The 460,138-nt window shown below is 71.9% G+C and carries 404 protein-coding genes, 8 tRNA genes, 6 pseudogenes and 1 riboswitch (1 of these 419 cut by a window edge); of the genes and pseudogenes, 144 read left to right on the plus strand and 274 right to left on the minus strand.

Annotated elements, in window-relative coordinates; genetic code table 11:
• The first annotated feature begins 633 nt into the window (after positions 1–633).
• Together B079_RS0126700 and ptsP are read left to right on the plus strand one after the other, a co-directional pair.
• The gene (locus B079_RS0126700) at positions 634–1,083 is read left to right on the plus strand and encodes a PTS sugar transporter subunit IIA (protein ID WP_018548916.1); all 450 of its coding nucleotides are present in this window, start codon (positions 634–636) and stop codon (positions 1,081–1,083) included.
• 75 nt (positions 1,084–1,158) lie between these two features.
• Positions 1,159–2,829 (plus strand): phosphoenolpyruvate--protein phosphotransferase, encoded by a 1,671-nt coding sequence (ptsP, locus tag B079_RS0126705; RefSeq protein WP_018548917.1) that lies wholly within the window; start codon positions 1,159–1,161, stop codon positions 2,827–2,829.
• A 75-nt stretch (positions 2,830–2,904) separates the two neighbouring features.
• On the opposite strand, the gene B079_RS0126710 is transcribed toward ptsP, so the two are convergent.
• Together B079_RS0126710 and B079_RS0126715 are read right to left on the minus strand one after the other, a co-directional pair.
• On the minus strand, positions 2,905–3,792 hold the full coding sequence (locus tag B079_RS0126710; RefSeq protein ID WP_018548918.1) for a hypothetical protein: 888 nt from the start codon (positions 3,790–3,792) through the stop codon (positions 2,905–2,907).
• A gap of 26 nt (positions 3,793–3,818) precedes the next feature.
• Positions 3,819–5,024: an MFS transporter gene (locus B079_RS0126715; protein ID WP_018548919.1), complete on the minus strand. Its 1,206-nt coding sequence runs from the start codon at positions 5,022–5,024 to the stop codon at positions 3,819–3,821.
• A gap of 111 nt (positions 5,025–5,135) precedes the next feature.
• Here B079_RS0126715 and B079_RS0126720 point away from each other — a divergent pair, with 111 nt between their 5' ends.
• Positions 5,136–6,455 carry an aminotransferase class I/II-fold pyridoxal phosphate-dependent enzyme gene (locus B079_RS0126720; protein ID WP_037802138.1) on the plus strand — a complete coding sequence of 440 codons (1,320 nt, stop codon included), beginning with the start codon at positions 5,136–5,138 and terminating at the stop codon, positions 6,453–6,455.
• Between the two features lie 6 nt (positions 6,456–6,461).
• Here B079_RS0126720 and B079_RS0126725 read toward each other — a convergent pair whose 3' ends face one another.
• Positions 6,462–8,429 carry an acetoacetate--CoA ligase gene (locus B079_RS0126725; protein ID WP_018548921.1) on the minus strand — a complete coding sequence of 656 codons (1,968 nt, stop codon included), beginning with the start codon at positions 8,427–8,429 and terminating at the stop codon, positions 6,462–6,464.
• 210 nt (positions 8,430–8,639) lie between these two features.
• Here B079_RS0126725 and B079_RS0126730 point away from each other — a divergent pair, with 210 nt between their 5' ends.
• The gene (locus tag B079_RS0126730; protein ID WP_026249113.1) at positions 8,640–10,985 is read left to right on the plus strand and encodes a TIM-barrel domain-containing protein; all 2,346 of its coding nucleotides are present in this window, start codon (positions 8,640–8,642) and stop codon (positions 10,983–10,985) included.
• A gap of 33 nt (positions 10,986–11,018) precedes the next feature.
• Here the strand turns inward: B079_RS0126730 and B079_RS0126735 are convergent, their stop codons facing one another.
• Genes B079_RS0126735 through B079_RS0126760 form a run of 6 tightly spaced genes read right to left on the minus strand, consistent with a single transcriptional unit; the run spans position 11,019 to position 19,899 of the window.
• The gene (locus B079_RS0126735; protein WP_018548923.1) at positions 11,019–11,555 is read right to left on the minus strand and encodes an NUDIX domain-containing protein; all 537 of its coding nucleotides are present in this window, start codon (positions 11,553–11,555) and stop codon (positions 11,019–11,021) included.
• Between the two features lie 34 nt (positions 11,556–11,589).
• A complete protein-coding gene (locus tag B079_RS0126740; protein WP_018548924.1) occupies positions 11,590–12,195 on the minus strand; it encodes a GTP-binding protein in 606 nt (201 codons plus the stop codon).
• The gene (locus tag B079_RS0126745; RefSeq protein WP_018548925.1) at positions 12,176–15,814 is read right to left on the minus strand and encodes a hydantoinase B/oxoprolinase family protein; all 3,639 of its coding nucleotides are present in this window, start codon (positions 15,812–15,814) and stop codon (positions 12,176–12,178) included. Before B079_RS0126745 ends, B079_RS0126740 begins: the two co-directional genes overlap by 20 nt.
• A gap of 24 nt (positions 15,815–15,838) precedes the next feature.
• Positions 15,839–16,234, minus strand: coding sequence for a DUF742 domain-containing protein (locus B079_RS0126750; protein ID WP_018548926.1), 396 nt, complete (start codon positions 16,232–16,234; stop codon positions 15,839–15,841).
• Positions 16,235–16,243: 9 nt separating this feature from the next.
• Positions 16,244–16,666 carry a roadblock/LC7 domain-containing protein gene (locus B079_RS0126755; RefSeq protein ID WP_018548927.1) on the minus strand — a complete coding sequence of 141 codons (423 nt, stop codon included), beginning with the start codon at positions 16,664–16,666 and terminating at the stop codon, positions 16,244–16,246.
• A complete protein-coding gene (locus tag B079_RS0126760; protein WP_018548928.1) occupies positions 16,663–19,899 on the minus strand; it encodes a nitrate- and nitrite sensing domain-containing protein in 3,237 nt (1,078 codons plus the stop codon). Before B079_RS0126760 ends, B079_RS0126755 begins: the two co-directional genes overlap by 4 nt.
• A gap of 446 nt (positions 19,900–20,345) precedes the next feature.
• On the opposite strand from B079_RS0126760, the gene B079_RS0126765 reads away from it, so the two are divergent.
• Entirely contained in the window at positions 20,346–20,912 is a 567-nt protein-coding gene (locus tag B079_RS0126765) for a hypothetical protein (protein WP_018548929.1), read from the plus strand.
• Positions 20,913–20,979: 67 nt separating this feature from the next.
• Here the strand turns inward: B079_RS0126765 and B079_RS0126770 are convergent, their stop codons facing one another.
• Both B079_RS0126770 and B079_RS0126775 read right to left on the minus strand, forming a co-directional pair.
• Positions 20,980–22,176 (minus strand): NAD(P)/FAD-dependent oxidoreductase, encoded by a 1,197-nt coding sequence (locus B079_RS0126770; protein WP_199779976.1) that lies wholly within the window; start codon positions 22,174–22,176, stop codon positions 20,980–20,982.
• On the minus strand, positions 22,173–22,496 hold the full coding sequence (locus tag B079_RS0126775) for a bifunctional 3-phenylpropionate/cinnamic acid dioxygenase ferredoxin subunit (RefSeq protein ID WP_018548931.1): 324 nt from the start codon (positions 22,494–22,496) through the stop codon (positions 22,173–22,175). The genes B079_RS0126770 and B079_RS0126775 overlap by 4 nt, the downstream gene beginning before the upstream one ends.
• 320 nt (positions 22,497–22,816) lie before the next feature.
• On the opposite strand from B079_RS0126775, the gene B079_RS0126780 reads away from it, so the two are divergent.
• The 5 genes from B079_RS0126780 to B079_RS0126800 all read left to right on the plus strand — a co-directional run bounded on the left by B079_RS0126780 (position 22,817) and on the right by B079_RS0126800 (position 30,370).
• Positions 22,817–23,656: an IclR family transcriptional regulator domain-containing protein gene (locus B079_RS0126780; protein WP_018548932.1), complete on the plus strand. Its 840-nt coding sequence runs from the start codon at positions 22,817–22,819 to the stop codon at positions 23,654–23,656.
• A 202-nt stretch (positions 23,657–23,858) separates the two neighbouring features.
• Positions 23,859–26,306: a GcvT family protein gene (locus B079_RS0126785; protein WP_018548933.1), complete on the plus strand. Its 2,448-nt coding sequence runs from the start codon at positions 23,859–23,861 to the stop codon at positions 26,304–26,306.
• 116 nt (positions 26,307–26,422) lie between these two features.
• Entirely contained in the window at positions 26,423–27,592 is a 1,170-nt protein-coding gene (gene solA, locus B079_RS0126790) for an N-methyl-L-tryptophan oxidase (protein WP_018548934.1), read from the plus strand.
• Positions 27,589–28,740, plus strand: coding sequence for an aromatic ring-hydroxylating oxygenase subunit alpha (locus B079_RS0126795; protein ID WP_018548935.1), 1,152 nt, complete (start codon positions 27,589–27,591; stop codon positions 28,738–28,740). The genes solA and B079_RS0126795 overlap by 4 nt, the downstream gene beginning before the upstream one ends.
• A 64-nt stretch (positions 28,741–28,804) precedes the next feature.
• A complete protein-coding gene (locus B079_RS0126800) occupies positions 28,805–30,370 on the plus strand; it encodes an APC family permease (protein WP_018548936.1) in 1,566 nt (521 codons plus the stop codon).
• A gap of 40 nt (positions 30,371–30,410) precedes the next feature.
• Here B079_RS0126800 and B079_RS0126805 read toward each other — a convergent pair whose 3' ends face one another.
• The 8 genes from B079_RS0126805 to B079_RS0126840 all read right to left on the minus strand — a co-directional run bounded on the left by B079_RS0126805 (position 30,411) and on the right by B079_RS0126840 (position 43,396).
• Positions 30,411–35,033, minus strand: coding sequence for a hypothetical protein (locus tag B079_RS0126805; protein WP_018548937.1), 4,623 nt, complete (start codon positions 35,031–35,033; stop codon positions 30,411–30,413).
• Positions 35,034–35,106: 73 nt separating this feature from the next.
• The gene (locus B079_RS0126810; protein ID WP_018548938.1) at positions 35,107–35,976 is read right to left on the minus strand and encodes a hypothetical protein; all 870 of its coding nucleotides are present in this window, start codon (positions 35,974–35,976) and stop codon (positions 35,107–35,109) included.
• A 109-nt stretch (positions 35,977–36,085) separates the two neighbouring features.
• Positions 36,086–37,624, minus strand: a complete 1,539-nt coding sequence (locus B079_RS0126815; protein WP_018548939.1) for a hypothetical protein — start codon at positions 37,622–37,624, stop codon at positions 36,086–36,088.
• 115 nt (positions 37,625–37,739) lie between these two features.
• Positions 37,740–38,660 carry an SGNH/GDSL hydrolase family protein gene (locus tag B079_RS0126820; protein ID WP_018548940.1) on the minus strand — a complete coding sequence of 307 codons (921 nt, stop codon included), beginning with the start codon at positions 38,658–38,660 and terminating at the stop codon, positions 37,740–37,742.
• Entirely contained in the window at positions 38,657–39,886 is a 1,230-nt protein-coding gene (locus tag B079_RS0126825; RefSeq protein ID WP_018548941.1) for a glycosyltransferase, read from the minus strand. Before B079_RS0126825 ends, B079_RS0126820 begins: the two co-directional genes overlap by 4 nt.
• Positions 39,883–41,007, minus strand: coding sequence for a glycosyltransferase family 4 protein (locus B079_RS0126830; RefSeq protein ID WP_018548942.1), 1,125 nt, complete (start codon positions 41,005–41,007; stop codon positions 39,883–39,885). The genes B079_RS0126825 and B079_RS0126830 overlap by 4 nt, the downstream gene beginning before the upstream one ends.
• A 257-nt stretch (positions 41,008–41,264) precedes the next feature.
• Complete coding sequence (locus B079_RS0126835) at positions 41,265–42,683, minus strand: hypothetical protein (RefSeq protein WP_018548943.1); 1,419 nt, start codon at positions 42,681–42,683, stop codon at positions 41,265–41,267.
• A gap of 320 nt (positions 42,684–43,003) precedes the next feature.
• Positions 43,004–43,396 (minus strand): ankyrin repeat domain-containing protein, encoded by a 393-nt coding sequence (locus B079_RS0126840; protein ID WP_018548944.1) that lies wholly within the window; start codon positions 43,394–43,396, stop codon positions 43,004–43,006.
• Between the two features lie 265 nt (positions 43,397–43,661).
• On the opposite strand from B079_RS0126840, the gene B079_RS0126845 reads away from it, so the two are divergent.
• Entirely contained in the window at positions 43,662–43,856 is a 195-nt protein-coding gene (locus tag B079_RS0126845) for a hypothetical protein (RefSeq protein ID WP_018548945.1), read from the plus strand.
• 133 nt (positions 43,857–43,989) lie between these two features.
• Positions 43,990–45,615, plus strand: coding sequence for a hypothetical protein (locus tag B079_RS0126850; protein ID WP_018548946.1), 1,626 nt, complete (start codon positions 43,990–43,992; stop codon positions 45,613–45,615).
• 69 nt (positions 45,616–45,684) lie between these two features.
• Here the strand turns inward: B079_RS0126850 and B079_RS0126855 are convergent, their stop codons facing one another.
• Positions 45,685–47,190 carry a PLP-dependent aminotransferase family protein gene (locus tag B079_RS0126855; RefSeq protein ID WP_018548947.1) on the minus strand — a complete coding sequence of 502 codons (1,506 nt, stop codon included), beginning with the start codon at positions 47,188–47,190 and terminating at the stop codon, positions 45,685–45,687.
• 103 nt (positions 47,191–47,293) lie between these two features.
• Between B079_RS0126855 and B079_RS0126860 the strand changes: the two genes are divergently transcribed.
• The 4 genes from B079_RS0126860 to B079_RS0126875 all read left to right on the plus strand — a co-directional run bounded on the left by B079_RS0126860 (position 47,294) and on the right by B079_RS0126875 (position 50,751).
• Entirely contained in the window at positions 47,294–47,944 is a 651-nt protein-coding gene (locus B079_RS0126860; protein ID WP_018548948.1) for a YczE/YyaS/YitT family protein, read from the plus strand.
• Positions 47,941–48,708 carry a glycerophosphodiester phosphodiesterase gene (locus B079_RS0126865; RefSeq protein WP_018548949.1) on the plus strand — a complete coding sequence of 256 codons (768 nt, stop codon included), beginning with the start codon at positions 47,941–47,943 and terminating at the stop codon, positions 48,706–48,708. Before B079_RS0126860 ends, B079_RS0126865 begins: the two co-directional genes overlap by 4 nt.
• Positions 48,709–48,774: 66 nt before the next feature.
• The gene (locus tag B079_RS0126870) at positions 48,775–50,121 is read left to right on the plus strand and encodes an MFS transporter (protein WP_018548950.1); all 1,347 of its coding nucleotides are present in this window, start codon (positions 48,775–48,777) and stop codon (positions 50,119–50,121) included.
• Between the two features lie 255 nt (positions 50,122–50,376).
• Positions 50,377–50,751 carry an RNA polymerase-binding protein RbpA gene (locus B079_RS0126875; RefSeq protein ID WP_003977404.1) on the plus strand — a complete coding sequence of 125 codons (375 nt, stop codon included), beginning with the start codon at positions 50,377–50,379 and terminating at the stop codon, positions 50,749–50,751.
• A gap of 569 nt (positions 50,752–51,320) precedes the next feature.
• Here the strand turns inward: B079_RS0126875 and fxsA are convergent.
• The 4 genes from fxsA to B079_RS0126895 form a co-directional block, all read right to left on the minus strand.
• Entirely contained in the window at positions 51,321–51,881 is a 561-nt protein-coding gene (gene fxsA, locus B079_RS0126880; RefSeq protein ID WP_018548951.1) for an FxsA family membrane protein, read from the minus strand.
• A 74-nt stretch (positions 51,882–51,955) separates the two neighbouring features.
• Positions 51,956–52,801: a polyprenol monophosphomannose synthase gene (locus B079_RS0126885; RefSeq protein WP_018548952.1), complete on the minus strand. Its 846-nt coding sequence runs from the start codon at positions 52,799–52,801 to the stop codon at positions 51,956–51,958.
• Positions 52,802–53,334: 533 nt separating this feature from the next.
• Positions 53,335–54,951 carry an amidohydrolase gene (locus B079_RS0126890; protein WP_018548953.1) on the minus strand — a complete coding sequence of 539 codons (1,617 nt, stop codon included), beginning with the start codon at positions 54,949–54,951 and terminating at the stop codon, positions 53,335–53,337.
• A gap of 63 nt (positions 54,952–55,014) precedes the next feature.
• Positions 55,015–55,455, minus strand: a complete 441-nt coding sequence (locus B079_RS0126895; protein WP_018548954.1) for an Lrp/AsnC family transcriptional regulator — start codon at positions 55,453–55,455, stop codon at positions 55,015–55,017.
• A gap of 209 nt (positions 55,456–55,664) precedes the next feature.
• Here B079_RS0126895 and B079_RS0126900 point away from each other — a divergent pair, with 209 nt between their 5' ends.
• Together B079_RS0126900 and B079_RS0126905 are read left to right on the plus strand one after the other, a co-directional pair.
• Complete coding sequence (locus B079_RS0126900) at positions 55,665–56,114, plus strand: hypothetical protein (protein ID WP_018548955.1); 450 nt, start codon at positions 55,665–55,667, stop codon at positions 56,112–56,114.
• Between the two features lie 219 nt (positions 56,115–56,333).
• Positions 56,334–56,567: a hypothetical protein gene (locus tag B079_RS0126905; RefSeq protein ID WP_026249115.1), complete on the plus strand. Its 234-nt coding sequence runs from the start codon at positions 56,334–56,336 to the stop codon at positions 56,565–56,567.
• On the opposite strand, the gene B079_RS0126910 is transcribed toward B079_RS0126905, so the two are convergent.
• The 6 genes from B079_RS0126910 to B079_RS0126935 form a co-directional block, all read right to left on the minus strand.
• Positions 56,530–57,702: an acyl-CoA dehydrogenase gene (locus B079_RS0126910; protein WP_026249116.1), complete on the minus strand. Its 1,173-nt coding sequence runs from the start codon at positions 57,700–57,702 to the stop codon at positions 56,530–56,532. The genes B079_RS0126905 and B079_RS0126910 overlap by 38 nt on opposite strands.
• A gap of 268 nt (positions 57,703–57,970) precedes the next feature.
• On the minus strand, positions 57,971–58,642 hold the full coding sequence (locus B079_RS0126915) for a TetR/AcrR family transcriptional regulator (RefSeq protein WP_018548957.1): 672 nt from the start codon (positions 58,640–58,642) through the stop codon (positions 57,971–57,973).
• Between the two features lie 205 nt (positions 58,643–58,847).
• Positions 58,848–59,408 (minus strand): GNAT family N-acetyltransferase, encoded by a 561-nt coding sequence (locus B079_RS0126920; RefSeq protein WP_018548958.1) that lies wholly within the window; start codon positions 59,406–59,408, stop codon positions 58,848–58,850.
• A gap of 96 nt (positions 59,409–59,504) precedes the next feature.
• Entirely contained in the window at positions 59,505–60,866 is a 1,362-nt protein-coding gene (locus B079_RS0126925; RefSeq protein ID WP_018548959.1) for a peptidase C39 family protein, read from the minus strand.
• 315 nt (positions 60,867–61,181) lie between these two features.
• On the minus strand, positions 61,182–62,723 hold the full coding sequence (locus tag B079_RS0126930; protein WP_018548960.1) for an amino acid permease: 1,542 nt from the start codon (positions 62,721–62,723) through the stop codon (positions 61,182–61,184).
• Between the two features lie 40 nt (positions 62,724–62,763).
• Positions 62,764–63,720 carry a hypothetical protein gene (locus tag B079_RS0126935; RefSeq protein WP_026249118.1) on the minus strand — a complete coding sequence of 319 codons (957 nt, stop codon included), beginning with the start codon at positions 63,718–63,720 and terminating at the stop codon, positions 62,764–62,766.
• Between the two features lie 251 nt (positions 63,721–63,971).
• On the opposite strand from B079_RS0126935, the gene B079_RS0126940 reads away from it, so the two are divergent.
• Entirely contained in the window at positions 63,972–64,592 is a 621-nt protein-coding gene (locus B079_RS0126940) for a uridine kinase family protein (protein WP_051095332.1), read from the plus strand.
• 430 nt (positions 64,593–65,022) lie between these two features.
• A complete protein-coding gene (locus B079_RS0126945) occupies positions 65,023–66,888 on the plus strand; it encodes an AAA family ATPase (protein ID WP_026249120.1) in 1,866 nt (621 codons plus the stop codon).
• A 62-nt stretch (positions 66,889–66,950) separates the two neighbouring features.
• On the opposite strand, the gene B079_RS0126950 is transcribed toward B079_RS0126945, so the two are convergent.
• The 9 genes from B079_RS0126950 to B079_RS0126990 all read right to left on the minus strand — a co-directional run bounded on the left by B079_RS0126950 (position 66,951) and on the right by B079_RS0126990 (position 74,519).
• Entirely contained in the window at positions 66,951–68,078 is a 1,128-nt protein-coding gene (locus B079_RS0126950) for a hemolysin family protein (protein WP_018548964.1), read from the minus strand.
• On the minus strand, positions 68,075–69,409 hold the full coding sequence (locus B079_RS0126955; protein WP_018548965.1) for a hemolysin family protein: 1,335 nt from the start codon (positions 69,407–69,409) through the stop codon (positions 68,075–68,077). Before B079_RS0126955 ends, B079_RS0126950 begins: the two co-directional genes overlap by 4 nt.
• A 288-nt stretch (positions 69,410–69,697) precedes the next feature.
• The gene (locus B079_RS0126960) at positions 69,698–70,156 is read right to left on the minus strand and encodes a PH domain-containing protein (RefSeq protein WP_018548966.1); all 459 of its coding nucleotides are present in this window, start codon (positions 70,154–70,156) and stop codon (positions 69,698–69,700) included.
• Between the two features lie 14 nt (positions 70,157–70,170).
• Positions 70,171–71,028 carry an ATP phosphoribosyltransferase gene (gene hisG / locus B079_RS0126965; protein WP_018548967.1) on the minus strand — a complete coding sequence of 286 codons (858 nt, stop codon included), beginning with the start codon at positions 71,026–71,028 and terminating at the stop codon, positions 70,171–70,173.
• A 75-nt stretch (positions 71,029–71,103) separates the two neighbouring features.
• Positions 71,104–71,376 carry a phosphoribosyl-ATP diphosphatase gene (locus B079_RS0126970; RefSeq protein ID WP_026249121.1) on the minus strand — a complete coding sequence of 91 codons (273 nt, stop codon included), beginning with the start codon at positions 71,374–71,376 and terminating at the stop codon, positions 71,104–71,106.
• A gap of 33 nt (positions 71,377–71,409) precedes the next feature.
• Positions 71,410–71,895, minus strand: coding sequence for a 6,7-dimethyl-8-ribityllumazine synthase (gene ribH, locus B079_RS0126975; RefSeq protein ID WP_018548969.1), 486 nt, complete (start codon positions 71,893–71,895; stop codon positions 71,410–71,412).
• A gap of 40 nt (positions 71,896–71,935) precedes the next feature.
• Positions 71,936–73,282: a bifunctional 3,4-dihydroxy-2-butanone-4-phosphate synthase/GTP cyclohydrolase II gene (locus B079_RS0126980; RefSeq protein WP_018548970.1), complete on the minus strand. Its 1,347-nt coding sequence runs from the start codon at positions 73,280–73,282 to the stop codon at positions 71,936–71,938.
• Positions 73,279–73,917: a nicotinamide mononucleotide transporter family protein gene (locus B079_RS0126985; RefSeq protein WP_018548971.1), complete on the minus strand. Its 639-nt coding sequence runs from the start codon at positions 73,915–73,917 to the stop codon at positions 73,279–73,281. The genes B079_RS0126980 and B079_RS0126985 overlap by 4 nt, the downstream gene beginning before the upstream one ends.
• The gene (locus tag B079_RS0126990; protein ID WP_018548972.1) at positions 73,914–74,519 is read right to left on the minus strand and encodes a riboflavin synthase; all 606 of its coding nucleotides are present in this window, start codon (positions 74,517–74,519) and stop codon (positions 73,914–73,916) included. Before B079_RS0126990 ends, B079_RS0126985 begins: the two co-directional genes overlap by 4 nt.
• 156 nt (positions 74,520–74,675) lie before the next feature.
• Positions 74,676–74,806, minus strand: a riboswitch (FMN riboswitch).
• Positions 74,807–75,127: 321 nt separating this feature from the next.
• Here B079_RS0126990 and B079_RS0126995 point away from each other — a divergent pair.
• Positions 75,128–75,877 carry an SDR family oxidoreductase gene (locus tag B079_RS0126995; protein ID WP_018548973.1) on the plus strand — a complete coding sequence of 250 codons (750 nt, stop codon included), beginning with the start codon at positions 75,128–75,130 and terminating at the stop codon, positions 75,875–75,877.
• A gap of 220 nt (positions 75,878–76,097) precedes the next feature.
• On the opposite strand, the gene B079_RS0127000 is transcribed toward B079_RS0126995, so the two are convergent.
• Both B079_RS0127000 and B079_RS34725 read right to left on the minus strand, forming a co-directional pair.
• Positions 76,098–77,258, minus strand: coding sequence for an ROK family protein (locus tag B079_RS0127000; RefSeq protein ID WP_234016888.1), 1,161 nt, complete (start codon positions 77,256–77,258; stop codon positions 76,098–76,100).
• A 297-nt stretch (positions 77,259–77,555) separates the two neighbouring features.
• Positions 77,556–77,960 (minus strand): annotated as a pseudogene (locus B079_RS34725) (winged helix-turn-helix domain-containing protein); the annotation flags it as partial.
• 119 nt (positions 77,961–78,079) lie between these two features.
• Between B079_RS34725 and B079_RS0127005 the strand changes: the two are divergent.
• From B079_RS0127005 to B079_RS0127020, 4 genes are all read left to right on the plus strand, one after another.
• On the plus strand, positions 78,080–79,297 hold the full coding sequence (locus B079_RS0127005) for an MFS transporter (protein WP_018548975.1): 1,218 nt from the start codon (positions 78,080–78,082) through the stop codon (positions 79,295–79,297).
• A gap of 121 nt (positions 79,298–79,418) precedes the next feature.
• Positions 79,419–80,813: a uracil-xanthine permease family protein gene (locus B079_RS0127010; RefSeq protein WP_018548976.1), complete on the plus strand. Its 1,395-nt coding sequence runs from the start codon at positions 79,419–79,421 to the stop codon at positions 80,811–80,813.
• Between the two features lie 86 nt (positions 80,814–80,899).
• Complete coding sequence (locus tag B079_RS0127015; protein WP_018548977.1) at positions 80,900–81,586, plus strand: DUF5995 family protein; 687 nt, start codon at positions 80,900–80,902, stop codon at positions 81,584–81,586.
• Between the two features lie 95 nt (positions 81,587–81,681).
• Positions 81,682–82,614: a TIGR03619 family F420-dependent LLM class oxidoreductase gene (locus B079_RS0127020; RefSeq protein WP_018548978.1), complete on the plus strand. Its 933-nt coding sequence runs from the start codon at positions 81,682–81,684 to the stop codon at positions 82,612–82,614.
• Positions 82,615–82,661: 47 nt separating this feature from the next.
• Here B079_RS0127020 and B079_RS0127025 read toward each other — a convergent pair whose 3' ends face one another.
• From B079_RS0127025 to fmt, 14 genes are all read right to left on the minus strand, one after another.
• On the minus strand, positions 82,662–84,374 hold the full coding sequence (locus B079_RS0127025) for a flavin monoamine oxidase family protein (RefSeq protein ID WP_018548979.1): 1,713 nt from the start codon (positions 84,372–84,374) through the stop codon (positions 82,662–82,664).
• Positions 84,375–84,452: 78 nt separating this feature from the next.
• The gene (locus B079_RS0127030) at positions 84,453–85,253 is read right to left on the minus strand and encodes a carbon-nitrogen hydrolase family protein (RefSeq protein WP_018548980.1); all 801 of its coding nucleotides are present in this window, start codon (positions 85,251–85,253) and stop codon (positions 84,453–84,455) included.
• Between the two features lie 163 nt (positions 85,254–85,416).
• The gene (locus tag B079_RS36125) at positions 85,417–85,968 is read right to left on the minus strand and encodes a DUF742 domain-containing protein (RefSeq protein ID WP_018548981.1); all 552 of its coding nucleotides are present in this window, start codon (positions 85,966–85,968) and stop codon (positions 85,417–85,419) included.
• A gap of 7 nt (positions 85,969–85,975) precedes the next feature.
• On the minus strand, positions 85,976–86,365 hold the full coding sequence (locus B079_RS0127040; RefSeq protein ID WP_037802201.1) for a roadblock/LC7 domain-containing protein: 390 nt from the start codon (positions 86,363–86,365) through the stop codon (positions 85,976–85,978).
• Between the two features lie 37 nt (positions 86,366–86,402).
• Entirely contained in the window at positions 86,403–88,811 is a 2,409-nt protein-coding gene (locus tag B079_RS0127045; protein ID WP_018548983.1) for a nitrate- and nitrite sensing domain-containing protein, read from the minus strand.
• Positions 88,812–88,964: 153 nt separating this feature from the next.
• Complete coding sequence (locus B079_RS0127050; protein WP_018548984.1) at positions 88,965–89,417, minus strand: Lrp/AsnC family transcriptional regulator; 453 nt, start codon at positions 89,415–89,417, stop codon at positions 88,965–88,967.
• Positions 89,418–89,541: 124 nt separating this feature from the next.
• On the minus strand, positions 89,542–90,030 hold the full coding sequence (locus B079_RS0127055) for a GNAT family N-acetyltransferase (protein WP_026249124.1): 489 nt from the start codon (positions 90,028–90,030) through the stop codon (positions 89,542–89,544).
• A gap of 73 nt (positions 90,031–90,103) precedes the next feature.
• A complete protein-coding gene (locus tag B079_RS0127060) occupies positions 90,104–91,546 on the minus strand; it encodes a GuaB1 family IMP dehydrogenase-related protein (protein WP_018548986.1) in 1,443 nt (480 codons plus the stop codon).
• Between the two features lie 126 nt (positions 91,547–91,672).
• On the minus strand, positions 91,673–92,008 hold the full coding sequence (locus tag B079_RS0127065) for a barstar family protein (protein WP_018548987.1): 336 nt from the start codon (positions 92,006–92,008) through the stop codon (positions 91,673–91,675).
• On the minus strand, positions 92,005–92,529 hold the full coding sequence (locus B079_RS0127070) for a ribonuclease domain-containing protein (RefSeq protein WP_018548988.1): 525 nt from the start codon (positions 92,527–92,529) through the stop codon (positions 92,005–92,007). The genes B079_RS0127065 and B079_RS0127070 overlap by 4 nt, the downstream gene beginning before the upstream one ends.
• Positions 92,530–92,583: 54 nt before the next feature.
• Positions 92,584–93,627, minus strand: a complete 1,044-nt coding sequence (locus tag B079_RS0127075; RefSeq protein WP_026249126.1) for a sugar-binding transcriptional regulator — start codon at positions 93,625–93,627, stop codon at positions 92,584–92,586.
• Positions 93,628–93,717: 90 nt separating this feature from the next.
• Positions 93,718–94,404: a ribulose-phosphate 3-epimerase gene (gene rpe, locus B079_RS0127080; RefSeq protein ID WP_018548990.1), complete on the minus strand. Its 687-nt coding sequence runs from the start codon at positions 94,402–94,404 to the stop codon at positions 93,718–93,720.
• Positions 94,405–94,819: 415 nt separating this feature from the next.
• The gene (locus B079_RS0127085) at positions 94,820–96,238 is read right to left on the minus strand and encodes an RsmB/NOP family class I SAM-dependent RNA methyltransferase (protein WP_018548991.1); all 1,419 of its coding nucleotides are present in this window, start codon (positions 96,236–96,238) and stop codon (positions 94,820–94,822) included.
• Between the two features lie 82 nt (positions 96,239–96,320).
• Positions 96,321–97,253, minus strand: a complete 933-nt coding sequence (gene fmt, locus B079_RS0127090) for a methionyl-tRNA formyltransferase (RefSeq protein WP_026249127.1) — start codon at positions 97,251–97,253, stop codon at positions 96,321–96,323.
• Between the two features lie 381 nt (positions 97,254–97,634).
• Between fmt and B079_RS0127095 the strand changes: the two genes are divergently transcribed.
• Positions 97,635–98,156 (plus strand): hypothetical protein, encoded by a 522-nt coding sequence (locus B079_RS0127095; protein ID WP_018548993.1) that lies wholly within the window; start codon positions 97,635–97,637, stop codon positions 98,154–98,156.
• 183 nt (positions 98,157–98,339) lie between these two features.
• Here B079_RS0127095 and B079_RS0127100 read toward each other — a convergent pair whose 3' ends face one another.
• From B079_RS0127100 to pyrR, 14 genes are all read right to left on the minus strand, one after another.
• A complete protein-coding gene (locus B079_RS0127100; RefSeq protein WP_026249128.1) occupies positions 98,340–100,490 on the minus strand; it encodes a primosomal protein N' in 2,151 nt (716 codons plus the stop codon).
• Positions 100,491–100,602: 112 nt separating this feature from the next.
• The gene (gene metK / locus B079_RS0127105) at positions 100,603–101,811 is read right to left on the minus strand and encodes a methionine adenosyltransferase (RefSeq protein ID WP_018548995.1); all 1,209 of its coding nucleotides are present in this window, start codon (positions 101,809–101,811) and stop codon (positions 100,603–100,605) included.
• A 274-nt stretch (positions 101,812–102,085) separates the two neighbouring features.
• Positions 102,086–103,288: a bifunctional phosphopantothenoylcysteine decarboxylase/phosphopantothenate--cysteine ligase CoaBC gene (coaBC, locus tag B079_RS0127110; protein ID WP_018548996.1), complete on the minus strand. Its 1,203-nt coding sequence runs from the start codon at positions 103,286–103,288 to the stop codon at positions 102,086–102,088.
• A gap of 117 nt (positions 103,289–103,405) precedes the next feature.
• Positions 103,406–103,678, minus strand: a complete 273-nt coding sequence (gene rpoZ / locus B079_RS0127115; protein WP_005319902.1) for a DNA-directed RNA polymerase subunit omega — start codon at positions 103,676–103,678, stop codon at positions 103,406–103,408.
• A gap of 74 nt (positions 103,679–103,752) precedes the next feature.
• A complete protein-coding gene (gene gmk / locus B079_RS0127120) occupies positions 103,753–104,346 on the minus strand; it encodes a guanylate kinase (protein WP_078496102.1) in 594 nt (197 codons plus the stop codon).
• Between the two features lie 60 nt (positions 104,347–104,406).
• Positions 104,407–104,730, minus strand: coding sequence for an integration host factor (locus tag B079_RS0127125; protein ID WP_003977346.1), 324 nt, complete (start codon positions 104,728–104,730; stop codon positions 104,407–104,409).
• Between the two features lie 285 nt (positions 104,731–105,015).
• A complete protein-coding gene (gene pyrF / locus B079_RS0127130; RefSeq protein WP_018548998.1) occupies positions 105,016–105,873 on the minus strand; it encodes an orotidine-5'-phosphate decarboxylase in 858 nt (285 codons plus the stop codon).
• Positions 105,870–106,976 (minus strand): quinone-dependent dihydroorotate dehydrogenase, encoded by a 1,107-nt coding sequence (locus tag B079_RS0127135; RefSeq protein ID WP_018548999.1) that lies wholly within the window; start codon positions 106,974–106,976, stop codon positions 105,870–105,872. Before B079_RS0127135 ends, pyrF begins: the two co-directional genes overlap by 4 nt.
• A 52-nt stretch (positions 106,977–107,028) precedes the next feature.
• Positions 107,029–110,337 (minus strand): carbamoyl-phosphate synthase large subunit, encoded by a 3,309-nt coding sequence (carB, locus tag B079_RS0127140; RefSeq protein WP_018549000.1) that lies wholly within the window; start codon positions 110,335–110,337, stop codon positions 107,029–107,031.
• A complete protein-coding gene (carA, locus tag B079_RS0127145) occupies positions 110,330–111,487 on the minus strand; it encodes a glutamine-hydrolyzing carbamoyl-phosphate synthase small subunit (protein ID WP_018549001.1) in 1,158 nt (385 codons plus the stop codon). The genes carB and carA overlap by 8 nt, the downstream gene beginning before the upstream one ends.
• The gene (locus tag B079_RS0127150) at positions 111,484–112,068 is read right to left on the minus strand and encodes a hypothetical protein (RefSeq protein ID WP_018549002.1); all 585 of its coding nucleotides are present in this window, start codon (positions 112,066–112,068) and stop codon (positions 111,484–111,486) included. Before B079_RS0127150 ends, carA begins: the two co-directional genes overlap by 4 nt.
• Positions 112,065–113,351 (minus strand): dihydroorotase, encoded by a 1,287-nt coding sequence (locus B079_RS0127155; RefSeq protein ID WP_018549003.1) that lies wholly within the window; start codon positions 113,349–113,351, stop codon positions 112,065–112,067. Before B079_RS0127155 ends, B079_RS0127150 begins: the two co-directional genes overlap by 4 nt.
• A gap of 5 nt (positions 113,352–113,356) precedes the next feature.
• Positions 113,357–114,364 (minus strand): aspartate carbamoyltransferase catalytic subunit, encoded by a 1,008-nt coding sequence (locus B079_RS0127160; protein ID WP_018549004.1) that lies wholly within the window; start codon positions 114,362–114,364, stop codon positions 113,357–113,359.
• 93 nt (positions 114,365–114,457) lie between these two features.
• Entirely contained in the window at positions 114,458–115,027 is a 570-nt protein-coding gene (pyrR, locus tag B079_RS0127165) for a bifunctional pyr operon transcriptional regulator/uracil phosphoribosyltransferase PyrR (RefSeq protein WP_018549005.1), read from the minus strand.
• A gap of 251 nt (positions 115,028–115,278) precedes the next feature.
• Here pyrR and bldD point away from each other — a divergent pair, with 251 nt between their 5' ends.
• Complete coding sequence (gene bldD, locus B079_RS0127170) at positions 115,279–115,779, plus strand: transcriptional regulator BldD (RefSeq protein WP_018549006.1); 501 nt, start codon at positions 115,279–115,281, stop codon at positions 115,777–115,779.
• A gap of 189 nt (positions 115,780–115,968) precedes the next feature.
• Here the strand turns inward: bldD and nusB are convergent, their stop codons facing one another.
• The 18 genes from nusB to B079_RS0127260 all read right to left on the minus strand — a co-directional run bounded on the left by nusB (position 115,969) and on the right by B079_RS0127260 (position 134,351).
• Positions 115,969–116,397, minus strand: a complete 429-nt coding sequence (gene nusB, locus B079_RS0127175; RefSeq protein WP_018549007.1) for a transcription antitermination factor NusB — start codon at positions 116,395–116,397, stop codon at positions 115,969–115,971.
• A gap of 2 nt (positions 116,398–116,399) precedes the next feature.
• The gene (efp, locus tag B079_RS0127180) at positions 116,400–116,966 is read right to left on the minus strand and encodes an elongation factor P (protein ID WP_018549008.1); all 567 of its coding nucleotides are present in this window, start codon (positions 116,964–116,966) and stop codon (positions 116,400–116,402) included.
• A gap of 49 nt (positions 116,967–117,015) precedes the next feature.
• Positions 117,016–118,122 (minus strand): aminopeptidase P family protein, encoded by a 1,107-nt coding sequence (locus B079_RS0127185; protein ID WP_026249130.1) that lies wholly within the window; start codon positions 118,120–118,122, stop codon positions 117,016–117,018.
• Between the two features lie 128 nt (positions 118,123–118,250).
• Positions 118,251–119,117 carry a Pro-rich N-terminal domain-containing protein gene (locus tag B079_RS0127190; protein ID WP_078496103.1) on the minus strand — a complete coding sequence of 289 codons (867 nt, stop codon included), beginning with the start codon at positions 119,115–119,117 and terminating at the stop codon, positions 118,251–118,253.
• A 166-nt stretch (positions 119,118–119,283) separates the two neighbouring features.
• Positions 119,284–120,375 carry a 3-dehydroquinate synthase gene (aroB, locus tag B079_RS0127195; protein WP_018549011.1) on the minus strand — a complete coding sequence of 364 codons (1,092 nt, stop codon included), beginning with the start codon at positions 120,373–120,375 and terminating at the stop codon, positions 119,284–119,286.
• Positions 120,372–120,890 carry a shikimate kinase gene (locus B079_RS0127200; protein WP_018549012.1) on the minus strand — a complete coding sequence of 173 codons (519 nt, stop codon included), beginning with the start codon at positions 120,888–120,890 and terminating at the stop codon, positions 120,372–120,374. Before B079_RS0127200 ends, aroB begins: the two co-directional genes overlap by 4 nt.
• Positions 120,887–122,071, minus strand: a complete 1,185-nt coding sequence (aroC, locus tag B079_RS0127205; RefSeq protein ID WP_018549013.1) for a chorismate synthase — start codon at positions 122,069–122,071, stop codon at positions 120,887–120,889. Before aroC ends, B079_RS0127200 begins: the two co-directional genes overlap by 4 nt.
• 178 nt (positions 122,072–122,249) lie before the next feature.
• Positions 122,250–123,089, minus strand: coding sequence for a shikimate dehydrogenase (locus tag B079_RS0127210; protein WP_018549014.1), 840 nt, complete (start codon positions 123,087–123,089; stop codon positions 122,250–122,252).
• On the minus strand, positions 123,070–124,752 hold the full coding sequence (gene mltG / locus B079_RS0127215; RefSeq protein ID WP_018549015.1) for an endolytic transglycosylase MltG: 1,683 nt from the start codon (positions 124,750–124,752) through the stop codon (positions 123,070–123,072). Before mltG ends, B079_RS0127210 begins: the two co-directional genes overlap by 20 nt.
• Positions 124,753–124,928: 176 nt before the next feature.
• A complete protein-coding gene (ruvX, locus tag B079_RS0127220) occupies positions 124,929–125,393 on the minus strand; it encodes a Holliday junction resolvase RuvX (RefSeq protein ID WP_018549016.1) in 465 nt (154 codons plus the stop codon).
• Positions 125,394–125,402: 9 nt separating this feature from the next.
• Positions 125,403–128,075 (minus strand): alanine--tRNA ligase, encoded by a 2,673-nt coding sequence (alaS, locus tag B079_RS0127225; protein WP_018549017.1) that lies wholly within the window; start codon positions 128,073–128,075, stop codon positions 125,403–125,405.
• On the minus strand, positions 128,075–128,437 hold the full coding sequence (locus B079_RS0127230; RefSeq protein ID WP_018549018.1) for a hypothetical protein: 363 nt from the start codon (positions 128,435–128,437) through the stop codon (positions 128,075–128,077). Before B079_RS0127230 ends, alaS begins: the two co-directional genes overlap by 1 nt.
• A gap of 15 nt (positions 128,438–128,452) precedes the next feature.
• Positions 128,453–128,881 carry a DUF948 domain-containing protein gene (locus B079_RS0127235; RefSeq protein WP_037802160.1) on the minus strand — a complete coding sequence of 143 codons (429 nt, stop codon included), beginning with the start codon at positions 128,879–128,881 and terminating at the stop codon, positions 128,453–128,455.
• 225 nt (positions 128,882–129,106) lie between these two features.
• The gene (gene rpsD, locus B079_RS0127240) at positions 129,107–129,721 is read right to left on the minus strand and encodes a 30S ribosomal protein S4 (RefSeq protein WP_018549020.1); all 615 of its coding nucleotides are present in this window, start codon (positions 129,719–129,721) and stop codon (positions 129,107–129,109) included.
• A gap of 342 nt (positions 129,722–130,063) precedes the next feature.
• Positions 130,064–131,416: a replication-associated recombination protein A gene (locus B079_RS0127245; RefSeq protein WP_018549021.1), complete on the minus strand. Its 1,353-nt coding sequence runs from the start codon at positions 131,414–131,416 to the stop codon at positions 130,064–130,066.
• A gap of 71 nt (positions 131,417–131,487) precedes the next feature.
• Complete coding sequence (locus B079_RS0127250; RefSeq protein ID WP_018549022.1) at positions 131,488–132,144, minus strand: vitamin K epoxide reductase family protein; 657 nt, start codon at positions 132,142–132,144, stop codon at positions 131,488–131,490.
• Positions 132,145–132,363: 219 nt separating this feature from the next.
• The gene (gene hisS, locus B079_RS0127255; protein WP_018549023.1) at positions 132,364–133,626 is read right to left on the minus strand and encodes a histidine--tRNA ligase; all 1,263 of its coding nucleotides are present in this window, start codon (positions 133,624–133,626) and stop codon (positions 132,364–132,366) included.
• Positions 133,627–133,643: 17 nt separating this feature from the next.
• Positions 133,644–134,351 carry an MBL fold metallo-hydrolase gene (locus B079_RS0127260; RefSeq protein WP_018549024.1) on the minus strand — a complete coding sequence of 236 codons (708 nt, stop codon included), beginning with the start codon at positions 134,349–134,351 and terminating at the stop codon, positions 133,644–133,646.
• A 180-nt stretch (positions 134,352–134,531) separates the two neighbouring features.
• On the opposite strand from B079_RS0127260, the gene B079_RS0127265 reads away from it, so the two are divergent.
• Both B079_RS0127265 and B079_RS0127270 read left to right on the plus strand, forming a co-directional pair.
• The gene (locus B079_RS0127265; RefSeq protein ID WP_018549025.1) at positions 134,532–135,356 is read left to right on the plus strand and encodes a peptidylprolyl isomerase; all 825 of its coding nucleotides are present in this window, start codon (positions 134,532–134,534) and stop codon (positions 135,354–135,356) included.
• 170 nt (positions 135,357–135,526) lie between these two features.
• On the plus strand, positions 135,527–136,756 hold the full coding sequence (locus tag B079_RS0127270; protein ID WP_018549026.1) for a DUF349 domain-containing protein: 1,230 nt from the start codon (positions 135,527–135,529) through the stop codon (positions 136,754–136,756).
• Positions 136,757–136,873: 117 nt separating this feature from the next.
• Here B079_RS0127270 and B079_RS0127275 read toward each other — a convergent pair whose 3' ends face one another.
• The 15 genes from B079_RS0127275 to pgsA form a co-directional block, all read right to left on the minus strand.
• On the minus strand, positions 136,874–139,390 hold the full coding sequence (locus B079_RS0127275) for a RelA/SpoT family protein (protein WP_018549027.1): 2,517 nt from the start codon (positions 139,388–139,390) through the stop codon (positions 136,874–136,876).
• A gap of 272 nt (positions 139,391–139,662) precedes the next feature.
• Complete coding sequence (locus B079_RS0127280; protein WP_018549028.1) at positions 139,663–140,202, minus strand: adenine phosphoribosyltransferase; 540 nt, start codon at positions 140,200–140,202, stop codon at positions 139,663–139,665.
• Complete coding sequence (gene secF, locus B079_RS0127285) at positions 140,199–141,302, minus strand: protein translocase subunit SecF (protein ID WP_018549029.1); 1,104 nt, start codon at positions 141,300–141,302, stop codon at positions 140,199–140,201. Before secF ends, B079_RS0127280 begins: the two co-directional genes overlap by 4 nt.
• A gap of 3 nt (positions 141,303–141,305) precedes the next feature.
• On the minus strand, positions 141,306–143,078 hold the full coding sequence (secD, locus tag B079_RS0127290; protein WP_199779983.1) for a protein translocase subunit SecD: 1,773 nt from the start codon (positions 143,076–143,078) through the stop codon (positions 141,306–141,308).
• A 144-nt stretch (positions 143,079–143,222) separates the two neighbouring features.
• On the minus strand, positions 143,223–143,780 hold the full coding sequence (yajC, locus tag B079_RS0127295) for a preprotein translocase subunit YajC (RefSeq protein WP_018549031.1): 558 nt from the start codon (positions 143,778–143,780) through the stop codon (positions 143,223–143,225).
• A 165-nt stretch (positions 143,781–143,945) separates the two neighbouring features.
• Entirely contained in the window at positions 143,946–145,016 is a 1,071-nt protein-coding gene (gene ruvB, locus B079_RS0127300; protein ID WP_018549032.1) for a Holliday junction branch migration DNA helicase RuvB, read from the minus strand.
• A 28-nt stretch (positions 145,017–145,044) separates the two neighbouring features.
• Positions 145,045–145,650 carry a Holliday junction branch migration protein RuvA gene (gene ruvA, locus B079_RS0127305; protein ID WP_018549033.1) on the minus strand — a complete coding sequence of 202 codons (606 nt, stop codon included), beginning with the start codon at positions 145,648–145,650 and terminating at the stop codon, positions 145,045–145,047.
• Positions 145,647–146,240, minus strand: coding sequence for a crossover junction endodeoxyribonuclease RuvC (gene ruvC, locus B079_RS0127310; RefSeq protein WP_026249132.1), 594 nt, complete (start codon positions 146,238–146,240; stop codon positions 145,647–145,649). The genes ruvA and ruvC overlap by 4 nt, the downstream gene beginning before the upstream one ends.
• 205 nt (positions 146,241–146,445) lie before the next feature.
• A complete protein-coding gene (locus B079_RS0127315) occupies positions 146,446–147,198 on the minus strand; it encodes a YebC/PmpR family DNA-binding transcriptional regulator (protein WP_026249133.1) in 753 nt (250 codons plus the stop codon).
• An 80-nt stretch (positions 147,199–147,278) separates the two neighbouring features.
• Positions 147,279–147,884, minus strand: a complete 606-nt coding sequence (gene pdxT / locus B079_RS0127320; protein WP_018549036.1) for a pyridoxal 5'-phosphate synthase glutaminase subunit PdxT — start codon at positions 147,882–147,884, stop codon at positions 147,279–147,281.
• 12 nt (positions 147,885–147,896) lie between these two features.
• Positions 147,897–148,802 (minus strand): pyridoxal 5'-phosphate synthase lyase subunit PdxS, encoded by a 906-nt coding sequence (gene pdxS / locus B079_RS0127325; RefSeq protein WP_018549037.1) that lies wholly within the window; start codon positions 148,800–148,802, stop codon positions 147,897–147,899.
• A 113-nt stretch (positions 148,803–148,915) separates the two neighbouring features.
• Entirely contained in the window at positions 148,916–149,458 is a 543-nt protein-coding gene (locus tag B079_RS0127330) for a hypothetical protein (protein ID WP_018549038.1), read from the minus strand.
• A gap of 856 nt (positions 149,459–150,314) precedes the next feature.
• Positions 150,315–151,478: a glycosyltransferase family 4 protein gene (locus B079_RS0127335; protein WP_018549039.1), complete on the minus strand. Its 1,164-nt coding sequence runs from the start codon at positions 151,476–151,478 to the stop codon at positions 150,315–150,317.
• On the minus strand, positions 151,475–152,380 hold the full coding sequence (locus tag B079_RS0127340) for a phosphatidylinositol mannoside acyltransferase (protein WP_018549040.1): 906 nt from the start codon (positions 152,378–152,380) through the stop codon (positions 151,475–151,477). Before B079_RS0127340 ends, B079_RS0127335 begins: the two co-directional genes overlap by 4 nt.
• Positions 152,377–153,051 (minus strand): phosphatidylinositol phosphate synthase, encoded by a 675-nt coding sequence (gene pgsA / locus B079_RS0127345; RefSeq protein ID WP_018549041.1) that lies wholly within the window; start codon positions 153,049–153,051, stop codon positions 152,377–152,379. The genes B079_RS0127340 and pgsA overlap by 4 nt, the downstream gene beginning before the upstream one ends.
• A 324-nt stretch (positions 153,052–153,375) precedes the next feature.
• Here pgsA and B079_RS0127350 point away from each other — a divergent pair, with 324 nt between their 5' ends.
• Together B079_RS0127350 and B079_RS0127355 are read left to right on the plus strand one after the other, a co-directional pair.
• The gene (locus B079_RS0127350; protein ID WP_026249134.1) at positions 153,376–155,574 is read left to right on the plus strand and encodes an elongation factor G-like protein EF-G2; all 2,199 of its coding nucleotides are present in this window, start codon (positions 153,376–153,378) and stop codon (positions 155,572–155,574) included.
• A 228-nt stretch (positions 155,575–155,802) separates the two neighbouring features.
• Positions 155,803–157,449 carry a hypothetical protein gene (locus tag B079_RS0127355; protein ID WP_026249135.1) on the plus strand — a complete coding sequence of 549 codons (1,647 nt, stop codon included), beginning with the start codon at positions 155,803–155,805 and terminating at the stop codon, positions 157,447–157,449.
• A 66-nt stretch (positions 157,450–157,515) separates the two neighbouring features.
• Here the strand turns inward: B079_RS0127355 and B079_RS0127360 are convergent, their stop codons facing one another.
• Positions 157,516–158,076 (minus strand): HIT family protein, encoded by a 561-nt coding sequence (locus B079_RS0127360; RefSeq protein ID WP_078496104.1) that lies wholly within the window; start codon positions 158,074–158,076, stop codon positions 157,516–157,518.
• A gap of 67 nt (positions 158,077–158,143) precedes the next feature.
• On the opposite strand from B079_RS0127360, the gene B079_RS0127365 reads away from it, so the two are divergent.
• Positions 158,144–158,797, plus strand: coding sequence for a potassium channel family protein (locus tag B079_RS0127365; protein WP_018549045.1), 654 nt, complete (start codon positions 158,144–158,146; stop codon positions 158,795–158,797).
• Positions 158,798–158,829: 32 nt separating this feature from the next.
• Here the strand turns inward: B079_RS0127365 and thrS are convergent, their stop codons facing one another.
• The 3 genes from thrS to B079_RS0127380 form a co-directional block, all read right to left on the minus strand.
• Positions 158,830–160,806: a threonine--tRNA ligase gene (gene thrS, locus B079_RS0127370; RefSeq protein ID WP_026249137.1), complete on the minus strand. Its 1,977-nt coding sequence runs from the start codon at positions 160,804–160,806 to the stop codon at positions 158,830–158,832.
• 92 nt (positions 160,807–160,898) lie between these two features.
• Positions 160,899–162,149 (minus strand): hypothetical protein, encoded by a 1,251-nt coding sequence (locus B079_RS0127375; RefSeq protein ID WP_018549047.1) that lies wholly within the window; start codon positions 162,147–162,149, stop codon positions 160,899–160,901.
• On the minus strand, positions 162,146–162,712 hold the full coding sequence (locus B079_RS0127380; protein ID WP_018549048.1) for a DUF4365 domain-containing protein: 567 nt from the start codon (positions 162,710–162,712) through the stop codon (positions 162,146–162,148). The genes B079_RS0127375 and B079_RS0127380 overlap by 4 nt, the downstream gene beginning before the upstream one ends.
• 168 nt (positions 162,713–162,880) lie before the next feature.
• Here B079_RS0127380 and B079_RS0127385 point away from each other — a divergent pair, with 168 nt between their 5' ends.
• The gene (locus tag B079_RS0127385) at positions 162,881–163,606 is read left to right on the plus strand and encodes an exonuclease domain-containing protein (RefSeq protein WP_018549049.1); all 726 of its coding nucleotides are present in this window, start codon (positions 162,881–162,883) and stop codon (positions 163,604–163,606) included.
• Between the two features lie 79 nt (positions 163,607–163,685).
• On the opposite strand, the gene B079_RS0127390 is transcribed toward B079_RS0127385, so the two are convergent.
• From B079_RS0127390 to B079_RS0127400, 3 genes are all read right to left on the minus strand, one after another.
• Positions 163,686–163,757: transfer RNA gene (locus B079_RS0127390), tRNA-Val, on the minus strand.
• A 477-nt stretch (positions 163,758–164,234) separates the two neighbouring features.
• Positions 164,235–164,306: transfer RNA gene (locus B079_RS0127395), tRNA-Val, on the minus strand.
• A 48-nt stretch (positions 164,307–164,354) separates the two neighbouring features.
• Positions 164,355–164,795: a TIGR02611 family protein gene (locus tag B079_RS0127400; RefSeq protein WP_026249138.1), complete on the minus strand. Its 441-nt coding sequence runs from the start codon at positions 164,793–164,795 to the stop codon at positions 164,355–164,357.
• A gap of 191 nt (positions 164,796–164,986) precedes the next feature.
• Here B079_RS0127400 and B079_RS0127405 point away from each other — a divergent pair, with 191 nt between their 5' ends.
• Together B079_RS0127405 and B079_RS0127410 are read left to right on the plus strand one after the other, a co-directional pair.
• The gene (locus tag B079_RS0127405; RefSeq protein ID WP_004002642.1) at positions 164,987–165,400 is read left to right on the plus strand and encodes an SsgA family sporulation/cell division regulator; all 414 of its coding nucleotides are present in this window, start codon (positions 164,987–164,989) and stop codon (positions 165,398–165,400) included.
• Positions 165,401–165,707: 307 nt separating this feature from the next.
• The gene (locus tag B079_RS0127410) at positions 165,708–166,274 is read left to right on the plus strand and encodes a CGNR zinc finger domain-containing protein (protein WP_018549051.1); all 567 of its coding nucleotides are present in this window, start codon (positions 165,708–165,710) and stop codon (positions 166,272–166,274) included.
• A 248-nt stretch (positions 166,275–166,522) separates the two neighbouring features.
• Here the strand turns inward: B079_RS0127410 and B079_RS35610 are convergent, their stop codons facing one another.
• Complete coding sequence (locus tag B079_RS35610) at positions 166,523–166,675, minus strand: hypothetical protein (protein WP_199587679.1); 153 nt, start codon at positions 166,673–166,675, stop codon at positions 166,523–166,525.
• A 163-nt stretch (positions 166,676–166,838) separates the two neighbouring features.
• Positions 166,839–167,288 (minus strand): hypothetical protein, encoded by a 450-nt coding sequence (locus B079_RS0127420; RefSeq protein WP_018549053.1) that lies wholly within the window; start codon positions 167,286–167,288, stop codon positions 166,839–166,841.
• 245 nt (positions 167,289–167,533) lie between these two features.
• On the opposite strand from B079_RS0127420, the gene B079_RS0127425 reads away from it, so the two are divergent.
• Positions 167,534–168,055, plus strand: a complete 522-nt coding sequence (locus B079_RS0127425; RefSeq protein WP_018549054.1) for a DsbA family protein — start codon at positions 167,534–167,536, stop codon at positions 168,053–168,055.
• A 56-nt stretch (positions 168,056–168,111) separates the two neighbouring features.
• On the opposite strand, the gene B079_RS0127430 is transcribed toward B079_RS0127425, so the two are convergent.
• From B079_RS0127430 to B079_RS0127440, 3 genes are all read right to left on the minus strand, one after another.
• Positions 168,112–168,936: a GNAT family N-acetyltransferase gene (locus B079_RS0127430; RefSeq protein WP_018549055.1), complete on the minus strand. Its 825-nt coding sequence runs from the start codon at positions 168,934–168,936 to the stop codon at positions 168,112–168,114.
• 90 nt (positions 168,937–169,026) lie between these two features.
• On the minus strand, positions 169,027–169,848 hold the full coding sequence (locus B079_RS0127435; protein ID WP_018549056.1) for an aminotransferase class IV: 822 nt from the start codon (positions 169,846–169,848) through the stop codon (positions 169,027–169,029).
• On the minus strand, positions 169,845–170,870 hold the full coding sequence (locus tag B079_RS0127440) for a chorismate-binding protein (RefSeq protein ID WP_018549057.1): 1,026 nt from the start codon (positions 170,868–170,870) through the stop codon (positions 169,845–169,847). The genes B079_RS0127435 and B079_RS0127440 overlap by 4 nt, the downstream gene beginning before the upstream one ends.
• Positions 170,871–171,099: 229 nt before the next feature.
• On the opposite strand from B079_RS0127440, the gene B079_RS0127445 reads away from it, so the two are divergent.
• The 5 genes from B079_RS0127445 (at position 171,100) to B079_RS0127465 (ending at position 171,580) form a co-directional block, all read left to right on the plus strand.
• Positions 171,100–171,172: transfer RNA gene (locus B079_RS0127445), tRNA-Gly, on the plus strand.
• A gap of 38 nt (positions 171,173–171,210) precedes the next feature.
• A tRNA-Cys gene (locus B079_RS0127450) sits at positions 171,211–171,284 on the plus strand.
• Position 171,285: 1 nt separating this feature from the next.
• Positions 171,286–171,357: transfer RNA gene (locus B079_RS0127455), tRNA-Val, on the plus strand.
• Between the two features lie 26 nt (positions 171,358–171,383).
• Positions 171,384–171,455, plus strand: a tRNA-Val gene (locus tag B079_RS0127460).
• A gap of 53 nt (positions 171,456–171,508) precedes the next feature.
• A tRNA-Val gene (locus B079_RS0127465) sits at positions 171,509–171,580 on the plus strand.
• Positions 171,581–171,634: 54 nt separating this feature from the next.
• Here B079_RS0127465 and B079_RS0127470 read toward each other — a convergent pair.
• From B079_RS0127470 to B079_RS34735, 5 genes are all read right to left on the minus strand, one after another.
• Positions 171,635–171,919, minus strand: coding sequence for a zf-TFIIB domain-containing protein (locus B079_RS0127470; RefSeq protein ID WP_078496105.1), 285 nt, complete (start codon positions 171,917–171,919; stop codon positions 171,635–171,637).
• A 125-nt stretch (positions 171,920–172,044) separates the two neighbouring features.
• The gene (locus tag B079_RS0127475; RefSeq protein ID WP_018549059.1) at positions 172,045–172,953 is read right to left on the minus strand and encodes a phosphotransferase family protein; all 909 of its coding nucleotides are present in this window, start codon (positions 172,951–172,953) and stop codon (positions 172,045–172,047) included.
• Positions 172,954–173,218: 265 nt separating this feature from the next.
• Positions 173,219–174,301, minus strand: coding sequence for a hypothetical protein (locus B079_RS0127480; protein WP_018549060.1), 1,083 nt, complete (start codon positions 174,299–174,301; stop codon positions 173,219–173,221).
• A 40-nt stretch (positions 174,302–174,341) separates the two neighbouring features.
• Positions 174,342–175,496: an SPFH domain-containing protein gene (locus tag B079_RS0127485; protein ID WP_018549061.1), complete on the minus strand. Its 1,155-nt coding sequence runs from the start codon at positions 175,494–175,496 to the stop codon at positions 174,342–174,344.
• A 253-nt stretch (positions 175,497–175,749) separates the two neighbouring features.
• The gene (locus B079_RS34735; protein WP_018549062.1) at positions 175,750–175,926 is read right to left on the minus strand and encodes a hypothetical protein; all 177 of its coding nucleotides are present in this window, start codon (positions 175,924–175,926) and stop codon (positions 175,750–175,752) included.
• Positions 175,927–176,566: 640 nt separating this feature from the next.
• Here B079_RS34735 and B079_RS32855 point away from each other — a divergent pair.
• A complete protein-coding gene (locus B079_RS32855; RefSeq protein WP_018549063.1) occupies positions 176,567–177,997 on the plus strand; it encodes a serine/threonine-protein kinase in 1,431 nt (476 codons plus the stop codon).
• A gap of 16 nt (positions 177,998–178,013) precedes the next feature.
• On the opposite strand, the gene B079_RS0127500 is transcribed toward B079_RS32855, so the two are convergent.
• The 9 genes from B079_RS0127500 to B079_RS0127540 all read right to left on the minus strand — a co-directional run bounded on the left by B079_RS0127500 (position 178,014) and on the right by B079_RS0127540 (position 190,296).
• Positions 178,014–178,823, minus strand: a complete 810-nt coding sequence (locus B079_RS0127500) for a TrmH family RNA methyltransferase (RefSeq protein WP_018549064.1) — start codon at positions 178,821–178,823, stop codon at positions 178,014–178,016.
• A gap of 84 nt (positions 178,824–178,907) precedes the next feature.
• Positions 178,908–180,143, minus strand: a complete 1,236-nt coding sequence (cobA, locus tag B079_RS0127505) for a uroporphyrinogen-III C-methyltransferase (RefSeq protein WP_018549065.1) — start codon at positions 180,141–180,143, stop codon at positions 178,908–178,910.
• A 173-nt stretch (positions 180,144–180,316) separates the two neighbouring features.
• Positions 180,317–184,093 (minus strand): nicotinate-nucleotide--dimethylbenzimidazole phosphoribosyltransferase, encoded by a 3,777-nt coding sequence (gene cobT / locus B079_RS0127510; RefSeq protein WP_018549066.1) that lies wholly within the window; start codon positions 184,091–184,093, stop codon positions 180,317–180,319.
• 410 nt (positions 184,094–184,503) lie between these two features.
• Positions 184,504–185,721: a precorrin-6y C5,15-methyltransferase (decarboxylating) subunit CbiE gene (cbiE, locus tag B079_RS0127515; protein WP_018549067.1), complete on the minus strand. Its 1,218-nt coding sequence runs from the start codon at positions 185,719–185,721 to the stop codon at positions 184,504–184,506.
• Between the two features lie 142 nt (positions 185,722–185,863).
• A complete protein-coding gene (locus B079_RS0127520; RefSeq protein WP_018549068.1) occupies positions 185,864–186,511 on the minus strand; it encodes a GNAT family N-acetyltransferase in 648 nt (215 codons plus the stop codon).
• A 214-nt stretch (positions 186,512–186,725) separates the two neighbouring features.
• The gene (locus tag B079_RS0127525) at positions 186,726–187,559 is read right to left on the minus strand and encodes a MetQ/NlpA family ABC transporter substrate-binding protein (RefSeq protein WP_018549069.1); all 834 of its coding nucleotides are present in this window, start codon (positions 187,557–187,559) and stop codon (positions 186,726–186,728) included.
• A 33-nt stretch (positions 187,560–187,592) separates the two neighbouring features.
• A complete protein-coding gene (locus tag B079_RS0127530; protein ID WP_018549070.1) occupies positions 187,593–188,429 on the minus strand; it encodes a MetQ/NlpA family ABC transporter substrate-binding protein in 837 nt (278 codons plus the stop codon).
• 98 nt (positions 188,430–188,527) lie between these two features.
• On the minus strand, positions 188,528–189,265 hold the full coding sequence (locus B079_RS0127535; protein ID WP_018549071.1) for a methionine ABC transporter permease: 738 nt from the start codon (positions 189,263–189,265) through the stop codon (positions 188,528–188,530).
• Positions 189,262–190,296, minus strand: coding sequence for a methionine ABC transporter ATP-binding protein (locus B079_RS0127540; RefSeq protein WP_018549072.1), 1,035 nt, complete (start codon positions 190,294–190,296; stop codon positions 189,262–189,264). Before B079_RS0127540 ends, B079_RS0127535 begins: the two co-directional genes overlap by 4 nt.
• 595 nt (positions 190,297–190,891) lie before the next feature.
• Here B079_RS0127540 and B079_RS0127545 point away from each other — a divergent pair.
• Together B079_RS0127545 and B079_RS0127550 are read left to right on the plus strand one after the other, a co-directional pair.
• The gene (locus B079_RS0127545; protein ID WP_018549073.1) at positions 190,892–191,251 is read left to right on the plus strand and encodes a hypothetical protein; all 360 of its coding nucleotides are present in this window, start codon (positions 190,892–190,894) and stop codon (positions 191,249–191,251) included.
• Between the two features lies 1 nt (position 191,252).
• A complete protein-coding gene (locus tag B079_RS0127550; RefSeq protein WP_018549074.1) occupies positions 191,253–191,678 on the plus strand; it encodes a hypothetical protein in 426 nt (141 codons plus the stop codon).
• Between the two features lie 34 nt (positions 191,679–191,712).
• On the opposite strand, the gene B079_RS0127555 is transcribed toward B079_RS0127550, so the two are convergent.
• From B079_RS0127555 to B079_RS0127565, 3 genes are all read right to left on the minus strand, one after another.
• Positions 191,713–192,210: a GNAT family N-acetyltransferase gene (locus tag B079_RS0127555; protein WP_018549075.1), complete on the minus strand. Its 498-nt coding sequence runs from the start codon at positions 192,208–192,210 to the stop codon at positions 191,713–191,715.
• 45 nt (positions 192,211–192,255) lie between these two features.
• Positions 192,256–192,762 (minus strand): sigma-70 family RNA polymerase sigma factor, encoded by a 507-nt coding sequence (locus B079_RS0127560; RefSeq protein ID WP_018549076.1) that lies wholly within the window; start codon positions 192,760–192,762, stop codon positions 192,256–192,258.
• Between the two features lie 95 nt (positions 192,763–192,857).
• Positions 192,858–194,033, minus strand: coding sequence for a glycerophosphodiester phosphodiesterase (locus B079_RS0127565; RefSeq protein WP_018549077.1), 1,176 nt, complete (start codon positions 194,031–194,033; stop codon positions 192,858–192,860).
• A 388-nt stretch (positions 194,034–194,421) separates the two neighbouring features.
• On the opposite strand from B079_RS0127565, the gene B079_RS0127570 reads away from it, so the two are divergent.
• Positions 194,422–195,051, plus strand: a complete 630-nt coding sequence (locus tag B079_RS0127570) for a lysophospholipid acyltransferase family protein (RefSeq protein WP_037802207.1) — start codon at positions 194,422–194,424, stop codon at positions 195,049–195,051.
• A gap of 55 nt (positions 195,052–195,106) precedes the next feature.
• Here B079_RS0127570 and B079_RS0127575 read toward each other — a convergent pair whose 3' ends face one another.
• From B079_RS0127575 to B079_RS0127595, 5 genes are all read right to left on the minus strand, one after another.
• Positions 195,107–196,630, minus strand: coding sequence for an MFS transporter (locus B079_RS0127575; RefSeq protein ID WP_018549079.1), 1,524 nt, complete (start codon positions 196,628–196,630; stop codon positions 195,107–195,109).
• Positions 196,627–197,178: a TetR/AcrR family transcriptional regulator gene (locus tag B079_RS0127580; RefSeq protein WP_018549080.1), complete on the minus strand. Its 552-nt coding sequence runs from the start codon at positions 197,176–197,178 to the stop codon at positions 196,627–196,629. The genes B079_RS0127575 and B079_RS0127580 overlap by 4 nt, the downstream gene beginning before the upstream one ends.
• A gap of 85 nt (positions 197,179–197,263) precedes the next feature.
• A complete protein-coding gene (locus tag B079_RS0127585; RefSeq protein ID WP_018549081.1) occupies positions 197,264–198,235 on the minus strand; it encodes an aldo/keto reductase in 972 nt (323 codons plus the stop codon).
• 132 nt (positions 198,236–198,367) lie between these two features.
• A complete protein-coding gene (gene argH, locus B079_RS0127590; protein WP_018549082.1) occupies positions 198,368–199,789 on the minus strand; it encodes an argininosuccinate lyase in 1,422 nt (473 codons plus the stop codon).
• 111 nt (positions 199,790–199,900) lie between these two features.
• Positions 199,901–201,094 carry an argininosuccinate synthase gene (locus B079_RS0127595; RefSeq protein ID WP_018549083.1) on the minus strand — a complete coding sequence of 398 codons (1,194 nt, stop codon included), beginning with the start codon at positions 201,092–201,094 and terminating at the stop codon, positions 199,901–199,903.
• Between the two features lie 90 nt (positions 201,095–201,184).
• Here B079_RS0127595 and B079_RS0127600 point away from each other — a divergent pair, with 90 nt between their 5' ends.
• The 4 genes from B079_RS0127600 to B079_RS0127615 all read left to right on the plus strand — a co-directional run bounded on the left by B079_RS0127600 (position 201,185) and on the right by B079_RS0127615 (position 204,888).
• Entirely contained in the window at positions 201,185–201,772 is a 588-nt protein-coding gene (locus B079_RS0127600; RefSeq protein ID WP_018549084.1) for a pyridoxamine 5'-phosphate oxidase family protein, read from the plus strand.
• Positions 201,773–201,853: 81 nt separating this feature from the next.
• Complete coding sequence (locus B079_RS0127605) at positions 201,854–203,236, plus strand: ferric reductase-like transmembrane domain-containing protein (protein ID WP_018549085.1); 1,383 nt, start codon at positions 201,854–201,856, stop codon at positions 203,234–203,236.
• A 49-nt stretch (positions 203,237–203,285) separates the two neighbouring features.
• On the plus strand, positions 203,286–204,095 hold the full coding sequence (locus B079_RS0127610; RefSeq protein WP_078496107.1) for an FMN-binding protein: 810 nt from the start codon (positions 203,286–203,288) through the stop codon (positions 204,093–204,095).
• Positions 204,096–204,147: 52 nt separating this feature from the next.
• A complete protein-coding gene (locus B079_RS0127615) occupies positions 204,148–204,888 on the plus strand; it encodes an FAD:protein FMN transferase (protein ID WP_051095337.1) in 741 nt (246 codons plus the stop codon).
• Between the two features lie 112 nt (positions 204,889–205,000).
• Here B079_RS0127615 and B079_RS0127620 read toward each other — a convergent pair whose 3' ends face one another.
• The 5 genes from B079_RS0127620 to argC are packed head-to-tail and all read right to left on the minus strand — an operon-like array spanning position 205,001 to position 209,855.
• Positions 205,001–205,546 (minus strand): arginine repressor, encoded by a 546-nt coding sequence (locus B079_RS0127620; RefSeq protein ID WP_018549088.1) that lies wholly within the window; start codon positions 205,544–205,546, stop codon positions 205,001–205,003.
• Between the two features lie 7 nt (positions 205,547–205,553).
• Positions 205,554–206,768 carry an acetylornithine transaminase gene (locus B079_RS0127625; protein WP_018549089.1) on the minus strand — a complete coding sequence of 405 codons (1,215 nt, stop codon included), beginning with the start codon at positions 206,766–206,768 and terminating at the stop codon, positions 205,554–205,556.
• The gene (argB, locus tag B079_RS0127630) at positions 206,765–207,682 is read right to left on the minus strand and encodes an acetylglutamate kinase (RefSeq protein WP_018549090.1); all 918 of its coding nucleotides are present in this window, start codon (positions 207,680–207,682) and stop codon (positions 206,765–206,767) included. Before argB ends, B079_RS0127625 begins: the two co-directional genes overlap by 4 nt.
• Positions 207,679–208,830 carry a bifunctional glutamate N-acetyltransferase/amino-acid acetyltransferase ArgJ gene (argJ, locus tag B079_RS0127635; RefSeq protein ID WP_018549091.1) on the minus strand — a complete coding sequence of 384 codons (1,152 nt, stop codon included), beginning with the start codon at positions 208,828–208,830 and terminating at the stop codon, positions 207,679–207,681. The genes argB and argJ overlap by 4 nt, the downstream gene beginning before the upstream one ends.
• Entirely contained in the window at positions 208,827–209,855 is a 1,029-nt protein-coding gene (argC, locus tag B079_RS0127640) for an N-acetyl-gamma-glutamyl-phosphate reductase (protein ID WP_026249141.1), read from the minus strand. The genes argJ and argC overlap by 4 nt, the downstream gene beginning before the upstream one ends.
• A gap of 205 nt (positions 209,856–210,060) precedes the next feature.
• Between argC and B079_RS0127645 the strand changes: the two genes are divergently transcribed.
• From B079_RS0127645 to B079_RS0127655, 3 genes are read left to right on the plus strand one after another with little or no spacing between them, the layout of a single operon-like run.
• The gene (locus B079_RS0127645) at positions 210,061–210,948 is read left to right on the plus strand and encodes an AraC family transcriptional regulator (RefSeq protein ID WP_018549093.1); all 888 of its coding nucleotides are present in this window, start codon (positions 210,061–210,063) and stop codon (positions 210,946–210,948) included.
• 9 nt (positions 210,949–210,957) lie between these two features.
• Positions 210,958–211,197 (plus strand): hypothetical protein, encoded by a 240-nt coding sequence (locus B079_RS32860; protein WP_018549094.1) that lies wholly within the window; start codon positions 210,958–210,960, stop codon positions 211,195–211,197.
• A complete protein-coding gene (locus tag B079_RS0127655) occupies positions 211,194–211,685 on the plus strand; it encodes a DUF6314 family protein (RefSeq protein ID WP_018549095.1) in 492 nt (163 codons plus the stop codon). The genes B079_RS32860 and B079_RS0127655 overlap by 4 nt, the downstream gene beginning before the upstream one ends.
• 12 nt (positions 211,686–211,697) lie before the next feature.
• Here the strand turns inward: B079_RS0127655 and B079_RS0127660 are convergent, their stop codons facing one another.
• Positions 211,698–212,291: a histidine phosphatase family protein gene (locus B079_RS0127660; RefSeq protein ID WP_018549096.1), complete on the minus strand. Its 594-nt coding sequence runs from the start codon at positions 212,289–212,291 to the stop codon at positions 211,698–211,700.
• Between the two features lie 125 nt (positions 212,292–212,416).
• Positions 212,417–213,850, minus strand: coding sequence for a PLP-dependent aminotransferase family protein (locus tag B079_RS0127665; RefSeq protein WP_199779978.1), 1,434 nt, complete (start codon positions 213,848–213,850; stop codon positions 212,417–212,419).
• Here B079_RS0127665 and B079_RS0127670 point away from each other — a divergent pair.
• Together B079_RS0127670 and B079_RS0127675 are read left to right on the plus strand one after the other, a co-directional pair.
• Positions 213,849–214,763: a DMT family transporter gene (locus B079_RS0127670; protein ID WP_018549098.1), complete on the plus strand. Its 915-nt coding sequence runs from the start codon at positions 213,849–213,851 to the stop codon at positions 214,761–214,763. The two genes, B079_RS0127665 and B079_RS0127670, sit on opposite strands and share 2 nt — an antisense overlap.
• Before the next feature lie 19 nt (positions 214,764–214,782).
• Positions 214,783–214,980, plus strand: coding sequence for a DUF1918 domain-containing protein (locus tag B079_RS0127675; RefSeq protein ID WP_018549099.1), 198 nt, complete (start codon positions 214,783–214,785; stop codon positions 214,978–214,980).
• Between the two features lie 54 nt (positions 214,981–215,034).
• On the opposite strand, the gene B079_RS0127680 is transcribed toward B079_RS0127675, so the two are convergent.
• Complete coding sequence (locus B079_RS0127680; protein WP_018549100.1) at positions 215,035–216,252, minus strand: glycoside hydrolase family 10 protein; 1,218 nt, start codon at positions 216,250–216,252, stop codon at positions 215,035–215,037.
• A gap of 248 nt (positions 216,253–216,500) precedes the next feature.
• Here B079_RS0127680 and B079_RS0127685 point away from each other — a divergent pair, with 248 nt between their 5' ends.
• The 6 genes and pseudogenes from B079_RS0127685 to B079_RS34355 all read left to right on the plus strand — a co-directional run.
• Complete coding sequence (locus B079_RS0127685; RefSeq protein ID WP_018549101.1) at positions 216,501–217,376, plus strand: 3-hydroxybutyryl-CoA dehydrogenase; 876 nt, start codon at positions 216,501–216,503, stop codon at positions 217,374–217,376.
• A 722-nt stretch (positions 217,377–218,098) separates the two neighbouring features.
• Entirely contained in the window at positions 218,099–218,476 is a 378-nt protein-coding gene (locus B079_RS0127695; protein WP_018549103.1) for a DUF732 domain-containing protein, read from the plus strand.
• 159 nt (positions 218,477–218,635) lie between these two features.
• Complete coding sequence (locus B079_RS0127700; protein WP_234016884.1) at positions 218,636–219,481, plus strand: TIGR04255 family protein; 846 nt, start codon at positions 218,636–218,638, stop codon at positions 219,479–219,481.
• Complete coding sequence (locus B079_RS0127705; RefSeq protein WP_234016885.1) at positions 219,471–220,112, plus strand: hypothetical protein; 642 nt, start codon at positions 219,471–219,473, stop codon at positions 220,110–220,112. Before B079_RS0127700 ends, B079_RS0127705 begins: the two co-directional genes overlap by 11 nt.
• Before the next feature lie 3 nt (positions 220,113–220,115).
• Positions 220,116–220,823, plus strand: coding sequence for a hypothetical protein (locus B079_RS0127710; RefSeq protein ID WP_158685057.1), 708 nt, complete (start codon positions 220,116–220,118; stop codon positions 220,821–220,823).
• Positions 220,824–221,363: 540 nt separating this feature from the next.
• A pseudogene (locus tag B079_RS34355) lies at positions 221,364–221,475 on the plus strand (3-hydroxyacyl-CoA dehydrogenase family protein); the annotation flags it as partial.
• A 91-nt stretch (positions 221,476–221,566) separates the two neighbouring features.
• On the opposite strand, the pseudogene B079_RS32865 reads toward B079_RS34355, so the two are convergent.
• A pseudogene (locus B079_RS32865) lies at positions 221,567–222,401 on the minus strand (phosphotransferase enzyme family protein).
• Between the two features lie 227 nt (positions 222,402–222,628).
• On the opposite strand from B079_RS32865, the gene B079_RS0127720 reads away from it, so the two are divergent.
• Genes B079_RS0127720 through B079_RS0127735 form a run of 4 tightly spaced genes read left to right on the plus strand, consistent with a single transcriptional unit; the run spans position 222,629 to position 225,217 of the window.
• Entirely contained in the window at positions 222,629–223,381 is a 753-nt protein-coding gene (locus B079_RS0127720) for a GNAT family N-acetyltransferase (RefSeq protein WP_018549107.1), read from the plus strand.
• Between the two features lie 50 nt (positions 223,382–223,431).
• On the plus strand, positions 223,432–223,656 hold the full coding sequence (gene infA, locus B079_RS0127725; protein WP_018549108.1) for a translation initiation factor IF-1: 225 nt from the start codon (positions 223,432–223,434) through the stop codon (positions 223,654–223,656).
• 59 nt (positions 223,657–223,715) lie between these two features.
• Entirely contained in the window at positions 223,716–224,555 is an 840-nt protein-coding gene (locus B079_RS32870) for an ATP-binding cassette domain-containing protein (protein WP_037802177.1), read from the plus strand.
• Positions 224,552–225,217 (plus strand): hypothetical protein, encoded by a 666-nt coding sequence (locus tag B079_RS0127735; protein WP_018549110.1) that lies wholly within the window; start codon positions 224,552–224,554, stop codon positions 225,215–225,217. Before B079_RS32870 ends, B079_RS0127735 begins: the two co-directional genes overlap by 4 nt.
• A gap of 64 nt (positions 225,218–225,281) precedes the next feature.
• Here the strand turns inward: B079_RS0127735 and B079_RS0127740 are convergent, their stop codons facing one another.
• From B079_RS0127740 to infC, 9 genes are all read right to left on the minus strand, one after another.
• On the minus strand, positions 225,282–225,818 hold the full coding sequence (locus tag B079_RS0127740; RefSeq protein ID WP_078496109.1) for an NUDIX hydrolase: 537 nt from the start codon (positions 225,816–225,818) through the stop codon (positions 225,282–225,284).
• A 100-nt stretch (positions 225,819–225,918) separates the two neighbouring features.
• Positions 225,919–227,259, minus strand: coding sequence for a hypothetical protein (locus B079_RS0127745; RefSeq protein ID WP_018549112.1), 1,341 nt, complete (start codon positions 227,257–227,259; stop codon positions 225,919–225,921).
• 335 nt (positions 227,260–227,594) lie between these two features.
• Positions 227,595–230,108, minus strand: coding sequence for a phenylalanine--tRNA ligase subunit beta (gene pheT, locus B079_RS0127750; protein ID WP_018549113.1), 2,514 nt, complete (start codon positions 230,106–230,108; stop codon positions 227,595–227,597).
• Complete coding sequence (pheS, locus tag B079_RS0127755; RefSeq protein WP_018549114.1) at positions 230,108–231,229, minus strand: phenylalanine--tRNA ligase subunit alpha; 1,122 nt, start codon at positions 231,227–231,229, stop codon at positions 230,108–230,110. Before pheS ends, pheT begins: the two co-directional genes overlap by 1 nt.
• Before the next feature lie 160 nt (positions 231,230–231,389).
• Positions 231,390–232,529 (minus strand): sensor histidine kinase, encoded by a 1,140-nt coding sequence (locus B079_RS0127760; protein WP_018549115.1) that lies wholly within the window; start codon positions 232,527–232,529, stop codon positions 231,390–231,392.
• Between the two features lie 51 nt (positions 232,530–232,580).
• Positions 232,581–233,456 carry a TrmH family RNA methyltransferase gene (locus tag B079_RS0127765; protein ID WP_018549116.1) on the minus strand — a complete coding sequence of 292 codons (876 nt, stop codon included), beginning with the start codon at positions 233,454–233,456 and terminating at the stop codon, positions 232,581–232,583.
• Positions 233,457–233,610: 154 nt separating this feature from the next.
• A complete protein-coding gene (rplT, locus tag B079_RS0127770; protein WP_018549117.1) occupies positions 233,611–233,994 on the minus strand; it encodes a 50S ribosomal protein L20 in 384 nt (127 codons plus the stop codon).
• Between the two features lie 106 nt (positions 233,995–234,100).
• A complete protein-coding gene (gene rpmI, locus B079_RS0127775) occupies positions 234,101–234,295 on the minus strand; it encodes a 50S ribosomal protein L35 (RefSeq protein ID WP_018549118.1) in 195 nt (64 codons plus the stop codon).
• A gap of 110 nt (positions 234,296–234,405) precedes the next feature.
• Positions 234,406–235,083 carry a translation initiation factor IF-3 gene (gene infC, locus B079_RS0127780; RefSeq protein ID WP_078496118.1) on the minus strand — a complete coding sequence of 226 codons (678 nt, stop codon included), beginning with the start codon at positions 235,081–235,083 and terminating at the stop codon, positions 234,406–234,408.
• 406 nt (positions 235,084–235,489) lie between these two features.
• Here infC and B079_RS0127785 point away from each other — a divergent pair, with 406 nt between their 5' ends.
• On the plus strand, positions 235,490–235,846 hold the full coding sequence (locus B079_RS0127785) for a DUF1844 domain-containing protein (protein WP_026249143.1): 357 nt from the start codon (positions 235,490–235,492) through the stop codon (positions 235,844–235,846).
• Between the two features lie 3 nt (positions 235,847–235,849).
• On the opposite strand, the gene B079_RS0127790 is transcribed toward B079_RS0127785, so the two are convergent.
• Entirely contained in the window at positions 235,850–236,587 is a 738-nt protein-coding gene (locus B079_RS0127790) for an SseB family protein (protein WP_018549121.1), read from the minus strand.
• Positions 236,588–236,745: 158 nt separating this feature from the next.
• Here B079_RS0127790 and B079_RS0127795 point away from each other — a divergent pair, with 158 nt between their 5' ends.
• Entirely contained in the window at positions 236,746–237,699 is a 954-nt protein-coding gene (locus B079_RS0127795) for a serine hydrolase (protein ID WP_018549122.1), read from the plus strand.
• Positions 237,700–237,727: 28 nt separating this feature from the next.
• Here B079_RS0127795 and B079_RS0127800 read toward each other — a convergent pair whose 3' ends face one another.
• From B079_RS0127800 to B079_RS32875, 4 genes are all read right to left on the minus strand, one after another.
• Entirely contained in the window at positions 237,728–238,561 is an 834-nt protein-coding gene (locus B079_RS0127800) for an alpha/beta fold hydrolase (protein ID WP_026249144.1), read from the minus strand.
• A gap of 82 nt (positions 238,562–238,643) precedes the next feature.
• On the minus strand, positions 238,644–239,855 hold the full coding sequence (mycP, locus tag B079_RS0127805; protein WP_018549124.1) for a type VII secretion-associated serine protease mycosin: 1,212 nt from the start codon (positions 239,853–239,855) through the stop codon (positions 238,644–238,646).
• Positions 239,852–240,610 carry a hypothetical protein gene (locus tag B079_RS36370; protein WP_018549125.1) on the minus strand — a complete coding sequence of 253 codons (759 nt, stop codon included), beginning with the start codon at positions 240,608–240,610 and terminating at the stop codon, positions 239,852–239,854. Before B079_RS36370 ends, mycP begins: the two co-directional genes overlap by 4 nt.
• Before the next feature lie 815 nt (positions 240,611–241,425).
• Positions 241,426–242,688 carry an RNA-guided endonuclease InsQ/TnpB family protein gene (locus tag B079_RS32875; RefSeq protein WP_018549126.1) on the minus strand — a complete coding sequence of 421 codons (1,263 nt, stop codon included), beginning with the start codon at positions 242,686–242,688 and terminating at the stop codon, positions 241,426–241,428.
• 83 nt (positions 242,689–242,771) lie between these two features.
• Here B079_RS32875 and B079_RS0127820 point away from each other — a divergent pair, with 83 nt between their 5' ends.
• Complete coding sequence (locus B079_RS0127820) at positions 242,772–243,974, plus strand: amino acid deaminase/aldolase (RefSeq protein WP_018549127.1); 1,203 nt, start codon at positions 242,772–242,774, stop codon at positions 243,972–243,974.
• Between the two features lie 28 nt (positions 243,975–244,002).
• On the opposite strand, the gene B079_RS0127825 is transcribed toward B079_RS0127820, so the two are convergent.
• Genes B079_RS0127825 through B079_RS0127840 form a run of 4 tightly spaced genes read right to left on the minus strand, consistent with a single transcriptional unit; the run spans position 244,003 to position 248,835 of the window.
• Positions 244,003–245,244 carry a hypothetical protein gene (locus B079_RS0127825; RefSeq protein ID WP_018549128.1) on the minus strand — a complete coding sequence of 414 codons (1,242 nt, stop codon included), beginning with the start codon at positions 245,242–245,244 and terminating at the stop codon, positions 244,003–244,005.
• Positions 245,245–245,269: 25 nt separating this feature from the next.
• Positions 245,270–246,052: a 3-oxoacyl-ACP reductase gene (locus B079_RS0127830; protein ID WP_018549129.1), complete on the minus strand. Its 783-nt coding sequence runs from the start codon at positions 246,050–246,052 to the stop codon at positions 245,270–245,272.
• The gene (locus B079_RS0127835; RefSeq protein WP_018549130.1) at positions 246,049–247,422 is read right to left on the minus strand and encodes an aldehyde dehydrogenase family protein; all 1,374 of its coding nucleotides are present in this window, start codon (positions 247,420–247,422) and stop codon (positions 246,049–246,051) included. Before B079_RS0127835 ends, B079_RS0127830 begins: the two co-directional genes overlap by 4 nt.
• 54 nt (positions 247,423–247,476) lie before the next feature.
• The gene (locus tag B079_RS0127840; protein ID WP_018549131.1) at positions 247,477–248,835 is read right to left on the minus strand and encodes a glutamine synthetase family protein; all 1,359 of its coding nucleotides are present in this window, start codon (positions 248,833–248,835) and stop codon (positions 247,477–247,479) included.
• A 97-nt stretch (positions 248,836–248,932) separates the two neighbouring features.
• Here B079_RS0127840 and B079_RS0127845 point away from each other — a divergent pair, with 97 nt between their 5' ends.
• Both B079_RS0127845 and B079_RS0127850 read left to right on the plus strand, forming a co-directional pair.
• Positions 248,933–249,745 (plus strand): FadR/GntR family transcriptional regulator, encoded by an 813-nt coding sequence (locus B079_RS0127845; RefSeq protein ID WP_018549132.1) that lies wholly within the window; start codon positions 248,933–248,935, stop codon positions 249,743–249,745.
• A gap of 77 nt (positions 249,746–249,822) precedes the next feature.
• The gene (locus B079_RS0127850; RefSeq protein ID WP_018549133.1) at positions 249,823–250,518 is read left to right on the plus strand and encodes a gamma-glutamyl-gamma-aminobutyrate hydrolase family protein; all 696 of its coding nucleotides are present in this window, start codon (positions 249,823–249,825) and stop codon (positions 250,516–250,518) included.
• A gap of 40 nt (positions 250,519–250,558) precedes the next feature.
• Here the strand turns inward: B079_RS0127850 and B079_RS0127855 are convergent, their stop codons facing one another.
• The gene (locus B079_RS0127855; RefSeq protein ID WP_018549134.1) at positions 250,559–251,464 is read right to left on the minus strand and encodes a LysR family transcriptional regulator; all 906 of its coding nucleotides are present in this window, start codon (positions 251,462–251,464) and stop codon (positions 250,559–250,561) included.
• A 69-nt stretch (positions 251,465–251,533) separates the two neighbouring features.
• Between B079_RS0127855 and B079_RS0127860 the strand changes: the two genes are divergently transcribed.
• Positions 251,534–252,688, plus strand: coding sequence for a TDT family transporter (locus B079_RS0127860; RefSeq protein WP_018549135.1), 1,155 nt, complete (start codon positions 251,534–251,536; stop codon positions 252,686–252,688).
• Here B079_RS0127860 and B079_RS0127865 read toward each other — a convergent pair.
• The 4 genes from B079_RS0127865 to B079_RS0127880 form a co-directional block, all read right to left on the minus strand.
• The gene (locus B079_RS0127865; protein ID WP_026249148.1) at positions 252,600–253,319 is read right to left on the minus strand and encodes a helical backbone metal receptor; all 720 of its coding nucleotides are present in this window, start codon (positions 253,317–253,319) and stop codon (positions 252,600–252,602) included. The genes B079_RS0127860 and B079_RS0127865 overlap by 89 nt on opposite strands.
• A gap of 17 nt (positions 253,320–253,336) precedes the next feature.
• Positions 253,337–253,909 carry a helix-turn-helix domain-containing protein gene (locus B079_RS0127870; RefSeq protein WP_018549137.1) on the minus strand — a complete coding sequence of 191 codons (573 nt, stop codon included), beginning with the start codon at positions 253,907–253,909 and terminating at the stop codon, positions 253,337–253,339.
• Between the two features lie 447 nt (positions 253,910–254,356).
• Positions 254,357–256,972 carry an ABC transporter permease/substrate binding protein gene (locus tag B079_RS0127875; protein ID WP_018549138.1) on the minus strand — a complete coding sequence of 872 codons (2,616 nt, stop codon included), beginning with the start codon at positions 256,970–256,972 and terminating at the stop codon, positions 254,357–254,359.
• Positions 256,965–258,053 (minus strand): quaternary amine ABC transporter ATP-binding protein, encoded by a 1,089-nt coding sequence (locus tag B079_RS0127880; protein WP_018549139.1) that lies wholly within the window; start codon positions 258,051–258,053, stop codon positions 256,965–256,967. The genes B079_RS0127875 and B079_RS0127880 overlap by 8 nt, the downstream gene beginning before the upstream one ends.
• Before the next feature lie 185 nt (positions 258,054–258,238).
• Here B079_RS0127880 and B079_RS0127885 point away from each other — a divergent pair, with 185 nt between their 5' ends.
• Both B079_RS0127885 and B079_RS0127890 read left to right on the plus strand, forming a co-directional pair.
• On the plus strand, positions 258,239–259,159 hold the full coding sequence (locus B079_RS0127885; RefSeq protein ID WP_037802184.1) for a 5'-3' exonuclease: 921 nt from the start codon (positions 258,239–258,241) through the stop codon (positions 259,157–259,159).
• 133 nt (positions 259,160–259,292) lie between these two features.
• Positions 259,293–260,141, plus strand: a complete 849-nt coding sequence (locus B079_RS0127890; protein ID WP_018549141.1) for a siderophore-interacting protein — start codon at positions 259,293–259,295, stop codon at positions 260,139–260,141.
• Positions 260,142–260,199: 58 nt separating this feature from the next.
• On the opposite strand, the gene B079_RS0127895 is transcribed toward B079_RS0127890, so the two are convergent.
• Positions 260,200–260,781 carry a GNAT family N-acetyltransferase gene (locus B079_RS0127895; RefSeq protein ID WP_018549142.1) on the minus strand — a complete coding sequence of 194 codons (582 nt, stop codon included), beginning with the start codon at positions 260,779–260,781 and terminating at the stop codon, positions 260,200–260,202.
• A gap of 77 nt (positions 260,782–260,858) precedes the next feature.
• On the opposite strand from B079_RS0127895, the gene B079_RS0127900 reads away from it, so the two are divergent.
• The gene (locus B079_RS0127900) at positions 260,859–261,818 is read left to right on the plus strand and encodes an RluA family pseudouridine synthase (RefSeq protein ID WP_026249149.1); all 960 of its coding nucleotides are present in this window, start codon (positions 260,859–260,861) and stop codon (positions 261,816–261,818) included.
• A gap of 3 nt (positions 261,819–261,821) precedes the next feature.
• Here B079_RS0127900 and B079_RS0127905 read toward each other — a convergent pair whose 3' ends face one another.
• The 6 genes from B079_RS0127905 to B079_RS0127930 all read right to left on the minus strand — a co-directional run bounded on the left by B079_RS0127905 (position 261,822) and on the right by B079_RS0127930 (position 269,662).
• The gene (locus B079_RS0127905) at positions 261,822–263,357 is read right to left on the minus strand and encodes a cytochrome P450 (RefSeq protein WP_018549144.1); all 1,536 of its coding nucleotides are present in this window, start codon (positions 263,355–263,357) and stop codon (positions 261,822–261,824) included.
• Between the two features lie 47 nt (positions 263,358–263,404).
• Complete coding sequence (locus B079_RS0127910; RefSeq protein ID WP_018549145.1) at positions 263,405–264,037, minus strand: GTP-binding protein; 633 nt, start codon at positions 264,035–264,037, stop codon at positions 263,405–263,407.
• On the minus strand, positions 264,018–264,446 hold the full coding sequence (locus B079_RS0127915; protein ID WP_018549146.1) for a DUF742 domain-containing protein: 429 nt from the start codon (positions 264,444–264,446) through the stop codon (positions 264,018–264,020). The genes B079_RS0127910 and B079_RS0127915 overlap by 20 nt, the downstream gene beginning before the upstream one ends.
• On the minus strand, positions 264,443–264,850 hold the full coding sequence (locus B079_RS0127920) for a roadblock/LC7 domain-containing protein (protein WP_018549147.1): 408 nt from the start codon (positions 264,848–264,850) through the stop codon (positions 264,443–264,445). The genes B079_RS0127915 and B079_RS0127920 overlap by 4 nt, the downstream gene beginning before the upstream one ends.
• The gene (locus B079_RS0127925; protein ID WP_234016886.1) at positions 264,847–266,484 is read right to left on the minus strand and encodes an ATP-binding protein; all 1,638 of its coding nucleotides are present in this window, start codon (positions 266,482–266,484) and stop codon (positions 264,847–264,849) included. Before B079_RS0127925 ends, B079_RS0127920 begins: the two co-directional genes overlap by 4 nt.
• A 322-nt stretch (positions 266,485–266,806) precedes the next feature.
• On the minus strand, positions 266,807–269,662 hold the full coding sequence (locus tag B079_RS0127930) for a DEAD/DEAH box helicase (RefSeq protein WP_018549149.1): 2,856 nt from the start codon (positions 269,660–269,662) through the stop codon (positions 266,807–266,809).
• Positions 269,663–269,856: 194 nt separating this feature from the next.
• Between B079_RS0127930 and B079_RS0127935 the strand changes: the two genes are divergently transcribed.
• Positions 269,857–270,354: a hypothetical protein gene (locus B079_RS0127935; RefSeq protein ID WP_018549150.1), complete on the plus strand. Its 498-nt coding sequence runs from the start codon at positions 269,857–269,859 to the stop codon at positions 270,352–270,354.
• A gap of 82 nt (positions 270,355–270,436) precedes the next feature.
• On the opposite strand, the gene tatC is transcribed toward B079_RS0127935, so the two are convergent.
• The 10 genes from tatC to B079_RS0127985 all read right to left on the minus strand — a co-directional run bounded on the left by tatC (position 270,437) and on the right by B079_RS0127985 (position 278,999).
• Positions 270,437–271,390, minus strand: coding sequence for a twin-arginine translocase subunit TatC (gene tatC, locus B079_RS0127940; protein ID WP_026249151.1), 954 nt, complete (start codon positions 271,388–271,390; stop codon positions 270,437–270,439).
• Between the two features lie 45 nt (positions 271,391–271,435).
• Positions 271,436–271,717 carry a Sec-independent protein translocase subunit TatA gene (tatA, locus tag B079_RS0127945; RefSeq protein ID WP_018549152.1) on the minus strand — a complete coding sequence of 94 codons (282 nt, stop codon included), beginning with the start codon at positions 271,715–271,717 and terminating at the stop codon, positions 271,436–271,438.
• 259 nt (positions 271,718–271,976) lie between these two features.
• Entirely contained in the window at positions 271,977–272,171 is a 195-nt protein-coding gene (locus B079_RS0127950) for a hypothetical protein (protein WP_018549153.1), read from the minus strand.
• 42 nt (positions 272,172–272,213) lie between these two features.
• The gene (locus tag B079_RS0127955) at positions 272,214–272,474 is read right to left on the minus strand and encodes a hypothetical protein (protein WP_018549154.1); all 261 of its coding nucleotides are present in this window, start codon (positions 272,472–272,474) and stop codon (positions 272,214–272,216) included.
• A 62-nt stretch (positions 272,475–272,536) separates the two neighbouring features.
• Positions 272,537–273,604 carry a helix-turn-helix transcriptional regulator gene (locus B079_RS0127960; protein ID WP_026249152.1) on the minus strand — a complete coding sequence of 356 codons (1,068 nt, stop codon included), beginning with the start codon at positions 273,602–273,604 and terminating at the stop codon, positions 272,537–272,539.
• Between the two features lie 20 nt (positions 273,605–273,624).
• Positions 273,625–274,578: a helix-turn-helix transcriptional regulator gene (locus tag B079_RS0127965; RefSeq protein ID WP_018549156.1), complete on the minus strand. Its 954-nt coding sequence runs from the start codon at positions 274,576–274,578 to the stop codon at positions 273,625–273,627.
• Between the two features lie 172 nt (positions 274,579–274,750).
• Positions 274,751–275,131 (minus strand): FKBP-type peptidyl-prolyl cis-trans isomerase, encoded by a 381-nt coding sequence (locus B079_RS0127970; RefSeq protein WP_018549157.1) that lies wholly within the window; start codon positions 275,129–275,131, stop codon positions 274,751–274,753.
• A 91-nt stretch (positions 275,132–275,222) separates the two neighbouring features.
• Positions 275,223–276,224 carry an FKBP-type peptidyl-prolyl cis-trans isomerase gene (locus B079_RS0127975; RefSeq protein ID WP_026249153.1) on the minus strand — a complete coding sequence of 334 codons (1,002 nt, stop codon included), beginning with the start codon at positions 276,222–276,224 and terminating at the stop codon, positions 275,223–275,225.
• A 144-nt stretch (positions 276,225–276,368) separates the two neighbouring features.
• Positions 276,369–277,730 carry a Pup--protein ligase gene (pafA, locus tag B079_RS0127980; RefSeq protein ID WP_026249154.1) on the minus strand — a complete coding sequence of 454 codons (1,362 nt, stop codon included), beginning with the start codon at positions 277,728–277,730 and terminating at the stop codon, positions 276,369–276,371.
• 9 nt (positions 277,731–277,739) lie between these two features.
• Positions 277,740–278,999 (minus strand): MFS transporter, encoded by a 1,260-nt coding sequence (locus tag B079_RS0127985; protein ID WP_018549160.1) that lies wholly within the window; start codon positions 278,997–278,999, stop codon positions 277,740–277,742.
• Between the two features lie 81 nt (positions 279,000–279,080).
• Here B079_RS0127985 and B079_RS0127990 point away from each other — a divergent pair, with 81 nt between their 5' ends.
• On the plus strand, positions 279,081–280,142 hold the full coding sequence (locus B079_RS0127990) for a LacI family DNA-binding transcriptional regulator (RefSeq protein WP_051095324.1): 1,062 nt from the start codon (positions 279,081–279,083) through the stop codon (positions 280,140–280,142).
• A gap of 90 nt (positions 280,143–280,232) precedes the next feature.
• Here B079_RS0127990 and prcA read toward each other — a convergent pair whose 3' ends face one another.
• The 6 genes from prcA to arc all read right to left on the minus strand — a co-directional run bounded on the left by prcA (position 280,233) and on the right by arc (position 286,383).
• Positions 280,233–280,985 (minus strand): proteasome subunit alpha, encoded by a 753-nt coding sequence (prcA, locus tag B079_RS0127995; RefSeq protein WP_018549162.1) that lies wholly within the window; start codon positions 280,983–280,985, stop codon positions 280,233–280,235.
• 76 nt (positions 280,986–281,061) lie between these two features.
• Positions 281,062–281,907: a proteasome subunit beta gene (prcB, locus tag B079_RS0128000; protein ID WP_026249155.1), complete on the minus strand. Its 846-nt coding sequence runs from the start codon at positions 281,905–281,907 to the stop codon at positions 281,062–281,064.
• Positions 281,859–282,452 (minus strand): endonuclease VII domain-containing protein, encoded by a 594-nt coding sequence (locus B079_RS34360; protein WP_026249156.1) that lies wholly within the window; start codon positions 282,450–282,452, stop codon positions 281,859–281,861. Before B079_RS34360 ends, prcB begins: the two co-directional genes overlap by 49 nt.
• Positions 282,453–282,484: 32 nt before the next feature.
• Positions 282,485–282,703: a ubiquitin-like protein Pup gene (locus B079_RS0128010; protein WP_018549164.1), complete on the minus strand. Its 219-nt coding sequence runs from the start codon at positions 282,701–282,703 to the stop codon at positions 282,485–282,487.
• A 167-nt stretch (positions 282,704–282,870) separates the two neighbouring features.
• Positions 282,871–284,382, minus strand: coding sequence for a depupylase/deamidase Dop (dop, locus tag B079_RS0128015; RefSeq protein WP_420705796.1), 1,512 nt, complete (start codon positions 284,380–284,382; stop codon positions 282,871–282,873).
• 234 nt (positions 284,383–284,616) lie between these two features.
• Positions 284,617–286,383 carry a proteasome ATPase gene (arc, locus tag B079_RS0128020; RefSeq protein ID WP_018549166.1) on the minus strand — a complete coding sequence of 589 codons (1,767 nt, stop codon included), beginning with the start codon at positions 286,381–286,383 and terminating at the stop codon, positions 284,617–284,619.
• Positions 286,384–286,914: 531 nt separating this feature from the next.
• Here arc and B079_RS0128025 point away from each other — a divergent pair.
• Positions 286,915–287,217, plus strand: coding sequence for a ferredoxin (locus B079_RS0128025; protein ID WP_018549167.1), 303 nt, complete (start codon positions 286,915–286,917; stop codon positions 287,215–287,217).
• Positions 287,218–287,310: 93 nt separating this feature from the next.
• Here B079_RS0128025 and B079_RS0128030 read toward each other — a convergent pair whose 3' ends face one another.
• The 3 genes from B079_RS0128030 to B079_RS0128040 form a co-directional block, all read right to left on the minus strand.
• Positions 287,311–287,895: a hypothetical protein gene (locus B079_RS0128030; RefSeq protein ID WP_018549168.1), complete on the minus strand. Its 585-nt coding sequence runs from the start codon at positions 287,893–287,895 to the stop codon at positions 287,311–287,313.
• 230 nt (positions 287,896–288,125) lie between these two features.
• Entirely contained in the window at positions 288,126–289,028 is a 903-nt protein-coding gene (locus B079_RS0128035; protein WP_018549169.1) for a tRNA (adenine-N1)-methyltransferase, read from the minus strand.
• A gap of 145 nt (positions 289,029–289,173) precedes the next feature.
• Entirely contained in the window at positions 289,174–290,661 is a 1,488-nt protein-coding gene (locus tag B079_RS0128040) for a site-2 protease family protein (RefSeq protein ID WP_018549170.1), read from the minus strand.
• 176 nt (positions 290,662–290,837) lie between these two features.
• On the opposite strand from B079_RS0128040, the gene B079_RS0128045 reads away from it, so the two are divergent.
• Complete coding sequence (locus B079_RS0128045) at positions 290,838–291,821, plus strand: RecB family exonuclease (RefSeq protein ID WP_026249157.1); 984 nt, start codon at positions 290,838–290,840, stop codon at positions 291,819–291,821.
• Between the two features lie 15 nt (positions 291,822–291,836).
• A complete protein-coding gene (locus tag B079_RS0128050; RefSeq protein ID WP_018549172.1) occupies positions 291,837–292,511 on the plus strand; it encodes a response regulator in 675 nt (224 codons plus the stop codon).
• Positions 292,512–292,837: 326 nt separating this feature from the next.
• On the opposite strand, the gene B079_RS0128055 is transcribed toward B079_RS0128050, so the two are convergent.
• The 3 genes from B079_RS0128055 to metH form a co-directional block, all read right to left on the minus strand.
• Positions 292,838–294,442, minus strand: a complete 1,605-nt coding sequence (locus B079_RS0128055; RefSeq protein WP_018549173.1) for an ABC transporter substrate-binding protein — start codon at positions 294,440–294,442, stop codon at positions 292,838–292,840.
• Positions 294,443–294,829: 387 nt separating this feature from the next.
• Positions 294,830–295,549 (minus strand): HAD family hydrolase, encoded by a 720-nt coding sequence (locus tag B079_RS0128060; RefSeq protein ID WP_018549174.1) that lies wholly within the window; start codon positions 295,547–295,549, stop codon positions 294,830–294,832.
• 230 nt (positions 295,550–295,779) lie between these two features.
• Positions 295,780–299,292: a methionine synthase gene (gene metH, locus B079_RS0128065; RefSeq protein ID WP_018549175.1), complete on the minus strand. Its 3,513-nt coding sequence runs from the start codon at positions 299,290–299,292 to the stop codon at positions 295,780–295,782.
• A gap of 317 nt (positions 299,293–299,609) precedes the next feature.
• On the opposite strand from metH, the gene B079_RS0128070 reads away from it, so the two are divergent.
• From B079_RS0128070 to B079_RS32880, 5 genes are all read left to right on the plus strand, one after another.
• Positions 299,610–300,374 (plus strand): IclR family transcriptional regulator, encoded by a 765-nt coding sequence (locus B079_RS0128070; RefSeq protein WP_018549176.1) that lies wholly within the window; start codon positions 299,610–299,612, stop codon positions 300,372–300,374.
• Positions 300,375–300,727: 353 nt separating this feature from the next.
• Positions 300,728–301,519 carry an MIP/aquaporin family protein gene (locus tag B079_RS0128075; protein ID WP_018549177.1) on the plus strand — a complete coding sequence of 264 codons (792 nt, stop codon included), beginning with the start codon at positions 300,728–300,730 and terminating at the stop codon, positions 301,517–301,519.
• Positions 301,520–301,616: 97 nt separating this feature from the next.
• A complete protein-coding gene (glpK, locus tag B079_RS0128080; protein ID WP_018549178.1) occupies positions 301,617–303,155 on the plus strand; it encodes a glycerol kinase GlpK in 1,539 nt (512 codons plus the stop codon).
• A gap of 52 nt (positions 303,156–303,207) precedes the next feature.
• On the plus strand, positions 303,208–304,824 hold the full coding sequence (locus B079_RS0128085) for a glycerol-3-phosphate dehydrogenase/oxidase (protein WP_018549179.1): 1,617 nt from the start codon (positions 303,208–303,210) through the stop codon (positions 304,822–304,824).
• 162 nt (positions 304,825–304,986) lie between these two features.
• Positions 304,987–305,985 (plus strand): PAC2 family protein, encoded by a 999-nt coding sequence (locus B079_RS32880; RefSeq protein ID WP_018549180.1) that lies wholly within the window; start codon positions 304,987–304,989, stop codon positions 305,983–305,985.
• Between the two features lie 64 nt (positions 305,986–306,049).
• Here the strand turns inward: B079_RS32880 and mshC are convergent, their stop codons facing one another.
• The 4 genes from mshC to B079_RS0128110 form a co-directional block, all read right to left on the minus strand.
• Positions 306,050–307,279, minus strand: a complete 1,230-nt coding sequence (gene mshC, locus B079_RS0128095; protein WP_026249158.1) for a cysteine--1-D-myo-inosityl 2-amino-2-deoxy-alpha-D-glucopyranoside ligase — start codon at positions 307,277–307,279, stop codon at positions 306,050–306,052.
• 126 nt (positions 307,280–307,405) lie between these two features.
• Positions 307,406–308,239, minus strand: coding sequence for an SCO1664 family protein (locus B079_RS0128100; RefSeq protein WP_199779980.1), 834 nt, complete (start codon positions 308,237–308,239; stop codon positions 307,406–307,408).
• Positions 308,203–308,793 carry a DUF3090 domain-containing protein gene (locus B079_RS0128105; RefSeq protein WP_018549183.1) on the minus strand — a complete coding sequence of 197 codons (591 nt, stop codon included), beginning with the start codon at positions 308,791–308,793 and terminating at the stop codon, positions 308,203–308,205. The genes B079_RS0128100 and B079_RS0128105 overlap by 37 nt, the downstream gene beginning before the upstream one ends.
• Before the next feature lie 58 nt (positions 308,794–308,851).
• Entirely contained in the window at positions 308,852–309,538 is a 687-nt protein-coding gene (locus B079_RS0128110) for a histidine phosphatase family protein (RefSeq protein ID WP_018549184.1), read from the minus strand.
• Between the two features lie 98 nt (positions 309,539–309,636).
• Between B079_RS0128110 and corA the strand changes: the two genes are divergently transcribed.
• Positions 309,637–310,635, plus strand: a complete 999-nt coding sequence (corA, locus tag B079_RS0128115) for a magnesium/cobalt transporter CorA (protein ID WP_026249159.1) — start codon at positions 309,637–309,639, stop codon at positions 310,633–310,635.
• A 21-nt stretch (positions 310,636–310,656) separates the two neighbouring features.
• Here corA and B079_RS0128120 read toward each other — a convergent pair whose 3' ends face one another.
• Together B079_RS0128120 and B079_RS0128125 are read right to left on the minus strand one after the other, a co-directional pair.
• Complete coding sequence (locus B079_RS0128120; RefSeq protein ID WP_018549186.1) at positions 310,657–311,445, minus strand: ferritin-like domain-containing protein; 789 nt, start codon at positions 311,443–311,445, stop codon at positions 310,657–310,659.
• Positions 311,446–311,653: 208 nt separating this feature from the next.
• Entirely contained in the window at positions 311,654–312,709 is a 1,056-nt protein-coding gene (locus B079_RS0128125) for an LLM class F420-dependent oxidoreductase (RefSeq protein WP_018549187.1), read from the minus strand.
• Positions 312,710–312,890: 181 nt separating this feature from the next.
• Here B079_RS0128125 and B079_RS0128130 point away from each other — a divergent pair, with 181 nt between their 5' ends.
• Together B079_RS0128130 and B079_RS0128135 are read left to right on the plus strand one after the other, a co-directional pair.
• A complete protein-coding gene (locus B079_RS0128130; RefSeq protein ID WP_018549188.1) occupies positions 312,891–313,874 on the plus strand; it encodes an aldo/keto reductase in 984 nt (327 codons plus the stop codon).
• Positions 313,871–316,063, plus strand: coding sequence for a helix-hairpin-helix domain-containing protein (locus tag B079_RS0128135; RefSeq protein ID WP_018549189.1), 2,193 nt, complete (start codon positions 313,871–313,873; stop codon positions 316,061–316,063). The genes B079_RS0128130 and B079_RS0128135 overlap by 4 nt, the downstream gene beginning before the upstream one ends.
• A 66-nt stretch (positions 316,064–316,129) precedes the next feature.
• Here the strand turns inward: B079_RS0128135 and B079_RS0128140 are convergent, their stop codons facing one another.
• Positions 316,130–316,828 (minus strand): hypothetical protein, encoded by a 699-nt coding sequence (locus B079_RS0128140; RefSeq protein WP_018549190.1) that lies wholly within the window; start codon positions 316,826–316,828, stop codon positions 316,130–316,132.
• A gap of 47 nt (positions 316,829–316,875) precedes the next feature.
• Between B079_RS0128140 and B079_RS34370 the strand changes: the two genes are divergently transcribed.
• A complete protein-coding gene (locus tag B079_RS34370) occupies positions 316,876–317,064 on the plus strand; it encodes a DUF5703 family protein (protein WP_018549191.1) in 189 nt (62 codons plus the stop codon).
• Between the two features lie 94 nt (positions 317,065–317,158).
• Here the strand turns inward: B079_RS34370 and B079_RS36480 are convergent, their stop codons facing one another.
• From B079_RS36480 to B079_RS0128155, 3 genes are all read right to left on the minus strand, one after another.
• Entirely contained in the window at positions 317,159–318,226 is a 1,068-nt protein-coding gene (locus tag B079_RS36480) for a chaplin (protein WP_026249160.1), read from the minus strand.
• A gap of 121 nt (positions 318,227–318,347) precedes the next feature.
• Positions 318,348–318,581: a chaplin ChpH gene (chpH, locus tag B079_RS0128150; protein ID WP_018549193.1), complete on the minus strand. Its 234-nt coding sequence runs from the start codon at positions 318,579–318,581 to the stop codon at positions 318,348–318,350.
• Positions 318,582–318,728: 147 nt separating this feature from the next.
• On the minus strand, positions 318,729–320,054 hold the full coding sequence (locus tag B079_RS0128155; protein WP_018549194.1) for a M20/M25/M40 family metallo-hydrolase: 1,326 nt from the start codon (positions 320,052–320,054) through the stop codon (positions 318,729–318,731).
• Positions 320,055–320,276: 222 nt separating this feature from the next.
• Between B079_RS0128155 and B079_RS0128160 the strand changes: the two genes are divergently transcribed.
• Positions 320,277–320,364: transfer RNA gene (locus B079_RS0128160), tRNA-Leu, on the plus strand.
• Positions 320,365–320,492: 128 nt separating this feature from the next.
• Complete coding sequence (locus B079_RS0128165; RefSeq protein WP_018549195.1) at positions 320,493–321,278, plus strand: GNAT family N-acetyltransferase; 786 nt, start codon at positions 320,493–320,495, stop codon at positions 321,276–321,278.
• 117 nt (positions 321,279–321,395) lie between these two features.
• On the opposite strand, the gene B079_RS0128170 is transcribed toward B079_RS0128165, so the two are convergent.
• From B079_RS0128170 to B079_RS0128180, 3 genes are read right to left on the minus strand one after another with little or no spacing between them, the layout of a single operon-like run.
• Positions 321,396–322,160, minus strand: coding sequence for an SDR family oxidoreductase (locus B079_RS0128170; RefSeq protein ID WP_018549196.1), 765 nt, complete (start codon positions 322,158–322,160; stop codon positions 321,396–321,398).
• Positions 322,161–322,173: 13 nt separating this feature from the next.
• Complete coding sequence (locus tag B079_RS0128175) at positions 322,174–323,571, minus strand: GntP family permease (RefSeq protein WP_018549197.1); 1,398 nt, start codon at positions 323,569–323,571, stop codon at positions 322,174–322,176.
• Between the two features lie 60 nt (positions 323,572–323,631).
• Positions 323,632–324,150 (minus strand): gluconokinase, encoded by a 519-nt coding sequence (locus B079_RS0128180; protein ID WP_018549198.1) that lies wholly within the window; start codon positions 324,148–324,150, stop codon positions 323,632–323,634.
• Between the two features lie 142 nt (positions 324,151–324,292).
• Between B079_RS0128180 and B079_RS0128185 the strand changes: the two genes are divergently transcribed.
• Positions 324,293–324,994: a FadR/GntR family transcriptional regulator gene (locus tag B079_RS0128185; protein ID WP_018549199.1), complete on the plus strand. Its 702-nt coding sequence runs from the start codon at positions 324,293–324,295 to the stop codon at positions 324,992–324,994.
• 36 nt (positions 324,995–325,030) lie between these two features.
• Here B079_RS0128185 and B079_RS0128190 read toward each other — a convergent pair whose 3' ends face one another.
• The gene (locus B079_RS0128190; protein ID WP_018549200.1) at positions 325,031–325,438 is read right to left on the minus strand and encodes a YchJ family protein; all 408 of its coding nucleotides are present in this window, start codon (positions 325,436–325,438) and stop codon (positions 325,031–325,033) included.
• 186 nt (positions 325,439–325,624) lie between these two features.
• Here B079_RS0128190 and B079_RS0128195 point away from each other — a divergent pair, with 186 nt between their 5' ends.
• The 3 genes from B079_RS0128195 to B079_RS0128205 all read left to right on the plus strand — a co-directional run bounded on the left by B079_RS0128195 (position 325,625) and on the right by B079_RS0128205 (position 329,055).
• Positions 325,625–326,137: a hypothetical protein gene (locus B079_RS0128195; RefSeq protein ID WP_018549201.1), complete on the plus strand. Its 513-nt coding sequence runs from the start codon at positions 325,625–325,627 to the stop codon at positions 326,135–326,137.
• A 64-nt stretch (positions 326,138–326,201) separates the two neighbouring features.
• The gene (locus tag B079_RS0128200) at positions 326,202–328,478 is read left to right on the plus strand and encodes a DUF6571 family protein (protein WP_018549202.1); all 2,277 of its coding nucleotides are present in this window, start codon (positions 326,202–326,204) and stop codon (positions 328,476–328,478) included.
• Positions 328,479–328,653: 175 nt separating this feature from the next.
• Complete coding sequence (locus B079_RS0128205; protein WP_018549203.1) at positions 328,654–329,055, plus strand: hypothetical protein; 402 nt, start codon at positions 328,654–328,656, stop codon at positions 329,053–329,055.
• Here B079_RS0128205 and B079_RS0128210 read toward each other — a convergent pair.
• From B079_RS0128210 to B079_RS0128220, 3 genes are read right to left on the minus strand one after another with little or no spacing between them, the layout of a single operon-like run.
• Positions 329,052–329,669 carry a cytochrome b/b6 domain-containing protein gene (locus B079_RS0128210; RefSeq protein ID WP_018549204.1) on the minus strand — a complete coding sequence of 206 codons (618 nt, stop codon included), beginning with the start codon at positions 329,667–329,669 and terminating at the stop codon, positions 329,052–329,054. The genes B079_RS0128205 and B079_RS0128210 overlap by 4 nt on opposite strands.
• Positions 329,653–330,432 carry a molybdopterin-dependent oxidoreductase gene (locus tag B079_RS0128215; RefSeq protein WP_018549205.1) on the minus strand — a complete coding sequence of 260 codons (780 nt, stop codon included), beginning with the start codon at positions 330,430–330,432 and terminating at the stop codon, positions 329,653–329,655. Before B079_RS0128215 ends, B079_RS0128210 begins: the two co-directional genes overlap by 17 nt.
• A gap of 4 nt (positions 330,433–330,436) precedes the next feature.
• A complete protein-coding gene (locus B079_RS0128220; protein WP_018549206.1) occupies positions 330,437–331,495 on the minus strand; it encodes a hypothetical protein in 1,059 nt (352 codons plus the stop codon).
• A 389-nt stretch (positions 331,496–331,884) separates the two neighbouring features.
• Here B079_RS0128220 and B079_RS0128225 point away from each other — a divergent pair, with 389 nt between their 5' ends.
• The 4 genes from B079_RS0128225 to B079_RS0128240 are packed head-to-tail and all read left to right on the plus strand — an operon-like array spanning position 331,885 to position 334,077.
• Positions 331,885–332,796 (plus strand): DMT family transporter, encoded by a 912-nt coding sequence (locus tag B079_RS0128225; RefSeq protein ID WP_018549207.1) that lies wholly within the window; start codon positions 331,885–331,887, stop codon positions 332,794–332,796.
• A 34-nt stretch (positions 332,797–332,830) separates the two neighbouring features.
• The gene (locus B079_RS0128230; protein WP_018549208.1) at positions 332,831–333,346 is read left to right on the plus strand and encodes an NUDIX domain-containing protein; all 516 of its coding nucleotides are present in this window, start codon (positions 332,831–332,833) and stop codon (positions 333,344–333,346) included.
• Positions 333,347–333,367: 21 nt separating this feature from the next.
• On the plus strand, positions 333,368–333,760 hold the full coding sequence (locus tag B079_RS0128235; protein WP_018549209.1) for a YidH family protein: 393 nt from the start codon (positions 333,368–333,370) through the stop codon (positions 333,758–333,760).
• Positions 333,748–334,077 (plus strand): DUF202 domain-containing protein, encoded by a 330-nt coding sequence (locus B079_RS0128240; protein ID WP_018549210.1) that lies wholly within the window; start codon positions 333,748–333,750, stop codon positions 334,075–334,077. Before B079_RS0128235 ends, B079_RS0128240 begins: the two co-directional genes overlap by 13 nt.
• Before the next feature lie 16 nt (positions 334,078–334,093).
• Here the strand turns inward: B079_RS0128240 and B079_RS0128245 are convergent, their stop codons facing one another.
• Positions 334,094–335,026, minus strand: a complete 933-nt coding sequence (locus tag B079_RS0128245) for an NADP-dependent oxidoreductase (RefSeq protein ID WP_018549211.1) — start codon at positions 335,024–335,026, stop codon at positions 334,094–334,096.
• A gap of 145 nt (positions 335,027–335,171) precedes the next feature.
• Here B079_RS0128245 and B079_RS0128250 point away from each other — a divergent pair, with 145 nt between their 5' ends.
• From B079_RS0128250 to B079_RS0128260, 3 genes are all read left to right on the plus strand, one after another.
• Entirely contained in the window at positions 335,172–335,471 is a 300-nt protein-coding gene (locus B079_RS0128250) for a hypothetical protein (protein WP_018549212.1), read from the plus strand.
• Between the two features lie 222 nt (positions 335,472–335,693).
• On the plus strand, positions 335,694–336,716 hold the full coding sequence (locus B079_RS0128255) for a phosphotransferase family protein (protein ID WP_018549213.1): 1,023 nt from the start codon (positions 335,694–335,696) through the stop codon (positions 336,714–336,716).
• Positions 336,717–336,722: 6 nt separating this feature from the next.
• Positions 336,723–337,937, plus strand: a complete 1,215-nt coding sequence (locus B079_RS0128260) for an acyl-CoA dehydrogenase family protein (RefSeq protein ID WP_018549214.1) — start codon at positions 336,723–336,725, stop codon at positions 337,935–337,937.
• A gap of 76 nt (positions 337,938–338,013) precedes the next feature.
• Here the strand turns inward: B079_RS0128260 and B079_RS0128265 are convergent, their stop codons facing one another.
• On the minus strand, positions 338,014–338,607 hold the full coding sequence (locus B079_RS0128265; RefSeq protein ID WP_018549215.1) for a TetR/AcrR family transcriptional regulator: 594 nt from the start codon (positions 338,605–338,607) through the stop codon (positions 338,014–338,016).
• A 142-nt stretch (positions 338,608–338,749) separates the two neighbouring features.
• The gene (locus tag B079_RS0128270; protein ID WP_051095327.1) at positions 338,750–339,556 is read right to left on the minus strand and encodes an SDR family oxidoreductase; all 807 of its coding nucleotides are present in this window, start codon (positions 339,554–339,556) and stop codon (positions 338,750–338,752) included.
• Between the two features lie 194 nt (positions 339,557–339,750).
• Here B079_RS0128270 and B079_RS0128275 point away from each other — a divergent pair, with 194 nt between their 5' ends.
• Complete coding sequence (locus B079_RS0128275) at positions 339,751–340,992, plus strand: exo-beta-N-acetylmuramidase NamZ domain-containing protein (RefSeq protein WP_018549217.1); 1,242 nt, start codon at positions 339,751–339,753, stop codon at positions 340,990–340,992.
• A gap of 51 nt (positions 340,993–341,043) precedes the next feature.
• On the opposite strand, the gene B079_RS0128280 is transcribed toward B079_RS0128275, so the two are convergent.
• Positions 341,044–343,836 carry a penicillin acylase family protein gene (locus B079_RS0128280; protein ID WP_026249163.1) on the minus strand — a complete coding sequence of 931 codons (2,793 nt, stop codon included), beginning with the start codon at positions 343,834–343,836 and terminating at the stop codon, positions 341,044–341,046.
• Between the two features lie 283 nt (positions 343,837–344,119).
• Here B079_RS0128280 and B079_RS0128285 point away from each other — a divergent pair, with 283 nt between their 5' ends.
• A complete protein-coding gene (locus B079_RS0128285) occupies positions 344,120–344,722 on the plus strand; it encodes a hypothetical protein (RefSeq protein ID WP_018549219.1) in 603 nt (200 codons plus the stop codon).
• Between the two features lie 875 nt (positions 344,723–345,597).
• On the opposite strand, the gene soxR is transcribed toward B079_RS0128285, so the two are convergent.
• Positions 345,598–346,056, minus strand: a complete 459-nt coding sequence (gene soxR, locus B079_RS0128290; RefSeq protein WP_018549220.1) for a redox-sensitive transcriptional activator SoxR — start codon at positions 346,054–346,056, stop codon at positions 345,598–345,600.
• 113 nt (positions 346,057–346,169) lie between these two features.
• Between soxR and B079_RS0128295 the strand changes: the two genes are divergently transcribed.
• Positions 346,170–346,631, plus strand: coding sequence for a MaoC family dehydratase (locus B079_RS0128295; RefSeq protein ID WP_018549221.1), 462 nt, complete (start codon positions 346,170–346,172; stop codon positions 346,629–346,631).
• A 31-nt stretch (positions 346,632–346,662) separates the two neighbouring features.
• Here B079_RS0128295 and B079_RS0128300 read toward each other — a convergent pair whose 3' ends face one another.
• The 3 genes from B079_RS0128300 to B079_RS0128310 form a co-directional block, all read right to left on the minus strand.
• Complete coding sequence (locus B079_RS0128300; RefSeq protein WP_018549222.1) at positions 346,663–347,286, minus strand: TetR/AcrR family transcriptional regulator; 624 nt, start codon at positions 347,284–347,286, stop codon at positions 346,663–346,665.
• 92 nt (positions 347,287–347,378) lie between these two features.
• The gene (locus B079_RS0128305) at positions 347,379–347,666 is read right to left on the minus strand and encodes a YiaA/YiaB family inner membrane protein (RefSeq protein ID WP_018549223.1); all 288 of its coding nucleotides are present in this window, start codon (positions 347,664–347,666) and stop codon (positions 347,379–347,381) included.
• An 85-nt stretch (positions 347,667–347,751) separates the two neighbouring features.
• Positions 347,752–348,903, minus strand: a complete 1,152-nt coding sequence (locus B079_RS0128310) for an acyl-CoA dehydrogenase family protein (protein ID WP_026249164.1) — start codon at positions 348,901–348,903, stop codon at positions 347,752–347,754.
• A gap of 85 nt (positions 348,904–348,988) precedes the next feature.
• Here B079_RS0128310 and B079_RS0128315 point away from each other — a divergent pair, with 85 nt between their 5' ends.
• From B079_RS0128315 to B079_RS32885, 3 genes are all read left to right on the plus strand, one after another.
• Positions 348,989–349,630, plus strand: a complete 642-nt coding sequence (locus B079_RS0128315; RefSeq protein ID WP_018549225.1) for a TetR/AcrR family transcriptional regulator — start codon at positions 348,989–348,991, stop codon at positions 349,628–349,630.
• 58 nt (positions 349,631–349,688) lie between these two features.
• Positions 349,689–350,393, plus strand: coding sequence for an ArsR/SmtB family transcription factor (locus B079_RS0128320; RefSeq protein ID WP_018549226.1), 705 nt, complete (start codon positions 349,689–349,691; stop codon positions 350,391–350,393).
• A gap of 133 nt (positions 350,394–350,526) precedes the next feature.
• Positions 350,527–351,507, plus strand: a complete 981-nt coding sequence (locus B079_RS32885) for a DMT family transporter (RefSeq protein ID WP_018549227.1) — start codon at positions 350,527–350,529, stop codon at positions 351,505–351,507.
• Between the two features lie 10 nt (positions 351,508–351,517).
• Here B079_RS32885 and B079_RS0128330 read toward each other — a convergent pair whose 3' ends face one another.
• The 4 genes from B079_RS0128330 to B079_RS0128345 form a co-directional block, all read right to left on the minus strand.
• Positions 351,518–352,612, minus strand: a complete 1,095-nt coding sequence (locus B079_RS0128330) for a Zn-dependent alcohol dehydrogenase (RefSeq protein ID WP_018549228.1) — start codon at positions 352,610–352,612, stop codon at positions 351,518–351,520.
• 14 nt (positions 352,613–352,626) lie between these two features.
• Positions 352,627–354,015 carry an aldehyde dehydrogenase family protein gene (locus B079_RS0128335; RefSeq protein WP_018549229.1) on the minus strand — a complete coding sequence of 463 codons (1,389 nt, stop codon included), beginning with the start codon at positions 354,013–354,015 and terminating at the stop codon, positions 352,627–352,629.
• A 111-nt stretch (positions 354,016–354,126) separates the two neighbouring features.
• On the minus strand, positions 354,127–356,373 hold the full coding sequence (locus tag B079_RS0128340; protein WP_018549230.1) for a molybdopterin oxidoreductase family protein: 2,247 nt from the start codon (positions 356,371–356,373) through the stop codon (positions 354,127–354,129).
• 172 nt (positions 356,374–356,545) lie between these two features.
• On the minus strand, positions 356,546–357,160 hold the full coding sequence (locus tag B079_RS0128345) for a TetR/AcrR family transcriptional regulator (protein ID WP_018549231.1): 615 nt from the start codon (positions 357,158–357,160) through the stop codon (positions 356,546–356,548).
• A gap of 123 nt (positions 357,161–357,283) precedes the next feature.
• On the opposite strand from B079_RS0128345, the gene hmgA reads away from it, so the two are divergent.
• From hmgA to B079_RS0128360, 3 genes are all read left to right on the plus strand, one after another.
• On the plus strand, positions 357,284–358,621 hold the full coding sequence (gene hmgA / locus B079_RS0128350) for a homogentisate 1,2-dioxygenase (protein ID WP_018549232.1): 1,338 nt from the start codon (positions 357,284–357,286) through the stop codon (positions 358,619–358,621).
• Positions 358,622–358,676: 55 nt separating this feature from the next.
• Positions 358,677–359,426: a GntR family transcriptional regulator gene (locus tag B079_RS0128355; protein WP_018549233.1), complete on the plus strand. Its 750-nt coding sequence runs from the start codon at positions 358,677–358,679 to the stop codon at positions 359,424–359,426.
• A 99-nt stretch (positions 359,427–359,525) separates the two neighbouring features.
• Positions 359,526–360,677 carry a type ISP restriction/modification enzyme gene (locus tag B079_RS0128360; protein WP_018549234.1) on the plus strand — a complete coding sequence of 384 codons (1,152 nt, stop codon included), beginning with the start codon at positions 359,526–359,528 and terminating at the stop codon, positions 360,675–360,677.
• 233 nt (positions 360,678–360,910) lie between these two features.
• Here the strand turns inward: B079_RS0128360 and B079_RS0128365 are convergent, their stop codons facing one another.
• From B079_RS0128365 to B079_RS0128375, 3 genes are all read right to left on the minus strand, one after another.
• Positions 360,911–361,180, minus strand: coding sequence for a hypothetical protein (locus B079_RS0128365; RefSeq protein ID WP_037802194.1), 270 nt, complete (start codon positions 361,178–361,180; stop codon positions 360,911–360,913).
• Between the two features lie 126 nt (positions 361,181–361,306).
• The gene (locus tag B079_RS0128370) at positions 361,307–362,116 is read right to left on the minus strand and encodes an anti-sigma factor (RefSeq protein ID WP_018549236.1); all 810 of its coding nucleotides are present in this window, start codon (positions 362,114–362,116) and stop codon (positions 361,307–361,309) included.
• Positions 362,113–362,655: a sigma-70 family RNA polymerase sigma factor gene (locus tag B079_RS0128375; protein WP_018549237.1), complete on the minus strand. Its 543-nt coding sequence runs from the start codon at positions 362,653–362,655 to the stop codon at positions 362,113–362,115. The genes B079_RS0128370 and B079_RS0128375 overlap by 4 nt, the downstream gene beginning before the upstream one ends.
• A gap of 217 nt (positions 362,656–362,872) precedes the next feature.
• Between B079_RS0128375 and B079_RS0128380 the strand changes: the two genes are divergently transcribed.
• From B079_RS0128380 to B079_RS0128395, 4 genes are all read left to right on the plus strand, one after another.
• Positions 362,873–364,411: a DUF4331 domain-containing protein gene (locus tag B079_RS0128380; RefSeq protein ID WP_018549238.1), complete on the plus strand. Its 1,539-nt coding sequence runs from the start codon at positions 362,873–362,875 to the stop codon at positions 364,409–364,411.
• Between the two features lie 83 nt (positions 364,412–364,494).
• Complete coding sequence (locus B079_RS0128385) at positions 364,495–366,174, plus strand: tetratricopeptide repeat protein (RefSeq protein WP_078496111.1); 1,680 nt, start codon at positions 364,495–364,497, stop codon at positions 366,172–366,174.
• Complete coding sequence (locus tag B079_RS0128390; RefSeq protein ID WP_106432398.1) at positions 366,171–367,934, plus strand: sulfite exporter TauE/SafE family protein; 1,764 nt, start codon at positions 366,171–366,173, stop codon at positions 367,932–367,934. The genes B079_RS0128385 and B079_RS0128390 overlap by 4 nt, the downstream gene beginning before the upstream one ends.
• A gap of 27 nt (positions 367,935–367,961) precedes the next feature.
• Positions 367,962–369,596, plus strand: coding sequence for a serine/threonine-protein kinase (locus B079_RS0128395; protein ID WP_051095329.1), 1,635 nt, complete (start codon positions 367,962–367,964; stop codon positions 369,594–369,596).
• A 13-nt stretch (positions 369,597–369,609) separates the two neighbouring features.
• On the opposite strand, the gene B079_RS0128400 is transcribed toward B079_RS0128395, so the two are convergent.
• Positions 369,610–370,404, minus strand: a complete 795-nt coding sequence (locus B079_RS0128400) for an SGNH/GDSL hydrolase family protein (RefSeq protein ID WP_026249166.1) — start codon at positions 370,402–370,404, stop codon at positions 369,610–369,612.
• A gap of 306 nt (positions 370,405–370,710) precedes the next feature.
• On the opposite strand from B079_RS0128400, the gene B079_RS32890 reads away from it, so the two are divergent.
• The 5 genes from B079_RS32890 (at position 370,711) to B079_RS0128425 (ending at position 377,896) form a co-directional block, all read left to right on the plus strand.
• On the plus strand, positions 370,711–371,097 hold the full coding sequence (locus B079_RS32890) for a hypothetical protein (protein WP_234016887.1): 387 nt from the start codon (positions 370,711–370,713) through the stop codon (positions 371,095–371,097).
• A 389-nt stretch (positions 371,098–371,486) separates the two neighbouring features.
• The gene (locus B079_RS0128410; protein WP_026249168.1) at positions 371,487–372,305 is read left to right on the plus strand and encodes a glycosyltransferase family 2 protein; all 819 of its coding nucleotides are present in this window, start codon (positions 371,487–371,489) and stop codon (positions 372,303–372,305) included.
• Complete coding sequence (locus B079_RS0128415) at positions 372,302–373,396, plus strand: glycosyltransferase (protein WP_026249169.1); 1,095 nt, start codon at positions 372,302–372,304, stop codon at positions 373,394–373,396. Before B079_RS0128410 ends, B079_RS0128415 begins: the two co-directional genes overlap by 4 nt.
• A complete protein-coding gene (locus B079_RS0128420; protein ID WP_018549246.1) occupies positions 373,393–374,193 on the plus strand; it encodes a polysaccharide deacetylase family protein in 801 nt (266 codons plus the stop codon). Before B079_RS0128415 ends, B079_RS0128420 begins: the two co-directional genes overlap by 4 nt.
• Positions 374,186–377,896 carry a lipopolysaccharide biosynthesis protein gene (locus B079_RS0128425; protein WP_018549247.1) on the plus strand — a complete coding sequence of 1,237 codons (3,711 nt, stop codon included), beginning with the start codon at positions 374,186–374,188 and terminating at the stop codon, positions 377,894–377,896. Before B079_RS0128420 ends, B079_RS0128425 begins: the two co-directional genes overlap by 8 nt.
• A 23-nt stretch (positions 377,897–377,919) precedes the next feature.
• Here the strand turns inward: B079_RS0128425 and B079_RS0128430 are convergent, their stop codons facing one another.
• A complete protein-coding gene (locus B079_RS0128430) occupies positions 377,920–379,338 on the minus strand; it encodes a hypothetical protein (protein ID WP_018549248.1) in 1,419 nt (472 codons plus the stop codon).
• Between the two features lie 110 nt (positions 379,339–379,448).
• On the opposite strand from B079_RS0128430, the gene B079_RS0128435 reads away from it, so the two are divergent.
• Together B079_RS0128435 and B079_RS0128440 are read left to right on the plus strand one after the other, a co-directional pair.
• A complete protein-coding gene (locus B079_RS0128435) occupies positions 379,449–380,558 on the plus strand; it encodes a DUF5925 domain-containing protein (RefSeq protein ID WP_018549249.1) in 1,110 nt (369 codons plus the stop codon).
• Between the two features lie 71 nt (positions 380,559–380,629).
• A complete protein-coding gene (locus tag B079_RS0128440) occupies positions 380,630–381,400 on the plus strand; it encodes a DUF72 domain-containing protein (RefSeq protein WP_018549250.1) in 771 nt (256 codons plus the stop codon).
• Between the two features lie 23 nt (positions 381,401–381,423).
• Here the strand turns inward: B079_RS0128440 and B079_RS0128445 are convergent, their stop codons facing one another.
• Positions 381,424–381,798, minus strand: a complete 375-nt coding sequence (locus B079_RS0128445) for a GntR family transcriptional regulator (protein WP_018549251.1) — start codon at positions 381,796–381,798, stop codon at positions 381,424–381,426.
• A 112-nt stretch (positions 381,799–381,910) separates the two neighbouring features.
• On the opposite strand from B079_RS0128445, the gene B079_RS0128450 reads away from it, so the two are divergent.
• Together B079_RS0128450 and B079_RS0128455 are read left to right on the plus strand one after the other, a co-directional pair.
• Entirely contained in the window at positions 381,911–382,840 is a 930-nt protein-coding gene (locus B079_RS0128450; protein WP_018549252.1) for a GNAT family N-acetyltransferase, read from the plus strand.
• Positions 382,821–383,321 (plus strand): DUF402 domain-containing protein, encoded by a 501-nt coding sequence (locus B079_RS0128455; protein ID WP_018549253.1) that lies wholly within the window; start codon positions 382,821–382,823, stop codon positions 383,319–383,321. Before B079_RS0128450 ends, B079_RS0128455 begins: the two co-directional genes overlap by 20 nt.
• A 61-nt stretch (positions 383,322–383,382) precedes the next feature.
• Here B079_RS0128455 and B079_RS0128460 read toward each other — a convergent pair whose 3' ends face one another.
• Positions 383,383–383,982 carry a class I SAM-dependent methyltransferase gene (locus B079_RS0128460; RefSeq protein ID WP_026249170.1) on the minus strand — a complete coding sequence of 200 codons (600 nt, stop codon included), beginning with the start codon at positions 383,980–383,982 and terminating at the stop codon, positions 383,383–383,385.
• A 220-nt stretch (positions 383,983–384,202) separates the two neighbouring features.
• Here B079_RS0128460 and B079_RS0128465 point away from each other — a divergent pair, with 220 nt between their 5' ends.
• Positions 384,203–385,102 carry a lytic polysaccharide monooxygenase gene (locus B079_RS0128465; RefSeq protein WP_018549255.1) on the plus strand — a complete coding sequence of 300 codons (900 nt, stop codon included), beginning with the start codon at positions 384,203–384,205 and terminating at the stop codon, positions 385,100–385,102.
• Between the two features lie 67 nt (positions 385,103–385,169).
• Here B079_RS0128465 and B079_RS0128470 read toward each other — a convergent pair whose 3' ends face one another.
• On the minus strand, positions 385,170–386,030 hold the full coding sequence (locus tag B079_RS0128470) for an esterase/lipase family protein (RefSeq protein ID WP_018549256.1): 861 nt from the start codon (positions 386,028–386,030) through the stop codon (positions 385,170–385,172).
• A gap of 820 nt (positions 386,031–386,850) precedes the next feature.
• Here B079_RS0128470 and B079_RS0128475 point away from each other — a divergent pair.
• Complete coding sequence (locus tag B079_RS0128475; protein WP_018549257.1) at positions 386,851–387,036, plus strand: hypothetical protein; 186 nt, start codon at positions 386,851–386,853, stop codon at positions 387,034–387,036.
• A gap of 122 nt (positions 387,037–387,158) precedes the next feature.
• Positions 387,159–387,845, plus strand: coding sequence for a hypothetical protein (locus tag B079_RS35340; protein ID WP_158685058.1), 687 nt, complete (start codon positions 387,159–387,161; stop codon positions 387,843–387,845).
• A gap of 39 nt (positions 387,846–387,884) precedes the next feature.
• Here the strand turns inward: B079_RS35340 and B079_RS34375 are convergent, their stop codons facing one another.
• The 3 genes from B079_RS34375 to B079_RS0128485 all read right to left on the minus strand — a co-directional run bounded on the left by B079_RS34375 (position 387,885) and on the right by B079_RS0128485 (position 389,062).
• The gene (locus tag B079_RS34375; RefSeq protein ID WP_234016890.1) at positions 387,885–388,148 is read right to left on the minus strand and encodes a DddA-like double-stranded DNA deaminase toxin; all 264 of its coding nucleotides are present in this window, start codon (positions 388,146–388,148) and stop codon (positions 387,885–387,887) included.
• Positions 388,149–388,524: 376 nt separating this feature from the next.
• On the minus strand, positions 388,525–388,656 hold the full coding sequence (locus B079_RS36385) for a hypothetical protein (RefSeq protein ID WP_018549258.1): 132 nt from the start codon (positions 388,654–388,656) through the stop codon (positions 388,525–388,527).
• A 67-nt stretch (positions 388,657–388,723) separates the two neighbouring features.
• On the minus strand, positions 388,724–389,062 hold the full coding sequence (locus B079_RS0128485; protein ID WP_018549259.1) for a hypothetical protein: 339 nt from the start codon (positions 389,060–389,062) through the stop codon (positions 388,724–388,726).
• 104 nt (positions 389,063–389,166) lie between these two features.
• On the opposite strand from B079_RS0128485, the pseudogene B079_RS36135 reads away from it, so the two are divergent.
• The 3 genes and pseudogenes from B079_RS36135 to B079_RS34385 all read left to right on the plus strand — a co-directional run.
• Positions 389,167–390,130 (plus strand): annotated as a pseudogene (locus B079_RS36135) (replication initiator); the annotation flags it as partial.
• A complete protein-coding gene (locus B079_RS36140; RefSeq protein ID WP_018549261.1) occupies positions 390,130–390,354 on the plus strand; it encodes a helix-turn-helix domain-containing protein in 225 nt (74 codons plus the stop codon). The pseudogene B079_RS36135 and the gene B079_RS36140, both read left to right, overlap by 1 nt.
• Positions 390,354–391,657, plus strand: a pseudogene (locus B079_RS34385) (tyrosine-type recombinase/integrase). Before B079_RS36140 ends, B079_RS34385 begins: the two are co-directional and overlap by 1 nt.
• 114 nt (positions 391,658–391,771) lie before the next feature.
• On the opposite strand, the gene B079_RS0128515 reads toward B079_RS34385, so the two are convergent.
• From B079_RS0128515 to B079_RS0128525, 3 genes are all read right to left on the minus strand, one after another.
• On the minus strand, positions 391,772–392,176 hold the full coding sequence (locus B079_RS0128515) for a hypothetical protein (protein ID WP_158685059.1): 405 nt from the start codon (positions 392,174–392,176) through the stop codon (positions 391,772–391,774).
• The gene (locus B079_RS0128520; protein WP_106432402.1) at positions 392,139–399,050 is read right to left on the minus strand and encodes a polymorphic toxin-type HINT domain-containing protein; all 6,912 of its coding nucleotides are present in this window, start codon (positions 399,048–399,050) and stop codon (positions 392,139–392,141) included. Before B079_RS0128520 ends, B079_RS0128515 begins: the two co-directional genes overlap by 38 nt.
• Positions 399,051–399,164: 114 nt before the next feature.
• Positions 399,165–403,346 (minus strand): LamG domain-containing protein, encoded by a 4,182-nt coding sequence (locus B079_RS0128525; RefSeq protein WP_106432400.1) that lies wholly within the window; start codon positions 403,344–403,346, stop codon positions 399,165–399,167.
• 303 nt (positions 403,347–403,649) lie between these two features.
• Here B079_RS0128525 and B079_RS36145 point away from each other — a divergent pair.
• Positions 403,650–403,938, plus strand: a pseudogene (locus B079_RS36145) (PHP domain-containing protein); the annotation flags it as partial.
• Positions 403,939–404,009: 71 nt separating this feature from the next.
• Here the strand turns inward: B079_RS36145 and B079_RS0128530 are convergent.
• Positions 404,010–404,885, minus strand: coding sequence for an AraC family transcriptional regulator (locus tag B079_RS0128530; RefSeq protein ID WP_026249173.1), 876 nt, complete (start codon positions 404,883–404,885; stop codon positions 404,010–404,012).
• Positions 404,886–404,962: 77 nt separating this feature from the next.
• On the opposite strand from B079_RS0128530, the gene B079_RS0128535 reads away from it, so the two are divergent.
• Both B079_RS0128535 and B079_RS0128540 read left to right on the plus strand, forming a co-directional pair.
• Complete coding sequence (locus B079_RS0128535; protein ID WP_018549268.1) at positions 404,963–405,817, plus strand: alpha/beta fold hydrolase; 855 nt, start codon at positions 404,963–404,965, stop codon at positions 405,815–405,817.
• The gene (locus B079_RS0128540; RefSeq protein ID WP_018549269.1) at positions 405,818–407,089 is read left to right on the plus strand and encodes an FAD-dependent monooxygenase; all 1,272 of its coding nucleotides are present in this window, start codon (positions 405,818–405,820) and stop codon (positions 407,087–407,089) included.
• A 290-nt stretch (positions 407,090–407,379) separates the two neighbouring features.
• Here the strand turns inward: B079_RS0128540 and B079_RS0128545 are convergent, their stop codons facing one another.
• The 4 genes from B079_RS0128545 to B079_RS0128560 all read right to left on the minus strand — a co-directional run bounded on the left by B079_RS0128545 (position 407,380) and on the right by B079_RS0128560 (position 412,602).
• Positions 407,380–408,459, minus strand: coding sequence for a S1 family peptidase (locus tag B079_RS0128545; protein WP_018549270.1), 1,080 nt, complete (start codon positions 408,457–408,459; stop codon positions 407,380–407,382).
• Between the two features lie 377 nt (positions 408,460–408,836).
• Complete coding sequence (locus B079_RS0128550) at positions 408,837–409,736, minus strand: S1 family peptidase (protein WP_026249175.1); 900 nt, start codon at positions 409,734–409,736, stop codon at positions 408,837–408,839.
• 260 nt (positions 409,737–409,996) lie between these two features.
• Positions 409,997–411,748, minus strand: a complete 1,752-nt coding sequence (locus B079_RS0128555; RefSeq protein WP_026249176.1) for an FAD/NAD(P)-binding protein — start codon at positions 411,746–411,748, stop codon at positions 409,997–409,999.
• Positions 411,745–412,602: an amino acid ABC transporter permease gene (locus B079_RS0128560; RefSeq protein WP_018549273.1), complete on the minus strand. Its 858-nt coding sequence runs from the start codon at positions 412,600–412,602 to the stop codon at positions 411,745–411,747. Before B079_RS0128560 ends, B079_RS0128555 begins: the two co-directional genes overlap by 4 nt.
• Positions 412,603–413,068: 466 nt before the next feature.
• Between B079_RS0128560 and B079_RS0128565 the strand changes: the two genes are divergently transcribed.
• Together B079_RS0128565 and B079_RS0128570 are read left to right on the plus strand one after the other, a co-directional pair.
• Positions 413,069–414,100, plus strand: coding sequence for an ABC transporter substrate-binding protein (locus B079_RS0128565; RefSeq protein WP_018549274.1), 1,032 nt, complete (start codon positions 413,069–413,071; stop codon positions 414,098–414,100).
• A gap of 310 nt (positions 414,101–414,410) precedes the next feature.
• Positions 414,411–414,848, plus strand: coding sequence for a cell division protein SepF (locus B079_RS0128570; RefSeq protein WP_018549275.1), 438 nt, complete (start codon positions 414,411–414,413; stop codon positions 414,846–414,848).
• 38 nt (positions 414,849–414,886) lie between these two features.
• On the opposite strand, the gene B079_RS0128575 is transcribed toward B079_RS0128570, so the two are convergent.
• Together B079_RS0128575 and B079_RS0128580 are read right to left on the minus strand one after the other, a co-directional pair.
• Positions 414,887–416,077, minus strand: a complete 1,191-nt coding sequence (locus tag B079_RS0128575) for an acyl-CoA dehydrogenase family protein (protein ID WP_018549276.1) — start codon at positions 416,075–416,077, stop codon at positions 414,887–414,889.
• 108 nt (positions 416,078–416,185) lie between these two features.
• A complete protein-coding gene (locus tag B079_RS0128580; RefSeq protein ID WP_018549277.1) occupies positions 416,186–417,928 on the minus strand; it encodes an MFS transporter in 1,743 nt (580 codons plus the stop codon).
• 311 nt (positions 417,929–418,239) lie between these two features.
• Here B079_RS0128580 and B079_RS0128585 point away from each other — a divergent pair, with 311 nt between their 5' ends.
• A complete protein-coding gene (locus B079_RS0128585; protein ID WP_018549278.1) occupies positions 418,240–419,505 on the plus strand; it encodes a mannosyltransferase family protein in 1,266 nt (421 codons plus the stop codon).
• A gap of 298 nt (positions 419,506–419,803) precedes the next feature.
• Complete coding sequence (locus tag B079_RS0128590; protein WP_018549279.1) at positions 419,804–420,817, plus strand: phosphatase PAP2 family protein; 1,014 nt, start codon at positions 419,804–419,806, stop codon at positions 420,815–420,817.
• 83 nt (positions 420,818–420,900) lie between these two features.
• On the opposite strand, the gene B079_RS0128595 is transcribed toward B079_RS0128590, so the two are convergent.
• Positions 420,901–421,116 carry an I78 family peptidase inhibitor gene (locus tag B079_RS0128595; RefSeq protein WP_018549280.1) on the minus strand — a complete coding sequence of 72 codons (216 nt, stop codon included), beginning with the start codon at positions 421,114–421,116 and terminating at the stop codon, positions 420,901–420,903.
• A gap of 398 nt (positions 421,117–421,514) precedes the next feature.
• Complete coding sequence (locus tag B079_RS0128600; protein WP_018549281.1) at positions 421,515–422,186, minus strand: transglycosylase family protein; 672 nt, start codon at positions 422,184–422,186, stop codon at positions 421,515–421,517.
• A 543-nt stretch (positions 422,187–422,729) separates the two neighbouring features.
• Here B079_RS0128600 and B079_RS0128605 point away from each other — a divergent pair.
• Both B079_RS0128605 and B079_RS0128610 read left to right on the plus strand, forming a co-directional pair.
• Positions 422,730–423,527, plus strand: coding sequence for a hypothetical protein (locus tag B079_RS0128605; RefSeq protein WP_026249178.1), 798 nt, complete (start codon positions 422,730–422,732; stop codon positions 423,525–423,527).
• A gap of 895 nt (positions 423,528–424,422) precedes the next feature.
• Positions 424,423–424,830: a hypothetical protein gene (locus tag B079_RS0128610; RefSeq protein ID WP_018549283.1), complete on the plus strand. Its 408-nt coding sequence runs from the start codon at positions 424,423–424,425 to the stop codon at positions 424,828–424,830.
• A 76-nt stretch (positions 424,831–424,906) separates the two neighbouring features.
• On the opposite strand, the gene der is transcribed toward B079_RS0128610, so the two are convergent.
• The 4 genes from der to B079_RS0128630 form a co-directional block, all read right to left on the minus strand.
• A complete protein-coding gene (gene der, locus B079_RS0128615; protein WP_018549284.1) occupies positions 424,907–426,391 on the minus strand; it encodes a ribosome biogenesis GTPase Der in 1,485 nt (494 codons plus the stop codon).
• Between the two features lie 64 nt (positions 426,392–426,455).
• Positions 426,456–427,058 (minus strand): lysophospholipid acyltransferase family protein, encoded by a 603-nt coding sequence (locus tag B079_RS0128620; protein WP_401555947.1) that lies wholly within the window; start codon positions 427,056–427,058, stop codon positions 426,456–426,458.
• 62 nt (positions 427,059–427,120) lie between these two features.
• Positions 427,121–427,813 carry a (d)CMP kinase gene (cmk, locus tag B079_RS0128625; RefSeq protein WP_018549286.1) on the minus strand — a complete coding sequence of 231 codons (693 nt, stop codon included), beginning with the start codon at positions 427,811–427,813 and terminating at the stop codon, positions 427,121–427,123.
• Positions 427,814–427,977: 164 nt separating this feature from the next.
• On the minus strand, positions 427,978–429,063 hold the full coding sequence (locus B079_RS0128630; protein ID WP_018549287.1) for a prephenate dehydrogenase: 1,086 nt from the start codon (positions 429,061–429,063) through the stop codon (positions 427,978–427,980).
• A 348-nt stretch (positions 429,064–429,411) separates the two neighbouring features.
• Between B079_RS0128630 and B079_RS0128635 the strand changes: the two genes are divergently transcribed.
• Together B079_RS0128635 and B079_RS0128640 are read left to right on the plus strand one after the other, a co-directional pair.
• A complete protein-coding gene (locus tag B079_RS0128635; protein WP_018549288.1) occupies positions 429,412–429,852 on the plus strand; it encodes a Rieske (2Fe-2S) protein in 441 nt (146 codons plus the stop codon).
• 22 nt (positions 429,853–429,874) lie between these two features.
• Positions 429,875–430,630, plus strand: a complete 756-nt coding sequence (locus B079_RS0128640) for a DNA polymerase beta superfamily protein (RefSeq protein ID WP_018549289.1) — start codon at positions 429,875–429,877, stop codon at positions 430,628–430,630.
• Here B079_RS0128640 and B079_RS0128645 read toward each other — a convergent pair.
• From B079_RS0128645 to B079_RS0128695, 11 genes are all read right to left on the minus strand, one after another.
• Positions 430,559–431,305, minus strand: a complete 747-nt coding sequence (locus B079_RS0128645) for a DNA polymerase beta superfamily protein (protein ID WP_018549290.1) — start codon at positions 431,303–431,305, stop codon at positions 430,559–430,561. The genes B079_RS0128640 and B079_RS0128645 overlap by 72 nt on opposite strands.
• 166 nt (positions 431,306–431,471) lie before the next feature.
• Complete coding sequence (locus B079_RS0128650) at positions 431,472–432,494, minus strand: ADP-ribosylglycohydrolase family protein (protein WP_018549291.1); 1,023 nt, start codon at positions 432,492–432,494, stop codon at positions 431,472–431,474.
• A 131-nt stretch (positions 432,495–432,625) separates the two neighbouring features.
• Complete coding sequence (locus tag B079_RS0128655) at positions 432,626–433,696, minus strand: pseudouridine synthase (protein ID WP_018549292.1); 1,071 nt, start codon at positions 433,694–433,696, stop codon at positions 432,626–432,628.
• 13 nt (positions 433,697–433,709) lie between these two features.
• Complete coding sequence (gene scpB / locus B079_RS0128660; RefSeq protein WP_018549293.1) at positions 433,710–434,336, minus strand: SMC-Scp complex subunit ScpB; 627 nt, start codon at positions 434,334–434,336, stop codon at positions 433,710–433,712.
• A complete protein-coding gene (locus tag B079_RS0128665) occupies positions 434,333–435,436 on the minus strand; it encodes a segregation and condensation protein A (RefSeq protein ID WP_234016892.1) in 1,104 nt (367 codons plus the stop codon). The genes scpB and B079_RS0128665 overlap by 4 nt, the downstream gene beginning before the upstream one ends.
• Before the next feature lie 1,168 nt (positions 435,437–436,604).
• A complete protein-coding gene (locus B079_RS0128670) occupies positions 436,605–437,156 on the minus strand; it encodes a hypothetical protein (RefSeq protein ID WP_078496113.1) in 552 nt (183 codons plus the stop codon).
• Complete coding sequence (locus tag B079_RS0128675; protein ID WP_078496114.1) at positions 437,141–438,277, minus strand: ParA family protein; 1,137 nt, start codon at positions 438,275–438,277, stop codon at positions 437,141–437,143. The genes B079_RS0128670 and B079_RS0128675 overlap by 16 nt, the downstream gene beginning before the upstream one ends.
• Before the next feature lie 413 nt (positions 438,278–438,690).
• A complete protein-coding gene (gene ald, locus B079_RS0128680; RefSeq protein ID WP_158685060.1) occupies positions 438,691–439,806 on the minus strand; it encodes an alanine dehydrogenase in 1,116 nt (371 codons plus the stop codon).
• Positions 439,807–439,952: 146 nt separating this feature from the next.
• Positions 439,953–442,043 (minus strand): tetratricopeptide repeat protein, encoded by a 2,091-nt coding sequence (locus tag B079_RS0128685; protein WP_018549298.1) that lies wholly within the window; start codon positions 442,041–442,043, stop codon positions 439,953–439,955.
• 187 nt (positions 442,044–442,230) lie between these two features.
• Positions 442,231–442,857 carry an NUDIX domain-containing protein gene (locus B079_RS0128690; protein ID WP_018549299.1) on the minus strand — a complete coding sequence of 209 codons (627 nt, stop codon included), beginning with the start codon at positions 442,855–442,857 and terminating at the stop codon, positions 442,231–442,233.
• Between the two features lie 84 nt (positions 442,858–442,941).
• Positions 442,942–444,609: a CTP synthase gene (locus tag B079_RS0128695; RefSeq protein ID WP_018549300.1), complete on the minus strand. Its 1,668-nt coding sequence runs from the start codon at positions 444,607–444,609 to the stop codon at positions 442,942–442,944.
• 544 nt (positions 444,610–445,153) lie between these two features.
• Between B079_RS0128695 and B079_RS0128700 the strand changes: the two genes are divergently transcribed.
• From B079_RS0128700 to B079_RS0128715, 4 genes are read left to right on the plus strand one after another with little or no spacing between them, the layout of a single operon-like run.
• Entirely contained in the window at positions 445,154–446,956 is a 1,803-nt protein-coding gene (locus B079_RS0128700; protein WP_018549301.1) for a glycoside hydrolase family 15 protein, read from the plus strand.
• A 4-nt stretch (positions 446,957–446,960) separates the two neighbouring features.
• On the plus strand, positions 446,961–447,275 hold the full coding sequence (locus tag B079_RS0128705) for a hypothetical protein (RefSeq protein ID WP_018549302.1): 315 nt from the start codon (positions 446,961–446,963) through the stop codon (positions 447,273–447,275).
• Positions 447,276–447,317: 42 nt separating this feature from the next.
• Positions 447,318–448,700 (plus strand): FAD-binding oxidoreductase, encoded by a 1,383-nt coding sequence (locus B079_RS0128710; protein WP_018549303.1) that lies wholly within the window; start codon positions 447,318–447,320, stop codon positions 448,698–448,700.
• Positions 448,701–448,752: 52 nt separating this feature from the next.
• Positions 448,753–450,393 (plus strand): PucR family transcriptional regulator, encoded by a 1,641-nt coding sequence (locus B079_RS0128715; RefSeq protein ID WP_018549304.1) that lies wholly within the window; start codon positions 448,753–448,755, stop codon positions 450,391–450,393.
• 10 nt (positions 450,394–450,403) lie between these two features.
• Here the strand turns inward: B079_RS0128715 and B079_RS0128720 are convergent, their stop codons facing one another.
• From B079_RS0128720 to B079_RS32900, 6 genes are all read right to left on the minus strand, one after another.
• Positions 450,404–451,540 carry a glycosyltransferase family 4 protein gene (locus B079_RS0128720; protein ID WP_018549305.1) on the minus strand — a complete coding sequence of 379 codons (1,137 nt, stop codon included), beginning with the start codon at positions 451,538–451,540 and terminating at the stop codon, positions 450,404–450,406.
• 193 nt (positions 451,541–451,733) lie between these two features.
• Positions 451,734–452,522 carry a hypothetical protein gene (locus B079_RS0128725; protein ID WP_018549306.1) on the minus strand — a complete coding sequence of 263 codons (789 nt, stop codon included), beginning with the start codon at positions 452,520–452,522 and terminating at the stop codon, positions 451,734–451,736.
• 52 nt (positions 452,523–452,574) lie between these two features.
• Positions 452,575–454,317: a DNA repair protein RecN gene (gene recN, locus B079_RS0128730; protein ID WP_018549307.1), complete on the minus strand. Its 1,743-nt coding sequence runs from the start codon at positions 454,315–454,317 to the stop codon at positions 452,575–452,577.
• Positions 454,318–454,356: 39 nt separating this feature from the next.
• A complete protein-coding gene (locus tag B079_RS0128735; RefSeq protein ID WP_026249180.1) occupies positions 454,357–455,277 on the minus strand; it encodes an NAD kinase in 921 nt (306 codons plus the stop codon).
• Positions 455,274–456,089 (minus strand): TlyA family RNA methyltransferase, encoded by an 816-nt coding sequence (locus tag B079_RS0128740; RefSeq protein WP_018549309.1) that lies wholly within the window; start codon positions 456,087–456,089, stop codon positions 455,274–455,276. Before B079_RS0128740 ends, B079_RS0128735 begins: the two co-directional genes overlap by 4 nt.
• Before the next feature lie 38 nt (positions 456,090–456,127).
• Positions 456,128–456,361, minus strand: a complete 234-nt coding sequence (locus tag B079_RS32900; protein WP_018549310.1) for a hypothetical protein — start codon at positions 456,359–456,361, stop codon at positions 456,128–456,130.
• A 42-nt stretch (positions 456,362–456,403) separates the two neighbouring features.
• On the opposite strand from B079_RS32900, the gene B079_RS0128750 reads away from it, so the two are divergent.
• Positions 456,404–456,751 carry a sterol-binding protein gene (locus tag B079_RS0128750; protein WP_018549311.1) on the plus strand — a complete coding sequence of 116 codons (348 nt, stop codon included), beginning with the start codon at positions 456,404–456,406 and terminating at the stop codon, positions 456,749–456,751.
• Between the two features lie 15 nt (positions 456,752–456,766).
• Here the strand turns inward: B079_RS0128750 and B079_RS0128755 are convergent, their stop codons facing one another.
• The 4 genes from B079_RS0128755 to B079_RS0128770 all read right to left on the minus strand — a co-directional run.
• Positions 456,767–457,636, minus strand: coding sequence for an ABC transporter ATP-binding protein (locus B079_RS0128755; RefSeq protein ID WP_078496116.1), 870 nt, complete (start codon positions 457,634–457,636; stop codon positions 456,767–456,769).
• Positions 457,633–458,679 carry a FecCD family ABC transporter permease gene (locus B079_RS0128760; protein ID WP_018549313.1) on the minus strand — a complete coding sequence of 349 codons (1,047 nt, stop codon included), beginning with the start codon at positions 458,677–458,679 and terminating at the stop codon, positions 457,633–457,635. The genes B079_RS0128755 and B079_RS0128760 overlap by 4 nt, the downstream gene beginning before the upstream one ends.
• Complete coding sequence (locus B079_RS0128765) at positions 458,676–459,719, minus strand: FecCD family ABC transporter permease (RefSeq protein WP_018549314.1); 1,044 nt, start codon at positions 459,717–459,719, stop codon at positions 458,676–458,678. Before B079_RS0128765 ends, B079_RS0128760 begins: the two co-directional genes overlap by 4 nt.
• 74 nt (positions 459,720–459,793) lie before the next feature.
• Positions 459,794–460,138, minus strand: the end of a protein-coding gene (locus tag B079_RS0128770; protein WP_018549315.1) for an HAD hydrolase-like protein. The gene runs 684 nt beyond the window's last position; the window shows 345 of its 1,029 coding nt (coding positions 685–1,029); the start codon falls outside the window, past its right edge; the stop codon is at positions 459,794–459,796.

A 460,138-nucleotide genomic window follows, 5' to 3' on the forward strand; every position in this document is an offset into this window, starting at 1 on the left:
AATTCAGCCGGTTGAACACCACGATGAGCGGAACAGTCGAGCGGAATAGGCTCGACCGTTCACAGCGTCCTCGCTGTGTTTTTTCAAAGGAACCTCGTCCCGATCGTGATGACCGGAGACGGGGTATCAACTAAATCTGGCGTTGATTTTTGGCACGCTGTTGAGTTCTCAAGGAACGGTCGCTTCCTTTGTACTCACCCTCTCGGGCTTTCCTCCGGGCTTCTCTTCGGTGTTTCCGACTCTATCAGACCGTTTTCCGATCCGATTTCCTCGGTGCTTTCCAGGTTCTCGCTTCCGCGTTTCCCTTTCCGGCGGTCCAAACTCTACCAGGGTTTTTCCGGCCCTCTGAACCATCCGTTTTCGCAGGCATGCGAAAGACGATCCAGGGATAGGATCTGACGAGTTTGGGTGCTGCCACCGGAGGCACGCTGTCGCGCCGCCTCCTCTCGGGCAGGACGACGACTGTACACAAGTCTCGGCGGCAGCGCAAACCCCTGCTGTTGGTGGTCTAGACCACTACCTGGTAGCTTCTCCGCAGAACTGCGACTACAACTGGCATACGCTGCTGCTCAGTGCGCTGTCCGGGACAGCGCAGACGGCGCGTATGCACCCCCACTCCTTGGGAGGCCACCCATGACCACCGTGACGTCCCCGCTCGCCGGACGCGCCATCGGACTGGCCGACGTGCCCGATCCGGTCTTCGCCGGGGCCATGGTCGGCCCGGGCACCGCCATCGACCCCGTGCGCGAGCCCGTCGAGGCCGTCTCCCCCGTGGACGGCGTCATCGTCTCCCTGCATCCGCACGCGTTCGTCGTGGTGGATGACGAGGGGCACGGTGTGCTCGTCCACCTCGGTATCGACACTGTCCAGCTGAACGGCGAGGGCTTCGAGCTTCTTGTGAACAAGGGGGACAGGGTGAAGGGCGGCCAGAGCATCGTGCGCTGGAACCCCGCCGACGTGGAGGCCGCGGGCAAGTCCCCGATCTGCCCGGTCGTGGCCCTCGAGGCGACGGCGGAGTCCCTTTCCGCGGTGGTCGAGAGCGGCCAGGTGCAGCGGGGCGACAACCTCTTCTCCTGGTCCTGACCAGACCTGCCGTCTGACGGCGTACACGTAAACCAACTCGGCGGCGGGGGCCGCCGCACTAGCGGAGACGGTGAGATGGAGACAACGCTGCGGGGCGTCGGCGTCAGCCACGGTGTGGCGATCGGCGAGGTCAGGCACATGGGTACGGCGGTGCTGGAGCCGCCTGCCAAGCAGATCGCGGCCGAGGAGGCGGAGCGCGAGCAGGCTCGCGCGCGCCAGGCCGTGGACGCGGTGGCGGCCGACCTGGTGGCACGCGGCAATCTGGCGGGGGGCGAGGCCCAGGCCGTGCTCGAGGCTCAGTCCCTCATGGCACAGGACCCCGAGCTGATGGCGGACGTGGACCGGCGGATCACCGGCGGCAGCACGGCGGAGCGCGCGGTGTACGACGCGTTCGCCGCGTACCGCGAGCTGCTGACCGCCGCCGGGGAGTACCTGGCCGGCCGGGTGGCCGATCTCGACGACGTGCGCAACCGGATCGTGGCCCGGCTGCTCGGCGTGCCGATGCCGGGTGTGCCGGACAGCGACGAGCCCTATGTCCTGGTGGCCCGGGATCTGGCTCCGGCGGACACCGCGCTGCTCGACCCGGCGCTGGTGCTCGGCTTCGTGACCGAGGAGGGCGGGCCGACCAGCCACAGCGCGATCCTGGCCCGGGCGCTCGGGGTGCCCGCCGTGGTGGCGCTGCCGGGTGCCGTCGACCTGGCCGAGGGCGTACTGGTCGCGGTGGACGGCAGCACGGGTGACGTGTTCGTGAACCCGGGCGAGGAGACGAAGACGCGTCTGGAGGCCGCTGCCGCCGCGCGCGTGGCCGCGCTGTCCTCCGTCAGTGGCCCGGGTGCCACGGCCGACGGGCACATGGTGCCGCTGCTCGCGAACGTCGGCGGTCCGGCGGACGTACCGGCGGCCGTGGAGGCCGGGGCCGAGGGTGTGGGTCTGTTCCGCACCGAGTTCCTGTTCCTGGACGACAGCAAGAACGCGCCGTCCGAGAAGAAGCAGGTCGAGGCGTACCGCCAGGTCCTCGAGGCGTTCCCCGAGGGCCGCGTCGTCGTGCGGGTGCTGGACGCGGGTGCGGACAAGCCGTTGGACTTCCTCACCCCCTCCGACGAGCCCAACCCGGCGCTCGGTGTGCGGGGCCTGCGCACGCTGCTCGACCACCCGGAGATCCTGCGCACGCAGCTGACCGCGCTGGCGAAGGCCGCCGAGGGGCTGCCGGTGCGCCTTGAGGTCATGGCGCCGATGGTGGCGGACCGGGCGGACGCCAAGGCGTTCGCGGACGCCTGCCGTGAGGCGGGGCTGACCGCGAAGTACGGCGCGATGGTGGAGATCCCGTCGGCCGCGCTGCGGGCGCGCTCGATCCTCTCGGAGGTCGAGTTCCTGTCGCTGGGCACGAACGACCTCGCGCAGTACACGTTCGCCGCCGACCGGCAGGTGGGTGCGGTGTCGCGGCTCCAGGACCCGTGGCAGCCCGCGCTGCTCGACCTGGTCGCGCTGTCCGCGGAGGCGGCGAAGGCCGAGGGCAAGAGCTGCGGTGTGTGCGGTGAGGCCGCGTCCGATCCGCTGCTGGCGTGTGTGCTGACGGGTCTGGGTGTCACCTCCCTGTCGATGGGTGCGGCGTCCATTCCTTATGTGCGGGCGACGCTGGCGCAGTACACGCTGGAGCAGTGCGAGCGTGCCGCGGTCGCCGCGCGGGCGACGGACAGTGCCGAGGAGGCGCGCGCTGCGGCGCAGGCCGTGCTGTCCGGCGAGTAGTACGGACCGGTTCTCCGGCGCAGGGGCGTCCCGCCTTCGGGTGGGGCGCCCCTCGGCGTTTCCCGGACATGTTCCTCAGTGCCGGTGGTCGGGGCCCTCCTCTCCGAGGTCGGGGGCCGCGCAGTAGTCGACGCCGGATTCGGGGGCGACGAGGTCGCCGGATTCGGCGTCGGTGCAGTAGGCGTCGAAGACCTCGGCCGCGGTGAGAGGTTCGAGCGCGCCCGCGCGGATGCGCCAGCCGTGGACGCGGTCGGGGCGGCCGGGGGCGGTGGTGCGCATGACGAGGCCGCCGGGGCTGCGGGTGGCGAGGCCGAGGGCGAGGACGCTGGTGAATTCGATGGCCTCGGCCTGGTCGGGTTCGGCGGGGCCGGTGTCCTGCTGCTCGGCGTGGAGCACCGCGACCAGGGTTTCGGGTGGGCCGGAGACGCTGCACACGAGGTGCTGGTCGCCGGGTGGTGCGGCGTCGAGGACGCGGGCGAGGAGTGCGGCGGCGCGGATGAAGGCGGCGCGGCCGATGTCCTCTCCGCAGGTGGGGCAGGGTCCTAGGCGGGTGAGCAGGGTGGTGGCGTACTCCCAGGTGGCCTGGCGGACCGCCGCGTCGACGAGGGTGGGCAGGAGGGTGGTGAGGGGCTGGCCCTCGTAGGCGAGGGTGGGGCCGAGGGTGGCGAGTTCGGCGGTGAAGCGGCCCCGGTTGGCCGGGGTTCCGGGATCGAGGCCGTTGGCGGTGCAGAACTCGGCGTACTCCTCGGGGTCGAAGAGGGCGAGGGTGGTGTGGCTGCCTTGTGCGGTGCGGGACTTGAGGACGGCTTCCAGGTTCTTCAGGTAGGCCGGGTGGTCGTCGAAGGGGAAGCTGTCGTAGCGCCGCATGGTCTGGAAGTCGTGGTCGTCGGTGAGCAGCCCGACGGTGCCGGAGATCTCGCGGTGCAGGGCGCGGCGCTGGGTTCGCTGGTCGGTGTGTGTCATGTGGTGCCCCCGTGATGTTCGGTCGATCAATGCTCACTCACCGTAGCCGGGGGCACTGACAACGGGGGCGGGCGGAGCCGGTCGCGGATCAGGCGGTGTTGGATTCCGCAGGTCAGGGCGATGGTGGTGCCGAGGGCGGTCCAGCCGAGGGGGCCGAGGGTGAGGGCGGCGGTGACGGCGAGGGGGCCGAGGGAGCGCTGTGCGGCCTGGGCGAGGCCGTGGACGCCGAGGTAGGCGCCCTGGGCGTCGTCGGGGGCGAGGGCGACGGAGAGTTCCCAGGAGACGGTGGCGTGCAGCATCTCGGCGAGGGTGAAGAGGGTGGCCGAGGCGATGAGCAGGCAGGTCGCGCGGACGGGGTCGCCGGTGGCGGAGAGGGTCATGGTGAGGCCGCCCGCGGCGAAGACGGCGGAGAGCGGCAGGAGGAGGCGGCGGGATGCCTCGGTGGTGGTGCCGAAGCGGGAGAGCGGGACCTGGAAGGCGACGACCAGCACGCTGTTGAGCACGAGCAGCAGGGGTGCGAGGCCGTGCGGGACGCCGGGGGTGTGGGCGATCCAGAGCGGCAGGCCGATCTTGAAGTAGATGTCGTCCAGGAAGAGGACGGTCTCGGTGCCGACGTAGGCGAGGTAGGTGCGGTCGCGCCAGGGGGTGCGGGGGCGGGTGCGTGGGGTGTCCTTGGCGGTGGCGGCGACGCGGCTGGCGGACGGGGGTTCGGCGCAGGTGAGGGTGAGGAGGGCGACGAGGACGAAGGAGAGCGCGTCGCCGGTGAGGAGCCAGCGGTAGGCGGTGGTGGTGCCGAGGGTGAGGGCGGTGGCCGCGGCGAGGCCGCCGAGGGCCCATCCGGCGTTGGAGGCGGTGCGGTTGATGGCCTGGTAGCGGACGCGGTCGGGTCCGGCGACGCGGGTGGCGTAGAGCTTGGTGAGGATGCTGGCGGCGCGGTCGCCGAGGGCGCCGAGGGCGGAGTAGGCGACGAGCAGGCCGTAGTGGTCGGTGGTGAGGAGTGCGAACGAGGCGAGTGCGCGCAGGAGTTGGAGGCCGACCAGGACGTGGGTGAGCGGGAGCCGGTCGGCGATGCGTCCGCCGAGGGGTGCGCCCGCGATGCCGGCGGCGCCCGCGACCGCGGCGAGGGTGCCGACCTGGGCGGCGGAGAGGTGGGAGACGTAGGTGAAGTACAGGACGGAGACGGAGGCCCACAGGCCGCTGCCGATGCGGTCGAGAAGGGTGACGGCGAGCATCCGGCGTCCGTCGCGGCCTCCCGGTATGCGTGCTCGGTGGTCGGCTGTCCCGGGCTTCGCGGCCACGGTTCCCCCTTGCCTCGATTTCTGTACTGATACATAATCAGCAACGTGGCAACACAATATGAGATCAGCGGTACGACCGCCAAGGGGATTACGCGTTCCGTCGAACAGCGCGTGTCCGAGGGCACGTTGGCGCCGGGGGCGGCGCTGCCTCCGGTGCGGCGGCTCGCGGAGGAGCTGGGGGTGAGCGCGGGCACGGTCGCCACCGCGTACAAGGAGCTGCGGCGGCGCGGGATCGTCGTCACGCTCGGCCGGGGCGGCACGGTCGTGGCGGAGGCTCCCTCGGTGGCGTCCCGTCGGCCGCCCAAGGTGCCCGAGGGGCTGCGGGACCTGGCGGGCGGGCACCCCGATCCGGCACTGCTCCCCGCGCTGGTGCCGCCCTCGCGCCTCTCCCCCGGCGTGCGCTCGCACCGGTCCACGCCGCGGCTGGCGCGGCTGGAGGACGCCGTGCGCACGTGGCTCGGGGCCGACGGGGTGCCGGTGGAGCAGGTGACGTTCGCGCACGGGGCGCTGGACTTCGTCGGCCGGGTGCTCTCCGTCGAGCTGCGGCCGGGGGACGCCGTGGCGATGGAGGACCCCGGCTATCACCATCTGCTGGACCTGGTCGGGGCGTTGGGGCTGCGGTCGGTGCCGGTCGCGGTGGACGACGAGGGGATGCGGCCCGAGGAGCTGCGGGGCGCGCTGCGGGCCGGGGTGCGTGCGGTGGTCCTCAGTCCGCGGGCGCAGAATCCGTTCGGCGGGACCTTCTCCCGGGCGCGCCGGGACGCGCTGGCCGAAGTGCTGCGGGAGGCGCCCGACGTGCTGGTGGTGGAGAACGACCACGCCTCCGAGGTGTCCGGCGTGCCGCTGCGCACGCTGGCCGGGGCGGGGCTCGCCCGGTGGGCGCATGTGCGGACGGTGAGCAAGTTCCTGGGCACCGACCTGCGGTGGGCGGCGGTCGCGTGTGATCCGCTGACGCTGGCCCGGCACGACGGGCGGCTGCTGCTGACCTCGGGCTGGGTCAGTCATCTGCTCCAGGAGACCGTGTACGGCCTGCTGACGGACGAGGGCACGCAGGAGCTGGTGAGCCGCGCGCGTACCGCCTACGCCGGGCGCCGGACGGCTCTCGCGAAGGCGCTGGCCGGACGGGGTGTCCCGGTGCACGGGGCGAGCGGGCTGAATCTGTGGGTGCCGGTGCGCGACGAGTCGGCGGTGGTGAACGGACTGCGCTCGCGCGGCTGGTGGGTGGCGGCCGGGGCGCGCTTCCGGCTGGCGTCGGCGCCGGGGGTGCGGATCACCACGGCGGACCTGGAACCGTCGGAGGCGGACCGGCTGGCCTCGGACTTCGCGGCCGTACTGGACGAGTCCGAGGCCACCTACGGGGGTTGACCGGGGTCAGCCGCGTTTGCGGGCCAGTTCCTCGTAGAAGTGGAGGAGGGTGAGGTCGTCGATGGAGCCGGGGTTGACCGCCTTGTCGAGCGGGGTGCCCTGGAGGAGGCGTTTGACGGGGACCTCGATGCGCTTGCCGGTGAGGGTGTGCGGGACGCCGGGGACCTCGATGATCTCGTCGGGGACGTGCCGGGGCGAGAGCTGTTCGCGGATGGCCTTCTTGACCCGGTCGCGCAGGGCGTCGTCCAGGACGGTGCCGGGAGTGAGGTGCACGAAGAGGGGCATCCAGTAGCCGCCGTCGGGCTGTTCGACGCCGATGACCAGGGATTCCTTGATCTCGGGCAGACGCTCGACGACCTCGTAGATGTCGGCGGAGCCCATGCGGACGCCCTGGCGGTTGAGGGTGGAGTCCGAGCGGCCGTGGATGATCACGGAGCCGCGTGAGGTGAGGGTGATCCAGTCGCCGTGGCGCCAGACGCCGGGATAGGTCTCGAAGTAGCTCTCGCGGTAGCGGCTGCCGTCGGGGTCGTTCCAGAAGCGGATCGGCATGGAGGGCATGGGGTTGGTGACGACGAGTTCGCCGACCTCGTCCACCAGGGGCTTGCCGCTCGCGTCCCAGGACTGGAGGTCGGTGCCGAGGCCGGGCGCCTGGAGTTCGCCGGTGTGGACGGGCAGGGTGGGGACGGCTCCGGCGAAGCAGGAGCAGACGTCGGTGCCGCCGCTGACCGAGGCGATCCACAGGTCGTCGCGGACCTCGTCGTGCAGCCAGCGGAAGCCGTCGGGGGGCAGGGGCGAGCCGGTGGTGGCGACGCACTGGACCGAGGCGAGGTCGTAGTCGCGGGCCGGGTGCACACCGGCCTTGCGGCAGGCCATGACGTAGGCGGCGGAGGTGCCGTAGAGCGTGGTGCGGGTGCGTTCGGCGACGCGCCACTGGGCGCCGGTGTCAGGGAAGCCGGGGCTGCCGTCGTACAGGACGATCGTCGTCCCCGTGAGCAGGCCGGAGACGAGGAAGTTCCACATCATCCAGCCGGTGGAGGTGTACCAGAAGAAACGGTCCTCGGGGCCGAGGTCGCAGTGCAGGCCGAGCTGCTTGAGGTGCTCGACGAGGATGCCGCCCTGGGACTGGACGATGGCCTTGGGCAGGCCGGTGGTGCCGGAGGAGTAGAGCACCCACAGAGGGTGGTCGAAGGGGACCTGTTCGAAGACGGGCTCGGTGTCGTCGGAGGTCAGCGCCGACCAGTCGAGAGCGCCCTCGGGAGCCTCGGTGCCGAGCAGCGGGATGTGGACGACCGCGCGCAGGGTGGGCAGTTCACGGCGCAGTTCGGCGACGGTGTCGCGGCGGTCGTGCTCCTTGCCGCCGTAGCGGTAGCCGTCGACGGTGAACAGGACGACGGGTTCGACCTGCTGGAAGCGGTCCAGGACGCTGCGGGCGCCGAAGTCGGGGGCGCAGGAGGTCCACACCGCGCCGACGGCCGCGGTGGCGAGCAGGGCGACGACGGCCTCGGGGATGTTGGGGAGGTAGCCGCTGACGCGGTCGCCGGGGCGTACGCCGAGGTCGCGGAGGCGGGCGGCGAGGGAGCCGACCTGGCGGCGCAGCGCGGACCAGGTGACCGGGCGGGGCTCCTGGGTCTCGTCGACGCAGAGCAGGGCCGCGTCGTCGGGGCGGTCGGCGGCGGCGCGCAGGGCGTGTTCGGCGTAGTTGAGGGTGGCGCCGGGGAACCACTGGGCGCCGGGCATGGAGCGGTCGCCGAGCACGCGCGCGTAAGGCGTGTCGAAGCGGACGTCGAACCATTCGGTCACGGCCCGCCAGAATGCCTCCGGTTCGGCGACGGACCACTGGTGCAGCGCGAAGTAGCCGCCGTCGGCGGGGGCGCCGTGGTGGTCGGCGGCCCATGCCTGGAACCGGGTGATGCGGGCCCGGTCGATCCGTTCGGGATCGGGCTGCCAGAGCGGCTGGGGGTTCGCGGTGGACATGGGGCGGCTCCCGGGCTGTACGCGTCGTTGCGTCTCCTGCGTCCGCGCCGAGGTGTGTGCGGGACGGCTGACAGGGACGATGCCATGTGATCGACTTCTGCACCAGGGCACGCCCCACACAGTCAGGGCCGGTTATATGTGGTCCGGGCCTGGGTGAACGGCAGTTGAACGGCCCGCGTGGGTGGGGCGCGCAGTGACAGGGTGAGCAGCATGGACGGTCGTGACCTGGTGCGTTCGATGAGTGAGGTCGGTTCGGGGCGAGCGGCCCGGGCGGTGCGGACCTGGCGGGCCGCTTGGCGCAGGCGGCGTGCCGACGCCGTGGGGCTGCCGCCGCGCGGGGCGGAGCGGGCGCGGGTGCCGGGGCAGGTGCGGGAGGCGGTGCCGGAGCCGGGCGGCGGGGTGCTGCGGTTCGAGCGCTCGGAGCTGCGGATCGTGGTGACGGCGGGCGGGGCCGTCTTCTGGGGCTGGGACGGGGCCGGGCCCGAGCCGTCGTACGCGCTGGCCGGGGGCTGTCCCGAGGCAGATCCCCGGGTGGTCCTTGAGCCGGACAAGGACGGCGGCTGGCGGGTGGTGGCCGAGCGGGCGACGGTGACGGTCTCGCGGCACGGGGCGGTGGAGGTGTGCACGCCCGGCGGGGTGGTGCTGCGGCGGGAGCTGCCGCCGCGCTGGTGGGAGCCGGTCGGCGGGGGCATGGCGCGGTGGACGCTGCGGTCGGAGGTGGCGGCGGACGCGCGGTTCTTCGGACTCGGCGGCCGGGCGGCGGGGCCGCGGCTCGGGGACGGCACGTACCGGCTGTGGAACTCGGGGCCGGGGCAGGCGGGCGAGCCGCGTACGGCGATGCCGGTGCAGCTGGTGGTGGCGGACGCGGGGGCGCATCTGGTGTTCCACGACACGACGTGGGACGGCACGGTGATCCTGCGGGAGGGCGAGGAGGGTGCCGGGTCGGGGCACGACCGGGCGGGGCGCTGCGAGATACGGATGGACGGGGGTCCGCTGCGCTGCTGGGTCGTGGTGGGCACGCCCGCGCGCGTGCTGAGCACATGGGCGGCGCTGACCGGTGCGTCCGCGCTGCCGCCCGCGTGGGCGTTGGGCCACCATCATGTGCCGGGCCGGCTGGACGGTGAGGAGGAGCTGCGGCGGCTCGTCGCGGGGTACCGGGAGCGGGACCTGCCGCTGGACGCGGTGCATCTGGCGGCCGGGCGGTACGAGGGCCGCGAGGTGTTCGGCGTGGACGAGGAGCGGTTCCCGAAGCTCGCGGTGGTGGCGGAGGAGCTGGGCCGGGACGGGATACGGCTCGTGCCGGAGACCGGACCCGCGGTGCGGGCGGTGCCGGGTGGGGCGGTGTTCGAGGCGGGGCGCGTGCTGGACGCGTTCGTGCGGGACGGCTCGGGGCGGCCGGTGCGGGGTGAGGCGTGGTGCGGGGAGTCGGTCTTCCCGGACTTCACGCACGCGCGCGTCCGCGCGTGGTGGAGCGGGCTGCACCGGGAGCGGCGCGAGCAGGGGTTCGCGGGTGTGTGGCACACCCTGGACGCGCCGACGGTGCTGAGCGCCTTCGGTGAGCCGACGTTGCCGCGTTCGGCACGGCACGCGCTGGAGGGGCGCGGCGGTGATCACCGGGAGGCGCACAACGTGTACGGCCTCTCCATGGCGTGCGCCGCGTACGAGGGGCTGCGTGAACTGGCGCCCGGGGAGCGGCCCTTCGTGGTGTCCGGGGCCGGGTGGGCCGGTGCGCAGCGCTACGGCGGGGTGTCGGTGGGCAGCCCGGTCGCGGACTGGCCGGGGCTGCGGGCGGCGTTGTCGCAGGTGCTGGGGCTCGGGCTGTGCGGGGTGCCGTACGCGGGGGTCGACGTGGACGGGGGCGACGGGGACATGTCGCCGGAGCTGTATCTGCGGTGGCTGCAACTGGGGGCGTATCTGCCGCTGTTCCGTACGCGCGCGCGGGGGCGTGTGGGGGCCGGGGAGCCGTGGGAGTTCGGTCCGGTGGTGCTGGAGCACGTGCGCGGGGCGCTGGCGGAGCGGCGGCGGCTGGCGCCGTACTTCGTGACGCTGGCGCAGCTGGCGCGGCGGACCGGGGCGCCGTACGCGCGGCCGGTGTGGTGGGGGTCGCCGGAGGACCGGGCGCTGCGGGACTGCGCGGACGCGTTCCTGCTCGGGGACGCGCTGCTGGTGGCGCCGGTGCTGGCGCCGGGTGCGGACCGGCGGGCGGTGCGGCTGCCGCGCGGGCGCTGGTACGACACGGCGACGGAGCAGGTGTACGAGGGCCCGGCGCAGGTGTTGGTGGACGCGCCGCTGTCGCGGACACCGGTGCTCGCGCGCGCGGGTGCGGTGCTGCCGGTGCGGGGCGCGGACGGCGGGACGGGGCTGGAGGTGTGGGCGCCCGCCGAGGGGCGCACGGGCGGCGGACTCGTGGTGCGGGACGCGGGTGACGGGTGGGCGGAGCCCGCGATCGAGCGGTACGCGGTGCGCCGTCAGGGTGCGGAGGTGGTCGTCACCCTGGAGGGGGAGGACGGCTCGGCGGAACCGTCCTGCCCGGTGCGGATACGGGGGCTGGGGTGAGGCAGGTGCGGGGGCTGGGGTGAGCCGGGCGGGTCAGATGTAGCGGCCCTCGAACCAGGCTCGCGCGGCCAGGGTGTGCAGCGGGAAGGCGAGTTCGTCGGGGGTGCGCAGCAGGTGCCAGCCCTCGGTCTCGTCGGTCGCGGCGGAGACGGGGAGTCCTTCCACGGGGCGTTCCGGCAGGAGCCCGAAGAGGAGGAGGTGGCCGTCGGGTGCGCTCATGGCGTCCATGAGCCGCACGTCCCGGGCCTCCGCCTCGATGCCGGTCTCCTCCCTCAGCTCGCGGACGAGGGCGTGCCGCCAGTCCTCGCGGTCGTCGACGTAGCCGCCGGGCAGGGCGATGCCGCCGCGCTCGGGGCCGACGGTGCGGGTGATGACGACCAGGGCGGTGCCCTGGGTGTCGTAGACGGGCTGGAGCGCGACGGCCACGGGCAGCGGGTTGCGGTAGGCGACGGTGCCGCAGGCCGGGCAGGTGCGCGGCCAGCCGGTGATGCCCTCCCCGTAGGGGGCTCCGCAGCTCGAACAGTGCGATCCGGGCGCGGAGTTGACAGATGAGTGCTGGGTTTCGGACACGCGCGGACTGTATCCGATCGGGTTTCGCGTGCCGTCAGCCGGTGACGGTGCGGCGGTGTTCGGCGGCCTGCTCCATGGCGTGCCGTACGACCCCGATGAGGACCTCCTTGACCGACTCGCGGTCGCGGGCGTCGGTCAGCAGCAACGGCACATCGGGATCGAGGTCGAGAGCCTGGCGGACCGTCTCGGCCGGGTAGCGGTCGGCGCCCTCGAAGCAGTTGACGGCGATGACGAAGGGGATCGCGCGCCGCTCGAAGTAGTCGACGGCGGCGAAGCAGTCCTCCAGGCGGCGGGTGTCGGCCAGGACGACGGCGCCGAGCGCGCCCTCGGACAGCTCGTCCCACATGAACCAGAACCGCTCCTGGCCCGGCGTGCCGAACAGGTAGAGCACGAGGTCGGCGCGCAGGGTGATGCGGCCGAAGTCCATGGCCACCGTGGTGGTGTGCTTGCCCTCGATCCCGCTGAGGTCGTCCACGGGACGGCCCGCCTCGGTGAGCAGTTCCTCGGTGCGCAGCGGGCGTATCTCGCTGACCGCGCCGACCAGGGTGGTCTTGCCGACGCCGAAGCCGCCCGCCACCAGGATCTTGAGCGTGACGGGCTCGACCGGGGGCTTGGCGCGTTCAGGTCGTCGGAGGACCATCGGTCTCTTCTCCTGCTCGGTGGTGGTCGGCGGGCGGCGGGCCGTAGCCGCCGCCACCGGGGGTTTCGATGACGAGGACGTCGCCGGGTCCGACCTCGGCCGAGCCGCTGCCGCCCAGGTCGGTCACGGTGCCGTCGGCGTGCTCCACCCGGTTGGCGCCGAGCGCGCCGGGGGCGCCGCCCGCCATGCCGTAGGGCGGGACGCGGCGGTGCTGGGAGAGCGTGGAGACGGTCATGGGCTCCAGGAAGCGGATCCGGCGCACCACGCCGTCCCCGCCGCGCTCCCGGCCCGCGCCGCCGCTCCCCCGCCGTACGGAGAACTCCTCCAGGCGGACGGGCAGCCGCCATTCCAGGATCTCGGGGTCGGTGAGGCGCGAGTTGGTCATGTGGGTCTGTACGGCGTCGGCGCCCGGGTAGCCGGGTCCGGCGCCGGAGCCCGAGGCGATCGTCTCGTAGTACTGGTGGCGTTCGTTGCCGAAGGTGACGTTGTTCATGGTGCCCGAGCCCTCGGCCTGGCCGCCGAGCGCGGCGTAGAGGGCGCCGGTGAGGGCCTGGGAGGTCTCGACGTTCCCGGCGACGACGGCCGCGGGCGGCTCGGGCGCGAGCATCGAGCCGGGCGGTACGACGATGTCCAGGGGGCGCAGACAGCCGTCGTTGAGCGGGATGTCGTCCGCGACCAGGGTGCGGAAGACGTAGAGGACGGCGGCGTGCACGACCGAGGTGGGGGCGTTGAAGTTGGTGCCGAGCTGGGGCGAGGTGCCGGTGAAGTCGATGGTGGCCCGGCGCCCGGCGCGGTCCACGCGCACGCGCACGCGGATGACCGCGCCGGAGTCGGTCTCGTAGGCGTACTCACCGTCGTCCAGGGCGTCGATGACGCGGCGGACCGCTTCCTCGGCGTTGTCCTGGACGTGCCGCATGTACGCCTGGACGACGTCGAGCCCGAACTCCTCGATCATGCGGCGGACTTCGTCGACGCCCTTCTGGTTGGCGGCGATCTGGGCGCGCAGGTCGGCGAGGTTGGTGCGGACGTTGCGGCTGGGGTACGGCGCCTCGGTGAGCAGACGCCGGGTCTCCTCCTCGCGCAGGCGGCCGTTCTCGGTGAGCGGCCAGCTGTCGAAGAGGACGCCTTCCTCGTCGATGGTGCGGCTGTGGGCGGGCATGGAGCCGGGGGCGATGCCGCCGATCTCGGCGTGGTGGCCGCGTGAGGCGACGTAGAAGAGGACGGTGGGCTCACCCTGCGTGGCGGCCTGGCCGTCGGTGCCGAAGACCGGGGTGATCACGGTGACGTCGGGCAGATGGGTGCCGCCGTGGTACGGGTCGTTGACGGCGTAGGTGTCGCCCGGGCGCATGGCGGGGCCACGGCGGCGGACGACCTCCTTGACGGCGGTGCCCATGGAGCCCAGGTGGACGGGGATGTGGGGAGCGTTGGCCACCAGGTTGCCGTCGGGGTCGAACAGGGCGCAGGAGAAGTCCAGGCGTTCCTTGATGTTGACGGACTGGGCCGTCGATTCGAGCCGGGCGCCCATCTGTTCCGCGATCGACATGAAGAGGTTGTTGAAGACCTCCAGCAGCACCGGATCGACTTCCGTGTCCGGTCGGGAACTCTGTGTGACGGCCGTCCGTTCCATGACCAGATGTCCGTCGTCGTTCGCCGCGGCCCGCCAGCCGTCGTCGACCACGGTGGTGGACCCGGCCTCGGTGATGACCGCGGGGCCGGTGACGGTCTCGCCGGGAGGAAGGGCCTCGCGGCGGTGCAGAGGTACGTCGCGCCAGGTGCCGCCGGTGTGGAGGCGGGCGGTGCCGGGTGCGGCCAGGTGGCCTTCGTAGGGAGCGAGGGCGGAGAGATCGGGGGGCGGGGTGAGGCCGGTGGCTTCGACGGAGAGGGATTCGACGACGACGGGGCGGTCCAAGGTGAAGGAGTACGTGGCGCGATGACGTTCCTCGAAGGCGTGCCGCATCGTGTCCGGGTCGGTCAGCTCGACGGTCAGGGCGGTGTCGGTGCCGTCGTAGCGCAGCTGGGCGCGGCGGACCGTTTCCACGCGGTCGTCCGGGACGTGCTCGGCGCGCAGTTCGGCGCGGGCTGCTTCCTCCAACTCGTCCGCTGTCCGCAAGACTTCGGGCATCGCGTCGTCCGTCAGGGGCGTCTCGACGGACTGTTCGCGCATGGCCGTGGTGTCGGCGAGTCCGATGCCGAGGGCGGAGAGCAGGCCCGCCATGGGCGGCACGAGGACGGTGCGGATGCCGAGGGCGTCGGCGACCCGGCAGGCGTGCTGGCCGCCCGCGCCGCCGAAGGTGGTCAGCGCGTAGCGGGTGACGTCGTGGCCCTGCTGGACGGAGATCCGCTTGACGGCGTTGGCGATGTTCGCGACGGCGATCCGCAGATAGCCCTCGGCCACGTCCTCCGGGGTGCGGTCGTCGCCGGTGCGCTCGCGGATCTCGGCGGCGAGTGCGGTGAAGCGGTCACGCACGAGGTCCGCGTCCAGCCGCTGGTCGCCGTCGGGGCCGAAGACGGCCGGGAAGTGGGCGGGCTGGATGCGGCCCAGCATCACGTTCGCGTCGGTGACGGTGAGGGGGCCGCCCGCGCGGTAGCAGGCGGGGCCGGGTTCGGCGCCGGCCGAGTCGGGGCCGACGCGGTAGCGGGAGCCGTCGAAGTGCAGCACGGAGCCGCCGCCCGCCGCGACGGTGTGGATGTCGAGCATGGGGGCGCGCAGCCGGACGCCCGCGATCCGGGTGGTGAGGACGCGTTCGTACTCCCCCGCGTAGTGCGAGACGTCGGTGGAGGTGCCGCCCATGTCGAAGCCGATGACGCGGTCGAACCCGGCGAGGCGCGACATCCGCGCCATGCCGACGATGCCGCCTGCCGGGCCGGAGAGGATCGCGTCCTTGCCCCGGAACCGGTGCGCCTCGGTGAGGCCGCCGTTGGACTGCATGAACATCAGCCGTACGTCGCGCAGTTCGTCCGCGACCTGGCGGACGTAGCGGTGCAGCACGGGCGAGAGGTAGGCGTCGACCACGGCGGTGTCGCCGCGCGGGACGAGCTTCATGAGCGGGCTGACCTCGCTGGACAGCGAGATCTGCGGGAAGCCGATCCGCTCGGCGAGTTCACCGACGGCCCGCTCGTGGGCGGGGTGCAGATGGCTGTGGAGGCAGACGACGGCGACCGCGCGGATGCCGTCGTCGTGGGCGCGGCGCAGCTCCCGTTCGAGCGCGTCCAGGTCGGGCGCGCGCAGCGCGGTGCCGTCGGCGGCGATCCGCTCGTCCACCTCAAGGACGCGCGCGTGAAGCTGCTCGGGCAGCTCGATGCGGCGGGCGAAGATGCGGGGGCGGTCCTGGTAGGCGATGCGCAGGGCGTCGCGGAAGCCGCGCGTGATCACCAGGAGGGTGCGTTCGCCCTTGCGTTCCAGCAGGGCGTTGGTGGCCACGGTGGTGCCCATGCGCACGGAGTCGACGGGCCCCGGACGGTCGCCGAGCAGCTCACGGACCCCGGCGACGGCCGCGTCGGCGTACCGCGCCGGGTTGTCCGAGAGCAGTTTGCGGGTGATCAGGGTGCCGTCGGGGCGCCGCGCCACGATGTCGGTGAAGGTGCCGCCCCGGTCGATCCAGAACTGCCAGCCTGCCATGTCACCACCCCGCTTCCGCGCCGGTCACAGTGCCCGGAGGCCGTCGATCACGTCGCGCAGGATACCTTCGTCCGGCAGTTCCGCCGGGGGTACCGGACGCGTCACATGGACGAATCGCGCGTGCACGAGGTCGCCGATGAACACGCGGACCACGCCGACGGGCAGGTCGAGCCCGGCGGCGAGTTCGGCGACCGACTGCGGGGTGTCGCGGCAGAGCCCGACGATCTCCACGTGCTCGGGGGCCAGTTCCGGGTCCGCCTCCGGGTCGGGCGCGTCGGGTTCCGGCACGACGAGCGCGATCAGGTCGAGGAACTGCTGGGTGCCGCTCGTGGTGCGACCGCGTGTCATGGCGTACGGGCGGACGACGGGACCGGCCTCGTCGTCGAACCAGTGACGGCCTCCCTGGCCCTTGCGGCTCATGCTCTACGACTACCCGCCCGCGCGCGGGGTGCTGCTCAGGTGGACGCCGACCCGCTTGACGAGCAGCGTCATCTCGTAGGCGACCTGGCCCACGTCGGAGTCGGAGTCGGCGAGGACGGCGAGGCAGCTGCCGTCGCCCGCGGCGGTGACGAACAGGAATGCCTCGTCCAGTTCGACCACGGTCTGGCGGACGCTGCCCGCGTCGAAGTGGCGGCCGACGCCCTTGGCGAGGCTGTGGAAGCCGGAGGCCACGGCGGCCAGGTGTTCGCTGTCCTCCCGGGTGAGGTCCTTGGACACGCCGGTGGCGAGGCCGTCGCCGGAGAGCACGACGGCCTTGCGGATGCTGGCGACGCGGTCGACGAGTTCGTCCAGGAGCCAGCTCAGCTCCTTCTTCACGGTCTCCGAGTGGCCGATCGTCTTCGGTGCGGTCATCGACCGTCTCCCTTGGTCGTTCCTGGTGCTGTGCCGTGGCGGGCCTCGTCGCCCGCCGCGTTCTCCTCGCGGCCGCGCTGCCAGCCGCGCTGCAGCGCGGCCATGCGGGTGCGGACCTCGTCGGCGTCCCGCGGGGGTGGCTCCGCCGGTTGCGTGATCGTCTTCCGGCGGGGGTCCTGCTTCAACTGCGGTGCCAGGCTGGCCTGGCGGACCCGCCTGGGGAGGGGGCTGGTCGATCCCGCACCCCAGGCGGGGGTGTCCTCGGTGCGTGGGGTGCTCTCGCGGGCCCCGGTGTCCTCGGGGGCGGCCGTGGTGGGGCGGGGGCGTCGGGGGAGGTCCTGCGACGGGGAGGTCCAGGGGGTCACGGGCCGGGGTGACTCGGGGGTGTCGGCCTGGCCCGGCGGGGTGGTGGGGCCGTCGACGCCGGTGGGGTCACTGAGCCCGGAGGTGTCCCGGGACCAGGCCGAGCCGGTGGCGGGGGCGGGGCCGAGGACGTCCGTGGGGTCGGGGAAGCCGGTCGGGTCGGCGGGGCGGGTGGGGTCGGTCGAGCGGGCCGGTCCGGTGGAGCGGGGCGGGTCGCCGGGGCGCGTCGGGTCGGCGGGGGTCGGGAGGTCCCAGGGGTCGGTGAAGCCCGTCCGGCCCGTGAAGGGGCTGGAGTCGGCGGGGTACGTCGGGCCGTCGGGGCCGAGCACTCCCATCGGGTCGGGGAAGCCGGTCGGCGCGACGGGGCCGGACAGGCCCGCCGGGCCACGGAAGGCGTCGGAGCCGAAGGGCTCGGTGCCGCCGGAGAAGACGGAGGGGTCGGCAGGGTCGGCGGGGCCGACCTGGCCGGGCGAGCCCGCGCGGTCCGAGAGACGAGCCGAGCCGTCCGGGTCCGTCAGGTCCGTACGACGTGAGGCGTCGGCCGAGCCGTCCCGGTCCATGCGCCCTGAAGGGTCGGCCGAGCCACGCGCGTTGGGCAGGCCCGAGCGACCGGCGAAGTCCGCCGGATCGGCCCCGTCCGTGCGGCGGGACGGGCCGGTCGGGCGCGAGGAACCGGACGCGTCGGCCGTGTCCGTCGTACCCGGTGCGCCGTCCTCCTCGGTGTCCCGGGGCTTGCGGTGGCGGGTCGGGAGCGGGGGCGGGGTGCGTGAGGGCAGCGCGGGTTCGGGGTCCGGGTCCGGGGTGGGGACGTACCCCCGGGGCCGGAAGATGGCGCCGCGTTCGGTCTCGGTGTCCTGGAGCGCGCCGGGGAAGTCGTCGGGGTCGGACGGCTCGGCGGGAGGTGCGGGGAGCGGGGGCGCCGGGCTCTTCGTCAGGCGGGCCGGGTCCAGGCGGATACCGAGGCCGTTGGTACCCGGGTCGTCGTCGCTGAGGAGGGCGTCGGGGATGAAGACGACGGCCGTGGTGCCGCCGTAGGGCGAGGGCTGGAGGGAGACGCGGACCTTCTGGCGGCGGGCGAGGCGGCTGACGACGAACAGGCCGAGCCGGTCGGTGTCGGAGAGTTCGAACTCGGGGGTCTCGGCGAGCCGGAGGTTGGCGTCCAGGAGCGTGTCGGCGGTCATGCCGAGGCCCCGGTCGTGGATCTCCAGGGTGAAGCCGTTGCCGACCCGTTCACCGACGACCTGGACGGCGGTGTGCGGCGGGGAGAACACGGTGGCGTTCTCCAGGAGTTCGGCCACGAGGTGGGTGAGGTCGGAGACCGCGGGCCCGGTGACGGCGATGCTGGGCAGCCGCCGTACCTCGATGCGCTCGTAGTCCTCGACCTCCGCGATGGCGGCGCGTACGACGTCCATCAGGCGGATGGGGCGGCGCCACTGCCGGGAGGGCACCGCGCCGGAGAGGATCACCAGGCCCTCGGCGTGCCGCCGCATACGGGTGGTGAGGTGGTCCAGGCGGAAGAGGTCCGCGAGTTCGGCGGTGTCCTCGGTGCGGCGCTCCATGGTGTCGAGCAGGGTGAGCTGCTTGTGGAGCAGCACCTGGCTGCGGCGGGCGAGGTTGACGAAGACCTCGGAGACACCGGCGCGCAGCTCGGCCTGCTTGACGGCGGCCTCGACGGCGGCGCGCTGGAGGGTGTTGAGGGCCTGGCCGACCTCGCCGATCTCGTTCTTGTCGTACTCCCGCCGGGGCACCTCGCTCTCCACGTCGACCTGTTCGCCGGTGGTGAGGCGGCGCATCAGGTTGGGCAGCCGGGTGCCGGACGCCTCGTGGGCCTCGCGGCTGAGCTGCCGCAGGTCGCGGATGAGGCGGCGGCCGACGCGTACGGAGAGCACGAGGGAGACGAGGACGGCGACGAGACCGAGGACACCGACCACGGCGGCCTGGACGATGACGCCGACGGCGAGGGGCCGCACCCGGTCGCGGAAGCGGTCGTTCGCCTGCTGGTCCAGCTTGCCGAGTTCGTAGAGGACCCCGCTCGCGGCGGCCTTCCAGCCGGTGGCGGTGACGCCGCGCGGGGTGCCCGAGTCGGTGGCGACGACGTTGCGTTCGGCCACGCGCAGCGGGGCGGTGGCGGCGTTGCGCCAGAAGTGCTCGTAGCGCTCGCGTTCGGCGGCGGGCAGCAGCGGGAGGCTGATGTCGTAGAGCAGGTCGCGCTGGGCGACGAGGTCGGAGATCTGCCGGGTCTCGGTGCGGGTGAGGCGGCCGACGACCAGCGAGGAGGCGAGCAGGGCGTCCTCGCGGGAGAGGAGTTCGCGGGCGCGGGTGGTGTTGACGAGGGCGGCGGCCTGCTTGTCCATCTCCACGTCGTCGATGCCGTCGACGGCGACGATCAGGGCGTAGCAGGGGTCGACGAGGCGGTTGTAGAGGTCCAGGGCCTCGGCGCGGGTGACGGTGCGTTCCTCCACACCGCGCCGCAGGGACTCCAGGCCGCCGAGGGCGTCCAGGACGGCGGTGAGGCGTTCGCCGTCCTCGCCGCGTACGGCCGCGCGGGTGTCGCGGGCGCGGGCGCCCGCGCGCAGCCGGGCGACGGCCTTGTCGGTGTCGGTGCGGGCGCGGTGGAGCGAGGTGAGGGCGTCGGCGGCGCGCGGGTCGGCGAGGTAGATCAGGCTCTCGCGGCGTTCGCTCTGCAGCAGGCGGACGGTGGCCTCGGTGGGGTGGCCGACGGCCTCGACGGTGCGGGAGACGCGCAGCATCCGCGTGACGTCGCGCCCCGTCAGCACCGTGGCGAAGCCCCAGACGGCGGTCAGGGACACCAGGGGCACGAGAAGGAGCGCCACGATCTTCCGGCGGATCGACTTCCCGCGAAAGCGCATGGCCTCCCCCAGCTCGGCCCGCGCCGGGCGCGGGAGTGTGGATGTCCCGACTCGGAACGGCGCGAGCCTACTACCGCCCCACGCGTAACTCGAAGACGCGTCTGAAGCGTGAACTCCCTTGTGAACAAAGGAAGATGGCGAGTTGTCAGGGCATTGCGGGAGATTGCCGCCGCACCGGGGCACGACCCTGGGCGCCGGGGCCGGAATCGGACGGAGGGCGGTTGGCCGAAATTTTTCCCGGACCGGGAATCTTCGCGCCCTCCCGTGCGTCCTTGTCCATGGGGAACGCACGGGGAGTCGACGGGGATCCGGGGACGGAATCGGCCACAGGAGCCGCGTCCCGCGTCCCGGCGGCGTAAATCAGCGCAAGCCGGGCAGCCACTGGGGAGTCGGAGCTTTCGGGTTCCGGGGCGAGCGGTGTGTCGGCGGTGGGGAGTGACACGGTGATGGGCACGGCGGAGCGGCGCGAGGCGCCCGAGAAGAGCGTGGCGGTGCGCTCGGCGCCCGCGCGGGACCGAAAGGTGCCCGGTCAGGCGGGCGGGACGCACGAGTACGCGGACGAACGCACCCGGGAGTACGCGGCGCGGGAACGCCCCGGCCGGTACGGCGAGGGCGTGCGGCCCGCGTACCGGCCGCTGTGGGTGGAGGAGCCCGCCCGGCGGCGTCGGCTGCCCGACCCGGTGCGTACGTCGGCGGTGCGGGCGGTGCTGCTGATCTCGGTGACGCTGATCCAGGCGATGGTGGCGTTCCTGTGCACGATGGCGGGGTCCTGGCTGGCCTTCCCCATGGTGATCAGCAGCGTGGTGAGCACGGTGGTGGCGACCTGGTCGGTGGTCGACGTGTGGGTGACCCGCCAGGTGTGGAACCAGCGGTACGGCGTGGTGTCCGAGCCCAGCAGCACGGCGCGGTCGCTGCGCCGGGAGCGGCGGGCGGCGCGGCGGCGTGAGCGGGCCGCGCGGCGCGACCAGGAGCGGATACCCGGGCGGGGCGCCGCGGGGCTGTCCCACTCGTAGGAACGCTCGGGCTCGTAGGAACGCTCGGGCTCGTAGGAACGCTCGGGCTCGGAGTGGCCGGGAGCGCTCAGAGGCCGGCCGGTGCGGCCTCCTTCGCCTCCCGCTTCTCCTCCCGGCCGAGTTCCCGGCGGGCGCGGGTGAACTCTTTCGGCCGGTCCACGGCGAGGACGGCGACGGTGCGGCCGTCGCGTTCGTAGCGGGCCAGGAAGCCGTCCGGTCCGGGGGCGCCGTCGGCGAGGGTGCCCTCCGTGACGCGGACGGTGTCGCCGTCGCGGCGGCTGCCCGCGAACTGCAGCCGGGAGCCGTACTGCTCGGACCAGAAGTACGGCACCGGGCGGCCGGTCTCCCGGGTGTGCCCGGCGAGCAGACTGGCGACGGCCGTCCGGGGCTGGAGTGTCGCGGCGGTCCAGTGCTCGGAGCGGACCCCGTCGACGCGGGCCACGTCACCGGCCGCGACCACCTGGGGCAGCCGGGTCGCACCGCCCGTGTCGCAGAGCACGCCGTCGCGCAGCGGCAGTCCCGAGCCCGCGAGCCAGTCGGTGTTGGGGGTCGCGCCGATGCCGGTGACGACGAGGTCGGCGGGGAGGGTGCGGCCGTCGGCGAGGTCCACGGCGGTGACCGCACGGGTGCCGCGCAGTGCGGCCACGCCCGTGCCGGTGAGCAACCGGACCCCGGCCCCGCGATGCAGTGCCGCGCAGACGGCGGCCAGCTCGGGCCCGAGCTGGGGCAGCAGCGGGAGCGGAGCCGCCTCCACGACGGTGACCTCATGGCCGAGTACGGCGCAGGAGGAGGCCGTCTCGGCGCCGATGAAGCCCCCGCCGATGACGACGACCCGGCGCGGGCCGCCGGTGAGCGCGGTGCGCAGGGCGCGGGCGTCGTCCAGGGTGCGCAGGGTGTGAACGCCGGTGGGTACGGGACCGGGCAGGCGGCGGGCGCGGGCCCCGGTGGCGATGACGACGCCGTCGGTGGTGAGGGTGCGGCCGGTGTGGAGCCGGACCGTGCGGGTGCGGGGGTCGAGTCCGGTCGCCCGGACGCCGAGCAGCCACTCGGCGTCGAGCGCGGCCCGGTCCTCGGCATCGGTGAGGGCGAGGCGGGACTCGTCGGCGCGGCCGGTGAGGAAGTCCTTGGACAGGGGCGGGCGGTCGTAGGGGCGGTGGGGTTCGTCGCCGACGACCACCAGCCGTCCGTCGAAGCCCTGGGCGCGCAGTTCCCGGGCGGCGTACAGCCCGGCGAGACAGGCGCCGACGACGGTCACGGTCCTCATGCGGCGGTGCCCTCCCACGCGGTGAGGTGGACATGGACCACGCCGTCCTCCACGGTGACGCGGTGGGTGCGCACGGGCCGCCGTGCGGGGAGGCAGGTCGGCTCGCCCGTGCGCAGATCGAAGGAGGCGGCGTGCAGCGGGCATTCGACCAGGCAGCCCTCCAGCCAGCCCTCGGAGAGGGAGGCGTCCTGATGGGTGCAGGTGTCGTCGATGGCGTACAGCTCGCCGTCGTCGGTGCGGAACACGGCGACCGGTGGGGTGGTCGCGATACGGACGGACTCGCCCTCGGGAAGGTCATCGAGGCGGCAGACGGGAATCACGGGCCCCCCTCAACGGGAACACGGAAGCGGAGAGACGGAGCTTGAGAGACGAAGCTGGGGAGACGGAGCGTGAGAGATGGAGCCGAGCCGGAGAAACCGAGCTGGAGAAACCGGGCCGAAGGAGCCGGGCCGAGCGGACCGAGCCGCGGAGAACGGGCAGCCGGAACCCTTCCGGGAAACGGACTCTTCGGTAACATGATGTTTCGTATGGCGCACGTTGCTGCGCTGTGCGCAACAGAATCCGCGCGGGAGGACCGTCGCGTCAAGGGCTTCCCGCAGATGCGGCCCGAACCGGGCCGGGCGATGGGGAGAGTTGAGCCATGAGCCGCACGCAGAAGCGGTCCGGCCGCGACGGGGCGACCACGGCGGAGGCGAGCGCTCGGGAGGGCGGCGGGGGCCGGGGCAGCGCCGGGGCGGTGCAGTCGGTGGACCGCGCGGTGAGCGTGCTGGAGATCCTGGCCCGGCACGGGGAGGCGGGCGTCACTGAGATCGCCGACGAGCTGGACGTGCACAAGTCCACGGCGTTCCGGCTGCTCGGTGTCCTGGAGAACCGGGGCCTGGTGACCCAGGCGAAGGACCGGGGCAAGTACTACCTCGGCGCCGGGGTGCTGCGCCTGGCCGGGGCGGCGGCCGTGCGCCTCGACATCTCGCAGGAGGGCGTCCCGGTCTGCCGTGAGGTGGCGGACGAGCTGGGCGAGACGGTCAACATCGCGGTCCTGGACGACGACGCGGCCGTCAACATCATGCAGGCCCGGGGCACCGCCTCGGTGACCGCGCAGAACTGGCTCGGCAGACGCAGCCCGCTGCACGCCACCTCCAGCGGCAAGGTGCTGCTCGCCCATATGCCGCCCACCTTGCGCGAGGGTCAACTCGCCCGCCCGCTGCACCGGTTCACCGAACGCACGGTCACCGGCGCCGCGATGCTGCGGGCGGAGCTGGAGGCGGTCGTGGAGCAGGGCTACGCCATGACGGTCGAGGAGCTGGAGCTGGGCCTGGCCGCGGTGGCCGCGCCGGTCCACTCGCACGACGGCACGGTGATCGCGGCGATCACCGTGTCGGGGCCGGTGTACCGGCTGAACGCGGACCGGCTGCCGGAGGTGGCGAAGCGGACGGTGGCGGCGGGCGCCGAGTTGTCCCGCCGGATGGGGTACGGCTTCTGACGTAGCGTCGGTTCATCTCGTCGGCACCCGCGCGGGGCACGGTCTTCCGGCCCCGCGCGGTCGTGTGTCCGGCAGATTTCGGCCGTCGGATTCCTTTTGCCAAGGGTTAACGCGCGCCCCTTGACGGCCCCGTGACGGCGTTCTCACTATGTTCCCCATCGCGCAACCCATCGTGCACTGCGCAACAGGAGAGGAGCCTGTCGTGCCACACGAGGTGACGCCCCGCGTGGTCGTCGTCGGGGCCGGGATCGTCGGCTGTTCCCTCGCGGACGAGCTGACCGCGCGCGGCTGGACGGACGTCACCGTGCTGGACCAGGGTCCGCTGCCCGCGCCGGGCGGGTCGACCTCCCACGCGCCGGGGCTCGTCTTCCGCACCGGTCCTTCGCGGACGCTGACGCGGTTCGCCGCGTACACCGTCGAGAAGTTCTCCTCGCTCGACGTGGGCGGGGTGCCCTGCTTCGAGCCGGTCGGCGGTCTGGAGCTGGCCACCACTCCGGAGCGGCTGGCCGACCTGCATCGCCGGGCCGGGTTCGCCGCCTCCTGGGGCGTGCCGGGCGAGGTGGTGAGCGCGGCCCGCTGCAAGGAACTGTGGCCGCTGCTCGACGAGTCGGTGGTGCTCGGCGGCTTCCACACCCCCGGCGACGGGCTGGCCCGCGCGGTGCTCGCGTGCCGTGCGCAGCTGGACCGGGCGGTCGCGCGGGGCGCCCGCTTCCTGGACCGGCACACGGTGACGGGTGTCGAGCGCGCGGACGGCCGGGTGACCGGTGTACACACCGACCGGGGCTTCTTCGCGGCCGATCACGTCGTCTCGGCGGCCGGGTTCTGGGGTCCGGTCGTCGGCCGGATGGCCGGGGTCGACGTGCCGCTGCAGCCGCTGGCGCACCAGTACGCCCGGACCCGGCCGCTGCCCGAGCTGAGCGGGGCGACCGCCGAGGCGACGCGGCCGATCCTGCGCTTCCAGGACGCCGACCTGTACTTCCGTGAGCACGGCGACCGGATCGGCATCGGCTCGTACGCGCACCGGCCGCTGCCCGTGGACCCGTTCGCGGTGCCGCCGTACGACGAGGCGCGGGCGGCGGGCCGGGAGATGCCGTCCTCGTACCCGTTCACCGAGGAGGACTGGGCGCCGAGCTGGGCGGAGTGCCGGCGGCTGCTGCCCGCGCTGCGCAAGGCGGAGATCGAGAGCGGGTTCAACGGGGTGTTCTCCTTCACCCCGGACGGGATGCCGGTGCTCGGGGAGTCCCGTGAACTGCGCGGGTTCTGGCTGGCCGAGGCGGTGTGGGTGACGCACTCGGCCGGGGTGGCGCGGGCGGTGGCCGAGTGGATGGTGAACGGGCGCCCGTCGATCGACGTGCACGACTGCGATGTCACGCGATTCGAGGAAGCGCAGCGTTCACAGGCGTACGTCCGTGAACGCGGTTCACAGCAGTTCATCGAGGTGTACGACGTCATCCACCCGCTCCAGCCGATGGAGCGGCCACGGCCGCTGCGCGTGAGCCCCTTCTACCCACGCCAGCAGGAGCTGGGCGCGTACTTCCTGGAGGGCGGCGGCTGGGAGCGCCCGCACTGGTACGAGGCGAACGCCCCGCTCGTGGCGGACCTCGGGGACGTTCCGGCGCGCGACGCCTGGTCCGCCCGCCACTGGTCCCCCGTCGCCGCCGCCGAGGCCCGCGCCACCCGGGAGCGCGTCGCCCTCTACGACATGACCCCGCTGCGCCGCCTGGAGGTCACCGGCCCCGGCGCGCTCGCCTTCCTGGACCGCATGACCAGCAACAACCTCCGCAAGAAGCCCGGCGCGGTCACCTACACCCTGCTCCTGGACGAGTCCGGCGGCATCCGCTCCGACCTGACCGTCGCCCGCCTGGGCCCCGAGCACTTCCAGGTCGGCGCCAACTCCCCCGCCGACCTCGACCACCTGCTCCGCCAGGCGCCCGGCACCCTCCACATCCGGGACATCACCTCCGGCACCTGCTGCGTCGGCGTCTGGGGCCCGCTCGCCCGTGACCTGGTCCAGCCGCTGACCGGTGACGACTTCTCCCACGAGGGCTTCGGCTACTTCCGTGCCAAGCGGACCCACCTCGGACACGTGCCGGTCACGGCGCTGCGGCTGAGCTATGTGGGGGAACTCGGCTGGGAGCTGTACACGACCGCCGACCTGGGGCTCAGGCTCTGGGACACGCTGTGGGAGGCGGGCCGCGGCCTCGGGGTGATCGCCGCGGGCCGCTCCGCCTTCGACTCGCTGCGGCTGGAGAAGGGCTACCGCGCCTGGGGCACCGACATGACCGCCGAAGACACCCCCTACGAGGCGGGCCTCGGCTTCGCGGTCCGCATGGACAAGGAGCACTTCACCGGGCAGGAGGCCCTGCGCACCCGGCCGGAACCCACCCGCGCGCTGACCCCGCTGCTGCTCGACGACCCGGCCGCCGTGGTCCTCGGCAAGGAGCCGGTGCACCTGGACGGCGTCCCGGCCGGGTACGTGACCAGCGCGGGCTACGGCTACACGCTGGGCCGGTGTGTCGCCTACGCCTGGCTGCCGACCGGGCTCGCCCCGGGCACCGGCGTGCACATCGAGTACTTCGGCGAGAAGCTTCCGGCGACGGTGACCGAGGAGCCGCTGTTCGACCCCGGGATGACCCGCATCCGCCGCTGACCGGCCCCGCCACACCGGCCGACCGCGCCACGGGCCGCCCCCGCCACGGGCCCGCCCCACCACCGGCCGACCCCGCCACCGCCTCGCCGACCCGTCCCCCTCAGGAGGTCCGCACCGTGTCCCCCGCTCACGACGTGATCGTCATCGGCCTCGGCGGCATGGGCAGCGCCGCCGCCCGTCACCTGTCCGCGCGCGGCGCCCGCGTGCTCGGCCTGGAGAAGTTCGGCCCCGCGCACAACCGGGGCTCCAGCCACGGCGGTTCGCGCATCACCCGGCAGTCGTACTTCGAGGACCCGGCGTACGTGCCACTGCTGCAGCGCGCCTACGAGCTGTACGAGGACGTGGAGCGGGCCACCGGGAGGGAGATCGCGACCCTGTGCGGCGGTGTGATGGTCGGACCGCCCGACTCGCGCACCGTCGCCGGTTCCCTGCGCTCGGCCACCGAGTGGGACCTGCCCCACGAGCTGCTGGACGCCAAGGAGATCCGCCGCCGCTTCCCGACCCTGAACCCGCACGACGACGAGGTGGCGCTGTACGAGGCGAAGGCGGGCCTGGTCCGCCCCGAGACCATGGTCTCCGCCCACCTCGAACTGGCCGCCGGGCAGGGCGCCGACCTGCGCTTCGAGGAGCCGGTGCTGAGCTGGGAGCCGTACGGGGACGGCGTACGCGTCCACACCGCGCGCGAGTCGTACACGGCCGGGCAGCTCGTCATCTGCCCCGGCGCGTGGGCGCCCCAACTGCTGGCCGATATCGGCGTGCCGGTCACCGTGGAGCGGCAGGTCATGTACTGGTTCCAGCCGAAGGGCGGCACGGAGCCGTTCGTGCCGGAGCGGCATCCCGTCTACATCTGGGAGGACGCGCGGGGCGTCCAGGTGTACGGCTTCCCGGCCATCGACGGGCCCCGACTCGGCGCCAAGGTCGCCTTCTTCAGGAAGGGCCAGGTCACCACCCCGGAGACCATCGACCGGACCGTGCACGAGCACGAGGTGCAGGCCATGGCGGACCACATGTCCCGCTGCATCCCCGATCTGCCGGGCACCTTCCTCAAGGCCGCGACCTGCATGTACTCCAACACGCCCGACGAACACTTCGTGATCGCCCGCCATCCCGCACACCCCGGGTCGGTCACCGTGGCCTGCGGGTTCTCCGGGCACGGCTTCAAGTTCGTGCCGGTCGTCGGCGAGATCCTGGCCGACCTGGCGCTGACCGGCGAGACCGCGCACCCGATCGGCCTGTTCGACCCCGCTCGCTTCGCTGCCACCCCGGACCCAGGAGACCGCCCGTGACGACGACCCCGATCTCCCCGGCGGGCCCGCTCCCGCCGAGCCTCGTCGCCACCCTCCCCGGCGGCCATTACACCGATCCGGAGATCTTCCGGCGCGAGCAGGCGGCCCTGTTCGAGTCTCTGTGGATGTGCGTGGTGCGGGCCGCCGACCTGGACCGGCCCGGCGCGTTCCGCACCGTCCAGGTGGGCCGCGAGAGCGTCGTCGTCACCCGGAGCCGCACCGGCGAGCTGCGGGCCTTCCTCAATGTGTGCCGCCACCGGGGCGCCCGGCTGTGCGTGGAGGAGTCGGGGCAGGTGCGCCGGAACCTCCAATGCCCGTACCACGCCTGGACGTACGACCTGGAAGGGCGCCTGATCGCCGCGCCGAACCTGGTGAAGATGCCGGACGTGGACCGCGACCGGTACGGCCTGGTCAAGGTGGCCCTGCGCGAATGGCTCGGCTACGCCTGGGTGTGTCTGGCCGACGACCCGCCCTCCTTCGAGGACACCGTGGTCCACGCGGCCGTCGAACGGCTCGGTGACCGGGCCGCCGTCGAGCACTACGGCACCGAGCGGCTGGCCCTCGGCAAGCGCGTCACCTACGACGTGAAGGCCAACTGGAAGCTGATCGTCGAGAACTTCATGGAGTGCTACCACTGCGCCACGATCCACCCCGAACTCACCGAGGTGCTGCCGGAGTTCGCGGAGGGGTACGCGGCGCAGTACTACGTGGGCCACGGCGCGGAGTTCGGCACCGGCATCGAGGGTTTCACGGTGGACGGCAGCGCGGGCTTCGGCAAACTCCCCGAGGTGAGCGCGGACCAGGACCGCCGCTACTACGCGATCACGGTCAAGCCGACGGTGTTCGTGAACCTCGTGCCCGACCACGTCATCCTGCACCGCATGTTCCCGCTGGCCGAGGACCGCACGGTGGTGGAGTGCGACTGGCTGTACGCGCCGGAGGTGGTGGCGTCGGGGGCGGACATCTCGAAGTCGGTGGAGCTGTTCCACCGGGTCAACGAGCAGGACTTCGCGGCGTGCGAGCGCACTCAACCGGCGATGTCCTCCCGCGCCTACCGGGCGGGCGGGGTGCTGGTGCCCAGCGAGCACCACATCGGCGGCTTCCATGCGTGGCTGCTGGCCGCGCTGGACAACAACTCCCGTGACTGAAAACCGAATTCACGGGTAGCCGCCACCCGCCCCTCCACTCCCAGGCCCCTCAGGAGTCCACTCGATGACCACCACCGAGCCGTCGCCCGGTTCGCACCACCACGACGACACCGAGCTGGCCGAGTTCGGCTACCGGCCCGAACTCAAGCGCACGCTGGGCAACTTCCACACCTTCGCCGCCGGGATCAGCTACATCTCCATCCTGACCGGCACCTTCCAGCTGTTCTACTTCGGCTACGGCAGCGGCGGTCCGGCGTACTGGTGGTCGTGGCCGATGGTGTTCCTGGGCCAGTTCGCGGTCGCCCTGTGCTTCGCGGAGCTGGCCGCCCGGCATCCGGTGGCGGGCTCGGTCTACAACTGGTCGAAGAAGATAGGCAATCGGCACCTGGGCTGGCTCGCCGGGTGGATGATGCTGATCGCCTCCATCGTGTCCATCGCGGCGGTCGCCCTCGCCTATCAGCTGACGCTCCCTCAGATCTCGTCCGCCTTCCAGTTCGTGGGCGACGGCACGGGCACCTACGACGTGGCGACCAACGCGGTGGTCCTGGCTGCCGTGCTGATCCTGTTCACCACGCTGGTCAACGCCTTCGGGGTGCGGCTGATGGCCACGATCAACGCGGCGGGCGTGTTCATCGAGCTGATCGCGAGCGTGGTGCTGATCATCGCGTTCGCCGTACACATCACGCGCGGCCCGGGGGTCGTGCTGCACACGAACGGCACCGGCTCCGGCCACAGCGCCGGATACCTCGGCGCCTTCCTGGTGGCCTCGCTGGCGTCGGCGTACGTCATGTACGGCTTCGACACGGCGGCCTCGCTCGGCGAGGAGTCGCTGAACCCCTCGCGCAACGCCCCGCGCGCCATCGTCCGCGCGGTGGTCGCCTCCTTCGTGCTCGGCGGGCTGGTGCTGCTCCTCGCGCTGATGAGCGTGTCGAGCCTGAAGGGCGACAAGCTGTCCACGGACGGGCTTCAGTACGTGGTGCTCGACGTGCTCGGGCCGACGGCGGGCAAGGCGATGCTGTGGTGCGTGCTGATCGCGGTCACGGTGTGCGCGCTCGCGGTGCACACGGCGGCGATCCGGCTGGCCTTCGCGATGGCCCGCGACAACAACCTGCCCGGCTCCGCACTGCTGGCCCGGGTGAGCCCGCGCTTCCGCACCCCGGTGCTGCCCGCCGTGCTCATCGGGGTCCTCGCGCTGGCGATCCTGGTGGTCAACATCCGTCAGCCGCAGATCTTCACGGTGGTCACCAGCATCGGCATCGTCATGATCTACCTCGCCTATCTGGGCGTCACCGCGCCGATGCTGATCGCGCGGCTGCGCGGGAAGTGGCGTCCGGCGGCGGACGGCAAGTTCTCGCTCGGCCGCTGGGGGCTGTTCGTCAACATCGTCGCGGTGCTGTGGGGCGCGGGCATGACGCTCAACCTGCTCTGGCCGCGCGCCGCGGTCTACAACGCGACCGCGCCGTACCACTGGTATCTGCGCTGGGGCGCGGTGCTGTTCGTGGCCGTGATCGCCGGGGGCGGCTTCGCCTACTACTGGTGCGTCCAGCGCCACCGCACCGGGGTGCTCGCCGGGCACCGGCTGGAGGAGTCCGCACCGGAAACGGCGCTGGACGCCCCGGCCGGCGACTGAACTCCGTCCGCGGACCGTCGTGGTCGGCCGGGCGGCCCCCTCAGGAAGCCGCCCCGGCCGGCCGCTTGAACATCCGCGTCGCCGTGATCTCGCTGTGCGCCTCCCCCGCCTGCGGCGGCTGCGGCAGCCCCGGCCGAAGGTGCTCCTCCACGCTGATGTACTTCAGCCCGGCCCGCAGGTCGGCGTCGTTCCGCAGCCGGATGACCAACGGGAACTCCGCCAGCGCCGTGGTGTCGAAGAGGCCCGTGGTGTAGAGCAGCTGCACACCCAGCGCGTCGGAGACGGCCCGCTGAAGCTCCAGCAGATACGTCGCGTTGGCGCGCCCGATCGGATTGTCCAGGAACAGCGTGCCCGCGTGCCGGTGCTTGTCGCGGCCCCGGTCGTTGGAGCGGAGCGCGGCCATCGTGCAGTAGAGGGCGATGGCTGCGGTGAGGAGCTGGCCGCCGGAGAAGACGTCGCCCATCTGCCCGACGGGGACGCGCTCGGCGCGCAGGACGGCGTCCGGCTTGAGGATCTCGACCGCGATGCCCTTCGACTGGAGGGCGGCGCCGACGCCGCGCAGGAGGAGGGACATGCCGTCGCGGCGCAGGTCGGAGTTCTTCTTGACGGCGGCGCGGGTGGCGTCGTCGATGACCTCGCCGAGGCGTTCGGTCAGCGTCGCCTGGTCGGGTTCCTCGAAGCGGATGCGCAGGAACTCCTGGCCCGACCACTCGCCCAGGCCCTCGGGCAGCCGGGAGAGCCGCTGGGCGGAGCGGAGGGTGGCCAGCGAGGTCTCCACCAGGCCGCGCAGCCGGTCCACGATGGAGTCGCGGTTGCGTTCCAGCTGGGCGAGTTCGTCGGTGAGGACGCGCAGCCGGGGTGCGAAGGCGTCGGCCCACTTCTGGGCGTGCTCGGGCAGCGCGGCGGCGGGCAGTTCGCGGATCTGCTGCCGGGCCGGGGTGCGGACCTGCTCGTAGCGGGTGGAGTTGGCGTGCCGGACCAGGATGTCGCTCGCCTCGCGGACGGCGGCGTCGGCGGCGGAGAGGTCGGCGGCGCAGCCGCGCAGGGAGCGGCGGGTCTCGGCGGCGGCCTGGCGGGCCTCGTCCAGAGTGCCGGGGTAGGGCTCGGGGTTCTCCGGCTCGTCCTCGGGGGTGGTCTGCTCGCGCAGCAGGTCGCGGAGCATGGCGGCGATCTCGTCGAACCCGGCGGCCCCGTCCTCGGCGGCGCGGTGGGCCTGGAGGAGTTCGGCGTGGGCGTCGCGGGCCTCGGTCAACGCCTCGACGCGGGAGGCGAGTTCGGCCGTGGCGGTGCGCAGCAGGGCCTGGGCGTGCTCGGCGTCGCGCGGGACCAGGTCCTCGGGCAGCTCGGTGTGGGCGTCGCCGTCCTCGGGGGCGTGCCGTTCGGCCTCGCCGCGCAGTCGGCCGAGCTGTTCGCTCGCGGTCGACATGCGGGTCTCCAGGAGCTGGACCAGTTCCTCGGCACGGGCGGCGGCGGCCTGCCGGGAGGGGCCGTCGGAGCCGTCCGGGGAGGTCAGGAGCAGTTCGGCGCGGGTGCGGACCTTGTTGCTGAGCCGGTCGAGGTCGGTGCGGGCGGCGCTCTCGTCGCTCTCGGCGCGGGCCTGTTCGGCGCGCAGGTCGGCGCCGACACCGACCTTCTCGTAGACCTGGGAGGCGGCCCGGTACGCCTCGCGCAGCGCGGGCAGCGACGCCTCGGGGGCGCCGTCCGTGTCCTCGGGCACGTCGTCGGGGGCACCGGCGATCTCGGCGCGCTCGGCGCGCAGGGCGCGGGCGGTGCGGCGGGCGTCGTCGGCGGCGCGCTGGGCGGCGCGGCGGTCCTCGTCGGCGGCGCGGGCGCGCTCCAGGCAGGACTGGGTGCGGGCCTCGGACTCGGCGGCCTCGTCGGCCAGTTCGCGCAGCTTGAGCTGCCATCCGGCGCGCTCGCGCAGCCGGTGGGCGAGTCCGGCGAGGGCGTCGGCGGCGCGGCGGGCGCGCTGGGCGGCCTCCTGCCGCTCGTCGCGCAGCTGGACGGCCTCGGCGGCGCTCTCGTCGGCCTCGGCGCGCACCGCGCGGGCCTCGGCGAGTTCGGCCTCGGTCTCCTCGGCGAAGGCGCGGGCCTCGGCGGCGGTCCCGGCGAGTTCGGTGAGGCGTCCGGCGGGGCAGCCGGTGCGCCAGGAGGAGAGGCGGGCGGCCAGCTCGCGGTCCTTGCCGAGGCGGGCGGCGAGGGTGCGGATCTCCTCGTCGCGGGCGGCGGCGCGGGCACGCAGGGCCTGGCGCTCCTCGTCGGCGGCGAACTCGTCGTGCATGGCCGGGTTCGGCGGGACCAGGAACACGTCGCCGGGCGTCGCGTCGGCGGCCGGGGCGGGCGCGAGCAGCGCGGCGGCGGTGCCGACGGCGACGGCGGAGCGCGGCAGCAGCGCGGCCTCGCCCAGGGCCTCGCGGGCGCGGGCGTGGGTGTCGGGGTCGGTGATGATGACGCCGTCGACCAGTTCGGGACGGGTGGCGAGCACGCGCGCGTGGTCGGCGGGGTCGACGGACTGGGCGAGGTAGCGCCAGCCGGGCAGCGCCGGGATGCCGTGCTCGCCCAGGAACTCCACGGTGGCCAGGACGTCGGGTCCGGGCGGCAGCAGGCCGCCGTCGCCGAGGGCGGCGAGGATGCGGGTGTCGTCGGCGGCTGCGGTGCGCAGCTCGAACAGGCTGCGCTCGGCGGCGGAGACGGCGTCGTCGAGGAGGGACTTCAGCTCGTCGGCGTACCGGTCGAGTCCGTCGACGTCGAGCGGGCTCTCGCTGTCGTCGTGGGGGTCCTCGTCGGCGGCGCGCTGCGCGGGTACGGCGGCGCGGGCGGTGGGCAGGCCGAGCAGTTCCGCGAGGCGGTCCTCGGCGGCCAGGGCCTCGGCCAGGCGGCGTTCGGCCTGGTGGGCGCGGTCGGCGGCGGTCGCGGCGTCGGCGGCGCGGGCGGCGGTCAGTTCGGCGCGGGACTCGACGGCGGCGGCCTCGCGGGCGCGCTCGACGGCGGCGCGGGCGGCCTCGCGGGCCTCGTCCCAGGCGGCCACGGTGGTCTTCTCGGCGTCGCTCGCGGCGAGCGCGGCGCGGGCCGGGTCGGCGTCCGGGGCGCTGTCGTCCAGCCAGCCCGCGCGGACGGCCTCGGCCGTCTCCTGCTCGACCTCTTCGAGGCGCTGGCGCAGATGTCCGGCCTCGCTGCGGGCGCGCTGTGCCTCGGTGGCGGCGGTGGTGGAGTCGCGGTAGGCGCCGTCACCGACCTCCTGGAGGGCGGCGGAGCGCTCCTCCTCCTCGTTGGCGAGGGATTCGGCGCGGTCGGCTGCGGCGTGCAGGGCGCGTACGAGGTCGACGGCGGCCTTGGCGCGGGCGGCAAGCGCGGGGGCCGCGTCGCGTTCGGCCTCCTGGATCGCGGCGGACACGCGGGCGACACGGTCGGCGGCGGCGCGGTGGCGCAGGACGGCCTCGGCGGCCTGCCAGGCGGAGTACAGGGTGCGGGCGTCAGCCAGTTCGCGCTTCTGCGCGGCGGCGGACTTCTCCGCGGCGGCGAGCGCCAACGAGGCGTGCCGGTAGGCCAGTTCGGCCGCGACCAGGGAGCTGCGCTCGCGGGCGCCCTCGGAGTGGGTGACGGTGTAGGCGGCGGCCGTGACCCGCTGGGCGAGGTCGGCGGCGCGGACCCGCTCGAGTACGGCGCGTGCGGAGAGTTTCCGGGCCAGGGTGCGGGTGCGGCGCTCGGCGCCGGTGTGGACCTCGCGGGCGCGGGCACGGGCGTCGGCGGAGTCCACGATGCGGCCCAGCAGGTCGACGGAGCCCGCAGTGAAGTCGCGCTCCGCGATGAGTTCGGCGCGGCGGCCCAGCTTGTTGCCGAAGCCGCTGACCAGATCCGCGAGGCCGTCGGTGTCCCGGGTGTCGGTGACGGCGCGCAGCAGCAGGTCGGTGAAGTCGGAGTCCTTCTTGACCGCGAAGAGACCGGCGGCCTCGCCCTCGTCGGCGTTCATCTCCCGCTGGTAGCGGAAGAGTTCGGGGTCGAGACCCAGCTCACCGAGGTGTTCGGTCCAGCGCTCATGGATCTCCTCCCAGTGGACCTCCAGGTGCGGGTAGTTCTTGCCGGCCTCGGTGAGGGCGTCGCGGAAGCCCTTCATGGTGCGGCGACGGCCCTGCGCGCCGGAGGCGCCCTCGACGGGCGGCCGTACGGCGGTGGACTCGGCCACCGGCAGGTTGTCCAGGCTGAGCCCGGGCCCGGGCCGGAAGGAGTACCAGGCTTCCGCGAACTTGCGCGGGTCGTTGGACACCTGACGGCCGCGCCACTCGCTGGCCTTGCCGACGACCACGCACTCGCCGGTCAGCACGTGCTGCCACTCCAGGGCGACATGGCCGCAGTCGTCGGCGAGCAGGAACTTGCGCAGCACGCCGGAGCTGGCGCCGCCGAGGGTGTTGCGGTGGCCCGGCAGCATGACCGAGAAGATCAGCTTCAGCAGGACGGACTTGCCGCCGCCGTTCTCCAGGAACAGCACGCCCGCGGGCGCGGGGCGGCGCGGCGGTCCGACCGGCTCCTCCTCGAAGAACTCCGCCTGGGTGGGCGCCGGGTCGGGCACGGGGGCGCCCACGCCGCGCATGTCGAGCACGGTGTCGGCGTAGCGCGCGCCGGCGGGCCCGATGGAGTAGAGGCGGACGCGGGACAGCTCGTACATGGCGGACTCTCGTCGTAAGGCTTGGAACAGGGTGCGGTGGTGCGTGGCGGGGGTCGGGCAGGGCCCCGTGCCGTCAGGAGTGGAACGGCAGCCCGGCGTCGGCGACCAGGTCCAGGTCGTCGCCCTCCTCGGCGGGCAGCAGGCTCGCGGAGGCGCCGGTGTCCGGGACTATGCCCAGTTCCAGCAGCTCGGCGAGGGCCGCGCCGCCCGCCATGTCGCGCACCTGGAGCTGATAGCGGGCCGTGGTGCGGTACGTGCCGCCGCCCTCGTCCCCGGTGCGCTGGAGGAACCCGGAGTCGGTGAGGAAGCCGAGCGCCTTGGCGACGATACCGGTGGTGGAGGCGGCCGGACGCCGGGCGTCCTTGGTGGCACCGGTGGCGCTGCGCCGCGCCCAGATCCGCCACGCGGCCTCCAGGCCGGGCGCGTCGGTCGCCGGGTCGGTGTTCTCCCCCTCCTCCTGCGCCCGCTCCTCGAGCCGACGGCACGCCTGCCGTACGAAGGCGTCCACCCCGTTGACGGTCACCCGCCCGATGTACGAGTCGTCGGCCAGGTCCTCCGGACGAGGGAACGCCAGCGCGGCGACCGAGAGATGCGCCAGCCCGTGCAGGAACCGGTCCCCGGAGTCGGCGGTGGTCCGGCGCGCGTAATCACCCATCCGCACCGCGAACACCGAGTCCTCGGCCGCCGTCACCGCCATCCCCGCCCGCGCCGACACCTCAAGCACGACGAGCCCGAGCCCACTGGCCACAGCGTCCGCGAGCCGCGCGAACGGCGGATCCTCCCGGTACCGCCGCAGCAGATCCGTGTACTCCTGATCCCGCGCGGGCTGCACCTTCGGCTGCAACCCGAAGGCGACGAGCCGAGCCGCGTCGGCGGCGTCGGCGGGAGTGACGGCCGGCGGCGCCGGGGCTTCGACGTCACTCCACTCGACGTGCTCGCTCACGACTGCAACTCCTTGTGCTTGAAACGAGGGGAAAGGGCAACCCACCCAGGGGCGCGGGGAACTGCGCGACCAGCCCCAACGGCGGGAAAGCCGCCCACGGACAGAACCATCACGCGCCCTCCGTCCGATCCGCAGCCATCCCAGCCGCGTCCAGCAGCGCGGTACCCACGATGAGATCGGCCCCACCGAATCCGGGATCGTCCAACTCGGTGCCGTCGTCCACGGCGAAGAGCAGCTTCTCCTCACCCTGACGGTAGGCGGTACCAACAGGGGGACTGGCTGCGTGGATCGCCAGCAGGGCGACCAGATAGGCAAGGTCATCGCCGCCGACGTCCGGAATCCTGCGAGCCTCGGCAAGCAGCCCGGACAGTCGACGCGGGGCATCCGGCGGGAGGTCGAGAAGCTTCTTGGCGGCGACGAGTTCTTCGTCGGTGAACCGGCTGTCGTTCGGCGTCTCGATAAGATCCGGCTCCGGCATCTCCGCCCCAAGATGCTCCCGCTCCACCGGCGGCGTCAGCAAAATATCCACGAGGTCGGCCACCCGCACGGACACCGGCGTACGCAACCCCGTCCCACGCGCGAAGAACGCGTCGGTGACCCGGATCGCCTGCTCCACGGGCAACGGCAGCACGGGCGCCACGAGATGCCCGTACAGGTCGATGCCGGAGGCCCCCGTGGGCGTGGCGAACGCCTGCCGGTCCTGCTCGGCGCGGAAGAGCGGCCCCGCCTCCAGAAGGCGTGACTGGAGCTGGGTGTGCCGCCGGATGCAGTCCTTGACGATGTCGACCAGCTCGGCGGCACGCCGCTTGTGCTCCGGCTCCTCGGTCTCGTCGCGGGCCTTGCGGATGTTGGTGAGGATCGCGTTCTCGTGGCGGTAGCGCTCCGCCACGTGGTCCAGCGCCTCGGCGATCATGTCGGGCACGGTGTTGAGCCAGTCGACCGCGCGGACGTTGCGCCGGGTGGCCTCCAGGGCGCGGCGCAGCGTCTCGGAGTACTGCACGGTGCGGTAGCGGGCCTGCTCGGCGGCGAGCTGGGCGTCCGCGAGGCGGCCCCGGCTGATCAGGACCTCCAGCTTGACCTCGGCGGCGATCTGGGCGCTGGTGACGTCGGTGTCCAGGGCGCCGACCAGGACGTTGACCGCCTCGTCGGTGGTGCGCAGGTAGACAGTGCCGCCGGGCCCCGGGACCTCTTCGATCAGCTTGAAGTCGTAGTCGCGGCGCACATAGCTGCCGTCGGCCGCGAAGGTGCCGTAGACCGCGCGGAAGCCCCGGTCGGCGCTGCCGACGTTGATCAGGTTCTCCAGGACCCAGCGGGCCACCCGCTCGTGCTCGGGGGCGGAGCGGTGCGGGGCCTGGGCGGCGATGCGCGGGATCAGCCGGGCCACTATCTGGTCGTGGTCGGCGCCCGTGTCGAAGTCCATGTTGAGCGTGACCAGGTCGATGGCGGCCAGGGCCACCTCGGCCATGCCGTACACCGAGTACTCACCGGCCAGGTTGGCCTTGCGCGCGTCCAGGTCGTGCAGCGGCGCGGTGCAGGCGAGCGCGCGCAGCCGCCGCGCCAGGCCCTCGTCGGCGGCGGGGCCCGGCGCCGGGCGCGGCGCCGCGCTGAGCTGGGGCGGAACGCTGTCCGTCGTTGCAGGCGAAGTCACGGTGCACAGATTAGGTCCTCGATCTGACAACAACCCAAACGGCGCAGAAGCGACGAGCGTCACAGCGGCGCGAGACCGCCCGCGCCGGGCGGTCAAGAGCCGGTCGTACGAGGGGTCATGGCGCCGGGGACGGGGCCGGGTGGACCGTGTCGGGGTCGGTCCGCCCCACCGGCACGCGCCGGATGCCGGGGCGGGTGGTGAACACCGGTCGCGGGGACGTCAGGGCGGCCAGGGCCGCCGCCGTCTCGGCCGACGCGCGCGCGTCGAGTCCGGCCGCGGTGCCGTGGCGTACCTCCTCGGCGGCCAGGCGGAGTAGTCCGGGCAGCAGGTCGGTGCAGCGCCGGGCCACCCAGCCGGTGCCCGCCGTGGCGAGCCACCACAGGCGGGCGGCGCGGGTCGGGGCGGGGTGTGCGGGGTCGGGGGACGGCGGGGCCCCGGTGGCGAGGCCCGCGCGGGCGAGTACGGCGTGGCAGCGGGCGGCGAGGTGCCGGTGGCCGCGCTCGCCGGGGTGCAGCCGGTCGGCGCTCCACAGGGCGGGGTCGGTGAGCCAGGCGCCCTCGTGGGCGTGCAGATGGACCGCGCCGTACCGGTCGGAGAGCGCGTGGGTCACCGTGTTGACGGCGCGCTGGCGCCGGGCCAGCGGGCGGGCGAGGGCGGCGGGCAGGCCGAGGAGCGCGCCGGGGTCGGGCAGGCAGAGGGTGAGCAGGGTGGCGCCCTGGCCGGTGAAGGCGGCGTAGACGCGGTCGAGTCCGTCGGCCACCTCGTGGATGTCGAAGGAGCCGCGCAGGGTGTCGTTGACACCGATCGCCACGGACACCAGGTCGGGCCGGAACCCGAGCCCCACCGGGGTCTGCCGGTGCAGTACGTCACGGACGCGGGCCCCGCTGACGGCGAGGTTGGCGAACTCCACCCGCCCGGGATCCTCCCTGAGCCCGCCCGCCAGCAGCGCCGCCCAGCCGCGCGGTCCGCCGGGAGCGGGGTCGCCCACGCCCTCGGTGAGCGAGTCGCCGAGCGCCACGAAACGCAGGGTTCTCATACGGCCCCCTCCTCGCGCTCCCGCGCCACGCCGCGCTCTCGTACGGCGCTCTCCCCCGCGTCCGCCCGGCCCGCGCCGCGCCCGAGCACCGGCGCGTCGTGAGCGGCCAGGAACGCCTCCACCGCCGCGCCCCACCCGAAACACTCGGCACGCGCGCGTGCCGCCTCCCGCCGCACCCGCTCCGGCCGGTCGAGCAGCGTCTCCACCGCGTCCGCGAACCCCGCGCCGTGGTCGGCCGCGACGGCACCCGCCGACCCGACCACCTCGGGCAGCGCGGAGGACGCGCTCACCGCGACGGGCGTCCCGCACGCCATGGCCTCCAGCGCGGACAGGCCGAAGGTCTCGGCGGGGCCGGGGGCCAGGCACACGTCGGCCGCCGCCTGGAGCGCGCCGAGGGCGGCCCGGTCGCCGATGTGGCCCGCGAAGAGGACGGGCAGCCCGCGTTCCCGCGCGCGTGTCTCCAGGCGGGCGCGCAGCGGGCCGTCCCCGGCCACCACCAGCACCGCCCGCCGCCCGCGCCGCAGCAGCGTCTCCAGGGCGTCCAGCGCGACACCCGGCCGCTTCTCCACGGAGAGCCGCGAGCACAGCAGGAGCAGCGTCTCGTCCCCGCGCGCGTACGCCGCACGCGGACCGGTGTGCCGGAGCGCGGGATGCCGTTCCGTCAGGTCGACGCCCAGTGGAGCGCGGACGACGTTGCGCGCGCCGACGCGCAGGAACTCGCGCGCGGCGAACTCGGTCGTGCACACCACGCGCGCGTAGACGTGCGCGGTGCGGGTGTTGAGGGCGTCGGCGGCCCGCCGGGACAGCGGCTCGGGCACGCCCCAGGTGCGCAGGACGCCGTCGGCGGTCTCGTGCGAGACCATGACGGCGGGCACCCGGGCGCGGCGCGCCCACCGTCCGGTCCAGCGCAGCGTCGTACGGTCGGAGACCTCCAGACGGTCGGGGGCCAGCTCCTCCAGGAGAGCCGCCACGCGGGCCTGCCCGGTCAGGACGCGGTAGCCGCCGGTGCCGGGCAGCAGGGGCCCGGGGAGGGTGATGACGCGGCCCTGCTCGGTCTCGCGGTCGGTGTGCCGGGCGCCGGGGACGATCAGCACGGGGTCGTGGCCCGCCACGCGGTAGCCCCGGCCCAGTTCGCGCAGCGCGGTGCGCAGGCCGCCGGAGGCCGGGGCGACGAAGTTGGCGAGCCGCACGATGCGCAGCGGCCGTCCGGACGCGCCGCCGCTCATGCCGCCACCGCCGTACGGCGTGCCGCGAGCACGTCGGCGTAGTGGGCGAGGAGCCGGTCGCCGACGGCCGTCCAGGTGCGCCGCTCGACCGCCGCCCGTCCGGCGGCGCCGTAGGCCGTACGCAGCGCCGGGTCGGTGGCCAAGGCGCGTACGGCGTCGCGGAGGGTGGGCGCGTCGCCGGGCGGGACGAGGAGTCCGGTGCGGCCGTGGTCGACGAGGTCGAGCGGGCCGCCGACGGCGGGCGCGACCACGGGCACCCCGCTCGCCATGGCCTCCTGGACGGTCTGGCAGAAGGTCTCGAAGGGCCCGGTGTGCGCGAACACGTCCAACGAGGCGAAGATTCGGGCGAGTTCACCGCCCTCGCGGCGCCCGAGGAACACCGCGCCGGGCAGCGCCCCGGTGAGCTGCGCCCGGCTGGGTCCGTCGCCCACGACGACGACCCGTACCCCGTCCAGGCCGCACACCCCGGCGAGGAGGTCGACGCGCTTCTCGGGGGCGAGCCGGCCGACGTAGCCGACGATCAGCTCGCCGTCCGGGGCGAGCTGGCGGCGCAGCGTCTCGTCGCGCCGGTCGGGCCGGAAGCGTGCGGTGTCCACGCCCCGGGGCCACAGCCGCAGCCGGGGCACCCCGTGCGCGGCGAGGTCGGCGAGGGCGGCGGTGGAGGGGGCCAGGGTGAGGTCGGCGGCGGAGTGCACGGAGCGGATACGGCGCCAGGCGGGCGCCTCACCGGCGCCGAGGTACGTCCGCGCGTACCCGGCGAGATCGGTCTGGTAGACGGCGACGGCGGGGATGCCGAGCCGGGCGGCGGCGGCCATGCCGCGCACGCCGAGGACGAAGGGGCTGGCCAGGTGCACCAGGTCGGCGCGGTGCGCGGTGAGCGCGGCGGCCACGCGTCTGCTGGGCAGCGCGACACGGACCTGGGGGTAGCCGGGCAGGGGCAGGGAAGGGACGCGGACGACGGGGCACGGCTCGGGGCCGAGCGGGGTGCCGGGCGCGGGGGCGGGGGCGACGACGAGGGGGGCATGGCCGCGCTCGGCCAGATGCCGGGCGGTCTGGACGGCGCAGTGGGCGACGCCGTTCACATCGGGCGGAAAGGATTCGGTCACGATGACGACACGCATACGGCTGTTCTCGCCATGACAGGCGTGTCCGCGTCGACGTCGATCTGTCCGGGCGGGGAACGTCCCATGAGCGTTGGGCCGCGCGGGAGCCGGGCGCCGGACCGCGCACGGGACCGGTGAGCGTCGGACCGCGCACCGGACCGATGGGCACCGGGCCGCGCGAAGGGCCCGTCCGCGCGCCCGGGGCCGGCCGTGGCGCGCGGCCGGCCCCGACGGGGGTCACATGGCCCGGTGAAGGTCACCTGGCCCGGCGGGGGTCACATCGTCTGCGCGTCCGGCCCGATGCGGCTGCGGACCGCCGTCTGTACCTCGGCCTCCTCGGCCGGGTCGGCGGCGAGGCGGCGCAGGCGCTCGACCACGCGGGCGTCGCCGGTCTCGGCGTGCCGGGCGGCCAGTTCGCGGGTGGTCTCCTCGCAGTCCCACAGGCATTCGACGGCGAAGCCGGTGGCGAAGGAGGGGTCGGTGGCGGCGAGGGCGCTGGCGGCACGGCCACGCAGATGGGAGGAGGCCGTCTCGCGGTAGACATGGCGCAGGACGGGAGCCGCGCAGACGATGCCCAGGCGTCCGGCGCCGTCGACCAGGGTCCACAGGGTGGGCGCGTCGGGCCCCTCGCCCCGTACGGCCTCGCGCAGGGCGCCGAGGACGAGGTCGCCGTCCTGGGCGGTGCCCCGGCAGGCGAGGACGCGTCCGGCGGCGGCGCCGAGCGCGTCGGGCCGCTCGGCCCAGCGGCGCGCGTGCTCCACGGCCGCCTCGGTCCGCATCCGCTCGAAGGCGTCCACGGCGGCCTCGACGACCCCGGTGGTGCCGTCGGCGACGGCGGCCTCGATCAGCGCGAGGGCCTCGGGGTCCGCGCTGTCGGCGAGATGGCGCAGGGCCGTGCAGCGGGCGCCCTCGGTGCCGGTGCGGGCGGCCTCCAGGATCTCCGCGCGGTCCTCGGGTCCGGCCACGGCTGCCAGACAGCGGGCGGCGGGGACATGGAGGGCGGCGCCGCGCTCCAGGCCCTGCTGGGCCCAGTCGAGGACGGCGGCCACGCTCCAGCCGGGGCGCGGTCCCGCAGGCCGCATCTGCCGCTGCCAGCGGTCGAAACTGCCCGTCTCCTGGGCGGTGCGCACCCGGGTGGCGATGGAGGCGCGCGGGTCCTCGGCCCACAGCCGCCAGGGCCGGGGTTCGAAGGCGTCGCGCACGGTGGCGGCCAGCTCGGCGTCGCCGGCCGGGTCGGCGGGGAAGCGGGCCAGGACGGGGGCGGCGAGGGCGCGCAGGCCCGCGTCGTCGTCGCGCAGGGCGAGTTCGTCCAGGGCCCAGGCCCAGTTGGTGCCGTGGGCGGCGTACCGGCGCAGCAGCGCGAGGGCGTCCAGGCGGCCGTAGGAGGCGAGGTGACCGAGGACGGCGAGGGCGAGTCCGGTGCGGGACTCGTCGCCGTCGAGGATGTCCTCGGCGCCGAAGAGGTGGGCCTCGATGGCGTCCAGCTCGCCGTTCAGATCGAGGTAGAGCCGGGCGTAGTACAGGGAGCGGTTCTCCACCTGCCAGTCGTGGCGGGGGTCGTGGAGCACGCAGTGGCCGAGGGCTTCGAGCGCTTCCGCGCGGGGGGCGGTGAGCGCGTGCAGGGTGCCGTCGCCGCGGCCCCGCTGCAACAGGCCCAGCAGGGTGCCGCTGGGCGCTATGACCGGATCGAACATGGGAAACAGCCTCACATCAAGCGTCGACGCAACCGGGGAACACGCATTACCTGGCCGCGTGACACAACGTCGGAGCGCCCGCCGTCTCTTGCTTGCCGAAGACCATTTCTCTCTGCCTCTCGTAGGTGGCCCATGCGGACCGCGTCACGGCCCGCGTGGTGCGGCAACTCCTGCCCAGCCCCCGCGTCCGTGAATCACGTCGTCATGATGACCCGCGGTCTGTGCTGCCGCGACCGTATTTCCGGCGGCTTGTACCGCCTCCCCCCGCTGTTCGCACCGCTCCCCCGTCGTTGCCGCCGTCCCGGCCGGGACGGCGCGGCTCACCGCGTGCCGAAGCGCTCCAGGAGTTCGGTCCGCTCGAACATCCGCGCGGTGTCGACCGCCGAGGGCGTGCCCGCGGCCGGGTCGGCACCGGCCTCCAGGAGGACGTCGATCACCTCGGTCTCGCCCTTGAACACGGCCCCGGCGAGCGGGGTCTGCCCCCGGTCGTTGATCCGGTCGGCGTCGGCTCCGCGCGCCAGCAGCGCCCGGACGGTGTCGGCGTGTCCGTGGTAGGCGGCGAGCATCACCAGACAGTCGCCCCGGTCGTTGGTGAGGTTCGCCGGAACGCCCGCGTCGACGTACGCGACCAGCTCCTCGGTCCGCCCCCGCCGGGCCAGATCGAAGATCTTGGTCGCCAGCTCCACGACCTCGGGGTCGGGGGCTTCGCTCATCGGCCGGACCGCCTCTCGTTGCAACCGTTCAGGTGAATCGCCAGGGTACTTCGTCACACCGGCCCCGACCGGGTACGACCGAGGTGAGGGGCGTGGCAGACCCGGTCGGACGCAGGGATGCGGCCCCACGGCGCAGTGCGGGCTCGGCCGCCTGAACGAAAAGCAGCACTTTTCACCCAGTTGCACCTTTTATCGTATGGATACATCCTGTGATCCTGGAAGTACTCATGGTGACTGTCCCCCCTTCGACATCAGGAGGTCCCCCATGATTTTCTCCATGTCCGGCGTGGTCCTGCTCGGCATCATCGTCTTCCTCTTCTTCCGCAAGGACGGCCTCAAGGGCACGCACGCGTGCGTCTCGGCCCTGTTCGGCTTCTACCTGGCGAGCACGGCCATCGCCCCGAGCATCAAGGCGGGCGGCGAGAGCCTGGCGAGCCTCCTCGGCGGCATCAAGTTCTGAGGCCCCCTCCCCCGAGGGCGGGCACCGCGCCGTCCGAGGGGGACCATCCGCCCGTACACCCCACCGCGCACCCCGCGCGTCCGCATCCACGCGCGCACCCCGCCCCACTCGGCCCCACGCACAGGAGACAGCAGTGGCCCGGCGCCCTCTTCCCCGCATTCTGAGCAAGGACAGCGCGCAGCTCGCCCGCACGCAGCTCGCCCGGAGCCGGGACATGGCCCGGACGGCGGCCGACAGCGCCACCGACGTCCTCCACCCGCTGATCACCCTCTCGCGCGGGCTCGGCCGCCTCGCCGCCGCCGCACGGGCGAAGTGGGCCGCGACACCCAAGGACAAGCGCGGGCCGCTGCTGTTCCTGACGGCCGCCGTGGTCCTGGTCGTGGCGATGATGCCGTACGGCCCGCTGCTGGCGGCCATCGCCCTGATGGCGGCGGCGGCCTGGTACGGCCGCGACCGCACCCCCGCCAAGCCCGACGGCCCCGGCCCGGCACAGACCGAGCGGCTGCGCTCGCTGTACGAGGCGCTGGTGCCCGTCTTCTCGACGGCCGACGACCCGGCCCCGCTGTACGCCCACGGCGGCGAATGGCAGAAGGCCCTCGCGGACCACGAGTTCGACGACGCGGGCCGCGTCGGCCATCTGGTGATCCGCTACCCGGCCTACTTCCCCGACGGCGACGCCGAGGCCCGCGCGCGGGTCGAGCGGCTGCTCGGCGCGAAGGCCGGGCGCGGCCGGGAGTACCGCTTCGGCTGGGACGAGGAGGCCAACCGGCTCACGCTGTCCGTGCTCCCGCCGCTGCCGACCGGGATCGCCGCCCAGCGGTTCGTCACCACGCCCGGTGAGACCGTGCTCGGCTTCACCGACCCGAGCGAGGTCCAGCGCACGCTCCCGCTCTCCTTCGAGGAGGAGGAGCGCGACGTGCCCCCGGTGGTCTGGCGCACCGGTGTCCGCTCCACCGAGCCGCATCTGCTGGCCATGGGCCACCCCGGCGGCGGCACCTCGACCCTGCTGCGCTCCATCGCGCTCCAGGCCCTCCAGCACGGCGACGTACTGATCGTCGACGGCGGCGGCACCGGCGAGTACGCGTGCCTGACCGGCCGGGACGGCGTGCTGGCCGTGGAGTGCGCCCCGGCCGGGGCGGTCGCGAGCCTGGAGTGGGCGGCGCAGGAGACCGAGCGGCGCCTCCTCGCGGTCAACCGGGCCCGGCAGGCGGGCGACCCGATGCCCGAGGACACCCGGCGCCCGCTGTGGCTGCTGCTCGACCGGCCGACCGTGTTCACGCACCTCGCGGAGGCCGAGCACCGCACCGACCCGCAGGCGCTGCTCCAGGTCCCGCTGCGGCACGGCCGCGCGGCCAACGTCACGGTGGTGCTGGCCGAGCAGTTCGACAGCGCGGACAGCCTGAGCGAGGCCGTCGGCCGCCACACGCGCGCGCGGGTCGTGCTCGGCCCGGCGACCGCCCAGCAGGTGGCCGCCGTGCTGGGCGAACCCCCGCACACGACCCCGCCCGAGCGCGTCCCGGCGGGCCGGGGCTACGCCCGCCTCGGCTCGGGCCCGGTCCTCCGCCTCCAGGTCCCGGCCACCCCCGACCCGTACGACGACGCGACAGGCGAGACCGAGCGGCAGGCGGTCCTGGCGCTGCTGCCGCCGCGCACGGCACCGGCCGAGGCGACGGAACCCGCGCAGGCGCCCCACCTCGCCAAGCCCGACGACACCGTCGCCGCCCCCGTGGTGGCGGAGGCGGTCGGCGCCGAGTCCTGACGGGTGGACGGCGCGAGGGCCGGGCGGGGTTCGATTCCCCGCCCGGCCCTGCCGGTTCCCGCGCCGCTCCTACGCCACGAACGTGCGCGGCGGCTCGGACCCGCCCGCCGCCCCGGTCTCCACCAGCCGCGCCGCCGCCGCGAGCCGTACCGCCGCCTCGTCCGCCACCGCTCCCCCGACGGTGAACGGCAGCCGCACATAGCCCTCGAAGGCGCCGTCCACGCCGAAGCGCGGTCCGGAGGGCACCCGGACGCCGACCCGCTCGCCCGCCTCGGCCAGCCGCGAGCCCGAGAGCCCGCCCGCGCGCACCCACAGGGTGAGTCCGCCCTCGGGCACCTCGAACTCCCAGTCCGGCAGCTCGCGTCGGACGGCGGCCACCAGACAGTCGCGGTTCTCGCGGGCCTGCGCCCGGCGCAGCTCCACCGCCTCCTCCCAGCCGCCGGTGCTGAACAGCCAGTTCACCGCGAGCTGTTCGAGCACCGGGGTGCCGAGGTCGGCGTAGGCGCGGGCGGCGACCAGGCTGCGGATGACGTCAGGGGCGGCACGCACCCAGCCGATGCGCATCCCGGCCCAGAACGCCTTGCTGGCCGAGCCGACGGTGATGACGGTCGAGCCCGCCGGGTCGAACGCGCAGACCGGGCGCGGCATTTCACGGCCCAGCTCCTCGTCGAACCACAGCTCGCTCATGGTCTCGTCGGTGACCAGGACCGTCCCCGCCGAGCGGGCCGCGTCGACCAGCCGCCGCCGCTGGTCCTCGTCGGCGAGCGCGCCGGTCGGGTTGTGGAAGTCGGCGACCACATAGGCGAGCCGGGGCGCCGCCTCGCGCAGCACCTGGCGCCAGCGGTCGAGGTCCCAGCCGGTCAGCCCCTCGGCCATGGCGACGGGCACGAGCCGGGCCCCCGCCTCGCGCATCAGCTGGAGGATGTTGGCGTAGGAGGGCGACTCGACGGCGACACGCTCGCCCCGGCCCGCGAACAGATGGCAGATCGCGTCCATGGCGCCCATCGCGCCGGTGGTCACCATGATCTGCTCGGGCATGGTCGGGATACCGCGCGCGGTGTAGCGCTCGGCGATCATGGCGCGCAGCGCGGGGAGCCCGGCCGGGTAGTCGCCATGGGTGTGCGCGTACGGCGGCAGCTCCTCCAGGGCGCCCTGGACGGCGCGGGTGAGCCACGGCTCGGGGGCGGGCAGGGCCGCGCAGCCGAGGTCGATCATCGAGCCGAGCGTCTCGGGCGGCAGGGGCTCCAGGCCGCGCGCGGGCAGCGGGTTGCCCGCAGGAACGGCGGTCCAGCTGCCCGCGCCGCGCCGGGACTCCAGGAAGCCCTCGGCCCGCAGCGCCTCGTAGGCGGCGGCGACGGTGGTGCGGCTGACGGACAGGGCGAGGGCGAGTTCACGCTCGGCGGGCAGCCGCGCGGCGACCGGCACCCGGCCCTCCAGGACGAGCAGCCGTACGCCGTCGGCGAGGGCGCGGTAGGCGGGCGGGCGGCGGGTGCCGGGGCCCGCGGGGCGCTTCTGCTGGGAGTTGAGGAGCCGCGCCAGCTGGGCGGCACCTACCGCCGAGGTCCATTGCGCCATGAAGATCAGTCCACCTTCCCCGGATTGGCCATGGATGACCATACCTACCGAGCCACAGAGTGACACGGGTCAGTCCACTGCTTCCACCCCAGGGGGGTATCCGATGTCCACTCGGGGCCGTCTCGGCCGACGCCTGGTCCAGCTCTACGGCGGACTCGCGCTCTACGGCGCCAGTTCGGCGCTCCTCGTCCGCGCCGACCTCGGCATGGAGCCGTGGAACGTCTTGCACCAGGGCCTGGCCCGGCTGACGGGGCTCAGCATGGGTGTCGTCCTGACGATCGTCGGCGCGCTCGTGCTGCTGCTCTGGATACCGCTGCGCCAGCGCCCGGGCCTCGGCACGGTCTCCAACGTCCTGGTGATCGGCTTCGCCCTGGACGCCACCCTGTCCGTGCTGCCCCCCGTGCACGGCCTGGTGGGCCGCGTCCTGCTGCTGGTGGCGGGGATCGTCCTCAACGGCGCGGCGACCGGCCTGTACATCGCGGCGGCCTTCGGGCCAGGGCCGCGCGACGGCCTGATGACCGGGCTGCACCAGCGCACCGGCCGCTCGATCCGGCTGCTGCGCACATGCGTGGAGGTGACCGTGGTCGCGACCGGCTTCGCGCTCGGCGGCACGGTGGGCGTCGGCACGGTCCTGTACGCGCTGTCGATCGGCCCGCTCGCCCAGCTGTTCCTGCGCGTGTTCGCCCTCCCGTCGAGCGGCCCCGCCACCGTGGTTGCCGCCGGGACACCCGCCCGCGCGATACTGCGCCCGTGACCTCGCGGATACGCCACCCCTACCTGGACCACCCCGCCCCGCTCGCCTTCGCCCACCGGGGCGGCGCGGCCGAGGGCCTGGAGAACACCGTCGCGCAGTTCCGGCGCGCGGCCGAGCTGGGCTACCGGTACATGGAGACCGACGTGCACACCACGGCGGACGGCCGGCTCGTCGCCTTCCACGACCCGACCCTGGACCGCACGACCGACGGCCGGGGCCGGATCGCGGACCTGCCCTGGCGGGAGGTGAGCCAGGCGCGGGTGGGAGGCGCGGAACCGGTGCCGCTCTTCGAGGAGTTGCTGGAGACGTTCCCCGGCATCCGCTGGAACGTGGACCTCAAGTCGGAGTCGGCGCTGCTGCCGTTCCTGGAGCTGGTCGAGCGGACGAACGCCTGGGACCGGGTGTGCGCGGGCTCCTTCTCCGAGGCACGGGTGGTGCGGGCGCAGCGCCTGGCCGGGCCGCGCCTGGCGACCTCGTTCGGCACGCGCGGGGTGCTCGGGCTGCGGCTGCGCTCCTGGGGGCTGCCCGTCCCGGTGCGCGGTTCGGCGGTGGCCGCACAGGTGCCGGAGGCGCAGTCGGGCGTCCCGGTGGTGGACGCGGCCTTCGTGCGCGCCGCCCACGCGCGCGGGGTGCAGGTGCACGTGTGGACGATCAACGAATCCGAGCGGATGCACCGGCTCCTGGATCTGGGAGTCGATGGCATCATGACCGATCACATCGACACGTTGCGTGAGGTCATGGAGGACCGGGGCGCCTGGGTCTGAACCGCCCCGAGTGCCCTCGCCGCCCGCCGCGCGCACGGCACTGCGGCGGGGAAGCGAGGGCGCGGGGTGGGCACCGACACCGTGCGGGCGGAGGTGGCCGACGAGGCCGCCGGACTGCGGCGCGAACAGCGCGGCTGGTACTTCTACGACTGGGCGTGCTCGGTCTATTCGACGAGCGTCCTGACCGTGTTCCTCGGCCCGTACCTCACGGCCGTCGCCCGCCACGCGGCCGACGCCGAGGGGTACGTCCATCCGCTCGGCATCCCGGTGCGCGCGGGCTCGTTCTTCGCGTACGCGGTCTCCCTGTCGGTGATCGTGGCCGTGCTGATCATGCCGCTGGTGGGCAGCGCCGCCGACCGCACCGGCCGCAAGAAGCCGCTGCTGGCCGCCGCCGCGTACACCGGGGCCGCCGCGACGACCGGCATGTTCTTCCTGGACGGCGACCGCTATCTGCTCGGCGGACTCCTCCTGATCGTCGCCAACGCGGCGCAGTCGGTCGGGATGATGCTCTACAACGCCTATCTGCCGCAGATCTCCACGCCCGCCGAGCGCGACGCGGTCTCCTCGCGCGGCTGGGCCTTCGGCTACGCGTCTGGCTCCCTGGTCCTCGTCGCCGACCTGGTGCTCTTCTCCGCGCACGACTCCTTCGGGCTGACCCAGTCGGAGGCCGTACGGATCTGTCTGGCCACGGCCGGGCTGTGGTGGGGCGCCTTCACGCTCGTACCGCTGCGCGCGCTGCGCGACCGGCACGCGCGCGTGGCCGCCGCCGCGCCGACGGGCCTGCGCCAGCTCGCGGCGACCGTACGGGACATGCGCCGCCACCCGCGCACCCTGGCCTTCCTGCTGGCCTACCTCGTCTACAACGACGGCATCCAGACGGTGATCACCCAGGCGTCGGTCTACGGCTCGGAGGAGCTGCGGCTCGGCCAGTCCACGCTGATCGGCGCGGTCCTCCTCGTCCAGGTGCTGGCGGTGGCGGGCGCGCTGGCCATGGGGCGCCTCGCGCGGAGCTACGGCGCGCAGCGCACGGTGCTGGGCTCGCTGGTGGCGTGGACACTGACGCTGGGTGCCGGGTACTTCCTGCCCGCCCGGGTGCCGGTGTGGTTCTTCGTGCTCGCCGGTGCCATCGGTCTGGTCCTCGGCGGCAGCCAGGCCCTGTCCCGCTCGCTCTTCTCGCACCTGGTCCCGCCGGGCAAGGAGGCCGAGTACTTCTCGGCTTACGAGCTGAGCGACCGGGGTATGAGCTGGCTCGGCCCTCTGCTGTTCGGGCTGACCTACCAGCTGACCGGGAGCTACCGCTCGGCGATCGTGTCGCTGGTGGCCTTCTTCGTCATCGGCTTCGTCCTGCTGGCCCGGGTTCCGGTGCGGCGTGCGATCGACGAGGCGGGGAATCCGGTTCCGGACAGGATTTAGCGTTCCACACGAAAGGGCGGTAGTGTACGCGTTTGGCCTGCCAGGCGTACCGTTACTGCGCGTCAAAGCCAGCGAAACGCTGGGTGACATCTGCTGTCAGATGTGACAAACCGGGCGCCTGTGGGTAGAACAAGGGGCGGCTACGACGGCGACGCATGACCCTGAACGGGAATCTTTACCGCCGACCGGACGTTGACCGGATGACGACGACAGCGACACCTGTCCTGTGGGCGACAAGCCCGGGAGGCACGATTCATGAGTGAGCGAGCTCTTCGCGGTACGCGCCTCGTGGTGACCAGCTACGAGACGGACCGCGGCATCGACCTGGCCCCGCGCCAGGCCGTGGAGTACGCATGTGAGAAGGGGCATCGCTTCGAGATGCCCTTCTCGGTCGAGGCGGAGATTCCGCCGGAGTGGGAGTGCAAGGTCTGCGGCGCCCAGGCACTCCTGGTCGACGGCGACGGCCCTGAGGAGAAGAAGGCCAAGCCCGCGCGTACCCACTGGGACATGCTGATGGAGCGGCGCACCCGTGAGGAGCTCGAAGAGGTCCTCGAGGAGCGCCTGGCGGTTCTGCGCTCGGGGGCGATGAACATCGCCGTACACCCGCGCGACAGCCGCAAGTCCGCGTAACCCCTCCGGGGGCTGGCACGCGAGAGAACCGCGGGCGCCGTACATCTTCGCGATGTACGGCGCCCGCGGTTCTGTGCTGTCCGGGCCCGCCCTCGCTGTCTGAACCCGGCTGCCCTCGTCAGCTGTCCGGCCCGGCCGCCCGCCGTCCGGGGCGCGCACGACCGTCCGTGTCCTGGCGGCGCAAAACCGGCGGGGGCGACGCTCTTCAGCGGCCACATCGGCGTCCCCTCGCTCCGCCCGTCCACCCGTACGAGGCACGCGACGAGGCGGAGGATCCGCAGGAAGCGGTGCGCGGGAAGCGGTGCGCGGGAGGCGGCGGCGCGGGCACGGGAAACGGTGCCCAGACACGGGAAACGGTGCGCGGACGTGGGAGGCCGGTGGGGCGGACGCGGGAAGCGGCGCGCAGGTGCGGGAGGCGGTGGCACGAACGCGGGAGGCAGTCACACGAACGCGGGAAGCGGTGGCGGGAACGCGAGAGGCAGTGGCGCGGGCGCGGGGCTTCGGTCGTCAGCGGGTCTGCGGCGTCGGGAGCAGTGAGACCGGGGCTTGGGCGGGAGCGTCCGGCGCGTTCAGCGGTTCAGGGGTGGGCGGGGTTCGTCCGGGGTGTCGTCGTGGTGTTCGCGGATGACCTCGCCCTGGACGACCTTGCCGTCGGGGCGGTGGATGCGGGCCTGCTGGAAGGCGTCGCCGAGGGAGCCCGGGGCGGCCACGCGGAGCTTGCGGTTCACCAGGTGGTCGGTGCGGCGGCGTACGAGGGTCTGGACCGGGGGCAGCAGCAGGAGCAGTCCGGCCACGTCGGAGAGCACGCCCGGGATCATCAGCAGCAGTCCGGCGAGCATCAGCAGGCCGTTGCCGCCGCCCGAAGAGGGGGCGGTGCCACGCCGCAGGGCCTCGTCCAGGTTGCGGAAGGCCCGGCGGCCCGCGCGCTTGACGACGACGGCGCCCGCGACGAAGCCCGCGACCAGCAGCAGGAACACGGCCAGTCCCCCGGCCGCGTCCGCGACCAGGATCAGCAGCCAGATCTCCAGCACCAGCCAGGCGGCGAGGCCCAGCGGCAGCCAGCGGCGCAGGGCCGAACGCCGGGGACGCCCGGTCTGCGTCTGCGGAGGGGTGGGTGCGCCAGTCGTCATGGTTCCAGTGTGCCTGGGCCCGGCTCAGCGCGGGATAAGGGGGTGATCGTCCCGGCGGCCGGACCCGGTGGAGGCTACTCGCCCCCGACGGCGCCCTTGGCGTCGGACTTGGTGTCGGCCTTGCTCCCGCCCTTGACCGCACCCTTGGCCCTGAGCTTGCCCACCCGGTCCCCCACGCCCCACGCGGTGACCCGCCACAGCGCCTCGACCAGGATGTCCTTGCTCATCTTGGAGTCGCCGAACTCGCGCTCCACGAAGGTGATCGGCACTTCGACCACGTGGTACCCGGCCTTGACCGAGCGCCGGGCCAGGTCGACCTGGAAGCAGTACCCCTGCGAGGCGACCTCCTCCAGGCCGAGCCCCTCCAGGGTCTCGCGGCGGAAGGCGCGGTAGCCGCCGGTGATGTCGCGCAGCGGGAGGTCCAGGGCGAGGCGGGAGTAGAGGCTGCCGCCGCGCGAGATGGCCTCGCGGGACTTGGGCCAGTTGACCACCCGGCCACCGGGCACCCAGCGGGAGCCGAGCACCAGGTCGGCGCCCTTGAGCGCGGTGAGCAGACGGGGCAGTTCCTCGGGCTGGTGGGAGCCGTCGGCGTCCATCTCGACCAGGACGCCGTAGCCGTGCTCCAGGCCCCAGCGGAAGCCCGCGAGGTAGGCGGCGCCCAGGCCCTCCTTGCCCTTGCGGTGCAGCACCTTGACGTGATCGTCGGCCGCCGCCAGCTCGTCGGCGAGCTTGCCGGTGCCGTCGGGGCTGTTGTCATCCGCCACGAGGACGTGTGCTGCGGGGACGGCCTTGCGTACCCGGCCCACGATCGCCTTGATGTTCTCCGCCTCGTTGTAGGTCGGAATGATCACCAGGACCGTGCCGAGCGGGCCGAACTGCCTCCCCCGGGCCGTGGCCTCGAGGGTCTCGCCGTCGTTCACTGCTGCCCCTTCATGTCGTACGCAGGCGTCCACCATAGTGGTCACGGCCTGCGATGACGTGACAGCACGTTCCTACGGTGGTGTCGATTGCGCAAGAGGCGGGTAGGAATCGCTTTTTCACCGTTCTGTCCGGCGGCGGATGGGGGCCCGGCGCCCTTCGGGCCGACCTGGGGCCCGCTGGCTGCGGGTCGACCGAGAGCCGTTGTCTACTGAGCGACCGGGCCCCACCCGGGTCACACCTGGCCGGCCGGCGGAGCGTTCCCCCGTCGGCGCGGACGCTGAGCCTGGCACCCAGCGACGGTGCCCCCAAGCGGCACACCGTCCCTGACCCAGCGGCGCTGCGACGAGTACGCGAACACTCGGCGGCCGGGCGTCCGGTGGTGGACGCGGCCGAACCTACCGGCCCCCGCCCTTCGACTGTCAACAGCCCTGTGGCCTGCACAAACACCGGCGGGGGCGGGGCTTGTCGCAAGGATGCGCAGGTCGGGCGGCGGTGCGGCGGCGCGGACCCCGGGTGGCGCCGCCGCCGTAGATCACTCGCCCGGCCGTACGTACACGGTCCGGCCGCCCACCACCGTGCGCAGGCAGACGGGCAGTTCGCGGTCGGGGCCCAGGTCAGGCAGGCCGGGGGTGCCGGAGCGCGGGTCGGTGGACCAGCGGGCGACCCGGTCGTCGGGGGCCTGGACGACCAGTTCGCCGGTGTGCCAGACGGCGTAGTCGGCCGGGGCGCCGGGCACCAGGACGCCCGCGTCGTCGCGGCCGATGGCCCGCCAGCCGCCGCGCGTGTGCGCGGTGAACGCGGCGCGCACCGAGACCCGGTGCTCGGGGGTGCGGTGGAAGGCGGCGGCGCGGACGGTGCCCCAGGGGTCGAGCGGGGTGACCGGGCTGTCCGAGCCGAAAGCGAGGGGTACTCCGGCGCGCAGCAGGGCGGCGAAGGGGTTGAGCGTGCGGGCCCGCTCGGCGCCGAGCCGCTGGGCGTACATGCCGTCCTCGCCGCCCCAGACCGCGTCGAAGGCGGGCTGCACGGAGGCGATCAGGCCCAGCTCCGCGAAGGCGGCGACCGTCTCGGGGGTCAGCATCTCGGCGTGCTCGACGCGGTGCCGGGCGGCCCGGACCCGGGCGAGGCCGACCTTCTCGGCGGCGGCACGCATCCCGTCCACGACAGCGGTGACGGCCGCGTCCCCGATGGCGTGGAAGCCCGCCTGGAGGCCCGCCTCGGTGCAGGCGACGACGTGTGCGGCGACCGCGTCGGCGTCCAGGTAGGCGGTGCCGGTGCGGCCGGTGTCGGCGTACGGCTCGTGCAGGCAGGCGGTGTGGGAGCCGAGGGCGCCGTCCACGAAGAGGTCGCCCGCCGCGCCGAGGGCGCCGAGGGCGCGGGCCTTGTCCACGTCCTGTTCGGCCCAGTAGCCGATGACGCGGGGTCCGTGCCGTTCGGCGGCGAGCTTCAGGAGGCCGGTGAAGTCGTCCTCGGAGGAGATCGCGGGGCCGCCGCACTCGTGCACGGAGCCGATGCCGAGGGAGGCGGCGCGGTCGAGCGCCGCGCGCTGGGCCTCGGCGCGCTGGGCGGGGGTGAGCGCGGCGAAGGCGGCCTCGCGGACGGCGTGGTGGTCGTCGGCGGTGAGCGGCGCGTCGGCGCGGCTCACCGCGGCGGGTACGAGGTCGAGGAGGGCGGTGCTGACGACGGCCGAGTGGACGTCGGCGCGGGAGAGGTAGAGGGGACGGCCGCCGGTCGCGGCGTCCAGCTCGGCGCGGGTCGGCGGGCGCCCGCCCGGCCAGCGGGCGGCGTCCCAGCCGTGACCGAGGAGCACCCGGTCGGCGGGGCGCCGGGCGGCGAAGGCACGGACCCGGTCGAGGGCCGCCTCCAGGGACGGCGCGTCGGAGAGGTCGAGCCCGGTCAGGGCGAGGCCGGTGGCCGTGGTGTGGACGTGGGCGTCGGTGAAGGCCGGGGTGACGAGGGCGCCGTCGAGGTCGATCACCTGGTCCACGCCGTCGGCGAAGGCGTCGGCGGCGCCCTCGGAGCCGACCCAGGCGACCTGGCCGCGCTCCACGACCATCGCGGTGGCGAAGGGGTCGGCGGGGCTGTGGACCTCGCCCCGGCGCAGCAGGACGGTCTGGGGGTCGCTCGTGGGGTCGGCGCACTGGTCACTCATGTCCCACAGTCTCTCGCGTGCGCGCGGGAGGGCGGGAACCGGGGCGGACGGGGACCGAGGGGGTCAGATCCTCGGCGGCCGTGCCTCGTACGGCGTGGAGAGCACGACCGTGGTGCGGGTGGAGACCCCGGCCAGCGAGCGGAGCCGGGCGAGCAGTTCCTCCAGCTCGTGCGGGGTGGCCACGCGGACCTTGAGGATGTAGTTCTCGTCCCCGGCGACGCTGTGGCAGGCCTCGATCTCGGGGACGCCCGCGAGCCGGTCGGCGATGTCGTCCGGGGCGCTGGGGTCGAAGGGTTTGACCGAGATGAAGGCGGTCAGCGGCAGCCCGACGGCCTCGGGGTCGACGACGGCCGCGTACCCGCGGATGACGCCCCGCTGTTCGAGCCGGCGCACCCGCTGGTGCACGGCCGACGTGGACAGGCCCGTGGCCTTGCCCAGGTCTGTGTAGCTCATCCGCCCGTCCTTGACGAGCAGCTGCACGATCTGACGGTCCAGCTCCTCCATGTCGCAAGAACCTACAGGCCGCACGATCCTTTCCGGTACCCGAGCTGCGCAGGTCATACGGGGTACGCTCAGCTCGCCATGTGACGAACACCACAAGACTTGTGCGCGCTGCGTGATGTTCTCACGATTACCGCCGAGAGCGGACGGGAAGTGCTTGCTGTGGTCGAGGCCGCAGTGCCTTCACGGCCCAGCCTTAGGGGGAGAATCCCATGCAGAGTGTCAAGCGCCCCGTCCGTCCCGCCGCCAGGCGGCAGCCGCGCGTCGTCGAGCCCGTGCCGGAGTACGTCGAACCCGACTTCGACGACGACGCCGAGAGCCTGGACGCCGAGGACACCTACGACACGTTCGAGATGTACCGGGTGATCTGCCCGGACTGTGCGCAGCCCATCGCGCTCCTCGCGGACGAGGAGGTGCTGCCGGAGCACGCGCGGTGCGCCTCGCCGTGGAACCCGTTCGGCCTGACGGCCTGTGCGGGCACCGGCCGCGCGGCGGCGGACGCCCGCCCGGCCGACGCGTCCGCCGCGCCGCAGGAGCAGGACACCGCCCTGCTCCTGACGCTCCCCCAGGGTCTGGACTGGCGCACCCAGCCCTTCTCGCACGTCGGCGGCCCGGGCTCGCGCCCGATGCGCGTACCGGCGATGCGCGACCGGGCCGCCTGAGCCCCCGTATCCGACGAACGCCCCGCCTCCCCGTGCGAGTCGCACCAGGGGGCGGGGCGTTGTGCCGTTCGGGTGAGGGGCGCTTCCGTACGAGTGAAGCGCTGTGCCGTACGGGTGAGGCGGGGCCGGGGGGCGGCGGCCGACGCGGGTGGACTGACGCTCGATTTGGCGCGGGGGTGACCCCGGCGGGCGGGACCGCGTTGGCCTGGCATGACCCCCATGCACACGGCCACCGGGCGTCAGCGCCGGCCCTTCGTCCCACGGCCCGCGGAACCGGCCGCGCCCCAGCCGCCGCAGGACCCGCCCATCTACCGGGAGGTGATGCGCGCCTGGGCCGACCGGGGCCGCACCCTGCCGGGCCGCCACGACCCGGAGTGGGTCGAACTGGCGGCCCCGCAGGTCGTCAAGGGGCAGTTCAGCGAGCCTCCGGGCCCGCCACATGACGGGCGATGACCATCCGCTGGATCTGGTTGGTGCCCTCGACGATCTGGAGCACCTTGGCCTCGCGCATGTAGCGCTCGGCCGGGAAGTCGGCGGTGTAGCCGTAGCCGCCGAGGATCTGTACGGCGTCCGTGGTGACCCGCATCGCGGTGTCGGTGCAGTGCAGCTTGGCCATGGCGGCCTGCTTGGCGAACGGCAGTCCCGCGTCGCGCAGCCGGGCGGCGGCCAGGTAGAGCGCACGGCCCGCCTCGATCTGGGTGGCCATGTCGGCGATCATGAAGCGCAGGCCCTGGAAGTCCGCGATGGGATGGCCGAACTGTCTGCGTTCGGTGGCGTACCCGACCGCCGCGTCCAGGGCGGCCTGGGCCACGCCGATGGCGCACGCGGCGATACCGAGGCGGCCCGAGTCCAGGGCCGACAGGGCGATGGAGAAGCCCTGGCCCTCCTCACCTATGCGCCGGTCGTCGGCGACCCTTACGCCGTCCAGGTGAACCTGGGCGGTGGGGCTGCCCTTGAGGCCCATCTTCTTCTCGGGCGCCGCCGCGCTCAGCCCCTCGGCGTCGCCGGGGACCAGGAAGGCGGTGATGCCGCGCGGGCCGTCCTCGCCGGTGCGGGCCATCACCGTGTAGAAGTCCGCGATGCCGCCGTGGGTGATCCACGCCTTGGTGCCGGTGAGCACCCAGGAGTCGCCGTCGCGGACGGCCCGGGTGCGCAGTGAGGCGGCGTCCGAGCCGGAGGCGGGCTCGGAGAGGCAGTACGCGCCGAGCAGACCGCCGCCGAGCATCGCGGGCAGGTGCTCGACCTGCTGCTGCTTGGTGCCGTGGGTGGCCAGGGCGTACGAGGCGAGGGTGTGCACGCTGACGCCGAGGCCGACGGTGAGGCGGGCGGCGGCCAGCTCCTCCAGGACCTGGAGGTAGACCTCGTAGGGCTGGTCCCCTCCGCCGTACTCGGCGTCGTAGGGCAGGCCGAGCAGGCCCGCCTCCGAGAGCAGGGTGAAGACTTCGCGCGGGAAGCGGGCGGCGTCCTCCTCCTCGGCCGCCTTCGGCGCGATCTCGCGCTGGGCGATCTCACGGACCAGCGCGAGCAGGTCGCGGGCCTCTTCCGTGGGCAGTTGACGCTCCACCGGCTGCGGGTCGCGGTCGGACATGGCGTCGGTCTCCTCCCTGTCGGGCACACCGGCGGAGTGCGCCTCGGGTCGGGCGGCTCCGCCTGATCGTTCCGTCGCCGACGGCCCGCTCCGGGTCTCGGAGGCGGCTGACCAGCGGCTGTGCCGTGAGTATGCCCGATCGGGGACCTCCCGTCACCAGTTAACGAGCGCTTACTTCAGGAAACCCGAAAAGGCCCCGCGCCGCCCTGTCGATCATGGGTGCGCGGGGCCGTTGGAGTGAAGCGGGGGCGGTGTCGTGGACGCGGGCTCAGGCGTCCCGGCGGGCCGGGGGCGGGGCCGGGCAGGAGGGGTCCAGCTCCTCGATGGCGCGCAGGGTGCCGCCGAGCGTCTTGACCAGCAGCTCGCACAGGGTGTCGCGGGTCAGCACCGGGCGGTCGATCCAGTCGAGCGTGGCGCCCTCCACGCTGCACACCCAGGAGAACAGACCGCTGCGGGCGAGCGACCCGACGGCGGTCCTGCCGTACGCCCCCTCGGCGATGGTGTCGACGATCGCCTCGCGCACCCCGTCCCGGATCGCGTGCACCTCGGCGTCGAAGCCGACCCCGCCGCTGACGATGGTGCGGTAGGCCGCCTGGTGGTGCTCCGCGAACCTCAGATAACTGTCGAGCGTGCGGTGCAGCCGGTCCACGGCGGGCAGTTCGAGCCCGCTCGCGGCGAAGGTGACCAGGTCCGCGACGGATTCCTGGATGATCGCGAGGTAGTAACCGCGCTTCGACCGGAAGTAGTAGTAGATGAGCCCCTTGGCGACATGCGCCTGGCGCGCGATGTCGTCCATGGACAGCGCGTCGTAGGACCGGTCGGCGAACAGCTTGCGCCCGATGGCGATCAGCTCGGCCCGGCGCGCCGCGGAGCGCTCGGTACCACGCGTCGGTCGGCCCGGGCCGACGGCCTGGGTGAGGGCGGCGGGCTGTTGACGCATATTCAATTCCGGCCCTGGTCTGTGCGGTCGGCGGGACACCCGCAGTATGGCAGAGGCGGCCGTTCGGGTGAGGGGGCGTACGGGAGCGGGCGGGGCGGACGGGGGCAGGGGGCGGCGCCGGTCGCGTGGATCGGCGCCGGGTCGGGCCCTCTCCTCAGCGGCGGACCGTCCCCTCAGCGGGTGAGCCGTCCCCCGGACAAGACCGTCATCCTGAACAGGCTGTCCCTGTCGACCGCAGGCCCCACGTCTGCAAGGCGTAGGGCCGCCCCTTCTCCTCCCCCTCGATCAGCGGCACGTCGAGCAGGCTGAACCCCGCCTTGGTGGCCACGGCGACGCTGGCCGCGTTCTCGGCCTCCAGCTCCAGGATCACCTGTTCCGCACCCAGGTGCCCGAAGGCGTACGCGGCCATCACCCGCACCGCCCGCGCGGCCAGCCCCTGGCCCCGGTACGCCGGTCCGACCGCGTAGCCGATCTCCGTGCCCTCCGGAGCGCGCCGCAGCATCACCTCGCCGAGCGGCGCGCGGCCGTCGACGGTGATGGCGAGCAGGATGGCCGTGCCCTCCGCCCGCAACCGCCGGTCCCGCTCCAGCCGGGCACGGGCGGCCACCGCGTCGAAGGGCGAGACGATCGGCGTCCAGTACGCGATGTCGGGGTGGTCGAACAGCTCCGGCATCGCGTCCAGATCCGCTTCCGTCCAGTCACGCAGGACAAGCCCTTCCCCGGTGAGCTCGATCCGCTCGGGAAAGGGTGACGGGGTGCCGCTCATGATGCCGATCCTTCCTGGCCTGACAAGACGGGGAAGGATAACCGGACAGCCGACTCACAGGCTCTCCGGCCGACGGAGGACGGCGGCGACCCCCGCTCAGCGCACCCCCACCGCCGCGAGCGCCGCCCGCTGACGCGGGGTCGGGTGCTCCGGGAAGTACAGGTAACAGACACCCCCCGTACCACTCCTGACCTGCCCGTTCGCGTCGTACCGCTTCGTCCGCAGCCAGATGTTCTCGAACTCTCGCCGTGCGTACACCCGCCGTACCGCGTCGTCGCTCGGGGATGCCGGGTCGTTGGCGATGATGTCGCCCTCGGTGGTGAAGCCGATGACGGTCATGAGGTGGCCGGAGGTGCCGTAGCCCGCGCCGGTGAGTTCGGTTTTGAGGAAGGACTGGGAGGTGATGGCGGGGATGCCGGCCGCGATCAGGGTCTCCAGGTCGGTCAGGGAGGTGAGGCGGGTGACGAGGGACTGGAGGCCGGGGTAGGAGGCGGCGTAGGCGGCGTTGAAGGGCCAGTTGCCGCAGCCCTCGTACTGGTAGTCGTAGGTGGAGCGGGCCGCGTGGCAGACCTGGGGGTCGGCGTAGGAGGGGTCGACCCAGGACAGCTGCTCGGGGGTGGGGTGGGCGCCCCAGTACTCGATGATCATCTGCGAGGAGGTGGGGCTGCACCATGCCTCGCCGCCGTTGTCGTACTGCGGGTACTGGCCCTTGTGGATCTCCTGCGAGTAGCGCGGTACGGCGAGTTCGCGGGTCAGGCCGGGGGCGGAGGCCGGGACCGTGAAGCGGTCGGGGATGTCCGAGCCCATGGCGCCCAGGCGGCGGACCGTGGGGGTCGCGTGGGTGCCGGGCTTGCGGTACAGGGTCAGGCGCAGCCGGTACGCGACCAGGCGCAGGCCCGTGCTCGCGTCGTCGATGGCAAAGGTGTCCGTCCACACGGAACTCTTGCCGTCGCTCTGGTCGTCCACCGAGGTGCGCCGGATGTCCTGGTCGCCGGAGGCCCAGCGGCCCATCACGTACCAGGGGGTCGCGGTGCCGTCGGAGTACGTCCCGCTCAGCTCGGTCTGGATCCAGGTGCCGTCGGGGGTGTGCGCGTTCCAGGAGGCGATGACCTCGGTGGCGGGCACGGACAGCCGGTGCACGGGCGAGGTCCAGGTGGCGTACTCCCAGGTGGCGGTGGTGCCGGTGTGCGGGTCCGTGTAGTCGGTACGGCCCGCGGGGGCGCCGATCACGACTCCGGGCCGCGATCCGGCGACGGCCCGGACGCCGTGCGCGCTCCCGCGCCGCCAGTCCGAGTACGAGGTCCAGGCGTGGTACTCGACGGGACGGCCGGGCGCCCCGCCGTGCCGTACGGCCGGAGCGGCGACGGCGGGAACGGCGGAGACCGCCCCCGCGCTCACGGCGACGGCGACGGCCGCCCCGAGGACACTGCGGCGGGAGGGCTGCTGGGCTCTGCTCATGGACGCGACTACCCCCAGGGAGTCCAGGTGCGGACAGATACGGACACGTGCCGACACGTACGGACACGTGCGAACGACGCACGGCTTCGCGCCCACTATGCGCCCCCCGCCATGCCCCTGCCAGCACTTCCTCACATGCCGCACGAGGAACATTGGTTCAACCAATGACGCCGGTCGCTGGGACGGGGGTCCGGCTGGTCAGGCGCTGCCCGCATCGGCCTTCCCGCGCTGCCGGCATCAGCCCCGAGGGGGCCCGGATATCCGCACCCGGGCCCCCTCGTGCGGGGAACCTGCCGAACCCCCGGAGGGGCCCGCTCAGATCAGGTCCATCGCCGCCACCTCGTCCGGGCGGCCGTAGCTGACCGGGCCCTGGAAGCGGCGGCGGGCCGTGGTGAACCACCAGATCGTGGCGATCAGGAGGACGGCCGCCAGGGCGATGGGGGCGTAGTTGAAGGAGTCGACGGTGATCGGGGACGCCTGGGGGAGCATGAAGAGGACGCTGCTCAGCAGGATCCAGGTCACGGCGAGCCAGCCGATCGGGCGGCCCCAGCGGCCCAGGTGCCAGGGACCGGCCTGGAAGTCGTCGCCGAGCCGCAGCCGGAGGAAGATCGGCACCGCGTAGGCGAGGAAGAGCCCGACCACGTTGACGCTGACGATGGCGGTGAAGGCGGTGTGGGACCACCAGCCGGGGACCACCAGGGCGAGCGAGCAGGCGACGGCGAGCCAGACGGCCTTGACGGGCGTCCGGGTGCGCGGGGAGACGGAGTGCCACCAGCGGGAGCCGGGCATCGCGCCGTCGCGGGAGAAGGCGAAGATCTGCCGGGTGTTGCTGGTGAGGTTGGCGAGACCGCAGAACAGCATCGCGCCGATGACGATGAGCAGCATCGCCTTGGCGGTGCCGAGTCCGAGACCGTCGATGAGAATCTGGACGGGAGGCGCGTCGGAGCCGGCCACCTTGGCGTAGTCGCTAATGCTGTAGACCAGTGCCAGCATCAGGATCAGGCCGGTCACGGCCGAATAGCCGATGGCCCGGGTGATCCCCTTCGGCGCGTTGACGGTGGCCTGAACCGTTTCCTCGGACATGTGGAAGCTGCCGTCGAACCCGGTGAACGTCCAGCTGGTGACGAGCAGGCCCAACATGCCGCCGTAAAGGCCGTTGGTGAAGCCGGTGTTGTTCTCGAAATGCGTGACGAACGACGCCGACTGATGGTGATCCGGAATCACGATGAGTGCGGTCACGATCACCACGAGTCCGATCAGCAGCCACCACACGGAAATCCGGTTCAGCACGGCGACGAGCTGGACGGTGTAGGTGTTGGCGAGCCCCTGGAGCACGATGATCAGGGCCGTGAGCAGCACGGTCTGGTGCGCGGTGGGCTCGTACGACGGCCACTGGAGGGCGACGAACGCCTGGATGAAGGTGGCGGCTGCGTAGCCCGTGGCGGCGGTGCCGCCGATCTGACCGACGAAGTTCAGCCATCCGGTGAACCACGACCAGGCGCCCTTGTGCCGCTTGGCGAGCTTGCCCGCCGAGAAATACAGCGCACCGCTCGTCGGATAGGCGGAGGCCACCTCCGCCATCGCGGCTCCGATGAACAGGACCATCACCGAGACGCCGATCCAGCCGAACACGAGAATACGGGGGCCGCCCGCATTCATACCGAATCCGAAGGAGGAGAAGATACCCGAGAGGATATTGATGATGGTGAAGGAGATCGCGAAATTGTCGAACGCCTTGAAACGGCGCGTCAGTTTCCGCGGATAACCCATAGCGTGCAGCGTCGCGTCGTCGTCGAGGACGACCGGTTCCTCGTCCCCCCGGGACTTCTCCCGGGGCGTCGATATCCGTTCCGACACAGCTCGGCCTTTCTGTTGTGGGGACAGAGCGGGTACGGGGTCAGGCGGGTCCGGGGACGGGCAGTCCGCATGCGCGCCGGGCCCGGGAGAGCTGCTCGGCGGGGTCGCCGAAGGCGCTCCAGGGCATCCGCGAGGCGTACGGGCCCATCGCCGCGAAGACCGCCCGGGCCTCGAACTCGCACTGGGCCATGACCAGTGCGTGTGCGAGGTAGGCCAGGTCGAGCACGGGGGTGAAGCGGTAACCGGCCACCGTGGGAAGCCAGTTGCGGTAGGCGGCCAGGGTGGTGGAGCGCCACTGGGGCTGCTCCCAGACCCGGTCCGCGAGCAGTTGGGTGGGGTTGTAGCTCTCCACCAGGGCCACCAGGGGCAGCAGTCTGAGGGCGGAGTCGGCGGGCGCCCGCTGGCTGAGGAAGGCGGCCACGTCCCAGGCCGCGTTCACCGAGCCGCCGTGGCGTGTGAAGAAGAAGGAGAGGAAGCGGTGGTGGCCCTCGCGGTTCCAGGGGTCGAGGGACAGGACGTGCGAGAACAGCCGCCAGGGGCCGGGCGGGGAGGTGAGCAGGCCCTGCGGGGCGGGGTCGCGCAGCCGGTGCAGCCGGGCCATGGTGAGCTTGGCGACCCAGGGCGTGGGGTCGTCGGGGGCGAGGGCGGCGGCCCGGTCGCAGGCCGTCAGGGCGATCCGTTCCAGCGTCTCGGCGCGTTCGTCACGTGCGTCGGCGGCCCGCATCGCGCGCTGCACGGCGACCCGGGCCCACATCAGCATGGACTCGGGGGTGGTCTCCTCGGCGAGCCACTGCTCGACCAGGTCGGTGCCGGCCGCCTCGGAGGCGAGCACCAGCGAGCGGTGGGCGCGCAGGGCGAAGTCGGAACGCGTCTCGGCCAGGACCTCCTGGGCGTAGCGATAACGCCCGGCGCGCACATCGACGCAAACACTCGCCAGGACACGGTCGTCGGCCGCCGGATGCCATACATAGTGCCCTTCGAATAACTCCGCGGCCATGCTCTCCTGTCCGTCCGCATACGGCGCATCACAGTTGCGCAGGAGGCACCTTACTCAGCCGCCGCCGCACCGGGAACGCCTAAATCCACAAATCGGTCGGCGGAATCGGAACGTAATATCCGGTCATTGACCGGAAGTCAGCCAGTGGTTCAAGGGGTGACGTTTCGGTGCCCGCGCGGGTGCCCGCACCGGCCGCTACTAGACTGTTTCCGGAGAACTCCCCCACACCGCATCACACCTCGGGAATCGCCATTCAGCACCTCGCCGCCCGGCTGCGCGCGCTGCCCCCGTCGCTGGGTCCGGTCCGGCTGGTGGGCGTCGACGGGCACGCCGGTTCCGGGAAGTCCACCTTCGCCGCGCGCCTGGCGGACGCACTGGGCGGCGCGCCCGTCCTCCACCTGGACGACTTCGCGAGCCACGACCATCTCTTCGGCTGGACCGGCCGCTTCACGGAGCAGGTGCTCACCCCGCTGGCGCGCGGCGAGAGCGCGCGGTACACCCCCTACGACTGGAATCTGCGCGCCTTCGGGCCGCCCCGTCCGCTGCCGCCCGCGCCCGTGGTCCTGGTGGAGGGGGTCGGCGCGGGCCGCCGGGAGCTGCGCGCGCATCTCGCGCTGCTGCTGTGGATGGAGCTGCCCGCCCCGCAGGCGTGGGCGCGCGGGCGGCGGCGGGACGGCGCGGCCCAGCGGGAGTTCTGGGACGGCTGGACGGCCGCGGAGCGCGCGCATTTCGCGGACGACCCCTCGCGCCCCCGTGCGGATCTTCTGGTGCGCCAGAGGCGCGAGGGGTACGAGGTGCTGCCGGGGCCCGCGATGAGCGATGGACCAGACCAAGATGTCACTCACCGTGAGGGACCATCGGCAGTGTGGTGAACTCGTGAAGACGGGGGGCGGCCAACTTTCACAAGGGCCCCAACTCCGCTTGACCGAGGGCCCGTACAGGTCTTACGTTCTCAATGTGCGGCTCTCCGGAGTCGCCCCGCAGACACGAAGCCCCCGGTTGTTCCCCCGTGACCGGGGGCTTCGTTCTGCCCTGACGCCGCCTCCGGGCCCCTTTCGCGGCCTCGGATTCTCACTCTCGGTGACCACGCGGTGTGCGCCCCGTATGCTCCCACCTCGTGGAACGGCCCTTGTCACACCCTTCGGCACCTGGTCGTCCCGCGGGTACGATGCCCTCGGTGCGACCTTCGAGCTGCTGCCTCGCGCACCTGCAACTCCGTTCCGCGGCACAGCGGTTCGACCGCGGCGGCCGTCGGGCGCCTGCCCGGTGGTGACCATCGGGGGCACGGTTCGTGGGGGGATGATGGACTTCGGCACGCGGGGCTCCGAGGCCCCGGCCGACCTCGCCTGGACGCGGGGCGTGGACGCCTACACGATGGGCGCCTACCCGCAGGCCGAGGAAGAGTTCCGCGCCGCGGTGCGGATGGACCCGGGGATGGCCGACGCCTGGCTCGGACTGCACGCGCTGCGGGTGGACACGACGACCGCGCTGCTGCGGATGTTCCGGCACCGCGAACGGTTCGGGGAGCAGCGCGCCCGGCACCGCCGCGCCCTCAACTCCTGGTACTGGCTGGGCTGGTGGGTGCAGCCGGTGCTGGAGAGCCCGCGCGATCTGCTGCTGGCGCACGCCTCGCACTGGCTGGACGGCCGCCATGTGCCCGAGCTGGACCGGGCCCTTGCCGGACTGCCGCCGGTGGACACCGACCCGCAGGTCCGCTTCCTGCACGCGTGCCGCTCCTATCTGGTCAAGGACTGGGACCAGTTGGTGCGGCACACCGATCCGCTGCTCGACGACTCGCTGCTCGGCATCGAGGCCGGGCTGTTCGGCGGCATGGCCCGGGTGCGCCTGGAGATGTACGGGCAGGCCGAGCCGCTGCTCTCGGCGGCCCTGATGCGCTGCCGCAGCGAGCAGCCCCAGCGCAAGGAGCTGCGCTACTGGCTGGCCCGCGCGCACGAGGGCACCGGGCGCAGCGCCGCCGCCCTGCCGCTGTACCGGGCGGTGCACCGGGTCGACCCCGCCTTCATGGACACCTCGGCCCGGCTCGCCGCCATCGCCGAGGGCGACGGGTACGACGACCCGGGCGACTTCGCCGCGATCACGCTGGCCGGTGCCGGACAGGACGCGATGGACGGCCCGGACACCCTCGATCCGCTCTTCGGCACCGAGGGCCGCGATCTGCGCCTGCCCGAACCGGATCTGCCGACCGGCCCCCTGCCCTCGGTGCCGGACCGCGCGGTCCGGGTGAAGAGCGGTACGTCCGCCTCCGCGCCGCTGCCCACCGGGCCGACCGACCCCGGCTTACTGGAGGAGGCGCTGGCCGAGCTGGAGCGCATGGTCGGGCTCGAACCCGTCAAGCGCCAGGTGAAGGCGCTCTCCGCGCAGCTGAACATGGCGCGGCTGCGGGCCGGGCAGGGGCTCCCGGTGCAGCCGCCGAAACGACACTTCGTCTTCTCTGGCCCCTCGGGCACCGGCAAGACCACCGTCGCCCGCATCCTGGGCCGCGTCTTCTACGCCCTCGGTCTGCTCGGCGGCGACCACCTGGTGGAAGCCCAGCGCGCCGACCTGGTCGGCGAGTATCTGGGCCAGACGGCCGTGAAGGCCAACGAGCTGATCGACTCCGCCATCGGCGGCGTGCTGTTCGTGGACGAGGCGTACGCGCTCTCCAACTCCGGGTACGGCAAGGGCGACGCGTATGGCGACGAGGCGCTTCAGGTGCTGCTCAAGCGGGCCGAGGACAACCGGGACCATCTGGTGGTGATCCTGGCCGGCTATCCGGAGGGCATGGACCGGCTGCTGGCCGCCAACCCCGGGCTCTCCTCGCGCTTCACGACCCGGGTGGACTTCCCGTCGTACCGCCCCGGCGAACTCACCGAGATCGGCCGGGTGCTGGCGGCGGAGAACGGCGACCGGTGGGACGACGAGGCGGTGGAGGAGCTGCGGTCCATCGCCGGGCACGTGGTCGACCAGGGGTGGATCGACGAGCTGGGCAACGGCCGGTTCCTGCGCACGCTGTACGAGAAGAGCTGCGCCTACCGGGACCTGCGGCTCTCGGTGTACCCGGGGGCGCTGTCCCGGGACGATCTCGCCACGCTGCGGCTGCCCGATCTGATGCAGGCGTACGGCGAGGTGCTGTCGGGGCGGGGGCCGCAGGACCCGTCGGCGATGTGACGACGAGTCCTGCGGCCTGTGCGTGACCCCGGTCGGGCGCTCGGCCCGCGGGACGACCCCGGTCAGGCCGTCAGGGCCTGCTCCGGCTCCCCGCTCGGCCTCGGCGCCGAGACCTCCGCGCCGGACCGCTCCGGCTCCGGGGTCCTGTCCGAGGGCGAGGGCGCCGGGTGCGGATGGGCCGGGTCGTGGACCTCGCCCACCAGCAGTTCCAGCGCGTCCTCCAGGGCGACCAGGCCAAGGACCCGCCCGGAGGCGTCGGCCACCTGGGCCAGATGGGTGGCCGCCCGGCGCATCACGCCGAGCGCGTCGTCCAGTGGGAGTTCCGCGCGGAGCGTGGCCATGGGCCGCCAGATGTGCTGGGGCACCGCGCGGTCGGAGTCCTCCAGCTCGAGGACGTCCTTGACGTGGACGTACCCCATGAAGGCGCCCTTGGCCGAGGCGGACACCGGGAAGCGGGAGTAGCCGGTGCGCGCCGTCAGCTCCACGATCTCCGCCGGGGTGACCGACGGGTCCACGGTCACCAGGGACTCGCGCTTGAGCAGGACGTCGGTGACCGGGCGGGAACCCAGCTCCAGGGCGTCCTCCAGGCGCTCCTGCTCCTCGGGGTCGAGCAGTCCGGCCTGCCCTGAGTCCTCCAGGAGGCGGTTGAGCTGCTCGCTGGTGACGACGGCCTCGACCTCGTCCTTGGGCTCGACCCGGAAGAGCCGCAGGATGCCCTGGGCGCACGCGCCGAGGGCCACCGTGACCGGACGGCAGAGCCGGGCGAAGTACACCAGGCCGGGACCGAGCCAGATCGCGGCCTTCTCCGGGGCGGCCATGGCGAGGTTCTTCGGCACCATCTCGCCGATGACCAGGTGGAAGAAGACCACCGCCGCGAGCGCGATGGCATAGCCCAGCGGATGGATCATGCCCTCGGGCAGGTGGACCGCCTCGAACAGCGGCTCCAGGAGGTGGGCCACGGTCGGCTCGGCCACCGCGCCCAGGGTCAGCGAGCAGACGGTGATGCCGAACTGCGCCGCCGCCATCATCTGCGGCAGCCGCTCCAGACCGTGCAGGACCTGGCGGGCCCGCGCGGTGCCGAGCGGTTCGATCTGGCTGCGGCGGACGGAGACGAGCGCGAACTCGGCGCCGACGAAGAATCCGTTGGCGAGCACGAGCAGCGCCGCGAAGAAGAGTTGCAGGACGCTCATCGCACGGTCTCCTTCACCGCGGCCACCGGGGCCGTACGGACCACGCGGACCCGCTCGGCACGGTAGTGGCGGACCTGGCGCACCGAGAGCCGCCAGCCGGGCAGTTCGGCCCGGTCACCGGGCGCGGGGATACGGCCGAGCAGGTCGGCGACCAGCCCGGCGACGGTCTCGTACGGCCCCTCGGGGGCTTCGAGGCCGATGCGCCGGAGCACGTCGACCCGGCAGCCGCCGTCCACGTCCCAGGCCGGGCGGCCGTCCTCGGGCGGGGCGGCGACGAGTTCGGGCACGTCCTGGCGGTCGTGCTCGTCGCGGACCTCGCCGACCAGTTCCTCGACGATGTCCTCCAGGGTGACCACGCCCGCCGTGCCGCCGTACTCGTCGACGACGACCGCGATGGGCTGCTCGCTGCGCAGCCGGGTCAGCAGGGGGCGCACCGGCAGGGTCTCCGGGACGAGGAGTGCCTTGCGGGCGATGCGGGCGACCGGGGTGCGCAGGCGCTCGTGCGCCGGGACCGCGAGGGCGTCCTTGAGGTGGACCATGCCGACCACGTCGTCGATCTTCTCCCGGTAGACGGGGAAGCGGGACAGGCCGGTGGCCCGGGTCAGATTGACCACGTCCTCGGCGGTGGCCGAGTCCTCGAGCGCGCTGACCTTCACGCGCGGGGTCATGACGTGCTGTGCGGTCAGCTCGCCCAGGGAGAGCGTGCGCACGAACAGGTCGGCGGTGTCCTGCTCCAGGGCTCCGGCCTGTGCGGAGTGCCGGGCCAGGGAGACCAGTTCACCGGGGGTGCGGGCGGAGGCCAGCTCCTCGGCGGGCTCGACGCCGAGCGCGCGCACCAGCTTGTTCGCGACCGTGTTCAGCACGGCGATGACCGGGCGGAACAGGCGCGCGAAGTGGTGCTGCGGCCCCGCGACGAAGCGGGCCACCTGGAGCGGCTTGGAGACCGCCCAGTTCTTGGGCACGAGTTCGCCGATCACCATCTGGACCGCGGAGGCGAGCAGCATGCCGACGATCACGGCGATGCCGGAGGCCACACCCTCGGGGACGCCGAGCGCGCCTACGGGGCCGTCCAGCAGGTCGGCCAGGGCCGGTTCGGCGAGCATGCCGACGACCAGGGAGGTGATGGTGATGCCCAGCTGGGTGCCGGAGAGCTGGAAGGACAGCTCCTTGAGCGACTCCACGACCCGGTGGGCACGCTTGTCGCCGTCGGCGGCGGCTTTCTCGGCGTCGGGCCGCTCGACCGTGACGAGGCCGAATTCGGCCGCCACGAAGAAGCCGTTGGCGAGGATGAGCAGGAAGGCCGCCGCGAGAAGCAGCAGAGAGGTGGTCATGATGCCGCCGCCTCGCCACGTACGCGGAACGGGTCCGCGGTATGTCGGCAGGGGGCGGCGCAGGTACTACAGGACGATCCGTCCATCGCCGGAGAGGGTCACTCCTCGGATAGCAGGGAAACCTCCGTGCGCGCCGGGCGTGGCACGACGGAGGCGGAGGCGCCATGGGGACGCCTCCGCCAACAGATTAGTCAAGACAGGGGCCGGTGCGGCAGGGGCGGCGCCCCTGAACCGTCCCCGAGCGGACCCCGACCCGGCCCTGACCTCGGGCCGGACCACTGTCGGGGCTCAGCCCTGAGAGGGCTCCGGATCGCGCGGCGCGCGCTGCTCCACCAGAGTGCGCAGCGCCCGCGCGTCGGCGATGGCCCGCTGCTTGGCGACGCCGGGCTGGATGCCGAGCGCGGGCAGGCTGGTGCCGTCGGTGAGGTTCAGGAACACCCAGGGGTCGCCCTGGCGCAGGTTGACCTGGACGATCTCCGCCCAGTCCAGCTTGCGGCTGCTCGCGATGTTGACGACGGTCACACCGGACTCGTCGGCGACGACCTTCACCCGGGCCAGCTGTGCCAGCACCCAGAAGGTGAGCGCGCCGGTGAGGACGAAGGTGAGCCGTTCCCCCGGGCCGACCTTCTCCAGGAGCAGGCCGATCCCGGAGATGACCACGAAGATCGCGATTCCGGCGGTGAGCAGGATGGCCCGGGTGCGGCCCGGCCGGAAGGTGACCGGGAGGGCGGGCGGGGTCTCGGACATCCGGGGCGTGTCCCTCACAGGCGGCAGGCGTGGATGGCGGTGGTGAGGATGGCGCGGGCGCCGATCTCGTAGAGGTCGTCCATGATGCGCTGGGCGTCCTTGGTGGGGACCATGGCGCGCACGGCGACCCAGCCCTCGTTGTGCAGCGGGGAGACCGTCGGGGACTCGAGGCCCGGCGTGAGCGCGACGGCCTTCTCCAGCTGCTCGACGCGGCAGTCGTAGTCCATCATCACGTACGTGCGGGCGACCAGGACGCCCTGGAGGCGGCGCAGGAACTGCTGGACCTTGGGCTCCGCGGCCTCGTCGGTGGCCGCGCCGGTGCGGCGGATCACGATGGCCTCGGAGGTCATGATCGGGTCGCCGAAGACCTCAAGACCCGCGTTGCGCAGCGAGGTGCCGGTCTCCACGACGTCCGCGATGACCTCGGCGACGCCCAGCTCGATGGCGGTCTCCACGGCGCCGTCGAGGTGGACGACGGAGGCGTCCACACCGCGCTCGGCGAGGTGGCCCGCGACGATGCCCTCGTAGGAGGTGGCGACGGTACGGCCCTTCAGGTCCTCGACGCTGTCGGCGGTGCCGGGCTTGGCGGCGAAGCGGAAGGTGGAGCGGGCGAAGCCGAGCGGCAGGATCTCCTCGGCACCGGCGCCGGAGTCGATCAGCAGGTCGCGTCCGGTGATGCCGATGTCGAGGCGGCCGGAGGAGACGTAGAGCGCGATGTCGCGGGGGCGGAGGTAGAAGAACTCGACCTCGTTCACCGGGTCGACGACGCGCAGTTCCTTGGACTCGCGGCGCTGCCGGTAGCCGGCCTCATGCAGCATCTCCCCCGCAGGTCCGGACAGGGAACCCTTGTTGGGGAGAGCGATGCGCAGCATGAGGTTTCGGCTTCCTTCGTGTGACGTGGGGTGGTGCGGTGGAACGAGGGGAACGGCGGGAACGCGGAGGGTGGTTCAGAGGTGGGCGTAGACGTCGTCCAGCGAGATGCCGCGGGCGACCATCATCACCTGGACGTGGTACAGCAGCTGGGAGATCTCCTCGGCCGCCGCCTCCTTGCCCTCGTACTCGGCGGCCATCCAGACCTCGGCGGCCTCTTCGACGACCTTCTTGCCGATGGCATGGACGCCCTTGCCGACCAGTTCGGCGGTGCGGGAGGTGGCGGGGTCGCCGGTGGCTGCCTTGTGCTGGAGCTCGGTGAACAGCTCCTCGAACGTCTTCTTGGACATGGTGGTCTCCACCCTACGCGCTCCGGGGATGCCTCAGTGCCAGGGTTCGGACACCGAGCGCAGCGTGGCCGCGGTCGCGACGGCGGCGGTGACCGCCTCGTGGCCCTTGTCCTCGCTGGAGCCCTCGATACCGGCCCGGTCCAGGGCCTGCTCCTCGTTGTCGCAGGTCAGCACGCCGAAGCCGACGGGGACGCCGGTCTCCACCGAGACCTGGGTGAGGCCCTGGGCGACGCCCTGGCACACATAGTCGAAGTGCGGGGTGCCGCCCCGGATGACGACGCCGAGGGCGACGATCGCGTCGTAGCCGCGGCCCGCGAGGACCTTGGCGGCCACGGGCAGCTCGAAGCTGCCGGGGACGCGGAGGACCGTCGGCTCGTCGATCCCCAGCTCGTGCAGGGCGCGCGTGGCGCCGTTCAGCAGGCCGTCCATCACCTTGTCGTGCCACTGCGCCGCGATGACGGCGACCCGGAGGTCGCTCACATTGCGTACGGACAGCTCCGGTGCACCCTTGCCGCTCACGTCTCTCCTCAGTGCTGTGTCGTGCTGGTCGTGCGGTGTCTTACTGGTCGCCGCAGGTGGACACGGCGGGGGTGTCCAGCCAGGGCAGGTCGTGGCCCATCCGGTCGCGCTTGGTGCGCAGATACCGGAGGTTGTGCTCACCGGCGCGGACGGGCATCGCCTCGCGGTCGGTGACCTTGAGACCGTGGCGTTCCAACGCCTCGGTCTTGTCGGGGTTGTTGGTCATCAGGCGGACGCTGCGCACGCCGAGGTCGGCGAGGATGCGGGCACCCGCGCCGTAGTCGCGGGCGTCGGCGGGCAGGCCGAGTTCGAGGTTGGCGTCCAGGGTGTCGCGTCCGCGCTCCTGGAGTTCGTAGGCGCGCAGCTTGGACAGCAGGCCGATGCCGCGTCCCTCGTGGCCGCGCAGATAGACGACGGCGCCCCGGCCCTCGGCCTGGATGCGCTCCAGGGCGGCGTCGAGCTGGGGGCCGCAGTCGCAGCGCAGGGAGCCGAAGACGTCCCCGGTGAGGCATTCGGAGTGGACGCGGACCAAGACGTCCTCGCCGTCGCCGAGTTCGCCGTGGACGAGGGCGACGTGCTCGACGCCGTCGGCGGCCCGGTAGCCGTAGGCGGTGAAGGCGCCGTGGCGGGTGGGCAGCCGGGTCTCGGCCTCGCGGCGGACGGCGGGCTCGGCGGCGGCCGTGCCGGTCGCGTGCTGCGCGGGTACGGCGGCCGGGTTCTCCTGGGCGCGGCGGTACGCGATCAGGTCCGCGATGGAGATGATCGTCAGGCCGTGCTTGCGGGCGAAGGGGATCAGCTCGGGCAGCCGCAGCATCCGGCCGTCCTCGCCCGCGATCTCCACGATGGCACCGGCCGGGCGCAGTCCGGCGAGGCGGGCGAGGTCGACGGCGGCCTCGGTGTGGCCGTCGCGGACCAGGACACCGCCCTCGCGGGCGCGCAGCGGGAAGATGTGGCCGGGGCGCACCAGGTCGGCGGGCTCGGCCGTGCCGCTCGCCAGGAGCTGGAGGGTGGTGGCGCGGTCGGCGGCGGAGATGCCGGTGGTCACGCCGTGCGCGGCGGAGGCGTCCACGGAGACGGTGAAGGCGGTGCGCAGGGCCTCGGTGTTGTCCTCGACCATCTGCGGCAGCCGGAGCCGGTCGAGTTCGGCGCCCTCCATGGGCGCGCAGATCAGGCCCCGGCACTCGCTCATCATGAAGGCGACGATCTCGGGGGTGATCTTCTCGGCGGCGATGACGAGGTCGCCCTCGTTCTCCCGGTCCTCGTCGTCGACGACGACGATCGGGCGCCCGGCCGCGATGTCGGCGACGGCGCGCTCTACGGGGTCGAGCGTGAAGTCCTCGAAGGCGTCGGTGGGGTGGGTGTCGTGCAGGGGCAGTGCCGTGGTCATGCCGGCGCTCCTTCCAGGACGGGCCGCGCCGCCTTGCGGGAGCGCAGCCACCAGTCGCGCATGCCCCACAGGACGAGTGCGCCGTAGATGACGTAGACGAAGCCGGAGAAGGCGTAGCCGTTGGCGAAGTTGAGGGGGACGCCGACCAGGTCGACCAGGAGCCAGGCGATCCAGAACTCGGTCATGCCCTTGGCCTGGGCGTACATGGCGACGATGGTGCCGACGAAGATGTAGGCGTCCGGCCAGGGATCCCAGGACAGGGACGGGTAGGCGGTGAAGAGCAGGGCGACGGCGACCGTGCCGAGCGCGGCGGCGCCGAGCATCGCGGCCCGCTCGCGCCAGGTGGCGAAGCGGGGGCTGATCTGCCCGCTCGCGGTGTTCTTGCCGCGCCGCCACTGCCAGAAGCCGTAGAGGGCGACGGCCATGACGACCGCCTGCTTGCCCGCGCTGCCGGTGAGGTGGCCGTAGAAGGCGGCGAAGAGGATCAGGCCGGAGACGAACTGGACCGGCCAGGTCCACAGGGAGCGGCGCCAGCCGAGGGCGAGGGCCGCGAGGCCGAAGACGTTGCCCAGCATGTCGGACCAGAGGATGTGCTGGCCCAGCAGCGTGAACGCCTCGGAGTCGAGTGAGTTCACCGCGCGTCCCCCTGCCCGGCCGCGAGCAGCCGCTCCACGTACTTGGCGATGACGTCGACCTCGAGGTTGACCGGGTCGCCGGGCTGCTTGTGGCCGAGCGTGGTCAGGGCGAGGGTGGTCGGGATGAGGCTGACGGTGAAGAAGTCGGCGCCCGCCTCGACGACGGTGAGGCTGATGCCGTCCACCGTGATGGAGCCCTTCTCCACGACGTAGCGGGAGAGGTCGGCGGGCAGCGAGATCTTCACGATCTCCCAGTGCTCGGAGGGGGTACGGGCCAGCACCTCGCCGGTGCCGTCGACGTGTCCCTGCACGATGTGGCCGCCGAGGCGGTGGCCGACCGCGGTGGGGCGCTCCAGGTTGACGCGGGAGCCGACCGCGAGCGCGCCCAGGCTGGAGCGCTTCAGCGTCTCGGCCATGACGTCGGCGGTGAATTCGTCGCCCTCGTGGTCCACGACGGTGAGACAGACCCCGTTCACGGCGATGGAGTCGCCGTGCCGCGCGCCTTCGGTGACGACGGGGCCGCGGAGCCGGAAACGGGAGGCGTCGTCGAGATTCTCGACGGCGGTGACTTCACCCAGCTCTTCGACGATTCCGGTGAACACTTCCCGGGTCCTCCTGCCTCGTGGGGCACGGACTCCGGGGCGCGTCGATGACGACGGCAGAAACGGACGAGGCGCTACCGGGTGCGACGCCGAGGGGACGCGTCCGCGGACGGACGGGTCCTTCAAACGGCGGCGCGCATCGGTGATGCCCGCCCGCCGCGCACTGCCTCCCATCCGGACTTTAACCGTCGGTCCAGGAATTTCACCTGGTCAACCGGCCGCTGGAAGCGACCGGGTCGCGGACTGTAACCGCCGGTTCGGAATTTCACCGACCCCGGAGTGCGCTGCTTCTGGTACATGGCAAGTGTGCCATGCCTGGCTGTCACCCATGCGGGCGAGTGGTGTGGGCTGTCTCACAAGGGTGATCGTCCAGCGCCATGGCCTCACCCATGGCGCCGCTCAACACCCTTTCCTTACAGCTGTGTTGAGCATGGTCCGGACCTATTGACCGTAGTGGTCTAGTCCTCTTATGGTGCGGACGGACCCGGCGGCGGTGACGACGGCCCTTGCCCGCCGCCGGGTCACCACGACCTCCATGTCACATCCGTGCGGGCCCGTCCGTCCCACTCTTGAGGGGTGACCCGCCCCGCAGGACAAGTGGAGGACGGATGAGCACGATTCTGGTGACCGGCGGAACCGGCACGCTCGGGCGGCACGTCGTGGGGCGGCTGCGGGAGGGCGGCCACGCGGTACGGGTGCTCAGCAGGCACGCCGAGCCGTACGCCGTCGATCTGCGCGCGGGCGGCCCCGCACTGGACGCGGCGCTCACCGGCGTGGACACCGTGGTGCACTGCGCGAGCAGCCCTCGGGGCGGGGACGAACAGGCGGCGGACCGGCTGATCGCCGCCGCGCGCCGCGCCGGTACGGCACACCTCGTCTACATCTCGATCGTCGGCGTGGACCGGGTGCCGCTCGGCTACTACCGCACCAAGCTCGCGGTGGAACGCCGGATCGAGGAGTCGGGCCTCGGCTGGACCGTGCTGCGGACGACCCAGTTCCACGACCTGGTGGCCACGGCACTCCGCGCCCTCACCGCGCCTCCGCTCTCCCTGCTGCCCGCCGGACTCTCCGACCAGCCGGTGGAGGTGACCGAAGTGGCCTCCCACCTGGCCGAGTTGGCCCTCACCGCACCGGCGGGCCGGGTGCCGGACATGGGCGGCCCGGAGGTACGTTCCCTGCGCTCGCTGGCCCACGCCTACCTCCACGCCACCGGACGCCGTCGCCTCCTGGCGGAGGTCCCGCTGGCGGGGCGGACCTACCGGGCGTTCCGCGGGGGCGGGCATCTGGCGCCGGAGGAGGCGGTGGGGAAGGTGACGTTCGAGGAGTACCTGGCGGCGGGAGGGCCTGGGGGCCGGTAGCGGGCGGGGGTACGGGCGGGAGCCAGGGCAGAGGCCGGAGCGGGGGTACGGCCGGGAGCTGGCACGGAGGCCCGGAGCGGCCGGGGGTACGGCCGAGGGCGGGCGCGGAGGCCGGGAGCCAGGGCGGAGGCCGGGAGCGGGCGACGGTACGGCGGGAGCCAGGGCGGAGGCCGGGGTACGGCCGGGGATACGGGCCGGGAGCTGGCGCGAAGGCCGGACGCTAGGGCGTGTCCCGGTGGCCCGGCGGGGTGAACAGCTCGTCCTGCGCCCGGTCGCGGGCGGTCAGCAGGGCTCCGCGCAGGACGGCCCCGCCCCCGAGTTCACTCGCCCGCACCTCGGTGACCAGCGGCGACATCCTCCGCAACCGCTCCGCCACCCGCCCGGCCAGCTCCACTCCCCCGGCCTGCCCGACCTCACCCCCGAGGACGACACAGCCGGGGTCGAGCAGGGCGGCCACGGAGGCGGCCCCTATGGCGACGCGATCGGCGAGGGCGTCCAGGAAGCGGGCGGCGTTTCGGGGGTCGACGGCGGGAGTGCGGGAGCCCTCCGCCGGGGTGCGGGAGCCGACTGCGGGGGTGCCGCAGCCGTCCGCCGGGGCGCGGGAACCGGCTGCGGGGATACCGGAGCCCACTGCGGAGGTGCGGGAGCCGACCTCGGGGGTGCCACAGCCGTCCGCCGGGGTGCGGGAACCGGCTACGGGGGTGCCGGAACCAACGGCCGGGGTGCGGGAGCCGACCTCGGGGATGCCGGAACCGTCTGCCGAGGTACGGGAACCGGCTACGGCGGGCCCGGCCGCCCCAGCAAGCGCATCCGGGGAACCCCCCGCGCCTCCGGCATCCGCAGCCCCGTCCCGCCCCGCCGCCGCGCCCGATTCCGCCACTACCGCGTCCAGCGCCGCCAGCGCCCCCACCGCCTCCCCCACCACCCGCGCCGCCCCCGGCCCGTCCATGACCCCCGGCACCGGCAGCCCCGACCGCGCCGCCAGGGCGCCGATCGCCGCCGCGCCCACCAGGGCGTGGAAGCCGCCCTCGCAGTCGGTCGCGGAGGGCAGCCCGCCCGTGCCCGGCACCGGCAGGAACCCGATCTCGCCCGTACCCCCGGAGGCGCCCCGGCGCAGGGTGCCGTCCAGGACGACGGCGGCGCCGACCCCGTGCCCGAGCCAGAGCAGGACGAAGGTGTCCCGGTCGCGGGCAACGCCCTCGCGCTGCTCGGCCACGGCGGCCAGGTTGGTCTCGTTCTCGACGGTCACCCGCGCCCCGGGCAACCGCTCCTGGAGGGCGGCGACCAGGCTCCGGTGCCACGCGGGCAGCCCGCTGGAGTCGCGCAGCTCGCCGGTGGCGGGGTCCACGAGCCCCGGCGCCCCGATCCCGACGGTGTGCAACCGCCCCCAGGCCGGACCGACTTGACTCCTCGACGCCCCGCCGGAGAAGTCCCGGCCCCCCTCCCTCGACGACACCTCGCCGGTGGAATCCGGACCCCCCTCGTCCGCTGCCCCACCCGCAGCAGGGCCTCGCTCCGCCTCCCCCGAACCGCCGGAGAGAGCCCGGGCACCTTCGCCGCCCAGCGCCTCGCCGGAGGGGCTCCAGGCGCGCTCGCTCCCCGCCGTCCCGCCGGATGAACCCCGGCCGCCCTCCCGCACCCCACCAGAGGCACCCCGCCCCTTCCCCGAACCGCCGGAGGCAAGCCGCGCTGCCCGCTCCACCGCCCCCACCGCGCGCTCCACGGCCGCCCCGGTCCCCGCCTCCGCGTCGATCGGCACGGAGACCTCGGCAAGGACCCGCCCGACCAGGTCGGAGACCAGCACCAGGACACCTCCCGTGCGCACGTCCAGCGCGGCCAGATGGGCGCGGTCGGCGACGATGCCGTACAACCGGGCGTTGGGGCCCCGGCGTTGGGCGCCGGACTCGCCGACGACCGTGATGAGGCCGGAGGCGGCGAGGCGTTCGAGGAGGTCGGCGACCGTCGGGCGGGACAGGCCGGTCAGCTGCTTGAGGCGGCCCGCGGTGAGGGAGCCCTCCTGCTGGAGGAGGCGAAGGGCGAGCCGGTCGTTGATGAGCCGGGCGGTGCTCGGTGATGCGGGCATGACCGGAATCCTCCCAGAGGGGCGAGACGACACGTGTCCGTTCTTCCACTATCTATCAGGCAGGCTCCCTGATAGTTTTCGCGGCGTACTGCTGGCGACTCCTGGGGAGGGGACCTGACATGGGCGACGAGAAGGAGTTCCCGGCCGCGACGCTGAGGCGTGCCCGCTTCGCCGTCGCGGCCGTGTTCGCCGTGCACGGCGCGGTGACCGGCTCGTTCGCCACCCGCGTGCCCTGGATCCAGGAGCACGCGGACCTGAGCGCGGGGCAGCTCGGCTTCTCGCTCGCCTTCACCGCGCTCGGCGCCTCCTGCGCGATGCCGCTGGCGGGCCGGATCGCGCACCGCTTCGGCACCCGTACGGCACTGCGCGGACTGCTCGCCCTGTGGACGCTCTCCCTGGTGCTGCCCTCGCTGGCCCCGAACCTGCTCACCCTGTGCCTGGCGATGTTCGCCTACGGCGCCGCCTCCGGCATGGCCGACGTGGTGATGAACGCCCTCGGCGTGGAGGTGGAGCAGCGGCTCGGACGGTCGATCATGTCCGGTCTGCACGGCATGTGGAGCGCGGGCGCGCTGATCGGCTCGGCGGCCGGAACCCTCGCCGCGCACCTCGGCTCGGACGCCCGGCTGCACCACGTACTGGCCGCCGCCGTCCTGACCGTGCTCGGCCTGGTGGCCTGCACCTGGGTGCTGGATCTGCGGCCCACGGAAGAGGAGGAGGCGCCGCCGAGGTTCGCGCTGCCGCCCCGCTCGGCCCTGCTGATCGGCGCGGTCGGCTTCTGCGCGGTGTTCGCCGAGGGGGCGAACCTGGACTGGTCGGCGGTGTTCCTGCGGGACCGGCTCGGCGGCTCGCCCGGGCTCGCGGCGGCCACGACGACCGGGTTCATGCTGACCATGGCGGTGGCGCGGATCGCCGGGGACGCGGTGGTCAACCGCTTCGGCCCGGTGCGCACCGTACGGGCGGGCGGGGTCCTCGCGGGGCTCGGCGGGCTGCTGGTGGTCGTCGCGGACCGGCCCGTGGTGGCGATGACCGGCTTCGCGCTGATGGGTCTCGGCATCGCGGTGGTCGTCCCGCTGTGCTTCGCGGCGGCCGGACACGCGGGCCCGAACCCGAGCCAGGCCATCGCGGGTGTCGCCACCATCACCTACACCTCGGGACTGATCGCGCCGAGTCTGATCGGCGGGGTGGCCCAGGCGACCAGCCTGACCGTGTCGTTCGCCGTGGTGACCGTCCTGGCCCTCGGACTCGCCCTGTTCGCGGGCGTGTTGCGCACCGCCGAGCGCGGCGGCACGACCGAGGCCGCGCGGCAGACGGCGGCGGTTCCGGGCCCACCGGCCTGACGTACTGACCGGGCCGGCCACCACTTCGGGGAACTCCCCTGGTCGGAAGGGCAGGGGCACCGTCCCTGACCCCCGACAATGGTGCAGACCCTCATCAGTACAGAGAAAGCGAAACCCCACCATGGACCTCGGCGTGCGCTGGAAGCTGCACGGGGACGGCAAGTCACCCGCACCCGGAGCGGTGGTGCGCCCCGACGAACGGCTCAGCTGGCCCCGCACGGTGGGCCTCGGCGCCCAGCACGTCGTGGCGATGTTCGGAGCCTCCTTCGTCGCCCCCGTGCTCATGGGCCTCGACCCCAACCTGGCGATCATGATGTCGGGTGTGGCGACGGTGATCTTCCTGCTCGCCACGCGCGGGCGGGTGCCGAGCTATCTGGGCTGCTCCCTGTCGTTCGTGGGCGTGGCCGCCGTGATCCGGGCGGACGGCGGCACCAGCGCGACCGTGACCGGCGCGATCCTGGTCGTCGGCGTGGTGCTGTTCCTGGTGGGTCTCGCGGTGCAGAAGTTCGGCGCGCGGATCATCCACGCCGCGATGCCGCCGATCGTCACCGGTGCCGTGGTCATGCTGATCGGCTTCAACCTGGCCCCGGTCACCGCGACCACCTACTGGCCGCAGGACCAGTGGACGGCGCTGCTCGTCATGCTGTTCACCGGTCTGGCGGTCGTCTGTCTGCGCGGTTTCTGGTCGCGCATCGCGATCTTCCTCGGCCTGATCTTCGGCTACCTGATCTCCTGGGTCTTCGACCTGGTCTTCGGCAAGATCCACTCGGCGGACGCGAGCGGCAAGATCACCGACCACTGGCGCCTGGACCTCTCCGGTGTCGCCAAGGCCGACTGGGTCGGACTCCCCCACTTCCACGGCCCGAGCTTCCAGTGGTCCGCGATCCTGGTCGCGCTGCCGGTCGTGATCGCCCTGGTCGCCGAGAACGCGGGTCACGTCAAGGCTGTCGGCGAGATGACCGGCAAGTCCCTGGACGACAAGCTGGGCACCGCGATCTCGGCCGACGGCGTCGCCTCGGTGCTCTCCACCGCCGTGGGCGGCCCGCCGAACACCACCTACTCCGAGAACATCGGCGTGATGGCCGCGACCCGCGTCTACTCCACCGCCGCCTACTGGGCCGCCGCCTGCTTCGCGCTGCTCTTCGGTGTGTGCCCGAAGTTCGGTGCGGTCGTGGCCGCGATCCCGGGCGGTGTGCTCGGCGGCATCACCGTCATCCTGTACGGCATGATCGGCCTGCTCGGCGCGCAGATCTGGCTGCACGGCAAGGTGGACCTGCGCAACCCGCTGAACCTGGTCCCCGCCGCCGCGGGCATCATCATCGGCGTCGGCAACGTCACCATGAAGTTCTCCGACACCTTCTCGCTGAGCGGTATCGCGCTGGGCACCCTGGTCGTCATCACCGGCTACCACGCGCTGCGCGCCTTCGCCCCGGCGCACCTCAAGGTGCAGGAGCCGCTGCTTGACGAGGGCACGTCGTCGTACGACGACGAGACGCCGGAGCCCGGCACGTCCTGACGCTGCGGCGCGCGCCGTTCGCCCGTTCCGGCGAAGCACCGGTCCGTACGGCACCCCGTCCGGGCCGGTGCTGCCACCCTTCCTCCATGGCGCAGCCGCGATACCCCGTCTCCACCGTCGACACCGTCCTGTCCCGGATGCGCGCCCTCGCGGCACGGCTGCCCGCGCGGGACGGTGTCGCCGTCTTCAACCGGGTCTATCTCGCCGTCACCGAGGAGGTGGACCGGCGTCTGGGCGCCGGGGAGTTCCCGGACCGGCGGGCGGCGGCCACACTGGACGTGCGGTTCGCGGAGCGGTATCTGACGGCGGTGGACGCGGCCGAGGCGGACCGCAGGCCGCCCGCCTGCTGGCGCCCGCTGTTCCAGCTGCGCCGCCATCCCGGCGTACGGCCGCTGCAGTTCGCGCTGGCGGGCATCAACGCCCACATCGGGCACGACCTGGCGCTCGCGGTGGTGGACGCCTGTCACGCGCTCGACTGTGAACCGGCCGATCTGGAGGACGAGTTCGACCGGGTGGGCGAGCTGCTGACCGCGCTGGAGGAGCGCATCCGCGAGGACCTGATGCCGGGCCCCGACCTCCTCCAGATCGCGGACCCGCTCACGCATCTGCTGGGTTCCTGGAGCCTGGAGCGCGCCCGGGACGCCACCTGGTCGGCGGCCCGCGTGCTGTGGGCGCTGCGCCGGTGCGGTGAGGTGGCCGAGGAGTTCACCTCCCGCCTGGACGCGGCGGTCGGCTTCGCGGGGCGGATGCTGCTGACGCCGCTCCGGGACTGAGCCCCGGCTGGAACTCACCCCTTCGGGTGACTTACGGAACAGCCGGGCGAGGGCCGCGCGTTGAGGGAGCAGACCCGACGCGAAGGAGCACCGGTATGACGACCAGGCTCGGCCTCGCCCTTCCCCAGATGCGCCAGTACGACCTCGCCAGAGATGTGCCCCGGGTGGCCCGCACCGCCGAGGAGACGGGCTACGACAGCCTGTGGGTGTTCGAAAGGGCCCTGGTCCCGGACCCCGCCACCCAGGGGTTGTACGGCATACCGGGCCTGCCCTGGCCGGAGGGGTACCGGGGCGTGGCGGACCCGCTGATCACCCTGACCCTGGCCGCCACCGCGACCACGCGGGCCGAGCTGGGCTCCAGTGTGCTGGTCGCCCCGCTGCACCTGCCGTTCCAGCTCGCCAAGTCCCTGGCCACCCTGGACGTGGTGAGCGGCGGCCGGGTCGTCGCGGGCTTCGGCACGGGCTGGTCCCTGGACGAGTACGCGGCTTCCGGTGTGCGGCCCTTCGAGGAGCGCGGCGCCGTGCTGGACGAGGTGATCGCGGTGTGCCGGGCGGTGTGGGGCCCCGATCCGGTCGTGCACCACGGCAAGATCACGGACATCGCCTCCGCGATCGTCGGCCCGAAGCCGGTGCGGCCGGTCCCGGTCCTGCTGGCGGCGAGCAACCGGCGGGCGATGCGGCGGCTGGTGGACCAGGCCGACGGCTGGCTGCCGGGCGCCTACGGTCCGGAGCAACTGGCCGCCCAGTGGCGCGACCTGAGCGAGCTGGCCGAGGAGCGGGGCCGCACGGAGCCGGTCCGCACGGTGATCAGGGTGAACGCACGGGTGGCCCACAAGCCGTACCCGGGCGCGGACCGCCCGCTGTTCGAGGGGGACACCGACCAGATCGTGACCGATGTCGCCGCCCACGTCGGCATCGTCCCGGACGCCGAGATCCTGCTCGACCTCCAGAGCGACGCCCGGGACGCGGCGGAGCTGACGGACCTGGCGGTCCAGCTGTACGAGAAGGCCCGGGCGGCCGGGATCTGAGCCCCGCCCGCCCTGGCCACCCCAGGGCCGCCCGCCTGGGCTCCCGCTCAGTCCTCGGGCAGCTCGACGGGCGCGATCTCGTCGTAGAGGTCGCCGGGGCCCGGGTTGGTCCGGTCGGTCTCGCCACCGAAGTGGTGCATGACGCCCCAGACCGCGTTCAGCGCGGTCTGGACGGCGCCCTCGGCCCACCCGGCGGTCCAGGAGATGTCGTCCCCGGCGAGGAAGATGCCGCGCTTGTCCTCGGGCAGCCGGTCCTGCATGAAGTGGGTGAACAGGCGGCGCTGGTAGCGGTAGTGCCCGGGCAGGTTGGCCTTGAACGCGCCCATGAAGTAGGGCTCGTTCTCCCAGGAGACGGTCACCGGGTTGCCGATGATGTGCTTCCTGATGTCGACCTTCGGGTAGATCTCGCCGAGCGACTTCAGCATGACCTCCATCCGCTCGTTGGCGGACAGCGGCAGCCACTTCAGGCTGTCGTCGCACCAGGTGTAGGAGAGGCAGATGACGGCGGGCTTGTCGGGGCCGTCGTCCAGCAGATAGGTGCCGCGCGTCATGCGGTCGGTGAGCGTCATCGACATGACGTCCCGGCCGGTCGGGTTCCCCTCGTCGTCGACGGCCTTGTCCAGCCAGAACGGCCGGTCCACCGGCACGAAGAGCTTGCTGGACTCCATGTAGTGGGTGCGCTCGATCGCGGTCCAGTGGTCGATCGGGAAGAGCGAGTCGTCGCAGGCGATCTTGGACAGCAGCATCCAGGACTGGGCGGTGAAGACCGCCGCCTGGTAGGTGCGGATGTCGCCGTTCGCGTCGGTGACAGTGATCCGGTTGCCCGAGGTGCGGTGCAGCCGGGTCACGGCCGGGCGGGGCTCGCCGCCGACGTGCAGGGACGCCAGCGAGGTGCCGTAGGGCCAGTGGACGATCTTCTCCGGCTCGCGCTCCCACAGGCGCAGCGGCAGCTGCTGGGAGCCGCCGACGATGCCCCGGTGGTGGTCGTCGGCCTCGGTGTAGACGACGCGCAGGATCTCCAGGATGGAGTTGGGGAAGTCGGTGTCCCAGCCGCCGGTGCCGAAGCCGACCTGGCCGAAGATCTCACGGTGCCGGAAGGACTTGAACGCCTCGGACTCGCACAGGAAGCCGTAGAAGGTCTGGTTGTCGAGCTTCTCGACCAGCCGGGACCAGATCTCGCGGATGCGCGGCACGTCCCGCTCGCGCAGGGCGCGGTTCATGTCGGAGAAGTCGGCGCCCTCTTCGAGGCACTTGTTCCACGCCTCGGCGACGTCGCGGTAGACCTGGGGCAGGTCGGCGGCGGTCTCGGCGTAGTGCGACTCGCCCTTGAGGTCGACGACGGTCGAAGGCGTCGCCTCGGCGAGCGGGTTGGGGAAGGGCCTGGTCTCCAGGCCGACCAGGTCGATGTAGTGCTGGAGGGCGGTGGAGGACGGCGGGAAGCGCATCGCGCCCATCTCGGCGGTCAGCGACGCGTCGCAGCCCTCGAAGCCGACCGTGCGCAGTCGGCCGCCGAGCTGGTCGGCCTCGTAGACGACGGGCTTGAGGCCCATCTTCATCAGCTCGTACGCGGCGATGACGCCGGACAGGCCGCCGCCGATGACGGCGACCTCGGTGCCGTGCTCGGTGGCCGGGATCTGGCCGAGTCCCGCCGGGTGGGCGAGGAAGTCGTCGTAGGCGTAGGGGAAGTCCGGGCCGAACATGGTGATCGGCGGCTGCTGCTCACCGGCGTGCTCGACGGCGTTGGGCACCGTGGACGTCATGGGGTACGGACTCCTTGCACGGAAGAACTGGTTACGCGGAAGAACGGGGTGAACTCGGGCCGTTCCAGGGCCGGTTGTTCAGGACTGGTCGACCAGCGGCCCGTACAGACCAGGGCGCCGGTCCACGAGGTACGGGTTCGCCTCGCGGGAGGCGGCCAGGAAGACGGGGTCGGCGTCGGCGAACACCAGCTGGTCGGCGCCGCGCCCGGCCCGCGTCCGGGCGACACCGTCGGGACCGGCCAGCGTGGACAGCCCGACGAACTCGAACTCCCCTTCCGTGCCGACCCGGTTGACGTACGCCACGTACATCTGGCTCTCGAAGGCGCGCACCGGGATCATCGACTCGGGCACGAACTGGTACGGGTGCATCTGGGCGGTCGGCACCACGAGGAGGTCGGTCCCGGCCAGCGCGTGGGCGCGGGTGTTCTCCGGGAACTCCACGTCGTAGCAGATCATCAGACCGACGGTGAGGCCGTTCAGCTCGGCCTGGACGACCGCCTGCTCGCCCGGGGTGAAGTGGTCGCGCTCGAAGCAGCCGAAGAGATGGGTCTTGCGGTAGTTGGCGAGCGAGCGGCCGTCGGCGGAGACGAGCTGGGCGGAGTTGTAGACCATCTCGCCGTCGCGCTCGGGGTAGCCGTAGGCGACGGCCACGCCGTGGTGGGCGGCGATCTCCGCGACCGCCCGCGCCGAGGCGCCGTCGGCGGGTTCCGCGAGGCGGGCGATGTCGTCGCCGATCGCGTACCCGGTGAGGAACATCTCCGGCGCGGCCAGCAGCCCGACCCCCGCCGCCGCGGCACGGCCCGCCGCCTCGTCGAGGACCTTGAGGTTCTCGGCGACGGAGCCGGGGCGGCCGGAGCTCTGGAGCAGGGCGGTGCGCATGGGTGGTCCTCACCTGAGGTGAAAAAGGGGGGATGGAAGTCAGATAGACGGTACGGTCGGCGCGCTCGGCCTCACAAGAAGCAGCCGTTGCGCGCCGGTGCGCGGTTCGTTGCGTGCGCGGGCGCGCGGACGGCGATTCGTTGCGCGGCCCGGCTCCGATGCCTCAGATCTGCCGCAGCCGGTGCACGATCTCCCGCAGCAGCTCGGGGTCGGCGGCCGGGCCGGTGACCGGCAGACGGCGGGGCGCGTCGATGCGGATCAGGCCCGCCTCGGCGAGGTCGCCGAGCAGGACCCGGACGACGGTCAGCGGCAGGTCGGCGTCGACGGCCAGCTCGACCAGCGGGCGCGGCCCGCGCCGGATCAGCTCGAGGAGGGCCGCCCCCGCGTGCTCGACCCCGGGCAGCGGTGCCGTGTCCGGGGCCAGCGCGGTGACCCGGGACATCAGGTCGACGGCGTGCCGCCCCGATGGCCGGGTGCGGCCCCGGGTCACGGTGTACGGGCGCACCATCGCGCCGGTCTCGTCCTCGTACCAGCGCTCGTCGGAGCCGTCCTCCTCGTGCGCCCGGTCGTCGTACACCGGCTCGTCGGGCCCGTGGTCGTCGTCCACGTGCTCCGCGTGCCCGTACCGCCGGTACCCGTAGCCCTCGTACGGGTCGTACAGGTGCCCTTCCCCGTGCCCGTCCCAGCGCTCGTCGCGCCGGTCCCCGTTGTTCACCGCCGGGTCAGGAGGCCGAGCGGGTCGCGGCGTCCAGGTGGCGGCCGAGCCGGCGCACCAGCAGGGCCATCTCGTGGCCGAGCTGTCCGACGTCGCTGCGGGCCTCGCTGAGGACGGCGAGGCGGCTGCCGTGACCGGCCGGGGTGATGAAGAGGTAGGCGTCCTCCAGCATGACCATGGTCTGCCGTATCCGCCCGGTGCCGAACCGCTCCCCCGCCGAGCGGGCCAGCCCGTGTAAGCCGGAGCAGACGGCGGCCAGGTGCTCGATGTCGCGCCGCCGCATCCCCTCCGAGCAGCTCAGCGCCAGTCCGTCGGCGGTGAGCAGCACCGCCTGGCGCACATGGTCGGTGCGGGCCACGAGGTCGTCGAGCAGCCAGCCGAGGTCCGTGCCGGGCATGCCCTCGGGGACCACCGGGCTCTGGGCGTTGCGGTCGTCACCGTACATCGTCGGTGTCCATCCCTTCGTCGGCGTGGGTGCTCGTGCGGTCGCGGGGTACGGGGCGCGGGCCGGGGGCCGGTGCCCCGGGCTCGGCGGGGGTCTTTGAGCCCTGACGGCCCAGGTCACGGCCGCGCTGGAAGGCGCCGAAGATCGCGCGCATCTCCTCGGGGTCGGCGGCGGTGTCCGGTGGCTCCGGCGGCGGCTCGTCGCGCAGCTCGCGGGCGAGGGACGCCTGGCGGACCCGGGTGGGAAGCGCGGGGGCGCCGGTACGGCCCGGCGCGGTGGGCGGGGTACGGCGCGCGGCGGGCGGGCGCGGGGGTGACGCCTGAGGTCCGGTCGGTGGCGGGGGCGTCCCGCTCCCGCCGCCGGAGTCGCCCCGGCCGCCGTCCGGGCCTCCGCCCATGTCACCGCCACCGCCTCTCGCCCCGGGCCCGTCCGCGCGCCGCCCACCGGCTTCCTGTACCGCTCGTGCCCCCGTCCCCGCCGTACCCACCAGCTCCACCTCCGCGAGCACGGCCGCGGGCAGCACCACCACCGCCGTCGTACCCCCGTAGGGGGAGTCCGCGAGGCGCACCTCGATGCCGTGGCGGGCGGCGAGGCGGCCGACCACGTAGAGGCCCAGGCGGTCGTGGCGGGTGGGGTCGAAGGCGTCCGGGGCGGTGAGGGTGCGGTGGGCCTCCTCGCGGTGGACGGCGTCGAGACCGAGGCCCCGGTCGTCGATCTCCAGGGCGAAGCCGTCGCCCACGGGTCCGGTGCGGAGGGTGACCTCGGTGTGCGGGGGCGAGAACGCCGTGGCGTTCTCCAGGAGTTCGGCGACGAGGTGGACCACGTCGGCCACGGCGTCCGCCGCGATCCCGAGGTCCGGCAGGGGCGGCACCACCACCCGCTCGTACGCCTCGATCTCGCTCACCGCCGAGGCGACCACGTCCGCGAGGGGCACGGGGCCGCGCCAACGGCGGCCCGGGGTCGCGCCGGAGAGGATGATCAGGCTCTCGGCGTGCCGCCGCATCCGGGTGGTGAGATGGTCGATGAGGAAGAGTTGGCGCAGCAGTTCGGGGTCCTCGGTGCTGCGCTCCAGGGTGTCGACGAGCTTCAACTGCCGGTGCACGAGCGCCTGGTTGCGGCGGGCGATGTTGAGCAGCACCGCGAACAGGCCGCGCCGCAGGGTGGCTTGGGTGACGGCGGCCTCCACGGCGGCGAGCCGGGCGGCGTTGAAGGACCGGCCGACCTGGCCGATCTCGTCGTCGCGGACGTCGTCGGCGGCGAGCGGGGGCGCCTCGGCGACCGCGTCGACCTGTTCACCGGCGCTCAAGCGCCGCATGACATCGGGAAGTTGACGAGTGCTCAGCACATCGGCGGCGTCCCGCAGCCGCTCCAGACGGTACGAGACGCGCCGGGCGCCGCGTACGGCCAGCCACAGGGAGAGCCCGACGGCGGCCAGTCCGGCCACGCCGACCACGGCCGCCTTGGTCAGCTCGCCGTAGGCGAAGGTCCGGCCGCGCGCGGCGGAGTCCTTGGCGGCGGCGACGCACAGCTCGCGGTAGCGGATCACGGCCCGGTCGGTGACCGACCGCCAGGTGTCCGCCGCGACGGCGGCGCCGGAACCGGCGGGTCCGGCCCGCAGCAGCGCGTCCTCGCCGCGCTCCAGTGAGCGGTGCAGCTCGCCCCGCTGGAACCGCTCGAAGCGGGCCCTGGCCGGGGCGGGCAGGTCGGGCACATAGGTCCGCTCGAAGACGCGCCGGTCCTCGATGGTCGCGGTGAGGGTGTCGTACTGCCGCTCGGTCAGTCCGCCCTCCGCGCGGGCCCCGGCGACCAGGGCGTCCTCGCGGGAGACGAACTCCCGCACCCGGACGAGTTCGATGACCGTCTGCGACTCGCGCGCGAGCTGTCCGGCCTGGAGGGCGGTGAGCGCGGACTCGACGGCGAAGCCGGGCTCGACGAGCGCGCTGTACGCGGTGACCGCGCGGTCCCAGGTCAGACGGCGTTCCAGGACCTTCTGGCGCAGTCCGTCCAGCTTGCCGGTCGCGGCGGTCATGGTGTCCAGGGTCTTGCGCTGGCGGGCCGTGAGCCGGCCGAGGTCGCCGCTCGCGAGGGCGTGGTGCATGTCGGCCACGGCGCGGTCGGTACGGCGCTGCTGGGCGAGCAGGTCACCGGGGTCGGCCCGCTCGCGCGGGGTGCCGAGGTAGGCGGCGGACATCCGGCGCTCGATCTGGATCTGCCCGATGGCGGTGTCCACGGGACTGCCGTAGTCCACGTACACGCCCTGGAGGCGGATCAGGGCCCGTAACTCGCCGGTGACGGACACCATGGCGAAGCCCCACAGCGCCATCAGCGCGACGGCCGGGGCCAGGGCGAGCGCCACGATCCGCGCGCGGACGGTGGTGGGACGGCGGAACCGGCGCATGCGTCACCTGCTTGGTCACCTATGGGGTTACCACTCGGTACAAAGCGCGGGACAACCTACGCGATCACCCAGCGGACCGCAACGGTTACCTCAGGTAACACCTGTCAGGAGCCCGTCGGACCGGTGCTCCCCTGGCGGGCCGGCCCTCCCCCGTCAGGCCGGTGCCCCCGAGGAGAACCTGCGCAGCAGCGGCGAGAGCACCAGCACCGACTTGGTCCGCTCCACGAACGGCTCCCCCGCGATCCGCTCCAGGACCCGCTCGAAGTGCCGCATGTCGGAGGCGAAGACCTGGGCGATGGCGTCGGCGTCCCCGGTGACGGTCGACGCGGCCACGACCTCCTGGTAGCGCTCCAGACCCCGTTGGATCGTCTCCGGGGAGGTGTTGCTGCGGCAGTAGATCTCGATGTACCCCTCGGTCTCCCAGCCGAGCGCCGCCGGGTCCACCCGCACGGTGAACCCGGTGATGGCTCCGGTGGCCCGCAGCCGGTCCACCCGCCGCTTGACGGCGGGTGCGGACAGACCGACCGACTGCCCGATGTCCGCGTAGGAGCGGCGGGCGTCCTCGGCGAGGGCGTGCACGATGCGTTCGTCGAGATCGTTCAGCACAGGGGGTGGTTCACTTCTTCGTGTCGATCACTTCTGCGCCCCGCCCGTGACTTCGGTGAAGGCCACGTCACGGGGACGGCGCGGGCCGTCCTACGAAGTAGAACACGACCGCCCGGGCCAGGCGTCAGCCGCCGACCCGCCGGGTGAGGAACGTGCACATGTCCACACACTCCTGGGTACGCCCGTCCTCCCCGACGTACGCGTACCGGTCCGCGTACTCCACCAGCGGCCGGTACCCGAGCCGGGCGTACAGCGCGGCGGCCCGTGGATTGTCCTTGGCGACCCCGATCCCGACGACCGCGATCCCCCGCTCCCGCGCCAGCCCCTCACAGGCCCGGATCAGGCCGCTCCCGATCCCCCGCGACCTCTCCTCGGGCCGGACGGCCACCCCGCCGATCTCCGGGCAGCCGACGGTGACCTCGGGCGCGGTGCAGCCGATCCAGCGCATCTCGGCGGAGCCGACCGGCCGCCCGTCCCGCCAGGCCACGAGATAGGTGCACTCCCCGGCCCGCTGGCGCGCGAAGCGCCGGGCATGGAAGGAGGTGCGTCCAGGGCCGGGGAGGGCGCGGTCGAGAAGGGGTACGTCGGCGGCACGGCACACGGCGATGTCCATGAGCCGAGCGTAGGAGCGAAGGCGGGCGGACGGCCCCTGATTTTCCACCGGGGCCGCCCGCACGGGACTCGCGTCAGTTCCAGCTGGCGTGCAGGGGCTGGCCCTCGGCGTAGCCCGCCGCGCTCTGGATGCCGACGATGGCCTTCTCGGCGAACTCCTCCAGGGAGGCGGCACCGGCGTAGGTGCAGGAGGAGCGGACGCCCGCGATGATCGAGTCGATCAGGTCCTCGACGCCCGGACGGGCCGGGTCGAGATACATGCGGGAGGTGGAGATGCCCTCCTCGAACAGCGCCTTGCGGGCGCGGTCGTACGCCGACTCCTCCGAGGTCCGGTTGCGCACGGCGCGCGCGGAGGCCATGCCGAAGGACTCCTTGTACAGGCGCCCGTTCACGTCCTGCTGGAGGTCGCCCGGGGACTCGTAGGTACCCGCGAACCAGGAGCCGACCATCACGTTGGAGGCACCGGCCGCGAGGGCCATCGCCACGTCGCGCGGGTGGCGGACACCGCCGTCGGCCCACACGTGCTTGCCGAACTTCCGCGCCTCGGCGGCGCATTCGAGGACGGCGGAGAACTGCGGGCGGCCGACGCCGGTCATCATGCGGGTGGTGCACATGGCGCCGGGTCCGACCCCGACCTTGACGATGTCCGCGCCCGCCTCGATGAGGTCCCGCACGCCCTCGGCGGAGACGATGTTGCCCGCGACGATCGGCACGTCCGGGTCGAGCCCGCGCACCGTGCGCACCGCGGTGATCATCGACTCCTGGTGGCCGTGCGCGGTGTCGATGACGAGCGTGTCCACGCCCGCGTCGAGCAGCTGCTTGGCCTTGCCCGCCACGTCGCCGTTGATGCCGACGGCGGCAGCGATGCGCAGCTTGCCGTCGGCGTCGACCGCCGGGGTGTACAGCGTGGCGCGCAGCGCGCCCTTGCGGGTGAGGATGCCCGCGAGCCTGCCCTCGCTGTCGACGGCCGGGGCGTAGCGCCGGTTCGCGCCGTCCAGGGTGTTGAACGCCTCGCGCGGGTCGATGTCCGCGTCCAGCAGCAACAGGTCCTTGGACATGACCACTTCGAGCTGGGTGAACCGGTCGACACCGGTCAGGTCCTCGTCGGTGACGACACCGACGGGCCGGTGGTCGCCGTCCACGACGACACCGGCGTTGTGCGCGCGCTTGGAGAGCAGGGCCAGCGCGTCGGCGACGGTCTGCTGCGGGGAGAGCACGATCGGGGTGTCCAGCACCAGATGGCGGCTCTTGACCCAGGAGACGACGTCGGTGACCACGTCGATCGGGATGTCCTGCGGAATGACGACCAGGCCACCGCGCCGGGCGACCGTCTCGGCCATGCGGCGGCCTGCGATGGCGGTCATGTTGGCGACGACCAGCGGAATCGTCGTACCGGTTCCGTCCGGCGAGCCGAGGTCCACTCCCTGCCGCGAGCCCACCGCGGAGCGGCTCGGAACCATGAACACGTCGTCGTACGTGAGGTCGTACGCGGGCTGGTTGTCATTGAGGAAACGCACGTGCCGCACATCCCAGTCGATCAGAGGTGACCCCCCGACGGGTGCGCCGGGGGGAACAGAGCACGTACTTCATTCTCCCATGGGAGGTCCCCGGCCATACCCCCACGGAACCTCCAGGGTCACCGCTCAGAGGTGGGCGTTTCCTCCAAGCGCCAGCATCACGTCGAGCAGGAAGGTGCGGTCGACCGCCTCGGAGAGGACGTCGCTCGCGATGCGCCACTCGCGCGGGTTCTTCTCGGCGAACGTGTGCCAGCCGCGTACGACGACCAGCAGCCCGCGCTCGACGGCCGGGGTCGGCCAGACCGTGGTGTCGCTCAGCGAGTCGAGCAGCGCGTCCCAGTTGCGGCCGAACCACTCGGGCAGGTCGAGCACGTCGGCCGCCCGCTCCATCAGACCGGCCTTGTCGGTGACGCCCGTCAGATCGAGGGTGACCGTGTACCGGTCCGTCAGGTCTTCGCTCATCTCAGCACCGCCCGGAACGAGTTGTAGTGGTCGTCGGTGTAGTAGATCTCGGTGCCCTGCCCGGTGATGAGGCGCCGGGCGCCCCGGGTGCGGGAGTCGGGGGTGGGCACCGTGTACTCGTGGTAGTAGCCGCGCGGGTGCTGGGGCAGCAGCCCCTCGTAGTTGCCGAAGACGATGCCGTCCCGGGTGTACGGATAGGGGCCGCCCTTGTCGATCAGGGTCAGGGTGCGCTGGGCCTCGACGGGCAGCCGGGACGCGGGGACGGTGGCCATGCCCTTGGCCCACGACGGCGCCGACGCGGTGGAGGGACCGGACGAGACCGCGGCGGACGAGGTGGCCGCGACGGTCGTCCGCGTGACGCCGGGCGGAGCGGTGCCCGCTCCCGGATCCGCGCACCCGGCCAGCAGGACGGAGAGGACGACGAGCAGCCCCGCGAACAGACGGGGGACGAGAGGCAGCGGCGCACGCGGCGCGCGGGATGCGCGCCGGGCGGACTGCCGGGGGACGAACCGCGACAACATGCCGACGATGCTCCCACGGTCCGCCCCACGCGCGGGGGCGGACCGTCCCTTTGGTCAGGAGCCGTCGGGGTCCGTGCGGCTGAGCGCGGCCTTCGGCGTGGGCCCCGCGGTCAGCAGGTAGTCCGCGGCCGAGGTGTCCGTGACCAGGCTGGTGACGAGCCCGGAGCGCAGCACCGCGTCGATGGCCGGGGCCTTGCGCTGGCCGCCCGCGATGGCCACGACCTCGGGGATACGGCGCAGCTGGTCGGTCTTGACCGTGATGCACCGCTCCCCCAGGTCGCGCCCGATGCGGCGGCCCTCGGCGTCGAAGAGGTGCGCGGACATCTCGGCGGCCACCCCGAGCGAGGCGTAGTGCGCGCGCTCCTCGTCGCTGAGCATGTCGTGCACGGTCGAGATGCCCGGCTCCCACGAGCCGATGGAGACGCAGGCGACCGTGACCTTGTCGAAGTACTCGAAGGCGCGGGCGATCCCGGTCTGGTTGCGCAGCGCGGCGGCGGTGGCCGCGTCCGGCAGCAGCATCGGCGCGTAGATGGGGTGCGCGTCGCCGCCCGAGACCTGCGCGGCCCGGCGGACGGCCTCGACGGAGCCGCGCTCGGCGGTCCCGGCGTCGTACACGCCCGTCAGCTGCACCACCGTGCACGGCGGCAGCCGGTCGAGGGCCGCGGCCATGTGGATGGTGGAGCGGCCCCAGGCGAGCCCGAGCACGTCCCCCTCGTCCACGAGTTCGCCGAGCAGGTCGGCCGCGACCTCGCCCAGGTTCTCCGGGTCCGGGGTCTCCTCGGCCTCGGCCGGGGACTCCACGACCACGGCGTGCCGCAGTCCGTAGCGGGCGCGGAGCGCGTCGGAGCGCTCGGCGTCCAGCTCGGCCGGCACCCGGATCTCGATCCGTACGAGATCCCGTTCCAGGGCCGTCTCCAGGACCCGGGCCACCTTGAAGCGGCTCACGCCGAACTCCTCGGCGATCTGGATCTTGGACTTGCCCTCCAGGTAGAAGCGACGGGCCATGGCCGCCGCCTGCACCAGCTCAGCGGGCCCCATCCGCATCGCTGTCCGGCCCGCCGACATACCCGACACGGCGATCTCCTCACTGCTGTGCACACACTCTGATTCGCCGTTCATCCTCGCAGATTCGGCGCGGCTCATCCGCCCTGATGGGCGCCTTCCCTCAACCGTTCACGCAACCGTGGCTCAGTGGCCGTGCGCCCACGTCGAATCGGCGATGGCCCGGTCCGCCTGAGCACGCAGTACGCGCACGGCCTCGGCGGGGTCGGCGGCGCCGTAGACGGCCGACCCGGCGACGAACACATCGGCCCCGGCCTCGGCGCACCGCTCGATCGTCTCGGCCGAGACACCGCCGTCCACCTGGAGCCACATCTGCAGTCCGTGCTTGGCGATCAGCTCACGGGTACGGCGGATCTTCGGCAGCGTGATGTCCAGGAACGCCTGGCCGCCGAAGCCGGGCTCCACCGTCATGATCAGCAGCATGTCGAGTTCCGGGAGGATGTCCTCGTACGACTCGATCGGCGTCGCGGGCTTGAGCGCCATGGAGGCGCGGGCGCCCTTCGCGCGGATCTCGCGGGCGAGCCGGATCGGGGCGTGAGCCGCCTCCACGTGGAAGGTGACGGAGGAGGCGCCCGCCTCCACGTACTGCGGAGCCCAGCGGTCGGGGTCCTCGATCATCAGGTGGCAGTCCAGCGGGATGTCCGTGGCACGGGCCAGGGATTCCACGACGGGGGTGCCGAGCGTGAGGTTCGGGACGAAGTGGTTGTCCATGACGTCGACGTGAAGCCAGTCGGCGCCCTCGACCGCCTTCGCCTCATCGGCGAGGCGGGCGAAGTCTGCGGACAGGATGCTGGGGTTGATCTGAGCGGGCATGGTCTTAGCCTGCCATGTCCCTCCGGGGGTTTGGGGGGCAGGTCCGGAGTGGGCGGGGGTTTGTCCTCCGGGCGCGGCTACGTCGTGGCTTGTCGCGCAGTTCCCCGCGCCCCTAGGGGGTGGTGAGGGTCGTGCTTCGGGTGCGGCTGCGTGGTGGGTCGCTCGCGCAGTTCCCCGCGCCCCTTGGGGGTGGTGGCTGTCGTTGATCGGCTGCCGGTTCGGTGGGAGCTTGGCGGACCCGCCGCCCAACATGCGACCTCCGCCACCTCAGGGGCGCGGGGAACTGCGCGAGAAACCACGACGCACCCACACCCGAAGAACGACGGTCACCACCCCTCAAGGGGCGCGGGGAACTGCGCGAAAGGCGACCGCGTGCCCGCGTCCGAGGAGCGACCGTCACCCCCCCCCAAGGCGTTCAGGCGGTGCGGCGGATCAAGGCGAGGTACATCGCGTCGGTGCCGTGGATGTGGGGCCAGAGCTGGATGTCGGGCCCGTCGCCGAGGTCGGGAACGCCAGGGAGGAGGGGGCGCGCGTCGATGAGTTCGGTGTGGGGGCGTTCCTTCAAAACGTCGGAGACGACCGCACGGGTCTCGGCAAGGTGCGGAGAGCAGGTGGCGTAGCCGACCACCCCGCCGACGCGGACGGAGTCCAGAGCCGTGCGGAGGAGCGCCCGCTGGAGAGGCGCGAAGCTGTCGAGGTCGTCGGGTCGGCGGCGCCAGCGGGCCTCGGGGCGGCGGCGGAGGGCCCCGAGGCCGGTGCAGGGGACGTCGACCAGGACGCGGTCGAAGGTGCCGGGCTGCCACGGCGGGCGGGTGCCGTCGGCGGCGATCACCTGGTACGGACCCGGGTTGCCGTCCAGGGCCCGCGCCACCAGCCCCGCCCGGTGCGGCTGCTTCTCGGAGGCGAGCAGGAAGGCACCGCGCTCGGCGGCGAGCGCGCCGAGCAGCGCGGCCTTGCCGCCGGGGCCCGCACAGCCGTCGAGCCACTTCTCGTCCGGCCCGTCGAGAGGCGCGTTGGCGAGCGCGAGGGCGACCAACTGGCTGCCCTCGTCCTGCACACCGGCCCGCCCCTCGCGCACCGCCTCGACCGCACCGGGCTCGCCGCCCTCGGCGAGCCGGACGGCGTACGGCGACCAGCGTCCCGCGACGGCCGCCTCCTCGTTCAGCAGCTCCTCGGCGGTCGACCGGCCGGGCCGGGCGACGAGGGTGACCTCGGGACGCTCGTTGTCCGCCGCGAGCAGGTCCTCGATGCCCGCGCGCCCACCGCCCAGGGAGTCCCACAGCGCGGAGACGACCCAGCGGGGGTGCGAGTGGACCACGGCGAGATGGTCCTCGGGGTCCTCGTCGTACGGCGGCGCGACCTTCTCCAGCCAGCCGTCCAGATCGTCCCGGGCCACCTTGCGCAGCACGGCGTTGACGAACTTGGCGCGCCCGTCGCCGAGCACCACGCGGGCCAGCTCGACGGAGGCGGAGACGGCCGCGTGCGTCGGGATACGGGTGCCGAGCAGCTGGTGCGCGCCGAGGCTGAGCACGTCCAGGACAGGCGGGTCCACCTCGCGCAGCGGGCGGTCCACGCAGGCGGCGATGATCGCGTCGTAGGTGCCCTGGCGGCGCAGCGTGCCGTAGACCAGCTCGGTGGCGAGGGCGGCGTCCCGGGCGTCGAAGTCGCCGTTCTCGCGCGCCTTGCGCAGCAGCGGGGGCAGCACGAGGTTGGCGTACGCGTCCCGCTCGTCCACCGCGCGCAGCGCGTCGAAGGCGAGGATGCGGACGGGGTCCTTCTGGGGGCGCCGGTAGGGCTTGGCGGGCCGGTGCGGCCGACGGGACTGCTCGCTCACGAGAAAAGGTGCTCCGGATACGAAGAAGGGGTGCGGTCCCCAGCCTACGTCGGCCGGACCCCACCCCTCCTCTTCAGGTCGCTCAGGCGCCCAGTGTCTCGCCCTCGGCGATACGGGCACCGCGCGCCCAGTCCGCGGCGCGCATCGGCTTCTTGCCCTGCGCCTGCACCCACAGCAGTTCGACGGCGTACGAACCGGTGCCGACGTGCACGCTGTTCTTGCCGACCGCGAGCTGCCCCGGCGCGAGGTCGGTCCGCTCGGGCACGGGTACGACCTGGACGAGCTTGAGCCGCTCGCCCCGGAAGACGGTCCAGGCACCGGGCGCGGGGGTGCAGCCGCGCACCACACGGTCGACGCGCAGCGCGGGCGCCGCCCAGTCGACCCGCGCGTCCTCGACCGTGATCTTCGGCGCGAGGGTGATGCCGTCGGCGGGCTGCGGTACGGCCTTCAGGGTGCCCTCCGCGATGCCGTCCATGGTCGCGGCGAGCAGTCCGGCACCGGCGAAGGCGAGCCGGGTGAGCAGGTCGCCGCTGGTGTCGGTGGGGCGGATGACCTCGGTGACCGTGCCGTAGACCGGGCCGGAGTCCAGACCCTCCTCGATGAGGAAGGTGGACGCGCCGGTGATCTCGTCGCCCGCCATGATCGAGTGCTGCACGGGGGCGGCGCCGCGCCAGGCGGGCAGCAGTGAGAAGTGCAGATTGACCCAGCCCTGCGCGGGGATGTCGAGCGCGACGCGGGGCAGCAGGGCGCCGTAGGCGACGACCGGGCAGCAGTCGGGGCCGATCTCCTTCAGCCGCTCCAGGAACGCGGGGTCGCGCGGGCTGACCGGCTTCAGCACCTCGATCCCGGCCTCCGCCGCCCGCTCGGCCACGGGCGACGCGACCAGCCTGCGGCCCCGCCCCGCCGGTGCGTCGGGCCGCGTGACCACAGCGGCCACCTCATGCCGCCCCGACGCGATCAGCGCGTCCAGAGCGGGAACGGCAACCTCGGGAGTTCCGGCGAAGACAAGCTTCATAAGCAGGATCGAGCCTCTCAAACGGCTACGGACGGGCAGCGCAACAGTCTATGCCGCCACGCGAACCCGGCAGACGGCGCTGGGGCCGACGACCGGGGCGAGCCCGGCGACGGCGCTGGGGTTGCCCGGACCGTCCCGCCTCCCTGCCGACCGGAACACCCACGGTCGGCCGCCGACGGCGCTCGGCCCAGACCGGTTGTCCAGCTTCTCTGCCAACTGGAAACGGGTGGTGCGCGGGTGGGAGAACCGGCGTACAAAACACACCGCACGCCCCCACCGCGTGACCAGCGGAGCCCCCACGCGTTGGTCAAGACAGAGTTGACCAACACCGGGCGGCTGAAGCGGCCCGTTCCTTTCAACGCCGGTTCGAGAGGCTTGTTCATGGCCGACCACGCAACCCACGACGCCCAGGCCCGGGCCAGCCTGCACCTCCTGGTGCGGGACATCGAGCGGGTCCGCCGCCAGGTGGACGCACTGCGCACGCTCACCGCCCAGCTCGGCAACGTCTACCGCCCGCGCCGCTCCGGCCCGTCCACCGGCTTCGTCGTCTACGGACGCGCCCCCGCCCCCACGGTCCGCCTCGCCCAGGAACTCCGGGACAGCGTCGAGACCCTGGTCACCGCCGCCGTGGACTTCGACCGCTCGCTCGGCTTCTCGTGGGACGCGGTGGGCTCCGCGCTCGGCGTCACCAAGCAGGCCGTGCACCGCCGTTACGGCGCCCGCCGCGCCGCCGCCCAGGCCGCCGCCGACGCCGAGCGCGCGAACGAGCCGTCGGGCACCCGCACGCTCAACGTGCCCACGGTCCCCGCCGCCCGCTCGATGCCGACCCAGCCGACGGCCGGCAGCCCCACCCTCCGCGAGGACCCCCGCCCGACCGCCTTCCCGGGCCCCCGCAACGGCTGACCCTCCCCCGCCCTCCCGACCCCACCCCACCCGGGAGGGCACCCACACCACGCACCACCACAGCCGCGCCCCGAGCACCCCCGGACGGCGCCCCCGGTACCCCAGCGGGACGCCCCCGTGGACCGTCGGCCCCACCCGGCAAGACGCCCACCACAGACCGGCCAAACCCAGCGGCGCGCCCCGTCACCCGATGTCCGGCGGATCGATGCGCACCCGTACCGGCGCTTCCCCGCCTCGCGCCATCCGCGCGGCCTGGGCCGTCTTCAGCGCCCCCGCGAGCGCGGCCCCGCTGCCCGGCGGTACCCGGATCAGCGCGCGCTCCCACTCCTCGCCCGGCGGGGGCGCCCCGGGTCTGCGGGGGCGTCCGGGGAGGGTCGGGGGCAGCGGGACCGGGCCCAGTACCTCCGCGTCCGGGGGCAGCTCGGCGGCGGTCAGGAATTCCGCGACGGCCTCGGTCGTACCGGACACGGCGGCCATCCGTGACACCGGCGGAAAGCCCAGCTCGGCCCGCTCGGCCAGCTCGCGCAGCGCGAAACCGACGGCGTCCCACCGCACCAGCGCCTGCACGGGCCGCAGCGTCGGCTCGGCCATGACGACCACCGTCCCGTGCTCCCCCTGCGGACACACCAGCGAGGCTGCCGACATCCACCGCCGCAGCGCGTCCTCGTCGGAGCGCAGATCGGGACGGCCGAGCATGGCCCAGCCGTCGAGCAGCAGGGCCGCCGCGTAACCGCCCTCCGCCACGGGTTCGGCGCCCGGCGTGCTGACCACCAGTGCGGGGGTGCCCGGCACCGTGTCCAGCACGTGCTCGCGCCCCGAGGTGCGCACCGGTACGGCGGGAAAGGCGCGCCCCAGCTCCTCGGCGGTCCGCCGTGCGCCGACGATCTGCGCCCGCAGCCGGAAGCCGCCGCACTCCGCGCAGTGCCAGGAGGTCTCCTGGTGCCCGCACCACTCGCAGCGCAGCTCCCCCGCGTCCTGCGCCTGGAGCGGCCCCGAACAGTGCCGGCACCGCGCGGGCGCCCGGCACTGCGCGCAGGCAAGACGGGGGACGTAGCCACGCCGGGGCACCTGCACCAGCACCGGCCCGTGCTTCAGCCCCTCCCGTACGGCCTGCCAGGCGAGGGTGGGCAGCCGGGCGGCGCGGGCGGCCTCGTCGCGGGCGAGGTCGGCGTCGCTGACGGTCCGTACCAGCGGGGCCGTACGGCGCACCTGGTCGCGGCCAGCGGCCAGCGGCCGGGCCCAGCCGGTCTCCACCAGCTGGGCGGCCTCCACGGTGCAGCTCCAGCTGCCCAGCAGGAAGGCGCACCGGTCGAGGGAGGCGCGCAGCAGCAGTACGTCCCGTGCGTGCGGCTGGGGTGCGTGCTGCTCGGCGTGGCTGTCGTCGCCGTCGTCCCAGATGGCGACGAGCCCGAGGTCCTGGACGGGGGCGAACATGGCCGCGCGTGTCCCGACGACGGCCCGGACCGCGCCGCGCCGCACCGCGAGCCACTGCGCGTACCGCTTCTCGGGCCCGGCGTCGGCGGTGAGCAGCGCGTGCCGTCCCTCACCGAGCAGATCGGTCAGGGCGGCGTCGACGCGGGCGGCGGTGCGGCCGTCGGGGACGACGACGAGCGCGCCGCGTCCCGAGGCGAGCGTGGCGGCGACGGCACGGGCCAGTTCACCGGCCCACTCGGGTCCTGGCAGGGCGTTCCAGACGGCTCTGGGGGCGCCCCCGGAGGCCAGGGCGGCGAGGAAGCCGGGCCCCTGCTCGTACCGCGCCCAGGAACCGGGGTCGGGGGCCGGGGGCGGGGGCAGCGGCTCGGGCGAGGGGCGGCGCTCGGCGCGGGCGCTGCGCGGGGGTACGGCGAGTTGCAGCACGTCGGCGAGGCTGCCCGCGTACCGGTCGGCGACGGCGCGGGCGAGCGTCAGCAGTTCCTCGCTGAGCACGGGTTCCGGGGAGACGACCTGGGCGAGCGCGGCCAGTGGTCCGGCGTAGTCGGACTCGGCGCGGCGCTCGATGAGGAAGCCGTCGATGAGGCCGCCGCCCTCACGGCGCCCGCCCCGCACGCGCCCGCGTCCGGCCCCGAACCGCACCCGGACCCGCACCCCCGGCTGTGCCTCGGCGTCCAGCTCCTCGGGCACGGCGTAGTCGAAATACCGGTCGAGATGCAGCACGCCCTTGTCGACCAGCACCCGCGCCACGGGCCTGTCCTTGGCCAGCGCCGCCCCCCGCCAGGTCCGCGGCTTCGCCCGTGGCACCTCGGCGGCCCGCACGCTCTCCCTGATGAGCGCAAGCTGCTCCGGCGACGCCCCGTCGGCCCCGCCGTCGCCCCCCGGCCCGTTCTCCCTGCTCACGCTTGCATTCTTACCAAACCCCACCGACAACGCGTCCGGGCCCGGGCGGGCCGGGACGTGCCGAGGCCCGGCTCCCCCGCAGGGGAACCGGGCCTCGGGATGCCTCGGTGGGTCAGATGCCCGCGGCCTCGCGGAGGGCTTCCACGCGGTCCGTGCGCTCCCAGGTGAAGTCGGGGATCTCGCGGCCGAAGTGGCCGTAGGCCGCCGTCTGGGCGTAGATCGGGCGCAGGAGGTCGAGGTCGCGGATGATGGCGGCCGGGCGGAGGTCGAAGACCTCGTCGATCGCCTTCTCGATCTTCTCGGGCTCGATCTTGTGGGTGCCGAAGGTCTCCACGAAGAGACCGACCGGCTCGGCCTTGCCGATCGCGTAGGCGACCTGGACCTCGCAGCGGGAGGCCAGGCCCGCCGCCACGACGTTCTTGGCGACCCAGCGCATCGCGTAGGCGGCGGAGCGGTCGACCTTGGACGGGTCCTTGCCCGAGAAGGCGCCGCCACCGTGGCGGGCGAAGCCGCCGTAGGTGTCGATGATGATCTTGCGGCCGGTCAGACCGGCGTCGCCCATCGGGCCGCCGATCTCGAAGCGGCCGGTCGGGTTGACCAGCAGCCGGTAGCCCTCGGTGTCGAGCTTGATGCCCTCGTCGAGCAGCGCGCGCAGCTCCGGCTCGACCACGAACTCGCGGATGTCGGGCGCGAGCAGCGACTCGAGGTCGATGTCCGAGGCGTGCTGGGAGGAGACCACGACGGTGTCGAGGCGGACGGCCTTGTCGCCGTCGTACTCGATGGTGACCTGGGTCTTGCCGTCGGGGCGCAGGTAGGGGATGGTGCCGTTCTTGCGGACCTCGGAGAGGCGCTTGGACAGGCGGTGCGCCAGGAAGATCGGCAGCGGCATCAGCGTCGGCGTCTCGTCCGAGGCGTAGCCGAACATCAGGCCCTGGTCGCCCGCGCCCTGCTTGTCCAGTTCGTCCTCATCGCCCTCGACACGGGACTCGTACGCCGTGTCGACGCCCTGCGCGATGTCCGGGGACTGCGCGCCGATGGACACCGAGACACCGCAGGAGGCGCCGTCGAAGCCCTTCTTCGAGGAGTCGTAACCGATCTCGAGGATCTTCTCCCGCACGAGCTGCGCGATCGGCGCGTACGCCTTGGTCGTGACCTCGCCGGCCACGTGCACCAGGCCGGTGGTGATCAGCGTCTCGACGGCGACGCGCGAGGAGGGGTCCTCGCGCAGCAGCGCGTCGAGGATCGTGTCGCTGATCTGGTCAGCGATCTTGTCGGGGTGACCTTCGGTCACGGACTCCGAGGTGAACAGGCGACGGGACACAACGCTCCCTGGGGTTGCAGCGGCTGCTGGCTGATCATTGGCGGACAACGGCGGGAGCTGCGCCCGGCGTCGTCCGAGGACAGTTTATCGGTCGCTCGCGACCGCGAACCCACCCGCACTCCTCCGGCGGAGGGTGCTGTGACCTGCGGCACGGGCATTCTGCCCAATGCCGAGCGGCATTGACCAGGCCCGCCACACGAGATCCCGACGGGTCCGCGGGGGAACGAATGACTCCGTGTGGCCGAAAGAACACCGTCCCCAACGGCCCAACGGGTCAGCCCAGTCGGGCCGCCACGAGGTCCCAGACGAGGTCGGCCAGGGCCTCCTTCGGGCCGTGCGGGACCTGCGTCTCGCTGCCGTCGGCGCCGAGGACCAGCGCCTCGTTCTCCTCGGAGCCGAAGGTCTTGCGCTCGCCCACCTCGTTCACCACGAGCAGATCGCAGCCCTTGCGGGCCAGCTTGGCGCGGCCGTTGGCCACCACGTCGTCGGTCTCGGCGGCGAAGCCGACCACGACCTGTCCGGGCCGGGCGCGCTCGGCGGACAGCTCCGCGAGGACGTCGGGGTTGCGCACCAGGGCGACCGGTTCCGGCTCCTGGCCGTCCTTCTTCTTGATCTTGCCGCTCGCATAGACGGCCGGGCGGAAGTCGGCGACGGCGGCGGCCATCACCACCGCGTCCGCGTCGGCGGCGGCCTTCAGCACGGCTTCGCGCAGCTGCACGGCGGTGCCGACCGGGACGACGTCCACGCCCGCGGGGTCGGGCAGCGTGGCGTTCGCCGAGACGAGCGTCACACGGGCGCCGCGCGCGGCGGCGGTGCGGGCGAGGGCGTAGCCCTGCTTGCCGGAGGAGCGGTTGCCGAGGAAGCGGACCGGGTCCAGCGGCTCGCGGGTGCCGCCCGCGGAGACGACGACGTGGCGGCCCTCGAGGTCGGGCTCGGTGCCGCCCCGGGCCAGCACCCGGCGGCAGACCTCGAAGATCTCGCCGGGGTCGGGCAGCCGCCCCTTGCCGGTGTCGACGCCGGTGAGCCGCCCGACGGCGGGCTCGATGACGACGGCGCCCCGGCGGCGCAGCGTGGCCACGTTCTCCTGGGTGGCGGGGTGCTCCCACATCTCGGTGTGCATCGCGGGGGCGAAGACGACCGGACAGCGGGCGGTGAGCAGGGTGTTGGTGAGCAGGTCGTCCGCGAGGCCGTGGGCGGCCTTGGCGAGCAGGTCGGCGGTCGCGGGCGCGACGATCACCAGGTCGGCGTGCTGGCCGATGCGGACGTGCGGCACCTCGTGGACGGCGTCCCAGACCTCGGTGGAGACCGGGTTGCCCGAGAGGGCGGACCAGGTGGGGGCGCCGACGAAGTTCAGCGCGGAGGCGGTGGGCACCACCCGCACGTCATGGCCCGACTCCGTGAACCTTCTCAGCAGCTCACAGGCCTTGTAGGCGGCGATGCCACCACTGACCCCCAGCACGACCTTCGGCTTGTCCACCGTCTCTCCCCGGCTCGGCAACGTACGGGACCATCACACACCACAGGCCCGGCAAGCTGCTTGCCGGGCCTGTGGATAAGTCGGTCGCGATCTGACCGTACTACTTACTGTGCCTGCTTACTGCGCGGGGCCCTCGATGGCCTCGGACGTCAGCAGACCGGCGTTGATCTCGCGCAGCGCGATCGACAGCGGCTTCTCGTGGACGTGGGTGTCGACGAGCGGACCGACGTACTCGAGAAGGCCCTCACCGAGCTGCGAGTAGTACGCGTTGATCTGACGGGCGCGCTTGGCCGCGTAGATCACGAGGCTGTACTTCGAGTCGGTGGCCTCAAGAAGCTCGTCGATCGGAGGGTTGATGATGCCCTCGGGCGCGGTGATGGAAGAGGACACGCTCTGCCTTCCGATGGGTGGGAAAGATTCAGTCGATGCGACCGTCGGTGCCGTTCACAGGACGGCGGTCACGATCACACAACGTCCATCAAGGCTAGCAGCTCACGGGCCACGTCCTTGACGGAGGTGTTGACAAGGGTCTCGTCGAACTCGGGCTCGGCCGCCAGCTCGGTCCGGGCCGCCTCCAGGCGGCGCTCGATGACCTCGGGCGATTCGGTGCCCCGGCCGGTGAGCCTGCGCACCAGCTCCTCCCAGGAGGGGGGAGCCAGGAAGACCAGCTGTGCGTCCGGCATGGACTCGCGGACCTGGCGGGCACCCTGGAGGTCGATCTCCAGGAGGACGGGCTCGCCCTTCTCCAGCCGCTCCAGGACGGCGGCGCGCGGCGTGCCGTAGCGGTTGCCGGCGAACTCGGCCCACTCCAGCAGCTCGCCGTTGGCGATCAGCTTGTCCATCTCGTCGTCGGTGACGAAGAAGTAGTGGACGCCGTGCTGCTCGCCGGGGCGCGGCTTGCGGGTCGTCGCCGACACCGAGAGCCAGACGTCGGGGTGTTCCTTGCGCATATGAGCGACGACCGTGCTCTTACCGACCCCGGAGGGGCCGGAGAGCACGGTCAGCCGCGGACGTGCGTCCGGGGGCGCGGGGGTCGTCCCCCGGGGTGTTACAGCCATGCAGCGATTATTCCAGCAATCCCGGGGTGCCCGGGACTCCTGGTCCGGCAGGGGCCGGACTCAGGACCCGGTGCTGCCGAACTCACGCTCCAGGGACGCGATCTGGTTGGAACCGAGGCCGCGCACGCGGCGGCTCTCGGAGATGCCCAGCCGCTCCATGATCTGCTTGGCGCGGACCTTGCCCACGCCAGGCAGGGATTCGAGCAGGGCGGAGACCTTCATCTTGCCGATGACGTCGTTCTCCTGGCCCTGCTTGATGACCTCGTGCAGAGAGGCGCCGGAGTGCTTGAGTCGATTCTTGACCTCGGCCCGCTCCCGGCGAGCCGCGGCGGCCTTTTCGAGCGCGGCTGCGCGCTGTTCAGGGGTAAGGGGCGGAAGAGCCACGCCTACGTCACCTCGGATGTCGAACTGTCGGATACGGACCGGTGAGGAACCTAGTCGCCCCACACCTGGGGAGGTACGAGCAACACGCTTGCCCGTTCTCTGCTCGGAGACTAGCGGCCAACTCCGCCAGAGTCAGCGAGAACAGCGGAAAAGTCCTGGTCAGCCTCTGCGAGGCCGGACTTTTCGGGCATATTGCCCGGGATTCGCCGATCTATTCACACCGCACGGGTCCGGTGACGGGCATCCGGGAGCCCGTCACCGCCTCCGCACCGGTCCGTGACGGCCTCAGCAGCCGCCCGCCGCGCCGTCGACCGCGGCCCGGATCCCGTCCGCGAACCGCTCCGTGGCCGCCCGCAGCCCCGCGACCTCGGGACCGTGCCGCAGCACACCCCGGCTGACGTTCGGTACGACGTTGCGCACGGCGGCCCCGAAGACCCGGGGCAGATCCGCCGGGGTCGCCCCCTGCGCGCCCACGCCGGGGGCCAGCAGCGGGCCGTTGATCGCGAGGTCGTACGAGGACAGGTCGCCCACCGTGGCGCCGACGACCGCGCCGAAGGAGCCGAGCGGCTCCTGGCCCGCGTTGTCGGCGGCGAGGTGCGCCAGCACGGTCGCGGCCACGGTCCGGCCGTCGGCGCGGACGGCGTGCTGCACCTCGGGGCCCTCCGGGTTGGAGGTCAGGGCGAGCACGAACAGCCCGGTGCCGGTCTCCCGGGCCAGCGCGACGGCCGGGGCGAGCGAGCCGTAGCCGAGGTACGGCGAGACGGTGAGCGCGTCGGAGAACAGCGGGGCGTCCTTGTGCAGGAACGCCTCGGCGTAACCGGCCATGGTCGAGCCGATGTCGCCGCGCTTGGCGTCCATGACGACCAGGGCACCGGCCGCGCGCGTCTCCTGGACGACACGCTCCAGGACGGCGACACCGCGCGAGCCGAACCGCTCGAAGAACGCCATCTGCGGCTTGATCACCGCGACCCGGTCGGCGACCGCCTCGACGACCGTACGGCTGAACCGCTCCAGGCCGCTCACGTCGTCGTTCAGGCCCCACTCGGCGAGCAGCGAGGCGTGCGGGTCGATGCCGACGCAGAGCGGGCCGCGCTCGTCCATGGCGCGGCGCAGCCGGGCACCGAAGGGTTCGAGAACGGTCATGCCGCATTCCTCACGTCGGCGCCGACCGCGTCGGCGAGGGTCGCGTACGGGCTGGCGTTCAGGCGGGCGGCGAGGCCCTTGTGGATCGCGCGGGACCAGAACGGGCCCTCGTAGACGAAGGCGCTGTAGCCCTGGATCAGGGTGGCTCCGGCGAGGATGCGCTGCCAGGCGTCCTCGGCGTTCTCGATGCCGCCGACGCCGACCAGGGTGACGCGGTCGCCCACGCGCGCGTAGAGGCGGCGCAGCACCTCCAGGGAGCGGGCCTTCAGGGGGGCGCCGGACAGGCCGCCGGTCTCCTTCACCAGCACGGGAGCGGAGCGCAGGCCCAGGCCCTCGCGGGCGATGGTGGTGTTGGTGGCGATGATGCCGTCCAGGCCGAGTTCCACGGCGAGGTCGGCCACGGCGTCCACGTCCTCGTCGGCGAGGTCGGGGGCGATCTTCACCAGGAGGGGGACGCGGCGGGCCGCCACCACGCGGTCGGCGGCCTCGCGCACGGCGGTGAGCAGCGGGCGCAGCGCCTCGGTGGCCTGGAGATTGCGCAGCCCCGGGGTGTTCGGGGAGGAGACGTTGACGACCAGGTAGTCGGCGTGCGGGGCCAGCCGTTCGGCGGACTTCACGTAGTCGGCGACGGCCTCCTCCTCGGGGACGACCTTGGTCTTGCCGATGTTGACGCCGACGACGGTCCGGAAGGCGGGCCTGCGGGCGCCGAGGCGGGCGGCGACGGCGGCGGACCCCTCGTTGTTGAAGCCCATGCGGTTGATCAGCGCGCGGTCCGCGACCAGCCGGAAGAGCCGCTTCCTGGGATTGCCGGGCTGGGCCTCGCCGGTGACGGTGCCGATCTCCACGTGGTCGAAACCGAGCATCGACATCCCGTCGATCGCGACGGCGTTCTTGTCGAAGCCCGCGGCGAGTCCGAAGGGCCCGTGCATGCGCAGCCCCAGGGCCTGCGTGCGCAGCTCCTTGTAGCGGGGCGCGAGCACGGCCGCCAGGAAGACGCGGAGCACCGGGAGAGCGGCGGCCAGGCGGATCCAGCGGAAGGCGAGGTGGTGGGCCTCCTCGGGGTCCATGCGCTTGAAGACGAGGTGGAAGAAGAACTTGTACATGGCTGTCCTCACGAAGAGGGGGACACCGTTTCCGGTGTCCCCCTCGGGGCTGCTAGTCGCGGGCCGCGTTCAGGTGTTCGGCGTGTTCCTGGAGCGAGCGGACGCCCACGTCGCCGCGGTTGAGGGCGTCGATGCCCTGGACGGCGGCGGCGAGCGCCTGGACGGTGGTCAGGCACGGCACCGAGCGGGCCACGGCCGCCGTACGGATGTCGTAGCCGTCGAGGCGGCCACCCGTGCCGTACGGGGTGTTGACGATGAGGTCCACCTCGCCGTCGTGGATGAGCTGGACGATGGTCCGCTCGCCGTTCGGGCCGGTGCCCTCGGACTGCTTGCGCACGACGGTGGCGTTGATGCCGTTGCGCCGAAGGACCTCGGCGGTGCCGGAGGTGGCCATCAGCTCGAAGCCGTGGGCGACCAGCTCGCGGGCCGGGAAGATCATCGAGCGCTTGTCCCGGTTGGCGACCGAGATGAACGCGCGGCCCTTGGTGGGCAGCGGGCCGTAGGCGCCCGCCTGCGACTTGGCGTAGGCCGTGCCGAAGACGGAGTCGATGCCCATGACCTCGCCGGTGGAGCGCATCTCCGGGCCGAGCACGGTGTCCACGCCGCGGCCCTGGATGTCCCGGAAGCGGGACCAGGGCATCACGGCCTCCTTGACGGAGATCGGCGCGTCCAGCGGGAGTTCGCCGCCATCGCCGGTCGCCGGGAGCAGGCCCTCGGCGCGCAGCTCGGCGATGGTCGCGCCGAGCGAGATGCGGGCGGCGGCCTTGGCCAGCGGTACGGCGGTCGCCTTGGAGGTGAAGGGGACCGTGCGGGACGCGCGCGGGTTGGCCTCCAGGACGTAGAGGATGTCGCCCGCCATGGCGAACTGGATGTTGATCAGACCGCGGACGCCCACCCCTCGCGCGATGGCCTCGGTGGAGGCGCGCAGCCGCTTGATGTCGAAGCCGCCGAGCGTGATCGGGGGCAGGGCGCACGCCGAGTCGCCGGAGTGGATGCCGGCCTCCTCGATGTGCTCCATGACGCCGCCGAGGTACAGCTCCTCGCCGTCGTAGAGGGCGTCGACGTCGATCTCGATGGCGTCGTCCAGGAAGCGGTCGACCAGGACCGGCCGGGAGGGGCTGATCTCGGTGGACTCGGCGATGTAGGAGGCCAGGCGCTCCTCCTCGTAGACGATCTCCATGCCGCGTCCGCCGAGGACGTAGGAGGGCCGGACCAGGACCGGGTAGCCGATCTCGTCCGCGATGGCCTTGGCCTCGTCGAAGGTGGTGGCGGTGCCGTGCTTGGGCGCGGGCAGTCCGGCCTCGGCCAGGACGCGGCCGAAGGCGCCCCGGTCCTCGGCGGCGTGGATGGCCTCGGGCGGGGTGCCGACGACCGGGACGCCGTTGTCCTTGAGCGCCTGGGCGAGGCCCAGCGGGGTCTGGCCGCCTAGCTGGACGATCACACCGGCGATCGGGCCCGCCAGGGACTCGGCGTGCACGATCTCCAGCACGTCCTCCAGGGTGAGCGGCTCGAAGTAGAGCCGGTCGGAGGTGTCGTAGTCGGTGGAGACGGTCTCCGGGTTGCAGTTGACCATCACGGTCTCGTACCCGGCGTCGGACAGCGCGAAGGAGGCGTGGACGCAGGAGTAGTCGAACTCGATGCCCTGGCCGATGCGGTTGGGCCCGGAGCCCAGGATGATGACCGCGGGCTTCTCGCGCGGCGCGACCTCGCTCTCCTCGTCGTAGGAGGAGTAGAAGTACGGCGTCTGCGCGGCGAACTCGGCGGCGCAGGTGTCGACCGTCTTGTAGACCGGGCGGACGCCGAGCGCGTGCCGGACCTCGCGGACCACGTCCTCGCGCAGGCCGCGGATCTCCCCGATCTGGAGGTCGGAGAAGCCGTGCCGCTTGGCCTCGGCGAGCAGTTCGCGGGTCAGCTCGGGGGCGTCGGCCAGCTCGTCGGCGACTTCCTTGATCAGGAAGAGCTGGTCCGTGAACCAGGGGTCGATCTTGGTGTACTCGAAGATCTCCTCGGGCGTGGCACCCGCGCGGATGGCCTGCATGACGGTGTTGATCCGGCCGTCGGTGGGGCGTACCGCCGCTTCGAGCAGGGCCGTCTTGTCGCCGGGCTCACCCACGAAGGTGAACTGGCTGCCCTTCTTCTCCAGCGAGCGCAGCGCCTTCTGGAACGCCTCGGTGAAGTTGCGGCCGATGGCCATGGCCTCGCCGACCGACTTCATGGTGGTGGTCAGCGTGGAGTCGGCCTGCGGGAACTTCTCGAAGGCGAAGCGCGGGGCCTTGACGACGACATAGTCGAGCGTGGGCTCGAAGGAGGCCGGGGTCTCCTGGGTGATGTCGTTGGGGATCTCGTCCAGGGTGTAGCCGACGGCCAGCTTGGCGGCGATCTTGGCGATCGGGAAGCCGGTGGCCTTGGAGGCGAGCGCGGAGGACCGGGAGACGCGCGGGTTCATCTCGATGACGATGACCCGGCCGTCCTCGGGGTTGACCGCGAACTGGATGTTGCAGCCGCCGGTGTCCACGCCGACCTCGCGGATGATCGCGATGCCGACGTCGCGCAGGAGCTGGTACTCGCGGTCGGTCAGCGTCATGGACGGCGCTACGGTGATCGAGTCGCCGGTGTGCACGCCCATGGGGTCGAAGTTCTCGATGGAGCAGACGACCACGACGTTGTCGTTCTTGTCGCGCATCAGCTCCAGCTCGTACTCCTTCCAGCCGAGGATGGACTCCTCCAGAAGCACCTCGGTGGTCGGGGAGAGCGTGAGGCCCTGGCCCGCGATGCGGCGCAGCTCCTCCTCGTCGTGCGCGAAGCCGGAGCCCGCGCCGCCCATGGTGAAGGAGGGACGGACGACGACGGGGTAGCCGCCGAGCGTCTCGACGCCGCCCAGGACGTCGTCCATGGTGTGGCAGATGACCGAGCGGGCGGACTCGCCGTGGCCGGTCTTCCTGCGGACCTCCTCCACGACCTCCTTGAACAGGTCGCGGTCCTCGCCCTTGTGGATCGCCTCGGGCTTGGCGCCGATCAGTTCGACGCCGTACTTCTCCAGGACGCCGTTGTCGTGCAGGGCGATGGCGGTGTTGAGCGCGGTCTGGCCGCCCAGGGTGGGCAGCAGGGCGTCGGGGCGCTCCTTGGCGATGATCTTCTCGACGAACTCGGGCGTGATCGGCTCGACGTAGGTGGCGTCGGCGATCTCCGGGTCGGTCATGATCGTCGCCGGGTTGGAGTTCACCAGGATCACGCGCAGGCCCTCGGCCTTGAGCACGCGGCACGCCTGGGTGCCGGAGTAGTCGAACTCGGCGGCCTGGCCGATGACGATCGGGCCGGAGCCGATGACCAGGACGGACTGGATATCGGTGCGCTTAGGCACGCTGGCCCTCCATCGGAGCGGTGCTCATCAAAGTCGTGAAGCGGTCGAACAGGTAGGCCGCGTCGTGCGGCCCCGCCGCCGCTTCGGGGTGGTACTGGACGGAGAAGGCGGGCTGGTCGAGCAGCCGCAGCCCCTCCACGACGTTGTCGTTGAGGCAGACGTGGGACACCTCGGCGCGGCCGAACTTGGTGTCGCTCACCTGGTCGAGGGGCGCGTCGACGGCGAAGCCGTGGTTGTGCGCGGTGACCTCGACCTTGCCGGTGGTGCGGTCCTGGACGGGCTGGTTGATGCCCCGGTGGCCGTACTTCAGCTTGTAGGTACCGAAGCCGAGGGCGCGGCCGAGGATCTGGTTGCCGAAGCAGATGCCGAAGAGCGGCGTCCTGCGCTCCAGGACGGCGGTCATGAGGGCGACGGGGCCCTCGGCGGTGGCGGGGTCGCCGGGGCCGTTGGAGAAGAACACGCCGTCGGGGTCGACGGCGTAGACGTCCTCGACCGTGGCGGTCGCGGGCAGCACGTGCACCTCTATGCCGCGCTCGGCCATGCGCTGCGGGGTCATGCCCTTGATGCCGAGGTCGATCGCGGCGACGGTGAACTTCTTCTCGCCGACCGCCGGGACGACGTACGCCTCCTTGGTGGCGACCTCCTCGTAGAGGCTCGCGCCCTTCATGTGCGGCTGGGCCTGGACGCGCGCGATCAGCTCGGCCTCGGGGGCGAGGGCGTCGCCGGAGAAGATCCCAGCGCGCATGGAGCCGCGCTCGCGCAGATGGCGGGTGAGGGCGCGGGTGTCGATGCCGCTGATGCCGACGACGCCCTGGGCGGTCAGCTCGTCGTCCAGGGAGCGCCGGGAGCGCCAGTTGGACGGCACGCGCGCGGGGTCGCGGACCACGTAGCCGGAGACCCAGATGCGCCTGGACTCGTCGTCCTCGTCGTTCCAGCCGGTGTTGCCGATCTGGGGCGCGGTGGCGACGACGATCTGGCGGTCGTACGAGGGGTCGGTCAGGGTCTCCTGGTAGCCGGTCATGCCGGTGGAGAACACGGCTTCGCCGAAGGTCTCCCCCACGGCCCCGTAGGCACGGCCGCGGAAGATGCGGCCGTCCTCCAGGACGAGTACGGCGGGAGTCTTGGCGGCTCCCCTGGTGGAGGTCGTCATCGTGCGCCTTCCGTGTCGTTGATCAGGTGGTTCAGGGTGTCGGCCCACTCGGTGTGCTCGGCCGCGCGGTCGGAGCGGAAGCCGGAGTCGATCAGCTTGTCGCCGTGCGCCCAGGTGACGATCAGCAGTCCGCCCTCGGTGAGGACCTTGCCCGCGATGCCCTTGTCGAGCCGGGCGCCGCGCAGGGCGGCCACGGGCACGAAGAAGTCGGTCGCGCCGGGGCGCTCGACCACCAGGCCCGCGTCGGTGAGGGTCAGCTCCACGCGGCTGCGGGTGCCCAGGCCGTGCGCCACGATGCGGTCCAGCCACTGTCCCGCGGTGGTGGAGCCGTGGTAGCGGCCGCTCATGCTCAGTCTCGCCGGACCGGGGTCCTCCGGCACTCCGGGCAGCTCGGGCAGGTCGCTCTGGAGGGTGCCGCGCCACTTCCAGCCCTCGCGCATCAGCCAGTAGACGAGCGCGATGAAGAGGGCGAGTCCGACGAGCCAGCCGACGCGGGCGCCCCAGTCGGTCACCGCGGCGGATTTCTTCTCGTCCGCGAGTCCCGTGGCGAGCGATGCGGCGAGCAGGGGTGCAGATGTCACGTGAGCTTCCCGTCCATGAGCGTGGCCTTGCCCCGCAGCCAGGTGTGGGTGACACGGCCCGGCAGCTCGCGGCCCTCGTAGGGGGTGTTGCGGCTGCGCGAGGCGAAGCCCGCGGGGTCCACCTGTCCACGGTAGGCGGTGTCCACGAGGGTGAGGCTGGCGGGCTCGCCCGGGGCGACCGGGCGGCCGTGACCGGTGGCGCGGCCGATGCGGGCGGGCGCGGCGGACATGCGGTCCGCGACCCCGGCCCAGTCGAGCAGGCCGGTCTCGACCATGGTCTCCTGCACCACGGACAGGGCGGTCTCCAGGCCGACCATGCCCATGGCGGCGGCGCCCCACTCGCAGTCCTTGTCCTCGTGCGGGTGCGGGGCGTGGTCGGTGGCGACGATGTCGATCGTGCCGTCGGCCAGTGCCTCGCGCAGGGCGCGCACGTCGCGCTCGGTGCGCAGCGGCGGGTTGACCTTGTAGGCGGGGTTGTAGGTGCGCACCACCTCCTCCGTGAGGAGGAGGTGGTGGGGGCAGACCTCGGCGGTGACCTGGATGCCGCGGGACTTGGCCCAGCGGATGATCTCGACCGACCCGGCCGTGGAGACGTGGCAGATGTGCAGGCGGGAGCCGACGTGCTCGGCGAGCAGCACGTCCCGCGCGATGATCGACTCCTCGGCGACGGCGGGCCAGCCGCCGAGGCCGAGTTCGGCGGAGACGACGCCCTCGTTCATCTGGGCGCCCTCGGTGAGCCGGGGCTCCTGGGCGTGCTGGGCGACGACGCCGCCGAACGCCTTCACGTACTCCAGGGCGCGACGCATGATCACCGCGTCGTCCACGCACTTGCCGTCGTCGGAGAAGACGGTGACCCCGGCGGCGGAGTCGTGCATGGCACCCAGCTCGGCGAGCTTCCTGCCCTCCAGACCGACGGTGACGGCGCCGATGGGCTGCACGTCGCAGTAGCCGTACTCGCGGCCGAGCCGCCAGACCTGCTCCACCACACCGGCGGTGTCGGCGACGGGGAAGGTGTTGGCCATGGCGAAGACGGCGGTGAAGCCGCCGGAGGCGGCGGCGCGGGTGCCGGTCAGCACGGTCTCGGAGTCCTCGCGGCCCGGCTCGCGCAGATGGGTGTGCAGGTCGACCAGGCCCGGCAGCAGCACCTTGCCGTCGGCCTCGACGACCTCGGCGCCCTCGGCGGAAAGACCGGTGCCGACCGCTGCGATGGTCTCGCCGTCGATCAGGACGTCCTGCGGCTCGCCCCCGAGCACCTTCGCACCACGGATCAGGATCTTGCTCATGGTTCTTACTTCTCCTCGGTACGAAGGGGGGAGGTGGCGGAGTGGGAGGTGCCGGGCTGGGTGGTGGCGGGCTCGTTGCCGCCGAGCAGCAGGTACAGCACGGCCATGCGGATGGAGACACCGTTGGCGACCTGCTCGACGACCGTGCAGCGCGCGGAGTCGGCGACCTCGGCGGTGATCTCCATGCCCCGGACCATCGGCCCGGGGTGCATCACGATGGCGTGCTCGGGCATCCGCGCCATGCGGTCGCCGTCGAGCCCGTAACGGCGGGAGTACTCGCGCTCGGTGGGGAAGAAGGCGGCGTTCATGCGCTCGCGCTGGACGCGCAGCATCATCACCGCGTCGGACTTGGGCAGCGTGGAGTCGAGGTCGTACGACACCTCGCAGGGCCAGGTCTCCACGCCGACCGGCAGCAGGGTGGGCGGGGCGACGAGGGTGACGTCGGCGCCCAGGGTGTGCAGCAGGTCCACGTTGGAGCGGGCGACGCGGCTGTGCAGGACGTCGCCGACAAGGGTGATCCGCTTGCCGCCGAGGTCCTGGCCGAGCCCGGCGTCGGGGCCGATCAGGCGGCGGCGCATGGTGAAGGCGTCCAGGAGGGCCTGGGTGGGGTGCTGGTGGGTGCCGTCACCGGCGTTGATGACCGGCGCGTCGATCCAGCCGGAGTTGGCCAGGCGGTAGGGGGCGCCGGAGGCGCTGTGCCGGATGACGACGGCGTCCACGCCCATCGCCTCCAGCGTCTGGGCGGTGTCCTTCAGGGACTCGCCCTTGGACACGCTCGACCCCTTGGCCGCGAAGTTGATGACGTCGGCGGAGAGGCGCTTCTCGGCGGCCTCGAAGGAGATCCGGGTCCGGGTCGAGTCCTCGAAGAAGAGGTTGCAGATCGTACGGCCGCGCAGGGTCGGCAGTTTCTTGATCGGCCGGTCCGCGACCCGGGCCATCTCCTCGGCGGTGTCGAGGATCAGGACGGCGTCGTCGCGGGTGAGGTCGGCGGCCGAGATGAGATGACGCTGCATCTGTCAGGCTCCGTAAGGCAGTTCAAACGGGAGGATTCGGGCGGAGCCGGGCGCGTCGAGGGCATGCCGGAGCAGCCCGTGCGCCGCGGTTCGCTACTGGCCGGGCTTGGCACCGAGCAGCACGGTGTCGCGACCGTCCTCCTCGGCGAGCTGGACCTTGACCGTCTCCCGCAACGACGTGGGGAGGTTCTTGCCGACATAGTCGGCGCGGATGGGCAGTTCGCGGTGGCCGCGGTCGACCAGGACCGCGAGCTGGACCGCGCGGGGGCGCCCGATGTCGTTCAGGGCGTCGAGGGCGGCACGGATGGTGCGGCCGGAGAAGAGCACGTCGTCCACGAGCACGACCAGGCGGCCGTCGACACCGTCACCGGGGATCTCGGTGCGGGCGAGCGCGCGCGGCGGATGCATCCGCAGGTCGTCGCGGTACATGGTGATGTCGAGCGAGCCGACCGGGACCTTGCGTCCGGTGATCTGCTCCAGCTTGACGCCGAGCCGCTGGGCGAGGAAGACGCCCCGGGTCGGGATGCCGAGGAGCACCACGTCGTCGGCGCCCTTGGCGCGTTCGACGATCTCGTGGGCGATACGGGTCAGGACGCGTGCGATGTCGGGGCCCTCGAGGACGGGCCGGGCATCGGACGCGGGGGATTGCGCGTGCGTGTCCATACGAAACGGACCCCCTTCTCCGCCTCACAGGACGGACTTTAAAGGACGTCGGATTTGCGCCATCCACCCTAGCAGGTCCTCCGGAGCGCCCGTTTCACCCGTTCGGACCAGCGGGCGGCCACTACCACGGAAGAGTCGGTGTGGACCATTCGGCTTGACGCAGAAGAATCACGCTGCGTAACCTCACAGTGAGTTACCAGCCGCGCGGCGGGCACCCCGCCGGCCGCGTCGACACAGTGCCGGGGAGCTATATGTCCAGCGAATACGCCAAACAGCTCGGGGCCAAGCTCCGGGCCATCCGCACCCAGCAGGGCCTTTCCCTCCACGGTGTCGAGGAGAAGTCCCAGGGGCGCTGGAAGGCCGTGGTGGTCGGCTCGTACGAGCGCGGCGACCGTGCCGTGACCGTGCAGCGCCTTGCCGAGCTGGCCGATTTCTATGGCGTTCCGGTGCAGGAGCTGCTGCCGGGCACCACTCCGGGCGGGGCCGCCGAGCCGCCGCCGAAGCTCGTCCTGGACCTGGAGCGGCTGGCCACGGTGCCGGCCGAGAAGGCGGGCCCCCTCCAGCGCTACGCGGCGACGATCCAGTCCCAGCGCGGCGACTACAACGGCAAGGTGCTCTCGATCCGCCAGGACGACCTGCGCACCCTCGCCGTCATCTACGACCAGTCCCCCTCGGTCCTCACCGAGCAGCTCATCAGCTGGGGCGTCCTGGACGCGGACGCGCGCCGCGCGGTCGCCCACGAGGACAGCTGACCGCTTTACACGCATTGAGCAGAAACGTGCCGCCCGGGGTGGCGGGGAGAGTTTTCCCTGCCACCCCGGGCGGCTTTTCGGCATACGCGAGCGGAAACCCCAAAGGGGCGCGGGGAACTGCGCGACCAGCCACAACGGACCGGCACACAACAGCCCACCCACGCCCCAACGGCGCTCTGTCGTAAAAAACTAATCGCGCCGCAGGCTCGACTTGAGCTCCTTGAAGCGGCCCAGCAGACCGTTCACGAACGCCGGCGAGTCATCCGTCGAGAACTCCTTGGCAAGCTGCACCATCTCGTCCAGAACGACCGCGTCGGGCGTCTCGTCCACCCAGATCAGCTCGTACGCGCCGAGCCGCAGCAGGTTGCGGTCGACGACCGGCATCCGGTCCAGCGTCCAGCCCACCGCGTACTGGGCGATCAGCTCGTCGATGCGCGACGCGTGGTCCGCGTAGCCCTCGACCAGCTGCATCGTGTACTCGCTGACCGGCGGCTGCCGGGTGTCGGACCGGGAGAGCCGGACCCAGTCCGCGAGGACCGTGAGAACGTCGGCGCCGCGCTGGTCGCCCTCGAAGAGGATCTGGAACGCGCGCTTGCGGGCCGTGTTGCGGGCAGCCACGGTTAGCTGTTCACCCGGCCGAGGTAGTCGCTGGTGCGGGTGTCGACCTTGATCTTCTCGCCGGTCGTGATGAACAGCGGGACCTGGATCTGGTGGCCGGTCTCCAGCGTGGCGGGCTTGGTGCCGCCGGTGGAGCGGTCGCCCTGGACGCCCGGCTCGGTCTCCTGGACGACCAGCTCGACGGCGGCCGGCAGCTCGACGAAGAGCACCTCGCCCTCGTGCTGGGCGACGGTGGCGGTGAAGCCCTCGATCAGGAAGTTGGCGGCGTCGCCGACAGCCTTGCGGTCGACCATCAGCTGGTCGTAGGTCTCCATGTCCATGAAGACGAAGTACTCGCCGTCCATGTACGAGAACTGCATGTCGCGCTTGTCGACAGTGGCGGTCTCGACCTTGACGCCGGCGTTGAAGGTCTTGTCGACCACCTTGCCGGAGAGCACGTTCTTCAGCTTGGTGCGCACGAAGGCCGGGCCCTTGCCGGGCTTGACGTGCTGGAACTCGACGACGGACCACAGCTGGCCGCCATCGAGCTTGAGCACCATGCCGTTCTTGAGGTCGTTCGTGGAAGCCACGGTTGCGGAATCTCCTGGACTGACGTGGACGACCACGGGGCACGCACCGTTAAAGCGCGAGCAGCTCCTTGGTCGTGATGGTGAGTAGCTCGGGTCCGCCGTCCGCCTCTGGGCGCACGACGAGCGTGTCATCGATCCGGACGCCGCCCCGGCCCGGGAGGTGAACCCCGGGTTCGACGGTGACCGGCACGCAAGCGTCCAGTTTACCCATGGCTGAGGGGGCGAGCTGCGGGTCCTCGTCGATTTCGAGTCCGACCCCGTGCCCGGTGACCGGTGGGAGGGCGTCCGCGTACCCCGCGGAGTCCAGCACCTGACGGGCCGCGTGGTCCACATCGCGGTAGGCGGCACCGGGCGCCAGGGCCTCGCGCCCGGCCCGTTGGGCGGCGAACACGAGGTCGTACAGCTCGACCTGCCAGTCGGCGGGCGAGGTGCCGATGACGAAGGTACGGCCGATCTCGCAGCGGTAGCCGCGATAGGTCGCGCCGAGGCAGACGGAGAGGAAGTCGCCCTCCTCCACCCGCCGGTCGGTGGGCCGGTGGCCGGGGCGGCCGGCGTTCGGACCGGTCGCCACGGAGGTCGGGAAGGCGGGGCCCTCGGCGCCGTGGTCGACCAGGCGCCGCTCCAGCTCCAGGGCGAGGTGCCGTTCGGTGCGGCCGACCAGGATGGACTCGAGCAGTTCGCCCAGGGCCTGGTCGGCGATCTCCGCGCCGATGCGCAGACAGGAGATCTCCTCCTCGTCCTTGACGACCCTGAGCTGTTCGACGGCGGTTCCCAGGTCCGCGAGGCGCAGTCCGGGCGCGACCGAGCCGAGGGCGCGGTACCGGGCGACGGTGAGGTGGTGCTCCTCCACGGCCAGCGCGTCGGTGCCCTCGCCGCCCGCGAGCCCGGCGGCGGCCACGGCGGGGTCGCCGCCGGCCGAGGGCAGCACATGCAGGGCCAGGGACTCGTCGGGACGCCCCTCCCCCGGCCGCTCCTCCGGCGGGACGGGACAGACCAGCTGGTCCTCGCGCCTGCCGAGCAGCAGGACCGCACCCTGGGGCGCCGCTCCCGCCAGGTAGCGCACATTGGCGGGGCGGGAGATGAGCGCTGCCGCGGTACCGGCCGCGTTGCAGCGATCCCTCAGCCGGGATCGGCGGGTCGCGTACACCTCTGACATGAGACGAGCGTAGGAGTTCTCCCCGCCTCTCGCCGTTCGACGGCGTCCGAGTGGGGTGCGCCTCCGGCGGTGCGGCGGGAACACCCGGTCTCCCGGCCGGGGTGCCCAGGGCTGCCGGACCGTCCCGGTCACCAGCTCGGTGGGCTCGCGATGGCTCGGGTCAGGACCTCGTCCAGGACGCGGGCGGTGCCGGGGACGTCGAGTTGGGAGTTGTCGATGATCGGGAGGCCGGAGCCGTACCAGCCGGCCATGCGGCCGTGGATGCGGGCCACTTCCTCGTCGGTGAGGCGGCGGTTGCCGCTGCGCTCGGCGTTGCGCTCCAGGACGATGTCCAGGCCGGGGAGGAGGACGACGGGGAGCAGGCCGGGGCCGACGTGGCGCTTCCAGCCGCCGAGGCCCACCACGGGCCGGTCGGGGAAGACCGCGTCGTCGAGGATGCAGGAGATCCCGTTGGCGAGGAAGTTGCGCGCGGCGAAGCCGCAGGTGCGGCGGGCCAAGCGGTACTGCGCCTCGGAGTTGTCGTTCCAGCCGGTCTGCGGGTCCGCGAAGCCCGAGCGCACCCACTCGCGCACGTCGTCCAGGCTGATGTGGGCGGTGGGCACCCGGCGGTGGTCCGCCCAGTACTTGGCCACGCTGGTCTTGCCCGCGCCCGCCGGGCCGATGAGCAGCACGGCGAGGGTGGTGGCCGAGGGGTCGGGCGCGGCGGCGGGCGGCGCGCCGACGGGGGCGCCGGGCGGCAGCGGCACATGGCCGGTGACCTCGGAGCCGTGCGGTCCGTACGGTCCGGCGACGGGTGGCGCGGCCGGGGGTGGCGGTGGTACGGGCGGCATGGCGCCCGGGGGCATGGGGGCGCCCGCCGTGGGATAGCCGGGCGGGGGGCCCTGGGGTGCCGCCGGGGGCGGGCCCGGATGGTGCGCGGCCGGTGCCCAGCCGGTCTGCGGTCCCTGCCCCGCTGGGTGGGGCGGCGGCAGCGGAGATCCCACTGCGTGCTGCATCCGTTGCCACTCCATCTCGTACACGCGTTCAGCGCCGGAAGGCGGGTACGAAGCCCGCACTGTAGCGAACCGTACCGCCCCCGGCCGTCGTTTGGTGAAACGGCCGGGGGCGGCAGCAAGTCCCGGACCCGTCAAGGGAATCGGGCAGACGGGGCGGTGTCGGGATCTACTGGCCCACTTCGCCGTAGGCGGCGAGGAGGACGGCGGGGTCCGGGCCTTCGAGCACGGTGGGGCGGCCGAGGCCGTCCAGGACGATGAAGCGGAGCAGGTCGCCCCGGGACTTCTTGTCGACCTTCATGGCTTCGACGAGCTTGGGCCACTGGTCGTAGCGGTAGTGCAGCGGAAGGCCGACGGCTTCCAGAACCGTGCGGTGGCGGTCGGCGGTGGCGTCGTCCAACCGGCCCGCCAGGCGGCCGAGTTCGGCGGCGAAGTGCATGCCGACGGCGACGGCCGCGCCGTGCCGCCACTTGTAGCGCTCGTTCTTCTCGATGGCGTGGCCGAGGGTGTGCCCGTAGTTCAGGATCTCCCGGCGGCCCTCCTCCTTGAGGTCGGAGGAGACCACGTCGGCCTTGACCCGGATCGAGCGCTCGATCAGCTCGGCGGTGTGCGGGCCTGCCGGGGTGCGGGCGGCCTCCGGGTCGGACTCGATCAGGTCGAGGATGACCGGGTCGGCGATGAAACCGGCCTTGATGACCTCGGCGAGCCCGGAGACGTAGTCGTGGACCGGGAGGGAGTCGAGGGCGGCCAGGTCACACAGCACCCCGGCCGGGGGGTGGAAGGCGCCGACGAGGTTCTTGCCCTCGGCGGTGTTGATGCCGGTCTTGCCGCCGACGGCCGCGTCCACCATGGCGAGCACGGTGGTGGGGATCGCGATCCAGCGGACCCCGCGCAGCCAGGTCGCCGCGACGAACCCGGCCAGGTCGGTGGTCGCGCCGCCACCGACGCCCACGATGACGTCGGAGCGGGTGAACCCGGACTGGCCGAGCGCCTTCCAGCAGTAGGCGGCGACCTCGGCGGTCTTGGCCTCCTCCGCGTTGGGCACCTGGATGGCGACCGCGTCGTAGCCCTGCCCGGCCAGGTCGGCGCGCAGCGCGTCCCCGGTCTCCGCCAGCGCCTCGGGGTGGATCACCGCGACCCGCTTGGCCCGGGAACCGATCAACCCGGCCAGCTCGCCCAGCAGTTGGCGGCCGACCAGGACCTCGTAGGGGTCGGTGCCGGCCGTGCCGGCGACCTGGACGCGGGTGACTGCCTCGCTCATGCTTCCTTCAACTCCAGTGCGTCCAGGACGGCCTGGGCGACCTCGCCGGGGTCGCGCCCGTCCGTCGCCACGACCACCGTGGCGACCTCCTCGTACAGATGACGGCGGGCCTCCATCAGCTCCCGCCACTGCTTGCGCGGATTGACCGCGAGCAGCGGACGCGCCGCGTTCAGCCCGGTGCGGCGCACCGCCTCCTCGACGTCCATCGAGAGGTAGACCACCCGCTGCCCCGCCAGCAGCGCCCGCGTGTCCGCGTCCAGCACCGCCCCGCCACCGAGTGCGAGGACCCCCGCGTGCCCGGCGACCGCCTCGGCCACCGCGCGCTTCTCCAGCGCGCGGAAGGCGTCCTCCCCGTCGTCCACGAAGATGTCCGCGATCGCACGGCCCTGCGCGGCCACGATGTCGTCGTCGGTGTCCCGGAAGGCCGCGCCCAGCCGCTCGGCCAGCAGCCGCCCCACCGTCGACTTGCCCACGCCCATCGGCCCGACCAGGACCACGACCGGCACGCCGCTCATCCGATCGTCAGGTTGTCGAGGTACGACTGCACATTGCGGCGGGTCTCGGCCACGCTGTCGCCGCCGAACTTCTCCGCCACCGCGTCCGCGAGGACCAGCGCCACCATGGCCTCGGCCACGATCCCGGCGGCCGGGACCGCGCACACGTCCGAGCGCTGGTGGTGCGCCTGCGTGGCCTCGCCCGTGGCGACGTCCACGGTCTTCAGCGCGCGCGGCACGGTCGCGATCGGCTTCATCGCGGCGCGCACCCGCAGCAGCTCACCCGTGGTCAGACCGCCCTCGGTGCCACCGGAGCGGCCGGTGACGCGGCGGATGCCGTCCTCGGTCCGGACGATCTCGTCGTGCGCCTTCGAACCGGGCACCCGCGCCAGCTCGAACCCGTCGCCGACCTCGACGCCCTTGATCGCCTGGATGCCCATGAGCGCGGCGGCCAGGCGGGCGTCCAGACGCCGGTCCCAGTGCACGTGCGAGCCGAGCCCGACCGGCACGCCGTAGGCCAGCACCTCGACCACACCGCCGAGCGTGTCGCCGTCCTTGTGGGCCTGGTCGATCTCCGCGACCATCGCCTTCGACGCGTCCGCGTCCAGACAGCGCACCGGGTCCGCGTCCAGCCGCTCCACGTCCGCCGGAACCGGGTAGACGCCGTACGGCGCCTTCGCCGAGGCCAGCTCCACCACGTGGCTGACGATCTCGATCCCGGCCGTCTCCTTCAGGTACGACCGCGCCACCGCGCCCAGCGCGACCCGGGCCGCCGTCTCCCGCGCCGAGGCACGCTCCAGGATCGGCCGGGCCTCGTCGAAGCCGTACTTCTGCATGCCCGCGAGGTCGGCGTGGCCGGGGCGCGGACGGGTCAGCGGCGCGTTGCGCGCGAGGCCCGCAAGGACCTCCTCGTCCACCGGGTCGGCCGCCATGACCTGCTCCCACTTCGGCCACTCGGTGTTGCCCACCATGACCGCCACCGGGGAGCCCAGCGTCAGACCGTGCCGCACACCACCCAGGAAGGTGACCTCGTCGCGCTCGAACTTCATCCGCGCGCCGCGCCCATAGCCGAGCCGCCGCCGCGCCAGGTGATCCGCCACCATCTCGGTGGTGATCGGCACGCCGGCGGGAAGTCCCTCCAGCGTCGCGACGAGTGCGGGGCCGTGGGACTCCCCCGCGGTCAGCCAACGCAGCCTGCTCAACGGTGCTCCTCAGTGTTCGCGCCCGGTACTGCGCCGCGTACACAGATGCGCGCGTACGGCAGCGGCACGACCGGGTGCGCGATTCCGGTCCGCCACCTCCGATCCTCCCACGCCGGGGGACGAATCCGGTCCTCGGTCCGGATGCCGGTACCGGCGCGGGACGGGGCGGCGGGGGTGCTCAGCGGACGGCGAGGGCCTGTTCGCCCGCGTGGCGCATGGCCTCCAGCGGGGCCGGGGAGCGGCCGGTCATGGCCTCGACCTGGAGCACGGCCTGGTGGACGAGCAGGTCAAGGCCGCCGACCACGGCACCGCCGAACATGGACCAGCGGGCGGCCAGCTCGGTCGGCCAGGGGTCGTAGAGCACGTCGAAGAGCGTGGCGGGGCGCTCGGGGACGGCGGTCGCGAGGGCGTCGGTGGCGCCCGCCGGGGTGGTGGCGATCACCAGGGGGGCGTGCAGCGCGTCGGCCGCCTCCGCCCAGGCGGCGATACGCACCTCGACGTCGAGCCGTTCGCCCCACTGCCGCATCTCGTCGGCGCGGGCGGCGCTGCGCACATACGCGGTGACCTCGCCGGTGCAGACGCGGGCAAGGGCGGCAAGGGCGGAGGAGGCGGTGGCGCCCGCGCCCAGGATCGCGGCGGACTCCACCTCCTCGATGCCGTGCTCGCGCAGCGCGGCGACCATGCCGGGGATGTCGGTGTTGTCGCCCAGGCGGCGGCCGTCCTCGGTACACACCACCGTGTTGACGGCGTCCACCGAGGCAGCGGTCTCGCTGATCCCGTCGAGCAGCGGGATGACCGCCCGTTTGAGCGGCATGGTCAGCGACAGCCCGGCCCACTCGGGCCCCAGCTCCTCGAAGAAGGCGGGCAGCCCGTCCTCGTCCACCTCGAACCGGTCGTACGACCACCCGTCGAGCCCGAGCGCGGCATAGGCCGCGCGGTGCAGCACGGGCGAGAGCGAGTGGGCGATGGGCTTGCCGAGAACGGCGGCCCGACGGGCGTCAGTTGCCCGTGGCGGCATTGAACTTGTCCTTGAGCTTGAGGAAGTCATCGTAGGTCCGGGCGAACTCGGTGTTGTTGACGCCGTCGGTCGCGACGAAGTAGTACCAGCCGTCGTGCGTCGGGTCGAGCGCCGCCTTCAGCGCCTCTTCGCCCGGGTTGTCGATCGGGCCGGGCGGAAGGCCCTTGTTGATGTAGGTGTTGTACGGGTTGTTGTCCTTGTTGATCTCCGTCTGGGAGATGTGGATGTTGCTCGTGCCCTTGTAGTAGTTGTACGTCGAGTCGAACTGGAGCAGCCGGTTCGTCTCGGAGTTGTCGGGCTTGAGCCGGTTGAAGATCACTTCCGCCATCTTGCGGAAGTCGTCGTGCGTCTTGCCCTCCGCCTGGACGAGGCTCGCGACCGTGAGGAGCTGGAAGGCGTTGTCGAGGCCGAACTCCTTGGCCTTCTTCGTCAGGTTGTACTCGGTGTACTTCTCGTTGGCCCGGGCGACCATCGTCTTGAGGACGTCCTTGGGCTTCTGGCCCTTGGTGACCGGGTAGCTGGAGGGGAAGAGGAATCCTTCCAGCGGGTCCTTGAGGTTGGGGTGGCCGAGGGCCCAGCTGGGCAGGCCGAGGGACTTGTAGTCCTTCTTCGCGACCTTGAACGTGGTGCCCGCGGGGACCTTGAGGCGCTTGTCGATCGCCGTGTAGACCGCCGAGTTGCGCGAGCCCTCGGCGATGATCAGGTTGCTGCGGCTCTTCGGGCTGAGCATCAGTTCGACCGCGCTGGCGGCCGACATGTGCTTCTGGAGCGTGTAGACGCCGTCCTGGAGGGACTTGCCCTGGGGGTTGGCGAGCTGAGCGGAGACGAAGGCGTCGACGCTCTTGACGACCCCCTTCTCCTTGAGCTCCCGGCCGATGTCGGCGCCGCCCGCGCCCTTCTTGATCTCCACGACGACCGACTCGCCGTTGCCGCTGCCCGCGTAGTCCGCGGGCGGGGCGAAACGATTTTGGTAGAAGGTGTAGCCGAGATAGCCGACGCCGCCGAGACCGCCGCCGAACACCACGACGACGACCATCAGGGCGCAACCGGTGCGCCCTTTCTTGTTCTTGACGGGCTTGCGGCCCTTGCCGCGCCGGTCGGCGCGGCCCGCCGTCGCGGGCTCGTCCTCGGTGTCGTCGTCCTCGCCGCTCCCGGCGGCCAGGGGGTGGTCCTGCGGCTCCTCGCCCCGCTCCCAGTCCGGCTCGGGGTCGGCGACGGGCTCGGCGGTGCGGTGGCCGGGGGGCTGCGGCGGCGGGTAGGCGTCCTCGGTGCCGTAGAAGTCGGGCTGCTCGGCGCCGTACGCCACCGGCTGCTGCCCGTAGGGGTCGCCGGGGTCGGCGGCGTAGGGCACCTGGCCGTGGGTGCCCGTGGCGTCCCAGCCGCCGCCCTGGTGCTGCGGATGCTGAGGGTGCTGCTGGTGGTGCTGCTGACCGGCGAACTGCTGGTCGTAGTGGCCGCCGCCCTGCCCGTCGTAGTGCTGGGGGTGCTGCGGATGCTGGGGGTGCTGCGGGTACTGCTCGCCATAGCCCGGCTGCTGCTGGCCCTGGGACCAGTCGCCGTACTGCTGCTGCGGCTGCTGCGGGTACTGCTGCTGCGGCTGGCCGCCGTAGGGGGACTGACCCGGGTGGGTCTGCTGTCCTCCCCATCCGCCGTCCCCGTACAACGGGTCCTCCGGATGCCACGGTTCGGAGCCAGAGCCCCGGCCATACTCAGTCATCGATCCCCTAGAGCCGCGAGGCCATGGCGGTCGCTCGGCTCCCGTACCGGCGCCGTTCCGCCTCTTGCTGTGCGGTAGCTGTTCGAAACCACCGCATCGCGCGGAACGTTACCGTATCGCGATCAGATGACCACTTCGACGCCCTCACCGGGTGGTCCACCTGACACCCGTTCGGATTCCAGGGCCTGCTGCAGGATGATGACGGCCGCCGCCTGGTCGATCACGGAGCGGCCCTTCTTGGACTTCACCCCGGAGGCGCGCAGGCCCTGGCTGGCCGTCACGGTCGTCATCCGCTCGTCCACCAGGCGTACCGGCACCGGCTGGATGCCCCGGGCCAGCTCCTGGGTGAACGCGCGCACCTTGACCGCGGCCGGGCCCTCGCCCCCCTTGAGGGAGCGAGGGAGACCGACGACGACCTCGATCGGCTCGTACTCCTCGACCAGCTGGCGAAGGCGCCGGTGCGCGGCCGGGACGTCCCGGCCGGGCACCGTCTCCACCGGAGTGGCGAGGATGCCGTCGGGGTCGCACGAGGCGACCCCGATCCGGGCGTCGCCGACATCGATCGCGAGTCGTCGTCCTCTGCGCATGAGCGATGCCTACTTGGCCGTGTCGGCGACGAGACGCTCGACCGCGTCGACGGCCTCGCCGACGGCGGCCGGGTTCTGGCCACCGCCCTGGGCGACGTCCGGCTTGCCGCCACCGCCGCCGCCGAGGGTCTTGGCGGCGGTACGGACCAGCTCGCCGGCCTTGAGACCGCGCTCGCGGGCGGCCTCGTTGGTGGCGATGACCGTGAGCGGCTTGCCGTTGTTCACGGTGAACAGGGCGACGACGGCGGCCCGGCCGCCCTGGATGCGCCCGCGCACGTCCAGGACCAGCTTGCGCAGGTCGTCCGGCGTGGTGCCGTCCGGGACCTGGCCGGTGACCACGGCGACGCCGCGTACGTCCTTGGCGGACCCGGCGAGACCGGCGGCGGCCTGGAGGACCTTCTCCGCGCGGAACTTCTCGATCTCCTTCTCGGCGTCCTTCAGCTTGCCGAGCATCGTGGAGACCTTCTCCGGCAGCTCCTCGGAGCGGCCCTTCAGCAGCTCGGTGAGCTGGTTGACGACCGTGTGCTCGCGGGCGAGGAAGTTGTAGGCGTCCACGCCGACCAGGGCCTCGATACGGCGCACGCCGGAGCCGATGGAGGACTCGCCGAGCAGCTTCACCAGGCCCAGCTGGGCGGTGTTGTGCACATGGGTGCCGCCGCACAGCTCCTTGGAGAAGTCGCCGATGGTCACCACGCGCACGCGCTCGCCGTACTTCTCGCCGAACTCGGCGATGGCGCCCTGCTTCTTGGCCTCGTCGATGCCCATGACCTCGGCGTGCACGTCGAGGTCGCGGGCCAGCACCTCGTTGATCTTCTGCTCGACGTCGGTCATCACGGCCGTCGGGACGGCGGACGGGGAGCCGAAGTCGAAGCGGAAGCGGCCGGGCTGGTTCTCGGAACCGGCCTGGGCGGCCGTCGGGCCGAGGGCGTCGCGCAGCGCCTGGTGGGTCAGGTGGGTGGCCGAGTGGGCGCGGGCGATGGCCTTGCGGCGCAGCCGGTCCACGGAGGCATGGGCCTTGGCGCCGACGGTGACCTCGCCGACCTGGACGGTGCCCTTGTGGACGTAGACGCCCGGGACCGGCTTCTGGGTGTCGCGGATGTCGATGACGGCACCGGAGTCGACCTTGATGCGGCCGGTGTCGCCGATCTGGCCGCCGCCCTCGGCGTAGAACGGGGTGCGGTCCAGGACGATCTCGACCTCGTCGCCCTCGGTGGCGGCCGGGGAGGAGACGCCGTCGACCAGGATGCCGACGATCGTGGACTCGCCCTCGGTGTCGCTGTAGCCGATGAAGTCGGTGGCTCCGGCGGCGTCCGCGATCTCGCGGTAGGCGCCGAGGTCGGCGTGGCCGGTCTTCTTGGCCTGGGCGTCGGCCTTGGCGCGCTCCCGCTGCTCCTTCATCAGGCGGCGGAAGCCGTCCTCGTCCACCGAGAGGCCCTGTTCGGCGGCCATCTCCAGGGTGAGATCGATCGGGAAGCCCCAGGTGTCGTGGAGCAGGAACGCCTTGTCGCCGGAGAGGACCGAGCCACCGGCCTGCTTGGTCTCGGTGACGGCGGTGTCGAGGATGTTGGTGCCCGCCTTCAGCGTCTTGAGGAAGGCGTTCTCCTCGGCGAGGGCGACCTTCTCGATGCGCTCGCGGTCGGTGATCAGCTCGGGGTACTGCTGACCCATCATCTCGATGACGGTGTCGATCAGCGGCTTGACGACCGGGCCGGTGGCACCGAGCAGGCGCATGTTGCGGATGGCGCGGCGCATGATGCGGCGCAGCACATAGCCGCGGCCCTCGTTGCCCGGGGTGACGCCGTCGCCGATGAGCATCACGGAGGTGCGCATGTGGTCGGTGACCACGCGCAGCGAGACGTCGGACTGCTGGGCGGCGCCGTACTCCACGCCGGTCAGCTCGGTGGCCTTCTTGATGACGGCCATGGAGGTGTCGATCTCGTACATGTTCTGCACGCCCTGCAGAATCATGGCGAGGCGCTCAAGACCGAGGCCCGTGTCGATGTTCTGGCTCGGCAGGTCCCCGAGGATCTCGAAGTTGTCCTTGCCGATGCCCTCGCCCCGCTCGTACTGCATGAAGACGAGGTTCCAGATCTCGACGTACCGCTCGTCGTTGACGGCGGGGCCGCCCTCGACGCCGAACTCGGGGCCGCGGTCGTAGTTGATCTCGGAGCAGGGGCCGCAGGGGCCGGGGACGCCCATGGACCAGTAGTTGTCCTTCATGCCCAGGCGCTGGATGCGCTCCTTGGGCACGCCGACGACGTCGTGCCAGATGCGCTCGGCCTCGTCGTCGTCCTTGTAGACGGTGATCCACAGGCGCTCGGGGTCGAGGCCGTAGCCGCCCTTGTCCTGGGGGCTGGTCAGCAGCTCCCAGGCGTACTTGATGGCGCCTTCCTTGAAGTAGTCGCCGAAGGAGAAGTTGCCGCACATCTGGAAGAAGGTGCCGTGGCGGGTGGTCTTGCCGACCTCTTCGATGTCGGGCGTGCGCACGCACTTCTGCACGCTGGTGGCGCGCGGGAAGGGCGGCTTGACCTCACCCAGGAAGTAGGGCTTGAAGGGCACCATGCCGGCGGGGACGAGGAGCAGAGTCGGGTCGTCCGCGATGAGCGACGCCGAAGGGACGACGGTGTGCCCGCGCTCCTCGAAGAAGCTCAGCCAGCGGCGGCGAATCTCGGCCGACTCCATCAGTGGTCCTCATTCCGGTTGTACGAGTACGTCGTGTTCTCGATGTACTTCAGTGTGCTGCGGTCGTTCTCGGTGCGGTGGTTCTCGATGGCGGTGTACCGCCGGGCCGGGGGCAGGCCGGGGCTCTCGTGGATGCCGAGTGCCTGCTCCAGCTCGCTCTCCCGCTGTGCCATGTTGTCGCGGACGTCGAGCGCGAAGCCGACCGCGGCGTCCCTCAGGCGCGCTCCGGTCTCCAGGGCCTTGTTGGCGGCCGTCGCGGCCAGGCTCTCCGGGGTCAGCTGCTTGAGCTTGCGGTTGACCTTGGTGGTGGCCCACACACCGGCGGCGACACCCGTGGTGAACCAGAACGTACGGCGGAACATCGCTGGTCTCAGTCCTTACTTTCGCTTGCCCCGCCGGGTGCCCGGGACCGTCCGGCCGACGATCACCGTGCGCCTCGACGGCTTCGCGGGCGCGGGCTCCTTGCGGCCGGTGAGGGCCTGGCGGACGCCGTAGCCGAAGGCCGCGACCTTGACCAGTGGGCCGCCGAAGGTGGAGGCGACGGTGGAGGAGAGCGCGGAGGCGTTGGAGGTGACCTCCTGGACGTCGCTCGCGATCGCGTCCACCCGGTCGATCTGGGTCTGGGCCGAGCGCACGGCCGAGGACGCGTCCGCGAGCAGCGGGACGGCCTGGTCGGTCACGTCCGCCACGAGCTTGGTCGTCGCCTTGAGGGTCTGGGCCAGCCTCGCCAGCGCTACCGCGAGGAAGGAGACCAGGATCGCCCAGAAGACGGCCACCAGGATTCCGGCCACCTCTCCACCGGACACTGTGCGCACCCGCTCCCTGAAACATGCCTGAGCATCGGAAAAGTCGTGCACCGAGCCTATCGCGCCGGGGGCGGGGCTCTGTACCGGATTACCCGGGGCTGTACGGCGGCCTTCCCTGGTCGGCCTTCGGGCGTGCGGCGCGGCCCGGGAACGCGCGAACCCGCCGTCCCGCCCGCCCGAGGGGCGAGGGGACGGCGGGCCTGAGTGCCTACGCGGGGGCTGGGATCAGCGGGCGTAGTACTCGACGACGAGCTGCTCGTCGCAGATCACCGGGATCTCCTTGCGGTTCGGCTCGCGGTCCAGGCGGAACGCCAGGGCCTTGAGGTTCACCTGGAGGTAACGCGGGGTCTCACCGTCGGCGGCGAAGCCACCCTCGCGCGCGACCTGGAAGAGCGTCTTGTCCTTGGAGCGGTCGCGGACCTGCACGACGTCGTCCGGACGGACACGGAAGGACGGCTTGTCGACCTTCTGGCCGTTGACCTGGATGTGGCCGTGGACGACCATCTGGCGGGCCTGGTAGATCGTGCGGGCGATGCCCGAACGCAGGACCAGGGCGTCGAGACGACGCTCCAGCTCGATGATCAGGGCCTCACCGGTCTTGCCCTGGACCTTGGCGGCACGCTCGTAGGCGCGGACGAGCTGGCGCTCGGACACGTCGTACTGCGCGCGCAGACGCTGCTTCTCGAGCAGACGGACCTTGTAGTCCGAGTTCTGCTTGCGGCCGCGGCCGTGCTCGCCCGGCGGGTAGGGGCGGGCCTCGAAGTACTTGACGGCCTTCGGGGTCAGCGCGATGCCGAGGGCACGCGACTTCTTGACCTTGGGGCGGGACTGGTTCGCCATGAACCAAACACCTCGTTTTATCTGTGCGAATACGGCTTCACCAGGGTTAGGGGAGGTCGCATCCGCAGCCGGGGAAACCCTCCTGGTCCGTTGCCGGGCCGGGCGGGCAGCCGCTCCCCTGGTCTGGGCACATACGTGCAGCACGCGAGTGGCCCACCGACCGGTTCCGGCTGCTGCCGGAAGGTGGTGGGCTGCCCGCGACACCTTCGACGGTGCGCGACGCTCCTGGAGAACCCCGCCCGAGGGCCGGGTCTCCGGCTGGATGTCCCGCTCTGGTGAGCCGGTTCCTCTAGCGAGGGGCCGGACACGGGACTCAGCACTTCGGGGCAGTCTACAGGGCGCTCAGGACCGCTTGCGACCGAGGTGCTTCCTGGTCCACTCGACGGCGTCCGCGTACCGCGCCTCGGCGCCGTTGCGCGTCGGGGTGTAGTACGCGCGGTCCTTGAGGGCGTCCGGGGCGTACTGCTGGGCGGCGATCGCGTTCGGCTGGTCGTGCGGGTAGATGTAGCCCTTGGCGTGGCCCAGCTTCTCGGCGCCCTTGTAGTGGCCGTCGCGCAGATGCGCGGGGACCGGTCCGGCCAGGCCCTTGCGCACGTCGGCCATGGCGCCCTGGATCGCCCGGGTCGCCGAGTTGGACTTGGGGGCGAGCGCGAGGGCGATGGTGGCGTGGCTGAGGGTGAGCGCCGCCTCCGGGAAGCCGATCATGGCGACGGCCTGGGCGGCGGCGACGGCTATGGGAAGTGCGTTGGGGTCGGCGACGCCGATGTCCTCGCTCGCGGAGATCATCAGGCGGCGGGCGATGAAGCGGGGGTCCTCGCCGGCCTCGATCATGCGGGCCAGGTAGTGCAGGGCCGCGTCCACGTCGGAGCCGCGGATGGACTTGATCAGCGCGCTCGCGACGTCGTAGTGCTGGTCGCCGTCGCGGTCGTACTTCACGGCGGCGCGGTCGACGGTCTCCTCCAGGGTCTGGAGGGTGATCTCCGTGTCCGCCTTGTCGAGCGCGGCACCGGCCGCGGCCTCCAGGGCGGTCAGGATCCGGCGGGCGTCGCCTCCGGCGATGCGGAGCAGGTGCTCCTCGGCCTCCTCGGGAAGCGTGAGGGCACCTCCCAGGCCGCGCTCGTCGGCGAGGGTGCGGCGCAGCAGGTCGCGCAGGTCGTCGTCGGTGAGGGGTTCGAGGGTCAGGAGGAGGGAGCGGGAGAGCAGCGGGGAGATCACCGAGAAGTACGGGTTCTCGGTGGTGGCGGCGATCAGGGTGACCCAGCGGTTCTCGACGGCGGGGAGCAGGGAGTCCTGCTGGGCCTTGCTGAAGCGGTGGATCTCGTCCAGGAAGAGGACGGTGTCCTTGCCGAAGCCTCCGGCGGCGCGGCGGGCGCCGTCGATGACCGCGCGGACCTCCTTGACGCCCGCGCTGATCGCGCTCAGCTCCACGAACCGCTTGTCGGTGGCCCGGGAGACCACGTGGGCGAGGGTGGTCTTGCCGGTGCCGGGCGGGCCCCACAGGACCACGGAGGAGGGTCCTGCCGGGCCGCCGCCGCCCTCGACCAGGCGCCGCAGGGGTGAGCCGGGCTTGAGCAGATGCCGCTGGCCCACCACCTCGTCCAGGGTGCGCGGGCGCATCCGCACCGCGAGAGGACTGCTGGTCGGGTCCTTCTCCTGGCGTTCTTCTGCTGCGGCGGTGAACAGGTCGGCTTCCACGCTGAAACCCTAAGACACCCCACTGACAATCGGTCCGGGGCCGCCGCGCCCGGCGCCCGTCGGAGCGCCGGTCAGCTGGTCCAGAAGGTCCACCAGCGGGTCAGGATCAGCATCCCGATGATGCCGACGTGCAGGACCGGCAGGACCCAGGTGAACTCGCCGAAGAAGCTCTTGAGCGCGCGACCGCCGGGCAGGAAGCCGTTGCGGACGTTGAAGGAGGTGACGTACCAGAACATGACGATGGTGGCGACCCACGCCAGGCTGCACCACAGGCACAGCGCGTTGATCCGGTACAGGGACTGGAACTGCAGCCAGCTGCAGAAGACCACGCCGAAGAGGGTGCCGAAGTTGAAGGTCAGCCAGTACCAGCGCGGGAAGCGGGCGCGGGCCAGCAGGCTCATGCCGACGCAGATCACGATGCCGTAGCAGACCAGGCCGAGCATGGGGTTCGGGAAGCCGAACGCGGCGGCCTGCTTGCTCTCCATGACGCTGCCGCAGGAGACTACCGGGTTGAGGCTGCACCCGGGGGTGAACGTCGTGCCCGCGACCTTGGCCTCGAGGATCTTGAACTTGTCGATCGTGATGACCCACGCGGCGAGCAGCCCCGCGGCACCGGTGATCAACAGCAGTACGGCGAAGGCCCGGCTCCCGCCGACGGCTCCGGCTGGAGAAGCGGCGTGCTCCGGCTCGGGCACGGTGGAGACGTCGGTGACTGTCGTCTTGCTCATCACGCCGATTCCGTCTGCTTGAGAAGGGACCTTCTTCGGGCAGGGGCCATTGTGCCGCACGCGTGCGCCCCCGCACCGTTCACTGTGGATAAGTAAGGACCTTCGGCCCCGGGAAGGGGCGGGTTTCCGGCCGGTTCCCCCTCCGGCGGGGGCACAGCAGAACGAAAGGTGAAGGGCCGGGCGGCAGTCTGCCGTCCGGCCCCTCGAAAGCTTTCCCGCTCAGCCGAGCCGGGACTCCAGTTCCGCGACGACCTCCGTGAGGCCGATGGGGGTCTGGTCGCCGGTCTCCATGTCCTTGAGCTGGACGACGCCTTCGGTGATGTCGCGCTCGCCGAGGACGAGGGCGTAGCGGGCGCCGGAGCGGTTGGCGGCCTTCATGGCGGCCTTGAGGCCCTTGGCGCCGTAGCAGAAGTCGGCGGCGACGCCGACCTTGCGCAGCTCGGTGACCTTGGCGAACAGCAGGCGGCGGGCCTCTTCGCCGAGGGGGACGGCGTAGACGCTGGTGGCGGAGGGGATGTCCAGTTCCACACCCTCGGCCTCCAGGGCGAGGACGGTGCGGTCCACGCCGAGCGCCCAGCCGACGGACGGCAGGGCGGGGCCGCCGATCATCTCGGAGAGGCCGTCGTAGCGACCGCCGCCGCCGACCGCGGACTGCGAGCCGAGGCCGTCGTGGACGAACTCGAAGGTGGTGCGGGTGTAGTAGTCCAGGCCGCGCACCAGCTTGGGGTCGTCCTCGAAGGCGACGCCCGCCGCGAGGATCAGCTCGCGGACCTCCTCGTGGTACGCCTTGCAGGCGTCGCACAGGTAGTCGCGCAGCAGGGGGGCGCCGGTGAGCTGCTTCTGGACCGCCTCGCGCTTGTCGTCCAGGACGCGCAGCGGGTTGATCTCCGCGCGGCGCAGGGTGTCCTCGTCCAGGTCGAGACCGCGCAGGAAGTCCTGGAGGGCGGCCCGGTAGACCGGACGGCACTCCTTGTCGCCGAGGGAGTTCAGCAGGATGCGGAAGTTCCTCAGGCCCAGCGAGCGGTACGCCTGGTCGGCCAGGATGATCAGCTCGGCGTCCAGCGCCGGGTCCTCGGCACCGATCGCCTCGGCGCCGACCTGGGAGAAGTGGCGGTAACGGCCCTTCTGGGGGCGCTCGTAGCGGTAGTACGAGCCGGAGTACCAGAGCTTGACCGGGAGGTTGCCCGCCTTGTGCAGGTTGGCTTCCAGGGCGGCGCGCAGTACGGAGGCGGTGCCCTCGGGGCGCAGGGCGAGCCGGTCGCCGCCCTTGGTCTCGAAGGCGTACATCTCCTTGGTGACGATGTCGGTGGACTCGCCGACACCGCGCGCGAACAGCTCGACGTTCTCGAAGCCGGGGGTCTCGATGTAGCCGTACCCGGAGTTGCGCAGGGGGGCGGCGATGGCCTCGCGCACGGCGAGGTACGTGGCGGACTGCGGCGGGATCAGGTCGTACGTGCCCTTGGGGGCCTTGAAGGTGCTCACGGAAAGAAGCTCTCTCGTCACATTCCTCGTCGGGGAGCCTGGTCGGCTCCCTGGCCGGCGGCCACCTGCCGCAGATAGGGGTTGGTGGCGCGTTCCTGGCCGATGGTCGTCTGGGGGCCGTGGCCGGAGAGCACCACGGTGGAGTCGTCGAGCGGCAGGCACACCCGTGCCAGCGACCCGAGCATGTCCTCCATGGAGCCGCCCGGCAGGTCGGTGCGTCCGATGGAGCCGGCGAACAGCAGATCCCCGGAGAAGAAGACCGGCGGGATGTCGGTCTTCTCGGGCATCTGGAAGGTCACCGACCCCTTGGTATGGCCCGGCGCGTGCGCGACGGAGAACTCCATCCCGGCCAGGTCCAGCTTCGCCCCGTCGGTCAGCTCCCGGACGTCGCCGGGCTCCCCCACGGTCAGCTCGCCCATGAGCGGCATGCCGATGGACCGGCCGAGCGCCTTCTCGGGGTCGCTCAGCATGTAGCGGTCGTCGGGGTGGATCCAGGCCGGCACGTCGTGCGCACCGCACACGGGGACGACCGAGGCGACGTGGTCGATGTGGCCGTGGGTGAGGACGACGGCGGTGGGCTTCAGCCGATGCTTGCGCAGCGTCTCCTCGACTCCTTGGGCAGCCTGATGGCCCGGGTCGATGATCACGCACTCCTCACCGGCGGCGGGGGCGACGACGTAACAGTTCGTCCCCCAGGCCCCGGCGGGGAACCCGGCAATGAGCACGATCGTCCTTCGTTTGTGTCGATACGGGAGGGCTCGCGGGCGGTCGGCCCGTGGTCAAGAGCCTACCGGCGCTGCCGTTTCCTCAGCGAACCCATATACGGTACGGGGCTACACGCGCCTGTCGGCCCGGCGCGCGCACGCGTACCGGCCGGCACACGACACGCATGAGGAGAGAACCCGGTGGTCAGCCAGGAGCAGCGGCGGCGTCAGCTCGCCCGGGAGAAGTTCTTGCGGCAGCAGCAGCGGCGCACGAGCGCACGGCGCAAGGCCAGGATGCGCAACTCCGTGATCGCGTCGGTCCTCGGCGTGGTCGTGATCGGCAGTGTCGCGCTGTACACGACCGGGGTGATGAAGGGCGACGACGACAAGAAGGTCAACGCGGGCGCCGAGGTCACGCCGTCGGCGAGCCCGAGCCAGAAGGCGCCGGACCCGTGCGAGAAGCCCGCCAAGGGCGCGGTGAAGAAGCTCCAGTGGAAGAAGGAGCCGGCGATGTCGATCGACACGTCGGCGGACTACTCGATGAAGCTGGCCACCACCTGCGGCGACATCGGCATCGCCCTGAAGACGGCGGCGGCCCCGCACACGGTGAACTCGTTCGACTTCCTGGCGAACAAGGGCTTCTTCGACCACACGAAGTGCCACCGTCTGACGACCAACGGGATCTACGTGCTGCAGTGCGGCGACCCGACGGGCGTCGGCAACGGCGGTCCGGGCTACACGCTCCCGGACGAGAACCTCAAGGACAAGAGCCTGACGAAGAACACCTACCCGGCGGGCACGGTGGCGATGGCCAACACCGGTCAGAAGCACACCGGCGGCAGCCAGTTCTTCCTCGTCTACAAGGACAGCCCGCTGCCGCCGAGCTACACCCCCTTCGGCACGATCGACAAGGCGGGCCTGAAGGTGCTCGACAAGATCGCCAAGGCCGGTGAGAGCACGGGCCAGGGCGACGGTGCCCCGAACGCGACGGTCGTGATCGACAAGGCGACGGTCGCCAAGTCCTGACCCTCCGGCGGTGGCGGTCCTGGTGGCGGTCCGCGTCGTCATCTGCGCAAGTTCGGTAGCGCTGGATGCGGACAGGCCACCCGCCGGTCGCCTATGTTGGCGGTGACGAAACTGTGGACGATGCCCGGGGGCCGGGAGGCACCTGGCGGGCATCATGTGGAGGAGGCGCTGTGAGCAGCGACCCGTGGGGCCGCGTCGACGAGACGGGGACCGTGTACGTGCGTACGGCCGAGGGCGAGCAGGTCGTCGGATCGTGGGCGGCCGGCTCCCCCGAGGAGGCGCTTGCCTACTTCGAGCGCAAGTACGAGGGCCTGGTTGTCGAGATCGGCCTCCTCGAGAAGCGTGTGCAGACCACCGACCTGTCGGCGAAGGACGCCCAGACCGCGATCGGCCACATCCGCGAGCAGGTGGACGCGCACCACGCGGTCGGTGACCTGGACGCGCTGCGGACCCGCCTGGACAAGCTCGTCAAGACGGTCGAGTCGCGCCGCGAGGAGCGCAAGGCGCAGCGGGCCAAGCAGTCCGACGAGGCCCGCAAGGCCAAGGAGGACCTGGTCGCGGAGGCGGAGCAGCTGGCCGCGTCCGACCAGTGGCGGGTGGCCGGTGAGCGGCTGCGGGCGCTGGTGGACACCTGGAAGGGGCTGCCGCGCCTGGACCGCAAGTCCGACGACGAGCTGTGGCACCGCTTCTCGCACGCCCGGTCGGCGTTCTCCAAGCGGCGCAAGGCGCACTTCGCGCAGCTGGACGCGCAGCGCGAGGACGCCCGCCGGATCAAGGAGCAGCTGGTCGCCGAGGCCGAGGCGCTGTCCGGTTCGACGGACTGGGGTCCGACGGCCGCGCGTTACCGCGATCTGATGGCGGACTGGAAGGCGGCGGGTCGCGCCCAGCGCGAGCACGAGGACGAGCTGTGGAACCGCTTCCGCGGTGCCCAGGACGTGTTCTTCGCCGCGCGCAGCTCCGTGTTCGCGGAGCGGGACGCGGAGCAGGGCGAGAACCTGAAGCTGAAGGAGGGTCTTGCCGAGGAGGCCGAGAAGCTTCTTCCGGTCGGCGACCTGAAGAGCGCGCGGGCCGCGTTCCGCTCGATCAACGAGCGCTGGGAGGCCATCGGTCATGTGCCGCGGGACGCGCGTCCCAAGGTCGAGGGCCGGATGCACGCGGTCGAGCGGGCCATCCAGGAGGCCGAGGAGGCCGAGTGGCGCCGGACCAACCCGGAGGCGCGGGCGCGTGCCGAGGGTCTGACCGGTCAGCTCCAGGCGGCCGTGGACAAGCTGCACGGCCAGATCGAGCAGGCGCGGGCGCAGGGCAACACCGCGCGCGCCGAGAAGCTGGAGCGTGAGCTGGAGGGCCGCCAGGCGCTCCTGGACCAGGCTCTGAAGGGCCTGCACGAGTTCGGCGGCTGATACCCCGCCCACCACGCCGAAGGCCCCGTACGCGACGTACGGGGCCTTCGGCGTGTTCCGGGTCCTGCGAGGCGCTGCGCGGCCTGTGGGACGGCCTGGGCAGCCCCGCAGGCCGTCCTACGTGCGGTTGCGGGCCGAGGTGACCCGGTAGACGTCGTAGACGCCCTCCACGCCCCGGACAGCCTTCAGGACGTGGCCGAGGTGCTTGGGGTCGCCCATCTCGAAGGTGAAGCGCGAGGTGGCCACCCGGTCGCGGGAGGTCTGCACGGCCGCCGAGAGGATGTTGACGTGCTGGTCGGACAGGACGCGGGTGACGTCGGAGAGCAGCCGGGAGCGGTCAAGGGCCTCGACCTGGATGGCGACCAGGAAGACCGAGGACTGGGTGGGCGCCCACTCGACGTCGAGGATGCGCTCGGGCTCGCGGGAGAGCGAGTCCACGTTGACGCAGTCGTTGCGGTGCACGGAGACGCCGCTGCCCCGGGTGACGAAGCCGATGATCGGGTCGCCGGGGACGGGGGTGCAGCAGCGGGCCAGCTTGACCCACACGTCGTCCACGCCCTTGACCACGACACCGGGGTCGGCGCTGGAGCGGCGCTTGCGGCTGCGCCCGCGCGCGGGCGGCACGCTCTCGTCGATCTCCTCGCTCGCGGCCTCCTCGCCGCCGAGCGCCTGCACCAGCTTCTGGACGACGTTCTGCGCGGAGACATGGCCCTCGCCGATCGCCGCGTACAGCGCGGAGATGTCGGGGTAGCGCATCTCGTGCGCGAGCGTGACCAGCGAGTCGCCGGTCAGGATGCGCTGGATCGGCAGGTTCTGCTTGCGCATGGCGCGGACGATGGCGTCCTTGCCCTGCTCGATCGCCTCGTCGCGGCGCTCCTTGGAGAACCAGGCGCGGATCTTGTTGCGCGCGCGGGGCGACTTGACGAAGCCGAGCCAGTCGCGGGAGGGGCCCGCGCCGGGTGCCTTGGAGGTGAAGACCTCCACCAGGTCGCCGTTGTCCAGGGTGGACTCCAGCGGTACGAGGCGTCCGTTGACGCGCGCTCCTATGGTGCGGTGGCCCACCTCGGTGTGCACCGCGTAGGCGAAGTCGACCGGGGTGGCCCCGGCCGGGAGCGCTATGACGTCGCCCTTGGGCGTGAAGACGAAGACCTCGTTGCGCGAGAGGTCGAAGCGCAGGGACTCCAGGAACTCGCCGGGGTCCTCGGTCTCCTTCTGCCAGTCGAGGAGCTGTCTCAGCCACGCCATGTCGTTGACGGCGTCCTTGTCCTTGCCGGAGCCCTTGGGGGCGTCGGTGCGGACCTTGGAGGCGCCGGCGACGGCCTCCTGCTTGTACTTCCAGTGCGCGGCGATGCCGTACTCGGCGCGGCGGTGCATGTCGAACGTGCGGATCTGGAGTTCGACCGGCTTGCCGTTGGGCCCGATGACCGTCGTGTGCAGCGACTGGTACATGTTGAACTTGGGCATCGCGATGTAGTCCTTGAACCGGCCGGGGACCGGATTCCATCGCGCGTGGATGGTGCCGAGGGCCGCGTAGCAGTCGCGGACGGTCTCCACGAGGACGCGGATGCCCACCAGGTCGTAGATCTCCGCGAAGTCACGGCCGCGGACGATCATCTTCTGGTAGACGGAGTAGTAGTGCTTGGGGCGGCCGGTGACGGTCGCCTTGATGCGGGCGGCGCGCAGGTCGGACTGGACCTCGTCGGTCACTATGGCCAGGTACTCGTCCCGCTTGGGGGCGCGCTCGGCCACCAGGCGCACGATCTCGTCGTACATCTTGGGGTAGAGGATCGCGAAGGCGAGGTCCTCCAGCTCCCACTTGATGGTGTTCATGCCCAGGCGGTGGGCGAGCGGCGCGTAGATCTCCAGGGTCTCGCGCGCCTTCTTCTCCTGCTTCTCGCGCTTGAGATAGCGCATGGTGCGCATGTTGTGCAGGCGGTCGGCGAGCTTGATGACCAGGACGCGCGGGTCCTTGGCCATGGCGACGACCATCTTGCGCACGGTCTCGGCCTGCGCGGCCTCGCCGAACTTGACCTTGTCCAGCTTGGTGACGCCGTCGACCAGCAGCGCGACCACGTCGCCGAAGTCCCGGCGCAGGTCGTCCAGGCCGTACTCGGTGTCCTCGACGGTGTCGTGCAGCAGCCCGGCCATCAGCGTGGCCGGGTCCATGCCCAGCTCGGCCAGGATGGTGGTGACGGCGAGCGGGTGCGTGATGTACGGGTCGCCGCTCTTGCGCTTCTGGCCGCGGTGCCAGCGCTCGGCGACCTGGTAGGCGCGCTCGATCTGGCGGAGCGTGGCGTTCTCGATCTTGGGGTCGTTGCTGCGCACTATCCGCAGCAGCGGCTCCAGGACCGGGTTGTAGGGGTTGGCGCGCTGTACGCCGAGGCGGGCCAGGCGGGCGCGGACGCGGTTGGAGGAGCCGGAGCGGGACGCGGACTGGCCTGCGGCGGCGCGGACGGGCGCGGCGGGCTTCGGCCGGGAGGCGTCGGCGGTCTTCTCGACGGGCGCGGAGGAGGCGTGGGCCGCCGTCCCCCGGGAGTCGTTCTTCGCGTCGGACGCGCTGGGCGCGGGCTTCACCGCCGGGGCCGAGGCGGGCTCGGGCTTGGCGGCGGTCAGTGGCTGGGCCTCGTCTGGCAAGAGGACTCCTCGTGCGCGATCCGGGTCGCCCGGACAGGCTCCGGAGATCCCATGGTAGCGATCCCGCGCCTCGTCATCGCCTTCGGCCCGATGCGGGGGCGGTCCTCCGGTGGAACGCGTGGGGCGCGTGAGGGATTCCGGGAGGTGGCCGGGGGTGAGCGGTGCGGTGGCCGAAAGGCGGCGGAAAGGGAGCCGGACGGGAACGGCCGTGGGCGGCGCCGGATGATCCGGTGCCGCCCACGGCCGAGCTTGCCTCGATCTTGCCGCACGCGTCAGACCTGGAGCAGGGCCTCCAGGGGCGCGCCCTTGAGCGCGGGCTCCAGGCGGGCGCGCCCGCCGAGGAAGCCCAGCTCCATGAGGACCGCGAGGCCCGCGACCTCGGCACCGGCCCGCTCGATGAGCTGGGCGGCGGCCTCGGCGGTGCCGCCGGTGGCGAGCACGTCGTCCACGATCAGCACGCGGTCGTCGGGGGTGAGGTCCTCGGCGTGCACCTCGATCTCCGCCGACCCGTACTCCAGGTCGTAGGCCTGGCGCAGGGTCGCGCCGGGCAGCTTGCCGGCCTTGCGGACCGGGATGAAGCCGAGGCCCGCGCGGACGGCGACGGGCGCTCCGAGGATGAAGCCGCGGGCCTCCAGGCCGACGACCTTGGTCGCCCCGGTGTTCGTGGCGATCTCGGCCAGCGTGTCGGTCAGGGCCGTGAAGGCCGCCGGGTCCGCCAGGAGCGGGGTGATGTCCTTGAACATCACTCCCGGCTCCGGGTAGTCGGCGACGTCACGGATTCGGCTGAGCAGCAGCTCCTGGATGTCGGTCATCGGCGCTTTCCAGAGGGTCGGCCGCGGCCTCGGTTGCGTGCCACGGGCTGGTCGCGCGGGCCCACCACAGCGGGCGCCGCCTCGTAAGTATCACCCGTGGTGCCCGGCTCCCCGGAATTCTCCCCGGCCGCGGCCTGCGCGCGCTTGGCCAGGACCCGCTTGCGCAGGGCCTTCATCGCGGGCTCGCGCTCCTTGAGGTCGGCGACGAGCGGGGTGGCGATGAAGATCGAGGAGTACGCACCGGCCGCGAGGCCGACGAACAGCGAGAGCGAGATGTCGTTGAGCGTACCGGCGCCGAGGAAACCGCCGCCGATGAAGAGCAGACCCGCGACCGGCAGCAGCGCGACCACCGTGGTGTTGATCGAGCGCACCAGGGTGCCGTTGATCGACTGGTTGGCGATGTCGCTGTAGGTGAAGCGGGTCTGCTTGGTGATGTCCTTGGTCTGCTCCTTGAGGCTGTCGAAGACGACGACCGTGTCGTAGAGCGAGTAACCGAGGATGGTCAGCAGACCGATGACCGTACCGGGCGTGACCTCGAAGCCGACGAGGGCGTAGACGCCGACGGTGATCGTGATGTCGTGGATCAGGGCGACCAGGGCCGCCACCGCCATGCGCCACTCGAAGGCGATGGCCAGGTAGATCACCACGAGCACCATGAAGATCGCCAGGCCCTCCCAGGCCTTGTTGGCGATCTGCTCGCCCCAGCTCGGGCCGACGAGGTCGGCGGCGAGCCGCTCCGGGTCGAGCTTGAGATCCTTGGCCAGGGCCTCCTTGATCTCGTCGGCCTTGCCGGTGTCGATACCGGCGATCTGGATGCGCAGGCTGCCGTTGCCGAGCTTCTGCACGACCGCTTCGTGGCCGGATGCCTCGTGGGCGAACTCCTCGGCCTGGGCGACCGAGGCGCTCATCTTGGTCGGCGTGGTGAAGACCGCGCCGCCCTGGAAGTCGATGCCCATGTTCAGGCCGCGCACCACCAGGCCGACGATGGCCGTGATGGTGATCAGGATGGAGACGCCGTACCAGATCTTGCGCTTGCCGATGAAGTCGTAACTGATCTCACCGCGGTGCAGCCGGGCGCCGAGGTTACCGAGCTTCGACATCGCTCACGCCTCCTTGAAGTCGACGGAACCGGCGGCAGGACCGGACTGACGGCGGGTGCGGCGCAGCGGCGGCTTGGCACCCAGGCTCTTCGGGTCGAGCCCGGACCACTTGTGGCCGTCCGCGAAGAAGCGGCGGCGGGCCAGGAGGGTCATGAGCGGCTTGGTGAAGAAGAAGACCACGACCACGTCGAGCACGGTGGTCAGACCGAGCGTGAACGCGAAGCCCTGCACCTTGCCGACGGTCACGATGAAGAGCACCGCGGCGGCGAGGAAGGACACGAAGTCGGAGACGAGGATGGTGCGCCGGGCGCGCGGCCAGGCCCGCTCGACGGCGGGGCGCAGCGAGCGGCCCTCGCGGATCTCGTCCCGGATGCGTTCGAAGTAGACGATGAACGAGTCGGCCGTGATGCCGATGGCGACGATGGCACCGCAGACGGCGGGCAGGTTCAGCGCGAAGCCGATACCGGGGCCGAGCAGCGCCATGATCACGTAGGTGAGGATCGCGGAGACCAGCAGCGAGGCCATGGCGACGAGCGACAGACCGCGGTAGTAGATCACCAGGTAGAGCACGACCAGGGCGAGGCCGATGGCGCCCGCGAGCAGACCGGCGTGCAGCTGCTCACCGCCGAGCGCGGCGGTCACCGTGGTGACGGTCTCCTCCTGGAAGGAGAGCGGGAGGGCGCCGTAGGACAGCATGTTGGAGAGGCTCTGCGCCTCCTCCTGCGTGAAGCGGCCGGTGATCTCGGCCGAGCCGCCGGTGATGGCCTGGCTCACGCTGGGGGCGGAGACGACGTTGCCGTCGAGGACGATGGCGAACTGGTTCTGCCCCGCCTGAGCCTGCTGGGCCAGTTCGGAGGTGACGTCCGCGAACTTCTTGGCGCCGCCGGAGGTGAAGGTCATCTGCACCTGCCAGCCGGAGGCGCCCTGGGTGTCGAAGACCGCCTGGGCCTTCTTGACGTCGGTGCCGTCGACGCGGGCCGGGCCGAGCACGTACTTGTACCAGGCCTTGCCCTGCTGGCCGCAGGCCACGATGGTGTCGCCGGGCTTGGTGTCCCGGCTCGCCTTGGCGCGCTCGTCGGGCTTGGTGCAGTCAAGGGCCGCGTACTGCGCCTGGAGCTTGCTCGTCGCGGCGTCGGCGCTCGCGGACGGGCTCGCGGAGGCGGCGGGCGTGGAGGACGCCTTCGGGGAGGCGGAGGACGACGGCGTGGCGTCGGCCTTCAGGGCGCCGCTGACCGGGCGGCCCTGGGTGGTGGAGGTGGGAGAGGGCGTGGTGGCGGACGCCTTCTGATCACCGGCGGCGCTGCCCGACGGGCTCGGCGAGGCGCTGCCCTTGGAGGAGGCGCTCGGCGAGGGGCTGGGAGTGGCGTCGGCGCCGCTGGGCCCCTCGGCGAGGACCGGGCGGAAGTACAGCTTGGCGGTGGTGCCGACCTGCTGCTGGGCCTCCTTGGAGTTGGTGCCCTTGGGGATGTTGACGATGATGTGGTCGTTCCCCTGGGTCTGCACCTCCGCCTCGGAGACGCCAAGACCGTTGACACGGCGGTTCATGATGTCGACCGCGGTGTCCATGTTGGCCTTGTTGATCGCCGACCCCTGGTCGGCCTTCGCCTTGAGCGTGATGCTCGTACCGCCGGCAAGGTCGATGCCGAGACGCGGAGTGGTGTGTCCGGAGGCGAACATTCCCCCGGTGAGCGCCACGATGGCGATCAGGATGAGGACCAGTGAGCGCCCTGGCTTGCTCTGAGCGCTCGCACTCCGGCCCTTCTTAGGTGCTGCCACCTTCTCGTACTCCCTCTCGGGCCGCTCGGGGCGCCGTCGGCGCCCGTCGGCCATGACATGGTGTCGGGATTCCGTGCGGGAAACAGAGGCGATCGGGGCGTGCCCGGCGGTCGTAGGACCACGCCGGGCAGCCCCGTCAGGCGCCTACTTCGCGTCGGACTCGCCGTCGGTCTTCTTCGGCGCCTCGCCCGTCTTGGCCTCGGCGGCGTCCTTGACGTCGGCGGTGTCCGCGGCCTCGGCGGCCTCGGTCTTCTCGACGGTCTCGGCGTCCTTGGCCTCGGCGGCCGGCTCGTCCTCGGCGGCGTCCTTCTTGCCGAGGTCGACGCGCTGGTCGTCGGTGTCGGCGGCGGGAGCGGCGTCGGCGGTGAGGGAGGAGGCGTCGTCCGGGACGATGTCCGCGTCGGACTTCAGGTCGTGCTCGATGCCGTGCACGATGCGGTTGTACTCGTCATCGGTGAGGACGGCGCCGATCGCGTTCTTGGCGAAGACCAGCTCGACGCCGGGCGCGGCGTCGAGGAGGACCGTGTCCTCGGTGACCTCCTTGACCGTCGCGTACATCCCCCCGATGGTGCGGACGCCCGAGCCGGGCTGCATTTCGTTCCGCATCTGGTTGGCCTGCTGCTGCTTCTTCTTGGCCGAGCGCGTCATCAGGAACATGGCCGCGATGAGCACGATGAAGGGAAGAAGGGTGTAGATATTCACGAGACGGAATTTTCCTTCGCGCGACCGCGCGGTGAGCGGCCTGGTGGAGGGGGCTGGTCGGCACCGCCCACAAGGGCGGCATCGGCGGAGTCTAGGCGAGTCCGCGTGCAGGGAACAACGCTCAGCATGGCACCTGGGTTCCTTCCGCCGCCAATGCCCCCGCCGTCACGTCCCGAACAGGTCCTGTTGTCCGTTTCCCGTGCCCGCCTGGCGCGGCGGGGTCAGTCCGAGATGGGCCCAGGCCGCCGGGGTGGCGACGCGACCGCGCGGGGTCCGGGCGAGCAGTCCCTCGCGGACGAGGAAGGGCTCGGCGACCTCTTCGACCGTCTCGCGCTCCTCCCCCACCGCGACGGCGAGCGTGGACAGACCGACCGGTCCGCCGCCGAACAGCTTGAGCAGCGCCTCCAGGACGGCCCGGTCCAGACGGTCGAGTCCGCGCGCGTCCACCTCGTAGACGGCGAGGGCGGCGGACGCGATCTCCTGGGTGATCCGGCCGTCCGCCTTGACCTGCGCGTAGTCGCGGACCCGGCGCAGCAGGCGGTTGGCGATACGGGGCGTGCCCCGGGAGCGGCCCGCGATCTCGGCGGCGCCCTCCCCCTCCACGCCGACGTCGAGCAGGCTGGCGGAGCGGTGGACGACGCGCTCCAGCTCGTGCGGCTCGTAGAACTCCATGTGCGCGGTGAAGCCGAAGCGGTCGCGCAGCGGGGGCGGCAGCAGGCCCGCGCGGGTGGTGGCGCCGACCAGGGTGAAGGGGGGCAGCTCCAGCGGGATGGCGGTGGCGCCGGGGCCCTTGCCGACGATCACGTCGACGCGGAAGTCCTCCATCGCCATGTACAGCATCTCCTCGGCGGGCCGGGACATGCGGTGGATCTCGTCCAGGAAGAGGACTTCGCCCTCCTGGAGGGAGGAGAGGATCGCGGCGAGGTCGCCCGCGTGCTGGATGGCGGGGCCGGAGGTGATGCGGATGGGGGCGCCCATCTCGGCCGCGATGATCATCGACAGGGTGGTCTTGCCGAGACCCGGGGCGCCGGAGAGCAGGACGTGGTCGGCGGTGGCACCGCGCGCGCGGGCGGCGCGCAGCACGAGGTCGAGCTGTTCGCGGACCTTCTCCTGGCCGATGAACTCGCCGAGGTCCTTGGGGCGCAGGGCGGCCTCGACGGCCTGGTCCTCCCGGTCGGCGACGGAGCCCACCAGCCGGTCCTCGGCGGGGCTGTCGGTCGGGTCGTCCCGGTTCACTCAGGTACTCCTTGCGAGGGGGCGCGGGTCAGCGGGCGCGGTTGAGGGTCTGGAGGGCGGCCTTCAGCAGCTGGCCCACCTGCGGGGTGCCCTCGGCGGCCTCGGCCACGGGGGTCACGGCGGTCACCGCCTCGTCGGCCTCGCGGGGGGCATAGCCGAGGCCGACCAGGGCCGCGTGCAGCTGGTCGCGCCAGCCCTGGGCGGCCGGGGCGACGGCTGCGGCGGTGCCGGTGGGCGCGCCGAGCCGGTCCTTCAGCTCCAGGAGGAGTTTCTGCGCGCCCTTCTTGCCGATGCCGGGCACGGCGGTGAGGGCCTTCTCGTCATCGGTGGCGACCGCGCGGCGCAGCGCGTCCGGGGTGTGCACGGCGAGCATCGCCTGGGCGAGGCGGGGGCCGACGCCGCTCGCGGTCTGGAGGAGTTCGAAGACCTGGCGTTCGTCGTCGTCGGCGAAGCCGTACAGGGTGAGGGAGTCCTCGCGTACGACCAGGGAGGTGTGCAGCTTGGCGGGCTCGCCCAGGCGCAGCTTGGCCAGGGTGTCCGGGGTGCACTGGAGGGCCATGCCGACCCCGCCGACCTCGATGACCGCCGTGTCGGGGGCGAGCGCGGCGACCGTGCCGCTGACGAAGGCGATCATGCCGTTCGGCCTTTCGTTGCGTGGACTGCGTGTGCTGCGTCGGCTGCGTGAGCCGCGTCGGCCGCCTTGGCCGCGTGGGCCTGGTGCTGGGCGACCGCCTGCTGGAGCCGGTTCTGCGCGGGAGCGCGCCAGATGTGGCAGATGGCCAGGGCGAGGGCGTCGGCGGCGTCGGCGGGCTTGGGCGGCGCGCTGAGCCGGAGCAGCCGGGTGACCATGGCGCCGACCTGGGCCTTGTCGGCCCGGCCGCTGCCGGTGACGGCGGCCTTGACCTCGCTCGGGGTGTGCAGGGCGACGGGGATGCCGCGCCGGGCGGCGCACAGCATGGCGACGGCGCTGGCCTGGGCGGTGCCCATGACGGTGCGGACGTTGTGCTGGCTGAAGACGCGCTCCACGGCGACGAACTCCGGCCGGTGCTCGTCCAGCCACTGCTCGATGCCCTGCTCGACGGCGAGCAGCCGGTGGCTCAGCTCGGCGTCCGGCGGGGTGCGGACGACTCCGACGCCGACCATGGTCAGCGGGCGCCCCGCGACTCCCTCGACGACCCCCACGCCGCACCGCGTGAGTCCGGGGTCCACCCCGAGCACTCGCACCCTGCCCCCCCTCCTTTGCGGCTGAACCGCCGCCGCTCTCGCGGACGTGGCTGAGCACCGTCGTGGTTGCTCAATTGATGGTCACGGTCCGTGGATGGTGATCTTTTGGCGCTGCCAGGCTAACTGCTGCCACTGACAACGGCGGCGGGCCGGTGGAGTGTGTCCCACCGGCCCGCCGAATCGATTGCCGAAGCCCGCGGCGGCGCTACGCGTCGACCTTCTCCATGACCTCGTCGCTGACGTCGAAGTTGGCGAAGACGTTCTGCACGTCGTCGCTGTCCTCCAGGGCGTCGATCAGCTTGAAGATCTTCTTGGCGCCCTCCTCGTCCAGCTCGACCTGGACGGACGGGACGAAGCTGGAGTCGGCGGAGTCGTAGTCGATGCCCGCCTCCTGGAGCGCGGTGCGGACCGCGACCAGGTCGGTGGCCTCGCTGATGACCTCGAAGGACTCACCGAGGTCGTTGACCTCCTCGGCACCGGCGTCCAGGACGGCGCCGAGCACGTCGTCCTCGGTCAGCTCGCCCTTGGGGACGATGATGACGCCCTTGCGGCTGAACATGTACGACACGGAGCCCGGGTCGGCCATGTTGCCGCCGTTGCGGGTCATGGCGACCCGCACGTCCGAGGCGGCGCGGTTGCGGTTGTCGGTGAGGCACTCGATGAGCACCGCGACACCGTTGGGGCCGTAGCCCTCGTACATGATCGTCTCGTAGTCGGCGCCGCCGGCCTCGAGGCCGCCGCCGCGCTTGACCGCGGAGTCGATGTTCTTGTTCGGGACCGACTGCTTCTTCGCCTTCTGGATGGCGTCGTACAGCGTCGGGTTGCCCTCGATGTCGACGCCGCCCATGCGGGCCGCGACCTCGATGTTCTTGATGAGCTTCGCGAAGAGCTTGCCGCGCTTGGCGTCGATCACGGCCTTCTTGTGCTTCGTCGTAGCCCATTTAGAGTGGCCGGACATCTGCCTGTCTCCTTCGCGTAACCCAATCCTGAACGGACTCCCCCGGCGCTGGGAGAGCCTGAGGGGTACCGCCGCAGATCCTACAAGGACTCCGGTGTCCGGTTCGCGCGGACCAGGTCGACGAAGAGCGCGTGGACGCGATGGTCACCGGTCAGTTCCGGGTGGAACGAGGTGGCGAGCGCGTTGCCCTGGCGGACGGCGACGATGTGGCCGTCGTGCTCGGCGAGCACCTGGACGTCCGCGCCGACGGACTCGACCCAGGGGGCGCGGATGAAGACGCCCTCCACGGGGTCGCCGTCGACGCCCTTGACGTCGACCGCCGCCTCGAAGGACTCGTTCTGGCGGCCGAAGGCGTTGCGGCGCACGATCATGTCGATGCCGCCGACGGTCTCCTGGCCCGAGCGCGGGTCGAGGATCTTCTCGGCGAGCAGGATGAGCCCGGCGCAGGTGCCGTAGACGGGCATGCCCGTGCGCACGCGGGCGCGCAGGGGCTCCATCAGGCCGAACAGGACGGCCAGTTTGGAGATGGTGGTGGACTCGCCGCCGGGCAGGACCAGGCCGTCCACCTCGGCGAGTTCTTCGGGGCGCCTGACGGGCCTGGCCACGGCGTCCGCCGCGGCCAGGGCGATCAGATGCTCCCGTACGTCGCCCTGGAGGGCCAGGACGCCGATGACGGGGGTGTTCATGGTGTCCGTGTCCTACCAGCCGCGGTTGGCGTAGCGCTCGGTCTCGGGGAGGGTGTCGCAGTTGATGCCGACCATGGCCTCGCCGAGGTTGCGGGAGGCGTCCGCGATGATCTTCGGGTCGTCGTAGAAGGTGGTGGCCTTGACGATGGCGGCGGCGCGCTTGGCCGGGTCGCCGGACTTGAAGATGCCGGAGCCGACGAAGACGCCCTCGGCGCCGAGCTGACGCATCAGGGCGGCGTCGGCCGGGGTGGCGACGCCACCGGCGGAGAAGAGGACGACGGGGAGCTTGCCCAGCTCGGCGACCTCCTTGACCAGCTCGTACGGCGCGCGCAGCTCCTTGGCGGCGGCGAACAGCTCGTTGTGGTCGCAGCCGCGCAGCTTGGCGATCTCGCCCTTGATCTGGCGCAGGTGGCGCACGGCCTCCACGACGTTGCCGGTGCCGGCCTCGCCCTTGGAGCGGATCATGGCCGCGCCCTCGGCGATACGGCGCAGGGCCTCGCCCAGGTTGGTGGCACCGCAGACGAAGGGGGTGGTGAACGCCCACTTGTCGGAGTGGTTGACCTCGTCGGCCGGGGTCAGCACCTCGGACTCGTCGATGTAGTCGACGCCGAGGGACTGGAGGACCTGGGCCTCGACGAAGTGGCCGATGCGGGACTTGGCCATGACCGGGATGGAGACGGCGTCGATGATGCCCTCGATCATGTCCGGGTCGGACATGCGGGCCACACCGCCGTCCTTGCGGATGTCGGCGGGCACCCGCTCCAGGGCCATGACGGCGACGGCGCCCGCGTCCTCGGCGATCTTCGCCTGCTCCGGGGTGACGACGTCCATGATCACGCCGCCCTTGAGCTGTTCGGCCATGCCGCGCTTCACACGGGCGGTGCCGGTCTCGGGAGCCTGGTTGTCGATGGTGGACACGGGGTGACCTCACTGATGGCGAAAGGGGATTGCTGCACCATCGAGGAAACGCGAACCCCGCAGGTCACGGCAAGGGCCAATGGGGAACCGGTGGATCGTTTCGCGCGGTCCGCTCAGGCCGCGCGCTCGATCAGGGCGGCGGGCGGCTCGTCGTCCATCTCGAAGGCGAGCGGGAAGGGGGCATGACCGGCGAGCCGGAACCAGCGCACCTTGCGGTGCTCGCGGAGCCTGCGGGCGGCGCCGACCGCGTCGTTGTGGAACCGGCGGGCCATCGGTACCCGGCGCACGGCCTCGGCCAGCTCCCTGGCCGCCTCCTCGCCGCCCGGGGCGGCCCGTACGGCCTCCACCTGTCCCGCGTCCTCGAAGACGGCGCGCAGGGCCTGGCTCAGCTCGCTCTCCAGGACCTCCCGCTGCTCCTCCTCGGCCTGCCGGGCCGCGTGCGCGGCCTCGTAGAGCACGATGGAGGCGGCCGGGTCCAGCACCCCGGAGGTGGCCAGCTCCTGCGCCACGGAGGCCCGGCGCAGCAACTGCGCGTCGAGCGCGGCCCGCGCGGCGTCCATCCGCACGTGCAGCCGGTCCAGCCGTCCGGCCGTCCAGCTCAGATAGACGCCGATGGCCACGATCGCGACGAGAATCCAGATGAGCGTTGCTGTCACGCCGGAAGGCTACCGGCCCCCGACGGTGCCCCGACCGCCGGTGGTACCCGGGCTCCCGGCCGACCCCGGCCGAAACGCTCACCGCCCCACGGGTCGGCCCGGCTCCAGACGCTCGCCCGACCTCCGGCCAGCCCGCGCCCCGGGCAGTCTGCCGCCCACAGGTCAGCGCCGCGCCCCAAGGTGACATCCCGGCCCCCGGTCGACCCAGCGACCCCCGGACGGCCACCCGCCCCCCGGACAGCCCGGAGCCGCCAGTCAGCCACCCGACCCCCGGTCAGCCCCGCGCCCCAAGGTGACGTCCCGGCCCCCGGTCGACCCAGCGACCCCCGGACGGCCGCCCGCCCTCCGGACAGCCCGGGGCCGCCGACCAGCCACCCGACCCCCGGTCAGCCCCGACCCCCAGGCGATGTCCCGGCCCCCGGTGATGTTCCGTCCCCCGGTCGATCCCGCACCCGAGGACAGTCGCCCGCCCTCCGGACAGCCCCGCGCCTCAGGCGCTCGCCCGTCCGCAGGTCAGCGCCGCCCCCAGACGATGTCCCGGCCTCCGGTCGAACCAGAGCCCCGGGCAGCCACCGGGCTTCCGGCCAGCCCCGCGCCCCGCGCAGACGGCCCCTCCCCTGGGCCCCGATGTCTCGGCTTACGGTCAGCCCCGAACCTCAGGCGCTCGCCCGTCCTCCAGGGCAGCCCCGCGCCCCAGACGATGTCCCGGACCCCGGTCAGCCCGCGCTCTAAGCGATACCCCACTCCTCGGTCAGCCCCGCGCCCCCAGCGACGTCCCGCCCCGGGTCAGCCCCGCGCCCCAAGCGACATCCCGTCCCCGGGTCGCCCCCCGCCCCCAGCAACCGCCAGGCCCCCCTCAGTCCCGGGCTGCCAGGCCGAAGCGGGAGCGGAAGCCTGGGCGTTCGTCGGTGGCGACCGCTGCCGCGCCCGCGGTGACCGTTTCGTAGACGGAGAGGATGTCCGCGCCGACGGTGGACCAGTCGAAGCGGCGGACGTGGGCGCTGCCGCGTGCGCTGAGTTCGGCGCGGCGGTCCGGGTCGCCCAGGAGGCGGACGGCGGCGGTGGCCAGCGCGTCGGCGTCCTCGTTGGCGAAGACCTCGCCCGCGCGCCCCTGGTCGAGGACCTGGACGAAGGCGTCCAGGTCGGAGGCGAGGACGGGCGCTCCCGCCGACATCGCCTCGACCAGGATGATGCCGAAGCTCTCGCCGCCGGTGTTGGGCGCCACGTACAGGTCGACGCTGCGCAGGAGACGGGCCTTGTCCTCGTCGCTGACCATGCCGAGGAACTCCACGCGCGAGCGCAGCTCCTCGGGCAGCTCCGCGACGGCCGCCTCCTCGTCGCCCCGGCCCGCCACCAGCAGCCGGGTCTCCGGCCGGGCGGCCAGGATCTTCGGCAGCGCCCGCATCAGCACCGGAAGTCCCTTGCGGGGTTCGTCGATGCGCCCTATGAAACCGATCGTGCCGCCCTGCCACTCGGGTTTGGGCTCGGCCTTGGCGAAGAAGTCCACGTCCACCCCGTTGGGGATGACCACCGCGTCGCCGCCCAGGTGCTCGACCAGGGTCCGGCGCGCGTACTCGCTCACCGCGATCCGGGCGCTGATCTTCTCCAGCGCGGCCTGGAGGATCGCGTACGCGGCGATCATGGCGCGCGAGCGCGGGTTGGACGTGTGGAAGGTGGCCACGATGGGCCCCTGCGCCGCCCAGCAGGTGAGCAGGCCGAGCGAGGGCGAGGTCGGCTCGTGGATGTGCACCACGTCGAACGCCCCGTCGTGCAGCCAGCGCCGCACCCGCGCCGCCGAGAGGAACCCGAAGTTCAGCCGGGCCACCGAGCCGTTGTACGGCACCGGGACCGCGCGGCCCGCCGAGACCACGTACGGCGGCAGCGGGGTGTCGTCGTCGGACGGGGCCAGCACGGACACCTCGTGGCCGAGGCGGATGAAGTACTCCGCGAGGTCGCGGATGTGGAACTGGACTCCGCCCGGGACGTCCCAGGAGTAGGGGCAGACGATGCCGATTCTCACGCCCGCCCCTCCGGGTCGAGATCCGCGAGCCACAGCCGCTGGAGCATGTGCCAGTCCTCGGGGTGCTCGGCGATGCCGCTCGCGAAGGCGTCGGCCAGCGCCTGCGTCATGGCGGCCGTCTTCTCCGCGCGCGTGCCCGCCTGAGGGACCTCGATCGCGGGGTGCACCTCGCCCTGCATCACGGGCGAGTCGTCGTACCAGAGGGTGACCGGCAGCAGCAGCGCGCCGGTCTGCTGGGCGAGCAGCGCGGGGCCTGCGGGCATCCGGGCACGCTCGCCGAAGAAGTCCACCTCGACACCGGAGGCCGACAGATCGCGGTCGGCGACCAGGCAGACCAGGCCGCCGTCGCGCAGCCGCCGCGCCAGCGTGCCGAACGCGGAGGCACCGCTGTGCGGCAGGACCTCCATGCCCAGGCCCTCGCGGTAGGCGACGAAACGGTCGTACAGGGTCTCGGGCTTCAGTCGCTCGGCGACCGTGGTGAACGGCGTGTTCAGCTCGGTGGTGACCCAGGCGCCCGCCAGGTCCCAGTTGGCCAGGTGCGGCAGGGCGAGTATCACGCCCTTGCCCGCGGCGAGCCCGTCGGCCAGATAGTGCGCGCCCTTGGGCGCGAAGCCCGTGCGCACCCGCTCGGGGCTCCACGCGGGCAGCCGGAAGGACTCCATCCAGTAGCGCAGATACGAGCGCATCCCCGCGCGCGACAGCTCGGCCAGCCGCTCCGGGCTCGCGTCCGGCACCACGCGCGCGTAGTTCGACTCCAGGCGTCGCACGCCCTTGCCGCGCCGCTTCCAGGCGACGTCGGCGATGGTGACGCCCAGCCGGGCCGCGACCGGCTCGGGCAGCTTCTTGACCGCGCCCCAGCCGAATCCGTACAGGGCGTCGGTCAGGCGCTCGGCGGTGCTCACTTGGCCGCCTCGCTGCCCCGCGCCGCCTCGTCACGCGCGGCCTGCTCGGCCTCCGCCGACTCCCGGCGCACGGTGACGACGCGCTGGATCAGGGTGATCAGACTGCCCACGGCCACGATCCACAGCGCGATGGGCAGCAGGTACTGGATGCCCGGCACACCGAACTTATGCAGCCCCGCGAACCCGGCCGCCACCAGCGAGATCACCAGCCGCTCGGCCCGCTCCACCAGCCCGTTGACGGCCACCGGCAGCCCGATCGACTCGCCCCGCGCCTTGGTGTACGACACCACCTGGCCGCTGGCCAGACAGAAGATCGAGACGGCGCACAGGACGTTGTCGTCGCCGTTGCCCGCGTACCAGAGGGCGAAGCCGCCGAAGATCGCGCTGTCGGCCACCCGGTCGAGCGTGGAGTCCAGGAAGGCCCCCCACCGGCTGGAGCGGCCCAGCTGGCGCGCCATGTTGCCGTCGACCAGGTCCGAGAAGACGAACAGCGTGATCACGATCGTGCCCCAGAAGAACTCACCCCTGGGGAAGAAGACCAGCGCCCCGGCGACCACCCCGGCCGTGCCGATGAGCGTGACCGCGTCCGGGCTCACGCCCCTGCGGATGAGAAACGTGGCGAACGGCGTGAGGACACGCGTGAAGAATGCACGCGCGTACTTGTTCAGCATGGCCTTCCCGACGGTCGGTGTCGCGGCAGCCCCTGGTGGCCACCGGCGCGCCCATCGTAGTCACGCGCGGGGGCCCGCGGCTGGCGGGCACCCTGGGGTTGTGGCCCTGTCGTGATGTCCGGGGGCCGTGGGAGCCGCGCCGTGGGCCCGTGCGCCGTACGGCCGGAGGCGGTCCGGCGCACGGCCGGGAGCCGTCCGTCGTATGGACGTGGCATGTCCCAAGTGGAAAGCTCGAAGGACCGCGGGCGTCGCAGGAGCCGCCAGTGCACGCGGTGCCGCGTGTCCGCGCCCACAGTGACCTCACCGTCCACGGGAGGCAGGATCATGGGCGAAAAGGCGCAATCACATCCCGGGGCCGCCGGCAGGGCAGTGACGGCCGACCACCCCGAGTCCATACGGAACGTCGTGCTGGTCGGCCACTCCGGAGCGGGCAAGACCACCCTGGTGGAAGCCCTCGCACTCACGACGGGGGCGGTGAACCGGGCCGGACGCGTGGAGGACGGCGGCACGGTCTCCGACTACGACGACATCGAGCACCGTCAGCAACGCTCGGTGCAGCTCTCGCTGGTCCCGGTCGAATGGGACGGCATCAAGATCAACGTACTCGACACCCCCGGCTACGCCGACTTCGTCGGGGAGCTGAGGGCCGGTCTGCGAGCGGCGGACGCGGCCCTCTTCGTCGTCTCCGCCTCCGACGGCGTGGACGGCTCGACCCGCGCGGTCTGGGAGGAGTGCCAGGCCGTCGGCATGCCCCGCGCGATCGTCGTCACCCACCTGGAATCCGCCCGCGCGGACTTCGAGGAGATGACCCGGCTGTGCGCCGAGGAGTTCGGCGCCGACGACCCCGACGCCGTGCTCCCGCTCTACCTCCCGCTGCGCGCCCCCGAGGGCCCCGACGGCCACACCCCCGTGACCGGCCTGGTCGGACTGCTCTCGCGCAAGCTCTTCGACTACTCCACCGGCGAGCGCGTGGAGTCCGAACCCGGCGAGGACCAGCTGCCCGGCATCGAGGAGGCCCGCAACCGGCTCATCGAGGGCATCATCGCCGAGAGCGAGGACGAGACCCTGATGGACCGCTATCTGGGCGGCGAACAGGTCGACGTCAAGACCCTCGTCCAGGACCTCGAACGGGCCGTGGCACGCGGCACCTTCTTCCCCGTCCTGGCCGCCGCCCCCGCCACCGACGGCGCCCGCGAGGGCCTGGGCACCGAGGAACTGCTGGAACTGATCACCGGCGGCTTCCCCACCCCCTTCGAACACCCGCTGCCCGAGGTCACCACCCTCGACGGCAGGCCCCGCGCACTCCAGCCCTGCGACACCGAAGGACCCCTGGTCGCCGAGGTCGTCCGCACCTCCTCCGACCCCTACGTCGGCCGCGTCTCCCTGGTCCGCGTCTTCTCCGGCACCCTGCGCCCCGACGACACCGTCCACGTCTCCGGACACGGCATGACCGACCGGGGCCACGAGGACCACGACGTGGACGAGCGCATCGGCGCCGTCTCCATGGCCTTCGGCAAACAGCAGCGCCCCGTCCCGCACGCGGTGGCGGGCGACCTGGTGTGCGTCGCCAAGCTGACCCGCGCCGAGACCGGCGACACGCTCTCCGCCAAGGACGACCCGCTCCTCATGGAGCCCTGGCAGATGCCGGACCCGCTGCTCCCGCTCGCCATCCAGGCCCACAGCAAGCCCGACGAGGACAAGCTCTCCCAGGGACTCGCCCGCCTGGTCGCCGAGGACCCGACCATGCGGCTCGAACAGAACCAGGACACCCACCAGGTCGTCCTGTGGTGCCTGGGCGAGGCCCACGCCGACGTCGCCCTGGAACGGCTGCGCAGCCGCTACGGCGTCCAGGTCGACGTCGTCCCCCACAAGGTGTCCCTGCGCGAGACCTTCGCGGGCAAGGCCGCCGGACGCGGCCGACACGTCAAGCAGTCCGGCGGGCACGGCCAGTACGCCATCTGCGAGATCGAGGTCGAACCACTGCCCAACGGCTCCGGCATCGAATTCGTCGACAAGGTCGTCGGCGGCGCCGTACCCCGCCAGTTCATCCCCTCCGTCGAGAAGGGCGTACGCGCCCAGGCCGCCAAGGGCGTGGCCGCCGGATACCCGCTCGTCGACGTGCGGATCACCCTGCTCGACGGCAAGGCCCACTCGGTCGACTCCTCCGACGCCGCCTTCCAGACCGCCGGTGCCCTCGCCCTGCGCGAGGCCGCCGCCGACACCCGCATCCACCTCCTCGAACCCGTCGCCGAGGTCAGCGTCCTCATCCCCGACGACTACGTCGGACCCGTCATGAGCGACCTCTCCAGCAGGCGCGGCCGGGTCCTGGGCACCGAACAGGTCGGCACCGGACGCACCCTGGTCCGCGCCGAGGTCCCCGAGTTCGAGATCGGGCGCTACGCCATCGACCTGCGCTCCCTCTCCCACGGCACCGCCCGCTTCAGCCGCGCCTACGCCCGGCACGAACCGATGCCCCCTCAGGTGGCCGACCGCATCCGCGAACAGGCGGGCGACACCCCGTAGTTCACCGGGGAGTCCACCCGGCGTACGCCCCGCGCACCGGCAGGCGGCTTCGGTCGTCCGCCGGTGCGTTGTCGGTGCCCGCGGCTAGGCTGATCAAGCCGCTCGTGACGGACCCCCGGTGACCCGGTGCCGACACGACGGCCCCTTCAAGATGGCCTGTTCAACAGGTGTGCGAGACACGGAAGTCGGGAAGGCCGCAGGAGCGAGAAGGCGGCGATGGGGGCGGGAATGTCAGTCGGAACGGAGTGGGACGGGCCTCAGGTGCCCGTCTCCGGCGACGAGGGCCAGGCGGCGACCTTCGCGCTGGCCTCGGCGGCCTACCGGGACAACGCGATCGAGGACATCAAGAAGACCGACAACGAGTGGCACCAGTCCACCGTCAAACCCGGCCGCATCCGCCTGTTCCGGCCCAACCTCGGCGAGGCATTCTCCCGCGCCGTCGTCGACCGCCTCCTCGCACCCGGCCGCAAGCCGCTGATCCAGTCCTTCGGCGCCGAACCCCAGGTGATCGTCGAACACTGCCTCGCCGCGAACAACATCCGCCGCGACCGCGACAACAAACTCTCCATGATCATGGTCGTCTGCGGCCTGATCTTCCTGCCCGGCCTCGTCGCCTGGCTCGTCGTCTTCCAGCTCCGCGCCTTTCTCGCCAAACGCGAGGACAAACGCGCCGGAGCCATCGGCACCGCACTCCTCGCCGGAGTCGGCATCCTCGCCGTCCTCTTCCTGCTGAAGCTCCCCTTCAGCGGCTTCTGGGGCTGGTACGCGCGCGGGGCCGTCATCGCCCCCGTCCTCGGCTGGTACTGGGCCAAGCGCGTCTGCGAGCAGACCGCCGCCGACCTGCGCGCCCGCTGGGACGGCCTGCTCTCCGGCAGCAGCGTCGGCGCCAAGGTCCCCGAGGCCGTGCCCCGCAGCCCCGGCGAGACCGCCGCCGAGCAACTGCGCCAGTCCCTGGCCCGGCTCAGCGCCGAACAGCGCTCCAACTCCGTCTTCTACGCCGGTCCCAAGGGCATCCTCGGCATGGGCACCCGCTGGGGCTCCTGGCAGCTCGCCGAGGACCTGGTCCCCGCCGAGGCGGGCCGCGAGATCCACCCCTTCCGCAGCTGGGACGTCATACGCTCCATCCACGACCAGCTCCGGATGCTGGAACGCGGCCCGCTGAACACCGGCGGCTTCCCCCGCCCGTCGATACGGCACTGGATCGTCACCCCCATCGGCGAGAACGCCAAGGGTGTCTCCCGCCCCGAGGGCACCGACGTGGAAGCCTTCCAGGTCAAGCAGCACGCCATACAGGAGATCTGCAACAAGCAGCAGTTCGGCAGCGGCGACCGCCACTACCTCGGCGTCCAGTGGACCCTGTGGGACGGCCAGCTGGTCATCACCATGATGACCACCGTGACCGTGCTCCACGAGACCCTGCGCATCGAGGTCACCGGACACGCCCTCGGCCCGGTCAACCCCCTGTTCACCTCGAAGTCCGAGGCCCCCACCAAGACGGTCACCAAGTCCGTCAAGCGCTGGGAGAGCCGCACCGTCAAGCTCCCCCTCGTCGACACCGACGAGGTCGTACGCCTCGCCGTCCGCGCCCCGCTGACCTGGTACCCGCCGCTGCTCAACTGGCTCGGCGGCTCCATCGCCCTGCCCGAGCCCTTCGGCCTGCGGCACGCCTGGGCCGACCAGCCCTGGCGCCACCGCTTCATGGCCGACGACGCCCTGCGCGCGGCCACCCCGGTCCTGCGCGTGGTGCACGCCGCCGCGATCAAGGTCCTCGACGAGAACGGAGTGAACACCGAGAAGTTCGGCGCCCGCTCCTCCTTCCTCAGCGGCCAGGTGCAGGACCCCACCCCCGGGAAGGCCGACCTCTACAACGCCTAGAACCACTCGGGGAACGCGTGAGGCCGCCGGAGAACCGGCGGCCTCGACTGCGAGGAGAGTGCGGCGTCAGCTCACCGGCCACGCCTCCGCCAGCATCTTCCGCGTGTCCCCGAGCAACTGCGGCAGCACCTTCGTGTGCCCCACCACCGGCATGAAGTTCGTGTCCCCGCCCCAGCGCGGCACGATGTGCTGATGCAGATGGGCCGCGATACCCGCGCCCGCCACCGCACCCTGGTTCATCCCGATGTTGAACCCGTGCGCCCCCGACGCCGTCCGCAGCGCCGTCATCGCCTGCTTCGTCAGCTCCGCCAGCTCAGCCGTCTCCGGACCGGTCAGATCCGTGTAGTCGGCCACATGCCGGTACGGCACCGTCATCAGATGACCGCCGTTGTACGGATACAGATTGAGCACCGCGTACACATGCTCACCGCGCCGCACGATCAGACCGTCCTCATCCGATTTCGCCGGAATCACACAGAACGGGCAGCCGTCGTCCGCACCCGGACCACTCGGCTTGTTCTCGCCCTGGATGTAGGCCATCCGGTGGGGCGTCCACAGGCGCTGGAACGCGTCCTGCGTCCCCACTCCGATCTGCTGCTCCGGCTCACTCGTCATGCAAGGCAGCATATGGCTTCGCCCGTTCGCGGCGTGTCGCCGGGGCGGCACGAGCTGCCCGAACGGCCAAGCTGACCCGGTGGACCACGACAGCCCCAAGGCGCGCTGGGAGCGCCGCGCCGAGATGCCGCTCACCGTGGCCTCGCTGACGTTCCTCGGCTCGTACGCCGCCCTCGTCCTCGCCCCGCGCCCCGGCACGCCCTGGGACGACCTCTGGCTCTCCCTGCTCTTCGCCTGCTGGGCCCTGTTCGCCGTCGACTACGCCGTGCGCTGGACCCTCAGCGGCATGGGCCCGGGCTTCGTCCGCGCCCACTGGCTGGACACCCTCGTCCTGATCCTCCCCCTGCTGCGCCCGCTGCGCGTCGTCCGCATCTACGAGTCCATGGAGCACCGGCGCGGACTCCCCCGGCTCCCGCTGTACGCGCGCGTGATCGTCTACTCCGGGCTCTCCACCCTGCTGATGGGCTTCACGGGCGCGCTCGCCGTCTACCAGCAGGAGAAGGACGCCCCGGCCTCCCACATGAAGACCTTCGGCGACGCCGTCTGGTGGGCCTGCTCCACCCTCTCCACCGTCGGCTACGGCGACGTCGTCCCGGTCACCACGGGCGGCCGGGTGATCGCGGCGGCCATGATGGCGGGCGGCTTGGCGCTGCTGGGGGCGGTGACGGGGTCGTTCTCGTCGTGGCTGCTGCAGGTGTTCTCACGGGAAGAGGACAAGCCCCCGAGGCGCTAGTCCTCGGGGGCTCGCACGGAGGCCGGTCCGGATCAGACCTGGACCCGCTCCTCCACGACCTTCGCGATCTTCGCGATGGCGTCGTCGAACGGGATGCCGTTCTCCTGCGAACCGTCGCGGTAGCGGAAGGAGACGGTGCCCGCGCTCATGTCCTCGTCACCAACGATGACCATGAACGGCACCTTCTGCTTCTGGGCGTTTCTGATCTTCTTCTGCATCCGGTCCGAGGAGGAGTCCACCTCGACCCGCAGACCCTGCTTCTTGGCCTCGGCCGCGAACTTCTCCAGGTATTCGACATGCCCGTCACCGATCGGGATGCCGACGGCCTGCACGGGGGCGAGCCACGCCGGGAAGGCGCCCGCGTAGTGCTCCAGGAGGACGGCGAAGAAGCGCTCGATGGAGCCGAACAGCGCACGGTGGATCATGACCGGCCGCTGCTTGGTGCCGTCGGCCGCCGTGTACTCCAGGTCGAACCGCTCGGGCAGGTTGAAGTCGAGCTGGATGGTCGACATCTGCCAGGTACGGCCGATGGCGTCTCGCGCCTGGACGGAGATCTTCGGGCCGTAGAACGCGGCACCGCCCGGGTCGGGCACCAGCGGCAGGCCCTGCTTCTCGGCGACCTGACGCAGCGTCTCGGTGGCCTCTTCCCAGGCGTCGTCGGAGCCGACGAACTTTTCCGGATCCTTGGTGGAGAGCTCCAGGTAGAAGTCGGTCAGACCGTAGTCGCGCAGCAGGCCGAGGACGAAGGTGAGCGTGCGGTCCAGCTCCTCCGCCATCTGCTCACGGGTGCAGTAGATGTGCGCGTCGTCCTGGGTGAAGCCGCGGGCCCGGGTCAGGCCGTGCACGACGCCCGACTTCTCGTACCGGTACACAGTGCCGAACTCGAAGAGCCTCAGGGGCAGCTCGCGATACGAGCGACCGCGCGCGTCGAAGATCAGGTTGTGCATCGGGCAGTTCATGGGCTTGAGGTAGTAGTCCACGCCCTCGTCGAGCTGCATGGGCGGGTACATGCCGTCGGCGTACCAGTCCAGGTGGCCCGAGGTCTCGAAGAGCTTCCCCTTCGTCGCGTGCGGGGTGTAGACGAACTCGTAGCCCTCTTCCTCGTGGCGGCGCCGCGAGTAGTCCTCCATGGTGCGACGCACGATGCCGCCCTTGGGGTGGAAGACGGCGAGGCCGGAGCCGATCTGCTCCGGGATGGAGAAGAGGTCCAGCTCGTTGCCCAGCTTGCGGTGGTCGCGCTTCTCGGCCTCGGCAAGGAACTCCAGGTGCGCCTTCAGCTCGTCCTTGGACGGCCAGGCGGTGCCGTAGATGCGCTGGAGCTGCTTGTTCTTCTCGCTGCCGCGCCAGTAGGCCGAGGCGTTGCGCATCAGCTTGAACGCCGGGATGAGCCGGGTGGAGGGCAGGTGCGGACCCCGGCAGAGGTCCTTCCAGCACAGCTCGCCGGTCTTGGCGTCCAGGTTGTCGTAGATGGTCAGCTCGCCGGAGCCGACCTCGACGTCCGCGCCGTCCTCGGAGGAGGCCGAGCCCTTGAGGCCGATCAGCTCCAGCTTGTACGGCTCGTCGGCCAGCTCCGCGCGGGCCTCCTCGTCGGTGACCACGCGGCGGGAGAACTTCTGGCCCCGCTTCTGGATCTCCTGCATCTTCTTCTCGATGGCCTTGAGGTCATCGGGGTGGAAGGGCTTCTCCACGTCGAAGTCGTAGTAGAACCCGTCCTTGACCGGCGGCCCGATGCCGAGCTTCGCCTCGGGGAACAGCTCCTGCACGGCCTGGGCCATCACATGCGCGGTGGAGTGGCGCAGGATGTTGAGACCGTCCTCGGAGGAGATCTCGACGGCCTCGACCTCGTCGCCGTCGGACAGCTCGTACGCGAGGTCCTTCAGCTCGCCGCCCACGCGCGCGGCGATGATCGAGCGCTCGCCCGCGAAGAGGTCGGCGGCCGTAGTGCCCGTCGTCACCACGCGTTCTTCCCGCTCGGAATCGCGTTGGATGATCACACGGACGTCTGACACCGGTCTCTCCTGACTGAAGTGGGATGCGGCGCCATACCAGGAGCGCGCGCACAAGGGATCGTACCGACCCGGCACCGTCGACCGCGAAACGGTTACTTTCCGTCCCCGCTTCCGTACGGCTCCCCGCAGGTCTCGCCGCACGCCTCCTCGAAGGAGTCCAGGTTCTCCTGGAGGGATTTCATCAGCCGGTCGCGCTCGACGTCGTCGACCTGGACGGGGACGACGCCGGTGGCGCCGGCGAGCCTGCGGAAGCCGCCCCGGCGCTCCAGCCTGCCGCGCACGCGCACCGGGAGGCCGACGAGGTGGGCGTATCCGGCGATGCGGTAGTCCTCCTCGCCGAGGGTGAGGCGCAGATGGGCCACCTCGGCGCCGGTGAGGACGCGGAGCCGTACGGTGCCCGCGCCGCGCGGTCCTGAGCGGCGCAGGCGGACGACGACGCCGGTGACCGCGACGGGGACGGAGGGTTCGGCGCACAGATAGCGCGCGGCGGCGGCGCGCAGGACGGGCAGGTCGCCTGGTGAGAACTCGACGGGTTCGGCGTGGGCGGCGCAGCCGTCGGGGACTCCGGCGGCGGGGGCCCAGGAGACGGTGACACGGGCACCCTCGCTGCCGCGGACGAGGACGGTGAGCGCTTCGGTGAGTTCGCGGCTGACTCCGGCGGCGATCGCGCCGTCGAAGGCGTCGGGGCTGCCGGTGGCGCGCTGGTAGTCGATGGCCTCGCGGGTGGCGTGCAGGGACTGGTGGAGGCGGACGGCGAGGGGGCGTGCGGTGGGGACGGGGGCGAAGGCGGTGAGGCGGCGGCCTTCGGCGGCGGGTCCGACGAGCATTTTGTCGAGGAGGGCGTCGGCGGCGGCGCGGTGGCGGGCGCCGTGGTAGCCGGCCGGGGCGCGGGTGGCGAGGGCGGCGGCGAGGAGGGTGCGGCGGGCGGCGGTGCGCAGGTGTTCGTCGGCGGTCCAGGGGGTGGCTCCGGCGGGGCCGCAGGGGGTGTCGCGGTGCCAGCGGATCTCGTCGCTGGGTACGGCGAGGGCGATGAGTACTTCGCGGGCGGTGGGGGCGGTGCTGCGGGCGAGGGCGTCCAGGGCTTCGCCGAGGAGGTCGTCGCTGTCGGGGAAGGAGCGGTTCTCGGGCACGAGGAGGCTGGTGCCGGGGCCCGCGGGGGCGGGTGGGGTCCAGCGGCCGTAGCGTCCGGGGGCGCCGCCGCGTCGTTGCCAGCCGTGGCGGTGCAGCAGCGTGGTGAGGGCGGCGGGGTCGACGCGGGCGGGGTCGGGGGTCTCGTGCCAGGGGAGGTGGTCGGGGTGGGCGCGCAGGTGGCGGACGGTGTCGTCGTCGGTGCGGCTTCTCATGGTCTGCCTCCCGTCCCGACGCGCGTCATGATCTCGCAGAGCGCGCGGTCGTCGAAGATGCGGGTGACCGGTATGCGCACGGTGGTGCGGTGGCGTCCGGTGACGGGGTGTCCGGCGAGGTTGACCCAGTAGCAGCAGTGGCGGAGGTCGAGCCGGTCGTGTCCGGCGCGCAGCCAGTCCTCCTGGGCGCGCGGGACGATCATGACGACGAGGATCTTGTGCACCGAGACAGGGGTGCGGGCGAGCTTGCGCAGATGGTCGTTGTCGAGCGTGAAGGAGAAGGTGGGCCCCGGGGGGTGGGGGGCGATCTGGTAGGTGCACTTGAGCTGCACCTTGATCGTCACTTCGTCGTCGACGGTGTGGCCTGGGGCGCTGTGGCTGACGTGCCAGTCGATGCCGTTGTCCGGGAAGGGCTGGGACAGGGAGCAGCCCGCGGCGGCGGCGACCGCGTGCAGATAGCCGACCTGCAAGGTCTCCATGCAGGCGGTGGTGGCGAGTGTGCCGCGAACCAGTCCCGCGCGTTCGGGCAGCAGCCCGCCCCGCTCGGGCTGCGCAATGGCCATGACCAACAGCCTTCCCAGCCAAGGGTTTCCCCGTTGCGGGCCGCTGAACTGCAAAGACCCGTACTCCTGTTGTCTCCGCCCGGCGTACGGCGCAAACAGCCCGGGTATCACCAAACGGGCAGAAGACGGCACGTCATCTGTCGTGGGTGAACGAGGAGTTGGGTTGGGATGACTTGCTGGTACGAAGGGGCTCTGGCCGCCTTCGACACGGAGACGACGGGTGTGGACGTCGAGGGCGACCGGATCGTGGCCGCCGCCGTCGTGGTGCAGGACGCGCCGGGTACGCGGCCCCGGGTGAGCCGGTGGCTGGTGAACCCGGGGGTGCCGGTGCCCGCGGAGGCGACGGCGGTGCACGGGCTGACGGAGGAACATCTCCAGCACAACGGCCGCTGGCCGGCGCCGGTGATGTACGAGATAGCCCAGCAGCTGGCGGAGCACACGGCGATGGGGCGGCCGTTGGTGGTGATGAACGCGCCGTTCGATCTGACGCTGCTGGACCGCGAGTTGCGGCGGCACCGGGCCTCGTCGCTGGACCGCTGGTTCGAGGGGGCCCCGCTGCGGGTGCTCGACCCCCGGGTCCTGGACAAGCAGCTGGACCGCTATCGCAAGGGGCGCCGCACGTTGACCGATCTGTGCGAGCACTACGGCGTGGCGCTGAACGACGCGCACGACGCGGCGGCGGACGCGCTGGCGGCGCTGGATGTCGTACGGGCGGTGGGGCGGCGGTTCTCGGCGCGTCTTGAGCGGCTGTCCCCGGCGGAGCTGCACGCGTTGCAGGTGGGCTGGCACGCGGCGCAGGCGCGGGGGCTCCAGGCGTGGTTCGCGCGCAGTGGTTCGCCGGAGACGGTGAGCACGGAGTGGCCGCTGAGGGCGGAGCTGTCGGCGGCGGCGTAGCGGGGGCGGTCGGTGCCGTGCCGTGGGGGCGTACGACGACGGCCCACCTGCTCGCAAGCAGATGGGCCGTCGATCCGGGTGGGCGATACTGGGTTCGAACCAGTGACCTCTTCGGTGTGAACGAAGCGCTCTCCCACTGAGCTAATCGCCCGGGAACGCACTGAACAATACAGGTCTCGGCGGGCTTCCTCCAAACCGCCTCGGTACGGGGCACCGGCCGGGGCCGTCGTGGCGTGGCCGGACGCCTGAGGCAGGGGTCACGGAGGGGGTGACGGGCGGGGTTCCGCGCGGTGCGCCCGGGCCGCGTGTGCGGCATTGCGCGTCCGCTTCCCATGAAGTGACTTGTACTCATATGACCTGTCGGAACACAGGACTTGAGGATTCCGGAATTCCGGGTGCGATGCGGAGTGCCATGGAAATGCGGGCGCATGGGGAAATGCGGGGGCATGGTCGCGAATAGGGTCCGGGGGTATTTCCGGAGGCGGCCTGAATGGGGTGCTTCGGTGCGCGTGGGACGGCCCGTCCGGAAGTCGGTCTTGACGGGTGCCTACGGGAAGCGGCGGGCGCGGNGCNNAGNGCNTANGNCGACGGCCCACCTGCTCGCAAGCAGATGGGCCGTCGATCCGGGTGGGCGATACTGGGTTCGAACCAGTGACCTCTTCGGTGTGAACGAAGCGCTCTCCCACTGAGCTAATCGCCCGGGCGCAGAGAGAACATTACCGCATGTCAGGGGGTGGTTCCGACCGTCCTAGATCTTCCACGGCAGCACGAAGCCGAACTTCGAGACGTAGATCGCGGTGAGCACACCGATGATCACCAGCCCGATCACGGTCAGGGCGATGTTGCGGCGGCGGACCCGGGGGTCGAGGGCGCGCTGCGCGGCGGCGGTGACCTTGCGCTTCGTCCAGCGCAGGACGAGCTGGGCCCAGACGAACTCGGTGGCCCAGATCATCATGCCGCCGAAGATCACGGCCCAGCCGGGGCCGGGCAGCGGGAGCATGACGACACCGGCCGCGACGACCGCGAGGCCGACGAGGAAGACGCCGACCTGCCAGCTCAGCTGGAGGGCGCGACGGTCCTTGATGAACCCGGGCGCCCGGGAGCCGAGCCCCTGCTCGGGCTGCTCCTCGTCCGCACCCGCCTTGTCCGCCACGACAACCTCACCCGGATCGTCACTCCCCGTATTCATACCGTCGAACCCTACCCGAGTGTTTCCAGTCACCGGAATGGTGGCAGATGTCGCACAAGTTCTCGGCCGTAAGAGGTACGGAAACTCATGCAAAACCCCCAGAGGGGTTTACAACGGCACCGTAGGTGGCATGTCGATTTCGCCGACGTGCGAATCCCCGAGCGCACACTGAGCGAAAGGCCCTGGCGCTTATGAACACCACGGTCAGCTGCGAGCTGCACCTGCGCCTCGTTGTGTCGAGCGAGTCCTCCCTGCCTGTCCCCGCAGGCCTGCGGTACGACACGGCCGACCCCTACGCCGTGCACGCCACCTTCCACACCGGAGCCGAGGAGACCGTCGAGTGGGTGTTCGCCCGCGACCTTCTCGCCGAGGGCCTGCACCGGCCCACCGGAACCGGCGACGTCCGCGTCTGGCCATCGCGCAGTCATGGCCAGGGCGTCGTCTGCATCGCCCTCAGCTCTCCGGAGGGCGAGGCTCTGCTGGAGGCCCCCGCACGGGCCCTGGAGTCCTTCCTGAAGCGGACCGACGCCGCCGTGCCCCCCGGCACGGAGCACCGGCACTTCGATCTGGATCAGGAGCTCTCCCACATCCTGGCGGAGAGCTAGGCCGCCGCCCGTCCAAGACGCCCGGCGCCGTCCACTCGGGGAGACGGCTCGGGCCCGCACAGCCGTATACCGGCAGGCTCGGCGCCGTCACCGTGAACACTCACGGTGACGGCGCCGAGCCGTGCCCGCGTCCCCCCGCCTCGCACGCTCGCCGTCCGGCTTCTCGCGCGGTCCGGGAACCCGGGCGGCGGGCGAGGCGTTGCCCGGGCAGTCACCCGGAGCGGGCCCGGTGCGGCGGCCCCGGTTGTCGCTACCATCGGCCAGCATCGGCGGGCGTCCGCCCGACCCTCAGGCCAGGGAGCGAAACGTGCTGATCACCCACGACACCCGGTGCGCCCTCGACACCGTGGTGGATCTGGTGAACACCGCGCCGGAGGACGACGCGGCGGCGGACGGACTGCCGGACGTCGAGGCGCTCGCCGTGTTCGTGCGCGGCCACGCGGTCAGTGATGTGGGGGTGCTGTCCGAGTTCGACCTCTCGGCGGTGCGCAAGGTGCGGGGCCGGTTCGCGAGGATCTTCGCGGCACCGGACGCCCGGGCCGCCGCGGGGCTGATCAACGAGCTGGTCGCCGCCGCGGGCACCACCCCGCGTCTGACGGACCACGACGGCTACGACTGGCATGTGCACTACTTCGCCCCCGGGGCGTCGCTGGCCGACCATCTCGCCGCGGACTGCGGGATGGCGCTCGCCTTCTTCGTGGTGGCCGGGGAGCAGGAGCGGCTGCGGCGCTGCGAGGCGCCGGACTGCCGCCGCGCCTTCGTGGATCTGTCCCGCAATCGCTCGCGCCGCTACTGCGACAGCCGCACCTGCGGGAACCGGCTGCACGTGGCCGCGTACCGCGCACGGCGCAAGGAGTCGGAGTCGGCGGGCTGAGCCCGACCGGACGCCGGAACGGACGGGGCCCGGGACGGCACAGGCTCGGGGACGGCGCAGGCTCGGGGACGGCGCAGGCCCGGGGACGGGCAGGCCCGGGGACGGCGCAGGCCCGGGGACGGCGCAGGCCCGGGGACGGCGCAGGCCCGGGGACGGCGCAGGCCCGGGGACGGCGCAGGCCCGGGGACGGATGGGGTTTCGGGCCGACGCCGGTCCCGGCGGGTGACGCCGGGACGGACGTGTACGGCTCACAGCAACAGCAGATCGTGCAGCGCCGCCATGAGGATCAGACACCCGATCACCGCAAGGAAGATCATCAGCGGTGGCTGGGAAAGGGCGAAGAGGCACCCGCGCGGCTCGTCCTCCTGCGGCGGGGCCTCGCTCTGTGTCGTATCCACCATCTCGCGGTGATGATGGACCACGGGGCGCCCTGTACGCGATCAACACACCTGTAAAGCGCGGGAGTCTGCGGAATTCGCACCGATTCGTTCGGCTCGCTCCGCGTCGTGAACGTTTTCGGACGTACCGGGGCGGCCTGTGACGCCTCGCTCCGTCAGAGCCGGGTCATATGCCGTGCTTCTTGAGGATGGCCTCGATGTCGCTGAAGTCCTCGCCGGACCCGGAACCGGAACCGGTGGCGGCGGGCGGGGTGGCGGCACGGGGCGTGCGACCGCTGCCCCGGCCGAGGGAGGGTGCCGAGGCGGCCGGGGCCACCGGGGTGGCCTCGTCGCCGCGTATCGCGCCCTTCCCGGTACGGCCTCGCCTGCGCTCGACCGCGCGGGTGAGCGTGAAGAGCACCACGGACAGCGCCAGGACGCCGAAGCCCGCCCAGGCGAGGGGGCTGAAGGCCGTACGGGCGAGCCAGCCCACGACACCGGTCATCACCAGGCCGACCGGCACCAGCGAGTAGGCCACGACACGGGCGGCCGTGAGGAAGCGCTTGCGGTAGGCGGTGACCGCGGCGATGCCCAGGCCCGCCGCGGACACGGCGGAGCAGATGGTCTCGGCAAGCATCCGGTCCTCCAGACGGGCGCGGCCGGCACGGTGCCGGCGTCACGGTGACACGAGGCGCGCGGTGCGCTTCGTCCCTTCCATCCTGCCTCGCCCGGCACCCGCGACGCCATGCCCGGGCCCTCACATCAGGGAGATCTCGGGGTCGGCACCGGAGATCTCTCGGGGTGGGGGGTGCGACGCGAGCGCCCGTCGGGGCCGTCCCACCGGATGGGGACGCCCGGGGGCCGCCTGGAAGACTGGGGCGCATGAACGACTCCTCCCCCGCGCCCGTCGAGCCCGTCGTCCTCGATGTCTGGTGCGAACTCCAGTGCCCCGACTGCCGCAGCGCCCTGGACGACGTCCGCGCCCTGCGGGCCCGCTACGGCGACCGGCTCGATGTGCGGCTGCGGCACTTTCCGCTGGAGAAGCACAAGCACGCCTTCGCCGCCGCGCAGGCCGCCGAGGAGGCGGTGGAGCAGGGGCAGGGGTGGCCGTACGTCCAGGCCGTGCTCGGGCGGGTCGAGGAGCTGGACCGCCGGGGCGAGGAGCTGCTGGTCGAGGTCGCCCGTGAACTCGGCCTGGACGCCGAGGAGTTCGACACCGCGCTGATCGACGGCAGGCACATCCTGATCGTCGACGCGGACCAGGCCGAGGGCAAGGCGATCGGGGTCACCGGCACCCCGACCTATGTCATCGGCGGCGAGCGTCTGGACGGCGGCAAGAGCCAGGAGGGGCTGCGCGGGCGGATCGAGGAGATCGCGGACCGGCTGCTGGCCGAGCGGGCCTGACCTCGCCCCCCCTCCCCTCCCCGGCCCGAGGCTTACGTCGCCCCCGGCCCCGGGGCCTACCGCAGGGGTTTGGCGAAGGAGCGTTCCGTCGTCTCGTAACCGAGCGACTCGTACAGCCGCTCGGCGGGGGTGTTGTCCGCGAACACGTTGAGTCCGAGACGGGTCCGGCCCGCGCCGATCGCCTGGCGTTCCGCCAGCAGCATGAGCGTCCGGCCGTGCCCGCGGCCTCGGTGGGCGGCGGCGGTCTCGACCTCGAAGACGTACGCGCCGGTGTCCCGCAGGGCCAGCCACAGGACGCCGACCCGTGTTCCCTCGTGTTCCAGGACGCTGAAGAGCATGCCCTCGGTCTCCGGGCCGCGTGGGAGCAGCGTCTCGTGGTCCCGGCGGGCCTTGGCGTGGGCCGCGGCCTCGGGGACGCCCCGCTCGATCCAGTCGCGGGCGTAGTCCTCGCGCGCGTGCTCCTGCCACGCGGCGAATTCGGCCGGGGTCATCGGCCGTGCGTGGCTGCCCGGCGGCAGTTCGGGCGGCGTGTCCCCCAGGGCTTTTTCCATGCTGCGGTTGCGCGGCGCATAGCCGAGGGCGGTGACGAGCCTGAGCGCCGCCTCCGCCCCGGCGGGGACCGCGGCCTCGATCTGGGTGCAGCCCCACCCGCGCGCCACCTCCTCCGCGGCGAGCGCGGCCACCGTGCCCCGGCCGCGCCGCCGGTCGGCCTCGTCCACGCGCAGCTCGGCGATGCGGGCGACCGAGGCACCCAGGAACGGTGAGGTGGCGAGGTGGATCTCCCCGACGGGACGTCCGTTCACGCACACCTCATAGCGGCGTGCGCGGGTTCCGTCGGGGTGCTGCTGAAGCGGCTCGGCCGGCCGCAGGGTCGTCGTCATCACCGGAGTTCTACCCGCTCAGGGGCGCCCGCCTCAGCCCATTTCCCGGCCGGTCCGTTGCCGGGCCCTGCGCCGACTGCCTTGCGGCGCTCAGGGGTTGGGGTTCTGCCGGGACCGCTCCTCGAAGATCCGCATCGCCTTGGCGGTCACCGGGCCCTGGACGCCGGGCAGTTCGCGGCCGTCGGCCCGGTGCACGGCCTGGACGTCGCGCAGGGTGGAGGTCAGGAAGACCTCCTCGGCACGCTCCAGGACGTCCAGCGGGAGGTCGGTCTCCTGGGCGCCGGTCCACTCCACGGTGAGGGCGCGGGTGATGCCCGCCAGGCAGCCGGAGGCGAGCGGCGGGGTGTGGACCTCGCCGTCGAGGACGACGAAGACGTTGGAGCCGGTGCCCTCGCAGAGCTGTCCGACCGTGTTGGCGAACAGCGCCTCGGACGCGCCCTGTTCGTGGGCGCGGGCCAGGGCGATCACGTTCTCGGCGTAGGAGGTGGACTTCACCCCGGCGAGTGCGCCGCGCTCGTTGCGGGTCCAGGGGACGGTGATCACGGCGGTGGAGTCGGGGCGGCGGGTGGTCTCGCCGAGGGCGACGAGCAGGGTGGGGCCGTGCTCGCCCCGGTCGGAGCCGAGCGGGCCGTGGCCGCCGGTGTAGGTGATGCGCAGTCGGCCGAGCGGCATCGGGTTGGCGTCGAGAACCGCCGCGCAGGCGCGGCGCACCTCGTCGTGGTCCGGGTCGGGCAGGCCGAGGCTGCGGGCCGAGCGGGTGAGCCGGTCGAGGTGGCGGGTGAGCGCGAAGGTCTGTCCGTCGACCGCCTTGACGGTCTCGAAGATGCCGTCGCCCACGGTGAGCCCGTGGTCGAAGACCGAGACGCGCGCGGAATCGGCGTCACGCAGTTCGCCGTCCAGCCAGATCCTCATGTCAGACCCTCTCCACTTTCCTGGTACTCCCCCGACGCTATCGCGAGCAGCCGGGATGCCTTCAGTTCGGTCTCGCGCCACTCCCCCTCGGGGTCGGACCCCCAGGTGATCCCGGCGCCCGCGCCGAAGCGGAGCACCCCGGCGGCCCGGTCGATCCAGAAGGTGCGGATGCCGACGGCCAGCTCGGCGGTGCCCCGGTCGGCGTCGACCCAGCCGATGCCGCCGCAGTAGGGGCCGCGCGGGGCGGGCTCCAGGGCCTCGATGATCCGCAGGGCGCTCGTCTTGGGGGCGCCGGTGACGGAGCCGGGCGGGAAGGCGGCGGCGAACAGGTCCGGCCAGCCCGCGCCGGGCCGCAGCTCGCCCCGGACGGTGGAGACCAGGTGGACGAGGCCGGGGTGCTTCTCCACCGCGCACAGGTCGGGCACGGTGACGGTGCCGGTCTCGCAGACGCGGCCGATGTCGTTGCGGACCAGGTCCACGATCATCACGTTCTCGGCGTAGTCCTTCTCCAGGAGGTCGGCCTCGGTGCGTCCGGTGCCCTTGATGGGGCCGGACTCGACGGTGCGCCCGGCGCGGCGCAGGAACAGCTCGGGCGAGGCGGTGGCGATCTCCACCCCGTGCTCCGGGAGCCGGACCGTTCCTCCGTGGGGGGCGGGGTTGCCCCGGGCGAGGAGGGCGGTGAGGGCGTCCACGTCGGCGTCGGGGGCGACGGGGGCGCTGAGGACGCGGCAGAGGTTGGCCTGGTAGACCTCGCCCGCTGCGATGTGTTCCCGGATACGGCGGACGGCGGCCGTGTAGGCGGCGTGGTCCAGGGAGGAGGTCCAGGCGTCCCGGGCGGGGGCGTGCCAGGCGCCGGGGCGCGGGGCGGGAACCGGCTCCTCCCGTACCTGCGCGAAGCGGGCGCAGGTCAGGCCGCCCTCGAAGTCCGCGACGACGGCCCAGAAGCCCTCGGAGTCCAGCGCGGCCGGGTCGCCGGTGACGTCCAGCAGGCCGGTGGCGACGCGGTCACCGAAGCGGGCCATAGGGGGGAGAACGGGAGGAAGGTGAGGCACGTGGCCGAGTCTAGGCGGGGCCCTGCGGGGGCGGTCAGGTGATGGTCCGGCGACGTCCGCCGGGGGCTCCGGGACGACCGTGACCACGCCCTTCGCCGGGTGCACCGCAGCACGCTGCGCAAACGCGTTTTTGTACTGGCCGAGGAATCCGCTAAAGTTCAACACGTCGCCGGGACGCGGAAGCGGACCGAAACGACAAGCGGACGTAGCTCAGTTGGTAGAGCGCAACCTTGCCAAGGTTGAGGTCGCGAGTTCGAGCCTCGTCGTCCGCTCGCAGGAAACAGGGGTCATCCCGATCCCCTACACTCCTGGTGGAGTGGCCGAGAGGCGAGGCAACGGCCTGCAAAGCCGTCTACACGGGTTCAAATCCCGTCTCCACCTCCAAGGACGATTAGCTCAGCGGGAGAGCGCTTCCCTGACACGGAAGAGGTCACTGGTTCAATCCCAGTATCGTCCACTGGATCTTCTCGAAGATCCGATCCCGCGCGATTAGCTCAGCGGGAGAGCGCTTCCCTGACACGGAAGAGGTCACTGGTTCAATCCCAGTATCGCGCACGCAGTGCCCATGATCCGCTCCATGGAGTGACATCGAGTGATCGTGGTCCCGAGGACGATTAGCTCAGCGGGAGAGCGCTTCCCTGACACGGAAGAGGTCACTGGTTCAATCCCAGTATCGTCCACACACCGGAAAGCCCCGGCCGTCTCGTACGGCCGGGGCTTTCTCGTCGCCCGGGTCAGCTGGAGAACAGCATGTGGCCGAAGCTCTTGTGGCGGCGGTGGCCGTAGTGACCGCCGTGACCCCCGTGGCCGCCGCCGTGCGGGGCGCCCCAGGCGGGGGCGGGCGGGGCGGCCGGGTACGCCTGCGGGGCCGGGGGCTGCGCCCACTGGGACTCCACGCGGGTCAGGGCCTCCAGCTCGCCGTAGTCGAGAAAGATGCCGCGGCAGCCGTCGCACTGCTCGATCTGGACGCCGTTGCGGTTGTAGGTGCGCATGGGCGCGTGACACTTCGGACACTGCATGGTCGGCTCAACTCCTCGCCGTAGGGTCCTGCTTGGTGTTTCCCCAGGACAGACTCCGTCCTGCCCCGGTCGGTTGCAGCCTATTCCGGGAAATCTCGGCTCAACCGGTCGGGGTCCGGCGGTCGTTACGGCTGGCCGGTCATGCGCGCGCAGGCGTCCACCACGGCCTGTTCGACCTCGTCGGGCGAACGGCCCGCGGTGAGCGCCTTGGTGAGCGCGAGGGCGGCGGTCTGCACGGTCAGGGCGCGGGCGGGCACGTCGAGTACGGGCCAGGGGTCGCCGTCGGGCGGTACGGCGGGGCCACCGGCGGCGCGGTAGGCGTCCAGGAAGCGGGTCCACTCCTCGGGCGGCAGCAGCCCGCAGGCGTACCAGGCGGCGGGGCGGGCGAGGTCCCAGGCGGGGCTGCCGACGCCGAGGTCGTCCACGTCGATCAGCCGCCAGGGGCCGTCGGGCGCGGGGTGCCGTACGAGCTGACCGAGGTGCAGATCGCCGTGGCAGAGGGCCGGGACGCCGGGTGCGGGGGCCTCGCCGCGTGCCCAGCCGGGCAGTGCGGCCCAGGCCCGCAGTACGGGTTGCGCGTCGGGGCAGGGAGCGGTCTCCAGGGCCTTCCTCAGCCGGGCCGTCGCGGCAGCCGCCTTGGCCGGTCCGCGCATCGGGGGCAACGGGCCGTCCAGGGGCGTGCGGTGGAGCCGGGCGAGGAGGGTGGCGGCGGCTTCCCAGGGGGCCGCGTCGGGGTCGTCACGGTCCACAGGGTCGCCGAGCGGCCAGTACGTGACGAGGCGGCCGTCCACGAGGACGGGAGCGGATGTGCGCGGGGCCAGCAGGACGTCCGGGAGGGCGGCGGCCACCGCGAGGCGCCGGGTGAGGTCGGCCGGGCCGGTGCCGGGGGCGTGGGCCTTCGCGACGGTGTCGCCGTGCCGGAGGACGGTGGCGTCGGGGCGGTCGGCGAGGAGCCCGGTGGGGCAGGCGCAGGGGGACGCGGTGCCGGGGTGGGCGGTGGCGGTGAGGTGGGCGGTCAGGGCGTCTGGGGTCACGGGGGCCTCGGGGCGGGGTGGCGGTGTGCGGCGAGGGTACGGGGGCGGGGGTGCCCTTGGCGTCCGGCGGCGGGAACCCGTCGCGCACACCTGCTGCGCGGAGCCCCACAGCCACACCCGGCGCCCGGAGCCCGCGCGCCCGTCGGTAGGGATCGCGCGCCCATTGCCGGGAGCCCGCACACGCACCCGTCGAGGGGAGCCGGTGCACCTGCGGGCCGGAGTCCGCGCGCCTATGGGCGGGGAACCCCGGCCCGCGCCCCCGTCCTCAGTTGCGCAGCATCATCACGAGCAGCACCACCAGGCCGATCAGGAGCGCGCCGCCCACCGAGGCCAGGGTGATCTTCGTCGCGCTGTACGGGCGTTCGCCGATGACCTCGCCGGTGCGGGCGTTGACCATCACCGGCCAGGTCCGGCCCGCGTGGACGTAGGTCAGGAACCAGACGGGCAGCAGGACCAGCTTGTAGGTGAGGGCGCGGTAGGAGGTGGACATCGAGAGGACCCGCTGCTCGTTGCCGCCGATGTCCCGCTTGCAGTCGGCGCGGATCACCGGGGCCATCCGTGCCTTCGCGGACTCGAGACCGGCCTCCGGTTCGACGTCGTAGCGGACGGTGCGGAAGCCCGCCAGGTACTCCTCCTGGTAGGGGACCGTCTCCGCCAGCGGCCAGGGGGCCAGCTTGTCCAGTTCCTTCTCCGGCACCTGGCCGCTGCCGGGCACCAGTACGTCGTCGAAGAACCGGTCGACCGTGCCGAACGCGGGCTGCCAGTTGGTGTGCCGTACCCGGCGGGTGCGGCCCTCGGAGTCCTCCTCCTCGACCCAGTAGTAGTCGCCGCGCTGGCCGGTGTAGCGGGTGCTGGTCTGTGCGTCGTACGTCCAGTGCGGCAGATAGCTGCCCCGGAAGGTCTCGGCCTCGGTGACCTTCTTCAGCTCGTCGGGCGCGAACCAGCGGGACTTCGTCCACTTCGCCAGTGCCGCGCGGGCCTGGTCGCGGCTGACCCCGAAGGGAAGGACCGCCTCGGGCACCACACGTTCGGTGCCGGAGGCGTCGGAGACCAACGAGGTGGCGCAGAAGGGGCACGTGTCGCTGAGCGTGTCGCTCTCGGTCACCGCGTGGCAGCCGGGGCAGGTGTACGTCTTCACCTGGTCCGGGGCGGTGGCCCGGTGGGGCAGCGCGGCCAGTTCCTCGATGGGGTGCTCGGTGACCTGCCGGGGTATCGGCGTGATGTCCTGCTCGTGCTTGCAGTAGGGGCAGCGCAGCGCGTACGTCCCGGGCGCGTACTCGCTGACCCCGCCGCACGCCTCGCACTGGAACGCCCGGTCGGGCGCGGGCGCGACGTCCTGGTCCGTCAACTCAGTTCTCCTTGTGGCCTGTTGCCGGAAGGTTCCGGGTTCAGCCCTGCGGGGGCAGCGGCGGCGGTACGTCGGCGAGCAGCGAGGCCAGCTCCGGGATCTGGTCCGCGGGCTGCCAGGCGGCCTGCCCGCTGCGCCAGACCAGGGTGGTCCGGGTCAGGTTCCCGGCCGCCACCTGTCCGGCCAGCGCGCTCTCGTCGTACGGGCCCTGCTGCTGTCCGCCGACGGCGAGGAACCAGCGCGGGGCGGTGGGCAGCGGCGGCGGGACATCGGCGGAGGCGGGGGCCGGGGCCGGGGCGGGCTGCGCCGGGGGCTGGGCCGCCGGGACCGGCGGGGCCGTCGTACCGGGCGTGCTCTGTGCGATCCGCTGGCCCAGTGCCATGCCCACGCCGAGGCCCACGGCGTCGCCGCCGGTGCCGGGGTTGGCGGCGGCGATCGTCATCGCGTCGGCGGCCTGGAGCTTGGCGTAGTCGTCCAGGTTGCCGGTGACGGCCATCCGGGAGCGGGTGTCGATCGCCGCCTCGACCTCCGGCGGGACGCTGATGTTCTCGATGTGGAACCGGGGGACGGCGATGCCGGTGGCGGCCAGCTCCAGGGTGAGGGATTCGGCCAGCTGCCGTCCGATGCCGTCCTGCCGGGTGGCGAGGTCGAGCAGGGGAACGCCGGCGGCACCCAGCGCGGGGCCCAGCTTGGAGACGATCAGCTGCCGCAGGTGCTCGCCGACCTCCTCGGTGCGGAACTGCGGGTCGGTGCCGACCAGTTCGCGCAGCAGCGCGGCGGCGTCCACCACCTGGGCGGCGAAGGTGCCGAAGGCGCGCACCCGGACCATGCCGAAGTCGGCGTCCCGCAGGATCACCGGGTTCTGGGTGCCCCACTTGAAGTCGGTGAACTGCCGGGTGGTGACGAAGTAGACCTCGGCCTTGAACGGCGACTCGAAGCCGTGCTTCCAGCCCTTCAGGGTGGACAGGACCGGCATGTTCTGGGTGGAGAGGGTGTGGGTGCCGGGCTGGTAGACGTCGGCCAGGCGCCCCTCGTTGACGAAGACGGCGACCTGCGACTCGCGCACCACGAGCCGGGCGCCCATCTTGATCTCGTTGCCGTGGCGCGGGAAGCGCCACACGATGGTGTCCCGGCTGTCGTCGGTCCACTCGATGATGTCGATGAACTCACCGCGGATACGGTCCATCAGCCCCACGACAATCCCCCACTCCCCCTGTTTCCGAAGGACCGCAGGTCCCGGGACGAAGGGCACCCCGGCGATCGAGCGATCAGCCGACAGTATGCCCATCACGGTGCACTCTGTCGTGGTCGGGGCCCGGGCAGCGCAATGCCGGCGCAGCTCCCCAGCTGCGCCGGCATTTCGTGCCGTCCGCCGCACCCCCGTCCCCACGGGGTTTCCAGGATGGATGGATGTGGCCCGGACCGCTCTTCCGGGTCTGGAGCGCTGGTCAGCGCCCCAGCATCGCACCCACGGACGACGCTTGTGTGGCCACCGTCTCCCACCCGTCGAAGACGAGGAGGAGCAGCAGTGCCAGGGGCAGGGCCATGAGGGTCGCCACCGCCGGGTGGCGGCGGCCCGTCCGGCGGGGGCCGGGCGTGGTGCGCCTCGGTGCCGTGTGGGCCATGATCCCTCCAGGCTTTCCCTGGTCGTGCTCGGTGGTTCTTGTGTGGTCGCGCTTGATGAGAGCGGCGGGTGTGTGACCTCGGGGGACGAGTACCGCACCCGCCGCTTGACCTCAAATGTAGGCGCGGGGCGAGGTCGGGGGCGTCATGCCCTCGTATCGAATGGCGGGCCTCCCGGAGGATGAGCCCTCCTCGGCGAAGTACTCCCCTGGGTGGAGACCTCGCTCCGGTTCTCGGGGTCTTCCCGGAGGGGTCGCCCGTTGTCCGGACCGGGAGGCCGCCGCACGGGTCGCTCTCCACCCACGGGTGGATACGTATGACTTCAGTCACTTTGACCTCCTCGCGGTGACCTGCACCCTCCGGGATCGGGACGGCGGGCGCGGTGGTGGACCGCCGGGGGCCGCCGGTCCCGCGCGGGGCGCCGTCGCCACCGGCGGGCTGCGCACCGGACCCCAACCCCCTTGTCTCATCGACTTGTTGACTTCCCGTGACCCTCAACAGGTCCGCAATTGACCGTCTGCTGACCGTGCTTCACCTGGTGTGGCCGTCCGCGCAATCCGTCGGTACCGGAGGGCGCGGCCTCTGCGCGCGGGCGGCCGTGGAAACGTAAGCTGGGCCCGTCACAGGGACCGGGCAGCGGGGATGAACATGGCGATGATGCGCCTGAGGCGCGAGGACCCGCGCGTCGTCGGCTCGTTCAGGCTTCACCGACGGCTCGGCGCGGGCGGGATGGGCGTGGTCTATCTCGGCTCCGACAAGAAGGGGCAGCGGGTCGCGCTGAAGGTGATCCGGCCCGATCTCGCGGAGGACCAGGAGTTCCGGTCGCGGTTCGCGCGCGAGGTGTCGGCGGCCCGGCGCATCCGGGGCGGCTGTACGGCGCGGCTGGTGGCGGCGGACCTGGAGGCGGAGCGCCCGTGGTTCGCGACGCAGTACGTGCCCGGCCCCTCCCTGCACGACAAGGTGGCCGACGAGGGCCCGCTGGTCGCGGCCGAGGCCGCGGCGATCGGGGCGGCGCTCTCGGAGGGACTGGTCGCCGTCCATGAGGCGGGCGTGGTCCACCGGGACCTGAAGCCGTCCAACATCCTGCTGTCCCCCAAGGGCCCCCGGATCATCGACTTCGGCATCGCCTGGGCCACGGGCGCCTCCACGCTCACGCACGTGGGCACGGCGGTGGGCTCCCCGGGCTTCCTGGCACCGGAGCAGGTGCGCGGCGCGGTGGTCACCCCGGCGACGGACGTGTTCTCGCTGGGGGCGACCCTGGCGTACGCCTCGACCGGTGACTCCCCCTTCGGACACGGCAGTTCCGAAGTGATGCTGTACCGCGTGGTGCACGAGGAGCCCCAGCTGCACGGCGTACCGGACGCGCTGGCCCCGCTGGTGCGGGCGTGCCTGGCCAAGGACCCGGACGACCGGCCGAGCACTCTCCAGCTGTCCCTGCGGCTGAAGGAGATCGCGGCGCGCGAGGCACAGGGCCTGGGCGACGTACGGCCGCCCGCGCCGCGCGTGGCGGAGGGCGACCGGGGTGCCGGGCGCCTGGTGGACACCTATCCGGACCCGCAGCGCACGGCCCAGGACCAGCAGCGCACCACCCAGCGGCGGCCCTCCCCCTCGGGCACGCCGCTGCCGCGCGGGGCCACACCCGCCCGGGGCGGGGCGCCTTCCCGGGGCGGGGCCCCCTCGCGGGGCGGCTCACGGCCGGGCGCGTCCCGGACGACCCCCGCGCCGCGTCCGCGTTCCACGGGCAACGGCCGCCCGGCCGGTCCCCGCAGCGGCGCCGGTCGTCCGGCGCCCCGCACCACGGGCACCCGGCTGCGCCCGGCCAACCCCCGGCTGCTGCGCCAGCGCCTGTTCGTCTTCGTGGTCGTGACCCTGCTCGTGGCCCTGGGCATCGCCCTGGCCCAGGGGTGCACGGGTCCGTCCCGGGGACTCGGCGGCAACGGCACCCGGCAGACGCACGCCCAGCCGAGGACGGGCGCGGAGGGCGACGGAGCGCGGGTGGCGGACGGGATGCCGGTCGAGCGGGGGTACGACCCGACGCCACGGCCCGAGGGGCCCTCGCCCTCCGCCGAGTAGACCGCCGGGCGGGGTGCTACGGCGTGCGGCAGGTCGCGTAGAACGCCACCGCCGAGGCCGCCGCCACGTTCAGCGAGTCGATGCCCGCCGACATCGGGATGCGGACCAGCTTGTCGGCCGCGTCCATGGCCGCCCGGGACAGGCCGTCGCCCTCGGTGCCCAGCATCAGGGCCAGCTTCTCGTGGTGCTCGGCGGCCAGTTCGTCCAGGGTGATGGAGTCCGGGCCCAGGCAGAGGGCCGCGATGACGAAGCCCGCGTCATGGAGCGTGCCCGCGTCCTGCGGCCAGGTGTCGAAGCGGGCGTAGGGCACCGAGAAGACAGCGCCCATGGAGACCTTGACCGCTCGCCGGTAGAGGGGATCGGCGCAGCGGGGGGTGAGGAGGACCGCGTCCACGCCCAGGGCCGCCGCGTTGCGGAAGGCGGCGCCGAGGTTGGCGTGGTCGACCATGTCCTCGAAGACGGCCACCCGGCGCGCGGGGGCCAGGACTTCGGCGGCCGTCGGCAGGGCCTTGCGGCCCATGGAGGCGAGGGCGCCCCGGTGGACGTGGTAGCCGGTGACGCGCTCGGCCAGTTCCGGGCTCACGCAGTAGACGGGGGCGGCGAGTTCGTCGATGACGTCCCGCATCACCTCGGCCCACTTGGGGGTGAGCAGCATGGAGCGCGTGTCGTAGCCCGCCGCCCGCGCCCGGCGGATCACCTTCTCGCCCTCCGCGATGAACAGCCCCTCGGCGGGCTCGCGCCTGCGGCGCAGCTCCACGTCGGTGAGGTTCGTGTAGTCGTGCAGACGGGGGTCGTCGGGGTCCGTGAGGGTGATGAGTTCGGCCACGGGAAGATGCTGCCTCGTTCTGGAGAGAGAAGGAAAAACGACGGTACGGGGTGCCCGCAGGCCCTCGGGCGTTCGTACGGCGGCTCAGGCGTCCGGCGTCGCCGGACCCACCGTGACCACCTCGCCGACCACGATCACCGCGGGCGGCTTCACCGCCTCGCGCCGTACCGTCTCCTCGACCGTCGCGAGCGTCGCGTCCACCCGGCGCTGAGCGGCGGTCGTGCCCTCCTGGATCAGGGCGACCGGGGTGTCGGGGGACTTGCCGTGGGCGATCAGGGTCTCGGCGATACGGCCCATTTTGTCGACGCCCATGAGGATCACCAGGGTGCCGGTGAGCTTGGCGAGCGAGGGCCAGTCGACCAGGGAGCGCTCGTCGTCGGGGGCGACATGACCGCTGACCACGGTGAACTCGTGCGCGACGCCCCGGTGCGTGACGGGTATCCCGGCCGCGCCCGGCACAGAGACCGAGCTGGTGATGCCGGGGACGACCGTGCAGGGGATGCCCGCCTCGGTGAGCGCCTGGACCTCCTCCATGCCCCGGCCGAAGACGAAGGGGTCGCCGCCCTTGAGCCGCACCACGGACTTGCCCTGCTTGGCGTGCTCGATCAGGGCGTTGTTGATGGCTTCCTGGGCCATGTACCGCCCGTAGGGGATCTTCGCCGCGTCGATCACCTCGACGTGCGGCGGGAGTTCGGCGAGCAGGTCGCGCGGGCCGAGCCGGTCGGCGATCACCACGTCGGCCTCCGCGAGCAGGCGCCGCCCGCGCACGGTGATCAGGTCCGGGTCGCCGGGGCCGCCGCCGACCAGGGCGACGCCGGGGGTGCGGGTGCGGTGGTGGGGGGCGACCAGGGTGCCGTCGCGCAGGCCCGCCACGACCGCGTCGCGCACGGCGGCGGTGTGCCGGGGGTCGCGGTCGCGCGCGGTGGTGGTGAGGACGGCGACCGTCACGCCCTCGCTGGTCCCGGTGGCCGGGGTCCAGGCGGTGGCCGCGTCGGCGTCGTCGGAGCGTACGCACCACACGCGCTCGTGCTCGGCCTCCGCGGAGGCGGTGGCGTTGGCGAGCGGGTCGCTGGTGGCGATCAGGGCGTACCAGGCGCCGTGCAGATCGCCCTCGGCGTACGGCCGCCGCTCCCAGGTGATCTCGCCCGCGTCCGCCATCGCCTCCACGGAGGGCGTCGCCTCGGGCGAGACCAGCAGCACGTCCGCGCCCGCCGCGATCAGCGCGGGCAGACGGCGCTGGGCGACCTGGCCGCCGCCGAGCACGACCACGCGGCGCCCGGCCAGGCGGAGTCCTACGGGGTAGGCGGGGTGTTCGGCCATGAGGTGCGGCTCCTCGTCCAGCTCTGCGGTCGGCGCGCTACGGCGGCGGAGCGGCCCTGACGTGCGGATTTTACGGCGCCGGGGCGGGGTGCGGCACGGGCGGTCCGGTGGGTGAACACCGGACCGCCCGTCTCGCGCGTACATGTGCCCACCGCACGGTGAGCGGTGGCCGCCTACTTCTCGGTGACGCCCGCCGAGTCGAACGTCGCCACCTCGTGCATCGCGCGCGCCGTGCTCTGCACCAGCGGCAGGGCGAGCAGCGCGCCCGTGCCCTCGCCCAGGCGCAGGTCGAGGTCGACCAGCGGGCGCAGGCCCAGCTTGTTGAGCGCGGCCACATGGCCGGGCTCGGCGCTGCGGTGCCCGGCGATGCAGGCGGCCAGCACCTCGGGGGCGATGGCGCGGGCCACGAGGGCCGCCGCTCCGGCGCTGACGCCGTCCAGGATCACCGGCGTACGCAGCGAGGCGCCGCCGAGCAGCAGGCCGACCATGGCCGCGTGCTCGAAGCCGCCGACGGCCGCGAGGACGCCGATCGGGTCGGCCGGGTCGGGCTGGTGGAGTTCCAGCGCGCGCCGGACCACCTCGGTCTTGCGGGCCAGCGTCTCGTCGTTGATGCCGGTGCCGCGCCCGGTGACCTCGGCCGGGTCGGCGCCGGTGAAGGCGGCGATCAGCGCGGCGGACGCGGTGGTGTTGGCGATGCCCATCTCACCGGTGAGCAGCGCCTTGTTCCCGGCCGCGACCAGGTCGCGGGCGGTCTCGATGCCGACCTCGATGGCGACCCTGGCCTCCTCGCGGGTCATCGCGGGTCCGGCGGTCATGTCGGAGGTGCCGCCCCGGATCTTGCGGGGCAGCAGACCGGGAGTGGCGGGCAGGTCGGCGACGACGCCGACGTCCACGACGCACACCTCGGCGCCGACCTGGCTCGCGAAGGCGTTGCAGACCGCGCCGCCGCCGAGGAAGTTGGCCACCATCTGGCCGGTGACCTCCTGCGGCCAGGGGGTGACGCCCTGGGCGTGCACCCCGTGGTCACCGGCGAAGATCGCGACGGCCGCGGGCTCCGGGATCGGCGGCGGGCACTGCCGGGAGAGACCGGACAGCTGCGCGGAGATGATCTCCAGCATGCCGAGCGCCCCGGCCGGCTTGGTCATGCGCTTCTGGCGCTCCCACGCCTCGCCGAGCGCCTTGGCGTCGAGCGGGCGGATCTGTGCGACGGTCTCGGCGAGCAGGTCGTGGGGTTCCTCTCCGGGCAGGGCGCGGCGCCCGTACGTCTCCTCGTGCACGACCCAGGACAGCGGGCGGCGCTTGGACCAGCCCGCCTGCATCAGCTCGGGCTCGTCCGGGAACTCGTCGACGTACCCGACGCACAGGTAGGCGACGACCTCCAGGTGCTCGGGCAGGCCGAGCGCGCGGACCATCTCCCGCTCGTCGAAGAAGCTGACCCAGCCGACGCCGAGGCCCTCGGCGCGGGCGGCGAGCCACAGGTTCTCGACCGCGAGCGCGGAGGAGTACGGCGCCATCTGCGGCTGGGTGTGCCGGCCGAGGGTGTGACGGCCGCCCCGCGTGGGGTCGGCGGTGACGACGATGTTCACCGGGGTGTCGAGGATGGCCTCGATCTTCATTTCCTTGAACTGCTTCGCCCGGCCCTTGGGCAGCGACTTGGCGTACGCCTCGCGCTGGCTCATGGCCAGGTCGTGCATCGCGCGCCGGGTCTCGGCGGACTTGATGACGACGAAGTCCCAGGGCTGCGAGTGGCCCACCGACGGGGCGGTGTGCGCGGCCTCCAGGACGCGCAGCAGCACCTCGTGCGGGATGGGGTCGCTGCGGAAGCCGTTGCGGATGTCGCGGCGCTCGCGGATCACCTTGAGCACGGCCTCGCGCTCGGCGTCGTTGTAGGCGGGGGCGGCGGGGCCCGCGGGTGCGGGTGCTTCCGCCACGGCGGTCGCGTCCTGCTCGTCCTGGTCGGCGGCCCGGGTGTCCAGGTCCTCCGCGCTCTGGACGAGGTCCGGCTCCTCGGTCAGCTGCTCGGGCAGCCTCAGCGGCTGCGGCGGGGTCGGCGCGAGGTGCGGCGCGGTGGGCACCTGACCGTCGACCGGCACGAACTGACCGAGCGTCTGGTCCGGGTGCGGCTCCAGCGGGACGGCGGAGGGCAGCGGGGTTGCCTCCGGCGGCGCGGCGGCTTCCGGCGGCGCGACGAGCTGGGGGCCCTGGGTGGGTACGGGGGCCTCGTCGGCGACGGGGGCGGGCTCGGCGGGGGCCGGGGTTTCGGCCTCGGCCTCGGCCTCGGGAGCCGGTACGGGCTCGGGCGCCTCGGGAGTCGCCTCGGCGGCGGCCGGTACGGCGGGCTCGGCCGGGGCGGCACCCTGCGGGTCCGCGTCGGCGGGTGTGGCCGCCTGGGGCTCCGGCTGGGCCGGGAGGGCGGCATCCGGGACCGTCGCCTCGGCCGGGGCCACAGCCTCCGGCTGGGCCGCGTCGGGCACGGGCACCTGGGCGGGGTCGGCCTCCACCGGAGCGGCGCCGAGGGGTTCGGCCTCCGCCGGGACGGCCGCCTGCGGGTCAGCTTCCGCCAGGGCGGCGACCTGCGGGTCGGCTCCCGCCAGGGCGCCCGCCTGCGGGTCAACTTCCGCCAGGACGGCCGCCTGCGGGTCGGCCTCCGCCAGGGCGGCGACCTGCGGGTCCGCGTCGGCAGGCGCGGGAGCCTGCGGCTCGGCCTCGGCGGCAGCCTGCGGCTGGGCCGGGTCGGGGACCGGGACCTGCGCGGGGTCGGCCGCAGCCGGGACGGCGGCGTGCGGGTCCGGTTCGGCCGGAGCGACGGCCTGCGGCTCCCCTTCGGCCGGAGCGACGGCGTGCAGGTCCGGTTCAGCCGGAGCAGCGGCGTGCGGCTCCCCTTCGGCCGGAGCGGCGGCCTGCTGGGCCGCGTCGGGCGCGGGGGCCTGTTCCGGGTCGGCCGTGACCACGAGGTCGGCCTGCGGGTCCGGCTCCACCGGAGCGGCGGCCTGGGCCGGGATGGCCGCAGCGGCCTCGGCGGCGACCGGCTCCGCAGCGGCCGACGCGGCCACCTCCGGCGTCGCGGGCTCGACCTGCTCGACCTGCTCCGCCGGGGCCCCCACCACGGCGACGGCCGGGGCCGCCTCCTGCGGCTCCTCGGCCGACGGAACCACGGCCTCGGGCTCCGGCGCCACGACCGCGCTCTCGGCCGGCGGAACCACAGCCTCCGTCACCACACCAGCCTCGGCAGGCACAGCTTCAGCGGCAGCGACCTCGTACACCCCGTCGTGGCCGTCCACCGGCTGGACCCCGTCGTGCGCGTGCACGACGCCGGTCGCCTGGGTGGCCATGCGGGCCATGGCGGCCTGGGCGGGGTCGGGAGCGGTGCCGGGGACCGGGCCAACCGTTTCGGCGGTGGGCGGCGACACGGCGGCGGCCACGTTCCACTGGCCCGTCCCCTGCGGAACGGCCTCGTGGAGGTGCGGTGCCTCCGCGTACTCGGGACCGGCCACGGGCTGGACGGGCTGCCGTACGGGCGCGCCCGCCGGGCCACGGTCGGCCAGCGAACGCACCGGGCTGGCGGAGGTGTCGGGGATCGGCGGGCCGAGGTGCAGCGGCCTGCGCGGCGGCTGCACCGACGGGCCGTGCGGGGCCGACAGGATGGGGGACGGCGTCACGGAGACGGGGCCCGCCTCGGGCAGCCGTACGCCGGTGAGGTCGACCTGCCCGCTGTCCCGGCCCGACGCCTCGTGCGCGCCCGGCTGGTGGACGGCCTCCACGACCGGTTCCGGTGCGGGCGGCGGCACTTCGTTGCCCCATGCGCCCTGGGCGCCCGGCAGCAGCAGGTCTTCATCCCCGGCGGGCGCCTCGGCGACGTAGGTGTAGCCGTGGGCGGGGGCGCCCGGCTGCTCCACCATGCCTGCGCTCTCCGGCTGTCCCTCGCCCGGGATCTGGCCGGTGTCGGTCATGCGTACCCCTCGCCCATCGCTTCAGTGCTCCTACGACCAGCTCACCCGGAACGGCGCACCGACCGCCCCGTAGTGAGAACGAGCGTCCGTGCCCGGCGGCACGAACGGCCGCCAGAAATGACGACAAAGCCATTCAGTGGCATGAAAACCGCCAGTGGCATTGTCCCGCTGTCGCGTCCTCGCGACAGCGTGATCCGCGACTGCCCGTTGTGGACTGCGCCACGTCGCGCGTCCTGTGGTGTCGTGGTACCCCACCCGCCCCCAAAACGGGCGTGCGTTCCGGACATTGGCGAACGAACTTCCGGTGCGCCGGTGCGGTACAACGATCGGCCAGCCTACCGCGCGCGGTACGACAACAGGATCACGGGGCGGGCGCGAGCTGCCCTTTCCGCCCCGGTACGCCCCTCGGGTCAGCGCGGGGTGTCGCGGCGGGGCAGTTCGCCCGTGAGCAGGAACGCGACGCTCCGCTCGGTCTCCGTCCAGGCGCGGGTGTCAAGTTCGACGGCCTGGAGGAGGGCGCACTCGACGCGGTAGCCGTGCTCGGTCAGGTCGCGGCCGACGAGTTCGGCCGCGTCACGGGTCGCGGCGTGGGTGACGATGCGCTGCGGGCGGCGGTCGGCCACCGCGGAGACCACGGCCGCTCCCCCGCCGCCGACGCGTACGACGTCGGGCTCGGGCAGGTTCTCCAGGGCGTGCGGGGCCTGGCCCTGGACGATCTGGAGCTGGACCCCGTGGGCGCGCGCGGCGGCGTCGGTGCGGGCGCAGGCGGCCGGGTCGTGGTCGACGGCGATGACGGCGGCTCCGGCGCGCGCGGCGTCCACGGCGAAGGCGCCCGCGCCGCAGCCGATGTCCCACACCAGGTCGCCCGTGCGGGGGCCCAGGCGCGCGAGTTGGGCGGCGCGCAGCAGTTCGGTCTCGCCCTCGCCGAGGCCGCCGCCGTACGCCGCGTCGGGCTGGGTCCAGCCGCGCGGGCCGACGGCGGGGTCGCGCCCGGCGAGCCAGCCGCCGCCCTCGACGGCGCCGGGGTGGCCGCCGATGACGATGACGACGTTGGGGTCGCGCCAGGTGTGGTCGGCGGCCTTGTCGGAGGTGAGGACGCTGACGCGTTCGTTCTCGGTGCCCAGTTCCTCGCAGACGACGAAGGTGCGGTGCACTCCGTCGAGGAGCAGGCCGAGTTCGGCGGGTCCGGCGCCGGGCGCGGTGAGGACGGCGACCTTGGGGTGGGCGCGGCAGACGTTGACGGCCCGGCGCAGGGTGCGCGGGTGGGCGACGACGACCTGGGCGTCGTCCCAGGGCATCCCGGCGCGGGCGAAGGCGGCGGCGACGGAGGAGACGCCGGGGACGACCTCGACCTCCAGGCCGAACTGGGGGTCGCGCAGGGTGCGGACGACGCCGAAGAAGCCGGGGTCGCCGTCGGCGAGCACGGCGGCGGTGCCGCGGTGGGCGGCGATGCGGCGGGCGGCCAGGGTGAGGCTGCCGAGCCGGACGCGTTCGGCGGTGGGCGGGATCTCGGGCAGTGCCAGGTGGTGGGCGGCGCCCGCGACGAGCGTGGCGGCGCCGAGGGCGCCGCGTGCCGCCTCGGTCAGCGGCGAGCCGTCCCAGCCGATCACCGTGACCCGGTCGGCCATCGTCGTCAGTCTCCAGGTCTTCGCAGGTCGTCAAGGGGGTGGCCCGGAGTGCGGGCTCCGTGAGGTTACCTGGTCGGGCGGGAGCGCGGGGGCCCGGGTGGTCTCCGGTGCCCGCCGTCGCCCCGGCCGGGCCCGGGCGGGGTCAGTTCCAGTCGGCGTAGTCGGAGTACGCGGGGAAGCCCCGGCTGTCGGAGAGCTGGTCGTCGGCGCCCTCCAGGTCCTCGGGCAGCAGGCTCCAGACGATGTAGTCGGTGCGCATGTCGGTCCAGGTGCCGTCCTCGGTGCGGACGTGCACTATGCAGGCGTTGCGCAGGACGCCCTCGCTGATGCAGCCGATCTTCTGGGCGACCTGCTGGGAGGCGGTGTTGTCGGCGGCGGTGCGGATCTCGATGCGCTCGAACTTCTGGTCGCCGAAGAGCCATTGGGCGGTGGCGAGCGCGGCCTCGGAGGCGTAGCCCTCGCCGCGGGCCCATGGGGCGATGATGTACGACAGCTCGCTGGACCTGATCTGCCAGTCGGTCTTGGTGAGTTGGACGATGCCGACCAGGCGCTGGGTGAGGAACTCGGTGACGGCGAGGTCGAGTCCGCGTCCGGCGGTGCGTTCGGCGGGGGCGTACTCGGTGATCCAGTGCCGGGCGCCCTCCTCGGTGAAGGGCTGGGGTACGTCCGTCCAGGCGGCGACCTGTTCGTCGTTCATCATCTCGGCCAGTGCGGGCACGTCGTCCTCGTCGAGGGGGCGCAGCACCAACCGCTCCGTGCTGATGGAGATGTTGGGGAAGGTGCTAGTCATGCGCCGCTCCGTAACGTCGGATCGTTTTGTGAGGGGCCGTCAGAGAGGCCCCCTGAACTGCCCAGCATGAAGCATGTAACCACTGAAACGCACGAGGGGCCCCTCCCCCGCCGTCCCCGTGCGTCACGGGAACCCCCTTGCGGGGCGCGGGAGTGGGGCCGTACGCGCCGTGTGCGGCGGGCCGGAGACCGCCGCCTCGGCGGACGCCGCCGGGTCAGCTGCCGCTGACCGGCAGGACCGAGCCCTGGTACTTGTCCTCGATGAACTTCTTCACCTCGGGCGAGGTCAGCAGCTCGGCGAGCTTCTTGACCCGCGGGTCCTTCTCGCTGCCGCGCTTGACGGCGAGGAGGTTGGCGTAGGGGTTGTTCTTCGCGGACTCCAGGTAGATCGAGTCCTTGGTGGGGCTGAGCCCGGCGTCCTGGGCGAAGTTGTTGTTGATGACGGCGGCGTCCATGTCCCCGAGCGAGCGCGGGAGCTGGGCGGCCTCCATCTCCTTGAACTTCAGGTGCCGGGGGTTCTTGACGACGTCCGCCGGGGACGCCTGGGCACCGGCGTCCTTCTTCAGCTCGATGACTCCGCTCGCGGCGAGGAGCTTGAGCGCGCGGGCCTCGTTGGTCAGGTCGTTGGGCACGCCGACGGTGGCTCCGTCGGGGAGCTTGGTGACGTCCTCGACCTTCTTGGAGTAGACGCCCATGGGCGGCAGGTAGGCGTCGACCACCGGCACCAGGTCGGTGCCCTTGGACTTGTTGAAGTCGTCCAGGAAGGGCTTGTTCTGGTAGAGGTTCGCGTCCAGCGAGCCCTCCTGGAGCGCGGTGTTGGGCAGGACGTAGTCCGTGAACTCCTTGACCTGGAGCTTGAGTCCGGCCTTGGCGGCGAGGTGTCCCTTGATGTAGTCGAGCACCTCACCGGCCGGGACCGGGGTGGCGCCGACGACGAGTGCGCCGTCCTTGTCACCACCGCTGTCCGAGGCCGAGCCCGAGCCGCAGGCGGTGAGGCCGAGGCCGAGCGGGAGGGCGGCGGCCACCGCGAGCCATACGGTCTTGCGCATGTCGATCCCCTTGTCGTGCGAGCGCGTTGTGGATCAGAACGAGGGGATGACGGAACCCTGGTACTTGTCCTCGATGAACTTCTTCACCTCGGGCGAGGTGAGCAGCTTGGCGAGCTTCTTGACGCGGGGGTCCTTCTCGTTGCCCTTCTTCACGGCGAGGAAGTTGCCGTAGGGGTTGTCCTTCGGGGACTCCAGGACGAGGGCGTCCTTGGCGGGCTTGAGACCGGCGGATATCGCGTAGTTGCCGTTGACGACGGCCGCGTCCACGTCGTCCAGGGAGCGCGGGGTCTGGGCGGCCTCGACCTCCTTGAACTTCAGGTTCTTGGGGTTCTTGGTGATGTCGGCCGGGGTCGCCTCGTTGCCCACGCCGTCCTTGAGCGTGATGAGCTTGTTGGCGGCGAGCAGCTTGAGGGCACGGGCCTCGTTGACGGCGTCGTTGGGGACGGCGACGGTCGCACCGCTCTTCAGCGCGTCGGCCTTCTTGACCTTGTGGGAGTAGAGGCCGAGCGGCTCCAGGTGCACCGTGACGACGGGCACGATGTGGGTGCCGCGCTTCTTGTTGAAGTCGTCCAGGTACGGCTGGTTCTGGAAGTAGTTGGCACCGACGGAGCCGTCCTCGGTCGCCGTGTTCGGCGTGATGTAGTCCGTGAACTCCTTGACCTGGAGGTCGAGTCCGGCCTTCTTCGCCAGGTTCTTGTTGACGAAGTTCAGGATCTCGGCGTGCGGGGTCGGGCTCGCGGCGACGATCAGCGGTCCGCTGTAGTCGGCGGAGCCGGCGGAGTCCTTGCCGGAGCCGCCGCAGGCGGTCAGCCCGAAGGCGAGGGCTCCGGCGGCGAGGACGGCGGTGGTGAGCTTGGCGGTGTTACGCACGAAAAGTGCCTTTCCTTGGGTGGTGCGACCCCGTGTACGGGTGAACGGGGAGTCTGGGGGTGCTCCTCGGGGAGGGCGAGCGGACGGCCGGGACCGGCTCAGGCGACCTTGGAGATGTCGGCCGCGGCCGGTTCGGTGGCCTTCAGCAGCCGCAGCTTCGGCGCGGGTCCTGAGCGTCCGCCGCGTCCGTGCAGGGAGCGGGCCGTGAAGTCGCCGATGAACTGGATGAGAGAGATGACGACGGCGAGGATGCCGACGATGATCCACATCAGTTCGGTCTCGAAGCGCTGGTAGCCGTAGCGGACGGCGAGGTCGCCGAGGCCGCCGCCGCCGACGGTGCCGGCCATGGCGGAGTAGCCGATGAGGGCGATGATCGTCGTGGTGGTGCTGGCGATCAGCGAGGGCAGCGCCTCGGGGATGAGGACCTTGCGGACGATCGTCCAGGTGTTGCCGCCCATGGCCTGCACGGCCTCGACGAGTCCGCCGTCCACCTCACGCACGGCCGTCTCGACCAGGCGCGCGAAGAACGGGATGCCGCCGATGGCGAGCGGGACGATCGCGGCGGTGGTGCCGATGGTGGTGCCGGTGACCCAGCGGGTGAAGCTCATCAGCGCGACCATCAGGATGATGAACGGCATCGAGCGGCCGATGTTCACGATCTGGCCGAGCACCTTGTTGGCGACGATGTTCTGGAGCAGGCCGCCCCGGTCGGTCAGGACCAGGAGGATGCCGAGCGGAAGGCCGACGGCGACGGCTATCAGCGTGGACCAGAGCATCATGGTGAACGTCTCGGAACACGCCTGCGTCAGCAGGGGCTGCATCTCGGACCAGGTCACTTGGCACCATCCTTCACCAGCACGGGCTCCTGGCCCTGGACGTCGATCTGCAGGCCCTGTTCGCGCAGGAAGCCGATGGGCACCACGTTGTCCTCGTAGCGGCCGGGCAGCTCGATGCGCATCCGGCCGATCTGGAGGCCGCCGACGGTGTCGATGGCCGCGCCGAGGATCGAGATGTCGATGTTGTAGGTGCGCGAGAGCTGGGAGATGACCGGCTGGGTGGCGGCCTCGCCGTGGAAGGTGATGTCCAGGACGGTGCGGTCCTCGCCGGTGGCCTCGCCGCCCACCGGGAAGAGGGCGGAGGCCAGCTGGGAGCCGGGGGTGGCGAGCAGTTCGCTGACGGTGCCGGATTCCACGACGCGTCCCTTCTCCATGAGTGCGGCGGAGTCGCAGATGGACTTCACGACGTCCATCTCGTGGGTGATGAGCAGGACGGTGAGCCCGAGCTGCTGGTTGAGGTCGCGCAGCAGCTGGAGGATCGAGCGGGTCGTCTCCGGGTCAAGGGCGCTGGTGGCCTCGTCGGACAGCAGGACCTTGGGGTCTCCGGCCAGGGCGCGGGCGATGCCGACGCGCTGCTTCTGGCCGCCGGAGAGCTGGGCCGGGGTGGCCTTGGCCTTGTCGGCGAGGCCGACCAGGTCGAGGAGTTCCAGTGCCTTGCGCGAGCGCTCCTTGCCGGACTTGCCGAGGATCTCCAGCGGCAGTTCGACGTTGTCCTGCACGGTCCGCGAGGAGAGCAGGTTGAAGTGCTGGAAGACCATGCCGATGTGGGAGCGCGCCCGGCGCAGTTCCCGTCCGGCGCGCGGTCCGCGCCCCGCGAGCGCGGTGAGGTCCTGCCCGGCCACGGTCACGGTGCCGGCGGTGGGGCGCTCAAGGAGGTTGACGCAGCGGATCAGGGAGGACTTTCCGGCGCCGGACTGGCCGATGACGCCGTAGACCTCTCCTTCGCGGACGTGCAGGTCCACGCCGTCCAGGGCGGTGACCTCGCGGCCTCGGGAGCGGTAGACCTTGGTCAGGCCCGATGTCGTGATCACAGGATTTCCGTCACTGTCGAGTGCGCGGGCGCGGGTGGGCCCGGCACGGGTGCTTGCGTTCGATGGGGACGCGGCACGGTTCTCGCGGTGGCGATGGGACCGGGGGAAACCCGGGGAGAACGGCGTGTGCGCGAAAGGCGGCACGGGTCCGGTACGCCGGTGTTCCGGACGATCGACCGCGGCTCTCGCTTCGGGGCGCGAGGCTCAGATGGTGCGGGGGCCCTCTAGAAGGCGCACATTCGACACATACAACGAGCACCGGGCGTCATGGTCGCCTCGGTCGCAAGGGTGCGGCTGCTCATCGTGGTCATGCGGGCCAGTAAAGCAGACGGACGCTCCTGACCGGAGAACGCTGTCCATATGCTGGACAGACGCGGACAGCCCTGGTGGACAGGGCGGACGCACGGGTTCCGCCGCTCCCGCCCGCTCGGCCAAGCCGGACAAGGGCGGCGGGCCCTCGGCCGGGGGGTGTGCCGGGTTGCCTCGCGGGGCGGGTTGTGGCCAACGCCACGGCTGCCGTGTCCGCCGGAGAGGGGCAGGGGCGTAGGACGGGGGCGGCGGCGGGCGTCCGTTTCGGCCGTAATAAGGTCTCGGCATGCTCAACGCCCTCTTGCTGGTGACCGGGGTCGCCGCGCTGCTCCTCGCCGCCTGGTGCGGCTGGGCCGCGTACCGGGACCAGCCGACCAAGGACTGGCACCTGATCGGCATGGCCGTGGTGTCGGTCCTCGCGCTGGTGCAGCTGGTGGTCGGGGTCGTACGGCTGGCCCGGGGCGAGCGTCCCGAGCAGGGCACGACGATCTTCGTGGCGTATCTGCTGGGCGCGTTCGCGTGTGTGCCCGCGGCCGGGTTCATGTCGCTGGCCGAGCGGACCCGCTGGGGCTCGGTGACGGCCGCTGCGGGCGGTGTGGTCCTTGCCGTGCTCGAAGTACGGCTCTTCGACATCTGGGGAGGCTGACATGACGGCGCTGGAGGAGAAGCCGGCCCGGCTGATCAGCGGGCCGGGCATGCTGCTCGTCTGGTTCTACGGCGTGATGGTGGTCGGCGCGGTGTCGCGCTCGGTGTACCAGATCGCCACCGAGTTCGACCGGGCCCCGCTCGCCTACACGCTCTCCGCGCTCGCGGGTGTGGTGTACGGCTTCATCACCTACACCCTGGTCCGGGGCGGCGAGACGGCCCGCCGGGCGGCGCTGGTGTGCTGCGCCGCCGAGCTGGCCGGTGTGCTGATCGTGGGCACCTGGACCCTGGTCGAGCCGTCCGCGTTCCCCGACGCCACCGTGTGGTCGGACTACGGCATGGGGTACGTGTTCATCCCCGTGCTGCTGCCGCTGTCCGCGCTGTACTGGCTGCGCAAGGCGCGACTGCGCGCGGACGTCACGCGGTAGCCGCGCAGGGCCCACGCGGCAGCCGGGCAGGGCGTCACGCGGTGGCCGCGTAGGCGCCCGCCTTCTTCTCCAGCACGATCATCTCCACCCCGTCGGCACCCTGGGAGCGCCCGACCGCCTGGTATCCGGCGCGGCGGTACAGCCGCAGCCCGGCGTCGCTGCGGTGGCCGCTGTGCAGCCGGAACACGGTGGCGCCGCGCTGCTCGGTGAGGGCCGCCTCGGCCGCGCCGAGCAGCCGGGCGCCGATGCCGTGACCCTGGAGGCGGGGGTGGACGCAGAGGGTGCCGATGGCGGCGGCGCCGTCCTCGGTGAGCCGTCCGCGCACCGAGCCGACGATCTCGTCACCGAGCCGCGCGACGAAGACGCAGTCGGCGGCGACCTCCTCGCGGACCGAGTCCAGGCTCTGGACGAGCGGGTCGATGCGGTAGTTGCCGTACCGCGCCGCCTCGCTCTGGAAGCAGAGGTACTGGAGCCTGAAGATCTGTTCCGCGTCCTGCTCGGTCGCCGCCGAGATGGTCACGCTCATGCCCATGTGCGCACGCCTCCCGCTCACCTGATCAGCCGTCGTACCTCACACCTATCCCCGCACTCCTCCGGCCGCAACCTCCGGCGCGAGCAATCGACGCAGACATCCCAGACATCGGGAACGTTCCGGGCCGAGACTGCCCTGTGAGATACCCAACTCCCCGGCGATCTCCCGGTAGGTGGGGTCGTGCGGGGAGAGCAGCGCCGCCAGCAGCCGGGGGCAGCGCCCGGGCAGCCGCCCGACCGCCTCGCGCAGCACGCCGTACCGGGCGGCGGTGAGGGCGAGTTGTTCGGGTCCGGGCCGCGCGTCGTCGGCGGGCTCGGCGCCGTAGGGGCGCTCGCGCCGGACGGTACGGCGGCTGCGGCGGGCCTCGGCGCGTACGGCCCGGCGCAGCCAGCGCTGCGGGTCGGGCGGCGGGCCGTCGGCCGCCAGCAGCTCCAGCAGCCGTACCCAGACCGCCTGTTCGAGATCGCCGGGCTCGCTTCCGCCGGCCTGCGCCTCGGCGGATGCCTCGGCCGTGAGCAGCGGGCCCAGGGCCGCCACGAGGTCGTCCGTCATATGCGCAACGACGCGCCGTCCGGGCCGGGGGGTTCCCGGACGGCGCGTCGTCACCCCGACCGGGGAGGCCGGGGCCACGGGGTTGACGCGGGGGCTCAGCCGCCGAGGAAGTCGGCGCGGGCGAGCAGGGCGGTGTCGGCGTTGTCGGTGAAGACGCCGTCGATGCCGGTGGCGAAGTAGGTGCGGAAGGCGCCGAAGGCGTCGCCGTAGCCGTCCGGGGCGCTGCCCTTGCGGTACTCGGCCGGGAGGAACGGGTTCTCGTTGCGCATCGTGTAGGGGTGCAGCACCAGGCCGACCTTGTGGGCGTCCCGGACCAGCGTGGTGGGCTTGTCCAGGGTGCCGTCGGACTTCTTCGGGATGATCAGGTCGAGCGTGGGGCCGATGCCCTGCGCGTAACCGGCGATCTCCCGCAGCCCCTTGGGGGTGACCAGGTCCGCGGTCGTGCGCGGGTCGCCCGTCTCGACGAAGTCGTAGGGACGGCTGTCGGCGGAGGAGAGCAGCACGACCAGCGGGTTGTCGATCAGCCGGTGCATGCGCTGGATGCTGGTCGGCTCGAAGGACTGCACGATCACCGGGGAGTTGCGGCCGTCCTTGCCGTACTTGTGGAGCAGCTTGGCGACCCGCTCCTCCAGGCCGAGGCCGAGCTTGCGGAAGTAGGTGGGGTGCTTCAGCTCGGGGTAGATCCACACCTGGCGGCCCAGCTCACGGGTGCGCCGGTCCTGCCACTGAAGGACCTCTTCGAAGGTGGGGATCGGCCAGCGCCCGTTGTAGAGGGTGTTGTGCGGCCGGTTGGCGGGGATGCGCTCGACGGCGCGCAGCGTGCGCAGCTCGGCCAGCGTGAAGTCCTCGGTGAACCAGCCGGTGGTGGACACCCCGTCCAGCAGCTTGGTGGCCTTGCGGTCCGCGAACTCGGGGTGCGAGGCCACGTCGGTGGTGCCGCCGATCTCCGGCTCGTGCCGGCAGACGAGATGCCCGTCCTTGGTGGGCACCAGGTCACCTGCCTCCACGATGTCGGCGCCGAGTTCGAGCGCCAGGTCGTACGAGCCGAAGGTGTGCTCGGGACGGTAGCCGCTGGTGCCCCGGTGGCCGATGATCGTCGGCTTGGGCAGGCTCTTCAGCCCGCGCCCGCCCTGCGCCGCCGTACGGGTGCCGGCCGCGTGAGCGGCGCCGGGCAGCCCGAGGACCGCGCCGCCCGCGCCGAGCACCGCGGCGCCGAGGACCGCCCGCCGTCCGGTGCCCTGGGGGGACCGGTTCGTCTGCTCGCTCTCCATGCGCGCCTCCTGCCGTGGGATCGTCGAATGCGCGCTGATCGTAGGGGCGGCGGGGTGACCGGCGGGAGACCCCGGTACGAACACGCGGGTGACACGGAGTGTCCGGTGGGGGTGGTGAGGTGACGGTTCGTCGGGTCCGTCCGAGGGGCCGCCGAAGGGCCGTCCGGGTGCGACACCTGTCACATCCCGGGCACCCTCCGTGAGGAAGACCCGCAGGTAAACCAGCGTCAACATCGCGTAAGACCTCGGTGAACCGCGCGGGCCCGACGTGCGTTTCCCCGGTTGCCGCGAGTAATGTCCTCACCTGCACAGACTCATAACGATCCCGACGGCCTCGGAGGACCTGTTGTCCCGCTTCGCCCTCATCAAGGCAGTGCTCGGACCGATCATGCGCCTGATGTTCCGTCCTCAGGTGGAGGGCCTGGAGAACATTCCCGGCGACGGGCCGGTGATCCTGGCGGGTAACCATCTCACTTTCATCGACTCCATCGTGCTGCCGGTCGTCTCCAAGCGGCAGGTCTGCTTCATCGGCAAGGACGAGTACGTCACCGGCAAGGGCGTCAAGGGCCGCGCGATGGCCTGGTTCTTCACCGGCGTCGGCATGATCCCGGTCGACCGGGACGGGGCGAACGGGGGCGTGGCCGCGCTGATGACCGGGCGGCGGATCCTGGAGGAGGGGAAGATCTTCGGGATCTACCCCGAGGGCACGAGGTCGCCTGACGGCCGTCTTTACCGGGGGCGTACCGGTATCGCTCGGCTCACGCTCATGACCGGGGCGCCTGTTGTTCCCTTCGCCATGATCGGTACCGACAAGCTGCAGCCGGGTGGGAGTGGGATGCCGCGGCCTGGGCGGGTGACGGTTCGTTTTGGCGAGCCGATGGAGTTCTCTCGGTATGAGGGGATGGATCGGGATCGGTATGTGCTGCGGGCGGTCACGGATTCTGTGATGGCTGAGGTCATGCGGTTGTCTGGGCAGGAGTACGTGGATATGTACGCGACCAAGGCCAAGGCTGCGTAATCACCGTTTTCGGGTGCGGGTGCGTTGTGGCTTGTCGCGCAGTTCCCCGCGCCCCTTAAAAACACTTGTCCAGCCGTTGCCTGTCCAGCAGGAACCAGGCTGCAATTGCCGTCAACAACAGCACCGCTGCCCCCGCTCCGCACGCCAAGTGCAGGCCGTGTACGAACGCTTCTCTGGATGCTTCCAGGAGGTCGTGCGCGGTGGTCGGGGGCAGTTTTGTTGCCGTTTCCACTGCCGCGCCCAGTGATTCGTGGGCCGCTGCCGGGGTGCCCGGCGGAGCCGTGAAGTCGCGGTATGCCGCTGTCACGATCGAGCCCAGGAGGGCGATGCCCAGGGCCGCGCCGAGTTCGTAGGCCGTTTCGGAGACGGCGGAGGCCGCTCCCGCCTGGTTCTTGGGGACGCTGGAGAGGATCACGTCGGCGGTGACGGTGAAGGAGAAGCCCGCGCCGATGCCGACGATCAGGAGGGCGGCGCCGAGCAGGGGGTAGCCGGTGGACTCGCTGATCGTGGTGAGGGCGGCGAGGGCGAGGCCGATGGCGGCCAGGCCCGCGGAGACCACCGCGCGGACCGAGAAGCGGCGGGCGGCGCGGCCCGCGAGGAGGCCCGCTCCGACGGCGCCGACGGCGGCGGGCAGTTCGGCCAGGCCCGCTTCGAACGGGTGTCTGCCCTGGACCAGTTGGAGGAACTGGGACAGGAAGAACACCAGCCCCGACATGCCGAGCACGGTGAGCAGGTCGGCCAGGACCGCCCCGCCGAAGCCCCGGCGCCGGAAGAGGCGTACGTCGAGAAGCGGGGTGGGCAGCGCGAGCTGGCGGCGTACGAAGCCGTAGAGCGCGGCGGCGCCGAGCAGGCCCGCGGCGAGGGCGGGGGCGGTGGGTCCGTGGGTGGCGGTCTCCTTGACCGCGTAGACCACACCGAGCATGCCGGTCAGGGACAGGGCGACGCTCATCAGGTCCCAGGGGCCGGGCTTCGGGTCGCGGGACTCGGGCAGGACGCGGGCGCCGACGAGGACCAGCAGGGCCGTCACCGGCAGGTTGATCAGGAAGACCGAGCCCCACCAGAAGTGCTCGAGCAGGAAGCCGCCCACGATGGGTCCGACGGCCGTACCGGCGGAGGCGGTGGCGCCCCAGACGCCGACGGCGAGGCTGCGTTCGCGCGGGTCGTGGAAGAGGGTGCGGATCAGGCCCAGGGTCGCGGGCATCAGGGTCGCGCCCGCCATGCCGAGCAGGGCGCGGGCCAGGATCATCAGGCCGGGGGTCGTGGCGTAGGCGTTCAGGACGGAGAGCACGCCGAACGCCGCCGCGCCCCACAGCAGGACGCGCTTGCGGCCGACGCGGTCGCCGAGGCTGCCCATGGAGACGAGCAGCCCGGCGATGACGAAGGAGTACACGTCCCCGATCCACAGCAGCTCGGTGCCGGAGGGGTGCAGGTCCTCGCTGATGAAGGGGGTGGCGAGGCCGAGGACGGTTGCGTCCACGGCCACGAGCAGCACGGCCAGGGTCAGGACGGCGAGCGCGAGCCAGCGGCCCGGGCGCGGTGGCGTACCGGTGACGACGGCCGGCCGCAGGGTGCCGGTCATGGTTCCTCGTTCCTGAGAGCGCCGCCGAGCAGCAGCTCGGCGACCATGGTGGGGAAGTCGCGGGCGGCCACGCGGCCGTCCAGGGTGGCCCAGGCGCACGCGGTGATCAGGCCGTACAGCGCCTCGGTGAGCCAGGCGGGGGTGAGGTCGATGCGCAGCTCACCCTCGCGCTGGCCGCGCCGGAACAGCGCGCCGATCCGGGCGTCCAGGCGCTCCCAGCCCTCGTTCAGCCCCTGGCCCTCCCAGAGCTGGCTCTCGCCGTAGAGGAAGGCGACCAGTCCGGCGGCGGGCTGGAGTTCGCGCACGAGACGGCGTACGGCCTCGCTCGCGGGGCCCTCGTCCAGGCGGGCGCGGTCGAGCGCGGCCTCGCACTCCGCGATGCCGAGGGCTTCCAGCGCACGGACGAGCGCGTCGCGTCCGGCGAAGTGGCGGTGCAAGGTGGCGCGACTGATCCCGGCGGCACGGGCGACCTCGTCCATGGTCGCGGTGGATCTGCGGGTCAGCAGCGCGGCGGCACTGCGCAGCACGTGGTCTCGGTCCAGGGCCATGAGACGAGGGTACCTCTAGTGAGACGTTGATGTCTCACCAAGGGCATGTGTGACTCACTCGGGCCTGGTCGTGCTGGTGGCGCCCTCAGTGCCAGGGCAGCTGTCCGCGCTGCTCCCAGTAGGCGCGCGGGTCCTCCGCCAGGGTCGCGAGGCGGGCGAGCTGGTCCTCGTCCAGGTCGACGGCCGCCGCGCGCAGGTTGGAGGTGAGCTGGGTGGTGGTCGCGGCGCCGGAGAGCACCACGTCGGCCCAGGGGCGGCACAGGACCAGGGCGAGGGCGACGGCGTCGGCACCGAGGCCGCTCTCCTCGGCCACCTCCCGCAGGGGCGCGGGTGCGGCGGACCCGGCGAGCCTGCCGTTGGCCATGCCCTCCTTGACGATCACGGTCAGCCCGGCGTCGTGCGCCTCCGCGAGGGCGTCGCCCGCCGAGGTCTCCAGGGCGTTGTACGTCGACTGCACGGTACGGAAGAGGCGTTCGCCGTCCACCGTGATCTTCAGCGCGGCCCGGATGGTGTCCGCCTGTGCGGGGCCGCTGGTGGAGAAGCCGAGGGTGAGGCCGTCGGCGGCGGCTTCCGCGAGGCGTTCGTGCAGGGCGCGGTCGGTGAGGGCCGGGCTGTCGGGGGTGAGGGAGTGGATCTGGTAGAGGTCCAGCCGGTCGCCGAGCAGGGCGGCGGTCTCGGCGCGCTGGCGGTCGTAGGTGGCCGGGGAGTGGTCCTTGACCTCGTGCCGCTCGGCGTCGGTGGACCAGTCGGCGGTGTAGGTGTAGCCCCACTTGCTGCCGACGACCACGTCGTCCACGTCCGCGCGTGCGCCGAGCCAGTCCGCGAGGAATTCCTCCGCTCGGCCGTAGGAGCGGGCGGCGTCGAAGTAGCGGACGCCCTGGGCGTAGGCGGCGTCGAGGAGGTCGTGGGTGCGGGCTCGCAGTGCTTCTACGCTGCGGTTCTCTCCGAGGTCTTCGGACCGGCCCAGGTTGATGTAGCCGGGGCGGCCCACTGCGGCTAGGCCCAGGCCGATGTGGCGGGTCGGGGTTGTCGCGGCTGCGAGGGCGGCGAAGGGCATCTCGGGCTCCGTTTCCGTCGACTGCGACACCAACGTAGCCGGTGCGCCCAAGAGCTCGAGTGGTTCGGCTCTTGGGCGTCTGCGGGCTCGTCGTGGCTTGTCGCGCGGTTCCCCGCGCCCCTCACCAACTGACTACGGCGTCGCCCAATCGTGCTGTGACTTCACATCCGTCTTCAGTTCCGCCAGTTGGATCGCCACCGCGCTCGGGGCCGTTCCCCCTCGCCCCTTGCGGGACGCCAGGGCGCCCGGGACGTTCAGGACCGTGCGGACCTCGGGGGTGAGGTGGGGGGAGATCTTGGCGAACTGTTCGTCCGTGAGGTCGTCCAGTTCCTTGCCCTCGGCCTCGGCGGTCTTCACGCACTCCCCCGCGACCTCGTGGGCGACGCGGAACGGGACGCCCTGCTTGACCAGCCATTCCGCGATGTCGGTGGCGAGGGAGAACCCGGCCGGGGCCAGCTCCTCCAGGCGCTCGCGGTGCACGGTGAGGGTGGCGATCATGCCGGTGAAGGCGGGGAGCAGGACCTCGAGCTGGTCGCAGGAGTCGAAGACGGGCTCCTTGTCCTCCTGGAGGTCGCGGTTGTAGGCGAGCGGGAGGGCCTTGAGCGTGGCCAGCAGGCCGGTCAGGTTGCCGATGAGGCGGCCGGACTTGCCGCGCGCCAGCTCCGCGATGTCCGGGTTCTTCTTCTGCGGCATGATCGAGGAACCGGTGGAGAACGCGTCGTGCAGGGTGACGAAGGAGAACTCCTTCGTGTTCCAGATGATGATCTCCTCGGCGATCCGGGAGAGGTTCACCCCGATCATCGCGGTGATGAAGGCGAACTCCGCGACGAAGTCCCGCGAGGCCGTGCCGTCGATCGAGTTGCCCACGCTGCCGTGCTCGAAGCCGAGGTCGCGGGCGACCGCCTCCGGGTCCAGGCCCAGGGAGGACCCGGCCAGCGCGCCGGAGCCGTACGGCGAGACGGCCGTGCGCGCGTCCCACTGGCGCAGCCGCTCGGCGTCCCGGGACAGGGACTGGACGTGGGCCAGCACATGGTGGGCGAAGAGCACCGGCTGGGCGTGCTGGAGGTGGGTGCGGCCGGGCATGGCCACGTCCGGGTGGGCCTCGGCCAGGCCGATCAGGGCGTCCTGGAGGTCCGCGATCAGACCGCCGATGATCCGGGCGTGGTCGCGCAGATACATCCGGAAGAGGGTGGCGACCTGGTCGTTGCGGGAGCGGCCCGCGCGCAGCTTGCCGCCGAGGTCGGGGCCGAGACGTTCGAGGAGACCGCGCTCCAGGGCGGTGTGCACGTCCTCGTCGGCGATGGTGCCCACGAAGGAGCCGTCGGCGACGTCCGCCTCCAGCTGGTCGAGCCCCGCGAGCATCCGGGTCAGCTCGTCCTCGGTGAGCAGGCCCGCGGTGTGCAGCACGCGCGCGTGGGCGCGGGAGCCCGCGATGTCGTAGGGGGCGAGCCGCCAGTCGAAGTGGACGGACGCGGACAGCTTCGCCAGGGCCTCGGCGGGACCGTCGGCGAAACGGCCGCCCCAGAGCCGTACGTCACCGCTGTTGCTGCTCACTGCGTTGCTCCTCGGGTGTGGCTGGGTGTACGACCGCCTCCCCACCCTGGCAGGCGAGGAGGCGGTCGTTCTACTGCTGTCCTTTTAACGACGCTTCTTGCGCGAGGTCGCTTACGCCAGGTCCCGCTTGGCCGCGATCTTCGACGACAGGCTGTAGATGTCGATGAAGCCCTTGGCCGCGGCCTGGTCGAAGGAGTCGCCGGTGTCGTAGGTGGCGAGGTTGAAGTCGTACAGCGACGACTGGGACCGGCGGCCGGTGACGACGGCGCGACCGCCGTGCAGGGTCATGCGGATGTCGCCGGAGACGTGCTCGTTGGCCTCGGCGATGAAGCCGTCCAGGGCGCGCTTGAGCGGGGAGAACCACTGGCCGTCGTAGACCAGTTCGCCCCAGCGCTGCTCCACCTGCCGCTTGTAGCGGGCGAGTTCGCGCTCGACGGTGACGTTCTCCAGCTCCTGGTGGGCGGTGATCAGGGCGATGGCGCCCGGAGCCTCGTACACCTCGCGGGACTTGATGCCGACGAGGCGGTCTTCGACCATGTCGATCCGGCCGATGCCCTGGGCGCCCGCGCGCTCGTTGAGCTGCTGGATGGCCTGGAGGACGGTGACCGGGCGGCCGTCGACGGCGACCGGGACGCCGCGCTCGAAGGTGATGACGACCTCGTCGGCCTCGCGGGGCTCGGCCGGGTTGGAGGTGTACTCGTAGATGTCCTCGATCGGGGCGTTCCAGATGTCCTCCAGGAAGCCCGTCTCGACCGCGCGTCCGAAGACGTTCTGGTCGATGGAGTACGGGGACTTCTTGGTGGTCGCGATCGGGAGGTTCTTCGCCTCGCAGAAGGCGATCGCCTTGTCGCGGGTCATCGCGTAGTCACGGACCGGGGCGATGCACTTCAGGTCGGGGGCGAGGGCGACGATGCCGGCCTCGAAGCGGACCTGGTCGTTGCCCTTGCCGGTGCAGCCGTGGGCGACCGTGGTGGCGCCGTGCTTCTGGGCGGCGGCCACGAGGTGCTTGACGATGGTCGGCCGCGACAGGGCCGAGACCAGCGGGTACCGGTCCATGTAGAGGGCGTTCGCCTTGATCGCCGGGAGGCAGTACTCCTCGGCGAACTCGTCCTTGGCGTCGGCCACTTCGGCCTCCACCGCACCGCACGCGAGGGCGCGCTTGCGGATGACGTCCAGGTCCTCGCCGCCCTGGCCGACGTCCACCGCTACGGCGATGACCTCGGCGCCCGTCTCCTCGGCGATCCAGCCGATGGCGACGGAGGTGTCCAGTCCGCCTGAGTAGGCGAGTACGACGCGCTCGGTCACGGGTTTCTCCTCACGTGCATTCGCTGTTATGCATGAGTATGCAGAACTCCGCATGATTCGTCAATCGCGGCGCGCGGGTAGGCACCGGGCATGGGAAAGACATATGAGCGCATCGACGGCAGGCTGCGGAGATTCATCGAGGACCAGCCCCTCTTCTTCACGGCGACCGCGCCGCTGTCCGGCGACGGCACGGTCAACCTCTCCCCCAAGGGCCTGAGGGGCTCCTTCGCCGTCCTGGACGACCTCACGGTGGCCTATCTCGACTTCGCGGGCTCCCACGCGGAGACCATCGCCCACCTGCGCGAGAACGGCCGGATCACCCTGATGTGGTGCGCCTTCCAGGGCCCGCCGAACATCGTCCGCGTCCACGGCCGGGGCGACGCCGTCCTCCGCGACGACCCCCGCTTCCCCGGGCTCCTCACCTCGTTCCCGGACATCGACCCCACCCAGCACGGCCTGCGGGCCGTCATCGTCGTCCACGCGGACCTGGTCCGCGACTCCTGCGGCTACGCCGTCCCGTACCTGGCCTACGAGGCGGACCGCGAGCTGCACGCCAAGCGCTTCGCCCGCGAGGACGACGCCTCGCTGAGCGCGTACTTCGCCAGGAAGGACCACATCGCCACGAGCATCGACGGCCTGCCGGGACTGCCCCTGCCGCTGCCTCCGTCCACGGCCTGAAGACATCACCGCGCACCACTGAACACTCCGGGCGCATCGCGCGTATGTGTGGGCCAAGGGTCAAGTCCCCACGGAGGAACCGTGACCACCACGCTTGCGGGCGGACGTGCCGCCCGCCGCCAGACGATGCGCCGCATCCGCCCGCGCCGCTCACCGGCTGTCCCGCTGCTGCTCGCGGTGTGGGCCGGGGCGGTGGCCGTGTTGTGGCTCTGGTGGCACAACACGCCGTCCATCGCGGACAACGCCGGCCGGATCCTGAACGCGGGCCGGATCACCGGGCTGCTCGCCGGGTACCTGATGGCGCTGGTCGTGCTCCAGATGGCGCGCGTACCCGCCCTGGAGCGCCGGGTCGGCTCGGACCGGGTGGCCCGCTGGCACGCGATGAGCGGGCGCTACACGCTCAGCCTGGTCCTCGCGCACGTCTTCCTCATCATGTGGGGGTACGCGCTCCAGGCGGGCAAGTCCCTCGGGGACATCGTCCAGCAGACGATCGACTCGGTGAACCAGCTGCCCGACATGGGCAAGGCGGCCATCGGCACCGGCCTGTTCGTGGTGATCGGCCTGTCGTCCATCGGAGTGGTGCGGCGCAGGCTGCCGTACGACACCTGGTACCACGTGCATCTGCTGACGTACGCGGCCGTGTTCCTGACGTTCTGGCACCAGATCACCACCGGCAACGACTTCGCCGTGGAACCGATGGCGAAGACCTTCTGGTACGTCCTCTACGGCGCGGTGACCGCGCTGGTGCTCTGGTACCGCGTCCTGGTGCCGATCCGGCTGAACCTGCGGCACCGGATGCGGGTGGAGGCGGTGATCGAGGAGTCGCCGGGCATCGTGTCGGTGCTGATCTCGGGCCGCAAGCTGCACCGGATGGGCGCGCAGGCGGGCCAGTTCTTCCGCTGGCGGTTCCTGGCCCCTGGAATGCGGTTCAGCTCGCACCCGTACTCCCTGTCGGCGGCGCCCCGCCCGGGGATGCTGCGGATCACCGTGAAGGCGATCGGCGACCACAGCGCGCGGCTGCGCGAGCTGACGCCGGGCACGCGGGTGTGGGCGGAGGGGCCGTACGGCGCGCTCACCGCGCAGCGGCGCAGCCGGGGCAAGGTGCTGCTGGTCGCGGGCGGGGTGGGCATCACGCCGATGCGCGCGCTGTTCGAGACGCTGCCAGGCGCGGCCGGTGACATCACGCTGCTCTACCGGGCCAACACCACGCAGGACCTGGCCCTGTGGGACGAGCTGGCGGCCATCGCGGAGGAGCGGGGCGCCCGGCTGATGTACGCGGTGAACAGCCCGGAGGGGCGGCGCCCGGACATCTCGGCGGAGAACCTTCAGCGCAAGATCCCCGACATCGATCACCACGACGTCTTCATGTGCGGTCCGCCCGGTTTCGCGCAGTCGGTGTACGAGGCGCTGCGCGGCGCCGGGGTGCCCGCCCGCCGTATCCACCACGAGTCGTTCGAGATGTGAGCGGCGCTCACCGAAGACCGTTCGCACAAGACCTGGAGCCCTGGAAGACATGAGGAAGAGCCACCCGATTCGGCGGGTCGTGCTGGCCACCGCCGCGACCGTGTCCGGTGTCGTACTGCTGCTGTCGCTGAAGCCCGCCTCCGATCCGGCCTCGGCGTCGGCGGCGGGCGCGGCCCCGCAGCAGACGGCGGCGGCGCAGGAGTCGCCGCAGGGCGGCGCGGAGCAGGCGCGTGCCGACGGGACGGTGACCGGGGCCGTGGCCCAGACGCAGTACGGGGCCGTGCAGGTGCGGCTGACCGTGCGCGGCGGGAAGATCACCAGGGCGGAGGCGGTGCAGGCGCCCAAGGGCGGCGAGAGCGACCAGAAGACCGCGCTCGCCGTGCCCAAGCTCAACCAGGCGGCCGTGGTCGCCCAGAGCGCGGACATCGACTCGGTGTCGGGGGCGACGTACACGAGCGCGGGGTACAAGAAGTCGCTCCAGTCGGCGCTGGACAAGGCGAAGGCGGCGGCGCCCGCTCCGGGGTCCAGTACGGGCTCCAGCTCCAAGCCGGGTTCCGGCGGCTCCGGTTCGGCCGAGGCCGCCGCTCCCCGTACCGTCACCGGCAAGGCCGCGCAGACGCCGTACGGCGCCGTCCAGGTGCGGATCACGGTCAGCGGGAAGAAGATCACCCGGGCCGAGGCGGTCCAGGCGCCCAAGGGCGGCGAGAGCGACCAGAAGACCGCGCTGGCCGTACCGAAGCTCAACCAGGCGGCCGTGGCGGCCGGGAACGCCGACATCGACTCGGTGTCCGGGGCCACCTACACCAGCACCGGGTACAAGAAGTCGCTCCAGTCCGCGCTGGACCAGGCCGGTGGCTGAGCAAGTGGCCGAGCGGGCGAAGGACTCCGCGGTGCGGCACGCGGAGGAGGTCATGGGGACCGTGTTCTCCTTCGACGTGCGCGGCGGCGAGGCGGACGCGGTGCGCGCGGCGCTGGACGAGGCGGTCGCGGGCCTGCACCGGGTGGACGCGCTGTTCAGCACCTACCGCGAGGACAGCGAGGTCTCCCGGCTGGCCCGGGGCGAGCTGACGGTGGACCAGTGTGCGCCGGAGGTCGCCGAGGTGCTGGACCTCGCGGCCGAGGCGGAGCGGGTGAGCGAGGGCTGGTTCAGCCCGCGCTACCGGGGCTCGCTCGACCCGACCGGCATCGTCAAGGGCTGGTCCGCCGAGCGGGCGGCGCGGGCCCTTGCGGCCGTGGACGGGGTGCGCGGGGTCAGTGTGAACGGCGGTGGTGACGTGCAGATGTGCGGCGCCCCGGAGCCGGGGCGGGCGTGGCGGGTGGGCGTGGCCGATCCGCTGCGGCCGGGCGGGCTGGCGGCGGTGATCTCGGCGGCCGGGGCGGAGGAGCTGTCCGTGGCGACCTCGGGGACGGCCGAGCGGGGCACGCACATCGTGGACCCGAGCACCGGGAAGTCGGCGGTGACCGACCTGGTCGCGGTGACGGTGGTGGGGCCCCGGCTGACCTGGACGGACTGCTGGGCCACGGCCGCCTTCGCGATGGGCTCGCGCGAAGGGCTCGCCTGGCTGGAGTCGCTGCCGGACGTGGAGGGCTTACTCATCACCGCGGGGGACGAGGTGCGCTGTACCGGGGGGCTGGCGACGCGGCTCGGCTGACGGCCGCCGTATCGCGCCTACGCGGCGCACCCGGCAGGGGGCGTACGGGAGTGGTGAGACTCCGGTACGCCCCTTCGCCGTACGGCCAGCCGTCAGGGCCGGTCGAGGGCCGTCACTGGCCGTTCTGGGCCAGCCGCAGCAGATGGTCGGCGAGCGCCTGGCCGCCGGTGGGGTGGCGGCTGATGAGCAGCAGGGTGTCGTCCCCGGCGATGGTGCCGAGGATGTCCTGCAGTTCGGCCTGGTCAATGGCCGAGGCGAGGAACTGGGCCGCGCCGGGCGGGGTGCGCAGCACCACGAGGTTGGCGGACGCCTCCGCGGAGATCAGCAGCTCCTGGGACAGGCGCCGCATCCGCTCCTCCTTGGCGGACTCCCCGAGCGGCGCGCGCGGGGTGCGGAAGCCGCCCTCGCTGGGCACCGCATAGATCAGGTCGCCGTCGGTGTTGCGGATCTTGACCGCGTTCAGCTCGTCCAGATCGCGGGAGAGCGTCGCCTGGGTGACGCTCAGCCCGTCGTCGGCGAGCAGTTTGGCGAGCTGGCTCTGCGAGCGCACCGGCTGCCGGTTGAGGATGTCCACGATCCGGCGGTGGCGGGCGGTGCGGGTCTGCGGCACCGCGGGCCCGGCACCGCCCGCCTGTCCGTGGTCCTGCGCCTGGCTCATCGTCGTCTCATTCTCCGGCTCGTCCGTCCTCTCGGCTTGCGTCGAGGATGCCGGGAAGGGCCTGGAGGAAGGCGTTCGCCTCGTCGTCGCGCAGGTTCAGCGGGGGCATGAGCCGTACGACGTCGGGGGCGGGCGCGTTCACCAGGAACCCGGCTTCCTGGGCCGCCGCCTGCGCCTGCGCCGCGTACGGTCCGGTGAGCACGATACCCAGCAGGAGGCCCGCGCCCCGTACATGGTCGACCAGCGGGTGGCCCAGCGCCTCGATTCCCTGGCGCAGGTTCTCGCTCTGCCGCTTGACGCTGGCGAGCAGTCCCTCGGCCTCGATGGTGTCGAGCACGGCGAGTCCGGCGGCGCAGGCGACCGGGTTGCCGCCGAAGGTGGTGCCGTGCTGGCCGGGCTGGAGCAGGTCGGCGGCGCGTCCGAAGGCGATCGTGGCGCCGAGCGGGAGTCCGCCGCCCAGGCCCTTGGCGAGGGTGACGACATCGGGGAGGACGCCGTCGTGGGCCTGGTAGGCGAACCAGTCGCCGGTGCGGCCGACGCCGGTCTGCACCTCGTCCAGGACCAGGAGGGCGCCGGTGGCGGCGGTGATGGCGCGGGCGGCCTTGAGATAGCCGGGCGGCGGGACCACGACGCCGTTCTCGCCCTGGATCGGCTCGATGATCACCAGGGCGGTCTCGTCGGTGACGGCGTCGGCGAGGGCGCGGGCGTCGCCGTAGGGCACGTGGGTGACCTCGCCGGGCAGCGGCAGGAACGGGGCCTGTTTGCCGGGCTGTCCGGTGAGCGCGAGGGCGCCCATGGTGCGGCCGTGGAAGCCGCCGGTGGTCGCGACCATGTGGGTGCGCCCGGTCAACCGGCCGATCTTGAGGGCGGCCTCGTTGGCCTCGGCGCCGGAGTTGCAGAAGAAGACCTTGCCGTCGCGCCCGAACAGGCGCAGCAGGCGTTCGGCGAGGGCGACGGGCGGCTCGGCCACGAAGAGGTTGGAGACATGGCCGAGGGACGCGATCTGCGTGCTGACGGCCGCCACGATCGCGGGGTGGGCGTGGCCGAGGGCGTTGACCGCGATACCGCCGACGAAGTCGAGATACCGCGTGCCGTCGGCGTCCCACACGGCGGTGCCCTCGCCGCGCACCAGGGGCAGGCGCGGGGTGCCGTAGTTGTTCATGAGGGCGCCCTGCCAACGGGCGGTCAGTTCCTCATTGTTGACGGTGCTCGTGTCGCTCATGACTCCCCCGAGGTGTCCGGCTCATCGTCGGGCACGACCATGGTGCCGATGCCCTCGTCCGTGAAGATCTCCAGCAGGATGGAGTGCTGGACCCGGCCGTCGATGACGCGGGCCGTGGTCACGCCGTTGCGTACGGCGTAGAGGCAGCCCTCCATCTTGGGCACCATGCCCGAGGAGAGTTCGGGCAGCAGTTTCTCCAGCTGGGTGGCGGTGAGGCGGCTGATCACCTCGTCGGAGCGCGGCCAGTCCTCGTAAAGGCCCTCGACGTCGGTGAGGACCATGAGGGTTTCGGCGCCCAGCGCAGCAGCGAGTGCCGCAGCCGCCGTATCAGCATTGACGTTGTAGACATGACCGTCGTCCTCGGAGCGGGCGATGGAGGAGACGACCGGGATGCGGCCGTCCGCGAGCAGGGCCTCGATGGCGCCGGTGTCGATCTCGGTGATCTCGCCGACGCGCCCGATGTCCACCAACTCGCCGTCGATGCGGGGCTGGTGGCGGGTCGCGGTGATGGTGTGGGCGTCCTCGCCGGTGAGGCCGACGGCGAGCGGGCCGTGCGCGTTGAGCAGGCCGACCAGTTCGCGCTGGACCTGGCCCGCGAGCACCATCCGTACGACGTCCATGGCCTCCTCGGTGGTGACCCGGAGCCCGGCCTTGAACTCGCTGACGATGCCGTGCTTGTCGAACGCGGCGCTGATCTGCGGGCCGCCGCCGTGCACGACGACCGGCTTGAGCCCGGCGTGGCGCAGGAAGACGACGTCCTGGGCGAAGGCGGCCTTCAGCTCCTCGTCGACCATGGCGTTGCCGCCGAACTTGATGACGACGGTCTTGCCGTGGTGCCGGGTGAGCCAGGGCAGCGCCTCCACGAGGATGCGGGCCTTGGGGAGCGCGGTGTGCTTCCGCGTCGGGCTGCTCATGAGCTGTACGCGCTGTTCTCGTGGACGTAGTCCGCGGTCAGGTCGTTGGTCCAGATGGTGGCGCTCTCGGTGCCCGCGGCGAGGTCGGCGACGATGTGCACCTCGCGGTAGCGCATGTCGACCAGGTCGCGGTCCTCGCCGACCGAGCCGTTCTTGCAGACCCAGACGTCGTTGATGGCGACGTTGAGCAGGTCGGGGTCGAAGGCGGCCTGGGTGGTGCCGATGGCGGACAGGACGCGGCCCCAGTTGGGGTCCTCGCCGTGGAGGGCGCACTTGAGGAGGTTGTTGCGGGCGATGGAGCGGCCGACCTCGACGGCGTCCTCCTCGGTGGCCGCGTTGATCACCTCCACCTTGATGTCCTTGCTGGCGCCCTCGGCGTCCCCGATGAGCTGACGGCCCAGGTCCTCGCAGACCGCGCGGACGGCCTCGGTGAACTCCTCCTGGCCCGGGGTGACGCCGGAGGCGCCGGAGGCCAGCAGCAGGACGGTGTCGTTGGTGGACATGCAGCCGTCGGAGTCGACCCGGTCGAAGGTGACCTTGGTGGCGGCGCGCAGGGCCGTGTCGAGTCCTTCGCTGTCCACGTCGGCGTCGGTGGTGAGGACGACGAGCATGGTGGCGAGGCCGGGGGCGAGCATTCCGGCGCCCTTGGCCATGCCGCCGACGGTCCAGCCGTCACCGTCGACCACGGCGGTCTTGTGGTGGGTGTCGGTGGTCTTGATCGCGATGGCGGCCTTCTCGCCGCCGTGCTCGCTCAGGGCGGCGGCGGCCGTCCCGATGCCGGGCAGCAGCTTGTCCATCGGGAGGTGGACGCCGATCAGCCCGGTCGAGCAGACGGCGACCTCGATCGCGCCGCGCCCCAGGACCTCGGCGGCCTTCTCGGCGGTGGCATGGGTGTCCTGGAAGCCCTTCGGGCCCGTACAGGCGTTGGCGCCACCGGAGTTGAGGACGACGACGGAGACCTCGCCGCTCTTGATCACCTGCTCCGACCACAGCACCGGGGCGGCCTTCACGCGGTTGGCGGTGAAGACTCCGGCGGCGGCTCGGCGGGGGCCGGTGTTGACCACGAGGGCCAGGTCGGGGTTGCCGTTGTCCTTGATCCCGGCGGCGATGCCCGCCGCGGTGAATCCCTTGGCCGCTGTGACGCTCAAGGCGCGACTCCGATCGTGGAAAGCCCGGTGGTCTCGTCGAGCCCGAGGGCGATGTTCATGCTCTGTACGGCACCGCCCGCGGTGCCCTTGGTCAGGTTGTCGAGGGCGCTGATCGCGATGACGCGGTGGGCGTCGGGGTCGTACGCGACCTGCACCTGGACGGTGTTGGAGCCGGTGACGGAGCCGGTCGCGGGCCACTGCCCCTCGGGGAGCAGATGCACGAACGGCTCGTCGGCGTACGCCTTCTCGTAGGCGGCGCGCACCGCCTGGGCGTCCACCCCCAAACCCGCCTTCGCACTGCACGTGGCGAGGATGCCGCGTGGCATGGGCGCGAGGGTAGGCGTGAACGAGACGGAGACGCGCTGTCCGGCCGCCGCGCCGAGGTTCTGGATCATCTCCGGGGTGTGCCGGTGGCCGCCCCCCACGCCGTACGGCGCCATGGACCCCATGACCTCGCTGCCGAGCAGATGCGCCTTGGGCGCCTTGCCCGCGCCCGAGGTGCCGGAGGCGGCGACGATCACGGCCTCGGGCTCGACGAGTCCGGCGGCGTACGCCGGGAACAGCGCGAGTGAGACGGCCGTCGGGTAGCAGCCGGGCACCGCGACGCGCTTGGACCCCTCCAACGCGGCGCGGGCACCCGGCAGTTCGGGCAGGCCGTACGGCCAGGTACCGGCGTGCGGGCTCCCGTAGAACCGCTCCCAGTCCCCGGCGTCCTTCAGCCGGAAGTCGGCGCCCATGTCGATCACGAGCACATCCGGCCCGAGCTGCTCGGCGACGGCGGCGGACTGCCCGTGCGGCAGCGCGAGGAACACGACATCGTGCCCGGCGAGCGTGTCGGCACTGGTCTCCTCCAGCACCCGCCCGGCGAGCGGCACGAGCTGCGGCTGCAGCGCTCCCAGCCGCTGCCCGGCATTCCCGTGCGCCGTCACAGCCCCGATCTCGACCCCCGGATGCCCGAGCAGCAGCCGCAGCACCTCTCCCCCGGCATACCCACTGGCCCCGGCGACAGCTACGCGCACGGTCATGTCAGCCTCCTTCATTGGCATGACTATACGTAGCGCTGCACGTTTATGCAATGAGTCGGTACCGACGGGTATGACCCCCACGCGGAGTCGTCGGCAACGGCCGGCCCGGTCGGCGTCCCACCCGACATCATCGGGCACCGATAGTCGGGCCCGGCCTCCCCCGCCCCGCCTACCGTCGGTGATGTCAGAAGGAAGGGACCGGCGCGTGCTGGAGCGGCTCAATCATGTGATGGACCGGATCGAGCAGGGGCTCGACGGGAGCGTGGACGTGGAGGAGTTGGCGCGGGTCGCGGCCACCTCCGTGTATCACCTGCGGCGGATGTTCTCCGCGCTCGCGGGGATGCCGTTGTCCGAGTACGTACGGCGCAGACGGCTCACGCTCGCCGCGGCGGAGGTGGTCGCGGGGCGGGAGACGCTGCTCGACATCGCCCTGCGGTACGGCTACGGCTCGGGCGAGGCGTTCGCGCGGGCGTTCCGGGCGATGCACGGGGTCGGGCCGGGTGAGGCCCGGCGGACCGGCGCGACGCTCAGTTCGCAGCCCCGGATGTCCTTCCGTCTCGTGATCGAAGGGAGTGGTGACATGCGACACCGGATCGAGGAGAAGCCGGAGTTCGGCGTCGTCGGGTTCAAGGCCAGGGTGCCGTTGGTGCACCAGGGGCCGAACCGGGCGATCATGGACTTCGTCCGGGGGATCGACAAGGAGGAGCTGGCGCGGCTGGCGAAGCTGTCGGACCAGGAGCCGGAGGGGATCGTCGCGGTCTGCGACGACCTGGACCCGAGCCGGGCCGAGGGCACGGAGCTTGACTACTACCACGGGGTGATCACCTCGGCGCCCGCGCCCGGTCACCTCGCGACCCTGGCCGTCCCGGCCGGTACCTGGGCCGTGTTCGGCGTCTCGGGGCCCCTGCCGGACGCGGTCCAGCTGCTGTGGCGGGACGTGTTCACGCAGTGGTTCCCGTCCAACCCGTACGCCGGCCGTCCCGGCCCGGAGATCCTGCGGGTCCGTCCCGGCCCGGACGGCAGCGAGGCCGACTGCGAGCTGTGGCTGCCGGTGGAGGAGGCGGGCCGGAGCGCCGGGGACGGGCGCCCGTAAGCTCGGGGCATGGATGTGTGGGTGCCGTACCTGGTCCTGTGCGGTGGGCTGGTCGTCGTGCTGGGCGCGCTGACCCTGCTCGCCCGGTTCGTACGGCGACGGGGCGGCGGAGGTGCCGGAGCCGTGCTCGCCGCGTACGAGGAGGCGTTCCGGGCCACCAGTCACGTCGCGTATCACGAGGTCACGGCGCAGGCCCGGCGGAAGAAGCCGGTCGGCTCGCCCGACGGGCCGGGAAAGAGGGCCACGTGAAGAACCAGGACCCCGTCGCGAAGGGCCACCATCCCGTCGCGAAGGGCCCCCACTCCGTCCCCGACACCCTGGCCCATCTCGCCGGGCGCTGGCGCGTCACCCGTGAGGTGCGGGACCTCGCGAGCGGGGAGACCGGCCGTTTCGAGGGCACCACCGTCTTCGCGCCGCTGCCGGACGGCGCACCCGGGCTGCTGCACGAGGAGTCCGGGGAATTCACCTGGCAGGGCGTGGCCCGGCCCGCGACCCGCACGCTGCGTTTCCTGCCCGGGCAGGAGCCCGGCACGGCGGACGTACGGTTCGCGGACGGGCGCCCCTTCCACGCGCTGGATCTGCGGACGGGGCATGACGTCGCCGGGCACCCCTGCTCCGCCGACTTCTACCGGGGCGAGTTCACCGTCACCGACGCCGACCACTGGCGCTCGGTGTGGCGGGTGGGCGGTCCGGCGAAGGACCTGGTGCTGACCACGGATTACGTGCGCGAAGGCTGACCGCCCCGGTACTCACGTGTGCGAGGGCTGCGCGGACACCCCGTCCAGCTGGAGGTTCCAGCGGCCCGAGCCGCCGACGACGGTGGTGGCCGACAGCGGGCGTACGTCGATGTTCCAGTAGGTCGCGGGCGGCGCCTTCAGCGCGTACACCAGGGCCGCGCGGATCACGGCGGGCTCGGCCACGGCGACGATCCGGCCGTACTCGTCCACCGGCCGGGTGTCGAGCCAGCCGCCGACCCGGGAGATGAAGGCCAGCAGGGACTCGCCGCCGTGCGGTGCGGAGCGCGGGTCGGTCAGCCAGGCGTCCACCGCCTGCGGTTCGCGTGCCATCGCCTCGCCCAGGGTCAGTCCGCGCCAGCGGCCCATGTCGCAGTCGCGCAGGGCGAGTTGGACCAGCGGGGCGTACCCGAGGGCGTCGCCGGTGGCGCGGGCGCGCGGGGTCGGGGAGCAGTAGCGCAGCTCGGCCGCGGCCAGCGGGAGCAGGTACCCGACCATCCGCTGCACCTCGTCCCAGCCCGCCTGGTCCAGCGGCCGGTCGTCCCCGAAGCGCTCGGCGTACGACGGGGAACCGTGGGCAGCCGCGACGAACGTCACCCGAAGTGGCATGGGCCGATGGTGGGCCCAGGACGGGTACCGGTCAAGGGCGATCAGCCCCGGCTCATCCGGAGTGACCGGAAAACACCGCCGCGCCGGACGTCAACTCCCAAAAAAATCAAGGGACTTGTCGGGCTTCACCGCACTTCGTCGTACGCGGCCCGCAACCGCCGTACCCCCTCCGTGATCTCCCCCGTCCCGGCGACCGCCGCGAAGCTCAGCCGGATGTGGGGTGCCGGGGGCTCGGCGCTGAAGTAGGCGCGGCCGGGGGTGACGGAGACGCCCGCACGCAGGGCGGCGCCGATCAGGGCCGCTTCCGTGACGCCCTCGGGCAGCCGCAGCCAGAGATGGAAGCCGCCGAACGGGATGTGCGGCACGGTGAGTTCGGGAAGCTGGAGGGCGAGCGCGCCGGTCATCGTCTCCCGGCGGACCGCCAACTCGGCCGACAGCGACCGCAGATGGCGCGACCAGGCCGGGGAGCCGACGAGTTCGAGGGCCGCCTCCTGGAGCGGCCGGGGCACGAAGAAGCTGTCCACGACCTGGATGGCGCGCAGCCGTTCGAGGACCGGGCCGCGTGCGGCGAGGGCGGCCACCCGGAAGCTGGGCGAGGTCGCCTTGGTGAGCGAGCCGACGTGGACGACGACGCCGTCCGGGTCGTCGGCCGCGAGCGGGCGGGGCAGCGGGGGCGCGTCGGCGTGCGCGAGGCGGCGTACGTAGTCGTCCTCGATGACGAAGGCGCCCGAGGCGCGGGCGATGCGCAGCACCTCGGCGCGGCGGTCGGGGGCGAGGACGGCGCCGGTGGGGTTCTGGAAGAGCGGCTGGCAGACGAAGACGCGGGCGCCGGTGGCGCGGAAGGCGTCGGCGAGCAGGTCGGGGCGTACGCCGTCGCGGTCGACCGGCACCGGTACGGGCCTGAGCCCGGCGGCGCGGGCGAGGTCCAGCATCCCGGGGTAGGTGGGCGACTCGACGAGGACGGGGGTACCGGCCGGGGCGAGCGCGCGCAGCGCGGTGGCAAGGGCGGACTGGCCGCCCGCCGCGATCAGCACCTCCGCGGCGGTGACGGAGCCGCCGATGCCGCGCGCGAACCACTCGCGCAGCTCGGGCAGCCCCTCCAGCGGCGGGCGGCCCCAGGCGCCGGGGCGCCGTCCGGCGCGGGCGAGGGCCGCGGCCATGGCCTGCTCGGGCTGGAGGCCGGGGTGCGGGTAGCCGCCGCTCAGCTCCAGGACGCCGGGCGGCGGCGCGGGCAGCGAGATCATGACGCCGGAGGCGTCCACGGTGCGGGGGACGACATCGCCGGTGCCATCGGCGCTGAGCGCGACCTCCTGCCACGAGGTGTCCCCGGCGGGCGGGGCCGTGGTGCGCGGGCGGGCCCGGAAGGCACCGGCGCCGGGCCGGGTGACGACCAGCCCCTCGGCGGCGAGCTGGGCGAGCGCCCGCGAGACGGTCACCGGGCTCACCCGAAAGCGTTCGACGAGGGCCCGGCTCGACGGCAGCTTCTCGCCCGGTGAGTAGCGGTTCAGCTCCCGCCGCAGCCGTTCCGCCAGTTCGCGCACACTGCTACGCTCGTTCATGAGAGCACAGAGTAGCGCTACCACCACGACCCCGATAACGGTCCCCGCCCCGCCGCGCGAGCCCCGGCTCCTGGGCAGCGGTCTGGCGGCCCTCGGTGTCGTCGCCTTCTCCCTCACCTTCCCCGCCACCGCCTGGGGCCTGGAGAGCTTCGGCCCCTGGTCGCTCACGGCGATCCGGGGCGTCCTCGCGGCACTGGTCGCGGGCGGCTGTCTGCTGGCCCTGCGGGTGCCGTTGCCCGCCCGGCGCCATCTGCCGGGGCTCGCGGCGGTCGGGGCCGGTACGGTGCTCGGCTTCCCGCTGCTGAGCACGCTCGCGCTGCGGACCTCCACCACCGCGCACGCGGCCGTCGTCGTGGGCCTGCTGCCGCTGACGACCGCCGCGATGTCCGCGCTGCGCGTCGGGGCGCGGCCCTCGCGCCGGTTCTGGACGGCGGCGCTGGCGGGCGCCGCGGCGGTGGTCGCGTTCACGATCACCCAGAGCGGCGGCGCCCTGACCAGGGCGGACGCCTACCTCTTCGCGGCCCTGCTGATCTGCGCGGCCGGATACACCGAGGGCGGCAGGCTGGCCCGGGTCATGCCCGGCTGGCAGGTCATCGCCTGGGCGCTGGTGCTCTGTCTGCCGCTGAGCGCGCTCGGCGCGGCACTCGCGCTCGGGCACGAGCCGGTACGGCTCACCGCGCACGGGGTGGCCGGGCTGCTCTGGGTCGCGCTGGGCTCGCAGTTCCTCGGCCTGGTGCTCTGGTACCGGGGCATGGCGGCGGTGGGCATCCCCCGGGCCAGCCAGTTGCAGTTGGCTCAGCCGCTGCTCACACTGGTGTGGTCGGCACTGCTACTGGGCGAGCACGTCACCGCGGCGGCTCCGCTGACCGCGCTCGCCGTGCTCGTATGCATCGCCGTCACCCAACGGTCATGACCGTGAGGAGGGTCCTGAGATGCGTGCGCACAAGGGGGACCACCTTGTCCAGCACGGGAGAGTGGTCGGACAGCACGACCAGGTCTCGGAAGTGGTGGAAGTGATCGGCGAGGAGGGCGAACCGCCCTACCGCGTCCGCTTCGAGGACGGACACGAGGCCATCATGTCTCCCGGGCCGGACTGCCAGGTCCAGCACCACGAGGACGAGTCGACGTAGCCGAGTCGAGCAGCCGAGGACCAGCCGCGCCGAGACAGGCGAACGGCAACGGGGTCAGCGCGGGGGTCTCGCCGGCCACCGGTAGTGGTCGGCGACGACCCGTGCCATCGCCCCCAGGGGGTCGCGGGCCACGTCCTGGGCGGCGAAGAAGACATGACCACGCACCTGCGGACACCGCGCCGCCAGCGTGAGATGCCGGGACAGCTCCGCCGGGTCCTGCCAGGCCGCGGGCTGTCCTGCGGCACCCGCCTTGTACAGGGCCTCACCGATGTACAGCCGGGTGCGGCTGCCGTCGGCCTGCCGCGCCCACCAGTCGACGAGCTTCGCGTAGTCGGCGGCCTCGAAGCCGATGTTCCAGTACACCTGCGGCACGAGGTAGTCGATCCAGCCCTCGCGCACCCACTTTCTGGTGTCCGCGCACAGGTCGTCGTACGTCTGCACGCCCGCCGTGGTGTCCGAGCCGCGCGGGTCGGTCGCGGCGTTGCGCCACACCCCGAAGGGGCTGATGCCGAACCGGGTGCCGGGGCGTACGCGCCGGATGCCCGCCGCCGTCTCGCGGATCAGCTGGTCGATGTTGGCGCGGCGCCAGTCGGCGCGGGTGGGGAAGCCCGCGCCGTGGGCCGCGTACGCCGCGTCGTCGTCGAAGGTCTCCCCGGCCACCGGGTACGGATAGAAGTAGTCGTCGAAGTGCACGGCGTCGACGGGGTAGCGGGCTACGGCGTCGAGCATGGCCTTCTGGACGAAGCGGCGGACCTCCGGCAGGCCCGGGTTGTAGTAGAGCTTGCCGCCGTAGGCGACGGTCCAGTCGGGGTGGGTGCGGGCCGGGTGCCAGGGGACCAGGCGGGTGGGGTCGGTGTGGTTGGCGACGCGGTACGGGTTGAACCAGGCGTGCAGTTCCAGGCCGCGCGCGTGGGCCTCCTGTACGGCGGTGGCCAGCGGGTTCCAGCCGGGGTCGGCGCCCTGGGTGCCGGTCAGGTACGCGGACCAGGGCTCGTACGGCGAGGGCCACAGGGCGTCGGCGGTGGGGCGCACCTGGAAGATCACGGTGTTGAGGCGGTCGCGGACGGCCCGGTCGAGGTGGGCGGTCAGCTCCGCGCGCTGCTCGTCGGGCGGCAGGCCGGGGCGGGAGGGCCAGTCGCGGTTGGCGACGGTGGCGAGCCAGACGCCGCGCATCTCGGGGCGGGTGTGCGGCACTTGGGCCTGGGCCGACTGGGCGCCCCGGGCCGCCGCGAGGGCGGTGACGGCCCCCAGCGTGAACGCTCTGCGCGACACGGTCGCCCTCCGCGAGCGGCCACCGGACCCGGGCCCGGACTCCGGCCCGGACCCCGGCTCGCACCCCGTGCGCATAGCCATGTCCACCCCCACACGCTCCGAAACCGCCCCATGACGGATCGTCCCGACGGTACGGCTTGCCCCTACCCCGTCGATCGATCATCGATACTTGGCGGTAACGTGCACGCTCGGAGCAGGCACCGATTCCGGGGGCCCTGCGAGAGTCAAGAACCAGCGAAGGGGACGATGTGACGGACTTCCGAGCCGGAGACATCTCGCGCGTCGGAGTCGTGGGCTGCGGCCAGATGGGCGCGGGCATCGCGGAGGTGTGCGCCCGGGCGGGCCTGGACGTGAAGGTCGCGGAGACCACGGGCGACGCCTTGGAGATCGGCCGGACCCGGCTGTACAACTCCCTGACGAAGGCCGCCGAGCGCGGCAAGATCAGCGAGGAGGAGCGGGACGCGACGCAGGCGCGGCTGAGCTTCACGACCGACCTCGGCGAGTTCGCGGACCGCGATCTGGTGATCGAGGCCGTCGTGGAGAACGAGCAGGTGAAGACGGAGATCTTCCGCGTGCTCGACCAGGTGGTGACCCGCCCGGACGCGATCCTCGCCTCCAACACCTCCTCCATCCCGCTGGTGAAGCTGGCGGTCGCCACGTCCCGCCCGGACCACGTGATCGGCATCCACTTCTTCAACCCGGCCCCCGTGCAGAGCCTGGTCGAGCTGATCCCGGCGCTCACCACCTCCGAGGGCACCCTGAGCCGCGCCCAGATCTTCGCCGAGAAGGTCCTCGGCAAGCACGCGATCCGCGCCCAGGACCGCTCCGGCTTCGTGGTCAACGCCCTCCTGGTGCCGTACCTCCTCTCCGCGATCCGCATGTTCGAGTCCGGCATCGCCAGCCGCGAGGACATCGACAACGGCATGGAGATGGGCTGCGCCCACCCGATGGGCCCCCTCAAGCTCTCCGACCTCATCGGCCTGGACACGATCGTCTCGATCGCCAACTCGATGTACACGGAGTACAAGGAGCCCCTGTACGCCGCTCCCCCGCTGCTCCAGCGCATGGTGGAGGCGGGCCGCCTGGGCCGCAAGACGGGGTCGGGCTTCTACACGTACGCCTGATTCTGGGTTTTCGTCCTCTGGTTTCGCTGACTTCCACAATGAAACTGAGGGCCGCCACCTGTACAGCAGGTGGCGGCCCTCAGTGATCGTCTAGAAGATCAGGGAGTTCTCAGGGGTTTCGGTGGCGCTTGAAGGGCCGCGAGACCACCTACCAGCGAGCCGGGGCGGCTGGTTCCCTCCAAGGACAAGCTCCTCGCGGGCGCCCCGAAGGAAACGAAGCGATCGTGAACGTCCGCAGCTTCACCGTCGCCGAGCTGGCGCCCTGTGCGTCCCGCCGGACGACCGGACCAGATCGAGTACTACGAACATCCTCGCCGACGAGCAAGTCTCCGTGCTCAGGGACACGACGCAGCGCCGCTGCATCTTCCGCGCCCCCGATGACGGCCGCACCTACGCCGTCGAGTACCAGCCCCGATCGACACGGGAGACTACGAGGTCGACAGCGAGATGCCCGAGAACCACGGCTGGCACGGCAACATCGTGGAAGCGACCGAGGTGGAGAAGCAGCAGGTCGCCGTCACCTATTGGACTACCGTGGAGTGATCAGTCCACGAGCGCCACGCTGACGACGGCCCCGTCGGACATCCCGGCGGGGTTGTGCCATGCCTACAGCACGCTGTCGCGCCACACCCTCACGCCGCAAATATCCCCGAAACACCTCACACCGGTCCGTCTGCCCGCAATGATGCCCCCCTCAGCCACCAGCACCAGGGGGATAGTCCATGAACACCCGCGCCATCACCGCAGCACTCGGCATCCTCGGCATCCTCGTCCTTAACGGCTGCGCCCAGACCGACAGCACCTCAACGGACGCGAAGCCGACGACGACCGCCCCCACCAAGTCCAACCACCGACACACCACTGACGAGACCGCCTTCCTCGTCACCACCCGCGCCAAAGTCCCCGAGCTCAACAAGCTCCCCGACGCTCAGCTGATCGACTTCGGGCACAAAGCGTGCGACGCCATCGACGCCGGCAACAGCCCCATCGCCGTGACATTGAAGGCCGAGGAGGGGCTACAACTCGGCGACGAGAACTCCGCCTACATCGTCGGCGCAGCAGTGAACACGTTCTGCCCGGAGCACAAGGACGAACTGTGACGTAGCCGCATTCAGGTCTGCGCGCCACCCCCGTGAGTCCGGGGTGGCACCCCGCTGTGTGCCCAGATCCTCTCAGCACCGCATTGCGTGCACGGGAGATGCATCGCGCCTCACGACGCAACAGATCGACACAACGCGCCCCGTTGCACCCCACCCAGGTTGCCATTCGAGTTGTTGTTTGGGTTTCCGATCGATAGGTTGGCCTTCATGGGGTCACAAAAAATCTACTCGAACGCGCCACTCGCGCTGACCGTGGTTGAGCTACGCCACACCACTGCACCGCCTCTCACCGAAGCAGAGCTGTTGACCCTCAAGAAGCAGCTCAGCGAGGTTTTCCCCCTGGCGCGTCCTGCTGCCGCCGGCCTGAACGTCACAGTGGACTCTGGCGTCCCCGCAGCGCAGCAGTTGTTCAATCCGCGTTTCATGACCCGGGACAACACGGCTGCAGTCACGTACCGCCAGGACGCCATCGTGGTGGAGACCACTGCGTACAAGCGTAGGAGCGCCCTCCGTGAGCTCCTACGCCAGGCCGTGGATGCGCGCCAGAGCGTCGCGAAGGCAGACGGGATCACGCGGCTCGGGCTGCGCTATATCAACGAGGTCCGTGCAGATATCGAGAATTCCGGAGACTGGACCAGGTGGATCTCCCCTGCCCTGACCAGCGTCTCCGGCCTGCACATCAACGACGACAGCCTCACCCAGGCGTGGCAAGGGCTGGTCGTATTCGGTGACCAGCAGAACGGCGTCGTCCTCCGCCACGGCAACCTCGACGGCTACGCCGTCGCACCGGACGGAGACCTCAGGCGCGTCACAGTGCCTCCCGGCCCCTTCTACCTTCTCGACCTCGACAGTTTCTGGGAGCCAGCGGACGAAAACCCAACGCTGGACTGGTCCAATATCGAGCCGCACTATGACGCGGCCGCCCTGAGCGCCTACGGCCTCTTCGAGCAGCTCATCACCAACGAATACCGCGAGGAGGTCCTGCGTGAGCACCATGAGCACTGAGACCCGGAACTCCACCCAGGCCACCCGACCAACCATGATCCTCACCGAACCCAAGTCGCCCACCGAAACCACGGCCCGGCAGCTCACCGAGGAAGCTGGCTCCTTCCGGACCCTCACAAGAGGGATCGCCGAGAAGAGCGCCGAGTACCACAAGCACCTCTCCTTCAAGGAATGGCAGAACCGCACCAACCAGCGCGGCCGCCAGGCCCCCAAGGCCCTCCTCGAAGAGATCGCCGAACTCGGCTTCGCCTGGCGCCACATCGCCAGCATGATGGACGTCAGTGTTCCCGCCGTGCAGAAGTGGCGCCGATCTGGCGGCATCACCGGTGAGAACCGCCGGCACCTCGCCAGCATTCTGGCCCTCTGCGACATGATCACCGAGTGCTACCCGGTCGAGGACATCGCCTCCTGGTTCGAGATGCCCATCTCCTCGCTCGCGCCCGTCACACCCATCGACCTGTTCTCTGAGGGCCGACTCGACCTGGTCCTGGAGTACGCGAACGGCCACGAGAGCGACAGCGAGAAGATCCTCACCGACTATGACCCCGACTGGCGCGACCGCTACAGCTCCGTCTTCGAGGTCTACCGCGACTCCGACGGCGAGATGTCCATTCGCCCCAAGGACGCGTGATACGTGTCGGACAGGATGGAAGGCCCGAACGCTCCGAAGGAGCTGTACAGAGCGCTCGGCAGCGAAGTGAACCCCGACCGCCCGATCCTCACTGGCGACGTCTTCGAGAACGTCGACGTCCTCGACACCGACGGCAGCACGACCAAGCGCACCGTCATGATCCTCGACCACCCCTGCTCGCTGCGTAAGGGCACCAAGCTCGTACCCAGGCTCCTCACTGCCGAGGTCCGCCGCAGCCAGCAGGGGCCCTGGGACGAGGGCTTCCTCAACCGGATGTTCCTCCCGGCGCCGTTCCCGGGAGCAGACGGTGAGAAGAAGCCGTGCGCGGCCTTCTTCGACTCCTGCTACCACGTATCCCCGGAGCAGCTCGAGGCGGCCACTCGCATCGCCTGTCTCACCACTCGCGGCATCAACTTGATGCTGCAGCGCCGCGTCAAGCACTTCAGCCGCGTGACGGTCGCGACCCACAAGTTCAACGAGGCCAACGCCGGCGTCTTCGAAGAAGCCGACATGCTCGAAGACTGGTGCTTCGAGCGGGAGATCGAGGGCGTAAAACTCTCGGACGCGATCGAGGAGTTCAACACCTGGATACGCGAAGACAACGGCAGCGGCATGCGCCAGGACCTCCTCAAAGACGACCAGTACCGCAGCTCCGTCCGCCAGGAGATGAACGCCCGAATTAAGGAACTCCGCTTGCAGGGCAGGGCGTAGCAAGCCTGTCGCCTTCGCCCCACAGACCAGCGAAGGCGACAGGCCACCCCGTATCACGCCAGTGCAATGAACTGCGGCACAGCACCCACATGCCGCTGCCACCCTCCTGCCCCATAGCCACATGGAGTACGCATGCCTTCCCCCAGGTCTGCTGACGACAACCAAGGCGCCAAGGCAGCCAGTGCCGTCCCCGACACCATCCGCGACTGGTACCGAGGCATCCTTCCGCGCTACGGCGGTTCCCCGCGCCGGCCTATCTACCGCGTGGACGACGTCCTGTCCGCCAAGCTCGCCCCAAGCCCAACAGGCCCGATCAGCGCGCCCACGCGTAAAACACCGCTTGACGTGCGGCAATCAATGCGCCACGATCTTTCGCCGCATCCATGTCCGAAACAGACTCACATACAGGCATGATCAAGGCCCCGGAGCTTCCCGCCCGGAGCTTTCGTCATGCCCTACAGCTGCCGCGGATGGGCCGCTCACCCGCCGGACGTCCCCCACCCCGCTCGGAAGCGCCCACGGGGACATCACGACGCCCACGCCTACTCGATATACGCCGAGTACAAGGAGCCCCTGTACGCTGCTCCAGCGCATGGTGGAGGCGGGCCGCCTGGGCCGCAAGACGGGGTCGGGCTTCTACACGTACGCCTGATTCTGGGTTTTCCTCCAGCACCACTTTCGAGGGCCGCGCACTGGGTTTCCAGGGGCGGCCCTCGATGGCGTTCGGCGGCGGATGTCCGGGCTCAGCCGGGCGTGTCCCAGCCGTCGCGGTCAAGTGCCGTGCGGATCCGGCCCAGCCACTCGGTGCCCAGCCGTCGGCCGTCCGGGAACTGGTCGTCCCGGTCCCATCGCCAGGACGAGGGTCCGGCACCGGCGCAGCAGGACGTGATCGACACCCGGGTAGTGCGCCCCGACCTCCTCGGGCGCGTGGGCGAGATCGAACTCGACGGGGCCGCGGCAGCATGTCTCGAAGTCGATGAACAGCGGGCCGTCCGGTGTGGCGAGCACGTTGCCGGGGTGCGGCTCTCCGTGCAGCAGCTGCTCGGTTCCCCCGTGCTCGGCGACCGCTCGTCCCAGCCGCCGTAGCGTGTTGCCCAGCAACTCCCGGTCCGCGTCGGCGAGTTCGGGGGTGCGGGCGTGATCCGCGACGAGTCGTCGGGCCTGTTCGACGCGGTCGGTGAAGCGGGGCGCCGGTGCGTCGAGAGCGCGCAGGCCGACGTGCAGGCGCTGGAGGACGTGGGCGTAGTCGGCGGGTGGGATCTCGCGCGGTGCCATGGGCGGGTAGTACGTCCACAGCGTGACCACGAAGCCGCCGCGCTCATGGACGGCGGGCTCCGGTCCGGGCGCGAGAGCGGCCACCGGGCACCCCGATCGGGCGAGGCCCCGGGCCAACTCGACCTCGAATCGGGCCACTTGCCGCGTCTCGGGGGCCACCCGGGCCACGATGTCGCAGGGCAGCAGGCGCAGAGTGAGCTTGTTCGAGTCGTGCAGCACGATCGCGTCGTGGGCGGTCAGACCGAGCGACGAGGCGGCCGACAGGGCGGCGGCCACCGCGCGTCGAAGCTCCGGCGTCTGCATCCTCCGCACCGTACCAACACCCCGTGGAGGAGCGCCGCCGGGAAAAGGGCTGGCCGGAGCCCTGGTCGAGCTGGTAGTTTGCGGGAGACCGTGGCTTGGACTGAGGAGGTGACACCCATGAACGCTGTAGTGAGGTGGGTGCTCCCTCTGTGTGTCACGGTGTGCGACTGATCCAGGTGTCGTCGGGAGCGTCTGTTCGACAAGGCATTCCTGAAAGGCGAACACCTATGGACACTGTGCACATCACGCGGGTCGCGGAGGCCCGGTGGGAGGCCGTCGACGAGGGCCGGATCATCGGCCAGGGCGATCTCTCGCACCGGCCCGACGGGCGGCTCTTCGTCAGCGTCGACGTATGGCAGGACGCGGTCTTCGACCGCCTCGCCACCGCGATGCTGGCCGATCTCACCGCTCCGCTGCACACCCTGGTCGGCTCGGACGACCAGGAGTTGAAGGCGAAGTGGGAGCGGCTGGGCTTCACCCTCGGACGCCGTGAGCGGGAGTATGTGCTGCCCACCGCGCCGGTCCACGCGCCCCGGCTCCCGGAGGGTGTGACCATCCTCCCCGCGGGCGAGGCGGACGAAGCCCCGCTGCGCGCGCTGGACCGCGCGATCCGCGAGGAGGTCGAAGCCACCGTCGGCTGGCGCACCATGCCCGCCGAGGTGCTGCCGCGCCCGGCCGGGGACACCCTGGTGGACCCGTCGAAGTACGCGGTGGCGGTGCGCGACGGCGCGTACGCCGGTCTGATCCGGGTCGTACCGGTGCGCAGCAGGGCCAGGATCGGCCTGCTCGCCGTACGGGCCGGTCAGCGTCGGCACGGCATCGGCCGCGCCCTGCTCGCCCACGCGCTGGGCGCGCTGCACCGAGGCGGGATCGACTCCGCCTGGGCCGAGGTGGACGAGGCCAACACGGCGGCGATCACCCTGGCCGAGGGCTTCGGCGCCCGGCGGTCGGGCGGCTACCTGGAGCTGGTACGCCCCTGACCTCCGCACCCGGCAGAACAACAACCCCGACGATCGAGAAACGAGCGACCTTGGCAAGAACATCGAAGGGCCTGGAACTCGAAGGCACCGTCCTCGAATGCCTGCGCAACGCCACCTTCAAGGTGGAGCTGCAGAACGGCCACCACGTGCTCGCGCACATCAGCGGGAAGATCCGGAAGAACTACATCCGCATCCTCCCGTACGACCGCGTCCTCGTGGAACTCAGCCCGTACGACCTGACGCGCGGCCGGATTCTCTACCGCTACCGCAACTGACCCGAAGGCAGCGCGCGCCCGGCCGAGTCCGGGCGCGCTGCCCTTTCTATGCTGACCCGATGAGGCTTGAGGGAGTCGGGCTGCGGTACGGGTGGCGTGGACCCTGGGTCCTGCGTGACCTCCAACTGGATGTGCCCGCAGGAAAATTGATCCGGGTTCAGGGGGCCAACGGCTGCGGGAAGTCCACCCTGCTGCGCGTCGTCGCGGGAGCCGTACGGCCCGCCCGGGGACGCGTGGCCGGGCGGACCGGCCGTGCGGCCTATGTGCCGGAGCGGTTCCCGGCCACGCTGCCCTTCACCTCCCTCCAGTATCTGCGGCTCATGGGGCGGGCCCACGGTCTGTCCGCGGCGGAGGCCGAGCGGCGCGGCACACACCTGCTGGAGCGCTTCGGCGCCGGACAGCACGCGGACCGGCCGCTCGCGCAGCTCTCCAAGGGGACCTGTCAGAAGGTGGCGGTGGCGCAGGCCCTGCTCGGTGAGCCCGCGCTGCTGGTGCTGGACGAGGCGTGGACGGGCCTGGACGCCCGGTCGCGCGGCGAGCTGGACGAGGCCGTCGAGCAGCGGGTGACCGAGGGCGCGACCGTCGTCTACGTCGACCACGCCCCTGCCCTGCTCACGGACCGCACCGATCTGCTGTGGACCGTCGGCGACGGCACGGTGACCGTGAACCGGCAGACCACCACTCCCCTGGTGTTGATCGAGTTCACAGGCGGCCCGGACGACCCGTCCGCGCTGCCGGGCGTGCACGCGGTGACCACCCTGGCCGACGGCACCGTACGGCTGCACACCGACGAGGACCACTCCGACGCCCTGCTGCGCGCGCTGCTCACCGCCGAGCCGGGCGGCGAGGGCGACGGCGGCGGCGTCCATGTCCGCCGGGTGAGCGGAGGCCGCCGGTGAAGGCGCTCCTCCGCTACCAGACCGCCCTGCTCGTCCGCTCCCAGCGCTGGCTCCCGCCCGTCCTGCTCCACCTCGGGCTCCTGGCGATCTCCCTGGACAGCCGGTCCACGCTCGGCAGCCAGCTCGGCTGGAACGCCGCGGCGCTGGTGCCCGCCCTCGCCTGGCTCACCCGGGCCCTCCCGGCGGCGGAGCCGCCCGCCGCGCGGGCCTGCCTCGCGGCGGCCACCGGCCCCCGCCGTCCGCAGTACGCCGCGCTGGCCGTCACGTTCACGGTCGGCCTGCTGCTGGTGCTGCTCGGGGCGGGGGCCGCGCTGCTGACCTGTCCGGTGCCCCGGGGCACGGCGGGGGTGACGGTGCTCGGTGACGGGCTGGCCGTCGGGCTGGTCTGTCTGCTGGCGGGCAGCGCGCTCGGGGCGGTCTGCACCCCGGCGCTGGTGCGGACGACGGCGGGCGCGGCGGGGGCGCTGATCGTCGGCTCGGTGCTGCTGCTGGTGCTCTCCGGTTCCCCGGCGAACGCCGCCGTCCGCGCGGCCTACGCCTCCGACGCGCGCTTCCCGGTGCTGCCCCTGCTGCTCGCGCTCCCCCTGGCGGTGGCCTGCTGGTGGATCTCCGCCTGGGCGGCGGGGCGTACCGCCGCCACGGCCGACCGGGAAGCGGGCTGACGACGAAGGGCCGACGACGGACGGTGGACGGCCCCCGTCGCGAGGAGGCCGCCGCCGGAAACCCTCACCCCTCCATCAGCCGCAGATGGTGCAGCAGCAGTAACGCCGCCGCCATGTTCGCCGCCGGGACCTCGCCCCGGGTGATCAGGTCCGGGACGATCTTCAGGGGTACCCACTCGCGCCGGTCGGACTCGAAGTCGTCCACGGGTGGGCCGAGATATTCGCCCTGGTCGGACCAGTAGATGTGGTGCCGGGCGTCGGTGAGGCCGTTGGACGGCTCGACGCTCATGAGGTGGTGCAGCGGGCCGGGGCGCCAGCCGGTCTCCTCCTCCAGTTCGCGGGCGGCGGCGACCGCGATGTCCTCGCCGTCCTCCACGACACCGGCGGGCAGTTCCCAGCCCCAGCTGTCGGTGATGAAGCGGTGCCGCCACAGGAGCAGGACCTCGTTCGCCTCGTTGACCACCGTGGCGACGGCGACCGGCCGCAGCCGGATCATGAAGTGGTCGAGGTGCCGGCCGTCCGGCAGCTCCACATCCGCCAGGTTGACGCTGAACCAGCGGTTTGCGTACACAGTCTGCTCGTTCTGTTTCGTCCACTGCACGGTTCTGCCACCTTCCGCTGAGTAAGTGGCAATATCGCAGCAGGGAGAAGGACGGGCCTACCGTGCGCCCGGCCACTGCATCCGCACGCCCCGCCTGCTTCTACAGGGGCACGCGCAGCGCCCCGTCGATCAGTTCCGCCGCCTCCGCGGCCCCCGCCGAGCCGAACCGCACCAGATGTTCGCGCACCGCTCTCAGTCTCTCCCGCAACCGGCGCGACTCCATGCCACGCGCCTGCTCCGCCATCTCCACCGCGGTGGCCACCGCGTGATCGGCATCGCCCTGGCGCAGCTCGATCGTGCTGAGCATGGCGAGCCGATGCACACGGCCCCGGTCGTGCGCCGGGTTGTCGACGGCGGCGGCGGCATGCTCGCGCGCGGCGGCGAGTTCCCCGAGGCTGAGCAGCGCCTCGGCCACCTGGACGTTGACCAGACCGGGCTGGACGTACCCGGTCTCGTCCGGCTCATGACCCCGCTGGATGTGCTCGGCCGCGGTCTCCGCGCGCCGGATACAGGTCAACGCGCCCCCGCTGTCCCCGAGATGGGCGTACGCCTTGGCCTGCATCGCGTACAGGTCGGAGGCGAGCGCCGGGGTGATGTGCCGCCCCGCCGCCCGCAGCGCGGCCTCCGCGAAGGCCACCGCCTGCCGGAACTCCCGCATGTGCAAAGACTGGTTGACCAGCAGCGCTATGACGTACGCCCCGAACCCCCGGTCCCCGCTGGCCTTCGCGAGGCGCAGTGCCTGGTGGAAGTAGCGCTGGGCGAGTCCGTGGGCGTCGGAGTCGTAGGCGCAGATGCCCGCGACGGCCACCAACCCGCCGGTGGCGCGGTGGAGTTGGCGGCCGGTGGCGTCGGTGTAGCTGCCGCGAAGGAGCGGGACCGCCTCGGCGTTGAGGAAGCCGACGATGCGGGTGCGGGTCGCGATGCCGCCCGCCTTGCGGTACATCTGCTCGTAGTGGGCGCGGGCCGCGCGCAGGGTGTCCAGGTCGGTCTGGGTGACCCGGTGCCGTCCGCCGCGCGAGACGTCCGTGTCCTCGGGCGGGTTCTCCCACTCCCACACCGGCATCACGGCGGGGGTGCCGGTCACGGCGGGCGCCCCCAGGACGTGCGGGCGCTGCTGTTCGTCCGAGCGCCACAGCGCGGTGGCCCGCTCCACGAAGCCGGAGAGCGAACCGGCGTGCGCCACGGCCGCCTCGCCGGGCACCCCGAGCCCGATGTCGTCCAGGGTGACCGGCCGCCGCAGCCGCAGGGCCAGCACCTCGCAGATCAGGTCGGGCACCTGGCCGCGTGGCCGCTGGCCCTTCAACCACCGTGCCACGGCGGTGTGTTCGTACCGCAGTACGAGACCGCGACCGCGGCCCGCCTGGTTGACGCGCGCGGCGAGTCCGGCGTGCGAGACGCCCGCCTCGTCCAGGATCGCGTCGAGCAGAGTGTTGGGCTGCATGGCATCGCCCCCCGGGTGGCCTGGTGCCGTAAGCGTAGTGCGTTCGTCTTCACACGGGGTGTGAACGGAGTACGTCCACCCATGCGGTGTGCGCACTGTCGCCGGGTGGGGCGCAGCGGGTTCACTGGGTGCCTCGCGCGAGGCCGGCCGGGTCGCCCGCTCCCCCTCAAACAGCGGCGGCCCGGTCTTCTCGGCCCGCGCGAGGGCCGGGGCGCGGACCTGAGACCGGTTGCCGCGCGCCCGGCGAGACCGCCCCGAGGGGGCCGGAAACGGCGGCGGCCGGTCGCGGGACTTCCCACGACCGGCCGCCGCCGTCACATGTGCTCCGTGAAGGGTCAGCCCCGCAGGACCGCCCCCGTGCGCTCGCCCGCGAGGGCGACCGCGGCGTCGCGCGCGGCGGACGCCTCGTCCACGGTCAGCGTGCGGTCGGCGGCGCGGAAGCGCAGCGCGTACGCCAGCGACTTGCGGCCGTCGCCCAGCTGCTCGGCGTTCTCGTAGACGTCGAACAGCCGGATGGACTCCAGGAGTTCACCCGCGCCGTCGCGCAGCGCCGCCTCGACCTCGGCGGCCGGTACGGGCTTGTCGACCACGAGGGCGACGTCCTGCGTGGCGACCGGGAAGGTGGAGATGCCGGGCGCCTGCGGGGTGTCGTCGCCGACCCGCTCCAGGGCGTCCAGGTCCAGCTCCATCGCGGAGGTGCGCTCGGGCAGGCCGAGGGCCTTGAGCACGCGCGGGTGCAGCTCGCCCGCGTGCCCGACGACGCGCTCGGTGCCGTCCTCGACGACCAGCAGCTCGGCGCAGCGGCCGGGGTGCCAGGGGCCGTACTGGCCCTTGCGGACGACGAGTTCGGCGCCCGCCTCACGGGCGACGGTCCGCGCGGCCTCGATCGCGTCGGCCCAGTCGGCCGGGCGGCCCTTGCCCCACCAGCCGGCCTGCTCGCGCGCCCCGGCGAGGACGGCGGCGACATGGCGCGGCTGCTCGGGCAGCGCGGCGTTCAGCTCGGCCAGTTGCTCGTCGGTGGGACGGCGGTCGACCGCCGGGTGCACGGCGGCGGCGCGCTCCGCGCGGGGCAGGAAGACCAGGCCCGTCTCGAAGAGCGCCAGGTCGTGCGAGCCCCGGCCGTCGTTGCGGCGCAGCGCGCCGAGCAGACCCGGCAGCAGCGTGGTGCGCAGCGCGGGCTCCTCGTCGTTCAGCGGGTTGGCGAGCCGGACGACGCGGCGGGCCGGGTCCTCGGCGTCCAGACCCAGCTGGTCGAAGACCTGCTCGGAGAGGAACGGGTAGGTCGGCGCCTCGACGTAGCCCGCACCGGCCAGCGCGCGGCCGACCCTGCGGTGCAGCCGCTGGCGGTGGGTGAGACCGCGCCCGGAGGTGGGCCGGGGCAGCGTGGAGGGCAGGTTCTCGTAGCCCTCCAGGCGGATGACCTCCTCCGCCAGGTCGTTGGCCTCGGCGAGGTCGGGCCGCCAGGACGGGACGGTGACGATCAGCTCGTCCTGCCCGTACACGTCGCAGCCGATCTCCTGGAGACGGCGCACGACGGTCTCACGGCCGTACGTCACGCCCGCGACCTTGTCCGGGTGGTCGGCCGGGACGGTGATGCTGTGCGGCGCGGACGGGGCGATGATCTCGGTGACCCCGGCCTCGGCGGTGCCGCCCGCGAGCAGCACCAGGAGGTCCACGGTCCGCTGCGCGGCGGCGGCGGTGGCCTGCGGGTCGACGCCGCGCTCGAAGCGCCGGGACGCCTCGGAGGACAGCTTGTGGCGGCGGGCGGTGCGCGCGACGGAGACGGCGTTGAAGTGGGCGGCCTCGATCACCACGTCGGTGGTCGAGTGCGCCTCGTCGTCGTGGTCGGCGATCTCGGTGTCCCGGCCGCCCATGACACCGGCGAGGCCGATGGGGCCGCGCTCGTCGGTGATGACCAGGTCCTCGGCGTGCAGCTTCCGCTCGACGCCGTCGAGGGTGACCAGCTTCTCGCCCTCCTCGGCCCGGCGCACCCCGATGGTGCCCTGGACCAGGGAGCGGTCGTAGGCGTGCAGCGGCTGGCCCAGCTCCATCATCACGTAGTTGGTGATGTCCACGGCCAGCGAGACCGGGCGGATGCCGACCTTCTGCAGTCGGCGGCGCAGCCAGATCGGGGAGCGGGCCTCGGGGCTCAGACCGGTGACGGTGCGGGCGGTGAAGCGGTCGCAGCCCATCGGCTCGGAGACCTTGACCGGGTAGCCGAAGGCGTTGGGCGCGGGCACGTCGATCAGGGCCGGGTCGCGCAGCGGCAGGCCGTAGGCGATGGCGGTCTCGCGGGCGACGCCGCGGATGGACAGGCAGTCGCCGCGGTTGGCGGTGACGGCGATGTCCAGGACCTCGTCGACCAGCTCAAGCAGCTCGATGGCGTCCTGGCCGGTCTCGGTCTCCGGCGGCAGCACGATGATGCCGTGGGTGCCGTCGTCGCCCATGCCCAGCTCGTCGGTGGAGCAGATCATGCCGTGCGAGGTCTTGCCGTACGTCTTGCGGGCGGCGATGGCGAAGTCGCCGGGCAGCACCGCGCCGGGCAGGACCACGACGACCTTGTCGCCGACGGAGAAGTTGCGGGCACCGCAGACGATCTCCTGCGGCTCACCGGTGCCGTTGGCGGTGCCGACGTCGACCGTGCAGAAGCGGATCGGCTTCTTGAAGCCCTCCAGCTCCTCGATGGTCAGCACCTGACCGACGACGAGGGGGCCCTTGAGGCCGGCGCCGAGCTGCTCGACGGTCTCGACCTCGAGGCCGGAGTCGATGAGCTTGGCCTGTACGTCACGGCCGGTCTCGGACTCCGGCAGGTCGACGTACTCCCGCAGCCAGGAAAGCGGGACACGCATCAGATCTCCATCCCGAACGGCCGGGTGAACCGGACGTCACCCTCGACCATGTCTCGCATGTCTTCGACGTTGTGGCGGAACATCAGCATCCGCTCGATGCCGAACCCGAAGGCGAACCCGCTGTACTTCTCCGGGTCGACGCCGCAGGCGGCCAGCACCTTGGGGTTGACCATGCCGCAGCCGCCCAGCTCGATCCAGCCCTCGCTGGAGCAGGTGCGGCAGGGCCGGTCGGGGTTGCCGACGGAGGCGCCCCGGCAGACGTAGCACACCATGTCCATCTCGGCGGACGGCTCGGTGAACGGGAAGAAGTTCGGCCGCAGCCGGGTCTTCATGTCCGGGCCGAACAGCGCCTGGACCATGTGGTCCAGGGTGCCCTTGAGGTCGGCCATGGTCAGGCCCTCGTCCACGGCGAGCAGTTCGACCTGGTGGAAGACCGGGGTGTGGGTGGCGTCCAGCTCGTCGGTGCGGTAGACGCGGCCCGGGCAGATCACATAGACCGGCGGCTCACGGTCGAGCAGCGAGCGGATCTGGACGGGCGAGGTGTGGGTGCGCAGCACGACACCGGAGTCGGTGCCGCCCTGCTCGTCCCGCACGAAGAAGGTGTCGGCCTCGCCGCGCGCGGGGTGGTCGGGGCCGATGTTGAGCGCGTCGAAGTTGAACCACTCCGCCTCGGCCTCGGGGCCCTCGGCGACCTCGTAGCCCATGGCCACGAAGACGTCCTCGATGCGCTCGGAGAGCGTGGTCAGCGGGTGGCGGGCACCGGCCGGGACGCGGTCGTACGGCAGCGTGACGTCGACGTCCTCCTCGACCAGCACGCGGGCGTCCCGCTCGGCCTCCAGCTCCGTCTGGCGGGCGGCCAGCGCCTTGTTCACCGCGCCGCGGGCCATGCCGACGCGCTTGCCGGCCTCGGCCTTGGCGTGCGGGGGCAGGGCGCCGATCTCGCGGTTGGCCAGCGACAGCGGGGAGGCGGGGCCGGTGTGGGCGACCTTGGCCTCGTGCAGCGCGTCGAGGGAGTCCGCGGCACGGAAGGCGGCGAGCGCCTCGTCCCGCATACGCTCGATCTCTTCCGGTTTCAACGCCTCGACCTCGACCGGGTCGTACGACTTATTCGGTGCCGACATCTCTTCCTGTGCTTCCGATCGGCCCCCAGCTACGGCTGGGAGGTGCCCCGGCTGATGGTCCCCGTCACCGGCTCCGGGACTCGCCAGGGCCGTGTGCGGGACACAAAGGTGCCAGGGGCCGAGTCTAACGGGGACGGGGTGGACGGATGGCCCGTGGGCGCTACGCCAGGTAGGCGGGGGCGCTCACGGGCAACGTAAATCGGAACTGCGCGCCGCCACCGGGGGCGCGGCCGACCGTGATGGAGCCGCCGTGGGCTTCGACGATGCCCTTGACGATGTAGAGCCCGAGGCCGGTGCCACCGCGCTTGCTGCCCCGCCAGAAGCGGGTGAAGACGCGGTTCATGGATTCCTCCGGGATGCCGGGCCCCTCGTCGCTCACCGTGACCGACGTGCCTGTCTCCTCGCCCTCGCGCGGGGAGGGCGCGGGCGTGACGTCGATGGTGACAGTTCCGGCGCCGTGGCGCACGGCGTTTTCCAGCAGGTTGCTCAGGACCTGGTCGACCTTGTCGGGGTCGGCCCACAGGTCGGGCAGCGGGTTCTCGACGCGCAGCAGGAAGCGGTCGGCCGCCTGGCCCGCGGCCACATGGGCCTGGATGTGCCGTCCGACGGCGGCGCCTATGTCGACGGGCTGGCGGCGCACCTCCAGGCGTCCGCTGTCGATGCGGGAGATGTCCAGCAGCTCGGCGATGAGCCGGGTGACCCGGTCGGCGTCCGCGTCGACGGTCTCCAGCATGAGCCGCTTCTGGTCGTCGGTGAACCGCTCCCACTTGGCGAGCAGGGTCGCGGTGAAGCCCTTGACGGAGGTGAGCGGGGAGCGCAGCTCGTGGGCGACGGTGGCGATCAGCTCGGCGTGGCTGCGCTCGGTGCGGTGCCGGGCCTCGGTGTCGCGCAGGGTGACGACGAGGCGCTGGACGGGGCCGAGCCGTTCGGCGCGTACGTAGCGCGCGGAGACCAGGACCTCGCGGCCGCCGGGCAGCAGCAGATTGCGCTCGGGCTGGCGGACCCGGATGGCGAGGCCGCCGTAGGGGTCGGTGAGCTGCCACCAGCGCCTGCCCTCCAGGTCCTCCAGGGGCAGCGCCTTCTCCAGGGGCTCCCCGAGGGCGTCGGCGGCGCGGACGGCGGTGACGCGGGTGGCGGCGGCGTTGAAGCAGACGACCCGGCCGTGCTCGTCGGCGACCACGAGGCCGTCGGGCAGCTGGTCCGGGTCGATGGCGGCGGCTTCCCCGGGCAGCGGCGGGGGCACGGGCGCGGGGCGCGCCGCACGTCCGTCCGGCGCGGTGCTCGTGCCGACCACACTCATCCCCGTACCCCACCTCTCAGGCTGCGCAGGGCCCCCGAGTGGGTCACCCTACTAGCTGTTGGTGACGGAACGGCACCCTCCGGGGGCGCGCTGTGCACGGGCCGACGCGTAGAGACATACGGCGGCGGCGGTGGCGAGGTTCAGGCTCTCGGCCTTTCCGTGGATGGGCACGCTGACCACGGCGTCGGCCAGGGCGCGGGTCTCCTCCGGGAGTCCCCAGGCCTCGTTGCCGAACACCCAGGCGGTGGGGTCGCCCATCGCGCCCTTGTCCAGCTCCTCGTCCAGGTCGCGGTCGCCTGCGCCGTCGGCGGCGAGGATGCGCACCCCGGCGTCCTTCAGCCCCTGGACGGCCTGTTCGACGGGGACGCCGACGGCGACGGGCAGGTGGAACAGGGAGCCCACGGAGGCGCGGACGGCCTTGGGGTTGTACAGGTCCACGGAGGCGTCGGTGAGGATCACGGCCTCGGCCCCGGCGGCATCGGCGCAGCGCAGCACGGTGCCCGCGTTGCCGGGGTCGCGGACGTGGGCGAGGACGGCGACGAGTTTCGGGCGGGCGGCGAGGACGTCCTCGAACGGGGTGTCCAGGAACCGGCACACCCCGACCAGGCCCTGCGGGGTGACGGTGGTGGAGATGTCGGCGATGACCTCCTCGGAGGCCAGCTGCACCCGGGCCCCGGCGTCCCGCGCCTCGGCGACGATGTCGGCGTAGCGCTCCGCGGCCTCGACGGTGGCGAACAGCTCCACGAGCGTGGCCTCGCCGTCGGCCCCCCGGTGCGCGGCCCCCTCCCGCACGGCCTGCGGCCCCTCCGCGAGAAACAGCCGGTCCTTGCCCCGGAAGTTCCGCCGAGCGAGCCGCCGAGCGGCACTGACACGCGAGGACCGGGGGGAGATCAGCTCGGGGGTGGCATCGGGTGTTTCGGGGGCCATCAGAAAATTCACCTCGGGTTTTCCCGTCGCAACGGCGCTCGGCCACGACGGCGGATTTCGACGGTGCCGAACCAGCCCGCACCACACAGAGAACGGACCCGCAGGCCGAAGCCCACGGGTCCGTAGAGTCACACCGGCCGAAGCCAGCGCAGCGTCACGCGGCCTTCGGCGCGTTGACGTCGGCCGGGAGGGCCTTCTGCGCGACCTCGACGAGCGCGGCGAACGCACCGGCGTCGTTGACGGCCAGCTCGGCCAGGATCTTGCGGTCGACCTCGACGTTCGCGGCCTTCAGACCCTGGATGAAGCGGTTGTAGGTGATGCCGTTGGCGCGGGCAGCGGCGTTGATGCGCTGGATCCACAGCTGACGGAAGTCGCCCTTGCGCTTCTTGCGGTCGTTGTAGTTGTAGACCAGCGAGTGGGTGACCTGCTCCTTGGCCTTGCGGTACAGGCGCGAACGCTGACCGCGGTAGCCGGAGGCCGCCTCGAGGATCGCCCGGCGCTTCTTGTGGGCGTTGACTGCCCGCTTGACGCGTGCCACTTTGTTAACTCCTTGTAGCGGGGCCGTGGAGTGGACTCAGACTCGCACGACCCGGAAACGATTAAGTCCCGGTGAAGACGTACGGCGCCGGATCAGCGCCGAGGCGTCACTTGCCGAGAAGCTTCTTGATCTTCGCGGCGTCGCCCGGGGCCATCTCGGCGGTGCCGGTGAGGCGGCGCGTCACGCGGGACGACTTGTGCTCGAGCAGGTGGCGCTTGCCGGCGCGCTCACGGAGCACCTTGCCGGAGCCGGTGACCTTGAAGCGCTTGCTGGCACCGCTGTGCGACTTGTTCTTCGGCATAGCGCCGTTATCTCCTCGTCGGTGGCGCTCCGGTGCCCGGTCGTGAAACCGGGCACGGTGGAGCGTCGCTCTTGTATGGGGTTGCATCCCCGGGGCTCACGCCCCCGGGATCACGCCTCGGCGGGAGCCTCGGCGGCGTCCTCGGCAGGAGCCACGACACCCTCGGCGTCCTCGACGCCGTCGGCGTCAGCGGCGTTCTGCGACTTGCCGGGGTTGGCCTTCGCGTCCGCCTTGCGGGCTTCCTGTGCCTGGCGGGCCTCGGCCATCGCCTCGGTCTTCTTCTTGTGCGGACCGAGGACCATGATCATGTTTCGGCCGTCCTGCTTCGGGTTCGACTCGACGAACCCGAGGTCCTGGACGTCCTCCGCGAGGCGCTGCAGCAGTCGGTAGCCCAGCTCGGGGCGGGACTGCTCACGGCCACGGAACATGATCGTGATCTTGACCTTGTCGCCCTGCTTGAGGAACCGGACGACGTGACCCTTCTTGGTGTCGTAGTCGTGCGGGTCGATCTTCGGCCGGAGCTTCATCTCCTTGATGACCGTGTGCGCCTGGTTCTTGCGCGCCTCACGGGCCTTCATGGCCGACTCGTACTTGAACTTCCCGTAGTCCATGAGCTTGCACACGGGCGGACGGGCGTTCGCCGCGACCTCGACCAGGTCCAGGTCGTACTCCTGCGCAAGCTCCAGTGCCTTGGCCAGCGGGACAATGCCCACCTGCTCGCCACTGGGACCGACAAGTCGCACCTCGGGAACGCGAATCCGGTCGTTGATGCGGGGCTCGGCGCTGATGGATCCTCCTCGGTAGCACCACGCGACGGTCTGGCGGACAGCCGCGTAACGTCTGTGTTCGTAAGACCTAACCGCGCCGAAGCACAAAAAATGCCCCGGACGATCACAGGCGGGTTCCTCGAACTACCGGAACACCGCCGCGATGGTCGCGGGGCGCGCTTCGGACGGACGCCGTCGGCAGTGCCGCGGTCCGTCTGACCGGTGACCCGCTGCCCCGGAGGGCGGTCAGGTGGGAGTTCGAAGCCTCCACTTGTGGGCCGGATCGCTCGCCGCAGGGCGTGCTTGTCCGGCCGGTCGGATACCAGGTTAGCAGGCTTGCTTTCCCGGCACTAATCGGGGAACGCCCGACCAGCCGCGATCGTGCCCGGCCGAAGCCCGGACCACCCCGCCGCCTATCGTGTGGGGTATGAGTGAAACCCCTCCTGAGAACCCCGATTTCGACGAGATGACGCGCGACATCGCCGAGGTCCCCGCCGTCGAGGTGATCGTCACGGTCGCCGTCAACCTGATGAGCGCCGCCGCCGTGAAGCTGGGGCTGAGCGAGGAGGGCGAGAAGTACAAGGACCTGGACGAGGCCCGCAAGCTGATCACCGCGCTCGCCGGTCTGCTCGACGCGAGCACGACCGAGATCAGCTCCTTCCACGCGGCCCCGCTGCGCGACGGCCTGAAGTCCCTCCAGCTGGCCTTCCGCGAGGCGTCCCTGGTCCCGGACGACCCGGGCCAGGGCCCTGGCGAGAAGTACACGGGACCGGTGTACGGCTAGCCGCTACCGGGACTCTCGTACGTACAGGGGCTCGCCCGGAGGCGTGGTCCCGGCCGGCAGCAGTGCCAGGTCGAGGCCGCGCACCAGGCGGGCCCTCAGTGTGTCGTCGGCCGCCAGGCGCCCGGCGACCGCGCGGGCGGCCTCGGCGGGCGCGGCGGCGGGGTCGAGCACGAGGGCCAGGGTGCCGTCGGCCTGCCCGGGGCCGAGGTGGGCGCGCAGCACGGCGGGCTCGGCGGCCACGGCCGCACGCACGGCGTCGACGACGGCGGGGTCGGTGAGCGGGTCGACGCTGGTACGGCCCTCCGCGAGGGCGAGCAGCGCGGGCCCGGTCAGCTCGAACGGCACCGGTCCCGCCAGGTCCAGCACGACCGTGTCGGCCTTCTCGTGCGCGGCGGCCTGCAGCGCCTGGTGCAGCGGTACGGCGACGGGCCGCGCGGCGGCGTCCCAGCGGGCGAGCGAGTCCGTGGAGGTGAAGGCGGGCAGCGCGGTGCGCCCGGCGGCCTTCAGCGTGGGCACGGCCATGTCGCTGGTCTTCTCCCGGCGCAGCCCGTTCTCATCCTCCTCGACCTCGCCCAGCACGGCGACGACGGGCACGAGCAGCCGGGCACCCTTAAGGGCCTCCAGTACGGGTCCGACGGCGGTGCGGTCCTCCGCCCAGCCCGCGAGCGCGGCGGCCAGCCGGGGATCGGCGGAGCCGTCGTCGTCGGAGAAACCGGGGTCGGGAATGTTCTTGTTCGCCACGGTGCCCGAGCCTAGCGGGGGCGGGGCGGGGGGAAGTCGGCGGGTTTGTGCCGCACGGTAACGCGTTCGTCACCCCGGTCACAGGAAGCGGGAATTCGCTGACCTGTCTCTAACCTCGGGCTAACGGAACACACAGTCCGGGCCCCCAGCATCGCGGCATGGAGTCCTCCCGGGGCGGCCGGGGCCGCCGTCGCCGCCGTGTCCGCCGCCGTCCGCTGCTGTACGCCGCGCTGGTGGCCGTCGTGATCGGCGGGGTGACGGCCGGGGGCACGGTCTATGTGAAGGCGCGGGCGCACGACGGTGGCCGGGTCGTATCGTCGGCGGCGCCGTCGGCTTCCGGTCCGGCGGTCGAGGAGGAGGCATCGGTGGAACCCGTGACGCAGGCCGCCGTGGACCGTACGGCGCTGCTCGGCAAGGCCATGAAGACGGTGAGCGTGCCCGCGGGCGCGGCCGTCTCGGCTGCGGTGCTGGACCTGGACTCCGGGCAGAGCGCGGTGTACGGCGACGCGGACTTCGCCACCGCGAGCATCGTCAAGGTGGACATCCTCGCCGCGCTGCTGCTGCGCGCGCAGGACGAGGGACGGCACCTGACGGCGACGGAGAAGGCGTACGCCGTGAAGATGATCGAGGCCAGCGACAACACCTCCGCGAGCGCGCTGTGGCACGTCATCGGCGGGGCGGACGGACTCGACGCGGCCAACAAGCGCTTCGGGATGACCAAGACCTCGGCCGGTGCGGACGGCCTGTGGGGCCTGACCCGTACCACGGCCGAGGACCAACTCACCCTGCTCCAGCAGGTGTTCGGGACCGACTCCCTGCTGAGCACCGCCTCGCGGGCGTACGTGCGCGAGCTGATGGAGTCCGTGCACGCCGACCAGCGCTGGGGTGTCTCGGCCGCCGCCGACGGGGGCACCACCGCCCTGAAGAACGGCTGGCTGCCCCGCACCGCGACGGGCCTGTGGGTGGTGAACAGCATCGGCCGGATACGGGCGGCCGACGGCACCTCCTACCTGGTCGCGGTGCTGTCCAGCGGAACGGCGAGCCAGGCGAAGGGGATCTCCCTGGTGGAGTCGGCGGCGGGGGCGGCGGTGTCGGCGTTCACCACGCGGTGACTGTCAACAGGGTCTGCCGGGGTCGGTGTCAGCTCTGCCGCTGGAGGAAGTCGGCGAGTAGGGCCGTGAGTTCGGCGGAGGCGTCCTCTTGGACGAGATGTCCCGCCCCGGCGATCGGTTCGAGCCGCGCGCCCGGGACGGCGGCGGCGAGTTCCCGCCCCTTCGCCACGGGGATCCACGCGTCGTCCTCGCCCCAGCACACCAGCACCGGGCACCCGATCTCGCCGTACCGCCCCTGCACCTCGTCGGTGTGGCGCTGGTCGGCCTGGGCGATCTGGCGGTAGAAGGCGGCCTGGCCGAGGTCGCCGAGCCACGGCTCGACGAGCCGTTCGAGGACGGCGGGGTGCAGGCCCGGGCTGCTGGCCGAGGTCACGTACTCGCGTACGAGCGCGTGGTGCAGTGCGGGTGGCAGCCGCTCGAAGACCTCGGCGTGCTCGCCCACGAGCCGGAAGAACGGGGAACCCCACGGAGCCAGCGCGACGGGGTCGACGAGAGCGAGCGCACGGTAGCGGGCCCCGTGCAGCAGATGTGCCCGCAGGGAGACGGCACCGCCGAAGTCGTGGGCGACCACTGAGGGTTCATCCAGCCCCCAGTACGCCAGCAGCTCGGTGAAGACCGTGCCCTGGGCGGCCAGGGAGACATCCTGACCGGCGGCCTTCTCCGACGCCCCGTAGCCCGGCATGTCCCACACGAACACCTGGTGGTGCCGGGCGAGCGCACGGGCGACACCGCGCCAGACATACGACGAGAAGGGGGTGCCGTGCAGAAGCACGACCGGGTCCTGGCCGGAGTCTCCGAGGCGCCCCCAGCGGACCTCGCCGGACGTGCTGGGGAACGTCTCGGGCAGCTGCCATGGGGTCACGGGCTGTTCCTCTCCGTCGTCGCCGTGGTCCGGCACCGGCAGGAACACTTACCCCGAAGACCCCCGAAGGCACGTACGTCCCCTAGGGGATCAGGCTCCCGGTGTTCTCCCGGCGCCCGCGCCACAGCACCACCGCCGCCACCAGCAGTACCCCGCCCGTGCCGCCCGCGAGCGGCGCGGCCCAGTCGGTCGCGCTGGACTCGGACGTGGGGGCGTCGGGCCCCGGGCCGAAGTACTTCCCGCCGTACGCCGCCGAGTCGAGGCTCTGCGCCTTGAGGCCGGTCGCGGACTTGAGCGCGGCGGCCGGGTCGATCATGCCGAAGCCGCGCGAGTCGTCGCGGCCCCCGGCCGGGGCGTTGCGGGCGGTGTCCTCCAGGAGCTTCTTGACCTGGGCCGGGGTGAGGTCGGGGTGGGCCGCCTTGATCAGGGCGGCGGCGCCGGAGACGAACGCGGAGGCGGCCGAGGTGCCCCAGCCCTCGTAGTAGCGGTGGTCGGGGTCCGCGATCACGACGTCCACGCCGGGCGCGCTGACGGTGGCGTACCAGCGGCGGGTGGAGAAGGAGGCGCGGGTGCCGTAGCGGTCGACGGCGGTGGCGACGACGACACCGGGATAGGCGGCCGGGTAGGAGACGTGGTCGCCCTTGTCGCCGCCGTTGCCCGCCGAGGCGACGACGACCACGCCCTTGCGCAGGGCGTACTGCACCGCCTCGTCCTCGGTGGGCTCGGGGTGCGCGGAGTCGGAGTCGTCGCCGAGGGAGAGGTTGATGACGTCGGCGCCGTGGTCGGCGGCCCAGCGGATGCCCTGGGCGAGGGCGTCGGCGCGGGTGGTGCGGGCCTTGGCGCGGGCGGGGTCGCCGTCCTCCAGGATGACCCGTACGGGGAGGATCTTGGCCTTGGGCGCGACGCCCATGACCCCGGCCGCGTTCCCGGGTCCGTGGCCGTGCCCGGCGATGATGCCCGCCATGGCGGTGCCGTGCCGCGCCCAGGCGCGGTCACCGGGTCCGGCGCCGAAACCGATCATGTCCTTGCCGGTCAGCACGTTCCCGGCCAGGTCCGGGTGGTCATCCTCCACACCGGTGTCCAGGACGGCGACGGTCACGCCCTGGCCCTGGGTCGTACGCCACGCCTCGTCCAGGTGGAGCGCGTCCAGGCCCCACTGCTGCGCCCGGATGCCGTCCGCGTGGGCGGCGGTGGCGGGGAGCAGCGCGAGGGAGGCGGCGGCCAGCAGGCTGAGCGCGGGGCGGGCGGCGCGCAGGCTCCGGGTGGTGCGGAAGGGGCGGGTGGGGCGCCTCATGCGGGTTTCTCCGTGGCCGGTCCGACTCTCTGCCGCAGCCGCCGCTCGACGCGGTCGGCCAGGCCCTGTGCCTCGTTGCCGAGTCCCGCCTGGGCCGGTGCGCTGGTGGCACCGGCGCGTACGGCCTGCGCCGCGGGCTCCGGCGTGTCGACGGTGCGGCCGTCGGCCCAGCCGGAGACGGCGAAGGCGACGACCGGGGCGTCCGTGAGCACGTCGATGGTCCAGCTGGCGCGCTGCGCGTCCCCGAACGCCGCCGCCGCGGTGCCCTTCGCGGCGTACGGCCGGGGCAGCAGGTCGGTACGGCGGTCCAGGTGCTCGCTGCGGAAGCGGTTGGCGAGCGAGGTCATGGCGGCGGGGTCGGCCTTGGTGAACAGGAGGCCGACGGTGGTGACGTAGCTCTGGGTGGCGTCGGTGTAGGTGGCCCGCAGCAGCCTGCGGCAGCCGACGGGGGCGAGCGCCTTGCGCAGCAACGGGTCGAAGGCGTCGGCGCAGCCGCTGTCGGGGGCCACGGCGATCCGGGTCCAGGTGCGGTCGGCCCCGCCGGGTCCGGCGCCCTTGCCGTCGACGGTGGGCGGGAAGAGCTTGTCCACGGGCACGCTGTGCCACAGTCCACCGGCGGCCTCGTAGGCACTCGCGGGCGCGGGCGCGCCCTCGTCCCCGCTGAGCCAACTCCCCACGGCCGCACCGCCGATGAGCCCGAGCCCGAGCACGACACACACGGCGGCCCCGACGACACGCCCCCGTGCCCAGGCCATCGGCCCCGAGACCCTTGTGCCGTCGAACGGCTCCGGCTCCCCGAACGTCCCCAGCGACCACGTGGGCGCCCCGGCACTCCAGGAGTAGGCGGGGTCGGGCGCGGGCGGGGGGCTGCCGAGGAGGGGGGTGGTGGGGGCGGCGGGGGTCCAGGCGGTACGGGAGCCGGGGACGGTGGTGTCGACCCGAGGGACGTCCGTGACTCCCCTGTCACGAACGGGAGTTGAAGCCTCGGCCGCCGTGGGCGCGGACCGTACGGGACGCAGCCGGGTCGTGCTCTCCTCGGGCGTCTCGGCGGGACGGGGTGAAGTGACAGGAACGTTTGGGGCGACGGCCCCCGACGCCTTGGCGTCCCCCTCCCCCACGGCACGCCGTGCGGCAGGCGGGGCATCGGGAAAACGGGCCGACGCGGGCGGCGGAGGCGGGCTCGCCGGGGCATCTGGGGCGGGCACGGCGACCGGCGGCTTCTTCTCCACACGGGCACGCGGCGTGAACACGGAAGGCTCCGTGGTACGCGCGGACGACCCCTCGGATTCGTCGGCCGCGGAGGACGGGGCGCGGCGCGCTTCCGTGCTCATGCACCCCCCGTTTCCTGTTGCCCGGGCCGACTGCTCGTGCGCGGGCCGTTCTGACTGGTCGGCCGGGCCCGGCGGGCGAGTTCCGTCCGGGCACGCATACCCGTACGGCCGGACGGCCATCCCTGTTCAGCCGATGCGGCCGGGAGCGTGCCGCCGTACGTGCGCGTCACTCTACGGCCTGCCACCCCCGAAGCCGGAACCCGTCCGCACCCCCGGCGGCATCTGCCCGGAACGTCCCCCTACCCTGCGGTAATCGCGTCTGGCAGGCTGCCGTCTTGACTTCCTCCCCCGCCTCGAAGGCGGGCAAGTCCAGCGGTCGCCCGCCGGGCTTCCTGCTTCACCGACGACCGCCCCGTCCGGGAAGGTTCCCGTTGAGGTCTTACACCGCCTCCACAGGCAAGGACCGCCAGCCCGGCGGCCAGGATGTTACGGGCCGCGTTCACGTCGCGGTCGTGGACGGCGCCGCAGTCGCAGATCCACTCCCGAACGTTCAACGGCAGCCTCGCGGAGACCGTGCCGCAGACCCCGCACAGCTTCGAGCTGGGGAAGAAGCGGTCGATCACGACGAGGCAGCGCCCGTACCAGGCGCACTTGTACTCCAGCATCATCCGGAGTTCCGCCCACGACGCGTCCGAGACGGCACGCGCCAGCGTGTGGTTCTTGACCAGGTTGCGGACGGCGAGGTCCTCGATCGCGACCGTTTGGTTCTCACGGACGAGCCGAGTGGTCAGCTTGTGCAGGAAGTCCCGGCGACGGTCGGCGATCCGGGCATGGATCCGCGCAACTCTCCGACGGGCCTTCTCCCGGTTGCCGGAGCCTCTGGTCTTGCGGGACAAGTCCCGCTGAGCCTTGGCCAGCCGGGTCCGGTCCCGGCGTTCGTGATGCGGATTGGTGATCTTCTCCCCGGTGGAAAGGGTCAGCAGGGAGGTGATCCCGGCATCGATACCGACCGCCGAGCTCGTCGGGGGCGCCGGAGCGACGGTGTCCTCGCACAGCAGGGATACGAACCAGCGCCCCGCGCTGTCGCGGGACACCGTCACCGTCGACGGCTCCGCACTCTCCGGCAGCGGACGCAACCAGCGGATGTCCAACGGCTGGGCCATCTTCGCCAGCGTCAGCCGGCCATCACGCCATGCGAAGCCGGAACGGGTGTACTCGACCGCTTGCCGGGTCCTCTTCCGCGACTTGAACCGCGGATACCGGGCCCGCTTGGCGAAGAAGTTCGCGAACGCCGCCTGAAGATGCCGCAGCGCCTGCTGAAGCGGCACCGACGACACCTCGGCCAGGAAAGCGAGTTCCTCGGTCTTCTTCCAGCCGGTCAGTGCGGCGGACGACTGTGCATAGGAGATGCGCCGTTGCTCGCCGTACCAGGCCCGCGTGCGTTCCTCCAGCGCCCGGTTGTAGACGAACCGTACGCAGCCGAACGTGCGGGAAAGCTCCGCCGCCTGCTCACGCGTGGGATAGAAGCGGTGTTTGAACGACCGCTTCACCTTCCGTCCCATACCTCACATTCTATCAACTCCCGTCCCGCAAAAGCCCCCTTCCTCTCCGGCCGAAGGGCCGGGGTACCCATGGAGGAACACCGATGACTGCGCGTGCCGCCGACAGGGCCCGGTACGACCGGGCGACCGTCGCTCTCGATGCCCCGTTCGCTCTGGTGGATCTGGATGCCTTCGATGCCAATGCGGCCGATCTGGTGCGGCGGGCTCAGGGGAAACCCGTGCGGGTCGCCTCCAAGTCGGTGCGGTGCCGGGCGCTGCTCGAGCGGGTGCTGGCGAAGGAGGGGTTCCGGGGGATCATGTCGTTCACGCTGGCGGAGTCGCTGTGGCTGGCGCGTTCGGGGTTCGACGACGTGCTGCTGGCGTACCCGTCCGTCGATCGGGCCGGGTATGCGGAGCTGGCGTCCGATCCGAAGGCGGCTGCGGCTGTCACGGTGATGGTGGACGACGTGGCGCAGCTGGATCTCATCGACGCGGCCCGGCAGGGTGGGCGTGAAGTCGTGCGGGTCTGCCTGGAGTTGGACACCTCGCTGCAGCTGCTGGGCGGGCGGGTGCGTGTCGGCGCCCGGCGGTCTCCGCTGCACTCCCCCGCTCAACTGGCCGAGCTGGCGCGGGCGGTGGCGCGGCGGCCGGGGTTCCGGCTGGTGGGGATCATGGCGTACGAGGGTCATGTCGCCGGGGTCGGGGACGCGTTGGCGGGACGCCCTGTGCGGTCGCGGGCGATCCGGCTGATGCAGGCGGCGGCGCGGCGGGAGTTGGCCGAGCGGCGCGGGGCGGCGGTGCGTGCCGTGCGGGCGGTGGTGCCGGAGCTGGAGTTCGTCAACGGTGGCGGCACGGGGAGTGTGCAGTACACGGCGGCGGAGGACGCGGTCACCGAGATCGCGGCGGGTTCGGGGCTGTACGTGCCCCGGCTTTTCGACAACTACACGTCGTTCAGGGGCCGTCCGGCCGCTCTGTTCGCGCTGCCCGTCGTACGGCGGCCGGGCGTCGGGGTGGTCACGGTGCTCGGCGGCGGTTATCCGGCGTCCGGTGCGGCGGGCCGGGACCGGTTGCCGGAGCCGTATCTGCCCGAGGGGCTGCGGTACGACCCGCAGGAGGGGGCCGGTGAGGTGCAGACCCCGCTGCTGGGCTCGCCCGCCGACGATCTGCTGATCGGCGACAAGGTGTGGTTCCGGCACGCGAAGGCGGGCGAGCTGTGCGAACGGTTCGACGTGCTGCACCTGTTGGAGGGGGACACGGTCACGGCGACCGTGCCCACCTACCGGGGCGAGGGGCACACGTTCCTCTGATGCCCACTCAATCAGCCTTGTCCGTACGTCAGTAGACGGTGTCCGCCTGGTCCGGCACCACCGAGCCGTCCGGGCGCAGCACCGGGGTGTGGCCGCCGTCGGGGGCGTTGTAGGCGGTGGTGGAGCAGGGGTAGCGCTCGGTCTTGCGGGGCAGCGGGTCGATGAACATGGGGTTGATGACCCAGCGGCCGTCGGCGTTGTCGTAGGCCCGGCACATCACTTCGGCCTTGTTGCGGTTGAGGACGAGGTGGGCGCCGGTGGCGTCGCCGACGAAGGTGACGTCGGTGTCGGCGTCGCCGCCGCCGATCGCGATGCGCTTGGTGGCGGGCTGCTTCTTCCAGGCGGCGGGGCCGTGGATGCCGTAGATGTCCTGGTTGATCCAGCAGCGCTTGCCGTCGATGTATGGGATGGCGGTGCCCTTGCCCGCCGGGACGCCGCCGCAGCCCTCGTTGGCGTAGGTGATGCGGCCGTGGCGGTCGAGGACGGAGCGGATGGCGATGGTGTGGGCGGCGTCGACGTTGATGGCGCGGGACCAGACCTCGGTGACGGGCTCGGAGCCCGCGGAGACGATGTAGACGCGGAATCCGGCCCGTTGGAGGGTGCGGACGAGGTCACGCTGCTGGTCGTAGTAGCGGACGTAGGCGGGGACCGTGTGCGTGCCGAGCTTGCGGGTCGCGCCGATCGGGGCGGCCAGGGCCTCGCGGCGGGCGGCGCTCGCGTAGGAGGTGAGCTGGGCGACGGTGCGGCCCGCGAAGAGCTGGGGCACCCAGGCGTACTGCGGGACGGTGTGCCGGTGGTTCCAGGTGCCCGCGAAGGCGGCGGCGCCGCTCATCGTCTTGGCGTTCTCGCGGATCTCCAGGATCTCGTCGGTGCAGCGGGGAAGCTTCGAGGTCCGCAGGGGGACACCGGCGCCGGTGCCGCAGGCCGCCGTGAGCGCGCGGTCGGCGGCGTCGGTCATCCAGGCGCTGGTGTCCTTCCAGCGGGCCGGGCGCAGCAGCACGTCGTGCCGCAGCGCCCAGGAGATGGTCGCGTCGGTCACGTCGTTCTTGGTGATGGTGTTGTCCCAGTCGAACGCGGCGACCGCGCCCCGGTGTCCGGAACAGGTGCCGTACGTGTCGATGACGTGTTGCAGTCGAGCGCGGTTGTCGCCGTACCAACTGGTGCTCAGTCTCGGGCAGTTGGAGTCGGCTGCCGCTGCGGTGGGGGCGAGGGGCGGGGCGGCCACCAGGGCGGCGGACGCGGCCAGGGTCCAGGCGAGAAGCTGTCGCATAGGACGGGGACCGTACACCTTGCGGCTACAGGGGTGTTACGTACGCGCCGGAGATTCCTCCGTCGACGAGGAAGTCGGTGGCGTTGACGAAGGAGGAGTCGTCGCTGGCGAGGAAGGCGACGGCGGCGGCGATCTCGTCGGCTTCGGCGAAGCGGCCGAGGGGGATGTGGACGAGGCGGCGGGCGGCGCGTTCGGGGTCTTTGGCGAATAGTTCTTGGAGGAGGGGGGTGTTGACGGGGCCGGGGCACAGGGCGTTGACGCGGATGCCTTCGCGGGCGAACTGGACGCCGAGTTCGCGGGACATGGCGAGGACGCCGCCCTTGGAGGCGGTGTAGGAGATCTGGGAGGTGGCCGCGCCCATGCGGGCGACGAAGGAGGCGGTGTTGATGATGGAGCCCCTGCCCTGGCGGCGCATGTGGGGGATCGCGGCCTTGCAGCACAGGTAGACGGAGGTGAGGTTGACCTCCTGGACCCGCTTCCAGGCTTCCAGGCCGGTGTCGAGGATGGAGTCGTCGTCGGGTGGCGAGATACCGGCGTTGTTGAAGGCGATGTCGACGCTGCCGTAGGTGTCGAAGGCGGCCTGGAACAGCGCCTCGACCTGCCCGGGGTCGGTGACGTCGGTCTTCACGAAGAGCCCGCGGGTCTCCTCGGCCGCGGCCTTCCCGGCCACCTCGTCGATATCGGCGCAGACCACCTGCGCACCCTCAGCGGCCAGACGGCGCGCGGTGGCCAGGCCGATACCGCTCCCGGCTCCGGTGACAACGGCGGTACGGCCGACCAGGCGGCGGCAGACAGGGTTCTCGGTCACTGTGCGGGGCCCTCCGTGCTGATGAAGACGTTCTTGGTCTCGGTGAAGGCGGTCAGGGCGTCGGGGCCGAGTTCCCGGCCGAGCCCGGACTGCTTGAAGCCGCCGAACGGGGTCCAGTAGCGGACGCTGGAATGGGAGTTGACGGACAGGTTGCCCGCGCGCACGGCCTGGGTGACGCGCAGGGCGCGGCCGAGGTCGCGGGTCCAGACGGACCCGGAGAGCCCGTAGGGGGTGTCGTTGGCGAGCCGGATCGCGTCCCGCTCGTCGGTGAAGGGCAGCAGGACGGCGACGGGTCCGAAGATCTCCTCGCGGGCGGCCGGGGCGCCCGGCGGTACGTCGGTGAGGACGGTCGGCGGGAACCAGAACCCGGGTCCTTCCGGGGCGCTGCCGCGCAGGGCGGGGGCGTCGTCGGGGACGTAGGAGCGGACCCGGTCCAGCTGGGCGCGGGAGATCAGCGGGCCCATCTGTGTCTTCTCGTCGGCGGGGTCGCCCACGATCACGGCGGCGAGCGCGTCGGCGAGGAAGGCGCGGGCCTCCTCGTAGATCTCCTCCTGGACCAGGACGCGGGTGCGGGCGCAGCAGTCCTGGCCGGAGTTGTCGAGGAAGGAGAAGGGGTCGAGGGCGGCCGTGAGGTCGGCGTCGGCGAAGACGATGTTCGGGCTCTTGCCGCCGAGTTCGAGGGTGACCGGCTTGACCTGCCGGGCGCAGCGTTCCATGACCTCGCGGCCGGTGCGGGTGGACCCGGTGAACACGATCTTGGCGACGCCGGGGTGCTCGACGAGGGCCCGTCCGGCGGTCCCGCCGTATCCCGGCAGCACCTGGAAGACGTGCTCGGGCAGGCCCGCTTCCAGGGCGAGTTCGGCCAGGCGGAGCGCGGTGAGCGGGGTGGTCTCGGCGGGCTTGAGGACGACGGCGTTGCCTGCCGCGAGCGCCGGGAAGGAGCCCCAGGCGGCGATGGGCATCGGAAAGTTCCAGGGGGCGATGACGCCGACCACGCCGAGGGGTTCGTGGAAGGTGATGTCCCAGCCGCCGGGTACGGGGATCTGCTTGCCGAGGAGCCGTTCGATGCCACCGGCCGCGTAGAGGAGGAGGTCGCGGGCGTTGCCGGCCTCCCAGCGGGCGTTGCCGATCGTATGACCGGCCTCGCGGACCTCCAGGCGGGCCAGTTCCTCGGTGTGCGCGTCGACGGTGTCGGCGAAGCGGCGCAGCAGCCGGGCGCGGTCGGCGGGGGCGAGGGCGGCCCAGCTCTCCTGGGCGCGGGTGGCGCGGGCCACGGCGGCGGCGACGTCGTCCTCGCTCGCGGCGGGGACGGTGGCGACAAGTTCCTCCGTGGCGGGGTTGACCACCAGGAGTTCGTGCGGGTCCGTCAAGGGGTGGCCTTTCGCGGGAGCCGGTTCACAGGCGTCAAGGGGTGTGTACGCGGTTCACAGCCGTTCGAAGGATCGCCGCAGCTCCCAGTCCGTCACCGCCGCGTCGAAGGCGGCCAGTTCCACCCGCGCCATGTTCAGGTAGTGCGCGACGACCTCCTCCCCGAACGCCTCCTTCGCCAGCGGGCTCGCCGCCCACACGTCGGCGGCCTCGCGCAGCGTCGCGGGCACATGGTCGTACTCGGCGGCGTAGGCGTTCCCCGCGCACGGCTCGGGCAGTTCGAGCCCCTGCTCGATGCCGTACAGCCCGGCCGCGACGAGTCCCGCGACCGCGAGGTAGGGGTTCACGTCCCCGCCCGGCAGCCGGTTCTCGAAGCGGAGCGAGCGCCCGTGGCCGACGACGCGCAGCGCGCAGGTCCGGTTGTCGTGCCCCCACGCGACGGCGGTGGGCGCGAAGGAGCCCGGCTGGAACCGCTTGTAGGAGTTGATGTTGGGCGCGTAGAGCAGCGAGAAGTCCCGCAGCGCGGCGAGCTGTCCCGCGAGGAAGTGCCGCATCACGTCGGACATCCCGTCGGGCCCGGCCATCGCGTTGCCGCCGGAGGCGTCCGCCAGCGAGAGGTGGATGTGACAGGAGTTGCCCTCGCGCTCGTTGTACTTCGCCATGAACGTCAGGGACACCCCCTCCTGCGCGGCGATCTCCTTCGCACCGGTCTTGTACAGCGCGTGCTGGTCGCAGGTGACCAGCGCCTCGTCGTAGCGGAAGGCGATCTCGTGCTGGCCGGGGTTGCACTCCCCCTTGGCGGACTCGACGGTGAGCCCGGCGCCCGCCATCTCGTTGCGCAGGCGGCGCAGCAGGGGCTCGACGCGGCCGGTGCCGAGGATGGAGTAGTCGACGTTGTACTGGTTGACCGGGGTGAGGCCCTGATAGTTGGCGTCCCAGGCCTGTTCGTAGCTGTCCTTGAAGACGATGAACTCCAGCTCGGTGCCGACCTGGGCGGTGTAGCCGAGCGCGGCGAGCCGGTCCAGCTGACGGCGCAGGATCTGGCGCGGCGCGGCGGTGACCGGGGAGCCGTCCTCCCAGGCGAGGTCGGCAAGCAGCAGCGCGGTGCCCGGGTGCCAGGGCAGGCGGCGCAGGGTGGCGGGGTCGGGGCGCATGGCGAAGTCGCCGTAGCCCCGGTCCCAGGAGGACATGGCGTAGCCGTCGACGGTGTTCATCTCGGTGTCGACGGCGAGGAGGTAGTTGCAGCCCTCGGTGCCGTGACCGAGGACCTCGTCGAGGAAGAAGCGCGCGGCGAACCGCTTGCCCTGGAGCCGCCCTTGCATGTCGGGGAAGGCGAGGACGACGGTGTCGATCTCGCCGCCGGCGACGAGCGCCCGCAGTTCCTCGACGGTCAGCGGGGGTGTGCGGTCTGCCACCAGAAAAGCCTCCTTAAGGCTCCTTCGCGCGGTGCGGCCGGTCCGATGGCCATAAGGTATGGCCGAAGACCATTGCTTGGGAAGGGGGCGCGGCCGGATGCCGCGGGACACCGACATACGGGAAACCGACGTACGCGCGCCCGCCGTACCGGAAGCCGCCGTACCGGAGGCCGCCGTACCGGAGGCCGCCGCGCGCGAGCCCGGCGACCGCCTCGGCGCCGTGCTGCGCCCCGTGCGCGCGGGCAACGGCTTCGAGGAGGCCCTGGAGCAGATCCTCCAGGTGGTCCGCCTCGGCCTGGTGCCCGGCGGTGAACGCCTGCCCGCCGAGCGGGAGTTGGCCGAACGCCTGGGGATCAGCCGGGTGACCCTGCGCGAGGTCCTGAAGGTGCTGCACGACCAGGGCCTGGTGGAGTCGCGGCGCGGCCGGTACGGCGGCACGTTCGTACGGCCCCGCGCGGACGCGGGCGGCGAGGACGAGCTGCGCAGACGCGTCACCGAGGTCGACATCGAGGACGTGCTCCGCTTCCGCGAGGTGCTGGAGACCGGCGCGGCCGGGCTGTGCGCGGCGCACGGGCTCACGGAGGACGGCGCGGCCCGGCTGCGTCACGCCCTGGAGCGCACCCATGACGCGCCCCTCGCGGACTACCGGCGTCTGGACACCCTGCTGCATCTGACGCTGGCCGAGCTGTGCGGCTCACCGTCGCTGGCGGCGCGGTACGCGGCGGTGCGCGCGAGCGTCAACGAACTCCTGGACTGCATCCCCCTGTTGGTGCGCAACCTGGAGCACTCCCAGCGCCAGCACACCGCCCTCGTGGAAGCGGTGCTCACCGGGGACGCGGAGGCCGCGCGGGAGATCGCCCGCGAGCACTGCGCGGGCACGGCGGCACTCCTGCGGGGCTTCCTGGCGTGAGCCGGGTTCTGCAAAGGTAGGCGAGGAAACCTTTGTACGACGAGAGGGGCAGCGTGACCGTACGACAGGAGGGCCGCGTGACCGGACGGCCGCCGCTGATCGGCGTGAGCACCTACCTGGAGGGCGCCGCCCGCTGGGGCGTGTGGGAACTGCCCGCCGCCCTGCTGCCCGCCGCCTACCCCCGCCTCGTCCAGCGCGCCGGAGGCATCGCGGCCCTGCTCCCGCCGGACGCCCCCGAGCGCGCCGCCGCCACGGTGGCCCGCCTGGACGGGCTGGTGATCGCGGGCGGCCCCGACGTGGACCCGGCCCGCTACGGCGCGGAGCGCTCCCCGCGCACCGGCCCGCCCGCCCCCGAGCGGGACGCCTGGGAACTGGCCCTGATCGGGGCCGCGCTGGAGGCCCGCGTACCGCTCCTCGGCATCTGCCGGGGCCTGCAGCTCCTGAACGTCGCCCTCGGCGGCAGCCTCGTACAGCACCTGGACGGCCATGTGGAGGCGGTCGGCGTCTTCGGCACGCACCCGGTGACCCCGGTGGCGGGCACGCTGTACGCCAAGATCGCGCCGGAGGAGACGGCACACGTGCCGACGTACCACCACCAGTGCGTGGACCGCCTGGGCCGGGGTCTGGTCCCCTCGGCACACGCGGCCGACGGCACCGTGGAGGCGGTCGAACTCCCGTCGGCCGGGGGGTGGGTGCTCGGTGTGCAGTGGCACCCCGAGATGGGCGAGGACGTACGGGTGATGCGGGCACTGGTGGAGGCGGCGGCCTCCTGAGCCGTGCCTCAGCGGCGAGCGGCCCCCGCTCCAACCCCGCTCAACTCCGCGTCAGCGCCAGCAGCTCCCGCGCCGGACCCGTGGGCCGGTGTCCGACCGGCCACACCGCCCGCAGCTCCCGCCGCAGCGCAAGGCCCGCCACCGGAATCCCCACCAGCCGCCGGGTCGCCAGCTCCTCCCCCACGGCCAGCTCGCTGAGCACGGAGGGACCGGCCCCGCCGACGGCCGCCGCCTTGACCGCCGTGGTGGAGGACAGCTCGATCAGCGGGCGGGCGAGGCCGCCGAGGGCCGCGTCCAGGACCTGCCGGGTGCCGGAGCCGCGCTCGCGCAGGATGAGCGGGGTGGCGGACAGCTCCTCGGGGGCGAGCGGACGGCTCCGGCGGGCCCACGGATGAGTGGGCGCGGTGACGACGATCAGCCGGTCCCGGGCGACGACCGCCGAGTCCAGGGCGGACGGCACGCTCAGCCCCTCCACGAAGCCGAGGTCGGCCTCGCCCGCGAGCAGCAGTTCGGCCACCCGCGCCGAGTTGCCCGCGAGCAGCGAGACCGCCGTACCGGGGCGTTTGGCGTGCAGGGCGAGCAGCCAGCCGGGCAGCAGATACTCCGCGATGGTCATGCTGGCCGCCACCCGCAGCCGCGAGTCCCGCCGGTCGCGCAGCGCCCGCGCACCCGCGTCGAAGGCTTCGGCCGCCTCCACCACGCGTCGCGCCCAGTCGGTGACCAGCGCGCCCGCGCCGGTCAGGCGTGAGCCGCGCGGGGAGCGGTCCACCAGGGCCACGCCGAGCTGCCGCTCCATGGACCGCAGCCGGCTGCTGGCGGCGGGCTGGGTGATGCCCAGCTCCCGGGCCGCCGCGCCCAGACTGCCGAGCCGCGCCACGGCGAGCAGCAGCTCCAGCGCGCCCAGGTCGGGCACCCGGTGCGCCAGCGGAACCTCGCGCTCACTCATAAACCCAGCTTATGCCCTGATAGAGACAGGGCCCCTGGTCAGGGCGGTTACGTACGGGAAACTGGTGTCATGGTCACACCTGTCCCCTGTCCGCCCGTTCGGGCCGTCCACGTCCGGCATCTCGGCCCCAACTGGTACGCCGCCGTCATGGGCACCGCCGCCGTCGCCGGTACGGGCACCGCCCTGCCCGTACACGCGCGCCCGCCGCACGCCCTGCTCGCCGCCTTCTGGGTCCTGTCCCTCCTGCTGCTGGCCGCGCTCCTCGCCGCCCGCGCCCTGCACTGGACCCACCACCGCGACCAGGCCCGCGCCCATCTGCTCGACCCCGCGACGGCCCCGTTCTACGGCTGTCTGTCGATGGCCCTGCTGGCGGTCGGCGGCGCCGCCCTGACGGCCGGGCGCGGTCTGCTCGGTCAGGGTGCGGCGGTCGCGCTGGACGCCGTGCTGTTCACGGCGGGTACGGCCGTGGGGCTCGCGGCGGCGGTCGCGGTGCCGTATCTGATGGTCGTACGGCACCGGATCGAGCCGGAGCAGGCCACCCCGGTCTGGCTGCTGCCGCTGGTCGCCCCGATGGTGTCGGCCGCGCTGGGCCCGGCCCTCGTACCGCATCTGCCGCCGGGGCAGCCGCGCGCAACCCTGCTGCTCGGCTGTTTCGCGCTGTTCGGGCTCAGCCTGCTGGCCACGCTGCTGATGCTGCCGCTGATCCTCGGACGGCTCCTCCTCGCGGGCCCGCTGCCGCTCGCGCTCACCCCGGTCCTGTTCCTGGTGCTCGGCCCGCTGGGGCAGTCCACCACCGCGACCGGCGCCGTCGCGGACCTGGCGCCCGGGGTCGTACCGGAGCCGTACGCGCACGGTCTGAAGGTGTTCGCCGTGCTGTACGGGGTGCCGGTCATGGGGTTCGCGCTGCTGTGGCTGGCGTTCGCCGCCGCGCAGGTGGTCCGGGCGCGGCGGCGCGGGATGGGGTTCTCGCTGACGTGGTGGGCGTTCACCTTCCCGGTGGGCACGTGTGTCACGGGCGCGGCCTCGCTGGCCCGGCACACGGGGCTGACGGCGTACGCGGTGCTCGCGGTCGCGCTGTACGTCCTGCTGGTGGCCGCCTGGGTCGCCGCCGCGTCCGGCACGCTGCGCGATCTGTTCAGCGGACGGCTGCCCGCAGCGCCTCGGCCAGCACCTGCGGAGCCTCGGCCAGTGAGGGTCCGTACCAGGTCAGGTGCCGTCCGCTGACCAGGGCGCAGGGCAGTCCGGGGAAGGCTTCGGGGCCGTCGTCGGCGGTGAAGCGGTAGGGCTCGTCGGGGAGGACGACCAGGTCGGGGGCGGTCGCGCGCAGCTCGGGCAGCGGGACGCGGGGGTAGCGCTCGGGGTGGTCGGCGTAGGCGTTGCGGATGCCGAGGCGGGCCAGGACGTCGCCCGCGAAGGTGTCGCGGCCGAGGACCATCCAGGGGCGGCGCCAGACGGGGACGACGGCGGTGGCGGGCGCCTCGGGCGCGGGGAGCGCGCTCCAGACGGCCTCGGCCTCGTCCAGCCAGCGGGGGCGACTCGGGGCGCCGCAGGCGGTGAGGACGCGGTCCAGTTCGGGGAAGGCCTGCGGGAGGGTGCGCACCTCGGTGACCAGCACCGTGAGGCCCGCCGCGCGCAGGGCGGCGAGGTCGGGGGCGCGGTTCTCCTCCTCGTTGGCGATCACCAGGTCGGGGGCGAGGGCGGTGATCCGCGTGAGGTCCGGGTTCTTGGTGCCGCCGATGCGGGTGACGGTCAGAGCGGCGGGGTGGGTGCACCAGTCGGTGGCGCCGACGAGGGCGCCGGGCAGGGTGGCGGCCACCGCCTCCGTGAGGGACGGGACCAGGGAGACCACTCGCACCGGGGCGCCCGCCCGCACTAGCGGGACCGGTCCTTGACCGCCTCGATGTGCTCGGCGACGGCCACGACGACCACCCGGGTGTCCGGCACGGTGGCCCGCCAGCGGTGCCGGACCCCGCCGGTCAGGTAGAGGGTGTCGCCCCGGCCGAGGCGGTAGGCGCGGCCCTCGGCCTCGATCTCCACCGCGCCGTCGGCGACGTACATCAGCTCGTCGTTGCGGTGGCGGAACTCGCGGCCCGCGTCGTGGTCGCCGGTGAACTCGGAGGCGTGCAGCTGGTGGTGTCCGCGCACCAGGGGGCGCGTGCGCGGCTCGAAGTCGCCGTCCTCGATGTGCTCGGCGCGGACGACGTCGACGCTGCACGCGGGGTCGGCGGCGGCGAGGAGTTCCACGGCGGTGGTGCGCAGGGCGTCGGCCAGCTTCTCCAGGGAGGTGCGGCTCGGGCGGGCCCGGTCGTTCTCCACCTGGCTGAGGAAGGGCACCGACAGGCCGCTGCGCTCCGACACGACCGCGAGGGTGAGTTCCAGCGCGCGGCGACGCCGCCGCACGGCCGCGCCGACCCGCACGGGCTGTCGCTCTTTGTGGTCGCCCATCGCTGCGGCTCCCTCCTTCAGGCGTCGCGCGGCTGCCCGGGTACCCATTCGGCGGCACCCGTGTCCCAAAACGTTGTCCGCAAGGTTGTCTGCACCCTACGCATGTTCGGCAAACCGTTTCGCGCGTCTGTCGCATCGATGTCATACCGGTCATGGCCGACCCGACGGTTCACGCCACCGGGTCCGGCCGTCGGCCCGGGTGCCCCGTGACCGTCGGTCGGTGGCCTGGTGTCCGGCTGTTCCTTCTTCCAGGGCCCGCCGGGCGGCCCCGGTGTACCTTTCAATGCCTTCGCCGCCCCTGGTGTTCCCTGGTACACGCCGTCCGCCCGGCACCGGGGGACGGTGCCGGGCGGACGAGTGGGGTGCGGCGCTCGGGGCCCCGCCTCGCGCTGTGTGGTTGGCCGGATTCTTCCGGTCACCGCGGGGCCGGGTCACCGCCGGGCCGGGTCACTGCGGGGTCATGCGCCCTGCGACCTCCGGGTGCTCCTTCACCCAGGCCGCGACGGCCTGCTCGGTCTTGCCCTGGCCCGCCTTGGTGATCTGGGCCTCCAGGCTGCCCAGCTCGCCCTCGCTCATCCTGAAGCCCTTGATCCACTTGGTGAGCTGCGGGTACTGCTCCGGGAACTTCTGGCTGGAGATGGTGCGGATGGTGTTGCCCACGCCGAACGCCTTCTTCGGGTCGGCCAGCTTGGTCAGCTCGTACTCGCTGTACGCCCAGTGCGGCGACCACAGCACCACGGCCACGGGCTCCTTCTTGGCGTAGGACCGCTTCAGCTCGGCCAGCATCGCCGGGGTGGAGCCGTCGACGACCTTGTACTCCTTGTCCAGGCCGTAGCCGGGCAGGACCTTCTTCTTGAGCAGGTTCATCTCACCGGTGCCGGGCTCGATACCGATGATCTTCCCGTGGAACTGGGAGGACTTGCCCTTGAGGTCGGCCAGGGACTTCACACCCTTGACGTAGGAGGGCACGGCCACTTCGAGCGAGGTGGGCTGGTACCAGGTGCCGAGGTCCTTGAGCCGGTCCTTGCTCTTGTCCCAGTAGTTCTTCTGCGCGTACGGCAGCCAGGCGTCGAAGTTGACGTCGAGGTCGCCGGAGGCGAGACCGGTGTAGACCGGGCCGACGTCCATCTGCTTCAGGTTCAGCCGGTAGCCGCGCCGCTCCAGGACGTTCTTCCACAGGTAGGTGACGGCGATGTCCTCGTCCCAGGGGAACCAGGCGACGTTCACGGCACGCTTGGCCTCGGCGGGCGTGGCGCCGCCCGTCTTCTTCACCGGGGCGAGCTTGTCGACGAGGCCGGGGTTCTTCTTGAGCCAGGCGCGCACGGCGTCCTGCTGCTTGCCCTTGCCCGCCTTGTTGATCTCGGCTTCCAGTCCGGTGAGCTGCTTCTCGCTCATCGTGAAGTTCTTCAGCCACTGGCCGACGACGGGGTTGTCGTCGGCGAAGCCCTTGCGGCTGAGGGTGTGCACGCCGTCGCCCTTGCCCCAGACGCCCTTGGGGTCCTTGAGCTTCTTCAGGTCGTAGTCGCTGTAGGCCCAGTGCGGGGACCAGAGCGTGACGACGATCGGCTGCTTCTTGGCGTAGGCGCGCTTCAGCTCGGCCAGCATCGCCGGGGTGGAGCTGTCGACGACCTTGTACTCCTTGTCCAGGCCGTAGCCGGGCAGGACCTTGGACTTGAGGAGGGCCATCTCACCGGCGCTGGACTCGATGCCGGTGATCTTGCCGCCGAACTTCGACGCCTGGCCCTTGAGGTCGTCCAGGGAGTCGATGCCCTTCAGATAGGAGGGCACCGCCAGCTCCAGCGAGGTCTGGTCGTACCAGGAGCCGAGGTCGTCGAGCTGCTTGCCGTACTTCTTCCAGTACTGCTCGTGGGTGGTGGGCAGCCAGGAGTCGGTCTCGAAGTCGATGTCGCCCTGGGCGAGCGAGGTGTAGAGCGGTCCGGCGTCGAACTGCTTGGCCTCGACCTGGTAGCCGCGCTGTTCCAGGATCTCCTTCCAGAGGAAGGTGGAGGCGACGCCCTCGTCCCAGGGGATGTAGCCGATGCTGATCTTCTTGCCCTGGCCGACGTTCTGGCTGTCGGCGGCGGGGGTGGAGCCGCCGCTGCCGCCGAAGATCCCCATGCCGCCCGCGACCAGCGCGAGGACGACGATGCCGACGACGGCGACCGCGGGGCGCGGCCGGTAGGAGCTGATGCGCACACCGCGCACCGCGCGCAGCTTGGCGGCGGCGCGGCGGCCGACCGGGGAGACCTCGTTGCCCAGGGCGCTGGTCATCCGGTCGAGGTAGATGGCGAGGATGACGATGGCGATGCCCGCCTCGGAGCCGAGGCCGACGTCGAGCTGGCCGATGGCCTCGTTGACGTCGCCGCCGAGGCCGCCGGTGCCGACCATGCCGGCGATCGCGGCCATGGACAGGCCGAGCATGATGACCTGGTTGACACCGGCCATCACGGTCGGCAGGGCCAGCGGCAGCTGGACGCGCAGCAGGGTGTCGCGGGGCGTGGTGCCGAACGCGTCGGCCGCCTCGACCAGTTCCTTGTCGACCTGCCGGATGCCCAGCTCGGTCATGCGCACGCCGGGGGCGAGCGCGAAGATCAGGGTGGCGACGATGCCCGCCGGGGCTCCGGTGCCGAAGAACAGGATGGCCGGGATGAGGTAGATCATCGCGGGCAGCGTCTGCATGAAGTCCAGCACGGGCCGGATCAGATTGCTGACGCGGTCCGAGCGGGCCGCCCACACGCCGACGGGCACCGAGATCACCAGGGCGATGATCGTGGCGACGAGGACGAGCGACAGGGTGATCATCGCGTCGTCCCACAGCCCGAGGGAGTCGATGAACGCGAATCCCACGAAGGTGAGGACACCGGCGACGGTGCCGCGCAGCCAGAAGGCGATGATCGCGAAGATCCCGGCGAGGATGAGCGGCGGGGGCGCCTGGAGGACGGTGTCGATGCCGTCGTAGGTGCCCTGGAAGACCGTCTTGAAGAAGTCGAACAGCCACGCCATGTGGCCGGTGAGCCAGTCGACGACGTCGTTGACCCAGCTGCCGAGCGGAATCCTAGGCATGGGCGGTCACCTTCTTCCCGCCCTGGTCGCGCCGGTTGTCGCAGGGTTCGGGGCTGCCCTCCTCCTCGCCGACGAAGCCGACGAGCCTGCGCCGGGGCACGACTCCGACGAGTTCGCCCTGGTCGTCGACGACGGCCACGGGGTGCGAGAGCCGGGCGCTGATCGCGCACAGGTCCGTGAACGGGGTCTGGGGCGTGGCCTTCTCACAGCCGCAGTCGGCCTCGTCGCCGCGCAGGTCGGTGTCCATGACGGCTCCGGCGGTCAGGACCCGGGCCCGGTCGACGTCCTGGGTGAAGGAGGCGACGTAGTCGTCCGCGGGGCGCAGCAGGATGTCCTCGGCGGTGCCGCTCTGGACGATACGTCCGTCGCGCATGACGGCGATGCGGTCGCCCAGGCGCATGGCCTCGTTGAGGTCGTGGGTGATGAAGACGATGGTCTTGTGCAGGGTCTTCTGCAGTTCCAGGAGCTGGTCCTGCATGTCCCTGCGGATCAGCGGGTCGAGCGCGCTGAAGGACTCGTCCATGAGCAGCAGGTCGGCGTCGGTCGCAAGGGCCCGGGCGAGGCCGACGCGCTGCTGCATGCCGCCGGAGAGTTCGTCGGGCCAGGAGTCCTCCCAGCCCTCGAGACCGCACAGGGCGAGGGCTTCGTCGGCGCGGCGCTCGCGCTCGGCGCGGGGCACGCCCTGGACCTCCAGGCCGTAGGCGGCGTTGGCGCGGACGCTGCGGTGCGGGAAGAGCGCGAAGTGCTGGAAGACCATGCTGATCTTGCGGGCGCGGACCTCGCGCAGCTGCGCCGCGGTGAGCGCGGTGAGGTCCTGGCCGTCGAAGGAGACATGGCCCGAGGTCGGTTCGAGAAGGCCGTTGAGCATCCGCAGCAGGGTGGACTTGCCGGAGCCGGACAGGCCCATGACCACGAAGATCTCCCCCGGCTCGACGGCGAAGGAGGCGTCGATGACGGCGGCTGTGGTGCCCTCCGCCCTCAACTCCTCACGTCCGGCGCCTTGTTCGAGCCGTTTTACTGCCTGGTCCGGTTCCGGTCCGAACACCTTGTACAGGTGCTCGGCGGCAAGTCTGGCGGACATGCATACCTCTCGTCTCGGGGGCAAGGTGGGAGATGAGCGGCCGCGAATTGTTGACAGAATTGTTGACAAAAGCAACTACTGCACTCCGTGGCGGCGCCTGCCCGGGCAATTGCATGACAAACGCAAAGTGATCCAGGTCACACATTATGAGCCGCGTTGTCGGTGCCGTACGGCATGATGCGAGCGTGACCGGACGACTCATGCTCCTCGACACCGCCTCGCTGTACTTCCGCGCCTATTTCGGCGTGCCGGACTCGGTGCGCGCGCCGGACGGCACACCGGTGAACGCGGTGCGCGGACTGCTCGACTTCATCGACCGGCTGGTGAAGGACCACCGCCCCGACCGGCTCGTCGCCTGCATGGACGCCGACTGGCGCCCGGCGTGGCGCGTCGAGCTGATCCCGTCGTACAAGGCGCACCGGGTCGCCGAGGAGCAGCCGTCCGGCCCGGACACCGAGGAGGTGCCGGACACCCTGTCGCCCCAGGTGCCGGTCATCGAGGAGGTGCTGGACGCGCTCGGCATCGCCCGCGTCGGCGTCCCCGGCTACGAGGCCGACGACGTGATCGGCACCTTCACCGCCCGCGCGGACGGCCCGGTCGACATCGTCACCGGCGACCGCGATCTGTACCAGCTGGTGGACGACGCGCGCGGCATCCGCGTGCTGTACCCGATCAAGGGCGTCGGCACCCTCCAGCTCACCGACGAGGCGGTGCTGCGCGAGAAGTACGGCGTCGACGGGCGCGGTTACGCGGACCTGGCCCTGCTGCGCGGCGACCCGAGCGACGGCCTGCCGGGCGTGCCCGGGGTCGGCGAGAAGACGGCCGCCAAGCTGCTCGCCGAGTACGGCGACCTGGCCGGGATCGTCGCGGCGGCCGAGGACCCGGCCTCGCGGCTCACCCCGGCCCAGCGCAGGCGGCTGACCGAGGCGCGCGGCTATCTGGAGGTGGCGCCGAAGGTGGTGCGGGTGGCCGGTGACGTGCCGCTGCCCGCCGTGGACACCGCGCTGCCGCACACACCGCGCGACCCGGCCGCGCTGGAGGCGCTGGCGGCGCGCTGGGGTCTGGGGGGTTCCCTGCAGCGCCTGCTGGGCACGCTCGCCGAGTGACGGCGGAGGGCCGGGGATCCTCCGGACGAATGCCCGGCCCGCCGCTCAGGGCGTGTCCCTCGAAGCTCGGAGCGTGCCTCTTGAATCGGGATGCTAAGTTAGGTAAACCTAACCAAGGCAGCAGGAGGCCGTCATGGCAGAGCGTCCGGGGCGAAGGCCGCGCAAGCTCCATACCGCCCAGGTGGTGCGCACCGAGCGACTGACCCCGCACGTACAGCGCGTCGTGGTCGGCGGTGACGGCCTCGCCGAGTTCTCGGCCGACACCTGCACCGATCACTATGTGAAGCTGCTCTTCGCCCCCGAGCCCGGGATCGTCTACCCCGAGCCCTTCGACCTGGACCAGATCCGCGCCGAACTCCCGCGCGAGCGCTGGCCGGTGACCCGCACCTACACCGTGCGGGACTGGGACGCCGAACAGCGCCTGCTCACCCTGGACTTCGTCATCCACGGCGACGAGGGCGTGGCCGGACCCTGGGCGATCCGGGTACGGCCAGGCGACACCCTGCGCTTCATGGGCCCCGGCGGCGCCTACGCCCCCGACCCCACCGCCGACTGGCATCTCCTCGCCGGGGACGAGAGCGCGCTGCCCGCGATCGCGCGCGCTCTGGAGGCCCTGCCGCCGGGCTCGCGGGCGCACACCTTCGTGGAGGTGTCCGGGCCCGAGGAGGAGCAGAAGATCGACTCCGACGTGGAGGTCGTCTGGCTGCACCGGGGCGAGCGTCCCGTCGGCGAGGCCCTGCTGGAGGCCGTCCTGGCGCTGGAGTTCCCCGAGGGCCGCCCCCATGTCTTCGTGCACGGCGAGGCGTCCTTCGTGAAGGAGCTGCGCCGGATGCTGCGCGTCGAGCGGCAGCTCCCCCGCGAGGACCTGTCGATCTCCGGCTACTGGCGCCTGGGCCACAACGAGGACGGCTGGCAGGCCTCCAAGCCGGAGTGGAACGCCCGCATCGAGGCCGAGCAGGAGGGCGACGGCACCCCCGCCTGAGCCCGGCCGCCCCGCCTGCCGGGGCCGAGCAGCCCGGGTCCGATCAGCCCGGGGCAGGTCAGTGCTGGTGCACGCGCGCGTGCAGATGCATGTCGTGCCAGCCGTCCTGGTGCAGGACACAGTCGCGCCGGGTGCCCTCCAGGTCGTACCCGGCCTTCGTGGCGACCCGGCAGGACGCCTCGTTGGCGGTGGAGTGCATGAGTTCCAGGCGGTGGAAGCCGGTCTCCTCGAACGCCCAGCGGGTGAGCCCTTCCGTGGCCGTCACCGCGACGCCCCGGCCGCGCGAGGCGGCCACCGTCCAGTAGGCGACCTCCGCGCAGGCGTCCTCCAGATGGATCTCGCGCAGCCCGACCCGGCCCACCACCTCGTCCGTGTCCGCGTCCGCCACGGCCCACGTGGCTCTGCTCTCCTCGGCCCAGTCCTGCCGCCAGGTCTCGATCCAGTCCCTCGCCTCGTCCTCGGACTCGGTGAACCTGCCGTGCCACTGGCGCTGCACCGGGTCCTGGAAGGCGGCGTGCACCACCGGGGCGTCCGCCGCGTGCCAGGGCCGCAGGAGCAGGCCGTCACCGGCCGGGATCACGGGCTGGGCGCGACGCGCGAGGGCTCCGGCGGGCAGCACCGGGGGTACGAGAATCGGCATGCGGGGCATCCTGCCAACGCCCTGACCCGGGCGCACCGGAATTTCGGCGAGCGTCCGCCGCCGTACCCTTGGACCCGATGAGACGCCGTACCCCGCCCCCGCCCGCCCCGCTCCCCCAGCGCGAGGGCATCGACCCGGTGCGGGTGCGGCTGCCGGCCGAGGGGGCCTGGGCCACGGTGCGGGAGCATCTGGTGGAGCGGCTGACGGGCGCCGGGCCCGGGACCATCGCCGCGATGTTCGAGGCCGGGCTGATCGTGGGGGCCGACGGCCGCCCGGTGCCGCCGGACGCGCCGTACGAGCCGGGGATGTACGTGTGGTTCCACCGCGAGCATCCCCCGGAAGTGCCGGTGCCGTTCGCGGTGGAGGTGGTCCACCGGGACGCGCACATCGTGGTCGCCGACAAGCCGCACTTCCTCGCCACCACCCCGCGCGGCAGCCATGTCACCGAGACCGTCCTCGCCCGGCTCCGCCGCGACCTCGCCCTGCCCGAGCTGAGCGCCGCGCACCGCCTGGACCGGCTCACCGCCGGACTGGTGCTGTTCACGGTGCGGCCCGGGGAACGGGGCGCCTACCAGACGCTGTTCCGCGACCGCCTGGTGCGCAAGGAGTACGAGGCGATCGCACCGTACGATCCCCGGCTCGCCCTGCCCCGGACCGTCCGCAGCCGGATCGTGAAGGAGCGCGGCACGCTGGCCGCGTTCGAGGTGCCGGGCGAGCCGAACGCCGAGACGCTGGTGGAGTGCGCCGCACACCGGGAGCGGGACGGTCTCGCCCGGTACCGGCTGGTGCCGCGCACCGGGCAGACCCATCAGCTGCGGGTGCATCTGAACGCCCTCGGCATCCCCATCCTCGGCGACCCGCTCTACCCGGAGGTGGCCGCCCCCGAGCCACCCGGTGTCTTCCGGCGCCCGCTGCAACTGCTGGCGCGCGAGCTGGAGTTCACCGACCCGGTGACGGGGGCGCGGCACGCGTTCACCAGCGCACGCACGCTCCAGGCGTGGTCCTCCCCGGCCGCATGGGCCGCCGGGGAGGACTGACCCTCACTCGCCGACCCACCAGCGCATCAGCCGCCGCCAGACACTCTCCCGGCCGGACTCCCCGCCGGAGACGGCCGCGCCGACCGGCTCGGGCATCCGCGCGGACTCCCACTCCCGCACGCGCACCGGCTCGGCCTCGGGCCGCACCGGCTCCTGGCGCGGTTCCGGCACCGGGGCCGCCGCCCGCGCCGGAGCCGTGACCTGCCACTGTTCGCGCGGGCGCGGGATCGGCGACTGACTCGGCGGCAGGGAGACGTCCTGCTGGAGCTTGGGCTCGAACCGCACCGGCAGCGAGACCAGATGCCGGGAGGCGATGGACGAGCGCCAGCGCAGCTCGTCCTCCGGGCAGTCCAGGCGGATGTCCGGCAGCCGGGTCAGCAGGGCGTCCACCCCCACGTCCGCGATCGCCCGCCCGATGTCCTGTCCCGGGCACTCGTGCGGGCCGCCGCCGAAGGCCAGATGGGAGCGGTTGCCCTTCATCTGCGCGCGGGGATCGGACCGTACCCGGGGGTCGACGTTGCCGGGCGCGGGCGCGAACAGCAGCCCGTCGCCCCGGCGGATGCGCTGGCCGCCCAGCTCGGTGTCCTGCTTGGCGTAGTAGCCGAGGACGGTGGAGAACGGCGGCTCGTCCCACAGGGACTGCTCGATGGCCTCCGGCACCGTCATCTGGCCGCCGTTGAGCCGGGCGCGGAATCCTGGCTCGGTGAGCACCATGCGCAGGGCGTTGGCGAGCAGGTTGGCGGTGGCCTCGTAGGCGGCGAAGAGGACGAGCCGCAGATGTTCGCGGACCTCGTCGTCGCTCAGGCCCGCCTCGTGGGTGACGAGGTGGCTGGTGAAGTCGTTCTCGGGGCGGGCGCGGCGGCGCAGCGCGAGCCGGCTCAGCGCCTCCATGACGTAGGTGTGGCTCTGGATGGCGGTCTCGGTGCCCTTGAGCGCGTCACGGGCGGCCTGCACCATGCGGTCGTTGTACTCCTCGGGCATCCCGAGGATCGCGCACAGCGTGGCCATCGGCAGATGCTCGGCGAACTGCGGGACGAGGTCGGCATGACCGCGCTCGCAGAAGGCGTTGACCAGGCCCTGGGTGTAGCGGCCGATGGTGCGGCGCATCTCGCGGTGGTCGATGGTGGCCATCGCGGAGGTGACCGCGTCGCGCAGCCGCTGGTGCTCGTCGCCCTCGGCGTGCGAGCAGATGGGCTGCCAGGCGATGTGCGGCATCAGCGGGTGGTCGGGCTTGACCTGGCCGTCGAGCAGCGGGGTCCAGATGCGGCTGTCGCGGGTGTACTGCGAGGGGCTGCGCACCATCTGAAGGTTCTCGGCGTGGCCGAGGACGACCCACATCGGCACGTCCTCGTGCAGAAGGGCGGGGGCCACGGGGCCGTACCGCTCGCGCAGGCACTCGTACAGCTCGTCCAGGTCCCCGGCGCCGGGGCCGTGGAGCCGGTGCAGGGCGCCGGGGCCGAGGCCGTGCGCGGGGCAGCCGGGCGGCGGCCCGGCGGTGGGGTCATGGGTGCCCGTCGGGGGGTGGGATTCAGGCGTCACAGTGTCGCTCCGGGACGGATGGGATGCGGGTCGGTGGGACACGCGGGTCAGGCGAGGGCTCCGGAGAGCGCGAGCGAGTGCAGGAACCGCATGAGGGTCAGCAGCACGTCCTTGCTGGAGGCCCGCCGTCGTACGTCGCACTCGACGATCGGGATGTCCTCGGCCAGGTCGAGCGCGGTGCGCAGTTCCTCGACGGGGTGCCGGGGCGCGTCCGGGAAGGAGTTGACGGCAACGATGAAGGGCACGCCGCGCTCCTCCAGGCGCCCCATGACGTCGAAGCTGACCTCCAGGCGCCGGGTGTCCACCAGGACCACCGCGCCGAGGGCGCCCTCGAACAGCCGGTTCCACAGGAACCAGAAGCGCTCCTGGCCGGGGGTGCCGAAGAGGTAGAGCACCAGTTTCTCGGTGATGCCGATGCGGCCGAAGTCCATGGCCACGGTGGTGGCCGTCTTGGTGTCGGAGCCGTAGTTGTCGTCCACGCCGATACCGGCCTGGGTCATGGTCTCCTCGGTGGTCAGCGGCCGGATGTCGCTGACCGAGCCGACCATGGTGGTCTTGCCGACCCCGAAGCCGCCCACGATCACGATCTTCACGGCGGCCTGCGCCGTGTGCGGGAGCCGGTCCTCGGTGCGCGGGCCGGGGATCGGGGCGCTCCGGGTGTCAGAGCCGTTGAAGTCCATGCATCACCGCTTCGAGGATGGATCGGTCGGGCCTCGCCTGCCGCACGATCGGGGCGCGCACCTGCACCAGTTCGGCCGTGATCAGCTCGGTGATCAGTACGGTCATCGCGCTGAACGGCAGTTTCAGATAGGCCGACAGTTCGGCCACGGACAGGGGGTTGCCGCAGAGCCGGAGCACGGCCGCCTGCTCGGGGGTGCCGGAGCGCGGCGGGGCGGAACGCGCCACGACCAGGGTGACCAGGTCGAGGTGCATCCGTCCGCCGTCGCTGAGCCCGGTCAGGGCGTACAGCCGCTCCGGGTTGCCGGGCCCCTCCTCGCCCTCCGCCGGTGCGGCGGGCGAGGGCGCGGGGACGGGCGGCGGCGAGGGCGGTTCCTTCGGTGCCCGCCGGGTGCGTCGCGGTGGAGTCATACGGTCTGCCCGTTCCGCCGGGGCGGACTGGTGAGATGGGCGCCGATCCGGACGACGAGGTCGCGCATCATGCCGCTCATCCGGCCCGGTTCGCACACCACGTCGGCGAGCACCGCGAGATAGGCGTTGTCGCCCGCGGCCATCAGATAGAAGTAGCCGCCGTCGATCTCGATGACGACGAGCTTCATCTCCCCGCTGCTGCCCGGCAGTTCCTGGGCGACGGCACCGGCGAGGCTCTGAACTCCCGCGCAGGCGGCGGCCATCCGGTCGGCCGCGTCGGGGTCGCCGCCGTAGCGGGCGATGCGCAGTCCGTCCGCGGAGAGGACCACGATCATCTCGATGCCCGGCACACCGTCGTGCAGCTGCTTGAGCATCCAGTCGAAGTTCGCACGCTGCTGGATCACTTGAGGTCCCCCTCGTCGCCGGCTTCCGTGTCGGCCGAGTCGTTGATCAGGTGCAGATAGGCGGTCGGGTTCCGCGTGAAGTCGGTCGGGTGCACGCCCGGGTTGTCCTTCTTCAGCCCCTCCCAGAAGGCGTCGACCCACAGGCCGGGCTCCCGGTCGAGCAGCTTCTGCCGTTCGGGGTCGATCTCGGGTTCGGGCTCCTGCCGGGTCTGGGACCAGATGGTGGGCCTGCCCTCGGCCTCGGCGCGCTCGATGGCCTCCTGCTCGGCGTACCGCTGGGCGAGCGGGGTCTTCACCCGGCTGCGGCGCTGCGGCAGCCCGCCCGCCGTCCACTCGGTGACCTCGGGGACGTCGTCCTCCAGCGAGACACCGGCGGGGATGCGGGGGCTGGTGGGGCGGCGCTTCTTGGGCGGGCGCTTGGGCCCTTCCAGGGCGCCGAGTTCGGGCATGGGTACGGCGGTGGCGCCGATGCCATGGGCGACGCCCACACCGGGTTCGGTGGTGGTCATGTTGCGCGGCACCATGAGGATGGCGCGGACCCCGCCGTACGCGGAGGCGCGCAGCGAGACGTCCATGTCGAACGAGGTGCACAGCCGGCCGACGACCGCGAGGCCGAGCCGGGGGTTCTCACCGAGGGAGTCGGCGTCGTCCGCGTGCTTGGCGTCGTCGATCATCTTCTCGATGCGGGCCCGGGACTCCTCGCTGAGGCTGACGCCCGCGTCCTCGATCTCGATGACGACACCGCTCTGCACCTCGACGGCGGTGACGTGCACCTTGGCCGTGGGCGGCGAGTAGCGCGTGGCGTTGTCGAGGAGTTCGGCGGCTGCGTGGATGATCGGCTCGACCGAGGTGCCCTTGATGTTGATATTGACGATCGAACTCAGGTTGATGCGCGGGAACTCCAGGATGCGGGACATCGCACCGCGCAGCACGCTGTACAGCGACACGGGCTTGGGCCACTGGCGTCCTGGCCGCCCGCCGCCGATGACGGAGATGGTGTCGGCGAGACGGCCGATCAGCGCGGTGCCGTGGTCGATGCGCAGCAGGTCGTCGAAGACCTCGGGGCTGCGGCCGTGGTCCTCCTCCATCTCCCGCAGTTCCTTGGCCTGTTGGTGCACGATGGCCTGGACGCGGCGGGCGATGGTGACGAACGCGCGCTCGGAGGCGTCACGCATCGAGATCTCGCGGTCCACCGCGCGCAGCGCCGCGTAGAGCAGATCGCGCTGCGAGCGCGGCATGTTGCGCAGGTCGGGGTCGTTGTCGACGACCTTGGGCAGCACTTCCCGGAGCAGATCGCCGCCGCGCAGCCGGTAGACCGCCGTGGGCAGCACATCGGTGGTCAGCCGGTCGAGCTGTGCGTCATGGGCGGCGACGCGCTGCTCCAAGTAAGCGGTGTGCCGGGCGTGTTCGGCCCGCACCGCCCGCAACTCCCGCCCGCGCCGCACGGCTTCACCGGCCGTGACGAGCACCAGCAGCGTGGCCACGGCCCCGCAGCAGGCGACGGCGATCCGGGCGGCGGCCGGCGTCAGGGCGACGGCGGCGGCGGTCACGGCGATCATCAGCAGACCGGGGGGCAACAACACGCGTGCGTAAGGACGTTCACGGACACCGGGAGGTTTCTGAACACTCACCATGGATGCCTTCTGGGGCGAATCGTATGTTTGGGTACAGGCACCCGAATTCATCTCAACCGGGTGCGCCGCGGGCGAGCTTAGTCCGACCGGATCATCGCGGTGTCATATTCGGCAAGCACCTGAAATCGCCCCGGTACCGGGAGTAACCTCAACCCCATTTGCACGCAGGGAAGTTATTCGAACACAGTAAGTAGCGAGCTGTGGACGTGCGAAAGGCCAACCGCCACATCTCAAGACAGAGAAGGACAGTTGGCCTTTCTTCTTCAGGGGCGCGGGGAACTGCGCGACAAGCCACAACGGGCCCGCACCCGCCGGACGACAGCTACCCCACAGACGAGTAGGCCACCACACCCCGCAGCAACTGATCCACTGCCTTACGCGCGTTCTTGGCCACAGTCGACCCCTCCTTCGCAGGCGCCGCCGCAGAGATCTGCCCAAGAACGTCGATCACCTGCTTGGTCCACCGAACGAAGTCCCCCGCCGGCATCTCCGCCTCCCGCAGCACCTCGTCCAGCCCCTTCCCCGAGGCCCACTCATGAGCGACCCAGGCGAAGCCGAGATCCGGCTCCCGCTGCCCCACCCCCTCGGTCTGGCTGATCCGGAAGTCCTCTTCGAGCGCGTCGAGCCGCCCCCAGATCCGCACCATCTCCCCGAGCGCCGCCTTCGCCTTGCCCGCAGGCAGCTTGGGCGCCATCGCATCGTCCGCGACACGCGACTCGTACACCAACGCCGAGACGCACGCGGCGAGTTCGGCGGGGCTCAGCCCCTCCCAGACGCCCTCGCGCAGACACTCGCTGGCGAGCAGGTCGAGTTCGCCGTAGAGCCGGGCGAGCCGCCGCCCGTGCTCGGTGACCTCGTCGCCGCGCAGATAGTCCAGCTCGGTCAGCAGCGCCACGATGCGGTCGAAGGTCCGCGCGATGGTGTTCGTACGGCCCTCGATGCGCCGCTCCAGCTGCGAGGTGTCGCGCTGCAGCCGGTGGTAGCGCTCGGCCCAGCGGGCGTGGTCCTCGCGGTCGTCGCAGCCGTGGCAGGGGTGGGCGCGGATCGCGGTGCGCAGCCGGGCGATCTCGCGGTCGTCGGCGGCCTGCGCGCGCTTCTTGCGGGCGCGCTCGGGCGGGATGTGACCGGCCTTGGCACGCAGCGCGGAGGCGAGGTCCCGACGGGACTGCGGGGAGCGGGCGTTGAAGGTCTTGGGGATGCGCATCCGGTCCAGCGCCTCCACCGGGACGGGGAAGTCGATGGACGCCAGCCGCTTGACCTGCCGTTCGGCGGTGAGCACCAGCGGGCGGGGCCCGTCGTGGTGGTCGAAGCCGCGATGGCCGCCGGTGCGCCCGGCGGGCAGGCCGGGGTCGAGGACCAGGGCGAGGCCCGCGTACTTGCCGGTGGGCACGTGGATGATGTCGCCCGGCTTCAGCTTCTCCAGCGCGACGGCGGCCTCGGCGCGCCGCTGGCTGGCGCCCTGCCGGGCCAGCTCGGTCTCCCGGTCCTTCAGCTCGCGGCGCAGTCGCGCGTACTCGTCGAAGTCGCCGAGGTGGCAGGTCATGGACTCCTTGTAGCCCTCAAGACCCTCCTCGTTGCGCTGCACCTGCCGGGAGATCCCGACGACCGACTTGTCGGCCTGGAACTGCGCGAACGACGTCTCCAGGAGCTCGCGCGAGCGGTGCCGCCCGAACTGCTCGACCAGGTTGACCGCCATGTTGTACGACGGCTTGAAGCTGGAGCGCAGCGGATAGGTGCGGGTGCCCGCGAGCCCGGCCAGGTGCTCGGGGCTCATCCCCCGCTGCCACAGCACCACGGCATGGCCCTCGACGTCGATGCCGCGCCGCCCCGCACGCCCGGTGAGCTGGGTGTACTCGCCCGGGGTGATGTCGGCGTGCTGCTCGCCGTTCCACTTGACGAGCTTTTCCAGCACCACCGAGCGGGCGGGCATGTTGATGCCGAGCGCCAGGGTCTCGGTGGCGAACACGGCCTTGACCAGGCCGCGCACGAACAGCTCCTCCACGACCTCCTTGAAGGTCGGCAGCATGCCCGCGTGGTGGGCGGCGATGCCCCGCTCCAGGCCCTCCAGCCACTCGTAGTAGCCGAGGACGTGCAGGTCCTCCGGCGGGATGTTGGCGGTGCGCTCCTCGACCAGGGCGCGGACCTGTTCCCGCTCCTCCTCGTCGTTGAGCCGGAGCCCCGCGTACAGGCACTGCTGGACGGCGGCCTCGCAGGCCGCGCGGCTGAAGATGAAGGTGATCGCGGGCAGCAGACCCTCGGCGTCCAGGCGCTCGATGACCTCGGGACGGCTCGGCGTCCACACCCGCGAGCGCTGCCTGCGCTCGCGCTCCCGGTCGGCCTCGCGCATGGCACGGCCGCGCCTGCGGTCCTGGTACGAGGGCCGGGTGGCCTCCATGCGGGCGAGCCGGGCGAGGTCGGGGTTGACGGCCTTCTTGTGGCCCTCGCCCTCCTCGAACAGGTCGTACATCCGCCGCCCGGCCAGCACGTGCTGGAACAGCGGCACGGGCCGGTGCTCGGAGACGATCACCTCGGTGTCGCCGCGCACGGTGTCCAGCCAGTCGCCGAACTCCTCGGCGTTGGACACGGTGGCCGACAGCGAGACCAGCGTCACCGACTCGGGCAGATGGATGATCACCTCTTCCCAGACGGCGCCCCGGAAGCGGTCGGAGAGGTAGTGCACCTCGTCCATGACCACATAGCCGAGGCCGAGGAGGGTCTGGGAACCGGCGTACAGCATGTTCCGCAGCACCTCGGTCGTCATGACGACGATCGGGGCGTCGGAGTTGACGCTGTTGTCACCGGTGAGGAGGCCGACCTTGTCCGCGCCGTAGCGGCGGCACAGGTCGGCGTACTTCTGGTTCGACAGCGCCTTGATGGGGGTCGTGTAGAAGCACTTCTTGCCCTGCTCCAGGGCGAGGTGGACGGCGAACTCGCCCACGATCGTCTTGCCGGAGCCGGTGGGGGCGGCCACCAGCACGCCCTTGCCGCCCTCCAGCGCCTGACAGGCTTCCACCTGGAAGTCGTCGAGGCCGAAGTCGTACATCTCGCGGAAGCCCGCGAGCGCGGTGGCCTGCTCGGCTGCCCGTACCCGGGACGCCGCGTACCGCTCGGCCGGTGAGAGGTCCTCTGTCATCGTGCTTTCGAGCGTACCGGGCCACACCGACAACAGGACGATCATTACCGGTGCCGATCTCCGATCGGAGCAAGGCTTGAACACCTTCGACGGGCCAGATCCGACACGACCTCACCCCATCGCCAACCAACGACCACATGGTTGACACTTAACGGAAAGCTGTAAGACGATCACGAGGAGCGATTTTACGTTCAGTTCCACTAGCCGTGGGTGACCACGCGAACACGAAAAGAGTAAAAGTGAAGCGCATCACGCGCCTGGCAAGCTCCGCCGCCGCCGTGGTTATCGCTGCTGCGGGGGCGGTCGCTCTGACTCCCACATCGGCCCTGGCAGCTGCGGCCACCTCCTGCAGCAGCCAGCAGCACAAGGAGTTCGACACCATTGGCGTCAACCTCGACCTTTACGTGACGCTGTGCGTGCACCGCAGCTCTGACAATTACTACAACGCTTATGCCGACATCTCCTGGCAGGACGGCGGCGGCGGCCTGAGCACAGGCATGGAGGACTTGGTCCTGAACCTGCGCTTGGAGAGAAACGACGCCGACTACCAGAACGAGAACATCGACATCGCGGGCACGGTCAACTACAAGGAGTCGGGCAGCGCCCGGATCACTGGCCACAGCTATTACAGCACCACCACCGGAGGCTGGACTGCGGACGGCCACGTCGCCTGGGACATCCAGAACGATGGAGCGGGGGGCGGCACCTGGTCGCTGACGGGCTCGCCCAAGATCTGATGTCCCATGCAGAAGTGGGTGCGACCTATGAGGTCGCACCCACTTCTGCACTCTCAGTCGGAATGGCCAAGCTGACGCGACGCTACGTGACGTCCTCGTAGCTGGCACCGTCGTGTGGGGTGGAATCCCTCGACTCCGGCGAACGACGCGGGGCAGACACAACCTCGGCCCCGCCGATGTCCTCGGGAGTGAGGTCGAGGTCGGATGCTTCGTCGTCGGCAAGACCCTCGGCCTCGCGGCGGGCCCGACGCCGGTCATTGAGCAAGGCCACACCCGTGGCGACGAAGTACAGCAAGCAGATCGGCCCTGCCAGCGCCAGCATGGAGACAGGGTCGGTACTGGGCGTGGCGATCGCGGCGAAGAGGGTGATGCCCAGCACCATCGCTCGCCACCAGCCTGCCATCCGGCGTCCTGAGAGAAGACCGCCGAAGTTCAGCATGACCAGCAGGAGGGGAAGCTCGAAGGACAGCCCGAAGACAACGATCATCCGCATGATGAGCTGCAAGAGATCATCAAGAGGCAACTGGTTGTCGCTGCCGATGATCGAGAACTCCAGCATGACCGACGCCATCTTGGGCAGCGTCCAGTAAGCAAAATAAGCGCCAGTGGCGAAGAGAGGGAAGCCTGCCGCGACGAAGCCGAGCGCGTACCTCTTCTCGTTCTTGTGCAAGCCGGGCGCAATGAAAGCCCAGAGCTGATAGAGCCACACGGGCGCCGCCAGCACTATGCCGGCCGACATCGACACGGTCAGTGCAAGCGTGAACGGACTGAGCAGGCCGTTCTGAACGATGCGCGCACACTGCTTGCTGTCAGGATTCCGCGCGAGCTCGGTGAAGCTGTACTTGCACCCGACGGCGTCAAGAATCGGGTTCGTGAAGAACTCCATGATGTCTCTGTAGAAGTAAGCCGAGACGATCATCCCGATGATGATCGCCAGCAGGCTCTTCACAAGCCGGTTGCGGAGTTCACGAAGATGATCCACAAGAGGCATCCGCCCCTCGGGGTCTCTCTCCTTCTTGCGGGCAGACTGAAGCAACCCACGTCCTCATCTCGTGCGGCAGGCCGGAGGTCCGGCCGCGGGTCAGCGCTGGGTGGTGTCCGTCGGCTCGTTGACCGGGCGCGAGCTGTTCACGTCGCCGGGGGCGGCCTGGATGGTGCGCTGCGCAGGGGGCTGCTCGCCGTTGGGCGGACCGGCCGGAGCGGAGCTGTTGCCGTCTTCCTTCATCGCCTTGGCCTCGCTCTTGAGGATGCGCGCGGACTTGCCCAGCGAACGGGCCATGTCCGGAAGCTTCTTCGCACCGAACAACAGGACGATGACGACGAGGATGAGAATGATCTCGGGGGCGCCGAGCCTTCCGAACATAAGTCTTTACCTTCTCACCGAGGCGGCTGGGTGGGGGCTGTCCGACCAGTCGGGCAGGCGTCCGAGCGATCGTGGTCGCAGCGATCGTAACGCTCGGGGGTAAACGCCGAGCAATCCCCGTACGTCGTCCCGCTCCACGGCGCGGGCCTCGTTCTCCACACCGCGACCAGCAGCGTACCTGCCTGCCTCGCTCGTATGACAGGGCGGCGGCCCCCTCGCGTCGCCGTCCAAGGCCGCCGTGAGGCAAGCATGGCGGACGTCACAGCGTGTCGGCGGCCCGTGCCGCGCTCACCGCGGCCCGCTCCAGGTCCTCCGCCGCCCGGCCGATGCGGTCGGCCGACCGTGCGACCTGCTCCCCGAGGCCGCGCGCCGCCAGGAACACCCGGACGGCGAGCACCCCCAGGACGAGAAGACCCAGGAAACCCATGGCTACCGCGAACATCGGCCAGAACATGCCGAAGAGCCTAGACGGTCCCCGAGGCCCGGCAGGTCATGGTCACGCGGTGGAGTGCAGCCGCAGGGTGCGCACCCCGCCGCCGGTCAGCAGCTCCACGATCCGCTCCCCGGCCGGTTTGCGGACCGCCGCCCCGCAGCCGGGGCAGGTGAAGGCGTAGAAGGTGGTGCGGCTGGAGGCTCCGATGGCCAGGCGCAGCGCGCTCGCGGCGAGTTCGAAGCGGCCCCGGCAGTCCGGGCAGCCCGCCTTGAACACCACCGGCACCACGCGCCGCATCCCGGCGAAGGCGGCACCGACCGTCATCCCCCGGACCCCCGTCCCCCGGCCACCGCCCGCTGTCCGGGCGTCGGACACCGAAACCTCGCTCACAGCCCGCGCTCCCCCCGCTCGTACGTCCCGTCCGCGCCGCCGGACACCCCCTCGGCCGCGCCGTCGGCGCTGTCGTGGGCGTCGTAGGTCTCGTATGCCGCCAGCGCCTCGCGGGCCGCCCGGCGGGCGCTGTCGGCCAGTTCGGGCGGCGAGACGATCCGGCCGTCGCGGCCGAGCCGCAGGGCGAGCCGCCTGAGCGAGGCCGGATCGGGGGTGCGCAGAGTGATACGCAGCCCGCCGTCGGGAAGCTCATCGGCGCTGTCGTGCGGGTAGTACTCGGCGACCCAGCGTCCGCCCGGGCCGACCTCGACCACGACCTCGGGGTCCTCGGCGGCGGGCTGCACCAGGGCCTCGGAGAGGTCGCGGGGTGCTATCTCGGGCGGCGCGGACGGCTCGTCCAGGATGCGGATCTCGGCCACCCGGTCGAGCCGGAAGGTGCGACGCGCCTCCGAGCGGCGGCACCAGGCTTCGACATAGGTGTGTCCGACGCTGACCAGCCGGATGGGGTCGATCTCCCGCTCGGTCAGTTCGTCGCGGGCCGGGGAGTAGTAGCGGATCCACAGCCGACGCCGCTCGGAGATGGCCCGGTCGACGTCGGCGAAGACGCCGCCCTCGGACTCGAAGGTCACCGACAGGCGCGAGCTGGCCCCGGCCGCCTCGCCCGCCGAGGTCTCCACCTTGGCGGTGGCGCGCAGCAGGGCCTGGCGGTCGCTCTCGCGCAGGCCGGGCAGGGTGGCCACCGCGCGGGCGGCCACCAGGAGCGCGGTCGCCTCGTCGGCGGCCAGCCGCAGCGGTTCGGCGGCGTCGGCGCCCAGGGCGGCGGGGTTGTGCCACCAGATGCGCTCGCCGTCGGTGTCGATGTCCAGGAGGTCGCCGCCCCGGAAGCTGGTGCCGCACATGGGCAGCACGTCGAGGTCGGAGACCAGTTCGTCCTCGGTGATACCGAAGGCGCGCGCCACGTCCGCGATCCGGGCGCCGGGGCGCTCGCGCAGATAGGTCACCAGGGACAGCATCCGCCGTGTCTGGTCGATGGCGTTGGCGGGCCTGACTGCTTTTCCTGCCATGGTTGTGCTCCGCTCCCCCATCAGCCCTTGGCCACGGCACGCAGCCGGTCCACCACGTCCGCGCGCAGCTCGGCCGGTTCAAGCACCACCACGTCGGGCCCGAACTCCACCAGCCAGGCGTCGAGGCCGTGCCCGTACGGAATCTCCAGCTCGTCCCAGCCGTCGCCGAGGTCGCGGACCTTGACGGCCTTCGCGCGCAGCGGGTACCCGGCACCCGAGCGCAGCCGGATCAGCGCGGAGCGGTCGGCGCTCTCGCCCGCCCACCCGGCCACGGTCTCGCGCACGGTGACGACGTCGGGCACCGGCGCGGTGAGGCCGGTGCCGCGCGCGCGGACCTTGCCGGTGATCCGGGAGAGCCGGAAGACGCGCTCGGCGCCCCGGTCGCGGTCGTAGCCCGCGAGGTACCAGTGGCCGCGCCAGCACTCCAGGGCCCACGGCTCGACGTGCCGGGGCTCGGGGTGGGCGGCGGAGGCCTTGCGGTAGTCGAAGAGCACCGGGCGGCGGTCGCGGCAGGCCAGCATCAGCGGCTCGAAGGCGGCCTCGTGCACCGGGATGCGCGGCTCCAGGGCGCTGTGCGCGCCGTAGGGGTCCACATCCTCGGGGAGTCCGGCCGCGCGCAGCTTCTGCAGCGCGCCGCTGGCGGCACCGGCGAGCCGGGCCTGCTGCCAGACCTTGGCGGCCAGACCGAGGGCGGCGGCCTCCTCGGCGTCCAGGGTGATGGGCGGCAGCCGGTTGCTGTCACCGCGGGCGTGATAGCCGACCTCGCCCTCGATGTTCTCGACGGTCTCGATGACGAGCCCCAGCTCGCGCAGATCGTCCTTGTCCCGCTCGAACATGCGGTTGAACGCGTCGTCCGAGCCCGCTTCCAGGTACGCCTCGATGGACTCGCGCAGCTCGCGCTTGCTGAGCGGTCGCCGTGTGCCGAGCAGACACAGCGCTAGGTTCATCAGCCGCTCGGCCTTGGCAATGGCCATCGACGCCCTTCGCCTCCTCTGGTGCTTCCGATCGTCGACCGTACCGCTCCGCGGTGGCGCGGCAAAAGCCAGAACAAAGAAGAAGGGCCATTACGGACAGCACAGGTCATAAAAGAAGGGCCCATACGCCAGGTACGGGCCCTTCTCCGATCAGATCCGGTCGGTCACCGGGTCAGCGCTTGCCCACGCCCACCAGATCGCAGACGAAGATCAGCGTCTCGCCCGGGGCGATCCGGCCACCGGCGCCACGGTCGCCGTAGGCGAGGTCCGCCGGGATGATCAGCTGACGGCGCCCGCCGACCTTCATGCCCTGCACGCCCTTGTCCCAGCCCTGGATGACCTGGCCGACACCGAGCTGGAACTCCAGCGGCGTACCGCGGTTCCAGGAGGCGTCGAACTCCTCGCCGGTCGAGAAGGCGACACCCACGTAGTGGACCTTGACGAAGTCCTTCGCCTCGGCCACCTCGCCGTCGCCCTCCCAGATCTCCTTGATCTCGAGGTCCGCCGGCGGCTCGCCGCCCGGGAAGTCGATCTCCGGCTTGTCGATGTTCACGTCAAAAGCTCCTGCTTGTGTACGACACGTAACACGGACAGTCTTTCATTGCTCACGGCTTCACCCCCGCGCGCGGGGCCACCGGCACGCCCTACATCGCGGCGAGGATGTCCACCGTGAACACCAGCGTGGAACCCTTCTTGATGTCGCCGCCACCGGGCGGGTTGTCGCCGTAGGCCAGGTTCGGCGGCACCACGACGAGCACCCGGCTGCCGACCTTCTTGCCCGTGATCCCCTGCGCCAGACCCTTGACGACCTGCTCCATCTGCTCCACCGAGAACTGGCTCAGCCGCCCCGTGCCGTACGTCTGCTGGAACACCTTGCCGCTGTCCCACACCAGCCCCTGGAACTGGCACAGCACCGTCTGGTCCTTCTTGACCGGCTGCCCGTCCCCCTCCAGCACGTAGTTCGACACCAGCTCCTTGGGCGGCGCCGACTTCGGGACGGTCACCTTCGGCGCGGCACCGTCGGTGTTGGTGGCGACCTTCGGCAGCGCCGCGTCGTCCTGCGGGACCGCCTTGCCCTTCGACGAACTCTTGGAGTTGAAGGAGTCGATCACGTCGATCACGAACACCAGCGTGTCGGTGCCCTTGATGCCCGCCTGCGCGTTCCCCGACTCGCCGTACCCCCAGGTCGGCGGCACCGCGATCTCCACCCGGCTGCCGGTCTTCTTGCCCGTCAGCGCGTACCGCCAGCCGTCGATGATGCTGCCCTGCGCCAGCTGGATCACCAGCGGCTGCCGGTCGTAGGAGTTGTCGAAGACCTTGCCCGAGCTCCAGATCTGGCCCAGATAGTTCGCCTGGATGAAGTCGTTCTCCGCGACCGTACGACCGTTGCCCGCGATGACCGTGCGCACCGCCAGGTTCTTCGACGGATCGCCCTCGCCCTTGGCCACCGTCGGCTTCTGGCCGAACTCCTTGCCCCCCGTGATCGCCGGCAGCGGACCGTCCACGATCTTCGGCGGCGGCGCGGACGACGCCGACGGAGACGGTGACGCGCTCGCCTTGCTGGACTTCGAATCCCCGTCGCCGCACCCGGCGAGCGTGACCAGTCCTGCGGGAACGGCGGCAAGGAGCACTGAACGTCGGCGCACGGAGATGCCTCGTAATCGGTCGATCTTGCGGATTGGCGTGCGCGCAACTCTACGACGCGAGAAGGGCGCCGTACGGGAAACGTACGGCGCCCGTGTGGCGATCCGTCAGACACCCACGGAAAACCACCCTTCACGCGGACAGGACTACATCCCCGCGATCAGCTTCTCCACCCGGTCGTCCACCGAACGGAACGGGTCCTTGCACAACACGGTGCGCTGCGCCTGGTCGTTGAGCTTCAGATGCACCCAGTCCACCGTGAAGTCCCGGCGCTGCTCCTGCGCCCGCCGGATGAAGTCACCACGAAGGCGCGCCCGCGTCGTCTGCGGCGGCACCGACTTGCCCTCGAAGATCTTCAGGTCGTTGCAGATCCGCGCCGCCTGACCCTTCTTCTCCAGCAGGTAGTACAGCCCGCGACGACGGTGGATGTCGTGATACGCGAGGTCTATCTGCGCGACCCGCGGATGCGACATCGTCATGTTGTGCTTCTCGCGGTACCGCTCGATGAGCTTGTACTTCATCACCCAGTCGATCTCGGTACCGATCCGGTCCAGCTCCTCCGTCTCGATCGCGTCGAGCGTGCGGCCCCACAGCTCCAGGACCTGCGCCACCGTGCCCGTACGAATACCCCGGCGGTCACAGAAGTCGACCGCCTTGTCGAAGTACTCCCGCTGCACCTCCAGCGCGGAGGCCTCACGGCCGCTGGCCAGACGCACCTTGCGCCGCCCGGTGATGTCGTGGCTCACCTCGCGGATCGCCCGGATCGGGTTCTCCAGGGTGAGATCACGCATCACCGTGCCCGCCTCGATCATGCGCAGCACCAGGTCCGTGGCGCCCACCTTCAGCAGCATGGTCGTCTCGGACATGTTCGAGTCACCCACGATCACATGCAGCCGCCGGTACCGCTCGGCGTCCGCGTGCGGCTCGTCACGGGTGTTGATGATGGGCCGCGAACGCGTCGTCGCCGACGACACGCCCTCCCAGATGTGCTCCGCCCGCTGACTGACGCAGTACACCGCGCCCCGCGGCGTCTGGAGCACCTTGCCCGCGCCGCACAGCAACTGCCTCGTCACCAGGAACGGGATGAGAATGTCCGCGAGGCGGGAGAACTCACCGTGCCGGGCCACCAGATAGTTCTCGTGGCACCCGTACGAATTGCCCGCCGAGTCGGTGTTGTTCTTGAAAAGGTAGACGTCGCCCGCGATTCCCTCCTCGTGCAGGCGTCGTTCCGCGTCCACCAGGAGCCCTTCGAGAATGCGCTCACCGGCCTTGTCGTGAGTGACCAGCTCGGTCACATTGTCACACTCGGGTGTCGCGTATTCCGGATGTGAGCCCACGTCGAGATACAGCCGGGCGCCGTTTCGCAGAAAGACATTGCTGCTGCGACCCCATGACACGACACGGCGGAAGAGGTACCGCGCCACCTCGTCAGGAGACAGACGCCGCTGTCCCCTGAACGTGCACGTGACGCCGTACTCGTTCTCCAGCCCGAAAATGCGGCGGTCCATGCATGAACATTACGCCCGATCCCCTGAACTGAAACGGGGTTGGGCAGCACGATTCGGATCATTTTCCGAGGACACCACCACGACCCCGCCCACCGCCGGACCCGTCAGCACCCGCCCGGTCGCCAGCAGGACCAGCAACGACACGGCCCCCGCCGCACCCGGCAGCGCGAAACCCCACAGCGCCCCGCCCGCCTCCACCACCGGACCAGCCAGCCCCGTCCCCACCGACGCACCCACCACGAACGTCGTCACCAGCCACGAGAACGCCTCCGTGACCGTCCCCACCGGAGCATGCCGGTCCACGATCACGAACGCACACGCGATGCACGGCGCCAGGAACACCCCCGCCAGCACCGACAGCAGCACCATCGGCACCGGACCCGGCATCAACGTGAGCGGCACGTAACACACCGCCAGCAGCGCCACCAGCACCCGCAGCCGCCGCTCCGGAGCCCCCGCCCAGCGCCGCGCCCCGTACACCGTGCCGCCCACCAGCGCGCCCAGACCGACCCCCGCCATCATCCAGCCGTACACCGCGTCACCACCGTGCCCGTCCGCGTACGACACCGCCGCCACCGCGATCGACCCCATCGCGATCCCCACGAACAGGAACGCCGCCAGCAGCGCCAGCAGCCCCGGCGACCGCAGCGCACCCAGCCAGTGCGCCTCCCTCGGCTCCGAACGCCACTGCCGCGACGGCCGCGAGAGCACCACCGACAACGCCCCCAGCACCCCCACCGCGTTCAGCACCAGCAGCGCCGCCCGCTCCGACCACAGCGACACGCACAGCGTCACAAGGAGCGGACCCGCCGTGAACATGACCTCCTGGGCCACCGCGTCCAGCGCATACGCCGTGTGCACCTGATCCTCCCGGCGCAGCACCGACGGCCACAGCGCCCGCAGCCCGCCCTCCAGCGGCGGCGTGAACAGCCCCGAGGCCGCCACCAGGACGTACGCCAGCGGCAGCGGACCGATCCCCGCGAAGGCGAACCCCGCCATCGCCAGCGCCGAAAGCACCGCCGCCGGAAGCTGCACCCGGGGCTGCCCCAAGACATCCACCAGACGGCCCAGCAACGGCTGCCCCACCGCGTTCGCCACCCCGTACACCGCCGCCAGCGCCCCCGCCAGGCTGTACGAACCCCCCTCGGCCCGCACGAACAGCAGCAGCGCGATCGACGCCACCGCGTTGGGCAGCCGGCCCACCAGAGTGCCGGTCAGCAGCCTCACCGCGTGTTTCGCCCGCAGGATCTCCAGATACCCCGTCGCCATGTGCCGCCCTTCGCCCAAGCCCCTCCGGGCCGCCTCGACGCCTCCGAAGTGTTACGTATAACTAACGCATTCATACGTACCATGTGCGCTGTTCACCCGTCCACACGAAAGAGCAGGCCCACGGTGGCACGCAGCAGCAGCACGCGCCCGACCAGCCGTGACGTGGCCCAGGCCGCCGGAGTCTCCCAAGCCGCCGTCTCCCTCGTCCTCGGCGACAAATGGCGCGGCCGCGTCTCCGAGACCACCGCCGAACGCGTCCGCCAAGCCGCCCGCACCCTCGGCTACCGCCCCAACCTCGCCGCCCGCAACCTCCGCCTCGGCAGCACCCGCACCATCCTCCTCGTCGTCCCCGCCCTCACCACCGAATTCTTCGCAGGCGTCTACACCGGCGCCGCCCGCATCGCCGCCCGCCACGGCTTCGGCGTCGTCCTCTACCCCTCCCCCGAAGGCGTCGGACCGGCCCGCGACCCCTTCGCCTCCGCCGAAGCCGCCCTCGACGGCGTCATCGCCTCCTCCATGGCCGCCGACGCCCTCACCGCCATCCGCGGCGACCAACTCCCCCTCGTCATGCTCGACAGCGACCCCCACGGCAGCCTCGGCGCCGCCACCGTCAACCTCGACATCGCCGACGGCGTCCGCCAGGTCACCGAACACCTCCTCGCCCTCGGCCACCGCCACATCCTCCACCTCGCCGCCGACATCCCCTCCTGGACCTTCCGCGCCCGCGCCCGCGAACTCGCCGACCGCCTCACCACCGTCCCCGGCACCCGGCTGCGCACCACCACCGCCCCCATCACCATCGACGACGCCCGCGCCGCCACCGAAGCCGCCCTCACCACCCCCGGACCCCGGCCCACCGCCATCGTCTGCGACGACGACAAACTCGCCGCAGGCGCCTACAAGGCCCTGCGCCGCCTCGGACTGCGCGTCCCCGACGACATCTCCGTCACCGGCCTCGACGACCTCGCCCTCGCCACCGCCCTCGACCCCGAACTCACCACCGTCCGCCTCGACGCCGAACTCTTCGGCGAACGCGGCATGGAAGCCCTCCTGGCCGTCCTGGACGGCCGCGCACCCACGAACGGCGACATCCCCGTCCAGCTCGTCGTACGAGGCTCCACAGGCCCGGCACGGGACGCCTAAGGGCCACCAGGAGGCCACAGCCCGCTGCCCCGGACACGCTGAAGCCCCGGCCGGAGAACCGGCCGGGGCTTCACCAGAGCCACGGGAGGATCACTCCTCCTCGGAACCCTCCTCCTCAGAACTCTCCGCCTCCGTCGCCGCACCGTCCGCCGCCAGCAGACGATCCAGCTGACGGCCCACGATCCGCTTGAACTTCCGCTTCTGCGGGCGCGTACGGTCCAGCACCGCCACCTCGAGGCGCTCCGCCGGAATCTCCCGCTCACTGCCGTTCGTGTCCCGCGACAGCGCCTGCACCGCCAGCTTCAGCGCCTCCGCCAGCGTCATCCCGTCCCGGTGCCGCTGATCCAGGAACGTGCTGATCTGCTCCGCGTTGCCGCCCACCGCCACCGAGCCGTGCTCGTCCACGATGGAACCGTCGTGCGGCAGCCGGTAGATCTGGTCGCCGTCCGGCGTCTCCCCGACCTCCGCCACCACCAGCTCCACCTCGTACGGCTTCTCGGCCGCCGAGGAGAAGATCGTGCCCAGCGTCTGCGCGTACACGTTCGCCAGACCGCGCGCGGTCACATCGTCCCGGTCGTAGGTGTAACCCCGCAGGTCCGCGTACCGCACACCGCCGATACGCAGATTCTCGTACTCGTTGTACTTACCGGCGGCCGCGAAGCCGATCCGGTCGTAGATCTCGCTGAACTTGTGCAGCGCACGGGACGGGTTCTCACCGACGAAGACGATGCCGTCGGCGTACTGCATGACCACCAGGCTGCGACCGCGCGCGATGCCCTTGCGGGCGTACTCCGCGCGGTCCGCCATGGCCTGCTGGGGTGAGACATAGAACGGCGTCGACACCGGTTATCCGTCCCTTTCTGTCATGGTCACTGGATCACCTCGGCTTGAGAAGTCCGGCTGGGAAGTCAGGGCGCGCTCAGAGCAGCGCGGCCCGCGGGCCGTCCGGCTCCTCCAGGCGCCGCTGGAGCACCGCACGGGAGATCTCGGACGCCTCGTCCTCGGTCAGCCTGCGGAAGCCGTCCTCGGTGATCACGGTGATGATCGGGTAGATCCGGCGGGCGACGTCGGGACCACCGGTCGCCGAGTCGTCGTCGGCCGCGTCGTACAGCGCCTGGACGACCAGCGTGGTGGCCTGCTCCTCGGTCAGGTCGTCCCGGAACAGCTTCTTCATCGCACCCCGCGCGAACACCGAGCCGGAGCCCGTCGCCGCGAAGTTGTGCTCCTCGGAACGGCCGCCGGTGACGTCGTAGGAGAAGATGCGGCCCTTGTCGCGGTCCACGTCGTACCCCGCGAACAGGGGGACCACGGCCAGGCCCTGCATGGCCATGCCGAGGTTGGAACGGATCATGGTCGACAGGCGGTTCGCCTTGCCCTCCAGGGACAGCTGGGCGCCCTCGACCTTCTCGAAGTGCTCCAGCTCCAGCTGGAAGAGCTTCACCATCTCCACGGCGAGACCGGCGGTGCCGGCGATACCGACGGCCGAGTACTCGTCCGCCGGGAACACCTTCTCGATGTCCCGCTGCGCGATGACGTTCCCCATGGTGGCCCGCCGGTCACCGGCGAGCACGACGCCCCCGGGGAACGTCACGGCCACGATGGTCGTCCCATGCGGAGCCTCGATCACCCCCTGCGTGGGCGGCAACGTCCGCTTCCCGGGCAGCAGCTCGGGCTGGTGGTCGGACAAGAAGTCCATGAACGAGGACGACCCAGGCGTCAGGAAGGCAGCCGGTAGACGCCCGGTGCTACGAGTGTTGGCTTCCACGCGTTTCCTTCCACGTATTCGGCAGCCCGCCTTATGACATCGGGCCGATCCTTGAACTGCCCCAGTGCGGCATTGCAGCTGAAGCACAGTACGCCTCGGACCCTACCCGTCTCATGGCAGTGATCCACATGCGCCGGCGGAGCGGAAAGACAGATGCAGCAGACACCGCCTTGCGAGGCGATTAGTTCATCGCGCTCAGCCTCGGTGATTCCGTACTGGCGCTTCAGGTGCCCCTGCCGCCCCTGGACGACCCGGCATGACTTGCAGCGGGTCGACAGGCCGTCGGACGCAGTGGCGTTGCGATGCCACTCGCTGTGCGGCTTGATCTGACCACACGTCCGGCAGTACTTGTGCCCGTCCGGCACATCCACTCGAGGCCGAACGTTGCGCCCCTTGGCCACCTGACGTGCCTGGTGGTAAGCGGCCGAGCACTCCCTGCAGTAGGCCTGCAAGCCATCCCGCATCGCCTTGTTTCGTGCGAACGCTGCTCGCGGCTTGAGCTCCGCACACCGCGGGCAGCGTTTCACACCTTCTTCAATTGCCAACCCTGACGCCCCCCGAACCTTCGATCTAAAGGCTACTCGCCGCCTTTTTGAACGAAGCTCCGAACGAAATCCTCGGCATTAGCCTCGAGGACGTCATCAATCTCGTCGAGGACGTCGTCCACGTCGTCGCTCAGTTTTTCCTGGCGCTCCTTGAGGTCCTCGGAGCCCTGTGCGTCCTGTGTCTGCTCTTCGACTTCTTCGGTGGAGCGTGTGGCCTTCTGCTGGCCGCCGCCGGTGTCCTTGGTCGCCATAACCCTCACCCCGCTCAGTTCGCCGTTCGGTGATGATCAGACCCTACAAGCCGGGTCCGACATCGGCCCCGTAGTTCAGGGAACGTACGGGGGCCATCTCGATGATTCCCTGGCGCCGGGATTTCCACCCTGCGAAGAGAACCCAATCAATGCCCCAAGCTGGGGTTTCAATTGCCGGAGAGCACCCTGACCAGCTCGTCCGCCGTGCGGCAGCGGTCCAGCAGCTCCTTGACGTGATTTCGCGTTCCGCGAAGCGGTTCCAGGGTCGGCACCCGCTGGAGCGAGTCCCGGCCCGGCAGGTCGAAGATGACCGAGTCCCAGGAGGCCGCGGCGACGTCGTCCGCGTACTGCTCCAGGCAGCGCCCGCGGAAGTACGCCCGGGTGTCCTCCGGCGGCGCCGTACGCGCCCGCTCGACCTCGTCCTCGGTCAGGAGCCGCTTCATGCGTCCCCGGGCCGCCAGCCGGTTGTAGAGGCCCTTCTCGGGGCGTACGTCGGCGTACTGGAGGTCGACCAGGTGCAGCCGGGCGGCGTCCCAGTCGAGGTCGTCGCGACGGCGGTAGCCCTCCATCAGCTCCCGCTTGGCGACCCAGTCCAGCTCACCGGCCAGGCTCATCGGGTCGTTCTCCAGCCGGGTGAGCGTGTCCTCCCAGCGGGTGAGCACGTCCTTGGTCTGCTCGTCCGCGTCGGCGCCGTAGCGCTCCTCCACGTACTTGCGCGACAGCTCGAAGTACTCCATCTGCAGCTGGACCGCGGTGAGCGTGCGCCCGCTGCGCAGCGTGACGAGGTGCTTGAGGGAGGGGTCGTGCGAGACCTGGTGGAGGGTGCGGACGGGCTGGTCGACGGCGAGGTCCACCGCGATGAAGCCGTCCTCGATCATGGAGAGGACCAGCGCCGTGGTGCCGAGCTTGAGGTAGGTCGAGATCTCGGAGAGGTTGGCGTCGCCGATGATCACATGCAGTCGGCGGTACTTCTCCGCGTCCGCGTGGGGTTCGTCGCGGGTGTTGATGATGGGCCGCTTGAGGGTGGTCTCCAGGCCGACCTCGACCTCGAAGTAGTCGGCGCGCTGGCTGAGCTGGAAGCCGTGTTCGTGGCCGTCCTGGCCGATGCCGACGCGTCCGGCGCCCGCGAAGACCTGCCGGGAGACGAAGAAGGGCGTCAGGTGGCGCACGATGTCCGAGAAGGCGGTCTCCCGCTTCATCAGGTAGTTCTCGTGCGTGCCGTAGGAGGCGCCCTTGTTGTCGGTGTTGTTCTTGTAGAGGTGGATGGGCTGGGCGCCGGGCAGCGCGGCGGCCCGCTCGGCGGCCTCGGCCATGATGCGTTCGCCCGCCTTGTCCCAGAGGACGGCGTCGCGGGGGTTGGTGACCTCGGGGGCGCTGTACTCGGGGTGGGCGTGGTCGACGTAGAGGCGGGCGCCGTTGGTGAGGATGACGTTGGCGAGGCCGATGTCCTCGTCGGTGAGCTGGCTGGAGTCGGCGGCCTCCCGTGCGAGGTCGAAGCCGCGCGCGTCGCGCAGCGGGTTCTCCTCCTCGAAGTCCCAGCGGGCCCGGCGGGCCCGGTGCATCGCCGCCGCGTAGGCGTTGACGATCTGGGACGAGGTGAGCATGGCATTGGCGTTGGGGTGGCCGGGGACGGAGATGCCGTACTCCGTCTCGATGCCCATTACTCGCCGTACGGTCATGCGGCCCTCCTTGCCCGGCGGCACCCTCGGTGGTGGGCGCCGCTCGCGTACCGCTGGCGCTCCGGTGCGTGTGCGGTGCCCGTCCCCGCACTGCGCGACTCGGCGGTAGGAAAGAGCCTAGAACGCCTTTGCGCTGGTGTGGAGATCATTTGCGTCTTTGCCTGCTGCGGTGGCGGTCCGGAAAGCAGGCGGCTGCGGGTGCCCCGCCGGGGGCACCCGCAGCCGGCCGGCCTTTTACAGGTACTGACCGGTGTTCGCCACCGTGTCGATGGAGCGTCCGGTGTCCGCGCCCTGCTTTCCGGTGATGAGGGTGCGGATGTAGACGATCCGCTCGCCCTTCTTTCCGGAGATGCGGGCCCAGTCGTCCGGGTTGGTGGTGTTGGGCAGGTCCTCGTTCTCCTTGAACTCGTCCACGCAGGCCTGGAGGAGGTGGGAGACGCGGAGGCCCTTCTGGGTCTTTTCGAGGAAGTCCTTGATCGCCATCTTCTTGGCGCGGCCCACGATGTTCTCGATCATGGCGCCGGAATTGAAGTCCTTGAAGTACAGGACTTCCTTGTCGCCGTTGGCGTAGGTGACTTCCAGGAAGCGGTTTTCCTCGGATTCGGCGTACATCTGCTCGACCGCCGTCTGGATCATGCTCTGGACGGTGGTGGTCTTGTCGCCGCCGTGTTCGCCGAGGTCGTCGGCGTGCAGGGGGAGGCGTTCGGTGAGGTACTTGCCGAAGATGTCCTTGGCGGCCTCGGCGTCCGGGCGCTCGATCTTGATCTTCACGTCGAGTCGGCCGGGGCGCAGGATGGCGGGGTCGATCATGTCCTCGCGGTTGGAGGCGCCGATGACGACCACGTTCTGCAGGCCTTCCACGCCGTCGATCTCGGCGAGGAGCTGGGGGACGATGGTGTTCTCCACGTCCGAGCTGACGCCGGATCCCCGGGTGCGGAAGAGGGATTCCATCTCGTCGAAGAAGACGATGACGGGGGTGCCCTCGCTGGCCTTCTCGCGGGCTCGCTGGAAGACGAGCCGGATCTGGCGTTCGGTCTCGCCGACGTACTTGTTGAGGAGTTCGGGGCCCTTGATGTTGAGGAAGAAGCTCTTGCCTGCGGCCTGTCCGGTGACTTCGGCGACCTTCTTGGCCAGCGAGTTGGCGACGGCCTTGGCGATGAGTGTCTTGCCGCATCCGGGGGGTCCGTAGAGGAGGACTCCCTTGGGCGGGCGGAGTTCGTGCTCCTTGAACAGGTCGGGGTAGAGGTACGGCAGCTCGACCGCGTCGCGGATGGCCTCGATCTGGCCGCCGAGGCCGCCGATCTGCTCGTAGCCGATGTCGGGGACCTCTTCGAGGACGAGTTCTTCGACCTCGCTCTTGGGGACGATCTCGTAGACATAGCCGGAGCGGGGTTCGAGCAGGAGGGCGTCGCCGGGCCGGATGGTGATGCCCCGCAGGGGTTCGGCGAGCCGGACCACTCGTTCCTCGTCGGTGTGGCCCAGTACCAGGGCGCGTTCGCCGTCCTCGAGGATCTCCTTGAGGGTGACGATGTCGCCGACGCTCTCGAACTCCATGGCCTCGACCACGTTGAGAGCTTCGTTGAGCATCAGCTCCTGGCCGCGCCTGAGTTCGTCGAGTTCGACGCTGGGGCTCACGTTCACGCGGAGTTTGCGGCCGCCGGTGAAGATGTCGGCGGTGCCGTCCTCGTTGGCCTGGAGGAAGACTCCGAAGCCTGCGGGGGGCTGGGCGAGCCGGTCGACCTCTTCCTTGAGGGCCACGATCTGGTCGCGGGCCTCACGGAGTGTGTTGGCCAGGCGTTCGTTCTGTGCGGAGACGCCGGCCAGGTTGGTCTGCAGCTCGACGATCCGCTCCTCGAGAATCCTCGTGTGCCGCGGAGAGTCGGCGAGCTTGCGTCGCAGGACGGCGATCTCCTGCTCAAGGTAGGCGATCTGCCCGGCCGGGTCGTCGGACCCTCGTCCCGGGCGGATGCCGCGGTTCATGTCGTCGTCGTGGGCTGCCACGGTCCTCACCTCCTCCAAGGGGAGCTGGACGCTTCCAGACCCTACCTGGGTGGGTGTCGATTGAAACCCCTAGATCACAAAGACTGTCAAGGTGTGTCGTCGGTCACCCGCTGCGCTCCCTCTCGCACGGAGGGGATACCCACTCAACGTGATTCGGAAGCCGCTTGTTCCGTGCCGGGTGTGGTCAAGACCCTTCAGGAGTGGCTGGAGTTGTCCGGTGCGGGTCGTCCGGCCGGTTCCTGGGCAGGAGTACGAGAGTTCGTACGATGATCACACAGAGCGATGAGCGGGGTGACCGGGGTGAGGCGAGGGGGCTTCGGGGGCCACTGAGGGGCGGCTTGATTTCGCCGGTGCCCGGTGGCGCACGACCGCGCGCCGTACCTGCCGTGCGCGGGGGAGAAACCCCCGCACCCCGGCGCACAGGAGCAAAAAGCGGGCGGGAGGTAGGGTCGGGGTGTTCATGAGCGGCCGGGACCGACCGGGCCGGGGCGCGTGCCCGGACCGTCGCCCGGCGAACCGACGGCAGGAGAGGTGACCGTGCAGCAGGAGGCCCCGGGCGGCGAGGCGCTGGAGGTCTGGATCGACCAGGACCTGTGTACCGGCGACGGCATCTGCGCCCAGTACGCGCCGGAGGTGTTCGAGCTGGACATCGACGGGCTGGCCTATGTGAAGAGCGCCGACGACGAGCTGCTCCAGGAGGTGGGGGCCACCACGGGTGTGCCGCTGCCGCTGCTGACGGACGTGGTGGACTCGGCGAAGGAGTGTCCGGGCGCGTGCATCCATGTACGCCGCGTTTCGGACAAGGTCGAGGTGTACGGCCCCGACGCGGACTGAGCGGGGGCCGGACGGACCCGGTGAGGTGGGGCGCGCGTGCGTGCCGGTGGAGACCGGCGGCACGCGCGCGCGTGTATGCGCGTACGGGCGCGGTCAGACGCTGTGGGACGCCGTGGGCGTGGAGCGTATGAAGGCGTTGCCCTTCCACTGCCACTGGGCGGGCTTCTTCACGTCGGGGCAGCAGCTGGGCACGTCGTCGGAGGAGTAGCCGAGGAGTGTGGCGGTCACGGCACGCGCGCGTACGGCGAGGTCGGTGACGGTGAGCCGGTCCTTGGGGTCGACGAGGGTGGCGACGACGCGGGAGCCGGTGCCGTCGGAGTTCCGGGTGAGGACGTAGACGCCGTCGGGCGGGGTGCCCATGGCGGAGTCGCAGTGGACGACGGCGACGGTCTCGGGGTTGCCGTCTCCGTCGAGGTCGCCGGTGGCCTTCTTGGCGACCACGGACTTGACCGGGCCGCAGTCCAGCGGGAAGGCGATGCCCGCGGTGGTGGGTGGCGCGGCGGTGGTGCGGGCGGGCGCGGGGGTGCCGGTGGCGGGGGTCGCCTGGGCGGCGGTGGCCGGGCCGGGCTGCACGAGGGAGCACAGGGCGATCACCCCGGCGACCGCGGTGGCGGTGCCGGCCCAGTGGATGGGCTGGGGGTGGGCGTGGGCGAGCTCCGGGACGGCGGATTGCTGCACTAGGAGTGTCTCCTGTGAGGGCTGTGCCGAGGGGGTGGCCAGCATGGTGCCACAGGTCACTGTGCGGGGGGAACGGCGGGGTGGGGGCCGGTTTCCAGTGGTGGCGGGCCGGGTGGGTGCGGGGGTGTGGTTTCTGGTGCGGGGTCAAGCGGAAGGCGCCGTGGCCGAGTTCCGGAGGGGATCCGGTAACTCGGCCACGGCGCCTGTGCGTTGTGCGGGGTGGGGGCCGGTCAGCGGCCGGAGCCGCCGTCGGCGTTGGGTCCTGCGTAGTCCTCGCCGTAGGCGCCCTTGGCGGGGCGGCGGCGGCGCATGGGCGGCTCGACGCCGTCGGCGAGACGGCGGGCGGTGAGCAGGAAGCCGGTGTGGCCGATCATGCGGTGGTCCGGGCGGACGGCCAGGCCCTCGATGTGCCAGTTGCGGATCATCGTCTCCCAGGCGGTCGGCTCGTTGAAGCAGCCGATCTCGCGGATGGACTCGACGGTCCGGGCGAGCTGGGTGGTGGTGGCCACGTAGCAGCAGAGGATGCCGCCGGGGACGAGTGCCTTGGAGACGGCTTCCAGGCATTCCCAGGGGGCGAGCATGTCGAGGATGACGCGGTCGACGTCGGTGTCGGACAGGTTGTCCTGGAGGTCGCCGACGGTGAGCTGCCAGGCGGGGTGTTCGCCGCCGAAGTAGCGCTCCACGTTCTGCTTGGCGATCTCGGCGAAGTCCTCGCGGCGCTCGTAGGAGTGCAGCATGCCCTGGTCGCCGATGGCGCGCAGCAGGAAGCTGCTGAGCGAGCCGGAGCCGACGCCGGCCTCGACGACGCGGGCGCCGGGGAAGATGTCGGCGAAGGCGAGGATCTGCCCCGCGTCCTTCGGGTAGACGACGGCTGCCCCTCGGGGCATGGACAGGACGTAGTCGGGGAGCAGGGGGCGCAGCGCGAGGTAGGCGACGTTGCCGGTGGTGCGGACAACGCTGCCCTCGGGGGCGCCGATCAGTTCGTCGTGCGGGAAGGAGCCCTTGTGGGTGTGGAAGTTCTTCCCGGCTTCGAGCGTGAACGTGTAGTGACGGCCCTTGGGGTCGGTCAGCTGAACCTGGTCCCCGACCTTGAAGGGCCCGCGCCTGCGGGCGGCACCGGTCGGTTCGGACATAAGACCAGCCTACCGGTTCCCTGCCGGGGGCTTGACCGTCGACAGGGGCAGCAAGCGACGGTGGGTGCGCGGGTGCGGGCCGCGTGTGGTCGCTCGCGCAGTTCCCCGCGCCCCCAAGAGAGGCCCGCTCGCCCTCACGCCGTTGTCAGGCGGGCCTTGCCATGGCCTTCACGAAGGCCCTCTCCACGTCCGCCGCGGACAGGACGCCGTAGATCTCGCCGGTCTCCTCTACGACGAGGTATTCGGTGGCGGGGGCGGCGCGGAGGGTGTCGAGGAGTTCTTCGCCGGTGAGTTCGGCGGAGACGCGCATGCCGTCGGTGATGTCCTGGGCGAGGCCGCTGACGGCGACCCAGGGGCGGCGGTGTTCGGGGATGCCGACGATGGCGGACTCGCGGACGAGGGAGAGGGGGGTGCCGTCGGGGTCGACGACGACGAGGGCGCGGGCTCCGGCGGCGTTGGCGCGGCGCAGGGCCTCGGAGAGCGGGGTGTCGGTCTCGACGGGGACGGCGCGGCGGGTGAGGGTGCGGGCGCTCAGCTCGGGGAGGTGTTCGCGCAGCCGGGCCATGCGGAGGCTGTTTCCGGCGCCGGTCCAGATGATGGCGGCGAGGATCGCGGCGAGCAGGGCGTCGGTGATGGTGTCCATGCTGCCGAGGTCGGCGTCGCCGCCGAAGAAGCGGGAGTGGTTGAGCAGGGGCAGGCCGATCAGGACGGTGAGGGCGAGGGCGCGGCCGACCCAGGCGGCGGCGACGGTGCCGGTCATGGGCTTGCCGGTGATCTTCCAGACGACGGCGCGCAGCATCCGGCCGCCGTCCAGGGGCAGGCCGGGGAGCAGGTTGAAGATGGCGACGATGAGGTTGGAGATCATCAGTCCGGCGAGCAGGACGCCGGGGACGGTGCCGGGCTGGACGGGTTTGAGGGCGAGGTAGAAGAGCCCGGCGAGGATCAGGGAGAGCAGGGGTCCGACGAAGGCGAGGACGAACTCGCGTCCGGGGGTCTCGGCCTCCTTCTCGATCTCGGAGACGCCGCCGAAGAACTGGAGCTGGATGCGGCGTACCGGGAGTTTGAAGCGGAGGGCGGCGACGGTGTGGGCGAGTTCGTGGACGAGGACCGAGGCGTAGAAGGCGACGGCGAAGAAGAGGGAGACGAGGTAGCGGGCGGCGCCGAGTTCGGGCAGGACCTGGTCGAGCTGGCCGCCGAAGACCCAGGTGATGAGGGCGGCGACGAGGAACCAGCTGGGTGCGACGTAGACGGGTACGCCGAACGGGCGGCCCATGAGGATGCCGCCGCCGGGTTCGGCGGGGGGCTGGGGCGGTTCGCCCTTGCCGGGGCCGCCGGGGCCGCTGCCGGTGCCGGAGTGGGCGAGGGTGCGGTGGTCGTGGGCCGGGTCGCCGTCGGGGGTGCGGCCGTCGCGGTGGCCCTCCGGGCCCGGCTGGGGCGCCTGGGGGGTCTGGGGCGCCTGCCGGGGCTGTTCGGGGGCCGGGGCCGTGTCGTCGGGGCCGTGGGTGTCGTGCTCCGGCTCCCGGCCGGGGTCCGGGTTCCCGGGGCCGGTACTGGGGGTCGCAGGGACTTCGGGGTGGCCGGCCGGCTCGTCGCTACCGGACCGCGGCTGCCCGTTTCCGCCGCTCACGTCCACGGTGTCCCCTCGTTCGAAGCGTCCTCGCGCCGGTGGGCACAAGGGTCTCGGGTCGATGGTATGCGGCCGGGGTGGTGCGGTACGCCTCGGCACCCCTTGTGTGTGCCCCGGCCGGGGGCTGGTGACGCCCGGTGGAAGTGGGTCGCTGTCGGTGGGGGGCCTTATGGTCTGTGGTCATGGACAGCAGCAGTGAGGACACGGGGACGGCGCCGGGCGTGGTGGAGGGCGCGGCCCCGGCGGGTGTGACGGTGCCCGTCACCGTGCCCGGACCGGCGCCCGCCGGGGACGGCGCGGGTGGGCGGCGGGCTCCGGCGGCGCCCACGTCGCTGTCGCCGTCGCGGGCGAGCGACTTCATGCAGTGTCCGCTGCTGTACCGGTTCCGGGTGATCGACCGGCTGCCGGAGAAGCCGAGCGAGGCGGCGACGCGGGGCACGCTGGTGCACGCGGTGCTGGAGCGGCTTTTCGACGCGCCCGCGGTGGAGCGTACGGCGCCGCGGGCGAAGTCGCTGGTGCCCGGGCAGTGGGACCGGCTGCGGGAGAGCAGGCCGGAGATCGGCGAGCTGTTCGCGGACGATCCGGAGGGCGAGCGGCTGGCGCGCTGGCTGGGTGAGGCGGAGCGGCTTGTGGAGCGCTGGTTCTCCCTTGAGGACCCGACGCGTCTGGAGCCCGCCGAGCGTGAGCTGTTCGTGGAGGCGGAGCTGGAGTCGGGGCTGCGGCTGCGCGGGATCATCGACCGGGTGGACGTGGCGCCGACCGGTGAGGTGCGGATCGTCGACTACAAGACGGGCAAGGCGCCCCGTCCGGAGTACGCCGAGGGCGCGCTGTTCCAGATGAAGTTCTACGCGCTGGTGGTGTGGCGGCTGAAGCGGGTGGTGCCCCGGCGGCTGCAGCTGGTGTATCTGGGCAGCGGGGACGTGCTGACGTACGACCCGGTGCCGGGGGATCTGGAGCGGATGGAGCGGCGGCTGCTGGCGCTGTGGGAGTCGATCTCGCGGGCGACGGAGACGGGTGAGTGGCGGCCCCGGCCGACGAAGCTGTGCGGCTGGTGCGACCACCAGGCGTGCTGTCCGGAGTTCGGTGGTACTCCCCCGCCGTATCCGCTGCCGGTGAGGGCGCCGGAGTCCGCGGCCGACGGGTTGGGCAGAATGGGGTCCGACTAGCGAAGGAGTTGTCACGTGGCGATCCGTGTCCTGCTGGTGGACGACCAGCCGCTGCTGCGTACGGGCTTCCGGATGATCCTGGAGGCCGAGCCGGACATCGCGGTCGTCGGTGAGGCCGGGGACGGTCTGCAGGCTCTCGACCAGGTGCGTGCGTTGCAGCCGGATGTGGTCCTGATGGACATCCGTATGCCCCGGATGGACGGGGTGGAGGCGACCCGGCAGATCACCGGTCCTGGCCGGGACGGTCCGGCGAAGGTGCTGGTGCTGACCACGTTCGATCTGGACGAGTACGTGGTGGAGGCGCTCAGGGCGGGGGCGAGCGGTTTCCTGCTGAAGGACGCCCCGGCGAACGAGCTGGTGCAGGCGATCCGGGTGGTGGCGGCGGGTGAGGCGATGCTGGCGCCGAGCATCACGCGTCGGCTGCTGGACAAGTACGCGACGCATCTGCCCTCGGGCGAGGAGCCCGCGCGGGACACGCTGCACACGCTGACGGACCGTGAGGTCGAGGTGCTGAAGCTGGTGGCGCGGGGGCTGTCGAACGCGGAGATCGCGGCGGAGCTGTTCGTCAGCGAGACGACGGTGAAGACGCATGTGGGGCATGTGCTGACGAAGCTGGGCCTGCGTGACCGGGTGCAGGCGGCGGTGTACGCGTACGAGAGCGGGCTGGTGCGTCCGGGGGCGCAGCAGTAGCGCCGGGGGCGGTACGACGGCGAGGGGCGCCCTTCCTGTGGGAGGGCGCCCTTGGCGTGTCCGGGGTGGTGAGGTGGAAGACGACGGTGTGCTCGCCGTTGCTGAACTTCAGGCCGTCCTTCAGTTCGCATCGGAAGACGGTGGCCCGGGTGTCGGTGAATCCGCAGGGCCGGAGCCGTCGCCGCTCGTGCCGCAGCCGGTCGACAGACCGCAGGCCAGCCCTGCCACGAGGGGCAGGACTGGCCAGGGGGTGCGCATGTTCACCGCATGTGCGTTCTCGTCGGGGGCCTCCGGGGGACGGCGTCCCGGCCCCGGCGAGGGAGCCGTCAGCCGCTCACGCCACGGCCGAGCTCCCACAGCTGAAGCGTCGAGGAGGAGTTCAGGGCGTAGGAGACGCCAGTGATGTCGTCCCGCGCGGCAACGTACTGCTTGCCCTGCCACAGGGGCAGCACGGGGACGTCCTCCGCGACGGTGTCCTGAATGGTCGTCAGGGTCTTGGCCGCGTCCAGCCGGTCCGCCTCGCGGCGGCTCTGGGGGATCAGAGTGCGCTGGATGGTGGTGTTCGAGTAGGGCGAGCCGAGGAAGTTGTCCTTGTCGAGGAAGGGCGCGACGTAGTTGTCGGCGTCGGGGAAGTCGGGGAACCAGCCCATGCCGTAGACGTCGTAGGCGCCCTTCTGCTCCGCGGGGCGGAAGGTGGCCCAGGGGTGGCCCTGGATGCTCACGTCGAACAGGCCGCTGTCGTTGAGCTGCTTCTGCAGGATCTGGAACTCCTGCTTGGTCACCGAGCCGTAGTGGTCGGTGGTGTAGTGCAGCGTCAGCTTGATCGGGGTGGTGATGCCGGCCTTGACGAGCAGGTCCTTGGCCTTCGGGACGCTCGGGTCGCCGTACTTGTTGAAGAACGAGTTGGAGTGGCCCGCGAGGGTGGCCGGGACGAGCGAGTACAGCGGCTCGGCCTGGGTGCCGTAGACCTTGGAGACCAGCTCGCCGCGGTCGATGACCTGGGCCATGGCCTGGCGGACGGCCTTGTCCTTGACGGTGGTGGCGTTGGTGTTGAAGGCCAGGTAGCGGATCTCGAGGCCGGGCATGTCGACCAGCTCGGCGTTCTCGTCGGAGCCGGAGTCCAGCTTCTGGATCTGCGACGGGGTCATGGTGCGGGTCATGACGTCGACGTCGCCGCGGTCGAGGGCGGCGCCCATGGCCTGCGCGCTGGCGAAGGACCGGATCTCGACCTTGTCGTTGTTGAGCTTGGTGCTGCCCTTGTAGTTCGGGTTCTTCGTGTACGTGGCGCTGACGACCGCGTTGTTCTTGACCTCGGCCTTGAAGGTGTACGGGCCGGAGCCGTCCACCTGGAAGCCGTCGCGGAGCTTGTCGGCGGAGTAGATCTTCGGGTTGACGATGCCCGCGACCGGCGTGGACAGCTTGTACGGGAAGGTCGCGTCGGCCGACTTCAGGTGGAAGATGACGTCGCGGTCGCCCTGGGTCTCCACCGTGTCGACGGTGTTGAGCAGGGCGGAGACGCCACTTTCCGCCTTGAGGTGGATGGCGCGGTCGATCGAGAACTTGACGTCGGCGGCGGTGACGGGGTCGCCGTTGGCGAACTTCAGGCCGTCACGCAGCTTGCAGGCGTAGCGCTCGTTGCCGGAGTCGGTGAAGCCGCAGCTCTCGGCGGCCTCGGGGACCGGGTTGCCCTCGCCCTTGGGCTGGGTCATGAGGGTCTGCACGGTCTGGCGGAGGACGTTCCAGGTGCCGACGTCGTACGCGTAGGCGGGGTCGAGCGGCGCGGGGGCGTCCGACGTGGCGGTGAACTGGTCCGTGGTACCGACGACGATGGGCTTGCCGCCCTGACTCCCGCTGTCCGATCCACCGCACGCGGCGAGCACCGGCGTAAGCAGGCCGGCCACTGCCGGCAGCACCAGAGTCTTGCGGTTCATGCGGGGCTTTCTCCAGAGCGTTCGGTTCCGTGGACCCGGCGACGAGGGGTGGCGCGGCGGTTCACGGGAGTTGCTGCGATGTTGTCGCGACGACATTAGTCCGCGCCCGCTGAACGGCCGACGCGTGCCCGAGCTGAGGGCTCATCACGCAGTGAAACCGGGTGTGGACGCACCGAAAAACCGACACTGGCAGGATTGGTGCAACGGATCATCAACTGGGACACAAAGACCGGCCGACCACCCCGGTTTCGGGGTGGTCGGCATACGGTCCGCGCGCTGTCCAGACCTTTCCGAGTGGCGAACCTCACAATTCAACTCCGGTGACCGTCACCGGAATTCGCAGAGTGACGACCGGGCGGGGGCCGGCCGGACCGTCATGGGCGTCCGCTAGTGACGGCCCGCCAGCAGCCCGCGCAGGAAGGCCAGGTCGACGCTCTCCAGCGAGGTGACGACGGTGCGCCGGTGGGCCGGGACGATGGGGGCGATGGAGGGCACGGCCACGACATGGCAGCCCGCTGCCTCGGCGGCGGCGACGCCGGTGGCGGTGTCCTCGACGACCGCGCAGCGGGCCGGGTCGGCGCCGAGTCCTGCGGCGGCGAGGAGGTAGGGGTCGGGGTGCGGCTTGGTGCGGGAGACCTCGTCGCCGCCGATGGACAGGGTGAAGTGGTGCGGGCCGAGGACGGTCAGCACCCGGTCGATGATGCGCCGGTGGGAGGCGGAGACCAGGGCGGTCGGGACGCGGTGGCGGTGGAGTTCGGCGAGGAGGTCGGCGGCGCCGGGCATCAGCGGCAGGGCGCGGCCGATGCGCCGCTCGAAGCCGTCGTTGAGCAGGACGGAGACCTCTTCGAGGGTGATGTCGGCGCCGGTGGCCTCGATGAGGAAGCCCGCGCTGCGGGTCATGGGGCCGCCGACCACGACATGCCGCCAGGACTCGTCCAGGGCGTGGCCGAGGGCGGCGAAGACCTCCACCTCCACGTCCCACCAGAAACCCTCTGTGTCCACCAGGGTGCCGTCCATGTCCAGCAGGACCGCCTGCAGGGCGAAATCCTCGGCCGTGGTGGTCTGCGTTGCCCGAGCGGGGCCGGGCGCGGGGACCGTACTGGTCATCCGGGCGCACCTCCTTGAGGGACGACCAGGCCGGCTCCCGGACAGGGAGCCGGCCTGCGATGGACCGACCAGTGTACGTCTCCGCGCGGTGAATCGCCTCGTTTATCCGGGGCGCGCCGGGGTACACCGGAGAAGCCTGCGCCGCAGGCCAGGGGGTGTTCCGGCGTGCCCGGAGGCCGCTGTGGGTGCGCTGTGACGGGCCTTGTCACGGGCCCGCCGCGCGCCCCCTCTCAGCGTGCGTTGAAGTACTTCGCCTCGGGGTGGTGGATCACGATGGCATCGGTGGACTGCTCGGGGTGGAGCTGGAACTCCTCGCTCAGCTGGACGCCGATGCGCTCGGGCTCCAGCAGCGTGGCGATCTTGGCCCGGTCGGCGAGGTCGGGGCAGGCGCCGTAGCCGAGGGAGAAGCGGGCGCCCCGGTACTTGAGGGCGAACATGTCCTCGATCTGGTTCGGGTCCTCGCCCGCGAAGCCGAGTTCGGAGCGGACCCGGGCGTGCCAGTACTCGGCCAGTGCCTCGGCCAGCTGCACGGACAGGCCGTGGAGTTCGAGGTATTCGCGGTAGGCGTCGGCGGCGAAGAGGCGGGCGGTCTCCTCGCCGATGCGCGAGCCGACGGTGACGACCTGGAGGCCGACCACATCCGTCTCCCCCGACTCCTCGGGGCGGAAGAAGTCGGCCAGGCACAAGCGGCGGCCCCGGCGCTGGCGCGGGAAGGTGAAGCGGGTGCGTTCGTTGCCGCGCTCGTCCAGGATGATGAGGTCGTCGTCCTTGGAGACGCAGGGGAAGTAGCCGTACACGACGGCCGCTTCGAGCAGGTTCTCGGTCTGGAGGCGGTCGATGAGGCCGCGCAGCCGGGGGCGGCCCTCGGTCTCCACCAGCTCCTCGTAGGTCGGGCCGTCTCCGGCGCGGGCCTGCTTCAGGCCCCACTGACCCTTGAACAGCGCGCCCTCGTCCAGCCAGGACGCGTATTCCTTGAGCTGGATGCCCTTGACGACGCGGGTGCCCCAGAAGGGCGGGGCGGGGACGGGGTTGTCGACGGCGACGTCGGAGCGGACGTGGCCCTCCTCGGGCCGCTCCTCGACCTCCACGACGGCCGGGCGGACCCGGCGCTGCTTGAGTTCGGGCAGCTTGGCGCCGGGGACGCCGCGCTTGACGCCGATGAGGGCGTCCATGAGGCGCAGTCCCTCGAAGGCGTCGCGGGCGTAGCGGACCTCGCCCTCGTAGATCTCGTGCAGGTCCTGTTCGACGTAGGCGCGGGTGAGGGCGGCGCCGCCGAGGATGACGGGGTAGTCGGCGGCGAGGCCGCGCTGGTTCAGCTCCTCCAGGTTCTCCTTCATGATCACGGTGGACTTGACGAGGAGGCCGGACATGCCGATGACGTCGGCGCTGTGTTCCTCGGCGGCGTCCAGGATCGCGGAGACGGGCTGCTTGATGCCGAGGTTGACGACGTTGTAGCCGTTGTTGGACAGGATGATGTCGACGAGGTTCTTGCCGATGTCGTGGACGTCGCCGCGGACGGTGGCCAGCACGATGGTGCCCTTGCCCTCGGCGTCGGACTTCTCCATGTGCGGTTCCAGGTGGGCGACCGCGGTCTTCATGACCTCGGCGGACTGGAGGACGAACGGCAGCTGCATCTGGCCGGAGCCGAACAGCTCGCCGACCACCTTCATGCCGTCCAGGAGGGTGTCGTTGACGATGTCGAGGGCCGGACGCTCCGTCAGCGCCTCGTCCAGGTCGGCCTCCAGGCCGTTCTTCTCGCCGTCGATGATGCGGCGCTTGAGGCGTTCGTCCAGCGGGAGGGCGGCCAGTTCCTCGGCCTTGCCCGCCTTGAGGGACTTGGCGGTGGCGCCCTCGAACAGCGCCATCAGCTTCTGGAGCGGGTCGTAGCCCTCGGCGCGGCGGTCGTGGACGAGGTCGAGAGCGGTGGTGACCTCTTCCTCGCTGAAGCGGGCGATGGGCAGGATCTTGGAGGCGTGCACGATGGCCGAGTCCAGGCCCGCCTTGACGCACTCGTCCAGGAAGACGGAGTTGAGCAGGATGCGGGCGGCCGGGTTGAGGCCGAAGGAGATGTTGGACAGGCCGAGCGTGGTCTGCACGTCCGGGTGACGGCGCTTCAGCTCGCGGATCGCCTCGATGGTGGCGATGCCGTCCCTGCGGGACTCCTCCTGGCCGGTGCAGATGGTGAAGGTCAGGCAGTCCACGAGGATGTCCTCCTCGCGGATGCCCCAGTTCCCGGTGAGGTCGTCGATGAGCCGTTCGGCGATCTCGACCTTCTTCTCGGGGGTGCGGGCCTGGCCCTCCTCGTCGATGGTGAGCGCGATCAGCGCGGCGCCGTGCTCCTGGGCGAGCCGGGTGACCTTCGCGAAGCGGGACTCGGGGCCGTCGCCGTCCTCGTAGTTGACGGAGTTGATGACCGCGCGCCCGCCCAGCTTCTCCAGACCGGCGCGCAGGACGTCGACCTCGGTGGAGTCCAGGACGATCGGCAGGGTGGAGGCGGTGGCGAAGCGGCCCGCCAGTTCCTCCATGTCGGCGACGCCGTCGCGGCCGACGTAGTCCACGCACAGGTCGAGCATGTGCGCGCCCTCGCGGATCTGTTCGCGCGCCAGTTCCACGCAGTCGTCCCAGCGGCCCTCCAGCATGGCCTCGCGGAACTTCTTGGAGCCGTTGGCGTTGGTGCGCTCGCCGATGGCCAGATAGGCGGTGTCCTGACGGAACGGCACCGACTGGTAGAGCGAGGCGGCGCCCGGCTCGGGGCGGGGGCTGCGCTCGGTGGGGGTGAGGTCCCGGACGCGCTCGACGACCTGGCGCAGATGCTCGGGGGTGGTGCCGCAGCAGCCGCCGACCAGTGAGAGGCCGTACTCGCGGACGAAGGTCTCCTGGGCGTCGGCCAGTTCCGGCGCGGTGAGCGGGTAGTGGGCGCCGTCCTTGCCGAGCACGGGCAGACCGGCGTTGGGCATGCAGGACAGCGGGATGCGGGCGTTGCGCGCGAGGTGGCGCAGGTGCTCGCTCATCTCGGCGGGGCCGGTGGCGCAGTTCAGGCCGATCATGTCGATGCCCAGCGGCTCGAGCGCGGTGAGCGCGGCGCCGATCTCGGAGCCGAGCAGCATGGTGCCGGTGGTCTCCACGGTCACCGAGACGATGACGGGCAGGTCCAGGCCGAGGGCGTCCAGGCCGCGCCGGGCGCCGAGGACGGCGGCCTTGGTCTGGAGCAGGTCCTGGGTGGTCTCCACCAGCAGGGCGTCGGCGCCGCCGGTGACCAGGCCCTCGGCGTTGCGCTGGTAGGCGTCGCGCAGGGTGGTGTACGGGGCGTGGCCGAGGGTGGGCAGCTTGGTGCCGGGGCCGATCGAGCCGAGGACCCAGCGGGCGCGGCCGTCCCGGGCGGTGTACTCGTCGGCGACCTCGCGGGCGACGCGGGCGCCGGACTCGGACAGCTCGTGGACGCGCTCGGGGATGTCGTACTCGCCGAGGGCGGAGTGGTTGGCGCCGAAGGTGTTGGTCTCGACGCAGTCGACGCCGACGGCGAAGTAGGCGTCGTGGACCGAACGGACGATGTCCGGGCGGGTGAGGTTCAGGATCTCGTTGCAGCCTTCGAGCTGCTGGAAGTCGTCGAGCGTGGGCTCCTGGGCCTGGAGCATGGTGCCCATCGCTCCGTCGGCGACCACCACGCGGGTGGCCAGTGCCTCTCGGAGGGCGGACACACGGGTCCGGAGGTCGGCGTGGGGGGACGTCGGCGACGAGGCCATGAAGGGGCTCCCTGGGATGCGACGGCTGTCGGCTATGCGCCCTCCCCCGGCGAGCCGGGCGAGGGGCACGGCGTCAGACTAACCGGCGGTGGGCTTGGATGGGCACCGGCGTCCACCACACGGACGCGGACGGCGGAACCGGCCGCTCCGGGCGGCGCGGAAGATTCCGCCGTCGGCGGTGGTACGGCGCGGTCATTGGCGGGAGGTCGGCATGGACCGGTACTGTTCGGCATTGTCGAACGATGCCTGAGGTGTCAGGTGTCAGATACCCGCGGTGTCGTCCGACGGCGGCCGGAGCGGACGGAGGTAGGACGGCGATGGCACGGAACATCCAGTCGCTCGAACGGGCGGCCGCGATGCTGCGCCTGCTCGCGGGTGGCGAGCGACGGCTCGGACTGTCGGACATCGCCTCGTCGCTGGGCCTCGCCAAGGGCACGGCGCACGGCATCCTGCGCACCCTCCAGCACGAGGGCTTCGTCGAACAGGACGAGGCGTCCGGGCGCTATCAGCTGGGCGCGGAGCTGCTGCGCCTCGGCACCACCTATCTGGACGTGCACGAGCTGCGCGCGCGGGCGCTGGTGTGGACCGACGACCTGGCCCGCTCCAGCGGGGAGAGCGTGCACCTGGGGGTGCTGCACCAGCAGGGCGTGCTGATCGTGCACCACGTCTTCCGCCCGGACGACAGCAGGCAGGTGCTGGAGATCGGCGCCATGCAGCCGCTGCACTCGACGGCGCTCGGCAAGGTGCTCGCCGCGTACGACCCGGTGGCCCACAGCGAGGCCCTGGAGGCCCCGCGCAAGGCGTTCACCGACCGTACGGTGTGCGGTCCCGAGGACTTCGAGCACATCCTCGACCTCACGCGCGCGCGGGGTTACGCCGCCGACGTGGAGGAGACCTGGGAGGGCATGGCGTCCATCGCCGCCCCCGTCCACGACCGCCGCCGCATGCCGGTGGGCGCGGTCGGCATCACCGGCGCCGTGGAGCGGCTGTGCCGCGAGGGCGACCTGCGCCCGGAACTGATCGCGGCGGTGCGCGACTGTGCCCGGGCGGTGTCCCGGGACCTGGGCGCGGCCCGCTTCTGAAGTCGCACCGGCCTGTCCGGCCGTGATCCCCGCCCCCGGCGCGCCGCCCGGGGCGGTGACACGCATGCGCGCACGCTCGCCCGTACTCCCTCCGCGCGCCTTCACGCCCGTCCCGGGCGATAGCCCCAGCCGATCAGTAACGATCGCGTTTTCGATTACAGAACCCTTGACGCATGGACGACCCCGAAGCAAGACTCCCGTCCATCGGTCGGCATTGTCGAACACTTGCCGTTAATGCGCGTTAGGGTGTGACAGCGCCTAGGGCCGACACCGCTCTCATCCCCGAGGGCACGAGAACCCCCGAAGGGACGCGGGGTTCGGCTTTCCCTGGACGAAGGACAAAGGAGTCGCGGGTGTCCAGCTCCGACATCTTCATCGGCGAGACCATCGGTACCGCCATACTCATCCTGCTCGGCGGCGGTGTGTGTGCCGCCGTGACACTGAAGGCCTCCAAGGCGCGGGGCGCCGGCTGGCTCGCCATCGCCTTCGGGTGGGGTTTCGCCGTTCTGACGGCGGTCTACACCTCCGCGCCGCTGTCGGGCGCGCATCTGAACCCGGCCGTGACGCTCGCGCTCGCCATCAAGGACAAGGACTTCAGTGACCTCCCGGTCTACTGGGGCGGTCAGCTGCTCGGCGCGATGATCGGCGCGACGCTGGTCTGGGTGGCGTACTACGGCCAGTTCCACGCCCATCTCACCGACCGGGAGATCGTCGGCGGGCCCGGCGCGCAGGACACGGTCAAGGCGGTCGAGGCCGAGGAAGCCGCCGCGGGCCCGGTCCTGGGCATCTTCTCCACCGGCCCGGAGATCCGGAACGCCGTGCAGAACCTCCTCACGGAGATCATCGGCACTCTGGTGCTGGTCCTGGCGGTGCTCACCCAGGGCCTGAACGACAAGGGCAACGGTCTGGGCACCCTGGGCGCCCTGATCACCGCACTGGTGGTCGTCGGCATCGGCCTCTCGCTCGGCGGCCCGACGGGGTACGCGATCAACCCGGCCCGCGACCTGGGCCCGCGCATCGTGCACGCCCTGCTGCCGCTGCCCAACAAGGGCGGTTCGGACTGGAGCTACGCGTGGATCCCGGTCGTCGGTCCACTGATCGGCGGCGCGATCGCTGCGGGTATCTACAACGTCGCTTTTGCTTGACGAGTAACGATTTGTCGCAAAAGCGCCGATCATTCGAGTACGCGCCGTACACACCGCACGCACCGCACCCTCACCTCGGATCCCCCAGGAGCACACAGTGACCGACGCCCACACCGCAGGCCCGTTCATCGCGGCGATCGACCAGGGCACGACCTCCTCGCGCTGCATCGTCTTCGACCGGGACGGCCGGATCGTCTCCGTCGACCAGAAGGAGCACGAGCAGATCTTCCCGAAGCCGGGCTGGGTCGAGCACGACGCGAACGAGATCTGGACCAACGTCCAGGAGGTCGTCGCCGGAGCCGTCGAGAAGGCCGGCATCACCCGCGACGACATCAAGGCCATCGGCATCACCAACCAGCGCGAGACCACCGTGCTGTGGGACAAGAACACCGGTGAGCCCGTCCACAACGCCATCGTCTGGCAGGACACCCGCACCGACGCCCTCTGCCGGGAGCTGGGCCGCAACGTCGGCCAGGACCGCTTCCGCCGCGAGACCGGCCTGCCGCTGGCCTCGTACTTCGCCGGGCCCAAGGCCCGCTGGCTCCTGGACAACGTCGAGGGCCTGCGCGAGCGCGCCGAGGCCGGCGACATCCTCTTCGGCACCATGGACAGCTGGGTCATCTGGAACCTGACCGGCGGCACGGACGGCGGCAAGCACGTCACCGACGTCACCAACGCCTCGCGCACCATGCTGATGAACCTGCACACCATGCAGTGGGACAAGAAGATCTGCGAGTCCATCGGCGTCCCCATGGAGATGCTGCCCGAGATCCGCTCCTCCGCCGAGGTCTACGGCGAGATCAGCGGCGGCAGCCTCGGCGACCTGCTCGGTGGCATCCCGGTGGCCTCCGCGCTCGGCGACCAGCAGGCGGCCCTGTTCGGCCAGACCTGCTTCTCCGAGGGCGAGACCAAGTCCACCTACGGCACCGGCACCTTCATGGTGATGAACACCGGTGAGAAGATCATCAACTCCTACGCCGGTCTGCTGACCACGGTCGGCTACAAGATCGGTGACCAGCCGACGGTGTACGCCCTGGAGGGCTCCATCGCCGTCACCGGCTCGCTGGTGCAGTGGATGCGCGACCAGATGGGCCTCATCTCCACCGCCGCCGAGATCGAGACGCTCGCGCTCTCGGTCGAGGACAACGGCGGCGCCTACTTCGTACCGGCCTTCTCCGGCCTGTTCGCCCCGCACTGGCGCTCCGACGCGCGCGGTGTGATCGCGGGCCTGACCCGGTACGTCACCAAGGCGCACATCGCGCGCGCCGTCCTGGAGGCCACGGCCTGGCAGACGCGGGAGATCGCGGACGCCATGACCAAGGACTCCGGCGTCGAGCTGACCACGCTCAAGGTGGACGGCGGCATGACCGCGAACAACCTGCTGATGCAGACGCTCGCGGACGTGCTCGACGCCCCCGTGGTGCGCCCCATGGTCGCCGAGACCACCTGTCTCGGCGCCGCCTACGCCGCCGGTCTCGCCGTCGGCTTCTGGTCCAGCACCGACGAACTGCGCGCCAACTGGCGCCGGGCCGCCGAATGGACCCCCCGCATGGACGCGGAGACCCGCGACCGTGAGTACAAGAGCTGGCTCAAGGCCGTCGAGCGGACCATGGGCTGGCTCGAGGACGAGAGCTGAGCGGGCCTGAAGGACCGCCCATCCGGCTCTGACGAGGAGTGAAGTACCCGACATGACCAGTCCCACCACCCTGCCGCCCGTACCCACCCTGGGCACGCGCCCCGCCTCCGGGTCCAACCCGAGCCGGGCCGAGACCAGGGAGCAGCTCGCCAGGGCGTCCTACGACCTCCTGGTGATCGGCGGCGGCATCCTCGGCATCTCCACCGCCTGGCACGCCGCGCAGTCCGGGCTCAGGGTGGCGCTGGTCGACGCCGGTGACTTCGCCGGTGCCACCTCCTCCGCCTCCTCCAAGCTGCTCCACGGCGGCCTGCGGTACCTGCAGACCGGCGCGGTGAAGCTGGTGGCGGAGAACCACTTCGAGCGCCGTGCGGTCTCCCGCCAGGTGGCCCCTCACCTGGCGAACCCGCTCACCTTCTACCTCCCGGTGTACAAGGGCGGGCCGCACGGCGCGGCGAAGCTCGGCGCGGGCGTGTTCGCGTACTCGGCGCTCTCCGCGTTCGGGGACGGCGTGGGGCATCTGCTCTCGCCGTCCCGGGCCGCGCGGGACGTGCCCGAGCTGCGCACCGAGAACCTGAAGGCCGTGGCCGTCTACGGCGACGACCAGATGAACGACGCGCGCATGGCGCTGATGACGGTCCGTGCGGCCGTCGACGCGGGCGCGGTCGTCCTCAACCACGCCGAGGTCACCGGGCTGCGTTTCACGCGCGGCCGGGTCACCGGTGCCGAGCTGCGCGACCGGATGTCGGGCGAGGAGTTCGGCGTGAACGCCCGGCTGGTGCTCAACGCCACCGGGCCCTGGGTCGACCATGTGCGCCGTCTGGAGGACCCGCACGCGGCGCCGTCGATCCGGCTGTCCAAGGGCGCGCACCTGGTGCTCAAGCGCACCGCGCCCTGGAAGGCCGCGCTGGCCACGCCCATCGACAAGTACCGCATCACCTTCGCCCTCCCCTGGGAGGACATGCTGCTGCTCGGCACCACCGACGAGGAGTACGAGGGCGAGCCGGGCGAGGTGTCGGTCACCGAGAAGGACATCGCCCAGATCCTGGACGAGGCCGCGTTCTCGGTGCGGGACAACCAGCTCAGGCGGGAGCTGATGACGTATGCCTTCGCGGGCCTTCGGGTGCTGCCCGGCGGGCCCGGGGACACCGCCAAGGCCAAGCGGGAGACGGTGGTCACCGAGGGCCGGGGCGGGATGCTGTCCGTCGCGGGCGGCAAGTGGACGACGTTCCGGCACATCGGCCGTACGGTCATGAAGAAGCTGGAGGAGCTGCCGGGCCACCCGCTCGGTGACGACTTCGAGCCGGTCTCCACGCTGCCCAAGCGGCTGCCGCTGCCCGGTGTGGCCAACCCGCGCGCGGTCGCCCACCGGCTCCTGGTGGACCGTCCGGCGCCCGGACCGCGCATGGCGGCCGACACCGCCCGGCATCTGGCCACCCACTACGGCTCGCTCGCCTTCGACATCGCCCGGCTGGCCAACGAGCAGCCGGAGCTGGCCGAGCGCGTCCACCCCGACGCGCCGGAGATATGGGCGCAGGTGGTGTGGGCGCGGGACCACGAGTGGGCCGAGACGCCGGACGACGTGCTGCGCCGCCGCACCACGCTGACCATCCGGGGCCTGGCCACCGACGAGATACGCGCCGGGGTGCAGGGCCTGCTCGACCAGCGGTAGCCGACCGCTCCCCCGGTCCGGATCGCCGCGCGTGCGGGGTGTTCCGGGCCGGGGATCGGGGCAGTGATCCGTCCAACCCCCCGTCCAGGGGGCTGCGGGCGCTCCGGCCGGACGCCGTAAGGTTGGGTGGTCAGGCGAGAGCATGTCGGAAGGAGGCACTGGGTGATCGAGCTGGAGGGTGTTCCCGAGCTGATCGACCCAGTCATGGTGGCCGCGTTCGAGGGCTGGAACGATGCCGGTGACGCCGCCTCCACGGCGGTCGCGCATCTGGAACGCGAGTGGAAGGGCGAGGTCTTCGCCGCGCTGGACGCGGAGGACTACTACGACTTCCAGGTCAACCGGCCCACGGTCTTCATGGAGGGCGGCGTACGCAAGATCACCTGGCCGACCACGCGGCTCTCGGTGGTCCGGGTCGGCGGTGACAAGCCCCGTGACCTGGTGCTGGTGCGCGGCATCGAGCCGTCGATGCGCTGGCGCTCGTTCTGCAACGAACTGCTCGGCTTCGCCCATGAGCTGGGCGTCGAGCTGGTGGTGATCCTGGGCGCGCTGCTCGGCGACACCCCGCACACGCGGCCGGTCCCGGTCAGCGGGGTGACCTCCGACGCGGAGCTGGCCCGCCGCATGGACCTGGAGGAGACGAAGTACGAGGGCCCCACAGGCATCGTCGGTGTCCTCCAGGAGGCCTGCACGCACGCCGGGGTTCCGGCGGTGTCGCTGTGGGCGGCGGTGCCGCACTACGTGTCGCAGCCGCCCAACCCGAAGGCCACCCTCGCGCTGCTCAACCGGCTTGAGGACCTGCTGGACCTGCGTATCCCGCAGGGCGAGCTGCCCGAGGACGCGCGGGCCTGGCAGGTGGGCGTGGACCAGCTGGCGGCCGAGGACAGCGAGGTCTCGGAGTACGTGCAGACGCTGGAGGAGGCGCGGGACACCGCCGAGCTGCCGGAGGCGTCCGGCGAGGCGATCGCCCGCGAGTTCGAGCGTTATCTGCGGCGGCGGGACGTCGGTCCGGGCGCCGGGCACGCCACGGCGGACGGCGAGAGCGGCCCGTTCCGCCGCGACACGCCGAGCGGCCGGACCCGTCCGCCCAAGCCCCCGAAGCCGGGGCCGCCGGGTGCGCCGGGCGCCTCGGAGGGCGAGGACACGGACGGCTCGGAGGACTGAGCGACACACGAGTGGGGCGGTACCCGGACCGGGTACCGCCCCACTGTGCTGTGCGGGCGTGAGGTCAGAGCGCCACGCCGAGCAGTGCGTCCACGGTGCGGCTGACCAGGCCGGGGGCGCCGGTGTCGGTGCCGCCCTCGGCCTCCTGGCGGGCCGCCCAGCGGTCCACGGCCTCAAGGGCGGCGGGCGCGTCCAGGTCGTTCGCCAGGGCCGCGCGGACCTCGTCCACCAGCGCGTCGGCGGAGGGGCCGTCGGGCCGGGAGACGGCGGCACGCCAGCGGCCGAGCCGGTCCACCGCGTCCTGGAGGATCTGGTCGGTCCACTCCCAGTCGGAGCGGTAGTGGTGGGAGTGCAGGGCGAGCCGGATCGCGGCCGGGTCGACGCCGTCGCGGCGCAGCTGGGAGACGAAGACGAGGTTGCCCCGCGACTTCGACATCTTCTCGCCGTCCAGGCCGACCATGCCCGCGTGGACGTACGCCTTGGCCATGGGGAACTCGCCGGTGAGCACCTGGGCGTGCGAGGCGCCCATCTCGTGGTGCGGGAAGGCGAGGTCGGAGCCGCCGCCCTGGACGTCGAAGCCCATGCCGAGGTGGTCGAGCGCGATGGCGACGCACTCGATGTGCCAGCCGGGGCGGCCCCGGCCGAGCGAGCCGCCATCCCAGCTGGGCTCGCCCTCGCGGGCGGCCAGCCACAGCATCGGGTCGAGCGGGTTCTTCTTGCCCTGCCGGTCGGGGTCGCCGCCGCGCTCGGCGGACAGCAGCCGCATGGCCGCCGCGTCCAGGTGGGAGACGCCGCCGAAGTGCGGGTCGGACTCGACGGAGAAGTAGATGTCGCCGTCCAGCTCGTAGGCCGCGCCGAGATCCCGCAGCCGCTCCACGAGGGGGACGATGCCGGGTATGGCCTCGACGGCGCCTATGTAGTGCTGCGGGGGCAGCATCCTGAGGGCGGTCATGTCCTCGCGGAAGAGGGCGGTCTCCTTCTCGGCGAGGGCGACCCAGTCGACGCCGTCCCGGTCGGCCCGCTCGAGGAGCGGGTCGTCGACGTCGGTGACGTTCTGGACGTAGTGGACCTGCCGCTTGGTGTCGAGCCACACGCGCTGCACGAGGTCGAACGCGTTGTAGGTCGCCGCGTGACCCATGTGGGTCGCGTCGTACGGCGTGATGCCGCAGACATAGATCCGGGCGACGGGACCGGGGTCCAGGGTGACCGGACCGCCGGTCGCGGTGTCGTGAATCCTCAGGTCGCGGCCCTGACCGGGCAGGGCGGGGACCTCGGAAGCGGGCCAGGCATGCATGTACATGAGACTAACCGCCCATGAGCAGCGCATACGAACCGGATCGGGCCGGATGGCCTGATCGGCACTCTTGCGCGGCGGCGGATTCCGTGCGGGACACCACTGTCACGTGAGCCCCTGCCGTCGTCAGACCGGCGGCCAGGGGATCGCGGGCCAGTCGCCCGCCGGTTCGGGGTGGCGGCCCGAGGCGCGCAGGGCGGCGACGCGGGCGCGGGTGGCCTCGATCTCGGCGGGGGTGAGCAGCGGGGCGAGCCGTCCGGCCAGGGGTGCGCCCTCGGCCAGGCCGTCCTGGAGGCGGTCCAGGACGGTGTGGGCCTCCTCGGCCAGCGGCTCGCCCGCCCAGCCCCACAGCAGGGTGCGCAGCTTGTTCTCGGTGTGGAAGGTGACGCCGTGGTCGATGCCGTAGAGCGCGCCGGAGGCGGTGGGCAGCAGGTGGCCGCCCTTGCGGTCGGCGTTGTTGATCACGGCGTCCAGGACGGCGAGGCGGCGCAGCCGTTCGTCGTCGGCGTGCACGAGCAGCGCGGTGCGGCCCTCGCCGACCTCGGCGAAGCCGACCGCCTTCCAGCCGGGGCCCGGTTCCTCGCCGTCGACCAGGGCGAGGAGTTCGGCCTCGGGGCTGACGTCGATCCACAGCTGGCACATGCCCTCGCCGTAGGGGCCCTCGCGCAGCACGGTCGGCGGGACCAGCCCCCAGCCGGTGGCCTCGGAGATCTCGTAGGCGGCGACCTCGCGGCCTGCCAGGGTGCCGTCGGGGAAGTCCCACAGCGGGCGCTCCCCGGCGACGGGTTTGTACACGCAGGATGCTTCGCGGCCGTCCAGGGCGACCGTGCAGAACAGGGCCGCGTTGGAGGCGTCGCGGATGCGGCCGCGTACGGTCAGCTCGCCCCGCGCGATCAGCTCCGCGAGGTCCGCGTCGGTGGCGGTCACGCTCCCCGGCGGTATCCGTTCTGGCGCGGACATACGTGTCCTTCCGGGTCGAGCGGGAGGCTGCACAGCGGGCACGGCGGGCGCCCGGCGTTGACGACGTCGAGAGCGCGCTTGGCGAAGGCCCTGGCCTGTGCGCCGGTCAGCCGGACCCGCAGCATCGGGGGCCCGTTCTCCTCGTCCTGGAGGAGGCGTTCCTCGGCCTGGGCGAGGTCTTCCTCGGTCTCGGCGTCCAGTTCGACGAGGGCCTGCGCCTCGACGATCATGCGCTGTTCCTCGCCGTCCCAGGCGAGCGCCATGGTGCCGACGCGGAACTCCTCCTCGATGGGGGTGTCCAGCGGGCCTGAGTCGGCGATCTCGGTGGGGGCGACGGCGGGGACGGCCGCGTTGCCGCCGCTGCGCCGCACGACCTCGTCGAGCAGTTCGTCCATGCGTTCGGCCAGGGCGGCGACCTGGGTCTTCTCCAGGGCCACGCTGGTCACCCGGGGGCCCGCGGCGGCCTGGAGGAAGAACGTACGGCGTCCGGGCAGTCCGACCGTGCCGGCCACGAAGCGGTCCGGCGGGTCGTAGAGGAACACCTGACGGGACACGTCCTGTCTCCATGGGATCGAATGGGTTCGGGTGGCCTCACCCTACTGCGGGCGGCGATCACGGTGCGCCCGCACCGCCCCCGACCGGTGCGTCGTCCTCCGGGGGTGTTTCGCGCGGGGCCAGCGACGAAAGGTCGCCGGTGTCGCCGAGCCGCACCAGGTAGGGCCGCAGGCGCGTGTAGCGGATCGCGGTGACGGAGCAGGGCTCCACGGAGACCCGCTGGAACAGGTCGAGGTGGAGGCCGAGCGCGTCGGCGACCAGCGCCTTGATGATGTCGCCGTGGGAGCACATGAGGTAGACGGCGTCGGCGCCGTGCTCGCGCTCCACGCGCGCGTTCCAGTCGCGTACGGCCTCGGCGGCGCGGTGCTGCATGGCGCGCATGGACTCGCCGCCGGGGAAGGCGGCGGCGGAGGGGTGGCTCTGGACGACCTCCATGAGGGGTTCGTCCTTCAGCTCGGCGAGTTTGCGGCCGGACCAGTCGCCGTAGTGGCACTCCCCGATCCGCTCGTCGGTGTGCACGGGCAGGTCGGGGCGGGCCTCCAGGAGGGGCCGCACGGTCTCCTGGCAGCGCTGCAGCGGGCTGATCACCGCCTCGCGCAGCGGCAGTCCGGCGAGGCGGCCGGGCAGCGCCGCGGCCTGCTCGGTGCCGCGCTCGTCGAGGGCGACACCGGGGGTCCATCCGGCGAGCAGGCCCGCGGTGTTGGCCGTGGAGCGTCCGTGCCGGACGAGGATCAGGGTCGGCATGGGCCCCAGCGTAGACCGGCGTGCGCGCGAGGCGGCCGGGGAAGCCGATTCGGCGGCCCCGTGTGCGTAAGCCGCCGGTGGGCGGGAAAATGCTCCCCGTGATCTTCGACTGTGCCATCTACCGTGACGGACGCCGCACCAAGGCTTTCAAGGACCCGGCCGAAGCGCTGAAGGAGGCGCGGGCGCAGGGCGACGCGTTCGTCTGGATCGCGCTGCACGACTCCACGGCCGAGGAGTTCGACCTCGTCCGCAAGGTGTTCGGGCTGCATCCGCTGGCGGTGGAGGACGCGCTCAAGGCCCACCAGCGGCCCAAGCTGGAGGTCTACGACGACTCGCTGTTCGTCGTGATCAAGCCGGTGTTCTACGAGCAGCAGCGCGACAGGGTCTCCACCGGCGAGGTCATGGTCTTTATCGGCGACTCGTTCGTGGTGACGGTGCGGCACGGCAAGGCGGCTCCGCTGGAGGAGGTGCGGCGCCGGGTGGAGTCGGACCCGGCGAAGCTGCGGCACGGTCCGACCGGGGTGCTCTACGCGATCGCGGACGCCACGGTGGACGCCTATCTGGAGGTCGCCACCGAGCTGGGCACGGATCTGGACGAGCTGGAAGCGGAGGTCTTCTCACCGGCGGACGCCGGGTCGCGGAACACGGCGTCGCGGATCTACACGTTCAAGCGGCAGGTCCTGGAGTTCCGGCGGGCGACGGTGCCGCTCACGGTGCCGCTCACCCGGCTCTCCGGGACGGGCACGAGCAGCGCGCCGGTGCCGTTCGTGGACGAGGACGCGCGGCCGTTCTTCCGGGACGTCAACGACCATCTGACCCGGGTGAACGAGTCCGTGGAGGGCCTGGACCGGCTGGTCTCCGACATCCTCTCGGCGCATCTGGCGCAGATGAGCGTGCGGCAGAACGACGACATGCGGAAGATCTCGTCCTGGGCGGCGATGGCCGCGGTGCCGACGCTGATCGCCGGGATCTACGGCATGAACTTCGAGAACATGCCGGAGCTGCGCTGGGTGTGGGGCTATCCGGTGGTGGTGGCCGTGATGGTGCTGCTGGAGGTCTTCCTGTACCGCAACTTCCGGCGGCGGGGCTGGCTGTAGCCGCGGGTGGCTCTGCGGGGCTCAGGCGAACTCGGCTGCCTTCGGGGCGGGTCCGCCGAGCGCGTCGCGCCGCTCCGGCATCTCCAGGGTGACCATCCGGCGCCAGCCGACGGCCCGCTCCCAGACGTAGAGGGCGTGGATGCCGAGGGCGAGCAGCGCGTTCCTGGCCCGGGACCAGCGCAGGACGCGGCCCATGTGGGCCATGACGGCGAGGCTGACGTCGCGGTAGATCCGGATCTCGGCGAGCGCGCACTCGCGCAGGATGCGCTGGATGGCGCGGCCGTGTCCGGCGTAGGCGAGGCGCAGCAGTTCCTCGTGGCAGTAGGCGAGGTGGTTGTCCTCGTCGTGGGAGATCATGCGGACGGCGCGGCCGATGTCCTGGTGGTCGCCGAAGAGTCTGAGCAGCAGCCGCATCTGCTCGGAGGCCCGCTGTTCGGTGACGCGGCTGTGGGCGAGGTAGGTGACGATGTCGTCCACGGTGAGCGGCCGGTCGGCCTTCAGCTTGTCGTGGGTGAGGCCGATGCCGTTCCGTTCCAGGAGCATCGTGTAGTCGGTGTCGGGCGGCACGGGCACGGGTTCGAGGCCGCGTTTGCGCATCAGGGCGTGGAAGATCCGCCCGTGCTTGTCCTCGTCGGCGCCATGGCGGGCGATCTTGGGGGCGAGGGCGCGCTGGCTCTGCGGTACGAGGGCGGCGATCCGGCCGTTCTCCCAGCCGCCCTGGGCCTCCCCGCTTGCGGCGATGGAGCAGAAGAGCCGGAAGGACGCGTCGTTGTCGAGGATCTCCTGGAACAGGCTCTTGGCCGAAAGCATCGTGGGCACCTCTCTGCAGGTCTCCGCAGTGAAGAAGTCAAATGCGGATAAAGAGGACCCGCAACCGCGGTGTGCGCACGCTGGGCCGAAAGAGGGAGCGCCGGGGGCGTAACCGGCCGGGGACCGGCGCGTTGTTCCCGGTGACGGCCGTGGCGGGGAAGACCCCCGAGCCCCCACCACGGCCGCGAAAAGCTTCTGCCGTCCCGCGTCACGCGAGTCCGGCGCGCTCCAGGGCCTCGGCGCCGCCGCGCAGGGAGGCGATCCGCTCCTCCAGGGTGAAGCCGGCCGGGGCGAGCGTGAGGGTGGTGACTCCTGCCGCCGCGTACGCCTTCATGCGGTCGGCGATGCGGTCCACGGAGCCGAGCAGGGTGGTCTTGTCGATCAGGTCGTGCGGGATGGCCGCGGCGGCGCCCTGCTTGTCGCCGGAGAGGTACTTGTCCTGGATCTCGGCGGCCTCCTTCTCGTACCCCATGCGCTGGGCGAGCCGGTTGTAGAAGTTCTGCTTGCGGCTGCCCATGCCGCCCACGTAGAGCGCGGTGTAGGGGCGGAAGGTGTCCGCGAGGCGGGTCACGTCCACGTCGGCGCCGACCGCGACCGGCACGGTCGGACAGACGTCGAAGCCCTCCATGGTCCTGCCCGCCTTCTCGCGGCCCGCGCGCAGCGAGGAGATGGCGGTCTCCTCCAGGTGCTCGGCGGCCGGGAAGATCAGCAGGGCGCCGTCGGCGATCTCGCCGGTCTGCTCCAGGTTCTTCGGGCCGATGGCGGCGATGTAGAGCGGGATGTGCTCACGCTGCGGATGCACGGTGAGCTTGAGCGGCTTGCCGGGGCCGCCCGGCAGCGGCAGCGTCCAGTGCTCGCCCTCGTACGACAGACGGTCGCGGGTCATCGCCTTGCGGACGATCTCCACGTACTCGCGGGTGCGGGCGAGCGGCTTGTCGAACTTGACGCCGTACCAGCCCTCGGAGACCTGCGGTCCCGAGACGCCGAGGCCGAGCCGGAAGCGGCCACCGGAGAGGGAGTCGAGCGTCGCCGCGGTCATCGCGGTCATGGCGGGCTGGCGGGCCGGGATCTGGAAGATCGCCGAGCCCACGTCGATCCGCTCCGTCTGCGCGGCGACCCAGCTGAGCACCGTGGCGGCGTCGGAGCCGTACGCCTCGGCGGCCCAGCAGACGCTGTAGCCGAGCCGGTCGGCCTCCTGCGCCACGGCGAGGTTGTCCCCGTCCATCCCGGCGCCCCAGTAGCCGAGGTTGATCCCGAGCTGCATGACCGATCCCCTTACTCGCAAGTAACGTACCTGCGGCCGACCTTAGCGACCCTTTCCCGCGCGGCCCACCCCGCCTCGGGTGTCCGGCGCGGTCGCGGCCCGGTCCCGTTGTCCACAGGCGGCCCGATCCGGTTGTCCACAGGCAACCCACGGCACCACCTCTGGCCAGTAATCTCGCGCCATGGAGCAGAGGCATCTCGGCCGTACCGGCCTGCGCGTGTCCCGGATCGGACTCGGCACCCTCACCTGGGGCCGGGACACCGAGGAGCACGACGCCGCGGACCTGCTGAAGACGTTCTGGGAAGCGGGCGGCACCCTCGTCGACACGGCGGACGTGTACGGCGACGGGGCCGCCGAGTATCTGCTCGGCCGGCTCACCGACGGTCTGGTGCCCCGCGAGGACCTGGTGATCTCCACCAAGGCAGGCAGCGTGCCCGACCCGGAGCGCCGGGTGGACGGCTCGCGCGGCCATCTGCTCGCCGCCCTCGACGCCTCCCTGACCCGCCTGGGCACCGAGTACGTCGATCTGTGGCACATCCACTCCTACGACCCCGACACGCCGCTGGAGGAGACGCTTCAGGCGCTCGACCTGGCCGTGAGCAGCGGCCGGGCGCGGTACGCGGGCGTGTCCAACTTCTGCGGCTGGCAGCTCGCCAAGGCCGCCACCTGGCAGCTCGCGGCGCCGGGCACGCGCACCCGGCTCGCCGGGACGCAGCTGGAGTACTCGCTGCTCCAGCGGGGCGTCGAGCGCGAGGTGCTGCCCGCCGCGCTGGACCTGGGGATCGGGCTGCTGCCCTCCTCGCCGCTGGGCCGGGGCGTGCTGACCGGCAAGTACCGGGGCGGCACTCCCCCGGACTCGCGCGGCGCCTCCGACCACATGGCGCCGTTCGTGGAGCCGTATCTGGACGACACCGCGAGCCGCATCGTGGACGCGGTGACGACGGCCGCCGACGGGCTCGCGGTCACCCCGCTCCAGGTGGCCCTGGCCTGGGTCCGGGACCGGCCCGGCGTGGCCGCGCCGGTCGTCGGCGCGCGCACCGCGCGGCAGCTCGCGGCGGCGTTGTCGGTGGAGGCGCTTAATCTTCCTGACGAGATCTGCCGGGCTCTCGACGATGTGTCGGCGCCCGTGCACCGCTATCCCGATCACGACTGGAGCACGCTGTGAGCACGGAGCCGGAGACCCCGGAGACCACGGGGGAGACCGGGTCGGAGGGCGTCCCGGAGAGCGCCGGGGGTGCCGTCTCGGTCTCGGTCTCGGGCGACGAAGAGGCCACCCCTGAGGGTAATTCCGTCGCCCCGGGTGACGCCGACGGCACTCCTGAGGGTGACGACGCGCCCAAGTTGTCCGAGGCCGAGGCCGAGCTGGCCGCGCAGCGCCTTGAGCGGGAGCGGATCGAGCGGCGCAAGGCCGAGAAGAAGGGCCCGGTTGCGAGCGGCGCCAAGCTGAGCGGGACGGCCGCGGATCTGCTGGCGGCGGTCCGCGCGGTGGAGAGCGGCGAGAAGCCGGTGCGCCCCGCGTTCACCGAACCCGCCGCCCCGGCCCCGCGCCGCCCCGCCCCGGAGCCGGTGAGCCCGCCCCGGCCCGCCCCGGTACCCGCCGCTCCCGTCGCGCCGCCCGCCGAGACGGTCGACGCCGTACGCCGCGTCCTCACCGAGGGCGGCGCCCCGCCCGCCCTGGCCGCGCAGGCGACCTCGGTGCTCGGCGAGGGCGCCGACGCCGTGCTCCACGAGGACCCCTGGCAGCTGCTCCGGATCACCGGCGTACGCCCCGACCAGGCCGACGGCTTCGCGCGGGCCCTGCTGGGCGCGGAGTGCCATCCCGACGACGAGCGGCGCGGCCGTGCGCTCACCGTGTGGCTGCTCGAGCAGGCCGCGCTGGCCGGACACACCGCCCTGGAACTCCCGGCGCTCACGGCGGCGCTCGCCCAGCGCGGCGTCCCGGACGCGGAGGCGGCGGTGCAGGCCGCGCTCGCGGAGGGCGACGCGCTGGGCTTCCAGGACGCCCTGGAGGAGCCCGGCGCCCCGACGCGCCCCGCCGCCGCCCCTGCGGCCGACGACGACTCCGAGGGCGAGGAGGAGCGCCCGGTCCGCGTGCTGGCGGGCCTGGAGCGGTACACGCTCGCGGAGGAGAGCCTGGCCGACACGCTGGGCCGCCTGATCAACGCGCCGTCCGAGGAGACCTCGGCCGCCTGGGAGAAGGCGGTGTCCTCCGGCGCGTCCGAGCTGGTCCGCGCGGTCGCCGGAAACGGTCTGGTCCTGCACACCGGCGGCGAGGCGGCCCGCGCCGAACCGGCCGCGCTGCTGGATGCCGCCCGCGCGGCGGGGCTGCGCGCCTTCGCCGTCTGCCATGCACCCGACGGCGCCCGGCGTTTCGCCGCGCTGCTCGCCGAGGACACCTCGTGCGTCGGCACGGTCGCCGGGGTCCTCTCCGGCACCGAGGGCCCCGGCCGCGACCAGGAAGGCGCCCTGGACCTCGATCTGCTGATCGTGCTGGACGCGCCCCAGCTGGACGTGGAGAGCGCCGCGATGCTCGCCGAGTCGCTGCCCGACGGGGCGCGGCTGCTGCTGAGCGGCGACCCGGCGCTGCTGTGGTCGGCCGGGCCCGGCAGGGTCTTCGCCGACCTCCTCGCCGCCCGCGCCTGCCCGCAGCTCGCCTCCCGCGTCCCCGACCCCGGCCCGCTCGGTGAGCTGGTGTCCGGGATCGGGGTGGGCGAGCTGGGCCAGGTCGAGGCGCCGGGCAAGGAGATCGTCATCGTCCCGGTGCGGGACGCGGGCGAGGCCGTGCACCGGACCGTGCAGCTGGTCGCCGACTCGGTTCCCCGGGCCTTCGGGGTGCGGCCCGACCAGGCGGTGGTGATCACCCCGGGCCACGGCGGAGCGGCCGGTACGCGCGCGCTCAACGCCGCGCTCAAGGAGCGGCTGAACCCCGGCCCCGGCCGCTTCGGCGGCTTCGACCCCGGTGACCTGGTCGTCCACTCCCCCGCCCCGGGCCGTACGGTGCCGGGCCGGGTCGTACGGGCGGACGCCGAGGGGCTGCACCTGGAGTGCGCGGGCGGTCCGGTGGTCGTGGCGAAGGAGCTGGTGGAGAGCCGGGTGCGGCACGGCTGGGCGGTGACCGCGCACCAGGCGGTGGGCGCCCGCTGGCCCGCCGCCGTGGTGGTACTGCCGGGCGACGCCGCGCAGGCGCTCAGCCGACCGTGGGTGTACACGGCGTTCGGGCGCGCCGAGCGGCATCTGTCCGTGGTGCACGGGGTGGAGCAGGCGCTGCCCCAGGCGGTGGCGGAGGTCCCGGCGAAGCCGCGTACGACCCGGCTGCGGGCGCTGCTGACCGCGCAGGTGCCGGTGACGGGCTGAGCTTCTGGTGCGAGTGAAGGCGGGTGCGGACCAGGGGCGTCCCCGGTCCGCACCCGCCTTCCGGGCTCAGCGTTCGGCGTCCAGGGGCTCCAGGTCGTCGTCGCCGTCCAGTTCCACGATGTCGTCGTCCAGCTCGTCGTCGGACTCGGTGTCCTCGTCCTGATCGAAGACCGCGCTCACATCGAAGCGGCAGACCACGTGCTGCGGGTCGAGCTGTTCGAACGGGGCCTCCAGCCACTCGCCCGGCTCGGCCGCCTCCTCCGCCGCCGTCACCCACAGGGTGGAATCGCCCTCCGAAAGACCGAACTCCTTGTGCCGGGTGGCGATCTCGTCGGGCTCGAACTCCCCGAACAGGATGGTCAGCGCGCCCGGCACCGTGGCCGCTGCCTCGTCGTCCAGACCCGCGCTCTCGTACTCCGCCGCCTCCACCCGCTGGGCCTGCGCCAGCAGCCGCTGCGGCTCCGCCACCGCGTAGTCACGGCGGATCAGCACGCTGATCGCGTGCGGCTCCTCCGGGCCCGCGTACGGCGGCAGGGAGTCGTCCCCGCCGGGGATCTCGAAGGGGGTGACCTCGTCGTAGCGGTCGTAGAGCAGTTCGTCGTACGCCTCGGCGGCGGCTGCCAGCTGGTTGAACGCCTCGTAGACGGCCGGGTCGTCCTCACCCGACCGGCGTTCGACAGCCGCCAGGTGGCGGTCGAGCGCGGTCTTGACGGCCTCGGCGGCGGCGCGTACCTCGGCAGCGGTGGGCTGCGCAGCATCAGACATAGTGCAGACGCTATCCGTACCGGGCGCGTGCCCGCACAATAGATGCGATGCCGGAATACGAATTTGTCGACGTGTACGTACCTCGCGGGGTCACCCGCAAGGAGGCTACGCGTCTGCTGACGGACCATGCCGAGTACGGACACTGGGAGCTGGACCGACTGAGCCTGCTGCGTGACGGCAGCCGCAGGGTGCGGTTGCGCCGACGGATCATCCGCCAGGTACGGGCCACGTGGTGAAGCAGGACGACTGAAGCCGGACCACTGAACGGAGCGGGCCCCTCTTGTGTGGGGCCCGCTCCGTTTTTCCGGTGTACCTGTGCGGGGTGCGCGGTTACGCGGCGCGGCGGGCCTTGCGGTACAGCACCGCGCCCGCGAGCAGGGCGACCGCGCCCGACGGGAGGGCGAGGCCCAGCGGCACGTCGGCGCCGGTGTGGGCGAGCTGCTGGCCTCCGGCCGGGGCCTGGACCGAACCGCCGCCGGTGCTCACCTGGGAGGAGCCGTGGTTGCTCGGGGTGGTGGGCTTGGCCGGGGTGGTGGGGGTGCTCGGCGTTCCGGGGGTGGTGGGGGTGCCCGGGTTGCTGGGCGTACCGGGGGTGCCCGGGTTGCTCGGCTGGCCGGGCGTGCCCGGGGTTCCGGGGTTACCCGGAGTGCCGGGGTTACCCGGGTGGCCGGGATTCCCGGGGTGGCCGGGGTGGCCAGGGTGGCCAGGATGTCCCGGGTGACCAGGCGTCCCGGGGTTGCCCGAGTGGCCGGGATGACCCGGGTGGCCCGGATGGCCCGGGTGCTCGTGTCCCGGAGGGCACGGCTCGTCCGGGTTGCCGGGGTGGCCCGGATGTCCCGGCGTACCGGGGTTGCCCGGATGCCCCGGGTGGCCGGGATTCCCAGGGTGACCCGGATGCCCAGGGTGACCGGGGTGCCCAGGGTTCCCCGGCGGGTTCTCCTGGCCGCCACCCGGCGGGTTCTGGTGACCGCCCCCGCCGTTGCCGCAGTCGTTGCCCCCCGCGGCGTTGCCGAGGCCGATGACGTTGACGCTGTTGCCGCACAGGTTGACCGGGACGTCGACCGGTACCTGGACGGTGTTGCCCGAGCCCACGCCGGGCGACTTGCCGGTGTGTGCGCCGGCGTGCGCGCCCCCGGCACTGCCATTGCCGCCACCGCCCGCGTTGCCGCAGGCGTTGCCCGCGGCCGGGTTGAGCAGTCCGACCACGTTGACGGTGTTGCCGCAGGCGTTCACCGGAATGTGTACCGGGACCTGCACGCTGTTGCCGGACAGTACGCCGGGTGATCCGGCGGCGGAGCCGGCCGCGCCCGCGTCGGCGTGCGCGTAGCCGCTCGCGGCGGCGATCACACCGGTGGCGGCGGCCATGGTGAGCAGTCCTTTACGGGTGCCCTGTCGCATCACTGTGTTCCCCCCTGAAATTCCCTGCCCTCGACTACGAGAAAGGCCGGTCGGCCCCGTGGCGCATGGCGCGCGCCACAGGGCCGACGGCTCGTAAAAGACGCCCCTCGGAAAGCCCGCGTCAGTCGTTGACGCAGGTGTTGCCGAAGGCGGGGTTCAGGAGCCCGATCACGTTGACCGTGTTGCCGCAGACGTTCACGGGAACGTGCACCGGCACCTGGATGACATTGCCGGACAGCACACCCGGCGAACCCACGGCGGCACCCTGGGCACCCGAGTCGGCGGCGGCCATACCCGCGCCGGCGAGAACCAGACCACCGGTGGCAGCCGCGGCAGCGACGACCTTCTTGATCATCATTCCTCCTAGTTGGCACTGCGGCTCCCAGGTGCGGAGTCGCATCACGTGTAACGAGGAGGGAGTAATGGAGCTACGAGCTTATCGTCGCATTCACCCTTCTCAGTCGATCTCGTACGCCTGCCTGAATTCCGGCCCCCGCAAGGGTCACGAGGCGTCGATGAACCGGTCGAGCACGCGCACACCGAACTGCAGACCGTCCACCGGCACCCGCTCGTCCACGCCGTGGAACATGCCCGCGAAGTCCAGCTCCGGGGGCAGCTTGAGCGGCGCGAAGCCGAAGCCCCGGATGCCGAGGTCGTCGAAGGACTTGGCGTCGGTGCCGCCGGAGAGCATGTACGGGATCGCCTTGGCGGCGGGGTCCTCGGCCACCAGCGCGGACTGCATGGCCTCCACGAGCGCGCCGTCGAAGCCGGTCTCCACCGCCTTGTCGGCGTGCACGTCGCTCCGGCGCACGTTCGGGCCGAGCAGCCGGTCGAGGTCGGAGAGGAACTCCTCCTCGTAACCGGGCAGGAAGCGGCCGTCGATGTGGGCGGTGGCCTCGCCGGGGATGACGTTGACCTTGTACCCGGCGTTCAGCTGGGTGGGGTTGGCGGTGTTGCTGAGGGTGGCGCCGATGAGCTTGGCGATGCCGCCGAGCTTGGCGAGCGTGGCCTCCATGTCCTCGGGGTCCAGCTCGGTGCCGAGCGCGTCGCCGAGTTCGTCCAGGAAGGCGCGGGTGGTCTTGGTGACCCGTACCGGGAACTTGTGACGGCCGACCCGGGCGACGGCCTCGGACAGCTCGGTGATGGCGTTGTCCCGGTGGATCATCGAACCGTGCCCGGCGGTACCGGCCACGGTCAGCTTCATCCAGTGCATGCCCTTCTCGGCGGTCTGGATGAGGTAGAGCCGCCGCTGCTCGCTGACCGTGAAGGAGAAGCCGCCGACCTCGCTGATCGCCTCGGTGACGCCCTCGAACAGCTCGGGGTGGTGGTCGACCAGGTAGCGGGCGCCGTACGTGCCGCCCGCCTCCTCGTCGGCCAGGAAGGCGACGACGATGTCGCGCGGGGGACGCCGTCCGCTGCGCAGCCGGTCGCGCACGACGGCGAGCGTCATGGCGTCCATGTCCTTCATGTCGACGGCCCCGCGCCCCCACACGCACCCGTCGGCGACCTCGCCGGAGAAGGGGTCGTGGGTCCAGTCGGCGGCGTTGGCCGGTACGACGTCCAGGTGGCCGTGGATCAGCAGCGCGGGCCGGGACGGGTCCTCGCCCGCGATCCGCGCGACGGTGGACGCGCGCCCGGGGTGCGACTCGAAGATCTCCGGTGCGAGCCCGACCTCCGCGAGCTTCTCCGCGACGTACTCGGCGGCGGCGCGTTCGCCGGGGCCCGAGTGGTCGCCGTAGTTGCTGGTGTCGAACCGGATCAGCTCGCGGCAGAGGTCCACGACCTCGTCCTCACCGGTGACGCCCCTGGTCGTGTCCGTCTCGCTCACGCTGCTTCCTCCCGCTGTCACTGCTGGTGGATGTGCTGGTGGATCTGCTGCTGGGTCTCCCTCATCCTCCCTCCGCTCCCGCCCACCTCCAAGACCGGGCCCCCTCGGCAACACGCCGTTCACGGGAACGGCCCCCGACGCCGAGGGGTGATCGGACACCCCCGAAAGCCTGGTAATGTTTCCTCTGTCGCCGCGAGGGAAACCCCGCACGACAGACACCTTGTCCGGGTGGCGGAATGGCAGACGCGCTAGCTTGAGGTGCTAGTGCCCTTTATCGGGCGTGGGGGTTCAAGTCCCCCCTCGGACACCAGCGAGAGACCCTGCTTCGGCGGGGTCTTCTTCTTTTCCGCCGCACGGGGCGGAGTTGCGCGAGTACGTGAGCCGCCCCGCGCCGCCCGACGGCGTTTAATCGCTTGACCCGGTTCGTACGGTGTCCCCGTGGAGGACAAGCTGATCAACGAACTCCGGGCCGCGTACGACGCCCAGCTGCGTGGCGTCACCCCGCCGGGCGGCAGCGCTCGTATCGAGAGGGACGGTCCCCTGACCCGGGTCGTCGGGTGGCACCGCGGCTTCGTCACGGGGCCGCGGGATCTCGGGGTGTACGGGGCGGAACTCGACGCGCTCATAGCCCGGCAGCGTGACTACTTCGCCGCCCGTGGGGAGGCGGTCGAATGGAAGACTCGCGGCCACGACCTCCCCGCCGACCTCACCGACCGGCTCGCGGCGGCCGGGTTCGTGGCCGAGGACAGCGAGACCGTGCTCGTCGGACGGTCGACGGACCTCGCCGCCGATCCCGTCCTGCCCGACGGCGTGACCCTGCGCCGGGTCACCGCCGTTTCGGACCTGCGGCGCATCGCCGCCATGGAGAGCACCGTCTGGGGTGAGGACTGGGGCTGGCTCGCCGACGACCTGGCCGCCCGGATCGAGAACGCCCCGCAGAACATCGTCGTCCTCGTCGCCGAGGCCCGCGCCGAAGTCGTCTGCGCCGCCTGGCTGGTGTTCAAGGACGGCATCGACTTCGGCGGCCTCTGGGGCGGCTCGACGCTCAAGGAGTGGCGCGGACAGGGCATCTACCGCGCCATGGTCGCCCACCGAGCCCAACTCGCCACCGCCCGAGGCGTCCCCTACCTCTACGTCGACGCCTCGTCCGACAGCGCGCCGATCCTCAACCGGCTCGGCCTGCACGCGCTCACCACGACTACGCCGTATGTCTGGTCGCCCTGAGCCGGCCGGCCTTCGCCGACGGGGTACGGGAAAGCGCGGCGCACTCCCTCAGGAGCGGCCGCGCCGGGACGTGAGCAGAGAAGGCTGAAGGGTTCCGGACGGGAGCCCCGCAGCCGCTCACAACACGCTCGTCATCCCGCCATCCACATACAGCACCTGCCCGTTCACGAAGTCCGCGGCGGGTGACGTCAGGAACAGCAGGCCGCCGATCAGGTCCTCCGTGCGGCCCCAGCGTCCCGCCGGAGTCCGCCCGCGGACCCACGCACTGAACTCGGGGTCCTCGACGAGCGGGCGGGTGAGGTCGGTCTCGATGTAGCCGGGGCCGAGGCCGTTGACCTGGATGCCGTGCGGGGCCCAGTCGGCGCACATGCCCTTGGTGAGCATCTTCAGGGCGCCCTTGGCCGCCGCGTACGGCGCGATGCCGGGGCGGACGACCTCGCTCTGGAGCGAGCAGATGTTGACGATCTTGCCGTGGCCGCGTGCGGTCATGCGGCGGGCGGCCTCCCGGCCGACGAGGAAGGCGCTCGTGAGGTTGGTGTCCAGCACGTGCCGCCAGTCGGAGTCGGTGAACTCCGTGAGCGGGGCGCGCAGTTGGACACCCGCGTTGTTGACCACGATGTCGAGCGGGCCCACCCGCTCCTCGATGTCGGCGATGCCCGCGGCCACGGAGGGGCCGTCGGTCACGTCGAACACCGCCGTGTGCACCCGGTCGCCGGGCAGCTCCGAGGCCGCCCGCGCGAGGCGGTCCGCATCGCGGCCGTTGAGGACCACGGTGCAGCCCGCCTCCGCCAGGCCCTGGGCCAGCGCGAGGCCGATGCCCCGGCTGGACCCGGTGACCAGTGCCGTACGGCCGCCGACGTCGAAGAGAGGGTGAGCCGTCATCGTCGTATCGCTCCTAGATCACCAAGGAGAGGAGCAGGACCAGGGCGCCCGCGACCACCGAGATGATCGTCTCCATCACCGACCAGGTCTTGACCGTCTGGCCGACGCTCAGCCCGAAGTACTCCTTCACCAGCCAGAAGCCGGCGTCGTTGACATGGCTGAAGAAGAGCGAACCGGCGCCGATGGCCAGGACCAGCAGGGCGGTGTGCGTGGTGGACATGTCGGCCGCGAGGGGCGCGACCAGACCGGCGGCGGAGACCGTGGCCACCGTGGCGGAGCCGGTCGCGAGCCGGATCGCCACCGCGATCAGCCAGGCGAGCAGCAGCGCGGGGATCGACCAGTCCTTGGAGATGTCCAGGATCATCTGGCCCACACCGCAGTCGATCAGCGTCTGCTTGAAGCCACCGCCCGCGCCGACGATCAGCAGGATGCCCGCGATCGGCATCAGGCCCTTCTCGACGGTCTGCTGGAGCCGGCCCTTGGTGAAGCCCGCGGGACGGCCCAGGGTGATGAAACCGACGATCACGGCAGCGAGCAGCGCGATCAGCGGGGAGCCGATCACGTCGAAGACGCGCTGGGTCATGTTGGCCGGGTCGTCGATGACGATGTCGACGAGCGCCTTGGCCAGCATCAGCACGACCGGCAGCAGCACGGTGGCGAGGGTCGCGCCGAAGCCCGGGCGGTTCTCGAGCCGCTCCGAGGCGCGCTCGGGGATCATGCGGTCGGGCGCCTGGACGTCCACCCAGCGGGCGGCGACCTTCGAGAACAGCGGACCGGCGATGATCACCGACGGGATGGCGACGACGAGGCCGAGCGCCAGGGTGACACCCAGGTTGGCCTTGACCGCGTCGATCGCGACCAGCGGGCCGGGGTGCGGCGGGATCAGACCGTGCATCACGGACAGACCGGCCAGCGCCGGGATGCCGATGCGCATCAGGGAGTAGTTGCCGCGCTTGGCGACCATGAGCACGACCGGGATCAGCAGGACGATGCCGACCTCGAAGAAGAGCGGCAGACCGATCACGGACGCGATGAGCACCATGGCCCACGGCATCGCACGGCCGCCCGCCTTGGCGAGGATCGTGTCGACGATCTGGTCGGCGCCGCCGGAGTCGGCGAGCAGCTTGCCGAGGATCGCGCCCAGCGCGATCAGCACGCCGACACCGGCGACCGTGCTGCCCAGGCCGGTCGTGAAGCTCACGATCGCCTTGTCGAGCGGCGCACCGGCCACCGCGCCGAGCACCAGCGAACCGATGGTCAGCGCCAGGAAGGCGTGGAGCTTGAACTTGGTGATGAGAAAAACGATGACGGCGATGCCCACCAGGACGGCTATGCCCAACTGGGCGTGGCCGGCCGAAGTGATCGGCTGGACGCTGTCCGCTGCCAGCATCTCGACGCTGAGTCTGGTCACGGGGTTCCCTTGCAGGTACGGGGGACGTGGGTGAAGGTGCTACGGGGTGCTACGGGGGCACTACTGGGATGCGACGGAAAGCGCTTCCAGGGCCTGGACGGCACGCTCGGTGATCTCGTCGGGACCGCCGCTCACATCGACGGCGACTCCGGCCTCGTCCGCCTCAAGGGGCTGGAGCGTGGCGAACTGGGAGTCCAGCAGCGCGGTCGGCATGAAGTGACCCTGCCGCTGCGACATCCGGCTCTCGATCAGCTCGCGGCTGCCGGTGAGGTGGACGAAGACGACTCCGGGGGCCTCGGCCCGGAGCCGGTCACGGTACGACCGCTTCAGCGCCGAGCTGCTCACCACCCCGCCGAGCCCCGCCCGGCCGTGCGCCCAGGTGCCGATGGCGTCGAGCCACGGCCACCGGTCGGCGTCCTCGAGCGGAATCCCGGCCGACATCTTGGCGATGTTGGCCTGCGGGTGGAAGTCGTCGCCTTCGGCGTACGGAACGCCCAGCCGGGCGGCGAGCAACGGACCGATCGTGGTCTTGCCCGTCCCGGCGACGCCCATCACGACGACGACCTGGGGGGTGCGCATGACTGCCTCGCTGTCTTCTTCGACATCCGACGCCGAACTCCGGCGTCGCCACACTGAAACCTATTAGGTACGACAAATTCAAGAGTCTGTGACATATAAGTCTGACTTTTTGTCTCTGTGATCCAGGCCGTACGCTGAGTGCATGAGCACACCGGGCCGGGGGCTGCACGGCCGCGTACTGGACACCCTCGGCCCTGCCATCACGGCGGGCGAGTACCCGCCGGGCAGCGTGCTGCGTACGGACGAGCTGGCCCAGCACTTCGAGGTCTCCCGCTCCGTGATGCGCGAGGCGGTCCGCGTCCTGGAGTCCATGCACCTCGTCGAGTCCCGCCGCCGGGTGGGCGTGACGGTGCGCCCCAAGGCCGAGTGGAACGTCTACGACCCGCAGGTCATCCGCTGGCGCCTGGCCGGTGCCGACCGGCCGTACCAGCTGCGCTCGCTGACCGTGCTGCGCTCCGCGATCGAGCCGGTCGCGGCGGGCCTCACCGCGCGCCTGGCGACGGCCGAACAGTGCGCCGAACTCACCGAGTGCGCGCTCGGCATGGTCTCCAACTCACGCGGCCACCGGCTGGACCAGTACCTGATCCACGACATCGCCTTCCACCGCATCATCCTCACGGCCTCCGGCAACGAGATGTTCGCCCGCCTGGGCGATGTCGTCGCCGAGGTCCTGGCGGGCCGTACCCACCACGAGGTCATGTTCGAGGACCCCGACCCGGCCGCCGTCACCCTCCACGTCCGCGTCGCCGAAGCGGTACGCGCCCGCGACAGCGTCCGCGCGGAGGAACTGACGCGGGAGATCACGGTGGGGGCGCTCCAGGAGCTGGACATCCTGGTGCCGTAAGGGAGTTGAGGCGGGGCGTGCTCGCGTGACGCCCCGTCAGTCGAGGAACTCCCCGTCCACGTACGCCCATTCCCCGCCGACCCGCTCGAACCGGCTGCGCTCGCACAGCTCCCCGCCCCGATAGGACGCCCGGAACGTCACGGTCCCCCGCTCGTGGAACGCCGATCCGTCGGCGCGGTCGATGATCTCAAGGCCGGTCCACCGCATGCCGGGATCGAGGTCGAGCCGGGCGGGCCGCGTCCGCGGGTGCCAGGTCTTCAGCAGATACGCGACGTCCCCGGCGACGAACGCGGAGTACCGCGACCGCATCAGCAGCTCGGGGGTGGGCGCGGCGGCCGTACCCGAGTGGAACCGCCCGCAGCACTCCCCGTACGCCTTGGGCAGCCCGCAGGGGCAGGGGGTGGTGGGGGTGACGGGGGTGGGGCGGGGGGTGCGACGGGGCATGGGGTCATTGTGCCGGACCGCACGGGTGCCGGGCCGCTCCGGACGGTCGGCGCTCCATGTACATGACCGGCATTTTCCCTGCTCAGGGTTGCTAATTTGTACGGCGTCACATCAGCGAAGCCGCAGCACCGGTCCAACGGGGGACTGACGTGCCGAGGGTCTGAGGGATCGGGGACGAGGTCGACCATGGCGTGGGACGAATGGGAAGAGCTCAAGGCCGAACACGCGTCGGCACATACGCGGTTGAACAGCGCGCCCGACGGCGGGGGAACCTACGGGCCGTACGTGGTGCCGAGCCGGACCGGTGATCTCCGGGTCGGCCACGCGGACTTGGCGGGGCTCGGCAAGAACGCGCACGAACTGTACGACCAGTTGTGGGACAAGGCCCGTGTCAGTGGTCCCAGCAGCAATACGGCGGCGGGCGACCTCTCCTCGCAGGGCTTCGCGCTGGGCGGCGGGCTCCGGCATGTGTCGGACCGCTGGGAGGAGCAGCTGAAGTCCCTCATGGACGCCTGCGCCCAGATCTCGAACCACATGCGGACGACGAAGAGGATCCACGCCGGTGACGAGTCCTACATCCAGCGGCAGATGAGCGCCATCGCCGCGCTGGACGCGGGTTTCGACGAACGGGTCGGCGCACCGGGCGGGAAGAACGACTACGGCGAGCGGGAGAAGAAGGGCGAGAAGTCCGGCGGCTGACGGCACCGCCTCACGTACCCCGCCCGCTTCCTCACTCCCCCACTCCCACGAAAGAGCCGTACCCGTGGATCTCGACACCCTGCGCTTCGCCAACTTCGCCTCGGTCGACGAGGCCGTCACGGACTGGGGCCTGCTGGTCCGCAATCTGGAGGACCTGCGCAAGCAGGCCGAACGGGGGCTGCACCGGGCCGCGAACCATGCCGACTGGGCCGGAGTCAACGCCCAGGTCACCAAGGAGTTCATCGGCAAGACCGCCGGTGAGTTCGCGGACGCCCACACCCAGGCGAAGACGATCCACAGCATCCTCGGCGACACGGTCGGGGAGCTGAAGCGGTACCGGGCGGACCTCGACTCGGCCATCGAGCGCGGCCTGAAGAAGAACCTGACCGTGCTGGACACGGGCCACGGAGGCTTCACGGTCAGCATGAACATCCACCCGGACCGGGCCGCGAAGGGCACCACCGTCCCCGAGCACGACGCGTCCGACGTCACGGCTCTGCGGGACGAGGTGCGGGAGATTCTGCGCAAGGCCACGGAGAGCGACACCTCGGCCCGCACGGTGCTCAAGGCGATCGTGGACCGGGCGGCGCTGGGGTTCTCGGACGCCGCGTACAAGGACCGGGATGCCGCGGCGGCAGCCGTCAAGGAGGCCGACCAGCTGGCCGAGCTCGCGAAGAAGGACCCGCAGGACCTCACGGTCGCGGAGTTCGACCGGCTCGCCGCCGGGCTGAAGAAGTACTACTCCGATCCCCTCTTCGCGGAGCGGTTCGCCTCCGGCCTCGGCCCGAAGAAGACCCTCGAGTTCTGGGCCGGGGTCGCCGATCCTCAGGTGGCACCGGACCTCACGCGCGAGCGCCGCAAGGAACTCGGCTCGATGCAGCGGAACTTGAGCCTGACGCTGGCCGAGGCGAGCCAGAGCGACAACCCGGCGATGGCCCGCTGGAAGAACGGCGTCGTCGAACTCGGCGACCAGCCGGTGGGCCACCGGCGCGACGTCCTCGGTGTCCAGGTCATGAGCAACCTGATGCGTGCGGGCGACTACGACGACGCGTTCATGACGCGGTACGGCAAGGAACTCATGGCCATCGAGCGGAAGTTCACGGACGACGGCGAGCACACCGCCTGGCGGCCAACGGGATTCAGTCCCTTCCTCAACCGTATGAACGGCGGTGACACGGGCTGGGATCCGATGAGCGGATACCTCAAGGGGCTCTCCCACAACCCTGCCGCCGCAACGGAGTTCTTCAACGACGACTTCCTCCCGAAGGACGGCGACCGCAAGCACGCCGTCTCCACCTTCACGTACCTCTTCGAGGACCGGCACTGGCCGGAGAGCGTCAAGAACGACTTCAGCGGCGACGAAAGCCACGACGGACTGGACAACCTCGCGTCGGCTCTGGAGGCGGCGACGACGGGCCATCCCGCCGGAGAGTTCCCGACGCTCGACACCCCGGCGCACAGCGAGGCCCAGGCCAAGCTCTTCCACGCCCTCGTCTCCTCGGTGGGCGACGAGCCGGAACGGCTCACCGAGCACGGTTACATGTCCGACAGCATGGGGCAGATCGCCTCGGAGTACCTTCCCGACATCAATCGCGCCGCAGCCGATGTGAGCCGGGACTCCGAGGACTGGGACCAGATCGAGAAGCTGTACCCCATCGCCGGTACGGATTCCCGGATGGACCACCGCGACGTGAACAAGTTCCTCTTCGCCGTCGGCCAGCACCCCTCGGGCTACGCGGCGGTGGAGGTGGGCCAGGAGACCTACATGGCCCAGCTCATGGCGTACCACCTCGACCCGGACCTTCCGGCGGACCGGCGTTTCTCCCAGGACCAGGAGACCACGGTCCGCTACATCTCCGAGCGCTCCGGCGAGGTCTCGGGCGTCCTCGGCCTCGGCCGCCAGGAAGAACTCGCCAAGCCGGCGGGCGAGGAGGACAAGACCTTCGAGTACAGCATCTCCCAGCGGAAGAACTGGGTGTCCGGCGGCGTCGGCACGGTGGTGGGCGTAGGCACGTCGTTCATCGCGACGCCCTGGGTGGGCGCGGCGGCGGGTGGTGCGGCGGGGACGGCCACGAGTGTGGTGCTGGAGCGGGTGTTCAAGGATGCGGAGGGGCCGGCGATCGATGAGATCGCCGACACGAGAGGCGAACGCTGGGAGGTGGCCATGACGAGGAACAACGAGTACGTGGCTGCGGGTACTCGCGCGGCGGCGGACAGGTACCGCCTGTCGAACTCGGACGACATCGCACGGTGGGCCCGGGATGGCGCGCGACAGGGTTTTCTCAACTCCCGCCCCCTGCTGGACGGGCAGGCTCCCGGCAGCATCACCACCTCTTCCTGAACGCGTTCCGACTGCGAGAAGTGGCATCACCATGAATACGTCCCTGTCTCACCGTCACCTTCGTCGTGCGGGTCTGGCAGCCACTTTGTGTGTCGCCCTTGCCATCCTCTCCGGCTGCTCCGGCGATTCTCCGAAACGCGAGTACGCCGCCCCCCGTTCCCTGTGTGGCACGCCGGTGGAGTCCAAGGAGCTGTACGCGTTCCTCCCTCCCGGTAAGAAGGTCTCCTCGCAGATCACCAAGGAGTCGGCCAATGTGACCTGGTGCGCGCTCACGGTTGACGGCAAGAAGATCGTCCGCACCTCCCAGGAGTGGTGGGAGGACATGTCGATGCGGCAATACACCATGGGCTTGACGCCCGACGCGCTCGATCACCAGACCAAGGACAAGCGCTTCATCTACTCCGGATACCTGGCCTACGGAAAGATCACCGACTGCGACCACAGCAAGCACCGCATCGACCGGGTCCTCTACACCGGGATCCAGGCCCTCGGCTCCAAACACCGCGACGCCCCCGCCATGAAAAAGCTGATCGTCAGCTACACGAAGGCGGTGGAGCAGTCCAGCGCCTGCCGCTAAGGGCGCCACAGCGGATGTTCCCGTTGCGCCCACGCGCGGCTCACCGTGCCGGTGCGTAGGCCCTGGCGGGCTTCTGGGTCTGCCAGGGCCATTCCTATGTGGCCGGCGAGGACGATGCCGATCGTGAGGGCCAGCCAGTCGTGGACGAAGGTGGCGGAGGTGCGCCACATCAGGGGGGTGAGGTGGGTGAACCACATCATCAGGCCGGTGCCGAGCATGACGAGGGTGGCTCCGGCGATCCAGGCGGTGTAGAGCTTCTGGCCCGCGTTGAACTTGGCGGCGGGGCGGTGGGGGGTGCGGCGGAGTACGGCGTGGAGCCAGGCGCGGTCGTGGGGGCCGAAGCGGTTCAGGCGGCCGAGGTCCGCGCGGAAGGCGCGGGAGGCCAGGCCGAGGAGGACGGGGACGGGCAGGGCCAGGCCCGCGCATTCGTGGATGCGGACGATCAGGTCGCGGCGGCCGACCAGGACGGCCAGTTGCGGGATGTAGAGGCAGGCGGCGGTCGCCACGCAGACGCCCATCAGGAGCGCGATGACGCGGTGGGTCCAGCGTTCGGCGGAGGTGAAGCGCCGGACGCGGGTCTCGGGCGGGGCGGCGGTGTCAGTTGGTGGGGTCATCGGTCCGTCCGTTCGAGCGGCCGACCCAGGCGTCGACGTCGTAGCCCCGGTTCTCCCAGTAGCCGGGGCGGACGCGGTCGGTGACCGTGATGCCGGAGAGCCATTTGGCGGACTTGTAGAAGTACATCGGGGCGACGTAGAGGCGGACGGGGCCGCCGTGGTCGTGGCCGATGTCCTTGTCCTGCATGCGCAGGGCGACCAGGACGTCGGCGCGGCGGGCCTGGTCCAGGGTGAGGCTCTCGGTGTAGGCGCCGTCGAAGCAGGTGAAGCGGATGGCCCTGGCGGAGGACTGGACGCCCGCCGCGTCCAGGAGGTGGGCCAGGCGTACGCCCTGGAAGGGGGTGCCCGGGACGCGCCAGCCGGTGACGCACTGGACGTCCTTGACGAGCCGGGTCTGCGGCAGGGCGCGCAGGTCGTCCAGGGTGTAGGTGTGCGGGCGGTCGACCAGGCCGCCGACGGTGAGCCGGTAGTCGGCGGGGCCTTTGCGGGGGACGGACGCGGTGACGGAGTAGTAGCGGAAGCCGCCGCCGTTGGGCAGCAGGCCGCTCAGTCCGGTGGGGTCCTGTCCGGAGAGCGCTTCGAAGCCGCGCTGGAGGGCGGGGGCGGTGGCCACGCCGAGGGCGCCGAGGGCGACGGTGCCGAGGAAGACGCGGCGGCCGATCGGTTTGCCGCGGGCTTCGACGTCGGCTTCGGCAGCGGGAGCGGCTTCGGCTTCGGTCTCAGGGAGGTCCGCGCCGTCCTCCGGAGGTTCTTCGGGCTTCACGCCGTCATTCGAACACCGTCGGGGCGGGTGGGGCCAGTGGGTCGGGGCGGACGTCAGAGTTCGGTAATCCGGGCGCGCTCGGTAAGCCGAGCGCCCGGGCGCGGGCCGCGTGGAAGGCCGTACGGGGGTCTCCGCCCAGGTAGGACCAGGGTTCGCGGGTGGCGTGCGGGCCGATGCGGTGGAAGAGGGCGGCGGCCTCGGCCGGGCGTCCGGCGGCGGACATGGCGAACGCCAGGTGGTTGAGGTCGAGGTGGCGGCGGGGGTGGTCGTCGTGCTCCCACTCCAGCCACCAGTCGAAGGCGGCGCGCAGCGCGCGGCGGGCCCGGCGTCCGCCCCAGTGGCCTGCGGCGGCCGGGTCGGCGGGGGCGAGGCCGGTGGCGGCGAGGTGGCGGTGGCGCTCGGTGTGGGCGACGACCGGCAGGACGGCGAGCGGGGAGTCGGCCGGGGCCTGGGCGGCGGCGCGCTCGGCGAGGTCGTACGCCTCGTGGGACTCAGGGCGGGCGGCGGCGGGCCGTTCGGCGAGGGCGGCGACGATCAGGTGGTGGCCGTGGTGGTGCTCGGGGTGGCGCAGCCGCAGCTCGGCGAAGGCGCGCCACAGGTCGGGCTCGGGGCCGAGCGCGCGGGCGAGCAGGAGCAGGCCGAGCCAGGGGGTGGGGTCGGCGGGCGCGAGCGTGGCGGCGGCGTGGCAGGCGGCGCGGGCGCGGTCGGGTTCCTCGCGGCCGGTGAGGGCGCGGTGGACCAGGGTGAGGGCGAGCAGGGCGGTGGCGTCGGCGGAGCCGGGTTCGGCGAGGAGCCAGGCACGGACGCGGGCCTCGGTGGACGGTTCCTGGGCGAGCACGGTGATCCGGTGGCCTCGGCGGTCCCATTCGTCGCCGGTGTGGGCGAGGAGGGAGCGGACGGGCTGCCAGCGACCGCGGGCCAGGGCGGCGCGGGCGGCGAGCAGTTCCGCGTCGCCGAGGGCGGCCTCGAAGGCGCGGGGGTCGCCGGGAGCGGTGTCACCGGACGGTTGTGCGGGTTGTGCGGGGGCCCGGCATGTGCCGAGCAGGGACGGGAGTGGGGGCACCGCTGGACTTCCTGTTTCTCGGGCTGCCATCGGCCGATCACGCACAGCAAACTCCCCGGCAGGGATTGCGTCAAGCGGAATCCGGGTGTTACTGGGTTCAACGAGGGTTGTTTCAGGGGTACTTGGGGCTCGGGTGGCCAGGTGGCGGGCCCCGCGCGGGGGTTCGGCAGCCCGATTGTGGCGTACGCCATGGCGGCCGGGGGCGGGGCGGCGGAACATGAGCCGACGGTTCCGCTCGCCGCTGCCCCAACCGGCCTCGCGACCCCTGGTCCGGTGCCCCGCCCGGCCGTGCGACGGGACCGCGCCGATCCGCCCCCCATCCGGGCGCTCTCCGCGGCGATGCCGTCCGGGGGCGCTACAGTCGGCCACACGCAATCGTGGCCCGGCCGATGATCGAGGTACGCAGCGTGTCCCTTCTGGTTGTCCTTCTCGCCATGGGCGCCGCCTGCTGTGTGGGGTTCGGATTCGTGCTCCAGCAGAACGTGGCGCAACGGGCCCCGCTCAGCGACTTCCTGTCCTTCCGGCTGCTGCTCGATCTGATGCGGGTGCCGCGCTGGCTGGGCGGTACGGCGCTGATGGTGGCCGGGATGGCGCTCGGCGCGGTCGCGCTCGGGCAGGGGGAGATCTCCGAGGTGGAGCCGCTGCTCGCCACCAATCTGCTCTTCGCGCTCGCCCTGTCCCGCCGTCAGACCGGGCAGCCGCTGGGCCGTCAGGGCTGGACGGGGCTCGTGCTGCTGGCGGGCGGGGTGAGCGCGTTCATCCTGGCGGGCCGTCCGCAGGCGGGCACCGCCGTCACCGATCCGCTGCGGCACTGGCTGATCATGGGCGCGATGCTGGGTGTCGCCCTCGCGCTCGCGGGGTACGCCAAGCGGTCGCGGTCCGGCTGGGGGGCGGTGCTGCTGGCCGCGGCGGCGGGGCTGCTGTACGGCGTGCAGGACGCGCTGACGCGGGTGAGTGCCACGCGGTGGGCGGAGGGCGGTCCCGCGGAGCTGTTCACCGGCTGGCAGCCGTACGGGGTGCTGGTGCTCGGGGTGACGGGGCTGATGCTGGTGCAGAGCGCGTTCGAGACGGCGCCGTTGCGGATGTCGCTGCCCGCGCTGACGGCGGCGCAGCCGCTGGCGGGCATCCTGTGCGGGGTGGGNTTCCTGGGCGACCGGTTGCACACGGACACCGGGGCGCTGGCGTGGGAGGCGGCGGGGCTCGCGGCGATCGTGGCGGGGATCGTGCTGCTCGGGCTGCATCCGGCGATGCCGTGCGGGACCGCTCAGGAGCGGCGGGTGCGGGACCTTCAGCGCAACTGAGGTCGGCTCCGGGCGGGGCTGCTTGGATGGCCGTATGAATCCTGCCGACGAGGTTCTCGACATCGTGGACGAGCGGGACCGGGTGGTGGCCCAGGTCCCGCGCGGTGAGGCGTACGACCGGGGGCTGCGCCACCGCTGCGTCTTCATCCAGGCCCGGGACGCGGCCGGGCGGCTCTTCGTCCACCGCCGCACCGCGACCAAGCTGGTCTTTCCCGCGCTGTACGACATGTTCGTCGGCGGGGTGGTGGGCGCGGGCGAGTCCTACGACGAGGCGGCGCTGCGGGAGGCGGAGGAGGAGCTGGGGGTGTCGGGGCTTGACCGGCCGGAGTTCCTGTTCAAGTTCCTCTACGACGACGGGGCCGGGAAGAGCTGGTGGTCGGCGGTGTACGAGGTGCGCTGCGCGCTGCCGGTGGAGCCGCAGGTGGAGGAGGTGCAGTGGTACGACTTCCTGACCGAGGACGAGGTGGAGCGGCGGCTCGGCGCGTGGGAGTGGGTGCCGGACGGGCTCGCGGCGTACGAGCGGCTGAGGGCGTTCCGGGCGGCGCGGTGAGGCGCCGGTAGGGTCCTTCGCGTGATCGATTTCGCGCGGAACGTCCACCTCTGGTTCGCCCCCGAGCGGGTACGGGACGAGGGCAGCACCCCCGACTACCGGTTCTCCCTCGCCAACGAGCGCACCTTCCTCGCCTGGCTGCGGACCGCGCTCGCGCTGATCGGCGGCGGCTTCGCGGTGGACCAGTTCCTGCCGCACCTGCGCTGGGCCTGGCGCGCCGGACTCGCACTGGCGCTGCTCGCGGCCGGCGTCCTGTGCGCCCTGCGCGCGGTGAACCACTGGGTCCGCTGCGAACGCGCGATGCGACGCGGCGAGGACCTGCCGGTGTCCCGCTTCCCGGTACTGCTGAGCCTGGTGATCGCGGTGGTGGCGGTGGCGATGGTCGTGGTGGTGCTGGCGGGGTGGGCGGGGTGAGCATCGCCCAGTCCGGCCGGGACCGGGGGCTCCAGCCGCAGCGGACCCGCCTTGCCTGGCGGCGTACGACACTGGCGTGCACGGTGGTGGCGGTGCTCGCGCTGCGGGCGGCGCTCCGCGCGGACGAGCCGGTCGCCGCCGCGCTGCTGTGCGCGGTGACCTGCGGACTGTGGCTGGGCTTCCTCCGCATCGCCCACCACCGCATCCGCGTACTGTCGACGACCGACCGCCCCACCGCACTGACCCCGCGTCACGCGACGGCGGCAGCGGTGTGCGCGGCGGCGCTGGCGGTGTGCGCGGCGGCACTGCTGGTGTGAGGCAGTGCTCCCGGTCCTACTCCCCCGGCACCCTCACCACGATCTTCCCCCGCGCATGGTGCCCCGCACTCAGCTTCTGGGCTTCTGCCGTCTCCTCCAGGGGGAACACCTTGTCCACGTGGACGGAGACCACGCCTTGGTCGGCGAGTTGGGAGAGCTTGGTGAGGTCTTCCGCGTCGGGGCGGACGAACCAGTAGCGACCGCCGTATTTGACGACCTCGGGGGAGGCGATGGAGACGAGGCGGCCGTCGGGGGCGAGGAGGTTGGCGGAGATCTTGAGGGTTTCGCCGCCGATGGTGTCGAAGACCGTGTCGACGCCCTCGGGGGCGATTCCGCGGACGCGTTCGGCCAGGCCCTCGCCGTAGGAGACGGGTTCGCCGCCGAGGGAGCGTACGTAGGCGTGGTTGCGTTCGCTCGCGGTGCCGATGACGCGGGCGCCGAGGTGGACGCCGAGCTGGACGGCCAGTGAGCCGACCCCGCCGGCGGCGGCGTGCACGAGAAGGGTCTCGCCGCGTTTGACCCCGAGGACGGTGACCACGCACTGATAGGCGGTCAGCCCGGCCAGCGGCAGCCCCGCGGCCTCCTCGAAGGAGAGGGCGGCGGGCTTGGGAGCCAGGGTGCGCACCGGGGCGGCGACGTACTCCGCGAAGGTGCCGAGGGAGAGGAAGTCCTCGCGGACGTAGCCGATCACCTCGTCCCCCGCCTCGTACTCCGGGGCGGAGGCGCCGGGCCGGACCACGACCCCGCTCATGTCCCAGCCGGTGATCACGGGGAACACGGTCTCCAGGATCGGGTCGAGGTACCCCTCCCGGCACTTCCAGTCCACCGGGTTGACGGCCGCCGCGCGCACCCGGACCAGCACCTGGTCGGGGCCGAGCTTGGGCTCGGGCCGCTCGCCGTACTCCAGCACCTCGGGTCCGCCGTAGCGGCGGTAGCTGATCGCCTTCATGTCCTAGACCTTCCTGGGTACCCGGACGCCACGCAACCCATATGCCGGGATACGCCCCATTCGCGCGTAGCCTGTCCGTCGTCGCCCCCGACACACCCCGACATCCCCCGACATCCCCGATCCCGCCTCCCGAAGGTGAGCCCCCATGACCGACCTTCACCAGGAACACTCCGAGCACGGCGCGCACACCCACGGCCCGGGCTGCGGACACTCCGCCGTACCCCACGGCGACCACGTCGACTACGCGCACGACGGCCATCTGCACCGCGCCCACAGCGGCCACTGGGACGAGTGCGAGCCCGCCGGGCACATCGCGCACCCCGGCCACGACCATGTGCACCACGAGGAGTGCGGGCACGCGCGCGTGGTGCACAACGACCATGTGGACTATCTGCACGACGGCCACCGGCACGCCGAGCACGGGGACCACTACGACGACCACTGAGCCGCCCGCAGACCCCTGGGCCCGCTCAACACCGACGGCCCCTCCGACGCCGCGCCGGAGGGGCCGTCGGCGTACGACCGCGATCCCGGTCCGTACGGCTGTGGTCCCGGTCACTGATCGGACCGGTTCCGGTGAACACACTGGACGACATACCGACCGGTCGGCATCATGAGACGGGTTCCCGTTCGCCCGTTCCTGTTCGTCCGTTCCCAGGAGTGATGTATGAGCGCCGACCACCCGCCCGGACTCGATCCCGACCGGCTGCGCGCGCTGCTCGACCGTGAGCGGCCCGGTCTGGTGACCGGCCCCCTGACCGGCCGGCTGATCGAGGGCGGACGGTCGAACCTCACCTACGCGGTGTCCGACGGCACCTCCAAGTGGGTCGTCCGCCGTCCGCCGCTGGGCCATGTGCTGGCCACCGCGCACGACATGCGCCGCGAGCACCGGGTGATCAGCGCCCTGCACCCGACCGACGTACCGGTCCCCCGTCCGGTGCTGCTGTGCGAGGACGAGGAGGTGCTCGGGGCTCCGTTCTACGTCATGGAGTACGTCGAGGGCACCCCCTACCGCACCGCGGACCAGCTCGCCCCGCTCGGCCCGGAGCGCACCCGGGACGCGGTGCTGTCCCTGGTGGACACCCTGGTCGAGCTGCACGCAGTGGACCCCGCCGAGGTGGGCCTCGCGGACTTCGGCCGCCCCGAGGGTTTCCTGGACCGTCAACTGCGGCGCTGGGGGAAGCAGTTGGACGCCTCCCGCAACCGCGACCTCGCGGGCATCGACGAGTTGCACGCGACGCTCGGCCGCTCACTGCCCGACTCCCCCGCCCCGGCGGTCGTGCACGGCGACTACCGCCTGGACAACGTGCTGATCGGGCAGGACGACCGGATCGAGGCCATCCTCGACTGGGAGATGTCCACGCTCGGTGATCCGCTGACCGACCTGGGCCTGCTGGTGATGTACAGCCAGCCGCTCGGCATGGCCGACTCCCCCGTCTCGACGACCGCCGAGGCGCCGGGCCACCCGGCCCCGCGCGAGCTGATCGAGCGGTACGCGGCACGCTCCGGACGCGACGTCTCGGACGTCAACTGGTACACGGCGTTCGCCTGGTTCAAGCTCGCCGTGATCCTGGAGGGCATCCACTACCGCTACACCCTCGGCCAGACGGTCGGGCGCGGCTTCGACCGCATCGGGGACCTCGTGCCGGTCTTCATCGACCACGGACTGACGACTCTTCAGGAAGGCTGACCGCACATGGACTTCGCGTTCGACGCGCGCACCGAGGAGTTGCGCGGCCGTCTCCTCGCCTTCATGGACGAGTACGTGTACCCGGCCGAGCCGGTCGCCGAGGAGCAGCGCGCGCAGCTGGCCTCGCCGTGGGACACCCCGGCCGTGGTCGAGGAGTTGAAGGCCGAGGCCCGCAGGCAGGGGCTGTGGAACCTGTTCCTGCCCGACGCCGGGTACGGTGCGGGGCTCACCAACCTGCAGTACGCGCCCCTCGCCGAAATCACCGGCCGTTCCCCGCACTTGGCGCCCACCGCGACCAACTGCGCGGCGCCCGACACCGGGAACATGGAGGTGCTGGCGCAGTTCGGCACCGAGGCGCAGAAGAAGCAGTGGCTGGAGCCGCTGCTCGCCGGGGAGATCCGCTCGGCGTTCGCGATGACCGAGCCGGAGGTGGCCTCCTCGGACGCCACCAACATCACCACGCTGATCGAGCGTGACGGCGACGACTACGTCATCACCGGCCGCAAGTGGTACATCTCCGGGGCGATGAACCCGGACTGCCAGATCTTCATCGTGATGGGCAAGACCGACCCGGACGGCGCCGACATCCGCCGCCAGCAGTCCATGGTGCTGGTCCCGCGCGACACCCCGGGCCTCACGGTCAAGCGGGCCATGCAGGTCTTCGGGTACGAGGACCACGCGCACGGCGGCCACGCCGAGGTCGTCTTCGACCAGGTGCGCGTGCCGGTGTCGAACCTGGTCGGCGAGGAGGGCGGCGGCTTCGCCATCGCGCAGGCGCGGCTCGGTCCGGGCCGTATCCACCACTGCATGCGGCTGATCGGCATGGCCGAGCGGGCGATCGAGCTGATGTGCCGCCGGGCGGTGTCCCGTACGGCCTTCGGCAAGGCGCTGGCCCAGCAGGGTGTGGTCCAGAACTGGATCGCGGACGCCCGGGTGACGGTCGAGCAGCTGCGGCTGCTGGTGCTGAAGACGGCCTGGCTGATGGACACCGTCGGCAACAAGGGCGCCCACACCGAGATCCAGGCCATCAAGATCGCCACGCCGCGCGCGGTGGTGGAGATCCTGGACCGCGCGATCCAGCTGCACGGCGCGGGCGGGGTGAGCCAGGACTTCCCGCTGGCCGAGGTGTACGCGAGCGCGCGCACGCTGATGCTGGCGGACGGGCCCGACGAGGTGCACCAGCGGTCGCTGGCGCGGCGGGAGCTGAAGAAGTACCTGTAAGAGGGGCCTGGGGTAAGGGGCGTTCGCCATGGCGGGCGCCCCTTACTCGTGCCGGGTGAGCCGTGTCCCGTACGCCTTACGGCCGCAGCGCGCGCAGCAGCAGGTCCGCCAGGTGGTCGGCGACCTGCTGCGGGGTCAGCGGGCCCTCCGGGCGGTACCAGGTCGACAGATGGTGGACCGAGCCGAAGTGGTAGTCCACGACGAGGTCGGCCGGGGTGGCGGTGGAGAAGACGCCCTCGCGCTGGCCCTCCTCGATGAGGGCGCGGAAGCGTTCGTGGTAGCGGCGGCGCTCGGCGCGGACCTGTTTGTTCTTCTCGGGGCTCAGATGGTGCATGGAGCGGAAGAAGATCGCGGCGTCGTCCAGGTTGTCGATGGTGGTGACCACGACGTCGGCGGCGGCGGCGCGCAGCCGCTTCTCGACCGGCTCGTCCGCGTCCGCGAAGGTGTCCAGGCGTTCCTGCTGGAGGCGCAGTACGCGCGCGTACACCTCGTGCAGGAGGTCGTCCTTGGAGCCGAAGTAGTGGTAGAGCGCGCCCTTGGTGACGCCGGCGGCCTCCACGATCTCCTGGACCGAGGTGCGGTCGTAGCCCTGCTCGGCGAAGAGGCGGGTGGCGGCGTCCAGCAGCCGCCGGGGTACGGGCGTGCCGTCCCCGTCCGTGGTCCTGGGCACTGTCGCCACCTGCCTTTCCGTCGTCGTCGCCGACTGTCGTCGTCCTGGTCGCACGCGTGGGACGCGTGTCCCGCCGGAGGATCTTCCCATTACCGGCCCCGGACGGATGCCCCCGGTTCTCCGTGCGGGCCGGGGCGGGCCGTCAGCGGTTCTCCTCCCAGGTCCGCTGGACGCGGTTCATGCCCGCGAGCCAGCGGTCGGGGGCGGCGGCGCGCGCCTGGTAGTAGTCGGCCACCTCGGGGTGCGGCAGGATCAGGAAGCGGTCCTCGGCGATGCCCTTGAGGAGCGCGTCCGCGACCGCCTCCGGTTCGATGGCGGTGGGCTGGAGCACCAGGTCGCCCGCGCTGCCGGTGGCGGCGAGCATGTCGGTGCGCACGCCCTGCGGGCAGATCGCGTGGACCTGGACGCCCCGGTGGCGGTAGGTGAGCGACAGCCACTCCGCGAAGGCGAGCGCGCCGTGCTTGGTGACGCTGTAGGAGGGGGCGCCGATCATGGTGAGCAGTCCGGCGGCGGAGACGGTGGAGACGAACCGCCCGCTGCCACGCTCCAGCCACTCGGGCAGCAGCGCGTGGGCGGCGCGGACATGGGCCATCACGTTGACGTCCCAGGAGGTCTGCCAGGAGCGCTCGTCCAGCGGTCCTTCGGGCAGGGCGTCCTCGAAGGCGACGCCCGCGTTGGCGCAGTAGACGTCGATGGTGCCGCCGAGGGCGTCGCGCGCCTCCTCGACGACGGCGGAGGCGTCCCCGGGGACGGCGATCGCGCCGATCTCCTCGGCCACCGCCTTGGCCTTGTCCGCGTCCAGGTCGTTGACGGCCACCCGGGCGCCCTCGGCGGCGAACCGGCGGGCCAGCGCGGCCCCGATCCCTCCGCCCGCCCCGGTGACGACGACTGCGGCATCCCGCACAGCTTCCACCCTCGGTCTCCCTCGACACGCGACACGGCTCGACATGGCTCGACACGGCTCGGCGCGGGCCCGTCTCCGGCGCCCCACGCGCCAGACTAACCAGTCGGTATGCCCGGTGGAAGGGAAAACACGGACGGCCGCGGTCCGGCTCGTTCCCTGGGCCGCGCTCCCGCGCTAACGTCCCCGGGGCCACGGCACCCGTACGTCCGCTCGTCCGCCGCGATCACGGAGGTCACCGCATGACGCTGTCCAGACGGAGCCTGCTCACCACCACCGCCACGGCCACGGTCGCCGGGGCGGTTCCCGTTCCGGCGTCGACGGCCGGGGACGCGGGCGGGCTGCGCACGGGGTTCGAGCGGCTGGTCGCCGAGGGATACGCGCCGCTGGCGGGCCGCAAGGTGGGGATCGTCACCAACCCGACCGGGATCACCCGCGACGTCCGGCACATCGTGGACGTGATGCACGCCGACCCGCGCGTGCGCCTCACCGCGGTCTTCGGGCCCGAGCACGGGTTCCGGGGCACCGCGCAGGCGGGCGGCTCCGAGGGCCGCTACGACGACCCGGCGACCGGACTTCCGGTCTACGACACGTACTTGAAGAGCGGCGCCGCTCTGGCCGAGGTGTTCACCGCGTCCGGGGTGGACACGGTCGTCTTCGACATCCAGGACGTGGGCGCCCGCTTCTACACGTACATCTGGACGCTGTACGACTGCATGGAGGCCGCCGCGCTCGCGGGCAAGCGGTTCATGGTCCTGGACCGCCCCAACCCGGTGACCGGCCGTTCCGCCCAAGGTCCGGTGCTGCGCCAGGAGTTCGCGAGTTTCGTCGGACGGCGCCCGATCGCGCAGGCGCACGGGATGACGGCGGCCGAGCTGGCGCTGCTGTTCAACGGGGAGTTCCTGGACAGGCCCGTACCGCTGGAGACGGTGCGGATGACGGGGTGGCGGCGCTCGATGTGGTACGACGCGTGCGGGCTGCCCTGGGTGCCGCCGAGCCCCAACATGCCTACTCCGGAGACCGCGTTGGTGTACTCCGGCACCTGTGTGTTCGAGGGCACGAACCTGTCGGAGGGGCGCGGCACCACCCGGCCCTTCGAACTCCTCGGCGCGGAGGGCATCGACGGCCGCTGGGCCGAGGCGGCGAACCGACTCCGGCTGCCCGGCGTGCGGTTCAGGGAGGCGTACTTCGCGCCCACCTTCTCCAAGTTCGAGGGCAAAACGGTGGGCGGGGTGCAGCTCCATGTGCACGACCGGTCGGCCTACGACCCGGTGCGCACCGGGATCGGGCTGCTGGTGACGGCGCGGCGGGTGTGGAAGGACTTCGCCTGGCGGCCGGACAACTGGATCGACAAGCTGACCGGTTCGGACCGGGTGCGCACGATGATCGACGCGGGCGCCGGGACGGACGAGGTGACCGCCGCGTGGCAGCCGGAGCTGGCGCGGTTCCGGAAGACGCGCGGGACGTATCTGCTCTACCGCTGAGCGACGGCCTCCAAGTCACCTGGTGGAGCGGTGACTTGGAGGCCGCAGGCGTCACCGGTGCGAGGTGTACTCCACGACCTGCTGGAAGGTCGGCCGGTTCTGCCAGCTGATCTTGCCGTGCTTGATGCCGCCGAGGGTGCGCTGGGCGATGGAGTCGGCGCACCACTGGTCCCCGGCCGAGCACTGGTCGTCGCCCGGGTAGACCTGGGCCGCGGTGCGCCCGGCCGCCTGCTTGAGGGTGCTGATCAGCGCGTCCCGGCAGGCGGAGAGGCTGCCGTCGCCGCAGTACGTGCGGGCGAGCGGTCCCTGCACGGGCTCACCGAGGACGGCCCTGATGTCCTTGTCGACATAGCTCCACCAGCCGTACTGGAAGGAGCTTCCGGCGTGCGAGCCGGTCGGGCCGTGTCCGGCCGAAGGCGCCTCGTCCACGGGGAGGTTGGCCGTGAACGCGGTGAACAGGTCGGTGCCGAGGCCGGGTTCGAACTCGGCCTGCACCAGCAGCGGCCACCAGGCGTCCAGGATGCGGATCGCGTCGGCGTCGGCGTACTTCTTCGAACCCGCCGAGGTCTCCGTGCGCTGGGCGCCCGCGCCCACCCACGCCTGGAGCTTGCTCACCGCCGAGGCGGCCGTACTGTCCGTCACCGGCGAGGAGTTGACCACCTTCAGGAGCTTGGGCAGGACGTCCTCGGCGCGCAGGTCGGCGAGGGCGGCCTCGGCCATCGCCTGGACCAGCTTCGTCCGGGTCACCCCACCGGCGGCGGTAAGCACCCGCACCCGGTCCTCCAGGAGGTCGCCCCGGTGCACCGAGCCCTCACCCCAGGGGGCGGCGGCGTAGTCCTTGGCCTGCTTGTTGTTCCAGGAGATGTAGTAGTCCTGGTCGATCGACTGGGGGTGGGCGGAGGCCGGGGTGTAGTCGGCGGTGTTGCCCGCCGGGTTCCAGCCGCGCCACTCGTAGTCGGGGCGGGCCCAGGCCGGGAACTCGCTGTCGACGCCGTCGGCGCGGACCGGGTTGTCGCCGCTGTTGTAGTACGCGGTGTGCCGGGAGTCGGCGTAGAACCAGTTGAACGTGTAGTTGATGTGCTGGGCGGCCTTCTGGAAGTCCTCGGGGCCCTTGACGTAGTCGGGGTCGTTCAGCATCTGGAAGCCGATGATCGAGTCGGCCTCGTGGAGGTAGGAGGAGCGCAGGGTGGTGTAGGCGACCTTCTTGCCGCCGACGGTCGCGCGGTACTGCACGGGGCCGTACTTGGTGCGCCAGACGCGCAGGGTGTACGACCCCGCGGCGGTGCCGTCGGCCACGGTCGGCTTCCAGGCGTTCTTCTGCTCGATCCGCTCCATGGCCGTGCAGGTGCCGTGGTACAGGTAGTGGTAGTCGTCCTGGCACAGTTCGACCGCGTAGCTGTCGATGATGTCCTGGCCCGAGGTGGTCGCGCTCCAGGAGTAGTCCTGGCCCCGGCCGAGTTCGACGTACATGCTCAGGCCCGCGAAGGAGGCGCCGCGCGCGCTGATGCCGGGGCCCTGGATCTCCTGGAGCATCAGCAGCTGCGGGGCGAAGTAGCCGGTCTGCGGGCCGAAGACGGCGACGGGGTGGCCGCTCGCGGTGTGCGCGCCGCTGACGACGAGGGCGTTGGACATGCCGCGCCTGGCCGAGCCGAGGGTGGTCTTCGCGGCCGTGGTGGAGGCGGACTTGGCGCTCGCCGAGCCCGCGCTGCCGGTGCGGTCGTAGACCAGGGGTTCCTGGGTGACCGAGCCGGGGTCGGGCAGGGCCTCGCCCCTGGGGTCGGCGGGGCGGGTGCCGTAGGGGAAGCTCTTGCCGTCGTGGACGGTGAGGACGGCCTCGGGATCGTTGCGCTCGCGGAAGGACTCCCAGACCTTGGTGCCCTCCTCCACGCCGTACTTGGACTGGGCGGCGAGCAGCGAGACGGCGTTGTCGACCTCGCCGCCGCCACCGGAGCCGAACAGGGCGCCGACGACCGAGGCGAGCGCGACCAGGTCGGTGATCTTGAAGTGGTCGATGGTGCCCGCGTTGGTGATGGAGTCCTTGTGGCCGGTGAGGACGTACTCGCCGGGGAAGTAACGGCCGCTGTCGGAGGCGTCGATGTAGGAGTTGATGCCGTCGAGGTAGGCGTTCGCGTCGCCGAGGGCCTGCTGGCCCCGGTCGCCGCCACGGGCCACGGCGCTGTCGATCTGGGCCTGGAGGTCGGCCTCGGTGTAGGGGGCGTCGCGGTAGAACTGCTGCTCAAGGCCCTGGTTGGCCAGGGCGCCGCCCGCGAAGGTGGTCAACTGGCCGCGTCCGACGTGCCGGAACAGGTCCATGAGCCACAGGCGGTCCTGGGCGGCGGCGTATCCGGCGCCGAACTCGGTGCCGTAGCGGGTGGTGCCGGTGATGTGGGGCACGCCGGTCTTCTTGTCGCGCACGATCGTCACGTCGGTGCGTCCGGCGGGCTTCTCGGTGGAGGCGACCTGGTCGGCGGGGACGCCGAACGAGGAGTCGTTGAAGAAGGTGTTGATCTTCGCGTCGGTCAGGCCCTTATAGCCGGTGGCGAGGTTGGCGTAGGGGCCGAGCTGGTCCTCGGCGTGGTCGGGCTGGGTGCCGAAGACCTGGTTGAGCAGGATCTGGGCGAGGGTGGCGTTGCCGTTCTCGCCGGGCGGCAGGATGTCGGAACACTGGCCGCCGCAGTAGTCGTTGGGGGCGGCGGCAGGGGCTCCGGCTGCCGCCGTCTGGGTGAGAGGTGAGAGAAGACCGGCGATCAGAACGCATATGGACGCCGTCTTCAGGAACCCGGAAAGAGTGCGGGGAGTTCTCGCTCTGTCGGACAACGCGTTACGTGGGGTGCGCCGTGCCATGGCAGCTCCTCCCGACTGGGGGTGGGCCGGACGTTACCGGCGGTATCCCCGCGATGGAAGGTGAACATGCGTCAACTTCCGTGCTCTGCCTGGCCGATGGCGCGGCGGGTGGCCCGGGCGGTGCCCCGGGCGGTCAACCCGGGGTGCCTTATGGGAGGGCATCGGAAATCGGATGGAGCCGGATGGACCGGCGGTACGTCTATTCGGCGACGTCGCACGCGATGCCGTACGGCGACGCCGAGGTGACCGACGTGCGACACAGAGGTGACGGAGGTGCAGGGCGATGGCCGGATTCCGAAGTCTGGCGAGACAGGTGCGCGATCCGCGATGCGATCTGGCGCTGCGGCGCTATTCGCTGCGCAAGTGCCTGGAGCGGTTCGCTCCTTACGGGCACCGGGCGACCTGGGACCATCTGTGCTCCCGGGCCGGTTTCGGACCCGAGGACCGCTCCCCGGACCCGGCGCGGCTCGTGGCCGCACTGGTGGAACTGGAGGAGGCACGCGCGGTGTGGCTGGCCTACGAGGCCGAGTTCGCCGAGCGGCGCAGGAAGGAGAAGCACGACGGGCTGCGCAGGCCCGGCAGTGTGGACGACTGGCACCGGATGACCTGGGGCGGCTTCGGCGTCGCCTGGTGCGACGACCCGCGGCTCCATCCCCGTGAGCCCCTGGCCGAAGTACTGCGCCGCCTGATCACCGCGCTCGAACGCGAACCGGGCTCCGTCTGCCCAGTCTGCGCCGCCGAACGCCTCGTCTGGCGCTACGGCCTCGACCACGCCCCGTCCTCCGGCCCGGTCTGCACGGACTGCGGCATCCTGGTCCCCCGCCCGGTCCTGACCCCGAGAGCACTGGCGGCGGCACGACGGGGGCGGCTGCTGATGTCGGCGTGATGGCTCCGCCGGTTCGGGGGTGAGGTGCCTGGGCCGGTGGTGCGGATGCGCCGGGGCGCAAGGCGTGGGGCGCGGGGGCGTGGGGTGCCTCCGCGTGCGGCGCGCTGCCGCGAGTACAGGGGTTCGATACGGCCCCTGTACGCCACCTCACCCGCAACTCGGCCCGCACGGGCACCCGAGCCGGAGGGGCTGAGACTCCGGGGGCGGCGCGGGGGTTGACCGGTACGCAGGGCGGCTGGAAGGGACCGTGCACGAAACGGGCCAGGGGAAGCTGACGCCCCGGCACGGGGTTGCCGTGCCCCCGGTCCACCGAGCGGAGCGGAACCTCGTCCGCACCGGCCGCCGGTGCCGGGGGCGGAGTGGCTGCCGACAGGTGACACCGGAGGCGGGATGCCACCCGGTGCACGGCCCACGGGCCGTCCGGCAGGACCTCGGTTGACCAGCTCTGATCGGACGCCGTGGGGAAGGCAGAGCGGTTGCCGGAGTGCGGCACCGAGGACAGAGGGCACCGGCCCAACCGGCACCGCCTCGGCCAGCCGGTGCCGGGCGAGCGGCGGCGTGACTACGTCAGGCGACACCGGAGGCAGGGATGCCTCCGGCGCCACGGACCGCGCGGCGGCCCAGCCGGGCCTCGGTCAACCGCTTCCGGTCGCGTGCCCGGGCAGGCGGCGGCGCGGTTGCCGGTGTGTGGCGCCCGGAACCGGAGGTGCCGTACGGATCGCGAGGCGGCCGGTGCCCGGCGCTGTCTCGGTCGGCCGGTGCCCGGCGAGTGCAGAGGGCATCGGCGGTGGGAGCGCCACCCGGGGGCGGCGCGCAGCGGCTGTCGGCGGGGGTGCCACCCCGAGCCCGGGTGGCATGTCGCGCCGGTGCTGCCCTCAGCGGCGCTCCCGCATCAGCCGTGAACCCGACTGCTGTTCGCCCAGGGCGTCGTCCGGGTTGGAGAGGACGCAGCTTTTCAGGGAGAGGCAGCCGCAGCCGATGCAGTCGGTGAGGTGGTCGCGGAGGCGATTCAGCTGGGCGATGCGGTCGTCGAGTTCGGTGCGCCAGGCTTCGGAGAGGCGGGCCCAGTCCTCGCGGGTGGGGGTGCGTTCCTCGGGGAGTTCGGCCAGGGCCTCGCGGATCGTGGCCAGCGGGATGCCGACGCGTTGGGCGGCGCGGATGAAGGCGACGCGGCGCAGGGTGTCGCGACCGTAGCGGCGCTGGTTGCCGGAGGTGCGCCTGCTGTGGATCAGGCCCTTGGCCTCGTAGAAGTGCAGTGCGGAGACGGCGGCGCCACTGCGCGCGGACAGCTGGCCGACGGTCAGCTCGTGAATCTTCTCGGGAATCCGGGACACTCCTCAGAGCCTACCGACCCGCCGCGCGGACTCCGTTGACAGGCGCCCTCCACCCGACCATGCTAAGCAGTTGCTTAGATATGCCGGAGTGACGCGAAGCGAGAGGCCGGAACATGGCAGAACCGAGGACCTTCACCTCCCCCGACGAGCTGAAGGCGGCCGTGGGCGAGCAGCTGGGCCACACCGACTGGCTGGAGGTCGACCAGAAGCGGATCGATCTGTTCGCCGAGGCCACCGGGGACCACCAGTGGATCCACGTCGACCCGGAGAAGGCCGCGGCGGGCCCGTTCGGGACGACGATCGCGCACGGCTATCTCACCCTCTCCCTGCTCCCCCTCTTCGGCCCGCAGCTCATCGCGGTCGAGGGCGTGAAGATGGGCGTCAACTACGGCACGAACAAGGTCCGCTTCCCGGCCCCCGTCCCCGTGGGCTCCCGCCTGCGCGCCACCGCGGTGATCACGAACGTCGAGGACGTGCCCGGCGGTGTCCAGGTGTCCGTCGCCTTCACCGTGGAGCGCGAGGGCGGCGAGAAGCCGGTGTGCGTGGCGGAGTCGGTCTCCCGGTACTACTTCTGAGCGGTCACGGCTCCCGGGCGGCGCGGCACCCTCACCGCGCCCCCACCATCCGCAGCACCAGGTCGGCGTAGAGCGCGCCGACCTGCTCCGGGGTGCGCGGCCCGTCCACGTTGAACCAGCGGGCCACGTCGATGCAGAGCGAGAGCACCGCGAGGGTCGTGCCCTGCACGTCCGGCACGTCGAACTCGCCCGCGGCCACGCCGTCCTCGATGATCCCGCGCACCTCGGCGTCCACCTGGCGGCGCAGCGCGAGGATCTCGGCGCGCGCGTCGGGCGAGAGGGCGTCCAGTTCGTACTGCACGACCCGCGCGGTGGTGCGCCGCCCGGCGTGCCAGCGTACGAAGGAGCCGACCGCGTCGGCCAGGCGCTCGGCGGCGCTCCCCTCGCGCCGGGCGGCCGTGCGCATGATGTCCAGCGCCTTGTCGTGGCCGATCCGGCTGATCCGGTGAAGCAGCTCTTCCTTGGTCTTGTAGTGGATGTAGAGCGCGGCCGGGCTCATGCCCGCGCGGCCCGCGATGTCGCGGGTCGTCGTCGCGTGGTAGCCGCGCTCGGCGAAGGCTTCCACGGCCGCGACGAGCAGGCGCCGGGCCGCGTCAGGGGTGACCTCGGCCCACGGCTCCATCTCGGCGCCGGCCGTCTCCTCCGCCGTACTCATCGCTCACTGGCCCCTCTCGCTGACAGGAGCACCACCATACCGCCGAAGGTGAGCGCCCGCTTAGCCTAGGCGCCCGCGCGCTGACCGGGGGTTCACAGCTTCTCGAACGGGTCGTGCGCCGCGAGCAGCTTCTCCACCCGCGCCTGGTCGACCCGGCTGACGATCTGCCCCATCTCCTGCCGGTCCCTGATCACCTTGGCGAGGGTGAACGCGGAGGTCACGAGGTACAGGACGGCGATGGCGAGGAAACTCCGCACCCAGGCGTCGGCGTCCAGGCGCACGATGCCGATGGCCGTGGCCGTCATGGCGACGGCGAACGAGGCGACGGCCTGGCCGTAGAAGGCCGCCGTGCTCTGCTGCTTGACCGGTGATTCGCTCATGGCACGAGTGTCGGCGGACGCGGCCCGCGCCACATCCGCCGACGTACTCAGTACGGATACTCAGAAAGGGCCGCCCTCGGGCTTCTCAGAACGCCGAAACCCCGGTCAGCGCCCGCCCGATGAGCAGCTTCTGAATCTGGCTGGTGCCCTCGTAGAGCGTCATCACGCGGGCGTCGCGCAGGAGTTTGCCCGCCGGGTACTCGTCGATGTAGCCGTAACCCCCGTAGACCTGAAGGGCGTTGGAGGCGGCGCGCACGGCCGCCTCGGAGGCGAACAGCTTGGCCTTGGAGGACTCGGTGGCGAACGGCTGCCCCCGGTCGATCAGGTCCGCGACCCGCCAGGTCAGCAACCGGGCCGCGTCCACGTCCACGGCGATGTCGCTGATCAGCTCCTGCACCAGCTGGTGGTGGGCGATGGACTTGCCGAACTGCTCGCGCTCCCCGGCGTACGTCACGGCCGCGTCCAGGGCGGCCTGGGCTATGCCGACGCAGCCCGCCGCGACCGACATCCGCCCCTTGGCGAGCGCGGACATGGCGACGGAGAAGCCCTTGCCCTCGGGGCCGACCAGCGCGGCGGCGGGCACGCGCACGTCCTCGAGGACCAGCTCGGCGGTGGCCTGGCCGCGCAGCCCGAGCTTGCCGTGGATGGCTCGCCGGGTGAGGCCGGGGGTGTCGGTGGGGACCAGGAAGGCGGAGACGCCCTTGTGCCCCGGGGCGTCGGTGGAGCGGGCGAAGAGCAGGACGACGTCGGCCCAGGTGCCGTTGGTGATGAAGGTCTTGGCGCCGTTGATCACATAGTCCCCGCCGTCGCGGACGGCCCGGGTGGTGAGGTTGCCCGCGTCGGAGCCGGTGCCGGGCTCGGTCAGGCCGAAGCAGCCGACGTACGCGCCGGAGGTGAGCCCGGGCAGCCAGCGCCGCTTCTGCTCCTCGTCGCCCCAGGCGGCGACCGACTTGGCGACCAGGCCGAGGGAGACGGAGACGATCCCGCGCACGGAGGAGTCCCCGCGCCCCAGCTCCTCGGTGACCAGGCAGTACGCGAGATGGTCGCCGCCCGAGCCGCCGTACTCCTCGGGGATCGTCAGCCCGAGGAAGCCGACCTCGCCGAGCTTCTTCACGATGCCCCGGTCGACCTCCTCGGCGCGGTCCCATTCGGTCGCGTACGGCGTGATCTCGCGCGCGACGAAGTCCCGGGCCAGGCGGCGTACGGCGGCCTGCTCCTCGCTCAGCTCCAGGTTCACCATGCGATCACCTCACACCGGGCCGTACCGGACCCGCGTTAAATTAGCAGTGCTAGTTTCTTGTGGCAGCCCTACTATGTGCGCCATGGCCCGACCGCGCAAGCCCCTCCTCAGCACCGACCGGATCGTCGCGACGGCGCGGGAACTCGTGGACGCCGAAGGGCTCGCGGCCGTCTCCACCCGGCGGCTCGCCGCCGAACTCGGCGTGAGCGGCCCCTCGCTCTACAACCACTTCCGCACCAAGGACGAGATCCTGGAGGCGGTCGCGGACTCGGTGAGCGCGCAGGTCGACCTGTCGATGTTCGAGGACGGCCGCCCCTGGCGGACCGCGCTGCGCGACTGGGCGGTCTCCTACCGCTCCGCCCTGCGCGACCACCCCAACATCGTCCCGGTCCTCGCACGCGGCCCCGGCCGCCGCCCGGCCGCGCTGCGGCTGGCCGACGCGGTCTACGGCGCGATGGTGGACGCGGGCTGGCCCCCGGCCCAGGCCACCTCGATCGGCGCGCTGATGCGGTACTTCATCATGGGCTCCGCGCTCAGCTCCTTCGCCGGGGGCTTCGTGGACGACCAGAGCGCGTACGACCCGGCCGACTATCCCCACCTCGGGCAGGCGCATCTCCTCGCGGAGCAGCCGGAGAAGATCGACGAGCGGGCCTTCGAGACGGGGCTCGCGGCGCTGCTCGACGGGCTGGAGGGGCAGTTCGCGGGGGTGGGGCGGGTCGGCTGAGTGGGCCTGGCGGTTCCTTCGGTGGGCGCCGAAGTGTCCGTCCGCCATGCTGGAACGCATGACCGCCAAGGACCCCCGGGCGCCCGGACTCGCCGCGCTCGCCGCGCTGATCGCGGACGAGACGCGGGCCGCGTGTCTGCTCGCCCTGCTGGACGGGCGGGCGTGGACCGCCGGTGAGCTGGCCCGGCACGCGGGCGTCGCCGCGTCCACGCTCAGCGAGCATCTGGGCAAGCTGGTCGCGGGCGGCCTGCTCGCCGAGGAACGCCAGGGACGGCACCGCTACGTACGGCTCGCCGGGCCCGAGGTGGCCCAGCTGATCGAGGACCTGACCGCGCGGCTCCCCGAGGACGCGATGCGCCAACGGCCGCGCACGCTACGGGAGTCGAGCGCCGGGGCCGCGATGGCGCGGGGGCGCACCTGTTACGACCATCTCGCCGGGCGGCTCGGTATCGCGCTCACCGACGGGCTCACCGCGCGGGGGCTGCTGCGCCAGGACACCGGGTTCGCGCTGACGGAGGCGGGACTTGAGTGGTTCGGCGCGGTGGGTATCGAGCTGGACCGCTCCGGGCGGCGGCCACTGGTCCGCGCCTGCCTGGACTGGACCGAGCGGCGGCCGCATCTCGCGGGGGCTGCGGGGGCGGGGTTGTGCCGGCACGCACTGGAGGCGGGGTGGTGCGAGCGGATCGGGTCGGGGCGGGCGGTTCGGGTGACTCCGGCGGGGGCGCGGAAGCTTTTTGAGTTGCTCGGGGTTTCGGTGGGGTGACGTCGCGGGTCGGGTGCGGCTCCGTCGTGGCTGGTCGCGCCCGCGCGGCGGAGCCGCATATCGACACAGTCCCGCGCCCCCTTTGTTGGTTGCCGTGGGCTCCAAAGGTGAGCCCCGCAGTGTCAGGAGCATGATGAAGGTGTCCTCGTTCCGGTCCGTGCTGCCCGCCGCAGCCGCCGTCGTCACCGTTCTGCTGTGGGCCTCCGCCTTCGTGGCGATCCGGGCCGCGGGGGACGCCTATTCGCCGGGGGCGCTGGCGCTCGGGCGGATGCTCGCGGGGAGTGTCGCGCTGGGGGCGCTGTGGCTTCTGCGGCGGGAGGGGTGGCCGCCGCGTGCCGCGTGGCGGGGCATCCTGGTCTCCGGGGTGCTGTGGTTCGGGTTCTACATGGTGGTCCTGAACTGGGGCGAACGGCAGGTGGACGCCGGTACGGCCGCGCTGGTGGTGAACGTGGGCCCGCTGCTGATCGCCCTGCTCGGCGCCCGGCTGCTCGGTGATCCGATGCCGCCCCGGCTGCTGGCGGGGATAGCCGTGTCGTTCGCGGGCGCGGTGGTCGTGGGGCTCTCGATGTCGTCCGGGGGCGGCGGTTCGTCGGTGCTCGGCGTGGTGCTGTGTCTACTCGCGGCGGTCGCCTACGCGGGCGGGGTGGTCGCGCAGAAGCCCGCGCTCGGATCGGCGAGCGCCCTGCAGGTGACGACGTTCGGCTGCCTGGTCGGGGCAGTGTGCTGCCTGCCGTTCGCGGGGCAGCTGGTGACGGAGGCGTCCCGCGCGCCGCTCACGGCCACCCTCGACATGGTGTACCTCGGCGTCTTCCCGACCGCGCTCGCCTTCACCACCTGGGCCTACGCGCTGGCCCGTACGACCGCCTCCCGGATGGGCGCGACGACGTACGCCGTCCCGGCGCTGGTCGTGCTGCTGTCCTGGCTGGTACTGGACGAGGTGCCGGGTCCGTTCACGCTGGTGGGCGGGGTGCTGTGCCTGGCGGGTGTGGCGGTGTCGCGGTCCCGGGCGCGGGGGCGGGTGATGCGGGTCGGGGCCGCCGCCGGGCCGGAGGGAGAGCCGGTGGCGGAGCCGGTGGCCGGTCCGGTGGGCGAGCGGCGGCCCGAGGAGGTCTGATCCGCGAGGGTCAGGCGTGGTTCTCGAAGAGCACCAGGGAGCGGCCCCCCTTGCCCGCGAGCATGTTCTCGAAGGCCGAGGGGATGCCGTCCAGGGTGATGCGTTCCGTGACCAGTGCCTTGAGGTCCAGCCTGCCTTCGCGGACGTGTTCGGCGAGGACCGGGAGGTCGCGGGCCGGGTCCGAGTCGCCGTAGACGCAGCCGGACAACGTCCGTCCCCAGTGGAAGAGTTCGAGGGCGTTGAAGGTGACCTGCTGGTCCTTGCCGCCGATGCCGACGACCGTGGTCCGGCCGCCGCGCCGGGTGGACTCCCAGGCGGCGCGGATGGCGGTGGCCACGCCCGCGCACTCCACGGCCGCGTCGACGCCCTCGCCCGCGGTGAGGGCGCGGATCTCGCGGGGTGTCTGCGGGGAGGCGAGGAGGAAGTCGGTGGCGCCCGCGCCGCGCGCCAGCTCCTCCTTGTCGGCGGAGACGTCGACGGCGACGATCCGCTCGGCGCCCGCGATGCGCGCGGCCTGGAGCGCGGCGAGGCCGACTCCGCCGACCCCGAACACCGCCACGGTTTCCCCGGGTCGGACGCGGGCGGAGTGGTGGATCGCGCCGTAGCCGGTGAGGACGGCGCAGCCGAGGAGGGCCGCGTCGGTGAGCGGGATGCCGTCGGGCAGCGGCAGCGCGCAGGAGGCGGGGACGACCGTCTCCTCGGCGAACGCGCCGACGTTCAGGCCGGGATGGAGTGCGGTGCCGTCGGTGGTGTGGGCGTGGACGGCGGCGGCGCCGTTGAGCGCGTTGCCGCACAGCCAGACCTCGCCGCGCGCGCAGGCGGGGCAATCTCCGCAGGCGGGCGCCCAGTTGAGGACCACGGGGGCACCGGGGGCGAGATGGGTCACCCCCTCCCCCACGGCGACGACGGTTCCGGCGCCCTCGTGACCGAGGACGGCGGGGACGGGGACGCGCAGGGTGCCGTTGGCCAGGGAGAGGTCGGAGTGGCAGACCCCGGCGGCGGCGAGACGGACGCGGACCTGGCCGGGGCCGGGTGCGGGCAGCTCGATGCGGGTGATCTCCAGGGGTTCACCGACGGCGGGCAGGACGGCGGCTCGTACGGCCATGGTCACCGACTTCCTCAGAACTGGAGGGACTTGGTCTGGAGGTACTCGGCCAGTCCGTAGGCGCCGAGTTCCCTGCCGACCCCGGACTGCTTGTAACCGCCGAAGGGGGCAAGGGGGTTGAAGCGTCCGCCGTTGATGTCGACCTGGCCGGTGCGCATCCGGCGGGCGAAGGCGGCGGCCTCCTGCTCGTCTCCGGCCCAGACGGCTCCGGCGAGGCCGTAGACGGTGCCGTCCGCGATGCGCAGGGCGTCGTCCTCGTCGTCGTAGGGCAGGACGCACAGGACCGGGCCGAAGATCTCCTCCTGCGCGATCGTCATGTCCGGGGTGACGTCCGCGAAGACGGTCGGGCTGACGAACCACCCCTGTTCGCGCGGGGATTCGGGGCCACCCGCGACCAGCCGGGCGCCCTCGGCGATGCCCTTCTCGATGTAGCCGCGCACGCGGTCGCGCTGGCGTTCGCTGACGACCGGGCCGATGCGGTCGCCGTACTTGGCGGCGAAGTCGGCGGCGAGCGCGACGGCCTCGTCGTACTGGTCGCGGTGGACCAGCATCCGGGTCCACGCGCTGCACGTCTGGCCGGAGTTGGCCATCACGTTGGCGACGCCGACCTTGACCGCCTTGGCGAGGTCGGCGCTCGGCAGGATGACGTTGGCGGACTTGCCGCCGAGTTCCAGGGCGACGCGCTTGACGCCCGCTCCGGCCGCCGCGCCGATGCGGCGGCCGACCGCCGTGGAGCCGGTGAAGGACACCAGGTCGACGCCGGGGTGTTCGGCGAGGGCCTGTCCGGCGACCGGGCCGAGGCCGGTGACGAGGTTGAACACCCCGGCGGGTACGCCCGCTTCGTGCACGGCCTCCGCGAAGAGCTGGGCGGTCAGCGGGGTGTTCTCGGCGGGCTTGAGGACGACCGCGCAGCCCGCGGCGAGGGCCGGGGCGACCTTGGCGACGATCTGGTGCAGGGGGTAGTTCCAGGGGGTGATCGCGGCGACGACGCCCACGGGTTCGTGCAGGACGGTGGAGTTGCCGACCTTCTCCTCGAAGGGGTGGCTGGCGGCCAGTTCGGCGTAGGACCCGGCGACCGCGACGGGCAGCCCGGCCTGCACGGTCCGCGCGAAGTCCGGCGGGGCGCCCAGCTCGGCGGTGATCGTCTCGGTGAGTTCGTCCGCGCGGGCGGCCAGCGCGTCCCGCAGGGCGGCGAGGCGCGCGGCGCGCTCGGCCGGGGGCGTGGCCGCCCAGCCGGGGAGCGCGGCGCGAGCGGCGCGTACGGCGGCGTCCACGTCCTGGGCGTCGGCCGCCGGGACGCGGCCGATGATCTGCTCGTCGGCCGGGTTGACCACCTCGATCACGTCCTGGCCCGCTGCGGGGCGCCAGGCGCCGTCGATGTAGAGACCGTCGTGTGCCTTCATGGTGTTCCTCCCGGCGGGTCCGGTGTGCGGCGTGTGCTCCAGCGTGGTGCGGGGCGGGCCGGGAAACAAACTAGCGGTGTTAGTTTTCGGCCGCCAGGGGTTCCGGGGCGGTCACCGGGGTTCCGGGACGGCCGCGCGGGTCAGCTCGACGGGTATGCCGTTGAGGACGGCGTTGCCGGAGAGCGGGTCGAGCAGGGTGCCGTCGAGCAACTGGTTGACGTTGACGCCGGGTTGGACGGCGGCGTGGCCCTGGCGGGTGCCGGGGCGGTCGTGGCCCCAGCCGTGCGGGAGGCTCACCACGCCGGGCCGGATGCCGTCGGTGATCTCGGCGGGCGCCGTCACCTCTCCCCCGGCGCCTTTCACTCGTACGGGTTCCCCGTCGCGCACGCCGAGCCGGGCCGCGTCCTCGGGGTGGAGGTGCAGGGTGCAGCGGTTGGTGCCGCCGGTGAGGGCGGGGAGGTTGTGCAGCCAGCTGTTGTTGGAGCGCAGATGGCGGCGGCCGACGAGGACCGGTCCCGCGGGCCGCTCGCGCAGGGCCTGCCGCAGCCGGGGCAGGTCGGCGGCGAGGGGAGCGGGCAGCAGCTCGATCTTGCCGCTGACCGTCTTGAGCGGCTGGGGCAGCCGGGGGCGCAGCGGGCCGAGGTCGATGCCGTGCGGGTGGGCGAGGAGCCGGGCGAGGGTGAGGCCGTCCGGGTCGGCGCCGAAGCCGTCGCCGTAGGGGCCGAGGCGCAGCATCAGGTCCAGGCGCCGCTCGGGGCCGTCGTCGCCGGTGAGGCGGGCGGCGAGGTCCTGCGGGTCCTGGCCGTGGACCGGGGAGTGGGGCTCCTGCACGGCCTTGGCGAGGGTCTGCTCGATGACCATGGCGTCCACCGAGCCGGGGTCGGCCTCGGGCATTCCCATCGCGGCCAGCACGAGGCGGGCGTGGATCTCGGTCTCGGCCATCCTGCCCGGCTCCAGCGGGACGGCGGGGCGGCTGTAGCGGACCTGGTTGCGGACGGCGAGGGTGTTGAAGGCGAAGTCGTGGTGCGGGCTCTGCGCGGGCGGGGGCGGGGGCAGGACGACGTCGGCGTGGCGGGAGGTCTCGTTGAGGTAGGGGTCGACGGCCACCATGAAGTCCAGTGATTCCAGGGCCTTGTCGAGCCGGTCGCCGTCGGGGGCGGAGAGCACCGGGTTAGCCGCGATCACGACGAGGGCGCGCAGCGGTTCGCCCTGTTCGGTCGCGGTGTCGATCTCCTCCGCGAGCGCGGACAGCGGCAACTCGCCTTTGGCCTCGGGAAGTTCGCGTACGCGGGAGTGCCAGCGGCCGAGGGCGAAGCCGCGCCCCGGACCTGCCGGGCGGGGTGTGCGGTCGGTGGCGGCCTGCGGGAAGAGGGCGCCGCCGGGGCGGTCGAGATTGCCGGTGAGGGTGTTGAGGACGTCCACGAGCCAGCTGGCCAGGGTGCCGTGCGGGACGGTGCAGCTGCCGATGCGGGCGTAGACGGCGGCGGCCGGGGCGGCGGCGAGTTCGCGGGCGAGGGTGCGGATGAGGGCGGCGTCGACGTCGCAGGCGCCGGCGACCGCCTCGGGGGTGAAGTCGCGTATGGCTTCGTGTAGTTCGAGGAGTCCTTCGACGTGTGCGGCGAGGTCGCCGAGATCGGTCAGCTCCTCCTCGAACAGGGTGGTGGCCAGCGCGGCGAGCAGCAGGGCGTCGGTGCCGGGGCGTACGGCGATGTGCCGGTCGGCCAGGCGCGCGGTGCGGGTGCGGCGCGGGTCGATCACGGTGAGGTGGCCGCCCCGGGCCCGAAGTGCCTTGAGTTTTCCGGGGAAATCGGGGGCGGTGCACAGACTCCCGTTGGATTCCAAGGGGTTGGCGCCGATCAGCAGCAGATGGTCGGTGTGGTCGAGGTCGGGCACGGGGATGGCGTTCGGGTCACCGAAGAGCAGGCCGCTGGAGACGTGCTTGGGCATCTGGTCGACCGTGGAGGCGGTGAACACGGAGCGGGTGCGCAACGCGCCGATCAGGACGGACGGATAGAGGCCGCCCGCCACGGTGTGGACGTTGGGGTTGCCGAGGACCACGCCGACCGCGCCCGGGCCGTACCGCTCCGCGACCGGGCGCAGTCCGGCCGCGACGGCATCGAAGGCTTCCTCCCAACTCGCCTCGCGCAGCTCGCCGTTCACCCGGACCAGCGGGGTGCGCAGCCGGTCGGGGTCGGCGTCCAGGGCGCCGAAGGCGGCGCCCTTGGGGCAGATGAACCCCTTGCTGAAGACGTCCTCCCGATCGCCCCGGGCCCCGGTGACGCGGGTGCCCTCGATGGTGAGGGTCAGTCCGCACGTGGCCTCGCACAGAGGGCAGATGCGCAGGGCGGTGCGGGACACGGGTCCTCCCGGAGGGTCGGCGGCGCTGCCTCCCGGGGCCTGGACTCGGGCCTGAACCTGTACTTGGACCTGTACCTGGACTTGTACTCGGACCTGAACCTGGCCGACGGGCTGGGCCGAGCATACCGACCGGTTGGCATGACGGGGAGACCCGTGCGCGAGCCCGGCCGGTTCAGTCCAGTACGCGGCTCAGATAGGCCCGCAGCAGCTCCCGCGTCTCGGCGATGATCGCCGCGTCGCCGCGCGGGTCCATCCGGAAGGCGAGCTGCACGAGGGTGTCGGCGCTCTCCACGGCCACCAGGAAGACCCGGCGCAGTTCGTCGTCCGGGGTGCGGCCCAGATGGCCGGAGAGCAGGTCGGTGAAGCGGTCCGCGACGCGGGTGTTGGGCGCGGACTGGCGGGTGCCGATCGGTATCTGGTTGCCGAAGTCGACGAGGCAGAAGCCGGGCGCGGTGCGCTTCATGCTCAGGTACTCGTCCAGGACGACGTCCATCGCCGCGCGCCAGTCGCCCTTGCGGGTCTCCTCCAGCCGCCCGGTGACGCGCTCGGTGTAGCGGTTGAGGTTGCGCAGGGCGAGGGCGCCGGCCATCTGGCGCTTGTTGCCGAAGAAGCGGTAGACGGAGCCGATGGGGACACCGGCGCGTTCGGCCACGGCGCGGGTGCTCAGCGCGTCGTAGCCGACCTCGTCCAGGAGCGCGGCGCAGGCGTCGAGGATCCGGGTCAGCCGTTCGGCGCTGCGCCGCTGGACGGGCGCACGGCGGAGCGATGTCGCATGGGGCACGGCCACATGATGCCTCGCCACACGGTTCCGGTGAAGCGCGCCCCCTTGCGCCGGGGCCCGCTCATTCCTACGGTGCTCCAGAGGAATGGGGCGGCCGACGGAGCGCGTCCCGGGCGCGAGGGAGCGATCATGGGCGCGGACGCGCGGAAGACCGCCGAGGCACTGTCGTATCTCACCGGGTTCGGCAACGAACACGCCTCGGAGGCGGTGCCGGGCGCCCTCCCCGAGGGCCGCAACGCGCCGCAGCGGGCGCCGTTCGGGCTGTACGCGGAGCAGCTGAGCGGTACGGCGTTCACCGAGCCCCGGGCGCACAACCGCCGCTCCTGGCTGTACCGCATCCGCCCCTCGGCCGCGCACCCCGAGTTCACCCGCACCGGCAACGGCGCGCTCCGTACGGCGCCCTTCACCGAGACCGTGCCCGACCCGAACCGGCTGCGCTGGAACCCGCTGCCCGAGCCGCCCGCCGGGACCGACTTCCTCGCGGGCCTGTGGACCCTGGGCGGCAACGGCGACGCGACCCAGCGCACCGGCATGGCCGTGCACCTCTACCACGCCAACTCCTCGATGGAGCGCGTCTTCTCGGACGCGGACGGCGAGCTGCTGATCGTGCCGGAGCGGGGCGGGCTGCTGCTGCACACCGAGTTCGGGCGGCTCCATGTGGAGCCCGCACAGGTGGCGCTGATCCCACGTGGGGTGCGCTTCCGTGTGGAGCTGCTGGATGCCGGGTCCGACGGCGGGCCGAGCCCGACGGCCCGGGGTTATGTGTGCGAGAACTATGGTGCGCCGCTCCGGCTGCCCGACCTGGGCCCCATCGGCGCCAACGGTCTGGCCAACCCGCGCGACTTCCAGGCGCCCGTGGCGGCGTACGAGGACGAGACGGGTCCGGTGGAGGTGGTGAACAAGTTCTGCGGCAACCTCTGGACGGCGGTGTACGACCACTCCCCGCTCGACGTGGTCGCCTGGCACGGCAACTATGTGCCGTACCTCTATGACCTGCGCCGGTTCAATGTGATCGGCACCATCTCCTACGACCACCCGGACCCGTCGATCTTCACGGTCCTGACCTCGCCCTCGGACACTCCGGGGCTCGCCGGGGTGGACTTCGTGGTGTTCGCGCCGCGTTGGCTGGTGGGCGAGGACACCTTCCGGCCGCCGTACTTCCACCGGAACGTGATGAGCGAGTACATGGGCCTGATCGAGGGCGCGTACGACGCGAAGGCGGAGGGGTTCGTGCCGGGCGGCGGCTCGCTGCACAACATGATGTCGGCGCACGGCCCGGACCGGGAGACCTTCGAGAAGGCGAGCGCGGCCGAGCTGCGGCCCCAGCGGATCGACGACGGTCTGGCCTTCATGTTCGAGACGCGCTGGCCGGTCGCCCTCACCCCGCACGCGGCCACGGCCGACCATCTCCAGCCGCGCTACGACGATGTGTGGCGGGGACTGGAGCGGCACTTCAGGGCGCCCTGACCTCGCCCTGACCGCTCCATTGCGCTGATCCTCTCCGACAGGTACGGATAGCCGCGTGACCTCTTTCGCTCCGGATTCGATCGTCCTGAACCGCAAGCTGCCGCTCTGGTATCAGGTGTCGCAGTCGCTGCGCGCCTCCATCCTCGGCCGCTCGCCCCAGGACCCGCTGCGCCTGCCCACCGAGGAGGACCTGGCGCGGCACTACGGGGTGAGCGTGCTGACCATGCGGCAGGCGCTGAAGGAGCTGGAGGACGAGGGCCTGATCAGCAGGCACCGCAGGCGCGGCACCTTCATCGAACCCGACGCCCGGCGCGGCGCCCCGGTGCGGCTGCTCGGCTCGGTCGACGCGATCGTGGCCCAGCAGTCCGGCATGACCAGCGAACTCCTCGACCACGGCCGCGTCCCCGTGCCCACGGCCCTCACCGAGTACTTCCCCGACCTCACCGAGGTCGCCGTCTACCACCGCCTGCGCGGCGACGAGACCACCGGCGAGCCCACCAACCACGCCGTCAACCACATCCGCCCCGAGCTGGCCGCCCGCATCGACCCGGCCGACCTCGCCCGCCGGCCGATGACGAAGGTGCTCCGGGACGTGGTGGGCGCGGGGATCAGCCGCATCACGGACACGGTGGAGGCGCGCCTTGCCGACCCGGAGACGGCCCGGCTGCTCCACGTCCCGCTGCTGAGCCCGATCCTGCACTACACGGGGATCACGTACGACGCGGACGGCCGGGTGCTGGATGTGGCGGTCATCCACTACCGGGGGGACCGGTTCTCGTTCACGGTGACGTTGGACGCGACGTGAGGGTGGGGGCGGTGCCGGTGTGAGCGGGGGCGGGTGCGGGCACTGGCTCGGGTGCGGGCATGGCCCGTCCTCGTGTCCCGGTGCCGGACAGGTCGTACGATGCCGGGCGTGACGTACGACGACGACGCTCCGCCGCTGGCGGACCTCATGCCGTGGTCCGTCGCACCGCTGCGGCCCGGCCGGGCGTGGCCGACGGCTCCCGACGCGGGCTCGCTGAAGGCGCGCTGGGCGGCTCTGCTCGCGGCCGAAGGGGCGGAGCGCGAGGGCCTGTTCGAGCCGACGCGGGCGCGGTCGCTGCGGTCGGCGGTCGCGCGGTTGCCGGGGCATCTGGCCGGTACGGAGCGGCTGGCGCGCGCCTCGGGGCCGTGCGTGGAGCCGGTGCGGGTGCTGGCGGCGCCGTTCGACGAGCGGTGGCTGATCCCGGACCACCGGCTGCTGGACGCGGCGCGTCCGGAGCTGTGGCGGGTGGCGGACGCACACCAGGTGTTCGTGGTGGAGACGGGCGGCGAGGGCCTTCTCGCGACCTCCCTGCTGCCCACGCTCCCCTCCGGGCGCATCCGCCCGCTGTACCGCCGCCCCGGCGGCACGGAACCGAATCTGGCGCCGGGCCTGTCGGACCAGCTGGCCCGGACGCTCGGGGACCGGCCCACGCCGGAGGACTTCCTCGCCTGGACGCTGGCCGCGATCCGGCCCGACCGCACGGTCCCGCTCACCGGTGACGCGGAAGTGTGGGCGCGCGGCGTGGAGTTGGGCCACCGGCTGCTCTGGCTGATGCGCCGGGACGGTGACCGCCCCAAGCTGCCCGGCGGCCGACGCCCGTACGTCCGCGCGCCGTTGCCCGCGCGGCCGAGCGCCTTGAGCTACGACGCCGACACCGAGACCCTGTGCCTGGACGAGGGCCGCATCTCCCCCGTGCCGCGCTCGGCGTGGGAGCACGAGGTGTTCGAAGTCCGCACGCTGGAAGCCTGGTTCGAGGCGCGCACGGCCGCTCCCCCGCCGGGCGGCCTCGCGGCGATCCGTCCCGCGTCCTGGCCCCAGCCCTGGACCTCGGAGCTGCTGGAGCTGATCACGGTGCTGGCGCTGCTGGCGGAAATCGCCCCGGCGAGGGCGGAGTTGAAGGTGACGTCGCCGCTCACCGCGACGGAGCTGCACCGGGCGGGAGTGCTTCCGCCGCCGTCGTACGCGCGCCGCCCCGCCTCGGTCCTGGATCACCAAGAGGAGGGTCCTGAGGGGCAGTTCGCGCTGCTGTGACGGCGGCGCTCGCACGCCTGAAGGCCGACGGCACGGTCACGCGCACCGGGCAGGGAGCGCCCAGGGCGGAACACGCCGGTTCGCCGCGGAGCGCGCCGTGGGAATGACGGACGGCGGTCGCGGCGCTGTGCCGGGGCGGCGTGGCAGCCTGAGCGTGGGGTCGTACGGACGCGGGCCGGAACCGGACGCGCGGGGTGGGCTCGAAGAGAGCCCTGGTGCGGTCCGGTGTCCGGTCAGTGGCTGCCGAAGAGGGAGCGCCGCAGGCGGCGCAGGGGGGCGAAGAGGGAGACCCGGCGGACCCGAGCACCCCGGTCGCTGCGGCGGTGCACCGTGTCGCGTGCGGTCAGCTCGCGCATCAGCGAGGTCGCTTCGGCCGTCTTCTGCTGCGGGATGGCGGGGCCCGCCAGCACCGAGAGATGGCGGTCGAGGCGCGAACTGCTCGCGCTGCTGCCGCAGGTGATCGCAGGAACCCTGGCCCTGCTGCGCATCGTTATCTGTTCCATGTCACTCCCCACCCGTACGAATCCGCCCGGCCCGGGCAGGGTAACCCTATCGTCCCGGTTGGGCCCACGTGTATCTCGGCCACGGGATTCACCTTCCCCGCAAGGTGGTTGATCATCCCGCTTTGACTACTCTCCGAATCCGACCGATTTCAGGGTGAGTTGGACAAGGGGCTGGCCAGTGGGGCGCAGTGAGCCGCCGTCAGGCTCGACCGTCACGGCGAGTGACGCCGAGGACTTGTCGAGTCCCTTGGCGACCAAGGGCGTGTCGCCGCTGAGGAGGCCCAGGGAGCGCGGTTGTGCGTGGGGGTGCACGAGCCACAGCTGGTGGACGCGACCGCCGGAGGGGGTGCCGTAACCGCTCAGCGTGACGACGGCCCGTCCCTCCGAGGCGGAGGCGATCACGGCCATGCTCCGCCCGCGCGCGTCCGTGCCGCTGGTGGCGCGGGCGTCGGGAGCGGCCAGGACGTGGGCGATCTCACGCCCGCGCGCCTGCTCGGCGGCGAGCCGGTCCTGGGTGCGGTTCGCCTGGACCGCGAAGAGGGAGGCGACGACGAGCGCGGCAGCCGCGGTCGCCGTGGCGAACGGCACCAGCAGCGGACGGGTGCGGCGGGCCGGTGGGGGCTGTGCTCCCCACACATGTGGGGGCAGCTGGGTCACGCGTGCGCGGACCGGTGGGGCGGCCTGTTCCTGCGGGGTGGTGCGGACGGCGGCGAGGACCCGCTCGCGCAGGACGTCGGGCGGTGCGACGGCGGGGGCGGACCAGGCGAGCCGGACCACGTCGTCGGCGAGGGCGCGGGTCTCGGTGGCGCAGCGGTCGCAGGAGGCGAGGTGCCGTTCGAAGCGGCGGCGTTCGCCGGGTTCGAGGGCGTCGAGCGCGTAGGGCGCGGCGAGGGAGTGCGGGTCGTCGCGGCGCAGCAGCCGGCCGAGGAGGCTCACGCGGCACCTCCCAGGCAGTTGCGCAGCCGGATGAGGCCGTCGCGCATCCGGGTCTTGACGGTGCCGAGCGGCAGCGAGAGGCGTTCGGCGACCTCACGGTAGGTGTAGCCGTCGTAGTAGGCGAGGGTGACGGACTGGCGCTGGAGCGCGGTGAGCCGGTCCAGGCAGCGGCGCACCAACTCGCGTTCCAGTCCCGCCTCGACCTCTTCGGAGACGTGGTCGAAGGCGGGTTCCCCGGCGCGCAAGGCTTCGCGTTGTTCGCGTTCCCCGGCCGCCCGTACGCTGCGGACCCGGTCCACGGCGCGGCGGTGGGCGAGAGTCAGTATCCAGGAGAGCGCGCTGCCCCGGGCGGGGTCGAACCGGGGTGCGGAGCGCCAGAGTTCGAGCAGCACGTCCTGGACGACCTCCTCGGACTGGGCGGGGTCGCGGACGATGCGCCGGACCAGTCCGAACACCGGCCCGGACACCAGCGCGTACAGCCCCTCGAAGGCTTTCTGGTCGCCGCCCGCCACGCGCACCAGAAGCTGGTCCGCCTCCATCCGGGCCCCCCTCACCTGGCTCCCCCGGCCGCAGCCGGAGCTGCCCGTGACCCCACGCATCCGCACGAACGCACACCTCCGGCGGATGATACGGATCGGTGGCCCGAAAACGCGGGTCGCGCACGAGGAAAAGAAAATTCCCCGGCGGCCAATCCGAATGCCCTCCCCGCTCCGTATACCCGTCCGTCAAGGCAAGTTGGCACTGAGGACGGACGGCATGACACCTCTTTTCTCCAGGAGCGGCACGGGGCGCAAGGGCCTGATACCGCTCATCTGCGGCGCGTTGGCCGCCGGCGGGCTCGCGGCCGCCGGTACCGCCGCACTGGCACCCGGGGCGGCCTCCGCCTCCTCGCACCGCGAGGCCCCGCTGATCTCGGGCACCCCGCAGTACGACAACACCGACCTGTACGCGTTCGTCAGCCCGGACAAGCCGGACACGACGACGATCGTGGCGAACTGGATCCCGTTCGAGGACCCCGCGGGCGGCCCGAACTTCTACACGTTCGCGGACGACGCGCAGTACGACATCCATGTGGACAGCGACGGTGACGCGCAGGACGACCTGGTCTTCCGCTACACGTTCAAGACGCACACGAAGAACGGGAACACGTTTCTCTACAACACCGGTCCGGTCACCAGCCTGGACGATCCCGATCTGAACGTGACGCAGACGTACGACATCGAAGTGATCCGGTCGAAGAACCATCACGTCGTGTCGAAGTACAAGATGGTCCGCAACGCTCCGGTCGCGCCGTCGAACGTGGGCAAGGCGTCCATGCCCGAGTACGCGAAGCTGCGTGAGCAGGCGATCCAGAAGTCCGCGTCCGGGGCGGCGACGTTCGCGGGCCAGGCGGACGACCCGTTCTTCCTGGACCTGCGCGTCTTCGACCTCCTCTACGGCGGCAACCTCAGCGAGGTGGGCCGCGACACCCTCAAGGGCTACAACGTCAACACGATCGCCCTCCAGGTGCCCAACAGCCTGATCCGCCAGTCCGCCGAGCAGCCGGTCGTCGGCATCTGGTCCACCACCCAACGGCGCAACGCCCAGGGCTACTTCTCGCAGGTCTCGCGGCTCGGCAACCCGCTCGTCAACGAGGTCGTCAACCCGCAGAAGGACAAGGACCGCTTCAACGCGTCCCAGCCCGCCTACGACGCGCAGTTCCTGAAGAACGTCACCAACCCCGAGCTGCCCAAGCTGATCGAGGGCATCTACAAGATCAAGGCACCGGCCGAGCCGCGCAACGACCTGGTCGACGTCTTCCTCAAGGGCGTCAAGGGGCTCAACCAGCCCCCGAACGTGAAGCCTTCGGAGCAGCTGCGGCTGAACACCTCCATCAAGCCCGCCATGCACCCCAAGCGGCTCGGCGTGCTCGACGGGGACAACGCGGGCTTCCCGAACGGGCGTCGGCTCACCGACGACGTGGTGGACGAGGCACTGCAGGTCGTCGAGGGCGAACTGGTCGGCTCCAAGAACGACTTGGGTGACGCGGTCGACAAGAACGACAAGAAGTTCGAGAAGTACTTCCCGTACGTCGCCCAGCCCACGGCCGGTTCGCGCGGCAAGCTCGCCAAGGGCACGACCGCCGGTGCCGACGTGCGCAGTGCCCTCGGTGACGCCCTCCAGCCCGCCTCCGCCTCGGGCGGCTCCGACAACACCGTCCTGATCGCCGGTTCGGCGGCGGCGGGCGCGGCCGGAGTCCTGCTGATCGGCGCCGCCTTCGGCTGGTGGCGCCGCCGGATGCAGCGCCCGTACTGATCCCGACCGGGCGCGGTCCGCACACTCCCCCACGGCGGACCGCGCCCACCCTTCCGACCCCAGCAGGCGACCTTGGAGAGGGCATGACCCCGCGCACGAACGAGACGACCTCCGGCGGACCGACCGAGGAAACGCCCTGGGACGAAAGGGGGTTGGAGGCCGAGGGAGCGGTGTCCGATGGGGGCGCCCCGGAGCCGGACGGGGCGGAGCGCCCGGCAGACAGCCCGACGTCCAGCGGGGCGCCACTGGACGCCGAGGAGGCGGGGCACAGCGCGGCACCCTCGGAGACCGGAGAATCCCCGGGCGACCGCACACCGTCGGCGGCCGATGAGGCCACGAGGGGCGGGGTGCCCCCGGCGGCCGAGGACACGGCATCGGGGAGGCCGTCGGCCGACAGCGGCGGCCAAGACGCCCCCGCTCGCCCCACCGGCACGCCCCGCCGCAGTCGGCGTCTCGCGCAGCGCGCCGGAATGGCCCTGCTGCTCGCCGTCGCCGTCACCGGAGGTGCCATCGCGGTCGGCGCCGCGCGCGACAAGGCGCCGCAGGCGGTCGCCGTGTCGGCTGCTGTCGATCCGGGGGCGCTGGCGAGCGGCGACCCGGACGCGGCGATCGCCGCGCTGCAGGCTCATCTCAAGGCGCAGCCGAGGGATGCCGACGGGTGGGCCACGCTGGGCCTTGCCTATGTGGAGCAGGCGCGGACCAAGGGTGATCCGGCGCGGTATCCGCAGGCGCAGGCCGCGTTGAAGCGGGCCCTCTCGCTGGCGCCGCACAGTGACCAGGCGCTGGCCGGTCAGGCGGCGCTCGCCGCGGCGCGGCACGACTTCAAGGGCGCCCTCACGAACGCCGACCGGGCGCTGGCCGAAAACCCGTACAGCGAACGCGCGTTGTCCTCCCGTATCGACGCGCTGGTGGAACTCGGCCGGTACGACGCGGCGTCCCGCGCCGCCGACACCGCCGACGCCCGCAAGCCGGGCGTGCCCGTGTTCACTCGGTACGCCTACGTCCGTGAGCTGCGCGGCGACGTACCCGCGGCCCGGCGCGTCCTTGAGCAGGCGCTCGGCGCTGCCACGTCGAAGGGCGACATCGCCTACGTGGCCGCGCAGCTCGGCCAACTCGCCTGGAACCAGGGCGACTACAAGTCCGCCCTCACCTCCTACGCCCGCGCCCTGGCCGCCGACGAGAACTACCTCCCCGCGCTGGAGGGCCGGGCCCGCGCCCAAGCGGCGAGCGGAGACCGGGCCGAGGCGATCAAGGGCATGGAACTCGTGGTCTCCCGCTACCCGCTGCCCGCCCCACTCGTCGAACTCGGTGAGCTGTACGAGGCGCGGGGTGCGGCCGGTGACCGCGAACGGGCCCACGAGCAGTACGCGTTGGTGGAGGCGTGGATCGCGATCGCCCGCGCCAACGGCGTGGACGCCGACCTCGACACCGCGCTGGCCGCCGCCGACCACGGCGACAAGAAGGCCGCCCTGCGCGCGGCCCGCGCCGAGTGGACCCGCCGCCACACCGTGCACACGGCGGACGCCCTGGCCTGGGCGCTGCACGTCAACGGCCATGACCGCGAGGCGCTTTCGTACGCCCGCCGCGCCACGGCCACCGGTTACCAGAGCGCCCTCTTCCGCTATCACCTCGGCGTGATCGAACTGGCCACGGGCCACGAGCGCGACGGCCGCGCCTCGCTGAAGTCCGCACTGAAACTCAACCCCGGCTTCTCCCCGCTCGGCGCCGCCACGGCCCGCAAGGCACTGGAGTCCACCAAGTGACCGCACTCCGCCGCCCATTGACCCTCGTCGCCGCCGTCCTCACCAGTGCCTGCGCCCTCGCGCTCGGCCCGGCGACGACCGCGAGCGCGCACCCGCTCGGCAACTTCACCGTCAACCACTACGACGGTCTCGTGGCCGCCCCGGGCGAGCTGCGCGTCACGCATGTGGAGGACCTGGCGGAGATCCCGGCGACCCAGGCCAAGCCCGGCCTCGAACGGCTCGGCAGGGCGGAGTGGGCCCGGCAGCGGTGCGCGGCGGCGGCGCGGGGCAGCAGGCTCACCGTCGACGGGCGGCCCGTCGCGCTCACCGTCACCTCGGCCACGGCACGGCTGCGGCCCGGACAGGCGGGCCTGGAGACCCTGCGCGTCGAGTGCGCGGAGCGGGCCCCGCTGCCCAAGGGCGCGACGCTGACCGTCGGCTTCCACAGCGCGGGCGTGTCCTCCGGGCCCGGCTGGCGGGAGATCACCGCGCGGGGCGACCGGATGACACTGACCCGCTCGGACGTGCCGGAGAAGTCGCTCTCCCGTGAACTCACCCGGTATCCGGCCGAGTTGCTGTCCTCCCCCGCCGACACCTCCACCGCTCGGCTGGCGGTACGGTCCGGCGGCCCGGCCCTGTCGGCACAGCGGGACGCACCCGCCGCCTCGGTGCTGCCGCGCGGCGCCGACCGCTGGACCCAGGCGCTGAACGACCTGGTCGCCCGGCACCACCTCACCGTGGGTTTCGCCGCGCTGGCGCTGCTCATCGCGGTGGTGCTCGGCGCGATGCACGCGCTCGCCCCGGGCCACGGCAAGACGATGATGGCCGCGGCTGCCGCCGCGCGCGGCGGCCGGGCCCGGCTGCGGGACGTCCTCCCCCTGGCCGCCTCGGTGACCGTCACCCACACCCTCGGCGTGGTCGGCCTCGGCGTCCTGGTCACGGCGGGCTCCGCCGCCGCCCCCTCGGTGATCGCCTGGCTGGGCGTGGCGAGCGGTGCGCTCGTCCTTGTGGCGGGTGCGACGCTGGTGCGGAAGGCGTGGCGGGGGCGGAGGCTCGCGGGGCACGGGCAGGAACACGCGCACCCGCACGAGCACGGCCATGCCCCTGCGCACGGCCACCACCACGAGCACGGTCACGAGCACCCGCACCCCCATACCCATCAGCACGTGGAGTCCCGGCCGCTGGCCCTGGTGGGCGCGGGACACGAACACGCTCGGGCCGAGCACCATGTGCATGGACACCATGGGGACGACCTCCATGTGCACGAGCCCCATGCGCACGAGCCCCCTGTGCACGAGCACCCTGTGGGCGGACCACATGTGGGCAGCGCCCACGCGCACGACCACGACCACTCCCACACGGGCGCTCCCCACACCCACGCCCCTCACGCTCTCGTCCACACCCACAACGGCCACACCCACTCCCACCCCACAGCCCCCACCCTCCGCGGCACGATCCTGCTCGGCTTCGCCGGTGGTCTCGTCCCCAGCCCCTCCGCGGTCGTCGTGCTGGTCGGCGCGGCGGCGCTGGGCCACGCCTGGTTCGGGCTGCTGCTGGTCGTCGCGTACGGCGCCGGGCTCGCGCTGACGCTGACGGCGGCGGGCTTCGCCGTCGTCCGGCTCGGCTCACGGGTGAACCGGCTCCTCGACCGTCACCCGCGCCGCACCGCGCACCCCCTGACCGCCCTGGTCCGCCGTTCACTCCCGCTCGCCTCGGCCCTCACCGTCGTCGCGCTCGGCGCCGGATTGATGCTCAAGGGGGTCGCAACGGCCTTCGGCTGAGCTACTTTTGGGGAGGAATCACGCGAGATGCCGTGGGGGCCGCCCGTGTCAGAGGAACCCGGACGCGACCGCTTGATCGCGGGCCGCTACCGTCTGCTGTCCCCGCTGGGCCAGGGCGGCATGGGCACGGTGTGGCGCGCCCGTGACGAGGTGCTGCACCGTGACGTGGCCGTCAAGGAGGTGCGGGCCCCGGCCGGACTGCCCGCCTCCGACGTGGAGCGGATGTACGCCCGGCTGGAGCGCGAGGCGTGGGCGGCGGCCCGGATCTCGCACCGCAACGTGGTCACGGTGTACGACGTGGCGATGGAGGGCGGGCGCCCCTGGATCGTCATGGAGCTGGTGCGCGGCCGGTCGCTCGCGGACGCGCTGGAGGCGGAGGGGCCGCTGCCCCCGGACCGCGTGGCCCGGATCGGCGCCGAGGTCCTGGCCGCGCTGCGTGCCGCGCACATCGCCGGGGTGCTGCACCGGGACGTGAAACCGGCGAACGTGCTGCTCGCCGAGGACGGCCGGGTGGTGCTGACCGACTTCGGCATCGCCACGCTGGAGGGCAGCTCCGCCATCACGATGACCGGCGAGGTGATCGGCTCGCCCGAATTCCTGCCGCCGGAGCGGGCGTTGGGGCGTACACCCGGTCCGGAGTCGGATCTGTGGTCGCTGGGTGTGCTGCTGTACGCGGCCGTCGAGGGCGGCTCGCCGTTCCGCCGGGACACCCCGCTGAACACCCTGCGCTCGGTGGTGGAGGACGAGTTGCCGGAGCCGCGCCGGGCCGGGCCGCTCGCGCCGGTGATCGAGGGGCTGCTGCGCAAGGACCCTGCCGACCGTCTCCCCGCCGACCGCGCCGAGCAGGACCTGCGCCTCGTGGCGGCGGGCGGCACGCCGCGTACCGACACGCTGCCCACCGTGCCGTACGCCCCCACCGCCTGGACCCCGCAGCCACCCGCGCCCACACCGCCCCCGCCCACGACACCGCTCGCCGGAACGGGATCGGGATCGGGAGCCGGATCAGGGTCTGGAGAAGACCCCCGCCACCAGCCACCCCCCAGCCGAGGCGCCCGAGTCGCCCTGATCGCGGGCGTCCTCGCCCTCGCCCTGGCCGTGGGGGGCCTGACCTACGCCCTCCTCCACCGCGACAACGGCACCCAGGGCGACGAGGGCAAGTCCGGCACCAGCCCCACCGCAGGCACCACCACTCACTCCCCCACCCGGAACACGAAGACCGCCGCACCTGCGCCCACCCGCTCCAGCAGCGCGGCGAGCACCGCTCCCACACAGTCCGTGCGCGTGACTGTGGTGGGGGAACACACGGAGTACGACGACACCTGCCCGCCCCCGGACGAGGACGCGCCCACGTTCACGGCGACGTTCACGGTGGGGAAGCTGCCCGCGCAGGTGGAGTACCGCTGGCGGCTGCAGCACGGCTCGCTGCCGGACGACGGCTGGCGGACGCTGTCGTTCCCGGCCGACGGGGAGCGGACCAAGCGGGTGCGGGTGACCGTGACGACCTGGTCGGACAGCGGGACGATCGAGAACGCGATCGGCGTGGAGGTGCGCTCGCCGGTGAAGACGGAGTCGGACCAGGTGCCGTTCTCGGTGACATGCCGGAAGACGACGACGGAGACCCCGACGGACGGGGCCTCCGCTTCGGCCACATATTCACCCTGACGGGTGACTCAGGTCAGGCCGCGTTGTTGAGCACGGGGAGATAGCCGCCGGACTGCCCGGCCGCCGTGGGGTGGTAGGACTCGCCGATGTCGAGCCAGTTGACGCTGTGCAGCCAGGAGTTGCCGGAGCAGATCTCGTGGCCGGAGAACGTGGTGCGGACGTCGCCGAAGACGAAGCCGTGGGCCTGGGCTCGCTTCTGGATGGCGCTGTTGATGTAGTCGGCCGCGCCGTTTATGGCGGACCGCTTGGTCTCGGAGAGGCCGAGGCAGCTCTGCCCGAGGAGATAGAAGCGGGGGTAGCCGATGACGACGACCCGGGCGGACGGGGCGCGGGCGCTGATCTGGTTGTAGACGGCGTCGAGCTTGCCGGGGAGCGTGGAGTCGATGTACGCCCGCGCCGTGTTGATGCGGGACAGGCAGGTGCTGTCGGACTGGATGACGCAGGTGGTCATGACGTCGGCGAACCCGGCGTCGTTGCCGCCGATGGTGAGGGACACCAGTCCGGTCGAGGAGTTGAGCGAGCCGAGCTGGTTGGCGAGCACGTCGTCGGTGCGCGCGCCCGAGCAGGCGTTGAAGGCGAACGAGGACGGGCTGTGCGCGGCGTTCCAGAGGTAGGGGTACGCCTTGGTGCTGCGGTCGCAGTCGCCGCTGGAGCTGATGTAGCTGCCCGAGCCGACTCCGGAGGAGTAGGAGTCGCCGAGTGCCACGTAGCCGCCACCGGCTGCCTGGGCCTGTCCGGCTCCGGCCATCCCGAGGCCGGTGGCGAGGAGGAGTGAAGTCACGTATGCCGCAAGTCGGGTACGTCTCATGGAACCTCCCTTTAGCAGGATCTCTGCCGCAACCGTGGTACCGGCTACGCGCGTTGATCGGAAGTGTCCATGCCAAAACAATTTGGCTCTCAACTATCTCTCGACAGGATCGCCCCAGGAACTTCACGGCCCCGCGTATTGCGCAGGCTTTACAAACGTGTTGACGACACGTCACATGAGCGTTCTGACAACGGAGTTCACACCGGTCACAGGAACGCGCGTGCGACACAGGCCGCCTTGACGGCCCACACCCGGCTGCGCCACATTGAAGCCCGGCATCCGACGCGTCGGGGGGCAAGTCGGCCCATGCGGTCAATTTCTGTCAAGTCATCATCGGGCAACACGAGTTCACTGCTCGCGGGCGCCGCGACAGCCGTCGCCGCATGCGGCGCGCTGCTCGCGTTCACCGGCTCGCACTCGCCGTTGCGCGGTCCGTCGACCCTGTTCTTCCTGCTGGCCGCACCGGCCGCGGCGCTCTGGCTCGCCCTGCGCGGGCTCGATCCCTACGGCCGGCTCGTCACCGCGCTCGCGGGGGCGGTCGTCCTCGACATGCTGGTGGCGCAGGCCATGCTCGCCGTGCACCGCTGGTCGGTGCGGGGCGGGATCGTAGCCGTGACCGGCCTGAGTCTGCTGCTCTTTCTGGTCATCTTCCGTCGTACGAAGGCGAGTTCGGGAAAACGGCTGCCGGAATGAGGAACATGGGCCAAGGTTGTGTAACGGACAGACCAACAAAAAGGTGAGGCCACGTCCAGACCTTGCCATTCATGTTCAATCGTCAATACCGTCGTACATCTCACCCGCATCGGACGGTCGCACTCGGTTCAGGGGAGGGCTCAGGACCGGCGGCATTCCGAGGCGGGGCGCGGTAGGGGGGTGCCGTGCTCGGTGACCGCTTCAGGTGACCGGGCCGGGCCGCGCGACCGGCTGCCCGCACATCGCAGACCGGCAGCTTTGCCAGCTCGTCCTCGTACACGGAAGACCACTTCGCCGTGCCCGAGGGTGAGTACCCCCCTTTCGAACCGGACACAGAGCCGGGCCGCCCAGGGGCGGGCGGTCCACCGGACGAGAGGGATCACACCGTCATGAGTTCCGTTCTGCCCATGTCCAGTCCGGGCCCCGAGCCCGTGGTCGCGGGCTCCTATCGGCCCATCTCCTCGCATCTGGCGATCACTCCGCCGGTCAGCGTGGTGATTCCCGCCATGAACGAGGCGGAGAACCTGCCGTACGTCTTCAAGACCCTGCCGGACTGGATCCACGAAGTGGTCCTGGTCGACGGCAACTCCACCGACGACACCGTGGAGGTGGCCCGTTCGCTGTGGCCCGGCGTCAAAGTCGTCGGGCAGCGCGGCAAGGGCAAGGGAGACGCCCTGATCAGCGGCTTCGACGCCTGCTCCGGCGACATCATCGTGATGGTCGACGCGGACGGCTCGGCCGACGGCAACGAGATCGTCTCGTACGTCTCCGCGCTGGTCTCCGGCGCCGACTTCGCCAAGGGCTCGCGCTTCGCCAACGGCGGCGGCACCGATGACATGACCCTGATCCGCCGGCTCGGCAACTGGGCGCTGTGCACGGTCGTCAACCGCAAGTTCGGCGCCCGCTACACCGACCTGTGCTACGGCTACAACGCCTTCTGGCGGCACTGCCTGGACAAGATCGACCTGGACTGCACCGGCTTCGAGGTCGAGACCCTGATGAACATCAGAGTGGTCAAGGCGGGCCTCAGGGTGCAGGAGATCCCGAGCCACGAGTATCTGCGCATCCACGGCGCCAGCAATCTGCGGGCGGTGCGCGACGGGCTGCGGGTGCTGCGGGTCATCCTCCAGGAGCGGTCCAACCGCCGTGCCCTGCGCCGCGAGCGCCGGGCCGCACTGGCGAACACCGTGCGGGGAGAGGTGTCTTGAGAGATCCCGGCATCTCCGTCGTGATCTGTGTGTACACCGAGGACCGCTGGGAGGACATCCTCGCGGCGGTCTCCTCGGTGCGCACACAGTCGTACCCGGCGCTGGAGACCCTCCTCGTCGTGGACCACAACCCGGCGCTGCTGGAGCGGCTGGCACGGGAGTTCAAGGACGACACCGCCGACACCGCCGACGACGCCGCAGCCGCAGCCGCAGCCGCAGCCGCAGCCGTCAACGGGGCAGCCACCGGCACCGGTTCCGTCCGTGTCCTCGCCAACGCCGGTCCGCGCGGCCTGTCTTCGGGCCGCAACACCGGCATCGCCGCCTCGCACGGCGAGGTCATCGCCTTCCTGGACGACGACGCCGTGGCCGAACGGCACTGGCTGCGCCGCTTCGCGGAGGGGTACGCCGACCCGCGCGTCCTCGCGGTCGGCGGCCGTACGGTCCCGGTGTGGGCGTCCGGGCGGCGGCCCGACTGGTTCCCGGAGGAGTTCGACTGGGTCGTCGGCTGCAGCTACCGGGGCCTGGCCCCTGGCCGGGTCCGGGTGCGCAACGTCCTCGGGGGCAACGCCTCTTTCCGGCGCACGGCGTTCGAGGCGGCGGGCGGCTTCGCCACCGGCATCGGGAGGGACGGCGACCGCCGCCCGCTGGGCTGCGAGGAGACGGAGCTGTGCATCCGCCTCACCCGGGCCCGCCCCGACGCCGTGCTGCTCGTCGACGACCGCGCGGTGATCCACCACCGGGTGCCGAGGGCCCGCGAGCGCTTCGCCTACTTCCGCACCCGCACCTACGCGGAGGGCCTGTCGAAGGCGCTGGTGGCGCGCAGCGTCGGCGCCGGGAAGGGGCTGGAGTCCGAACGGCGGTACACGACCCGGGTGTTGCCGGTCGGCGTGGTGCGCGGACTGCGGGACGCGCTGCTCGGCAGGGCGGGCGGCGCGGGCCGCGCGGGCGCCATCGTCGCGGGCGTGCTCACGGCGGCGGGCGGCTATGCGATCGGCAGTGTGCGGGCGCGGCGGGGCGCCCCGGCGTTCTCCGTGGCCCCCATCGGGGCAGGAATCACGGCGGCACCGGAGGCGAAGGGAGCGGGGGCATGAGCGGGGCGGCCGTACCGGTCCTGATGTACCACGCGGTCGCCGCCGCTCCGAACACGGCCACCCGGGCCCTGTCGGTCGCCCCCGAGGCGTTCGCCGAACAGATGGCGCTCATCGGCGACTTGGAGCTGACCCCGCTCACCACCGCCGCGCTCGCGGAGCACTGGCGCCTCAGGCGTCCGCTCCCCCGCCGCCCGGTGCTGATCACCTTCGACGACGGCTACGAGGGCGTCCACCGGCACGCCCTGCCCGTCCTCGCCCAACACGGCTTCCCCGCCACGGTGTTCGTCTCCACCGGCTGGGTCAGGGGCCGTTACGACACCGGCGGCGCCCTGGACACCATGCTCGACTGGGACCAGGTGCGGGCGCTGGCCTCCGCCGGGGTCGAGATCGGCGGCCACAGCCACAGCCACCCGCAGCTCGACCAGCTCGACGACAGCGCGCTGGAGTGGGAGCTGGCCCGCAGCACCGACATCGTCACCGGCGAACTGGGCGTGCGGCCACGGTCGTTCGCCTATCCGTACGGCTACTCCGACCGCCGGGTGCGCCGTGCCGTGCGCTCGGCCGGGTACGCCCAGGCGCTCGCCGTCGGCAACGCGCTCGCGCGGCGCGCGCAGGGTCCTTACGCCCTGCGGCGCGTCACCGTGCGCCGCGACACCGGCGTCGAGGAGTTCGAGCGGCTGGTCCAAGGGCGGGCGATCACCCGTCACTTCGCCAAGGACCGCGCGCTCAGCAAGGGTTACGCACTCGTCCGAAGAGCACGCCAGGTCCGCCGGAAGGCCATCAGCTCCCGTGTCTGACACGACGACCACCACGACCGAGCCCGCCGCGCCCGACGCCGAACCGCCGGAGCGGCCGGGCAGACGCCTGCGCCTGCCGGGCCTGAGCAGCGCGAGCGGCGGCAGTCCGCTGTTCCGCAACGCCTACGCGCTGATGCTCAACACCGGCATCTCCGCCGTCCTGGGGCTCGGCTTCTGGCTGGCCGCGGCGCGCTACTACTCCGAGTCGGCCGTGGGGCAGGGCTCGGCCGCGATCGCCGCGATGAAGCTGCTCGCCGGGCTCACGGCGGTGACGCTCACGGGCGCGCTCGCCCGCTTCATCCCGGTGGCGGGACGGCACACCGGGCGCCTCATCCTCCGTACGTACGCGGGCAGTTCACTGATCGTGGCGGGTGCGGCGGGCGTGTTCCTGCTAACGCTGAACGCGTGGGGGCCCTCGTACCGGTTCCTGCACGGGACGGTGCACGGGCTCGGCTTCGTCGCGGCCGTCGTCGCCTGGAACCTGCTCACGCTCCAGGACGGGGTGCTGACCGGGCTGCGCAGCGCGCCGTGGGTGCCGGTGGGCAACACGGTGTTCTCGGCGGTGAAGCTGGGGCTGCTGGTCGCGTTCGCGGTGGCGATCCCGGCCACCGGTGTCTTCGTGTCCTGGGTCGCGGCCATCGCCACCTCGGTGATACCGCTGGGCTGGCTGGTGTTCCGGCGCCTGGTCCCCCGGCACATCGAGGCCACCAAGGGGCACGCCAGTCCCCCGTCCCTGCGGGAGATCGGCCGGTTCCTGGCCGGGGACTACACCGGCTCGCTGTTCTCCCTCGCGGTGGTCTACCTGGTCCCGGTGATCATCGCCTCGCAGGTCAGCAGCGAGGACAACGCGTACTTCTACATCACCACCACCATCGGCGGCACGACCAATCTGCTCGCCATCAACATGGGCGCCTCGCTGACCGTGGAGGGCTCGCACGACCCGGCCCGGCTCGCGGCCAACACCCGTGCGGCGCTCAAGCGGATGGCGCGGATCATGCTGCCGATCGCGACGGTGCTGTTCGTCGGCGCCCCCTGGATCCTGGGCGTCTTCGGCGCGGGCTACGCGGACGCGGCCACCCCGCTGCTGCGCTGGTTCGCGGTCGGCGCGGTGCTGCGGGTCGTCATGGAGACGTACTTCGCGGTGCTGCGCGCACAGAGCCGTACCTCCGGACTGGCCTGGCTCCAGGGGCTGTTGTGCGTGCTGGTCCTGGGGCTCACGCTGCTGCTCCTGCCCCGGATGGGGCTGACCGGGGCGGGTGTCGCGGAGATCTCCAGCCTCGCGGTGATCGTGGCGATCGCGGCGCCGAGGCTGTGGCGGACGATCCGCTCCGGCCCGGACGACAGCCCCCCGGCGACCGCGCCCGACGGCGATCTCGCCGACCTCGGCACGCGCGAGGCGAAGGCCGTGGGCACGCCGAGGCGGCGCGGCCCGTCCTGGGCGGTGGACCACGACACGGTCGCGCTCGGGGTCCATGTGGACTTCGACCATGTGGAGCGACGGCCGGATGTGCGACCGGGGCCCGACACGCCGACGACTCCGACAACCCCGACGCCTCCGACTCCGACTCCGACGGCGGTACGGCACGAGGTCGACGCCCCGTTCGCCAAGGCACCGGTCCAGGAGAGCGGCGGCACCTCGAGCGGCACGCCCGAGTCACCGAAGGACCCCGGCCCTCCGCGCACCCGCCACGCCCCGACCCGCTCCGGGCTCCTCCTCGGCTGCCTCCTCATCGCCGCGCTGCTCCTGTACTGGGTGCCCGCGCTCCGCCTGGACGACGCCGATCTGGACGCGATGGGCGGGCTCGGCCTCGTCTCCGTGCTCCCGCTGCCGACGCTGGCCGGGGCCGCGCTGCTGGTGACGGTGTTCGCCGTACTGCTGTGGCTGCGCCGGGAGCACCGGGCCCTGCTGCTGATCACCCTGCTCGCGACCGTGATCAGCCTGCACGCGCTGCCCGCCGTGATCGAGAGCGCACCGCGCTTCCCCACGGCCTGGCAGCATCTGGGCTTCCTGGACTACATCGACCGCACCGGTTCCGCCGTGCCCGACCTGGACGCCCGCTGGAGCTGGCCGGGCTTCTTCGCGGTGACGGCGTTCGTGGCGCGGGCGTGCGGGGTGAGCGATCTGACGGAGGTCATCCGCTGGTGGCCGACCGTCATCCAACTCGCCTATCTGGCCCCGATGTTCCTGCTGACCCGCTCACTGCGGGCGAGCTGGCGGGCCAAGTGGACCGGCGTGTGGCTCTTCGTCCTGGCGGGCTGGGTGGGACAGGACTACTTCTCCCCGCAGGGCTTCACCTATCTGCTGTATCTGGCGTTCGCGGCGATCCTGCTGGTCTGGTTCCGCCCCCCGCACGTCATCTGGACACGGCTGCGCCCGGGCGAGGCCGAGGTGGAACCCACCGACCGGCGTCAACGGGCCGTGCTGCTCCTGGTGTTGACCGGCCTGTTCGCGGCGAGCGTCCCGGCCCACCAGCTGACCCCGTTCGTGATGCTCGGCGTGGTCGCCGTCCTGGTCGTCCTGGGCCGGTGTGAACTGCGCGGTCTGCCGCTGCTGTTCGCGGTGGTCGTCGTGGCGTGGCTCGGGTTCATGGCGGAGCCGTACTGGTCCGGGCACTTCGACGACCTCTTCGGCGGTCTCGGCGGGGTCGGCGGCAATGTGTCCAGCTCGGTCTCCGGCCGTATCCAGGGCGGGAGTTCGGTCCACAAACTGGTCCTCTACACCCGGGTGCTGCTGGCCGGTTCGGTGCTGGCCCTCGCCTGCTGGGGCTGGTGGCGCAGGCGTGAACACCGCTACCGTGAGCGCTCGTTGCTGGTCCTTGCCTTCGTACCGTTCCTGGGCTTCGGGATGCAGTCGTACGGCGGCGAGATGGCGCTGCGCGTCTTCATGTTCGCGCTGCCGGGCGCGGCCCTGCTCGGCGCGCTCGCCCTCTTCCCGCGCACCGGCGCCACCGCCGAGGAGCGCGAGAAGGACCGGGTGAGCCTCGCCCCGCTGGCCGCGCTGCTCGCCGGGCTGCTGCTGATCGGCGGCTTCCTGGTGGCCCGTTGGGGCAACGAGACCTTCGAGCGGACCCGTCCCGGCGAGGTCGCGGCGATGAACTGGGTGTACGCCCACGACAAGCCGACCGTACGGCTGCTGTGGCTGAGCAACGACCCGGTGAACGATGTGACCCCGGCGCTGCCCTGGGGTGCGCGGGACATGGAACGGGTGAACTATCTGCCGACCCTGGCACCGCCCGACCCGGTGCTGGTGTCCGGCCTGGTCACAGCGCTCAAGGACGCGGGCCCCAACTCGTATCTGATGGTCAACGAGAGCCAGGTCCGCTATCTGGAGCTGGACTCGGGCTACTCGGCGAGCTGGGAGTCCCGGTTGCTGGCCAACCTGGACGCGCGGCAGGAGCTGCGCCGCGTCCTGGTCAACGACGACGTGACGGTGTACGCGCTGCGCGAGCGGCCTGCGGGCGCGGTGCCGGATCCTGACCCGGGTCCGATCGGGCCGCAGATCACCTGGACGGCGTGGTCGGTGGTGGGCGCGCTCGCGGCGGTCCTGCTGATCCTGCTGCTGACCACGCGCGAGGTCATCCGGGTCGCGATGCGGCCGAGCGTGCGTCAACTGCGGCTGCTGCAGACGGGCTTCTGGTTCTCGCTGCCGCTGCTCGCGGTGTTCCTCGCGTCGCTGGTGCAGCGGTTTTTGACGATGAGCTGAGGTGCCCTACGAGGTGAAGTGGCTCACCGTTTCAGCCACTTCACCTCGTAGGCGCCCATCGTGAAGCGCTTGCCGTCCACTTCGGCGCTGATCGACCGGTCGAGGGTGTTGACGACCAGGACCGTACGGTCGCTGGCGAGGACTCGTACGTTGGGCCGGTCGTCGCGGGCGACGGAGACCGTCTCGTACCGGGTGCCGGGCGGGAAGGCCGCGTGGAAGCGGGAGAGCAGGCCGTACATGGGCAGGGGCCGGCCGCCGTCCGCCTCGCTCGTCGGGGTCCACAGGCAGCCCGCGCAGTCGGTGCCGCTCTTCTTCTCGGGGTTCCAGTAGAAGGCGGAACCGGCGCCGCCGTCGACCATGCTCATCAGGGCGGTGGCGTGGACGGCGATCCGGTGGTCCTCGGACCAGCCCTCGCGCCGGTCGTCGGCGTCGGCGGGCTCGACGTAGTACTCGGCCCACCACAGCGGCAGGTCGTGGGTCTGGCGGCGCAGCCATGCGCTGACGTCGGTGAACTTGGCGGTGGCGGCGAACTCGTCGGGGAGGAACTTCTCGTCGTTGGTGTAGCTGGAGCCGTCCACGACCACGAAGTCGGCGCCCGCCTTGTGGGTGTTCCAGTAGCGGAAGGCGTCCAGGACCCGCTGGTCCATGGCGCCCCAGTCGCCGCGCAGGGTGTCGGAGGCGTGCTGCTGTCCGGCGCGGACGCTGTCCATCACCAGATAGGGGCCGCCGACCATGATGTCGGGGTTCACCTTCTTCAGGGCGCCGTAGACGAGGTTGTACATCTTCGTGTAGCCCTCGTAGTCCCAGCGGCCCGCGGAGTCGTTCCAGAAGCCCTTGAACTCGTTCCACACGACGAAGTGGCGTACGTCGGGGTAGCGGCGGGCGACCGTGGCGGCGAGCCTGGCGAAGTCCGCGTAGTGGTCCGGGGTGGGGGCGGTCTCCAGGGCGGACTGGCTCCAGTCGGTGCGCCCGGCGCCCGCCTTGCCGCCCTTCATCCAGTCCGGCGAGCAGCACAGCGTGATCACGGGCGTGCCGTGGGAGGCGCGGACGAAGTCGATGCGGCGGTCCAGCGCGCCGAAGTCGTAACGCCCCTTCACCGGCTCGGGGTTGTCGGCGCCCCAGCCCATGATGGCCTGGTCCTGCGGCAGGCCGCCGTCCCCGGCGAGCAGCTTCTCGACCCGCCCGGTGGCCGCGCCGCCCCGGTCCGCGCTGTACTGGGTATGGGTGAAACCCCAGCCCACGGACGGCTGCGGACGCCCGGCCGGGGTGGCGGGCGTGCCGTGCACCCGGTCGCCCTCGCGCGAGGTGCCGGAGGTGTCCGCGCCGCGCCCGGGAAGCGTGCTCAGCAGCGTCACCATCAGGGCGAGGGCGAGCACGCCCGCGCCGAGCAGCGCGGTGAGCCGCCACCGCCGATCCCCCGTGTACCACCCATGACGTGCCATCAGGACCACAGTAACGGCGGAATCGGGGCGTCGGGCAGGTCTGGGGAACACCCTCCGGGAAGGGGCGGAAATGCCGTGCGCGGAGGGCATCCGTGACAGATCATGGCGGCATGTCCGCCAACCCACACGACGCCCTGCCGATCCGGCTCAATGTCGACGACTCCGACTCGCCCTCCGACGTCGTCGACGCGCTGTTCCTCGGCCGTTTCGCGACGGGCGAGCAGCCGTACTCCCACGCGGCCAACATCGAGCGGGTGCGCTCCGGCGCGACCCTGCTGCCCGAGGGCGCCCGCGTGCTGCGGGTCGCCCGTGACGAGGACCGCAGCGCGACCCTCGCGGAGGGCGACGGCTGGACCCTGCTGGTCTCGCGCTGGAACCGGGGCGCGGACGTGACCGTGACCGCGACCACCGCGGACCTGGCCCAACAGATCCTCGGCCAGGCCACCGACGGCGCGGCCGACGAGCCCGAGCCGCAGCCGGAGAACGTCACCATGGGCTTCTGGTACGTCTCCCCGAGGCGCGGCCCGCACCGCACCACCCGCCAGATCTCGGCGGGCACCTGGGAGGAGGTGCGGTCCAACTACACCGCGCCGGTGGCCTCCGCGATGGACCGCCTGATGAAGACGACCCCGGAGGACATCGCCGGGCGGCTGCTCCTGCTGCACGGCCCGCCGGGCACCGGCAAGACCTCGGCGCTGCGCACCCTGGCCCGCTCCTGGCGGGACTGGTGCCAGGTGGACTGCGTGCTCGACCCGGAGCGGCTCTTCTCCGACGTGGGCTATCTGATGGACATCGCGATCGGCGAGGAGGACGGCACGGGCAAGGGCCGCTGGCGGCTGCTCCTGCTCGAGGACTGTGACGAGCTGATCCGGGGCGAGGCCCGGCACACGGCGGGCCAGGCGCTGTCCCGGCTGCTGAATCTGACCGACGGCCTGCTCGGCCAGGGGCGCAACGTCCTGGTGGGCGTCACCACCAACGAGGACCTGGAGCGGCTGCACCCCGCCGTGGTCCGGCCAGGGCGCTGTCTGGCCCGCATCGAGGTCGGCCCGCTGACCCGCCCGGAGGCGATGGACTGGCTGGGCGCCGAGGGCCCGGAGCACGACAGCGCGGTCGGCCGGGAGGGCGCGACCCTGGCCGAGCTGTACGCGCTGCGCCGGGGCACGGGGCCGACGTCGGTGCCGGGGGCGCGGGAGGGGGCGGACGCGGGGCTGTATCTGTAGCGGCGCCCTCGGTGACGGCCCATGCCGGGGCCCCGCCGGTACGCTCCGCGTTTCGGTGCTTTCATGGACATATGACCCTGTTCGTCGGCACGTCGGGGTGGCAGTACAAGAGCTGGCGGGGCGTGGTGTACCCGACGGGCTGCCCGGCGCGGCTGTGGCTGGAGGAGTACACCAAGCTGTTCGCGACGGTGGAGCTGAACAACGCCTTCTACCGGCTGCCCTCCCGCGAGAACTTCGCGTCCTGGCGGGAGCGGGTGCCGGAGGGCTTCGTGGTCGCGGTCAAGGCCAGCCGCTATCTGACCCACATCAAGCGGCTGCGCGACCCCGAGGAACCGGTGCACCGGCTGATGAGCCACGCCGAGGGCCTGGGCGACCGGCTGGGCCCCGTCCTGCTCCAGCTGCCGCCGACCCTGCGCGCCGACCCGCCGCTGCTGGACGCGTGTCTGGCCTGTTTCCCCAAGGGCACGCGGGTCGCGGTCGAGCCGCGCCACGAGTCCTGGTGGACGCCCGAGACGAAGGGCGTCCTGGAGGCCCGGGGCGCGGCGCTGTGCTGGGCGGACGTGCTGTCCCGCCCGGTCACCCCGCTGTGGCGCACCACCGACTGGGGGTACGTCCGCTTCCACCGGGGCCGCGCCCGTCCCTGGCCGCGCTACGGGCACACCGCGCTGGAGAGCTGGGTGCAGCGCATCGCCTCGACGTGGGACGACACGGACGACGTGTACGCGTACTTCAACAACGACCCGAGGGGCGCGGCGGTGAAGGACGCCGCGGAGTTCGGCGCCCTGGCCCGCACGGCGGGCCTGCCGGTGACCCGGACGCCGGAGCCGACGGCACGGCGCTAGCGGACGCCGCCCCCGCCGTGGTCTCAGCCCCGCTCGCCGTAGGCCGCGCGCAGGGCGTCCCGTACGGCGGCCAGGGCCTCGTCCTCCGGGAGACCGAGCCGGTGCGCGCGCTCCGCGTACGCCTGGGCGGCCGACGCGGCCTCCTTGCTCGCGGCGGAACCCGCGGCGGCGACGTACGTGCCGTTGCGCCCGCGGGTCTCGATCACCCCGTCGGCCTCCAGCGCGCGGTAGGCCTTGGCGACGGTGTTCACCGCGAGCCCCAGGGACTCGGCCAGGCCCCGCACGGTCGGCAGCCGGTACCCCACCGGGAGCACCCCCGCCCGTGCCTGCTCGGAAATCTGCGCGCGCACCTGCTCGTAGGGCGGCGCGCCGTCATCGATGTGGATCTTCAGGCTCACCCCCCGATTGTCCCGCACGCGCGGCGGGGTGCGGCGGGTGCGGAACGCGTCCCGCCCGCACGCCGAAAATTGGGAGGCGCCGTCGCCCCGCGTGCTCGTAGCGTGCCTGCCCATGACCGTTCTCGTACGTGATCTGCGTCCGGACGTCCCCGCCGACCCGGAGGGCTTCGTCCACGTCCGACGGCTCGCCCTGCCGTACGTCCTGTTCACCCCGGAATCCGTCCGCCACGTGGTCGCCCGCATCCACCCGGCCGCCCACTACCGCGCGCTCGTCGCCGAGGAGGACGGCGAGGTGATCGGCACGGCCCAGGTGAGCGTCGCGCACGAGGGCACCGAGCCGGGCCAGGGATATGTGAACGTGTACGTCCATCCCGGCCGGACCGGGCGCGGCGCGGGCACGCTGCTCCTGGAGACCGGGGAGGCGCATCTTGCGTCCGTCGGCGCGACCAGGGCCTATTCCTGGGTTCTCGACACCCCCGGCAACCGCGCCTTCGCCGAGCGGCGCGGCTACGCCGAGGGCCACACCGCCCACTTCCTGCGCCGCGACCTGACCGCCGACGACCTCCCCGCGCCGCCCGCGACCCCGCCCGGCGTGGAGCTGCGCACGGCCGCCGACTTCGCGGCCGATCCCCGGCCGCTGTTCGAGCTGGACGCGGAGACCTCGTCGGACGAGCCGAGCGCGGTGACGGTGTCTCTCTCGGACTACGCGGCGTGGCGGGAGGAGACGTGGGAACATCCGCTGCTGGACCGCGAGTTGACCATGGTCTGCGTGGCCGACGGACGCCCGGTCGCGTTCACCGCGGCCCGCACCGACGGCGCCGGCCGCTACCTCACCGCCATGACCGGCACCGCGCGCTCCCACCGGGGCCGCGGGCTCGCCAAGCTGGCCAAGACGCACTCCCTGCACCGGGCCCGCGCGGCCGGTGTCACCGAGGCGTTCACCGGCAACGACGCGACCAACGGGCCGATGCTCGCCATCAACAAGTGGCTCGGCTACCACAAGTGCGCGACGGAGGTGCAGTATGTCCGCGAACTCGTCTGACAGCGCGGGCGTGTTGGAGGTCGTCCTGACCAAGGCGGCCCGTACGAAGGTCCGTTACCCGGCGGTGCTCCTCTCCGACGACGGCACCCGGCTGACCGTCCGCGCCCCCTGGGCGGGCGAGGGCGTCCGCGACTTCGGCTTCGTGCGCTTCGAGCCGGGGGACGTGTTCACCGAGTACTACTGGCGCGACCGGTGGTACGCGGTGAAGGAGGTCCGCGCCGGGGACGGCACGCTGAAGGGCTGGTACTGCGACATCACCCGCCCGGCGGTCCGCTCCGGCGCCGAACTGACCGTCGAGGACCTGGATCTGGACCTCTGGCGGTCGGCCGACGGCACGGACGTACGGCGCCTGGACGAGGGCGAGTTCGCCGCGAGCGGCCTGGCGGAGTCGGACCCGGAGGCGGCGGCTGCGGCCGTGTCGGCCTTGGCCGCGCTGGAGGCGCTGGCCCGGACGGACGGCTTCGGCGCCCTCCTGGCCTGAGCCGAGGTCCTGAGCCGTGGGCGAGGCCGGGGCTGGGCGGGTCATCTCCGGCCAGGGCGGCTCACACCCTCCCCACCACCGCGTACCGCTCGTCGTCCACGGCCTTCCCCCACAGCAGCGGATCGCCGGACAGCGGCTCCACCCGCACGTCCCGTACGACCGGCTCCAGCGACGCGGCGAGCCGGTCGGCGGGTATCCCGGTCGGGGAGACCGTCCCCCACACCCCCTCGACCAGCACGAACCGCCCACCGGGCCGCAGCAGTTCACGCCAGCGGCGCAGCACCTTCTCCGGCTCGGGCAGCGCCCACAGCACATGCCGGACGAGCACCACGTCCGTACTCCCCTCCCCTACCGGCGGCTCGGCGGCATCCCCTCGCAGCACGGCCGCGTCGCGTCCGGCGAGCTTGGCGCGGGCCAGCTCGACCATGGCGGGAGAGGAGTCGACCGCCGTCACCCGGTGCCCCTGCTCGGCTGCGAGCAGCGCGAGACTCCCGGTGCCGCAGCCGAGGTCGAGCACGTCGGCGGGGCGTATGGGCAGCCACTCCCGCAACCGCGCGTCCCAGGCGGCCCGCACCTCGGGCGCGCGCAGCCCGTGATCGGGCTCCTCGTCGAAGGAGGCAGCCCTCACGTCCCAGTCCACCGGCCCACCCACGTCACTCATGCCCGCAGCATGGCACCCCCCACTGACAACGCCCCCGGACCGGCCCGGGGCCCCGCTACCTGAGCCCAGCCTGAGCACGTCCTTAAGGCGACCATAAAGATCGGCCCCGACCGCCCACACGCGGCCAACTCGCCCGCGTACACGGCTAGTTTCGGATCACACCCCCCACGGAAGCCGGGCCGTCCGGCAGCCGGACGACGCGATGCCGCGAGGAGTCCCGATGCCCTTCCCCACGCCCTCGGCTCACCCCGGGCCGGGGATGTCCCGGCTGCGCGTGGCCGCGGCCGTGGCCGTGCTCGGACTCACCCCGCTCACCCTCGCCGCCGCCCCCGCGTCGGCACACGGCTCGGGTCACGACTCGGGGCGCGGCTCGACGTCCGGTTCCGGTTCCTGGGGCGCCGACCTGTGCGGCACGCGGAACGGGGAGTTTGGGGGACTCGACCTGGTCGGCACCGACTGGCCGACACCCCGGGTGCACAGCGGGCCGTACACCTTCACGTACCGGGTGACCACGCACCACCAGGGGCGCCTCAAGGTGTACGTGACGACGTCCGGCTACGACCCGGCCCGGCCCCTGACCTGGTCCGCGCTGGATCTGGCGCACCCGGTCGCGTGGACTGCGGACGCGACACCCTCGGACGGCGTCTACACGGTCACGGGCACGCTCCCCGAACGCACCGGCCGCCAGGTGCTGTACGCGGTGTGGCACCGCGCGGACGGCTCGCAGGTGTTCCGCTCCTGCGCGGACGTGGACTTCGGCGGTACGACTCCCCCGCCGTCCCCGGCGCCGACGCCCCACCAGGCGGCCCCGGTTCCCACTCTCCCGGCGCCAACTCCCGTCGCGTCCAAGGAGATACGGGTCGCGGCGGAAGCGGTCACCCCGACGGCCGGGCGACGCGAGCGGCACGAGCGCAAGGCCCCCGACCGAGCCACGACCCCATCCCCCACCACCAACTCCCCTGTCACCACGGTGACATCGCCGTATCTCGCCGACACGGGAGCCGCCCCGCACACCTCGTACGGGGCGGTCGTCGGGGCCGGGGTGCTGGCCCTCGGTTCGGCGGCGCTGTTCCTCTCGGTGCGGCAGCGCTCGACGGGCCGGGAGCGGGGCGGGCGCTGAGCGGCGGCGCGCGCGGTACGTGCCGGGTCCTGTCCGGCGGCTCAGGTCGGACAGGACCCGGCGGCGGTCAGCTGAAGACCGACGCGCAGGTGGTGGCGGTGGCGTGCGCCGGGTCGAGGGCGTTGGCGACCTCGTGGAAGGCGATGCGGTCGATCAGGCCGATCGCGACGTGTTCGGACAGGTCGAGCGGGCAGAGGTCCTGGAGCAGGACGTTGCGGACGTCGGAGCCGGTCAGGTACTGGCTGCGCCAGGGCGTGACGACCTCGTCGTACTGGGTGGCGATGACCGTGTAGTGCACGCCGGGGACGGTGTCGCCGCCCGCGTTGAGCTTGGTCAGGAAGGCCGAGCCGCTGATCTGGTCGGCGAGGCCCGGGGTGGTGGCCTTGATCAGGTTCTCGGCGCCGGGGAAGTACGGCAGCAGGTTGGTCAGACCGCCGAGGTTGGTCCCGTGGTTGCTGGGGGCGATGCCGACGAGGGCGTTCACCTTGGGGGCTCCGCCGAGGAACTTCAGGTAGTAGCGCGGCATCATGCCGCCCTGGGAGTGCCCGACGAGGTCGGCCTTGCCCGCGCCGGTGGCGGCGAGCACCTTGTCGACGAAGGCGGACAGCTGCTCGGCCGACTTGTCGATGGGGCCGAGGCCGTAGAAGAGGGGGACGCCGGGGAGCTGGCCGTAGTCGAGGGAGTAGACGCAGTACCCGCGGGTCTTCAGGTACGGCGCGAGGCCGAGCCAGTTGTCGACGGAGTTGCCGAGGGTGCCGTGGACGAGGACGACGGGGCGCGGGTGGGCGGCGGAGGGCTTGCAGGAGTAGTCGTTCCAGCCGGAGCTGGGCGCGGTCGCGGCGTGGGCGGTGGCGGCGGGGACGGTGGCGAGCGCGGCGGCCAGGAGCAGCGCGGCGAGCGGTCTGAACGCTCGCTTCCAGGGCAGCATCGTGTGATCTCCTTGCGGCTCAAGGGGGGTGCACGGCTTAACCCTGTGATCCGGATCACGGGATGCTGGTTCACTCGTCAAGTTACGGACGAGTAGTGCAACTGTGAAGTTACGCGTCGGTAAAAAGTTCCATCACGCACCAGACACCCACGCACACTGAGGAACCATCACCACCCCACCTGGACCCGACCATAAAACTCCAGCCACTCCCAAATCACCCACAACACGCGTAACTCCCCACACTCAGACCCCAAGCGTCCCCCGAAATCACCACACGGGGCCCGAACTTGACCCGCCCACGGGATCGAAGGCGAGCTGAGGGGTGGCGCGTTCGGCGAGGCCCAGCGACTCGTACATGCCGCAGGCGGCCCTTGCGAGGGCGCCCCCGCAAGGGTGCAGGAACGCATCACGGTGGAGCGGCCGACGTAGCCCCCAATGAGGATCAGGCTCCGGCAGCCCCGTCCGACCCCGCACAGCCGAACCCCCAGCTCACCAGCAGGGCCCCGCGATACCGGTCAGCATCCAACCCATCGGCACCAAAGCCCCGTTCCACCACGAGAGACCGAACCCCCTCGTTCGGCACGACCCACCCCCGGCCGATCCCCGCAGCCCCCGAACCGCACGAACACCGACCAACCGCCGAAGAGCGGAGGCAGTCGCGGCGGCACCCCACCCCAGAGCGCCAAGACCACACCTCTCAACGCACCAGCGCAGCCGACCTCACCACGCTCCTCCGCGATGCCGACCTCCGCCGCATCCGCTTCCACGACCTCAGGCACTCAATCGCGACCTACTCCTGGAACAGGGAGTCGAACTCGCCATGATCAAGGAACTCCTCGGCCACGCCCACATCGGCGTCACCGCCACCGTCTACGCCCACGTCCGACTCCGCCTCCAGCGGGACGCCGCCAACACCCTCAGCACCGCGCTCGACGGTCCTGCTGGCCACGATCCGACCCGCGACGACGGCAACGACCCGCCACTGTACGGAGCCCTCGTTCTCTGACGTTGCCGTCGACTACTGCCGTCACGACCCACGGGAGCCCCACCAATGGGGCTCCCGTTTTGCTTTAGCGATTTGCCGATCAGTCCCCGTCGACGCCCGGCACGTAGCGCATAATGTCTCACATGAACTCTCTCGCCCTCACGGACAGACCGGACCTGCTGCGATTTCTGCGGAGGTGGTACGGCGCCCCGAAATCACCCAATGTGAGACTGGGGGAATCGCCTGATGCACCCAGGGAGCTTGTCGAGTGGCATGAAATCTCTGCCCAGTGGGGCGGGGAGATCACTTCACACAACTACGCCATCCCCCTCACGGAACTCGTAGCAGAAGACGGAATGATTCCGTTCTGGGTTGAGAACCAAGGAATTCGGGTTTGGGCATTCGACCCGAAAAGTGAAGATCGCTCCGTGTATGAGCGAGAGCCGTCCGATGAACCGACCCCGTGGCGACAGACGGGCGAGCAGCTCTCAGATTTCTTGATTCACGCCACAATCCTGGAGGCAATCCTGGGGGCTCCTGCGACGAAAGTCGCGCAAGGAGTCCCGGCAGATTGGCTCTGGTCTCGGGAAGGAAGCCATGAGCTCCCCTTCCCTGCGTGGAACTGGCCGGCCAACGATTCGCGCATCCTTCTCGGCGAGAGCTGGCTGGCTCTCGTCCACCCGAGCGACGATGCCGACGAAGGTCATGACATCACCCTGGCAGCAAGAGCGCCAGGTGATCTCTCTTGGGCGGAGAATATGCCAGGAGTCAAGTGGCGCTCATACTCCGATGCTCAGGAATACACAACCGATGAGCCACTGCCCTGGTAGGCAGTGAAACACGAATCGGCCGCCGATTCCTTTCCTAACTCAGTCAGGAAGTCCCGTGAATTTTTCAGTCCTACGCGGTGAGATCACCCACAGCTGAGCACCTTCGGGCAGCATGTCAGGCAATGTACTTCTGCATGTTCCGCAGGCCCCCGTCGGGTAGTCGATGTAGAGCACGGCCTTTCTGACACCCGGGTTCATACGCAAGAACGCTGCTGCGTGAGTCTCCACGTGCTCCCCGTTGGCCTTCGTGCGACCTGGGAGGTTCTTGAGAAGTCCAGACTGACCGCCTGGACCACTGATCATCGGCAGTTGATCACCCCCGACATCAAGAATCCCCACAGTGCGCCGGGGGTAGTCCTTCTGCAAATCCTTCAGGGATGAGCCGCAGTTGCTGTTGTGAACGAGAACCGGAGTCTCGCCCGCCAGCACATAGTACGTGCGCTATGCGACCCCGCTCTACCTGCTTCTTTGCAGGTCAGGTTCCACTGATGTCCGTGCTTGTACGGGGAAATCCGTGGGTGTTGCCGTCGCTACTGCCGTCAACGCCTCGGGGGCACACGATTGCGCTGCCGCTGCCTGGTGTCGGTGCATCGGAAATCTACTGCCACGCGCCGGGCTGCGCACGGACGAGGGCGCGGACGGTCTGTTCGTACAGTTCGTGGCCGCTCTGGGCGCAGTGCTAGGCGATCCAGCGGGTCAGCTCGTCCGGGGTGTACAGCGTGCCTGACGTGGCACCGCAGTTGCGCTCTTCGCCGGTGACGCAGACCGCCTCGACGGTCGGCAGCGCCAGAGGGTCGGGGACGGTGGTCACGTGGCACTCGCGGAAGCGGTAGCGCCCCCGAGAGGCATTGCGTACTGGTGCACTGGCGTTCGGAGAGTCAGGCATCCTCGGTCGCCTCTTCTTGATCAGGGATGCGCTGTCCGCGCGAGTCCGCGACCCTGAGCACGTCCGCCAGGGCTTCTGTCAACCGGCAGGCCAGCCAGCGGTATTCGGTCGCCGACAGGGTTTTCGCACCGGGCGCCATGGCGGCGCGGGCGTACTCCAACACCTCCTGGCCCATGCTGAGCTGTACCGTCTCGATGCTGTCGGCGAGGGCGGAGAGGTAGCCCCGGCCATCGGTGCTCAGGTAGCAGGGCTTCCCCTCCGGGCTGGTCCACGGCAGTAAGCGGGGACCTCCCCCACCCGACGCGGCGTCGTACAACTCTCTGCGACGCATGCGGTCGGCATCGCTCCTGGGCTGGCTCACTGGGCACCCCCGGCCTGGGTCACTGATCGTGGACACAGTGACCGGTAGGCACTGACTGATCGTCACCCCAGGCGCCGCTGAATCCGGCGACGTACGACTACGCGGGCGCAGTCCTGTTTAATGCCCACGCCTCCGCCCTGTGGGCCCGCTTCACCACGTACCTGCGCCGCGAGATCGCCGCCCGACTCGGCATGACCCAGAAAGCCGCCCGCGCAGTCCTGCGGGTCTCCTTCGCCAAGGTCGCCGAGTACCAGCAGCGCGGTCTGGTCCACTTCCACGCCGTCATCCGACTCGATGGCCCGGACGGCACCAGCCAGTCCCCGCCGCCGTACGCCACCAACGCTGTGCTCGCCGACGCCGTACGCGCCGCCGCTGCACGGGTCCGCGTCACGGTCGAGTCGGATGCGGTCGGGGAACGCGAACTCGCCTGGGGCGAACAGTTCGACGTACGCGCGATCACAGCCTTCGGCACTGACGCCGAGTTCACCGACCAGGCTGTAGCCGCCTACGTGGCGAAGTACGCCACCAAATCCGCCGACGCCTCCGGCACCCTCGACCGCGCCCTGTTCTGCCGCCCCTGCCAGGGACACGGCGCCACCCTCCTGCCCCACGGAACCCCGCTCCCCTGCACCGCCTGCGACGGCACCGGACAGGCCCGTCCCCTGCCCCGGCTCGCCGTCGCCCGGCCACGTCCGGCAGATGATCCGCACCTGCTGGGACCTGGGCAGTCTGCCAGAATTCACCGGCCTCAAGCTCCGGAAGTGGGCGCACATGCTCGGCTTCCGGGGCCACTTCTCCACCAAGTCCCGCAGCTACTCCACCACCTTGGGCGCGCTGCGCGACGCCCGCCGCACCTGGCGGTACGAACAGGCCCGCGCCCATGCCGCCCTGCCCCATCTCGACCCGACGACCACGCTCGTCGTCGGCCGCTGGGACTACCTCGGCTCGGGCTACAGCTCCGGCGCCGCGCTCCTCGCGGCAGGCGTATGGCACCGCAGGGAACTGGAACGGCAGTTCGCGGCCGAAGGGGGCTGCTGATGATCTCGCCCCCGCCAACCGTCCTCCGCACGGAGGCGACCCCTGTCCTGGATCTGCTCACGGTGCCCCAGGTGATGGTCCGACTCCAGCTCGACCGCTCCGCCGTCTACGACCTGCTCCGCACCGGCCAACTCGCCTCGATCACCCTCGGCCGCGCCCGCCGCATCCCCACCCGCGCCCTCACCGACTTCATCCGCACCCGCCTCGAACAGGACGTCGCCTGATGACCACACCCCGCGACACCCCCCTCCCGCCGCGTCCGCGCCAACGGCGAAGGGACCGTCTACGAGCGCAAGGACAGCCGCTGGGAGGCCGCCGGATACGTCCTCGCCCCCGGCAACACCCACCGCCGCGTCCGCGTCTACGGCACCACCCGCAAGGAAGCCGTGGCCAAGCTCACCGAGAAGATCGCCGCCAGCAACCGCGGCCTCCCCATCCCGTCCGCGCAGGGAAGCCTGGCCGCGTACCTGACGTACTGGCTCGACGCTGTCGCCGTCCATCAGCTCCGTGAGAACACGCACACCCGCTATACCGCCGTCACCCGGCTTTACCTCATCCCCGGACTGGGCAAAAGGAAGCTTGCCAAGCTCACCGCCAAGGACGTCCGTACCTGGCTCAACCAGCTCCGCACCACCTGCCAGTGCTGCACCCACAGCCTCGACACCGCTCGCGATGAGCCCCTCTGCTGTGCCGCCGGAAAGTGCTGTTCCAAGCAGCTCTCGCCCCTGACCCTGGCCTACGTGCACTCAGTCCTCAAGTCCGCCCTGGAGCACGCCGTGCGTGAGGAGGAGATCCCGCGCAACGTCGCCCGCAACGTCCGCACCGGCACACCCCGCCCCGCCGCTTCGAACCCCTCACTGCCGACGAAGCCCGCGAGTTCCTGGCCGCCGCCAACGGTCACCGGTTGCAGCCGCTGTTCGAACTCGCTCTGCACACTGGCCTCCGCAAGGGCGAACTCCTCAGCCTGCGCTGGGAAGACCTCGACCTGGCCGGCGGAACCGCCAGCATCCGACGCACCCTCCAGCGCACCAACTCCGGTAGCCTGACCGCCCTCCCGACCAAGACCAAGAGCTCCGAACGGCGCATCGCCCTGCCGACGCCGTGCCAGCGCTCCCTCGAACAGCACCGCGACCGACAGCGCAAGGAACGCGAGGCGGCGGGGACGGGCTGGAAGGACAGCGGCTACGTCTTCACCCGCCTCGACGGCGCCCCGATCGAAGGGTCCACCCTCACCCGGCACTTCAACATCCTGCTCCGCCAGGCCAGACTCCGCCGCGTCCGGTTCCACGACCTCCGCCACTCGGCGGCCACCCTCCTCCTGGAGCAAGGAGTGGAACTCGTCGTTATCAGGAGCTGTTGGGTCACGCCCACATCGGCGTCACCGCCACCGTCTACGCCCACGTCCGACTCCGCCTCCAACGCGACGCCATAGACCTCCTCGGCCACGCCCTCCGCAACCCTGCGGAGATCACCCGCGGTCCCGACAACAGCGAGGAACCACCCCTCGTGGGAGCCGCCGTCCGCTGACGTTGCCGTCAACTACTGCCGTCAACCACCCCAGAAGCCCCGCCAGGACTCACCTGACGGGGCCTCTGTTTTGCACTCGCAACCATCCTGGAAGCGTGCTACAGATCTACGGACTCACGACTCGGCGAATCTCGCATAGAGATCACGATCGCGCCAGAAGTCAGAGAAGGAATCCAGCATCGCCTCGTAAAGCCGAATGCTGCTGACATTCCCCCAGGGGTAGCTGACCCTTTCTTCAACCGCCTCTCGGACAGCTTCCCAACGCAGCACGTGCATTAGGAAAGAAACTACCTCGACAACGCCTTCCTCTGGCGAGTCGATCAGCGCAATCAGTTGACTCTCGAATTGCCCCCGGAAATCAGGGTTCCTCTGCAGAATCGCGAGCGTACGCTCCAAGCCCGGCTCAAGCGCTTCGGCGCCACAGGTCTCCTCCGCCGTAGCGAGAACCCCTTGGAGGGCCTGCCTGAGCTCCGCGACCGGATCAGCAGCTTGGCCGCCATGCTTCGATGTATTTTCCACCAGCGCCGAGCCCATTCCTTTCAAAGGCATCCACTGCCGCCTTTTGGGCGTTAGCTCCGTAAGGCCGATAATGGCCAGATTTATTGTCGAGGAACACGACTTGGCCACCCTTGGTTTTGAACTCGCCAGCAGCCAGCACATCCCGCCCCTGCGCGAGGCTCACATGGCCAGCTGTTCGCTTCCCGATAACGAGCTCACCGTCTCCGGTCACTACATATGCATAGTTTCCAGAGCGAGAAAGCACGGTGCCAGGAGCAATCGGCTTGAACCATTCCGGTGTGTCTGACGGTATCAAGTTCGAGAAAGAGGTTGGATCAGGGCCCGCTCCGCTGTTGTGAACGAGAACCGGCGTCTGACCAGCGAGTACATAGTACGTATGGAGTTCGTCGATGGTGAGGTTGTACGTACGAACATGCCTGGTGAAGGCGTGGTTGGCCGTGACGATGACGGTGGTGCCGTGGTCCGTCAGCAGGGTCATGCCTGGCGTGAGGTCGCCGGCGGTCACCCAGTCGTTTTCCGAGGGCGACCAGAAGGGGTGCTCGTGGGTCGCAGTCAGGTGCTCGATGCCGTGAGGGGTGACGATGGACAGCTTGTTGAAGTGTTTGTCGCTGTCGATGTGGATGAGGCGGGTGACCTTGCGGGTTCGCGTCTCGCCGGTTCCGGGATCGGTGCTGCGGACCTTGTCGCCGACCTTGATTTCTTCGATGTTCTTGGTCGATCCGTCGGCCATGAGGACATCGGTGCCGGCCAGGAAGCAGTTACAGCCACTCGGCTTCGAGTTCTTGCTGCCGCCCTCTTCGTCGAGGCCGTGTCGAAGGGTTTTCCTGCCCGCCGCGAAGGAGCCGCCCTCGACGATTGCCGACACAGCAGCACTTGCCGCCCACTTGAAGAAGAGGGCCCTCTTGGCAGGACAGTTTGTCTCTTGGCAGGCAGTGAGCAGGGATTCCTTGATGTCGGCCTGGAGGCTGGATTGGTCGGGCTGAGTGACGTACGCGTCATAGCCGTAGCCGCTGCTCAGGTAGAACAGCCGGTCGTAGAAGACTGAGATGAATTTATCGATCTGCCCCCAGTCGGCCGGCACATTGACGCCGGGCAGGAGCGTGATCGCTCCGTCGTCGTCGACATCCCTCCTGGAGCCCATCCCTTCGTCGATCCACGTCACTGGAGTCGTGACCGGCGGACGGGTCTGTTCCGCCTTGGAGAACCTGGACTTCTTGGTCGGGACGCCGTTGCTGCAGTTATTGACGACGCCCGACATGCAGTCGGCGTTACCCTCACCGCTCGGGTCGGCATTGGTGACAGGGTTTTGCAGGGCGTAGCTGTAGCCGTCGAAGGTCTGGGGTTTGGTGAGTTCGAAGAGAGGGTCGACGGAGAGGAAGCGGCCCGTGGTGGGGTCGTATTCGCGGGCTCCGAGGTGGGTGAGACCGGTGGACTTGGTGTCGTCGGTGCCTCCGACGTAGCCCTTGGTGCCGGGCCAGTTCTTCGGGTCATCGCCGCGAGGCGCCCCGAAGGGGAGGTTCTGGCGGCGAGTGAGGGACAAGTCAGCTGCTTTTACAGCGAGTTGGCCGGTGCCTTGGTGGTCGCCGATGGTGAAGTCGAAAGTGCCGTCGTCGTTGCGCACGGCGGTCTGGCCGTCACCGAGGTCGATGTAGCGGGTGGCCTTCGGGGTGGTGCTTCCCCTGGCGAGGGTGACTTCGGTGTGGCCGAGGTAGAGGGTGGTTTCGGAGGGCGTGCGGCCGATGAGGCGGTTGCCGTCGGCGTCGTAGACGTAATCGGTGGTCTTGTCGCCTTCGGTGACCTTGGCGAGGTGGCCTTCCGCGTCCCAGAGAAGCCGCTGTCCGGGACGAGCGATGGTGTTGCCTGCCGCGTCGAAGTCGTAGGTGTCGGTCTTGGCGCCAGACGGTCCGGTCGTGGTGACGGACGTGAGGGCGTGGTCGTGGGGCCGGCCGGGACCGGGGTAGGTGTAGGTGCGGTGGACGTCCTTCGCCACGTCACCGGACGGAGCGTGCTGTGTTTCGGACTTGCGGTTGCCGGACTTGTCGTAGCTGTAGGACTGCCAGTACGGCGTGGTCCCACCGATCTGGGCCGCGCTCGGGGCGGTGGCGCAGGTGGTGGTGTTCTGGGTCCAGGCGTCGGTGAGGCGCTGAAGGTAGTCGTAGGTGAAGCACTGGGTGTCGGTGCCGGTGGAGTTGACGTCCGACATGGAACGGATGGTTCCGTTGTCGTCGTATCCGTAGGTGAGGCTCCGGTCGACACCGGGCTGGTCTGCACGGTCCACACGCGTGTGGGACAGGCGCTGGGTGCCCTGCTCGTAGGTGTTGGTGACCGTGGTGGTCTTGGTACTGCCGGTCAGGCCCATCGTGTACTGAAGGGGCTTGCCGGTGTACGAGTAGTTGACGCTGCTGGTCATGCCCTGGCCGTACACGCTCGTGGGCCACAGGGTCCGGTCGTCGTACCCGTAGGTGACCGAGCCTCCGGGCAGTGCGCCGGCAGCGGAGTAACTGACGCTGGCGACCAGGCCGGAGGGCCGGTAGCTGGTGCCGGTCTGATAGGTGCCCTGGAGCTGGTTCTCGGAAGCGGGAATGACGACAGCGGTCTTGGTGGCGCGGTACAGCTTGTCGTAGGCGGTGACCTTGCTCGTGTAGGCGTTGCCGCTGACGTAGCGGGTGGATTCGGCGAGTTGGCCCTTGGCTCCGGAGACGGTGTCGTAGACCCACTTGGCTCGCAGGGTTCCGGTGGCCGAGCCTTCATGGAGTTCGGTCTCGCGGCCCAGGCCGTCGTAGGCGTAGTAGAGCGTGGGTACGTCCGTGCGGGCGTCGTCGACCGTGGTGAGCTGGCCTCGGTCGTCGTAGGTGCTGATGGTGACGCCCTTGTCGGGGTCGGCAGTCTGAGTCTGGCGACCGAGCTGGTCGTAGGTGTACGACCAGACGCTGCCCGCGTTGTCGGTGATCTTGTGGAGTTTGCCGTTGGGGTAGTAGGTGTACTTGGTCGTGTCGTATGCGGCGTCCGCCTTGCGCTCTTGAAGCTGGCGCAGCTCGGTGGTGTTGCCGCGGGCGTCGTTGATGATGGTGGTGGCAGTGCCGCCCTGCGGAGGGATGACCGTGGAGCGGTCGCCGTCGTACGTGGTCGTGGTGGTGTTCAGGACCTTGCCGCCGTCTCCGCCGCCGGCGAGCTGCGTGACCGCGGTCGGACGGTTCAGGCCGTCGTACGTGGTACGGGTCTGCGTCTCGACGCTGAGAGCGTCGTTGGGTGTGAACAGCTTTCCGTCGGGCGTGCCTGTCGTGTAGTACGGGGCGAAGACTTTCGAGGTCAGCCCACGCTCGTCGTAGAACGTGTCGGCCAGCAGCGTGCCACCGTCAGGGCCGGGCGACTGGAGCTGACGGGCGCGAAGGAGTCCGTCGTACAGCATGTACGAGGTGGTCTGGCCGCCGTTGTTGTCGAGGGTCTTGGTGGCAACGACCGTCGGAGTGTCCCCCGTGATCGTGTAGGTGTACTCGTAGGTCGGTGTCTGGGCCGTCGCGCGGTCGGCGAGCCAGACCTTGCGTGTGCGGCCGAGCGCGTCGTACTGGATCTGAGTGGCGTTGTTGTTGGTGTCGGTCTCCTTGACCACCTGACCACGCAGCGGGTCGAGGTCGGTCGTGGTGGTCTGGGCGGTGGACGCCGACGTCGTGGCCGGTGGAGTGGTGGTCTTCACCTGGGCCGGCCAACCGGTGGCCGGAGTGTAGGCGGTGGTGGTGGTCCGGCCGTCGGTGCGCGTGGTGCGCACAGGTGCGTTGTCGCCGTCCACGGTGACGTCGGCTGTCAGGTCCGTGGCGGTCAGTGGTCGGCCGTAGGCGTCGAAGGTGGTGCCGGTCTCCAGGTAGGTGGCCTTGGTGCCGTCGTAGCCCTTCAGAGTCGCGGCGGTCGTCGAGTCGCCCTTGGTCGGTGCGGCGCCGTATGCCTGGCCGTCGTAGGCGGTGCGGGTGTCGGAGATGACGTCTTTGGCGCGGTCCGGAGTCACGTTGCAGGACACAGCGACGGTCTCGACGCGCGAAGGCTTGTCGAGGATGTTGTCCGCCGTGTTGGTCGCATATGTGGTACGCGCACAGCGGTTGTCGGCCGAGGTGGAGTTGTCGCCGTAGTCGTCGACTTCGTAGATCCGCCCGGCAGTGGAGTCATACCGGGTGTATGTGGACGTGACCCGCCAGTCGGTGCCGGCGCCGTTGTCGAGGGAGACCCATTGCTTGGCGCCGGAGGTACCGGTGAAGTTCGCGGTGACGGTGCCCCAGTCGCGGACCTTCTTCGCGGTTTCGGCGTGCCAGGGCTGGTCGACCGTCTTCTCGAGGACCTTGCCGCCGGGCTTGTCGTAGGTGACGGTCTTGTAGGCGAATCCGGCGGCCGATGCGTGGTCGGTGATCGGGTCGCCCTCGCCGGTGTCGAGGGCGACGGAGACGGCCTTGGTGCCCCCGCTCCTGTCCTTCCGGTCGCCGTCCATGCCGCGCAGGAAGTAGGTGTCCTTCTGCGTGAGCATGGACGCGGCGCCGCCCTGGCCGCCGGTCTGGACGCGGACCCGGCCATAGCCCCGCCACTGCGACCAGGTCTTCTCCTTGGTCCTGGTCAGACCGTCGTCGTCATCGAAGTGCCAGGCGGCATCGCCGAGGTACTGATAGCGGGTGACCTGGTCCGGCGAGTTTCCGGTGCCGTCCGTGCCCTTGGCACGGTCCTGGACGGTGATGGACTCGGTGACGTACTTGTTGAACCACTGCAGCTCGGGGTCGGTGTCGCTGTCCCCGCCCAGGTACTGCGGGAAGCACCGGGTGCTGTTCGTCTCGGGGGTGGGCAGGTTGTTCCAGTCACAGGCCGGTGCGGAGTAGTCGACGTCGATCTGCCCGCCGGACTCGTCGCTGACCGTCTTGAGGCGGTCCTTGATGAACGGGGCGTAGCCGTCCCCGGTCTTGTCGAGCCGGTTCTCCAACTGGGTGTAGGTGAACGAGACCTTCGGCAGCGTGATGGCCGGGGTGATCGACTGGCCGGTGTGCTGGATGCTGTCCAGCTCCAGCTGGTAGTCCACATCGGCCATGCCCCAGCGGTGGTTCAGCTTCCAGGAGTCGACCTTGCCGTAGGTTCCGTCGGTCTTGAGGACCTGGGTGGTGACGTCGGTCAGCCGCTTACGTGTCCAGAACGAGGGAGAGAAGCGGCCGTTGTCACAGTCGGTGCCGGCCTTGCAGTTCAGGTCCCACGGCGTGTCGTACCAGTACGAGGCCTTGTCGTCGATCGTGTCGGCGGCACAGGTGACACCGTCCTGTGGCAGGCAGCGTTCAGCACTGTCGAACACGACTTGCGCCAGCGGCTTGTTGTAGAAGTTGTCCCGCAGCCCGTAGTCGATGCGCCTGAGGTAGCCGCCGCGCGTATAAGGGGTGTCGTCGGATGCTTTGAGGTTACGACCATAGGAGTTGGACTCCTTGTCGTAGCGGTACATCATCCTGTTGCCGTGCGTGTCGACAACAGCGTCCAGGTTCCAGCGCCAGGCCTGCTGGCACCAGGAGTCCGCGAAGGTGGCGGCGTTGCAGGGCTCGCCCTTGTTGTTGCCGAAGACGGGCACGGTCCAGGCCGAGTTGGTCTCTTCCTTGTCCGCGCTCCAGCCGGAGGGACGGTTGTAGCCGAAGTAGTACCTCGTACCGTCCGGGGTCGTCAGACGCCAGTACTCGCCGTCGTTGTCGCCATTGGCCAGGTCCGTGTTACGGAGACGCTTGATGAGGGTGCCGTCGTCGTCCTTCAGCTTGTAGGTGTCGGTGCCGGCCGGGACGAGTTCACCGCCCTTGCCGTTGAAGGTGATGAAGGCGTTGTCGTAGTCCCAGCACAGATCGCCCGGCTTATTGCCGTCGGCGTTCTTTTCTCCGTCGTCCGAACAGGGCTTGTAGCGGCGCTCGATGAAGCCGGGCGACAGATCGAACCCGTCGCCGGCCCAGGAGCCCTGGTTGTTGGTGTTGCTGGTTCTGCCGTCCATGGAGCCGGACGAGTAGGTCAGTTTCACGTCCGGCCCCAGACCGCCGGGCACCTTGGGCGCGCCCATGGGGTAGGACCAGGTGAAGTCACCGGTGTTGAGGTTGGTGGACCAGGTCGCGGACGGCGACAAGGACGTTGCCTGATAGTCGCCCTTCTCGCTGGCGGCACCTGCGGTGGCGGCCAGCACGGTCGCGCCGGAGGTCTGCAGGGGCACCGCGGTGGCCGTCAGAGTGTTGCTGCCGGCCTTGTTGGTCGCCGCGACAGGGGTCTGAGTACGGCATGCCGCCTTGTCGGGGGTGGTCAGAGCGCAGGCCGGCAGCCGCACCAGGCGCAGACGGGCGGCGTAGGACCCGCCGTACGCCTGGGCGAAGGAGCGGTAGTCGACGTTGACGCCGACCTTGGTCTTTGCTGCGGATCGCTCCTCGGCCTTGGCCGTGTCGTGGGGGGCGAGAGTGAACAACAGGCCATGGATGCCTGCCTTGTGGGCGCGGGACTGGCTGAGCAGATTCGTGTCGACCTGTTCGGGTGCCGCGGCTCTGCCGGACGGGCGTCCGACCTTGATCGGCAGGTCCTTCACGGCGGTGAGGCTCTTCGGGCCCGAGGCTTTCCTGGGCAGGCCGACGGTTCCCTGACCGCCGGTCGGCCAGCTCTTCCTCGGTGGAGTCTTCGGTAGACGGGGGCCCTTGTTGGCGGGGCGAGGTGAGACTTTGACGCCGCGGGTACCGGCGACCGGCTTCTCGCTCTTGGGAAGGGCCGGTGGTCCGTCGTCCGCTGCCGCGTTCGGGAGCGCGGCGGCTTGCAACAGGCCGGCTATCAAGACGGTGGAGACGACAAGCGGGGTGGAGCGGGCCTGTCTCGCCCCGCGCAGGAAGGCGTGTGTCAGTTTCATCCAGGAGTCCAGCACTGCCAGGCACCACAGACAGCCGACGACTGTCTGAGGCACGGGAGTCAATGGGGGGATGCCGTGGGTGGGTCCGACACCGGCGCCGGGCCCACCCACAGGTCAGCTGCGGCCGGCCGGTACCTCGGTGGGAATGTCGAACCAGGCGCCGGCGAGTTCTTGTACCTGGCTGTCGTTGAGTGCGCCCTGGAAGGCCCACACGTCGTCGATGGCTCCGGCGAAGTAGGTGCCGGTCGCATCGCTTTGGGATCGCCCGACCTGTAGTGACCTGGACGCTTTGAACGTCAGGACGTTGTCGGCCCAGGCGCCCATGCACGCGGTGTCGGCGGCTGATCCGTCACCCGTGTCGTCGCCGCAGGCACCCTGGGAGTCCTGCAGCACGCCATTGACATACAGACGGGCTTCACGAGCAAATCCGTCGTAGACGAGCGTGAGGTGGTTCCAGTTCGTCACGTCGTCGAACTCGGTATTGCCCGCCTGGTTGACGACGGCATCGGTGGCGTCCTTGTCGGGCAGGCTGATCTCCCACCGCCCCGGCCCCGGGTTCGCGCTGGTGTCGGGTTGGTAGGTGATGTCGAACGCACTGCGGGTGGCGCCTTCCGCGCTCACGACCGTGAGGGGATGATCGGGTGTTGCCGCAGCTTTGGCCCAGGCGGTGACGGTGAAGCTGCCGCTGGTGTCCACCGGCATCGCGGAGGTGGCCGCATACGCGTTCACCCCGTCCAGTTGCAGACCATTGGTATCGATCTGGGACTCGCCGAGTGTGGCACCCCCGTAGAGGCTCATCGGTCGGTTGCCGGTCGACAGGTCCGGGGTCGTAACCGGCGTCGTGGTGGTGATCGATTCGAAGTTCCAGCGTCCGTTCACCAGCGAACGCTGCCGGTACATCTGCTGGACTTCTTCCGCGGATACCGGCCGGTCCAGGACACGTACGTCGTCGATGGTGCCGGGGAAGTAGGCAGCCATGGCGCCGCTGTAGTTGCCGGCGCCGATGTACATCGACTGGTCCGCGTAGAACGCGTTCACCAGGCTCGTCGAGCCGGCCTTTGCGCCGTTCACATACAGGGTGAGTGTGTTGGCGATGGTGTCGTGCACGCCGACGAGGTGCACCCAGGTGTCGATGTTCGCTGTGGTGCCGTCCGGCTGCATGGCACGGACCGGGGTCGCGTCGGCGGTGTCCGCCGAGTACTGATTGAACGCCCACCGGTTGTAGACGGACGAGTAGTACAGCTCGAAGCCGGGCTTGTTCTTGCCTGCCTGCGCTGTGATCACTGCGGCGCCTTCCGGCTTTTTGTCGAGCCTGGCCCAGGCCGAAACGGTGAAGCTCCGCTCGGTGTTCACATGGGGGCCGCTGGTCTGGCCGATCTTCGCGTAGCCCGAGGTGCCGTCGAAGTGGGTAGCCTTGCCCGCGATGCCCTCGACACCGGTGGTCACTGTGCCGTTGTACCTGGCGGGCAACACCCCGCCATGACCCGTGATCTCGGTGGCGGCAGCGGGTTCGTCCAGGTCAAAAACAGCGATGGCCGGGCGCCCCGGGTCACCGACAGTCTGCTGGGCGTTGAGCTTGTCGACCTCGTTCTGCGCGAGCGGCTTGTCGAACAGCTGCACTTCATCGATCGTGCCGGGAAACAGCGATACCGGAGCGGTACCGGTGAGGTTCTTGCCCCCGATCTGCAGTCCGCGCCGGGCCTCCCACGCAGTGGCGTAGTCCACCGACTTGACGAGCGTGCCGTCGACGAACAGCTGCAACTGATCACTGGCCGAAGAGTACGAGCCCACCAAGTGCGTCCACACCCCCGCCCTCACTTGGCTGGAGCTGCCCTGATCCGCCCGCGCGATATCCGCTGCAGCGTCATCGGACTTGTACTGATTGAACGCCCAGCCGTACTTGGTGGAGTAGTAAAGCTCCATGCCTGGCGCGTTGTTGCCCGGTATCAACGCCACGTCGGCCGTGGCATCGGGGATCTTGTCCAGTTTGACCCAAGCCGAGATCGCGAACCCGCCGGAGGTGTTGACCGGCGAGAGATCGGTGGAAGCGTATCCGTCGGTTCCGTTGAAGTGCACCGCCGTGCCCTGCACGCCTTCCGCACCGGGGGCAGCCCCGCCGCTCAGCACCAGGCTGCGATCCGGAGTGGACCCCTTGGCTTCGCTCGCGCCCGCCGCCTCATCCAGTTGCCAGGTCGCGCGCGCGGGCTGCCCTGCCTTCACGCGGTACTGATAGGTGCGGATCTCACTGCCATTGCCTGCCGGGTCGAAAGCCTGCGCGGTGAAAAAGTTCAGCCCGGGCTTGGCCGGCAGCACCTTGGCGATCCGGGCCGCCCCACCCGACGTGGTGATTTTGTTCTTCGAGGAGGGATCGCCGTTGATTCCGTACCAGTACGTGCTCACGTCTGTGTCGGCGGCCTTCACCTCGAACGACCCGTACCGCCCCACCCCGTCGTACCACAGGTCGTCGGGATCAGCGGGGTTGGATACCGGATACTCGCCGGAGCTGACCGTCGGCGCCTTGGGCACTTTGGTGTCGTAGATGAAGTAGCAGGCTTGCGGATCACCGGCATACGACCAGGGCGAGTACTGCACGCCGTCGTACACGCGGGCATACCAGTTGACCGTCTTGTCCGTAGGTATCGATGACGGCAGCGAGATCGAGAAGTCGGACCCTGACTTCTTCGACGTCGTCTTGGCCGGCTTCCACGAGCCACCGGCCCACACTGCCTGGAACTCGACGGCGACGCTGTCGCCGTCCGGATCGGTCACGTTGCCGGCATAGATCTGGCCCATGGTGCGCACATGGGCGGGGCTGGACGACGGCTTACACGTACCGCCGTACTCCATGGTCAGCTGCGAGGACTTCAACTGTGCGGGCGGCCGGTTGTACTTCACCCGGAGGTGCGCCTTGTCGGAGAATCGCTTCCAACCGTAGCCGTCTGATTCGCTGCCCGCCCTCAAACCGAACGTCATCGTCGAATCATGAGCACTGGCCGCCGCCTGCAACGCCGACTTCACATCGAACTCGGCATCCTTCGCGCTGCAGCCGGAGTAACCGTAGGCGAAGGAGTCCGAAGCGAGTTGCTTGATCCAGAACCCTGAGGCGTTCTGCGAGTTCCACGTCGTGCTGTCCGAGATGCCCTTGGTCTGCCACAGCTCGACCTCACGCGCGCTGCAGGACGCAGACCAGGTGTTGCGCACCACGAACTCCGCCGACAGGATCGACTTGCCGGAGAACTTGGAGACCGGGAGGCGATAGAAGAGCCGCTTGGTGTCATTCGGGTTGCAGTACGACCAGTTGCAATAGCCCATCCCGGAATCGGATGCGCCATTGAACTTCCACTGGGGCGAGGACGCCCAGTACTTCGAGGCCACCGTCCACGCCGATGCGAGTGGGGAGTACCACTGCGGGTCGATGAATACCGGGTACTGCGTGTCCTGTCCCTTGAGCACATCCGCATCCGGGGTCAGGACCAGTTCCTTGCCATCTTGCGGAACGTCGACCTCCACGGCGGCAAGCTTTCCGGACTCACCTGCTCCCGGCTCGGGCCCCGTGGAGTCGCGGAGTTCAGCATTCGGTGCGGTCTTGGACTGAGCGGTACTGCTGCCCGGACTTGAGTCCCACATCACGGGTTTCGGGGCCTCGAAGACCGCTCCTCCGGCACCGTTGTCGACCGCCTGCAGCCCGCCGTCACTGGTTTCCTCGACGTTCATGCCGTCAGCGGCAAGCTTCAGTCGTATTTCCGCCAGGTCCTTACTGGCAGCGGCTTCTGCCGACTTGACCACCAAGAGCTGGGTGAACCCGTCTTCTTGTGCCCCCATGCGCACGTCCACGCCCGGCAGCACATCGTGATACGTGGCGATGTCCCCGCTGACCTCGGGAGTCGGCAGCGGCGTGGGCCACGACAGCGACAGCTCGCGACCTGCCTTGGTCATCTTCACCAGCGGAGTCTGTCCGCCTCCGGAGAACTCCAGGCCGATACTCGTCGCCTTCGGAACGAGCCCACCGTCGTCGGCCTTCACCAGGTCGGTGTCGATGTCCTTCCAGCCGTCGGCCGATCGAACACGGACGGGGCGCAGATACTCTCGCGCTTCGAAGTCGCCGTCCGGCGTCGCGTACACGTCACTGCTCTCTCCCCGCAGTGACATGACCTCCACATTCTTGCCCGAACGGCGCGCCTGGGCGAGAGCCGCATCGGCACTTCGCCGACCGGCAGTCGTGCTGTCCTCGGCGGCGGCCGCCGGTGCGGCATGAGCCGGATGCGGCGCCACCATCTGCGGAACCGCGCCGACCATCACACCCCACACGGCCGATATGGCCAGCGATCTCCATCTACGCCGACGAACACATCTCCGCACGCCCCACCCCCGGACCACACAAAATGAAGATTTCCTGAAGAGGAATCACGTGACTGTATGGAGCATCGATGTCACAGATCCAGCGGGAGAGTTGAGGATGCATCAGACATAGACGCCCCTACCGGAGTGTGACGTCCGACACGGTTGTGCACGGTGGGGTTGCGACTTGATAACGCATCAGCGGCACTGCCCAGATGAGGACGCGTCGACCCGAGGAGGCCGCAGGCGAAGCGCTCACCTCACTCTGCCGGTCATCCGCACGAGCTGGCCGAACGGCCCGCCGAGCGAGGGCTCGACGCGCTGACGCTGACCGACCGGGACTCGATGGCGGGAGCGGTGCGCTTCGCGAAAGCATGCGCGCAGGTCGGTATCGCCCCCTGTTCGGTGTCGATCTGGCCGTGCCCGGGGTCACGGCGTCCGGACCCACGACGGCAGGACAGCAGCGGACCCCGGCCGGGGCGGTGCCTTCGTGACGGAGGCGCCGTTTCGTGCGGTGTTCCTGGCGCGGTCCGCGCGCGGGTGGGCCGACTCCGAGGTGGGACGGGCACGGGCGGACCGGCACCAGCCCCGGCCCCAGGTCTTCGCGGCTAGCCGCTCACCTCACCGGATTCGCCGATCCCCGGAGGCATGAGGCTTGGTGGGGGTTCCGCGGCCGGGCCAAGCGATGTCGTCGACGGCGAGGAACGGCTCGTCGGCCATGGTCGCGGGGGTCGCCCCGGTGAATGCCCTGACGTCTCGATGCAGGTGGGACTGGTCGGCGTAACCGGCGTCGGCCGCGACTCGGGACGCGCCTTCACCCGCGACCAGGCGGTGGACGGCATGGTCGAAGCGGACCAGGTTCACGGCGCGTTTGGGCGGTAGGCCGAGCTGCGACCGGAATCGGGACCACAGGCGTTTACGGCTCCAGCCGACCTCGGTCGCGAGTCCGTCGACCCGGGCCAGGCCACGGCTGGTGACGATCCGGTGCCAGGCCCAGGCCACCTCCGGGTCCACCGGCGGCCCCGCCTCATACCGGCGAGCGAGCAGCGCGTCCGTCCACGCGAAGCGATCCCGCCACGACGAGACCTCGCCAAGTTGCTCGCGGATCCGGGACGCCTCCCGGCCCCACAGGTCGCCCAGCGGCACGACGGCGCCGTCGAGGTCGGCGGGGGAGGCGCCCAGAACCGCGCGGGCGATCACCGGGGACAGACGCACCTGCACACACTCGACGTTCTCTCCCCGCACCCGGACCGCACCTCCGGTCCCGAGCCCAGGTCCGGCGACGAGGCTTCCCCGCTGCTGCCGCCCGGCGGCACAGTCGAGGACGGGCGAACCGGCGCCGAACTCCAGGAGCAGCGTCACGGCCGGATGCGGGACCATCCGGAGGGCGTCCAGATCACGGACCCGGAACCCGGCCATGGTGAGACCGGCCAACCTGCTGGGCCGCTGCGGGCATGCGACGTCCCACACAGCCGCACCGTGCATGAAAGTCCGCACCCTCCCATGCTAGTTGAGCCGACCGAGGGGAACATTTATCCAATCCACCGACGGGGACCGGCGGCGACAGTGGGCCCATGACTGTTTCCGACGGCGGACCGCACGCGAACGGCGGCGCCAAGACCAAGAGTTCGACCCTGCCGCTGGACGACAGCGACATCCACGTGTGCCAGGACGGCCCCCGCGACGCCCCCGCACTCCTGCTCCTCCACGGGTCCGCGTCCTCGACCCGCTCGTGGGACGCGCTGGTTCCGGAGCTGACCGGATCTCACCACGTCATCCGGATCGACCTGCTCGGGCACGGCCGCTCGGCCAAACCGGCCGACGGCGGCTACGCGCTCCCGGACCAGGCACGCCGAACCGGCGCGGCACTGGACCGGCTCGGCGTCGAGCACGCCGTGGTCGTAGGCCATTCCAGCGGAGGCGCGGTCGCCACCGCCCTCGCCGAACAGCGACCCGACCTGGTGACCGCGCTCGCGCTCATTAACACCGGCCCCAGCCTGGACGCCTTCATCGCACCGCGGTCCGCCCCCAGCGGACTTTCACAGTGGCCGCCGACCGACGAACAGCTCCGCCGGTTCGCGAGCACCGGTTTCAGCCGCGCGGGCTACCAGATCCCGGCAGAACTCCTGGACGACGTACGGCGCATGACCCCCCACACGCTCACCGCGACGATGCAGGCCACCCGCGACTACCTGGAGCAGCAGGCGCTCCCGGACCGGCTGACGGCCCTCGGCAAGCCGCTCCTGGTGCTCTTCGGCGAGGACGACCGCAGGTGGCGATCCTCGTCCGCCGCCAACTACCGCGCCGTTCCGGGCGCGAAAGTCGAGTTGCTGCCCGGCCTCGGACACTCACCGATACTCGAGGACCCCCCACGGACCGCCACTCCCCTACTGGCCTTCACCACGACCCACGCCGTACGGGTGGACTGAATGACAACGAGGAGCACCCTGCGGATTCTCGTCTCCGGCGCCAGCATCGCCGGCCCGGTACTGGCGTACTGGCTCACCCGACACGGCTTCTCCGTCACCGTCGTCGAGCGCGCGCCGACTCCGCGCAGGACCGGCGGCCACGCGGTCGACCTGTTCCGGCCCGCGATGACCATCTCGGAGAAGATGGGCGTGCTCCCGCGCATCGAGGAGCGGGCCACCGGCACCAGCCGGATGACCCTCCACCAGGAGAGCGCACGGCGTCCCGTCCGGGTGGACCTCTCCAAGATCTTCCGTGCCGCTTCCGACCGGCACATCGAGGTCATGCGCGACGACCTGAGCGAGATCTACTACGACGCCGCGCGCGACGACGTCGAGTACCTGTTCAACGACTCGATCACCGCCCTCTCGCCCGACGGCGAGGTGCGGTTCGAGAACGCCCCGCCGCGCCGTTTCGACCTCGTCGTCGGCGCGGACGGACTGCACTCCAACGTGCGCCGCCTCGTCTTCGGCGACGAGTCCCGCTTCAGCACCTTCATCGGGGCCTACCTCGGGGTACTGACCCTGCCGAACGTCTCCGCGCTCGACAACGAACTCCTCATCCACGTAGGCGTCGGCCGCACCGCCGGAATGTACGGCGCGCGGCACCTCGGCGACGCGCGGGCGTTGTTCCTGTTCCGGAGCGAGCACGCACTCGATTACCACCACCACGACGTGCCCCGCCAGAAGGAGTTGCTGCGCGACGCGTTCGACGGCCTGCACCCTGACGTGGACGACTGGCTGGACGAACTCGACCGCACCCCGGCGTTCTACTTCGACTCGATCACCCAGCTCCGCATGGACACCTGGTCGCAGGGACGGGTGACGCTCGTCGGCGACGCGGGCTACTGCCCCGGCCCGGCCGTCGGCGGCAGCACCAGCCTGGCCGTCGTCGGAGCGTACGTCCTCGCCGGTGAGCTGGCACGGGCGGCCGGTGACCACGAACACGCCTTCCCCGCCTACGAGCACGCGATGGCGCCGCACATACGCGGCACCCACGCGGCGGCACTCAGCGCGACAAAGACCCTGATCCCCACCTCACGCCTAGGCGTGCGCGGACTGGCCCAGGGCGCCCGCCTGATCTCCGCCCTTCCCGCAGGCCCCAGCCGCACCCTCCTCCGCCTCACCACCAAGAGCGCCCGCCTCTACAACTCCATGACGATCGACGACTACCCACCATCGCAAGGCCGGGACAGCTCCGCGACCGACCCCGGAGGCGCCCCCGGGCCAGAGTGAAGAACGCTAGCGACCCTGCAGCCACCCCGACTTGCGGCGACCGGTGGACGCAACCGATCCCCGCACCCGCACACGGCGAGCAGGGGCCGTGCCGGGGGGTGTCCGCCCGCAGCGGCCGGCGCAAACGAGGCTCACTTCTCCACTCAGAGCCCGCCGGACCGAGGACGGACACCCCCCGGCGCGGCCCCGACCCACGAACGGCGAAAGGCGGGAAGCGACAACGGCCCGCAGACACAGGAGAGGACCCCGCCCCCACAAAGGGAGGACGGGGCCCAGACCACGAACCGGGATCAGCCGATCTGCGCCCCCGTAGCGGCCAGCGCCTCACTCACCGGCTGGAAGAACGTCTCCCCACCGGAGCTGCAGTCCCCACTACCCCCCGAGGTCAGCCCGACCGCACTGCTCCCGGAGAACAGCGACCCACCACTGTCCCCAGGCTCCGCGCACACGTCGGTCTGGATCAGCCCGCTGACCGTCCCCTCGGAGTAGTTCACGGTCGCGTTGAGCCCGGTGACGGTCCCGCCATGGACCTGCGTGGTGGACCCGCTCCGGGTGACCTGCATCCCGACGGTGGCCTCGGCCACCCCGGTGATCGCCTGCGAGGACCCGTTGTACAGGTTCACCTCGCTCGGGTGGTCGACCGACCCGGTGTACTTCACCAGCCCGTAGTCGTTCCCGGGGAAGCTCGACGCCTCGTTCTGCCCGATCACGTTCCCGGACGAGTCCGACCAGCTGGAGATCGCCTCGGTGCAGTGCCCGGCGGTGAGGAAGTACGGCGCCCCGCCCTTGACGACGTTGAAGCCGAGCGAGCACCGCCCACCGGACCCGGTGATGGCGTCACCCCCGGCGATGAAGGGCTTGAACTCTCCCTTGGACCGCTTGAGCTGAGCGGTGTCGCCCAGCCCGTCCACGACCCGCCCCAGCTTGCCCCAGGCGGCAGCGGAGACGGTGCGGTCGGCCGTGACGACGACCTTGTTGCTGACGGGGTCGATCGCCCAGGAGGTCCCGGGAATGGTGGCCTGCTCCTTCAGCGTGGAACGAGCCCCGTCCAGCTCGGCGAGCGACCGCGTGACGATTCTGGCCCTGGCCCCGGCCGCCTCGACGGTACGGGCCGCGGAGCCGTCCAGCACGTTGACGACGAGGCTCTTGCCCTGGGCGTCGTAGTAACTGCCCGCGGCGGACGACCCGAGGTCACCCAGAAGGGAGGCCCCGAGCTTGTTGGCCGCCGGAGCGGACAGGACCTTCAACTGCCCGGCGGAGCCGGTCTCGCTGGCGTTGGCGGTCTGCAGGGTGACACCCGCCGCGACGAGCGCGACAGCGGCACCGCCCGCGAGGGCGACCCGCCGCCTGGATATGTGTCGGTGCTTCAACTCACGTCCTCCTGTGGGGGGTTCGGCCCGGAAAGTTGTGGGGACCTGCCGAGCCGGAAGGCTGGTTGACAGTCGCTCACTCTTCCGAACCGCACAGCCGGCCCACAAGACCGACGCCGGACCGCCCCCGAACCCCACCCCTCTCCCCACACGCTGCCCCCAAAAGCCCCACAACCCCCACGCACCCTTCTCCGCTTCTCACCCCTCCCCCGAGGCGCCCCGCCACTCGACCCAAGCCCACCCCACGACCGCACCCCACCACGAACCACCCCCACCACGACGCGCCCCCAAACAAAAACGGGCCCCCATGCGCGACACACACGCATGGGGGCCCGCCGAACCGCCCCGTCAGGGAAGAACGGCCCGCCGAAGACCCATCAGGGGAGGGTCACCCCGTAGTAGCTCAACGCCTCGGTGACCGGCTGGAAGAACGTCGTACCGCCGGAGCTGCAGTTCCCGCTGCCCCCGGAGGTGAGCCCGTACGCGACGCTGCCCGCGTAGAGCGGACCGCCACTGTCGCCGCCCTCCGCGCACACCGTGGTCTGGATGAGACCGGAGACGATGTCACCGCCGCCGTAGTTCACGGTGGCGTTGAGCGCGGTGACCCGCCCGCTGTGCGTACCGGTGGTGGACCCGCGCCGGTACACGGTCGTGCCCACGGAGGGCGTCGCCGCGCTGGAGATGGTCTGGCTGCCCACCGCACTCGGGTGCGAGACCGAGGAGTTGGTGTAGCGCACCAGCGCGAAGTCGTTGCCGGGGAAGCTGTACCCGACGTTGGTGCCGAGCACGGTGCTGTGCCCGGAGTCGCTGTACCAGGTGGAGGCGACCTCACCGCAGTGCCCGGCGGTCAGGAAGTAGTACGTGCTGCCGCTGCGCACGTTGAAGCCGAGCGAGCAGCGGTACTGGCCGCCGTAGATGGCGTCGCCGCCACTGATCAGCTTGTTGAACTTGCCGGGGGTGCGCTTGATGGTGAGCGCGTCCGCCTGCGATCCGGCCTGTTCCTTGATCTGGGCGATCTCGGCCGCGCTGACCGTGCTGTCGACGGTCACGACGACCTGGTGGTTCTTGCTGTCGACGGCCCAGGCGGTGCCCGGGATGTCGGACTGGCGAACGGAGTCGCTCGCCTGGGTGAGCTGGCTGGCGCTGAACGTGTGGGCTTCACTGGCGTTCGCGGTGGGGGCGGCGAACGCGGCAGCGGCCAGGAAGCCGGTGGCCACAGCGATCAGCCGGGTCCGTCTCGCAGCACCGCCGCGGGGAGTTGTGCGCTTGATCCTCACTTTTCGTTCCCTCCCAAGGGAAGTCGGGGGCCCGCGTGGGGTCGGGGCCCGTGAGGCGCAGCCAGGACGGAGTACCGGTCAGGCACTCATGACCCTGACAAGCGCTGAGGGGGAGTATTCGGCCGAACGGCCGGTCGGCACAAGAGTGCGTTTCGGCCTGGACGGCCCGCCGCCCAGCTCAACCCCCTTGAATTCGCGTCAAATTCGTCCCCGAGCCCCCTCGTGTCCCACCCAGAACGCGACGGCGCCCACCACACTCCTCACCCGTCCCCCAGTTCCCGCAGCACCACCCGCGCCACCGCGTCGTTCTGCCGGAAGGCCGCCCCGCCCGTGCGCGGCCGGGTGAACGCTCCCGGTGTCCGCGCGTCGGTGTACGGCCCGAGCGCGAACCGCCGGGGATGCGGGCGGCCGTCGCGCCCGAGGACCCGCCCGTCGACGGGGTCGACGCGCAGCAGCCCGTCGGCCGTCTCCAGCGCCTCGGCGTGCAGTTCGCGCAGCAGCGTGTCCCGGGCCCGTCCGACCGACGGATCGGGCAGCCGTGCCTCGACCAGGGCCCGTGCCTCAACCGAGAACCCCGGCACCGTGGGGGACGAGGCCCGGAACACCCCGTCCTCGGCGGCGACTTCCATCTCCGCCCCCACGAACCGCAGCAGCCCGGCGCGGGACAGCGCGAGCAGCTGCCGCAGCCGGGGCCCGGGCGGCCCGGAGGCGAGATAGCTGAAGAACCCGTGCCACCAGGGCCCGAGATTCCCGAGCCGCACCAACTGCCCGTAGACGGACAGCAGTCCGAGGAAGACCCCCAAGTCAGCGCTGAAAGAAGAATCATGACGTCGCGTCAAGTCGTCGGAGATGTACGCCCGTAGCCCCTCCTGGAACTCCGCGTGCGAGCCGAACCGCACCCCTTCCAGCGGCCGGTCGAGAGCGGCGAGGTCCAGCCGGTCCCGGGCATCCGGCACCGCCGCCGCGACGAGTGCCCGTATCTCCTCCGCCCCGCCCGCCACCGCGTACTTCTCCTCGAAGTCGGCCCATTCCATGGCCGTTCGCTCGGGATGGGCGGTGAACAGCCGGTGGTAGTAGGCGAATCCCAGCTCCTTCTCCACCAACGGCCAGATGTCACGCCGGAATTCGTATCCTTCGGGCCGTTCGAGCAGCGCCCGCACCTCCTCGGGCCCGAAGAAGCGGGGCAGCGGCGGCCGGGGCCCGGTCCAGTCGTAGCCGATCTTCGAGTGGTACGGCACACCGCGCCGCGAGCCGACGTACAGCACCGGCTCCCGCCCCGAGGGCACATACACGTGACCCCCCGAGCCGTCCTCCTCGTACCGCCCGCCCCGCCCCTCGGTGAGCAGCACCATCAGGTCGACGAACGCCAGCCCGAAGCCGCGTACGAGCACGGGCTCCCCCGGCGCGAGCGCGGACAGATCGCTGTCGGCCGTGAAGTCGGGCGGCAGATGGACGAGGTCGTGCGCGCGGGCGTAGGCGCTCAACCGCTGCTGCTCAGGGTCGAGTTCGGAGTCCAGGTGGCCGAGCGCGAGGACGACCAGGTCGGCGACGAGCGGTTCGGTACGGCCCTCCAGCCAGACCCGCTGGCGGCCGTCGGCCGGTCCGGTGACGCGCAGGGCCCGCCGGGGGTGGTGGTGGACGGTGATGCCGGGCGGCAGACCGGCCAGCGCCTGTTCGTAGACCCAGTGCAGATAGCGGCCCTGGATGCGCCGGTCGGCGAAGGTGCGGCCGTCGAGCCGGGCCCATTCGTGCAGGGTGGGCCCCTCGCGGACCGGGCCCTCCATCGTCACGGTCTCGTCGGTGAACATGGTGATGTCGGCGGCGTGCGAGTTCATCCACAGCAGCTCGGACTGCGCCTCGCGCCAGATGCGCCCGCCGCCCGGCGGATGCGGGTCGACGAGGTGGATGTCGATGCCCTGACCGCCGTACAGCTCCGGAGAGTTGGCGGCGATGCGCTCCAGGAGCCCGGTCGCTCTGGGCCCAGCCCCCACCACGACCAGTCGGCGCCTCATCGGGCGGACCCCGTGCCGCGGGCGTAGTACTTCTCGACGTAGTACTGGCCGATGCCGAGCACCGAGGTGACGACGGTGTACCAGAGGGTGGCGACCATCAGCAGCGGGATCACCTGATAGGTGCGGTGGTAGATCAACTGGGCGGAGAAGAGCAGGTCGTTGACGGCGATGACGCTGACGATCGAGGTGCCCTTGAGGGTGCCGATGAGCATGTTCCCGGCGGCGGGCACGATGGAGCGCATGGCCTGGGGCAGCACGATGCGCCGCCAGCGCTGCCCGGGGGTCATCCCGAGTGCCTGGGCGGCCTCGGTCTGGCCGTGGTCCACGGAGAGGATGCCGCCGCGCACGACCTCGGCGGCGTAGGCGGCCTCGTGCAGGGTGAGCCCGATGACGGCGACGGCGACCGGTCCGAGCAGGTTGACGGTCCTGATGCCGAACAGCTGCGGGTACAGCGCCCCGATGTTGAACCACAGCAGCAGCTGCACCAGGATCGGGATCGACCGGAACAGCCAGACGTATCCCCAACTGACCGATCTCAAAACCGTGTTGGTGGAGAGCCGGAGGACGGCGAGCAGGGTGCCCAGGGCGAAGCCGAGGACCATCACCACGGCGGTGAGCCACAGGGTGAGCCAGAGGCCGCGCAGCACGGAGACCGAGGTGAAGTAGTCGGCGACCACGTCCCACTGGAAGGCCCGGTTGCGCAGCACCGAGTTGATCACGAGCCCGAGCAGCACCAGGACGAGGACGGCGGCGACCCGCTGGCCGTAGCGGCGGCGGGGGACGATCGTGGGGCCGTCCGGGCGCGCGGGCACCGGGGACGGGGCGGCGGGTTTGGCGAGGGTGTCGGATGACATGCGGGACTCCGTGACACGTCGGACCCGACGCGCACTGCCCGCACTCCGCCGCGCTCGAAAGCGCGGTCACGGCCGAGCCCCTCAGCAGGGCCGTCCTTCGAGAGTACGTCGCCGTTTCCCTGCGTTGTCAAGGGTGTCCGGACTGTGAGCGGCCCGTCTCAAGTCGGTTGACGGGCCAACCGGATGCCTGTTCCACTTGGCCCATGCGCCCACAGCAGTGGCTGGTCACCCGCTCCCACATCGACTTCGGTCGCGTGTGGTCCGCGTCCTGTTGAGCTGACCCCCTGCGCGCCCGCGCCCGTTCCGGGCGCCTCCGCGTTCCCCGCCTTCCTTTCCGGTCCTCTTTCCGGCCTTCACGCGCGCGCCCTGCCTCCGCACTCTCCCCTCCCCTCGCGCCCTGCCGTCGCACCGCCTTCCTCTCTCGCGTCCGGCCCGTCCTCCCCTTCTTCCAGGAGACCGCTTCCCGATGCCCGCGCCCACGCGCCACCTCGCCCTGCCCAAGCACCGCCTCGTCCTGCCCCCGCGCCGCCTCCCCGCGCCCACGCGCCGCCTGTTCGCGCCCAGCCGCCGTCTCCTCGCCGCCTTCGCCGCCCTCACCTCCGCCGCGCTGCTGCTGACCGCCTGCGGCTCGGGCTCGCCCGGCTCCTCCGGCGCTTCCGGCGCCCGCGCCGCGGCCGGGTCCGACGCGATCCCCACCACCGACGTCGTCTCCCGGATCGCGAAGGACCCGGCCGCCGCGAAGCTGCTGCCGTCCGGGGTCACGCACCTGACCGTCGCGGTCGCCGTGGGCGGCACCCCGCCGGGCACCACCTACCTCGCCGACGGCACGACCCTGACCGGCCAGGACGTGGACATCACCCAGGCCGCCGCCAAGGTCCTCGGCATCAAGCTGAAGATCGAGCAGGCGAGCTTCGAGGCGATCCTCCCGGCACTGGAGAGCGGCAAGTACGACTTCGGCGCGAGCAACTTCGGCGTCACCGACGAGCGCCGCAGGACGATCGACTTCGTCACCTACGTCAACGACGGGCAGGGCTTCGTCACCCGCAAGGACAGCGAACTCGCCAAGATCACCGATCTGCGGCAGCTGTGCGGCCTGAACGTCGCGACCGGCGCCGGGACCACCTTCGAGGCCACGCTGGAGCAGAACAAGCACGTGTGCGTGGACGCGGGCAAGAAGGCGTACCACGTACAGACGTACGCCGAGCAGAGCGCGATCTGGTCCTCGATCCAGCAGGGCCGCAGCGATGTCGTGATGTCCACGATCAACGGCCTGCGCTACGCCGTCGCCCACCAGCCGGGCCTGAGGTTCCTCAACGAGTACCACCGGCTCGACGTCGGCTTCGCCTTCAAGAAGGGCACCCCGCTGGCGCCCGCCTTCCGCGCGGCGGTGAACCGGATCATCGCCGACGGGACGTACGCCCGCATCCTCAAGAAGTGGGGGACGACGGGCTCCGCGATCAGCACCTCGCGGATCTCGCCACCGGAGCTGAAGAACTGATCGTCTCCTGACGGCTCGTCACCGTCCGTTCCCCATCCTCATATCAGCGGACAATCAGGGCGCACAGGACAGTTCGTTCACCCTGACACACCACACATCACCCATCCGCCGCGAACAATCATATTTCACTCTCAGTCAGCAGCCTTATGGGGTGGAGCCCTTGTGACACAAGGGCTCTCGACGTATGGACCGCGCACCAGTACCGTCACAAACCCCCCGCGCGCCGACTATCCACTTGGCGCGCTGTCAGCATCATGGATGACCATAGGGATGGGAAGAGCAAGAGAAACCGCTGAGAGAGGAGGCGTCCATGGGATCGGTACGCAAGGCGAGCGCGTGGCTCGGCCTGGTCGACGACAACGATGACGAGCGTTACTACGACGACGACTACTCCGAGGGCGCTCAGTCCGCGGACGCCTGGGTCACGGACCCGCGCGTCAAGGTCGCCACGGACACGGCCGAGGACAAGGGCCGCCGGATCGGCACGGTCACCCCGGACAGCTTCCGGGACGCCCGCGCCATCGGCGAGATGTTCCGGGACGGCGTCCCGGTCATCATGAACCTCACGGCGATGGAGGCCACCGACGCCAAGCGCGTCGTGGACTTCGCCGCCGGTCTGACCTTCGGACTGCGGGGCACGATCGAGCGGGTCGCCACCCGGGTCTTCCTGCTCACGCCCGCCCACACCGAGGTCGTCAGCGGCGAGCCCTCGGGCCGCCGTGAGGACGGCTTCTTCAACCAGAGCTGAGGCGGGGCCGTTCATCGCGGCCCCGCCCCCTCGGGGGCTCACCGGAAGGCATCGAGCCCGGTGAGCGCCTTGCCCAGCACCAGCTGGTGCATTTCGACGGTGCCCTCGTAGGTGAGCACCGACTCCAGATTGGTCGCGTGCCGCATCACGGGATATTCGAGGGAGATCCCGTTGGCACCGAGGATCGTCCGCGCCGTACGGCAGATCTCGATGGCCTCGCGGACATTGTTGAGCTTGCCGAAGCTGACCTGCTCGGGACGCAGGCGGCCGGCGTCCATGCGCCGCCCCAGATGGTGGGCGAGCAGCATCCCCTTGTACAGCTCCACCGCCATGTCGGCGAGCTTGGCCTGGGTCAGCTGGAAGCCGCCGATGGGCCGCCCGAACTGCTCCCGCGTCCGCGCGTAGTCCAGCGCCGCCTCGAAACTGCTGCGCGCGGCGCCCATCGCACCCCAGACGATGCCGTACCGCGCGTGCGAGAGGCAGCCGAGCGGCCCGCGCAGCCCGGTGACCTCCGGCAGCACCGCGTCGGCGGGCAGCCGTACGTCGTCCAGGACGAGTTCGCTGGTCACCGAGGCGCGCAGGGACCACTTGTGCTTGATCTCGGGCGCGGAGAAGCCGGGCAGGTCGGTGGGGACGACGAAGCCCCGGATGCCGTCCTCGGTGCGCGCCCAGACGATCGCCACCCCGGCCACCGAGCCGTTGGTGATCCACATCTTGCGCCCGCTCAGCACCCAGTCGTCGCCGTCGCGCTTGGCGAAGGTACGCATCCCGGCCGGGTCGGAGCCATGGTCGGGCTCGGTGAGCCCGAAGCAGCCGATCACCTCGCCCGAGGCCATGCGCGGCAGCCACGCGTTCTTCTGCTCCTCGCTGCCGAAGCGGTGGATCGCGTACATGGCGAGCGAGCCCTGCACCGAGACCAGCGAGCGGATGCCCGAGTCGGCGGCCTCCAGCTCCAGACAGGCGAGGCCGTACTGCACCGCGGAGGCGCCCGCGCAGCCGTACCCGGTGAGCGACATGCCGAGCGCGCCGATCGAGCCCAGTTCGCGAGCCAGCTCGCGGATGCCGGGCAGCTCGCCCTTCTCGTACCACTCGGCGACGTACGGCAGCACCCGGTCCGCCGCCCAGCCGCGCACGGTGTCCCGGACGGCCAGGTCCTCCGGTTCGAGGAGGTCGTCGATGCCGAGCGGGTCGGCGGGGTCGAACGGGGGCAGCTTCGCGGACGCGGACATGGAACACCCTCCGGCACAGTGGGCACACGGAAAACTAGCGGCGCTAGTCAGAATGCTCCGGCCGACGTTACGGCGCGGGCCGCCCGGCGTCCAGGGCGGCCCGCGGGGTCAGGCGATCGCCCTCGGCTTGCCCGGCTCGCGGGGCGGGGGCAGCTCGGTCACCGAGGTCACGGAGGACGCGGAGGACGCTGCGGGCTCGGCCGCACTGGACACCCGGGGCTCGGACAGGGCGGACGCGACGGCTTCGGGCAGCTCCCGCACCCCGATCACCCGGTCCGTGGCCTCCCCGTCCACCACGCCGCTCTCCGGCGCGCAGTTCATCGTCCGGGGCAGCCGCAGCGCCATCACCGCGCCGAGGAGCAGCAGGCCCGCGCTGACCAGCAGGGTCACATGGAGGCCGTGCACGAAGGAGTCGCGGGCGGCCTGGCGCAGCGCCTCCCCGGCGGAGCCGCCGAGCCGTCCGGCGATCTCGTACGCCTCGCCCAGCGAGTGTCCGGCCGCCGCCCGGTCGGCGGCGGGGACGCCGGGCACCGAGGTGAGGGCGGGGGCGTAGGCGCGGTTCATGACGCTGCCGAGCAGGGCGATGCCGATGCCCGCGCCGAGCTGGTAGGAGGTCTCGCCGATCGCGGCGGCGCCGCCCGCGCGGTCGGCGGGGGCCTCGCTGAGCATCGACTCGTACGCCCCGAAGAGCGTCGTCTCCAGGCCGAAGCCGAGCAGCACGAAGCCGGAGAGCAGCAGCGGGGTGTTGTCCTGGCCGCCCATCGCCGTCAGCAGGACCACGGCGGCGGCGGTGAGGCAGAAGCCGGAGACGACCATGCGGCGGGGGCCGAACCCGCGCAGCATCCGGGCCCCGGCGAGACCCGCGGCCATCGCGGCGGCGGTCAGGGGCAGCAGCCGCAGACCGGTGGCCAGCGGGGACAGGCCGAGGACCAGTTGCAGATACTGCGCCGCGATCAGCTCCAGGCCGACGAGCGCGAGCATCGCCAGGACGATGCAGCCCACGGAGGTGCTGAACGCGGGGCGTCGGAACATCCGCAGGTCGACCAGGGGGTGGGTGCGACGGCCCTGGCGGCGGACGAAGAGGACCAGCAGCACCGCGCCGACGAGCAGCGGCATCAGGGTGAGGACGCTCAGCGGCGGCTCGCCCCCGCCGAGCCGCTTCACGCCGAGGACGACGCCGAAGAGCCCGGCCGCCGCCATCAGCGCGCCGAGCACGTCCCAGGGGCCGTCGCGCTCGCCGCGCGACTCGGGCAGCAGCATCCGGCCGATGGGCAGGCTCACCAGCATCAGCGGGATGTTGACCAGGAAGACCGAGCCCCACCAGAAGTGTTCGAGCAGGAAGCCGCCGAGCAGCGGTCCGACGGCCGCGCCGACGGCGGCGACCGCGCTCCAGATGCCGATGGCCAGCGCGCGTTCGCGCCGGTCGGGGAAGACCTGGCGCAGGATCGAGAGCGTGGCGGGCATGATCATGGCACCGCCGACGCCGAGCAGCGCGCGGGCGAAGATCAGGGTGTCGGCGCTGTGGGACAGCGCGGCGACGGCCGAGGCGACGCCGAAGAGGGCGTAGCCGAGCAGCAGGACGCGTCTGCGTCCGACGCGGTCGCCCAGCGTGCCGAAGAGGATCAGCAGCGAGGCGCAGACCAGCGGATAGACGTCGACGATCCAGAGCAGTTGTTCGGCACCGGGCCGAAGGTCCTCGGTGACGGCGGGTACCGCCACGTGCAGCACGGTGGCGTCGAGCGCGACGAGCAGCAGGCTGACACAGAGGACGACGAGGACGACCCAGCGGTTGGCACCGGTCCCGGTCGTCCGACGGCACGGCCCGATTTCGGCCGTGGTCGTCCCGGACATGTACTACCTCCCAGATGATCCCTCGTGCGCGGCGGTGACCGACGGGGTCGGGGATTTCCCCGTCGTACGGCCGGAGAAGAGCGGTTCGCTCCGGCCCGCGCCTTTCCCACGCGGGTGGCTCGTCAGCGTACGCGAGTTCGGCGTGTCGGCACGTGGTGGACCTCTCACCTGCTCGGGCGAACCCCTGTGGTGTACGCCACTTGCCTCTTCGCGCGCGCGTGTGCGTACGAGGGGACGGCGCGGGGGCGGGGGCGGTCCCCGGGTCGGCCGGGCGGCCGGGGCGGGGTGCGGGCCCGTCGATAATCGAGCCCGTGACCGAACTCGTGACGCGCCCGGCCCCGCCGCGCGCCCCGCTCCTGCGCCGGGCGGCCCCGGCCCTGCTCGGCTACGCGGCGATCCGCGTGCTGGGCCTGGCCGTGCTGGCCGGCTGGAGCGCGGCGCGCGGCACGAGCGCGTTCACGCTGCTGACCGCGCGCTGGGACGCGCTCTGGTACGCGCGGGTCGCCTCCTCGGGCTATGGCTACGAGGTGCGGCTGCCGAACGGCGACGTCCACTCCGACCTGGCGTTCTTCCCGCTGCTGCCCTGGCTGGAGCGGCTGGGGCACGCGGTGGCGCCGCTGTCGTACGCGCAGGCCGGTTTCGTGGTCGCGCTGCTGGCCTCGCTCGCGGCGGCGGGCGGGATCTTCGCGGTGGCCGAGTGGCTGTACGGCGCGCGGGCGGGGCTCTGCGCGGTGCTGCTGTGGGCGGTGCTGCCGGTGGGGATCGTGCAGTCGATGGCGTACAGCGAGTCGCTGTTCACGGCGCTGGCCGCGTGGTCGCTGTACGCGGTGCTGACCGGGCGCTGGGTGACGGCGGGGCTGCTGGCGGCGCTGGCGGGGCTGACCCGGCCGGTGGGGATGGCGGTGGTCGCGGCGGTGTGGGTGGCGGGAGTGGCCTCGTGGACGAGCGGCCGGACGTCGACCCGCGTCATCTCACGGGTGACCTCTTTCGGGGGAACCCGGAGCGCGGGTGATGTGCGGGGCGCGCATGAGGACGTACGCGCCCCCGGCCTCTCCCCCGCGCCGGGTGCGGGCGCCTCCGCGCCCCGCCGTCTCCTCGGCATGGCCCTCGCCCCGCTCGGCGCCGCCGGGTACGTCCTCTGGGTCGGCCTGCGCACCGGCGACGGACCGCTCGGCTACCTCCGGGTCCAGGCGGGCTGGCGCAACGGCTTCGACGGTGGCTACGCCTTCGCCCGCTTCGTGGCGGGCATGTTCACGTCCTTCCCGTCGGCCCTCGGCGGCGCGGCCCTGGTCGTCGGCGTCGTCCTGCTGATCCGGCTGCACCTGACCGGCGTGCACCAGCGGCAGCCGCTTCCGGTGCTGGTCTACACGGGCGTGGTGCTCGCGCTCGCCCTGTGCGCGTCGAGCTACTTCGGCTCCAAGCCCCGGCTGCTGATGCCCGCCTTCCCGGTGCTCTTCCCGCTGGCCCGGGCCCTGGCGGCGGCGCGTCCGGGCCGTGCGGCGGCGGTCGTGGCGGTGGCCGCGACGGTCGCCGCGCTCTACGGCGCCTTCTGGCTGAACGGCTCAGGACCGCCCTGACCCGCGCCGCGACTGCCCCGCCGGACGACCATGATCGACTCCCGAGGCGACCATGATCGGCTCCCGGCGGCCCGGTGAGCGTCTCCTGAATTCGCCGCGATGCCCGGGTTAACGAATTCATAAGCGACCAAAAACCGCCCCCTTCGGCATGACCAAAACAATTCCGGGAACGCCCCGGGCGCCATTGCCGAATCGCGGGAATTGGGGACCTCTCCTGAGAGGTTTCCCACATCACATCGTCATCACAAAGCCTCTGTATCGACCGGGAACACCGCTCACTCGCTGTAACGTCGATTGGGTGCGTACCGAACGAAACCTCACCCGGCGTCTGGACCGGGTGTTCGCCAGGCTGGACCGTGAGCCGGAACGGCCGGCCCACATCGACGTGCCGAGGATGTCCCGGCACCGGGTCGTGCTGTTCTCCTCGACCCTGGCCTTCTACCTGGCGATCGTGTGGGCCGTCATCACCACGTCCTGGCTGGTGCGGCTGGACTGGCGGGTCATGTTCTTCCGCCCGTACCAGCAGTGGCCGGAGATCCACGCGTTCCTGGACTACTACGTGGTCCTGGGCCAGCGCGGCCCGACCGCCGTCATGGTCGCGGCGTGGCTCGGCTGGCGCTCCTGGCGGCAGCACACGCTGCGGCCCCTGCTGACGCTGGCGGCCTCGCTGCTGCTGCTGAACATCACGGTGGGCGCGGCCAAGCTCGGCATGGGCCGGCTCGGCCCGCACTACGCCACCGTGATCGGTTCGAACGAGATGGGTCTCGGTGGAGACATATTTCCCTCGGGTCACACCGCCAACGCGGTCGTGACCTGGGGCATCCTGGCCTATCTGGCCTCCACCCCGCGGGCCCGCCGCTGGCTGTCCGCGCTCTCGGCCGTCACCTCGCTCGGCGTCGGCCTGACCACCGTCTACCTCGGGACGCACTGGCTGAGCGATGTGCTGCTCGGCTGGGCCGCCGGTCTGCTGATCCTGCTCGCGCTGCCCTGGTTCGAGCCGCTGATCTCCCGGGCCGAGGACGCCGTGTTCGCCCTGCGGGACCGGCTGCGGGCCCGGCGCGGGCGTACGGCGGCGGTTCCGGCGACCCCGGTCGCCCCGGTGCCGCTGCGACCGCAGACCGCGCAGTCCGAGGCGCATCCGGTGGCCTGCGAGCCGGTGGCGTCCGCGCGCGGCGGACGTGCCCCGATCCATCTGGCTCCCGGTCCGCACACGGCCCGCTCGGAGCGCACCCCGGTCACCCCGGCCGGCAGCCGCCGTCCGGCGCACGCCGACCGGCTGCCGCGCGGCTCCTCCCAGCCGGCCCGCCCCTGACGGCCGGGCGGCCCGGCGGCGGGCAGGTACGCACACGAGCCCGCCGCCGGGCCGCCCGAGTCCAGGTGCACGTCCCGGTCCGGTCAGCCCTTCCAGGCCCGCCGGACCCGGCCGTCCGCCACCTCGAAGTTGATCCGGCCCACGCGGTACTCCATGGTGACGACCGTGCCCGGCGGCAGCGCCCGTACGGTGCTCCAGCCCCGGTCCCGGGCCAGGCGCTCGGCGCGGGCGGCGTCGAGGCCGACGTAGGTGTCCGGACTGTCCTGAGGCTCCGGCGGCGGAGCGGGAATCTGTGCCATGCGGCCACGCTAGGCGGACTCGGGCAGTGACGGAACCCCGGCCGGGGTGAGGTCATGCGCTGCGCACGGTCACACTTCTGTCACAGCTTCCCGGCACCCGTTACCGTCGAACTCCGTCACACGTATGGGCGTTACCGTTCACCTCGTCGGGGCAATCGAACAGAATTTCCTGATGTCGCGATCATGCCGCTCCTTTTCCTCCGCCGAACGTTTCCGGCCGGATTCCGTCACGAAGGTTCGGAAGTTGTTTTGACGGGGAATCCGAGGGCCCTGCGGAGAACCTGACGGCCCATAGGAAATTCACGGATTCACCACACCCCCGCCGCACACGCGGACAGCCGCCGCCCCTCGGGAGGGACGGCGGCTGCCGTTGCCGGGCGGTCTCGGCCGCCGCGCGCTCAGAGCGCCAGACGCTGGCCGGGCACGATCAGGTCCGGGTCGGAGCCGATGACCTTCCGGTTGTCGGCGAAGACCTGGCGCCAGGTGGTGCCGTGCCGGGCGGCGATGGTGCTCAGCGTGTCGCCCGCACGGACGGTGTAGGCACCGCGGGTGGCGCTGCGGCCGGTGTGCTCCGCCGGGCGCTCGGGCGCCTTCGCGGGCTTGTGCGGCTGGGCGGGGGTCCGCTTCGCCGTCGCGCCGCTCTTCGTGGCCGCGCCCTGGGACGCGGCGGCCGGTGCCGCCCCGGACGCCCCGGCGCGGGCCGAACAGACGGGCCAGGCTCCCCAGCCCTGGGCGCGCTGCACCTTGGTGGCGACGGCGATCTGCGCACTCCTGGAGGCCTGGTCGGCCGTCGGCGCGTAGGCGGCGCCGCCGTAGGCCCGCCAGGTGCTCGCCGAGAACTGGAGTCCGCCGTAGTAGCCGTTGCCGGTGTTGATGTGCCAGTTGCCACCGCTCTCGCACTGGGCGATGCGGTCCCACACCCCGTTGTCCGCCGCGTCCGCGCTGCCGGTGGCGGCCAGCAGGCCCAGCGGGGCCAGGAGCGCCGCTCCGGCGAGGACAGCCGTCGTACGGCCCTTGCGGGCGCCCTCACGACGGGCGGCGGGACGGTTGGTATCGGCACACTCGGTCATGCATTTCCCTCTCCACGTACCCGGGCTCCCCCAGGGCCGGGCGCGCCTCACCGCACAGGACCGCGGTTCCTCGCGCCCGGCCCCGTCCGCCACGACCGATGCGGTGATCGTGTCCGACCACGGACGGCCGGCGGACTTGCCCGAGCGGTGCTCGTTGCACACGGCGGAGGAATCTAGGGAGGACAGCTCGCGGATTTCAACCAACACCCCTTCTTTCCAGGCCAGTTGGTTGTTACCGCCGGTATCGGCGATTTTCCGCCACCCACTACATGCCGCTATGTGGCGACATAACGGATGGTCACCTTTGGTCGGTGTGACCCAGTTCACTCGTTCAAGTCCCTTGACTGTGCGCGAAATTGACGCTGAGTGGCCGATTCCGCACCAAACGTGACGGCCGCGGCGGGATGGTTCGATTCCGTTCGCCTGAAGGCGTGACTCCCACCACAGGACGCCCGTTGTCTTCTGCATGAGCCCGCGACGCCGGGGCTCAGCGACCGGGAGCCACCCGGCCGGCCCCCAGCACCGCATCCCGAGGGAGTCACCGTGCCGCCCATGCTCGACGTCAGTGACGCCGTACGTGCCGAGATCGGCGACGAAGAAGCCGACCGGCTGCTCGCCGGAGAGAACGCCCCGGGCAGTTACGACTGCACCTCCTGCCGCACGCCCGGCAATTCGGAGCTGGAGCGCACCAGCACCGTGCTGTTCGTCGGCGAGGAGACCGCCGTCCTGGCCTTCGCGCACGCGGGCTGCCTGCCCTCGCAGGTCGTGCAGGTCACCGAGGAGCAGCTGCAGGGCGCCGTCCGCTCGATCGGCGACGGTGTCACGCCCGGCGCCGAGGCGCCCCAGCCCGCCGCACCGGCCGCGCCCGAGCCCGCGGTGCTCGGGGTGACCAGCGGACTCGTCCTGATCGAGGGCGAGTTGCACCCGGCGCTCGTGGTCGAGCCGACCGCGCCGATCGTGCGCCCGGGCAGCACCGGTCCCGGTGACGACTTCCTGCCGCTGCTCATCGAGCAGGGCTTCATGCCGGTGACCGAGCTGACGTCCGTCCCGCAGGTGCTGCACGGCTGGTCGGTGCTGCTCGCCGTGGGCCAGCTGCACGCGGTGCTCCAGCCCGGGCCCAACGGGGGCCAGCAGGTGGCCTGGTGGCAGGCGCACCAGCCGCTCCAGGTCACCGACAGCTGGCGCGCGGCGGCCAACAAGCACCAGCAGGTACTGATGTTCGCGGCCCCGGTCGGCTCCATCGGCCGCCAGCCCCGCGAGGACCTGCTACGCGACGCCCTGGACCGCTCGGCAGCCACAGGCAAGTTGGTCGCCGCCGCGCTGCCCCTGGCAGGAACCTGACGGCCGGGGGCGCCGGACCCACCGGGCCGCACCCACCCGGCCGGGGCCACCTGCGGGCCCATCGGCGGCCACGGGCAAGTTGGTCGCCGCCGCGCTGCCCCTGGCGGGGACCTGACGACCGGGACGGCCGGGTACCGGGCCACGCACACCCAGCCGGGGCCACCTGCGGACCCACCCGATCCCACCCGCCCCGGCCGGGCCGCGCACGGACCACCCGGCCCAGCACCCCCGCCCGGGCACGCCCACCCCGTCAGGCGACGTGCGCGTCGCCACCTGATCCCCGCAGCCCCCACCCAAGCCGCGTACGGGCCACCCGGGCCCGCATGCCCCACCCGTGCCCGGCACCCCCGCCCGGGCCACATGCGCCCTGCCCAGGCCACGTGCGAGCCCACCCAAGCCGCGGCACGGGCCCCGTGCCCAGCACCCCCGCCCACCCCGCCAGGCCACGTGCGGGCCCACCCCATCCCGCACGCCCCACCCGAGCCGCGTACAGGCCGCCCGGGCCCGGCACCCTCCGGCCCGGGCCACGCCCACCCCACCCGGGCCCCCACCCCCACCGGGCCCGCACCCCCGCCCGAGTCCGCACCCCCATCCGAGTCCACACGCCCCACCCGAGTCCACACGCCCCACCCGAGTCCGCACCCCCACCCGGGCCCGCACGCCCCACCCGAGCCGGAGCCCCGAGTCCGCGCCACCCCAACTCCCGTCCACCCGCGTGCGGAAGCAGTCCGAGGAGGGCACCGCCTCCCGTACGCCCGTGCACGAAACCCGTACGCCCGCGCAGCCCCGCACGCGCCCGCGCGCCGCGACTCCGCGCCCGGGCGCGAGACCAGGGCGCCCGCCAAAGCGCCGCAGGCCCCCGCATCCCTTTGCGCGCCGCGTCGTTTGGACATACGTGCACGCATACGACACCCCACCCCGCCGGTCGACCGCCCTCACCCCCGTACCGCTCGCCCGGCCGGGGCAGGACGGCACCGGCGCGCTCTCGGCCACGCCGATCTACGACACGCTCTACGCGGAGTGGGTCAAGACCTTCCGCACGCTGCCCGGCGACCGCAGCGGCGAGGAGGACCTGGAGTTCACGGCCTTCGGCAGCCTCCCGCAGAGCACGGGGTCGTACGGCGGGCACCGGCCGGGGTCGTTCAGCAGCTCCTACAGCGCCTACAGCGCGGGGGCGTACAGCGCGCGGCAGCAGTCGCAGTCCCAGTGGCAGCGGATCGGCACGATCGGGCGGACGCAGGAGTCCGAGGCGCCGCGCCCGGACCGGGCGGCGCTGCCCCCGGCCCCGCGCCAGGGCAGCTGAGAAAACACCGAAGGGCGGCTCCGGGTTCTGGTCGGTCAGAACCCGGAGCCGCCCTTCGGTCGTGCCCGGCGCCCGGCTACTTCTTCTTCGCGCCGCGCTTCTCGCGCACCCGCACCGAGATGTGGATCGGGGTGCCCTCGAAGCCGAACTCCTCGCGCAGCCGGCGCTCGATGAAGCGCCGGTAGCCCGCCTCGATGAAGCCGGAGGCGAAGAGGACGAAGCGCGGCGGCTTGGTGCCCGCCTGGGTGCCGAAGAGGATGCGCGGCTGCTTGCCGCCCCGGACCGGGTGCGGGTGGGCGGCGGCCAGCTCGCCGAGGAACGCGTTCAGACGGCCGGTGGGGACGCGGGTCTCCCAGCCTTCGAGCGCGGTCTCGATCGCCGGGACCAGCTTCTCCATGTGGCGGCCGGTGCGGGCGGAGACGTTGACGCGCGGGGCCCAGGCGATCTGGCCCAGCTCGGTCTCGATCTCGCGCTCGAGGTAGTAGCGGCGCTCCTCGTCGAGGGTGTCCCACTTGTTGAAGGCGACGACGACCGCGCGCCCGGCCTCCACGGCCATGGTGACGATGCGCTGGTCCTGCACCGAGATGTTCTCGGAGCCGTCGATCAGGATGACCGCGACCTCCGCCTTCTCCACGGCGGCGGCCGTGCGCAGGGAGGCGTAGTAGTCGGCGCCCTGCTGGAGGTGGACGCGCTTGCGGATGCCCGCGGTGTCCACGAACTTCCAGGTCTTGCCGCCCAGCTCGATCATCTCGTCGACCGGGTCACGGGTGGTGCCCGCCAGCTCGTTGACGACGACGCGCTCCTCGCCCGCGACCTTGTTGAGCAGCGAGGACTTGCCGACGTTCGGGCGGCCGATCAGGGCGATGCGGCGGGGGCCGCCGACGCCGGTGCCGCCGAAGGTCTGCGCGGGGGCCTCGGGCAGCGCCTCCAGGACGGCGTCCAGCATGTCGCCGGTGCCGCGGCCGTGCAGGGCGGAGACCGGGTGCGGCTCGCCGAGGCCGAGCGACCACAGGTAGGCGGCGTCGGACTCGCCGGAGAGGCCGTCGACCTTGTTGGCGGCCAGCACGACCGGCTTGCCCGCCTTGCGGAGCAGCCGGACGACCGCCTCGTCGGTGTCGGTGGCGCCGACCTTGGCGTCCACCACGAAGACGACCGCGTCGGCCGCCTCGATGGCGTACTCGGCCTGCGCGGCCACGGAGGCGTCGATGCCGAGGACGTCCTGCTCCCAGCCGCCGGTGTCGACCACCTTGAAACGGCGGCCCGCCCATTCGGCCTCGTAGGTGACGCGGTCGCGGGTGACGCCGGGTTTGTCCTCCACGACGGCCTCGCGGCGGCCGATGATCCGGTTCACCAGGGTCGACTTGCCGACGTTGGGGCGGCCGACGACGGCGAGCACGGGCAGCGGGCCGTGGCCCGCCTCCTCGATGGCGCCTTCGACGTCCTCGATGTCGAAGCCCTCTTCCGCGGCGAGCTGCATGAACTCCGCGTACTCGGCGTCGCCGAGAGCCCCGTGCTCGTACTCGTGCTCGGCCGAGCCGTCGGGCTGGTTCTGGTCGCTCATGAAGTCCGTACCTCGTCGTCGTTCGTGGTGATCGGTGGAAGTGACCCGTTTCGGGCCGGTTCCACTACTCAAGTGTCGCCCAGCGCCCGGTCAGGCGCCTGGCGTTTTCCAGGTGTGCGGTGAGCCGCTTCTGGATGCGCTCGGTCGCCTGGTCGAGCGCCTTGCGCGTACGCAGCCCCGAGCCGTCGCCCGCTTCGAACGGGTCTCCGAAGACCACGTCCACGCGCGAGCGCAGCGGCGGCAGGGCCTTGATCAGGCGGCCGGGCTTCTCGGCGCTGCCGAGTACGGCCACGGGCACGATCGGTGCCCCGCTGCGCACCGCGAAGTAGGCGAGCCCCGCGCGCAGCGAGGCGAAGTCGCCCTCGCCCCGGGTGCCCTCCGGGAAGATGCCAAGGACGCCGCCGCTCTCCAGGACGCCGAGCGCCCGGGCGATGGCGGTGCGGTCGGCGCTCGTGCGGTCCACCTTCAGCTGGCCGATGCCGGTCAGGAAGGGGTCGAGCGGGCCGGTGAACGCCTCCTGCTTGATCAGGAAGTGCGTCGGCCGGGGCGCCACGCCCATGACCATGGGGCCGTCGATGTTGTGCGAGTGGTTGACGGCGAAGATCACCGGGCCGCTCGCGGGCACCTTCCAGGCGCCCAGCACACGCGGTCGCCACAGGCCGTACATCAGGCCGACGCCGATGCGCCGGCCGATCTCGGCGCCCCGCTCCGAGGGCAGAGCCGGGTCGCTCACTTCCCGGCCCGCTTCTCCTCGACCAGCGTGACGACGCACTCGATGACCTGGGCGAGGGTCAGCTCGGTGGTGTCCACCTCGACCGCGTCGTCCGCCTTGGCGAGCGGGGAGGTCTTGCGGCTGGAGTCGGCCGCGTCCCGCTTGATCAGGGCCTCGCGGGTGGCATTGACGTCGGCGCCCTTCAGCTCGCCGCTGCGGCGGGCCGCGCGGGCCTCAGGGGAGGCGGTGAGGAAGATCTTGAGGTCGGCGTCGGGCAGCACGGTGGTGCCGATGTCGCGGCCCTCCACGACGATGCCCAGCTCGGCGGCCGTGGCGATCGTGCGCTGCAGCTCGGTGATCCGGGTGCGCACCTCGGGCACCGCGCTGACCGCGCTGACCTTGGAGGTGACCTCCTGGGTGCGGATCGGGGCGGCCACGTCGTAGCCGTCCACCGTGATGGTGGGGGCGGACGGGTCGGTGCCGGAGACGATCTCGGGCTTCCCGGCGACGGCCGCGATCGCGGTCGGGTCGTCCAGGTCGATGCCGTTGGTCACCATCCACCAGGTGATGGCCCGGTACTGGGCGCCGGTGTCCAGGTAGCTGAGGCCGAGCTGCGCGGCGACGGCCTTCGACGTGCTCGACTTGCCCGTGCCGGAGGGGCCGTCGATCGCGACGATCACGGGCTTGGTCGGGGCGGCGCCGTTTTCCACGGGAGGGCACCTTCCTGGTGAAGGGTGGGCGGTGGAGTGCGGGACGCGAGGGCGCCCCGCACAAGGTTACTGGGTGTGGGTCACTCGTACGGACGTACGTCCGCCCCGGGACCGGCGGGGACCTGTGCCCCGGGACCTGCGGCGGATCCGCCGGGGGACCTGCGCTACTGCCGCAGAGCCCAGCCGCGCTCGCGCAGCGCCTCGGTCAGGACGGGCACCGCCCTGGGCTCGACCATGAGCTGGACGAGACCGGCCTGCTGCCCGGTGGCGTGCTCGATGCGCACGTCCTCCACGTTGACCCCGGCGCGGCCCGCGTCCGCGAAGATGCGGGCGAGCTGTCCTGGCTGGTCGTCGATGAGGACGGCGACGGTCTCGTAGGCGCGCGGGGCGGAGCCGTGCTTGCCGGGCACCCGGACCTGTCCGGCGTTGCCGCGCCGCAGCACGTCCTCGATGCCCGCGCCGCCCGCGCGCCGCTTGTCCTCGTCGGAGGACTGAAGCGCCCGCAGCGCGCGCACGGTCTCGTCCAGGTCGGCGGAGACGTCCGCGAGGAGGTCGGCGACCGGGCCGGGGTTGGCGGAGAGGATGTCGATCCACATCCGGGGGTCGGAGGCGGCGATCCGGGTCACATCGCGGATGCCCTGCCCGCACAGCCGTACGGCGGCCTCCTCGGCGTTCTCCAGACGGGCCGCGACCATGCTGGAGACCAGGTGCGGCATGTGGGAGACGAGGGCCACGGCGCGGTCGTGGGCGTCGGCGTCCATGACGACCGGGACGGCGCGGCAGTGCGAGACCAGTTCCAGGGCGAGGTTCAGCACCTCGGTGTCGGTGTCGCGGGTGGGGGTGAGCACCCAGGGGCGGCCCTCGAAGAGGTCGGCGGTGGCGGCCAGCGGGCCGGACTTCTCGCGCCCTGACATGGGGTGGGTGCCGATGTACGTCGACAGGTCGAGGCCGAGCGCTTCCAGCTCGCGGCGCGGGCCGCCCTTGACGCTGGCGACGTCGATGTAGCCGCGGGCCACGCCCCGGCTCATGGCGTCGGCGAGGACGGCGGCGACGTGCGCGGGCGGGGCGGCGACGATCGCGAGGTCGACGGGGCCCTGGGGCGGCGCGTCGGTTCCGGCGCCGAGCGCGGCGGCGGTGCGGGCCTGCTCGGGGTCGTGGTCGGCGAGGTGGACGGTGACGCCCCGCTGGGTGAGGGCGAGCGCGGCGGAGGTGCCGATGAGGCCGGTGCCGATGACGAGTGCGGTCCTCACCGGGCGCCGCCCTGGTGCCGGACGGCGCTCACGTGGGAAAAGCCGTCGGACCGTCGCGTGTGACCGGCCTCGTCCCGCCGCCGCGGAACCGCCCCCCGGACCGCTCGTACCGCCACTGCCCTGCTCCTCACTGGCTCGCGCGCCGACCGGTCCCGGCGCGCTGCGTAGGCGTCCAGCCTAGTCAGCCCGCGCGGCCGGGACGGACAGCAGGAGGGGCCGATCCGGTGACGGGGGGCTGCCGCTTCCTTCGTCCCGGGGGTCATCGGTGCCAAGATGCCCGGACATACGGCTTTTCTCACCTTTCACAGGCCGTCTGCCGACGGCGCCCCGTACGTTCGGAGTGACGACATGACCCAGCCCGCGACACGGCGCACGCTTCTCGCGACGGGCGCCGCCACGCTCGCCGTCTGCTGTGTGGGATGCGGCGGCGGCGATTCGGCGGGCTCCACCGCCGAGGCCACCCCCGAGAGCACGGGCGGCGAGAACGGCTCCGCCCCGGCCGCGCAGGCGCTGGCGCGGACCAGTGACATCCCGGAGGGCGGCGGCAAGATCTTCGCGGATCGGAAGATCGTGGTCACGCAGCCGGTCAAGGGCGAGTACAAGGCGTTCTCGGCGGTCTGCACCCACCAGGGCTGCGCGCTGGACCGGGTCGCGGACGGCACGGTGGACTGCCCGTGCCACGGCTCCAGGTTCCGCATCACCGACGGCTCGGTGGCCGACGGCCCGGCCACCCGTCCGCTGGCCGCCGAGCCGATCACGGTGCACGGAAACTCGATCACCCTGGGGTGATCCCGCCGCGTACGCTCCCGGCATGCACCCCGCCGACCTGGTCCGCGACCACACCGTCTACGCCTGTGTGATGGGCTCCCGGGCCTTCGGCCTGGCCACCGACGCGAGCGACACCGACCGGCGGGGCGTCTATCTGGCCCCCACTCCCCTGTTCTGGCGCTTCGAGAAGCCCCCAGCCCATGTCGAGGGGCCGGGCGAGGAGCAGTTCTCCTGGGAGCTGGAGCGCTTCTGCGAACTCGCCCTGCGCGCCAACCCGAACATCCTGGAGTGCCTGCACTCCCCGCTGGTGGAGCGGCTGACCGACACCGGCCGCGAGCTGCTGTCCCTGCGGGACGCCTTTCTCTCCCGCCGGGTCCACGCCACCTTCACCGGGTACGCCCTCGGCCAGCGCCGCAAGCTGGACGCCGACGTCCGCACGACCGGCGCCCCGCGCTGGAAGCACGCGATGCATCTGCTGCGCCTGCTGACCAGCGCCCGCGACCTCCTGCGCACCGGCGAACTCCGGCTGGACGTGGGCGCCGAGCGCGAGCCCCTGCTCGCGGTGAAGCGCGGTGAGATCCCCTGGCCGGAGATCGAGTCCCGCATGGCCCGGCTGTCCGAGGAGACCGACGAGGCCCTGCGCCGCACCCCGCTCCCGGCGGAGCCGGACCACGCCCGGGTGGCCGACTTCCTCTACCGCGTCCGCCGGGACTCGGCCCGGTCGGAGTCAGCCCAGCCGCAGGCGCACCACGAACTCGTGCAGGGCGTCGTGGGCGGTGACGGCGTCCGGCAGGACTGAGGCGGCCTGCGCCTCGTCGAGCCGTACGTGCAGCCGCTCGATGTCGGCCCGTACGCGCTCCCGGTCCACCCCGGCGTCCCCGTGCTCCCGCTCGGCCTTGGCCCCGATCAGCTCGGGCAGATAGCCGGGCGCTTCCAACTCGCCGAGCAGCGTGGGCAGATGGGCCTCGATCTCGCCGCTGCGCATGAGGTGGACGCCGGTGAGCAGGACGCGGAACGTGTAGAGCAGGGGCTTGAGTTCGCCGGTCTTCTCGAACAGCCGCCACTGGGTGGCCGCGAAGCCCCGGTAGTGGTGGGCGTGGTGGCTGGTGAGGACGCCCGGTGCGAGCGCGGCCAGTTCCTTGTGGGCGTCGGTGGTGTGGACGACCAGGGGCGAGAGCAGCTGCTCCAGCACATAGCCGTTGCGGCGGAGCATCAGCCGGACGAACTTGCGCAGGTCGTGGGTGACGAGGTCCATCTCGACGCCGTCGCGGACCCAGTCCCGCGAGCGGGTCTCTTCCGGTTCGCGCAGTCCGACCAGGTCGGCGGCGGGCAGCAGATGGACACCGCGCAGGTCCACGTCGGAGTCCCGGGACGGGAAACCGTAGAGGTGGGCCCCGGAGACGGTCGCGAACAGCAGGGGGTGGGGCTGTTCCGCGATCACGGGCGTCAGGTCCATGCCGAGAGCGTCGATCATGGACCTAGGGCCTTTCGTTTGGATCAGGCTGGATCAGGGAGCGGGGTCTGGTGCCGTGCATCGCAAGGCGGAGGAGGGCGTCATGGCGGAGCCATGGCAACCGACGACAACGCGGCGAGGCGCGGTGCCAGACCCCGCGAGCCCGGCCTGATCCAAACGAGAGGCCCTAGGCATCCCAGAGCGTGCCCAGCTCCAGCAGATCGTCCCGGTACTCGACGCGCTCCGCCCAGTCCTCCGGCCAGGCGTCCGCGCCGAGCCACGCGCCCGCGAAGGCGCCGGTCAGACAGGCGATGGAGTCCGAGTCACCGGCGGTGCAGGCGGCGCGGCGCAGGGCGAGGACGGGGTCGGTGGGGAACCACAGGAAGCAGAGCAGGGCGGTGGCCAGGGCCTCCTCGGCGATCCAGCCCTCGCCGGTGGCCAGGCAGGGGTCGGTCTCCGGGGAGACGGTACGGACCGCGTCCTGGAGGCGGTCGAGGAGCGCCAGGCACTCGTCCCAGCCCCGGGCGATGAAGTGTTCGGGGCCCGGGTCCTGGGCGCGGGTCCACAGGTCGCCGAGCCAGGTGTGGTCGTAGTGGGTGCGGTGGTCGAGGGCGTAGGAGCGCAGGCGGCCGACCAGGCCGGTGGGGTCGGTGCCCTGGGCGAGCAGCCAGACGGCGTGCGCGGTGAGGTCGGAGGCGGCCAGCGCGGTGGGGTGGCCGTGGGTGAGGGCGGACTGCAACTGGGCGGCGCCGGACCGCTGTTCGGCGCTGAGACCGGGTGCCAGGCCGAGCGGGGCGACCCGCATGTTGGCGCCGCAGCCCTTGGAGTGGATCTGGCTCGCGTCCTGCCAGGCCCGGCCCGCCTCCTTCAGCAGCCCGCACGCCGTCAGGCAGGTCCTCCCGGGCGCGCGGTTGTTCTCCGGCGACTCGTACCAGTCGACGAACTCCTCGCGCAGCGGGGCCTCCAGCCGCGCGGGCGAGAGAGCGCCCCGGTCCGTCGCCGTGCGCAGGGCCCGGCCGAGCGCGAGGGTCATCTGCGTGTCGTCGGAGACGAAGGCGCGGCCCGGCAGTTCCATCTCGCGCCAGGGCCCGCACTTGGCGAGGATCGAGGGCACGTCGTTGAACTCGGTGGGAAATCCCAGGGCGTCGCCGAGGGCGAGGCCGAGCAGGGAACCGGTGGCGGCGCGCTTTCCCGCGGGTGTGGTGGTCATGGGTACGCCCTTCCGGGCGCACCCCGCCCCGGCCCCCGTTGGTCCGGCCGCATGGCCCACCCGACTAATCGTCAGGTTGACCATAAAGCCGGACCGGCGTCGGCGGCAAGGCCCCGGCCCTCAGGCCCGGCCTAGAGGTCGACTTCCTTCATCAGCATGCCGACCTCGGTGTTGGACAGGCGGCGCAGCCAGCCCGACTTCTGGTCGCCGAGGGTGATCGGGCCGAAGGAGACGCGGACCAGCTTGTCGACGGGGAAGCCCGCCTCCGCCAGCATCCGGCGCACGATGTGCTTGCGGCCCTCGTGCAGGGTCACCTCGACCAGGTAGTTCTTGCCGGTCTGCTCGACCACGCGGAAGTGGTCCGCGCGCGCGTACCCGTCCTCCAGCTGGATGCCGTCCTTCAGCCGCTTGCCCAGGTCGCGCGGGATCGGGCCGACGATGTGCGCGAGGTACGTCTTCCGCACGCCGTACTTGGGATGGGTCAGGCGGTGCGCCAGCTCGCCGTGGTTGGTGAGCAGGATGACGCCCTCGGTCTCCGTGTCGAGCCGGCCCACGTGGAACAGCCGGGTCTCCCGGTTGGTGACGTAGTCGCCGAGGCACTGACGGCCCTCGGGGTCCTCCATGGTGGAGACGACACCGGCGGGCTTGTTCAGCGAGAAGAACTGGTACGACTGGGTGGCGACGGTCAGACCGTCGACCTTGACCTCGTCCTTCTCCGGGTCCACGCGGCGGCCCTGCTCCAGGACGATCTCGCCGTTGATCTCGACGCGGGCCTGCTCGATCAGCTCTTCGCAGGCGCGCCGGGAGCCGTAGCCCGCGCGCGCGAGCACCTTCTGCAGGCGCTCGCCCTCCTGCTCGGCGCCGGGGAAGGTCTTGGGCAGCTTGACGTCCTTCTTGCCCGCGTACCGCTCCCGGTTGCGCTCCTCGGTCCGGGTCTCGTACTCCCGCGAGCGCGCGGGGGCCGTATGGCCGCGCCCGGCGCCCTGGGACTGCTTGGGGCCGCCCTTGGCGCCGCCGCGCGCCGCGCCGCCCCGGCCCGACTTGGGGCCGTCCTGCGTGGCGCCCGGGCCGACGTCGTAGCGGCGCTCCTCCGGGCGGGGCTTGCGGGGACGGCCGCCCTGCCCCTGGCGCTCGTCCCGGTTGTTGCCGGCGCCGCGATGGTTCCCGCGTCCGCTGTTCCTGTCGCTGCCGCTGCTTCGCATCAAGGTTTCCGTCTTAGTCGTCTGCGTACTGACCGTCGGGCGCGTCGGGCGCGTCCGGGTCGAACGACGGGACACCCTCCTGGCTCTCGGCCTCGATCGCCGCCGCTTCCGGGAGGAAGGGGGCGAGCTCCGGAAGCTCGTCCAGGCCGCGCAGGCCCAACCGCTCCAGGAAATACTCCGTCGTCACGTACAGGATCGCACCTGTTTCGGGTTCCGCGCCCGCCTCGCGGACCAGACCGCGCTGGAGCAGGGTCCGCATCACGCCGTCGCAGTTGACCCCGCGCACCGCGGAGACCCTGCTGCGGCTGACCGGCTGGCGGTACGCGACGACCGCGAGGGTCTCCAGGGCCGCCTGGGTGAGGCGGGCGGTCTGGCCCTCCAGGGCGAGGCGTTCGACGGCGGGGGCGTAGGCGGCGCGACTGTAGAAGCGCCAGCCGCCCGCGACGTAGCGCAGCTCGAAGCCGCGGCCCTGGGCGGTGTAGTCGTCGGCCAGCTCGCGCAGCGCGTCCGCGACGGCGCGTCTGGGGCGCTCCAGGAGGCGGGCGAGGCGTTCCTCGGAGGCGGGCTCGTCCACGACCATGAGGACGGCTTCCAGGGCGGGCCTGAGGTCGAGATCGGCGACAGCGGTCTCGTGGTTCACGTCTTCGGCTCCTCGGCGTTCTCGTCCTGGGCTTTCTCGTCCTGGGCCTTCTCAGGGAGCCGGTCGAATTCGTCGGTGATCCTGGGCTCGGCCCCGCTCTCCCCGCCGGTCCAGCGGACCAGCAGGGTGCCGAGGGCGGCCTCCTGCTCCAGGGCGACGGCCTTCTCGCGGTACAGCTCCAGCAGGGCGAGGAAACGGGCCACGACCGTGAGGGTGTCGTCGGTGTCGGCCACGAGCGCGCGGAAGTCGCTCTCACCGAGTTCACGCAGCCGGGCGACGACGATCCCGGCCTGCTCCTGGACGCTGACCAGCGGCGCGTGGATGTGATCGACGTACACCTGCGGCTCCGCCTTCGGCTGCATCGCCTTCACGGCGAGCCGCGCGAACCCCTCGGGCCCGATGCTGATGACGACCTCGGGCAGCAGCTCGGCATGGTGCGGCTCGAGCCCGACGGTACGGGGATGCCGCCGCCCCTCCTCCTCCAACCGCTCGTTGAAGATGTCCGCGATCCGCTTGTACGCCCGGTACTGCAACAACCGCGCGAACAACAGATCCCGCGCCTCCAGCAGCGCGAGATCCCCCTCGTCCTCCACCTCGGCGGCAGGCAGCAGCCGAGCCGCCTTCAGATCGAGCAACGTCGCGGCAACCACCAAAAACTCAGTGGTCCGATCCAGATCCCAGTCCTCCCCCATCGCCCGGACATGTGCCAGGAACTCATCGGTCACCTTCGACAACGCCACCTCGGTGACATCCATCTTGTGCCGCGAGATCAACTGAAGCAGCAGATCGAACGGCCCCTCGAAGTTGTCGAGCCGCACCCTGAAAACACCGCTGTCCTCGGGGTCACCGGCCTGAGACGCGGGCTCCGCCCCGGCAACAGCTGCCTCCGGCCCGGACGCCGCCGCCTGCTGGAGGGCCACTCCCCCGGCCACCTCCACCACACGCGAACCCGACGTCCCGCCCTCCGGGGAGGATGCCTCCGCAGAACGCGAACCGGACCCGCCGACAGCCCCCGACGTAGACCCGACGTCCACCGAAGCCGCGCCAGGCGACGCGGTAGCAGCTCCTGACACGATCCCCGAACCCTGCAAACTGCCCATTGGCGCCCCGGCAACAGCCCCGGACACCGGATCCGCTTCTTGCGAAGGCGCCACAGCCGACCGGGCGGCAACACCCCGCGCGCACTCGGCGTCCAAAGAAGTCGCGGCAGACGACCGGGAAGCCGATCCGACGGCGCACCCCGGCACGGGCCCGGCATCCGCCGGAGTCGCGGCAGACGGCCGAACGACCCCCTCCGACAGACGCTCCGGCCCACCCGAAGACGCCGCAGGCGACCCCGCAACGCCCCCCGGCGCGGGCTCGGCGTCGACTGATGCCCCGGCAGACAACTCGGCAGCAACCCCCGAAACCGGCTCCGATTCACCCGAAGGCGCCTCAGACGATCCGGTGGCGGCCCCCCGCACGGACTCGACCTCACCCGAAAACGCCGCAGGCGGGCCGACGGCGGTCCCCGGCCTGGACCAGGCGTCCTCCGGAATCGCGGCGGACGGCCGAACGGCCCCCTCCGACAGACGCTCCGGCACGCCCGAAGGCGCCGCAGGCGATGCGGTGACGGCCCCTGGTACGGCCCCGGCATCCGCCGTTGCTCCGGCAGACAGCCCGGCGGCGATCCCGGACACCGGCCCAGCCCCGCCCGGACGCGCCACAGGCGATCCCGCGGCAGCCCCCGACAGAGACCCGGCGTCCGCCGCGGACGACGTGCTCTCCGGCGCGCCGGGAGGCGCTGCGGGCGATGCGGTGTCGGCCCCAAGCACCAACCCGGCAGCATCCCCGGACACCGGCTCGGGCTCTCCCGAAGGCGCCGCAGGCGACCGCACAGGCTCGGCGGATGGCCGGGCGGCGTCACCGGACACCGGCTCAGACCCACCCCGAGGCGTCGCAGGCGGCAGCGCGGGCTCGGCGTTCGCCGTTGCCCCGGCGGTGTCACCCGGCACCGGCTCAGAGTCGTCCCGAGGCGCCGTAGGCGATTTCGCGGGAGAGGGCTGGGCGACGGCCTCCGGTGTGGGCCCTGGGCCACCCGTAGGTGCCGCAGGCGATCCGGGTGCTGTCGGTGGCTCGGTGTCTGCCGGAGGCGGAGCGGTGGGTTCTCGAGCCGCCGGAGGGGGGACGCCCGGGCCCCGGCCCAGGGGGCGTCGTGGGCCGGGGGTGGGGGTGTGGTTCGGGGTCATGGGGGTCGCAAGGGTATCGCTCGGCCGGGAAAAGCAGCGGCTAGCGGCCCCGTAGGCGGCGGACCAGGATGCTGGCCTCGCCGCGGGCCTCCAGGTCGGCGAGGACAACGGCGACCGCCTCGCGGACGATGCGACCGCGGTCGACGGCGAGGCCGTGTTCACCGCGGAGCACCAGGCGGGCGTGCTCCAGGTCCATGAGTTCCTCGGCGGAGACGTACACGGTGATCTTCTCGTCGTGCCGCTCGCGCCCGCTGGGCCGCCGGGCCGCCGCGCGCCCGCGCTTGCGGGGCTGCTCGGCGCCGGAGCCCTCCGGCGGCGGCTGGCGCCGCGCGGGCCGGATGCGGGACTCACCGGTCTCGGACGATTCCGGCCCGACCGCCGCCGTGTGCTCCGCGCCCTCGCCGTCGCCGCCCTGCGCGGGCACCGCCTGGGGCGCGTCCTCCGCCTGCGCGGCGGCTGCCGCCGGGTCGCTCTCCCCGGCCGGGGCCGGCACCCTGGGCTCCCCCCGCCGGGGCGTGGAGGGCTGGAGCGCCATCCCTCCGGTCGTACGGAACAGTTCGTCGGCTCCGGGCAGACTCACTCGGCGTGACACCGGGCGAGCACCTCCCTGGCGAGCTGGCGATAGGCGGCGGCGCCGACGGAGTTGGAGGCGTACGTGGTGATCGGCTCACCGGCGACGGTGGTCTCCGGGAAGCGGACCGTGCGCCCGATGACCGTGTGGTACACGTGGTCGTCGAACGCCTCGACCACCCGCGCGAGCACCTCACGGCTGTGCACCGTGCGCGAGTCGTACATGGTGGCGAGGATGCCGTCCAGCTCCAGCTCGGGGTTGAGCCGCTCCTGGACCTTCTCGATGGTCTCGGTCAGCAGGGCCACACCGCGCAGCGCGAAGAACTCGCACTCCAGCGGCACGATCACCTTGTGCGCCGCGGTGAGCGCGTTGACGGTGAGCAGGCCGAGCGAGGGCTGACAGTCGATCACGATGTAGTCGTAGTCGTCCATCAGCGGCTTCAGGGCGCGCTGGAGCGTGGACTCGCGCGCGACCTCGGAGACCAGCTGGACCTCGGCGGCCGACAGGTCGATGTTGGAGGGCAGCAGGTCCATGTTGGGGACCGCGGTCTTCAGCAGGACCTCGTCGGCCGACATGCCCCGCTCCATGAGCAGGTTGTAGACCGTGAGGTCCAGCTCCATGGGGTTGACGCCGAGACCCACCGACAGCGCGCCCTGCGGGTCGAAGTCCACGAGCAGCACGCGCCGGCCGTACTCCGCGAGCGCGGCACCCAGGTTGATGGTCGACGTGGTCTTGCCGACGCCGCCCTTCTGGTTGCACATCGCGATGATCTTCGCGGGGCCGTGGTCGGTCAGCGGGCCCGGGATCGGGAAGTACGGCAGCGGGCGCCCGGTCGGGCCGACGCGCTCACGGCGCTGACGAGCCGCGTCGGGCGCGAGCGTGGCCGCGTACTCCGGATCGGGCTCGTACTCGGCGTCGGGGTCGTAGAAGTGCCCCTCGGGCAGTTCGTCGTAGTCGGCGAAGTGGTTGTGGGGCGCGCCACTTCCGTCGCCGGCCATGGCGTTCACGTGATGGCCATCCATGCTCTGGTGTGCTGTCCGGACCGTCTGCGGTTCCGGACTCTGGTGGGCTGCGAAGGTGCGCACAGCTACGGAGCCGACAGCCTCGAATCCCGTGGGGTCCTGGTGACCCCGTGCCGGCATTCCTGGTTGACCACCCCCGGGAGAAAATGTCGACTCATTCACAAGTCGTCTTACCTCCTTGGTGACCAGGAAACTTCTAGACAAGGTCAGCGTGGCACCATGCCGACGGTTGGCGACTCTATGGCGTGTCGGCGGTCCGCAGCAACACAATCCGCCGGACCCGGCCGGATGTGTCGACAATGAAACATCCCTCTGTCAAGGGCGTACGACCGTCGCACAGCAGGTTTCACCGGTGTACGAATCGGTCGAAGGGTTACGTTCGAGGCGAGTTGACCGAGTGTCGCAAAGTGACCATACACACATCCGGCCGGACCTTCGGGCAAGGTCCGGCCGGGTGCGCGGTGTTGACGGGATGTGTTGACGAATCGCCTTTACGGTGCTGACGACTTGACGACTCGCCGAAGCCGCCGGTCTCAGCCGATCAGCGCGTCGATGCTCACGTGGTCGAGACCGTGGGCGTCGGCGACCTCCTTGTAGACCACCTTGCCGTCATGGGTGTTGAGGCCCCGGGCGAGCGCGGCGTCGCGGCGCAGCGCCTCGACCCAGCCGTTGTTGGCCAGGGAGACGATGTACGGGAGCGTCGCGTTGGTGAGCGCGTTGGTGGAGGTGTTGGGCACCGCGCCGGGCATGTTGGCGACGCAGTAGAAGACCGAGTTGTGCACCCGGAAGGTCGGCTCGGCGTGCGTGGTCGGACGGGAGTCCTCGAAGCAGCCGCCCTGGTCGATCGCGATGTCGACAAGGACACTTCCGGGCTTCATCCGGGACACCATCTCGTTGGTGACCAGCTTCGGGGCCTTGGCGCCCGGGATGAGGACGGCGCCGATGACGAGGTCGGCGTCCAGGACGGCCTTCTCCAGCTCGAAGGCGTTGGACATGATCGCCTTGACCTTGCTGCCGAAGATCCGGTCGGCCTCGCGCAGCTTGTTGATGTCGCGGTCGAGCAGCGTCACCTCGAAGCCCATGCCGACGGCGATCTGCACGGCGTTCCAGCCGGAGACGCCGCCGCCGATGACGACGGCCTTGGCCGGGGTCACGCCCGGCACGCCGCCCGGCAGCACACCGCGGCCACCGGCCGGGCGCATCAGGTGGTAGGCGCCGACCTGCGGGGCGAGCCGGCCCGCGACCTCGGACATGGGGGCGAGCAGCGGCAGCGCGCGGTTGGCCAGCTCGACCGTCTCGTACGCGATCGCGGTGGTGCCGGACTCGAGCAGCGCGTCCGTGCACTCGCGGGAGGCCGCCAGGTGCAGGTACGTGAAGAGGATCTGGTCCTTGCGCAGCCGGTGGTACTCCTCCGCGACGGGCTCCTTGACCTTCAGCAGCAGGTCGGCGGCGGCCCACACCTCGTCGGCGGTGTCGAGGATGCCCGCACCGGCGGCGATGTACTCCTCGTCCGTGATCGAGGAGCCGAGACCGGCGCCGCGCTCGACGACGACCTGATGGCCGCCCCGCACCAGCTCGTGCACGCCGGCGGGGGTGATGGCCACCCGGAACTCGTTGTTCTTGACCTCGCGGGGGATGCCGACCTTCACGTCGATCACGGTCCTTGGCTCAGAGGGTAGGGGGGTGCACTGAAAGACATACCGGGCGCGCTGGCGCACACCGGGAGACACCGCAGGAGAACGTGCGGCAGAGCCAGTTTAATGAAGGTGTTCTGCGTGTCTAGCCTTTCATTGCATCAATCTTCAGCGGAGGAACTACGGATTTCGCAGGCGTTGGCGAGGGGTTCCGTACCGGTCGCCCCCGCGCGGTCCGGCTCCGGGGCCTTCGCCGGGCCCTCCTCCCCCAGGATGCGCTCCGCCGCGGCGCGGTGCAGGCGGGCGGCGGTGGGGTCGCCGAGGCGGTCCAGGGTGTCGGCCATGCGCAGCTGGAGCGCCGCCTGGAGCCGGGTGTCCTCGGCGCGCCGCGCCCATTCGGCGGCCTCGCGGCAGGTGCGCAGCGATTCCTCGGGGCGCCCGGCGTACTCCTGGACGCGGGCCGTCTCGCTGAGTGCCCGCGCGTAGGCGGCGGTGTCGCCCTCCTTACGGTGACCGGCAGCGGCGGAGCGCCAGTTGCGCAGCGCCTCGCCGTAGCGGCCCGCGTAGGTGTGGGCGGTGGCGATGCGGCCGTAGAGCCGGGCGGCCTGGGCGCGTTCGCCCCGGGCGAGCCGGTCGGCGAGCGCGCGGCCGAACCAGTCGGCGGCGCGGTCGTGGTCGCCCAGTTCCTGGTGGGCGCCGCCGACGGATTCCATCGCGCGGCCGGTGGCGTAGGGGTCGTTCGCCGCGCGTCCGGCGTCCAGGGCGGCGCGGTAGCGGGCGAGCGCGTCGCGGACGCGGCCGGTCTGGGCGTCGAGGTCGCCGAGGTTGAGCAGGGCGGCGGCCTGCTCGCGGGGCAGGCCGCGCCGCTCGGCCACGTCGAGGACGAGGCCGTGGATGCCGTAGAGGTCGGCCGCGGCGGCCTGGGTGCCGAAGTGGGCGACCATGGCGCGCACCAGCTGGGACATGAGGCGGCGGGCGAGGGTGTCCAGGCCGCCGTCGGCCACGGCGAGCCGGGCGGCGGCCAGCAGGGCGGGGCGGCGCAGGGTCAGCCACTGGGCGGCGGCCTCGGGGCCCGCGAAGCGCAGCGCCGGGGGCAGGGAGCGCAGTTTCTCGCGGGCCTGGGTGCTGTCGGTCTCGGCGGCGGCGCGGCAGGACTGGAGCAGCCGTACGTCGCGTTCCAGGACGCGGGCGCGGGCCAGCTGGAGTTCGGCCGGGCGGTCCTCCTTCTCGGCCAGCGCGCGCAGCAGGGGGTGCAGACAGCCGGGCACCTCGTACTCGGGCAGCGGGGAGTCGGCGCGGCGCAGCAGGCCCACGGCGGTGAGGTCGTCCAGGACGGCGAGGGCGCGGGTGGGCGAGCACCCGGCGAGCGCGGAGGCGGTGTGCGGGTCGACGGTCCCGGCCGGGGCCTGGGAGAGCAGGCGCAGCAGCCGGGCGGAGGCGACGGGCAGCCGGTCGTGGACGAGCCGGAGGACGCGGGTGAGCGGGGGGCTGTCGCTGCCGTCGTCGGAGTCGGCGTGCATCCGCTTGGCGAGGTCGGAGATCCCGGCCTGGGGGCGGGAGGCGAGCCAGCCGCCCGCCAGGGTGAGCGCGGCGGGCTGGCCCTGGCAGATCTCGGCCAGGCTCTCGGCGGAGCGCGGGTCGACGGTGACGCGCACCGATCCGGCCCAGCGGGTGAGGAGTTCGACCGCCGACTTGGTGTCGAGACCGCCCAGGGTGCAGGGGCGGACGTCGGAGATGCCGGTGAGGGGTCCGGCGGAGACGGCGACGACCAGGCAGTCGGGGGCGTCCGGGAGCAGGGCGTCGACCTGGTCGGCGCCGGTCGCGTCGTCCAGCAGGAGGAGGGTGCGGCGGCCGGTGAGGGCGGTGCGCAGCACCTCGGTGAGGACGTCCTCGGGGGCTCCGGCGGGCGGGCGCACACCGAGGGCGGTGAGCAGGTCGCGGGCGGTGCGCTCGACGGGTACGGGGGTGCCGTCGGGGTCGCTGAGCCGGGCGCGCAGGACGCCGTCGGGGTAACGGGGAGCGACCTGGGCGACCAGTTCCTCGGCGAGGGCGGTACGGCCGGAGCCAGGGCGTCCGGCGATGAGGAGGACCCTCGCGCGGGGGGCCTTGCGCCCGGCGAGGGTGTCCAGGCCCGTGCGCGCGATGTCGGCGCGCAGTTCCTTCAACTCCCGTGTGCGGCCCAGGAATGAGGCCGGTGCGGCTGGGGGCTCCGCCGGCCGCACGTCGTTCTGGTCCACCGCCTGATCCGTCACGGGTCACGCTCCCGTCCCACCGCACGCGCACAGCCCGCCGGTTCTTCCGGTACGGGCGATTCCAGAGCCTAGTTCACGCTCTGCGACCTTCCGGTGGGAGCGGGGCGGAGAGATCCCCCGATCGGATCAGGCGATGGTCACACCAATACCGGTACGCGTGACGGGACGCCTCCCGGCGCCCGTGCCGTCACGCGCTGAACGGTCGCGCGGGCCACGGCGCGTCCGCCGGGCGCAGCGCGTCCAGGCCCTCCCCGCCGCGCGCGGCGACCAGCGAGAGGACGCCCACGACCAGGCAGTTGTTGTGCACGTCCCCGGCGAGGACCAGCCGGACCAGCTCGTCCACGGGCACGCGGGCGTAGCTCATGTCCTGCTCCTCGTGCTCGGTCACGAAGCGCTCGCCCTCGGCCTCGGCGATGTCGCGGGCGAGAAAGATCCGCACCGCCTCGTCGCAGCCGCCCGGGGTGGTGTAGACGTCGGCGAGCACGCGCCAGTCCTCGGCCTTGACGTGCGCCTCCTCGTACAGCTCGCGCTGGGCGGCGTGCAGCGGGTTCTCGCCGGGCACGTCGAGCAGCCCGGCCGGGATCTCCCAGAGCTTGTGGCGCACCGGGTGGCGGTACTGGTTGATCAGCAGGACCCGGTCCTCCTCGTCCAGGGCGAGGACGGCGACGGAGCCGGGGTGGACCTGGTAGTCACGGCGGACCACCGAGCCGTCGGGCATGACCACGTCGTCCGTGCGGACGGAGGTCTTGTTGCCCTTGAAGGGGGTCGCGGTGGAGCGGACCTCCCACTCCTCGGGGGTGTCCTTGATCGTCATGCCCTGTCCTTCCACGTGCGCAAAAGAGAACCGGGGTGCGCCCCTTTGAAGGTTCGCACCCCGGTCACCGTAACAATCGGTGTGTTACTTGGAGTTCTTCGGCTTGCCCGCCGTCTTGCGCTCGACGGACGCCTTCACCAGGCCCGCGAACAGCGGGTGCGGCCGGGTCGGCCGGGAGCGCAGCTCGGGGTGGGCCTGCGTGGCGACCAGGTAGGGGTGGACGTCACGCGGGTACTCGACGTACTCGACGAGCTTGCCGTCGGGCGAGGTGCCCGAGAAGAGGACACCGGCCTTCTTCTCCAGCTCGGCGCGGTACGCGTTGTTGACCTCGTAGCGGTGGCGGTGCCGCTCCTCGACGTACTCCTTGCCGTCGTAGACCTCGCGCACGATGGAGCCGTCGGCCAGCTTGGCCGGGTACATGCCCAGGCGCATGGTGCCGCCCATGTCGCCCTCGCCCGCGACGATGTCCATCTGCTCGGCCATGGTGGAGATGACCGGGTGGGCGGTGGACGGGTCGAACTCGGTGGAGTTGGCGTCGGCGATACCGGCCAGGTTGCGCGCGGCCTCGATCACCACGCACTGCAGGCCCAGGCAGAGGCCGAGCAGCGGGATCTTGTTCTCGCGGGCGTAGCGGATCGCGCCGACCTTGCCGAGCACACCGCGGTCGCCGAAGCCGCCGGGGATGCAGATGCCGTCCACGTCGCCGAGGGCGGCGGCGGCACCGGCCGGGGTCTTGCAGTCGTCCGAGGTGACCCACTTGATCTTGACGCGGGCCTTGTTGGCGAAGCCGCCCGCGCGCAGCGCCTCGGTGACCGAGAGGTAGGCGTCGGGCAGGTCGATGTACTTGCCGACCAGGGCGAGGGTGATCTCGTGGTCCGGCTTGTGGACGCGGTCCAGCAGGTCGTCCCAGGTCGTCCAGTCCACGTCGCGGAAGGGCAGGTCGAGCTTGCGCACGACGTAGGCGTCCAGGCCCTCGGTGTGGATGACCTTCGGGATGTCGTAGATCGAGCGGGCGTCGGGGCAGGCCACGACGGCGGCCTCGTCCACGTCGCACATCAGCGAGATCTTGCGCTTGATGGCGGTGGGGACCTCGCGGTCGCAGCGCAGCACGATGGCGTCGGGCTGGATACCGATGTTGCGCAGCGCGGCGACGGAGTGCTGGGTCGGCTTGGTCTTCAGCTCGCCGGAGGGGCCGATGTAGGGCAGCAGCGAGATGTGGACGACGAAGACGTTGTCCCGGCCGACCTCGTGGCGGACCTGGCGGACGGTCTCCAGGAACGGCAGCGACTCGATGTCGCCGACGGTGCCGCCGACCTCGGTGATGACGACGTCGACCTCGTCGGTGGCCATGCGCCGGATGCGGTGCTTGATCTCGTTGGTGATGTGCGGGATGACCTGCACGGTGTCGCCCAGGTACTCGCCGCGCCGCTCCTTGGCGATCACGGTGGAGTAGACCTGGCCGGTGGTGACGTTCGCGGAGCCGTCGAGGTCGCGGTCGAGGAAGCGCTCGTAGTGGCCGATGTCCAGGTCGGTCTCGGCGCCGTCGTTGGTGACGAACACCTCACCGTGCTGGAAGGGGTTCATCGTGCCCGGGTCCACGTTCAGGTACGGGTCGAGCTTCTGCATGACGACACGCAGGCCACGGGCCTTGAGCAGCATGCCCAGGCTGGAGGCGGTGAGGCCCTTGCCGAGCGAGGAGGCGACACCCCCGGTGACGAAGATGTGCTTGGTCGTCGTAGATTTCGGCGGCATGGCCAAGAGGGGGCTCCCGTGGTCGCTGTCTGTGATGCGGAACGGCTGTCGGCCCGGAGGATCATGTCTTCCTCGCGGTGGCGCCGTCGCTGCGGTTCGGGGGTTTTACGCCCACCGGTCCACGGGCTACCAGGGTATCAGCGCCCGGAGGGGATGGCGTCCGGGCACGCTCCGCGACGGCCCGGGCACGCGGCTGTGACCAGTGCGGAGGCGGCTGCCGGGGTGGTCACGGGGTTCTCACCCGGTGCTCACTCGTTCGGCCCACACGGGTTGTCCGGAGCGGCGCGCAGATCATCTACGTGCGTCGTATCCTGCTCGGACACTCGCTGCCGAGCCCGGCCGGAACGACGGCACACCCCCGCCCGCACCGCCCGCCGGAGACAACTACAGCGCGGCAGTTCGTCGAGCGGGACTGCCGTTTGCCTCAGGGCTCGGACGGCTGCTTTGCTTCACCGCTCAACGACGCATCGACAAAGACCCCTTGACCGCACTAGCGACAGCCCCCTCGCGCGGGGGTGACGTGGCCGTTCGACTGGAGTTGCACGTGGCCGGGCGCATCGAAGACTACGCACTCATCGGAGACATGCAGACCGCCGCACTGGTCTGCCGGGACGGCACGGTGGACTGGCTGTGCCTGCCCCGCTTCGACTCCCATGCCATCTTCGCCGGCCTGCTGGGCACCGAGGAGCACGGCTTCTGGCGGATCGGCCCGGCCCACGCGGCCGACGCGCCGCCGCCCAAGGCCGCCCGGCGGAGCTACCGGGGCGACTCGCTGATCCTGGAGTCGGAGTGGGACACCCCGAGCGGCACGGTCCGGGTGACCGACTTCATGCCGCCGCGGGACGGTGCCCCGCAGGTCATCCGGATCGTGGAGGGCGTCAGCGGGCATGTGCCGATGCGCTCGGAGCTGCGGATGCGGTTCTCCTACGGGCGGGTGGTGCCGTGGGTGCACAAGTACGGCAACCGCACGGTGGCGGTCGCGGGGCCGGACTCGGTGTGGTTCGACACGGACGCCGAGACCTACGGCAAGGACCTGACGACGTACTCCGACTTCACCGTCGCACCCGGTGAGCGGGTGGCGTTCACGATCTCCTGGCAGCCCTCGCACAAGACGCCGCCGCCGCTGCCCGAGCCGGAGCAGTCGCTGGAGGCGACGGAGGAGTTCTGGCACGAGTGGGTCGAGCAGTGCACGTACCACGGCCCCTACCGCGAGGCCGTGATCCGTTCGCTGATCACCCTGAAGGCGCTGACCTACGCCCCCACGGGTGGCATCGTCGCCGCGCCCACCACCTCGCTGCCCGAGGACATCGGGGGCGTGCGGAACTGGGACTACCGCTACACCTGGCTGCGGGACGCGGCGATCACCCTGTCCTCGCTGCTGCGCACCGGCTACCGCGACGAGGCGCGGGCCTGGCGCGAGTGGCTGCTGCGGGCGGTGGCGGGCGACCCGGAGAACCTGCAGATCATGTACGGCATCGCCGGTGAGCGCGAGCTGGGCGAGGCGGAGCTGGACTGGCTGCCGGGCTACGAGCACTCGACGCCGGTCCGGGTCGGCAACGGCGCGGCGCACCAGCTCCAGCTGGACGTGTACGGCGAGGTCATCGAGGCGCTGCACCTGGGTCACATGACCGGGCTCGCCCGCAACGACTACGCCTCGATGCTCCAGATGAAGCTGATCCGCTATCTGGAGGACCACTGGCGGGAGCCGGACGAGGGCATCTGGGAGGTGCGCGGGCCGCGCCGGCAGTTCGTGCACTCCAAGGTGATGGCCTGGGTGGCCGTGGACCGCACGATCAAGCTGATCGAGTCCGGGGACGCCGAGGGCCCGCTGGAGCGCTGGAAGGAACTGCGCGACGAGATCCACCGCGAGGTCTGCGAGAAGGGCTACGACCCGGAGCGCAACACCTTCACGCAGTACTACGGCTCCAAGGAACTGGACGCCTCCCTCCTCCTGATCCCCCAGATGGGCTTCCTGCCGCCCGACGACAAGCGGGTCATCGGCACCATCGAGGCGATCCAGCGCGAGCTGTCCACCCCCGACGGCTTCATCCTGCGCTACCCCACCGACGGCGAGGACGCGGGCGTCGACGGCCTCCCCGGCGACGAGGGCGCCTTCCTCGCCTGCTCGTTCTGGATGGCCGACGACCTCGCGATGATCGGCCGCGTCGACGAGGCCCGCAAACTCTTCGAAAAACTCCTCGCCCTCCGCAACGACCTCGGCCTCCTCGCCGAGGAATGGGACTCCCGCCTCAAACGCCAGGTGGGCAACTTCCCGCAGGCGTTCAGCCATGTGCCGTTGATCGACACGGCACTACGACTGACGGCGTCCGGGGCGTACGGGGGCTGACGGGGTGTCCGGCACGACGGCCGCGTATCCGTCCCTGGTCCATGCCCTGGCCGAGGTGATCGTCGACCTGACCTGGTTCATCGACGGCGCCGACGACGAGCGGATGGACCAGGACGACGCCGTGAAGGCGCTGGATGGCGTCGCGGCGGTGCTGGACCGGCTGTCGGCGGGCCAGCGTGGCGAGTTGCTGGCGGTGATCGAGGGCATGGCCGCAGCGGAGACCGACCCTCGGCGCCGCGCGTTCCTCCGGGACTTCCCGGAGGACCTCGGGCTGGAGGGGCCGGAGCCAGCGGATGACCGGGGTGCCCCGCGCGCCTAGGCTGGGAGCGCGTTCTGCCGCCGATGTCGGAAGGGGGCGGTCATGGCTTCCCTCTCGAAGGCGGGTGCGGCGTTGGCCGTGCTGCGCGAGGAGTTGGCCGGGGAGGTGTTCGCGCCGGGGGACGCGGGATACGACGAGGCCAGGGCCGTCTACAACGGGATGATCGACCGGCGGCCCGCGGTGATCGCCCAGTGCATGGATGAGGGCGATGTGATGCGGGCCGTGCGGTTCGCGCGGGAGCTGGATCTGCCGGTGGCGGTGCGCGGGGGCGGGCACAGTGTGGCCGGTACGGCGCTGGGGGACGGCGCGGTGGTGGTGGATCTGCGCCGGATGCATCAGGTGGATGTCGGCCTGGAGGCCCGTGAGGTGCGGGTCGGCGGCGGGGCGACCATGAGCCACATGGACCGGGCCACCCAGCCGTACGGTCTGGCCACGACCGGCGGGCGCGCCTCCACCACCGGGGTCGGCGGGTTCGTGCTCGGCGGTGGCACCGGCTGGCTGGACCGGATCTACGGGCTGGCCGTCGACAACCTCCGCGAGGTGGAGCTGGTGACCGCCGACGCCGAGCCGGTGCGTGCGAGCGCCCGGGAGAACCCCGAGCTGTTCTGGGCGCTGCACGGCGGTGGCGGCAACTTCGGCGTGGCGACCGCGCTCACGCTGGGCCTGCACGAACTGCCCGAGTTCTCGATCGCGCTGCTGCTGTTCGCGCCGGAGGACGGCCCCGAGGCGGTCCGCACGTTCCGCGACGTGATCGCGGCGGGCCCCGACGGGCTGAGCGGAGCCACGATCTACCTCACCGGGCCGCCCCTCGAGTTCGTCCCCGAGCAGATGGTGGGCCGCCTGGTCTGCGCGGTGCTGGTCACGCACACGGGCTCCCTCGACCTGCTCCACGAACTGGCGGCGCCGCTCCTCGCGCTGCCGTACGAGGGCGGCCTGGTCGGCGAGATGCCGTACGCCGATGTCCAGTGCATGATCGACGATCCGCCGGGGCTGCGGAACTACTGGTCGGCCGAGTATCTGACCGGGCTGCCGGACGACCTGGTGGACGTGTACTGCGCCCTGTCCGCGAGCGAGCCCGTGCCGACCGCCACCCAGCACATCCTGTTCCCGCAGGGCGGCGCGATCGCCGCCGGGCCGCACGACTACCCGGTGCCCTACCGCGACGCGGCCTGGGTCGCGCATCCCTTCGCCGTGTGGGAGGACCCGGCCGACGACACCCGCGCCGTCGACTGGGTGCGCGAGGTCCGCACGGCGGTGAAGCCGTGGAGCACCGGCGACGTCTATCTGAACTTCATCGGCGACGAGGGCGCGGAGCGCGTGCGCGCGGGGCTCGGCGCGGAGAACCTGCTGCGGCTGGAGAAGGTGAAGCGGGAGTACGACCCGGACAACGTGTTCCGCTTCAACCACAACATCCGCCCGCTGTAGCCGGGCCGGTCGGGGCTACCGGCACGGCGGGGGCGCGGGTAGCGTCCGGCGCATGGACAGCGGTACGGAGAGCGGGGCCGCCCCGCGCGGCGCGGGGATCACCGTCCGGCGGGCCCTGGAGCTGCCGGGGCTGCGCGGCGGGCTGCCGGAGGTCCTGGCGGGCGACGACCGGCTGGGGCGCACGGTGCGCTGGGTGCACGCGGGCGAGGTGCCGAACATCGCCTCGCTGCTCAAGGGCGGCGAGCTGCTGCTCACCACCGGGTACGGCCTCGGCACACGCCCCGCCGAGCAGCGGGCGTTCGTACGGACGCTGGCCGAGCGGGGCATCGCCGCGCTGGTGGTGGAGCTGGGCCCGCGCTTCGCCCGGCTGCCCGCCACCCTGGTGGACACCGCGCGGGCGACCGGGCTGCCGCTGGTGCAGCTGCATCGCGAGGTGGCGTTCGTGACCGTCACCGAGGAGATCCACACCGAGATCGTCAACGGGCACTACGCGCTGCTCCAGCGGGCGGAGGAGGTGCACCGCCGCTGCACCGAGGCGCTGCTCGGCGGGGGCGGGGTGCCGCAGCTGCTGGGCATCCTGGCGGATTTCGCGGCCAACCCGGTGTTCCTGGAGACGGCGGACGGACGGCTGCTGTACGCGGCCGGGGCGGCCCCCGAGGGCGCGGACCCCCTGCAGGTGTGGGAGGGGCTGCGCGGCAAGCAGCGGGACGTACCGCCCCCGGCCGGTTCGGTCCTGGTGGACGTGCCGGGCGGCGGCCCGGGTCCTGGCGCGGTGCGGGCGCGTCTGGTGCTGCTCCCGGTGTGCGGCCCGCCGGCCCCGGTGCACCGGATGGCGGCCGAGCGGGCGGCCGGGATCGTCGCCGTGGTGCTGATGCAGGCCCGGCAGGAGGAGGAGCTGGCGGCACGCGGCCGGGGCGACTTCCTGAACGATCTCGCCGAGGGCCGCATCGCCGCCGAGGACGCCCCGGCGCAGGCCCGGGTGCTGGGCTTCCGGCACGGCGAGGGCCCGCTGCTGCCAGTCGTGATGCGGATCGGGGACTGTGCCGCCCCGGGCGCGGGCTGGGCGGTGCTGGCGCAGGCGGTGGCGAAGGAGCTGGCCTCGGTGGGGGTGCCGGTGCTGCTGGGGGTGCGGCCGGTGGAGGGCCGGGTGCCGGTCCTCGCGGGGCTGCGCGCCGAGTCGGAGCGGGCGGCGGTCGCGGACCGGGTGGCGGCGGCGCTGCGGGCCGGGGTGGAGCGGGCCGGGCTGCCGCGTCCGGGCGGGCCGCCGCCGGTGGTGGTCGGGGCGGCGGGCGGCTGGGCGGCCGTACCGGCGGGGCTGCGGCACGCGGCGGAGGCGGCGACGGCGGTGCGCGGCCCGGCCGACCGGCCCTGGTACGACGCGCGGCGGCTGGACATCGACCTGCTGCTGTGGCGGCTGCGGGACCACCCGGACCTGGCGGCGTTCGTGGACCGCGCGCTCGGTGCGCTGCTCGAACACGACGCGCGCTCACGGCCGCCGCTGCTGCCGACCCTGGAGACCTATCTGGCGCACGCGGGCCGCAAGGCGGAGACCGCCCGCGAGCTGCATCTGAACCGGCAGACCCTCTACAACCGGCTTGCCCGGATAGGTGAGTTGCTGGGCACGGAACTCGACGACCCGCAGACGGTCCTGGCGTTGAGCCTGGCGCTGCGCGCCCGGGAGCAGGTGGCCTAGCGGGCGCGCCTCAGGCGAGCGGGACCGGAAGGGTCAACTCGTCGTAGACGCTGAGGACTTGGGCGACCGTCTCGTCTTCGGTCGGCCAAGTGGCGGCCTGCCGGACACCTCGCTCGCGCAGCAGCTCGCGCCGCTCGGCGTCGGCGAGCAGATCGGTGACGGCGGCAGCGAGGGCGGGCCCGTCGCCGTAGGGCACGAGGCGGGCGGCGTCGCCCACGAGGTCCGGGACACCGCCGACGGCGGTCGCGACCAGCGGCACCCGGGCGTACAGCGCCTCCTGCGCGAACACCGAGCGCGACTCCCGGCGGGCGGTCAGCAGGGCGAGGTCGGCGGCGGCGAGCAGGTCCGGCACGTCGTCGCGGACGCCGAGGAGCCGGACCGGCAGATGCTCGGCCTCGATCCGCCGCTGCAGCTCCGGCCGCAGCGGCCCCTCCCCCGCGACGACGACCAGCGGCTGGGGGTCGAGGTCGCGCCAGGCGCGGGCCGCGTCGAGCAGCGTCTCGTGGCCGCGGTGCCGGTCCAGGGAGGCGACCGCGACGAGCAACGGGCGTCCGGTGGCGCCGAGTTCGGCCCGCACCTTGTCGGCGGGCCGCTCGGGGTCGGGGCCCCGTCCGCCGTACCGGCCGCCCGGTAGGCCCACGGCGGCGAGCCGGGCGTCGCGCGCGCCGGTCCTGCGGGCCCGGTCCACCAGGTCGGAGCTGGTGCCGAGCACGACGGTCGCGCTGCGCACCACGCGCCGCTCCAGCATCCGCAGCAGATGCGCCCGCGCGCCCTCGGCGTGGGCCCGGTTGTGCCAGGTGACGACCAGCGGGGTGGTCCGGCCGCCGAGCGCGAGCGCGGTACGGAAGGAGGCGTGCAGGCCGTGGGCGTGGACCAGGTCGGCGTCCGCGCAGGCGGCCCGCAGCGCGGCGACGGCCGCCGGGTCGCTGCTGCGCGGCACGGGCAGGTGCTCGGCGCCGGTGCCGCTGAAGTCGTAGGCGTGGTCGGCCTCGGCCGGGGCACACACGGTGACCCGGACCCCGCGCGCGACCAGGCCCGCCGCCAGGGAGCGCACATGCGCGCTGCTGCCCGCGTTGCCTCCGCCGAGCACCTGGACGGTGCGCAGCGGCGACTGGCCGGGCGGTGCGGTGCTGCTCACGGGGCTCACGGGGCCGGCTCCTGATTCGGCGGGCATTCACGAAGGGACGTACAGACGGTAGCGGTCGCCGGGGCCGCGGGGAGCTGCCGCGCCCCCTTCGCTCCGGCCGCCTTCCCCCTCAAGGATGCCAGGAGGCAAGGCCGTTCCGGGAATCGCCGGTCGGCGCGGGCCCCGGCGGGCGGAGGCAACACACAGGCGCATATCACCCGTCCGGGTGAGCCGCCGGGACGGTGCTGTCGGCGCTCCCCAGCGCTCGCGCCCAGTCGCTCACCCGGTCCCCGCAGACGGTGGCGGCCACCACCGCGACGGCGTGCGCGAGGAGTCCCGCGCGGCCGTTGGCGGCCACCACGGCGGTGCCGAGCGCGGCGCCCAGGGCGTGCGCGCCGGTGTCCCCAATCATCGCGCGCTCCCCCAGGTCCTCGGGCAGCACGGCCGCCGCCCCGCCCACGGCCGCCGCCGCGAGCGCGCCACCGGGCCCGGAGCGCACCAGCCCCGGGGCACCGAGCGCGAGCACCGCCGAGGCGGCGCGCGCGGGGCGTACGTCGAGCAGGTTCACGGTGTGCGCGGCCCCGGCGATCACGACGCCCGCGAGCAGCCGGTCCAGCGGGCGCTGCTTCAGGAACGCCCCGGCCACGAGTGCGGCGGCGGTGATGCCGAACAACTTGACCGCGCCGGAGGTGAGTTCGCCTTCGCGCAGCGCGCCGAGGTGGGCGCGGAAGCCCCGGCGCGGGTCTCCGTCCCCGGCGATGTCGTCGTACGCCCCGCAGGCACCGGCGGCGAACACCGCGAGCCCGGCGGCGGGGTGGACGCGCGCGGCGGCCAGGGCGGTCGCGGCGGCACAGGCCGGGCCGCAGTACAGCTCCACGGTGCGGCCCGCGTGGTTCTTGCGCCGCCAGCGGTCCGCGCCGCCGGGGGCGAGGGCACGCAGGGCGGCCGTGGCGCCCCGGGTGAGGAGGGCGGCGGTCGCGAAGGTGGTCGTGCGCGTGCTCATCCGGCCACTGTAGAAGGGAGTTGAGCTGCCCCGCCGGGCAGGGCACCCGGTCCTACGCCTCCCCGCGTGCCGTCGCGAGCAGTTCCTCGGCGTGGGCGCGGGCCGCCTCCGAGTCCTCCTGGCCCGCCAGCATCCGGGAGAGTTCACGGACGCGTTCCTCGCCCTCCAGGACCTTGACGCCGGAGCGGGTGACCGAGCCGTCGTTGGTCTTCTCCACCAGCAGCTGCCGGTCGGCGAAGGCGGCGACCTGGGGCAGGTGGGTGACGACGACGACCTGGGCGGTGCGGGCGAGCTTGGCCAGGCGGCGGCCGATCTCGACGGCCGCCTTGCCGCCGACACCGGCGTCGACCTCGTCGAACAGGTAGGTCGGCACGGGGTCGGTGCCCGCGAAGACGACCTCCACGGCGAGCATCACGCGGGACAGCTCACCGCCGGAGGCGCCCTTGGCGATGGGCCGGGGCGGGGCGCCCGGGTGCGGGGCGAGCAGCAGCTCGACCTCGTCGACGCCGGAGGGGCCGTAGGCGACCGTGCGGCCGTCCGCCTCCACTCCGTCGGGGTCCTCGGTCTGCCGGATGTCGAAGGACACCCGGGCGTGCGGCATGGCCAGCGAGGCCAGCTCGGCGGTGACGGCGGCGGCGAACCGCTCGGCGGCCTCGGTCCGCGCCTTGGTCAACTGCTCGGCCAGCGCGCCCAGTTCGGTGCGCAGCGCATCGCGTTCGGCGGTCAGCTCGGTGATCCGCTCGTCGTCGCCGTCCAGCTCGGTCAGCCGGGCGGCGCCCTGCTCGGCCCAGGCGAGGACGGCGGCGATGTCCGTGCCGTACTTGCGGGTCAGGGCGTTCAGCGCGGCCCGGCGCTCCTCCACGGCCGACAGCCGCAGCGGGTCGGCGTCCAGGTCGTCGGCGTATCCGGCCAGCTCACCGGCGACGTCCCCGGCGAGGATGCCGATCTCGCCGATGCGGTCCGCGAGCGCGGCCAGCGCCGGATCGTGCGAGCGGACCGCCTCAAGCGCCCGGTGGGCCCCGGCGATCAGCGTGCCCGCGTCGATGCCCTCGGGGTCCTCGGGGTTCCCGGCGAGGGCGGCGTGCGCGGCGGTCGCGGCGGAGGACAGCGCCTCGGCGTGCCCCAGCCGCTCGGCCTCCTCGGCCAGCTCCACGTCCTCCCCGGCGCGCGGCTCCACGGCCGCGATCTCGTCCAGGCCGAAGCGCAGCAGGTCGGCTTCCTGGGCGCGCTCGCGGGCGCGGGTGACGATCTCGTCCAGCTCGGCGCTCACCGCGCGCAGCCGCTTGTAGGCGTCCGTGTACGCGGCCAGCGGCACCGCGACCGACTCGCCCGCGTACCGGTCGAGCGCGCCGCGCTGCCGGTTCGCCTTGAGCAGGCCCTGCTGGTCGGTCTGCCCGTGCACGGCCACCAGGTCGTCGGCCAGCTCGGCGAGCAGCCCGACGGGGACGCTGCGCCCGCCGAGGTGCGCCCGGGAGCGGCCCTCGGCGGAGATGGTGCGGCTGATCAGCAGGGCGCCGTCGTCCAGCTCGGCCCCGGCCTCCTCGGCCCGTACGACGGCCGAGGCACCGGTGGGTACGGCGATCCGTCCCTCCACCACCGCCCGGCCCGCGCCGAGCCGGACCAACGCCGGGTCGGCCCGCCCGCCGAGCAGCAGCCCCAGGCTGGTGACGACCATGGTCTTGCCCGCACCCGTCTCACCGGTGACGGCGGTGAACCCGGGTGACAGCTCGACCACGGCGTCGTCGATGACCCCGAGCGACCGTATGCGCATCTCCTCCAACACGGAACAGACCATACGAGGTCCGGGGCGGGATGCGCACACAGGCCGCCCATGTCACTCGGTGGTGTGGTCCTGCCGGGCCCCGCGCCAGCCCGTGGTGGGCAGGGCGAACTTCGCCACGAGACGGTCGGTGAAGGAGGCATGGTGCAGCCGGGCCAGGCGGACCGGGACGGCCCCGCGCCGGACCTCGACCCGGGCGCCGGGGGGCAGCTCGATGGTGCGGCGGCCGTCGCACCACAGCACGCCCGGCGGCACGTGCGGCAGCACCTCCACGGCGAGCACCGAGTCCGGCGAGGTGACCAGCGGCTTGGCGAACAGCGCGTGGGCGCTGATCGGCACCATGAGCAGCGCCTCCACCTCGGGCCACACCACGGGGCCGCCGGCGGAGAACGCGTACGCGGTGGACCCGGTGGGCGTGGAGAGCACGATGCCGTCGCAGCCGAAGGCGGTGACCGGGCGGCCGTCGATCTCCAGGACCACTTCGAGCATCTTCTCGGCGGAGACCTTCTGGACGGCGGCCTCGTTCAGCGCCCAGTCGGTGTGCACGATGTCACCGTTGCGGTGCACGACCACGTCGATGGTCATGCGTTCCTCGACCTCGTAGGAGCGGGCCACCACCCGGTCCACGACCCGGTCCAGGTCGTCCCGCTCGGCCTCGGCGAGGAAGCCGACGCTGCCGAGGTTCACGCCGAGCATCGGCACCCCGGAGGCGCGGGAGAACTCGGCGCCGCGCAGCAGGGTGCCGTCACCGCCGAGGACGATCAGCAGCTCGCAGCCGTCCAGGGAGTGCGGTGCCGCCTCCGTGACGAGTTCGACCTCGCCCGGCAGCGGCAGATCGCGCGCCTCCTCCTCCAGCACCCGCACGCCTATCCCGTGCGAGAGCAGGCCCTTCACCACGAGTTCCGCGCTGCGGATCGCAGCCGGACGCCCGGTGTGGGCGAGCAGGAAAACAGTTCGCGCTCGGTTCTGTGTCAACGCGGCCCCTCCGCCACTGCACGATCGACGTCGGCCGGGTCCAGTTCGGGTGCACCGGACTTCAGCCAGAGAAAGTACTCGACATTGCCCGAGGGGCCCGGCAGCGGACTCGCGGTCACTCCTCGCACCCCGAGCCCCAGCTCCCAGGCCTTCTCGGCCACCCCGCGCACGGCCTCCGCCCGCAGCTGCGGACTCCGTACGACACCCCCGCTGCCCAGCCGTTCCTTGCCCACTTCGAACTGCGGCTTGACCATCATCACCAGATCGGCGTCCGGCGTCACGCACCGCTTGAGGGCGGGCAGCACCAGACCCAGCGGAATGAAGGACAGATCGCCCACCACCAGGTCCACCGGCTTCCCGTCGATCGCCTCGAGCGTCAACTCGCGTACGTTCGTACGGTCCTTGACGGTGACGCGTTCATCGCTCTGCAAAGACCAGGCCAGCTGGCCGTAGCCGACGTCCACGGCGACGACGTGCGCGGCGCCCGCGCGCAGCAGGACGTCGGTGAAGCCGCCGGTGGAGGCGCCCGCGTCCAGCGCGCGGCGGCCCTCGACGACGAGCCCTTCGGGGACGAACGCGGCGAGGGCGCCCGCGAGCTTGTGGCCGCCCCGGGAGACGTACTCGGGGTCGGTGTCGTCGGACTGGACCACGATGGCCGCGGCGGTCTCGACCTGGGTGGCCGGCTTGGTCGCCACGGTCTTGCCCACGCTGACCCGCCCGGCGGCGATCAGCTGGCTCGCGTGCTCGCGCGAGCGCGCCAGCTTCCGGCGGACCAGCTCGGCGTCCAGACGGCGGCGTGCGACTCCAGCCACGTTCGGTTCAGCTCCTGACTTCTCACGGTGTTCCGGATCTAGCGGGCGTCGAGCGCGCTCAGCGCGTCGCGCAGCCCCGCGTGTACATCCTCGTACACCGCGAGGTGTCCGTCGGTCGTGAGGCGGTCGGCGTCGGCAAGGCGGGCCAGGCGGGCGTCCACGCCAGGGTCGCCGGTGGGGGTGCGGGGGACGTGCAGCGGGGCCGGGGCCTCCGGTTCGTACCCGGTGGCGTGCTCGGTGGTGCCCTGCGGCTCGGCGGCGGACTCGCTCATGCCCAGACGCTACCGCGAACGCCTGGGGTACCGTCGTGCGCGATGGCCACGATCGAGCAGTGCCGCGCCGCACTGGAGAAGCTTTCGGACAACATGCAGGGCTCCGAGGGCGACGTGCGCGCCGCCGCCGCCCTGGACCGCTCGGTGAGCTGTCACATCACCGACCTGGACGTCACCTTCGCCGGCCGCATGACGGGCGGCCGGATCGAGGTGGAGCGGACTCTGCCGGGTCCGCCGGGCGAGCGGGCGCAGATCCGGCTCGCCCTCGCGGGCGACGACCTGGTGTCCCTGGTGGACGGCGAGCTGAACTTCGCGACCGCCTGGGGCTCGGGCCGGGTACGCCTGGAGGCGAGCCTGCTGGATCTGTTCCGGCTGAGAAAGCTGCTGTGAAGACCGGCCCGGGGCTCAGGAGGCCGTAGCCGCCCCTGCCTCCGAGCGGGCCTTGCGCGCCGCCGGGACCACCAGCGGGGTGCCGGTCTCCGGGTCGTCGATGACCTGGCAGCGCAGCCCGAAGACCTTCTCGACCAGCTCGGCGGTGACGATGTCGCCGGGCGCCCCCTCCGCGATGACCTCGCCGCCGCGCAGGGCGATGAGGTGGGTGGCGTAGCGGGCGGCGTGGTTGAGGTCGTGCAGGACGGCGACCATGGTGCGGCCCTGGGTCTCGTGCAGCTCGGCGCACAGGTCGAGCACGTCGATCTGGTGCTGGATGTCGAGATAGGTGGTCGGCTCGTCCAGGAGCAGCAGCGGGGTCTGCTGGGCGAGCGCCATGGCGATCCAGACGCGCTGGCGCTGGCCGCCGGACAGCTCGTCGACGTACCGCTCGGCCAGCTCGGCGACGCCGGTGCGGGCCATGGAGTCGGCGACGACCTCCTCGTCCTCGGGGGACCACTGGCGCAGGATGCCCTGGTGCGGGTAGCGGCCCCGGGCCACGAGGTCGGCGACGGTGATGCCGTCGGGCGCGATGGAGGACTGGGGCAGCAGGCCGAGCGTGCGGGCGACCTTCTTGGCGGGCATCGACTGGATGACCTGGCCGTCGAGCAGCACCCGGCCTTCGGCGGGCTTCAGCATCCGCGAGAGCGCCCGCAGCAGCGTGGACTTGCCGCACGCGTTGGGGCCGACGATCACGGTGAAGGAGTTGTCCGGTATCTCCACCGACAGCTTCTCCGCGATGACGCGCTGCTCGTAGGCGAGGGTGACGTTCTCGGCGGACAGGCGGTTCACAGTGCTCCTAGAAGTGTTCGTCGTCGTGCCGTCCGGGTGCGGGGCGCCGCTCATATCCGGCCCGCCTTGCGCTCGGTGACCAGCAGCCACAGCAGATAGGCGCCGCCGAGGACGCCGGTGACCACGCCGACGGGCAGCTGGTCGGCGCCGAAGACGCGCTGCGAGAGCCAGTCGGCGATGACGAGCAGGGCGGCGCCCATGAAGAGGGAGGGCACCAGGTTGGGCCCGGGCGAGCGGGTCAGCCGCCGGGCGAGCTGCGGCGCGGTGAGCGCCACGAAGCCGACGGGTCCGGCGGCGGCGGTGGCCCCGGCGGTCAGCAGCACGGCCGAGACCATCAGCACGAGCCGCACCCGCTGCACGCGCACCCCGAGGGCGTACGACACGTCGTCGCCCATCTCCATCATCCGCAGGCCCCGTCCGTTGGCGAGGACCAGCGGGACGAGGACCGCGCACATGCCGAGCAGCGGCCAGACCTGGGACCAGTCCCGCCCGTCGAGCGAGCCGGTCATCCACACGACCGCGCGGGCGGCGTCCACGATGTCGGCCCGGGTGATCAGATAGCCGTTGACGGCGGTGAGGATCGCGGAGACGCCGATGCCGACCAGGACGAGCCGGTAGCCGTGCACGCCCTGCTTCCAGGCGAGCAGATAGATGGCGATGCCCGTGACCAGGCCGCCGATCAGCGCACCGACGGTCACGGCGGCGGCGCTGCCGGAGAAGAGCACGATCACCACGAGGGCGCCCGCGGTCGAGCCCTGGGAGAGGCCGAGCACGTCCGGGCTGCCCAGCGGGTTGCGCGAGATCGACTGGAACAGGGCGCCGCCCAGGCCCAGCGAGGCGCCCACCAGCAGGGCGACCAGCAGCCTCGGCAGCCGCAGCTCGTTGACGATGAAGTCCTGGTACGCGGTGCCGTTCCCGGTCAGGGTCCGCAGCACGTCGAGCGCGGGGATCTTCGCGTCGCCGGTGCCGATCAGCGCCACGCCCGCGGCGAGCATGGCCACGATCAGCAGCAGGACGACGAGCAGGGCGCGCGGGTCCAGGCGCAGGGAGAGCCCGCCGGGGGTGCGTACCGCACGGCTCCGGGAGTGAGTCTTCACAGCTGGACGGTCCTCCGGCGTCGTACGAGCATGATGAACAGCGGGCCGCCGATGATCGCGGTGACGATGCCCACCTGGAGTTCGGCGGGGCGCACGACGAGCCGCCCGATGATGTCCGCGCCGAGCAGCAGCACCGGCGAGAGCACGGCGGCGTACGGCAGGATCCAGCGCAGGTCGGGCCCGGTGAAGGAGCGCACGACGTGCGGGACCATCAGGCCGACGAACACGATCGGACCGCAGGCGGCGGTCGCGGCGCCGCACAGCACGGTCGCGGCCAGCATGGCCAGGCCGCGGGTGCGGTGCAGGTTGGCGCCGAGCGCGCGGGCGGTGTCGTCGCCCATCTCCATGGCGTTCAGCGGCCGGGCCAGCGCGAGCGCGAGGACCATGCCGGCCGCGAGGAACGGCAGCACCTGGACGATGGTCCCGTTGGTGGCCGCGTCCAGCGAGCCGACCGTCCAGAACCGCATCCGGCCAAGGGCCGTGTCGTCGGAGATCATCACGGCCTGGAGGTAGCCGTACAGCGCGGCGCTGATCGCCGTACCGGCCAGCGCGAGCCGCACCGGGGTGGCGCCCCGGCTGCCGCCGAGGAACCACACCAGGGCGCCGACCACGGCCGCACCGGCGAACGCGAACCACACATAGCCGGTCAGCGAGGTCACACCGAGGAAGGTGATGGCCGTGACGACGGCGGCGGAGGCACCCGCGTTGATGCCGAGCAGACCGGGGTCGGCCAGCGGATTGCGGGTGACCGCCTGGAGGACCGCGCCGGACAGGCCGAGCGCGGCCCCGGCCAGCAGGCCGAGCAGGGTCCGCGAGATCCGGGCGCCCACGACGGTGTCGCCGTACGTCCCCGTGTCGTGGAACAGGCCGTGCAGGACCTGGTCGGGAGAGAGCGCTTTCGCGCCGATGGCGATACTCGCCCCGGCGACGAACGCCAGGAGCACGACGGCGAGGAGGAGCCCGAGGGCCCGTACCGCGCGTCGCTTCGGGGGCGCGGGGGTGATTTCCGCGCGCGGTTCCGGAGGACTCTCGACCAACACGAGGTTAGGTTAGCCTATCCTCCAATGTGATCAAGTGACCGGTACGGGCCCCGGGCCCGGGACATATGCCGTGGTCAGAGCCCGAGCCGGGCCAGCGCCTTGCCCCCGTCCAGGGCGCACGCGCCGTCACCGGCCGCCGCCCAGGCCGCCGCGCACAGCGCCCGCAGCCCGTCCAGCGGCTCGCCGTCACCGGTCAGCTCCAGCCGCTCGGCCCCGGCCGTCGCCGTCCAGCCACCGCAGCGGAACCCCTCGCCCGCCTCCGTGACCTCCGGCTGCCCGGTGAGCAGTCCGCGCAGATCGGCGTCCACATAGGTCGGCCGGTGCTGCGGCGGCGCGGCGAGCAGCTGGGCGCCGTCGGTGACACCGGTGAGCACGAGCAGCGAGTCGACCCCGCCGTTGAACGCGCCCTCGATGTCGGT

Source organism: Streptomyces sp. LaPpAH-108 (assembly GCF_000373625.1).
In the GTDB taxonomy this organism is placed as follows: domain Bacteria; phylum Actinomycetota; class Actinomycetes; order Streptomycetales; family Streptomycetaceae; genus Streptomyces.

Coding starts and splice junctions, on each gene's coding strand:
- B079_RS0126700 (WP_018548916.1), top strand. CDS start 634: ATGACCACCGTGACGTCCCCGCTCGCCGGACGCGCCATCGGACTGGCC.
- ptsP (WP_018548917.1), top strand. CDS start 1,159: ATGGAGACAACGCTGCGGGGCGTCGGCGTCAGCCACGGTGTGGCGATC.
- B079_RS0126710 (WP_018548918.1), bottom strand. CDS start 3,792: ATGACACACACCGACCAGCGAACCCAGCGCCGCGCCCTGCACCGCGAG.
- B079_RS0126715 (WP_018548919.1), bottom strand. CDS start 5,024: ATGCTCGCCGTCACCCTTCTCGACCGCATCGGCAGCGGCCTGTGGGCC.
- B079_RS0126725 (WP_018548921.1), bottom strand. CDS start 8,429: ATGTCCACCGCGAACCCCCAGCCGCTCTGGCAGCCCGATCCCGAACGG.
- B079_RS0126730 (WP_026249113.1), top strand. CDS start 8,640: ATGGACGGTCGTGACCTGGTGCGTTCGATGAGTGAGGTCGGTTCGGGG.
- B079_RS0126740 (WP_018548924.1), bottom strand. CDS start 12,195: ATGGTCCTCCGACGACCTGAACGCGCCAAGCCCCCGGTCGAGCCCGTC.
- B079_RS0126745 (WP_018548925.1), bottom strand. CDS start 15,814: ATGGCAGGCTGGCAGTTCTGGATCGACCGGGGCGGCACCTTCACCGAC.
- B079_RS0126750 (WP_018548926.1), bottom strand. CDS start 16,234: ATGAGCCGCAAGGGCCAGGGAGGCCGTCACTGGTTCGACGACGAGGCC.
- B079_RS0126755 (WP_018548927.1), bottom strand. CDS start 16,666: ATGACCGCACCGAAGACGATCGGCCACTCGGAGACCGTGAAGAAGGAG.
- B079_RS0126760 (WP_018548928.1), bottom strand. CDS start 19,899: ATGCGCTTTCGCGGGAAGTCGATCCGCCGGAAGATCGTGGCGCTCCTT.
- B079_RS0126765 (WP_018548929.1), top strand. CDS start 20,346: ATGGGCACGGCGGAGCGGCGCGAGGCGCCCGAGAAGAGCGTGGCGGTG.
- B079_RS0126770 (WP_199779976.1), bottom strand. CDS start 22,176: ATGAGGACCGTGACCGTCGTCGGCGCCTGTCTCGCCGGGCTGTACGCC.
- B079_RS0126780 (WP_018548932.1), top strand. CDS start 22,817: ATGAGCCGCACGCAGAAGCGGTCCGGCCGCGACGGGGCGACCACGGCG.
- B079_RS0126800 (WP_018548936.1), top strand. CDS start 28,805: ATGACCACCACCGAGCCGTCGCCCGGTTCGCACCACCACGACGACACC.
- B079_RS0126805 (WP_018548937.1), bottom strand. CDS start 35,033: ATGTACGAGCTGTCCCGCGTCCGCCTCTACTCCATCGGGCCCGCCGGC.
- B079_RS0126820 (WP_018548940.1), bottom strand. CDS start 38,660: ATGAGAACCCTGCGTTTCGTGGCGCTCGGCGACTCGCTCACCGAGGGC.
- B079_RS0126825 (WP_018548941.1), bottom strand. CDS start 39,886: ATGAGCGGCGGCGCGTCCGGACGGCCGCTGCGCATCGTGCGGCTCGCC.
- B079_RS0126830 (WP_018548942.1), bottom strand. CDS start 41,007: ATGCGTGTCGTCATCGTGACCGAATCCTTTCCGCCCGATGTGAACGGC.
- B079_RS0126835 (WP_018548943.1), bottom strand. CDS start 42,683: ATGTTCGATCCGGTCATAGCGCCCAGCGGCACCCTGCTGGGCCTGTTG.
- B079_RS0126840 (WP_018548944.1), bottom strand. CDS start 43,396: ATGAGCGAAGCCCCCGACCCCGAGGTCGTGGAGCTGGCGACCAAGATC.
- B079_RS0126845 (WP_018548945.1), top strand. CDS start 43,662: ATGATTTTCTCCATGTCCGGCGTGGTCCTGCTCGGCATCATCGTCTTC.
- B079_RS0126855 (WP_018548947.1), bottom strand. CDS start 47,190: ATGGCGCAATGGACCTCGGCGGTAGGTGCCGCCCAGCTGGCGCGGCTC.
- B079_RS0126860 (WP_018548948.1), top strand. CDS start 47,294: ATGTCCACTCGGGGCCGTCTCGGCCGACGCCTGGTCCAGCTCTACGGC.
- B079_RS0126875 (WP_003977404.1), top strand. CDS start 50,377: ATGAGTGAGCGAGCTCTTCGCGGTACGCGCCTCGTGGTGACCAGCTAC.
- fxsA (WP_018548951.1), bottom strand. CDS start 51,881: ATGACGACTGGCGCACCCACCCCTCCGCAGACGCAGACCGGGCGTCCC.
- B079_RS0126890 (WP_018548953.1), bottom strand. CDS start 54,951: ATGAGTGACCAGTGCGCCGACCCCACGAGCGACCCCCAGACCGTCCTG.
- B079_RS0126895 (WP_018548954.1), bottom strand. CDS start 55,455: ATGGAGGAGCTGGACCGTCAGATCGTGCAGCTGCTCGTCAAGGACGGG.
- B079_RS0126900 (WP_018548955.1), top strand. CDS start 55,665: ATGCAGAGTGTCAAGCGCCCCGTCCGTCCCGCCGCCAGGCGGCAGCCG.
- B079_RS0126905 (WP_026249115.1), top strand. CDS start 56,334: ATGCACACGGCCACCGGGCGTCAGCGCCGGCCCTTCGTCCCACGGCCC.
- B079_RS0126910 (WP_026249116.1), bottom strand. CDS start 57,702: ATGTCCGACCGCGACCCGCAGCCGGTGGAGCGTCAACTGCCCACGGAA.
- B079_RS0126915 (WP_018548957.1), bottom strand. CDS start 58,642: ATGCGTCAACAGCCCGCCGCCCTCACCCAGGCCGTCGGCCCGGGCCGA.
- B079_RS0126920 (WP_018548958.1), bottom strand. CDS start 59,408: ATGAGCGGCACCCCGTCACCCTTTCCCGAGCGGATCGAGCTCACCGGG.
- B079_RS0126925 (WP_018548959.1), bottom strand. CDS start 60,866: ATGAGCAGAGCCCAGCAGCCCTCCCGCCGCAGTGTCCTCGGGGCGGCC.
- B079_RS0126935 (WP_026249118.1), bottom strand. CDS start 63,720: ATGGCCGCGGAGTTATTCGAAGGGCACTATGTATGGCATCCGGCGGCC.
- B079_RS0126945 (WP_026249120.1), top strand. CDS start 65,023: ATGGACTTCGGCACGCGGGGCTCCGAGGCCCCGGCCGACCTCGCCTGG.
- B079_RS0126950 (WP_018548964.1), bottom strand. CDS start 68,078: ATGAGCGTCCTGCAACTCTTCTTCGCGGCGCTGCTCGTGCTCGCCAAC.
- B079_RS0126955 (WP_018548965.1), bottom strand. CDS start 69,409: ATGACCACCTCTCTGCTGCTTCTCGCGGCGGCCTTCCTGCTCATCCTC.
- B079_RS0126960 (WP_018548966.1), bottom strand. CDS start 70,156: ATGTCCGAGACCCCGCCCGCCCTCCCGGTCACCTTCCGGCCGGGCCGC.
- hisG (WP_018548967.1), bottom strand. CDS start 71,028: ATGCTGCGCATCGCTCTCCCCAACAAGGGTTCCCTGTCCGGACCTGCG.
- B079_RS0126970 (WP_026249121.1), bottom strand. CDS start 71,376: ATGTCCAAGAAGACGTTCGAGGAGCTGTTCACCGAGCTCCAGCACAAG.
- B079_RS0126980 (WP_018548970.1), bottom strand. CDS start 73,282: ATGACCACGGCACTGCCCCTGCACGACACCCACCCCACCGACGCCTTC.
- B079_RS0126995 (WP_018548973.1), top strand. CDS start 75,128: ATGAGCACGATTCTGGTGACCGGCGGAACCGGCACGCTCGGGCGGCAC.
- B079_RS0127005 (WP_018548975.1), top strand. CDS start 78,080: ATGGGCGACGAGAAGGAGTTCCCGGCCGCGACGCTGAGGCGTGCCCGC.
- B079_RS0127010 (WP_018548976.1), top strand. CDS start 79,419: ATGGACCTCGGCGTGCGCTGGAAGCTGCACGGGGACGGCAAGTCACCC.
- B079_RS0127015 (WP_018548977.1), top strand. CDS start 80,900: ATGGCGCAGCCGCGATACCCCGTCTCCACCGTCGACACCGTCCTGTCC.
- B079_RS0127020 (WP_018548978.1), top strand. CDS start 81,682: ATGACGACCAGGCTCGGCCTCGCCCTTCCCCAGATGCGCCAGTACGAC.
- B079_RS0127025 (WP_018548979.1), bottom strand. CDS start 84,374: ATGACGTCCACGGTGCCCAACGCCGTCGAGCACGCCGGTGAGCAGCAG.
- B079_RS0127030 (WP_018548980.1), bottom strand. CDS start 85,253: ATGCGCACCGCCCTGCTCCAGAGCTCCGGCCGCCCCGGCTCCGTCGCC.
- B079_RS0127040 (WP_037802201.1), bottom strand. CDS start 86,365: ATGCCCGGCACGGACCTCGGCTGGCTGCTCGACGACCTCGTGGCCCGC.
- B079_RS0127045 (WP_018548983.1), bottom strand. CDS start 88,811: ATGCGCCGGTTCCGCCGTCCCACCACCGTCCGCGCGCGGATCGTGGCG.
- B079_RS0127055 (WP_026249124.1), bottom strand. CDS start 90,030: ATGGACATCGCCGTGTGCCGTGCCGCCGACGTACCCCTTCTCGACCGC.
- B079_RS0127065 (WP_018548987.1), bottom strand. CDS start 92,008: ATGAGCGAAGACCTGACGGACCGGTACACGGTCACCCTCGATCTGACG.
- B079_RS0127070 (WP_018548988.1), bottom strand. CDS start 92,529: ATGTTGTCGCGGTTCGTCCCCCGGCAGTCCGCCCGGCGCGCATCCCGC.
- rpe (WP_018548990.1), bottom strand. CDS start 94,404: ATGCCCGCTCAGATCAACCCCAGCATCCTGTCCGCAGACTTCGCCCGC.
- fmt (WP_026249127.1), bottom strand. CDS start 97,253: ATGAAGCTTGTCTTCGCCGGAACTCCCGAGGTTGCCGTTCCCGCTCTG.
- B079_RS0127095 (WP_018548993.1), top strand. CDS start 97,635: ATGGCCGACCACGCAACCCACGACGCCCAGGCCCGGGCCAGCCTGCAC.
- gmk (WP_078496102.1), bottom strand. CDS start 104,346: ATGGCTGTAACACCCCGGGGGACGACCCCCGCGCCCCCGGACGCACGT.
- pyrF (WP_018548998.1), bottom strand. CDS start 105,873: ATGACCGTTCTCGAACCCTTCGGTGCCCGGCTGCGCCGCGCCATGGAC.
- B079_RS0127135 (WP_018548999.1), bottom strand. CDS start 106,976: ATGTACAAGTTCTTCTTCCACCTCGTCTTCAAGCGCATGGACCCCGAG.
- carA (WP_018549001.1), bottom strand. CDS start 111,487: ATGACGACCTCCACCAGGGGAGCCGCCAAGACTCCCGCCGTACTCGTC.
- B079_RS0127155 (WP_018549003.1), bottom strand. CDS start 113,351: ATGAGCAAGATCCTGATCCGTGGTGCGAAGGTGCTCGGGGGCGAGCCG.
- B079_RS0127160 (WP_018549004.1), bottom strand. CDS start 114,364: ATGCAGCGTCATCTCATCTCGGCCGCCGACCTCACCCGCGACGACGCC.
- pyrR (WP_018549005.1), bottom strand. CDS start 115,027: ATGGACACGCACGCGCAATCCCCCGCGTCCGATGCCCGGCCCGTCCTC.
- bldD (WP_018549006.1), top strand. CDS start 115,279: ATGTCCAGCGAATACGCCAAACAGCTCGGGGCCAAGCTCCGGGCCATC.
- B079_RS0127185 (WP_026249130.1), bottom strand. CDS start 118,122: ATGTCAGAGGTGTACGCGACCCGCCGATCCCGGCTGAGGGATCGCTGC.
- B079_RS0127190 (WP_078496103.1), bottom strand. CDS start 119,117: ATGCAGCACGCAGTGGGATCTCCGCTGCCGCCGCCCCACCCAGCGGGG.
- aroB (WP_018549011.1), bottom strand. CDS start 120,375: ATGAGCGAGGCAGTCACCCGCGTCCAGGTCGCCGGCACGGCCGGCACC.
- B079_RS0127200 (WP_018549012.1), bottom strand. CDS start 120,890: ATGAGCGGCGTGCCGGTCGTGGTCCTGGTCGGGCCGATGGGCGTGGGC.
- B079_RS0127210 (WP_018549014.1), bottom strand. CDS start 123,089: ATGCCGCCACGGGCAACTGACGCCCGTCGGGCCGCCGTTCTCGGCAAG.
- ruvX (WP_018549016.1), bottom strand. CDS start 125,393: ATGCGCAGAGGACGACGACTCGCGATCGATGTCGGCGACGCCCGGATC.
- alaS (WP_018549017.1), bottom strand. CDS start 128,075: ATGGAGTCGGCCGAGATTCGCCGCCGCTGGCTGAGCTTCTTCGAGGAG.
- B079_RS0127230 (WP_018549018.1), bottom strand. CDS start 128,437: ATGTTCCGCCGTACGTTCTGGTTCACCACGGGTGTCGCCGCCGGTGTG.
- rpsD (WP_018549020.1), bottom strand. CDS start 129,721: ATGGCGAACCAGTCCCGCCCCAAGGTCAAGAAGTCGCGTGCCCTCGGC.
- B079_RS0127250 (WP_018549022.1), bottom strand. CDS start 132,144: ATGAGCAAGACGACAGTCACCGACGTCTCCACCGTGCCCGAGCCGGAG.
- B079_RS0127280 (WP_018549028.1), bottom strand. CDS start 140,202: ATGACCGACATCCAGGAGCTGCTGCTCAGCCGAATCCGTGACGTCGCC.
- secF (WP_018549029.1), bottom strand. CDS start 141,302: ATGTCGAAGCTCGGTAACCTCGGCGCCCGGCTGCACCGCGGTGAGATC.
- ruvA (WP_018549033.1), bottom strand. CDS start 145,650: ATGATCGCCTTCGTCAGCGGCACGGTCGCCGCGCTCGCCCCCGACACG.
- B079_RS0127315 (WP_026249133.1), bottom strand. CDS start 147,198: ATGTCCGGCCACTCTAAATGGGCTACGACGAAGCACAAGAAGGCCGTG.
- pdxT (WP_018549036.1), bottom strand. CDS start 147,884: ATGAACACCCCCGTCATCGGCGTCCTGGCCCTCCAGGGCGACGTACGG.
- pgsA (WP_018549041.1), bottom strand. CDS start 153,051: ATGCTGAACAAGTACGCGCGTGCATTCTTCACGCGTGTCCTCACGCCG.
- B079_RS0127350 (WP_026249134.1), top strand. CDS start 153,376: ATGGGCGAAAAGGCGCAATCACATCCCGGGGCCGCCGGCAGGGCAGTG.
- B079_RS0127355 (WP_026249135.1), top strand. CDS start 155,803: ATGTCAGTCGGAACGGAGTGGGACGGGCCTCAGGTGCCCGTCTCCGGC.
- B079_RS0127360 (WP_078496104.1), bottom strand. CDS start 158,076: ATGCTGCCTTGCATGACGAGTGAGCCGGAGCAGCAGATCGGAGTGGGG.
- B079_RS0127375 (WP_018549047.1), bottom strand. CDS start 162,149: ATGAGAAGCCGCACCGACGACGACACCGTCCGCCACCTGCGCGCCCAC.
- B079_RS0127380 (WP_018549048.1), bottom strand. CDS start 162,712: ATGGCCATTGCGCAGCCCGAGCGGGGCGGGCTGCTGCCCGAACGCGCG.
- B079_RS0127385 (WP_018549049.1), top strand. CDS start 162,881: ATGACTTGCTGGTACGAAGGGGCTCTGGCCGCCTTCGACACGGAGACG.
- B079_RS0127400 (WP_026249138.1), bottom strand. CDS start 164,795: ATGAATACGGGGAGTGACGATCCGGGTGAGGTTGTCGTGGCGGACAAG.
- B079_RS0127405 (WP_004002642.1), top strand. CDS start 164,987: ATGAACACCACGGTCAGCTGCGAGCTGCACCTGCGCCTCGTTGTGTCG.
- B079_RS35610 (WP_199587679.1), bottom strand. CDS start 166,675: ATGGTGGATACGACACAGAGCGAGGCCCCGCCGCAGGAGGACGAGCCG.
- B079_RS0127420 (WP_018549053.1), bottom strand. CDS start 167,288: ATGCTTGCCGAGACCATCTGCTCCGCCGTGTCCGCGGCGGGCCTGGGC.
- B079_RS0127425 (WP_018549054.1), top strand. CDS start 167,534: ATGAACGACTCCTCCCCCGCGCCCGTCGAGCCCGTCGTCCTCGATGTC.
- B079_RS0127430 (WP_018549055.1), bottom strand. CDS start 168,936: ATGACGACGACCCTGCGGCCGGCCGAGCCGCTTCAGCAGCACCCCGAC.
- B079_RS0127435 (WP_018549056.1), bottom strand. CDS start 169,848: ATGAGGATCTGGCTGGACGGCGAACTGCGTGACGCCGATTCCGCGCGC.
- B079_RS0127440 (WP_018549057.1), bottom strand. CDS start 170,870: ATGGCCCGCTTCGGTGACCGCGTCGCCACCGGCCTGCTGGACGTCACC.
- B079_RS0127470 (WP_078496105.1), bottom strand. CDS start 171,919: ATGCAGTGTCCGAAGTGTCACGCGCCCATGCGCACCTACAACCGCAAC.
- B079_RS34735 (WP_018549062.1), bottom strand. CDS start 175,926: ATGGCCCACACGGCACCGAGGCGCACCACGCCCGGCCCCCGCCGGACG.
- B079_RS32855 (WP_018549063.1), top strand. CDS start 176,567: ATGAACATGGCGATGATGCGCCTGAGGCGCGAGGACCCGCGCGTCGTC.
- cobA (WP_018549065.1), bottom strand. CDS start 180,143: ATGGCCGAACACCCCGCCTACCCCGTAGGACTCCGCCTGGCCGGGCGC.
- cobT (WP_018549066.1), bottom strand. CDS start 184,093: ATGACCGACACCGGCCAGATCCCGGGCGAGGGACAGCCGGAGAGCGCA.
- cbiE (WP_018549067.1), bottom strand. CDS start 185,721: ATGGCCGACCGGGTCACGGTGATCGGCTGGGACGGCTCGCCGCTGACC.
- B079_RS0127520 (WP_018549068.1), bottom strand. CDS start 186,511: ATGACTAGCACCTTCCCCAACATCTCCATCAGCACGGAGCGGTTGGTG.
- B079_RS0127525 (WP_018549069.1), bottom strand. CDS start 187,559: ATGCGCAAGACCGTATGGCTCGCGGTGGCCGCCGCCCTCCCGCTCGGC.
- B079_RS0127545 (WP_018549073.1), top strand. CDS start 190,892: ATGCTCAACGCCCTCTTGCTGGTGACCGGGGTCGCCGCGCTGCTCCTC.
- B079_RS0127550 (WP_018549074.1), top strand. CDS start 191,253: ATGACGGCGCTGGAGGAGAAGCCGGCCCGGCTGATCAGCGGGCCGGGC.
- B079_RS0127555 (WP_018549075.1), bottom strand. CDS start 192,210: ATGGGCATGAGCGTGACCATCTCGGCGGCGACCGAGCAGGACGCGGAA.
- B079_RS0127560 (WP_018549076.1), bottom strand. CDS start 192,762: ATGACGGACGACCTCGTGGCGGCCCTGGGCCCGCTGCTCACGGCCGAG.
- B079_RS0127565 (WP_018549077.1), bottom strand. CDS start 194,033: ATGGAGAGCGAGCAGACGAACCGGTCCCCCCAGGGCACCGGACGGCGG.
- B079_RS0127570 (WP_037802207.1), top strand. CDS start 194,422: ATGCGCCTGATGTTCCGTCCTCAGGTGGAGGGCCTGGAGAACATTCCC.
- B079_RS0127575 (WP_018549079.1), bottom strand. CDS start 196,630: ATGACCGGCACCCTGCGGCCGGCCGTCGTCACCGGTACGCCACCGCGC.
- B079_RS0127580 (WP_018549080.1), bottom strand. CDS start 197,178: ATGGCCCTGGACCGAGACCACGTGCTGCGCAGTGCCGCCGCGCTGCTG.
- B079_RS0127585 (WP_018549081.1), bottom strand. CDS start 198,235: ATGCCCTTCGCCGCCCTCGCAGCCGCGACAACCCCGACCCGCCACATC.
- B079_RS0127600 (WP_018549084.1), top strand. CDS start 201,185: ATGGGAAAGACATATGAGCGCATCGACGGCAGGCTGCGGAGATTCATC.
- B079_RS0127610 (WP_078496107.1), top strand. CDS start 203,286: ATGAGGAAGAGCCACCCGATTCGGCGGGTCGTGCTGGCCACCGCCGCG.
- B079_RS0127615 (WP_051095337.1), top strand. CDS start 204,148: ATGGGGACCGTGTTCTCCTTCGACGTGCGCGGCGGCGAGGCGGACGCG.
- B079_RS0127620 (WP_018549088.1), bottom strand. CDS start 205,546: ATGAGCCAGGCGCAGGACCACGGACAGGCGGGCGGTGCCGGGCCCGCG.
- B079_RS0127625 (WP_018549089.1), bottom strand. CDS start 206,768: ATGAGCGACACGAGCACCGTCAACAATGAGGAACTGACCGCCCGTTGG.
- argB (WP_018549090.1), bottom strand. CDS start 207,682: ATGAGCAGCCCGACGCGGAAGCACACCGCGCTCCCCAAGGCCCGCATC.
- argC (WP_026249141.1), bottom strand. CDS start 209,855: ATGACCGTGCGCGTAGCTGTCGCCGGGGCCAGTGGGTATGCCGGGGGA.
- B079_RS32860 (WP_018549094.1), top strand. CDS start 210,958: ATGGATGTGTGGGTGCCGTACCTGGTCCTGTGCGGTGGGCTGGTCGTC.
- B079_RS0127660 (WP_018549096.1), bottom strand. CDS start 212,291: ATGCCACTTCGGGTGACGTTCGTCGCGGCTGCCCACGGTTCCCCGTCG.
- B079_RS0127670 (WP_018549098.1), top strand. CDS start 213,849: ATGAGAGCACAGAGTAGCGCTACCACCACGACCCCGATAACGGTCCCC.
- B079_RS0127665 (WP_199779978.1), bottom strand. CDS start 213,850: ATGAACGAGCGTAGCAGTGTGCGCGAACTGGCGGAACGGCTGCGGCGG.
- B079_RS0127675 (WP_018549099.1), top strand. CDS start 214,783: ATGCGTGCGCACAAGGGGGACCACCTTGTCCAGCACGGGAGAGTGGTC.
- B079_RS0127695 (WP_018549103.1), top strand. CDS start 218,099: ATGAACACCCGCGCCATCACCGCAGCACTCGGCATCCTCGGCATCCTC.
- B079_RS0127705 (WP_234016885.1), top strand. CDS start 219,471: ATGAGCACTGAGACCCGGAACTCCACCCAGGCCACCCGACCAACCATG.
- B079_RS0127720 (WP_018549107.1), top strand. CDS start 222,629: ATGGACACTGTGCACATCACGCGGGTCGCGGAGGCCCGGTGGGAGGCC.
- B079_RS32870 (WP_037802177.1), top strand. CDS start 223,716: ATGAGGCTTGAGGGAGTCGGGCTGCGGTACGGGTGGCGTGGACCCTGG.
- B079_RS0127745 (WP_018549112.1), bottom strand. CDS start 227,259: ATGCAGCCCAACACTCTGCTCGACGCGATCCTGGACGAGGCGGGCGTC.
- pheT (WP_018549113.1), bottom strand. CDS start 230,108: ATGCGTGTCCCGCTTTCCTGGCTGCGGGAGTACGTCGACCTGCCGGAG.
- pheS (WP_018549114.1), bottom strand. CDS start 231,229: ATGTCGGCACCGAATAAGTCGTACGACCCGGTCGAGGTCGAGGCGTTG.
- B079_RS0127760 (WP_018549115.1), bottom strand. CDS start 232,529: ATGAGTGTGGTCGGCACGAGCACCGCGCCGGACGGACGTGCGGCGCGC.
- B079_RS0127765 (WP_018549116.1), bottom strand. CDS start 233,456: ATGGCCCCCGAAACACCCGATGCCACCCCCGAGCTGATCTCCCCCCGG.
- rpmI (WP_018549118.1), bottom strand. CDS start 234,295: ATGCCGAAGAACAAGTCGCACAGCGGTGCCAGCAAGCGCTTCAAGGTC.
- B079_RS0127785 (WP_026249143.1), top strand. CDS start 235,490: ATGAGTGAAACCCCTCCTGAGAACCCCGATTTCGACGAGATGACGCGC.
- B079_RS0127795 (WP_018549122.1), top strand. CDS start 236,746: ATGGAGTCCTCCCGGGGCGGCCGGGGCCGCCGTCGCCGCCGTGTCCGC.
- mycP (WP_018549124.1), bottom strand. CDS start 239,855: ATGAGGCGCCCCACCCGCCCCTTCCGCACCACCCGGAGCCTGCGCGCC.
- B079_RS36370 (WP_018549125.1), bottom strand. CDS start 240,610: ATGGCCTGGGCACGGGGGCGTGTCGTCGGGGCCGCCGTGTGTGTCGTG.
- B079_RS32875 (WP_018549126.1), bottom strand. CDS start 242,688: ATGGGACGGAAGGTGAAGCGGTCGTTCAAACACCGCTTCTATCCCACG.
- B079_RS0127820 (WP_018549127.1), top strand. CDS start 242,772: ATGACTGCGCGTGCCGCCGACAGGGCCCGGTACGACCGGGCGACCGTC.
- B079_RS0127825 (WP_018549128.1), bottom strand. CDS start 245,244: ATGCGACAGCTTCTCGCCTGGACCCTGGCCGCGTCCGCCGCCCTGGTG.
- B079_RS0127845 (WP_018549132.1), top strand. CDS start 248,933: ATGCCGCGGGACACCGACATACGGGAAACCGACGTACGCGCGCCCGCC.
- B079_RS0127855 (WP_018549134.1), bottom strand. CDS start 251,464: ATGAGTGAGCGCGAGGTTCCGCTGGCGCACCGGGTGCCCGACCTGGGC.
- B079_RS0127860 (WP_018549135.1), top strand. CDS start 251,534: ATGGTCACACCTGTCCCCTGTCCGCCCGTTCGGGCCGTCCACGTCCGG.
- B079_RS0127870 (WP_018549137.1), bottom strand. CDS start 253,909: ATGGGCGACCACAAAGAGCGACAGCCCGTGCGGGTCGGCGCGGCCGTG.
- B079_RS0127875 (WP_018549138.1), bottom strand. CDS start 256,972: ATGCCTAGGATTCCGCTCGGCAGCTGGGTCAACGACGTCGTCGACTGG.
- B079_RS0127880 (WP_018549139.1), bottom strand. CDS start 258,053: ATGTCCGCCAGACTTGCCGCCGAGCACCTGTACAAGGTGTTCGGACCG.
- B079_RS0127890 (WP_018549141.1), top strand. CDS start 259,293: ATGGCAGAGCGTCCGGGGCGAAGGCCGCGCAAGCTCCATACCGCCCAG.
- B079_RS0127895 (WP_018549142.1), bottom strand. CDS start 260,781: ATGCCGATTCTCGTACCCCCGGTGCTGCCCGCCGGAGCCCTCGCGCGT.
- B079_RS0127900 (WP_026249149.1), top strand. CDS start 260,859: ATGAGACGCCGTACCCCGCCCCCGCCCGCCCCGCTCCCCCAGCGCGAG.
- B079_RS0127910 (WP_018549145.1), bottom strand. CDS start 264,037: ATGGACTTCAACGGCTCTGACACCCGGAGCGCCCCGATCCCCGGCCCG.
- B079_RS0127915 (WP_018549146.1), bottom strand. CDS start 264,446: ATGACTCCACCGCGACGCACCCGGCGGGCACCGAAGGAACCGCCCTCG.
- B079_RS0127925 (WP_234016886.1), bottom strand. CDS start 266,484: ATGGTGAGTGTTCAGAAACCTCCCGGTGTCCGTGAACGTCCTTACGCA.
- B079_RS0127930 (WP_018549149.1), bottom strand. CDS start 269,662: ATGATCGTCCTGTTGTCGGTGTGGCCCGGTACGCTCGAAAGCACGATG.
- tatA (WP_018549152.1), bottom strand. CDS start 271,717: ATGTTCGGAAGGCTCGGCGCCCCCGAGATCATTCTCATCCTCGTCGTC.
- B079_RS0127950 (WP_018549153.1), bottom strand. CDS start 272,171: ATGTTCTGGCCGATGTTCGCGGTAGCCATGGGTTTCCTGGGTCTTCTC.
- B079_RS0127955 (WP_018549154.1), bottom strand. CDS start 272,474: ATGACGGTCGGTGCCGCCTTCGCCGGGATGCGGCGCGTGGTGCCGGTG.
- B079_RS0127960 (WP_026249152.1), bottom strand. CDS start 273,604: ATGGCAGGAAAAGCAGTCAGGCCCGCCAACGCCATCGACCAGACACGG.
- B079_RS0127965 (WP_018549156.1), bottom strand. CDS start 274,578: ATGGCCATTGCCAAGGCCGAGCGGCTGATGAACCTAGCGCTGTGTCTG.
- pafA (WP_026249154.1), bottom strand. CDS start 277,730: ATGGACCGCCGCATTTTCGGGCTGGAGAACGAGTACGGCGTCACGTGC.
- B079_RS0127985 (WP_018549160.1), bottom strand. CDS start 278,999: ATGGCGACGGGGTATCTGGAGATCCTGCGGGCGAAACACGCGGTGAGG.
- B079_RS0127990 (WP_051095324.1), top strand. CDS start 279,081: ATGTGCGCTGTTCACCCGTCCACACGAAAGAGCAGGCCCACGGTGGCA.
- B079_RS0128010 (WP_018549164.1), bottom strand. CDS start 282,703: ATGGCGACCAAGGACACCGGCGGCGGCCAGCAGAAGGCCACACGCTCC.
- dop (WP_420705796.1), bottom strand. CDS start 284,382: ATGACCGTACGGCGAGTAATGGGCATCGAGACGGAGTACGGCATCTCC.
- B079_RS0128035 (WP_018549169.1), bottom strand. CDS start 289,028: ATGTCCGAACCGACCGGTGCCGCCCGCAGGCGCGGGCCCTTCAAGGTC.
- B079_RS0128045 (WP_026249157.1), top strand. CDS start 290,838: ATGGACAGCAGCAGTGAGGACACGGGGACGGCGCCGGGCGTGGTGGAG.
- B079_RS0128055 (WP_018549173.1), bottom strand. CDS start 294,442: ATGAACCGCAAGACTCTGGTGCTGCCGGCAGTGGCCGGCCTGCTTACG.
- B079_RS0128060 (WP_018549174.1), bottom strand. CDS start 295,549: ATGACCAGTACGGTCCCCGCGCCCGGCCCCGCTCGGGCAACGCAGACC.
- metH (WP_018549175.1), bottom strand. CDS start 299,292: ATGGCCTCGTCGCCGACGTCCCCCCACGCCGACCTCCGGACCCGTGTG.
- B079_RS0128070 (WP_018549176.1), top strand. CDS start 299,610: ATGGCACGGAACATCCAGTCGCTCGAACGGGCGGCCGCGATGCTGCGC.
- B079_RS0128085 (WP_018549179.1), top strand. CDS start 303,208: ATGACCAGTCCCACCACCCTGCCGCCCGTACCCACCCTGGGCACGCGC.
- mshC (WP_026249158.1), bottom strand. CDS start 307,279: ATGCATGCCTGGCCCGCTTCCGAGGTCCCCGCCCTGCCCGGTCAGGGC.
- B079_RS0128100 (WP_199779980.1), bottom strand. CDS start 308,239: ATGTCCGCGCCAGAACGGATACCGCCGGGGAGCGTGACCGCCACCGAC.
- B079_RS0128110 (WP_018549184.1), bottom strand. CDS start 309,538: ATGCCGACCCTGATCCTCGTCCGGCACGGACGCTCCACGGCCAACACC.
- B079_RS0128120 (WP_018549186.1), bottom strand. CDS start 311,445: ATGCTTTCGGCCAAGAGCCTGTTCCAGGAGATCCTCGACAACGACGCG.
- B079_RS0128125 (WP_018549187.1), bottom strand. CDS start 312,709: ATGCAGCTCGGGATCAACCTCGGCTACTGGGGCGCCGGGATGGACGGG.
- B079_RS0128130 (WP_018549188.1), top strand. CDS start 312,891: ATGGAGCAGAGGCATCTCGGCCGTACCGGCCTGCGCGTGTCCCGGATC.
- B079_RS0128140 (WP_018549190.1), bottom strand. CDS start 316,828: ATGTCTGATGCTGCGCAGCCCACCGCTGCCGAGGTACGCGCCGCCGCC.
- B079_RS34370 (WP_018549191.1), top strand. CDS start 316,876: ATGCCGGAATACGAATTTGTCGACGTGTACGTACCTCGCGGGGTCACC.
- B079_RS36480 (WP_026249160.1), bottom strand. CDS start 318,226: ATGCGACAGGGCACCCGTAAAGGACTGCTCACCATGGCCGCCGCCACC.
- chpH (WP_018549193.1), bottom strand. CDS start 318,581: ATGATCAAGAAGGTCGTCGCTGCCGCGGCTGCCACCGGTGGTCTGGTT.
- B079_RS0128170 (WP_018549196.1), bottom strand. CDS start 322,160: ATGACGGCTCACCCTCTCTTCGACGTCGGCGGCCGTACGGCACTGGTC.
- B079_RS0128180 (WP_018549198.1), bottom strand. CDS start 324,150: ATGCGCACCCCCCAGGTCGTCGTCGTGATGGGCGTCGCCGGGACGGGC.
- B079_RS0128185 (WP_018549199.1), top strand. CDS start 324,293: ATGAGCACACCGGGCCGGGGGCTGCACGGCCGCGTACTGGACACCCTC.
- B079_RS0128190 (WP_018549200.1), bottom strand. CDS start 325,438: ATGCCCCGTCGCACCCCCCGCCCCACCCCCGTCACCCCCACCACCCCC.
- B079_RS0128195 (WP_018549201.1), top strand. CDS start 325,625: ATGGCGTGGGACGAATGGGAAGAGCTCAAGGCCGAACACGCGTCGGCA.
- B079_RS0128210 (WP_018549204.1), bottom strand. CDS start 329,669: ATGACCCCACCAACTGACACCGCCGCCCCGCCCGAGACCCGCGTCCGG.
- B079_RS0128230 (WP_018549208.1), top strand. CDS start 332,831: ATGAATCCTGCCGACGAGGTTCTCGACATCGTGGACGAGCGGGACCGG.
- B079_RS0128245 (WP_018549211.1), bottom strand. CDS start 335,026: ATGAAGGCGATCAGCTACCGCCGCTACGGCGGACCCGAGGTGCTGGAG.
- B079_RS0128250 (WP_018549212.1), top strand. CDS start 335,172: ATGACCGACCTTCACCAGGAACACTCCGAGCACGGCGCGCACACCCAC.
- B079_RS0128255 (WP_018549213.1), top strand. CDS start 335,694: ATGAGCGCCGACCACCCGCCCGGACTCGATCCCGACCGGCTGCGCGCG.
- B079_RS0128260 (WP_018549214.1), top strand. CDS start 336,723: ATGGACTTCGCGTTCGACGCGCGCACCGAGGAGTTGCGCGGCCGTCTC.
- B079_RS0128270 (WP_051095327.1), bottom strand. CDS start 339,556: ATGTCGAGCCGTGTCGCGTGTCGAGGGAGACCGAGGGTGGAAGCTGTG.
- B079_RS0128275 (WP_018549217.1), top strand. CDS start 339,751: ATGACGCTGTCCAGACGGAGCCTGCTCACCACCACCGCCACGGCCACG.
- B079_RS0128280 (WP_026249163.1), bottom strand. CDS start 343,836: ATGGCACGGCGCACCCCACGTAACGCGTTGTCCGACAGAGCGAGAACT.
- B079_RS0128285 (WP_018549219.1), top strand. CDS start 344,120: ATGGCCGGATTCCGAAGTCTGGCGAGACAGGTGCGCGATCCGCGATGC.
- B079_RS0128295 (WP_018549221.1), top strand. CDS start 346,170: ATGGCAGAACCGAGGACCTTCACCTCCCCCGACGAGCTGAAGGCGGCC.
- B079_RS0128300 (WP_018549222.1), bottom strand. CDS start 347,286: ATGAGTACGGCGGAGGAGACGGCCGGCGCCGAGATGGAGCCGTGGGCC.
- B079_RS0128305 (WP_018549223.1), bottom strand. CDS start 347,666: ATGAGCGAATCACCGGTCAAGCAGCAGAGCACGGCGGCCTTCTACGGC.
- B079_RS0128315 (WP_018549225.1), top strand. CDS start 348,989: ATGGCCCGACCGCGCAAGCCCCTCCTCAGCACCGACCGGATCGTCGCG.
- B079_RS0128320 (WP_018549226.1), top strand. CDS start 349,689: ATGACCGCCAAGGACCCCCGGGCGCCCGGACTCGCCGCGCTCGCCGCG.
- B079_RS32885 (WP_018549227.1), top strand. CDS start 350,527: ATGAAGGTGTCCTCGTTCCGGTCCGTGCTGCCCGCCGCAGCCGCCGTC.
- B079_RS0128330 (WP_018549228.1), bottom strand. CDS start 352,612: ATGGCCGTACGAGCCGCCGTCCTGCCCGCCGTCGGTGAACCCCTGGAG.
- B079_RS0128335 (WP_018549229.1), bottom strand. CDS start 354,015: ATGAAGGCACACGACGGTCTCTACATCGACGGCGCCTGGCGCCCCGCA.
- hmgA (WP_018549232.1), top strand. CDS start 357,284: ATGGGCGCGGACGCGCGGAAGACCGCCGAGGCACTGTCGTATCTCACC.
- B079_RS0128360 (WP_018549234.1), top strand. CDS start 359,526: ATGCCGGGCGTGACGTACGACGACGACGCTCCGCCGCTGGCGGACCTC.
- B079_RS0128365 (WP_037802194.1), bottom strand. CDS start 361,180: ATGGAACAGATAACGATGCGCAGCAGGGCCAGGGTTCCTGCGATCACC.
- B079_RS0128375 (WP_018549237.1), bottom strand. CDS start 362,655: ATGGAGGCGGACCAGCTTCTGGTGCGCGTGGCGGGCGGCGACCAGAAA.
- B079_RS0128380 (WP_018549238.1), top strand. CDS start 362,873: ATGACACCTCTTTTCTCCAGGAGCGGCACGGGGCGCAAGGGCCTGATA.
- B079_RS0128385 (WP_078496111.1), top strand. CDS start 364,495: ATGACCCCGCGCACGAACGAGACGACCTCCGGCGGACCGACCGAGGAA.
- B079_RS0128395 (WP_051095329.1), top strand. CDS start 367,962: ATGCCGTGGGGGCCGCCCGTGTCAGAGGAACCCGGACGCGACCGCTTG.
- B079_RS0128400 (WP_026249166.1), bottom strand. CDS start 370,404: ATGAGACGTACCCGACTTGCGGCATACGTGACTTCACTCCTCCTCGCC.
- B079_RS32890 (WP_234016887.1), top strand. CDS start 370,711: ATGCGGTCAATTTCTGTCAAGTCATCATCGGGCAACACGAGTTCACTG.
- B079_RS0128410 (WP_026249168.1), top strand. CDS start 371,487: ATGAGTTCCGTTCTGCCCATGTCCAGTCCGGGCCCCGAGCCCGTGGTC.
- B079_RS0128420 (WP_018549246.1), top strand. CDS start 373,393: ATGAGCGGGGCGGCCGTACCGGTCCTGATGTACCACGCGGTCGCCGCC.
- B079_RS0128430 (WP_018549248.1), bottom strand. CDS start 379,338: ATGGCACGTCATGGGTGGTACACGGGGGATCGGCGGTGGCGGCTCACC.
- B079_RS0128435 (WP_018549249.1), top strand. CDS start 379,449: ATGTCCGCCAACCCACACGACGCCCTGCCGATCCGGCTCAATGTCGAC.
- B079_RS0128440 (WP_018549250.1), top strand. CDS start 380,630: ATGACCCTGTTCGTCGGCACGTCGGGGTGGCAGTACAAGAGCTGGCGG.
- B079_RS0128450 (WP_018549252.1), top strand. CDS start 381,911: ATGACCGTTCTCGTACGTGATCTGCGTCCGGACGTCCCCGCCGACCCG.
- B079_RS0128455 (WP_018549253.1), top strand. CDS start 382,821: ATGTCCGCGAACTCGTCTGACAGCGCGGGCGTGTTGGAGGTCGTCCTG.
- B079_RS0128460 (WP_026249170.1), bottom strand. CDS start 383,982: ATGAGTGACGTGGGTGGGCCGGTGGACTGGGACGTGAGGGCTGCCTCC.
- B079_RS0128465 (WP_018549255.1), top strand. CDS start 384,203: ATGCCCTTCCCCACGCCCTCGGCTCACCCCGGGCCGGGGATGTCCCGG.
- B079_RS0128470 (WP_018549256.1), bottom strand. CDS start 386,030: ATGCTGCCCTGGAAGCGAGCGTTCAGACCGCTCGCCGCGCTGCTCCTG.
- B079_RS0128475 (WP_018549257.1), top strand. CDS start 386,851: ATGATCAAGGAACTCCTCGGCCACGCCCACATCGGCGTCACCGCCACC.
- B079_RS35340 (WP_158685058.1), top strand. CDS start 387,159: ATGAACTCTCTCGCCCTCACGGACAGACCGGACCTGCTGCGATTTCTG.
- B079_RS34375 (WP_234016890.1), bottom strand. CDS start 388,148: ATGATCAGTGGTCCAGGCGGTCAGTCTGGACTTCTCAAGAACCTCCCA.
- B079_RS0128485 (WP_018549259.1), bottom strand. CDS start 389,062: ATGCGTCGCAGAGAGTTGTACGACGCCGCGTCGGGTGGGGGAGGTCCC.
- B079_RS36140 (WP_018549261.1), top strand. CDS start 390,130: ATGATCTCGCCCCCGCCAACCGTCCTCCGCACGGAGGCGACCCCTGTC.
- B079_RS0128520 (WP_106432402.1), bottom strand. CDS start 399,050: ATGAAACTGACACACGCCTTCCTGCGCGGGGCGAGACAGGCCCGCTCC.
- B079_RS0128525 (WP_106432400.1), bottom strand. CDS start 403,346: ATGGTCGGCGCGGTTCCGCAGATGGTGGCGCCGCATCCGGCTCATGCC.
- B079_RS0128535 (WP_018549268.1), top strand. CDS start 404,963: ATGACTGTTTCCGACGGCGGACCGCACGCGAACGGCGGCGCCAAGACC.
- B079_RS0128540 (WP_018549269.1), top strand. CDS start 405,818: ATGACAACGAGGAGCACCCTGCGGATTCTCGTCTCCGGCGCCAGCATC.
- B079_RS0128555 (WP_026249176.1), bottom strand. CDS start 411,748: ATGAGGCGCCGACTGGTCGTGGTGGGGGCTGGGCCCAGAGCGACCGGG.
- B079_RS0128560 (WP_018549273.1), bottom strand. CDS start 412,602: ATGTCATCCGACACCCTCGCCAAACCCGCCGCCCCGTCCCCGGTGCCC.
- B079_RS0128565 (WP_018549274.1), top strand. CDS start 413,069: ATGCCCGCGCCCACGCGCCACCTCGCCCTGCCCAAGCACCGCCTCGTC.
- B079_RS0128570 (WP_018549275.1), top strand. CDS start 414,411: ATGGGATCGGTACGCAAGGCGAGCGCGTGGCTCGGCCTGGTCGACGAC.
- B079_RS0128575 (WP_018549276.1), bottom strand. CDS start 416,077: ATGTCCGCGTCCGCGAAGCTGCCCCCGTTCGACCCCGCCGACCCGCTC.
- B079_RS0128580 (WP_018549277.1), bottom strand. CDS start 417,928: ATGTCCGGGACGACCACGGCCGAAATCGGGCCGTGCCGTCGGACGACC.
- B079_RS0128595 (WP_018549280.1), bottom strand. CDS start 421,116: ATGGCACAGATTCCCGCTCCGCCGCCGGAGCCTCAGGACAGTCCGGAC.
- B079_RS0128600 (WP_018549281.1), bottom strand. CDS start 422,186: ATGACCGAGTGTGCCGATACCAACCGTCCCGCCGCCCGTCGTGAGGGC.
- der (WP_018549284.1), bottom strand. CDS start 426,391: ATGAGCGACCAGAACCAGCCCGACGGCTCGGCCGAGCACGAGTACGAG.
- B079_RS0128620 (WP_401555947.1), bottom strand. CDS start 427,058: ATGTACGGCCTGTGGCGACCGCGTGTGCTGGGCGCCTGGAAGGTGCCC.
- B079_RS0128635 (WP_018549288.1), top strand. CDS start 429,412: ATGACCCAGCCCGCGACACGGCGCACGCTTCTCGCGACGGGCGCCGCC.
- B079_RS0128640 (WP_018549289.1), top strand. CDS start 429,875: ATGCACCCCGCCGACCTGGTCCGCGACCACACCGTCTACGCCTGTGTG.
- B079_RS0128645 (WP_018549290.1), bottom strand. CDS start 431,305: ATGATCGACGCTCTCGGCATGGACCTGACGCCCGTGATCGCGGAACAG.
- B079_RS0128650 (WP_018549291.1), bottom strand. CDS start 432,494: ATGACCACCACACCCGCGGGAAAGCGCGCCGCCACCGGTTCCCTGCTC.
- B079_RS0128655 (WP_018549292.1), bottom strand. CDS start 433,696: ATGCGAAGCAGCGGCAGCGACAGGAACAGCGGACGCGGGAACCATCGC.
- B079_RS0128665 (WP_234016892.1), bottom strand. CDS start 435,436: ATGGGCAGTTTGCAGGGTTCGGGGATCGTGTCAGGAGCTGCTACCGCG.
- B079_RS0128675 (WP_078496114.1), bottom strand. CDS start 438,277: ATGCCGGCACGGGGTCACCAGGACCCCACGGGATTCGAGGCTGTCGGC.
- B079_RS0128690 (WP_018549299.1), bottom strand. CDS start 442,857: ATGACGATCAAGGACACCCCCGAGGAGTGGGAGGTCCGCTCCACCGCG.
- B079_RS0128695 (WP_018549300.1), bottom strand. CDS start 444,609: ATGCCGCCGAAATCTACGACGACCAAGCACATCTTCGTCACCGGGGGT.
- B079_RS0128710 (WP_018549303.1), top strand. CDS start 447,318: ATGGCTTCCCTCTCGAAGGCGGGTGCGGCGTTGGCCGTGCTGCGCGAG.
- B079_RS0128715 (WP_018549304.1), top strand. CDS start 448,753: ATGGACAGCGGTACGGAGAGCGGGGCCGCCCCGCGCGGCGCGGGGATC.
- B079_RS0128725 (WP_018549306.1), bottom strand. CDS start 452,522: ATGAGCACGCGCACGACCACCTTCGCGACCGCCGCCCTCCTCACCCGG.
- recN (WP_018549307.1), bottom strand. CDS start 454,317: ATGGTCTGTTCCGTGTTGGAGGAGATGCGCATACGGTCGCTCGGGGTC.
- B079_RS32900 (WP_018549310.1), bottom strand. CDS start 456,361: ATGAGCGAGTCCGCCGCCGAGCCGCAGGGCACCACCGAGCACGCCACC.
- B079_RS0128750 (WP_018549311.1), top strand. CDS start 456,404: ATGGCCACGATCGAGCAGTGCCGCGCCGCACTGGAGAAGCTTTCGGAC.
- B079_RS0128755 (WP_078496116.1), bottom strand. CDS start 457,636: ATGAGCGGCGCCCCGCACCCGGACGGCACGACGACGAACACTTCTAGG.